Source organism: Pseudomonas sp. PDNC002 (assembly GCF_016919445.1).
In the GTDB taxonomy this organism is placed as follows: domain Bacteria; phylum Pseudomonadota; class Gammaproteobacteria; order Pseudomonadales; family Pseudomonadaceae; genus Pseudomonas.
In genome coordinates this window covers 1,480,144-1,825,000 of the sequence record NZ_CP070356.1, presented here as the reverse complement: position 1 = coordinate 1,825,000, position 344,857 = coordinate 1,480,144, and the positions used below count along the sequence as shown (strand labels likewise).

Here is a 344,857-nt window from a genome sequence, read left to right as displayed (position 1 = left end):
GCACGACATGCTTGCCGCCAATAAGGACGCCAAGCAGTTCACTCGCCTTGATGTCGGCCAGGACGTGGACTTCCTCATTGATTCCAAGGGCGAGCTGCAAGGCCTGAAGGTCAAGCGCAGCGATCTGGAGACCATCAGCCTGGCCAAATCCGCCAAGGGCTATGACTTCAAGCGCGACCTTGTGAAACCCTCGGTACACGCCAACTATGCCCACGGCCGCATCGACAGTTCGCTGTTCGTCGCTGGCCGCAATGCCGGCCTGTCGCATGACCTGATCATGTCGATGGCCAACGTGCTCGGCTACGACATCGACTTCGCCCAGGATATTCGTGAGGGCGACGAGTTCGACGTGATCTACGAGTCCCAGCAGGTAAAGGGCAAGCAGGTCGGCACCGGCAGCATCCTCGCAGTGCGCTTCGTCAACCGCGGCAAGGAATACACCGCGGTGCGCTACACCAACAAACAGGGCTACACCAGCTACCTGCGCGCCGACGGCAGCAGCATGCGCAAGGCGTTCATCCGCACCCCGGTGGACTTTGCCCGCATCAGCTCGCGCTTCTCGATAGGGCGTTTCCACCCCATCCTGAACAAGATTCGTGCACACAAGGGCGTGGACTACGCGGCGCCGATCGGCACCCCGATCAAGGCGACCGGTGACGGCAAGATCCTCGAAGCCGGCCGCAAGGGTGGCTACGGCAACGCGGTGGTCATCCAGCATGGCCAACGCTATCGCACTGTCTACGGCCACATGAGCCGCTTCGCCAAGGGCATCCGCTCCGGCGTGGCAGTGAAGCAGGGGCAGATCATCGGTTATGTCGGCATGACCGGCCTGGCCACCGGCCCACACCTGCACTACGAGTTCCAGGTCAACGGCCAGCACGTCGACCCGCTGAGCGCCAAGCTGCCCACAGCCGATCCGCTGAGCGGCCCGGAGCGCAAGCGCTTCCTGGCTCAGACTCAACCGCTGATCGCGCGCATGGACCAGGAGAAGGCAACCTTCCTGGCCCTGAACAAGCGCTAAGCCATGCCGCTCTATCTGGGAGTGATGTCCGGTACCAGTCTCGACGGGCTGGACATCGCCCTGATCGAGCAAGGCAAGCAGACCATTCTGCTTGCCTCCTATTACCTCCCCATGCCTGCGGCGCTTCGCGCTGACCTCCTGGCACTCTGCTCGTCCGGCCCTGACGAAATCGCCCGCACCGCCCTCGCGGAAAACCGCTGGGTACGTCTGGCCGCACAGGGCATCAATGAACTCCTCGCCCGCGAGAGTCTGAGCGCCAGCGCTATCCGGGCCATCGGCAGCCACGGCCAGACCATTCGCCACGAACCGCATCTGGGCTTCACCGTGCAGATCGGCAATCCGGCGCTACTCGCCGAGCTGGCCGGTATCGATGTGGTGGCCGACTTCCGTCGCCGTGACGTGGCCGCCGGAGGCCAGGGCGCTCCCCTGGTTCCCGCCTTCCACCAGGCGTTGTTCGGCAGCGATAGCCGCGAGTGCGCAATCCTCAACGTGGGCGGCTTCAGCAATGTCTCGCTCCTGAGTCCCGGCAAGCCGGTCCGCGGCTTCGATTGCGGTCCCGGCAACGTGCTGCTGGATGCCTGGATCCAGAAGCAACGCGGTGAGTCCTTTGATCGAGATGGCGCCTGGGCAGCCAGCGGCAGCGTCGACATGTCCCTGCTGCAGAGGATGCTGGCGGACGACTTCTTTGCCGCCAAAGGACCGAAAAGCACTGGCCGCGAACGATTCAACCTGAACTGGCTCGATGCGGTGCTGGCCAGCCATGGCTCGACGAAGGCTGAAGATGTGCAGGCCACCTTGCTGGAGCTGACCGCCCACAGCATTGCCCAGGCCCTGCTGGACGCTCAGCCCGGCTGCGAGGAAGTGGTGGTTTGCGGCGGCGGCGCCTTCAACGGCACGCTGATGCAGCGCTTGGCTGCCCACATGCCCGGCGCCAGCGTGATCAGCAGTATCGATCGAGGCGTGCCGCCGGAGTGGATGGAGGCCATGGCGTTTGCCTGGCTGGCCCATCGTTTCGTGGAGCGCGAGCCTGGTAACTGCCCCGAGGTCACGGCCGCCAAAGGGCCACGAATCCTTGGTGCGCTCTACCCCGCCTGACTTCGACGCACAAACAAAAACGCCGCGCATCTGCGCGGCGTTTTCGCTTCTACGGCGTCAGATCGAGAAGGACTGACCGCAGCCGCAGGTGGTCGCTGCATTCGGGTTCTTGATGACGAACCGCGAACCTTCGAGGCCCTCCTGGTAGTCCACTTCCGCACCGGCGAGGTACTGGAAGCTCATCGGATCGACCACGAGGTTGACTCCGTCGCGCTCGACGATGGTGTCGTCGTCCGCGGTGTCTTCATCGAAAGTGAAACCGTACTGGAAGCCCGAACAGCCACCGCCTGTGACGAACACCCGCAGCTTGAGGCGCGGATTGCCTTCTTCGTCGATCAGGTTCTTCACCTTGTTCGCAGCGCCTTGCGAAAACATCAGCGGAGTGGGGGTGAAGGTTTCGATGGTCATGGTGACAACTCTCCCGGCCGAAGCCGTACGTTACAACATTGCGGACTATTATCCGCTTACCCCAGAAAAACGGTCAACTAATCCGACTCATCCATTGGTCCAGATCAATCGACCGCCTTCCGGGGCAATCTTTCCTTACGGCAGCAGCGCGACGTTGGACAGCCCCAGGTGCTCGTCCAGGCCGAACAGGATGTTCATGTTCTGGATCGCCTGGCCGGATGCGCCTTTCACCAGGTTGTCGATCACCGACAGGATCACCACCAGGTCGCCGCCCTGGGGGCGGTGCACCGCGATGCGGCAGACGTTGGCGCCGCGCACGCTGCGGGTTTCCGGGTGGCTGCCGGTCGGCATCACGTCGACGAACGGCTCGTTGGCGTAACGCTCTTCATACAGCTTCTGCAGATCGACGCTGCGGTCGGCGACACGGGCATACAAGGTCGCGTGGATACCGCGGATCATCGGGGTCAGGTGCGGCACGAAGGTCAGGCCGACATCGCCCTTGGCGGCGCGACGCAGGCCCTGGCTGATTTCCGGCAGGTGACGGTGGCCCTTCACCGAGTAAGCCATCATGCTTTCGCCGGCTTCGCAGAACAGCGAGCCGACCTTGGCGCCACGACCGGCGCCGCTGACGCCGGACTTGCAGTCGGCGATCAGTTGGCTGGCGTCGGCCAGGCCGTTCTCAAGCAGCGGAATGAATCCGAGCTGGGTCGCGGTCGGGTAGCAGCCCGGTACGGCGATCAGGCGCGCGGACTTGATGGCCTCGCGGTTCACTTCCGGCAGACCGTAGACAGCCTCGGGGAGAAGATCCGGCGCGCCATGGGGCTGGCCGTACCACTTCGCCCACTCCTCAGCGTCCTGCAGGCGGAAGTCGGCGGACAGATCGATCACCCGGGTACCGGTGGCCAACAGTTCACCGGCCAGCGCATGGGCCACGCCGTGGGGGGTGGCGAAGAACACTACGTCGCACTCACCCAGGCGCTTCACGTCCGGCACGCTGAAGGCCAGGCCGTCATAGTGGCCTCGCAGGTTCGGGTACATGTCGGCAACCTTCACGCCCTCCTCGGAACGCGAGGTGATCACCTCGACGCGAGCCTGGGGATGTTGTGCCAGCAGGCGCAGCAGTTCCACGCCCGTATAACCCGTACCACCTACGATACCGACCTTGATCATCTGCCTGTCACTCCACCATTGGGGCCAAATTCAGGGGGTGACCATGATATGAGTCGCTGCCCCTGCTGAACAGTGCGAATCCGCCTGGATTGACCCTCTTGCCTGCCGCGCATCTGGCCTTTCCGATCAGGGGCGTCCGTCCGCCGTCCGATACCAATCGCCGCAGCAGGCCGATCTTTCCCACAGCAGTGCCGCCACGGGGATGACGCCATTGCACCGCGCCACTACTATCGGCTCACCGTGATTCGAGGAAGTCCCGATGCTTTACCTGTGGCTCAAAGCCTTTCACATCGTTGCCGTTGTCTGCTGGTTCGCCGGCCTGTTCTACCTGCCGCGCCTGTTCGTCTACCACGCGATGAGCGAAGACAGCGCCAGCCGCGAGCGCTTCTGCATCATGGAGCGCAAGCTGTACCGCGGCATCATGGGGCCGTCGATGATCCTCACCATCGTCCTCGGCGCCTGGATGCTCTACCTCAACCCGGCCTGGCTGACCCAGGGCTGGATGCACGCCAAGCTGACCCTGGTGGTGCTGCTGATCGGCTACCACCATGCCTGTGGCGCCATGCTCAAGCGCTTCGCCCGTGGCGAGAATGGCCGCGGCCATGTGTTCTATCGCTGGTTCAACGAAGTGCCGGTGCTGTTCCTGATCGCCATCGTGATCCTGGTGGTCGTCAAACCCTTCTGATCCCGACAAGGAGACTGTCATGTCCCTGCCCGCCCTGCTCGACCGCCGTCTGCGTATCCCCCTGGTGGCGGCACCGATGTTCCTGGTCTCCAACCCGCAACTGGTACTGGCCTGCTGCAAGAGCGGCATCGTCGGCAGCTTCCCGGCCCTGAACCAACGCGAGAGCAGTGGCTTCAAGGCTTGGCTGGAAGAAATCGAGGCAGGCCTGGCAGCTGATCCGCAGGCAGCGCCCTACGCGGTCAACCTGATCGTTCACAACACCAACCCGCGCCTGCAGGCGGACCTGAAGCTCTGCGTCGAGCACAAGGTGCCCATCGTGATCACCAGCCTGGGCGCGGTGCGCGAGGTAGTCGACGCGGTCCACAGCTATGGCGGCCTGGTCTTCCATGACGTCACCACCCGTCGCCATGCCGAGAAGGCCGCCGAGGCGGGTGTCGATGGCCTGATTGCGGTCGCCGCCGGCGCCGGTGGCCATGCCGGCACCTGGAGTCCGTTTGCACTGATCGCGGAGATCCGTCAGTTCTTCGACAAGACCCTGCTGCTGGCCGGCTGCATCAATCACGGCCACGAGATTCTCGCCGCCCAAGTGCTGGGCGCTGACCTGGCATACCTCGGCACCCGCTTCATCGCCACCCGCGAGAGCGCCGCCTCCGAAGACTACAAACACATGCTGCTGGGCGCACAGGCTGCAGATATCATCCACACCCCTGCCGTGTCCGGCGTGCCCGCCAGCTTCATGCGCCAGAGCCTGGAAGCGGCCGGTTTCGACCTGCAGCGACTGAACGACAAGGGCGCGCTCAACTATGGTGAGAAGCTCAAGCCGGTGAGCGACGAGGCCAAGGCCTGGAAGACCGTGTGGTCCGCCGGTCAGGGCGTGGGCGACATCCGCGACCTGCCGACAGTGGGCGAACTCATCGCGCGCCTGGATCACGAGTACCGCCAGGCGCTGACCCGCAGCGCAGGCCTGTCGAACCAGTTGCTGGTCTGACCTGCGACACCGCTCACCGATATACCCGCCGGGGCCGCTTGTTGGCCCCCGGCGGCCCGATTACGCTGTATCGACTCCACCATAGCCAGCCGACAAGGATGCCCCGATGGACCAAACCCGCTTCAAGATCGTCTTCGACGGCGCGCTGATGCCGCAAACGCCGCTGGACACGGCGAAAGAAAACCTTGCCCGCCTGTTCAAGAGCGATGCCTCGAAGATCGACGCACTGTTCAGCGGCCAGCCCGTGGTGCTCAAGCGCGACCTGTCCGGCGACGAGGCCGACAAGTACCTGCGCGCACTTCATGGAGCCGGCGCCAATGCGCGCAAGGAAGCCGACGTCTCCGCCGGCCTGAGCCTGCTGGAAACCGAAGACCACCCCAGCGAAGCTACCCTCGCGGCTCGCGCCGCCGGTGAGGCCGCCAGTAACGAGCGCATGACCTGCCCCAAATGCGGTCACGAGCAGGCTTCCTCCATCGAGTGCAGCGCCTGCGGCATCGTCATTGAAAAATACCTGGCCCGCCAGGCAGAACTCGCGGCCAATCCGCAACCAGCTCCGGCCGTGGCTGCCGCGCCCGGCGGCTCGCCCTACGCGCCGCCCCAGGCTCAGGTCGGCGAGCAGTTGCCGGAATTCGGCGAGCTCAACGTCTTTACCACCGAGGGCCGGATCGGCCGGGTGCGCTACCTGGGCTGGAGCATGGCGATCATGCTCATCTCGATGCCGCTGTTCCTGATCGTCGCCGGCCTGTACGCCGTGTCCAGCACCCTGGGCATCCTGCTGGGCGTGGTCGCGCTGATCGGCTTCCTGATCGTCAGCGTGATGATCGGCGCGCAACGTCTGCATGACATCGGCTGGTCCGCCTGGCTACTGCTGCTCAACCTGGTCCCCTTTATCGGCAGCGTGTTCCCGCTGCTGATGCTGCTGATCCCCGGCACCGCCGGCGCCAACCGCTACGGCCCGCCTCCGCCGCCGAACAGCCGCGGCGTGGCCGTACTGGCTTGGACAACACTGGTCGTTCCGATCATCGGCATCCTCGCCGCCATCGCCATTCCGGCGTATCAGGGCTACGTCGAGCGAGCCCAGTCGGCGCAGTATCAGCAGGACGCGGCGCCAGCCGCCAGCGCCGCGCCGTCGGAGGAGCAGTTCAATAGCGGAGACACCGAAGGCGCCGATTCCGACGATGGCGACAGCTCCGACCAGTAATGCAACAACCCGTGGCGGGCGTGGTCGAACGCCACCCCGCCACAGAGACTCCTGAATGCCTCGTTTTGCCCTCATCACCGGCGCCTCCAGCGGCATCGGCCTGGCCCTGGCCGAAGCCCTCGCCCGCCGCGGCCAGGCGCTCATCCTCGTGGCGCGCCAGCGCGATGCGCTGGACAGCATCGCCTGTGAACTGTCGCAGCGCTTCGGGGTGGAGGTACTGTTCCGCGTCTGCGACCTGTCCGAGCCGCTGCAGATCTCCGGCCTGCTGCACGAGCTGGAACAGAGCGGGCGGCAGATCGAGCTCCTGGTGAACAACGCGGGCATCGGCACCGCTGGAGCCTTCATCGACCAGGACTGGTCCCGCGAGCAGGAACTGTTGGAACTCAACGTACTGGCCCTGGTGCGCCTGTGCCACGGCATCGGTGCGATGATGGAGCGCAGCGGCGGGGGGCGGATTCTCAACGTCGCCTCCATGGCCGGCCTGCTCCCCGGCCCCTGGATGAGCAGCTACTACGCCAGCAAGGCCTTCGTGCTCAGCTTCTCCGAAGGGCTGCGCGAAGAACTGAGGAGCCGCGGCATCAAGGTTTCCGTCCTGTGCCCGGGACCGACCCGAACCGCGTTCTACCGAAATGCCGGCATGCGCCTGGGCAAGCTCGACAGCGGCAAGCACCTGCTGTCCGCCGAAGAAGTCGCCTTCCTCACCGTAAAGGCCCTGCGCCGTGCGCCGGCGATCATCATTCCGGGCTGGCGCAATCGGCTGTTCGCCTGCGGCGTGCGCCTGATGCCGCGCTGGGTCATGCGCAAACTGGCAGGCCGCATCAACCGCCTGGCGCTCGCCGGCTGAGCGCTCAGTCGGCTCGCACCGTGCGACCATCGGCCCAGCTGCGCAACGCAGCCAGCTCTTCCGCCATCACCACCGAAAGTGGCGCGGTGCGGCGGATTTCTTCCAGCAACAGCGACTGATCCACCGACTTCTGCCGCGCCTGCGCGGCATAGAAGGTGCCGACGACCGCTTGTTCGATCTCCGCTCCGGAAAATCCGTCCGTTGCATCCGCCAATGCCGGCAGGTCGAACTGGCCCGCATCGAGTTCGCGGCGAACCAGGTGGATACGGAAGATCTCCATGCGCACCGTCGCGTCGGGCAGGTCGACGAAGAACAACTCGTCGAATCGCCCCTTGCGCACCAGCTCCGGCGGCAGGCGCTCGATGGCGTTGGCCGTGGCCACCATGAACACCGGTGCCTTCCGCTCGGCCATCCAGGTCAGCAGGGTGGCCAGGACACGCTGGCTGACGCCGTTATCCTGGTCACCGGTCGCCACCCCTTTCTCGATCTCGTCCGCCCACAACACGCAGGGCGCCATGCTGTCGGCCAGGCGCAACGCCTCGCGCAGGTTGCGCTCGGTCTCGCCGAAATACTTGTTGTACAGGCTGCCGAAGTCCAGGCGCAGCAGCGGCAGTCCCCAGAGGCCGGCAATGGCCTTGGCCGCCAGGCTCTTACCGCCGCCCTGCACGCCGACCAGCAGCACACCCTTGGGCAGATCCTTGTCCTTGCCCTCCGTGAAGGCGCCCTGCCGCTCGCCCAGCCAGCGTTTCAGATTGGCTAGGCCGCCCACTTCGGCGAAGCGCGCGGTGTCATGCTCGAAACTCAACACGCCGTCGAGATTGAGCAACTCGAACTTGGTGCGATTGAGTTCCGGCAGGTCTTCCTGGGTGATCGCGCCGTCATTGCAGATCACGCTGCGCGCCAGCAGGCGAGCTTCGCCGTGGGTCAATCCGCGCAGGTTCTTCACCACCTGGCGCAAGGTGCGGTTATCGGTACGCACGCGCGAGCCGCGATTCCGCTCGCTCCAGCGCGTTGCCTCCTCGCGGACGATGCCGACCAGCTCATCCTCGGAGGGCAGCGAAAGAGAGAAGCGGGCAGCGAAACGCTGGACTTCCGCCGGCAGCTTCAGCGCGTGGGAAACCAGCACCACGGTGGGACGGAAGTTGCCCTCGGCCATGGCGATTTCCTTGAGCAGGCGCACCGCGCGAGGGTTGTCCAGCAGATAGGGATGCAGGTCGCACAGCACGTACAGATTCGGCTGCGGGTCGGCCTTGATCAGCCGCAGGGCGGTTTCCGCCTCACGGCTGTCGTCCCCTCCCTGCGCTTCGCCGCCGAACCCGAGGCGCTGCAGGCCTTCGGTCGCTGACCACAACTGCAGGTTCAGCCCGCGGCGCACCGCCAGGCCCGTCAGGGTCTCCAGGACGCGGGGCTCGTCCCAGGATTCGATGACGATCAGCTTGACCCTGGAATCGAGCACCAGGCCCAGGTCATGGATATCGTTCTGCACGCTGGCTCCTTGCGTTGACCGGCCCGGAACTGGGCGCGGAAGGCGACGGCCGTTAAACTCCTGCTCCTAACCACATGGCCGGAGGAATGTTTCGTGGACTGTCTGTTCTGCAAGATCGTCGCCGGGGAAATCCCCGCGCGCAAGCTCTATGAAGATGACCAGGTGATCGCCTTCCACGACATCGGCCCACAGGCGCCGGTGCACTTCCTGGTAATCCCGAAGAAGCACATCGCCACCCTCAACGACCTGACCGAAGCCGACAAATCGCTGGTCGGCCATGTCGTCTTCACCGCCCAGCGCCTGGCCAAGGAAGAAGGCTGCGATGACGGTTTCCGCGTGGTGATGAACTGCAACGACCTGGGCGGCCAGACCGTGCACCATATCCACATGCATGTGCTCGGTCAGCGCCAGATGCACTGGCCGCCGGGCTGATCGTCGGCAGGACCCTGCGCGCACCACGGCAAGACCTGTCATCCGCCATCCGGTAAACTGCCAGGCGAATGTTCCTTCCGGAGGTGCGCCATGTCCGCCGACCGTCACTACTCCCCCGCCGACCGCTTCCTGCTGCAGGCCGATGCCGCGCTGCGGACCCTGCTGCCGTTCAGTGGTCATCCGGGCCGTCCGTCCCCTGCCATCGTCCAGCCGGATGCCGAGCTCAGCGAAACCGACGCCCGTCATGTCGCCGGCCTGATGCGTATCAACCATACCGGAGAGGTCTGCGCCCAGGCGCTGTACCAGGGCCAGGCCCTGACCGCCAAGCTGCCGAAAGTGCGCAAGGCCATGGAAGAAGCCGCCGACGAGGAAGTCGACCATCTCGCCTGGTGCGAACAGCGCATCCGCGAGCTGGGCAGCCGCCCGAGCGTGCTCAATCCGATCTTCTACGGTCTGTCGTTCGGCGTTGGCGCTGCTGCCGGTCTGATCAGCGACCGCGTCAGCCTGGGCTTCGTCGCCGCCACCGAAGACCAGGTGTGCAAGCACCTGGACGAACACCTGGCGGAAATCCCCGCCGAAGACCAGAAGTCCCGCGCCATCCTCGAGCAGATGCGCGAGGACGAGGAGCACCACGCCACCAGCGCCATCGAGGCCGGCGGCCTGCGCTTCCCGGCGCCGGTGAAGTTCGGCATGACCCTGCTGTCCAAGGTGATGACCAAGTCCACCTACCGGATCTGATCTCCCCCGACCGGGGCGATGGCAGTGCGTCGCCCCGGATCTTTTCTCTTCAGCACTGGAAATATTCCCAACCTTTACCTTCCGCCTTCCACGCCGCAATCGCGCCGTGGATGCTGCTCCGGCTGTTCACCCAACCGGAGTTTCCATGCGCTTGCTTACCCGTTTTTCCGTTGTGTTCGCCCCGCTCTGCCTTGCCCTTTCCACCGCCCACGCCAGCGACGCTCACTGGACGTACAGCGGCGACCAGGGCCCGGCGCACTGGGGAGAGCTGGGCAGCGCGCTATGCGCCAGCGGCCACGAACAATCGCCGATCGATGTGGAGAAGTCCCAGATCCAGCCGCAGAAGGTCGACACCTCGGAACTGAAGCTCCATTACGGCAAGGTCCCGCTCAAGCTGATCAATAACGGCCACACCATCCAGGCCAGCGCCGCCGAAGGCGACACGTTGACCTACAAGGGCACCGAGTACCGCCTGCTGCAATTCCACTTCCACAACCCCAGCGAGCATCAGCTCGGTCACCAGTCCTATCCCATGGAGATGCACCTGGTGAACCAGGACAAGGAAGGCCACCTTCTGGTCCTCGGACTGATGATCAAGGAGGGACGTGCGAACAAGGAGCTGGCACAACTGTGGAAGCATCTACCAGCCAAGGAGGGTCAGGAGGTGCAACTCGCCGCCGGGCTGGCGCCGAACCTGGCCAAGCTGGTTCCAGCGGCAAGCCACCACCTGTTCTACCATGGTTCCCTCACCACTCCGCCATGTACCGAAGGCGTGCAGTGGGTGTTGTTCGAGAAACCCATTGAGATGTCGAAGCAGCAGATCAGCCAGTTCCACCAGCTGTTCCCGGATAACCATCGCCCGACGCAATCGGCGACCGGGCGCGAAGTGGACGAGGACTGAACGAACCGAAACGAAAAAGGGCGCCCACTGGGCGCCCTTTCTGCATGCAACCGGGAGATCAGCGCGGCATGTTGCGCGCGTAGAAGATCTCCAGCATCTCGTGGCGCACGCGCTCTTCCACCTGCTTGCGCTGCTCGGGCGACAGGTTGCGGGTCGCGTCGCCGAACAGGTAATTGTCCAGGTCGAACTCCTTGAGCAGCATCTTGGTGTGGAACAGGTTCTCCTGGTACACGTTCACGTCGGTCATCTGGTAGGCCTCGTACGTGTCATCGGAGAGATAGTTCTGGATCGAGTTGATCTCGTGGTCGATGAAGTGCTTCTTGCCTTCCACGTCGCGGGTAAAGCCGCGCACGCGGTAATCCACGGTGACGATGTCCGAATCGAACTGGTGGATCAGGTAGTTGAGCGCCTTGAGCGGCGAGATGACGCCGCAGGTCGACACATCGATATCCACACGGAAGGTCGCGATGCCTTCCACCGGATGGATCTCCGGATAGGTGTGCACGGTGATATGGCTCTTGTCGAGGTGCGCCAGGATGGTTTCCGGTAGCGGCCCCGGGGATTCCTCGATCTGGCTGTCGGTCGGGGTGACCGGTTGCTCGGAGATCAGGATGGTCACGCTGGCGCCTTGCGGATCGTAATCCTGACGGGCGATGTTCAGGATGTTTGCGCCAATGATGTCGACAACATCGGTGAGGATCTGCGTGAGTCGTTCAGCATCGTACTCTTCGTCGATGTACTGCACGTAGGCCTGCTGGTCTTCAGGCGTCTCGGCATAGCAGATGTCATAGATGTTGAAGCTCAAGGTCTTCGTCAGGTTGTTGAACCCGTGGAGCTTGAGTTTGCTTTTCACCGTGGGATAACTCTCATCAAATGCGGCTCTGCCGCGTGGTTGAGCATGCCCGTCAGATGCGTACGGCGGCACCTGCGTAGGACGGTTTACACCTCTTCGCGATGGCGATTGTGGTTGCTTGGTTTCGGGCGGGATGGCCCTGAAAAAAGGTGGCGCATTATGCAGAGGTCAGTCGACCTCTGCCAGAGTTTGCGCACCCTTGATGATGAAAGGATGAAGGTGGCTGTCAGCCCAGTTCCACGATCTCGTAGTCGTGGGTGATCTCGACGCCGGCACGGCCGAGCATGATCGAGGCGGAGCAATACTTCTCGGCCGACAACTCGACTGCACGCTTGACCTGCGCTTCCTTCAGACCACGGCCCTTGACCACGAAATGCACGTGGATCTTGGTGAACACCTTCGGGTCTTCGTCGGCACGCTCGGCTTCAAGGAAGGCTTCGCAGCTTTCCACCGGCTGGCGGCCTTTCTTCAGGATGCTGACAACGTCGAAGTTGGTGCAACCGCCCAGGCCGAGCAGGAGCATCTCCATCGGACGCACGCCCAGGTTACGGCCACCGGCATCCGGCGGACCGTCCATCACCACGACGTGGCCGCTGCCGGATTCACCGAGGAACATGGCCTCGCCAGCCCACTGAATTCGCGCTTTCATTGCAAAGGACTCCGCCGAGAAAAAAGGGGCGACAGCTTAACACAGCGCCTTCGCGGGCCCAGCAGCGCCAGCGGCTGTTAGCCAGGTCTCATTTCCACACGGCAAGTATGCATTTATGACTTAAGCTGACGCCAGTTTACTGGCACACTCTCGGAAATTGCCCGAACGAATGTTCCAGCTTTCCGATTGTTGGTAACACGTCGTCTGTTAAGCTCTTGCCGGTTTACGCACAGGTAAGAGCGCTTTTGATGGGCAATCTTGCCGCCCTGGGGATCGAGGGGGATCGAGCCAGGGACGCACGGCACTACAGCTGTACATAAAAATCATTAGACGCCTGTTGTGCAAAGGCCACTCTTATACTTTCCGGGACTCGGGCATGGTAGCTATTACCCTCACACCCAAAATCAAGAACCTCGACAAGCTGCTCGCGCACTGTCACCGCCGCCGCTTCACCGCCAAGAGCACCATCATCTACGCTGGCGACCGCTGCGAAAGCCTGTTCTTCATCATCAAGGGCTCTGTGACCGTCCTGATCGAAGATGACGACGGTCGCGAGATGATCATCGGTTATCTCAACACAGGTGACTTCTTCGGGGAGATGGGACTCTTCGAGAAAGAAGGCAGCACCGGCCAGGAGCGCAGTGCCTGGATTCGCGCCAAGACCGAATGCGAAGTCGCCGAGATCAGCTACGCGAAATTCCGCGAACTGAGCCAGCAGGATCCGGAGATTCTCTTCACCCTGGGCAGCCAGATGGCCGATCGCCTGCGCAAGACCACGCGCAAGGTTGGCGACCTGGCCTTCCTCGATGTCACCGGCCGCGTTGCCCGCACTCTGCTGGACCTGTGCCAGCAGCCGGACGCCATGACTCACCCGGACGGCATGCAGATCAAGATCACCCGCCAGGAAATCGGCCGCATCGTCGGCTGCTCCCGCGAGATGGTCGGCCGCGTGCTCAAGAGCCTGGAGGAACAAGGCCTGGTGCATGTGAAAGGCAAGACCATGGTGGTCTTCGGCACCCGCTGAAGCGCCCCCAGAAAGCAAAAAAGCCGGCAATCGCCGGCTTTTTTGTGTCTGCAGGAAAAGTCAGTCCGGATCGGCGCCCAGCTTGACCTTGCTGCGCTCGGGGAAGAACAGGCGCTTGAGTTCGGTGCCCGGCTCTTCGGCACGCATGAAGGCTTCACCGACCAAGAAGCCGAACACGTCGCTGACTTCCATCAGCTCGACATCGGCGCGATTGAGGATGCCGCTCTCGGTGATCACCATGCGCTCGCGCGGAATTTCCGGCAGCAGGTCGAGGGTGGTCTCCAGGCTCACTTCGAAGGTGTGCAGGTTGCGGTTGTTGATGCCGACCAGCGGGGTGTCCAAGGTCTTCAGCGCGCGCTCCAGTTCCACCGCGTCGTGCACTTCCACTAGCACGTCGAGGCCGACGTCCTTGGCCACCGAGGCCAGTTCGGCCATGCGCACGTCGTCCAGCGCGGAGACGATCAGCAGGATGCAGTCGGCGCCGATGGCACGTGCTTCCACCACCTGGTACGGGTCGATCAGGAAATCCTTGCGGATCACCGGCAGCTTGCAGGCGGCGCGGGCTTCCTTGAGATACGCATCGCTGCCAAGGAAGAAATCGATATCGGTCAGCACGGAGAGGCAGGCGGCGCCGCCCTCCTCATAACTGCGGGCGATGTCGGCGGGGTCGAAGTTCTCGCGCAGGATGCCCTTGCTCGGCGACGCTTTCTTCACCTCGGCGATGACCGCTGGCTCGCGGCGCTTGGCGCGCTCCAGCAGCGCGTTGGCGAATCCGCGCGGTGCGTCCGCGGCACGCGCCAGCTGTTCCAGCTCGGCGATGCTCACGCGGGTGCGGCGATCGGCGACTTCTTCGGCCTTGCGGGCCAGGATCTTCTGCAGAACCGTCGGCACACTCACTGTGCGTTCTCCTCTCGGTAAACGGCGGTGAAGGCCGCCAGTTCTTCCATTTTTTCCCGCGCCAGCCCGGTGTGCAGGGCGTCGTGGGCCAATTGCATGCCTTCATGCAGGCTGGTCGCCAGGTCGGCTGCGTAGAGCGCCGCGCCGGCATTGAGCACGATCAGCTCGGCGGCCTTCTGCCCGGCCTCGGTCTTGCGACGGCCCAGGGCGTCACGGATCAGCTCCAGCGATTGCTGCGGGCTGTCGACAGTCAGGCCGATCAGGCTCTGGCTCTTGATGCCGAAGTCTTCGGGCTGCACCTCGTACTCGGTGACCACGCCGTCCCTCAGTTCGGCCACGTGGGTCGGTGCCGCAAGGCTGAACTCATCCAGGCCGTCGCGGGAATGCACCACCAGGATGTGTTCACTGCCCAGGCGTTTGAGCACCTCGGCCAGCGGACGGCACAGCGCCTGGCTGAACACGCCGACCACCTGGTGCTTCACACCGGCCGGGTTGGTCAGCGGGCCGAGCATGTTGAACAGGGTGCGCAGGCCCAGCTCGCGGCGTGGCGCGGCGGCATGCTTCATGGCCTTGTGATGGACCTGGGCGAACATGAAGCCGACACCGACAGTCTCGATGCAGCGTTTCACCTGGACCGGTTTGAGGTCCAGGTAGATGCCGGCAGCTTCCAGCAGGTCGGCGCTGCCGCTCTTGCCGGAGACGGCGCGGTTACCGTGCTTGGCGACCTTGCCGCCCGCCGCGGCAACCACGAAGGCTGCCGCCGAGGACACGTTGAAGATGTTCGCGCCGTCGCCACCGGTGCCGACCACGTCGACCACGTGCTTGAGGCTGTCCAGTTCGACCTGGTCGGCCAGCTCGCGCATCACCGCGACGGCGCCGACGATCTCGTCGATGGTCTCGCTCTTCATGCGCATGCCCATGAGGAAGGCGCCGATCTGCGCGTCGGTGCACTGCCCGGTCATGATCTCGCGCATGACGTCCTGCATTTCCTCGGTGGAGAGGTCCAGCTGGTTGACCACGCGGTTGAGGGCTTCCTTGATGTTCATGCGCGCACCCCACCGGTCTGCTGGAGGAAGTTGGCCAGCATTTCGTGGCCCTGTTCGGAGAGGATCGACTCGGGGTGGAACTGCACGCCCTCGACGTTCAGCGTCTTGTGGCGCAGGCCCATGATCTCGTCGATCGAGCCGTCTTCCAGCGCCGTCCAGGCGGTGATCTCCAGGCAATCGGGAAGCGTCTCGCGCTTGACCACCAGGGAATGGTAGCGAGTCTGGGTCAGCGGGTTGTTCAGGCCGGCGAACACGCCCTGGTCCTTGTGGAACACCGGGCTGACCTTGCCGTGCATGACCTGGCGGGCCCGCACCACGTCACCGCCGAAGGCCTGGCCGATGGACTGATGGCCCAGGCACACACCCAGCAGCGGTAGCTTGCCGGCGAAGCGCTCGATGACTGCCAGGGATACGCCCGCCTCGTTCGGCGTGCACGGGCCGGGGGACAGGACGATGCGCTCGGGGTTGAGCGCGGCGATCTCGTCGACGCTCAGCTCGTCATTGCGAATGACGTGGATGTCGGCCTTCAACTCGGCGAAGTACTGCACCAGGTTGTAGGTGAAGGAATCGTAGTTATCGATCATCAGCAGCATGTCTGCTCAAACCTCATGATTGCACTGCTTTCGGATCGCGCCATCGTCGACACCCGATGCGGCCCTGCGGGCTACGCGAATCTGGCAATTATGCCAGCGGATGGGAGAAATGGACGCGTAAGAAGAGACCGGCGCTATGCCGGGAAAGAAGGAATCAGGCGCGCCAGCGCCAACGGGCGAATGCCTTGAGGAGGGAGGTGATGATGCGGGTGCGGTGGATCACGGTTGCGGTCTCGCCTAGCGATGGCCGAACAGTAGCCCAAGGCCGGGCGCCAGCGCAATACGCGCGGCGCCCCTGCCGACGAAGGCGGGACGGTTCAGCCGCACGCATCGAGGGCGGCACGCAGGCGGGTTTCGTAGGCCAGGTGTTGCTGTCGCTCGGCCAGCAGGGCTCGCACCTTGGTCTGCAGGTCATCCACGGGTCGCAGGTCGGCGGTGGCGAATTGCGGGGCTTCGACAGCCGGCGCCAGGCAGGGTACTGGGATGGGGATGCGGATTTCCATGAGCTTCGGTGAGGTCGTGGCGCAGCCGGCGATCAATGCCGGGAGGACGAGCATCAGCGCTTTCATCGCATCAGCTCCCGGTCGATCAGTTGACGAACCACGGCGCACTCATCGCCCTCGCTGCGCTCCAACAACAGCCGGCGGGCAGCGGTTTCATGGCTCTGCGCCTGTTTTCGAGCCTGGTCCAAGGCGTGGTCGGCAGCGACGGTACGCAGGCGGGCAGCCTGTTCCAGCGCCTCGACCTGAGCGTTCTGCTGGGCCAGTTCCGACGCCAACGCCTTGCCGGCGTCGCGGCAGCGAGCCTGCTCCTGGCGCAGGCTCTCCAGCTGCCCGCCATAGAATCCCGCCGCCAGCCACCCGCCCAGGATGCCGCCGAACAGGAAGCCAGCAAGGCCCAGCGCCAGCCAGAAGCGATTCATGCCAGCACCTCCTGTGCGCGCCGCCACAGCCGAACACGCGCCTCCAGGCCATTCAACCCGCCATTGATGCGCCGGGTGATGTCCTCGAAGCACGCCGTATCGGCCAGTTCGTTGAGCCCGTTGCGCTGCCACCACCAGGCGGCAGACCGGCACGCCCAGCGCGGTTCAGCCAGCAACTGCGGCCGGGCAACGAAGGGCTGCGCGAGTCCTTCTCCGACAGAGCGGTAATTGCTGCGTCCGGTCACTTGCAGCAGACCGCGCCCTCGAAAGCGCCAGCCATCGCCGGACGCCTCATCGCCATTGCCGTTGCGCCCGGCGTAGACGAGGTTGGCGATGCGCTCCGGCTGGTACGCCACCTCCCGCGCCAGCGCCGTGGGAGAGCCGTCGGCACTGCGGAAGCGCCGAGGCCAAACGGCAGCCAACCGCTGGGCGCTATAGGTCAGGTTTTCCACACAACTGGTCAGCTGGGTGCTTTCATGGCCGACCTGGGCAATGAAGGCGGCAATGCGCAGCGGTGTGTCGATGCCGAATTCGCGCATGGCAACATCGAGCGCCGACAAAAAATCGCCCGCGACCGGGCGGGCGTTGGGCAGGATCAGCAGGAGCTGGCGTTCATCGATGAGCATCTCAGCCGCCCTCCCCCGCCTGCGCCTTGCCATCGTTGCCGCCATTGCACAGCACACGGGTGGTCCAGCCGTTCGCGTCGTAGTGCTGGGTAACGGTATCGACCAGGTAAACGCCATCGACCCCCGCCTTGAAGCCGCTCAGCTCGACGCGGCACTCGGCGAACAGATCAGTGCGGCCAGGCAGTTGCAGGCGAACGCCAGCGGTCTGCCGGTTGAAGTCCGCCAGGCGCGATTTGGCCAGTTGTTGCGCCGCTGCTTCGTTGGCCTGGACATGGCGTTCGACGTACTCGGCCAGCACCTTCCTGGGCGCGTGCTGGTTGGTTTCCGTCACCAGTTTCAGTGTCCCGTCGGCCCCCTGGTAAGGCACGACCACCTTCGCGACGACCTTGCGATCATCTAGGGTGAAGCTGAAGGAGCTGACGTCCTCGCGCTTGAGTAGCACGGAGTCCAGCGACTGCCCCGATGCGCTGCGGCCAGCCTGACGCGGCATGACCAGCAGCTTCAGATCGGCGATCTTTGCCGTGCAGTCGTACTGCCGCGCCAGCCGGGTAATGAAGTGATAGTCAGACTCGTTGATCTGGTCCGCGCGGACGATCCGCGTCTTCACCTCGCACTGGGCTTTCCAGCCGTTGCGGGCGGCGATGCGCTCGACGATCTCCGCCAGCGTCACGTTCTCCCAGCTGTCACTGCGTATGGACTTTGCGAGGTTGCGCGAGTCCGCAGACTTGGCCTTGATCACCAGGGTGTCCGGCGCACCGCTGAAGGTGATGGTGTCAACCTTGTAGCGCCCCATCGGGGCCACACCCGTTTCCCCGTAGCCCAGGTACAACGCCAGCTCTGCGCCACGCCGAGGCAATGCCACGGTGCCGGCGCGGTCGTCGAGAGTGAGCGAAAGCGTGTCCGATTCCAGGCCATGCTTGTCGGTCACTTCCAGCTCGAGCACGCGGTCGTTGACCTGTGCCGTGATGTCGCGCCCATCGGCGACGATGCGAAAGACAGGTTTCATGGGTCACCCGAATAAAAAAGCCCCGCTTGCGCGGGGCCTGGATGGAACAGCCGAATCAATCCCACAAGCGGACCTGCGGGTTGTCCGGCGCCGCCAGCTCGGGCATGCGGATCAGCACGCCCGAGCGCAGTGGTTGTGGCTCATCGGCCAGGCCAGGATTGGCATTCAACACCGCTTCCACGCAGCCCTTGAGGTGGCCGTAGCGCTGATGGCAGAGCTGATCCAATACGTCGCCATTACTGCTGCGATAGATCGTTGTCGTCGCCATAGCGGTTGAACTCCAGTTCGAAGGCTTGATTACGAGGGAGACCATTGGTGAGCAAAGAACTCTGTGTCTCGGTGACCTTGGTCAGGCACCAGGTTCCCAGGGGATCCCCGTAGCCGCTGATCAGGCTCACCGGTTTGCCGCTCAAGGCAATCTCGCGCAGCTGGTTCGGGTTCTCCCACCCCACACGCTGACCCGCGACTCGCGACAAGGCCGGCATGATCGTCGCCTTCAGCTGCAGCGTCTCCGTGCCAACGCCGACGTACTGCAGCGCCCCCCGGCGGCCCAGCCGCGCCTGCTCCTTCCAGGTGAGCTGGCTGGTGCGAATCGCCGATTCGAAGGGCACCGTGTCGATATTGAAGTAGAACTGCGTCTGCGAACCCAGCACCGTCATGACCAGCAGATGCGGCTGGGGGATCGCGCACATGAAATCACCCGGCGAGGGCTTGGGCGCCAGTACCGAGCTGGGCAGTATCGAACCCAGCGAATCACCGACCTTGCCGATGACCTTGTCCACCGCCTTCCTGGCCCGGTCCACCTGCTCGCCCAACCCCTGCATGCGTTCATCGATGCCCTTCAAGGCTCGCGCAGCGCTGTTGTAGGTGTTGACCACCTTGTTGACCTTCACCTGCGCGCGCTCGATCCCCTGCATCGCACGCTGCACCTTGCCCGCCATCTCCGGCGAAACACCCGGCAAACCTTCCAGCTCGCCGGCCGCGCCACGGATTTCACTGACGGCGCCGTTCACCGGCGCGATCACCTCGTCCAGGTCGCGGCGGCCATCCTCGGCTGCCTGGGCTAGCTGCGACAGGCCGTTCTGCATCTGTTGCCAATACGCCATACCGCCTCCTTAAACCACGGCCATGTCGAACAGCGCATCGCGCTGCCGGTCCTGAGAGAAATCCGCCAGCATCCGCCGCAAGCGCGGTAGCAGTTCGTTGGCCAGTTGATCGGGGTCGCTGACATTGCCGGCTACGTTGATGCTGATCTGCGGAGAGAACGTCCAGTTCTGCGCCTGGTCTGGGGCCAAGGCACCGCTGACAGAGCCGGGATCGCTCAATGGTGGTTGCACCGGCGTGTGCTCCGCATCGCGGGATGTGCCCGATTTTGCCGCCGCCCCGTTGTCGCCAGCGTCCTGGCCCGCCAGGGTGCCGAGGGTGGTTCCGATCAGACTGCCCATCGGGGAAAACATCAAGGCAGCGAGCAGTCCTCCACCCACGACGCCAGCAACCGAGGGGCCCACCGTCGGAGAGTCTGCCGGAGCACCAACGGCCCCGCCCACAGCGCGCCAACGATCAAGCAACGACTCGTTGGGAGAGACAGGGCTGATCTGAACAAGCGTCTGGTGCTGCAGAGTCTGGCTCAGAGCCTGCCCCAGTGATGGCAGGCGCCCTGTCGCCGAGGCATTGGGCGACGGCTTCTCGCCCGCCAGCCGCTCCCGAAAATAATCGATAAAGGCTCCAGGAGATCGCAGCGGACCGAGGTCCAGGGAACGAATGCCCTGCGCTTGTTTTTCGTAGCCCAACCCCGCAGCAAAGTCGGCAACCATGTCCTGTGCCAGACCGAACTGAAGCGTTGCCAGAGCCATCCGCGCGCCATCCAGAGAGGCTGCCCGAGTCAAACCTGTGGCAACGCCCGTGGCCGCTGGCAACCCCGCATCCATTGCCCTCAGGCTAACGCTCCCGCCGGCCTGGAGCATGCCGCCCAGGGCATTCTCCGCAGCATTACGCCGCCCCTGCACGGTATTGCGTCGAGCATCGACTGAGCTCTGCAATTCCACGCCAGGATCGACCAGCATCTGCTCGGGACGCTGCAGAACCTGCTTCCAGGAACGTGCGTCCTGATCGGCGTCCAATCGGCGGACCAACTGCTCGACGGACACGCCTTCCTGCCGGGCGCGCCAGGAGATCACACCCAGGCCGCGCTCCACTTCCGCCGCATCGCCGCTGCCCTGCTGCTGGATATTCGTGACAAGGCCCACCACAGCTTCAGATGTCAGCGCCTTGCCGTACTGAAGCTTTGTCGCCGCGGGCAGATATTGCAGGCTCCTCTCAAGCGTGAGTCCGGCATTCATCATCAGTCGGACCATATCCAGCGCAGCGCTGGAATCCATGCCGCTGCCCCTGGCAGCCGCTTCGACCTGCTTCGCCACCAGGGTCTCGGATGCCTTGCCCGGCGCCAATCCTCCCCTGACGGCAATTTCCTGAATGCGCTGCTCGTACTGGAGCGCATTGCGAAGTCCGAATACCGCGGCCTCCTTGGGACCGGAGAAGGCCTCGGGAATCGCGGATTCTTTCTTGGACCACTCGTACGCGACGGGTGGCAAGGCAGTTGCGGTGCTGCCGAGCGGTCCTGCGACGGGTCGCGCCGCTACGGCTCCCGGTTGACGAAGCAGCGTGGCAATTTCTCGGAGGGCTTCAAGAGTCTGCTGAGCCAGGTCGTTCCCGCTTTGCGCCCCGTCGCGCCACGATTGATGCAGATCCAGGCTCGGCGGTGCGCCGCCTGCTCGCTCCGTGGCACGACCAGCGCGGGCACTCTCCAGGCGCAGCAAGGCATCGGCGACGGCCAGACCGAGCGAGTCCTTCAGCGTCCCGCCAAGCGACCGCCCTAATGCCTCCCCCAATTCGGGGCCGAGGACTACCGTCACCCTTGGGCTTTCACTCATATTCATTTCACTCCCCTCTGACGACAGGAGGCACCGGAGCACGGTGCCTCCTTACGGGCGAACTAGCCCGCTTCGTCCCCCAGCCACCAACGCAGGTCGCTGAGGGTCATGCGCTCCAGTTCGCCGGCCGTGAAGCCCGACTCAGCCGCCAGTCGCCGCGCCAGCTGGCGCATCCGCGCGAAGCTCATCCGCGTCCTCTCGCACCAGGCGAAAGTAGGCGTGCTGCAGGCGCTGGTAGTCGCTGAGCTTGAGCCCCTCCAGGTCCTGGCGGCTCACCTGCGCCAACGAGGCGAACAATTGCAGTTCGCGCTCCTCGTCATCGCTGGCGACCTTGCTCGCCAGGCGGATGTCGCGCACGGTCGGCGCGCGCAGGGTGAGGGCGTCGACCTCGACGCCATTGCAGGAGGTCGGGCGGGACAGCTTCACCACCGCCGCGTCGTCGGACAGGTTCAGCCACGCGGGCTGTTTGACGGAGTCTTGCATCAGGGTTCTCCTCAGACGCCCAGGTCAGCGCGCAGCGCGGCGAGCTGATCAACGCCGTTGATCTTGCGCACGGAGTTGACCGGGTCGATTTCGAACATCTCGCGGCCTTCGATTTCCAGCTTGTAGTAGGTGACCGCCACGCTGTAGGTGCAGGCAGCCAGTTCGTTGGCCTTCCACTCGCCCTGATCGACTTCCTTGAGCAGGCCGCGCACGGTGGCGACCACCGGCACGGTGCCGCCCTTCTGGGTCTTGAACGAGCCGCGGAAGGTGCCGTTGAAGGAACCCTGGTCGCTCAGGCCGAAGAACTTCATCGCCTCGCGGCGCGCGCCGTTGGTGGTGAACTTGGCTTCCATCGCCTCCAGGCCCATGTCGAGCAGGACCGGTGCATCCATGCCGCCGGCACGGTACTCCTGGGTCTTGACCTTGAGGGCCGGCAGGGTGAGGGACGGTACGTCACCGGCAAAGCTGACGCCGTCGACGAAGAGGTTGGTGTTGGTGAGGATCTGCGGAATCATCTGGGGTTCTCCTTAAGCTGCGTCCAGGACTTCGGTGAGCCACTGATCGGTCACCTCGACGCGGAAGTTGGGGTTCTCGGCAGGCGGTACGTCGGTGAAGCGGATGTTCCAGTACACCTTGCCCTGGGCCAGTTGGCTGGCGGTGTTGAGTTCCGGGTCGGCGTAGACCTCGAAGTCGATCACCGCGCCCTGGTTCTTCAAGTCGCGCATGAAGGCCTGCAGGCCCTCGGTGACGTCCTTCACGTAGGTCTTGGTGATGCCCCGGTCGACCGCCCACTTGTGCCCGGCGAGGATCGCGTCCATCACCATGTCCATGGTCCGCACGCGGGTCACGAAGGCCCACTTGGCGTCGCTGGAGAGGGTGCGATTGCCCCACAGGCGATAGCCGTCGTCGCGGATGATGGTGGTGATGTTGGCGTTGTTGAGCAGGTTGGCGCGGCAGGTCTCGTCGCCGTCGAGGAACTCGATCGGGCGGCCGGTGCCGGTGATGCCGAGCAGCTCCTTGTTCGACGGCGAGGACCAGAAGCCGTACTGGCTGTCGGTCCAGGCGAACAGCGCGGCAGCGTTGGCGGATGCCGGTGCGCCAACAGTGGCGCTACTGGTGGTGTCCCAGTACTGCACACCCGGATCGACCAGGTAGATGCGCTTGCTGCCGAACTCTTCGGCGTAGGCGATTGCTGCCTCGTCGGTGGTGTTCGGGCCGTCGACAATGGCGATGGCGCGCAGCTTCTCGGCCAGAGCGCCCATGGCAGTAGCCACGGCCTGGGTGGCGGAGTGCTTCGGCGCGATCAGCAGGCGCGGTTGGGCATTGAAGCGCGACTTGCCATCGAGCAGCGCCTGCAGGCCGGTACGCTGGCCGGCCTCGGTGACGGTGCCGATGATCGCGGAAGTCAGCTGTGCCGCATCCTCGATCTTGGCCACGCCCACCGCCACGACCACCGCGGCGGACTGGGTGAAGATGGCGGTGCAGGACTTGTAGATCGCCGACGCGGTACCGAAGGCGGCGGCCGCTTCACGCAGGCTGGTGAGCAGCACCGGCACATCGGCCTGGGCGGTCAGCTTGCTATCGGGGGTGAAGGTATCCACCAGGCCGATGATCGAGGACGACGGCAGCGCAATGGTGCGCGCACCGACGTCGACATTGGTCACGGTGACGCCGTGAAAGAAGCTCATAGGGTTTTCTCCAGACATAAAAAAACCGCCGGGAGGCGGTTGGCTTTAGGACGTTCAGCAGGTCGAAAGGACATCGTGCTGATGTGGCGAGCCTTTCTCTTACGTGCCCCGTCGTAAGGGCAGTGCAGACAGGCTCATGGAACGAAACTGCAGTTGATCGTAAGCAACTGTCAGAAAGCAGCTTCAGACGCTACCAAGTATCTGGTAGTCGATGCGCAAGGCACCGTTTGGGAAGGTTTTGAAGCAGATGTCCACGTATGAACCGGTAACCACGTTGGGAGATGCCTGAATTCCCGAGCCAACGGTCGACTCGGCTTGGTACTCAGTCGCAACGACTGACCAGACGGAGCTCAACGCGAACGGAAAGTTAATCCGCACAGTCCCCTTGCCCTCACTATTGCCGGTAGAAATGACTGTGCCGAACATTCGCACCAGCCCCGTGGGCAAGCGTTCATACTTGACGGCGCCAGCCACGTTCAGGACCACAGACGCAGATCGCCAGACGTTTTCAGCATTAAAACGTGAGCTGATGCCGGACACGAGACCTGCGGGAGTTACAGCTCGCTCCGTGTCTGTGCCAGCTGCCGCTTCGGTAGTCGTTGCGAGTTCAACCAACCCAGCCCGAGCCTCGGTCGCTGTGCACGCCGCCAGGCTGGCAGGAGTAATCGCTCTGGTGGTGTCCGTCTTAGCCTGGACCTCTGCGGCAGTAGCCAACTCCACCAGCCCCGTGCGTGTGTCAGTCGCAGTTCGAGCGCTCAAACCCGCCGGCGTCACAGCACGCTCCGCATCCGCTCCGGACACTGTTTCAGCAGTGGTCGCGAGCTCCACCAATCCGGATGCATCCTCGGATGCCTTGCAGGAGGAAAGTCCAGCAGGCGTGACCGCTCGTGTGGTATCGATCTTGGCTTGCACCTCAGCAGCGCTTGCCAGCTCAATCAGGCCCGTGCGCGTTTCCGTGGCAGTTCGAGTTGCCAGTGAGGCAGGTGTAATGCTGTGAGTCGCCTCAGTGCCAGCCTGGACCTCTGCCGCTGTTGCCAGTTTGACAACCCCGAGGCTGGCTGCCGACGCCACTCGCGTCAGAAAAGCCGAATCGACATACTCCCGCGTCGCCAACACCACACTCGGATCGATCTTCAACTCCACCGAAGCAGCATTGCTGACGATCAGCACAATGCGCACGGTCTGGGTGCGGCCGCTGCCTTCGACCAGTTGCGGTTTGTAGGAGGGCGCGCAGTTGGCGTAGGCGATCAGCGCGCCGGCTTCGTCGTACAGGCCCATCTCGCGGATCCACCAGCCACCCACGTCTTCGGGGATGACCTGTTCGGCGATGATCTGCGAGCTGTTGGCCGCGTCGACGCTCAGGCGGTTCAGCGGCGCGCGGCGGACTTCGTTGACCAGTTGGGTGCGGCTGGCATCGGGGGTCGGCACGTTGCCGCCGCCGTCGCCGACGGCGAGCTGGGTGATTTTCAGGGTGGTGCCCAGCGCGGTGGCATTCGCCAGCTTGCCGGCACCGATCGTGGTGAGAAGTGCGTAGTAGGTTACTGCCATGGGTAGACACTCAAGCTATCGATGGTGTGCTCCCGTCCCGGCAAGCCGTGGCTGCCGAGTGCTTCGATCACATCCGGGAGGTAGGGATAGACGGTGACGATGTCGCCGTCGTATTGCCCGGAGCCGACGTTGATCCGCCCCTGGGATTCCAGGCTGATATCCAGCCCGATGAGGTGCCGCGTGAGCGGCTTGGCGTCTTCGATCAGACGCTCCACCTCTTCGTACATTTCTTCGCTGATGCCGCTGTCGAGCACGCCGATGCGCAGGCGGAAGGTGCCCGGCTCGCCCATGGGCGAGCCCTGCCACCATTCGATGATCTCGATCAGGTAACCCAGCGGTTCGATCACCCGCCGCAGTGCGGCGATGGTTCCCTTGTGCTGATGGATGCGGAACGCCGCGGCCACCGCCTTGCGCTTCACCGCCTCGCTCCAGGCCGGGTCCCAGCGGTCCACCGACCAGGCCCAGGCGAGATACGGCAGCAGTGCGACAGGGCAACGCTGCGGGTCCATCAGCTCACGCAGCGGTACCGGCAGATCGCCGACCTGCACATCGGCCAGCGCACGCTCCAGCGGCGTCGAGTTGATCGGCAGCAGACGGCTACTCATCGGAGCCACCGACGCGGATCTGGTAGCCGCTGCAGTACGCCGCCTGGGTGGAATCGAGCACCACGTCCGCCGCCGGCTTCGTTAGTTCGACACGCTGCACGCCTTCCACATGCAGGGCAGCGAACAGCGCACTGCGGCGGATATCCCGGCCAATGCGGCGCTGGGTGGCGATGTAGGTTTGTAGCGACGCCTCGGCGGCCTGCTGGATCAGCTCGGCCTCCGGACCGGGATAGATGTAGAGCACCGCGTCAACCTGGTAGGGAACGATGGCAGCGGACTGCACCGTGAGGCGGTCGCCCACCGGGCGCACGTCCTCATCGTTCAGTGCTTTGCGCACGGCCTGAAGCAACTCTTCCGAGGCGGCTCCATTGCCCTCGGAGGACAGCACGCTGACCAGCGCCTCGCATGGCTGCGGGCTGATCGCCGAGACATCGGCGATACGGCCATCGGCGCCGAGCGCAAAAGCCACGTAGGCGTTGCGCGGGCCTGCTACCGATAGCTGGTCGAATGCCAGTTGTGTGCGATTGCGCAGCGAATCGTCGCCCTCCAGCACTGCAGGGGTCAGCGGCGAGGTGGTGGCATCCGCTTCCTGGATCACCAGGCGCTTCACGTTGTATCCGGCAGCCAGTTGGTCGAGGTCACCCTGGGTCGCATAGCCGAGCATTACTGCACGGGCGGCGTCGTTGATCCGGGCGCGCAGCAGCAACTCGCGGTAGGCCGCCAGCTCCAGCAGCTTGAGCACCGGGTCGGACTCCACCGCCGCCGTCCAGCCCTCGCCCATGGCACTGCGGAAATCCGCCAGCAGCTCCGCGTAGAGCGTCTCGTAGTCGAGGATCTCAACGACCTCGGGTGCGGGAAGTTGGGACAGGTCGATCAGGCTCATGCCGCCACCTCCAGGCCGACTTCGTCGCCCAGATAGATACCCCGCAGGCGCAGCGACACGCTGCCGCCCACCACTGCCGTCACCTGCACCGAACTCAGGCGCAGGCGCGGCTCCCAGCGGCCGATGGCGCGGGCGACTTCCGCCTGCACCGCACCTTTCCAGCCTTCAGTCACCGGCAGGTCGACCATGCGTCGCAGGCGGCTGCCGTACTCGGGGCGCATACGCCGACTGCCCAGCGGCGTGCCGAGAATGTCCTCGATGGACTGCTTGAGGTGCGCCAGCCCGCTGAGCGGCTGGCCATTGCGTCGATCCATGCCGATCATGGCCGCGCCCTCCGCCGCTCGGGGTGCGCACGGGAAAAGTTGCCCATGGCGAATCTCCAGAAATGCAAAGGCCCGCACTTGGCGGGCCCGGGTTGAACGTCGAAAGGACGTCAGTGAGTGTGGTGATTGCTGTTGCCGGCGGTGTCCATGATCGAGCCGGTACTGCTGATATTGCCGTTCACCGTCAGCGCGCCCTTGATGCTCACCGGGCCAGTCAGCTGGATGCTCGCGGCGGTGACGCTGACCGCGCCGGGATCGATCACCACCTGCGTTCCGCCGACCTTTACCGTCGCGCTGCCGGCGGGTAACTGCAGGTCATAGCGATGCGCCTGCCAGTCATAGCTCAGCACGGCGCCGTCGGGAAAATGCCAGCTCTCGACCTCGCCGCGATTGTTCGGCGCAGCCGCTGCTGCCCCGAACAGACCGGGCACGAAGGTGCCCATTGCGGCCATGCCGGACGGGCTGAGCAGGACGCCCTGCTCGCCCAGGCTAGGCGCACGCCAGTGCCGCGCGGCGCCAGCGGCCTGGGCGTGCCAGCGCACCCAGGCGCTGGTCCATTCGCCGGAGCGCACACGCACCCGCGCTGCCGCCAGGTCCACCGCGACGACCTCGCAAGGCATGACCAGCGCGGCCAGCATGCGATCGTGCTCGGCACTCACATAGTCCTGATTCATTGCAGCGCTCCGGGATCGAAATAGTCGTCTTCGTGGCCGGGGCCGGTCTCGGGATCGAACCCCAGCACCAGGCTGCCCGGTGGCTGGTCTTCCCATGGCCATTCGGTCTCACCGAGCAGAACCGGTTGCTGCCACTCGACCAGCCAGACGCGGCACGTCGCCAGCGCCGGGCTGTCGTTGTCCGGCTGGGCCTGAACGAAACTCACCGGCTCCAATTCCAGTCCCCAGTTCTGCGCGCGCAGAAGCACGACCAGCGAGGCGACGCTACGCAGCGCGAGGGCCTCGGCTTGCGCGTCATCCTTCGTTACCAGGATGCGCGCCTGGAGCCGGCAGATCAGCGCCGTCTGCCCATTGCCAGGATCACGGCCAGGCAGCAGACCGGCGTACTCCAGCGCCAGCGCGGGGAGCGTCGTCGGCACCTGCTTCAGCGGGCCGCGCAGAACCGTGCCGATCTCGGTCAGTCGCGTGGACAGTACCTGCTCCACCGTGTCGAGCAGCAGGGCGAGGGTCAAAGGTTGTTCAGACATATCGTCTCCTTGCAGCTTCAATCTTGTCCGCGCTCGCTCGGCGGCAGTTCACAGACGCCCAGGCGCTTCGCCGCCCAGCGCTCGTAGAGCCCGACGGCGATCTCCGCGCCGGCCGCCGCCGTCAGGCTGCCGATGGCCGCGGCCAGCGTCAGCGACGCGCCGAAGTCCGTGGCGAGGAACATCACCGCCATGCCGCAGACGATCGAAGCGCCGGAGCGCAGCGCCAACCGGCGCAGCAACCTCCAACCGCCCAGCCCCGCCTTGTCGGCGCGCCACATTTCACCGCTGATGCCGCCCGCGACGGCAAGCAGGATCAGCCCCCACAGAGGCACGTCGGCCAGGGTCTGAGGTTCATTGCCCATTGGCTCACCTTGGATAAAGACGCCCGCGAACGGGCGAAACCGGCGGCTATCAGCCAACCGGGGATGGCTGCCGGCCTGACTGCCGGCCATCCGCCGAACACGGCGGATCGAAAAAACGCGGGCATGAAAAAGCCCGGCTCAATGGCCGGGCTTTTCGAGGTTTCGCGTTGTGCTCCCTGGGGACGCACCTTTACAAGAATGACTACTTTTTACCCCCCGATTCCCGCCGGAACAAGGCTTCCTCGGCAATGCGCTGCAATAGGCAGGGGACGCACCGGCAACAGCCTTTCATATACCGTCATGGCTTCATCGAATGTCAGAGCAAGGGCCAACGAAAGCACGTCTTCAGTGCTATGTGCTCAGCCGTCCTTTCAGCACCGCGAGCCAAAGCCACCCCTGAATAAAAATGCAGCGAAGGCTCGAGAGCCCTCCTGCATTTATTCGGGTCGATCAGTCCTTACTGGAAGCGCGCGAAATAGTCACCACCACCGATCCGGTTGCCGAGCAGGTAACCCAACTGGCCCACATCGAACTCTTGTGGGGTGCTGGCCTGCCCTTTGCGTACGACCACGAAACCGTCGTTGACGATGACCTCATCGATCAATTCAGGATGGCTGACGCTTGCCAGGAGGATCTCGATCACCAGATTGGCCAACGAGCACTTTCCAGCGAAAGGCTTCTTCAAGTCTGCGACTTCCACTGGTTGGTGAGCCCATGCCCAGTCTTCGATCACGTAGCGACCTCCGGCCTTGAGCCGGGGGAACAGCGTATTGAAGGAGATACGCGACTCCTCAAGGTAATGCGAAGCGTCGTCCACCACCAAGTCCAACGGTTCGCCGGCGAACTCGGATTCACAAATGGCGATCAGGCGGGCGCTGTCAGCCTGGTTCACACCGTAGAAGGCACTAGCCTGACCAGCGGCATGCTCGGCAATGTATCGATCCAGTTGCGCAGCCGGCTTCTCCATGAAGTCGATGGCGACCAACCGAGCCGGCTGGAAGAACTCGTTGAGGAAGACCGTACTGCCACCACGGAAGATACCGAGTTCGAAAATATTGCGGTAAGGCTGCCCGGTCAGGTGCTCGACGTACTTGTCGATATAACGGCGGGGTTTGCCCAGGATGAAGCCATCCGCCTCCTTCAGCGAGAACAGATCGGACAGTTGCCGGATGGTCTGGAAGGTGTGGGTTCGAATGGAGAAACGGTGATCATCCCATACAAGCATGGACAGTCCTTTCCGACACTTCTTATCGTTGATTATCAGCAGCCGCTGTCGGCCGCCATCGGAGGTAAGCGAGCGCTACTGTATAGGCTACAAGACGCTACGTCAGCAGTCGTTGATCTCGCGAGTGCGGATGCCCCTCGGTGATGCCGCGCGGGCTTGTACCGGGAGGAGCTGGCTGAAGGACGAGGTCATGAATCGAAACTGTTCGGATCAGCGACCGGAAAGCGGCTTACCCAGCAGCACAGTGGTGAAGCCACTCTGCCACTCTTCATCGGGATAGAAATCCAGCTCGAGGTAGCCGTGCCGGCGATAAAATGAGCGGGCCTGCTGGTTGAAGGTATCAGTTTCGAGACGGACATCCGCGTGACCTGCCGCTGCGATGGCAGCTTCCGCGTGACGCAGCAACGCGGCACCCACTCCAAGGTGCTGATTGACGGGCGAGACATGCAGCGCATCGATGAAGTCGTCTCTCCAGTCGACCAGGCCGACCACCTCGCCGTCGATGCAGGCAACCCGCAAGTACGGCAAGCGCTCACGCACATAGGCGACGGTATGCGCAGATGACTCGAAGCGCGCGATGGCTTCGGCGCTGAGCTCAGGCTTCCAGGTGGCTTCGTAGGTTTCGCCGAGGATGCGTACGATGGCATCGGCGTCTGCCGGTTCGGCATGACGGATGGAGATGGGTGTTTTCATGGGCTGCGAGCATAGCGCAACGTCGCTCGCGGAAAACACGAAGCCCGGCGCAGGGCCGGGCTTCGGATGAGGGGCGGAAAGATTCAGGCTACGCGACGCATCAACCGCGACTGGATGCTCTGGTGCGCCACATGCAGACGCAGGTAGAAGGTATTGCGGCTGCAGCGGCAGTGTCGATATTTCTGCGTGGCCTCGCTGTCGCGGTTGAGGTAGTGCTCGGTGACGACGTCCTTCTGCTCGTCCGGCAGCTGGTTGATGATCAGGTCCAGTTCGGCGACGCGGTCGAGGATCACCTTGCTGCCCCGGGTGCCGCGGATCATCTCGCCCTTGTTGGCGATCATCATCGCCAGCAGGTTGCCTCCGGCGTAACCACCGCCAGCGCTTCCCGGATTGTGCATCTCCTCGGCCCAGAGCTTGAGCATTTCATCGATCGGCTTGATCACGGCGTTTCTCCCTGGCGGCTCAGTGCCGCCGCTCCAGTTCGTCCATTGCCTGGCAGCCGATGCAGCGCGTGCAGCCCGGCGCGGCCAGTCGACGTGCCGGGGGAATATCGTCGCCGCAGTCCTCGCAGGACTCGGCGGAGCTGAGCGCCATGCGGGAACGGCGGCTGTGCAGCAGATCCTCGATGCGGTCGAGCACCAGGTCGTTGGCGTAGTCGGCAATATCAGCCACGGCGCACCTCCCCATCGGCGGTATGAGTGGAACGCCTGGTGTGTTGCAGGTGTTGATTCATGAAGCTCCTCCTGGCGACCTGCCCTCCTTGGTCGCCGAGCCTTCGGTCGGCCTGTGGTGGTCAGTCGCGATCTGTTCGTCGCGGACGCCTGACCATCGTGGCGGCGTCCCTTGCCGGTGCGCGGGCGGCGCCTCCCTGGCCCGCCCGCACCCTCCAGCCTGCTCCGTGCATCACGGTCCGCAGGCAACCCGCGGCGTCCTTGCCGCGTTGAGGGGGAAGCCGTCCGCTTCCCGTCAGCCCGTGCCGATTTCGCATGTACTCGGTGGGCTGCTGGCTTTTATGATTACAACTATAGCTATATTTAGTCAACACCAAAGCTATTTACAGCCTACAACCCAGGAGGTAGAGTGCCCCCATGGAAAACTCACCCTCATCGACGCTGGCAGACCGCCTCAAACAGGCGATGGCCTCGCGTAACCTGAAGCAGGAAACACTGGCCGAAGCCGCCGGGGTTTCGCAGAACACCATCCACAAGCTGACCTCGGGGAAAGCGCAGAGCACGCGCAAGCTGATCGAGATCGCCAGCGCCCTGGGCGTCTCGCCGACCTGGCTGGCCACCGGCGAAGGCACACCGACGGCAAGCGCCAGCGCACCGGTGATGCGACCGGTCGATGGCAGCCCGCTGCAACTGGAACCGCTGCACCCATGGGATAGCGATACGCCGCTGGACGAGGACGAAGTGGAACTACGCCTGTACAAGGAAGTGGAGCTGGCGGCCGGCGCCGGCCGTACCGCAGTACGCGAGATAGAGGGGCGCAAGCTGCGCTTCTCGTACGCCACCCTGCGCGCCGCGGGGGTCGATCCGGCGGCGGCGATCTGCGCCCAGCTCACCGGCAACAGCATGGAGCCGCTGATCATGGATGGCTCCACCATTGGCATCGACACGGCCACCACGCACATCACCGACGGCGAGATCTACGCCCTGGAGCACGAAGGCATGCTGCGGGTGAAGTTCGTCTATCGCCTGCCCGGCGGCGGCATCCGCCTGCGCAGCTTCAACCGTGATGAATACCCCGACGAGGAGTACCCGCCGGAGCAGTTCGACAGCGGACAGATCCGCATGATCGGCTGGGTGTTCTGGTGGTCCACGGTGCGTCATCGCCGCGCGCCGACCCTGGTTCGCTGAGCCATTGCGCAGGAAAAGAACCCCGCTTCGGCGGGGTTTTCTTTGCGCGGCGATTGAAGAAAAATACAACCTTTGCTATATTTGGTTCTGTCGCCACAACCATCGGAACAGGAGAGTCCCATGCAGTCGACCGCCGATATTCGCCCCGCCCCGCGCCCGGAGACGGTGAGCCTGGTCTATCAGATTTTCGGGGACGTCCTGGTGCCGCTGGAACAGGTACGCGAGCGCTGGTTCCGCAACCTGAACCGGGAGAACTTCAGCAAGGCGCTGTCCTGCGGGCGCATCGCCCTGCCGGTGACCACGCTGGATGACAGCCACAAGGCGATGCAGTACGTCGCAGTGGACCACCTCGCCGCCTACGTGGAGGAGCGCTCGCTGCAGGCGAATGCCGCCCTGGTTCAGCGCAAGGCGAATCTGCAGGTGGTTGAGGCGCGGCAGGCGGGGTGAGCAGGATTTCTACAAGAGCCACCGGCCAGGCTCCTCAGCGATGAACAGCCCTCACCCCAACCCTCTCCCAGAGGGAGAGGGGGCAGAATGTGACGGCTGACATTGTGGTTTCATCCTGCATGGAACGCTGCCTCTCTCCCGTTTGAGGGAGCGCGGCGCCAAGGCGAGGGGGAGAAGCTCTTGAACCTGTAGGAGCGGACTCCGTCCGCGATGGCTCCCGGCGCGGCTCGTAGCTATCGCGGACGGAGTCCGCTCCTACGAAAAGAAAAAGCCCCGCCGAAGCGGGGCTTTTCATCCAACCACGAACTCAATCGCGGCCATACACCTTGGCAGTATGCTCAGCCAGCGCCACGGCCCGGAACATCGCGCGGCGCTTGTTGATGGTTTCTTCCCACTCGGCTGCCGGTACGGAGTCGGCGACGATACCGCCACCGGCCTGGACGTGGAGTTCGCCATTCTTGATCACCGCGGTGCGGATGGCGATGGCGGTATCCATGTTGCCGTTCCACGCGAGATAGCCCACGGCACCGCCGTAGACGCCACGCTTGACCGGCTCCAGCTCGTCGATGATTTCCATGGCGCGGATCTTCGGCGCGCCGGACAGGGTGCCGGCCGGCAGGATGGCGCGCAGGGCGTCCATCGCCGAGAGCTCCGGCTTGAGCTGGCCGTTCACGTTGGAAACGATGTGCATGACGTTGGAGTAGCGCTCGATGACCATCTGTTCGGTGACCTTCACGCTGCCGGTCTGCGACACGCGACCGACGTCGTTGCGGCCCAAGTCGATGAGCATCAGGTGCTCGGCGATTTCCTTGGCGTCGGACAGCAGGTCCTCTTCCAGCGCGCGGTCGGCTTCTTCGGTCGCGCCACGCGGGCGGGTACCGGCGATGGGGCGCACGGTGACTTCGCCATCTTCGACACGCACCAGCACTTCCGGCGAGCTGCCGACAACATGGAAGTCGCCGAAGTTGAAGAAGTACATGTACGGCGTCGGGTTGAAGCAGCGCAGCGCGCGGTACAGGTCGATGGGCGCGGCGCTGAAGTCGATGGACATGCGCTGCGACGGCACGACCTGCATGCAGTCACCGGCGAGGATGTACTCCTTCACGGTATCCACCGCCCGCTCGTAGTCCTCGCGGGTGAAGCTGGCGCGGAACTGCGGCTCCGGCGCGTTGACCGCGCTGAAGTCCAGGCCGCGGCGCGGGGTGATCGGCTGGCGCAGGCGCTCCAGCAGTTCATCCAATTGCGCCAGGCCCTTGTCGTAGGCGTCGGCCTGGGCTGGGTCGGCGAGAACGATCGCGTGCATCTTGCCGGCCAGGTTGTCGAACACGACTACCGCGTCGGACACCATCAGCAGGATGTCCGGATTATTCAGCGGGTCCGGGTTCGGGCACTGCGCCAGGCGCTGCTCGACGTAGCGCACGCAGTCATAGCCGAAGTAACCCACCAGGCCGCCGTTGAAGCGCGGCAGACCGGCGATGGTCGGCACGCGGTAGCGCTCCTTGAACTCCTCGACGAAGGCCAGCGGATCGGCGCATTCGAAGCTCTCGGTCTCGACGCCGTCGACCTTGATGCTTGCCTGATGGCCATAGACGCGCAGCACGGTGCGGCTGGGCAGGCCGATGATGGAATAACGGCCCCACTTCTCGCCGCCCTGAACGGACTCGAGCAGGTAGGTGTTGGCGCCATCGGCGAGCTTCAGGTAGATCGACAGCGGGGTGTCGAAGTCAGCCAGGGTTTCGCAGGTGAGCGGAATACGGTTATAGCCTTCGGCGGCCAGGCGCTGGAATTCTTCGCGGGTCATGATCAGCCTCGTGGAATGAGGAGGAATACGGACAAGAGGTGCACACACGTGCCGGGCGTACCGGCCGAAAGGATGTCAGGCGCGCCAGCGCCAGCGGGCCAGGGCCTTGATGACTTTCATCCAGAGTGTGTGGGGAGCCGTTTCCACGGTGCTGTCTCGCTGAGCGGGTTTTGAAGCGGAGTCGGGCAACACTATCGCTTTGCCCGAGTCGAAGCAAGGCAGCAGATGGCGCAGATCGTCCAGCACCAGCGTCGGGGTTTCCTCGGCGATGGGCCGTCCGTGGTTGTAGCCGTAGCTCAGGCCCACGCTGCGTACGCCGGCGGCCTTGGCGGCGAGGATATCGTTGCGCGAGTCGCCGACGAACAGCGCCTGCTCCGCCGACACGCCGGCCATCTTCATCACGAACAGCAGCGCGGCCGGATCGGGTTTCTGCTGCGGCAGGGTGTCGCCACCGATGATCCAGCGGAAGAACTTGCCCAGCTTCATCTCGTCCAGCAGGGGCGCGACGAAGCGCTCGGGCTTGTTGGTGATCAACGCCAGCTCGACGCCGCGCTTCTTCAGCCACTTCAGGGTCTCGATGACGCCGGGATAGACCACGGTCAGCGCATGACTGTCGGCGTAGGCGTCCATGAAGAGTTCCAGTGCGCGCTCGGTCTCTTCCTCGCTGACACTGTCATGCTCGATGTCGCCCGCCAGCGCGCGGCGCACCAGCACGCGCGCTCCGTTACCGACCCAGTGACGCACCGCGTCCAGGCCGGCCGGCTGGCGCCCGAGCGCCAGCAGCATCTTGTCCACCGCCGCAGCGAGGTCGGGGACCGAATCCACCAGGGTGCCGTCCAGGTCGAACATCACCAGGCGCGGCAGCCCGGCGAACGGCAGTTGTGCAGCGCTCATCACTTGCGCGCCTGCGCCAGCTCGGCATGCATGGCGCGGATGACCTCGGCGTAGTCCGGTGCGTTGAAGATGGCGGAGCCAGCGACGAAGGTGTCGGCACCAGCAGCGGCGATCTCACGAATGTTCTTCACGTTCACCCCGCCGTCGATTTCCAGACGGATATCGCGGCCGGAAGCGTCGATCAGCGCGCGGGCTTCGCGCAGCTTGTCGAGGGTGCCGGGGATGAACTTCTGCCCGCCGAAGCCGGGGTTCACGCTCATCAGCAGGACCATGTCGATCTTGTCCATCACGTACTTGAGCGCTTCCAGCGAGGTGGCCGGGTTGAACACCAGGCCGGCCTTGCAGCCACCGTCCTTGATCAGTTGCAGGGAACGGTCGATGTGCTGGGTAGCTTCGGGGTGGAAGGTGATGTAGGTGGCGCCGGCTTCGATGAAGTCGCCGATGATGCGGTCCACCGGGGAAACCATCAGGTGCACGTCGATGGGCGCGGTGACGCCGTACTTGCGCAGGGCCGTGCAGACCATCGGGCCGATGGTCAGGTTCGGCACGTAGTGGTTGTCCATCACGTCGAAGTGGACGATGTCGGCACCGGCGGCGAGCACCTTGTCGACGTCCTCACCCAGGCGGGCGAAGTCGGCGGACAGGATCGACGGAGCGATGGCGTAGGGTTGCATGGCGCACCTCTGTGGGCGATATCACGGATGGCGCGCATTGTAGCCGCTCACGCGGCACGAGGGGGATTCGACCGATGGTCGAGCGGAAAGTGCGAGATTGGCGGGGAAAATCGGAGGGCAAAAAAAGATCGCGGATCGATCCCGCCGCCGTGGGTGAGCACGGCGACGGAACCGTCCGCGAAACACTGTGAACTCAGGAAGTCGGGGCGGTACGCAGTTTCTCGCTGCGGCCGCGCAGCCACTCGAGGGTCAGCAGGAGCAGGACGGAGAAACCGATCAGCAGGGTCGCCGCGGCGGCAATGGTCGGGCTGAGGTTCTCGCGGATGCCGCTGAACATCTGGCGCGGCAACGTCGCTTGCTCAGGGCCGGCGAGGAACAGGGTCACCACCACTTCATCGAAGGACGTGGCGAAGGCGAACAACGCACCGGAAATCACGCCCGGAGCGATCAGCGGCAGGGTGACCTTGAAGAAGGTCAGCACCGGCGGCGCGCCCAGGCTGGCGGCGGCGCGCACCAGGTTGTAGTTGAAGCCCTGCAGGGTGGCCGACACGGTGATGATCACGAACGGCACACCGAGCACCGCGTGGACGATGATCAGCGAGATGTAGCTGTTGCCCAGGCCCAGCGGCGCGAAGAACAGGTAGCTCGCCACGCCGATGATCACCACCGGCACGACCATCGGCGAGATCACCAGGCTCATGATCAGCGCCTTGCCGCGGAACTCGCCGCGGGTCAGGCCGATCGACGCCAGGGTGCCGAAGACCATCGCCAGCACGGTGGCCGCCGGGGCGACGATGATGCTGTTGGTCAGCGCACGCATCCACTCGGCGGAGTTGAAGAAGTCGGCGTACCAGCGCAGGGAGAAACCCTGCAGCGGGTAGACCAGGAAGGTGCCGGAGTTGAACGACAGCGGCACGATGACCAGCACCGGCAGCACCAGGAACAGCAAGATCAGGCCGCAGAGGATGCGCAGGGTGTAGAACCACACGCGCTCGACCGGGGACATGTAGGGACTCAGCATCTTCTTATTCTCCTCAGCCCAGGCGCAGGCGGCTCGCGCCCACCAGCCAGCCATAGATCACGTAGAGCACCAGGGTGGCGAACAGCAGCAGGCCGCCCAGGGCCGTGGCCATGCCCCAGTTGATGGTGGTGTTGGTGTAGAAGGCGACGAAGTAGCTGACCATCTGGTCGTTCGGGCTGCCCAGCAGCGCCGGGGTGATGTAGTAGCCGATCGACAGGATGAACACCAGCAGGCAACCGGCGCCGACACCGGCCACGGTCTGCGGGAAGTAGACCTTCCAGAAGCTGGCGAACGGGTGGCAGCCCAGGGAAATCGCCGCACGCATGTAGCTGGGGGAAATGCCCTTCATCACGCTGTAGATCGGCAGGATCATGAACGGCAGCATGATGTGGACCATGGAGATGTACACGCCGGTGCGGTTGAACACGAGCTGCAGCGGCTGGTCGATCAGGCCCATCTTCAGTAGCGCGCCGTTGATCAGGCCGCCCGACTGCAACAGCACGATCCACGCGGCGACACGCACCAGGATCGAGGTCCAGAACGGCAGCAGCACCATGATCATCAGCAGGTTGGATTTGCGGGTCGGCAGGATCGCCAGCAGGTAGGCCAGCGGGTAGGCCAGCGCCAGGCAGATCAGGGTGATCACCGCGCCCATCCAGAAGGTCCGGGCGAAGATGTCCAGGTAGATCGACTGGTCAGGCGTGGCGCGGGCGATCTCGCCCAGGTCGTCGATGCGGTGATCGAGTGCCGCCAGCAGGTAATAAGGAGTGACGGAGCTGGCGTTGCGGCGGATCGCCTGCCAGTAGGCCGGGTCGCCCCAGCGCTCGTCGAGGGCTTCCATCGCGTCCTTGTACGACGCCGGCTGCTCCTTGAACGGCAATGCGCGGGCGGTCTTGGACAGCAGACTGCGATAGCCGGCCAGTTCCATGTTCAGGCGCTTGGAGAGGTCACCGATGGTCTGGTTCTTGCGCGCGGCGACCAGGTCGTCGCTCAGCGCCTTGTACACCGCATCCGCGGGCAGCGATTTGCCGTCCCAATCGGAGATGGCGTTAACGGTCAGCGGCAGCGCGCCGACGACCTCGGGGTTGTTCACGCTCTTGTAGAGCAGCGCCGCGATGGGCACCAGGAAGGTCAGCAGCAGGAAGACCAGCAGGGGCAGCACCAGCGCCTGGGACTTCAGACGGTTCATCCGCTCCGCGCGCGCAAGGCGCTGCTTGAGGGTGGGGCCGGCGACCTCGTTCAAAGACACAGCGGTGGCCATAGCGAACTCCGGTAAAACGGGCCGCCCGGGAGCGGCCAAGGTGTGGTGTCAGGAGGAACCGCCGCGAGGGGGAACGGCGGTTCCGGTCCATCGCGGCTCGGGCAGCCGCGACGGTGGGGACGTTACGCGAGTCGTCGACAAAACTGAGCGAAGCGGTTCTGGCTAGGCGCCTGGCCGCAGACAGTACCTGTCAGTACGGCAAGGCCAGGCAACAACGCCAGAACAGTTTTGCCGGCGACTCTTACTTGGCAGCCCAGGCGTTGAAGCGCTGTTCCAGCTGCTCGCCGTAGTCAGCCCAGAAGGTCACGTCCATGCCCACCTGGCCCTGCATGTTTTCCGGGGTGGTCGGCATGTCTTTCAGCAGGTCCTTGCTCAGCAGCGGTACGGCGTTCTTGTTGACCGGGCCGTAGGCGATGTTCTCGGAGTAGGTCTTCTGCTGCTCGGGCTGGACCGAGAAGGCGATGAACTTGAGGCTCTCGTCCTTCTTCTTGGCGCCTTTCGGGATGGCCCAGGCGTCGAAGTCGTAGATGCCGCCGTTCCAGACGATCTTCAGGTTGCTCTCTTTCTGCACGGCGGCGATGCGGCCGTTGTAGGCGGAGCTCATGACCACGTCACCGGAGGCGAGGTACTGCGGCGGCTGGGCGCCGGCTTCCCACCACTGGATGCTCGGCTTGATCTGGTCGAGTTTCTTGAAGGCGCGGTCCTGGCCTTCCTTGGTGGCCAGCACCTTGTAGACGTCCTTGGGCGCGACGCCGTCGGCCATCAGGGCGAATTCCAGGGTGTACTTGGCGCCCTTGCGCAGGCCGCGCTTGCCCGGGAACTGCTTGGTATCCCAGAAATCGGCCCAGCTGGTCGGAGCGGTCTTCAGCTTGTCGGCGTTGTAGGCCAGCACGGTGGACCAGACGAAGAAGCCGACGCCGCAGTTGCTGACGGCGCCCGGCACGTAGTCTTCGGCCTTGCCGAGGATGGCCGGGTCGATCTCTTCGAACAGGCCTTCGTCACAGCCGCGGGCCAGTTCCGGCGATTCGACTTCCACCAGGTCCCAGGAGACGCTGTTGGTGTCGACCATGGCCTTCACCTTGGCCATCTCGCCGTTGTATTCGCCGGCGACGATCTTGTTGCCAGTGGACTTTTCGTAGGGCTCGTAGAACGCCTTCACCTGGGCGTTCTTGTTGGCGCCGCCGAAGGACACCACGGTCAGGTCGGTGGCGGCCATGGACTGGGCTGCAAAGGCCACGCCCAGAGTCAGCGCTGCGAGTTTGAGCCCCGATGCTTTCAAGGACTTCGACATTATTGTTGTCTCCACAGTGTGCAGTTTGTTTTTCTTGGATGCGTCCGGGAGTGGCCGGTCCGCTTTCGTTACGCCGCGGACAGTGGATCGAGCGCGCGGACGTGCTCGACTTCCCAGCCCAGCGGAACCACGTCGCCAACACTGAGCGCGGGGTCGAGCTCGGCGATCGGCTGTTTGACGAAGAAATCGGTACGGCCGCAGACCTCCAGGCGGATGCGCACGTGGTCACCCAGGTAGATGAACTCGGCGACGCGGCCGGAGAAGCGGTTCACGCAGTTTTCGCTGTGGCCGTTGAGGCGCACGCGCTCAGGGCGGATCGACAGGCTGACGGTGTCACCGACGTTGCCGACGTTGACCGCCAGCGCCTCGACCTTCTCGCCACGGGCCAGGCCCACGGTGCAGCGATCGCCATCGCGGGCCTGGAGTTGGCCGGCAATGCGGTTGTTCTCGCCGATGAAGTTGGCGACGAAGGAGTTGCGCGGGTGCTCGTAGAGCTCGGCCGGCGGGGCGATCTGCTGGATCTCGCCCTGGTGGAACACCGCCACGCGGTCGGACATGGTCAGCGCTTCGCCCTGGTCGTGGGTCACGTAGACCACGGTGACGCCCAGGCGCTGGTGGATGTGCTTGATCTCCATCTGCATGTGTTCACGCAGCTGTTTATCCAGCGCACCCAGAGGTTCGTCCATCAGCACCAGTTGCGGCTCGAAGACCAGCGCGCGGGCCAGGGCCACACGCTGTTGCTGGCCACCGGAGAGCTGGGCGGGATAACGACCGGAGAAGGAGTCGAGCTGGACCATCGACAGCGCGCGCTTTACCCGCTCGCTCACATCGGTCTTGCTCATGCCGCGCACGGAGAGCGGGAAGGCCAGGTTCTCGGCCACCGTCATGTGCGGGAACAGGGCATAGTTCTGGAACACCATGCCGATGTCGCGCTTGTGCGGGGGGACGTTGTTGATGGCGCGGCCGGCGAGCTGGATTTCACCGGCGGTCGGAGTTTCGAAACCGGCCAGCATCATCAGGCTGGTGGTCTTGCCGGAACCGGACGGCCCCAGCAGTGTCAGGAATTCGCCTTTGCGAATGTCCAGATTGAGGTCCTTCACGATGAGGGATTCGCCGTCGTAGCTCTTCTGCACGCCACGGAAACTCACCAGCACATCGTTTGCCTGATTCTCGGCCATCACCGCACCTTTGTTTTTTTGTAAATGCCGTTGATCTCAAGACTAGAGAAGCAACACCTACGCGCAAATCGGGCGGTATGAGAGATTGCTATAAGGCTTAGAGAGGATGCTTTGTAGGGCTCGCCCTACAAAAAGAGGCCGAACTGAAATGCCAGGCCCACCGTGCGGTAGGGGGCCTGGCAGACCGCCTCAGCGCTTGACCCAGACCTGGAAGCGCTTCTCCAGCGCGTCGCCGTGCTCGGTCCAGAACGCTACATCCATGCCCACGGCATTGGCGATGTTCTGCGGCGCGGTGGGCAGGTTGGCGGCCACGTCCGGCGCCAGCAGCTCCACGGCCTTGCGGTTGGTCGGGCCGTAGGCGATGTTCTCGGCGAAGGCTTTCTGCTGCGTCGGCTGGCTGGCGAAGTTGACGAACTGTTCGGCCAGCTCCTTCTTGAACACGCCCGAGGGCAGTGCCCAGAAATCGAAGTCGTAGATGCCGCCGGCCCAGACCATGCGGAAGCCCTTCTGCTCGCCCTGCGCGGCGGCAATGCGGCCGTTGTAGGCGGAGCTCATCACCACGGTGCCGTCGGCGAGATCGCGTACCGGGTCCTGCCCGGACTTCCACCAGTTGATGTTCGGCTTGAGTTCGTCGAGCTTGCGGAAAGCGCGATCGACACCGTCGTTGGTGGACAGCACCTTGTAGACGTCCTTGGGCGCAACGCCGTCGGCCATCAGGGCGAATTCCAGGCTGTACTTGGCGCCCCAGCGCAGGCCGCGCTTGCCTGGGAATTTCCTGGTGTCCCAGAAATCCGCCCAACTGCTGGGCGTGCCCTGCAGCTTGCTCTGGTTGTAGGCCAGCAGCGTGGTCCAGACGAAGATACCGACGCCGCACGGCTGCACGGCGCCCGGGACGAAGTCGGCGACATTGGTCAGCGTCTTGGGGTCGAGCTTCATGAACAGCCCTTCCTCGCAGCCACGAGCGAGTTCCGGGGCCTCGACCTCCACCACATCCCAGGACACATGGCTGATTTCCACCATGCGCTTGAGCTTGGCCAGGTCGCCGTTGTAGGAGCCATGCACGACGGCGTTGCCGGTCACTTCCTTGAACGGTTTGTAGAAGGCCGCCTCCTGGGCTTCCTTGTTCGCGCCACCGAAGGAAATCACCGTGACGTAGTCCGCCAGCGCCGGCATCGCAGCGCTCCCCAGCAGGCCGAACAGCAGCCCTCCCCTTACCGCTCGCAACATCTTCTTCTCCTTGTTATCACGACGTACCGCATGAAGCGGGCAATCATTCCCTGCCTCACGCCCGCTAGATAGACGGTTTGTTACAGAAATCGGACACGTCGCACAGAGTGAAGGGAAAATTCAGCGAGCCATCTGCCGCAGATCAAACCAGCGGCACGGGTCGGTCAGACGAGCTTGTGCTCCATGGCGTAGCGCACCAGGTCGGCCACGGAATTGGCATTGAGCTTCTGCATCAGCCGCGCCTTGTGGGTGCTGATGGTCTTGCTGCTGACCGCCAGTTGCTGGGCGATCTCGTTGACGCCCTCGCCATGCACCAGGCGCTCGAACACAGAGAACTCACGCTCGGAGAGCAAGGCGTGGGGCGGCCGCGAATCGGTGAGGCCGACTTCGAAGACCATTCGGTCGGCCAGGTCCGGGTCGATGTAGCGACCGCCGCTGGCCACCTTGCGGATCGCCGTGAGCAGCAGCGCCGGGTCGCTGTCCTTGGTGGCATAGCCCGCCGCGCCGACCTTCAGCGCACGGGCGACCATCTGCACTTCATCGTGCATGGACAGCATCAAAATTGCCGGCGGATTGTTCAGTGCGCGGATGCGCGGAATGGCTTCCAGGCCGTTGACACCGGGCATGGAGATATCCAGCAGAACCACTTCGCAGGGTGTCTGGCGCAGGGTTTCGAGCAACTGCTCACCGTTGGTGGCCTCGCCCACCACCTGCAGGTCCTTGGCCAGGCCGATCAGCTGCTTGATGCCCTCGCGCACGATCGTATGGTCTTCCGCCACCAGCACTCGAATCACCGCCATTCCTCCCGCCCCGCACTTGTCATTGTCATTGTCATTGTCATTGTCGTTATCGATGCCGATGCCGTTGTCGCCCGGTTAGGCGCTTCGGGAGCGCAGAGGCACCCGGATCCACAGCGTGGTGCCCTCCCCGGGCTGGCTGTCGATCTGCAGGGTGCCGCCGAACATCAACACCCGCTCGCGCATGCCCACCAGGCCAAAGGAAGCGCCCTGACGCGTAGCGCTCGGATCGAAGCCCACGCCGTCATCGGCGATGCGCAGGCACAGCTCGCTGCCCTCGACGCTCAGCTGCAGTTCCACAGTATGCGCCTGGGCATGGCGCATCACATTGGTGAGCGCCTCCTGGAGGATGCGGAACAGGCCGATGGCCTTGGCATCCGCCAGCTCCGGCGGGTTCTCCGGCACCTCCACCAGGCAGGGAATCTGCGTGCGCGCCTCGAAGCGCCGGGCCTGCCACTCCAATGCCGAGCCGATGCCGGCATCGAGGATCGGCGGTCGCAGCGCGGTGGCGACATCGCGCACCAGCTGGAACAACTGGGCGATCAACCGCTTCATGTTGTCCAGGCGCTCGCGCAGGCCGGGGTCCATCTCGCCATAGCCCAGCTCGCACATCGAGGTTTCCAGCTTGAGCACGGTGAGCACCTGGCCCAGTTCATCGTGCACTTCGCGGGCGATCCGTGCCTTCTCCTCCTCCCGCACACTTTCCAGGTGCGCGGACAACTCGCGCAATTGCGCGCGGGAATCCTGCAATTCCTGCTCGATGTGCTTGTGCTCGGTGACATCCCAGACCACGCCATCCCAGGCCGGACGACCATCGTCCAGGGTCCGTACCGTGGCCTTGATGTCCACCCAGCGCGGCTCGTTGCTGCGGGTGAGGATGCGGCCCTGCCAGAGCCAGTTGCAGTGGCCTTCCACGGCTGCCAGCTGGCTGGCCAGGTAACCTTCGCGCTCGGAGGGATGCACCAGCCCCATGATGCCCAGCCCGCTCTCGCGCAGGTAACCGGGGGAATATCCCAGCGAGGTCTCGCTGCCACCGGTGATGAAGCTGATGTAGGCGAAGTCGGAGTCATCGTCCGGCGCGTTGGGCTCCAGGCGGAACACCAGCCCCGGTACGTTGGCGGCGATGCCCTGCAGGCGCGCCTCGCTTTCCTCCAGCGCGGCGCGGGCGCGGCGGCGCTCGGTGACGTCGGTGAGGAACACCAGCAGGTATTCCGAATCGCCGAAGCGCAGGAAGCTCAACGAGACGTCCGCCGGCAGCCACTGGCCGTCGGCGCGCAGGCAGCGGCTCTCGAAGCTCAGCGGCGCCTCATCGGCATTGCGCGCGCGGCGCCAGAGGTTGAGCCAGCGGTCCATGTTCAGCGCCGGTTCGAAGTCCGACAGCGGCCGATCCACCACCGCGCCCGGCAGATACCCGAGCATCTCCTCGGCGGCGCGATTGGCGTAGCGCACATGGCTGTCCCAGTTGACCCAGAGGATGCCAACAGTGCTGCTGTCGATGGCGAACTGGGTCAGGCGCAGCGCCTGTTCGGCAGCCTGGCGCAATTCGATGTCGCGCCGCGCCGCCAGCAGACGCGACTCCAGCGCGCGATGCTGGCGACGCAGCAACAGCAGCGCGGCAACGGCAAAGGACAGGAGCAGGCCAAGCAGGATGCAGAGGTTCTGCCAGAAGCCGGGCGACGATCCCAGACGCGGGTAAGTCGGCTGCAGCCAGCGTTCGTGCAGTTGGTCGAGATCCTTCGCCGGCACCGCACGCAGGGCCACATCGATGATGCCGGCCAGCTCCGGCTGGCCACGCCGGGTGGCGACACGCAGCAGTTGCGGATAACCGATATCGGCCACCACCGACAGGCCGCTGAACTCCGTCTCCTTGGTCAGGCGCGCCAGCTGCGCTTCATCGATCACCGCGTAGTTCGCTTCGCGGCCGAGCACCTTGCGCAGCACTTCGCGGTCGCTGTCGACGATCTGCAACGCAAGCCCCGAATAGGTGCCGCGCAAGTAATCCACCACCGGGCCGGGGCCGCGCACCGCAACGGATTCGCCGCCACCCAGGGAATCCAGCTCGATCGACGTGCCGCTGCGGCGGTCGCCCACCACCAGGCGCGGCACGCGCAGGTAAGGATCGGAAAACAGCCAGTCGCGCAGGGTCGCAGGCGTCTGGCTGACACCGGGTGCGAGGTCGATTTCACCTTGGCGCACCGCACGTTCCAGCGCCGCCTGGTCGGGATAGGTTCGCCAGACCAGGCTGACATGCAGGGACTTGGCCAGCCACTCGAGCAATTCGACGTTGGCCCCGGAGAGCTGCTGCAGGCGACGGTCCTGCTGCACGTATGGCGCTTCCAGCACGGCACCGGCGCGCAACTGCGGGTGCTCGGCGAGCCAGGCCTGCTGGGCCTCGTCCAGCACCAGGGGCGGCGCGGCGGATTCCGCCACGGCCAGCAACGGCAGCAAACAGAGCCAGGCCAGGCAGGCTTTCCAGAACAGACGACTCATGCCGACAGCACCATGGATTTCACTCGGGTCAACGGATAGCCGGCATACCTTACCGCAAGCTTGGTTGAACCCGGCACGCCGCTGCCTGACAAAGCTAAGACAAGCCGCTAGGCTGGCCGCTCCCGCGCCCGCCAAGACATGGATATCGCCGATGCCGCATCTGCCTCGCCCGACCCTCCTCGCCCTGTGCCTGTCGCTGGGCCTCTCGCCGCTGACCACGAGCTGGGCCGAAGACGCCAAGCCCGCCGCCTCGGACAAGCCGGCGGCTGCCCCCGTGGTACGCCCGTCGGTGAACGAGCGCAGCCAGGATGAATCCATCGGCCTGGAGCGGCAGTTGCCGGAAAACGAACGGCAGATGCTGAAGGTGGGTGATGAAACCTTCCTTGCCCTCTGGTTGCCGTCCAATACCGCCAACGCCGAAGGGGCGGTGATCCTCATCCCCGGCGATGGCGAAAGCGCCGACTGGCCTGTGGCGGTCGGTCCGCTGCGCCGCAAGCTGCCCGACGTGGGCTGGCAGACACTGTCGGTCACCCTGCCTGACCCGCAAAGCACCGCGCCCATCCCACGACCGAAAGAGTCGCCGGACAAGGCCAGCGCCGATACCGACGCGTCTGCCACCGACAGCGCCAGCAAACCGGAAGTGAAAGGCAGCGAAGGCAGTGCCACGCCGGCGCCCGAAACGACCGCCGAAACGGGCAGCGGCGAGCCCGCCCAGGCCAGCCCGCAAGCGCCACCGCCGCCCACCGACCCGGTGGAACTGCGCAAGGCCCATGCCGAACGCGTGCTCGCCCGCATCCAGGCCGCCGTCGAACTGGCCCAGCAGCACAAGCCAAAGACCATCGTCCTGCTCGGTCACGGCACGGGGGCCTATTGGGCAACACGCTATCTCGGCGAGCGCGCCCCCGCGGACATCAAGAACCTGCTGCTGGTTGCCGCTGAAATGCCGCGCGACTTCAAGCCGTCACTGGAAGAAACCGTGCCGCTGCTGAATCTCGCCACCGGCGACTTCTACTACAAGGACAAGGCCACCGACGTGGACGCGGCGAAGCGCCGCCTGCAGGCGAGCAAGCGGCAGAAGGCGCCGAACTACGTGCAGATCGGCATGAACGCCCTGCCCGGCGATCTTGGCACCGAACAGGAACAGCTCTACCGGCGAATCCGCGGTTGGCTGTCGATGCACCTGGAGCCGATCGAACAGCCTTGATCCAGCCGCATTAGCGGAAGCCGCGACGCTGACGAATCAGCAGATAGGCGGCCTGGATCTCGCGGGTCTTGCTGGTGGCCGCGGCGATGCGCTCCAGGCTGGCCCCCATGCCTTCCAGCTTGTCCGGGTGGTTCTGGCTGATCAGTTTGCGGTAGGCGCGCTTGATCTCATCGGGCTGGCTGTCCACCGTCACCCCCAGCAGGCGAAGCGCCTGGGTGTAGGACTCGCGCGACGTGACTGGCACCTTCGGCGGCTCCGCGCTGGCGGACATCGCCTGCACCCGACCACGGGCCAGCCCCAGCGCATCGCCCCATTGCAGCAACAGATTCTTCTGCGCCGCATTCGGCGTGCCGACCGCCCAGGCCATGCGCCAGCACGCCAGCAGCAAGCCTTCGGCAGTCGCTTCCTGGCCACGGCGCTGGCGCAGGCCGATATCCAGCAACTCGCCGCCCGCCTTGCCGCGCCCGAAGGCATCGATGGCCTGGCGGCGCGCGGCGTCATCCAACTGCAGGCGCTGCATTTCCGTGCGCGCCTGCTGGATGTGCGCATCGACCACGCGCCCACGGCTCTTTGCCAGCCGGCCGAGCAGGAGGAACAACAGCTCGCGGTCGCTCACCTGCGGCCCGCCACGTAACTGCTCGAACAGGCCGCGCCAAGAGCGCTTTTTCAGACGCCGGTCGAGCACCTGGCCGAGCAGACCGCCGAGCATCGCCCCCGGAATGCTCGCCAGCGCCCAACCGGCAAGCAGGCCCAGCAATGTGCCCGGCCAGAACACCTCAGCGCTCCGCCAACTGGCGTTCGACATCGGCCAGGCGCTCGTGGGTGCCCACATCGACCCAGCGACCGCCATGCCGCACACCACTGACGCGGCCGGACTCCATCGCCTTGCGCAACAGCGGCGCCAGCTTGAACGCCCCGGCCTCGCAGCCATCGAATAGCGCCGGATGGAGAATGGCGATGCCGCTGTAGGTCAGGCTCGGCTCGCCTTCCCGGTAGTCGCCGACCCGGCCGTCGTGCAGGCAGAAGTCACCGCGGCTGTGGTGGCCGGGGTTGTCCACCAGCACCAAATGCGCCAGATCACCCTCGGCCAATCCGCCCTGCAGGCTCGCATAGTCGAAATCGGTCCAGATATCGCCGTTGGCGATGACGAAGGGCTCGTCGCCCAGCAGTGGCAGAGCCTTGAAGATGCCCCCGCCGGTTTCCAGCGGCTCGCCTTCCGCCGAATAGCGGATGTTCACGCCGTACGCCTGGCCGTCACCGAGGTGATCCTCGATCTGCTGGCCGAGCCACGCATGGTTGATCACCAATTGATCGAAACCGGCACGGCGCAGAGCGTGCAGCTGGTACTCGATCAGCGGTACGCCGCCGGCCCGGACCAACGGCTTGGGCGTGTGCAAGGTCAACGGGCGCAGGCGTTCGCCCTTGCCCGCCGCGAGAATCATGGCCTTCATGCGGGATGTGTCTCGTCATTGGGCAGGCTCGCCAGCAACGCGGCGAGGTCGGCCAGCTCCGGCCGGCGCGCGATGACGTTTTCCAGGTAACGGAAGAAGCGCGGTACGTCGCCCAGGTAGCGCGGCTTGCCGTCGCGGTGGCAGATGCGGGCGAAGATGCCGATCACCTTGAGGTGGCGCTGGGCGCCCATCAGGTCGCTGGCACGGAAGAACGCCTCAAAGCTGTCCAGCAGCGGGATGCCCGCCGCCTGGGCCTTGCGCCAGTAACGGGTGAGGCCGTCATGCACGCGCGGCTCCGGCCAGCTGAGGAACGCATCCTTATATAGGCAGGTGACGTCGTAGGTCACCGGGCCGTACACCGCGTCCTGGAAATCCAGGATGCCGGGGTTCGGCTCGCTGAGCATCAGGTTGCGCGGCATGTAGTCGCGGTGCACCAGCACCCGCGGCTGCTCCAGGGCACTGCGGACCAGCAGGTCGCAGGTGCGCTCCCAGGCGGCAAGCTGCTCGCCCGCCAGGGTCACGCCCAGATGGCGCTGCACATACCAGTCGGGGAACAGCTGCAGTTCGCGACGCAGCAGGGCCTCGTCATAGGCGGGCAGGCGCTGGGCGACCTCCACCTGCTGGAAGGCCACCAGGGCGTCGAGGGCATCCTCGAAGAGCTCCTCGGCGTTCTGCGCGGTGAGCACATCCAGATAGGTCTGACGACCGAGATCGTCGAGCAGGAGGAACCCCTGCTCGACATCCTCGGCGAGAATTTTCGGCACGTGCACGCCGGCTTCCGCCAGCAGCCCGGCCACCTTGATGAAGGGCCGGCAGTCTTCCTGCGGCGGCGGCGCGTCCATCACGATCAGGCTGCGGCCTTCACTCTGCCAACGGAAATAACGGCGGAAACTGGCGTCACTGCTGGCGGCGGTCAGGCTGGCCTCGGGCACGGAGCCCCAGCCTTGCGCGTTGAACACAGCGGGCAAACTCAAGTCCAACCAGCGGATCAATTGCTGGTAACGGGCATCCTCAGACATTTTTCAGGGTTCTCCACGGCCCTAGCCGTTGCGCGGGTCATGCTTTATTATCCAGCATCTTTTTGAGCCCATCGATAGGCGTGCGGCCCACTTTGGGTCGATGGCTTGCAGGAAGCCCGGATTAACAAGATGGCAGTGAATTTCCCCGTGTTCCGTAGAAAATTCCCCTTACTGGTGACCGGCGGCCTGCTGGCTATCCAGCCGCTCGCCAATGTGACCGCGGCACCCGGCGAGCAGTTCGCCTGCCAGCCCTCCGCGTCCGGCGCCTGGGACTGCTCCTCGCAGAATAGCGCCAGCAATGTGCCCCGCCCTCAACATGGCGCCACATCCGTCAGCGCAGGCGGCAGCAAGACCAGCAGCGGCGAAACATCCTCGGGCGGCTCGACCAGCGCGGCGGCCGATGAGCCAAAGCAACTGGTCACCGAGTCCGGCGGCCGTGGCCTGAAAGCCCGCAGCAGCGACTACAGCCATCTCGACTGGATTCCCCGCGACAAGCTCACCGCCGCACAACAGGCGGAAATCGGCCCGTACTGCAGCGGCGCCTACATCGAGCCAGTGCGTCCGGGCATGGACGACAAGACACCGAACGACGAGGCACCGACCTACGTCTCGGCGAAAGTCTCCCGCTACGAGCAGGAAAAACAGATCGCCACCCTCGCGGGCAATGTCGTCCTGCGTCAGGGCAGCATGCAGGTGGAAGCCGACGAGGCCAACCTGCACCAGGCCGAGAACCGCGGCGAGCTGGTCGGCAACGTCAAGCTGCGCGACAACGGCGCGCTGATCGTCGGCGACCACGCCGAGCTGCAGCTGGACAACGGCGAAGCGAAGATCGACAACGCCGAATACGTCATGCACCAGGCCCAGATCCGCGGCAGCGCGCTGTACGCCAAGCGCCAGGAAGACGCGATCATCCAGCTCAAGGACGGTACCTATACCCGCTGCGAACCCAGCAGCAACGCCTGGGTCGTCAAGGGCAACAACATCAAGCTGAACCCGGCCACCGGTTTCGGCACCGCGACCAACGCGACCCTGCGGGTGAAAGACATTCCGGTCTTCTACACCCCCTACATCTATTTCCCGATCGACGATCGTCGCCAGTCCGGCTTCCTCGCGCCCTCGTTCGCGACGTCGACCGACACCGGCTTTACGTTGACCACCCCGTACTACTTCAACCTGGCGCCCAACTACGACGCCACGTTGTACCCGCACTACATGGTCAAGCGCGGCCTGCTGATGGAAGGCGAGTTCCGCTACCTGACCCACAGCAGCGAAGGCCAACTCAACGCGGCCTACCTGAACGACAAGAACGACGACCGCAAGGACTTCCCGCAATACACCGACACCCGTTGGCTGTATGGCTGGAAGAACACCAGCGGCCTGGATTCGCGCTGGCTCGCGCAGGTGGACTACACCCGCATCAGCGACCCCTACTACTTCCAGGACCTGGACACCTCGCTGGGCATCGGCTCGCCGACCTACGTCAACCAGCAAGGCGCCCTGACCTATCGCGGCGACAGCTACACCGCCCGACTGAACGCACAGTCCTACCAGCTGGCGACGGTGACCGACGTCACCCCGTATGACCGCCTGCCGCAGCTCACCCTGGACGGCAAGCTGCCGTTCAACCCGGGCGGCCTGAACTTCAGCTACAGCACCGAGGCCGTACGCTTCGATCGCGACCTGGACGATGGTTTCTATCGTCGCAACGAAGACGATCCGACCCTGTATCCCCGCCCGGACAACAACATCCAGGGCCTGGCACGCGCCAACGGCGACCGCTTCCATGTCGAGCCGGGCGTGAGCCTGCCGATGAACCGCAGCTGGGGCTTCATGACCCCGACCGTCAAGGCCATGTACACCAAGTACGACCTGGATCTGGACGGCCAAGGCAAGCAGTACATCGCCAACAACCAGCCCTGGCTGACCTACGACAGCAGCCCGGATCGCTCGCTGACGCTGGCCAAGCTGGACAGCGGCCTGTACTTCGATCGCGACACCACCTTTGGCGGCACCAAGTTCCGTCAGACCCTGGAGCCGCGCGCGATGTACCTGTACGTCCCGTACAAGAACCAGGACAACCTGCCGACCTTCGACACCGGCGAGTTCACCTTCAGCTACGACTCGCTGTGGCGTGAAAACCGCTTCACCGGCAAGGACCGCATTGGCGACGCCAACCAGCTGTCCCTGGGCCTTGGCTCGCGCTTCATCGAAGACGACGGTTTCGAGCGTGCCTACATCGCCGCCGGCCAGATCTATTACTTCAGCGATCGCCGCGTGCAACTGCCCGGCCTGACCGAAAACGACCTGCGCGCCAGCGGGGCGAGCAACCCGGACGCCGACACCTGGCGCTCGCCGTACGCCCTGACCGGCATCTATCGCTTCAACCATGACTGGTACGCCAGCTCGGACTTCAACTGGAACCCGAACACTCACCATACCGACAACGGTAACCTGATGTTCCACTACCAGCCCGAAGCCGATCCCCGCAAGGTGTTGAACGCCGGCTACCGCTATCGTGCGGACAGCAAGCGCTTCAACCCGAACACCGGTCAGTTCGAATACGGCAGCGAACAGTACAAGATCGAGCAGCATGACTTCTCGTTCATCTGGCCGGTACTGCCGCAGTGGGCCGCCATCGGCCGCTGGCAGTTCGACTACAACAACAGCCGCACGCTGGAAGCCTTCGGTGGTTTCGAATACGACAGCTGCTGCTGGAAACTGCGTCTGATCAACCGCTACTGGGTCGACTATGACGACGACGAGTTCGTAACCTCGACGTCCAAGGCCGACCGTGGCGTCTTCCTGCAAATCATTTTGAAAGGCCTTGGCGGCGTGGTTGGCAACCAGGTGGAAGGCTTCCTCGACCAAGGTATCCAGGGTTATCGTCAACGTGAAGACAATGCTATGTAAGGCCCTGCGCCCGCTGATGCTGGGCGCGCTGTTGGCAAGTTCCGTCGTGCACGCCGAAGTGGTTCCGCTGGACCGTGTCGTCGCCATCGTCGATAACGACGTGGTGATGCAGAGCCAGCTCGACCAACGCCTGCGTGAAGTCCGCCAGACCATCCAGAAGCGCGGTGCACCACTGCCGCCTGAACACGTGCTGAGTCAGCAGGTGCTGGAGCGTCTGATCATCGAGAACATCCAGCTGCAGATCGGCGACCGCTCCGGCGTGCGCATTACCGACGAAGAGCTGAACCAGGCCATGGGCACCATTGCCCAGCGCAACAACATGAGCCTGGATCAGTTCCGCGCCGCCCTCGCCCACGACGGTCTGTCCTACGACGAGGCCCGCGAGCAGGTGCGCCGCGAGATGGTCATCAGCCGTGTGCGGCAACGCCGCGTGGCGGAGCGCATCCAGGTCAGCGAACAGGAAGTGCAGAACTTCCTCGCCTCCGACCTCGGCAAGATCCAGCTCTCCGAAGAGTATCGCCTGGCCAACATCGTGATTCCGGTGCCGGACAGCGCCTCGCCCGAGACGGTGCAAGCTGCCGCTCGCCAGGCCCAGGAGATGTACCAGCAACTCAAGCAGGGCGCCGACTTCAGCCAGATGGCCGTCGCTCGCTCCGCTGGCGACAACGCCCTGGAAGGCGGCGAAATCGGCTGGCGCAAAGCCGCTCAGCTGCCCTCGCCGTTCGACACCATGGTCGGCTCGCTGGCCGTGGGTGACGTGACCGAACCCCTGCGCGGCCCTGGCGGCTTCATCATCCTCAAGCTGGAAGAGAAGCGCGGCGGCAGCAAGATGCTGCGCGACGAAGTCCACGTCCGCCACATCCTGCTCAAGCCGAGCGAGATCCGTAGCGAAGAGGAAACCCAGCGCCTGGCCGAGAAACTCTACGAACGCATCCAGGCTGGCGAAAGCTTCAGCGAGCTGGCGAAGAAGTTCTCCGAAGACCCGGGCTCCAAGCTCAACGGCGGCGACCTCAACTGGGTCGACCCGGAATCCCTGGTACCGGAATTCCGCGAGGTGATGAACAATGCGCCGCAAGGCCAGGTCACCAAGCCGTTCCGCTCGCCGTTCGGCTGGCACGTGCTGGAAGTCCTCGGCCGCCGCGCCACCGACAGCAGCGACAAGTTCCGCGAACAGCAGGCTGCCCAGACCCTTCGCGCACGCAAGTACGACGAAGAACTGCAGGCCTGGCTGCGCCAGATCCGCGACGAAGCCTACGTCGAGATCAAGCAGTAAGCAGCGCGAGTCGCTCACGAAGAAACCCGGCCTTGGCCGGGTTTCTTTTTGCCCGCGCGAAGCTTCGACATGGCGAGGCTTCGTCGTAGAGTAGGAGCATTCGCTCCACCGCCTGATTAGAGATCACCTGATGAGCACCTCCCACCTCTTCGCCCTCACCCCCGGCGAGCCTGCGGGCATCGGCCCCGACCTCTGCCTGCTGCTCGCCCGCGAGGCGCAACCTCATCCGCTGGTGGCGGTCGCCAGCCGCCAACTCCTGGCCGAACGCGCCGCCTCGCTGGGGCTCGACATCACGCTGCAGGACGTCGGCCCAGGCCAATGGCCGAGCGACGCGTCCGCCGCGGGCACCCTGTACGTCTGGGATACCCCGCTGGCCGCCCCGGTCGAACCGGGCAAGCTCGACAAGGCAAACGCCGCCTACGTCCTGGAAACCCTGACCCGCGCCGGCCAGGGCTGCCTGGACGGGCACTTTGCCGGGATGATCACCGCGCCGGTACACAAGGGCGTGATCAACGAGGCGGGAATCGCCTTCTCCGGCCATACCGAATTCCTCGCCGACCTTACGTCCACCGCCCAAGTGGTGATGATGCTCGCCACCCGGGGCCTGCGCGTGGCGCTGGTGACCACCCACCTGCCGCTACGGCAGATCGCCGATGCCATCACCGCCGACCGTCTGGAGCGTGTCACGCGCATCCTGCATGCCGACCTGCGCGACAAGTTCGGCATCGCCAACCCGCGCATCCTGGTCTGCGGCCTGAATCCCCACGCCGGCGAAGGCGGCCACCTCGGCCACGAGGAAATCGACGTGATCGAGCCGACCCTGGAGCGCCTGCGCACCGAGGGCATGCAGCTGATCGGCCCGCTGCCCGCCGACACACTGTTCACGCCCAAACACCTGGAGCACTGCGACGCCGTGCTTGCCATGTACCACGACCAAGGTCTGCCAGTGCTCAAGTACAAGGGTTTCGGCGCGGCGGTGAACGTCACCCTGGGCCTGCCGATCATCCGCACCTCCGTGGACCACGGCACCGCGCTGGACCTGGCAGGCACCGGCCGGATCGACAGTGGCAGCCTGCAGGTCGCCCTGGAAACCGCCTACCAGATGGCCGAAGCCGGCGCCGCCCGCCGCTGAATCCCGGTGCTCCGTTCGGCCAGCGCTTCGTGCTGGCCGCGCCGGGCTGGTAAACTGATGGTTTTTCCGCCCTCCAGCCGGGAGTTTCACGCTCCCGGCTGCTCTCCGGAGCCTTCGATGTCCGAACTCTTCCAGCACCGCGCCCGCAAACGCTTTGGCCAGAACTTCCTGCATGACGCCGGGGTGATTCACAAGATCCTCCGCGCCATCGCCGCCAAGGAAGGCCAGCATGTGCTGGAAATCGGCCCAGGCCAGGGCGCCCTCACCGAAGGCCTGGTGGACAGCGGCGCGAAGCTCGATGTGATCGAGCTGGACCTGGACCTGATCCCGCAACTGAAATGGCGTTTCGGCCTCAAGCCCAACTTCAGCCTGCACCAGGGCGATGCGATGAAGTTCGACTTCTCCAGCCTGATCGGCGCGACCGACGACAAGCTGCGCGTGGTCGGCAACCTGCCCTACAACATCTCCACCCCGCTGATCTTCCACCTTCTGGACCACGCCTCGATCATCCAGGACATGCACTTCATGCTGCAGAAGGAAGTGGTGGAGCGCCTGGCCGCCGAACCGGGCAACGGCGACTGGGGCCGCCTGTCGATCATGGTGCAGTACTTCTGCCGGGTCGATTACCTGTTCACCGTCGGCCCCGGCGCGTTCAATCCGCCGCCGAAAGTCGAATCGGCGATCGTGCGCCTGGTGCCCTATACCGAACTGCCGCACCCGGCCAAGGATCATCGCGTGCTCGAACGCATCGTCCGCGAAGCCTTCAATCAGCGCCGCAAGACCCTGCGCAACACCCTGCGCAACCTGATGGACGTGGCAGAAATCGAAGCCGCCGGCGTCGACCCGACCCTGCGCCCCGAGCAGCTCGACGTCGCCGACTTCGTCCGCCTGGCCAACCGCCTGAGCGACCTCACCCCCGAATCCGCGCAAGGACCCTCCGCATGAGCGATCCGCGCTATCAGGTCAGCGTCAGCGTCACCACCCGCCATCTGCCCGAGCAATCCCAGCCGGAACAGGGGCGCTACGTGTTCGCCTACACCGTGACCATCCACAATCACGGCGAGCTGGCGGCGAAGCTGCTGACCCGTCACTGGATCATCACCGACGGCGACGGCCACGTGCAGGAAGTGCGCGGCGCCGGCGTCGTTGGCGAAAAGCCGCTGATCGAGCCAGGCGCCAGCCACACCTACACCAGCGGCACCGTCATGGCGACCAAGGTCGGCAGCATGCACGGCAGCTACCAGATGGTCGCCGCCGACGGCCATCACTTCGACGCCGAGATTCCCGCCTTCCGCCTCGCCGTACCGGGGGCGCTGCACTGATGGCCACCTACGCCGTCGGCGACCTGCAGGGCTGCCTGGAGCCGCTCAAGTGCCTGCTCGACCAGGTGAAGTTCGACCCGGCCCAGGACAAGCTCTGGCTGGTCGGCGACCTGGTCAACCGCGGCCCGGCGTCGCTGGAAACCCTGCGTTTCCTCTATGGCATGCGCGAGTCGCTGGTCTGCGTGCTGGGCAACCATGACCTGCACCTGATCGCCGTGGCCTACAACGCCGAGCGCCTGAAGAAGAACGACACCCTGCGCGAGATCGTCGAAGCGCCGGACTGCGCGCAACTGATCGAATGGCTGCGGCAGATGCCGCTGATCCATCAAGATGCGCAGCGCGACATCACCCTGGTGCATGCCGGCATCCCGCCGCAATGGTCCATTGAGAAGTCCTTGCAGCGCGCCGCCGAAGTCGAAGCCGCCCTGCGCGACGATACCCAGCTGCCGATGTTCCTCGACGGCATGTACGGCAACGAGCCGGCCAAGTGGGACAAGAAGCTGCACGGTATCGAGCGCCTGCGGGTGATTACCAACTACTTCACGCGCATGCGCTTCTGCACCCCGGACGGCAAGCTCGACCTGAAATCCAAGGAAGGCCTGGACACCGCCCCACCCGGCTACGCCCCCTGGTTCAGCTATGCCGAACGCAAGGCCGCCGGGCGCAAGATCATCTTCGGCCACTGGGCCGCGCTGGAAGGCCAGTGCGACGTCCCCGGCCTCTTCGCCCTGGACACCGGCTGCGTCTGGGGCGGCAGCATGACGCTGCTGAACGTCGATACCCTCGAGCGCATCCACTGCAGCTGCGCCGATAAACCAGAATGATTGCAGCGGGGCTGAAGGCTCCGCGCCTTGCGAGGTAACCCCATGAGCGACTTCAAGCGCATCGCCCCCGACCTGGCCCAGCAGCTGCGCGAAAGCGGCGCCCAGGTCGTCGATATCCGCGACCCGCAGAGCTATGCGATGGGTCATATCAGCGGCTCGCGGCACATCGACAACTATTCGGTCGCCGATTTCATCCGCGAGGCGGACATGGACGCGCCGCTGGTCGTGGTCTGCTACCACGGCAACTCCAGCCAGAGCGCGGCAGCTTATTTCGTTCAGCAGGGCTTCTCCGAGGTCTACAGCCTCGACGGCGGCTTCGAGCTGTGGCGCAGCGTCTATCCTGCGGATACCAGCGCAGGCGGCTCCGACTGAAAGCCCTTACGGAAGGGGCGGATTAGCCCCTTCAAAAAATCTGTAACTTCTCGCGCTTTCGTCCTTTACACATCAGAGAACGAACTATCCTTTCCCTCAGGCCATCCAAAAAAGGGAGAGCCGGCACACCGGCTTCCGGTTAATCGGCAGTGACCATTTGGGGCGGATCAGGGCGATGGCCAGGTTCCGTTGGAGTTCTGGGGGATTCTCGCCGGTAACACTGGCAGCCCGACCGCACCCGCACTAGACCGATCCGGCGCCGGCTCCATGCATCGAGCGAGGAGACGTCATGAGCATTTTCAGTCACTTCCAGGAACGCTTCGAAGCGACCCGCCAAGAGGAATACTCCCTGCAGGAGTACCTGGATCTCTGCAAGCAGGACAAGATCGCCTACGCCACCGCCGCCGAGCGGATGCTGATGGCCATCGGCGAACCGGAACTGGCGGACACCTCCGTCGACTCCCGTCTGTCGCGAATCTTTTCCAACAAGGTGATCCGCCGCTACCCGGCCTTTGCCGACTTCCATGGCATGGAAGAGTGCATCGACCAGATCGTCTCGTTCTTCCGCCACGCCGCCCAAGGCCTGGAAGAGAAGAAACAGATCCTTTACCTCCTGGGCCCGGTCGGTGGCGGCAAATCGTCCCTCGCCGAAAAGCTCAAGCAACTGATGGAGAAGGTGCCCTTCTATGCCATCAAGGGCTCGCCGGTGTTCGAATCGCCCCTGGGGCTGTTCAACCCGGATGAGGACGGCGCCATCCTCGAGGAAGACTACGGCATCCCGCGCCGCTACCTGCGTTCGGTGATGTCGCCCTGGGCGACCAAGCGCCTCAACGAATTCGGCGGCGACATCAGCCAGTTCCGCGTGGTCAAGCTGCACCCCTCGATTCTCAACCAGATCGCCATCGCCAAGACCGAACCAGGTGACGAGAACAACCAGGACATCTCCGCGCTGGTCGGCAAGGTGGATATCCGCAAGCTGGAAGAGTTCCCGCAGAACGACGCCGACGCCTACAGCTACTCGGGCGCGCTGTGCCGGGCCAACCAGGGCCTGATGGAATTCGTCGAGATGTTCAAGGCGCCGATCAAGGTCCTGCACCCCTTGCTCACCGCGACCCAGGAAGGCAACTACAACAGCACCGAAGGCCTCGGTTCCCTGCCCTACAGCGGGATCATCCTCGCCCACTCCAACGAGTCGGAGTGGCACAGCTTCCGCAACAACAAGAACAACGAGGCCTTCATCGACCGGATCTACATCGTCAAGGTGCCGTACTGCCTGCGCGTTTCCGACGAGATCAAGATCTACGACAAGCTGCTGATCAACAGCTCCCTGGCGCACGCTCATTGCGCGCCGGACACCCTGAAGATGCTCTCGCAGTTCTCCGTGCTGTCGCGCCTGAAGGAGCCGGAAAACTCCAACATCTACTCCAAGATGCGGGTCTACGACGGGGAGAACCTCAAGGACACCGATCCCAAGGCCAAGTCCATCCAGGAATACCGCGATACCGCTGGGGTCGACGAGGGCATGGCCGGGCTTTCCACCCGTTTCGCCTTCAAGATCCTGTCGAAGGTGTTCAACTTCGACCCGCATGAAGTGGCCGCCAACCCGGTGCACCTGCTCTACGTGCTGGAACAGCAGATCGAGCAGGAACAGTTCCCGCCGGAAACCCGCGAACGCTACCTGCGCTTCCTGAAGGAATACCTGGCGCCGCGCTACGTCGAGTTCATCGGCAAGGAAATCCAGACCGCGTACCTGGAGTCCTACAGCGAGTACGGTCAGAACATCTTCGACCGCTACGTGCTGTACGCCGACTTCTGGATCCAGGACCAGGAATACCGCGACCCGGAAACCGGCGAGATCCTCAACCGCGCCGCTCTCAACGAGGAACTGGAGAAGATCGAGAAGCCGGCTGGCATCAGCAATCCGAAGGACTTCCGCAACGAGATCGTCAACTTCGTACTGCGTGCCCGCGCCGGCAACAACGGCAAGAACCCCAGCTGGCTGTCGTACGAGAAGCTGCGCGTGGTGATCGAGAAGAAAATGTTCTCCAACACCGAGGACCTGCTGCCGGTCATCAGCTTCAACGCCAAGGCGAGCAAGGAGGATCAGCAGAAGCACAACGACTTCGTCAAACGCATGGTCGAGCGCGGCTACACCGAGAAGCAGGTGCGCCTGCTGTCGGAATGGTATCTGCGGGTTCGCAAGTCGCAGTAGTCTGCCATCGGCGCGGCGGTATTCGCCGCCGCGCCGGTCGCCGTCGGGTCCGTGGCGGTTCTGCCGCTGCGCAACAGGCCCTGAGGAGCATTCATGAGCTACGTGATCGACCGGCGTCTGAACGGCAAGAACAAAAGCACGGTGAACCGCCAGCGCTTCCTGCGGCGTTACCGCGAACACATCAAGAAGGCCGTCGAGGAGGCCGTCAGCCGCCGCTCCATCACCGATATGGAACACGGCGAGCAGATCAGTATTCCCGGCCGCGATATCGATGAACCGGTCCTGCACCACGGGCGCGGCGGCAAACAGACCGTCGTCCACCCCGGCAACAAGGAATTCACTACCGGCGAGCACATCCCCCGTCCCCAGGGCGGCGGCGGTGGACGCGGCGCCGGCAAGGCGAGCAACCAGGGTGAAGGGATGGACGAATTCGTCTTCCAGATCACCCAGGAAGAGTTCCTCGACTTCATGTTCGAGGACCTCGAACTGCCCAACCTGATCAAGCGACATCTCACCGGCAGCGACACCTTCAAAACCGTGCGCGCCGGCATCAGCAACGAAGGCAACCCCTCGCGCATCAACATCGTGCGCACCCTGCGCTCGGCCCATGCCCGGCGCATCGCCCTGTCCGGCTCGACCCGCGGCCGGTTGCGCGCGGCGCTGGCCGAACTCGATCGGCTGAAACTCGAAGAGCCGGACAACCTGGGCGATATCCAGGAGCTGGAGCAGAAGATCGCCGGCATGCGCGCGCGCATCGACAAGGTGCCGTTCCTGGACACCTTCGACCTCAAGTACAACCTGCTGGTGAAGCAGCCCAACCCGACCTCGAAGGCCGTGATGTTCTGCCTGATGGACGTCTCCGGCTCGATGACCCAGGCCACCAAGGACATCGCCAAGCGCTTCTTCATCCTTCTCTACCTGTTCCTCAAGCGGAACTACGAGAAGATCGAGGTCGTGTTCATCCGCCACCACACCAGCGCCCGCGAGGTGGACGAGGAAGAGTTCTTCTATTCCCGCGAGACCGGCGGGACCATCGTCTCCAGCGCCCTCAAGCTGATGCAGGAGGTAATGGCCGAGCGCTATCCCACCAACGAGTGGAACATCTACGCCGCCCAGGCCTCGGACGGCGACAACTGGAACGACGACTCACCGGTCTGCCGCGACATCCTGATGAAGCAGATCATGCCGTTCGTCCAGTACTACACCTACGTCGAGATCACCCCGCGTGAGCACCAGGCGCTGTGGTTCGAGTACGAGAAGATCCGCGACACCTTCGAAGACAGCTTCGCCCAGCAGCAGATCGTCTCCGCCTCGGACATCTACCCGGTGTTCCGCGAGCTGTTCCAGAGGAGGCTCGTCGCATGAGCAAGCGCCAGCCGATCGCCACCGGCTCGGAGTGGACCTTCGAGCTGATCCAGCAGTATGACCGCGAGATCAGTCGTCTCGCCGAGCGTTATGCGCTGGATACCTACCCCAACCAGATCGAGGTGATCACCGCCGAGCAGATGATGGATGCCTACGCCTCCGTCGGCATGCCCATCGGTTACAACCATTGGTCCTACGGCAAGCACTTCCTCAGCACGGAAAAGAACTACAAGCGCGGGCAGATGGGTCTGGCCTACGAGATCGTGATCAACTCCGACCCGTGCATTGCCTACCTGATGGAAGAGAACACCCAGTGCATGCAGGCGTTGGTGATCGCCCACGCCTGCTACGGGCACAACAGTTTCTTCAAGGGTAACTACCTGTTCCGCACCTGGACCGATGCCACCTCGATCATCGACTACCTGGTGTTCGCCAAGTCCTACATCAACAAGTGCGAGGAGCGTTACGGCATCGACGCCGTGGAAGACCTGCTGGACTCCTGCCACGCCCTGATGAACTACGGCGTGGACCGCTACAAGCGGCCCTACCCGATCTCCGCCGAGGAAGAGAAGCAGCGCCAGAAGGAACGCGAGGAGCAGATCCAGCGTCAGGTCAACGACCTCTGGCGGACCATTCCCAAGGCTACCGGCAAGGACAAGGAACAAGGCCTGGCGCGCTACCCCAGCGAGCCGCAGGAAAACATCCTCTACTTCATCGAAAAGAACGCCCCGCTACTGGAACCCTGGCAGCGCGAAATCGTGCGCATCGTGCGCAAGGTGGCGCAGTACTTCTACCCGCAGCGCCAGACCCAGGTGATGAACGAAGGCTGGGCGACCTTCTGGCACTACACCCTGATCAACGATCTCTATGACGAGGGCCTGGTCAGCGACGGCTTCATGATGGAGTTCCTCCAGTACCACACCAGCGTGGTCTACCAGCCCGGCTTCGACAGCCCCTACTACAGCGGCATCAACCCCTATGCGCTGGGCTTCGCCATGTACCGCGACATCCGCCGCATCTGCGAGAACCCCACCGACGAGGACAAGCGCTGGTTCCCGGACATCGCCGGCAGCGACTGGCTGGCCACCATGAAATTCGCCATGAAGAGCTTCAAGGACGAGAGCTTCGTCCTACAGTTCCTCTCGCCCAAGGTGATCCGCGAATTCAAGCTGTTCAGCATCCTCGACGACGACCAGAAGGACGACATGCTGGTCGACGCCATCCACGATGACGACGGCTATCGCAAGATCCGCGAAACCCTGGCTGCGCAGTACAACCTCGGCAATCGTGAGCCCAACATCCAGATCTGGGATGTTGACCGCCGTGGCGACCGTTCGCTGACCCTGCGTCACCAGCAGCACGACCGCAAACCGCTGGGCGAATCCACCGACGACGTGCTCAAGCATCTGCACCGCCTGTGGGGCTTCGATATCCACCTGGAAACCCTGCAGGGCGAGAACATCGTCAACACCTTCCACATGCCCCCAAAGGGTGAACGCGACAGCGAAGAGGGCTACCCGCGGCTCGACCTGATCATCCCACCCATTTGATCGGTTGACCGGTGCGGCAGGGGACGACAAGCATGACGGCAACTCCGCTGGAGACCGCCATGCGTCTGTTCGCCATTCTCCTGCTCTGCCTCGCTGTCGCGACCTGCAGCAACCCCGTTCCCCACGCCCAGGTCGCGCACCCCGCGGAGGCGCGCCTGGCAGGGCTGCGCGACTTCCAGCTGATGCCGCCGGAAAACGCCGTCGACACCCTGCCCTATCGCAGCCGTTATCCACTGATCAACGCGCAGGTGCGCCAGGGCCTGATCGAGCGCGGCTACCGCGAGAGCGCGGGCCCGCAGATCCGCGTCTACTACTGGCTGGCGCTGCAGGATGCGCCGCTGGAATTCAAGGTCGATACCCCGCCGCCCAATCCGTTGGGGCCCTATCTCGCCATCCATCGCCTGCGCGACGAGACCGGCACCCTGCGCCTACGGCTGACGGATGCGCAGGAACAGACCCTCTGGGAAGGCACCGTCAGCACCGGCCTCAGCCCCGCCCACGCCAGCGCGACGCTCCTGCAGGACGCCATCGGCGCCCTCGTCCAGCAGATTCCCGCCGCCACGCCGTAACCCCACGCCGCGTAGGAGCGGACTCCGTCCACGATGATATCCGGCGCGATGCGGACCTATCGCGGACAGAGTCCGCTCCTACGAACACGCCCAACACCCCGTCACGCTTGCCCCACCCGCCGCAAACCCCGAAGCTATCCCCCAGAACAGGAGACAGCTTCATGCAGATCTACAAGGTGGGTGGCGCCGTGCGCGATCGCCTGCTCGGCATCCCCTTCAGCGACACCGACTGGGTAGTGGTCGGCGCCAGCGCCGACGAGATGCTCGCCCAGGGCTACCGCCCGGTGGGCGCCGACTTCCCGGTGTTCCTCCACCCGAAGACCGGCGAGGAATACGCCCTCGCCCGCACCGAACGCAAAAGCGGGCGCGGCTACGGCGGCTTCACCTTCTACGCCAGCCCGGACGTCACCCTGGAAGACGACCTGATACGCCGCGACCTGACCATCAACGCCATGGCCGAGGACGCCGAGGGTAACGTCGTCGATCCCTATCACGGCCAGAAGGACCTCGAAGCCCGGCTGCTACGTCACGTCTCTCTCGCCTTCGCCGAAGACCCGCTGCGCGTGCTGCGCGTCGCCCGCTTCGCCGCCCGCTATGCGCCGCTAGGCTTCTGCGTGGCGCCGGAAACCCTGGCGCTGATGCGCGAGCTGTCGGAATCCGGCGAACTGGAAGCCCTGACTGCCGAACGTAGCTGGAAGGAAATCTCCCGCGCCCTGATGGAATCGCGCCCGGACGTGTTCATCCAGGTCCTGCGCGATTGCGGCGCCCTGGCCGTGCTGATGCCGGAAGTCGACGCGCTGTTCGGCGTGCCGCAGCCGCCGCAGCACCATCCGGAAGTAGATACTGGCGAGCACGTGCTGGCCGTATTGCGCGAATGCGCCAAGCGCGACCAGCCGCTCAGCGTACGCTGGGCCTGCCTGGTGCACGACGTGGGCAAGGGTGAAACCCGCGAGGAAGAATGGCCGAAGCACCACGCCCACGAACACCTGGGCCTGCCGCTGATCGACGCGATCAATGCGCGCTTCAAGGTTCCGCGGGACTGCCAGGAGCTGGCGCGGCTGGTCGGCGAGTATCACACCCACTGCCACCGGGCGCTGGAACTGCGGCCGAATACTGTCCTGGAGCTGCTGCAATCCTTCGACGTGTTCCGCCGGCCGCAGCGCTTCGAGGAGTTTCTCGCCGCCAGCGAGATGGACGCCCGCGGCCGTCACGGCCTGGAGGATCGCGCCTACCCACAGGCCGACTACCTTCGCGGCGCAGCGCAAGCCGCTCGCGCGGTCGCAGTGCAACCACTGCTGGAGAAGGGATACAAGGGGGCGGAGCTGGGCGAAGCGCTCAAGCGTGAGCGGCTGACGGCCCTGAAGGCCTACAAGGAAAACTACGCCGCCTGAGCGTAGGGCGTATAACCGTTCGCGGTTATACGCCAATGCGCCGAAGTCTGGACTTCCTACGGAATCACGCCGTTGTAGCACGCCAGATCAGGCCGCCGGATGCGCTTCGATCAGCGTCGCCGGCGTCAGTTCCTTGCCACGCCACTGGAACGGCACCGGCCAGAGCTTCTGCGCAATCTGTGCGTCCGCCCACAGATCAGCAAATGTACGCTGCGCGCCCGGATGCCTGACCTGAGGAGCCAGCAGCGCCAGCGGCCAGAGCACGAAAGCATTCTTCAGCACCTCGGCGCGCGGCAGCACCAAGCCGTCGAACTCGCCATGCAGATCGCCGTACAGCAACACGTCGATATCCAACGGCAGGCCCTTGCGCTCCGGCGCATAGCGACCATTGTCCGCCTCGATGTGCTTAAGCCGCAGGCTCAGCTCCGCCAGCGGCAGGTCGGTACGCGCCACGACCACGAAGTTGTAGAAGGGGCCGCTGCGAATGCCCACCGGCTCGCTCTCGAACACCGGCGAGCAGTGGATATCCTCGAGGAACTCGTCCAGCGCCTCGAGTCCAGCGAGCAGATGGCGCTCGCGCTCGAAGTTGCTGCCCAGCCCCAGGTAGACCGTCGTCAGCGGCATCCGCGTTCGATCTCCACACCCACACCGATGGCCGCCGCAACGGCGCCGGGCTTGGTGACCTTCACGCGCAGCCACTGAATGCCGAATTCCGTCATCAGCAGCTCGGCCAGGCGCTCGGCGAAGGTTTCCACCAGTTGGAAATGCGCATCACGGGCAAACGCCATGACGCGCTCGGAGAGCACGGCGTAGTCCAGGGCCTTGGCGATATCGTCGTCGGCCGCCGCCGGGCGGTTGTCCCAGCCCAGCGTCAGGTCCAGGCGCAGGCACTGCCGGATACCCCGTTCCCAGTCGTAGACGCCGATCACGGTGTCCACTTCCAGCCCCTCGATGAAAACTCTGTCCACTGACTGCATGCTCCAAGGCGACACGACAATCGGTCGGCACCCCGTTAGAATCGGAAACGACCTCGTCTCCGGTGGAAACCATGTTCTGGTTCTTGGCGATCCTCGCCTACCTGCTCGGATCACTGTCCTTCGCGGTACTGCTCAGTCGCCTGTTCGGCACTGCCGACCCGCGCGCCAGCGGCTCGGGCAACCCCGGCGCCACCAACATGCTGCGCCTGGCCGGCAAGAAGATCGCCATCCTCACCCTGCTCGGCGACCTCGCCAAGGGTCTGCTGCCCGTGCTCATCGCCCGCCTGCTCGGTCTATCCGACATGGAGCAGGCCTGGGTGGGGCTGGCAGCGGTGATCGGCCACCTCTACCCGCTGTATTTCAATTTCCGTGGCGGCAAGGGCGTTGCCACCGCCGCCGGCATGTTGCTGGCGCTGTACCCGCCGGCCGCGCTGCTCGCGGCAGTCGCCTGGCTGGTCACCTTCAAGCTGTCGCGCACCAGTTCGCTGGCTTCCCTGGTGGCCACGCCGCTGACCCTGCCGCTGCTGGCCTGGCAGGAACCTTCGGCACTGCTGCCAATGACCGTGCTCACTGGCCTGATCGTCTGGCGCCATCGCAGCAATCTGCGCGATCTTCTCGCCGGGCGCGAACGTCACTTCTAGAGCCGCGAGCTTCCCGGCCCACGTCACCCACTGCAAGCGAAAAAACGGCCCATGCCGCTCAGAGCATGTGCCGCGTCGTTTGCAGCTTGATTATTCAGATGGCCGGCAACGACTCCATTGGCCAACGCGCCTGGACGCCAATCGACGGGCCGTCCTGTTGCCCGGCCACCAGCCGCTGGCAGCCAGCATAGGCGATCATCGCGCCGTTATCGGTGCAGAAGCGCGGGCGGGCATAGAACACCTGGCCCTTCATCTCGCCGAGCATCTTCTCCAGATTCTGCCGCAGCGCCTGGTTGGCGCTCACGCCACCGGCGATCACCAGGCTCTTCAGGTGAGTCTGCTTGAGCGCGCGCTTGCACTTGATGGTCAGGGTCTCGACGACCGCGGTCTGGAACGCCAGGGCGATGTCGCAGCGTGTCTGTTCGCTGTCATCACCCTCGGCAACGCAGCGTTGCCAGGTGTTCAGGGCGAAGGTCTTGAGACCGCTGAAACTGAAATCCAGGCCGGGACGGTCGGTCATCGGCCGCGGGAAGACGAAACGACCAGCGGTGCCGCGCTCGGCCAGCCGGGCGATCTCCGGGCCTCCGGGGTAGGCCAGGCCGAGAAGCTTGGCGGTCTTGTCGAAGGCTTCGCCGGCCGCGTCGTCCACCGACTCACCGAGCACCTGGTAGCGGCCGATGCCATCCACTCGAACCAGCTGAGTGTGGCCCCCGGACACCAACAAGGCGACGAACGGAAACTTCGGCGGCTGCTCTTCCAGCATGGGCGCCAACAGGTGACCTTCCATGTGGTGCACGCCGACAGCCGGTATACCCCAGGCGAACGCCATGGCCTGGGCACAGGACGCGCCCACCAGCAGCGCCCCCACCAGGCCGGGGCCGGCGGTATAGGCAATGGCGTCGATGTCTTCGGCGGTGCGGCCGGACTCGTCCAGCACCTGGCGAATCAGCGGCAGCATGCGCTTGACGTGATCACGGGAGGCCAGCTCGGGAACCACGCCGCCATATACGCGGTGCAGATCGATCTGGCTGAACAGCGCATCGGCCAGCAGGCCTTTTTCGCTGTCGTACAGGGCGACGCCGGTCTCGTCGCAGGAGGTTTCCAACCCCAGCACTAGCATGGGTTTGAGCCTTTACTCTGGGCAAAATTGAAGCCGCGCATCATAATCGCCGGCTGGGCTTCGGACCAGTGCTTTTCGATCGGAGGCTTTGCATTCCTCCGTCCGAACGTTTAATATCCGCAACCCTTGAAAACCGCCGACTCCGAACAACCGTCAGGAGCGCGATAAATCCTCCGGTAATCATTGAAGGTACGACCTGGATGCCCGCCGTCAAAGTTAAAGAGAACGAACCCTTCGACGTAGCCCTGCGTCGTTTCAAGCGCTCCTGCGAAAAAGCAGGCGTACTGGCCGAAGTCCGTAGCCGTGAGTTCTACGAAAAGCCGACCGCCGAGCGTAAGCGCAAGGCCGCTGCCGCTGTTAAGCGTCACGCCAAGAAAGTGCAGCGCGAACAGCGCCGCCGCGAGCGCCTGTACTGAGTTACAGCGCTAAGCCGCACGCTTTCCGCATCGCCCGGCCCACTCGCCGGGCGTGTGCCTTGTAAGGCACGACCACTCCGATTCGCGATCGCGAACTTCGGAGTTTTTGCTTTTTCGCGCCCCATGCTTGTTTTCCAGTCCCACGAATAGCCACTCGCGGCGTCATTGCCGGGAGTATGCTTGGGTCCACCCTGCGTCCCGATGAGTCTATGGCCGGCCTGATTCCACAATCCTTCATCGATGACCTGCTCAACCGCACCGACATCCTCGATGTGGTGGGCTCGCGCATCCAGCTGAAGAAAACCGGCAAGAACTACAGCGCCTGCTGCCCGTTCCATAAAGAGAAAACCCCCTCTTTCACCGTCAGCCCGGACAAGCAGTTCTACTACTGCTTCGGTTGCGGCGCTGGCGGCAACGCGCTCGGCTTCATCATGGACCACGACCAGCTGGACTTCGTCCAGGCGGTCGAAGACCTGGCCAAGCGCGCGGGCATGGACGTGCCCCGCGAAGAAGGCCGGCGCGGCAACAAGCCACGGCAACCGGTCGACTCGCCGCTCTACCCGTTGCTCACCGCCGCCGCAGATTTCTACCGCCAGGCACTGAAAAGCCACCCGGCGCGCAAGGCTGCGGTGGAATACCTCAAGGGCCGCGGCCTGACCGGGGAAATCGCTCGCGACTTCGGCCTGGGCTTCGCCCCACCGGGGTGGGACAACCTGCTGAAGAACCTGGGCGGCGACAATCTGCAGCTCAAGGCCATGCTCGACGCCGGCCTGCTGGTGGAGAACCCCGACAGCGGCAAGCGCTACGACCGCTTCCGTGACCGGGTGATCTTCCCCATCCGCGACAGCCGCGGCCGAGTGATCGCCTTCGGCGGCCGGGTACTGGGCGACGACAAGCCGAAGTACCTCAACTCGCCGGAAACCCCCGTCTTCCATAAAGGACAGGAACTCTACGGCCTGTACGAGGCGCGGAAGAACAACCGGGATCTCGACGAGATCATGGTGGTCGAAGGCTACATGGACGTCATCGCCCTCGCCCAGCAAGGCATCCGCAATGCGGTCGCCACCCTGGGCACCGCCACCAGTGAAGAACACATCAAGCGGCTGTTCCGCATCGTGCCGAACATCCTCTTCTGCTTCGACGGCGACCAGGCTGGCCGTAACGCCGCCTGGCGCGCACTGGAATCGGCGCTGACGAACCTGCAGGACGGCCGCAAGGTACGCTTCCTGTTCCTGCCCGAGGGCGAAGATCCGGATAGCCTGGTGCGCGCCGAAGGCCCGGACGCGTTCCGTGCCCGCCTCGCCCATCAGGCCCAGCCACTGGCGGACTATTTCTTCCAGCAGCTGACCCAGGAAGCCGATCCCAGCACGCTGGAAGGCAAGGCGCACCTGGCGACACTGGCCGGTCCGCTGCTGGAGAAGATCCCCGGCAACACCCTGCGCCTGCTGATGCGCCAACGCCTGGGCGAGATCACCGGCCTTTCCGCCGATGCACTCAACCAGATCAGCGCACCGCGTAACGCCCACGCCGGACATGCGTCACCGGCGCCAACGCACGCGGCGGAACACACCCACGAGTACGCCGACTACGACATGGGCCAGTTCGCCGATCATGGCGATAACCACCATTATCAGGATGCTTCGAACTACTTCGAGGCGCCGCAAGAGTTCTCCGCCGGCAAGACGGGGGGAAAACCGGGCAAGAAAGCCTGGAAAGGCGACCGGAAATGGGATGGCAAAGGCAAGAAAGGTGAATTCGTTCCGCGCCAGCCGCGGACCGAGATCAAGGTCGAATCGCCAACCCTGACCGCCCTGCGCACACTCCTGCACCATCCGCAACTGGCGCAGAAAGTCGAGGACGCGAGCCATTTCGCCAACGAAGGCCAGACCTATTCGCAGCTACTGGCCGCCCTGGTCGAGGCCCTGCAGAAGAACCCGAGCCAACGCTCGATGCATCTGATCGCCCGCTGGCACGGCACCCCGCAAGGGCGCCTGCTGCAGGTACTGGCGCAAAAGGAATGGCTGATTGATCAGGGCAATCTTGAAAAGCAGTTCATCGACACCATTACTACACTTGCACAAAGCCAACTGCACGGCAGCCGCGAAGCACGTCTGCGTAGCGTGCTGCAGAAAAGCCCCAGTGAACTGACCGACGAAGAGAAAGCGTTACTGCGGGAGCACATCAGTTCCCCCTCGTCACCAGGCCCCCAGAGCTGAACTGGCGCCTGAAGCCTCGAATCTGGTATAATCCTCGGCTTATTTCAGCCCGCCAAGACCTTCAGTGGATAGGGTGTTATGTCCGGAAAAGCGCAACAGCAATCACGTCTCAAAGAGTTGATCACCCGTGGTCGTGAGCAGGGTTACCTGACTTACGCGGAGGTCAACGACCACCTGCCGGAGGATATCTCTGATCCGGAACAGGTAGAAGACATCATCCGCATGATCAACGACATGGGGATCAACGTATTCGAGACAGCCCCGGATGCGGATGCCCTGTTGCTGGCGGAAACCGATACCGACGAAGCTGCCGCCGAAGAAGCCGCTGCCGCCCTTGCCGCGGTAGAGAGCGACGTTGGCCGCACGACCGACCCGGTGCGCATGTACATGCGTGAAATGGGTACCGTGGAACTGCTGACCCGCGAAGGCGAGATCGAAATCGCCAAACGCATCGAGGAAGGCATCCGCGAGGTCATGAGTGCCATCTCGCAGTTCCCCGGCGCGGTGGACGGCATCCTCGACGAATACCAGCGTGTGGTTTCCGAAGGCGGCCGCCTGTCGGACATTCTCAGCGGCTATATCGACCCGGACGACGGCAGCCTGCCGGCCGAGGAAGTCGAGCCGGTCGGTCTGAAGGATGACGCCGAAGCCAAGGACAAGGACGAAGAGGACGAAGAGTCCGACGGCGATAGCTCCGATGATGACGAAGGCGATGGCGGTCCGGATCCGGAAGAAGCCGCCCGTCGTTTCGGCGCCGTTTCCGAGCAGCTCGAAAAGACCAAGAAGGCCCTGAAGAAGCACGGCCGTGGCAGCAAGCAGGCTGGCGAAGAAATGCTGGCGCTGGCCGAGCTGTTCATGCCGATCAAGCTGGTGCCCAAGCAGTTCGACGCCCTGGTCGCCAAAGTCCGCGATTCGCTGGACAGCGTTCGCCGCCAGGAACGCGCCATCATGCAGCTGTGCGTGCGTGATGCCCGCATGCCGCGCGCCGACTTCCTGCGCCAGTTCCCCGGCCACGAAACCGACACCGCCTGGGTCGACGCCGTACTCAAGGGCAAGCCCAAGTACGCCGAAGCCATCGAGCGCCTGCGTGACGACATCCTGCGCAACCAGCAGAAGCTGGCTGATCTGGAAACCAGCTCGCAGTTGACCGTTGCCGAGATCAAGGACGTCAACCGCGCCATGTCCATCGGCGAGGCGAAAGCCCGTCGTGCGAAGAAGGAGATGGTCGAGGCGAACCTGCGTCTGGTGATCTCCATCGCCAAGAAGTACACCAACCGCGGCCTGCAGTTCCTCGACTTGATCCAGGAAGGCAACATCGGCCTGATGAAGGCGGTGGACAAGTTCGAATACCGCCGCGGCTACAAGTTCTCGACCTACGCCACCTGGTGGATTCGCCAGGCGATCACCCGTTCGATCGCCGACCAGGCCCGCACCATCCGTATTCCGGTGCACATGATCGAGACGATCAACAAGCTCAACCGTATCTCCCGCCAGATGCTGCAGGAGATGGGTCGCGAACCGACCCCGGAAGAGCTGGGCGAACGCATGGACATGCCGGAAGACAAGATCCGCAAGGTCCTGAAGATCGCCAAGGAACCGATCTCCATGGAAACGCCGATCGGTGACGACGAAGACTCGCACCTGGGCGACTTCATCGAGGACTCCACCATGCAGTCGCCGATCGAAGTGGCGACCAGCGAGAGCCTCAAGGAAGCCACCCGCGAAGTCCTCGCCGGCCTCACCGCTCGCGAAGCCAAGGTCCTGCGCATGCGTTTCGGCATCGACATGAATACCGACCATACCCTCGAGGAAGTCGGCAAGCAGTTCGATGTAACCCGCGAACGTATCCGCCAGATCGAAGCCAAGGCGCTGCGCAAGCTGCGCCACCCGTCGCGAAGCGAGCACCTGCGCTCCTTCCTCGACGAGTGATGAAGAACCCCCGGCCCTAAACCGGGGGTTTTTCTTTGGGCCTTCCAAAGGGCAAAGGGCCACGTCTACACTTCGGCTTACTTTCCGAGAAAGAGGCCGTCCATGCCGCGTCTGCAGGCAGTTCTACTGTGGTGCCTCGCATTCTGGGCGGGACAGGCCCTCGCCCTGAACCTCACGCCCGAGGAACAGCGCTGGCTGCAGGATCATCCGAGCCTTCGCCTGGGAGTGGACGCCTCCTGGCCTCCCTTCGAATTCCGCGATGACACCGGCCAGTACCAGGGCCTGGCCGCCAGCTATGTGAAGCTGATCGGCCAGCATCTGAATGTCCAGCTGCAACCGGTCGAGCCGGCCAGTTGGACCGACGTCCTGCAGAAGGCCCGCGACAAGCGCATCGACCTGCTACCCGGCATCATGGCGACGCCCGATCGCCTGGAATACCTGACCTTCTCCCGCCCCTACCTCGACTTCCCGATCATCATCCTCGGCCGCAAGAACGGCCCCGCGCCGACCAACCTCAAGGAGCTCTACGGCCTGAAAGTCGGCGTCGTGGCCCATTACGCGCCCTACGAGTTGCTGGTCACCAACCACCCCGATCTCAATCTCTCGCCGCTGCCGACCATTGCCGCGGGGCTCCAGGCGTTAGCCACCGGACAAGTCGACGTGTTCGTCGGCGACCTCGCCTCCAGCGTCTGGAATCTGCGTCAGCTCAAGCTGGAAGGACTGCAGATCAGCGGCGAAACTCCCTATCGCTATCAGTTGGCGATGGCCGCACCGAAGGATCAGGCGATCCTCATCGAGATCATCGACAAGGTCATCGCCGACCTGAAGCCCGCAGACATCGAGGCACTGCAGGCGCCCTGGGTCGGCGGCCTGCTCGACAAGCGCAACATCTGGCGCGAAGTCTTTGCCGTGGCGTTGCCGATCCTGCTACTGATCGCGCTGTCCGTCCTGGTGCTCGTGACCATGAACCGTCGCCTGCGCGCCGAGGTGCAGCGTCGCGAGAAACTCGAACAGGCCCTGCGCGACAGCGAACAGCATTACCGCGGCCTGGTCGAAAGCCTCGCTGCCATCGCCTGGGAAATGCGCCTGGCGGAAAACCGCTTCACCTATGTCTCGCCCCACGCCCAGCGCCTGCTCGGCTACCCGCTCCGCGACTGGCTGGAGCCCGGCTTCTGGCAGCGCACCCTGCATCCGGAGGACGCCGCCCATGCGGTGAACTACTGCCTCAGCGAAAGCCAGGCGGGGCGCAACCACAGCTTCGATTACCGCATGCTGGCCGCCGATGGCCGCGTCGTGTGGATCCGCGACATCGTCACGCTGATCCAGCACGGCGACGACCTGATCCTCCGCGGCCTGATGATCGACATCACCGACGCCAAGCACACCGAGCAGGCACTACGCCTGTCCGAGCAGAAATTCGCCTCTGTGTTCCACCACTGCCCGGACATCATCGTTCTCGCCCGCCGCGTCGACGGAACCTTGCTGGCGGTCAACAGCACCTTCGAGCAGCAGATCGGCATTCCCGCCAGCGAAGCGCTGGGCAGGACGTCCACCGAACTGGGCATCTGGGGCGCCCCCGGCATGGGCCCGGCGATGCTCAAACGCCTGCAGGGCGAGCCGCTGAACAACGTCGAGATTCCCTTGAATCGACGTGATGGCAGCCACTTCACCGCGCTGCTCTCGGCCCAGCACATCATCCTCGACGACACCCCGGCGCTGGTCGTGGTGGTGCGCAACATTTCCCAGGTGAAGGAAACCCAGGAACAGCTGCGCGTTTCCGAGGAAAAATTCGCCAAAGCCTTCCACGCCTCCCCCGACGGCATGCTCATTTCGCGCATCAGCGACGGACGGCTGGTGGAGGTCAACCAGGGTTTCTCGCGCATCACCGGCTACAGCCGCGAGGAGGCAGCCGATCGCTCAACCCTCGACCTGCAGCTGTGGGCCAACCCCGAGGACCGCGACAAGCTGCTCAGGGTCATCGACCGGATCTCCAGCGTGCAGGACTTCACCGCGCAGATCCGCACCCGCGACGGCAGCCTGCGCCTGTGCGAGCTGTCCGCCCATCGCATCACCATCGGCACCGACGAGTGCATGCTGACCATCGCCCGGGATATCACCGAGCGTCAGCAGATGCAGGAAAAGCTCCTGCTCGCCGCCACCGTGTTCGAAAGCACCGCCGAAGGCGTGATGATCACCGATGCGCAGCAGCGGATCGTCGCGGTCAACCGCGCCTTCAGCGAGATCACCGGCTACAGCGAACACGAAGCGCTCGGCAACACGCCGCGGCTGCTCTCGTCCGGGCAGCACGACAGCAGTTTCTACGTCGCCCTCTGGCACCAGCTCGCCGCCGAAGGCCACTGGCAGGGCGAAATCTGGAACCGCCGCAAGAACCACGAGCTGTACCCGGAGTGGCTGACCATCAGCGCGGTGCGCAACGTCGATGGCGCGCTGTCGCACTACGTTGGCGTATTCGCCGACATCTCCACGCTCAAGTACGCCCAGGCGCGCCTGGACTACCAGGCCCATCACGACCCGCTCACCGGCCTACCCAACCGCCTGCTGTTCGAAAGCCGCCTGACCGCTTCCCTCAAGGAAGCCCAGGAGGACAATCACCAGGGTGCCGTGCTGTTCCTCGACCTCGATCGCTTCAAGCACATCAACGACAGCCTCGGCCACCCGGTCGGCGACCTGCTGCTCAAGTCCATCGCCACCCGCCTGCGCGAACAACTGCGGGATGTCGACACCGTGGCGCGGCAGGGTGGGGACGAGTTCATCATCCTCCTGCCCGGCTTGCACCACGCCCTGGACGCCGAACACGTGGCGAACAAGCTGCTGCAATGCTTCGACAAGCCATTCATCGCCGGCGAACAGGAGTTCTTCGTCAGCGCCAGCATCGGTATCTGCCTGTATCCCGGCGATGGCGGAGACGTTGCCACGCTGGTGAAGAATGCCGACGCCGCCATGTACCGCGCCAAGGCCCAGGGCCGCAACCGCGTCGAGTTCTACACCCGCGAGCTGACCTTCCAGGCCACCGAGCGCATGGCCCTGGAGCACGAACTACGGCGCGCCCTGGAGACCGATCAACTGCAGCTCTACTACCAGCCGAAACTGGCGCTGGGCAGCGGCCTGTTGGTAGGTGCCGAGGCGCTTATCCGTTGGAAACATCCGCAATTCGGTGCGATTTCTCCGGATCGATTCATTCCGCTGGCGGAGGAAAACGGCCTGATCCTGCCCCTGGGTGACTGGGTGCTGCGCGAAGCCTGCCGGCAGATGAGCCACTGGCAGGACAGCCACGCCGCCTTCGGCCCGTTGTCGGTCAACCTGGCCGGCGCGCAGCTGCGCCAGACCAACCTGGTCGAACGCATCCGCGAACTACTCGCCCAGTACAACCTCCAGCCCTCGCGTCTGCAGTTGGAGATCACCGAAAGCTTCCTGATGCACCAGACCGAAGAAGCCCTGTCGATCCTGCACAGCCTCAAGCACCTTGGGGTGCAGCTGGCCATCGACGACTTCGGCACCGGCTATTCCTCGCTGAGCTACCTCAAGCAGTTGCCGCTGGACACCCTGAAGATCGACCAGTCCTTCGTCCATGGCCTGCCGGACGATCCGCACGACGCCGCCATCGCCCGCGCCATCATCGCCCTGGGCCGCAGCATGAACCTCACGGTGATCGCCGAAGGCGTGGAGCACGAAGCCCAGGAGCGCTTCCTCGAGGCCGAGGGCTGCGACCAGATCCAGGGTTACGCCTTGAGCGCCCCGCTGCCAGCCGACGCCTTTGCCAACCGCTTCCTGGTCCCGCTGTACCCGATTGGCGCAACCCGGAACGCGCCGTTATAATCCGCCCGCCTTCTGGGGGCCTATAGCTCAGTTGGTTAGAGCAGAGGACTCATAATCCTTTGGTCCACGGTTCGAGTCCGTGTGGGCCCACCACCTCTTCAGCAAAAGCCGCGCAGATGCGCGGCTTTTGCGTTTCCGGGCTTTGACAAGCGGCGAGCGGGACGTCGAGAACATGACGGAAGGAGCCCGCTCCGACCGCGCTCGCCGGTTTTCCGCCACCGCAATGCGAGCCACTTCACACCCGCCGTCGACCATCTGACGCAGGCGCCGCGCCGACATGACAGGGGTCAATATCAGATTGCCACTAGCCGTTAAATTGGCAGCTCCCTGCTATGAGTGAGCCCCTCATGACTCTCCACCGGTATCCAGTCCAGTTGCTGGTCACTTCCCAGGACCCGGCGCTGGCACGCCAGGTTCGTGCCTTGCTGGCGGCCTACGAGCTGCCCTGCGCGGTGATGGAAGGGCCGCGTAACTGCGAGCAAGCGCCGCTGTGCCGATGGTTCAAGGACGCGCCTTTGAGCGATTCGGCGCGGATACTGGCGCTGCTGGCCGATGCCATCGGTGTGCTGGAGAAGACCCGCCATGCCTTCCGCTCCCGCGAGCTGGGCGAGCTGCGCCAGCGCCTGAGCGGCGCACTGCAGGAGTTGTCGGGGCCGCGCCCGCTGGTGTAAAAGACTTCCACCCGCGTTCCGCCATTGCGGAAGCTGGCTTTGCCGGGCAGGACTTGTGGGCCTGCAAGACAAAGCGCCGAGTTGGTCACCGTCGATTTCGACGTGATGACGAGCCGGCGCTTTTTTCATGCCCGACAAAAACAGCAGACCCGCAAGGAGCCGAACATGGGCCTGGGACCGAAGCTCGATAGCGTGCTCGAGCGCATCGGCCTGTCGACGATGGAAGTCGATCAGCGCCTGAGTTACCTGGAGTGGCGCGAGGAGGACGGCCGCCATCTGCATGGCCGCGCCGCCGAACTGGAGGGCTGCCACCAGCGCTTCATCGAGCAGCTCTACGATCACCTGCGCCATTATCCGCCCCTGGGCGCGATTCTCTCCGAGCCGGCAACGCTGGCTCGCCTGAAATGCAGCCAGTTCGAATACTACCGCCAGCTGTGGGACGCGCCGCAGGACGCCGACTACGTGCGCGACCGCCTGCGTATCGGGCTGGTGCACCAGCAGGTCGGCGTCGAGCTGAAGTGGTACATGGGCGCCTATCGCCTTTACCTGGACCAGATGCTCGCCGACCTGATGGGCGATGCGCCGGAAGCCAGGACCTACGCCAGCCTGCTCAAGCGGGTGTTCTTCGACATGTCGCTGGCCATCGACACCTATGGCGCCGCCCAGCGCCAGGCGCTGGAGGACAGCGAGGCGCGCTTCGCCCGAGCCCTGCGCGGCGCCAACGACGGCATCTGGGACTGGGATCTGGGCAACGACCGCCTCTACGTTTCCGAGCGCTGGGCGCGCATGCTCGGCCTGACCCGCGACAACCTCGGCGAAGGCAGCACCAGCTGGTTCGCCCGCGTGCATCCGGACGACCTGCCCGGCCTGCGCAAGGCCATCGACGCACACCTGCGCGGCAGCAGCGCACTGCTCAGCCACGAGTACCGCATCCGCCAGCGCGACGGCAATTACCTCTGGGTGCTGGCGCGCGGCGTGGTCACCGACGGGCGCATGGCTGGCTCGCAGACCGACATCAGTCAGCACAAGGCCAGCGAGCACCAGCTCAGCCACGCCGCCCGGCATGACCCGCTCACCGGCCTGGGCAACCGCCTGCGCCTGGACGAGTTGCTGCAACAGGCCCTGATGCGCCAGCGCCGCCCCGGCGCACGCGAATCCGGACTGCTGTTCATCGATCTGGACCGCTTCAAGCTGATCAACGACAGCCTCGGCCACGCGGTCGGCGACCGCGTGCTGGTGGAAGTTTCCCAGCGCCTGCTGCGTTGCCTGCGACCGGGCGATCACCTGGCGCGCTTCGGCGGCGACGAGTTCGTGGTGCTGCTGGACGACCTGGCCAGCCTGGTCGACGCCGAACAGGTCGCGCAGCGCATGCTCGATTGCCTGCGCCAGCCGCTGCATGTGGACGGCCGCACCCTGGTGGTCAGCGCCAGCATCGGCATCACCGGGTTGATGACCGACGGCCAGGCCATCGACACGTTGCAGGCCGCCGACCTCGCGCTGTACCGCGCCAAGGAGGCCGGCAAGGCGCAGTACGCACGCTTCAGCCTCGAACTGCAGGCCGAAGCGCAGCGCCGGCTCGACTTGGAGAGCGCGCTGGCGCAAGCCCTGCGCCGCGAGGAGTTCAGCCTGCACTACCAGCCCATCGTCCGCCTGGACCGCGAATCGCCCCGCTGGGAAGCAGTGGAAGTGCTGCTGCGCTGGAAGCACAACGGCCAGTCGGTCTCGCCGCTGGACTTCATCCCGGCGCTGGAAGAGTCGGGCGAGATCGTCGCGGTGGGCGACTGGGTACTGCGCCAGGCCTGCCGGCAGACGGCGTTGTGGCAGAGCCAGGGACATCGCAGCCTGTACTGTTCGGTCAATCTGTCGAGTCGGCAACTGCAGCAGCCGGGCTTCGCTGCGCGGGTGCAGCAGATCCTCGACGAGAGCGGCCTGTCGCCGCGCAGCCTGGTGCTGGAGATCACCGAGAGCCTGCTGATGCAGGACGGCGCGGAAACCCTCGCCTGCCTGCGCGAACTGGCCGCCGAGGGCGTGCGCCTGGCGCTGGACGATTTCGGCACCGGCTATTCCTCACTGGGCTACCTCAAGCGCTACCCGCTGCACATCCTCAAGGTCGACCGCAGCTTCATCACCCGCGTGCCGGACGACCCGGAGCTCAGCGCCATCTGCCGCGCCATCATCGGCCTGGGCCACAGCCTCGGCCTGGAAGTGGTGGCCGAAGGCGTGGAGCGCCAGGAGCACCTCGACTTCCTGCGAGCCGAGGGCTGCCGCCATGCCCAGGGCTTCCTGTTCAGCAAGCCGCTGGCGCCGGAGGAACTCTTCCCAACCTGCCTGGAGCATCAGCGATGAAGCAGAACCTGCCGATCACTGGGCGCCAGGTGGATGTGCCGGCCAACGCCAACATTCTCTCCACCACGGACCTCAAGGGTGCGGTCACCCATGTGAACCCGGATTTCATCAAGGTCAGCGGCTTCGAGGCCGAGGAACTGGTGGGTTTCAACCATAACCGCGTGCGCCATCCGGACATGCCTCCCGCTGCCTTCGCCCATCTCTGGCAGACGTTGCAGGCCGGGCGCAGCTGGATGGGCCTGGTGAAGAACCGCTGCAAGAATGGCGATCACTACTGGGTCAGCGCCTTCGTCACGCCAATCCGCCACGGCGGCAAGGTGGTGGAGTACCAGTCGGTGCGCACTCGCCCCGGCGCCGAGCAGGTCGACGCGGCCGAGCGCCTGTACGCGCGGATGCGCGAGGGAGCGACGTTGCGTCGTCCTCGCCTGCCGCTGGTGGCGCAACTGTTGATCGGGCTGATCCTGGCGCAAGCCGGGGGAGCCCTGCTGGCGCTGTGGTTGCCGAAACTTATGCCACTGGGCTTCCTGCTGGCACTGGGCGCCTCCGGCGCGTGGCTGGTACTGCGCCTGCAACCGCTCGGCGCGCTCCTCGCGCGGGCCCGAAAATTCGCCGACAACCCGCTGAGCCAGCAGCTCTACACCGGCCGCAGCGACGAGTTCGGCGAACTGGAGTTCGCCTTCCGCATGCTGGAGGCGGAGACCGCCGCAGTCGTCGGACGCATGGCGGATGCCTCGCACCAGTTGGCCGAACACTCCGCCGCGCTGGCCGATGCCATGGCCGGCGGCAGCGCCGCTTCACAGTTGCAGCAACGCGAGACTGAACAGGTGGCCAGCGCAATGCAGCAGCTCGCGCAGAGCGTCCAGGAAGTCGCCAGGCACGCACAGCACAGTGCGGTGGCCGCGCAATGCAGCGAGCGCATCACCCAGTCCGGGCATCAGGATGTGCATGGCACGCGCGGCCAACTGGCAGCACTGGAGGCCGGCGTGCGCGCAGCGAGTGTCGCAGTGGAACAGCAGAAGGAGCACAGCGAGGCGATCTCGCGGATGCTCGAGGTGATCCGCGATGTCGCCGGGCAAACCAACCTGCTGGCGCTCAACGCCGCCATCGAGGCGGCGCGCGCCGGGGAAAGCGGGCGTGGTTTTGCGGTAGTCGCTGACGAGGTGCGGGCACTGGCTTCGCGCACGGAGAACTCCGCGCGGGATATCCAGTCGCTGGTGGGCAATCTGCAGCAAGGCGCCGAGGATTCGGTGCGGGCGCTATGGCACTGCTGCGAGCAGGCGGTCGCCAGCCTGGAGCAGGCCGGGCACGCGGCGGGCACGCTGGAACAGATCAGCGAGCAGGTCTCGGCGATCCAGCGCATGAGCCTGGAGATCGCCGAAGCCATCGAGGAACAGGGCGTCGCCAGCGAGGACGTGCAGCGCAGCCTGCACGCCATTCGCAGCTCGGCGGACAGCAATGCGGAGAAGGTCGGCACCTGCCAGCGCAGCGCCGCGCGTATGGCAGAGCTGTCAGCGGAGCTGAGGATGCTGGCGGAGCATTTCTGGGAGGGCAGCCGGGCGGGTTAGCGCTTGGCGATGATGTAGACGGCGTGGACGATGCCGGGGATGTAGCCGAGCAGCGTCAGCAGGATGTTGAGCCAGAACGCGCCGCCGAAACCGACCTGGAGGAACACGCCCAGCGGCGGCAGAAGAATGGCGATGAGGATGCGGATGAAGTCCATGCGGTGGCTCCTTGTGAGATTGCCTTGTGCATGGAATTGACCGCTGGCGGGGGAAGCGGGTTCAGAGAATCTGCTGCTGGCGCGCCGTGGGGTGGGCTGTGTCGGTGATGGTGGCCCCCGGCGATAACAGTTTCGGCGGGGGGACAATCGCGGACGGAGTCCGCTCCTACGCACCCGGAGGTGCTGGCGCTTGTTCCGAGCGCAGGAGCGACAGTCTTTCTCGGGAAGTCCGTGCCGATGCTTCCCCTCACCCCAGCCCTCTCCCAGAGGGAGAGGGAGCCGTCCGTGCCGGCTGACGCCATGGTGTCATTCTGCACCGCCCCGTCCCCTCTCCCAGAGGGAGAGGAAGCCGTCCGTGCCGGCTGACGCCAGGGTGTCATTCTGCACCGCCCCGTCCCCTCTCCCAGAGGGAGAGGAAGCCGTCCGTGCCGGCTGACGCCAGGGTGTCATTCTGCACCGCCCCGTCCCCTCTCCCAGAGGGAGAGGAAGCCGTCCGTGCCGGCTGACGCCAGGGTTTCATTCTGCACCGCCCGGTCCCCTCTCCCGCTCGCGGGAGAGGGTTAGGGTGAGGGGCCTTTGATCCTCAGAGGAACCAGCGGTACTCCCGCGCGCTGACCTCGTTCATAAAGTCCAGATGATCGTGGCGCTTGTTCTCGCAGTAGACGAAGACGAACTCGCTGCCCAGACCTTCCTTCACCACCGGGTGGTCTTCCATCTCGGCGACGGCGCCGAGCATGTCGCGGGGGAAGTCGATGCCACTGGAGCGGTCCTCGTTGAGCGGCGGGATGGGTTCCTGGCGGGTTTCCAGGCCATGTTCCATGCCGGTGAGGATCGCCGCGAGCACCAGGTACGGGTTGGCGTCGGCGCCGGCCAGGCGGTGCTCGATGCGCAGGTTCCTGCCGTCGGATTCGGGAATGCGAATGCACGCATCGCGGTCCTCGAAGCCCCAGCTGGCCTTGCTTGCCGCGTTGACCCGCGAACCGTAGCGGCGGTAGGCGTTGTGGTTGGCGGCGAAGATCGGCATGCAGTGCGGCAGCAGTTCCAGGCAGCCGGCCACGGCGTGGCGCAGGGCCTGTTGGTTGTCGCGGTCGAGCAGGTTGTTGCCGTCGCGGTCGTACAGGCTGACGTGCACGTGCATGCCGCTGCCCGGCGCGTGCAGGTAAGGCTTGCTCATGAAGCTGGCGCGATGGCCATGCTTGAGTGCCACGCCACGGGTGGCGCGGGTGAACAGCGCGGCCTGGTCGGCGGCGTGCAGGCCGTCGTCGCAGTGGGCGAAGTTGATCTCGAACTGGCCGGGGCCGATCTCGGCGGTGATCACGTTGGCGTCCACGCCCTGCTCGCGGGAGGCTTCGACGATTTCATGGAGCACGTCGGAGAAGCGCGACAGGCGCTCGATGTGCATGTTCGGCTGGTCGTCTTCGTCATCGCACAGAGGGTCGCGCGGGTACTGCGGCAAGCCGGCGTCGAGCTTCTTGTCGAACAGGTAGAACTCCAGCTCGAAGGCCACCACCGGACGGATGCCCTTGGACTCCAGGCGCTGCATGACGCGGGCGAGCACTTCGCGCGGCTCGAATTCGATGGGCGCCTCGGTGCCGTCGGAACTGATCAGCATCTGCCCCAGCGGCTGGTTCTCCCAGCGCACCGGCTTGAGCGAGCCGGGGATCAGACGACGCGGCGCGTCCGGGTCGCCGTCGTTGAAGCAGTAGTCGCCGATGGGGTGCAGGCCGCCCTGTACGCCCAGCAGCACGCAGTTCTGCGGAAGCTTCAGCGGGCTGCCGGCGGCGACTTTCTCAAGCATGTCCACGGGGTAGCGCTTGCCGTAGAAGTGGCCGGGAATGTCCAGGCAGATCAGGTCGACGTAACGGATGTCCGGGTATTGCTGGCGGAAGGCGCGGACTTCGCTGAGCAGGTCGGGATGCATCGGGCGGTTCATGATTTTCTCTGGGGCCTTTGTGCGGGGGCGGCCGGATCGTTTTCCCAAGCCAACCCTCGCGGGCTGGCTTGGGAAATTACGTAAAGATCCACAGCACCCTTGTCGGTTTGTCGGTGAGGTTGCCGTAGCGGAACTGGCTGTGCGGCGGCAGCTGGAAACTGTCGTTGGGGTAGAGGGTGACGGTGTCGTCTTCGTACCAGATGGTCAGCTCACCTTCGAGGACGAAACCGCCCTGCTCCGAGCTGTCGTCCAGATGGCCTTCGCCGCTGGTGGCGCCGGGGGCGAGGATGCTGTCGAGCATGGAGAAGCCGCCGGACATGTTCGGCGAGGCGAGGATGTCGGTGACGCCGCCGGCGTAGTACAGGGTGCGGCGATCGTTCGGCCGGGTGACCCAGTCGCGTTCGCGGCGGGTGTCGCCGGCGTAGAAGTAGGTGGTCGGCACGCCCAGGGCTTCGCTGATGGCGGTGAGGTCGGCCACGGTGGGTTGCGACAGGCCGCGCTCGACCTGGGACAGGAAACCCACCGAGCGGCCGATCTGTTCGGCCAGCTCACCCAGGGTGAGATTCTTGTGCTTGCGCAGGTCGCGGATCAGCGTGGCAAGGTGTTCGTTGGTGGCCGTCTGGGTCATGGCAGGTTCCGAATTAGACAAAGTCCCGCAATCGATACCAGGCCTTGCCGACGGCTTCCAGTGGCGCGGCGAAGCGCTGGCCGCCGGGGAACCCGGGATTGCGGATGCGTTGATAGAGGTCAAGCTCGTCGCTGCGGCCGAACATGGCTTCGCTCACCGCATGGGCGGCGGCCAGGCTGGGCAGTACGCCGTGGCCGGAATAGCCCTGCAGCCAGTAGAGATCGCCGCGCCGGCCGATGTCCGGGGTGCGCCGCATGCTGCAGTCGATATGTCCGCCCCAGGCGTACTCCAGCTCCACGCCCTTGAGCTGCGGGAACACCCGCTCGACATAGGGACGCGTCGCAGCGCGGATGTCCGAAGGCATGCCGCCCAGATAAGTGCAGCCGCCGCCGAACAGCAGGCGATGATCGGGGGTCAGGCGGAAGTAGTCGAGGACGAACTGGTTGTCGGTGACACAGCAGTTCTTCGGCAGCAGCGAGCGGGCCAGCTCCTCGCCCAGCGGCGCGGTGGCGACCTGGTAGGTGCCCACCGGCAGGATGCGCTCGGAGACGTCGCGGTCCAGCCCGTCGATGTAGGCGTTGCAGGCCAGCACCAGGGAGGCACAACGGACGCTGCCATGCTCGGTCGTCACCTCGTAGCCGTTGCCGGTCTCGCGGAAACTCAGCGCGCGAGTCTGCTCGAAGATGCGGCCGCCGGCACGCTCGATGGCGCCGGCAAGACCGTAGGCCAGCTTGAGCGGATTCAGGTGCGCGGAGTTGGGATCGTAAAGGCCGGCCTGGTAGCGGTCGCTGGCGATCCACTGCGGCAGGTCTTCACGGGGGATGAATTGCAGGCCTTCGTAGCCCCAGCGGCGATTGGCTTCCGCCTGCCAGTCGTAGAGTGAACCGACCCGGCGTTGCAGCACGGCGGTCCACAAGTGGCCGATACGGTAGTCGCAGTCGAAGCCGTGGCGTTGCGGCAGGTCGCGCAGTTCGTGGGCGGCCCAGAGCATGCCCTGCCACAGGCGTAGCGCGCCTTCGTGGCCGAGGTCGTCCTCGATGGGGCCCAGGTCGCTGGACCAACCCGGCAATGCCTGCCCGCCGTTGCGCCCGGAGGCGGCCCAGGCGATGCGGCTGGCTTCGATCATGCAGACCTGGCGTCCGCCTTCGACCAGTTGCAGCGCCGTGTGCAGGCCGCTGAACCCGGCACCGATCACCAGGACCTCGCACTCCAGCGGTTCATGCAGCGCTTCGCGCGGCTGGATCAGCTCGGGATTCGCGCCGGCATAGTAGGTGCCGACTGGCTCGCTGGAACGCAGGAACATCGCTACCTCGTGAAATTGTTTTGATTATTTTTCATGAAAAATAACAGAACAAATTTCACAAAGCCAGCCCGTCGCCCTTTTCAGGGGACGGGCCGCGCTTCAGCTCGTCAGGAGGTAAGCACTGCCGTGCCGTCCTGCACTTCGCGCTTCTGCCGCACGCTGACCATGACCACCAGCACTATCAGGATGCCGGCGAGGATGGCGGAGGAGCCGATGGTGCCGAAGTCCAGGCCGCCCTTTTCGTGGGACTTGGTCAGCACGTCGCCCAGGGTCGCGCCGAACGGACGGGTCAATACGAAGGCCACCCAGAACAGCAGTACCGAAGACAGTTTGGTGAAGTAGTGCAGCAGCACCACCACGGCGATCAGGCTACCGATCAGCAGCGCGCCGCCAGCGAAGCCCAGGCCCGAATCGTCGGCGAGGAAGTCGCCCAGCGCGGTACCGAGGGTGTTGGAAAAGAGGATGGCGATCCAATAGAACATCTCACCCTTGAAGCTGCGGATATTGTCCACCGACAGCGAGGTGCCGCTGAAACGCCAGAGGGCGAAGATCGCCACCAGGATACTGACCAGGATCGCCGAACCGGTGGCATAACCCAGGCCCAGGGTACGGTCCATGAAGTCCGACATGGTGGTGCCGGCGGTGCTGGTGGAGAGGATTACCAGCCAGTACAGCCAGGGCACGTAGCGCTTGCTGGCGAGCTGGCCGATCAGGGTGATGAGGAACAGGCTGATGAGAATCAGCGAGCTGATCGCATAGCCGACGTTCAGGGTCATCGACAGCAGGTCGCCGGCGGTTTCCCCCAGGGTGGTGGCGCAGATCTTCATCACCCAGAAGGCCAGGGTGATCTGTGGCAGTTTGTTCACGGGCATATCTCCGGAAAATGAGCGGGACCGACGCGCGTCCGTCCAGACCGATCGCGACGCTGCACCCCGGAGTACGTGGGCTCCCCCGACACCCCCTTGGCGCATGGCCGTGCAGACTGCGGGCGACGCGGTGAAGAAAGGGTCAAGCCGGTATGAAAAATCCATTGCCCGAGCGCCCGCCGGGCTGCCCGACGGGTGACATATGGCTGTCAGTTGCTATGGTTCCATGAGGGGGCAATGCGCCCGAGGAACGCTGAACTGCGCGCGATTAGCCGGCGCATGGGGATATGGATGAATCAGATGATCAAACCGCAACCGTACTGCAAGAACTGCCGGCTGGCGCCGCCCACTCTTAGCGACGAGAAGGTCGAGGAGCTCGAGGCGATCATCAAGCCGGGGCATCTGCTGCATAAAGGGGACTTCGTATTCCGCCAGGGCGACCCGTTCCACAGCGTGTACCTGGTGCGCTCCGGTTCGATCAAGACTTTCACCACCAACGAACAGGGCCTGGAGAAGATCACCGGCTTCTATTTCGCCACCGAGATCTTCGGTTTCTCCGGCATGGGCGAAGGCAGCTACCCGGTATCGGCGCAGGCGCTGGAAAGCACGCTGTGCAGCGAGATTCCATTCAATCAGCTGGAAGAGTTGTCGATCCAGATTCCGGGGCTGTCCCACCAGATCATGCTGATGATGAGCCGCAAGATCCGCGAGGATCAGCAGATGAAGCTGCTGCTCTCGCGGCTGAATTCGGACTCACGCATCGCCGCCTTTCTGCTGAACATTTCCGCGCATTTTCGTGAGCGCGGTTTCTCTGCTACGCGCTTCCGCCTGAGCATGTCGCGCAACGAGATTGGCGACTACCTGGGGCTGGCGGTGGAGACCGTGTCGCGCAGCTTTACCCGCTTGCAGAAGCACGGATTGATCCGGGTCGATGGGCGGGAGACGGAGATCGTCGATTTCACCGAGCTGTGTGCGTTGGCGGGCGGGGAAGTCGAGCTTTGAGTTCTGCCCTGGAGGGCCTCGCGGACAAGGTCCGCTCCTACAGGAGCCCCTCGGCGGCACGGGTGGACTTTTGTAGGAGCGGAGCTTCTCCGCGACCACCGCAATAGCGGTGCAAATCCTCACCACTGGCCTGACGGCCGGATCGCGGACAAGGTCCGCTCCTACAGGAGCCGCTCGGCGGCACCGGTGGACTTTTGTAGGAGCGGAGCTTCTCCGCGACCACCGCAATAGCGGTGCAAATCCTCACCACCGGCCTGACGGCCGGATCGCGGACAAGGTCCGCTCCTACAGGAGCCGCTCGGCGACACGGATGGGCTTTTGTAGGAGCGGAGCTTCTCCGCGACCACCGCGATAGCGGTGCATATCCTCACCACCGGCCTGACGGCCGGATCGCGGACAAGGTCCGCTCCTACAGGTGCCGCATGGCGACACGGGGTGGGCTTTGTAGGAGCGGAGCTTCTCCGCGATCACCGCAATAGCGGTGCAAATCCTCACCACTGGCCTGACGGCCGGATCGCGGACAAGGTCCGCTCCTACAGGTGCCGCATGGCGACACGGTGGACTTTGTAGGAGCGGAGCTTCTCCGCGACCACCGCAATAGCGGTGCATATCCTGCCCCAGCGTCACGTCCCGATCACGCCCCCATCGTCCTTGGTAATCACCAGCGTCGTGGAACGCGGGATGCTCTTTCCATCACTGGCCGGGAAGCTGAGGCCCGGGTGCTGGATGTTCACCCACATGGTCTTGCCGTCAGGGCTCTGGGTAATCCCCGTCAGCTCGCAGCCACGCGGACCGACCAGGAACCGCCGCACCTCGCGGCTATGCGGATCGGCGCAGAGCAGCTGGTTGCAGCCCATGGCCTGCATCGGCGCCTCGGCGTCGTCGTAGTCCGTCTCGATCCACAGCCGGCCGGCGGTGTCGAAGTACAGCCCGTCCGGCGAGGAGAAGATGTCGCCGTTGATGGTGCCGATCAGGTTCTCCGGCGCGTTGGCGCCCTTGTGCTCGCCGGCCAGCAGGAAGATTTCCCACTGGAAGGTCGTCGCGGTCGGATCACCGCCCGCCTCGTTCCAGCGCAGGATCTGCCCGTGGAGGTTGTCCTTGCGCGGGTTGGCGGCATCCACCGGCTGCTTCTTGCCGCGGGCATCGTTGTTGGTAAGGCTGACGTAGACCTCGCGGGTGGTCTGCTGCACGGCGACCCACTCGGGGCGATCCATCGGCGTGGCACCCAGCAGGTCGGCGGCGGCACGGGCGTTGACCAGTACCTCGGCCTGGCTGGCGAAACCATTCTCGGCGGTCAGGCCGTTCTGCCCATGCACCAGCGGCAGCCACTGGCCGCTGCCATCGGCGTTGAAGCGCGCGACGTAGAGGGTGCCTTCGTCCAGCAGATCGACGTTCGCCGCACGGTTGTTCGGCTCGTACTGGCCTGCCGGGACGAACTTGTAGATGTACTCACCCTTGGTGTCGTCGCCGTAGTAGAAGGCCATGCGGTTGTCGGCGCCCAGCGAGAGGGTCGAGCACTCGCGGCAGAAGCGGCCAACAGCGGTGCGCTTCTTCGGTGTGGATTTCGGATCGTACGGATCGATCTCCACCACCCAGCCGAATCGGTTCGGCTCGTTGACGTGGCCGCGGTGCGGCTGATCGGCCTTCGGCGTGGCATCGAAGCGCGCGTCCACCGCCTCCCAGGCGTAGTAGTTGCTGAACTGGCCGTTGGACAGGCCGTAGCGCTTGTGCGACACGCGCTTGGCGAAGTCGGCCTTGTCGCGGTTGACGAAGTACTGGTGCCAGTTTTCCTCGCACGCCAGGTAGGTGCCCCACGGCGTGACGCCCATGGAGCAGTTGTTCAGGGTGCCGAGCACCTGTTTCGCCTCCGGATCGCTGGCGGTGCGCAGCAGGTCATGGCCGGCCAGCGGCCCGGAAAGGTCCAGCGGCGAGCTGCCGGTGATGCGGCGGTTGTAGCTCGAGCCCTCGACGCGCTGCCATTGACCGTCGGCGTCCTTCTTCACCTCGACCACACTGAGGCCGTGGGCGGCGATTTCCTTGCGCACCTCGCCTTCCGGACGACCACGGGTGCCATCGGGGCGATCCTCGAAGGTCTGGCCCTTGGGGTGCAGCGTCGGGTTGATGTACTCGTGGTTGATCACCAGCAGGCCATGGCTGTCCGGTGCCTCAGGGAAGGGGAAGTAGTGCATGCCGTCATGGTTGTCGCCGGCCTGCAGTTCCTGGGCTTTCCAGTCCTCGCTGGCGTCGCCTTTCCAGGCCGGCGAGCCAGTCACCACCGCGTCGCCCCACGAGAAGAACGGCCGCGCGGTGTAGCCTTCGGCGAGGATCACGCGGTCGAATTTCGGGTCCTGCTGCACCGACACGCCCTTGAAGCCCAGCAGCGCGGTGGGCACCGGGGCGTCTGCGGCGAACAGCGAACGGCCGGGGTACAGGCCGCCGCCGAGGAAGCCGACGGCACCCAGCACCAGGCTGTTCTTCAGCAGACGGCGGCGCGAGGCATCGATCAGCTCGCTCATCGGCACATTGCCGGAGGGGTTGATCGGCTGGTCGTCGAAGGCGGCCAGTCGGTCGTGGAAATCCTGGAAACGTTCGCTCATCACGGGGAGTCCTTCCGCAGGGCCGCTCTATAGTCGGCTCGGGTTGCCAGTAGAAGCTATCGGCGGAAGGTTAGGAACGTGGTGTTACGTCGGCATGACAGCGCCGTCGAGCCCTGCGGAGGGCCCGACGGCGGCAATAAAAGCCGCCCCGCAGGACCAAGACGACGTCCGGGGGCGGGCGCGAGGGCATTTGCGAAGCAGCGCGGCTCAGATATGCAGGCCGCCCTGCTCCGAACATTCGGGGCCCGCCAGGCGGGCCGTCCAGTCTTCCAGCACGCCACTGGTGAGGCGTTGCGCGGCGGTCTTGCGCCAGCGCAGGGAGAGCGCGTCGCAAGCCATCATCAGGCGCAGTCCGGTACGTTCCAGCGGATGGCCGAAGTACCAGTCCAGCAGGCTCGCCACGGTGAGCTGCGGGTAGTGTCGCTGCACCAGCTCCAGCGGTGCGTCGGGCGCGACCATGCCGGACCGGCGCACCCGGTAGAACCAGCCGCAGCGCCCCTGCTCCTGCACTTCCAGCGGAAGTCGGGGCAGGTTCCAGCGCTTCGCCAGGCGATAGCTGGGCGAGCGCGGCTGGCTCACTTCGATCAGCGCCTCGCCCCAGCGGAACAGGTCGCCGATACACACCTCATGTTCGTTGAGGCCGAAGGTCGACAGGTTCTCGCCGAAGGCCGGCTGTCGCCAGCGCGTCTGCGGATGCTGCTTGCGCCAGTGGCGGTAGTGCTCGGCCGGGTAGTGGTGCAGCGCACGGTCCAGACCGCCGTCGCGGCGCAGGTCGGCCCGTGCGTCCCCCGGCAGCCCTTCGGCGCCGAGCCAGACTTCCTGATGCGTTTCCAGCCTGTCGATATCGCTGAGCAGACCTCCCCAGCTTTCTTCGACTTTGCCTATGAAAACGCCCTGGATGACGATGCTTTCCACCTTTGTCTACCCATCTGAGACAGCGGACAAGCGCTAGAGTAGTGGCCTGGATGGGTGACACTCCATTTCGATTTTCCAGTTTCGTTGATAAGCAGACCTTATGGATTTCCGCCAGCTCCGCTATTTCGTCGCGCTTTACGAGGAAGGCCATGTCGGGCGCGCCGCCGAACGCCTGGCGATTTCCCAGCCGGCGCTGTCGCAGCAGATCCGCCAACTGGAACAGAACCTCGACGTTGCGCTGTTCCAGCGCAGCGGCAAGCGCCTGTTGCCCACGGCCGCCGCGCACACGCTGTACAACCATGCGGTGCCACTGCTCGAAGGCCTGGAGCGTGCCCGCGAGGCGCTGCGCGGTTTCCGCGGGCAGAGCGCACGCAGCTTGGCCATTGGTGTGCTGCAGACGGTCAACGCGAGCCTGGTTCCGCATCTGGTGGAACGCCTGCACGCCGCGCAGCCGCATCTACAGGTGCGCATCTACGAACTCTCCGGCGTGGAGATCGAGCGCCGCCTGTTGATCGGCCAACTGGATATCGGCATCGGCTTCCTGCCGCCGCGCCAGCCGGCGCTGCACGGCGTGGAGCTGTATCCGGACGAGCTGCAACTGGTGATCCCGGCGGACCATCCGCTGAAGGACTTCAAGAAGGTGTCGCTGGCACAGGCGGCGGAATTGCCGATGCTGCTGCTCGGCGAAGAATTCCGCGCCCGGCAGATCTGGCAGGAGCAACTGGCGGCCATCGGTCGGCGGCCACGGGTGCAGGCGGAGCTGAACCACATGGGCGGCATCCTCGACAGCCTGCCGCAGAGCCGTTTCGCCACGGTGCTGCCCGGTCGCGCGCGGCAGATGCATGCGCACAAGGACCTGCTGTGGAAGCCGCTGAGCGAGCCGCGCATTCCGTTGAGCGTGGGGTTGGTCTGTCGCGACGCGCAGCGCCAGCAGCCGACGGTGGAGTTGCTGCGCTCGTTGCTGGATGGAGCGGTGTGAAGGGTCAGGAGTTCTGGCTATTGTAGGAGCGGAGCTTCTCCGCGATCACCGCGACAGCGGTGCAATCTCTTGCCACCCGGCTATCGGCCAAGTTCGCGGATAAGATCCGCTCCTACGAAAGCCGATGCATAACGACATGAAATCCCAGGCAAAGAAAAAACCCCGCCTCTTTCGAAGCGGGGTTTTGCAGACCGATATCCTGACGTCCGTGCTAGCCACCGTCCTTGGTGGATTCCCTTGTTTCCGTATTGTCGTTGGCGCTTCCTGCGCAATGTCCTGACTGAGGAGAAGGTTACCGCTGTAGGTCTTTGTCAGAAAGACGCTGATCACCACCAGCATTTGTAAGCTTAGGCTTACACGGATTCGTGATACCGGTTTTCGGAATTGGAATAACCAACGAAAAAGCCCCGCCGAAGCGGGGCTTTTCCATACGCGAACGCTTAGAACTGCGCGGCGTCCAGCAGGTACAGCGACTCGCTGCCGGCCTTTACCGAGGCGGTCAGGGAGTGGATACGCGGCAGCAGGCGAGCAAAGTAGAAGCGCGCAGTGCCCAGCTTGCTGGCGTAGAACTCGTCCTGGCCTTCCTTGCCCAGCGCAGCGCGAGCCATCAGGGCCCACATGTACGCGTAGGCGGTGTAGCCGAACGCATGCAGGTACTCGACCGAAGCGGCGCCGATTTCGTTCGGGTTGCCCTTGGCACGGTCCAGGACCCACGCGGTCAGTTCGTCCAGGTTCTGTACGGCGGCGTTCAGCGGGCCGGTGAACTCGGCCAGCTCGGCGGATGCCGAAGCGGTGAAGGCGCGGATCTCGTCGGTGAACAGCTTGGCGTAGGCGCCGCCGCTGCCGACGATCTTGCGGCCCATCAGGTCCAGCGCCTGGATGCCGTTGGTGCCTTCGTAGATCTGGGTGATGCGGCAATCGCGCACCAGTTGCTCCTGGCCCCACTCGCGGATGAAGCCGTGGCCGCCGAAGATCTGCTGGCCGTGAACGGTGGTTTCCAGACCCATGTCGGTGAGGAAGGCCTTGGCCACCGGAGTCAGCAGGGCGACCAGTTCTTCGGCGCGCTTGCGGGTGGTCGGCTCTTCGCTGTACTTGGCGGTGTCCAGCTGCATCGCGACGTAGCTGGAGAAGGCACGACCGCCCTCGTTCAGCGCTTTCATGGTCAGCAGCATGCGACGCACGTCCGGGTGGACGATGATCGGGTCGGCGGCCTTGACCTTGGCGACCGGGCCGGTCGGCGCGCGGCTCTGGATACGCTCGCGGGCGTATTCCACGGCGCTCTGGTAGGAACGCTCGCCGGTGGCCAGGCCCTGGATGCCAACGCCCAGGCGCTCGTAGTTCATCATGGTGAACATGGCGGCCAGGCCCTTGTTCGGCGCGTCGACGATCCAGCCGGTGGCGCCGTCGAAGTTCATCACACAGGTGGCGGAACCCTTGATGCCCATCTTGTGCTCGATGGAGCCACAGGACACGGCGTTGCGCTCGGCCAGGGAGCCGTCGGCGTTGACCATCACCTTCGGCACCAGGAACAGCGAGATGCCCTTGGAGCCTGCCGGCGCATCGGGAAGCTTGGCCAGCACCAGGTGGATGATGTTCTCGGTCAGGTCGTGCTCGCCGCCGGTGATGAAGATCTTGGTGCCGGAAATCTTGTAGCTGCCGTCAGCCTGCGGCTCGGCCTTGGTGCGGATGATGCCCAGGTCGGTGCCGGCGTGCGGCTCGGTCAGGCACATGGAACCGGCCCAGGTGCCGGCGTACATGTTCGGCAGGTACTTGGCCTTGAGTTCTTCGCTGGCGTGGTTGAGCAGCGACAGGCAGGCGCCGGCGGTCAGCATCGGGTACAGGCCGAAGGACAGGTTGGCCGAGTTGACCATTTCCTCGACCTGGGCGCCGATCACCTTGGGCATGCCCATGCCGCCGAATTCCGGCGCGCCGCCCACGCCCACCCAGCCGCCTTCGGCGTAGGTGCGGTAGGCCTCGGGGAAGCCGGCCGGGGTCTTCACGCCTTCGGCGCTCCAGCTGCAGCCTTCTTCGTCGCCGCTGCGGTTCAGCGGGGCGATCACGCCGCCGGTGACTTTGCCGGCCTCTTCGAGGATCGCCGCAGCGGTCTCGACGTCGACGGTCTCGGCGAGGGCGGGCAATTCAGCCCAGAGATTGGCGACCTCGAAGACTTCATTGAGGACGAATTGCATGTCGCGCAGGGGAGCTTTGTAGTCAGCCATGATGGATCCTCGAACGAAAACGACGGCTGATCAGGCAGCCAGCGGTATCAGAATAGGAGGTACACGAAGGTACGCCGCCGGAGTTTACTCCAACAACTTTTCAGACTTTAAGCGTCATGTTGTGACCATACAACTACAGATTGGTCACATTTTGTAGCGATAGGCAGAAGGCCCGCGCGAGGCGGGCCCTCTTGTCTGGCGCGGGGATTACAGGGCGAACTGCTCGGCCGACAGGCGCATCAGCACCTCGGAACCGGCCTCCGCTGCCGCCACATGGGACAGCGCGCGGGGCAGCAGGCGGCTGAAGTAGAACTCGGCGGTAGCCAGCTTGGTTTCGTAGAAGGCCTTCTCGCCAGCGCCCTCCTCCAGCTTCTGCCGGGCGACCAGCGCCATGCGCAGCCAGAAGTAGCCGAGGGTGATGTAGCCGGAGTACATCAGGTAATCCACCGAGGCGGCGCCGACTTCGTCCGGGTTCTTCATGGCGGCCAGGCCGAGCTTCTGGGTCAGTTCGCCCCACTGCTTGTTCAACGCCGCCAGTTGGGCCACCTGGGCCTTGAGCTGCAGGTGTTCGGCGTGCTGCTGGCAGAGTTGGTGGACCAGCTTGGTGAAGCCCATCAGCAGCTTGCCCTGGCTGCCGAGGACCTTGCGGCCCAGCAGGTCCAGCGCCTGGATGCCGTTGGTGCCCTCGTAGATCGGCGCGATGCGGCAGTCGCGCACCAGCTGCTCCATGCCCCACTCGCGGATGAAGCCGTGGCCACCGAACACCTGCATGCCGTGGTTGGTGACTTCCAGGCCGGTCTCGGTCATGAAGGCCTTGCAGATCGGCGTGAGGAAGGCCAGCAGGTTGGCCGCGCGCTCGCGCTCCTCGGCATCCTGGGACAGGTGCTCGATGTCCAGCAGCTGCGCGGTGAAGTACGCCAGCGCGCGGTTGCCTTCGTTGAACGCCTTCATGGTCAGCAGCATGCGGCGAACGTCCGGGTGGACGATGATCGGGTCGGCGGGCTTTTCCGGCGCCTTCGGACCGGTCAACGAACGCATCTGCAGGCGGTCCTGGGCGTAGCGCACGGCGCCCTGGTAGCTGGTCTCGCCGAGGCAGAGGCCCTGCATGCCGGTGCCCAGGCGCGCGTGGTTCATCATGGTGAACATGCAGGCCAGGCCCTTGTTGGCCTCGCCGATCAGGAAGCCCTTGGCACCATCGAAGTTCATCACGCAGGTGGCGGAGGCCTTGATGCCCATCTTGTGCTCGATGGAACCGCAGGCCACGGCATTGCGCTCGCCGGCTTCGCCGTTCGCGTCCAAGTTGAACTTGGGCACGATGAACAGCGAGATGCCCTTGGTGCCGGCCGGCGCATCGGGAAGCTTGGCCAGGACCAGGTGGATGATGTTCTCGGAGAGATCGTGCTCGCCGGCGGAGATGAAGATCTTGGTTCCGGTGATTGCGTAGCTGCCGTCCGCGTTGGGCACGGCGCGGGTCTTGATGATGCCCAGATCGGTGCCGCAATGCGGTTCGGTCAGGCACATGGTGCCGGTCCACACCGCGCTGGTCATGCGCGGCAGGTAGGTGTTCTTCTGCTCTTGCGTGCCGTGGGCATGAATGGCCGCCATGGCGCCCTTGGTCAGGCCGGGGTACATGCCCCAGGAGCAGTTGGAGGCGCCGATCATCTCGCTGACCAGCAGGCCGAGGGACGGCGGCAGGCCCTGGCCGCCGTATTCAGGATCACTGGAAACGCCGTTCCAGCCAGCCTCGACGTACTGCGCGAAGGCTTCCTTGAAGCCCTTGGGCGTAGTCACCACGCCGTTGTCGAAGTGGCAGCCTTCCTCGTCGCCGGAGCGGTTCAGCGGGGCAATGACCTGCTCGCAGAACTTCGCGCCCTCCTCAAGGATGGCGGCGAACATGTCCGGGGTGGCGTCGGTGGCACCGAGGGCTTCGTAGCGACCGGTGAAGTCGAAGACTTCGTCGGTGAGGAAGCGCACGTCGCGCAGGGGGGCCTTGTACTCGGGCATCGCGAATCTCCGTTCGGTTCAGGGCGCCAGTGTGGCGCGGATATCCCGAACCTAACGGCCCGTGACCGTGCGGACAATCACGCTGCACGCGCTGAATGCGCGGTCATAACCCGGCCGGGTCAGGCGGTGCGCACCGCGCCGCGACGGGATTGCCCATGTACGGCCACGCGGTTGCGCCCGCCGCTCTTGGCAGAGTAGAGCGCCTCGTCGGCGCCCTTGATCACTTCCTCCGGGCTGCGCCGCTCGCCGTCGCGCTCGGCGACGCCGACGCTGATGGTGACCGAGACGGTCTGCGCCTCCTTGCCACCGCGCTTGCTGCGGCCCTGGCGATCGTCCTTGGGTCGGTTGCCGCGGTCGCGCAGGTGCATGGCATAACCCTCGATGGCCTGGCGCACGCCGTCGAGGTACGGCAGGCAGTGCTCCAGTGTCTTGCCGGCGAACACCAGGGTGAATTCCTCGCCACCATAGCGATACGCCTTGCCGCCGCCTCCGGTACGACGCAGCTGGCTGGCGACCATGCGCAACACCTGGTCGCCGACGTCGTGGCCGTGGCTGTCGTTGAATTTCTTGAAGTGATCGACGTCGATCATCGCCAGCACGTACTGCTGGCCCAGGCGCTGGAAGCGCTCGTTCAGCGCACGGCGCCCGGGCAGGCCGGTGAGCTCGTCGCGGAAGGCCATCTGGTAGGCCTCGTGTGCCACCGCGCCAGCCAGGGTGAGCATCACCAGGCTGGTCATGACTGTCAGCGCATGGGGCAGGATGAAGACCTTGGGCAGCATCCACAGCAGGCCGACCAGGCCAAGCAATTGCGCGGCGTGCAGCGGGCGCGGCTGGCGCACGTAGGCGGCAATCAGGGCGATGAAGGCCATCAGGAAACCGAAGTAGGACAACTGCGCGAGGTTCATCCACTGGCCGTGCAGGGCTGGCCAATAGGTGTCGCTGAGCAGCTCCGCCAGGCCCTGCGGGAAGCGCCTGGCCAGGGCCGTCGCCACGGCGGCCACGGCGATCAGCGCGGCGCTGCGGGCGAACAGGTCCTGCAGCATGTGCATGCGCTCCTGCCAGATACCGTACATCCCATAAAGCAGCGGCAACAGCACGCAGCACAAGTGGAACACCAGCGCCGCCTCCGGGAGCACCACGCGGTGTGCCTTGAAGTAATCGACCTGGGTGTCGAGCAGGAAGTAGGCGAGGTATACCACCGTCAGCATGAACAGCTGGCGCTGGCGGTTGTAGACCATGCATAGCGCGCCGCCGAGCAGGAGCAGCAGAGTCGGCAGGACGTTGAACAGCGAGGTAAAGAAGTCGGACAGTTCGGCCAGGGAGCCGGCTGCGATACCCGCCGGAATCAGCAGCAGGGGCGCAAGGAAATGGCTGAGCCGGTAAGGGGCCGTGAGTCGCACAGGGGGTTCCGCAAAATGGGTGCCGGGCTCGCGGTCAACCGGCCGGCAAGTGGCGTAATGATGGCATTTTCTGCGGACATTTGCGTGGAGTCGGATACGAAAAAGCCCGCCTTGCGGCGGGCTTTCTCCTGTTCAGCAGACGGACGGCGAACCGTCCGCCTAGAGCGCTGATCAGTAACCGAGGGCGAAATCTTCCTCGGCCAGGTCCATCAGGTTGTTGGCGCCGGACAGCATGGAGCCAACGTGCGCGCGGGTGCGCGGCAGGATGCGCTGGAAGTAGAAGCGCGCGGTCTTCAGCTTGGCCTGGTAGAAGGCCTCTTCGCTGGTACCGGCAGCCAGCTTCTCGGCAGCCAGGCGAGCCATGTCGGCCCAGAAGTAGGCGAGGCAGGCGTAGCCGGAGAACATCAGGTAGTCGACCGATGCGGCGCCGACTTCCTCGCGGTCCTTCATGGCAGCCATGCCGACCTTCATGGTCAGGTCGCCCCACTCCTTGTTCAGCGCAGCCAGCGGTGCAACGAACTCTTTAACGGCTTCGTTGGCTTCGTTGGCCTGGCAGAACTTGTGCACGATCTTGGTGAAGCCCTTGAGCGCTTCGCCCTGGGTCATGAGGATCTTGCGGCCCAGCAGGTCCAGCGCCTGAACGCCGGTGGTGCCTTCGTACAGCATGGAGATGCGGCTGTCGCGGACGTTCTGTTCCATGCCGTGCTCGGCGATGAAGCCGTGGCCGCCATAGATCTGCACGCCATGGTTGGCGGCTTCGAAGCCCACTTCGGTCATGAACGCCTTGGCGATCGGAGTGAGGAAGGCCAGCATCGCGTCAGCGGCTTTCTTCTCTTCTTCGTCCTGGCTGCGCTGGACGATGTCGACCTGCTTGGCAGCGAAGTACAGCATGGCGCGGTTGCCTTCGGCGAACGCCTTGGCGGTCAGCAGCATGCGGCGGACGTCCGGGTGCACGATGATCGGGTCAGCGGGCTTCTCCGGTGCTTTCGGGCCGGTCAGCGAACGCATCTGCAGACGCTCGCGAGCGTAGGCGATGCCACCCTGGAAACCGATTTCGGCGTGGGCCAGGCCTTGCAGCGCGGTACCCAGGCGAGCGGTGTTCATGAAGGTGAACATGCAGTTCAGGCCCTTGTTCGGCGGGCCGATCAGGAAGCCGGTGGCGGCGTCGAAGTTCATCACGCAGGTGGCGTTGCCGTGGATGCCCATCTTGTGTTCGATGGAGCCACAGGAAACGGCGTTGCGCTCGCCCACGTTGCCTTCGGCGTTGGGCAGGAACTTCGGCACGATGAACAGCGAGATACCCTTGGTGCCCTGCGGGGCATCGGGCAGGCGGGCCAGCACGATGTGGACGATGTTGTCGGCCATGTCGTGTTCGCCAGCGGAGATGAAGATCTTGGTGCCGGTGATCTTGTAGGTGCCGTCGGCCTGCGGCTCGGCCTTGGTGCGCAGCATGCCCAGGTCGGTGCCACAATGCGGCTCGGTCAGGCACATGGTGCCGGTCCACTCGCCGGAAACCAGCTTGGTCAGGTAGGTGTGCTGCTGCTCGGAGGTGCCGTGGGCGTGCAGGGTGTTCATGGCGCCGTGGGACAGGCCCGGGTACATGCCCCAGGACCAGTTGGCCTGGCCGACCATTTCGCTGATGGCCAGACCCAGGGATTCGGGCAGACCCTGACCGCCGTGCTCGACGTCATGGGCCAGGCTCGGCCAGCCGCCTTCGACGAACTGCTGGTAGGCCTCTTTGAAGCCGGTCGGAGTCTTGACGCCTTCCGGGCTCCATTTGCAGCCTTCCAGGTCGCCAGTGCGGTTCAGCGGAGCGATTACCTGTTCGCAGAACTTCGCACCCTCTTCGAGGATGGCATTGACCATGTCCGGGGTGGCGTCTTCGGCGCCCGGCAGGTTCTGGTAGTGCGCTTCGTAGCCCAGCAGCTCGTCGCGAACGAAACGGATATCACGCAAGGGGGCCTTGTAATCAGGCATAGCGGTAAACCTCTACGAAGGGTTCTGGTTAATGGGCGACCGGTTGCTGCGGTCGCAGTGCGGGAGCATTCCCGGCCGCCCAGTCGGTGCGCGCACGCATCCGGACAGTCAAACAGGCGTTTGAAACATACGTTTACGCCATACCCTTGTCAAGCGTGCAAACCGACCGCCCGGTCACGCTTACAGGGCTGTCCACGGGGTGCATTCGCAACGACGTCCTGAGGCTAATTAAAGCCCATGGCAGAGCGGCCGGCGTGTCACAGGGACAGCCGGCCGCTCTGGGGAATTCAGGAAGAGAAAAGTCGCCGTCAGGCGCGGATATCGATGAGCGTGCCGAGCGTTTCGTCGGCGGCCTGGATGACCTTGGCGTTGGCCTTGACCTCGTGCTCGCCGCGGCGCAGGTCCACGAGGCGGTCGTTCAGCACTTCGCTGGGAGCGGTGCCGGCAGTAGCGATGTCGGTGCTGGCGCGGTCGACGCGGCGCTGGCCGCTCTGCACGCCATACAGGCCCGCAGAGAAAGCATTACCGGAAATTTCCATCGCAGCGCCTCCACAACAAAAAGCAGCAAGTGGCCACTATTCAAGCAGACAGACCGCCCCAGGCCAAGGCTCGGTTACAAATCCAGGATGCCGAGGTCCAGGTGTGCGGCCACCGCGGTGGGCGTCGCCAATCCCAGTCGCGGCACGCGTCCGATGCACGGCGCGGGCAGGCGTTCGGCGAGGGTCGCTAGGTTTTCTTCCAGACGGGAGGTCTGCGGGTCGACGATGTTCGCCACCCAGCCGGCCAGTACCAGACCGTCGCGCTGGATCGCCTCGGCGCTGAGTACCGCGTGATTGATGCAGCCCAGGCGCACACCGACCACCAGAATCACCGGCAGGCCCAGGGCCACGGCGAGATCCGACAGGTTCTCCTCCCCCGCCAGCGGTACCCGCCAACCACCGGCGCCCTCCACCAGGGTGAAGTCGGCGCCCAGCTCCAGCACCGAACGCACCGGTCCCTTGAGCGCTTCGACCGTCAGCTTCACGCCCTGCTCGCGGGCAGCGAGGTGCGGGGCGATGGCCGGCTCGAAGGCGAAGGGATTCACCTGTTCGTAGGTCAGCGGCAGGCTGCATTCGCCCAGCAACGCCAGCGCGTCGGAATTGCGCAGGCCTTCGGGGCTGCGCTCGCAGCCCGAGGCCACGGGCTTGGCGGCCGCCGTGGACAGGCCTGCCAGCCGCGCCGCATGCAGCAGGCCGGCGGCGATGGTGGTCTTGCCGATTTCGGTGTCGGTGCCGGTGACGAAGTAGGCGTGGGACATGGTTTTCTTCAGTGCTCCTACGTGGACATCTGTGCTCGGGGCCACCCCGCTCCCTAACCCTCTCCCTGAACGGAGAGGGGACTGATCGGCGCAAGATGAAACTCTAGCGTCAACCGACACGGGCGGCCCCCTCTCCCTTCGGAGCGGGGCGCGCAGCCAGGGCTGGGGAGAGGGCGCTCGCTCAGCAACAATACGCTTACAACGAAAAAGGTTTGCGCAGGACGGCGTAGACCACCCGGTAGGTTGCCGGCAGCCCCTCGGGCGTGCGGAATCGCTCGTAGGCGGCGATCAGCGCGCGCACCCGCTCGCGACCGGTGAGGCCGTCGGGCCGGCCGGGGTTGAGGTTGTGCGCACCGAGCGCCTTGAGTTCGTGGGTCAGGCTGCGCAGGTCGGGGAAGTGCAGGACGCGATCCTCGGTGCGCAACTCCAGTACGTCCAGGCCGCTATAGGCGCAATGCTGCTGGTACTGCTCGAACGCACGGAAGCGATTCACGTGAACGAAGCCGTCCACCGCTTCCCAGCTCTGGCGCAACTCGCCCAGGGTGCCGATGCACAGGCTGCTGAAAGCCAGCACGCCGCCAGGACGCAGTACGCGGCGCGCTTCATTCAGCACGGCGGGCAGGTCCGCGCACCATTGCACGGCCAGGCTGGAGAACAGCAGGTCCGCAGCGCCATCGCGCAGCGGCAGGCGTTCGGCGTCACCGCCGATGAAGTGCTCCGCGCCACCCTGCTCGCGGGCATGACGCAGCATGCCCTCGGCGATATCGAGGGAGAGGCCCTGGGCCTGGGGATAACGCGCCGCCAGGGCGCGGGTGAAATACCCGGTGCCGCTGCCCAGGTCGATCCAGCGCTGCGGCGCGCCGTCGGCCGGCAGCGACGCCAAGAGCCGGTTGCCAACTGCACGCTGCAATTCGGCCACCGCGTCGTAAGTCGATGCGGCGCGGGAGAAGGAAGCGGCCACCTGGCGTTTGTCAGGCAGGCCGGTGCTACTGCAATCAGGCATCGTCGCCCTCGTGGATGAAACGCAGGATGGCGCCGGCCACCTCGTCCGGCAGCTCTAACGGCAGCCCGTGGCTGGTGCCGGGCAACAGGTTGACCTCGATGTCCGGAAGCCAGTCCAGCAAGGCATCGGCGGCGCTCGCCGGCACCAGCGCATCGTTGCCGGCGAACAGGTGCAGTTGCGGGCCGGGATAACGTCCGAGCGCGGCGCGGGTATCGAGCCGCCCCAGCAACTGCAGACCGGCGGTGAGACCTTCGACATTCATCTGCGGCAGTGCCACCTGCAGCTGGCGCGCCAGGGTACGCGCATCGCGGGCGCCCTGGCTGACCAGCAGGGTGAAGCGCTTGCGCACCAGATGCGGTTCCAGCAGGAAGGCTTCGAAGAAGTCCTCGAACACATCATTCGCCATTGCATCCGGCCAGTCCTCGCGGCGGCGGAAGCAGACATTGCTGGCCAGCGTGATCAGCCCACGGCAGGACTCGCCCCGGCGCGCGGCCAGTTCGGCGCCGAGCATGCCGCCCAGCGACCAGCCGGCGATCCAGGCGTCGTGAGCGACGTTGTCGTCCAGCTCCTCGAGCCAGACACTCGGATCGGCATCCACCGGCAGCGGCTCGATCTGCACGTTCAGGTGCGGCGCCTGCTCCAGCAGCGCATCACGCAACGGTTCCAGCGGCGCGCTGCCCAGGCCCCAGCCGGGCAGCAGGATCAGTTGGTCACGCATCATCGCCCTCCTCGGCATCAATCTCTGCCAGAAGGCTAGACGACACGCGCTGCCAACTCTCCGCCAATACCACCAGCAGGCGATCGACCTGCGCCTCGGTGTGCGAGGCGGACAGGGTCACGCGCAGGCGCGCGGTGCCGGCCGGCACGGTGGGCGGGCGGATCGCGCCGACGAGGATGCCGCGCTGGCGCAGCTCGGCCGACAACGCCATGGCCTGGGCGCTGCCGCCGATGAGGATCGGCTGGATCGGCGTCGGACTATCCATCAGGCGCAGGCCGATGGCCTCGGCGCCAGCACGGAAGCGCACAATCAAGGCATTGAGATGATCACGGCGCCAACTTTCGGCGCGCAGCAGCTCCAGGCTTTTCAGCGTGGCGCAGGCCACGGCGGGCGGCTGGCTGGTGGTATAGATGTAGGGGCGGGCGAACTGGATCAGCGTCTCGATCAGCTCCTCGCTACCGGCAACGAAGGCGCCAGCGGTGCCAAAGGCCTTGCCGAGGGTGCCGACCAGCACGGGCACGTCCTCCATGCCCAGGCCGAAGTGCTCGACGATGCCACCGCCGGTCGCGCCCAGCGGGCCAAAGCCGTGGGCGTCATCGACCATCACCCACGCGCCCTGCTTTCGAGCCGTCGCGCAAAGGCTGGGCAGGTCGGCGAGATCGCCGTCCATGCTGAACACGCCGTCGGTGACCACCAGGGTGTTGCCTTCGGCTTTGTCCAGGCGCGAAGCCAGGCTGGCGGCGTCGTTGTGCAGGTAGCGCGAGAAGCGCGCACCGGACAACAGCCCGGCGTCCAGCAGCGAGGCGTGGTTGAGACGGTCCTCCAGCACGCTGTCACCTTTGCCGACGAGGGCGGTGACGGTGCCGAGGTTGGCCATGTAGCCGGTGGAAAACAGCAGCGCGCGCGGGCGGCCGGTGAACTCCGCGAGTGCCAGCTCCAGCTCGTGGTGCGGGCCGCAGTGGCCGTTGACCAGGTGCGAGGCACCACCGCCGACGCCCCAGCGTTCGGCACCGGCGCGCAGCGCGGCGATCACCTCGGGGTGACTGGCCAGGCCCAGGTAATCGTTGGAACAGAAGGCCAGCATCGGCTGGCCATCGATGACCACCTCCGGGCCCTGCGGCGATTCCAGCAGCGGGCGGCGGCGGTAGAGGTCCTCCGCCTGGCGCTGGGTCAGGCGGGCGGCGAGATCGAAAGGCATACGCATCCCCGTGTCGGCGGCGGCCCTCCGGATGAAGGACCCAGGAGCAACAGTCTTCTTCCACGAAGTCCGTGCCGATGCTTCCCCTCTCCCCAGCCCTCTCCCTGAAGGGAGAGGGAGCAGTCCATGCCGACTGACACAGTGGTTACAGCCGGCACCGAGCGGTCCCCTCTCCCTTCAGGGAGAGGGTTAGGGAGAGGGGCTTTGGAAGGAGCAACCGTGCTCCTGCACAGAGCAGGTCAAGCCGAAGCCGCGTTATAGAACAGCTGGGAGTCGCGTTGTTCCACCAGCGCCTGCTCGATGGCAGCCTGGTGCACCTCGTCGGCGTGCTCCTCGCGCTCTTCGGGCTTGATGCCCAGGCGCGCGAACAACTGCATGTCCTTCTCGGCCTGCGGGTTGGTGGTGGTCAGAAGCTTCTCGCCGTAGAAGATCGAGTTGGCGCCGGCCATGAAGGCCAGGGCCTGCATCTGCTCGTTCATCTGCTCGCGGCCCGCGGACAGGCGCACGTGGGATTTCGGCATCATGATGCGGGCAACCGCCAGGGTGCGGATGAAGTCGAACGGATCGACGTCCTTCTCCTCGGCCAGCGGGGTGCCCTTGACCTTCACCAGCATGTTGATCGGCACCGATTCCGGGTGCTCGGGCAGGTTGGCCAGCTGGATCAGCAGGCCCGCGCGGTCGTCCACCGACTCGCCCATGCCGAGGATGCCGCCGGAGCAGATCTTCATCCCCGCCTCGCGTACGTACGCCAGGGTCTGCAGGCGCTCGCCGTAGGTGCGGGTGGTGATGATGTTGCCGTAGAACTCCGGCGAGGTATCGAGGTTGTGGTTGTAGTAGTCCAGGCCCGCTTCGGCCAGGGACTGGGTCTGCTCCTGGGTCAGCTTGCCCAGGGTCATGCAGGTTTCCAGGCCGAGCTTCTTCACGCCCTTCACCATTTCCAGCACGTAGGGCATGTCCTTGGCGGACGGGTGCTTCCAGGCGGCGCCCATGCAGAAGCGGGTCGAGCCGATGGCCTTGGCTTCGGCGGCGGCCTGCAGCACCTTCTGCACTTCCATCAGCTTTTCCTTGTCCAGGCCGGTGTTGTAATGGCCGGACTGCGGGCAATATTTGCAGTCCTCCGGGCAGGCGCCGGTCTTGATCGACAGCAGAGTGGAAACCTGCACGCGATTCGGGTCGAAATGCGCGCGGTGCATGGTCTGGGCCTGGAACAGCAGATCGTTGAACGGCTGCTCGAACAGGGCGCGGACTTCGGCGAGAGTCCAGTCGTGGCGGGTTACTTGGGCTGCGGTGGCACTCATCGGCAAAGTCCTTCGACGCTTGGGGGCGCGCCTTTTGTCTAAGGTGCCCCGGCGGCGCGCCACCGGGGAAATCAGGCTCAAGGCATCATATGTGGAGCTGTGACGCTGTCAACCACTCTCGCGACACAGGTCGACAAGTGTCTATTTATTGATCAATCCGAGATAGCCGTCGGCGGCGCGATAGGACGGCGGCGCAGCCCGGCATAGACCCCGGCCGACACCAGGAAGGTCAGTGGCGCGAAGAAGGACTGCAGGGAGCCTCCCACCTCCATCAGCACGAAGCCCAGTAGTGCCCCGCAAAACCAGGCGACCAGCCCCACGCCGTTCAGCCGCGCCGGCCTGCCCGCCGACAAAGGCGCCTTGCCAAGGATGTGCGCCAGTGCCACGCCGACCCAGGCCACCACGAATACGCCCTGCCAGGCCAACGCCTTGAGCAGCCAGGCGAACACGTCCGCCAGCATCAGCGAGTAGACGACCGCGCCGACCACCACCGCCCATGCCAGGGCGGGCGCACGCAGGCGGAACACCTCGACGAAGAACGCCTGCATGTTCACCGTCGCCAGGTAGTAGTTTGCGGTGTTGATCCGCGTCTGCGTCACCCAGACGAACAGCAACCCCCATATGCCCATCAGCTTGAGGATCGCCAGCACCACTGTGACTTCGCTGAGCGCACCGTCCTGAGGAATGCTGCTGGCCAGGTAGATACCGGCCATGCCGTTGAGCAGGAAGGTCACCAGATAGAACGGCATGCCGAAGTTCCAGCGGCCGTGCCAGGTGGCGTCCTCCGGCTTGCCGAAGCGGGCGTAGTCGAAGGTGAACATCATCAGCACCCAGACGCCCATGTATGCGCTGAAGCAATCCCACCAGCCGCCGACCGGCGGGTTGACCGGGCCGAAGTCTAGCCACTGTGGCTGGTAGCCGTACTCACCGATGGACAAGGCCACCGCCGCCAGCAGGCCGAATAGGTAGAACGGCAGCAATACGCCGTTGAAGCGGTCCAGCCAGTGCTGCACGCCACCGAAGATCAGCGGCACGCTGTAGAGCACCACCAGCAGCGCAGCCAGCGAATAGGACACGCCGGGATAGAGGTGATTGAGCGCTACGGCGATCACCGAACCCTCAAACACTGCGTAGTAGATGGCCGTGGAGAAGAAAATCAGGGTGGCCAGGGAAGCGCCCGCGCTACCGAACAGCACCCGTGAAAACAGCGCCACCGAAAGCCCAGTGCGGATGGCGTAGCGACTGATCACCGCGTTGATCAACCCGTAGCATGCCACCGACAGCAGCATGCCAAGGATGGCGTTACGGGCGCCGTAGGCCAGCGCCAGCGAAGCGCCGACCACGATGTAGAACATGGCACTGCACACGGCCCACCAGGCCATGCTCAGGGACAACCGGCCCATGCGGGCATGGCTGGGAACACTTGGAACGGACGAATCGACCTCGGGATGCTGCGACAGACTTGCCATCTTGGTTTCTCCGCAAGATGAGGGCTTGGCGTGCGGCAGCAGGAGGCCGCGGCGGCACCCTCGTGGGGAACCACCGGAGATCGCGCCGCCGCGGCGTTTTTATTGGTTAGGCAAGAAAGAAGCGGTTCAAGTTTTCAAGCTGCTGGTGGTAGCGACGGCGCGCCGCCAGCGCCTCCTCCAGGGTAACGGCGACGAAGCGAGCCTTCTGGTTGGGCTGCATCTGCGCCATGCGGTTGAGGTCCGGGCTGATCACCGTGCCGATGGTGGCGTAGCCGCCGCCGGATACCGCGTCGCGGTGCAGGATGATCGGCTCCAACCCGCCCGGCACCTGGATCGAGCCGATCGGGTAGCAGGCATCGACGATGTTCGACGGATCGGAACCGGCGCCGAACGGCTGCTCGCGCGGCTCGAACGCCAGCGGTGTGCCGCCCTTGAAGCGGTAGCCGGTGCGATCCGCCTCGGAGCCCACGGTCCAGGTATCAGCGAAGAACTGCTCGGCGGCCCGTGCCGTCAGGCGGTGGTGATACAGACCGGTGACGACCCGCAGGCTGACCTCGCCGCCCACCTCGATCCGCAGCGAACGCGGCAACGCCAGGCCTTCCTGGCCCTTGCCGTGTGGCGTGCCCAGCGGCAACTCGTCACCGGCCTGCAGGCGCCGGCCCTGCAACCCACCGAGGGCACCCAGGCCATAGGTGGAGCGACTACCGAGGACTTCGGGGACGTCGATACCACCGTCGATGGCGATGTAGCCGCGCGCACCGGCCTTGATGAAGTCGAAACCCAGCACCTGCCCGGCGCTCACGCGGAAGGCGCAGTCCAGCGGCATCGCCTTGCCGTCCAGGTGCGGCGTCATGGCGGCGCCACAGATCGCCACCAGCGCGTCGCGCTGGAACTCCAGTTGCGGGCCGAGCAACGTGCATTCGAGGAGCGCCGTTTCGGCCGGATTGCCCACCAGCAGGTTGGCCGCGCGCAGCGCGTACTGGTCCAGCGCACCGGACGGCGGAATGCCCAGGTGGTAGTAACCCTCGCGGCCACCGTCCTGCACCGAGGTAGCGAGGCCGGGCTTGAGCACCTTAAGCGACATGGAGCACCTCCTGCAGGCGCTGCTGGCAGCCTTGCGGATCGTTGAGGAAAGCGTCGAGGTCGAACTGCACCGGGCGAATGCGCAGGTCGAAGCTGCCCGCCTCCACCGCAGCAACTGCCCGGTCGTACTCGGGGCGGTCGATGGGCTTGAACTGCACGATGTCGCCCGCGCGGAAGAACACCATGGAGTCCTTCAGATAGCCGAGGCTCTGTTGCGGGTCGTAGATCGGCGCCGGGGTGACGCCGAACATCTGGTAGCCGCCAGCGCCACGCACTGAATAGATGCAGCCGAAGCAGCCGCCGTGGCCGAGGGTCAGCTTCGGCGTGTCGGTACGCGGGCGCAGGTACTTGGGAACCTGCAACTGCCGCTCGCGCTCGACCATCTGGTACATGAACGGCAGGCCGGCGACGAAACCGACCATCGAGACGAACCACGGCGTGCCGCTGTGCGCCGCGATGAAGGCTTGGACGTCCTGGTAGCCGTTGACCTTCGCCGCGTACTCGAGGTCGGTGGAATCCGGGGCCTGGTGACGGTCACGGAAGCGCATCAGCGTCTCGTGGGTCCAGGGGTCGTTGTACAGCACCGGGATCTCGATGATCCGCGTCTGGATGCGGCGCTCGGTCGTCGCCTGCGACTCCAACTCGCGCACCCGTTGGAGCAAATCCTGCGGGGCGATCAGGTCGGGATTGAAGCGCACCTGGAACGAGGCGTTGGCCAGGCACACGTCAAGCACGCCGGGGATCGACTGCTGCTCGATGGCGCGGGTGACGGCCATGCCACGGAAGAAGGCTTCCAACGACATGGATTCGGCGACCTCGGCGAACAGGTGCTCGTCGCCGCCGAAGCTGTAGCGGATCTGCTCGTGCATCTCACACCTCCTACGTGGCCGAGCGTTCGGCCAGCCAAGTTTCCAGGGTCGCGGTATCGAACTGCGCCGCCTGCACGCGCGCATCGGCCAGCAGCCAGCGGTGCAGCGACAGGGTGGTTTCCATACCGGTCAGCTGGGTCTCCTGCAACGCCTGCCGGGCGCGGGCGAAAGCCTCTTCGCGGTCACGGCCGTGGACGATGATTTTCGCCAGCAGCGAGTCGTAGTACGGTGGCACGCGGTAGCCGGGATACAGGTGGCTGTCGACGCGCACGCCCTCGCCCTGTGGCCAGCCCAGGCTTTCCACCACGCCGGGGCAGGGGAAGAAGTTACGCTGCGGGTCCTCGGCGTTGATACGCATTTCCAGCGCTGCGCCGTTCAAGCGGATGTCCTCCTGGCGTAGCACCAGGGGTTCACCACTGGCAATGCGCAGCATGGCCTGGACCAGATCGATACCGGTGATCATCTCGCTGACCGGGTGCTCGACCTGGATACGGGTGTTCATCTCGATGAAGAAGAACTCGCCGCTGTGTGCATCGAACAGGTACTCCAGGGTGCCCGCGCCGCGATAGCCCAGGCTCTGCGCGAGGCGTACCGCACTGGTGCAGAGCGCTTGGCGCTGGCGGTCGTCGAGTGCTGGCGACGGCGCCTCCTCGAAGACTTTCTGCCGACGCCGCTGCAGCGAGCACTCACGCTCGAACAGGTGCACGGCACGCTCACCATCGCCGAGGATCTGCACCTCGATATGCCGCGCCTGGCGGATGAAGCGCTCCAGGTACACCGCACCGGAACCGAATGCCGCCTGCGCTTCGCGCTGGGCGATGGGAAACTCGCGGCGCAGCTCGTCGGCATCCTGGGCCATGCGGATGCCACGCCCACCGCCGCCGGCGGAGGCCTTGATCAGCAGCGGATAGCCCACATCCGCGGCGCAACGCAGCGCCGCGTCGATGTCCTCCAATTCGCCCGGCGAGCCCGGCACCACCGGCACGCCGGCGGCCATGGCGGTGCGCCGCGCCTCGGCCTTGTCGCCCATGCGGCGGATGGTCTGCGCATCGGGGCCAACGAAGACCAGCCCGGCATCGACCACCGCCTGGGCGAAGGCCGCGTTCTCGGAGAGGAAGCCGTAGCCGGGGTGAATCGAGTCCGAGCCGGTTTCCCGCGCCGCCTGCAACAGGGCCTCGGCGTTCAGATAGCTGCGGTCGGCGCGGGCCGGACCGATGATCCGTACTTCGTCGGCCTGGCGTGCGGCCAGCGAATCGGCGTCCGCCTCGCTGCATACGGCGACGGTGGGAATGCCTAGGGCCCGCGCCGCGCGGATGATGCGCACGGCGATCTCGCCACGATTGGCGATCAGTAGTTTCTTCAACATGTCCCGGCCCTCACGCGTCGACGCGGATGGTCGCCAGTTCCTGGCCCGGCTCGATCGGCTCGCCGTCTTCCACCAGGAAGGCCTGCAGGGTGCCAGCGCGCTCGGCGAGCACTTCGGAGAACTGTTTCATCACCTCGACCAGCCCGATCACGCTACCCGGCTCAACCCGCTGGCCAATCTCGGCATAGGCCGGGGCGTCTGGGGTCGGTTTGCGGTAGAAGGTGCCCGGCAAGGGCGACTGCACGTTATGTTCGGCCATGACTGTTCCTCATTGTTCGAATGTGTGGATGGCAGATGCAGTAGGGGTTCCCGCCATGCGGGAGGCGCTCAGCGCGGCGCCTTGATGGCGATGCCGGCGCCCAGCAGGACCGCACGGATCGCCTCGACCAGCGCCAGGGCGCCGGGGGTGTCGCTGTGGATGCAGATCGAGTCGAAGGCGATCTCGATGTCGTCGCCTTCGACCGTGCGAACACGACCTTCCTGACAGGCACACAGCACCTTGGCGGCGACCTCCTGCGGGTCGAGCGCCTTGACCCGGCGGATGAAGACGATGGAGCCGCTGGTGTCGTAATCGCGGTCGGCGTAGAACTCGCGTACCGTCGGCTGGCCCAGCGCCTGGGCGGCGCGCCAGGTGGCGGAACCGGGCATGCAGAACAGCATCAGTTGCGGGTCGATGCGCTGCAGGGTCTCGACGAACTCTCGGGCGGCCTGTTCGTCGCGCGCCAGGTGCATGTACAGCGCGCCGTGGGGCTTGATGTGCTGCAGTTTCGCGCCGTGCAGGCGGGCGAATTCACGCAGTGCGCCGAGCTGGTAGAGCATGTCGTTGATCAATTCGCTGGCCGGCGCGTTGATGTGCCGGCGGCCGAAACCGACCAGATCGCGGAAGCCGGGATGAGCACCTATACCGACGCCGTGTTCGAGGGCCAGCTCGACAGTGCGGCGCATGATGTTCGGATCGCCAGCATGGAAGCCGGTGGCGATGTTGGCGCTGCTGATCAGCGGCATGATCGCCTGGTCCACGCCATCGCCGATGGTCCAGGGACCGAAGCCTTCGCCCATGTCGGAATTGAGATCGACTGTATTCATCGCCGCATGGCCTCTGTATTTGGATTTGTAAGGTCAATGAGGCGACGTTAAGTCGCAGGGGCAATATTGGGTAGATTTATTATCCGATAGACTTGTTTCTGAAAAATCGATACCTGCCGGAGCGATTCCCATGGCTTTCACCCTGCGCCAGGTGCGCTACTTCGTCGCCACCGCCGAGGTCGGACAGATTTCCCAGGCGGCGATCAACCTGCATATTTCGCAGTCGGCGGTGACCAGCGCGATCCAGGAACTGGAAGGCCTGCTGGGCGCCTCCCTGTTCACCCGTACCGCACAGGGCATGCTGCTCACCGACAGCGGCCGGCATTTCCTCAATCACGCCTATTCGATCCTGCGCAGCGTGGAGGACGCGCTTAACAGCCCGCTGCCCGATACCCATATCAGCGGCAGCCTCAGCGTCGCCGCCAGTTACACAGTGATGGGCTACTTCCTGCCGCACCACCTGCAGCGCCTGGCGCAGTGGTATCCGGGCCTGCGCATGCACCTGCACGAGCAGGAGCGGGTGGACATCGAGCGCGGGCTGCTCGATGGCCACTACGAAATGGCCGTAGTGCTCACCGGCAACCTGACCGAAGCGCGGATCGCCTCGGAAACGCTGTTCAGTTCGACCCGCCGGCTCTGGCTGCCGGCGCGCCATCCACTCAGCGAACGCTCCGCCGTTGGGCTGGCGGATGTCGCCAAGCAGCCGTACATCCTGCTCACCGTCGATGAGGCAGGACAGTCGTCATTGCGCTATTGGCAGGCCAGCGGCCAGGAGCCGCGGGTGATCCTGCGCACCAGTTCGGTGGAAGCGGTGCGCAGCATGGTCGCCAACGGTTCGGGCGTGGCTATCCTTTCCGATCTGGTCTATCGCCCCTGGTCGCTGGAAGGCAAGCGCATCGAGACCCTGTCACTGGTCGATCCCGTACCGTCAATGAGCGTCGGCTTGGCCTGGTGCCGCGAGCGCGAGCTGACCCCAGCCATGCTGGCCTTCCGCGAATACTTCCGGCAGTCGTTCCTGGCGCCGCAACTGAGCAGCACACGGCGCTGAACCCGGCGCGCCCTCACCACTCCAAGCTTCAAGACATTCAGGAGTCATCCCCAGATGGGAACAGAAGGATTCTTCGACAATCTCGGCCAGATGGTCGGCAAGGCCATCCGCTTCATCGTCGATCTGCTGTCAGGCGTGCTCGGCGGCCTGTGGGGTGCCATGGACGATTTCTTCCACGGCCTCGCCCGCGCCGTCGGAATCGACGTCTCGATCTTCAGCTTCGTCCTGCTCTTCCTCGGTCTGCTGCTGCTCTACAGTGGCATTCGCGCCTTCTTGCGGCGCTCGATCCTTGGCGGGCTGATCTGGACGGTGCTGGGCCTGGTGGTCCTGAGCTGGCTGATCCACTGACGGCCGCCGCCCATGGAGGGGCGGAATGCGATTTCCCACGTGGCGCCCGATCTGGTGGCGCCCTCGCGTGCAATGCCTTTTATGTGGCGGACCGGCGGAGCACGCCGACCTGCCGCTCTGTACTGGCTGTGATGACGACTTGCCCTGGCTCGCCGGGCACTGCTCGATCTGTGCTCTTCCCCTGCCCGCCACCGGACTGACATGCGCCCAATGCCTGCGGCGCTCGCCCAGCTTCCAGCGCGTCGAAACACCGCTGCGCTACGGCTTTCCCGTCGACGCGCTGGTTACCCGCTTCAAGCACCAGTCCGATGCGCCCTCCGGCAGATTGCTCGGCCAGTTACTGGAACGCCATCTGCTGCACGCCTTCGGCGAGGGATTGGTGCGGCCGGATCGACTGATTCCCGTACCCCTCTCCCGCCGACGCGAACGTCACCGCGGCTTCAACCAGGCCGCGCTGCTGGCCGGCTGGCTCAGCGGCCCCCTGGGCGTGCCTGTGGATAACCGCCTCGTCCAGCGACCGCAGGACACCCCGGCCCAGCAGGGACTGGACGCCGCCACGCGCAAGCGCAATCTGCGCAACGCCTTCGCCCTGGCCGACGGCGCGAACCTTGAAGGCCTGCACCTGGCCCTGGTGGACGACGTGCTGACCACCGGCGCCACCGCCGAGCGCATCGCCCGTCTGTTGCGCCGCGCGGGTGCGCGACGGGTCGACGTCTACTGCCTGGCGCGCACGCCAGCCCCGGAATAGACGACCGTTCGGCCACATTCCCGACATCTGCCCCTTGCGTTTTGCCCGCCAGCAACGGAGCCTCGCCCCATACCAATAAGCACGCATGAACCCATGACCACCCTCAGCCTGTTGACCCAACACGTTACCCGCCGCCCGCAACGTATCGCGTTGCTGGCGCAGATCGCCCAGCTCGGCTCCATCACCCACGCCGCCAAGGCCGCCGGGATGAGCTACAAGACCGCCTGGGACGCCATCGATGAACTGAACAACCTCTCCGACCGCCCACTGGTGGAACGCAGCGTCGGCGGCAAGGGCGGCGGCGGCGCGCGCCTGACCGCCGAGGGCGAGCGCCTGCTGGCGCTGTATCAGCGCCTGGAAGCCTTGCGCGAGCACATCGTCGAGCATGTCGAACACCAGGCCGACCTGGAACTGATCGGTCGCCTGATGATGCGCACCAGCGCGCGCAACCAGCTGCATGGCCGGGTCGTCAGGGTGGAACCGTCCGGCCTTAATGACCTGGTGAGCGTCGAACTGCCCGGCGGTTCGCGCATCCAGGCGCGGGTCACCCGCGAAAGCACCGAGAAGCTGGAACTGGCCGACGGCGTGCCGGTGGTGGCGCTGATGAAGGCCGGCTGGCTCTATGTCGACCTGCCGCACATTGCCTGCCCGGAAGGGTTGAATGCGCTGGAAGGCCATATCGATGACATCCGTGAGGCCGACGACGGCCCCAGCGAAGTCCGCATCCAGCTGCCCAGCGGCCAGATGCTCTGTGCCCTGACCGACGCCGACCGGATCGAGATCCTCGGCCTGAAACCCGGCTCCCTGGTGCGTGCGCAGTTCTCTCCGGCACAGGTCATCCTCGGTACGCCGTTGTAGTTTCCCTGCCGCATATCAAGCCCCGGGCCGCCGCGCCGCGCTCCAATAGGCACCAGTGCTCCGTCTATGCCGGGCGGGGCCTCGACCCGCCGGAGCCCCACCATGCGCCGTCCACTTCTGCTTCTTGCCCTGCTGCTCCTGCCCTTCGCCAGCCAGGCCGGCCCCGATGTTCTGCGCGTGGGTGCCAGCGCGGAGCTGATGCCGGTGCTGGAGCCACTGGTGGACCGCTATCAGGTCGAAACACGCAACAAGGTCCTGCTGATCGGTGGCAGCAACGATGAGCTCGGTGAGCAGGTGCGCCAGGGCACGCCCTACGATCTGCTGATCGCCGACCAACCGGCACCGCTGGCGCATCTTCATCACCAGGGGCATGGTGACAAGCCGCTGCCCGCAGGCTGCACGGCGGGGCGGATGGAGGAACTGACACTGGTGAGCGGCCCCCGGCGCGAACTGGCCACGCATTTCCTCGACTACCTGAAGCAGCACTGCGGCGACCACTGAGGCGACTTCCAACCCAATAGCGGTGGACTCGGTACACTAGGCAGCTTTACCACTGCCGGATCGTCGCCATGTCTCATCCTTTTTCCGACCTCACGCCCGATCTGGTACTGGATGCAGTGGAAAGCATCGGCTTTCTCAGCGACGCCCGCGTGCTGGCGCTCAACAGCTATGAGAACCGCGTCTATCAGGTCGGCATCGAGGACAGCGAGCCGCTGATCGCCAAGTTCTATCGCCCCGGCCGCTGGACCACCGAAGCGATCCTCGAGGAACACACCTTCTCCGCCGAACTGGCCGAATGCGAAGTCCCGGTCGTGGCGCCGCTGGTGCATGAAGGCAAGACCCTCTTCGAGCATGCGGGCTTCCGCTTCACCCTGTTCCCCCGCCGTGGCGGCCGTGCCCCGGAGCCGGGCAACCTCGACCAACTGTATCGCCTTGGCCAGTTGCTCGGCCGCCTGCATGCCGTGGGCGCCAACCGCCCCTTCGAGCACCGCGAGGCGCTGACGCCGCGGAACTTCGGGCATGAGTCGCTGGCCACCCTGCTGGAAGGCAATTTCATCCCGAAAAGCCTGCTGCCGGCCTATGAATCCGTGGCCCGCGACCTGCTGAAGAAAGTCGATGACCTGTACGCCCGCGTGAAGTACACGCCCATCCGCATGCACGGTGATTGCCACCCCGGCAACCTGCTGTGCCGCGACGACACCTTCCACGTCGTCGACCTCGACGACTGCCGCATGGGCCCGGCCGTGCAGGACCTGTGGATGATGCTCGCCGGCGAGCGCCACGAGCGCCTGGGGCAGCTCTCCGAGCTGGTGGACGGCTACCAGGAGTTCCACGATTTCGACCCGCGCGAACTGCCGCTGATCGAAGGCCTGCGCTCCTTGCGCCTGATGCACTACAGCGCCTGGCTGGCGCGCCGCTGGGACGACCCGGCCTTCCCGCCGAGCTTCCCGTGGTTCGGCAGCGAGCGTTACTGGGGCGAGCAGGTGCTGGTGCTGCGCGAACAACTGGCGGCGCTGGATGAGGAGCCGTTGCGGTTGTTCTGATTCGGCACGCCGACGCAGGAGCGCTCGGTATCGCTTCACTTCAAGGAAGAAACACCATGAAACTGCACCTCTCACTGATCCTTGCTGCCGGTCTGGCGACCGGCCTGACGCCGGCGCTGGCGGCCAGCTTCGATTGCCGGAAGGCCAGATCGCCGATGGAAGAAGCCATTTGCGCAAGCGGCGATCTGTCTGCGCTGGATGACCAGTTGAACGCCTCCTACCGCGCGCATCTGGGCGATACCGAGCAGAACGCGAGCGCACTCAAGACCTCCCAGCGCGCCTGGCTCCGGACGGTCCGTCAACGCTGCGAAGCGGTCGATGAAATAACCGACTGCCTGAGCGACGCCTATCGCGAACGTCTGTAGAACCTCGGCCCCGCCACCAACGCCGCTCCACAGGGTCACGACTGGAAACGGGCATTGCGTATCGGCAACGCCGCTCCAGGCTTCGTCTTCCTATTGGACATGCAGCCCTGCGCAGAGCAGACCTGCGAGGGACCGGCCTATCTCGGCATCCAGCGCAAGGACAGCAACGAAGTCATGCAGGCAATCTACTTGCCCAATGTCTTCCTCACTCGCCAGGACAATGGCGAACCGCTGGTCAACTCGGCCCGGCTCTACGACTACCAGGGAGTGATCAATAGCGGCGACTTCAATTTCGACGGCCAGCCGGACTTCGCAGTGCAGAATGGCAATCGCGGCTCCTATGGCGGGCCCAGCTACGACGTATTCCTCTTCGATCCGCCGCGCCAGCGCTTTATCCACAGCCCGGCATTGAGCGACCTCACACTGGAGAACCTGGGGTTCTTCGATGTCGATAGCGAGCACAAGCGGCTCATCACCTTCGCCAAGAGCGGCTGCTGCTACCACGAGAAAAGCGAGTACATCGTCAAAGCCAACCAGCCGCTCGCCGTGAAACGCGAGATCGAGGATGCCGCCGGGGGAAGTGGCGAACCGGAAATGGTGCTGCTGAGCACGGAGGAACTCGTCGACGGAAAGTGGCAGACCACCTCATCGCGCAAGGTTCCGTTCAAGGAGCTTTATGGTGATCAGTAGAGCGCCGTAAAGCCGCCGTTACGCACAATCGTCGGCTGCCACACGGTTACTCACGTTGCAGCACAGACAAGCCTCCGCGAGCGCCCTAGAATTGTGCAGCCACTCATTAGCTGCCTAACCAAGGATGTTCCATGGCTACCGCCAATCCCCGCCGGGGCTATGCCCTGGGCCTGACTGCCTACGTCATCTGGGGACTCTTCCCGATCTACTTCAAGCTCCTCGAACGCATTCCCGCCCTGGAAATCATCACCCACCGTGCCATCTGGTCAGCGATCTTCGGGGCGCTGCTCCTGCTGGTCTGGAAGCACCCCGGCTGGTGGCGCGAGCTGCGCGAGAATCCCAAGCGCATTGCCGTGCTCACCGCCAGCGGGCTGCTGATCGCCAGCAACTGGCTGGTGTACGTCTGGGCGGTGAACAACGGCCACATGATCGAGGCCAGCCTGGGCTACTACATCAACCCGCTGGTCAACGTACTGCTCGGCATGGTGATCCTGCGCGAACGCCTGCGCCCGCTGCAGTGGGTCGCGGTCGGCCTCGCCGCGCTGGGCGTGGCGCAGCAGCTCTGGCAACTGGGCAGCCTGCCCTGGGTGTCGCTCGCGCTGGCGCTGACCTTCGGCTTCTACGGGTTGATCCGCAAACAGGCGCCGGTAGCCGCGCTGCCGGGGTTGGTGGTGGAGACCTGGATTCTGCTGCCGCTGGCGGTGGGTTACCTGCTGCTGTTCGCCGATGGCCCGAGCGCACACCTGGATTTCTGGACCACCAAGGATGCCTTCTGGCTCGCCGCCGCCGGCCCGATCACCCTCGTGCCGCTGGTGTGCTTCAACGCTGCCGCACGTCACCTGCCTTACGCGACCCTGGGCTTCCTCCAGTACCTGGCGCCGACCCTGGTGCTGTTGCAGGCGATCCTGCTGTTCGGCGAGCACCTGGACACCACCCGCCTGATTTCCCTCTGCTGTATCTGGGCCGGCCTGGTCGTGTACAGCGTGGACATCTGGTATCGACTGTCGCGCGGCGAATGATCGTTATTTGATCAACAGCCTGGAGACCCCGTTTGGCGAGGCCTCCAGGCAACCACCACCAGATTGTCCACAGGGGTTTCCCGTCGAAGCGGGGATAACGACGGGTGCGTCCACAAGCGCCGTCTCCAGCGCAGCTGCTACTCGCATTTTCCAGCAGTCGCCCCGGCTATCGTTCAAAACTTGATCAAATCCACAAAAGCCTTGCAGCCATTGGCCTGCATGGACTTTTCACGAGCTTTTCCACAGGCTGGCCCCCATTCCATGTGGATGGCTGACAGGTCTTCGTTCAGAAAGTGGACAAGAGCCCAGAGCCCCAGTATCTCCTGGGATATAGCGATTCATGAACGGCTTCTCCACAGAGTCTTCCAGTGGAATTGTGCACAGCGCCGAATGAACCCAGCGCGCAACTGTTTACTGGTCAGAAAATACACAGCCTCGGCAAAGCCCCGGTACCCGTGATGTTCAGCTACTTATCAACAGAATGCCCACGGTGTGGTCCCCGCCATTTGTGAACAGCCGCGGCGTTACCTAGGGATAATCCGCCATCGCTGGACCCTAAATAAAATGGGCTCTCCATCGATTCTTCAACAGAGAGCCCACAGGTTTTTCCACAGGCGAAGCTCAAGGAGCGAAGGAATCAGTCTCCGCTGTGGAAATTCAGTTCCACCATCAGGTCATCCGCCAGTTCTTCCAGCTTCCCCTGCAGGGTTTCCAACGGCAGGGTCAGGGGTACCGCCAGCAGAGCCTCGGCGTGGAACAGCGGCTCGCTGCTCATGGGCGCAGGGAGGACTTCGGTGGTCAGGCGTTCCAGGTTCACGCCGTGCTCGGCCAGCAGACGGGTAATGTCGCGGACGATACCGGGGCGGTCGTTGCCCACCAGATCAAGATGGATAGGCTTCCAGTTGCAGGTCGGCTCGATACCGCTTTCCGCCAGCAGCACGCGGATGCCGTGCTCGCTCAGCTCCTGCAGGCCTTCCACCAACTCGTCATAACCCTCCGCCGGCACCGCCACGCGCAGGATCCCGGCGAACTGCCCGGCCATGCGCGACATGCGGCTTTCCAGCCAGTTGCCGCCGTGGGCGGCGATGCACTGGGCCACGCGCTCCACCAGGCCGGGTTGGTCCTGGGCGATGACGGTCAATACGAGGTGGTCCATGGGCAGTCTCCGCGAAGGGCTAGGCCGTGAGGTCGAGCCAATAGGTGTAGTACTTGTCGTCACGCTTGTAACCCAGGCGCTCGTAAAGCGACTGGCCCGCGTGGTTGGTCTTGGCCGTTTCCAGCATCAGGCCGCAGGCGCCGTTTGCTTCGGCGTGTTCGCGCGCCTTGTTCATCAGCGCCTCGCCATAGCCATCGCGGCGTGCAGCGGGCGTCACGTAAAGGTCGCTCAGCAACCAGGCCGACTGCAATGCCAGCGAGGCGAAATACGGGTAGAGCTGCACGAACCCCACGGCCAGCCCGTCGATGCTGCGGGCGATGAACACGGTGGACTGGCCGCTGCCGATGCGCGCCTGGAGAAACTCACGGATGCTGGCGTGCGGCGCGGGCACTTCGTAGAAATCGAGGTAGCCGGAGAACAGCGGGACCAGGTCATCCAGATCGGTGGGGGTGGCAAGCGTCACGGACATGCGGGATTCTCCAAGGGGAAGAAACAGTATAGGCATGGCGATGTTAGACGGCTGCGACGGGCTGCCACAGGTACCCGAACAGGTTATACGTGTACAGTTTTAAGATTTATCTGGAACAATCCAAATGAATTTTGCGAACATATGACCTGCTACGTGACTGATATGCGTACTTTGGTCTAACCGCGACGCTAGCCCACTGATTTTTCCCACGGCATCATGTAGTATTCCGCGGCTCGGACTACAAGGCGTTTTGCCTGTGTCCAGAGCTGGTCCTGAGCAGAGTGAGGCAAGCAATGACTGAACGCGTTCAAGTCGGTGGCCTGCAGGTCGCCAAAGTCCTGTTCGACTTCGTGAACAACGAAGCCATTCCCGGCACCGGCATCGAAGCCGGCAAGTTCTGGGCAGGTGTCGAAACCGTAATCAACGACCTGGCCCCCAAGAACAAGGCCCTGCTCGCCAAGCGCGACGAGATCCAGGCGAAGGTCGATGGCTGGCACCAGGCCCGCGCCGGCCAGCCGCATGACGCGGCCGCCTACAAGGCCTTCCTGCAGGAAATCGGTTACCTGCTGCCCGAGCCGGCCGACTTCCAGGCCAGCACCCAGAACGTCGACGAAGAAATCGCCCGCATGGCCGGCCCGCAGCTGGTGGTGCCGGTGATGAACGCCCGCTTCGCCCTGAACGCCGCGAACGCCCGCTGGGGCTCGCTGTACGACGCACTGTACGGCACCGACGCGATCAGCGAAGAGAACGGCGCCGAGAAGGGCAAGGGCTACAACAAGGTCCGTGGTGACAAGGTCATCGCCTTCGCCCGCGCCTTCCTCGACGAAGCCGCTGCGCTGGAAACCGGTTCCCACGTCGACGCCACTGCCTATGTAGTGAAGAACGGCGCCCTCGCCGTCACCCTGAAGAATGGCAGCGAGACCGGCCTGAAGAACGCCGCTCAGTTCCTAGCCTTCCAGGGCGAAGCCGCCAAGCCAAAAGCCGTGCTGCTCAAGCACAACGGCCTGCACTTCGAAATCCAGATCGACCCCACCAGCCCGATCGGCCAGACCGACGCCGCTGGCGTGAAAGACGTCCTGATGGAGTCCGCGCTGACCACCATCATGGACTGTGAAGACTCCGTGGCCGCTGTGGACGCCGACGACAAGGTCGTGGTCTACCGCAACTGGCTGGGCCTGATGAAAGGCGACCTCGCCGAGCAGGTCTCCAAGGGCGGCAGCACCTTCACCCGCACCATGAACCCGGACCGCGTCTACACCAAGGCCGATGGTTCCGAGCTGAGCCTGCATGGCCGCTCGCTGCTGTTCATCCGTAACGTTGGCCACCTGATGACCAACCCGGCGATCCTCGACGCCCAGGGCAACGAAGTGCCCGAAGGCATCCAGGACGGCCTGTTCACCAGCCTGATCGCCATTCACAACCTGAACGGCAGTGCTACCCGCAAGAACAGCCGCACCGGCAGCGTCTACATCGTGAAGCCGAAGATGCACGGCCCGGAAGAAGTCGCCTTCGCCGCCGAGATCTTCAGCCGCGTCGAGGACCTGCTGGGCCTGCCGCGCAACACGCTGAAAGTCGGCATCATGGACGAAGAGCGCCGCACCACCGTCAACCTGAAGGCCTGCATCAAGGCCGCCGCCGAGCGCGTGGTGTTCATCAACACCGGCTTCCTCGACCGCACCGGTGACGAAATCCACACCTCCATGGAAGCCGGCGCCATGGTGCGCAAGGGCGCCATGAAGACCGAGAAGTGGATCGGTTCCTACGAGAACAACAACGTCGACGTCGGCCTGGCCACCGGCCTGCAGGGCAAGGCGCAGATCGGCAAAGGCATGTGGGCCATGCCCGACCTGATGGCCGCCATGCTCGAGCAGAAGATCGCTCACCCGCTGGCTGGCGCCAACACCGCCTGGGTTCCCTCGCCGACCGCCGCCACCCTGCATGCGCTGCACTACCACAAGGTCGACGTGTTCGCTCGTCAGGCCGAACTGGCCAAGCGCGCACCGGCTTCGGTGGACGACATCCTGACCATTCCGCTCGCCCCCAACACTAACTGGAGCGCGGAAGAGATCAAGAACGAGCTGGACAACAACTCGCAGGGCATCCTCGGCTACGTGGTGCGCTGGATCGACCAGGGCGTCGGCTGCTCCAAGGTGCCGGACATCAACGACGTCGGCCTGATGGAAGACCGCGCGACCCTGCGCATCTCCAGCCAGCTGCTGGCCAACTGGCTGCGCCACGGCGTGGTGACCGAAGAGCAAGTGCTGGAAAGCCTCAAGCGCATGGCGCCGGTGGTTGACCGCCAGAACGCCGGTGATGCCCTGTATCGCCCGATGGCGCCGAACTTCGACGACAACGTGGCCTTCCAGGCCGCACTGGAACTGGTTATCGAAGGCACCAAGCAGCCCAACGGCTACACCGAGCCGGTCCTGCACCGCCGCCGTCGCGAGTTCAAGGCCAAGAACGGTCTGTAAGGACTTCGCGATGCGTTGAAGAAACCGCCCTTCGGGGCGGTTTTTTTGTGCCTACCGGTTGGGATTGGCGCCGGTCCCACCCGATCGCGGACAGAGTCCGCTCCTACGCCGAGGGGACGCTCCTGTGTAGGAGCGGACCTTGTCCGCGATTGCCTTTAAGCCACTTCAGACTTCACGCGTAACACATGCGCACAATTATTGTGTACAAAACCCCCAATCCGCCTATTTCCCACACCCGCAAGAGCTGACTCTCAAGTCAATGATTGCTATGGGAAAATTATTTCCTGACCACTCGAGCACCTGGCAAAGCCGCACCAAACAAGGGCTCTGCTCGATTCCAAGGGAAGTAGAAAGGCAACCGGAACTGCAAGGAGAACTGGGCTGGCACGGAATTGGCTTTTGCACACAAACCACAAAAAGCCGTGCATACAAAGCCGAGTAGCCCATGAACTCCAGCCCTACCCACCTGTCCGGCGTTTCCTCTCCCTTATCTGTCGATAGCGCGGCTCCCGCCAGCGGCGCCGCGCCCACCTTGAGCCCGCGTCTGTACAGCGCCGACCTGGCACCGACCAAGGCTGCGGGCCGCAATTGGGGTCGCTACAGCCTGTTCGCGCTGTGGACCAACGATGTGCACAACATCGCCAACTACTCCTTCGCCATCGGCCTCTTCGCCCTCGGCATGAGCGGCGCACAGATCCTCGCCGCCTTCGCCCTCGGCGCGCTGGTGATCTACGGGTTGATGAACCTCTCCGGCTACATGGGCCAGAAGACCGGCCTGCCCTACCCGGTGATGTGCCGCATCAGCTTCGGCATCCACGGCGCCCAGGTGCCGGCGCTGATCCGTGCGGTGATCGCCATCGCCTGGTTCGGCATCCAGACCTTCCTCGCCTCGGTCGTGCTGCGGGTGCTGCTCACCGCCATTGCACCGAGTCTTGCTGCCTACGACCAGGACTCGATCCTCGGCCTGTCGACCCTCGGCTGGATCACTTTCCTCGGCATCTGGTGCGTTCAGTTGGTGATCTTCGCCTATGGCATGGAGATGGTGCGCCGCTACGAATCCTTCGCCGGCCCGATCATCCTCGTCGCCTTCGCCAGCCTCGCCGGCTGGATGTACTGGCGCGCCGGGCTGTCGATTGCCTGGTCCAGCGGCAACGCGCCGACCGGCTCGACCATGTGGCTGAAGGTCCTGGGCGCCGCCGCACTGTGGGTCTCGCTGTACGGCACCATGATCCTCAACTTCTGCGACTTCACCCGCAATTGCCCGGACCGCCGCACCATCAGCGTGGGCAACTTCTGGGGCCTGCCGGTGAACATGCTGGGCTTCGCGTTGATCGCCGTGGTGCTGGCCGGCGCGCAGTTCAGCATCGACGGCAAGCTGGTGCAGAACCCCACCGAGATCGTCGCCGCCATTCCCAACACCTTCGGCCTGGTGCTGGCCTGCCTGGCGTTCCTGATCGTTACCGTGGCGGTGAACATCATGGCCAACTTCGTCGCCCCCGCGTACGTGCTGACCAACCTCGCGCCGAACCTGCTGAACTTCCGCCGCGCCGGCCTGCTCAGCGCCACCATCGCCGTGCTGATCCTGCCGTGGCACCTGTACAACAGCCCGGCGGTAATCGTGTATTTCCTCGGCGGCCTGGGCGCCCTGCTCGGTCCGCTGTACGGGATCATGGTCACCGATTACTACCTGGTGCGCCGTGGCCGGGTGAACCTGCCGGAGCTCTACAGCGAAAGCCGCGAGGCGGCCTATCACTTCAGCGGCGGGGTCAACCTGCGCGCGGTGGCGGCGTTCGTCCCGGCCGCGCTGATCGCCATCGTGCTGGCGCTGGTGCCGGCGTTCGAAGCGCTGTCGCAGTTCTCCTGGTTCTTCGGCGCCGGGCTCGGCGCGCTGATCCACTACACCCTGGCCGACCGCAAACGCGCCTACATGGATGTCTGCGGCGAATCCATCGCGGTGGACGCAGCGCACCATTGAGGTTGTGGATAAACGACAAGGCCGCCTTCGGGCGGCCTTGTTCATTCAGCAAGCCAGCAGGAAGTCCAGCACCGCGCCTTCGAACTCGCGGGGGAACTCGATGTTCGACAAGTGCACGGCCGGCAGCGTGAGCAGACGAGCGCCGGGAATCGCTTCGGCGATCAGCTCGCTGTGGCTGGCGGCGGTGACGGTGTCGAACTGACCAGCGATCACCAGAGTGGGCAGACGGACGTCCCGCAAGGCCGTGCGCAGATCGGTTTCCTGCACGGCAGCGAAGGAACCGGCCAGCCCATGCCGGTTGGTTGCCAGCAGCGTCGCGCGGAACGGCTCGACCTCCGGGCGGTTTTGCGCCAGCCAGGTCGCCGGGAACCAGTTACCGAGGAAGGTCGCGGCGGTGCCCTGCATGTCTTCGGCCTCCAGCACCTCGGCGATGCGCGCGTCCCACTGGTCCTGAGGCCCCAACCAGGCGGACGTGTTCGCCAACACCAGCCGCTCGATGCGCTGCGGCGTGTTCAGCGCCAGCCATTGGCCGACGAAGCCACCGAGCGACAAGCCGAGAAAATGCGCCCGCGGAACGCCCAGCGTATCCAGTAGCTCGATAACGTCTTCACCCAGCCGCGCCAGCGAGTACGGCCCCGGCGGCACACTGGAAGCGCCGTGCCCACGAGCGTCATAGCGCAGGACGCGGAAGTGCTCGCTCAGCGCGGCAACCTGGCCGTCCCACATGTGCAGGTCGGTGCCGATGGAGTTGGACAGCACCAGCAGTGGCAAGTCGGCGGCGCCATCCAGGCGGTAGGCGATACGGGTGTCGTCGCGTGTCGTCAGGTAGTGCAGCGGGCTCATGGGAGCGTCTCCGTCAGTGAAGGGTGGAGACGACGGTAGTTGCCGGAACATTCCGAAGAAATTACAAAGAGCTGAACATGATTATCAGGAAAGCTGACATGCACGATTTCACCCTGCACGACCTGCAGTGCTTCGACGCGGTGGTGGCCGCCGGTGGCTTCCAGGCCGCGGCGCAACAGTTGCACCGCTCGCACCCGGCGGTATTCGCCGCCGTCGCCCGGCTGGAGCGCCAGCTCGGTTTCGCGCTGCTGGACCGCAGCGGCTACCGCGTCGGCCTCACCGTCGCCGGCCAATCCTTCCATCGCCGCGCCCAGGGCCTGCTGCGCGAGCTGGGCGGCCTGCGCGACCACGCCACGCACCTGGCCGCCGGAGAGGAAAGCGAACTGCGCGTGGTGGTCGGCGACTTCTGCCCGCGCCCCGCCCTGCTGGAACGATTGGCGCGCTTCTTCGCCGGCGAACCGCAGACGCGCCTGCAACTGTATTTCGAAAGCGTCAGCGGCCCGCTGGAACGGTTATTGGACGACGAGGCGGAGCTGATCCTGCACCGCATCGACAAGGCCGATCCGCGCCTGGAGTGGCTGGACCTGGGCGCCGTGGATTTCGTCCCGGTGATCGCACCGACGCTCCTGCCAGACAGGGAGAACATCGGCCCGGAACACCTGCGCCCGCTCACCCAATGCGTCATGCGCGACAGTGCCCGGCACTCGCCGCCAGTGGAGTTCTTCACCCTGGACGGCGCGCCGCAATGCACCGTGCCCGACCAGACGATGAAGAAGGAACTGGTACTCCACGGCCTGGCCTGGGGCCACTTGCCGCGTCACCTGGTAGAGGCAGAGTTGGCCGATGGCCGCCTGCACGATCTCAGCGGCGCACAGCTGCCGGGACGCCGTGAGGAACTGGTCGCCGCACGCCGTCGGGACCGCTCCCACGGCCCGGTCGCGCAACGGCTCTGGAGCTTCCTGCAGAGGGGCTGATCAGCAGCGGCTCATGGGGCCGCGCACCGGCTGCTCGCGCATGTGGCTGACCTCGCTGACCGGCGCGCCCGCCGCGATCAGCGCCTCGCGCTGTTGCAGGATCGGCGTGCGGGCAATGGCGCGCTCGAACTGGTTGAGCTTCTCGAATGCCGGCAGCGCGAAGGCCGCTTCCAGCATCGCCGCCAGCTTCGGCCAGCGCTGCGCGTCGAGCTGGTAGCGGGCGAACTGCGCGTTGCGCATGAAGCAGGCGACGCTGAGGTCGGCGATGGACAGCTCGCCGAACAGCCAGCCGCTCGCCGGCAACTGGGCTTCCAGATAGTCGAAGACCGCTGGCAGGTCCTGCTGATAGGTCTTCTCCAGCACCGCCGCATCCGGCTCGCGGCCCCAGACGCCACGGCCGATCACCAGTTGGTCGAACAACTGCCAGATCACCACCTGGCCCATGCGGCTGTCGGCGAACTCCTCGATCCAGCGCGCGCAGGCGCGGTCGGTGACATCCGCCGGGTAGAGCGCGGGCTGTGGATAACGTTCTTCGAGGTACTGGCAGATCACCGAGGAATCGTTGAGCACCAACTCGCCATCCACCAGCACCGGCACCTGGCGCAGCGGGCTCAGGCGCTCGAATTCCTCATTGCCGAAGAAGGGCACCACGGAATCGACACGGTAATCCACGCCCTTGAGTTCGAGCAGGACAAGCGCCTTGCGCACATAGGGCGAGAGGTAGGAGCCAATGATCAGCAGCGGTTCGGACATGGTGGATTCTTCTTGTGAAAAGGACGTCCGATTGTAGATCGCGCTGCGAACGGTGAACAAAAGCCGACGGGCGCCAATTGCGTGCGTGCTTACACTTTGCGATCATTTGCGAATAGTTATCGTTTTTGAGCTTAATCCCATTCGGGATCATTGGGGGAGTAGCGTGTCGGCCATCCAGATGGGTAGCGGCGAACTCGTTGGCGCCTTGTATCGCGATCACCGCGACTGGCTGACCGCCTGGCTGAACCGCAGCCTGGGCTGTCCCCAGCGCGCCGAAGACCTGAGCCAGGACACCTTCGTCCGCGTGCTCGGCCGTCGCGAGCTGCCCTCCCTGCGTGAACCCCGCGCCTTCCTGGTCACCGTCGCCAAGGGCCTGCTGGTAGATCACTGGCGCCGCGTGGCGCTGGAGCAGGCGTATCTCGAGGAGCTCAAGTGCCTGCCCGAAGCGGTGCAGCCCTCCGCCGAGGAGCACTGTCTGATCCTCGCCGACCTGCGCGAAATCGATCGCCTGCTGGGCAAACTCTCCACCCGCGCGCGCAGCGCCTTCCTGCTCAACCGCCTGGATGGCCTGGGTCATGCCGAGATCGCCGAGCAACTGGGCGTTTCCGTGCCGCGGGTGCGCCAATACATCGCCCAGGGTCTGCGCCAGTGCTACATCGCCCTGTACGGCGAGCCGACGTGACGGGACCGGTCTCCCTGCAGGTGCTGGACGAGGCGATCAGCTGGCAGCTGCGCCTGGGTTCCGGTGAATCTCGCCCGGACGACGAAGCCGCCTTCGCCCGCTGGCACTCCGCCCACAGCGAACACGCCCGCGCCTGGAGCCAACTGGGCATGCTCGATCGCAGCCTTGCCGGCGCCGCGCCCAAGGCCGCACGCAGCGCTTTGCTGCGCTCGCCCGGCGAGTCGCGGCGCAAGGTCCGCCGGCTGGTTGGGACCGGGCTGTCGCTGCTGCTGGTCGGCGCGCTGGCGCTGGGCGTCGGCAATCGCTACACGCCGGTGCGCTACGCCTTCTCCGACCTGGTCACCGCCACCGGCGAGCAGCGCGAACTGCGCCTGCCGGACAACACCCTGCTCAAGCTGAATAGCCGCACCGCCGTCGACGTACGCTTCGACGCCGAGCAGCGACGCATCGTCCTGCTCAGCGGCGAGATCCTGGTGGAAACTGCCCACGGCGACAGCCGCCCCTTCATCGTCGAGACCGACGAAGGCCGCCTGCGCGCCCTTGGCACGCGCTTCCTGGTGGAGCGCGATGGGGGTGACGGCACGCTGCTGAGCGTCCTGCAATCGGCGGTCGCGGCGCGGCCCGACCTGCTGCCGGACGAAAAGGTGATCAACCAGGGCCAGCACGTACGCGTGCGCGCTGATGGGCTCGGCCCGGTGGAAGCCAACAGCGTCACGGCCGATGCCTGGACCCACGGCATGCTGGTGGTCGACAACGTGCGCCTGGGCGATCTGGTCGACCAGTTGGCGCGCTACAGCCCTGGCTATCTCGCCGTCGATCCGGCAGTAGCCGACCTGCGTATTACCGGCAGCTTCCCGCTGCAGAACATCGACCTGGCACTGAGCTCGCTGGAACCGACGCTGCCGGTGCGCATCGCGAAGCACGGCCAGTGGTGGTCCCGCGTGGTGCCGCGCGGCTGAAGCAAACGCCCCGCAGGAGCGGACCTTGTCCGCGAATCCACATGCCGCTGAAGAGCATCGCGGAGAAGCTCCGCTCCTACGAAAGCCCGCTCCGGCAGGCCTTGAAGATTTTTTTCACCCAGCCCTATCACTTTTCAATTCTCGTCCGGCAAGGAGGCATCGAGAAACGTTTTCATTCAGGAGTCGTTTTCAATGCGCCGCCCGTTCGAGCTTTCGCTTCGCCCCTGTCTGTTGGCCACCGCCATTCTGCTGGCTACCTCCTCGGCCATCGCCGCCGACGCCGTGCGTGACTACCAAGTGCCGGCCGGACCGCTGGCCAGCACCCTCAACCGCATCGCCGCCGAAGCCGGCCTGAGCCTGAGTCTCGACCCGGCGCTGGCCCAGGGCCGCAGCGCACATGCCGTGCAGGGGCGCTTCGACGCTGCCAGCGCGCTGCGTCAGGCGCTGCAGGGCACCGGCCTCGAGCTGGTGGAAAGCGAGTCGGGCAGCTACAGCCTGCGTCCGGAGCCCAGCGACACCCTGTCGATGTCGGCCACCACCATCAGCGCTGCCCAGGAAGACCCGGACGGCCCGGCGGTCGGCTACGTGGCCACCCGCTCGCGTATCGGCACCAAGACCGACACACCGATCCTGGAAACCGCCAAGTCCATCTCCGTGGCCACCCGCGAGCAGATGCAGGACCGTGGCGTGCAGAACATCGACGACGCCGTGCGCTACATGCCGGGTACCGTGGCGAGCAGCTATGGCAGCGACACCCGTTCCGACTGGCTGCGCATCCGCGGCTTCGAGCCGACTCAGTTCCTCGATGGCCTGCCGATGGCCACCGGCGTCTATGCCAACCCGAAGCTGGATACCTGGGACCTGGAGCGCGTCGCCGCCCTGCGTGGCCCGGCGTCCTCGGTCTACGGCCAGACCCCGCCCGGCGGCCTGCTGGACATGACCAGCCTGCGCCCACAGGCCCAGCAGGCCAACGCCGTGCAGCTGCAGGCCGGCAGCTACAACCACAAGCAGATCAACTTCGACAGCACCGGCCCGCTGGATGACGAAGGTCGCTTCCTGTACCGCGTCAGCGGCGTGGTGCGCGACAGCAACACGCAGATCGATCACATCCCGGACAAGCGCTACAACCTCGCGCCGAGCCTGACCTGGAACATCGACGACGACACCAAGCTGACCTTCCTCAGCCAGTTCACCCGAGACGATACCGGCATCACCAGCGCCTTCCTGCCGCTCAAGGGCACCAAGTACGACGCGCCCTTCGGCGACATCTCGCACCACAAGAACCTGGGCGACCCGGACTGGGAAAACTACGACCGCACCACCTGGTGGCTGGGCTACGCCTTCGAGCACCGCCTCAACGACGTCTGGCAGTTCCGCCAGAACCTGCGCTACATGAAGAACGACCTGTCGTTCGATGCGCTGACTCCGGGCGGCTACCTCGACACCGTGAGCGACGACGGCACCCTGAACCGCGTCAGCACCTCGGTGGACGAAGACCTGGATCAGTTCGTGGTGGACAACAACTTCCAGGCCGACTTCGACACCGGCGCGCTCAAGCACACCGTGCTGCTGGGCCTGGACCACAACCGCCTGGACACCAGCTACACCTCGATCTACGGCTATGCCGTGCCGCCGACCAACGTGGTGCACCCGATCTACGGCCAGCCGATCGTCACGCCTCCGCGTTCGGACGCGTTCTACGACTATCGCCAGAAGATCAACCAGACCGGCGCCTACGTGCAGGACCAGATCGCCCTGGACAACTGGCGCCTGACCCTGGGCGGCCGCTATGACTGGGTACACACCGACACCAGGTTCCGCAACAAGGGCGACACCACTGCGTCCGAGACCGACCGCCAGTTCAGCGGCAACGCGGCGTTGAGCTACATCTTCGACAACGGCATCGCGCCCTACCTGTCCTACTCCGAGTCGTTCCAGCCGACCACCGGCGCGGACGTCTCCAGCACCGAGTCGTTCAAGCCGACCGAAGGCAAGCAATGGGAACTGGGCGTGAAGTACCAGCCGGTGGGCAGCGACACCCTGCTGACCGCCGCCGTGTATGACCTGCGCCAGGAAAACGTGTCGGTCTCCGAGAACGTCGGCGGTGTCCCGGTTTCCAGCCAGACTGGCGAAGTGAAGGTCACCGGCCTGGAGCTGGAAGCCAACTCCAACCTGACCGAGAACCTCAAGCTGATCGGCAGCTACAGCTACACCGATACCGAAGTGAAGAAGGGCCAGTACGCCGGCAACCGCCTGCAGCTGATCCCGCGCAACGCGGCATCCCTGTGGGCTGACTACACCTGGCACGCCGGCATGCTCAACGGCTTCGGCGTCGGCTACGGCGTGCGCTACGTGGGCGACACCTACGGCGACCAGGCCAACACCTTCGATGGTTACGCCGGTTCCTACACCGTCTACGACGCCGCGGTGCACTACGACCTGGGCAAGCTGGACAGCAGCCTCAACGGCGCGTCGGTCGCGGTCAACGCCACCAACCTGTTCAACAAGGACTACATCTCCACCTGCGACGGTTACTACTGCTACTACGGCGACCAGCGCAAAGTGGTGGCGAGCGTGACCTACAAGTGGTGATGGGCACGGTGAGCCCGGTGGCCGCATAGCGCCGGCGCCCGATTCACCCCGCTATCAGCACCAACAGAAAGCCCCGCTTCTTTCGTCGCGGGGCTTTTTGCTTTTCGTAGGAGCGGACTCTGTCCGCGATGGCTACCAGCGCAATGCGGACTCATCACGGAGCGCCCCCGGAACGGGTTATCTGCCGTCCAAACGCTATGCGCCCTACCCTACCGAGCGGAGCCCGATGCTCAGCGGTGCACCGCTCCCCACACCACGCTCGCATCGTCATGGATCTTCAGGCGCGGATAATCCAGCGCCTGGCCATCGGCGACTTCCAGCGCGCGCAGCTCATCGATCAGTGCCTCCACGCCACGCTCGGGCAGCGCCGCGAACAGTGCGTCCAGATCGTAGCGGCGGAAATCCAGCAGCCGATCGAAACCATCGGTCACCAGCATGAACGCCTTCAATCCCGCCGGGTCGAGAACCCGGCGCTGCACATGGGGAATCCAGCGCTCGCTCGGATCGAGGCACCAATAGCCCTCCGACGTATTCGCCAGCGCACGGTTGCGCCGTACCCATTCGCGGCTGGCCTGCCAGAGTTGCGCGTGGGTCCAGTCCGGATTCGCCTCGCGCAGCGCCAGCAGGCGTTGCACCGACTGGCGATCGATCTCCTCCAGCGGTGTGTCGCCGAAGCTCTCCACATGCCCGTCATCCCACGCCAGGTGGATGCAGGTGTCGCAGAGATTGAGCAGCTCCAGCGAGCCATCGCCCAGCACCCGCAACAGACTCAGGCAGGCGGTGGGCAGGTTCAGATCAAGGCTCACAGCCACGCCGGAATCTCGCTGGAAATCCGCAGCGATGCCCGCCTGCAATTGCGCCAGCAGGTCTTGAGTCGGCCTGTACGGCTGCTCCTCCAGCAGGCGCTGAAGATGTCCATTGGCGCTCTGCGCCAGCCAGCGCGCATCGCTCTCGCCGCCAACCAGCCCCTGCCCGAGACTGGTCGCACCATCCAGCACCCAGGCCGCCTGCGCGGTGTAGCCGATGGCATCGTCGTTCACCGGCGAGCCCTGGCGGCAGGCCGCCCCCAATACGGAAATCGTCGTCACAACCGCTCTCCTTCGTTTCATCGGCCACACTGACCGGCGTACAGTCTCATCACCTTCCGGACTCTGCCAAGGAGAGCCCATGCCTCGCGTCCTGTCCCTCCCCCTGAGCTGCCTGCTGCTCTCCGGCCTGTTGCTGGCCACCGGCGCCCACGCCACGCAAGTGAAGTACTTCGATCTGCCCAAGGGTTCCGGCCCGCACGACGTGGCGCCCACCGAAGACGGCAAGGTCTGGTACACCGCGCAGAAGCTCGGCGTGCTCGGCCGGCTCGATCCGCAGACCGGGCAGAGCGAGCAGATCAGCCTCAGCAAGGGCTCCAGCCCCCACGGCGTGATCGCCGACGACAACGGCGACGCCTGGATCACCGACAGTGGCCTCAATGCCATCGTCCACGTGGACGCCCAGCGCCTGGGCGTGGAAGTCATCCCGCTGCCCAAGGAGGCGGCCGATGCCAACCTCAACACTGCGGTATTCGATGACGACGGCGTGCTGTGGTTCACCGGGCAGAACGGTTTCTACGGCCGTCTCGACCCGGACAGCCGCGACCTGAAGGTCTGGCCGGCGCCGCGCGGCAAAGGCCCCTACGGCATCGCCGTGGCTCCGGATGGAGGCGTCTGGTACGCGTCCCTGGCGGGCAACTACATCGGCCAGGTCGACGACATCGCCGACAGCGCCACCACCTTCGACGCGCCCGGCAGCAACAGCGGCCCGCGTCGCCTGTGGGCCGACTCCGTGGGGCGGCTGTGGATCAGCCAGTGGAACGCCGGAAGCCTGGCGCGCTTCGACCCCAGCGACAGCAAATGGAAAACCTGGAAGCTACCGGGCGATCACCCGCAGCCCTACGCGGTCTACGTCGACGCCATGGACCAGGTGTGGCTGAGCGACTTCGCCGCCAATGCCCTGCTGCGCTTCGATCCGCAAAGCGAGAGATTCACCGCCTACCCGAGCGACCATGAACACGCCAATGTACGCCAGCTGCTCGGCCGGCCCGGCGAGGTGTGGGGTGCCGAATCCGGCACCGACCGCCTGGTCGTCATACAAGATTGAACCGACCAAGGAGTCGTCGATGAGTACCCGCCCCATCCTGTTCCACGCCGCCGCTTCGCCCTTCGTGCGCAAGGTCATGGTCCTGCTGCACGAGACTGGCCAGGCCGACTCCGTGGAGCTGTACGCCGCCGTCCACACGCCCATCGCGCCGGACGCCGGCGTGCTGCAGGACAACCCCGCCGGCAAGATTCCCGCCCTGCGTCTGACCGATGGCCAGACCCTGCATGACAGCCGGGTGATCCTCGAATACCTCGACCAGCAGCACGCCGGCGAACCGCTGATCCCCTGCGACGGCGCGGCACGCTGGCGCCGCCTGACCCTCGCTTCGCTGGCCGACGCGGTACTGGATGCCGCCGTGCTGATCCGCTACGAAACCGCCATGCGCCCTCAGGAGAAACACTGGGACAAATGGCTGGACAACCAGCAGTTGAAGATCGTCCGCACCCTCGCCTACTTCGACGGCCCGGCGCACGCCGAACTGGCCGAGCGCTTCGACATCGCCGCCATCGGCGTCGCCTGCGCGCTGGGCTACCTCGACTTCCGCCAGCCGCACTGGGATTGGCGCGCCGACTATCCGCAACTGGCGAAGTGGTTCACCGAGGTCAGCCAGCGGCCGTCGATGCAGGCCACCGTGCCGGCCTGACGGGTCGGTGGGTATCGTTGCGCTCCACGAGGGCTACGGTGCCCAGCTCAGAGACGGCTCCGGCATGCTCCAGACCCGCCATCCCGCACCGCCCAGCCCCCTCTCCCCTCGGGAGAGGGTTGGGGTGAGGGCAAGCCGGCTGCGCCAGGTCTTCATCATCGGCTGGCCGTGCCGCACCACCCGCCGCTGAAATCGTTCATCACGCATCTCCCTCCGCCCCATCCCCTGCTCGAACAACCCGGCGATCCGACGCGCCAGCCGCCGTCCCACCTCGCGCTCTTCGCGCAGCCCGGTCCACGCACTCATGACTGCTTCTCCTGGCGGCCGAAGCGATAGATCGGCAGCGCCAGCAGCAGGCCGAGCTGGGCGACTCCCATACACATCTCCAGGAAGGAGCGCACGTGGGGATTGTTCGCCGCGTCCTCGACGCCGGTGAGCTGCTCCCACAGATCGCCCGGCAACAGCAGGGCGACATGCGCCAACGGCTTGCCGCTAGCCACCAGCAGAGCGATCCAGTCGAAGCGGCCGATGAACATAAGCAGCGGCAGGCACAGTCCGCTGATCAGCAGGCCGGCGAACAGGCACAGGGAAAAGCGCATCACGTTGGTCATCACGACTCTCCTCAGCGCTGTACGCGCACATCGTCCAGGGAAAATTCCAGGTCATCGCCACGGGGCTTGCCGATGCCGTACCAGTCCAGCCGGCGGGTCAGCACCATCACGCCACCGAGCACACCGAACAGCAGCAGGGAGCCCATCAGCAACGCGTAGTCCTCGGCGCTGAGCAGCGCGTAAAGCATTCCGTAGAGCCCGGCGAGACCCAGGCTGAAACCGGCGCCACGCCACAGGCTGCGCAAAACGTGGCAGAGGTAGAAGCCGATCAACCCGACGCAGGCGCCGGCGGACAATAGGTAGGCCAGCTCGAAGCCGAGGTGCTCGGAGAGCGACAGCAGCAACAGGTAGAACAGCGCCAGCGCCATGCCCACCAGCGCGTACTGGATCGGATGCACCGACAGGCGCTTGAGCACTTCGAAGAGGAAGAAGCCGGCGAAGGTGAGGACGATGAACAGCAGTGCGTACTTCACCGCACGGTCAGTCTTCAGGTACTGGTCCACCGGGTCCACCAGCGCCACACCGAAGCGGTGCTGGCCGAACTCGCTGCACTCGGCGGAGGAGGCACGAACAGCCTCTGCATCGTCTACGGTCACAGCACGAGCGACATCGGTCGTCGACGTGCAGGCGCGCAACTGGTCCTCCAGGTTGGTGGCGAAGAAACTGGTGCGCCAGCGCGCGCTGAAGCCCTGGTCGCTGACACTGCGCTCGGTAGGCAGGAACTCGCCGCCGAAGCTGGGGTGCGGCCAGTCCGAGACCAGGTTGACCTGACTGTCACGACCCACCGGGGTGATGTCCAGCCGGCTGCTGCCCAGCAGCGAAAGCTCGAAGGCATAGTCGAAACGCTGCTCGCGGTCGCTGGCCTTGAATGGCAGCACGGCATGCACGCCGTTACCGAGGAACTGGCTCTGGGTGCCCGGCTGGAAGTCGCGCAGCTCTTCGCCAACCTTCAGCTTCGGCGCATTCTCGATGCCGCGCACATCACTGATGCCCACCGCCAGCAGCGGGTCATCGAAACGGTAGCTGCCCAGATCGCTGGTGATGCCGTAGTTGGCCGGCAGGACGAAGCTGCCGCTGACCTGGCTGTCGGCATGGAACAGGCGCGCCTCGTAGATGCCGCGATGGCGCAGTTCGGTGCGCATCTGGCCGTCGAGGCTGAAAACTTCCGGCAGGAAGTACAGCCGCCCGCGCACCTCGCGCTCCTGCAGCACGCGCTGCTGGCTGGCCTTGTCCAGGCGCCAGGCGCGAATGGTGCGGGTGTAGGGCACGACCACCAGCGGGCCGGTGAGCTGCTGGCTGTAACTGGCGCTGCGGGCAATGTCCTGCAGGACCTCGTCGCGGTAGTTCTGACGCTCGTCGACCAGGCCGTCGATCATCAGCAGGGGTATCAGCAGGAGGACGATCAGCAGCGCAATGGCGCCGAGCTTGATGCCGAGTTGGCGGTTCATCGAAGGCTTTCTCCGTGGATGGAAGACGGAGAGAGCTTGGGGTTCGCGCGTGGTGACGCTCGGGGAGAAATGTGGAGCTTCTGTGGGGATTGTGTGGCTATGGCTTTTCGTAGGAGCGGACCTTGTCCGCGAAAGGCCCATCACACGCAAAGAGCATCGCGGAGAAGCTCCGCTCCTACGAGGGCAAGAGCAGGCTCGCGCGCACCCCGCCCTCGACGTTTTCGACACTCAATTCACCGCCGTGCAGCGTTGCCACCTCGGCCACGAAATTGAGCCCCAGCCCGGTGCTCTTGCGGCCGCTCGCTGGGCGCGGCAGAGAGTAGAAACGCTCGGTCAGGCGCGGCAGGGCGAACTCCGGAATGGCTTCACCCTGGTTGAACAGCTCGACGCGCCAGCCCTCGCCTTCGCGCTGCGCTTCGAAGCGAATCACACCGCCGGCCGGCGTGAAATCCAGTGCGTTGTCCAGCAGGTTTCCCAGCGCCTGGCGCAGCAGGAAGCGCTCGCCGTGTACCGTCGCCTGCGATGGAATAGCGTTCTCCAGCTGCACGCCCTGCACCCGCGCCATACGCTCGTCGATCAGTTCGCTCGCCAGTTCATGCAAGGCCACCGGCACGCGCTCTTCCAGCCCCTGGCGCTGTTCCACCTGGGCTAGGTTCAGCAACCGTTCGATCAGTTGCTGCAGGCGCTCGCTTTCGCCGGCGATGTTGCCGACGAAGCGCGCTCGCTGCTCGGCGGGCATCTCGCCTTCGAGCAGCTCCGCCGCGCCACGGATCGCCGCCAGCGGGCTCTTCAGTTCGTGGGTCAGGGTGTGCACGTAGCGCTCGACGTAATCCTTGCCCTCCAGTTGCACACGCATGCGCTCCACGGCGCCGGCCAGTTGCGCCATCTCGCCACCGCGATAGCGCGGCAGCTCTGCGCGGCGTCCTTCGCTGACGGCCTGGGCGTACCGCGTCAGGCGATCCAGCGAGCGGCTCAGCCACCAGGACAGCCCCGCGCCCACCAGCAGGCCGAGCACGATCAGCCCCGCACCGAGCCACGCGAGGCGCCGCTGCGAACGGTCGATATAGGGCTGCAGCGTGCGGTTGGGTTTGGAGACCGAGACCGCGCCGATGATCTTCTCGCCATCGCGGATCGGCGCGGCGACGTACATCACCGAGGACTCCGGGTCGTCCGCCGACTCACGGCTGGAGCGCGCGCCGTACTGGCCTCGCAGGGTCCGGTAGACGTCGTTCCAGCGCGAATAGTCCTGGCCCACGGCCTGGCCGAGGGAATCCAGCAGGACGATACCGCGTGCGTCGGTGACGTAGATGCGGTGGTTCACCGCAGTCTTGTTCACGCCCCAGATATCCGCCTGCGGACTGCGCGCGCCATAGGCACGGAGGATGGCGGGCAGCCGACTCTGGTCGAGGGTGCCGCTCCTCACGTCGCCCTGGAGAATCTCGGCCAGCAGGTTGGCGGTATCCACCAGGGTCTCTTCGCTGGACTGGCGCACGCCGGGACGAATCTCGTCCATCACCGTGCGCAGGACGAACCAGCCGGTCAGCCCGACGAAGAAGAAGTAGACCAGGAAGATCCGCAGCGACAGGCGCATCAGCTCTTGTCCGGCGCGTAGCTGTAGCCCAGGCCGCGGTGGGTCTGGATCGGTTCGGCGGCGGGGGCGACCTGGCGCAGCTTGGCGCGCAGGCTCTTGATGTGGCTGTCGACGTTGCGCTCGTAGCCTGCGTCGGCAGCGACGCCCAGGGCATCGAGCAACTGCTCGCGGCTGAACACCCGCTCGGGTCGCGCCAGCAGCGTTTGCAGCAGGCGGAATTCATGGCGGGTCAGGGCCAGCGACTGGCCGTGGTAGCGAATCTGGAAGCGCTCCTCGTCCACCTCGAATGGGCCGTTGGATTCGGCGACGGCGGCGGGCGCCTCGCGCGGTGCGGTGCGTTTGAGGATGGCCTTGACCCGCGCGGCGACTTCACGCGGGCTGAAAGGTTTGACGACGTAGTCGTCGGCGCCGATTTCCAGCCCCACCACGCGGTCGATCTCGGCGTTGCGCGCGGTGAGGAAGATCACCGGCACGTCGGAGAAACGGCGAAGCTGCTTGCAGGCTTCGAAGCCGCTGATGTCCGGCAGGCCGACGTCGAGGATGACGAGGTCGAAGGTGCCCTGCTGCAGGCGTTCGAGGGCGGCACCCGCGAGGTTCAGCCAGGTCGTCTCGAAACCTTCGGCCTGCAGGGCATAGAGCAGCGTGTCGGCGATGGCGGCTTCATCTTCGACGATGAGGATGTGGGGCATGGGATTCCGATTCCCTGGAAGGTTCCGGAAGGGTCCATCATGCCCTGCGCCGCGTCAATCGAGGATCAGGAGCAATCCGGCTTGCCGGCCACGAAGCGCTCGCCCGCATCCACCGCTACGTGGAACTTGCGCAGGCCCTTGGCGCCCATCAGGAAGGGGTAGTTGAAGTGGCTACGGTCGGTGAGGTTGACCTCGATGGTGCGCTGGTCGCCGCCCAGGCACACCGGCAGCTCGATCACCGGGCGCTGGCTGAGGCCGGGAGCGGACTCTTCCTCTTCGTCCTCGCCGGCGCCATCGGAGCGGTTCTTGATCTTCGAGATGCGCGAGAGCTTGTGCTCGTAGACCGAATCACCGCCATCCTTGGTGGCCAGCTTGAAGCGCACCCAGTCCTCGCCGTCGCGCTGGAAGATCTGGATGTCCTTGGCCGACAGCGACGAGGTGTAGGCGCCGGTGTCCATCTTGGCCTGCAGGGTCTGGTTGAGTTCGGGCAGGCTGACCCATTCGTAGCGGCCGTAGAGTTTGGTTTCAGCAGCCAGCGCAAGGCCAGGCAATGCGAAAAGGGAAAGCAGGGCGAGGGCGCGTTTCACGCGAAATCTCCGGGGTGGAATACGTCGCATAGGACTAGCACGACGGCCATTGGTTCGCCATACCTGCCCGGCTTGGGCCGGAGGAATTGTCTGCGTATCATGGCCGCGCCACTGTCGCACAAGGAACGGACCTCATGCGGGCACTGACCGGCGTACTCGCCAGCCTTTTACTGCTGCTCAACACCCTGATCCTGATCGGCCCGATGCTGCTGATCGCACTGCTCAAGCTGGTCCTGCCTGGCCAGGCGGCGAAGGACGCCTGCTCACGCGGCGTGATGTGGATCGCCGAGACCTGGGCGGAAATCGACAAGGCCATCTTCGCCCTGATGACCCCGACCGTCTGGGACATCCGCGGTGCCGGCCAATTACGCGGCGACACTTCCTACCTGGTGATCAGCAACCACCAGTCCTGGGTCGACATCCCGGCGCTGGTGCAGGCGTTCAATCGCAAGACGCCCTATTTCAAGTTCTTCCTGAAGAAGGAGTTGATCTGGGTGCCCTTCCTCGGCCTGGCCTTCTGGGCTCTCGACTACCCCTTCATGAAGCGCTACAGCAAGGCCTTCCTGGAGAAGCACCCCGAGCTCAAGGGCAAGGACCTGGAAATCACCAAGGCCGCCTGCGAGAAGTTCAAGCGCATGCCGGTGACCGTGGTGAACTACCTGGAAGGCACGCGCTTCACCCCGGCCAAGCAGGCCCAGCAGCAATCGCCCTACCAGAACCTGCTGCGCCCCAAGGCCGGCGGCGTGGCCTTCGTGCTGGCGGCACTGGGCGAGCAACTCGATACCCTGCTGGATGTCACACTGGTCTATCCGAAGGGCCCGCGGCCCGGCTTCTGGGACCTGCTGTGCGGACGCGTGCCGCGAGTGATCGTGGATATCCAGGCCCGCGAGATCGACCCTGCACTATGGCAGGGCGATTACGAAAATGACGCCCAATTCCGCCAGTACGTGCAGGACTGGGTGTCGCGCCTGTGGGAAGAGAAGGACGCGCGCATCGAGCGGTTGCGCCAGGAGTTCTGAAGCCGGTTACGCGCCCCGTCCGGCCACCGGTGCAACCGGCGTCGCCGGCGCGGCAGGCGTGCCCCACAGGCCGCCCAGCGTACCCAGCAGTTGGCCGTTCAGGCCCTGCTGATTGAAGTAATCGAGGATGACCCCGGCGAAGCGGCCAATCATCGACTGGTCCATGCCCAGCACGTTGAAAATCTGGTCGACATCCTGCAGGTCGTTGATCCCGCCGAGCAGCGCGGCGGCATTGCCCAGCCCGCCGAATCCACCCAGCGCGCCGCCCAGGTCACCCAGCGAGCTGGTGCCGGCGAGCTGCCGCAGGTCCGGGAGGGATTTCTGCAATTGCGCGGTGTCGGTGTCTTTCAGGTTGTTCAGCGCCAGCCCGAGCAATGCACCGGTGCCGCCAATCGCCTGCTGCTCGCTGACACCCAGCTGATGGGTGAGGTTGCCCAGCAACGCGGTGGCGGCTGGCGGCACGCTCTCCGTCGTGGCGATGGGCTCGCCGGTCTCGGTGAAGGTGGCGGCGAACACGGGTGCAACAGCCAGGCAGGCGGCCAGGAAGACGACGGATCGGGTGTACATCGACGACTCCGAAGAACGGAAGTCCGGCCCCAGGACGGAGTCGGATCGTCGATAGGACCGGCGCGCCAACCCGCGGTTCCGCGCCGGCCGGCGGATATCAGGCGCCGGTGCCCCAGAGGCTGCCCAGGGTGCTGAGCAGGTTGCTGTTCAGGCCCTGCTTGCCGAGGTAATCCAGCAGCACGCTGGAGAATTTGCCGGTCATCTCCTGATCCATGCCCAGCGCACCGAAGGCCTTGCTGACATCCCCCATGCTGCTGACGTTGCCCAGCAGGCCGCTGGAGGCGCCGCCGCCCAGATTGCCGAGCTGGCCACCGAGGCCGCCCAGGGCATTGCTGCCGGTGAGCTTGTCGAGCCCGGGAACGGTCTTCGCCAGCTGCGAATAGTCACCACTGCTGAGTTTGTTCTTCGCGAGGCCAAGCAAGGCGCCAGTGCCGCCGAGAGCCTGTTCATCGCTGACACCGAGCTGGCCGGTGAGTGCATCGAGCAGGCCGCTGGTCTGTGGCGTGGAGGCCACCCGCGAGGTGTCGGCGCCGGTTGCGCCGGACACCGCCTTGGCAGCGTCACCAAGGTTGAAGGCGAATGCGGAAGAAGCCGCCAGCAGAGCGGCCAGGGCGAGGGTGACACGGGGTTTGACGGACATGGCCGACTCCTGGGAATAACGGACGCAATATCGACCGGTAGCCTGGGCCGTTGTTCCGCCACGGACGACATCCCGGACGAAAAACGCCGCTCGATCACAGTGTCGAGCAAGGTACCTTCCAAGGGGCGGCGACGGGGAACTTGTCCAGCAGCCACGAAAGCGCATTCGTACCATCAGTCCCGAGAATCTCCTCAGAGCCGTCGTAGCATTTCCCCCACGTTCGCCAAAGATTCCCTAAGCTAGAGCCATCCCCGCCCGACGGACCGATCATGAGCGAACCCTTCATCCTCACGCCCCGCGTGGCGCGCCTGCTGCCCTGGCTGGTCGCCATTGCCTTCTTCATGCAGGCCCTGGACGGCACCATCCTCAATACCGCGCTGCCGAGCATGGCCCGTTCGCTGGACGAGGACCCGCTGCGCATGCAGGGCGTGGTGATCGCCTACCTGCTCACGGTGGCGCTGCTGATACCTTCCTCCGGCTGGATCTCCGACCGCTTCGGCACGCGCCGGGTGTTCCTCTTCGCGATCTTCCTGTTCAGCCTCGGCTCGCTGCTCTGCGCGCTGTCGACGACCCTCGGCACCCTGGTCGGCGCACGCGTGGTGCAAGGCATCGGCGGCGCGCTGATGATGCCGGTGGGGCGCCTGGTGATCCTGCGCGTCTACCCGCGCACGGAGCTGGTGCGCATCCTCAGCTTCGTCACCATCCCCGGCCTGCTCGGCCCGCTGGCCGGCCCGACCATGGGTGGCTGGCTGGTGGAGTACGCCAGCTGGCACTGGATCTTCCTGATCAACCTGCCGGTCGGGCTGGTCGGTTTCATCGTCGCCTTGCGCCTGATGCCGGACCTGCACGGCGTGCGCGCGACGCGCTTCGACTCGATCGGTTTCCTGCTGTTCGGCGGCGCCATGGTACTCATCACCATTGCCCTGGAAGGCCTCGGCGAGCTGCACATGCCCCACGTGCGCGTGGTCCTGCTGCTGATAGGCGGATTGGTGCTGCTGGCGGCCTATTGGCTGCGTGCGCTGCGCATCGAGGCACCGTTGTTCCCGCCATCGCTGTTCACCACGCGGACATTCGCCGTAGGCCTGCTGGGCAACCTGTTCGCGCGCCTGGGCAGCGGTTCCCTGCCCTTCCTCACGCCGCTGCTGTTGCAGGTCGGCCTGGGCTTCTCGCCATCGCGAGCGGGCATGACCATGATCCCGATGGCGTTGGCGGCCATGGTGATCAAGTCGCTGGCGCGGCCGCTGCTGGACCTGTTCGGCTATCGCAAGCTACTGGTGAGCAACACGCTGCTGCTGGGCGCGATGATCGCCAGCCTGGGACTGGTGGACCAGGACACACCCTATGCGCTGCTGCTGGTGCAACTGGCGATACTGGGCGGAATCAACTCGCTGCAGTTCACGGCGATGAACACCCTCAGCCTGATCGACCTGCGCGACGACAACGCCAGCGCCGGCAACAGCCTGCTCTCGGTGGTCATGCAACTGTCGATCGGCATGGGCATCGCCTGTGCGGCGGCGCTGCTGGGCGGGTTCACCGGCGATACGGAAAGCGTGCAGGGCGACGTGCTGTCAGCCTTCCACGCGACCTACTTCAGCGTCGGCGTGCTGTCGATGCTGGCGGCGGCGATCTTCTTCCAGCTCAACGCCGACGATGGCCGCACCACGCCACGCCGGGTCGATCCGCAGCATGGTGTCGACGAGCACTGATCAGGGCTTGCAGGTGGGCGCCAGGGTCTGCGTCTTCGAGGCGTCCACGGCGCCCAGGTGTTCGAGCGTGCGGCGGCCGAGCAGTACCGGATAGTCCAGGGTCTGGCGGTCGCGCAGGGTGAACTGCTCGCGGTAGACCTTGCCGCCCAGGCACACATCCATCAGCACCACCGGGCTGCGCTCGACGCCGCTGGCGGTCTTGAATTTCAGCACGCGCTCGACGCGCCGCTCGAAGGGCAGGCGTTCTTCCTTGCCGGTGGCGGGGTCGGTGAGCATCACGTCGTACTGTACCCAGCGTTCACCGTTCTTCTTGATCCGGGTGATGTTGCGTGCATCCATCACCGAGGTCTGCGCGCCGGTGTCCAGCTTGGCCTTGAGCGGCGCCTGCTCGGGCATCAGGGTGAGCGTTTCCACCCAACCCCAGGTCGTGGGCTGCGCGGGTGCATCCGCGGCGATGGCGCTCCCTGAGGCGAGCAGACCGGCGAGCAGCAGGCGGAAGGCGGACGATGGCATGGATGGCGACTCCGGAAATCGATGGCGGCACGATAGGCAATAAGAACATAGGCAATAAAAAACCCCGGATGTTTCCATCCGGGGTTTTTCGGCTGACGCCAGGGGATCTTAGTTGATCACCTGTACGCGCTCGGCCTGCATGCCTTTCTGGCCTTGCACGACTTCGAAGCTGACTTTCTGGCCTTCGGCCAGGGTCTTGAAGCCGTTACCTTCGATAGCGCGGAAGTGAACGAAAACGTCCGGGCCGCTTTCCGGGGTAATGAAGCCGTAGCCTTTGGTCTCGTTGAACCACTTGACGGTGCCGTTCTGACGATTCGACATGGTGTTCTCCTTGGAACATATTTTTGAAATTAGCCACGAATGGCCAGGAACTGAGTTGCAAGGAGTTACAAGGAGTCGAGCAGGACGGGGTGGAATAACCGACCGCATCAGGTCACGATCGACGGCGACCCATGCAAACACAGTGCAGAAACTCTACGACAAAAATCTGCGGAAAGCGAATCTCTCTAAAAATCCATTTATCGCTGTCTGTGGAAATTCTGACGAATGGGTGCAAACCCTTGCCGCGCCAGCTTCTCAGCCGCTTTTCAGTGCTCTCCTGCTACACTGCGCGACCAATGGATTCATCCGGGCTTTCCTCGTGACCACCTCTGCATTTTCCAGCCTCGCGCTGTCGGCCGATCTGCTGGCCAACCTCGATTCCCTCGGTTACCGGGAGATGACGCCGATCCAGGCCGCCGCCCTGCCGACGATCCTCAAGGGCCGCGATCTGATCGCCCAGGCCAAGACCGGCAGCGGCAAGACCGCTGCCTTCGGCATCGGTCTGCTGAGCCCGCTGAATCCACGTTACTTCGGCTGCCAGGCGCTGGTGCTGTGCCCGACTCGCGAGCTCGCCGACCAGGTGGCCAAAGAGATTCGCCGCCTGGCTCGCGCCGCCGACAATATCAAGGTGCTGACGCTCTGCGGCGGTACGCCTTTCGGCCCGCAGATCGGCTCGCTGGAGCACGGCGCCCATGTGGTCGTCGGCACGCCAGGGCGGATTCAGGAACACCTGCGCCGCGAGACCCTGAAGCTGGACGGCCTGAACACCCTGGTGCTCGACGAAGCCGATCGCATGCTCGACATGGGCTTCTACGACAGCATTGCCGACATCATCGGCCAGGCACCGGCGCGCCGGCAGACGCTGCTGTTCTCCGCCACCTATCCCGACGGCATCGGCCAACTCGCGGCGAAGTTCCTGAAGAATCCCGAGCGCGTGGAAGTCGAGGCGCTGCACGACGACAGCCAGATCGAACAGCACTTCTACGAGATCGAGCCGAAGCAGCGCTTCGATGCCGTCGTGCGCTTGCTGCAGCACTTCCGCCCGCAGTCCAGCGTCGCCTTCTGCCACACCCGTCAGCAGTGCATGGAAGTGGTCGAGCAACTCAATGCGCGGAAGATTTCCGCCCTCGCCCTGCACGGCGACCTGGAGCAGCGCGAGCGCGACCAGGTGCTGACCATGTTCGCCAACCGCAGCTGCAGCGTGCTGGTAGCCACCGACGTGGCCGCTCGCGGACTGGATATCGCCGCGCTCGAAGCGGTGATCAACGTCGAGCTGTCGCGCGACGCGCAGGTCCACGTGCACCGCATCGGCCGCAGCGGCCGGGCCGGTGAAAAGGGGCTGGCGCTGTCGCTGGTTACCCCCGCCGAGGCCAGCCGCGCCCAGGCCATCGAGGACCTGCAGGGCGCGCCGCTGAACTGGGAGCGCATCGATTTCCTCAAGGCCAACGACACCCCGCTGCTGCCACCGATGACCACCCTGGCCATCGCCGGCGGACGCAAGGACAAGCTGCGCCCCGGCGACATTCTCGGCGCACTCACTGGCGATGCCGGACTGAAAGGCACGCAGGTGGGCAAGATCGCCATCTTCGACTTCCAGGCCTTCGTGGCCGTCGAGCGCGACATCGCCAAGCAGGCGTTGAAGCATTTCAACGAAGGCAAGATCAAAGGGCGTTCGTTCAAGGCGCGCATCCTCTGACACCGAAGCCCGTGCAGGAGCAACGGTCATTCCTGGGTAGCCCCGTAGCAACGCTTTTCCCTCACCCCAGCCAGGGCTGGGGTGAGGGGCTCTTGATCTTTGTAGGAGCGGACCTTGTCCGCGAATCCTCGGGCCGCTGAAGAGCATCGCGGAGAAGCTCCGCTCCTACAAGGGCGACAGACAACCTGTCGCGCTCGCGATAGCCGCCTCGGAGACGTTCCGCTAGTCTGAGCAGCAGACATTCGGAAGTCCCGCACGCGCATGTTCTCTTCCCCATTGATCCAGTCTCTGCAGCGCCTCTGGGCGCTGGACAAGTTCGCCTACAGCCTGCGGGTGTTCGTCGCCCTCAGCGGGGTCATGCTCGCCTGCTGGCTGCAGGGTCGGCCGGAGCTGGTGATCCCGCTGTTCCTCGGCGTCATCGCCAGCGCCCTGGCGGAAACCGACGACCATTGGCTGGGTCGCCTGCAGGCGCTGCTGGTGACGCTGGCCTGCTTCAGCATCGCCTCGCTGGCGGTGGAACTGCTGTTCCCCTACCCGCCGCTGTTCGTTGCAGGCCTCGCGCTATCCACCTTCGCCATGACCCTGCTCGGCGCTCTTGGCGAGCGCTACGCGGCCATCGCCTCGGCGACGCTGATCCTGTCGATCTACACCATGATCGGCGTCGACCAGCGCGGCGGCACGCCCGCCGATTTCTGGCGCGAGCCGCTGCTGCTGGTGGCCGGCGCGGGTTGGTACGGCCTGCTCTCGGTGTTGTGGAACGCCCTGTTCGCCAACCAGCCGGTACAGCAGAGCCTGGCCCGGCTGTTCCTCGAACTGGGCGAGTACCTGAAGATCAAGTCGACCCTGCTAGAGCCGCTGCGCCACCTCGACATCGAGGCCCAGCGCCTTGCCCTGGCACGGCAGAACGGCCGGGTGGTAGTAGCGCTGAACCAGGCCAAGGAAACCATTCTGGCGCGCCTGTCCCACGGCAGGCCGAGCCCGAAAATCAGTCGCTACCTGAAGCTCTATTTCATTGCCCAGGACGTCCACGAGCGCGCCAGCTCCTCGCACTATCCGTACAACCAGCTGGCCGAAGCCTTCTTCCACAGTGACGTGCTGTTCCGCTGCCAGCGCCTGCTCAACCAGCAGGGCAAGGCGTGCAAGGCACTGGCGAAAGCCATCCAGCTGCGCCAGCCATTCGACTACAACGACAGCGAACTGGCGCTGGCCGATCTCAACGCTTCGCTGGAGTATCTGCGCCAGCAGGGCAATCCGGCCTGGCGCGGACTGCTGCGCTCCCTCGGCGCGCTGGCGGCCAACCTGACCACACTGGACCGCAAGCTCAGCGGCGCGAGCAATCCCGATGCGCTGGACGACGAACAGGACAGCACTCTGCTGGATCGCTCGCCGCACTCTTTCAAGGACGCCTTCGAGCGTATCCGCCTGCATATCTCGCCGACCTCGCTGCTGTTCCGCCATGCCCTGCGCCTCTCCCTCGCGCTGGCCGCCGGCTACGGTGTGCTGCACCTGATCCACCCAACCCAGGGCTACTGGATCATGCTCACCACGGTGTTCGTCTGCCAGCCGAACTACGGCGCAACGCGCATCCGCCTGGTGCAACGGATCCTCGGCACGCTGGTGGGCCTGGTGGCCGGCTGGGCGCTGATCGACCTGTTCCCCAACCCGCTGATCCAGTCGCTGCTGGCGGTGGTCGCCGGGGTCGCCTTCTTCGCCACGCGCAGTACCCGCTACACCCTGGCGACGGCGGCGATCACCCTGCTCGTGCTGTTCTGCTTCAACCAGGTGGGTGACGGCTACGGGCTGATCCTGCCGCGCCTGTTCGATACCCTGCTCGGCGCGCTGATCGCCGGTATCGCGGTGTTCCTGGTACTGCCCGACTGGCACGGACGCAGCCTGCACCGGCTGGTCGGCGGCACCCTCGCCTGCAACAGCCGCTACCTGCGCGAGATCATGCAGCAGTACGCCAACGGCAAGCGCGATGACCTCGCCTACCGCACTGCGCGACGCAATGCGCACAACGCCGACGCAACGCTATCCACCACGCTGTCGAACATGCTGCTGGAGCCCGGCCACTTCCGGAAGGACGCGGAGATCGGCTTCCGTTTCCTGGTGCTCTCCCACACCCTGCTCAGCTACCTTTCCGCCCTCGGCGCGCACCGTAACCAGTTGCCGCCGGACGTCAACGACGACCTCATCGCCGAGGCCGCCGAGCGCCTGACGGCCAGCCTGGACGACATCGCCGTGCGCCTCAACGAACGACGCCCGGTGGATATCTACAGCGACGCCGAGGATGCACTCGCCAAACGCCTGGAAGAGCTACCCGAGGAACAGGACGATGCCCACCGCCTGGTGCAGACCCAGCTCGCGCTGATCTGCCGGCAGCTCGCCCCGCTGCGCACCCTGGCGGCGCATCTGCTGAAGAAGGACATCGGCGCGGAGCAAGCCGAGGCAGCGTAGGGCGTACAGCGTCCGAGGCTGTACGCCCTACAGGCCGTGCTCGCGCATCAGCGCGTCGTAGCTGCCATCCGCCTTCATCTCACGGATCGCCTTGTCGAAGGCCGCAACTATCTCGGCGTGACGGGGGTTGTGGCGGCTGACCAGAATACGCAGGCCGTTCTCCGCCAGCGGCACGGGCAGGAATTCCAGTTGCTCCTTTACCTCGGCCAGGTCGCCGTTGAAGTGATGCCGGGCGGTGATCTCGTCCTCCAGGGTGAGGTCCACCCGCCCGACCTGCAGCATCATCGCCGCATTGACGAAGCTGAACACCGGCACGCGCTGCAGTTGCGGATCGTTGTTGAAGTCGGCGGAGTAGCTATAGCCGCGCACCACGGCGATGCGATACGGATAGAGATCGGCGAGCCTGGTGAAGGTGATGGATGAGCCACGACGCTTGATCAGACGCACCCGGTTGATCAGGTAGGGCTCGGAGTATTCACCGTAGACCTCGCGTTCCGGCGTGTACCAGGCATCCGCCACCAGGTCGTACTCGCCATTCTTCACCCCGTGCAGCACCCGCGGCCACGGCACCTCGATGTACGCGCTGGCAAAACCCGCGCGCTTGAGTGCCGCTCGCACCATGTCCACCGCAACACCGTTGCCCGGCAAGCCCTGGTCGGCGTAAGGCGGCCAGCGATCAGCGGCGATACGCAGCACTTCCTCGGCGCGCAGCGCGGAACCAATGCACAGGCACATCAGCAACAGCAGCAGGCGCAGCGGCATCGCGGTCGTCGTCCGTGGGAAGGCACAGGGAAGACTAGTCGCTCCAGGCACGGGAGCGCCAACCCTCAGAACAGCATCGCCGCCCGCAGGCTCATGCCGCCGCCGGTTTCGGGGACAACGGCGACGTTGTAGCGCTGGCTTTCAGGGCCTTCCAGGAACAGGTTGTAGGTGAAGTTGGCGAAGAAATTACCCACCGCCATTCCAACCAGCACATCGGTTGGGTAGTGCTTGTCACCTTCGACCCGCGATAGCGCGGTCAGGCCATCGAGCGTATAGAGGCCGGCCTTGGCGGTGTAGCGCAGGGTCGGGTTCATGTCGATGTAGTCGAGATTGCGCCGGGTGAAGCTGTTGTGCACGGCGGTGACCGCCGTGTGCTTGGAGGGAAAGGAGTCATCGGGAATGCCATCCGGCCGCTCGCGCCCGGACCACTCCTTGGCTTCCTCGACGAAGCCGGTCACCGCGTAGCGATCCGCCGCCAGCAGCGTCAGGTTGCGCCCGCGCCAACTCCACTTCTCCTCGGTATCCACGTCCTTGGGCGACGCCACCAGGGCGGTGACGACACTCAGGCCGGTGGCGAGGTTGAGCATGCGATCGGCAGCCTGGTTGGCGTCGCCGCCGAAGAACCAGTCGTGATTGCTCGCCGACTTCTGCCACTTGTGATCCCAGTTCCCCGCGGCGATCACCGCCGCCCCGGCCACCGGGGCCCAGACGTCGGCGCTGGTCACGGCGCGTTGCGCCGAATCCCCCACCCGCTCCCAGCTCATTTGTGGTGCGCCGGCGCAACCAATGAGCCCGGCGCTGGCCGCCAGGGTGGCGACTGCCAGCAAAGTCCGATTCATGATGTCCCCCTGTGCGCCTGGCCCTCCCCAGGGCGGCGGGCGCGTCAGTGAATGAGCGGGGAACTATAGTCCGGTGCATTCTGAAGGCCCCTGCCTTCAGTCATTATTCGGTAACTCTACATTTCGCACGTCGGAAAAAGAAAAACCCCGCCGAGGCGGGGTTTTCCAGGTCGGACGGAATCAGCCTTTGAAGACGTCTTCCACCGACTGCAGCGGGTAGTGCTTGGGATACGGCAGGGTCGCCACGCCGGTCTCGATGGCGGCCTTGGCCACGGCGTCGGAAACGACGGTGATCAGGCGCTTGTCCATCGGCTTCGGAATGATGTACTCGCGGCCGAATTCCAGCGCGGTCACGCCGTAGGCGTCGCACACGTCCTTGGGTACCGGCAGCTTGGCCAGATCACGCAGGGCCAGGGCGGCGGCGATCTTCATTTCTTCGTTGATGCGGGTGGCGCGAACGTCCAGGGCACCGCGGAAGATGAATGGGAAGCCGAGCACGTTGTTCACCTGGTTCGGATAGTCCGAACGGCCGGTGGCCATGATCACGTCATTGCGGGTGGCGTGGGCCAGTTCCGGCTTGATTTCCGGGTCCGGGTTGGAGCAAGCGAAGACGATCGGGTTCGGCGCCATGCGCTGAAGGTCTTCGGCGCTCAGCAGGTTGGCACCGGACAGGCCGACGAACACGTCGGCGCCTTCCAGGGCATCAGCCAGGGTGCGCTTGTCGGTCTCGGTGGCGAACACCGCCTTGTACTGGTTCAGGTCGTTGCGGCCAGCGTGGATCACACCCTGGCGGTCGATCATGTAGATGTTCTCGACCTTGCCACCCATGCTCACCAGCAGCTTCATGCAGGAGATGGCGGCAGCGCCGGCGCCGAGGCAGACGATCTTCGCGGTTTCCAGCTTCTTGCCGGCGATTTCCAGGGCGTTGAGCATGCCGGCGGCGGTCACGATGGCGGTGCCGTGCTGGTCATCGTGGAACACCGGGATGTCGCACTGTTCGATCAGCGCACGCTCGATCTCGAAGCACTCGGGTGCCTTGATGTCTTCCAGGTTGATGCCGCCGAAGGTGATGGAGATGCGCTTGACGGTATCGATGAAGGCCTGCGGGCTCTCGGCGTCGACTTCGATGTCGAACACGTCGACACCGGCGAAGCGCTTGAACAGAACGCCCTTGCCTTCCATCACCGGCTTGGAGGCCAGCGGGCCGAGGTTGCCCAGGCCGAGAATGGCGGTGCCGTCGGAAATGACCGCGACCAGGTTGCCCTTGCCGGTGTACTTGAAGGCCAGTTCCGGATCACGCGCGATTTCGCGCACCGGCTCGGCGACACCCGGGCTGTACGCCAGCGACAGGTCGCGGGCGGTGACGGTCGGCTTGGTCAGCTCGACGCTCAGTTTACCGGGGCGGGGTTGGGCGTGATATTCGAGGGCAGCGGTCTTGAGATCAGACATTTGGGCACTTCCGCTTTTGTTGCTTGTTGGACAGACGGGGGCCCGAGCATACGCACAAACCCCGCACCTGCCAAGGTAGCCCAAGCCCCTGCTGTCAAGACCTCTAGCGTACGACTTTCAGCCAATCGCCCGGTTTTGGCTGGCCAGTTGGATACAAGTCATTCAATAAACGTATACGATTTATCGAGTCAGTTTCCGGACCGGATTCAGCCTTCGCGAACTGCTCGACAGTCTGCCCGGATTTGACCTGAACGACGGCGATCCGGCGCGGTTGTGCGAATTTCTGTTCGTCCGCGCGCATCGGCCGGAAGCTGCGGATAACCTGCATGAACTGATCATCGACGCTTTCCAGCGAGGCGCGACCTTTGACCACACCGATAAACAGGAACGCGCGGTCCTTCTGGTAGATCACCGCCGCGCGGCGCGCCGGGTTGCCTGGCACCACGCCGGTGGCGACATCCAGACCGTTCTGCTGGAAGCTCTGCTCGTCCGCCAGGCGCCCGCCAGCGCCCTTGCGCAGGTACTCCGCCGGGGTCAGCTGGCCGTCGCGCGGCACCAGCTTCATCCCTATGTAGGCCTGCTGGTCGCCGGTGTAGCCCACCAGGGCGGTCGGCTGGTTGAGGATGCCCCAGCCCGCCGGATAGGTCAGGGTGAAGTCCAGCTCCGAGTGGTAGAAGCTCTGCCCGCGACGCACGCCGCTGGCGGCGGAGTCGCCGAAGGGCATGCCGTCGATGGCCTTCAGGTAACGCTCGGCGGCCACTTCGCGCTGGCCGCTACCGGCCAGTGCCTGGGCCGGGCCGAGGACCTGCTTGAGGCGCTGGTCGTTGTCCGGGTGGGTATCGAACAGGCCGTGGTAGCCGACCGGCTGGGCAGTCTGGCCCTTGCGCGCGGCCTCGTCGCGGGCGAAGTCTTCCTGGTTCTTCAGCACCCGCACCACCTGGATCATGGCGGTGGGGTCGTAGCCGGCGCGAGCCAGGTACTTGGCGCCCAGGCCGTCGGCCTCCAGCTCCATGTCGCGGCCGTAGCCGCGCACGAAGGCGGTGCCGAGCACGTTGGTGAGATCGGCGGCGGCACCGACGCCGGTACCGATGGCCACGGCCTGGCCGAGGATGTTCCAGGCGCTGGACTGGCTTTGCTGCTTGACGCTATGCCGCGCGGTAACGTGGCCGACCTCGTGGCCGAGCACGGCGGCCAGTTCCGCCTCCGAGCCCAGATACGCCATCAGCCCACGGTGGATATAGATGTAGCCGCCGGGCAGGGCGAAGGCGTTGATGTCGGGCGTGTCGATGACCGTGAAGTGATACTGCAGCTGCGGCCGGTCGCCGGCGCGGGCGACCCGCTCGCCGACCTGCTGGACATAGGCCTGGAGCTTCTCGTCCTCGTAGCGCGGGTACTGCTTGGCGATTTCCTGGCTGTACTTCTGGCCCATTTCCAGCTCGCTCTGCTCGCTCATCATCACGAAGTCAGACTTGCCGGTGGCCGGGTTGGTGGCGCAGCCGCCGAGGACGCTCAGCAGCGCCAACAGGGCCAGGATTCCGAACGAGCGCACGCTCATGGCAATACCTCCATCATCGCCGGGTCGGTCACAGGCAGCATCCAGCGCGCCTGTCCGGGTTTCACGCCACCGCGCGCGGAGCGGTCGATGACCCAGCCGCGCGCCTCTACCTGTCGACCCTTCAGGTCGCGCAGGGTTGCATCGTCGAACTGCTTCACGAGCCTGGCTTCGATCCGCAGTACCAGCGGGCCATCAAGATCGATCCACAGGCCGCCGCGATTGCGTTGTACCTGCTCGACCCGGCCACGCACCACCGCAAAACCGCTTTCGTGAACCTGTTCCGCTGTCTGCACCGGGGCGCGCTTCCACAGCCCCAGCTTGGCGCTACGGGCTTCACGCTCGGCGGCCTGCTGGCAGGCAACAAGATCGGTGTTGGGGGCGATAGCTACAAGGTAGCCCAGGCCCTCGGCGAGCAGGCGGGATTCGAGGTTGTTGCCGCGGGAGTCATAGGCGTGCGCCAGGGTACGGCCGTACTTGTCCTTGCCCTGCTGGCCGGTAATCAGGCCGACCTCGCCGTCATTGGCGGCGACCAGTTCCTGCAGGCGGCGCTGGGCGGCAACGGCGAAGGGCTCTTCGGAGCGGCCATGGTGAGCCAGTTCCGGGGCGTTCACGCCGATCAGGCGGACGCTGCGGCCATCGGCCAGCTTGAGCGTGTCACCGTCCACCACCCGCACAACACGCACGACTTCGGGCGATGAGGGCTTCGGACAGGCAGCCGCCGACACGTCTGCCGCAAAGCAGACAGCCATAAAAAAGGCGCCCACGAGGGACGCCTTTTTCGAGATACCGTGAAAAACCATAAGGGGCCTTTCCCGGAAATCGATCTTACTTCTTGCCGCCGAACATGGCGAAGCGCTGGTTGAAGCGGTCGATACGGCCGCCGGTGTCCAGAACTTTCTGCTTACCGGTGTAGAAGGGGTGGCACTCGGAGCAGACGTCCAGGTGAATGCCCTTGCACAGGGTGGAACGGGTTTTGATCACGTTGCCACAGCTGCAGGTAGCTTCGATGTCTTCGTACGCGGGATGGATTTCCGGTTTCATGGTCTCTTCCTCTGGTGGTGTGCCGCCACCCAGTCTCTGGCAGAAGCCGAGCCACGGCCATCAAGGACCGCGGGCGGGATCTTTTACCGGGCACCGCACGCAAATTAAGGGCGTGGATCATACCAGAGAACATTTTCAACGCAAGATCAGGCATGACCGACCGTCGCATCGCCCATGCTACCATCCCACGCTCCCCGCCGCCCCGGAATCCGTCGCGTGCCCTCACCCTCCATCCTGCGTCTCGCCCTGCCCTCGCCGCTGCGTCGCCTGTTCGACTACCTGCCTCCACGAGGGGTGGACGTGTCGCGCCTGCAGCCGGGCGTGCGCCTGCGCGTGCCGTTCGGCCGCCGCGAGATGGTCGGCGTGCTGGTGGACAAGGTGGAAACTTCCGACGTGCCGGCGGACAAGCTGCGCCCGGCACTGGCCGTACTCGACCGCGAACCGCCGATGCCGTCGCATCTGCTGGAGCTGTGCCGCTGGACGGCGCAGTACTACCAGCACAGCCTGGGTGACACCTTTTCCTGGGCGCTGCCCAACCTGCTGCGCCAGGGCGATCCCGCCGAAGCGCGCCAGCAGCGCTTCTGGCACGCCGAACCCGGCGCCCGCGAGGAAGACCCGCGCCTGGCCCGTGCGCCGCGCCAGCGCGAGACGCTGAAGATCCTCAAGCAGCACCCCCACGGCGTCGCCCACGAACTGCTCAGCCAACTGCAGATCAACAAGGACAGCCTCGACCTGCTGCAGGAAAAGGGGCTGGTCTCGCTGGAAGTCCGCGTCCACAGCGTGGCGCCGCACCATGGCCCCTGGCTGGCGCAAGCCGAGTTGCCGCTGAACACCGAGCAGCGCGCCGCCTTCGAATCCGTGCGCGCCGGCCTCGGCAGCTTCCACAGTTTCCTCCTGGCCGGCGTCACTGGCAGCGGCAAGACCGAGGTCTACCTGCAGCTGATCCGCGAGACCCTGGAAGCCGGCAAGCAAGCGCTGGTGCTAATCCCCGAGATCAACCTCGGCCCGCAGACGCTGAGCCGCTTCGAGCGCCGCTTCAACGCGCGCATCGCCCTGCTGCACTCGGCGCTGACCGACCGCGAGCGCCTCGACGCCTGGCTCGCCGCCCGCGACGGCGAGGCGGACATCGTCATCGGCACCCGTTCGGCGCTGTTCACCCCGCTGAAGAATCCGGGGCTGATCATCATCGACGAGGAACACGACGCTTCCTATAAACAGCAGGAAGGCCTGCGCTACCACGCCCGCGATCTGGCCATGGTGCGCGCGCGCCTGGAGAACGTGCCGATCCTGCTCGGTTCGGCGACACCGGCGCTGGAAAGCCTGCACAACGCCCAGAGCGGCCGCTACGGCCTGCTGCGCCTGACCCAGCGCGCTGGCGGCGCGCACCAGCCGAAGTTCCATCGCCTGGATGTGAAGAGCCTGCCGCTGGATTCGGGCATCTCCATGCCGTTGCAGCGCTCGATCAAGGAAACCCTGGCCGCCGGCCAGCAGGTGCTGGTCTACCTGAACCGTCGTGGCTTCGCCCCGACCCTGCTGTGCCACGACTGCGGCTGGATCAGCCAGTGCCCGCGCTGCGACGCGCGGATGACCGTGCACCAGGGCAGCGGCGAGCTGCGCTGCCACCACTGCGATCACCGCGAGCGACCTCCGCGCAACTGCCCGAAATGCGGCACCGTCGACCTCCGCCCGGTCGGCGCCGGCACCGAGCGCGCCGAAGAGCGCCTGCGCATCCTCTTCCCGGATTACCCGGTGCTGCGCATCGACCGCGACAGTACCTCGCGCAAGCACGCCATGCGCGACCTGTTCGCTACGATCAACAAGGGCGAGCCGTGCATCCTGGTCGGCACCCAGATGCTCGCCAAGGGGCACCACTTCCCGCGCGTCACCCTGGTGGCGATCCTCGATGCCGATGGCGGGCTGTTCTCCGCCGACTTCCGCGCCAGCGAACGCATGGCCCAGCAGATCGTCCAGGTCGCCGGGCGCGCCGGGCGCGCCGAGGAGCCGGGCCGCGTGTTGATCCAGACGCACCTGGCCGACCACCCGCTGCTGGTGCAACTCACCGAGCAGGGTTACTTCGCCTTCGCCGAGCAGGCCCTCACCGAACGCCGCGCCGCTGGCCTGCCGCCATTCGCGCACCTGGCACTGCTGCGCGCCGAAGCGCACAAGCCCGGGCAGGCCGAAGGTTTCCTCGACGAAGCCTGCGCCGAAGCCGAGCGCCTGCAGGCAGCGCTGGGACACGAGGTGGAACTCCTCGGCCCGGTGCCGGCTCCCATGGAGCGCCGTGCCGGCCGCTACCGCGCCCAACTGCTGCTGATGAGCACGGCCCGCGCACCGCTGCACCGTCTTCTCACCCCCTGGCTGCAGACGCTCGAAGGCATGCCCAGCGGGCGCCAGGTGCGCTGGTCGCTGGATGTGGACCCGATCGACCTGTTCTGACAGCGCTCTTTATTCCTAGGAACCCGCGCAAGCTTGCGCATCCGTCCTACATTGACTTCCATCAGCCGCGACGGATGGCACAGCGGCGAGACTGAACAAGGAGCGCTCCGCGGTTGGCAAGCCATGTCCAGCCACGGATAATGCGCGGTTCTGAGCCCGATAACCGGTCGCGCGCGCCGGATGCACGCGAGCACGGAGATAACCATGAAAGACACGATTCGCCACCTGATCCAGCAAGCCCTTGTCAGCCTCACCGAAGACGGCACCCTGCCGGCCGGCCTGACGCCCGACATCCAGGTGGAGAACACCAAGGACCGAACCCACGGCGACTTCGCCAGCAACATCGCCATGATGCTGGCCAAGCCTGCCGGGATGAAGCCACGCGACCTGGCCACCAAGCTGGTCGAGGCGCTGCCGCAAAGCCCGGAAGTGGCCAAGGTCGAGATCGCCGGCCCCGGCTTCCTGAACTTCTTCCAGGACCAGGCCTGGCTCGCCGCCAGCCTCGACAAGGCGCTGGCCGACGAGCGCATCGGCGTACGCAAGGCTGGCCCCGCGCAGCGCGTGGTGGTGGACCTGTCCTCGCCGAACCTGGCCAAGGAAATGCACGTCGGCCACCTGCGCTCGACCATCATCGGCGACGGCGTCAGCCGTGTGCTGGAATTCCTCGGCGACACCGTGATCCGCCAGAACCACGTGGGCGACTGGGGCACCCAGTTCGGCATGCTGCTGGCCTACCTGGAAGAACAACCGGTGGACGCCCAGGCCGAGCTGCACGACCTGGAAGTCTTCTACCGCGCCGCCAAGAAGCGCTTCGACGAGTCCCCCGAGTTTGCCGACCGCGCCCGTGAACTGGTGGTCAAGCTGCAGGCCAAAGATCCCAAGTGCATGGCCCTGTGGACGCGCTTCAACGACATCTCCCTGTCGCACTGCCAGAAGGTCTACGACCTGCTGGACGTGAAACTGACCATGGCCGACGTGAAGGGCGAGAGCGCCTACAACGACGACCTCGCGCAGGTGGTGGCCGACCTGACCACCAAGGGCCTGCTGGTCGAGAGCGACGGCGCCCTGTGCGTGTTCCTCGACGAGTTCAAGAACGCCGAAGGCGAGCCGCTGCCGGTGATCGTGCAGAAGGCGGGCGGTGGCTACCTCTACGCCACCACCGACCTCGCCGCGATGCGCTACCGCCACAAGGTGCTGCACGCCGATCGCGTTCTGTACTTCGTCGATCAGCGCCAGGCCCTGCACTTCCAGCAGGTGTTCGAAGTGGCCCGCCGCGCCGGCTTCGTCCCGGCCAGCATGGATCTGGAGCACATGGGCTTCGGCACCATGAACGGCGCTGACGGCAAGCCATTCAAGACCCGCGATGGCGGCACCGTGAAGCTGATCGACCTGCTGATCGAAGCCGAGGAGCGCGCCTACACCCTGGTGAAGGCCAAGAACCCCGACTTCAGCGAGCAGGACCTGCGCCAGATCGCCCACGCCGTTGGCATCGGTGCGGTGAAGTACGCAGACCTGTCCAAGCACCGTACCAGCGACTACAGCTTCAACTTCGACCTGATGCTGAGCTTCGAGGGCAACACCGCGCCGTACCTGCTGTATGCATACACCCGCGTGGCGAGCATCTTCCGCAAGCTGGGCAAGGGTTATGACGAAGTGGGCGGCAAGATCGTCCTGCAGCAACCGCAGGAAATCGCCCTGGCCGCACAGCTGGCGCAGTTCACCGACCTGCTCAACAACGTGGCGATCAAGGGTGTGCCGCACATCCTCTGCGCCTACCTGTACGAGCTGGCCGGCCTGTTCTCCAGCTTCTACGAGCACTGCCCGATTCTCACCGCCGAAGACCCGGCGCAACAGGAAAGCCGCCTGCGCCTTGCCGCGCTGACCGGCCGTACCCTCAAGCAGGGCCTGGAGTTGCTGGGCCTGGAAACCCTGGAGCGCATGTAAGCACCCATGGCGAAGAAGAAACCCGCTCCCAAGCGCGGCGCCAGCCGCTACCAGGCCCCGGCCAAGAAGACGTCGGTCCCCGGCTGGGTCTGGCTGGTCGCCGGCCTGGCCATCGGCGGCTTCATCATGTTCCTGATGAAGCTGGAGCCGGGTCGCAACGACGTCAAACGGGAAAAACCCGAAGCGCCCAAGACCGTGGTCGGCTCCAACAAGCCGTCCGGCACCGTGCAGCCGCAACAGCCGGCCGCGCCGACCGGGGTGAAGCCCAAGTACGACTTCTACACCCTGCTGCCGGGCTCGGAAGTCGCGGTACCGCCGGAGGCCGTGCCGCCGCCGGCCAAGCCGCAACAACCGCAGACGCCGCCGACCGTGGTGGCGACCAAGGAAGAAGCCGAGAAGATCGACACCCAGCGCGCCCTGGCAGCGCTGAGCGGGCAGAATCCGCCACCGCCCGCGGTGGTCAAGCCGGCAACGCCCGCCACACCGCCTGCGACCCAGGTCGCCAGCGCGCAGAAGCAGGCACTGCCGCAGGCTCCGGCCAGCGACACCGCGCCGGCCAAGCCGACTCCGCCGCCAGCTGTGGCTGCCACGCAGTATTACCTGCAGGCCGGCTCGTTCCGTAAGCAGACCGACGCCGATCACCTGCGCGCGCAGATCATAATGCTGGGCCAGAACGCCCGCGTGGAGTCCGGCACCGTGCGCGACGAAACCTGGTACCGCGTCATGGTCGGCCCCTACGGCGACCGCGCCAAGGCGTCCGCCGCGCAGAAACAGCTGGCCGGCAACGGCTTCAGCAATCTGCTGTTACAGCAGCGCCAGACCCGCTGACCCCCGTGAAATCGAGACCTGCGCCGACAGGCGGTGCGTGAAAAGCGCGCTCCCTGTCCGGCGTAGGACTTGAACCCCGCCGACCGAGTCCCCATCTGACTCTGCATTCGGGCACAACGCCCCGCTTGTGTGGAGTAAGACCCTTGACCACCATCGTATCTGTCCGCCGTAACGGCAAAGTCGTCATGGGCGGCGACGGCCAGGTTTCCCTGGGCAACACCGTGATGAAAGGCAACGCGAAGAAAGTCCGCCGCCTGTACCACGGTGAAGTACTGGCCGGCTTCGCCGGCGCCACCGCCGATGCCTTCACCCTCTTCGAGCGCTTCGAGCAGCAATTGGAAAAGCACCAGGGCCACCTGGTGCGCGCCGCCGTCGAGCTGGCCAAGGACTGGCGCACCGACCGTTCCCTGAGCCGCCTGGAAGCCATGCTCGCCGTGGCCAACAAGGATGCCTCGCTGATCATCACCGGCAACGGTGACGTCGTCGAACCCGAGCATGGCCTGATCGCCATGGGCTCCGGTGGCGGCTTCGCCCAGGCTGCGGCAATGGCCCTGCTGCAGAAAGCCAGCGACGACATGAGCGCCCGCGAAATTGCCGAGACCGCGCTGAACATCGCCGGCTCGATCTGCGTGTTCACCAACCAGAACCTGACCATTGAGGAGCTCGACAGCGCCCTCTAAGCGCTGTCGTTCCGGAGTAGCACGTCAAATGTCCATGACTCCCCGCGAGATCGTCCACGAACTCAACCGTCACATCATCGGCCAGGACGACGCCAAGCGCGCCGTCGCCATCGCCCTGCGCAACCGCTGGCGGCGCATGCAGCTGCCGGCCGAGCTGCGCGCCGAAGTAACGCCGAAGAACATCCTGATGATCGGCCCGACCGGCGTCGGCAAGACCGAGATCGCCCGTCGCCTGGCCAAGCTGGCCAACGCGCCCTTCATCAAGGTGGAAGCGACCAAGTTCACCGAGGTCGGCTATGTCGGCCGTGACGTCGAGTCGATCATCCGCGACCTCGCCGATGCCGCGATCAAGATGCTCCGCGAGCAGGAAGTGCAGAAGGTGAAGTACCGCGCCGAAGATGCCGCCGAAGAGCGCATCCTCGACGCCCTGCTGCCGCCGGCACGCACCGCCGGTTTCGGTGACGAGCCAGCACGCGAGGACTCCAATACTCGCCAGCTGTTCCGCAAGCGCCTGCGCGAAGGCCAGTTGGACGACAAGGAAATCGATATCGAGGTGGCCGACATCCCGGCCGGCGTGGAAATCATGGCCCCGCCCGGCATGGAGGAGATGACCAACCAACTGCAGAGCCTCTTCTCCAATATGGGCAAGGGCAAGCGCAAGACCCGTAAGCTGAAGGTCGCCGAAGCGATGAAGCTGATCCGCGACGAGGAAGCGCAGCGCCTGGTCAATGAAGAAGACCTCAAGGCCCGCGCCCTGGAAGCGGTGGAGCAGAACGGCATCGTCTTCATCGACGAGATCGACAAGATCGCCAAGCGCGGCAACGTCGGCGGCGCCGACGTCTCCCGCGAGGGCGTGCAGCGCGACCTGCTGCCGCTGATCGAGGGCTGCACCGTGAACACCAAGCTGGGCATGGTGAAGACCGACCACATCCTGTTCATCGCCTCGGGCGCGTTCCACCTGTCCAAGCCCAGCGACCTGGTGCCGGAACTGCAGGGCCGCCTGCCGATCCGCGTCGAGCTGAAGGCCCTGAGCCCGAGCGATTTCGAGCGCATCCTCAGCGAGCCGCATGCGTCGCTGACCGAGCAGTACACCGCGCTGCTGAAAACCGAAGGCCTGGACATCGAGTTCGCCGCCGACGGCATCAAGCGCCTTGCGGAGATCGCCTTCCAGGTCAACGAGAAGACCGAGAACATCGGTGCCCGTCGCCTGCACACCCTGCTCGAACGCCTGCTGGAAGAGGTGTCGTTCGACGCCGCGGACCTGGCCAGCGAGCACAGCGACAAGGCCATCGTGATCGACGCCGCCTACGTCAACAGCCACCTGGGTGAACTGGCGCAGGACGAAGACCTGTCCCGCTACATCCTGTAAGCGGTCGAGTACCGTTACGACGGGGCGCCTCAGGGCGCCCCGTTCGTTTTACGCGGCGCTACAATGGCCGCACGCACGCCCAGGAGTCGTCCATGCGCATCCCAACCGCCATCAAGTTGCACAAGGCCTCGAAGAAGCTGTCCCTGACCTACGGGGAGCAGTCCTATGAGCTGTCCGCGGAGTTCCTGCGCGTGCACTCTCCCTCGGCTGAAGTGCAGGGACACGGCAATCCGGTGCTGCAAGTCGGCAAGTTGAATGTCGGCCTGAGCAACCTGGAGCCGGCTGGGCAGTACGCGCTCAAGCTGACCTTCGACGATGGCCACGACAGCGGCCTGTTCACCTGGGATTACCTCTACGAGCTGTGCATCCGCCACGACGAGATGTGGGCGGATTACCTGGCGCAGCTGGAGAAGGCCGGCAAGTCGCGCGATCCGTCGGAGTCCGTGGTCAAGCTGATGCTATAACCGGGACACCACACTTCCTGACTGCGCAGGAGCGGACTCCGTCCGCGATCGGCCCCAGGCCACGCCAAACCCATCGCGGATAAATCCGCTCCTACGCGGAGCTCCAGAGTCGCAATTCCACATTTCCTGCAGGAGCGCCCGATGGCGCAATCGCGGGCATGGCCCGCTCCCACAGGGAAAAATCGGTTCGCCGGCAAACCGCGCGCCCAACCCGTTCGATCTTTGCTTCCCGCCTCTCCCTGCGCACCAACCTTCGTCGGGCAATCATCCCGAGGCACGCCATTTGCAACATTCCTCTTGCAGACTGTCGCACGCGTGGTCGCCGTCAGGGGTTTGGCAAGATGCCCCCGCTCTAGGGCGCGTTTTCTAACTTTTCCCGACATACTCCGAGGAGAAGGCCCACGCTGCACCAGCTTGCGCGGCGAAGGAAACTCGGGTAACCAAGGCAGTGCAGTGCAGTGCACGGAATTTCTCGTGCATGAAGCGTGGTTTCCTGAACTTCCAGTGATGCCGCCAAGTGATGAACCGCGTGGAGCTCTCTCCACGTTCCGCAACCCCGAGCAGTACTTGGCCTTACGTCACGAAGGTGAGCCCCGCCAGTATGCGTCTCAGGACAATGGAGCGTCGCCGATGACCCAGAAGAACAACAGCGATCTACCCCAGCAAGCCGCGGAAAACACCCTCGCCTTGAACCCGGTGATCGGCATCCGGGGCAAGGATTTGCTCACCTCTGCCCGTATGGTGCTGCTGCAAGCGATCAAGCAGCCCTTCCACAGTGCCAAGCACGTGACTCACTTCGGCCTGGAGCTGAAGAACGTGCTGCTCGGCAAATCCGAGCTCAAGCCGGCGGACGACGACCGCCGCTTCAACGATCCCGCCTGGAGCCAGAACCCGCTGTACCGCCGCTACCTGCAGACCTACCTCGCCTGGCGCAAGGAACTGCACGTCTGGATCGGTGAGAGCGACCTGGCGCCCCAGGACATCAGCCGCGGCCAGTTCGTCATCAACCTGATGACCGAGGCCATGGCGCCGACCAACACGCTGTCCAACCCGGCGGCGGTCAAACGCTTCTTCGAGACCGGTGGCAAGAGCCTGCTCGACGGCCTCACCCATCTCGCCAAGGACATGGTCAACAATGGCGGCATGCCCAGCCAGGTGAACATGGACGCGTTCGAGGTCGGCAAGAACCTGGCCGTCACCGATGGCGCGGTGGTGTTCCGCAACGACGTGCTGGAACTGATCCAGTACAAGCCGATCACCGAGAGCGTGCATGAGCGCCCGCTGTTGGTGGTGCCGCCGCAGATCAACAAGTTCTACGTCTTCGACCTGTCGCCGGAGAAGAGCCTGGCGCGCTTCTGCCTGCGCAACCAGGTGCAGACCTTCATCGTCAGCTGGCGCAACCCGACCAAGGCGCAGCGCGAGTGGGGCCTGACCACCTACATCGAGGCGCTGAAGGAAGCCATCGACGTGGTCCTGGCCATTACCGGCGCCAAGGACCTGAACATGCTCGGTGCCTGCTCCGGCGGCATCACCACCGTCACCCTGCTCGGCCACTACGCCGCGCTGGGCGAGAAGAAGGTCAACGCCTTCACCCAGATGGTCAGCGTGCTGGACTTCGAGCTGGATACCCAGGTCGCCCTGTTCGCCGACGAGAAGACCCTGGAAGCCGCCAAGCGCCGCTCCTACCAGGCCGGTGTGCTGGAAGGCAAGGACATGGCCAAGGTGTTTGCCTGGATGCGCCCCAACGATCTGATCTGGAACTATTGGGTCAACAACTACCTGCTCGGCAACGAGCCGCCAGCCTTCGACATCCTGTTCTGGAACAACGACACCACGCGCCTGCCAGCCGCGCTGCACGGCGAACTCGTGGAAATGTTCAAGACCAACCCGCTGAGCCGCGCGGGTGCACTGGAGGTGGGCGGTACGCCGATCGACCTCAAGCAGGTGACCTGCGACTTCTACTGCCTGGCCGGACTCAACGACCACATCACCCCGTGGGAAGCCTGCTACCGCTCCGCGCGCCTGCTCGGTGGCAAGTGTGAATTCGTCCTCTCCAACAGCGGCCACATCCAGAGCATCCTCAACCCGCCGGGCAACCCCAAGGCGCGTTTCATGACCGGCCCGGAACTCTCGGTCGATCCGAAGACCTGGCAGGAAAACGCCAGCAAGCACGCCGACTCCTGGTGGTTGCACTGGCAGAACTGGCTGGCCGAACGCTCGGGCAAAACGCGCAAGGCGCCGACTTCCCTGGGTAACAAAACCTATCCGGCCGGCGAAGCCTCCCCTGGAACCTACGTACACGAACGATGAAAACAGAACTCCTCCCGCAAGCCGGCGCCGTGGACGACGCCAACTCTCCAGATTCGTCGCAGGCCGTGGAAGTGGCCGCGCCGACGAGCCGGCGCGCGCGCAGCAAACGCAGCGGCGAGGAGATCCTGCCGAGCAAGGCGCCGGCGGCGCAGCCCTTCGAGTTCCGCACCATCGAACTCGACGGGCAGACCATCCGCACCGCCGTGCGCCCGGGCAAGAAGCACATGACGCCGCTGCTGATCTTCAACGGCATCGGCGCCAACCTCGAACTGGTGTTCCCCTTCGTCGCCGCGCTGGACCCGGACCTGGAGGTGATCGCCTTCGACGTCCCCGGTGTCGGCGGCTCGTCCACGCCCAGCACGCCCTATCGATTCCCCGGCCTGGCCAAGCTGGCCGCGCGGATGCTCGACTACCTGGACTACGGCCAGGTGACGGCCATCGGCGTGTCCTGGGGCGGCGCGCTGGCCCAACAGTTCGCCCATGACTATCCGGAGCGCTGCAAGAAGCTGATCCTCGCCGCCACCGCCGCCGGCGCGGTGATGGTGCCAGGCAAGCCCAAGGTGCTCTGGCGCATGGCGAGTCCGCGCCGCTATATCCAGCCGTCCTACGGCGTACACATCGCCCCGGACATCTACGGCGGCGCCTTCCGCCGCGATCCGAAACTGGCCATGGCCTTCGCCAGCAAGGTCCGCTCGTCCGGCAAGATGGGCTACTACTGGCAGCTGTTTGCCGGGCTCGGCTGGACCAGCATCCACTGGCTGCACAAGATCCACCAGCCGACGCTGATCCTGGCCGGCGACGACGACCCGATCATCCCGCTGATCAACATGCGCATGCTCGCCTGGCGCATTCCCAACGCCGAACTCCACGTGATCGACGATGGCCACCTGTTCCTGGTAACCCGCGCGGAAACCGTGGCGCCGATCATCATGAAATTCCTCCAGGAAGAACGGCAGCGCGCGGTCATGCACCCGCGGCCCTTCACCCCCAAGGCCAGTTGAGGCATCACGGCTTCGTCACACTCGGTGGGCATCCTGCCTTGACCGATCGCTGCGCAGGCACTTTTTTTAAAGAGCCGAACAACAAACAGGCGTGTTCACGGGTATCGACACGTAGCGCCTGAATCGGGATGACCACTGCGGCCACCTTCACCGGTGTCCGCAGGGCGACCCGGCTGCTGATCCACTGCCCTGTTTTCGGGCAGTTTCCTCTCGCGTCGATACCCGTGCACATCCCTCGAACCGGCGACAAGCGTCTGGAACGGGCTCTTCCCCAGTCCGGTACAGCCCTTGCTTCGCCATTGGCAGGTCGGACCCTTTACGGAGTGCTGTTCATGCGAGAGAAAACTGAGCCTGGTAGCGTCCCCGTCCCCACCGAGTACATGAATGCGCAGAGCGCGATGGTCGGCCTGCGCGGCAAGGACATGCTGTCCACCCTGCGCATGCTGGCGCTGCAGGGCGTGCGCCAGCCGATGCATTCGGCGCGGCATCTGGCGGCCTTCGGCAAGCAGATGGGCAAGGTGCTGATCGGCGATTCGCCGCTGCAGCCCAACCCGCAGGATGCACGCTTCCAGGACCCGTCCTGGCGGCTCAATCCGATCTACCGGCGCACCGTGCAGGCCTACCTGGCCTGGCAGAAGCAACTGTTGGCCTGGATCGACGAGAGCGACCTGAACCACGACGACCGCGCCCGCGCGCGCTTCCTGCTGTCGATCCTGTCCGACGCCGCCTCGCCGTCGAACACCCTGCTCAACCCGCTGGCGGTCAAGGAGTTGTTCAATACCGGCGGCCAGAGCCTGCTCAAGGGCCTCCAGCACATGCTGGACGACCTGGTGCACAACGGCGGCATGCCCAGCCAGGTCAACCGCAGTGCCTTCGAGATTGGCCAGAACATCGCCACCACGCCGGGCGCGGTGGTGTTCCGCAACGAAGTGCTGGAGCTGATCCAGTACAAGCCAATGGGCGAACATCTGCACGCCAAGCCGCTGCTGATCGTGCCGCCGCAGATCAACAAGTTCTACATCTTCGATCTGACGGTGGAGAAGAGCTTTGTCCAGTACGCCCTGAAGAACAATCTGCAGGTGTTCATGGTCAGCTGGCGCAACCCCGATGCGCGCCACCGCGAGTGGGGCCTGTCGACCTACGTCAGCGCACTGGACGAGGCCATCGAGGCGTGCCGCTCGATCAGCGGCAGCCGCAGCGTGAACCTGATGGGCGCCTGCTCCGGCGGCCTGACCATCGCCGCCCTGCAAGGGCACCTGCAGTCACGCCGCCAGCTGCGCAAGATCGCCAGCGCCACCTACCTGGTGAGTCTGCTGGACAGCCAGGTGGAGACCCCCGCGGCGCTGTTCGCCGACGAGCAGACCCTGGAGAGCAGCAAGCGTCGTTCCTACCAGCACGGCGTGCTGGATGGCCGCGACATGGCCAAGGTGTTCGCCTGGATGCGCCCCAACGACCTGATCTGGAACTACTGGGTCAACAACTACCTGCTGGGCAAGCAGCCGCCGGCGTTCGACATCCTCTACTGGAACAACGACAACACCCGCCTGCCGGCCGCGTTGCACGGCGACTTCCTCGACTTCTTCAAGCACAACCCACTGGCCCGCCCCGGCGCCATGGAGCTCAACGGCAGCGCCATCGACCTGAAGAAAGTCGCCGTCGACAACTTCCACGTCGCCGGCATCACCGACCACATCACGCCCTGGGATGCGGTGTACCGCTCGGCGCAGCTGCTGGGTGGCGACAGCCGCTTCGTGCTGTCCAACAGCGGACACATCCAGAGCATCCTCAACCCGCCGGGCAACCCCAAGGCCTGTTACTTCGAGAACGGCAAGCTCAGCTCCGACCCGCGCGCCTGGTACTACGACACCCAGCGTCACGAGGGCAGCTGGTGGCCGCTGTGGCTGGCGTGGATCCAGGAGCGCTCCGGCGAGCGGCGGCCAGTGAGCTTCGAACTGGGTAACGCTGAGTATCCGTCGAAGGAGGCGGCACCGGGGACGTACGTGCACGTGCGCTGATCGCAGAACGCAGAACGCAGAACGCAGCAGACAACCCATTGCGGGTTGGTCGCTTCAGGCTTGCGGCAGGCATCTTGCGAGAACAAATCCCTCTCCTGGATAAACCGTGCCTGCGTTCTCCCCCTCACCCCAGCCCTCTCCCTCAGGGAGAGGGGGCAGATCGCGCCGGCTGAGATCACCGCCTCCTCCTGCACAGGACGGTCCCCTCTCCCTGAGGGAGAGGGACGGGCCGAGCGCAGGGCTATCCATAGGCTGCCATGTTTCGATCCGCATCCCTGAGGCGTTCATACGGATAAGCAATGCGGAAGTTTGCCGCACAGCCATTGGCATCCACCCTCCCCCACGGCTATCGTCGGCCTCCACTGCGGCTGGAACCTGAACACGGATGAAAACGCGCGACCGGATTCTCGAATGCGCCCTGCAGCTGTTCAACGAGCAGGGCGAGCCCAACGTGTCCACCCTGGAGATCGCCACCGAACTGGGCATCAGCCCTGGCAATCTCTACTACCACTTCCACGGCAAGGAACCCCTGGTGCTGGCGCTGTTCGAGCGCTTCCAGGACGAATTGGCGCCGCTGCTCGATCCGCCCACCGACGTGCAACTGGGCGCCGAGGACTACTGGCTGTTCCTGCACCTGATCGTCGAGCGCCTGGCGCACTACCGCTTTCTCTTCCAGGACCTCTCCAACCTGTCCGGGAAGCTGCCCAAGCTGGCCCGCGGCGTGCGCGCCTGGCTCAACCAACTCAAGCGCACGCTGGCCACCCTGCTGGCGCAACTCAAAGCCCAGGACGAACTGGTCAGCGACACCGAGGCCCTCGGCCAACTGGTGGAGCAGATCACCCTGACGCTGCTGTTCTCACTGGACTACCAGCGCATCCTCGGCCACGAGGGCGACATCCGCCACGTAGTGTTCCAGGTGATGATGCTGGTGGCGCCGCACCTGCGGCCCGACTCGCAGCTGATCGCCGAACGCCTCGCCCGGCGCTATCTCGACCCCTGACTCACCCCTTGATTCTTCCCCTGAGAGAATGAAAACGCCCGGCACGAGGCCGGGCGTGGGTGTTGCAGCAGACCGATCAGGCCTGGGTCGACGGTGTCGCCGGAGTAGCAGCGGACGGCGTCACGGACGGCGCGGCGGCGGGAGCCGACGGTGCCGGAGTGGCGGCCGGAGCTGCCGGCTTCGGAGCTGCCGGTTTGGCGACGGCCTTCGGTGCAGCGGGTTTCTTCACGGCCGGCTTCTTCGCCGCGGCCGGCTTGGCTGCAGGCTTCGCAGCAGCGGGCTTGGCAGCAGCCGGTTTTGCCGCAGGCTTGGCAGCCGGCTTCGCAGCGGCTTTCGCAGCAGCGGGCTTGGCGGCCGGTTTCGCCGCAGCCTTCGCAGCCGGTTTCGCGGCAGGCTTGGCAGCGGGTTTGGCAGCCGGCTTCGCAGCAGCTTTCGCAGCGGGCTTGGCGGCCGGTTTGGCTGCGGGCTTCGCAGCGGCCTTGGTCGCCGGCTTGGACGCCGCGGTCTTCACAGCGGGTTTCGCAGCCGGCTTGGCGGCGGCTTTCGCTGCGGGTTTGGCGGCGGCCTTGGCGGCCGGTTTGGCGGTCTTGACGCTGACGCCGGTGAGCTTCTCGATCTGCTTGGTGAGGCTGTCGACCTTGCTGTGCAGAGTCTTCACCTCATTGCGGCTCGGAACGCCCAGGCGCGAGATCGCGCTGTTGAGTCGTTTGTCGAAGGCCTCTTCCAGCTCGCCCCACTTGCCGATCGCGGCGCCCTTGACGGCATCGACGCGCGATTTGGCGGAACGGGTGGAAGTCTTCACGGCCTTGTCGACTTCGGACTTGGCTTGTTTCTCGGCCTTCTCGCCGTCCTTGACCAGGGTCTCGAACACCTTGCTGCCGTCCTTGCTGACCTTCGAGTAGGCCCCCAAGCCAGCCAGCCAGATCTGCCGCGAGTATTTCTCGATCTCGCCGATCCAACTGGACTCTTTTTTATCGGTAGTTTTTTTGCCAGCCATCCTGCTCTCCTTATTGGGTTCTCGCGACACGCTCGAGCACTGCGCTCAGCTCATCCAGCTTAGCAGAGAGCGCCTCCACATCACGCCTGGAGGGAATTCCGATTCGGTTGAGGGCGGAGGCGACACGTGCGTCGAACACTTCCTCGATCTTGTCGAAGTTGATCTTGGATTTCACGCTGTGCAGACGACCCTTGACGCTGTCGTTGGCGGCGTCGATCTGGGTGGTCACCAGGTCGCGGCCTTTCTTCTCCACGGACTCGCCGGCCTTGACCAGGTCCTTGAAGTATTCGCTGCCTTCCTGGCCGACCTTGGCGTAGGTGCCCAGGCCCGCGAGCCAGATCTGCCGCGCGTAGTGCTTGGCATCGGTGTAGAGGGTGGATTCGAGTTCTACGACTTTCTTCTTGCTGACAGCCTTGGCCATGGTGGCACCTCACAGGGTTCTGATTCGATGATGTCGAACAGCTGCCCGCGAAAGGCGGGACTGTGAGCCAAGGTATCGGGGAAAATTAGAAAACACATACCAGCCTTTGTAGGACGGCCGGCGCCGTCGGAAAACGGCTGCGGCCCCGCGAGAAACGGGGCCGGGAAGTATTCAGGCCAGCGCCTTGTCCAGTGCGCGCTCGATCTCGCCCTTGAGCAGGCCGCTCATGGCCGACAGCATCAGGCCCAGCTTCACGTCCACGGAAACACTGTTCTCGCCCACCTCGATGCGTCCATCCACGCCGCTGCGCTTGAACACCAGGGTGTCGCCCTGCCATTCGCTGCTCACGCCGTGCTCGCGGGTGAGCTTGTCGGCGAGCTTCTCGGCCTTCGCACGGGCGGCCTCTCGGCCGAGGGAGTGGGAACGTTCGACGTGGATACGGGACATGCTGGAACTCCGCGATTGACTGACCCCGCCGATCATACGCGCCGCGCCGTATCGCCGCACCCCGCCGCCCTTCTCAGGGTGGCGAGCGGGGCGGCGTTTTCTCCGCATCCTGTTAGAATGCCCGCCACTGACTTCCAGGGTAGAAATGCCATGAGCGAACCGCGCAAGCCCCAAGCCGGCCAGGACAGCGCCGATCCCACCACGCACTTCGGCTACAAGACCGTGCGCGAGAGCGAGAAGGCCGAGAAGGTCGCCGAGGTGTTCCACTCGGTCGCGGCCAAGTACGACCTGATGAACGACCTGATGTCCGGCGGCGTCCACCGTCTGTGGAAGCGCTTCACCATCGAGCTGTCCGGCGTGCGCGCGGGCAACCGGGTGCTGGACATCGCCGGCGGCACCGGCGACCTGACCCGCCAGTTTTCCCGCCTGGTCGGCCCGACCGGCGAAGTGGTGCTGGCCGACATCAACGCCTCGATGCTCAAGGTCGGCCGCGACAAGCTGCTCGACAGCGGCATCGCCGGCAACGTCAACTTCGTCCAGGCCGACGCCGAGAAGCTGCCGTTCCCCGACAACTATTTCGACGCGGTGACCATCGCCTTCGGCCTGCGCAACGTCACCCACAAGGACGAAGCCATCCGCTCCATGCTGCGGGTGCTCAAGCCGGGCGGCCGCCTGCTGGTGCTGGAGTTCTCCAAGCCGACCAGCAGCCTGCTGTCCAAGGCCTACGACGCTTACTCCTTCACCCTGCTGCCGCTGATGGGCAAGCTGGTCACCAACGATTCCGAGAGCTATCGCTACCTCGCCGAATCGATCCGTATGCACCCGGACCAGGAAACGCTGAAGTCGATGATGGTGGAGGCCGGTTTCGACCGCGTTACCTACCACAACATGACCGGCGGCGTGGTCGCCCTGCACCGCGGCATCAAGCCCTGATGACCCTGCTCCTGCAGGCCGCGCTGGCCAGCGCCGAAGCCACCGTCAACCGCGTGCTGCGGCTCGACGGCGTGGCGCTCAAGCGCCTCGGCCGGCTGGCCGGCAAGGTGCTGGAAGTGGACTGCCAGGCGCCCGCGCTGCAGCTGTTCATCCTGCCCGATGCCGACGGACTGCACCTGGCCGCGCACCACGAGGCGCAGGCCGACTGCACCCTCGTCGCGCCGGCCGGCAGCCTGCTGCAACTGGCGCTGGCCAAGGACAAGACCCGCGTCCTGCACAGCCCGGAAGTGACCATGGGCGGCGACAGCGCGATGCTGCTGGAGCTGGCCGACATCCTCCAGAGCCTGGAGCTGGACTGGGAGTACGAAGTCTCCCGCTGGCTCGGCCCGGTGCCCGCGCACCTGCTCGGAGCGCGCCTGCGCGGCGGCATGGCCTGGGCCGGCGACAGCCTGGAAAGCCTGCGCCTGAGCCTGGCCGACTATCTCGCCGAGGAAAGCCGCACCCTGGTCGGCCAGCATGAAGCCGAAGCGCGCTTCGCCGAGCTGGACCAGCTGAAGACCGCCCTCGACCGCCTCGACGCGCGGATTTCGCGCCTCAGCCAGAAGATCAAACCCGACGCATGAAGCTGCTCGCCTTCCGCCGCCTGCTGCGCATCCAGCGCGTAGCCATCCGCTACCGACTGGACGATATGGTCCTCGAACTGCCCTTCCTGCCCTGGTGGCTGCGCCTGCTCGGCGGGCTGCTGCCGTGGCGCTGGTTGCCGCGCAAGCCGCTGGAACTGAGCCGTGGCGCGCGCCTGCGCCTGGCACTGGAAGACCTCGGGCCGATCTTCATCAAGTTCGGCCAGATCCTTTCCACTCGCCGCGACCTGCTGCCCGATGACATCGCCCTCGAACTGGCTTTCCTCCAGGACAAGGTGCCGCCCTTCCCGCCGGACCTCGCCGTGGCGCGCATCGAAGAGCAACTGGGCGCGAAGATCGAGCAGGTGTTCTCGCGTTTCGAGCGCGAACCGCTGGCATCCGCCTCGGTGGCGCAGGTCCACGCCGCGCAGCTGAAATCCGGCGAGGAAGTGGTGGTGAAGGTGATCCGCCCGAACCTCGAACCGGTGATCCGCTCCGATATCGCCTGGCTGCATATCCTCGCGCGCATGGCCGAACGCATTTCCGCCGACGCCCGCCGCCTGCACCCGGCCGAAGTGGTCAGCGACTACGAAAAGACCATCTACGACGAGCTCGACCTGTTGCGCGAAGCGGCCAACTCCTCGCAACTGCGGCGCAACTTCGAGGGCTCTCCGCTGCTCTATGTGCCCCAGGTCTACTGGGACTGGTGCCGTCCGAAGGTGCTGGTGATGGAGCGCATCTACGGCATCCCGGTGACCGACCTGGAGACCCTGCGCGACCAGCGCACCGACTTCAAGGCGTTGGCCGAGCGCGGCGTGGAGATCTTCTTCACCCAGGTGTTCCGCGACAGCTTCTTCCACGCCGACATGCACCCCGGCAACATTTTCGTCAGCACTCGCACGCCGTGGAGCCCGCAGTACATCGCGGTGGACTGCGGCATCGTCGGCAGCCTCACCGACGAGGACCAGGACTACCTGGCGCGCAACCTGATCGCCTTCTTCAAGCGCGACTACCGCAAGGTCGCCCAGCTGCACATCGACTCGGGCTGGGTGCCGGCGGAAACCAAGGTCAACGATTTCGAGGCGGCGATCCGCACCGTCTGCGAGCCGATCTTCGAGAAACCGCTCAAGGACATCTCCTTCGGCCAGGTGCTGCTGCGCCTGTTCCAGACCGCGCGGCGCTTCAACATGGAAGTGCAACCGCAACTGGTGCTGCTGCAGAAGACCCTGCTGAACATCGAAGGCCTGGGCCGCCAGCTCTATCCCGACCTGGACCTGTGGACCACCGCGCAGCCCTATCTCGAACGCTGGATGCGCGACCGCGTCAGCCCCGGCACCCTGCTGCGCAATGCCCAGCAACACATGGAGCAACTGCCGCACCTGGCGCAGATGACCCGCGACACCCTGGAACGCCTGTCCCGCGAGCCGCAGCCCGAAGCGCGCCTGACCGGCGCCCAGCCGGGCATGGCCAGCGCCTGGCCGGCACGGCTGATTGGTGCCGTCCTGGTGGCCGGCGCGGCCCAGACCGGGCTGGTCACGCACTCGCTCAGCGCGTGGCCGGCCTGGGCGATGCTGGCCGGCGGTCTGTATCTGATCCTGCGCCGATAGCCAGTCGCCCTACTGACTGGCACACTTACGCGTTGTATACAGTGGCTCCGGGCACCGCGCGTGCCCGCCGTACGGAACCCGAGATGAAAGACTGGCTGGACGAAATCAACTGGAATGCCGATGGACTGGTGCCAGCGATCGCCCAGGACCATCGCACCGGCCGCGTGCTGATGATGGCCTGGATGAACCGCGAGGCGCTGACCCTCACCGCCGCCGAAGGCCGCGCCATCTACTGGTCGCGCTCGCGCGGCAAGCTCTGGCGCAAGGGCGAGGAATCCGGGCACGTACAGAAGTTGCACGAGCTGCGTCTGGACTGCGACGCCGACGTGGTGATCCTGATGGTCGAGCAACTGGGCGGCATCGCCTGCCACACCGGCCGCGAAAGCTGCTTCTACCGCGTGTTCGAGAACGGCGCCTGGCAGACCGTCGACCCGGTCCTGAAGGACCCGGACGCCATCTACACCCACGCAGGTACGGGAAAACCCCATGAGCACTGATACTCTCGCCCGTCTGGCGGAAGTCCTCGAAGCGCGCAAGAATGCCGCACCGGACAGCTCCTACGTGGCCAGCCTTTACCATAAGGGCCTGAACAAGATTCTGGAGAAAGTCGGCGAGGAATCGGTGGAAACCATTCTCGCCGCCAAAGACGCCGCCGTAAGCGGCGACTGCACGGACCTGATCTACGAAACGGCCGACCTCTGGTTCCATTCCCTGGTGATGCTTGCCGCCCTCGGCCAGCATCCGCAGGCTGTACTGGACGAGCTGAACCGCCGCTTCGGCCTTTCCGGGCACGACGAGAAAGCGGCACGCCAACCGTCGGCCTGAACCCGAACAATATCGAGGAGAACAAGATGGGCATCTTTGACTGGAAACACTGGGTCGTCATCCTGATCGTCGTGGTCCTGGTCTTCGGCACCAAGCGCCTGAAAAACCTGGGTTCGGACGTCGGCGAAGCCATCAAGGGCTTCAAGAAGGCGATGAACACCGAGGAAGACGAGAAGAAGGACCCCAACGCCGCTGCCGGCACTCCGCCGCTGAACCAGCCGCACACCATCGACGCCCAGGCGCACAAGGTCGAAGAGCCGGCGCGCAAGGACTAGTGGGCGTGCCCCCGCTAAAACGACAGGCGCGACGGCGCCCCGAAAGGCGCAAGGCAAGGAGAGAGGAGCGAAGTTTGGTGACTCCAAATGAACGACGAATGACGCAGCATTGCGCCTTTCGGGGCCCGTCCCGAAGGGTTGCTCAGCTGAGCGCGTCAGGCGGCGTTGCAAGTTTTGCCGAGGGAAGAGCCATCGGCTGCACCTTGCGCCTTGCCTGGCACGCTCAGCTGAGCAACGCGCTCTGCCGTTTTAGCGGGGGCACGCCCTAATGTTCGGTATCAGCTTCAGCGAACTGCTGCTGGTAGGGCTCGTCGCCCTGCTGGTGCTCGGCCCCGACCGCCTGCCGGGCGCCGCGCGCACGGCCGGCCTGTGGATCGGCCGGCTCAAGCGCAGCTTCAACGCCATCAAGACGGAAGTGGAGCGCGAGCTGGGCGCGGATGAAATCCGCCGCCAGTTGCACAACGAGCACATCCTGCAGATGGAACAGGAAGCCAAGAAGCTGATGGCGCCACTGACCGGCCTGCAAGACCAGGCTCGGGAAGCCTTCAGTCCGCAGCAGTCGCCGGCCCAGCCCGAAGAGCAGGGCGCACCCGCCGAGCCGCCTGCTGCGCCGACCATCGCACCCAATAGCCGCCTGAACAGCCTGCCGGGCGCAGGTATCGCGCCTGCCGCCACCCCGGAAGCGGCCCCCGCCGCCCCGGCAGAACCTGCCGCCGCGCCCCAGGCGCCGGCCCCAAGCGAGCAACCGGTGCCAAGCCAACCGCCCGCTTCGTCCGAGACGCCGCGTACCCCATGAGCGCCGAAAAACCCGACCAGCCCGAACACGACCAGGAAATGCCCCTGGTCTCGCACCTGACCGAGCTGCGCACGCGCCTGCTGCGCTGCGTGGTCTCGATCTTCGTGATCTTCATCGGCCTGCTGTACTTCTCGCAGAAGATCTACGCGCTGGCCTCCGAGCCGCTGCGTCGCTTCCTGCCCGAAGGCGCGACCATGATCGCCATCGACCCGGCCTCGGCCTTCCTCGCGCCGCTGAAGCTGACCATGATCGTCGCCGTGCTGTTCGCCATGCCGGTGATCCTCGGCCAGGTCTGGGGCTTCATCGCGCCCGGCCTGTACAAGCACGAGAAGCGCGTCGCCCTGCCGCTGCTGGCGTCCAGCATCGTGCTGTTCTACGCCGGCATGGCCTTCGCCTACTTCCTGGTGTTCCCGTTGATGTTCCACTTCTTCCTCGGCCAGGCCCCGGAAGGCGTGACACCGATGACCGACATCAACAGCTACCTGGACTTCCTCACCCTGCTGTTCGCCTTCGGCGTGGCCTTCGAGATTCCCGTCGCCACCGTGCTGCTGGTGTGGATTGGCGTGGTCAACGTGGCCTACCTGAAGAAGATCCGGCCCTACGTGATCATCGGCTGCTTCGTGGTCGGCATGATCCTCACGCCGCCGGACCCGTTGTCGCAGACTCTCCTCGCGGTGCCGATGTGGCTGCTGTTCGAAGCCGGCGTGCTGTTCAGCCACCTGATCCGCAAGCGCGGCCCGGAAGAGGAAGAAGAATCCAAGGGCGACCAGCCGCCGGCCACCCGCCCGTGAACCTGCTGCTGCTCGACGACGCCGACTTCGTGGCGGCGGACCGCGTGATCCTGCGCGACCGCCGGCTGATCCACATGCAGGAAGTCCACCGCGCCGAGAGTGGCGACCGGATGCGCGTCGGCCGCCTCGGCGGCCTGATGGGCGAAGGCCACCTGCTGCGCCTGGAGGCCAACGAGGCCGAGCTTCAGGTCAGCTTCGAGCAGGCCCCGCCGGCCAAGCTGCCGCTGACCCTGCTGCTCGCCCTGCCCCGCCCGAAGATGCTTCGCCGCGTGCTGCAGACCGTCGCCGCCATGGGCGTGCCGCGCCTGGTGCTGCTCAACAGCTACCGGGTGGAAAAGAGCTTCTGGCAGACCCCCTTCCTCGAACCCGACGCCGTGCGCGAGCAACTGATCCTCGGCCTCGAACAGGCACGCGACACTGTGCTGCCCGAGGTAATCATCGAGAAGCGCTTCAAGCCCTTCGTCGAAGACCGCCTGCCAGCCCTGGCCGCCGGCAGTCTCGGGCTGGTCGGCCATCCCGGCCCGTGGCCGGAATGCCCGCGCGCGCTCAGCGAACCGGTGACCCTGGCCATCGGCCCCGAAGGTGGCTGGATTCCCTACGAAGTGGACAAGTTGCGCGAGGCCGGACTGAACCCGGTGCAACTCGGCGAACGCATCCTGCGTGTCGAGACCGCCGTGACCGCGCTTTTGGCACGACTGTTCTAACTGAAACTGGCGCAAAGCCAGTAACCACGCGGCCTCCAGCGTGAACCGCCAGTCAGAAAAAGCACTCCGGAACTCTTCAGTTCCACGCTCCCGCGCCGATATCAGCGGTACCGGTCGTCCCCCACTCTGCGCATTCCCCGCTCAGCCATGCGTACCGGCCCCGTTCAATCCTGGAGCGCCGCCTTCATGTTTCGCTGGTTCAACAACCTGACTGTCAAACTCAAACTCGCCGCAGGCTTCGGCCTGGTGCTGCTGCTCACCCTGCTGATCGCCCTCACCGGCTGGATCAACCTGGGCAACGTGATCAACCGCGGCGACAAGCTCGGCGAGATCTCCGAGCTGGTCGCGATCGCCAAGGACCTGCGCATCGCCCGGCTGAAGTTCCAGTCCACCCGCGCGCCGGAAGACGCCAAGGCGGTGGCCGATACCCTGGATCGCCTGGACCAGCGCCATCGCTCCCTGAGCGAGAAATTCACCGAGACCGAGGACCGTCGCGTCATCGACCAGCAGCATGAGCTGTCAGTCGAATACCGCCGCCTCTACGCCCAGTTGCTGAAGTCCTTCGAGGAGCGCGACGCCGCCAAGCAGGTGCTGATCAAGTCCGCCGGCGCAGTCAGCGAAGGGCTGCAGAAGGCCGAGCAGAAGCTGGTCAACGGCGGCAGCGCCGAGAGCCTGGCGCATCTGCAGGATCTTTCCGGCCTCGGCCGTGCGGTCATGCAGGCTCGCCTGCAGGTGATGGCCTACACCAGCACCGACGCGCAGAACCTGGAACAGGGCGCCTTCAACGCGCTGCAGCAGCTGATCGAAGGCGTGCAGAGCGACATGAAGACCTCGCCGCCCGAACTGAGCGACGAATTCCGCGGCACCCTCGACGCGCTGGAAACCTACCGCAGCGCGCTGACCAACTACCGCAATGAGGTCAACGACAGCCAGGCCGCGCGCGACCGCATGCGCGACAGCGGCCAGCAGATCGAGAAGCTGAGCAACGACCTGACCGCCGCCCAGACCGCCAAGCGCGACGCCGGCGTCGCCCAGGCCAAGACCTTGCTGGGCCTGGCCGCGCTGATCGCCCTGGTGCTGGGCACCATCGCCGCGTGGGTCATCACCGGGCAGATCGTCAATCCGCTACGCGACGTACTCGGCCATGCCGAGCGCATCGCCGACGGCGATCTCAGCCGCGACATTCCCACCACTCGCCATGACGAGCTGGGCCAGTTGCAGAAGAGCATGCAGCGCATGAACCTGTCCCTGCGCGAGCTGATCAGCCACATCCACGACGGCGTCACGCAGATCGCCAGCGCCGCCGAGGAACTGTCCGCAGTCACCGAACAGACCAGCGCCGGGGTAAACAACCAGAAGACCGAGACCGACCAGGTTGCCACCGCCATGAACGAGATGGCCGCCACCGTGCAGGAAGTCGCGCGCAACGCCGAGGAAGCCTCCGAGGCCGCCTCCGCCGCCGACCGCCAGGCACGCGATGGCGAAGGCGCGGTGAACGAAGCGGTGAACCAGATGGACCGCCTCGCCGGCGAAGTCGGCCGCACCAACGAGTCGGTGCTCAAGCTCAAGCGCGAAAGCGAGAAGATCGGCAGCGTGCTAGACGTGATCAAGGCGGTGGCCGAGCAGACCAACCTGCTGGCGCTCAACGCCGCCATCGAAGCCGCCCGCGCGGGCGACGCCGGTCGCGGATTCGCCGTGGTAGCCGACGAAGTACGTGGCCTGGCGCAGCGTACCCAGTCGTCCACCGAGGAAATCGAAGAGCTGATCGCCGGCCTGCAGAGCGGCACCCAGCAGGCCGTGCAGATGATGGAAACCAGCCGCGACCTGACCGTCAGCACCGTCGACCTGACCCGCCGCGCCGGCGAGCGTCTGGGCGCCATCACCCGCACCGTGTCGACCATCCAGTCGATGAACCAGCAGATCGCCGCCGCCTCCGAGCAGCAGAGCGCCGTGGCCGAGGAGATCAACCGCAGCGTGATGAACGTGCGCGACATCTCCGAGCAGACCGCCGCCGCCAGCGAGGAAACCGCTGCCTCCAGCGTCGAACTGGCGCGCCTGGGCAACGAGCTGCAGGTACTGGTCAGCCGCTTCCGCGTCTGAACCTGTCCGTGATGAAGAAGGCCCGCGCAATGCGGGCCTTTTTTACTTCTCCATGCCGGACATCGGCACCAGGGCTTCCCCCTCACCCCAGCCCTCTCCCTCAGGGAGAGGGAGCGGTCCGTACCGGCTGCTGCCGATGTGTCGTCCTGCGCCGCACGGTCCCCTCTCCCCCTGGGAGAGGGTTAGGGTGAGGGCATTCCCGTGCACGGATTCGACCTGTAGGTGCAGGTTTTCTCCCAAACAGGCCTCGCTGCGGAATCAGTTCGCGAGCAAGCTCGCTCCTACAAGAGCGCTCGCGCCGCGGCGGACAAATCGCGACAACTTCCCGCCTTCAGTTTCCCTTTTCCCGGCCGATAGCCTCTGACGCACGAAGATGCGTCCCGACAATTCCGCCTCGCCTCCGCTTTTTCCGTTGTTGCCAGCCTCGGGCCGTCGATCCCGTGGCGACGCCTGCCTGGAGTATTCGACATGTACGATTGGCTAGTAGTACAGCTGGGACGCCTGAACGTCAGCCTGAAGCTGGTGGTGGGCTTCGGCATCCTCCTCTTCCTCACTCTGCTGGTGCTGCTGGGCGGCCTGCGCAGCCTGGACAACCAGGCCGAACGCGGCCAGCAGATGGCGACCATCACCGAACTCAACGACCTCAGCCAGCAGGCCAACCTTGCACGCCTGCAGTTCGAGCTGGGCGGCGATCGTAGCCAGGCAGAGCAGGTCGAGCAGCACAGCACGAAGATGCTGGAGCTGATCGAGCAGCGTCTGAAGAGCAGCGATATCGACGCCGGCCAGCTGAACGCCGCGCGCCAGGCCGTCGCCGACTACCGCGAAGCCTTCTCCGCGCTGACTCGCGCGGTGGACCAGCGCGCCCAGGCCCGTGGCACCCTGGTCAGTAGCGCGCAGAGCGCCCTCCAGGCTTTCGAGTCGCTGGACAAACAGCTCTTCGACCTGCTCGCCGAACAGCCCGGCGACGCTCAACTGCTGCACGGTGCCCAGGCCGTCGGACAGTTGCACCAGCAACTGCTCGGCGTGCGCTACCAGGTGCGCGGCTATGTCTTCGAGCAGTCCGCCAGCGCCGAACAGACCGCCTTCGCTGCCTTCGACACGCTGCGCGACGCCGGCAGCGCCCTGCAGAGCCAACTTCCCGGCATCGCCGGCGACGGCCTGGCCACCGCGTTGAAGGACCTGCAGGTGTACCGCAGCGGCATCGAGCACTTCCGCGAGGGCGTCAACGCCACGCTGCAGGCGCGCAAGGGGCTGAACGGCGCCAGCGAGGCGCTGCTCGCGGCCAGCGACCGCCTGTACAACGACACCCTGGCCCGCAACGACGCGGAGACTGCGGCCGCCAAGACCCGGCAGATCCTCATCGCCATCCTCGCGCTGGCCTTCGGCATGCTCTCCGGCTGGGCGATCAACCGGCAGATCGTCCGTCCGCTGCACGAGGCGCTGGAGCTGGCCGAGCGCATCGCCGGCGGCGACCTGTCCCAGGGACTCTCCAGCGACCTCAACGTGCAGCGCAGCGACGAACTGGGCCAGCTGCAACGCGTGATGCTGCGCATGCGCGAGAGCCTGTCGCAGTTGCTCGGCCACATTGGTGGCAGCGTCAGCCAACTGGCCACGGCGGCGGATGAGCTGTCCGCTGTCACCGAGCAGACCCGCGCCGGGGTGAACAGCCAGCGCCTGGAGACCGAGCAGGTCGCCAGCGCCATCCATGAAATGGCCGCTACCGTGCAGGAAGTCGCGCGCAATGCCGAGCAGGCTTCCGCCGCCGCGCAACAGGCTGACCAGCAGGCGCGCCAGGGCGATCAGGTGGTGCAGGATGCCGTGCAGCAGATCGACCGCCTGGCCACCGAGGTGGATCGCTCCGCCAACGCCATGGAGTCGCTGCGCAAGGAAAGCGAAAAAATCGGCAGCGTGCTGGACGTGATCAAGTCGGTGGCCGAGCAGACCAACCTGCTGGCGCTCAACGCCGCCATCGAGGCGGCCCGCGCCGGCGAGGCCGGGCGTGGCTTCGCCGTGGTGGCCGACGAGGTACGTGCCCTGGCACAGCGCACCCAGTCGTCCACCGAAGAGATCGAGGGCTTGATCGCCGCCCTGCAACGCGGCGCCCAGGAAGCCGTGACGCGCATGGACGATAGCCGCCGCCTGACCGGCAGCTCGGTGGAGCTGACCCGCCGCGCCGGCGAGGCACTGGGGGTGATCGCCCGTACCGTGGCCGACATCCAGGGCATGAACCTGCAGATCGCCTCGGCCGCCGAGGAACAGAGCAGCGTCGCCGAGGAGATCAACCGCAGCGTGGTGCAGGTGCGCGAGATCGCCGACCAGTCCGCCGCGGCCAGCGAGCAGACCGCCAGCTCCAGCACCGAACTGGCGCGCCTGGGCAACGAGCTGCAACTGCAGGTGGCGCGCTTCCGCCTGTGATCCGCCAACCGGCCGGTGCGCCCGCACCGGCCGGCAACGACAGGACAGCTGTCATGCGCATGGCGTAGGATCAGTCACTCGCCATATAGGGAGAGTGACCATGCGCCCGCTGACCATCGACCTCGACGAACTCGCCTTCGCGCTCGACACCCAGGGTATCGATCACTACCTCGATCTGTTCAGCGGCCAGGTGCTGCTGATTCCCGAAGAAGATCCCGACCCGGAGCTGGCCGAACTGCTGCACCGCGAGCCGGAGCGCCTGCTGCCCATCGAGCCGCTGAGCAGCGGCCAGTCGCTGGAGCTGATGCGCGACTTCCTCCGCGAAGTGCCCGAGCCCCACGCCTATTCCGCCCTCGCCAACGCCATCGAAGGTCGCAAGCCGTTCAAGGCCTTCCGCCATGTGCTGATGGGGTATCCGGAGCTGTTGCAGGCCTGGTACGTCTACCAGGGCGAACGCCTGCGGGAGTGCGCGCTGGATTGGCTGGCGGACAACCAGATCCAGCCGGCTGGACGCAGCGCCCACCTGTAGGGGCGCGCCATCCGCGCGAGCTAGCAGGGACGTCCTGCGTAAAGCGCTGCCCTCTCCCCCGCCCTCTCCCTGAAGGGAGAGGGGGCTATTCGTGCCGGCTGACACATGGGTCTCAGCCCGCAGCCAACCAATCCCCTCTCCCTTCAGGGAGAGGGTTAGGGAGAGGGAATCCCTGGCACGGAACTCCAGAGTAAGACTGTTGCTCCTACAGGTGCACACCATCACACCAACAAAAACGCCGCCCCAAGGGGCGGCGTTTTTGTTTCCGATCAGAACAATCGGCCTTCCGGCGCCTCGCTGGAGATCGGCTTGGCCTGAGCTGCCGTCGCCTGCCAACCGCCACCCAGGGCCTTGTACAGGTTCACCTCGCTGGTCAGCTGGTTCAGTCGATCGGTGATCAGCTGCTGCTGGGCGCTGAACAGCGAGCGCTGCGCATCGAGCAGGGTCAGGTAGTTGTCCACACCGGTGCGGTAGCGCTTGTCGGCCAGGCGGTAGTACTCGCTGCTGGCATCCACCAGCGCGCGCTGCGCCTGCAACTGCTCGTTGAAGGTACCGCGCGCGGCGAGGCCATCGGCGACTTCGGAGAAGGCCGTCTGGATGGTCTTCTCGTACTGCGCGACGTTGATGTCCTTCTGCACCTTGGCCAGGTCCAGGCTCGCGCGCAGGCTGCCGGCGTTGAAGATCGGCAGGCTGATCGACGGCTTGAACAGCCAGGTGCCCGAACCGCCATCGAACAGGCCGCCGAGGTCCGGACTCAGGGTGCCGGCGTTGGCGGTCAGGCTGATGTTCGGGAAGAACGCCGCCCGCGCCGCGCCGATGTTGGCGTTGGCCGCCTTGAGCTGATGCTCCGCCTGGAGAATATCCGGGCGGCGTTGCAGCAGGTCGGATGGCAGGCCGGCCGGTACGGTGGCCAGCAACTCGTCGGACAGCTGGCGACCCTTAGGCAGGTCGCCCGGAAGGCCCGAGCCGAGCAGCAGCACCAGGGCATTCTGGTCCTGTGCCACCAGGCGGGTGTACTGCGCCAGTGTGGCCCGCGCACTTTCCACCTGGGTCTGCGATTGACGCAGGTCCAGCGCAGAGGCGACCCCAACCTCATAGCTGCGCTTGGTCAGGTCGTAGCTCTTCTGGTAGGTGCCCAGAGTGTTGCGGGTCAGCTCCAGCTGGGCCTGGTCGGCGCGCAGCGTCAGGTAGGCGTTGGCGACGTTGGCCACCAGGCTGGTCTGGGTGCTGCGCTGTGCCTCTTCGGTCGCGAAGTACTGTTCCAGCGCCTGGTCACGCAGCGCGCGCAGCCGGCCGAACAGGTCGATCTCCCAGGCGGTGACGCCCAGGGTCGCGCCGTACTGACTGCTGATCGTCGAACTGCCGGTCTGCGAAAGGTCCGCCGGCAGGCGCTGGCGCGAACCGTCGAAGCTGGCGTCAACCGCCGGGAACAGGTCGGCGCGCTGGATGCGGTACTGCGCCCGGTACGCTTCGATGTTCAACGCGGCAACGCGCAGGTCACGGTTGTTTTGCAGCGACACTTCGATCAGTCGCTGCAGCTGCGGGTCCTTGAAGAACTCGCGCCAGCCGATGTCGGCGCCGGCGTTGGCCGCCTGCGCCGCATCGTAGGCATTGCCCTGCGGATAGGCCGCGGCCACGGGCGCCTCGGGGCGCTCGTAGTCGGGGATCAGCGAGCAGCCGGACAGGACGGCTGCGGCGACCGCAAGGGACAGGAAGGACTTTCTCATATCAATGCCCCTTCTCGGTGGTTTGCTGTTCCTTGGACGCCTTGTCCTTGAACAGGGTACTGACCACCACATAGAACAACGGCACCCAGAAGATGGCGAGGACGGTCGCGGTGATCATGCCGCCGATCACGCCGGTACCGATCGCATGCTGGCTGCCCGAACCCGCACCGGTGGAGATCGCCAGCGGCAGTACGCCGAGGACGAATGCCAGGGAGGTCATCACGATCGGGCGCAGACGCATCCGGCATGCCTCGATGGCTGCCTCGACGATGGGTTTGCCCTCGCGCTCGTGCAATTCCTTGGCGAATTCCACGATCAGGATCGCGTTTTTCGCCGACAGACCAATCGTCGTCAACAGGCCCACCTGGAAGAACACGTCGTTGGACAGGCCACGCATGGACGTCGCCAGCAGCGCACCGATGACGCCCAGCGGCACCACCAGCATCACCGAGAACGGAATCGACCAGCTCTCGTACAGTGCCGCGAGGCACAGGAACACCACGATCAGCGACAGGGCGTAGAGCGCGGGAGCCTGCGAGCCGGACAGCCGTTCCTCGTAGGACAGGCCGGTCCAGGAGTAGCCGACGCCCTTGGGCAGTTGCTTGACGATATCCTCGACCGCCGCCATGGCCTCACCGGTGGATCGGCCCGGGGCCGGTTCACCGAGGACTTCCATGGCCGGTACGCCGTTGTAGCGCGCCAGTTTCGGCGAGCCGTAGCCCCACTCACCCGTCGCGAAGGCGCTGAACGGCACCATCTCGCCGGCGCTGTTGCGTACGTACCACTTGTCCAGGTCTTCCGGGCTCATCCGCGAGTTCGGGCGGCCTTGCAGGTAGACCTTCTTCACCCGACCGCGGTCGATGAAGTCGTTGACGTAGTTCGAGCCCCAGGCGATGGACACGGTGCTGTTGATGTCCGCCAGCGAGACGCCCAGCGCGCTGGCCTTCTCATCGTCGATCAGCAGCTTGTACTGCGGCTCGTCGTTCAGGCCGTTGGGGCGCACGCGTTGCAACGCCGGGTTCTGCGAGGCCATGCCGAGGAACTGGTTGCGCGCCTGCATCAGCACTTCGTGGCCGACGCCGGCCTGGTCCTGGAGGAAGATGTCGAAGCCCACGGCGTTACCCAGTTCGAGTACCGCCGGCGGGGCGAAGGCGAACACCATCGCGTCCTTGAAGCTGAAGAAGTGCTGCTGCGCACGCTGGGCCAGCGCGAACACGCTGTTCTCCGCGCCCGGACGCTCTTCCCAGGGCTTGAGCATGATGAAGGCCATGCCCGAACTCTGACCACGGCCGGCGAAGTTGAAGCCGGTCACGGTGAACACCGAGGCCACCGAGCTGCTTTCCTTCTCCAGCAGGTACTCACGCATCGAGTCCACCACCACCTGGGTACGCTCGGCGGACGAGCCGGCCGGCGTCTGCACCTGGGCGAACAGCACGCCCTGGTCCTCGTCGGGGAGGAACGCGGTGGGAATGCGGGTGAACAGGTAGATCATGCCGCCGAGGATCAGCACATACATCAGCAGGTACGGCATGCGGTGCTTGAGGATCGAGGTGACGCCGCGCTCGTAGCCATGGGTGGTGGCGAGGAACTTGCGGTTGAACCAGCCGAAGAAGCCGCGTTTGTGCTCGCCGTGGTCGCCCTTCTCGATGGGCTTGAGCATGGTGGCGCAGAGCGCCGGGGTCAGGATCAGCGCCACGATCACCGACAGGGCCATGGCCGAGACGATGGTGATGGAGAACTGCCGGTAGATCACCCCGGTGGAGCCGCCGAAGAAGGCCATCGGCAGGAACACCGCCGACAGCACCATGGCGATGCCCACCAGCGCGCCCTGGATCTGGTCCATGGACTTGCGCGCCGCCTCGCGGGGCGACAGGCCTTCCTCGGCCATTACCCGCTCGACGTTTTCCACCACGACGATGGCGTCGTCCACCAACAAGCCGATCGCCAGCACCATGCCGAACATGGTCAGGGTGTTGATCGAGAAGCCGAAGGCGGCGAGTACGCCGAAGGTGCCCAGCAGTACCACCGGCACGGCGATCGTCGGGATCAGCGTAGCGCGGAAGTTCTGCAGGAACAGGTACATCACCAGGAACACCAGCAGGATCGCTTCGCCAAGGGTCTTCACCACCTCATGGATGGAGGCGGAAACCACTGGGGTGGTGTCGTACGGGTAGACGATCTTCATGCCCTGCGGGAAGAACGGCTCCAGGGTGGCCAGGGTGGCGCGGATCGACTTGGCAGTGTCCAGCGCGTTGGCGCCGGTGGCCAGCTTGATCGCGATACCCGAGGCCGGCTTGCCGTTGAACTGGGCGTTGATGCTGTAGTCCTGACCGCCAAGGGCCACGTCGGCGACGTCTTTCAGGCGAACCTGGGAGCCGTCGGCGTTGACCTTGAGGAGGATTTCCTTGAACTGCTCGGCGCTCTGCAGGCGGGTCTTGCCGATGATCGTGGCGTTGAGCTGCTGGCCCTTGACCGCGGGCAGGCCGCCCAACTGGCCGGAGGAGATCTGCACGTTCTGCGCCTGGATCGCCGTCTTCACGTCGCCCGGAGTCATCTGGAAGCTGTTGAGCTTCGCCGGGTCCAGCCAGATGCGCATGGCGTACTGCGAACCGAACACCTGGAAGTCGCCCACACCGGCGGTCCGCGACAGCGGGTCCTGGATGTTGGAAACGATGTAGTTCGACAGGTCTTCCCGGGTCATGCTGCCGCTTTCGGAAACGACGCCGACCACCATCAGGAAGTTCTTCACCGCCTTGGTCACGCGGATGCCCTGCTGCTGCACTTCCTGCGGCAGGAGCGGCGTGGCCAGCTGCAGTTTGTTCTGCACCTGGACCTGGGCGATGTCCGCACTGGTGCCCTGGTCGAACGTCACGGTGATGGTCATGCTGCCGTCGGAGTTGGACTCCGAGGAGATGTAGCGCAGATGGTCGAGACCGTTCATCTGCTGCTCGATGACCTGCACCACGGTGTCCTGCACCGTCTCGGCGGACGCGCCTGGGTAGCTCACCTGGATGGCGATTGCCGGCGGCGCGATCGCCGGGTACTGGTTCACCGGCAACTTGAGGATCGACAGACCGCCCGCCAGCATGATCACCAGGGCGATTACCCAGGCGAAAATGGGCCGGTCAATGAAAAACTTCGACATTACGAATCCCCTTGATTAACCCTGCTTGGCCGGTTCGGCGGCGGCGGGCTTGTCGGCGGCACCAGCGGTGGGCGCCACGTTCTTCGCGGGTACGGCCTTGGCCTGGGCGCCCGGCTGGACGTACTGCAGGCCTTCGGTGATCAGGCGATCGCCGGGCTTGAGGCCATCGCTGACCAGCCAGTAGGCGCCAACGGTGCGCTCGGTCTTGAGGGTGCGCAGCTCGACCTTGTCGTCGGCGCCCAGTACCAGCGCCGTGGCCATGCCACGGAAGTCACGGGTAACGCCCTGTTGCGGCGCGAGGATGGCTTGCTTCTTGATGCCCTCTTCCAGCTGCGCATGGACGAACATGCCCGGCAGCAGCTCCTTCTTCGGGTTGGGGAAGATGGCGCGCACGGTCACCGAACCGGTGCCCTGATCGACGGACACCTCGGAGAACTCAAGCTTGCCCTCGATGGGGTATTCGGAGCCGTCTTCCAGGTACAGCTTGACCTTGGCGGCATTGTCACCGGCCTTCTCCAGTTGCCCGGCGGCCAGCTCGCGACGCAGGCGGATCAGCGCGGTGGAGGACTGGGTGACGTCGACGTAGATCGGGTCCAGTTGCTGCACAGTAGCCAGCGCGGTGGCCTGGCCGTTCTGCACCAGGGCGCCCTCGGTCACGTTGGAGCGGCCGATACGACCGGAGATGGGCGAGTAGACCTTGGTGTAGCGCACATTGATCTTGGCGTTGTCGACGGTGGCCTTGGCCTGCAGGTAGGCGGCCTGGGCGTCGGCGTATTGCTGCTTGCTCACCGCCTCGTCCTTCACCAGTTCCTTGTAGCGCTCGGCCTGCTGCTGGGTAGATACCAGGTTGGCCTGGGCACTCTGCAGGGTTGCGTCATAGGTGGCCGGATCGATCTGGTACAGCTGCTGGCCTTCCTTGACGTCGCTGCCTTCCTTGAACAGGCGCTTGAGGATGATGCCGTTCACCTGCGGGCGAACTTCGGCGATGCGATACGCGGTGGTGCGGCCGGGCAGTTCGGTGCTCAGGGTCACTTCCTGCGATTGCAGGGTCACCACTCCCACTTCGGGAATCGGCTTCTCCTGCGGAGCCTGGCTCTTGTCGCAGCCGGCAAGGGTGGCCATGGCGACGAGCAGGGCCGGAACCAGAGCGCGCATGGCTGGCTTTCGTTGCATATCGTTGTCCTCGTGAGCAAAGCGTCCGGGTTGGCTGTGGGCTTGCCGGTCCGGAAAGGCTGGCAAAATACTTACATTCAGCTCTGTTTGTAAACGTCCGAAAGCCCTGAGGGAAAACTACTGAAACGATTTAGCCAAAAGCTGAATCCGCAGTAGATTTCCCGCAAGGCAGTCGCGGCGACTAACAAAGTTGATAACATCAACTAAAATACGAAAAAATGGTTGAGCTGATCAACCTGATTTACACAAGGTTTACCGTGACCGAGCCGATGACCCATAACGTGAATCCCGACCTGCCGCAGACCCTGATGAAAGTTCTCGACCAGTTGCGCGAGAGCCTCCAGGACCAGCTGTGCGCGGAGGGTATCGACCTCACTCCGCCGGACATCCGCCTGCTCGAACTGATCGGCGCCGACGCCGGGCAAAGCCTGCAGAGCCTGGGGCGCAAGATGTGCCGCGACAAGGCGCTGGTAACCCGCAAGATTCGCGAGATGGAGAACCTCGGCCTGGTGCGCCGGGAGCGCAACCCCGACGACCAGCGCAGCTTCCAGCTGTTCCTCACCGAGGCCGGCCGGCATATCGACTCCCGGTCCCAGGCGATCCTTGCACGAACGCATGACAATCTGTTCGCACCGCTCGACGACACCGAGCAGCGCACCCTCGCGCAGCTCCTGCGGCAGTGCCTGCAGGGGCACGAGGCCTGACACTACAAACGAAAACGCCGGCATTTGCCGGCGTTTTCGCATTCCTGCGTCTTACTGACGCACCCCTTCGACCGACAGGGTGAGCTCGACTTCCTGGGAAGCCGGGCCGAGGTCGCGCTGGATGTTGAAGTCTTTCAGCTTGAGGGTGGTGGTACCGAGGAAGCCGGCACGGTAGCCGCCCCACGGATCGTCGCCCTGGCCGATCAGTTCAGCCTTGATGGTGACCGGCTTGGTCACGCCATTAAGGGTCAGGTTACCGGTGATCTCGGCATTCTTGCCATCGGCCTTCACGGCGGTGGACTCGAAGGTCGCGGTCGGGTTCTTCGATACGTTCAGGAAGTCCGGGCTGCGCAGGTGCTTGTCACGCTCGGCGTGGTTGGAGTTCACGCTGTTGGTGTTGATGGTCACCTTGACCTTGTCGGCGGACGGGTTCTTCTCGTCGAAGGTGAAGGCACCGTCGAAATCGTCGAAGCGGCCGTACAGCCAGCTGTAACCCAGGTGCTTGATGCGGAACTCGATGAAGGCGTGCTGGCCTTCCTTGTCGATCTTGTAGTCCGCGGCCATGGCCTGGCCAGCGGAGAACAGTGCGGTACCCAGCGCCAGAGCGGCGAACGTCTTCTTCAGCATTGAAGCAATCTCCCTTTGGGGTGAGGTGTTATTTCGCGGCACGACCGAGCATGCGGACTAACGTCTCATCGCGGTCGAAGAAATGGTGTTTGAACGCCGCCAGGGCGTGCAGCACGGCGAGGACGACCAGGGCCCAGGCCAGGTAAAGGTGGATCGCGCCGGCGATGTCGGCCTGGTCGGTAATGCCGCTCAGGGTGGCCGGCACGTCGAACCAGCCGAACACGCTGATGGGTTTGCCCTCGGCGGTGGAAATCAGGTAGCCGGCAATGATCACGGCGAACAGCAGCGCGTACAGCGCCAGGTGGCCCAGCTTGGTGGCCAGGCGGGTGAGCTGGCCGTGGTTGGCCGGTGTCGGCGGTGCCGGGCTGATGAAGCGCCAAACCACGCGCAGGATCAGCGCGATGGCCAGCAGGATGCCGATGCTCTTGTGGATTTCCGGGGCGCGGTGGTACCAGGTGTCGTAGTAGTCCAGCTCACGCATCCACAGGCCCAGGCCGAACAGGCCGAAGACCACCAGCGCGCTGCCCCAGTGCAGGAACAGGCTGACCAGTCCGTAGCGGGCGGGGGAATTACGCCATTGCATCGATACTCATCCTCGAAAACGGAGATTCAAGACTAGCGGCTAATCCATCGAATAAAAGCAGAAAAACCTGCTTTGAAACATCGACTGACAAGATAGGTCACCGCTGGAACAGGCATGCCAGAGCCCTGAAACGACAATGCCGGCTTGCGCCGGCATTGTCATTGGAACAGCTTCGATCAGAACGGCAGCCAGGACATGATGCCCTTCTTCTCGCCCTTCTCGGCCGGCGCATCGCTGGCGGCAGGCTTGCTCTCGGCCACCGCGGCGTTGCCTTCGAGGACGGGCGTCTTGCCGGCCTGCAGGTCACGCACCTGGCTGGCAGCACGCTTGCCGCTGCGCAGGGCGCCTTCGATGGTGCCCGGGTAAAGCGCGTCGGTGTGCTCGCCGGCGAAGGCCACGCGGGACACCGGGGTCTCCCACACGCGCCAGAAGCGGCTGATCTGGCCCGGACCGTAGGCCAGGTAGGAACCGCCGGTGCCGACGTCGGTGCTGTAGCGACGCATCTCATAGCCGTCGTAGGCACCGCGCATCTTCGGGTAGTACTTGTTCATGCGGATCAGCACCTGCTCTGACAGCTGGCGATCACCGAAAGCCTGCATTACGCGGGCGTTGTCGCCGGACAGGTTGATCAGCACGTTGGCGCCGCCCTTGGTCGCGGGCTCGACCCAGATCATGCCCAGGCCCTGGTCGCTGTAGATCTCGCCGGACAGGCGCGACTTGTCGTCCCACACCGGGCGCTTGAACTTCATCAGGATCTGGTCGCGCCAGCCGTAGTTGGTGCCCTTGAGCGCCGCCAGCTGCTTCTCGTTCAGGCCCGGGGTCAGGGTGATGTTGCCCAGGGCGCGCAGCGGCACGGCCAGCACCAGGTAGTCGGCGGTATAGCCGGTGGGGCCGACCTTGACGGTCACGCCGTCCTTGTCCTGGCTGATCGAAGTGACCTTGGCGTTGGTCTTGATGGTCTTGATCTGCTTGACGAAGGCCTGCGCCAGCACCTGGCTGCCGCCGGGCAGACGCGCCGCGCGCAGGTCGCGGTCATCGACGCCACGGTACACACGGCCCTGCTGGGCGAGGTAGAGCAGCGACAGGCGCGACGGCTCGTCGTAGTGCGAACGGATGCGCTGGTTGACCAGCAGGCGCGCGGTCGGCGACAGGTTCAGCTTGTCCAGCCAGCGCGCGGCGGTGAGCTGGTCGAGGGCGAACAGGGTCTTGTTCGCCAGCGGGTTGAGCGGGTCGTCGATGGAGGCGGACAGCTCGTTCAGGGACTTCTCGAAACGCTCGAGGTCCGCGGCGACGGCCGGCATCTTGGTCTTCAGGTCGGCGCTGCTGTAGTAGACGCCGTCGATCAGGTAGCTCGGGGTACGGACGAATTCCGGTGCCGGCACCGAATTCACCTTCAGGGTGTCCAGGTAGCCGTTGAGGGTCGGCTGGACCTTCTTGTTGCCGATCCACTCGCTGGTGGCCAGGCCCGAGCGGCCGCCCACCTGCGGTTTGGCTTCGAGCAGGGTGACCTGCCAGCCCGCCTGCTGCAGCTCGTAGGCCGCGGAAAGACCGGCGAGCCCGCCGCCGACCACGATGGCGGTCGGTTGTTTGTCCTTGCCCAGCGCCACAACGCTGAACACGCCCAGAGCGAGCAGCGCGGCAGCGCGCAGCCATCCCATTTTCATCGCCAGACTTCCCCGAATTGGTGCAAAGGCGCGAAGCATACGTGAGCGCCTGAAAGCCGAATAGCTGTCTTGGTCGGCTGCCTACTACATGTGTCGTAGGACGTGTCCTTGTTCATCTCAGGTGCATTGAATAGGCTTGCCCGATCCGTGCAAGTCGATAGTCGGACATGCCGTCATAAGTAAGGAGCAGCCCATGGGCCTGAATGCCGAGTGGATGCAGCGCGATCTCGAAGTGCTGTGGCACCCCTGCACCCAGATGAAAGACCACGAACGCCTGCCGGTGATCCCGATTCGCCGTGGCGAAGGCATCTGGCTGGAGGACTTCGAAGGCAAGCGCTACCTCGACGCCGTCAGCTCCTGGTGGGTGAACGTCTTCGGCCACGCCAACCCGCGCATCAACCAGCGCATCAAGGACCAGGTCGACCAGCTGGAGCACGTGATCCTCGCTGGCTTCAGCCACCAGCCGGTGATCGAGCTGTCCGAGCGCCTGCTGCGCCTGGCGCCAGCCGGATTCTCCCGGGTGTTCTATGCCGACAGCGGCTCGGCGGGCATCGAAGTGGCGCTGAAGATGAGCTACCACTATTGGCAGAACCTCGGCCAGCCGGGGAAGAAACGCTTCATCACCCTGACCAACAGTTACCACGGCGAAACCGTGGCGGCGATGTCGGTGGGCGACGTGGCGCTGTTCACCGAAACCTACAAGTCGCTGCTGATGGACACCATCAAGGTGCCGACCCCCGACTGCTACCTGCGCCCCGAGGGCATGAGCTGGGAAGAGCACTCGCGGACGATGTTCGCCGCCATGGAGCAGGCGCTGGAGCAGCACCACAAGGAGGTCGCGGCGGTGATCGTCGAGCCGCTGGTACAGGGCGCCGGCGGCATGCGCATGTACCATCCGGTCTACCTCAAGCTGCTGCGCGAGGCCTGCGACCGCTACGGCGTGCACCTGATCCACGACGAGATCGCCGTCGGCTTCGGCCGCACCGGCACGATGTTCGCCTGCGAACAGGCCGGCATCACCCCGGACTTCCTGGTGCTGTCCAAGGCGCTGACCGGCGGCTACCTGGCGATGAGCGCGGTGCTTACCACCGACACCGTCTACCAGGCGTTCTACGACGACTACACCACCCTGCGCGCCTTCCTCCACTCGCACACCTACACCGGCAACCCGCTGGCCTGCGCCGCCGCCCTGGCGACCCTGGACATCTTCGAACAGGACAACGTCATCGAGGCCAACAAGGCCCTGGCGGCGAAGATGGCCAGCGCCACCGCGCACCTGGCCGATCACCCGCACGTTTCGGAAATCCGCCAGACCGGCATGATCCTCGCCATCGAGATGGTCCAGGACAAGGCGACGAAAACCGCCTATCCCTGGCAGGAACGCCGCGGCCTGAAGGTCTTCCAGCATGGCCTGGAGCGCGGCGCACTGCTGCGCCCGCTGGGCAGCGTGGTGTACTTCCTGCCGCCGTACATCATCACCCCGGAGCAGATCGACTTCCTCGCCGAGGTCGCCAGCGAAGGTATCGATATCGCCACCCGCGACAGTGTCAGCGTGCCGGTCAGCGAACGCTTCCCCGATCACCGCGATCCGGGCTGATCGGCTACAAGCGGCAGGCCGAAAGCTTTAAGCTTGCCGCTTCCCTCTTTTCTGCCCGAAATCGCCATGCGCCTCTCCCGCTTCTTCATCGACGCCCAGCTCTCCCTCGGCCAGCACGAGCTGCCCGAAGCCCAGGCCCACTACATCGGCCGAGTGCTGCGCCACAGCGCCGGCGATGCCGTGCAGCTGTTCGACGGTTCTGGCCGCGAGTACCTGGGCGAGCTGATCGAAGTGGGCAAGAAGAACGTCCGCGTGGAATTGCGCGAAGTCTTCGACGGCCAGGCCGAATCGCCGCTACGCGTGCACCTCGGCCAGGGCCTGTCCCGTGGCGAGCGCATGGACTGGGCGATTCAGAAAGCCACTGAACTGGGCGCCAGCGAGATCACCCCGATCGTCAGCGAGCGCTGCGAAGTGCGCCTGAAGGACGAACGCGCCGACAAGCGCATGGCCCACTGGCGCCAGGTGGCGATCAGCGCCTGCGAACAGTGCGGCCGCTCGGTGCTGCCGGTTCTCAACGCGCCAGTCACCCTCGCCGAATGGCTGGAGAGCTGCGAGGCGCAGCTCAAGCTGGTGCTGCACCCGGTGGCCGAGCCGCTGACCAGTCATGACAAGCCGGCGAGCCTGGCTTTCCTGATTGGTCCTGAAGGTGGCTTGAGCGATGGCGAGGTGGAACAGGCGAAGGCCGCCGGATTCCATGCTGCTCGGCTGGGGCCTCGCGTATTGCGCACCGAAACCGCTCCGGTTGTGGCGCTGAGTGTGGCGCAGCAATTGTGGGGCGACTTCTAGGTCGAGGCTCCGCGCCAGCCCGAGAGCCCCTCACCCTAACCCTCTCCCAGGGGGAGAGGGGATCGTTCGGAGCAGGGTGAAACCCAGGCATCAGCTGGCACGGTCGGCTCCCTCTCCCAAAGGGAGAGGGGACTGTTCGGAGTGGGGTGAAACCCAGGCATCAGCTGGCATGGTCGGCTCCCTCTCCCAGAGGGAGAGGGGACTGTTCGGAGCAGGGTGAATCCCAGGCATCAGCTGGCATGGTCGGCTCCCTCTCCCAGAGGGAGAGGGACTGTTCGGAGCAGGATGAAACCCAGACATCAGCTGGCATGGTTGGCTCCCTCTCCCAGAGGGAGAGGGGACTGTTCGGAGCAGGGTGAAACCCAGGCATCAGCTGGCATGGCCGGCTCCCTCTCCCAGAGGGAGAGGGGACCGTTCGGAGCAGGGTGAAACCCAGGCATCAGCTGGCATGGTCGGCTCCCTCTCCCAGAGGGAGAGGGGACTGTTCGGAGCAGGATGAAACCCAGGCATCAGCTGGCATGGTTGGCTCCCTCTCCCAGAGGGAGAGGGGACTGTTCGGAGGAGGATGAAACCCAGGCATCAGCTGGCATGGCGGGCTCCCTCTCCCCCTGGGAGAGGGCTGGGGTGAGGGGAAGCCGGCGGCACGGATGCCAAGCAGGTTCGCGAACAGCCCAGACAACAGGACATCCGGCGCTTCAGATTCCCCGCAACGCCAATCCCGCCAGCACCAGCAACACCACGCCACACAACGCATGGCTCACCCGATGCCAACGCGGCGAAGCATTGCGCCGCAGCCAGTCCACCAAGCCCGCGCAGAGGAAGCAGCAGAGCACCGAGGCAGTCATGAAGCCGGCGAAGAACACCAGCGAATCCGCCAGGGTCGGTACGCCGTCGACCAGGCCGGCCATGGCGCCGCCCAGCGCGCCCCAGTAGACGATGTTCTTCGGGTTCGACAGCGACAGCATGGCCCCGGAAGCGAACGCCCCGGCGTTGTGCTCATCGCCTTCCCCCTCCTCCACCACGCCCACGCGGCGCGCATCCAGCAGGCTCTGTACGCCCAGCCAGGCGAGATAGGCGGCGCTGGCCAGGGTCAGCGGCAGGCGCAGGGTTTCGTGGCCCAGCAGCAGCGCCAGCCCGGTCAGGCCGATCAGCGCCCATACCGCATCGCCGATCAATGAGCCAAATTGCACCAGCAGCGCCGGACGGAAGCCACCCTTGAGGCCGCGGCGCAACGTTTCCGCCAGGACCGCACCGGGAGAAAGACAGAAGACGATGCCGAACAGCAGTGCGGCGAAGAACAAGGTCAGCATGAATCAACACTCGAACGGGAAGACGATGGCACCAGTCTGCCTGACGGCAAGGTGGCAAACTTGAACCGGATTGCGCTGCTCAGCGCACGGCGCGCTGGAAGCTGCCCGGCGCGACAGCGTATGCCGCGCGGAAATGCCGGTTCAGATGGCTCTGGTCGGCAAAGCCCAGCGCATGAGCCACCTCGGTCGCCTGCAAGCCGCCGCGCAACAGCGCCTGTGCGCGTCGGGTACGCAATTGCATCGACCATTGCCGTGGGCTCAGGCCGACCTGCTTCTGGAAGCTGCGCAGCAGATGGAAGCGCGACAGTCCCAGATACTTCGCCATCTCGTCCAGGCTGGGCTGCCGCGCCAGGTCGGCGGCCAGCCACTCCTGCAACTGGGCGATCCGTCCACCGCTCTCGGCCATTTCACGCGGTAGTCGTGCACCCATCGCATGGGCGATGTCGGCTAGCAGCAGGGTCAGGCACTCCTCGCCACGCTGGCGGACGAACAGATCGTCGCCCAGCACTCGCTCCACGCCGTCAGCCATGGCGCAGGCCAGGGCGGGAAGGCGCTCGGTGGGGCGCTCGAACTCCAGGCGCTGCAAGCCGAGCATCGTGGCCAGTTGTTCCGGCGCGATATACAGGCTGACGAACTGCCAGGGCTGACCCTCGGCCACGCCGCCGCCCTGGATCTGACCGGGGTTGTAGGCGGTGAACGAACCAGGGCCGGCGTCGAAGGTGCGTCCATCCAGCCAGACGCTTTCCTCGCCGCGCAGGTTGGCACTGATGACGAATTCGTCGTGGCTGTGCCGTTCGAAGGAGTGGCCACCCAGCGTTGCGCTGGCCACCTCGAAGCCGGGAAGGTCCCCCAGTTGGGCGAGGCGCAGGCCACTCATGGCGGGCTCAGATCAGGCCGGAGTCGGCCAGCTTCTGTTCCAGCGCGACCAGATCCGGAATACGCGCCTGGGCGTCGCCCAGGTCCACGGCGTCCAGCTCCAGCGGGGCCAGCGGCACGTCGGCGCGCTTGAGGTCGGAGCCGACCTTCAACGAACGCGGGATGCCCTGTACCAGCAGCGCGAAGAACTTCACGTTGGGCCGCCCGCCCAGGGCGTTGACCACGATCACCCGCGCGCCGGAGCTGACGTGGGCCTGGCCATCGGACGCCGCCTCGAAGGACAGCAGCGGGAGGCGCAGGTCGCGCCAGGCCACCTGGCCCAGGTACCACGAGGGCAGGCCGGCCACCGGTTGCGGGGCGCGGTAGGTGATCAGCTCGGCCACCGCCACGTTGGGCAGCAGCAGGTTGCGATCGGCCAGCGGCACCAGCAGGCCGGTGAGGCTGTCGGGGGCGGTGTTGGCCGCAGCGGTGCTGGCGACAGGGAGATCCGTCATCGATCCACTCTCATTGCGTGACTTCGCCGACGCACTGCGCCGCGAGGTGATTGACCAGCGTCGCCGCGAGTTCGCGCGGATCGCCGGAGAAGGTGCTGTAGCCGCCTTCGCGCAGGCTGTCGGGCATGCTGGAACAGGCGCAGCTGTCGGCGCGCTGGGTCCAGATCGGAGCACCCTGGCGCCGCACGTAGGCCGCGGCGGCGCTGCCGTCGCTGCACATGCCGCTGAAGACGATCACGCCGCAGCGCCCGCCATACTGCTGGGCGAGGTTGAGCATCATCTGGTCGATGGACGGGCTGTAGGGTTCCGGCCAGCTGCGATCTTCCACCCGCATGCGCGCCGCGGTATCGAAGCCCAGCTCCTGGGTGATCGGCACTACCACGACCTCGCCGCAGCGCACCGCGTCGCCGTCGCGCACGGTGTTGACGTGCCACTGGCTGTGGCGGCCAACGGCCTGTGGCAGGTTGCCTTCGAACGAAGGATCGATGTGCTGGGCGTAGAGGAAGCCCACCGGCAGGCCGCCGGGCAGCGCATCGAGGAAAGTCTTCACGGCGGCCGGGCCGCCGAGGGAGGCCGCCAGCAGCCAGACCTGCGCAGCCGGTTCACCGGCCTTGAGCGGCGAGGCAGCGAGATCTTCGGGCAGCGCCACACGGGCGGGGCGCTGCGCTTCATCCAGCAGGGCAGCCAGGCTGCGCCCGACGCCGGCGCTGGGGTCGCCCACCAGTTTGCGCAGCTTGGACACCAACCGGCGTTCCCAACGCGGGTAATGTTCCGAATGCCGTTCCGGCGCGTGGCCTTCGCCGAACAGCACGGGGACCCGCGACTGCTCCAGCAGGTTGTCCACCAGCGGCGAGTCCTCCTGCTGCGCCAGGTCCACCAGCCACAGGTCGGTCTCGCAGGCGTCCAGCTGCTCACCCTCAAGGCGCGCCGGATCGGCATTGAGCACCACCTGGTAACCGTGCCCGGCCAGCGCCTGCGCCAGCACATGGCGCTGCAGGGACGTATCGGCGATTACCGCAATGCGCGGCGTGCTCTGCTCAGACATGGGCCTTCACCAGCTTCTGGATGTTCTCCAGCAGCTCGGATTCCTGGTACGGCTTGCCCAGGTACTGGTTGACGCCGATGGCCAGGGCGCGATCGCGGTGTTTTTCGCCGGTACGCGAGGTGATCATGATGATCGGCAGGTCCTTGAGCTGTTCGTCGTGGCGCACCAGGGTCGCCACCTCGAAACCGTCCATGCGCGGCATCTCGATATCCAGCAGCATGATGTCGGGCTTGTGCTCCTGCAGCTGGGCGATGGCGTCCACCCCGTCCTTGGCGGTCAGCACGTTCATGCCGTTGCGCTCCAGCAGGCGGCTGGTGACCTTGCGTACGGTAACCGAGTCGTCCACCACCATGACCAGGGTCGGCCGCTGGTGTTCGATCTCCGCCACGGTCGGGCCCGCCAGCTGGCGGCGCGGCGCGTGCTGGACGAGTTGGGCGTGAAGCACACGAATGGTCGCCAGCAGGTCGAGAATCACCACCACGCGGCCATCACCGAGGATGGTCGCGCCGGAGATGCCGCTCACACCCGCGAACTGCGCGCCGAGGCTCTTCACCACGATTTCGCGCGAGCCCGCCAGGGCATCCACCTGCACCGCCACGGCGTGGTCCGCCGAGCGCACCAGGATCACTGGCAGCGGCAACGACTGGCCGACCAGCTTGGGATGCTGGCCGTTGTTCAGCAGGTCGCCGAGGTACTTCAGTTCATAGCTCTGGCCGGCGTACTCGAAGCGCGGCGCAGTGCCGGACTCGTCGGCGGCGGCCTGTTCGTAGAGCGCTTCGAGCTCGTACGGGGAGACCCGCACGATGCCTTCGATGGTGTTCAGCGGCAGGGCGTACAGGTCCTCGCCGGACAGCACCATCAATGCACGGTTCACCGACACGGTGAACGGCAGGCGGATATCGAAGCGGGTGCCTTCGCCCAGGCTGGAATGGATGCTCATGGAGCCGCCGAGCTGTTTCACCTCGGAGTTCACCACGTCCATGCCCACGCCACGGCCGGAAATCTGCGTGACCTTCTCGGCGGTACTGAAACCGGCCTCGAGGATGAACTGCAGAACCTCGTGGTCGGACAGATCGCTATCGCCGGCCATCAGGCCACGCTCGATGGCCTTGCGGCGCACCGCGTCGAGACGAATGCCCGCACCGTCGTCAGCCAGGGTCAGGAGGATGTCACCACCCTCGCGGCCGAGGGTCAGGCGGATGGTGCCCTGCTCCGCCTTGCCGGCGATGCGACGCGCCTCGCCGGACTCGATGCCATGGTCGACGGCGTTGCGCAGCATGTGCTCCAGCGGCGCGACGATGCGTTCGAGCACGGTGCGGTCCATCTCGCCTTCGGCGTTGCTGACCACGAACTCCACCTGCTTGCCCAGCTCGCTCGCCACCTGGCGGACGATCCGGCGCAGACGCGGCACCAGGCGGTCGAAGGGCACCATGCGGGTGCGCATCAGGCCTTCCTGCAGCTCGGTGTTGACCCGCGCCTGTTGCAGCAGCAGGGTCTCGGCGTCACGGTTCTTGGCGGCCAGGGTTTCCTTGAGGTCGAACAAGTCGGAAGCGGACTCGAACAGCGCGCGGGAGAGCTGCTGCAGCTGCGAGTAACGGTCCATTTCCAACGGGTCGAATTCTTCGTAGCCGGCGCGCTCGGCGTCGGCCTGGTGGCGCGAGAGGATCTGCGCCTGGGTTTCGGTATCGAGGCGGCGCAACTGGTCGCGGACCCGCTCGATGGTGGCGTCCATCTCGCCGAGGGTCGAGCCAACGTCGCTCACCTGCTGCTCGACACGGCCACGGAAGATGGAGGTCTCACCGGCGAGGTTGACCAGGCCCTCGAGCAACTGCGCGGGCACCTTCACCAGTTCCTGCGGCGCGCGGCGGGCGGCAGCCTCCTGGGCGGCCTCCTGGGCACGGCGCACGAACGGCAGCACCACCGGAGCCTCGACGCGCTGCGGCACGGTGGCGGCCATGATGGCTTCCGGCAGGGCCGGCAGGCTCACCGGAGCGGGCTCTTCGGCTACCGGCTCCTCGACTTCCGCTTCGGCGACCTCGACTTCACCCAGGTGCAGGCGCAGTTGGTCGACCTCGGCCTGCAGGCCTTCGAAGCCGGACTGCACGTCCAGCAACAGGCTTTCCGGCCAGGGCGCGCCCTGCTGCTGGGCTTCGCCCAGGTGCTGCTCGAGATCATGAGCCAGGTCACCCAGGCTGGTCTGGCCAGCCAGGCGCGCACCGCCCTTGAGGGTATGGAGAATGCGCAACAGCTCGTCCAGCGCGCCGTTCTCACGTTCGGCGTCCCAACGGCCCAGCGCCTGCTCCATGCCTTCGAGAAGGTCATCGGCCTCTTCCAGGAAGATGTCCAGGATGTCGGCTTCCGGGCCTTCCGGCGCGGCTGTCGGTGTACTGACCGCATGCAGGCTGACGCTGCTGGGGATACTCAGTTGTTCTTCGGGGTTGGCGCGAAATCGGCGGATCGCTTCGATGAGCGACTCACCTCCCGGAACTGGACGATGCCCCTGAACGGCCTCGAGCATTTCGGCGAGACGATCGTGGCAACGCTGCAGCAGCTCGAAGAGCGTCGGGCTGGCGCGCAGGCGCCCGCCGCAGAGGCCTTCGTAGAGGAATTCCAGCTCGTGGGCGAGGTCGCCGATGGGGCGGATCTCGGCCATCCGCGCGCCGCCCTTGAGGGTGTGCAAGTCGCGTTGCAGCGCTTCCAGCTCGACGCTGTTGTCGGGGTTTTCCATCCAGCGCTGCAGGGCGCCGGAGGAGCTTTCGAGGATGTCGAAACCTTCCTCGAGGAAGATTTCCACGAGTTCCGGGTCACGCTCCTCGTCCAGCACGAATTCGCTGTCCTGCACGATGTCCGGCGCGGTGACCGGCTCATCGGCGGGCTCGACCAGCTCGCCCGCATCGCTTGCATCGACGGATTCCGCCGAGGGCTGGGCGATATCCGTCTCGGCCTCTTCCAGGAACGCCTGCAGATCAATTTCGGCGGGCGCGGAGTCCAGCTCCGGCTCGGCGACTGCCTCGGGCAGGTCGACAGCGATTTCCGGCTCCGCCTCGGTAGGCAGCTCCAGTTCGATCTCGGCGTCGGCGACGATCTCGGGCAGTTCGGCCGCGACCTCTTCCTCGGCCACGACATCCTGCTCTGGCTGTTCGGCCAGGGCTTGCGGTAGTCCCAGGCCGGCGGCGGGGTTCTGGCGGAAGGTGCGGATGGTCTGCACCAGGTCGGCCGGATCGGCCAGCACCTGGCCGGCCTGCAATTGGTCAAGCTGGGTCGCGAGGCGGTCGTGGCAGGTGCGCAGCAGGTCGCCCAGTGCGGGGCTGTGCTGGAAGCGATGGTCGACCAGGCCTTCATAGAGCGACTCGAGCTCATGGGACAGGTCGCCGATCTCGCGGATTTCCGCCATGCGCGCGCCACCCTTGAGGGTGTGCAGGTCGCGCTGCAGGGTCGACAGGGCGGCAAGGCCCTCCGGCGAGGCCAGCCACTGATCCAGCGCCTGGCCGGCGTTGTCGAGAATGTCGACGGCTTCTTCCAGGAAGATCGCCACCATTTCCTCGTCCAGCGCACGCGGCGGTTGCTGCGGGGTGGGATGGGCATGGGGCGTCTCGGCGGTGATGACGTCTTCATCGTCATCGTCGGCCGCGCGGCGCGGGCCGCCGTCGTGATCATTGCGCGGCGACCAGTTCAGGCCGTCGGGCAGGTTGTCGTCGTCCACCGGGCGGCTGTCGAGGAGGAATTCCTCGTCTTCGGCCGGGAAGTCCTCGGCGGTCAGGCTTTCCAGGTCGACGAACTCGTTTTCCTCGTCGTCCTGCGGCACTGGCGCATCCAGCAGGCGATGCAATGCCTCGACCTGCTCCGGACGGGCACTGACCTGCAGCGCGGCGGCCACCTGGTCCATCATGCCGATCAGCGCTTCATGGGCGCTTTCCGCGGCGGTGAAGAAGGCATCGCCGGTTTCCAGGTGGCCCTGGCGCACGGCACCGTAAACCGCCAACAGCGCATCGGCCAGCTCGGCCATCTGCGGCAGCTCGGCCATTTGCGCGCCACGGCTGAGGGTTTCCAGCTCATCGTGCAGAGCGCCCAGTTCCTGGCGCTCCTGCGGGTGTTCGCGCCAGCGGCGCAGCAGGTCTTCGGCGTCCAGCAGGATGTCCATGCCTTCGGCGAGGAACATGCCGATCAGCTGCGGATCGTTCCCGCTGCCCTCGCCACTGTCGCCACGGCGCTTGGCCTCGGCGGCCTCCAGACGCTCCTGGTGAACCTGCGCGATGCGCGCCAACAGCTCCTGACTACCCTCGATGGGCGCCAGCGGGCGGCCTTCCACGAGTTGGTCGAGGCCGACGCGGAACAGGCGCTCGGCGCCGTGCAGCAGCTCGGCCTCGCGCAGGTCGACCTGCAGCAGATTGGTCTTGAACTCCTTCACCAGCCGCTCCAGCGGCGTGGCGATTTCGGCGATCGGCAGGATGCCGGCCATGTGCGCGCTGCCCTTGAGGGTGTGCAGGGCACGCTGCAAGTCGTCGGTCACCGGTTGCGGCAATTGTTGTGCGCAATCGGCGAGGAACCCGACCAGGGTCTCCAGGTGGGTTTCCGCTTCGTTGCGGAAGATTTCCAGCAATTGCGGATCGAGGCTTTCGTCCAGGCCGTCGCCGATTTCCAGCGCGCTGGCGACATCGACCGCCTCGATCTCGGCGGTTTCAACGGCCAGGCTCTCGCTCGACTCGGGCAGGCCACCGCCGGGCGGCGGTACCGGCTGGCCCTTGGCCAAGGCATGGGCGGTAGCGGCCAGGCGATCGACATCGTCGCGCTGGCGCTGGGTGTTGGCGGCGAATTCGCCGACCAGATCCGGCATCAGCCCGACGACATCCTGGACCACCTGCAGGACCGCCGGCGAGGCGGCGATGCTGCGGTCGAGCACGCGGTTGAGCAGGTTCTCGATGGACCACGCCAGCTCACCGATCACCAGCGCACGGACCATCCGGCCGCTGCCCTTGAGGGTGTGGAAGGCGCGGCGGATTTCGGTCAGCGATTCGCGGTCGTCGGTGCTGGACAGCCAGGTGGGCAAGTGCCCGGCGATGGTCTCCAGCACTTCGCCAGCTTCCTCGATGAAGACTTCGCGCAGCTCGTCGTCCATCGGTTCTTCGTCGGCGGGCGGCGGCAGCAGGCTGGGCGGCACGTCCTGGGCCGGCGGGTTGATCGCCGAGACGGGCGCAGCCATGACTTCGGCGAGCGACAACGGCTTTTCCGCAGGCGCGGCGGCTTCCGGTTCCACGTCCGGCGGGCTGGGCAGCTCCACCTCCGGGAGGTCCAGATCGGCGATGTCCAGCTCGCTCCAGGCTTCGGCCTGAACGGCGGGCGAGTCGACGTCGAGCAGCGGCTCGAGCTCCAGCGGAGCGTCGAGGCTGAGATCGACGCCTGCCTCCAGCGCCGACGGCGCGGCTGTTTCGCCGAGGGTCCAGTTATCGTCGCTGACCAGGGATTGCTCCGCGGCCGGCGTTTCGCTGGGGATACCCAGATCGTCCAGCGATTCCAGGGTGACCAGTGCCGGGGATTCTGCGTTTTCCAGGCTGGTGAAGTGCTCATCCAGCTCCAGGGGCTCGGCCGGCGATTCAACTGCCGGCTGGCTCAGGTCGACGCTGAACCAGTCTTCCTCGTTGGCGTTGCCGGCGGGTTCGGCCGGGGCGCCCGGGACGACCGGTTCCAGCTCCCAGTCCATGTCGTCCAGCGGCGCAGGCGGCGCTTCCAGCGAAGGGTGCGCGGCGAAGGCGTCGGCCGGCCCATCCGCTTGGGGCGCAGAAAGGTCCAGCGCTTCCCAGGTTTCCGCTACGGCAGCAGGTGCCGCGGCCACGGACTCGTCGCTCGGCGCAGCCTCCAGGCTCGGCGCTTCGACCAGCGGCACGCTGTCGTCGAGGCTCCATTCGAGCTCGTCGGCAACCGGCGTGGCGGGGGTTTCATCAGTGGCATCCAGGCTGAATGCCGGGCTGGCCGTCTCGTGGCTGTCATCCAGCGACCAGCCTTCGTCGGCCAGGACGCTACCGGTGACCGGTACTGCCGGCTCCAGTTCGATATCCCAGCTGAGGCTTTCCGGCTCTAAGGTCGCCGCCGATATTTCTGGCAAGACGTCCGGCGAGACGTCCGCTGGCTCCAGGGAGTCCAGCGTCAACTCGCCCAGATCGGCGCTCGGTGCCGTCGGCTGGGGCGCGGAATCGAGCACCAGCGGCTCGAAGGTGAAATCGTCGTCCTCGCCCAGGGCATCGGCGGGGGGCGAATGAGTGACCTCGATGGCAGCTTCGTCGGTACCCGTCGCGGCGACTTCCGCGCGCGGCTCGGACACGTCCAGCGGCTCGAACTCGAACGACAGGTCGTCGGCGGCCAGTTCCGCCACTTCGGTGGCATCGGCTTCCGCGAGCGGCAGCTCCTCCGCCGGTTGCAGCGCGTCGCTGTGCTCGTCGAGCTCGGCGGGGGCAGGCTCCTGCAGGTCTTCGATGTCCAGGCGGAACAGCTCGTCAGCCACCGGCTCGCCAGCACTCTGCGCCAGCTCGGGCGCAGGCCCGTCCAGGCTGTCGGCGATTTCCAGGGGCGCGGCCAGGTCCGGGACATCTTCCAGTGCCACGCTCTCCGACGGGATCGGCTCGGCACCGAGGACATCGATCTCGTCCAGCGGGTTGTCCAGCGGGGCGGGCGAATGCTCGGCCGGGACCGCATCGAGGATCGACGGGCGCGGCGTGAGGGAATAGCCCAGGCTGTCCAGACTCTCCTCGGCCACGTCGAGGATCACGTCACCCTGGGTGCTGTGGTCTTCGGACAGGCGTTCGAGGTAGTACTCGACGCTGGTGATGGCGTCGGCCAGGGTGTCCAGGCTGTGCCAATCCGGCACGGCCTGGCGCACCAGCAGTTGTTCCTGGATGTAGCGATTGCAGTTTTCCAGCAGCTTCGCCGCACGCTCCTGGGAGATCATCGCCAGGCCGCCGCGAACCTGCGTCAGCAGTTCCGGCACGCGGGCCAGGTGCTCGTGATTCCACTGCGAGGCGATGAACTCGATGATCGCGTCCTTGGCCAGTTCCAGGCCATTGCGCGCTTCCTTGATCACCACCTGGTGGATCTGCTCGACGTCGGTGGTCGGCAGGACGTTCTCTTCGCTGCCCGGCTCTTCGCTCGGGCCGACCATGCCGGCCAGGGTCGCTTCGACGTACAGCAGGGCGCCGGCGACATCCATCAGGGTGGCGTCGTTGGGCTGGCGCTGGCCGTGGGCGAGCGCGCTCACCACGTCGATCTGGTCGAGGATGACCTTGCGCGGCTGGCCGAAGCCCAGCACGGCGAGGGTATCGGCGATCTGCTTGAGCGGCGCGAGCAGGCTGCCCAGTTCGTTCACCGCGCTGCGGTCGCTGCGCACGAAGAGGTCGAGGCTGTCCTTGACCCGCACCAGTTCCTCGCACAGCGCGCCGACGACCGAACGCATGGCGTCACGGTCGGGGCCGGCCAGGCGGGCGCGCTCTTCGTCCACCAGGGCTTCGCCCGGCAGGGCGTCGTCGAGGCGGTACTCGTCCTTCACCGCACGCACGCGCGGCGACTGGTCGGAGGCCTTGGCCACGTAGAACAGCAGGTTCTTGATCAGTTCGTCCGGCGCCGGCTGGTTCATGGCGTCGGCGCCCTGGTCGACCAGGCGCTTGAACTCGCGGTCGACCTGGCGCAGCAGGTTACGCACGGAGGTGCCGTTGGCGATGCTGCCGTTGGCCAGGCCTTCGATCATCGCCGAGGCGATCACCCACAGGCGGCCCAGCGGGGCGTCCTTGCACAGGGACTCGAGGCGGGCGAAGACGCGCGCGAGGTACCCCAGATTGGTCGGCAGGTCCTGGTTGCGGATAACGCCGACCAGGGCAACCTGCAGCATCTGCCGCAGCTTGCGCAGCAGTGCCGGCAGCTCTGCGGTGCGCAGGCGCGCCAGGGCGTCCACCGGCAATACCGGCGAGGACTGGGTGAGATCAGGGGAGAACAGACTGGTTTCCGACAGCAGCTTCTCGCCGCGGGCGGTGCGCAGGTCGTTGAGCAGCGGCAGCACGACCATCGGCAGGTCGCGGCGGGCGCTCTGGATGCGCTCCAGGTACGCCGGCAGTTGCAGGATGGCCTGCATCAGCACTTCCAGCGCTTCGCTCTGGCTGGAGGCGCTGCCATCGATCAGGGCCTGGGCCAGGTACTCCATTTCTTCGGCGAGCAGTGCCGCGCCGTAGAACTCCACCATCTGCAGGGTGCCACGCACCTGGTGGATATAGGCCAGGCAAAAGCCCATCCGCGTCGGGTCCTGGGGATTCTCGACGTAGGATTCGAGGGCTTGCCGCGCCTGCTTGAGCGTTTCGGCAATCTCGCCTTTTACCCATTCCAGGGCGACATAGTCGTGCCGATCACCCATAGCCACTCCACTCATGTGTCTGTGTCATCCCTTCCGGGTAAAGGCCAGAACGCGCTCATCGGCGACCGGTTCGAGCAGCGGGTGGTGCCAATCGGCTACTTCACCCACTCCGATCACCAGCAGTCCCCCAGGCGCCAGGCGCTCGGCCAGGCGATTGAGGATTTCCCGCCGCCGCCAGCGGCGGAAATAGATCAGCAGGTTCTGGCAAAAAATCACGTCCATGCCGGACATTGGCGCCTTGGCCAGTTCCAGCACATTCAGCCGGGCGCAACAGACGCGCTCGGCGAGATCGGGTATCACACGGTATCGACCGTCATCCTGCGCGCTGAAGTAGCGCGTGGCCAGTTCCGGAGCGATATCGTCCAGCTTGCGTGCCGCGTAGCTCGCCTCACGCGCCCGGTTGAGGGCGCTGAGGCTGATGTCGGTGCCGGTCACGCCGAACAACGGCGCGAGCCCAGCGTTATCCAGTACCTGGGCCGTCACCATGGCAAGGGAATAAGGCTCCTCGCCGCTGGAACAACCAACGCTCCACAAGGCCAGCGGCCGGCGCGGGCCGACCTGTTCCAGGCGCTGGTTAAGGTAGCTTTCCAGCACCTCGAAGGAGGCCTTGTGACGAAAGAAACGGGTTTCCTGAACGGTGAGGCGGTCCAGCAGGTTCGACCACTCGACGGCGCCACGCGGGCCGTCGGTGACCTGCCGGTAATAGCTGCCGTAGTCGGCGATGCCCAGTTCGCGCATCCGCGCGCCCAGGCTGGTCTGCAGGAAGGCGCGGCGTTGCTCGCTGACGACGACGCCAGTCCGATCTTCCAACAGTGCCTGCCAGTCGCGGAATTCCGCGGCCGACATGTCGGCCAACGGCTGCAACGACCAGACGCCACTTGCCTGCATGTCGCGCCCCTCGCTCAAGACTGTCGTGCGCTACCCCGCCAGGAGCAGCGCACCTCCTCTGCTCAGGCCTGTTCCGCGATGTCCGGCAGTTTGAAGCCGGATACGGAGTGGCGCATCTCGCCGGCCATCTTGGCCAGGTTACCAATGCTGCGCGCCGTGGCGGTGGTACCGGCGGAGGTTTGCGAGGTGATCTCCTGGATCACGTTCATGGTGTTGGAAATGTGGCCAGCGGAGGAGGCCTGCTGACGGGCGGCGTTGGAAATGTTCTGGATCAACGCTGCCAGCGTCTTGGATACCTTCTCGATCTCTTCCAGGGACACACCGGCGTCCTGCGCCAGGCGAGCACCGCGAACCACCTCGGAGGTGGTCTGTTCCATCGAGATCACCGCTTCGTTGGTGTCGGTCTGAATGGTCTTCACCAGCGCCTCGATCTGCTTGGTAGCAGCGGAGGAACGTTCCGCCAGGCGCTGTACTTCGTCCGCTACCACGGCGAAGCCGCGGCCCGCGTCGCCCGCCATGGACGCCTGGATCGCGGCGTTCAGTGCGAGGATGTTGGTCTGGTCGGCAATGTCGTTGATCAGGCTTACGATGTCACCGATCTCCTGGGACGATTCACCGAGGCGCTTGATCCGCTTCGAGGTGTCCTGGATCTGCTCACGGATGTTGTCCATGCCGGTGATGGTGTTGTGCACCACTTCGTTGCCCTTGTTGGCGATGGCTACGGAACGTTCCGCTACCGCCGAGGACTCGGAGGCGTTCGCCGATACCTGGTCAATGGACACGGCCATTTCGTTGATCGCGGCGGAGGCGCCGGCGATTTCCTGGGCCTGGTGCTCGGAAGCCTCGGCCAGGTGCATGGCGGTGGCCTGGGTTTCCTGGGCGGCGGCGGCCACCTGCACGGCGGTCAGGTTGATGGTTTCCACCAGCTCTCGGAGCTGGTCGATGGAGTAGTTGATGGAGTCCGCGATCGCACCGGTGAAGTCCTCGGTCACGGTCGCGGCCACCGTCAGGTCACCGTCGGCGAGGTCGGCGATTTCGTCGAGCAGTCGCAGAATCGCCGCCTGGTTACGTTCGTTCTTCTCGGCGGTCTCGGCCAGACGGCGGTTGGTTTCACGCACCATCACCAGGCCGATGAGGATGATCGCGCCCAGGGCGATGATGCCCAGCGCGGCGCTGGCGACCTGGTTGAACACACGGCCTTCGGCCAGGTTCTCGAAGCCGTTGGCCAGGTTGGAAGCCTTGTCCAGCAGGGTCTGCGAGCCACCGAAGATGGTGTTGGCGGCTTCACGCACCTGGAACAGTTCCGGGGAGGTCTCGAGGATCTCGTCCACCGAGCCGGAAACGAATTCGAACAGCTCGGAAATCTCGTTGAGGCGGTCCACCGCTTCGGCGTTGGTCACCTTGGAGATGCTCATCGCCGCGTTGCCTTCCTTCATGCCCTTCAATACGCGACCGAAGAGGCTGGCGTCACGGCCGAAGCTGTCGGCGGCCTGCACGGAGTTCTCGTCACCGGCGAGCACCTTGTTCACCGAGCCGAGGATACGTTCGGCGAGCAGCGACTGGCGCTGGGCTACCGCGACCTGGTCGGCCGGGGCGCCGTTCTCCAGCAGGATGTCGACGACCTCTTCGTACTCCACCTGCAGCTGCGGGATGGTTTCGGCGAGGGTCGCGGCCACCTGGTGCAGGGACAGTACGGTCTGTTCGCTGGCGAGGATGGAGTCGGCGTTCTTGCGCAGGGTATCCCAGTCTTTCTGTACTTCCGCCATCTGCGGTTGTACCGCAGTCGGGCTCGGCGGCAGGCCGGTACTCTCGTCACCGTTGGAAAGGATGTTCCAGCGCTTCTCGAAGTCGTTGCGCGCTTCCTTCAGGAGCTTGAACGCCTCGCCCTTGCCCGCCGCCGCTTCCGTGGCGTTCTTGGCGATACGCTGGGACAGCACCCGCAGCTCGCCGGCGTGGCCGATGTACTGTTTGTCGTGGTTCGACTGGGTGTTGAGGTAAGCGAAGTTGGCGAACAGCAAGACGATCGCCACGATCAGGACCACGAAGAGTCCGAGGATCAGCGAGCTGCTGCGCGCGCCCGAAAAAAGACTGCCTGCCTTTGTATTTTTCATATTCGGCCCCCGCCTGGACCCACCACGATTTACGGTTTCCATGTCACAACAAGGGCCGGACGAGCCGGCCCAACCGGTCAAAAACTAACTGGCGACATCCAGGAACGCCGGGTGCTGAGCCAACGCATGCGGGCTGAACACGAGCCAGGGCTGTTCGCGATTGAAGACGCCATGAATAAAGGGCTGCAGAACCGCTTCGAGGGGCGGCAACTGTTCGGAGAAGGTATCCACCGGGAAGTGCTGCATGCCGAATACCTCATCGACGATGAGGCCGGCGAAGACTTCCTGATGTTCCACCACCAGCACGCGCCGCTGTTTGCGCAGAGGTGACAAGTCCGCGCCGAGGAAGCCGCACAGGTCCATGATCGGCAACAGGCGGCCGCGCACGTTGGCGACCCCCTTCACCCAGTCACGGACGCCGGGCAACAGTGTGTAGCGCGGCTCGTGAAGAACCTCGCCAACCTCCCCCATGGGCGCCACGAACAGACGCCCAGCCATGCGGAAGCCGATGCCGTTCCAGCTCTGCACCATCTCGCGCTGCGCAGGCAAACCCGCGGCCAGCTGACGACAGCGCTGATCGATCTGGACGAGAACCTCGAAAGGACTCTGGACTTCCGCCATGCCGGCCCTGGCCTTCTCTAATAATTATGTTCGGTACGTGCAGGCAGGCTGATCAGCCGGCCAGCACCGAATTGATGGTCTTGAGCAGTGTGTCTTCGTCCACCGGCTTGGTCAGGTAGTCGCGCGCGCCCTGGCGCTTGCCCCAGACCTTGTCGGTCTCCTGATCCTTGGTGGTGACGATGATCACCGGAATGCCGCTGGTCTCCGGGTCCTTGGACAGCTGGCGAGTCGCCTGGAAGCCGTTCAGGCCGGGCATGACAATGTCCATCAGGACGACGTCCGGCTTTTCCTGGCGAGCCAGGGCCACGCCATCGGCGCCGTTTTCGGCCTTGAGTACCTGGTGCGAGTGCTTCTCCAGCATCGCGGTCAGCTTGTACATCTCGGTCGGCGAGTCATCAACAATCAGAATTCGAGCCATTGTGGTCCCCATACGGAATAGGCGTCACCGGCGCTGGGCCGGACTTCAGGAAGCGTGCTCCACCGGGGTGAAGTCGGGCACATGGGTCTTGATCGCGCCGAGCAGCTCTTCCTTGCTGAAGGGCTTGGTGAGGTACTGGTCGGAACCGACGATGCGACCCTTGGCCTTGTCGAACAGGCCGTCCTTGGAGGACAGCATGATCACCGGCGTGGATTTGAAGGCACTGTTGTTCTTGATCAGGGCGCAGGTCTGGTAGCCATCCAGGCGCGGCATCATGATATCGACGAAGATGATGCTGGGATGGGTATCGGCGATCTTGGCCAGAGCGTCGAAACCGTCGATGGCTGTGATGACATCGCAGCCGACTTTCTTCAGCAGGGTTTCGGCGGTGCGACGAATCGTCTTGGAGTCGTCGATCACCATTACTTTCAAACCGTCGGAATGCTGTTCCATGTTCGCCCTTACCATCTCGGTGAATCGTTTTTTCCGCTTTTTATATCAGTGCGCATGCGCCCTGCCACCGTCGGGCTGCGACCCAATCGTGGAGACCTTTTACCACAATCGTCTGAATCTTTACCACGGCGCGCAAAATCAAACCATAAGACCCCGATCACGTAGGCTTTTTCCTTGACCGAGCGCACATCCAGCGCCACCCTGAGCTTCCTTTTTTCAGCCTTTTCCGCCAGCGGTTCAGACCGCGGCTATCAGCCCTTTTTATAGAGGACATCCCATGAGCGTACGCCTCGGGATCGTGATGGACCCCATCGCGCAGATCAGTTTCAAGAAGGACAGCTCGCTGGCCATGCTGCTGGCTGCCCAGGCCCGTGGATGGCAGCTGTTCTATATGGAGCAGCAGGACCTTTACCAGAAAGAGAACGTGGCCCGTGGCCGCATGCGCCCGCTGAAGGTCTTCTACGACCCGGCCCACTGGTTCGAACTGGAAGATGAAGTCGACCAGCCGCTGTCGGACCTGGACGTGATCCTGATGCGCAAGGACCCGCCCTTCGACAACGAGTTCGTCTACTCCACCTACCTGCTGGAACAGGCCGAAGCCGCCGGCACCCTGGTAGTGAACCGCCCGCAGAGCCTGCGCGACTGCAACGAGAAGTACTTCGCCACCCTGTTCCCACAATGTGCGCCCCCGACAGTGGTGAGCCGCCGGTCCGACATTCTCCGCGAATTCGCCGCGGAGCATCGTGACATCATTCTCAAACCCCTGGACGGCATGGGCGGATCGATGATCTTCCGCCACCGCGAAGGCGACCCGAACCTCTCGGTGATCCTCGAGACCCTGACCCGTCACGGCCAGGAACAGGTCATGGCGCAGCGTTACCTGCCGGCCATCAAGGACGGCGACAAACGCATCCTGATGATCGACGGCGAGCCGGTGGAATACTGCCTGGCGCGCATCCCCGCCCAGGGCGAGACCCGCGGCAACCTCGCCGCCGGCGGTCGTGGCGTGGCCCAGCCGCTGACCGAGCGTGATCGCTGGATCGCCGCCCAGGTCGGCCCGGAACTGCGCAAACGCGGCCTGCTGTTCGTCGGCCTGGATGTGATCGGCGAAAACCTCACCGAGATCAACGTCACCAGCCCGACCTGCATCCGCGAGATCGATGCAGCCTACGACACCCGCATCGGCGAGCGGTTGATGACAGTCATCGACGAAAAGCTCAAGGCGCGCAGTGCGTCATAGACTTTTATAAGCCTCGTCGGCAGACTCTCGCCCACTTTGGCCTAGTGACCCGCAATGAACGCTGCAACCCATCCCGACTTCCCCGTGTCCTCCGGCGTACGCCCGGCGGATCGGCTGGGTTTCACCCTGTTCATTGCGGCCATCCTGCACGTGGCCGTGCTGCTCGGCGTGGGCTTCACCATGCCGATGTCCAGCCAACTGAGCAAAACCCTGGAAATCACCCTGGCCAGCTTCAAGAGCGAGAAGGCGCCCGAAAAGGCGGACTACCTCGCACAGATGCACCAGCAGGGCAGCGGCACCCTGGAACACAAGGCGATCCCCAAGACCACCGAGCAGGCGCCGTTCCAGGACACCGAAGTCAAGAAGGTCGCCCCGCCAACCACCCCGCGCCAGGCCAAGAGCCCGGAAGCGCCCAAGGCCGCCGTCGCCACCCGCACCCCGCGCCCGGACAAGGTGCAGACCAAGCAGCAGACGCCCAAGGCCGAGACCGTCGCCAAGCCTGCGCCGCAGTTCGATTCCAGCCAGCTCTCGGCGGAAATCTCCAGCCTCGAAGCCGACCTCGCCCGCGAGCAGCAGGCCTACGCCAAGCGCCCGCGCATCCACCGCCTGAGCGCCGCCTCGACCATGCGCGACAAGGGCGCCTGGTATAAAGAGGAATGGCGCAAGAAGATCGAGCGCATAGGCAACCTCAACTACCCGGACGAGGCCCGCCGCCAGCGCATCTACGGCAGCCTGCGGCTGCTGGTGTCGATCAACCGCGACGGCTCCCTGTATGAAGTGCAGGTACTGGAATCCTCCGGCCAGCCCCTGCTCGACCAGGCCGCCCAGCGCATCGTCCGCCTGGCCGCGCCGTTCGCCCCCTTCTCCGGAGATCTGAACGATATCGACCGCCTGGAAATCATCCGCACCTGGCGCTTCGAACGCGGCGACCGCCTGTCCAGCAACTGATCAGGCGCGCCCGATGGCATGAGCTGACGCTTTCAAGTCTTGTCCCTTTGGCCCCCAGGCCTGAAACTAGCCGGCATGAAAAGCACAGCCGTCAGCTACCTCAAGCACCATTTCCTGATCGCCATGCCGCACATGGCGGACTCCAACTTTGCCCAGACCGTCACCTACCTCGTGGAACACAACGAGCAGGGCGCCATGGGACTAATCATCAATCGCCCCAGCGGCCTGAGCCTTGCCGACGTCCTCGAACAGCTGCGCCCGGACGAACTGCCGCCGGTACGCTGCCAGGGCGTGACCATCTATACCGGCGGGCCGGTACAGACCGATCGCGGCTTCGTCCTGCACCCCGCCGGACGCAGCTACCAGGCCACTCTGGAGCTGGGCGAGCTGTCGCTGTCCACCTCCCAGGACGTGCTGTTCGCCATTGCCGATGGCAGCGGCCCGGCGCAGCACCTGATCACCCTCGGCTACGCGGGCTGGGAAGCCGGCCAACTGGAAGCCGAGCTGGCCGACAACGCCTGGCTGACCTGCCCGGCAGACCCTGCGGTGCTCTTCGAAGTGCCGACCGAACAGCGCCTGTCGGCGGCCGCGGAGCGCCTGGGGATCAACCTCAGCCTGCTCACCGCCCAGGCCGGGCACGCCTGAATGAGCAGCAGCAAACCCCTGCGCCTGCTCCTGGGCTTCGACTACGGCACCAAGCAGATCGGCGTCGCCGTCGGCCAGGCCATCACCGGCCAGGCCCGCGAACTCTGCGTGCTCAAGGCGCAGAACGGCGTGCCGGACTGGAACCGTGTGGAAGCGCTGATCAAGGAGTGGCAACCCGACGCCATCGTCGTCGGCCTGCCGCTGAACATGGATGGCACCCCCAGCGAGATGAGCGAGCGCGCGGAAAAGTTTGCCCGCCGCCTGAATGGCCGCTACAACCTGCCGGTGCACACCCACGACGAACGCCTGACGACCTATGCCGCCAAGGGCGAACGCCTGGCCCAGGGCCAGACGGGCGGCTACCGCGAGCGTCCGGTGGACGCCCTGGCCGCCGCCCTGCTGCTGGAGGGCTGGCTGGCGGAGAACGCCCCTGCTTGACCTGCGGCAGAGCACCCTTGACCTATGGCAGCGTCCAGGGAGCCAAAGCCGCTAAGCTTGCCGGACCACTCCTTCCCGGAACGGTCCGCCCCGATGGCCGCCCGAGCCGGGTGGCCTCGCCAACCGAACCGGAGACGTCATGACCCTGCCAAGCCCCGCCGAACTCATTCCCCGCATGGCCACCGACCTGCGCAACTACCTCGCGCAGCGCGGCATCGACTCGCCACGCTTCGTCGGCATCCACACCGGGGGCATCTGGGTCGCCCAGGAACTGCTCAAGGCACTGGGCAGCGACGAGATCCTCGGCATCCTCGACGTCTCCTTCTACCGCGACGACTTCACCCGCAGCGGGCTGCATCCGCAGGTCCGTCCGTCGGAACTGCCCTTCGAGATCGACGGCCAGCACCTGATCCTGGTGGACGACGTGCTGATGAGCGGCCGGACCATCCGCGCCGCGCTGAACGAGCTGTTCGACTACGGCCGCCCGGCCAGCGTGACCCTGGTCAGCCTGGTCGACCTGAACAAGCGCGAGCTGCCGATTCGCCCGGATGTGGTCGGCGAAACCCTGTCATTGGCACCCAACGAGCGGGTAAAATTGCGCGGTCCCGCACCACTTGTCCTCGAGCGCACGCTTCTCAGCACCGCGCTGTAACTTCGCGCGCCCGGACCTCCACCACCAACTTTCAGGGCCTGCCACATGCCGACCGACGCCAAGCGCCCGCTGCAGCTCAACGACCTGGGCCAGCTGCGCCACTTCCTCTCGCTCGACGGGTTGTCCCGCGAACTGCTGACTGAAATCCTCGACACCGCCGACTCCTTCCTCGAGGTCGGCGCCCGCGCGGTGAAGAAAGTCCCGCTGCTGCGCGGCAAGACCGTGTGCAACGTGTTCTTCGAGAACTCCACGCGCACCCGCACCACCTTCGAGCTGGCCGCCCAGCGCCTGTCCGCCGACGTCATCTCGCTGAACGTGTCGACTTCCTCGACCAGCAAGGGCGAGACGCTCACCGACACCCTGCGCAACCTGGAGGCCATGGCCGCCGACATGTTCGTTGTGCGTCACAGCGACTCGGGTGCCGCGCACTTCATCGCCGAGCACGTCAGCCCCAACGTCGCCGTGATCAACGGCGGCGATGGCCGCCACGGCCACCCGACCCAGGGCATGCTCGACATGCTCACCATCCGCCGCCACAAGGGCAGCTTCGAGAACCTCTCGGTGGCCATCGTCGGCGACATCCTGCACTCGCGGGTGGCGCGCTCCGACATGCTGGCGCTGAAAACCCTCGGCTGCCCGGACATCCGTGTCATCGCCCCGCGCACCCTGCTGCCGGTAGGCCTGGAAGAGCAGTACGGGGTGAAGGTCTACACCAACGCCGACGAAGGCCTGAAGGACGTCGACGTGGTGATCATGCTGCGCCTGCAGCGCGAGCGCATGGCCGGCGGCCTGCTGCCCAGCGAAGGCGAGTTCTTCAAGCTCTACGGCCTGACCCAGAAGCGCCTGAAGCTGGCCAAGCCCGACGCCATCGTCATGCACCCCGGCCCGATCAACCGCGGCGTGGAGATCGACTCCGCCGTGGCCGACGGCGAACAGTCGGTGATCCTCAACCAGGTCACCTACGGCATCGCCATCCGCATGGCCGTGCTGTCCATGGCCATGAGCGGCCAGAACGCCCAACGACAGCTGGAACAGGAGGACGCGCAATGACCGTCAGTATTCGTGGCGCCCACCTGATCGACCCCGCCAGCGGCCTGGACAAGGTCTGCGACCTGCACATCGAGGCCGGGCGCATCATCGCCATCGGCGATGCCCCCGCTGACTTCCATGCCGCCCAGGAAATCGACGCCGCCGGCCTGATCGCCGCGCCCGGCCTGGTCGACCTGAGCGTCGCCCTGCGCGAGCCGGGCTACAGCCGCAAGGGCAGCATCGAAAGCGAAACCCGCGCCGCCGCTGCCGGTGGCGTCACCAGCCTGTGCTTCCCGCCGCAGACCAAGCCGGTGCTGGACACCTCCGCCGTCGCCGAGCTGATCCTTGACCGCGCCCGCGAGGCCGGCAACGCCAAGGTCTTCCCCATCGGCGCGCTGACCAAGGGGCTGGGCGGCGAACAGCTGTCCGAGCTGGTCGCCCTGAGCGACGCCGGCTGCGTGGCCTTCACCAACGGCCTGGCGCCAATGGCGAGCAACCGCGTGCTGCTGCGTTCGCTGGAATACGCGGCGACCTTCGACCTCACCGTGATCTTCACCTCCCAGGACCATGAGCTGGCCGAAGGCGGACTCGCCCACGAAGGCCCGACCGCCAGCTTCCGTGGCCTGGCCGGCATCCCGGAAACCGCCGAAACCGTGGCTCTGGCGCGCAACCTGCTGCTGGTGGAACAGTCCGGCGTACGCGCGCACTTCAGCCAGTTGACCAGCGCCCGCGGCGTCGAGCTGATCGCCCAGGCCCAGGCCCGCGGCCTGCCGGTGACCGCCGACGTGGCGCTTTACCAGCTGATCCTGACCGACGAAGCCCTGGCGGACTTCTCCAGCCTCTACCACGTGCAGCCGCCGCTGCGCTCGCACAAGGACCGCGAGGCCCTGCGCGAAGCGGTGAAGAGCGGCGTGATCCAGGCCATCGCCAGCCATCACCAGCCCCACGAGCAGGACGCGAAGAACGCCCCGTTCGCTGCGACCGATCCGGGTATCAGCAGCGTCGAACTGCTGCTGCCGCTGGCCATGACGCTGGTGCAGGACGGCCTGCTCGACCTGCCGACCCTGCTGGCGCGCCTGTCCAGCGGCCCGGCCGCCGCCCTGCGCCTGCCGGCCGGCAAGCTGGCGATCGGCGCAGCCGCCGACGTGGTGCTGTTCGAAGCCGACGGCCAGACCCTGGCGGGCGAGACCTGGCACTCCCGCGGCCAGAACTGCCCGTTCCTCGGCCACTGCCTGCCGGGCGTGGTGCGCTGCACCCTGGTGGACGGGCATATCGTCCACGCGGTCTGACGCTTCACCGCTCCATGAAAAAGCCCGCCGATTGGCGGGCTTTTTCATGACGACGCAACAGTCCGCCATCTGCAGAGGAGCAGCTCCCTCTCCCTTCAGGGAGAGGGTTGGGGAGAGAGTAGAACTGCCAAACAACTCCACCGTGGGCCACGCTCCCCCTCCCTAGCCCTCCCCCTGAAGGGAGAGGGGACAGTTCGGCGCGGATAGGGGGTTCACAGGCAGCTGGATATCTCAGAAAGGATCAGATCATCGCCAGGGCCTTGGCCAAATCGGCGCGCAGGTCCTCCACGTCTTCCACCCCCACCGAGAGCCGGATCAGCGAATCACCAATCCCCAGCGCCGCGCGGTTCTCCGGCGGGATGCTGGCGTGGGTCATGATCGCCGGGTGCTCGATCAGGCTTTCCACGCCGCCCAGGCTCTCCGCCAGGGCGAACAGCTGGACGTTTTCCAGGAAGCGCCGCGAGCCGGCCAGGTCGGTATCCAGGTCCAGCGAGATCATCCCGCCGAAGCCCTTCATCTGTTTGCGCGCCAGCTCATGTTGCGGGTGCGAGGCCAGGCCGGGGTAGTAGACGCGCTTCACCTGCGGCTGCTGTTCCAGCCATTTCGCCAGGTCGAGGGCGTTCGCGCAGTGCCGCTCCATGCGCAGCGCCAGGGTCTTCACGCCGCGCAGGGTGAGGAAGGCGTCGAACGGCCCGGCGATGGCGCCCACCGAGTTCTGCAGGAAACCCACGCGCTCGGCGAGGTCGGGGTTGTCGCCGACGATGGCGATGCCGCCGATGACGTCGGAGTGGCCATTGAGGTACTTGGTCGTGGAGTGCACCACGATGTCGAAGCCCAGCTCCAGCGGCCGCTGGATCCACGGGCTGGCGAAGGTATTGTCGGCCACGCAGAGGATGCCGCGCTCGCGGCAGATGCGGGCGATGGCGGCCAGATCGGTCAGGCGCAGCAGCGGGTTGCTCGGGGTTTCCACCCAGACCATGCGCGTCTGGTCGGTGAGTGCCGCTTCCAGCGCGCCGGGCTGGGACAGGTCGGCGAAGTGGAAGTCATGCCCGGCACTGCGCCTGCGCACCCGCTCGAACAGGCGGAAGGTGCCGCCGTACAGGTCGTTGCCGGAAATAATATGCGAGCCGGCGTCGAGCAGCTCCAGCACCGCCGAGATGGCGGCCAGCCCCGAGGCGAAGGCGAACGCCTTGCTACCACCTTCCAGGTCCGCCACGCAGCGCTCCAGCGCCCAGCGCGTGGGGTTGTGCGAGCGGCCATAGTCCAGGCCCTTGTGCACGCCGGGGCTGTCCTGCCGGTAGGTGGAGTTGGCGTAGATCGGCGGCATGATCGCCCCGGTGGAAGGGTCCGGCTCCTGCCCGGCGTGGATCACGCGGGTGGCGAAACCGAGGCGGTCGTCGTGCTGGCTCATGCGAGGGTCCTCCGTAGATGGTTGAGCAGGTCGAATCGGGTAATCAGGCCGTGGAAGCCCGAGGCGTCGGCGATGATCGCCACCAGTCCGCGCGCGAGCACGGCTTCGAGCTCCTTGAGGCTGGCGCCCGGCGCCAGGGTTTCCGGAGCGGTGCTCATGGCGCTGGCGACGTCGCTGCGGAAATGCGCCGGGTCGTCATGTACGCCCAGCAGGATGTCGGACTCGTCGATGACGCCGACCAGGCGCTGGCCGTCGAGCACGGGGAGCTGTGAGATGTCCGCCAGGCGCATGCGCTGGAAGGCAGTGAGCAGGGTGTCGCCGGGGCCGACGCTGACCACCCGACCCTCCTCGAAGCGCCGCGCGACGATGTCGCGCAGGTCGCCGTAGCGCTTGCGCTGCAGCAGCCCCTGATCGGTCATCCACTGGTCGTTGTAGATCTTTGAGAGGTAGCGTGTGCCGGTGTCGCAGACCAGGCTGACCACGCGCTTGGGCTCGGTCTGCTCACGACAGAAACGCAGCGCGGCGGCCAGCAGCGTGCCGGTGGACGAACCGGCGGCGATGCCTTCGTTGCGCAGCAGCTCGCGGGCGGTGCTGAAGCTTTCCTCGTCGCTGATGGAATAGGCGTGGCGCACGCTGGAAAGGTCGGCAATCGAGGGCACGAAGTCCTCGCCAATACCTTCCACCGCCCAGGAGCCGGGCGTGCCGATAGCGCCGGAGCGCGAGTACTCGGCCATGATCGAGCCCACCGGGTCGGCCAGGACCATTTCCAGGTCCGGCTGGACCTTCTGGAAGAACCGGGTCAGGCCGGTCAGGGTGCCGGCGGAACCGACGCCGACCACCACGGCGTCCAGGTCATGGCCGGTCTGCGCCCAGATTTCCGGGGCGGTGCCGGTCTCGTGGGCCAGTGGGTTGGCGGGGTTGTTGAACTGGTCGGCGAAGAACGCATTCGGCAGGTCCTTGGCCAGACGCGCGGCGACGTCCTGGTAATACTCGGGGTGCCCCTTGCCGACATCGGAGCGGGTGATGTGCACCTCGGCGCCCATGGCACGCAGGTGCAGCACCTTCTCGGTGGACATCTTGTCCGGCACCACCAGTACCACGCGATAGCCTTTGGCGCGGCCCACCAGCGCCAGGCCCAAACCCGTATTGCCGGCGGTGGCTTCGACTATCACGCCGCCGGGCTTGAGCCGGCCGTCACGCTCGGCGGCCTCGATCATGGCGACGCCGATGCGGTCCTTGATGGAGCCGCCGGGATTCTGTGATTCGAGCTTGAGGAACAGGGTGCAGGGTCCGGTATCGAAGCGCGTGACGCGGACCATGGGGGTATTGCCGATCAGGTCGAGTACGGCGGGGCGGGATTCGTTGCTCATGGCAGCCACTCCTTCTGGGCGCCATGGGGATCGCCCGGCGGCGCCTGCTACTGTCCTCCTGACCTTAGGCGGGAGGCAGAGCTCGCGCCAGGCGGCGCGACGAAAGAGAGCGATGCGGCTTTTCGCAGGAGCGGACCTTGTTCGCGATGATCTCCGGTGCGATGCGGAGTTTTCGCGGACAAGGTCCGCTCCTACAAAAGCAATGGCGGTGTGGGGTCAGATCCGCTGTGGCCCGTTGCGCTCGGAAATCTGGCTGTTCAGCGTCCAGAAGTCGTACAGCACGCCGACCAGGAACAGCCCGCCGGTGAACAGGTAGATGATCCCGGTGATCCACTTGCCCATGTACATGCGGTGCACGCCGAGCACGCCGAGGAAGGTCAGCAGGATCCAGGCGACGTTGTAGTCGATGCCGCCGGCGCGGTAGCGCTGGTCCGCCGCGTCATCCATGGAGGGGATGAGGAACAGGTCGATGATCCAGCCGATGAAGAACAGGCCAAGAGTGAAGAACCAGATGGTCCCGGTGATCGGCCGGCCATAGTAGAAGCGGTGCGAACCGGTGAAGCCGAAGATCCACAGCAGGTAGCCGATGACCTTGCTGTGGGTATCAGGGTTGGCGGACATGCCTTTCTCCCGTTGCGATAGTTGGCAGCCAGAATAAACGAAAAGCCCGCACTGGGCGGGCTCTTCAAGTCAGCGGAAGCGGCGGTTGGGGTCGTCGTCGCTGAGCTCCAGGGTCAGGCCCTGGGTCATCGTGGTCAGGTGGTCGGCGTCGGTCTCCGAACCCAGCTTGATCATCAGGCGCAGGTCGTTCGCCGAGTCGGCGTAGGCCAGCGCATCTTCGTAGGTGATCTCGCCTTGGGTGTAGAGCTGGTACAGGGCCTGGTCGAAGGTCTGCATGCCCTGCTCGGTGGAGCGCTTCATCAGCGGCTTGAGCTCGTGGACCTCGCCCTTGCGGATCAGGTCGGCGGCCAGCGGGGTGTTCAGCAGCACCTCGATCACCGCGCGGCGGCCCTTGCCGTCCGGGGTCGGCACCAGTTGCTGGGCGACGATGGCCTTGAGGTTGAGCGAGAGGTCCATCCATACCTGGCCATGACGGTCAGCCGGGAAGAAGTGGATGATCCGCTCCAGCGCCTGGTTGGCGTTGTTGGCGTGCAGGGTCGCCAGGCACAGGTGGCCGGTTTCGGCGAAGGCCACGGCGTGGTCCATGGTCTCGCGCGAGCGCACCTCGCCGATCATGATCACGTCCGGCGCCTGGCGCAGGGTGTTCTTCAGGGCGACTTCGAAGGTATCGGTATCCAGGCCCACCTCGCGCTGGGTGACGATGCAGCCCTGGTGCTGGTGGATGTACTCGATGGGGTCTTCGATGGAGATGATGTGCCCGGTGGAGTTCTTGTTGCGGTAGCCGATCATCGCCGCCAGCGAGGTGGACTTACCGGTGCCGGTGGCGCCGACGAAGATCACCAGGCCGCGCTTGGTCATCGCCAGTTTCTTGAGGATTTCCGGCAGTTTCAGGTCTTCGATGGTCGGGATGGTGGTCTCGATGCGACGCAGCACCATGCCCACCAGGTTGCGCTGGTAGAACGCGCTGACCCGGAAACGGCCGATACCACGCGCGCTGATGGCGAAGTTGCACTCGTGGTTTTCGGCGAAGTCGCGGCGCTGCTGCTCATTCATCACCGAGAGGACGGTTTCGCGGGTCTGCTCCGGCGACAGCGCGGTCTTGGTGACGGGCAACACCTTGCCGTTGACCTTCATCGACGGGGGCACGCCGGCCGTGATGAAGAGGTCGGAGGCACCCTTTTCCACCATGAGGCGCAACAGCTTCTCGAATTCCATGTTCGTTCTCGCCAGGTTCACGCTGACTGCGACAGTGCTGTCGGATCACGAAGCGAGTGCGTGTGGCGCGCTCCGTGCGCCGGGCCGGGAACGGCCCGGTGGATTAGAAGTTTTCCGGGATCTTGGCTTTTTCTTTCGCCGAATCGCGGGTGACCAAGCCCTTGGCGACGAGCCCCTTCAGGCACATGTCCAGGGTCTGCATGCCCAGCGCGCCGCCAGTCTGGATGGAGGAATACATCTGCGCGACCTTGTCCTCGCGGATCAGGTTACGGATCGCCGGGGTGCCGATCATGATCTCGTGGGCCGCGACACGGCCGCCGCCGATCTTCTTCAGCAGCGTCTGGGAGATCACCGCCTGCAGGGATTCGGACAGCATGGAGCGAACCATGGACTTCTCCTCGGCGGGGAACACATCGACGATCCGGTCGATGGTCTTGGCCGCGGAGGTGGTGTGCAGGGTGCCGAACACCAGGTGGCCGGTTTCCGCGGCGGTCAGCGCCAGGCGGATGGTCTCCAGGTCGCGCATCTCGCCCACCAGGATGATGTCCGGGTCTTCACGCAGGGCCGAGCGCAGTGCCTCGTTGAAGCCCAGGGTGTCGCGGTGTACCTCGCGCTGGTTGACCAGGCACTTCTTCGATTCGTGGACGAATTCGATCGGGTCTTCGACGGTGAGGATGTGGCTGTACTTGGTGTTGTTCAGGTAGTCGAGCATCGCCGCCAGCGAGGTGGACTTGCCCGAACCGGTCGGGCCGGTGACCAGCACCAGGCCGCGCGGGACGTCGGAGACGCGCTTGAACACTTCGCCCATTCCCAGGTCTTCCATGGTCAGGACCTTGGAGGGAATGGTCCGGAACACGGCGCCGGCGCCGCGGTTCTGGTTGAAGGCGTTGACCCGGAAGCGCGCCACACCCGGCACTTCGAAGGAAAAGTCGGTTTCCAGGAACTCTTCGTAATCCTTGCGCTGCTTGTCGTTCATGATGTCGTAGATCAGCGCGTGAACCTGCTTGTGCTCAAGCGGCGGCAGGTTGATGCGGCGGACATCGCCGTCGACGCGGATCATCGGCGGCAGACCGGCCGAGAGGTGCAGGTCCGAAGCGCCCTGCTTGGCGCTGAAGGCGAGCAGCTCGGTAATATCCATGGGACTCCCCAATCAAGAGCAAGCAGGTAGAATGCCGCAGAACTCGCAGCAGCCGGGCGGAAAAGCGACGGTAATGTCCACGATAGCAGAGAATATTGCAAAGGTTCGCGTACGAATCCGTGAGGCGGAACAAGCGAAAAATCGCACGCCAAATTCGGTGCAGTTGCTCGCCGTGAGCAAGACCAAACCCGCCGCCGACATCCGCAAGGCGTTCGCCTGCGGCCTGGCCGATTTCGGCGAGAACTACCTGCAGGAAGCCCTCGGCAAGCAGGTCGAACTGGCCGACCTGCCGTTGACCTGGCATTTCATCGGTCCCATCCAGTCCAACAAGACCCGCCCCATCGCCGAGCACTTCCAGTGGGTGCACTCGGTGGATCGCCTGAAGGTCGCCCAGCGCCTCTCCGAACAGCGTCCGGCCAACCTGCCGCCGCTCAACGTATTGCTGCAGGTGAACGTCAGCGGCGAAGACAGCAAATCCGGCTGTTCCCCTGAAGACCTGCCCGCCCTCGCCCAGGCGGTGGCGCAATTGCCCCATTTGAAACTGCGCGGCCTGATGGCCATCCCCGAGCCAACCGAAGACGTTGCCGCGCAGCACGCCGCATTCGCCCGCCTGCGCGAGCTGATGCTGGCCCTGAATCTCGGCCTGGACACCCTGTCCATGGGCATGAGCCATGACCTCGAAACCGCCATCGGCGAAGGCGCCACCTGGGTGCGGATCGGTACCGCCCTGTTCGGCGCCCGCGACTACGGCGCATCGCACTGAATAAAGGAAGAGACTCCATGAGCAGCACCCGCATTGCCTTCATCGGCGCCGGCAACATGGCCGCCAGTCTCATCGGTGGCCTGCGCGCCAAGGGCGTCGCCGCAGGCGACATCCGCGCCAGCGACCCAGGCGCCGAGCAGCGCGCGAAGATCGCCGCCGAGCACGGCATCGACGTGGTCGCCGACAACGCCAGCGCCGTGGCCGGCGCGGACGTGGTGGTCCTGGCGGTCAAGCCGCAGGTCATGAAGGACGTCTGCCTGGCGCTGGCGCCGGCACTGTCCGAGAACGCGCTGATCGTCTCCATCGCCGCAGGCATCCCCTGTGCCAGCCTCGAGCGCTGGCTGGGCGAGGTGAACGGTCAGCCGCGCGCCATCGTCCGCTGCATGCCCAACACTCCTGCGCTGGTCGGCCTGGGCGCCAGCGGCCTGTTCCCCAACGCCAGTGTCAGCGCCGCCCAGCGTGATCAGGCACAGCAACTGCTGAGCGCCGTGGGCATCGCCCTGTGGCTGGACGAGGAACGCCAGATCGACGCGGTCACCGCAGTCTCCGGCAGCGGTCCGGCGTACTTCTTCCTGCTGATGGAAGCCATGACCGCCGCTGGCGAGAAGCTCGGCCTGTCCCGCGAAGTCGCCGGCCAACTGGCCCGCCAGACCGCCCTGGGCGCCGCGCAGATGGCTACCACCAGCGATGTCGATCCCGCCGAACTGCGCCGCCGCGTGACATCGCCCAACGGCACTACGGAGGCGGCGATCAAGACGTTCCAGGCCAATGGCTTCGAGGCGCTGGTGGAGAAAGCGCTAGGTGCCGCCGACCACCGCTCCGCCGAGCTGGCCGAACAACTGGGCCGCTGATTGCAATGACGCACTCTGCCCGGCGGCCAGGGAAGGTCGCACTGCCACTCGCTGTCTGCTTCCTGCTGGCCAGCGCCGCCGCCCAGGCGGCGCAATGCCCGGCGCCGGAGAGCCTCGACCAGTCGGCGCTGGCCGCCCGCCAGGCGCTGCAGCAAGCCATGAAGACCGGTTTCAGCGACGACGCCGACAACACCGTGTCACCGGCGCTCGGCGAGGCCATCGCGCACTACAAGCAGACCCTCGCCGCCGCATTCGATGCCCATCTCGCCTGCGCCCAGGCCAGCCCGGACGCGGACGCCCTGCAGGCGAACCTGCGCGAACACCTGCTCGCCCCAACGCAGCCGGCCACCGACGGTATGCCCGAGCAGCAGGACGCCCTCACCGTCAGCCTCAGCGACGCGCCCTCCCCGCTGCTGCTGGTCAGCGCCGGCTTCGATATCCCCTGCGGCAACGACAACCTGCTGCTGGGCTACCGTCGCGAAGGCGACACCTGGGTTCGCGCGCTGGACTGGCAGAGCGGCCCCTACCAGGACATCTCCGGCGCCTATGGCGACCTGTTCATGGTTGAACGCCTGCCCAGCGGCGATCTGGCACTGATGCACGGCACCCCCTGGTGCACCTCGCGCTGGAGCCACCTGGCGGTGGAAGTGATCCGCCCGGCCACGGCCGGGCAGGCCCAGCGCACCCTGCTGCATACCGAACATGATTACGTCCGCGATGAACACGAAGTGCGGCTCAAGGCCCGCCCAGACGGCTTCGAGTGGCGCGCCGAGGTCGGCAGCCTGGACGGCGACCTGCTGACCCGCCCGGGCATCTTCCGCTATCGCCAGGACGGTGAAACCTTCCAGCGCATCCAGCCCGCCGCGTCCAATGGCCGCGGCTTCGTCGATGAATGGCTGCGGGTAGACACAGACCTCGCGCGAGCCTGGGCCGACCCGGCCGGCGCGGACGCCACGCTGGCGGCGCGCGACGAGCTCATCGGCCTGGACAAGCGCACCGACGTCACCCTGGCCTACACCGCGGTGCGCGGCTGCAAGGCAGACCCCACACGCTTCCAGGTAGACATCGAGCTGGACGGCCCGCAGCCATTGGCCGAAGGCAACCAGCGCTACGTCAGCATCCGCCAGGAGTCCAACGGTTTCACCCTGCTGGGACTGAGCAGAACCGCCGACCCGGCGTGCAGCGGCCCCGACCTGATGCCCAAGCGGGGTTGAATTTGCACCTGACGAAACACACTTACACGCGACCGGCGACGATGAATTCCCTACAGTATGGCGTTACAGCGCCGTCGTTGCCCGACCGCCCGATTCGCCCGGCCCTGCGCGCCGGTGCCCAACGCTCATCAAGGACCGCCCAATGACCGGACTTTCCACAGCTGCCATCTATGTCATCCAGACGCTGGGCAGCCTGTATCTGCTGATCGTGCTGCTGCGCTTCATCCTGCAACTGGTGCGCGCCGACTTCTACAACCCGCTCAGCCAGTTCATCGTGCGCGCCACCAAGCCGCTGCTGAACCCGCTGCGCCGCGTCATCCCCGGTTTCGGCGGCATCGACTTCGCCTCGCTGGTGCTGGCCATCCTGGTCCAGCTGGTGCTGATGGTCATCACCCTGACCCTGATGGGCTACGGTGTTGGCGGCTACATCCTGCAGCTACTGGTGTGGTCGATCATCGCGGTGACCTCGCTGTTCCTGAAGATCTTCTTCTTCGCCCTGATCATCAGCGTGATCCTCTCCTGGGTCGCCCCGGGCAGCTACAACCCCGGCGCCCAGCTGGTGAACCAGATCTGCGAGCCGTTCCTGGCGCCGTTCCGCAAGCTGCTGCCGAACCTGGGCGGCCTGGATATCTCGCCGATCTTCGCGTTCATCGCGCTGAAACTGATCGACATGCTGGTGATCGGCAACCTCGCCGCCATGACCGGGATGCCGCAGATTCTTTCTCCGTTCATGTAAACGGCATGCCGTTCTATCACTGGGACGGCGAGGACCTGATCCTCGACTGCCACCTGCAGCCCAAGGCGAGCCGCGACGAGTTCGCCGGGCTGCACGGCGAGCGCCTGAAGATCCGCCTCACCGCGCCGCCGGTCGAAGGCAAGGCCAACGCCCATTTGCTGGCCTTCCTCGGCAAAGCCTTTGGCGTGCCGAAAAGCACGGTGAAACTGGAAAGTGGCGAGCTGAATCGCCAGAAGCGCGTGCGCATCCCTCGCCCTACGAAACTTCCTGCGGAACTGGGAATAGCCGCTCGGTAACCTTGGCCGACCTTACGAGTAGGAATGTGCTGTAGGCCAATTGCTATTCCTACGCTCCGTCGCATAATCCACGCCATCCATTCCCCGCGCAGGACGCGCCAGCCCTAGGAACGCCCGGATGAGCATGGAACGTCTCAGTCAGCAGATCGATGCCTACGTCACCTGGAAGCGCGAGTTGGTCCGCGAGATCACCCGCTATCGCAGTTGGCTGGAGCGCAGTCGGCTGAACACGCCGGAAATCGAGAACCGCCTCGAACGCACCCTGCGCCTGCTACGCGTCGACCACATCACCCTGGCCTTCGTCGGCGAGTATTCGCGCGGCAAGACCGAGCTGATCAACAGTCTGTTCTTCGCGGGCTATGGCCGGCGCATGCTGCCTTCCCAGGCCGGGCGCACCACCATGTGCCCCACCGAGCTGTTCTTCGACCCGCGTTCGGAGCGCCCCTACATCCGCCTGCTGCCCATCGAGACCCGCGTCGCCGAAGCCAGCGTGGCGCAGTTCAAGCGCATCCCCCGGCACTGGGTGAACATTCCGCTGGATACCTCGGATCCGGCCAACATGGCGCTGGCCTTCGCCCAGGTCGCCAAGACCAAGCCGCTGCCGGTGGAGCAGGCGATCCAGCTGGGCTTCCACCCGGACATGCTGGAAGCGAGCGACAAGCCCGGCATCGTGCTGGTGCCAGCCTGGCGCCACGCCCTGGTCAACTTCGACCATCCGCTGCTGCGCCAGGGCCTGCGCATCCTCGATACGCCCGGCCTGAACGCCCTGGGCAGCGAGCCGGAGCTGACCCTGTCGATGCTGCCCAGCGCGCAATCGATCCTCTTCCTGCTCGCCGCCGATACCGGTGTCACCGCCTCCGACATGGCGATCTGGCAGGACCACATCCGTCAGCTCGGCGAAGACAGCCACACCACGCTCTACGCGGTACTGAACAAGATTGACGTGCTGTGGGATGACCTGGCCGGCGAGAGCTTCGTGCAGAACGCCATCCGCCAGATTCAGGACACCACCGCGCGCCAACTGGGCATCGCCCGCGACGACGTGTTGCCGCTGTCGGCCAAGCAGGCCCTGCTGGCCAAAGTGCGTGGCGACCGCGAACTGCTCGCGCGCAGCCAGATGGACGCACTGGAGAGCCTGCTCTGCGAGCGCATCGTCGCGCAGAAGGAACGGCTGCTTGAAGACGCGGTGGTCGGCCAGGTGCTGGCGCTGGTCAACAACAGCCAGCACAGCCTGCGCGTGCGCCTGGAGAAGGTGAAGGAGCAGCAGGCGCTGCTCAACGACCAGCAGCAGGACAGTGGACAGTTGCTGTTCGAGCTGACCGCGCGGACCAAGGACGACCATAACCTGCACCACAAGCGCCTGCTCAGCCTGAAGACCAACCAGCGCCTGCTGCGCCACCAGGGCGAGCAACTGCGCGACGCGGTGCGCGCCGAACGCCTGGAGCAGCATCTGAAGAAGGTCCACGAGAAACTGCGCGGCAGCTGGACCACCGTCGGCATCAACCAGGCGATCCTGCAGTTCTTCCGCACCGTGCAGGGTGATCTCGTCGCCCTGGGCCACGAGGCGGAAACCGCCAACCGCATGGTGGCGGCCATCTATCTGCGGCACAACGAGGAAAACCCGCTCAACGCGCTGGACGCCCCGCAGTTCCGCGTCGAACGCTACCTGCGCGAACTGGCGAAACTGCAGGAGAAGGCGGACCGCTTCCGTCTGCACCTGAAAACCCTACTGACCGAGCAACGCACCCTGACCCGGCGTTTCTTCGCCACCGTCGCCCAGGAAGTCATCGGCCTGCACCAGCGCCTGCGCGAGGAAGCCGAGCAATGGGCCGCCGACGCCCTGATGCCGCTGATGCAGTACAGCCTGGAGCACAAGCAGATGCTGGAGACGCACATGCTGCGGCTCAAGTCGCTCGCCCAGGAAACCCAGCAGGCGCGCCAACGCTCCCTGCTGCTCGGACGCTATACCGAGGAGCTGGAAACCCAGCTCACCGAAGCCACCGACATCCTCCGCCAGCTGCGCCGTCCCTCGCCGCTGCAACGCCAGGCCAAAGTGGTCAACCTGCCCACCTCCCAGCGCGCCTGAAACCCGCGCCACGCCGCCCCCGGAGCTTGCCGCAGGGGGCGGTGCTCTTTAGACTGGCCGTCCTTTTTATTCATGAGCTGGGTCGATGCCAACAGTCTTCCCCGAAGATTCCGTCGGTCTGGTCTCTCCCCAGACGCTGCAGTTCAACGAACCGCTGCCCCTGGCCTGCGGCAAGACCCTGCCCGAATACCAGCTGGTGATCGAGACCTACGGTGAGCTGAACGCCACGGCAAGCAACGCCGTGCTGATCTGCCACGCCCTCTCCGGCCACCACCATGCCGCCGGCTATCACAGCGAGGACGAGCGCAAGCCAGGCTGGTGGGACAGCTGTATCGGCCCGGGCAAGCCCATCGACACCCGCAAATTCTTCGTCGTCGCGCTGAACAACCTGGGCGGCTGCAACGGCTCCACCGGCCCGACCAGCCTCAACCCCGCCACCGGCAAGACCTATGGCGCGGATTTCCCCGTCGTCACCGTGGAAGACTGGGTACATAGCCAGGCGCGGCTGGCCGATCGCCTGGGCATCCAGAGCTGGGCCGCCATCGTCGGCGGCAGCCTGGGCGGCATGCAGGCGCTGCAGTGGACCATCAGCTACCCCGAGCGCGTGCGCCACTGCCTGTGCATCGCCAGCGCGCCCAAGCTGTCGGCGCAGAACATCGCCTTCAACGAAGTCGCGCGCCAGGCGATCCTCTCCGACCCGGAGTTCTTCGGCGGCCACTTCCAGGAACACGACGTGATTCCCCGCCGCGGCCTGCGCCTGGCGCGGATGGTCGGGCACATCACCTACCTGTCCGATGACGCCATGGGCGCCAAGTTCGGCCGCGACATGAAGTCGGAGAAGCTCAACTACGACCTGCACAGCGTCGAGTTCCAGGTGGAAAGCTACCTGCGCTACCAGGGCGAGGAGTTCTCCACCCGCTTCGACGCTAACACCTACCTGCTGATGACCAAGGCGCTGGACTACTTCGACCCGGCCGCCGCCCACGGCGACGACCTGGCGCGCACCCTGTCCGGGGTGAAGGCGGACTTCTGCCTGATGTCCTTCACCACCGACTGGCGCTTCTCCCCCGCGCGCTCGCGGGAAATCGTCGATGCGCTGCTGGCGGCGAAGAAGAACGTCAGCTACCTGGAAATCGACGCTCCGCAAGGCCACGACGCCTTCCTGATGCCGATTCCACGCTACCTGCAAGCCTTCAACGGCTACATGAAACGCATCAGCGTATAAGGAACACCATGCGCGCCGACCTGGAAATCATCCAAGACTGGATCCCCGCCGGCAGCCGCGTGCTCGACCTGGGCTGCGGCGACGGCGAGTTGCTCGCCTGGCTGCGCGACCACAAGCAGGTCGGCGGCTACGGCCTGGAAATCGACGCCGAAAAGATCGCCAAATGCATCGAACGCGGCGTCAACGTGATCGAACAGGACCTCGACAAGGGCCTGGGCAACTTCGCCAGCGACAGCTTCGACGTCGTGGTGATGACCCAGTCGCTGCAGGCCCTGCGCTATCCGGACAAGGTGCTTGCGGAGATGCTGCGCGTGGGCAAGACCTGCATCATCACCTTCCCCAACTTCGGCCACTGGCGCTGCCGCTGGTACCTCGCGCGCAATGGCCGCATGCCGGTGTCGGAGTTCCTTCCGTACACTTGGTACAACACGCCGAACATCCACTTCTGCACCTTCCGCGACTTCGAGGCGCTCTGCCACGAGCAGCACGCGAAGGTGCTGGACCGCCTGGCGGTGGACCACGAGCACCAGCATGGCTGGGCCTCGCGAATCTGGCCTAATCTGTTGGGTGAGATCGGCATCTACCGGATCAGCGGCGCTGGCGTGCAAGACCACCGCATCGCCGTCTGATCGCGGCTATCTGATAGAGCCCGGGAGAAACATCATGCGCCGCCTGCTTACCTTCTTCGCCTGCCTGGTCCTCGCCCTGCCCGCCTTCGCCGAACAGGTGAAGCGCCTGGGTGACCTGCAGGTGCACTACAGCGTATTCAACTCCAGCTTCCTCCAGCCCAATGTCGCGCAAGCGGTGGGCGTGGTGCGCAGCAAGACCCAGGGCGTGATCAACATCGTGCCGCTGGACGCCAGCGGCAAGCCGGCCAACGCCACCGTCGCCGGCTCCGCCAAGAACCTGATGGGCCAGAGCATTCCCCTGACCTTCAAGCGCGTGGTCGAGGAAGGCGCCGTGTACAACCTGGCGCAGTTCCCCATCGAAGGCCGCGAAACCCTGACCTTCTCCATCCAGGTCCAGTCCGGAAGCGAAGCGCCGCAAAGCTTCGACTTCATGCAGGAAATCTTCCCAGACGAATGATCAAGCTCGAACAACTGGTGCTGGCCAGTCACAACGCCGGCAAGCTCAAGGAACTCCAGGCCATGCTCGGAGCCCACGTGAAGGTGCGCTCCATCGGCGAGTTCAGCGATGTGGAGCCCGAAGAGACCGGCCTGTCCTTCGTCGAGAACGCCATCCTCAAGGCCCGCAACGCCGCGCGCATCTCCGGCCTGCCGGCACTGGCCGACGACTCGGGCCTGGCGGTGGACTTCCTCGGCGGCGCGCCGGGCATCTACTCCGCGCGCTACGCCGACGGCAAGGGTGATGCGGCGAACAACGCCAAGCTGCTCGATGCGCTGAAGGACGTGCCGGACGAGGCGCGCGGCGCCCAGTTCGTCAGCGTGCTGGCGCTGGTTCGCCATGCCGACGACCCGCTGCCGATCCTCTGCGAAGGCCTCTGGCACGGCAGCATCCTGCGCGAAGCCCGCGGCGAGCACGGCTTCGGCTACGACCCGCTGTTCTGGGTGCCGGAAGCCGAGTGCTCCAGCGCCGAACTGCCGCCCGAGCAGAAGAACCAGCTCAGCCACCGCGCCCGCGCCATGGCCCTGCTGAAGCAACGGCTGGGTCTATGAGCCAGGCAGGAAGCCACGGGCTCGACGCCGGGCCGGTGGTTTCCGGCTTCCGCCTGCCACCGCTGTCCGCGTACGTACACATCCCCTGGTGCGTGCGCAAATGCCCCTATTGCGACTTCAACTCCCACGCCGCTGGCCCGGAGCTACCGGAAGACGCCTACGTCGAGGCGCTGCTGGCTGACCTCGCCGCCGACCGCGGGTACGTCCACGGTCGCAAGCTGACGTCGATCTTCTTCGGCGGCGGCACACCCAGCCTGTTCTCCGCCAGCGCACTGGGCCGCATCCTCGAAGGGCTGGAAAAGCAGGTCGGTTTCGAGAGCGATATCGAGATCACCCTGGAAGCCAACCCCGGCACCTTCGAGCAGGCCAAGTTCGCCGATTACCGCAAGCTGGGGATCAATCGCCTGTCCGTCGGCATCCAGAGCTTCCAGGCCGAGAAGCTCAAGGCGCTGGGCCGTATCCATGATGGCGACGAGGCCGTGCGCGCCGCCGAGATGGCCCGCCGCGCAGGCTTCGACAACTTCAACCTGGACCTGATGCATGGCCTGCCGGACCAAAGCGTCGAAGACGCGCTGAGCGATCTGCAGCAGGCCATCGCCCTGGCGCCGACGCACCTGTCCTGGTACCAGCTGACCATGGAGCCGAACACGGTGTTCTGGAGCCAGCCGCCGGAGCTGCCCGAAGACGACCAGCTGTGGGAAATCCAGGAAGCCGGCCAGGCACTGCTCGCCGAGGCGGGTTACGTGCAGTACGAAACCTCCGCCTACGCCCGAGACGGCAAGCGCGCACGGCACAACCTGAACTACTGGACCTTCGGCGACTTCCTCGGCATCGGCGCCGGCGCCCACGCCAAGCTGAGCACCCCGGAAGGCCGCATCCTGCGCACCTGGAAGACCCGCCTGCCGAAGGACTACCTGAACCCGGGGAAACCCTTCCAGGCCGGCGAACGCGACCTGGAAGCGGGCGACCTGCCCTTCGAGTTCATGATGAACGCCCTGCGCCTCACCGACGGCGTGCCGGCGGCGACCTTCGCCGAGCGCACCGGCCTGCCGCTGGCGGCCATCGAGGAAGCCTGCCGTCAAGCGCGCAAGGACGGCCTGCTGCTGGACGACCCGCAGCGTCTGGCCCCGTCCGAGCGCGGCCAGTTGTTCCTCAACGACCTTCTGCAGCGCTTCCTGCCCTGAGCTTTCAAGGCAAGTGCGGGCGGGCGACGGTAGCGTCGCCCGCCGTGTACACTCCCCGGCGACTCTCGATCCCAAGGAGCCCCAATGGACTTCGCGCTCGACCTGATTGCCAACGTCTCCCGCTGGTGCCGCGGCCACCTGTCCGACATCGCCCTGGCGATCATGGCCACCGTGCTGGTGCTGTTCGGCCCGGCGATCAACGCCTGGGTACAGCAGCGCATCGGCAGCCTGAACTTCGTCTTCCGCACCCTGCTGTTCGTGCTGATCTGCGCCGTGGGCTACGGCCTGGCGATGGTCTTCGTCACCCCCTGGCTGGCCAAGGGCCTGGGGTATTTCAACAACTACACCCTGGCGCCCGTCCTGCTGCTAGTGTTCTTCGTGATTGGCATGATCGCCGACCGCAACTGATCGCGGTGCCTCCGGCGGTTGGCCCCCACCGCCGGAGGACACATGAAACCGATCAAGCATCTCTACCTGCATTTCGCCGACGGCCAACGCCTGGCCCTGCGCTTCCCGCAACAGAGCGACGACCCCGCCGAAGTAGCCCGTGGCATCCGCAAGCAAATGGAATCGCCGGTCATCAGCATCGAGGTGGACGGCGACCTGCTGATCATCCCGCGCAACAGCATCAAATACCTGCAGATCAGCCCGGCGCCAATGCGCATGCCGGAGACCACGGTGCTTGGCGCCGAGTTGATCGAGTAGGCAGGGATCCATGGCCGCCCTGCGGGCGGCATCGCGGACAAGGTCCGCTCCTACAAGTCGACGTTTTTCGTAGGAGCGGACCTTGTCCGCGATCGGCGTGTGCAGGCACGCCCCAAAAGCAGAGGCCGCCTCGCGGCGGCCTCTGCTGGACTCAGTTACCCTCCCGGCGCAAGACCTGCGGGGTTAAGTCACGCGCGCCCAGCGGGACCTTGAAGCATCGCGGACAAGGTCGCCCCCACAGGTCCGACGCTTTTCGTAGGAGCGGACCTTGTCCGCGATCGGCGTATGCAGGCAAACCCCAAAAGCAGAGGCCGCCTCGCGGCGGCCCCTGCTGGACTCAGTTACCCTCGCGGCGCAAGGCCTGCGGGGTGAAATCGCGCGGGCCCAGCGGGACCTTGAAGCATCGCGGACAAGGTCGCTCCCACAGGTCCGACGCTTTTCGTAGGAGCGGACCTTGTCCGCGATCGGCGTATGCAGGCAAACCCCAAAAGCAGAGGCCGCCTCGCGGCGGCCTCTGCTGGACTCAGTTACCCACCCGGCGCAAGGCCTGCGGAGTTAAGTCACGCGCGCCCAGCGGGACCTTGAAGCGTCGCAGACAAGGTCCGCCCCCACAGGTCCGACGCTTTTCGTAGGAGCGGACCTTGTCCGCGATCGGCGTGCACAGGCACACCCCACAAGCAGAGGCCGCCTCGCGGCGGCCTCTGCTCGACTCAGTTACCCTCCCGGCGCAAGGCCTGCGGGGTTAAGTCGCGCGCGCCCAGCGGGACCTTGAAGCATCGCAGACAAGGTCCGCCCCCACAGGTCCGACGCTTTTCGTAGGAGCGGACCTTGTCCGCGATCGGCGTGCACAGGCACGCCCCAAAAGCAGAGGCCGCCTCGCGGCGGCCTCTGCTGGACTCAGTTCCCCTCGCGGCGCAAGGCCTGCGGGGTGAAATCGCGCGGGCCCAGCGGGACCTTGAAGTCGTACATCGGCTCGTTGTTGTCGAGGCCGTCGACGAAGTAGCGCGCCCCCTCGAAGTCGTACAGCGCTTCCAGGGTGCTGAGCACCATGGGCACGTCGTAGTAGTTGATCGGGTGCACTTCCTGGGCACGGATCAGCTTGCCGTCGGCGTTGTAGATATCCGAGGCAAGGATCTGCCAGCTGTCCTCATCCAGGTAGAAACGACGCTTGGCGAACGGATGGTTCATGCCCTTGCGCAGGGTCGCCTCGACTACCCACACGCGGTGCGGCTCGTAGCGCAGCAGCTCGGGGTTGAGCGTCTTGGTCTTGAGGATATCCGCGTAGGGAATGCCCTTCTGGTGCACCGCGTAGCTGTTGTATGGCACGAGCATCTCGCGCTTGCCCAGCAGCTGCCAGTCGTAGTGGTCCGGCGCGCCGTTGTAGACATCCACGGTATCGGCGGTGGCCAGGCCGTTGGTGTCCGGTTGCAGGGTGTCGTAGGCCAGGCTCGGCAGGCGGCGCACGCGGCGCTCGCCGCTGTTGAAGCGCCAGGCCTTGCGGATCGACAGCACCTGGTCGATGGTCTCCTGCACCACCAGCGCGGAACCGGCGAGCTTGGCCGGGGCGACGATGTTGTACTTGTAGTAGAACAGCGTGTTGTTCAGGTCCTGCGGGGTCATGCCCTCGCGGCCGTAGTTGAAGTACACGTAGCGATCGAGCTTGAGCAGGTTGTAGCTGCCGCTGGCGAGCACGGCGGCCTGGTTGGTCACCATGTGAATCTGCTCGCCACGGTAACGCATGATGTGGTTCCAGATGACTTCCAGGCCGGTCTTCGGCATCGGGAATGGCACACCGGCGGCAGCGCCCTGCACGCCGTTACCATCGGCGATCAGCTCGGCGTTTTCGGCGTTGAAGCGGGTGGCGTCATAAATGCGCTGGGGCAGCGAGGCGCTGCGGCGGCTGGGGAAGACGCGCAGGTAGTAGTCCGGGTTCTCCTGCAGCAGCGCCTGGGTGCCGGGCGTGAGCAGCGCCTGGTACTGCGCCAGGTTCTTGCTGTCGATCTTGTACTGCATGGCGTCGCCAGCGTACGGATCGAGGTGATGGGTGCCGGGCTGGTAACCCGCCGGGGCGGTGGTGATGCCGCCGGTCCAGGCGGGGATGGTGCCGCTGGCGTTGCCGGCCATTTCCGCCCCCATGGGCGTCAGGTCGCGGCCCAGTCGAGCGGCCTCGGTGGCATCGACTTTCGCCTGCGCCGGCAGGGCCCACGCCCCCGCCATCAGCAGTACAGCAAGTTTCTTCAACACAGCAGACTCCTTTGCGATGGACTCCTGTCCATCACTCTTATTTTCGTCCGCGGCGGATGCCGCTTTTTATTCAGGAGGTGAGGGTGGCCTTGGCGGCCTGCCGGGTTATCCCGGTCTGATAGATGTTCATCCGTGAAAAAGGCCTGCTGCGCAGGCCTTTTCGGTCGATCAGTCGACGCGCTCGAACTTCAGGTCCCAGACGCCATGGCCGAGTCGCTCCCCGCGACGTTCGAACTTGGTGACCGGACGCTCTTCCGGGCGCGGCACATAGGTATTATCGGCCGAAAGGTTGCGGTAGCCGGGTGCGACATTCATCACTTCCAGCATGTGCTCGGCATATTGTTCCCAGTCGGTGGCCATGTGCAGCACGCCGCCGACCTTCAGCTTCTGCCGCACCAGCTCGGCCCAGGCCGGCTGCACGATGCGACGCTTGTGGTGGCGCGACTTGTGCCACGGGTCCGGGAAGAACAGCAGCAGGCGATCGAGGCTGGCATCGGCGACGCAGTCGCGCAGCACTTCGATGGCGTCGCAGCTGTAGACGCGGATGTTGGTGAGGTCCTGGGTCAGCATGCCGTTGAGCAGCGCGCCGACGCCTGGCCGGTGCACTTCCACGCCGATGAAGTCCTGCTCCGGCGCGGCAGCGGCCATCTCCAGGGTGGCGTGGCCCATGCCGAAGCCGATCTCGAAGGTGCGCGGCGCCTGGCGCCCGAACACTTCATCGAAGTCCCGCGCGCCGTCGGCCAGCTCCAGGCCGAATTTCGGCCAGCCCTGATCGAGGCCACGCTGCTGGCCCTCGGTCATGCGGCCGGCACGCATCACGAAGCTCTTGATGGCGCGCATCGGACGGTTGTCGGCGTCGGGCTGGTTCTCGGGCTGATTTTCGGGAATGTCACTCATGACTCGGACCTTGCGGGTAAATGCACACGCGGGCCGGCTGCGACTGGCAAACCGGCCCGCGTGTCGAAGTGGAAACGTTAGTTGATCAGACCCGTCATCGGCGAAGACGCGCTGGCGTACAGCTTGCGCGGCATGCGGCCGGCCAGGTAAGCCAGGCGGCCGGCGACGATGGCGTGCTTCATGGCCTCGGCCATCATCACCGGGTTCTGCGCGTGGGCGATGGCGGTGTTCATCAACACGGCTTCGCAACCCAGTTCCATGGCGATGGTGGCGTCGGAGGCGGTGCCCACGCCGGCATCCACCAGCACCGGAACGGTGGCTTCTTCAAGGATGATGCGCAGGTTGTACGGGTTGCAGATGCCCAGGCCCGAGCCGATCAGGCCGGCCAGCGGCATCACCGCGATGCAGCCGATCTCGGCCAGCTGGCGCGCAATGATCGGGTCGTCACTGGTGTACACCATGACGTCAAAGCCATCCTTGACCAGCACTTCGGCGGCCTTGAGGGTTTCCACGACATTGGGGAAAAGGGTCTTCTGGTCGGCCAGGACTTCCAGCTTGACCAGGTTGTGGCCGTCCAGCAGCTCGCGAGCCAGGCGGCAGGTGCGCACGGCTTCGACGGCGTCGTAGCAGCCGGCGGTGTTCGGCAGGATGGTGTAGCGATCCGGCGGGATCACGTCCAGCAGGTTCGGTTCGCCCGGGTTCTGGCCGATGTTGGTGCGGCGCACCGCGACGGTGACGATCTCGGCGCCCGAGGCCTCGATGGCGACGCGGGTCTCTTCGAGGTCCTTGTACTTGCCGGTACCGACCAGCAGGCGCGAATTGTAGGTGCGACCAGCCAGGGTGAAGGGCTTGTCGACCGGCAGGTTGGAGTTGGGTTGGCTCATCGGATCACTCCTGAAGGAAAGGCGGGCGGGGCCTGAAAGTCTGGGAGGCGGCCGCTAGCCGCCGCCGATGGCATGCACCACTTCCACCTGGTCGCCTTCGCTCAGGGCGGTGGCGGCGTGCTGGCTGCGCGGCACGATGTCCAGATTGAGCTCGACCGCGACACGCTTGCCGGTGAGGTCGAGACGCTCGAGCAGGTTGGCGACGGTGTGGCCGTCGGGCAGCTCGAAGGGTTCGCCATTCAACTGAATACGCATGGGCGGGACGGTCGTTGCTGGAGGGGGTCGCATTCTAGCCCGATCGCGGCGGATGACCAAGGTATCCGGGCGTCGCACTCGGGCTTTTCTGACATCCGGGTCAACCCAGCTGGAAGGCCGCCACCAGCAGCAGCGCCCAGCCGATGAGGAAGAACAGTCCGCCGATTGGCGTGATGATGCCCACGCCCAGGCCCGCCAGGGTCAGCAGGTAGAGGCTCCCGGAGAACAGCAGGATACCGACGGTGAATGCCCAGCCGGCGAGGCTGATGAGGGTGCCGCCGATGTGCGCGGTGAGCAGCGCCACGCCGAACAGTGCCAGGGCGTGCAGCATCTGGTAGTGCACGCCGGTCTGGAACACCGCCAGGTACTCGGGCGTGAGCTTGTTCTTCAGGCCGTGGGCGGCAAAGGCGCCAAGGGCAACCCCGGTGAAACCGAAGAACGCGGCGAGCATCAGGAAAGTACGCAGCATGGGACAGCTCCAGGCAGGTGAGTGCCGCTATAATGGCCCGCTCATCCGCCCAGGCAAAGCCTCGAATGCCCAAGCTGCTCCGCCGCCTGCTCAAGATCGCGCTCTGGTTCGTCGCCGTCAGCGTGGCGCTGGTCATCATTCTGCGCTGGGTGCCACCGCCGGGAACCATGGTGATGGTCGAGCGCAAGGTCGAATCCTGGTTCAACGGCAAGCCCATCGACTTGCAGCGCAGCTGGCGCTCCTGGGACGAACTGCCCGAGAGCCTCAAGCTCGCGGTGATCGCTGGCGAGGACCAGAAGTTCGCCGAGCACCACGGTTTCGACCTGCCGGCGATCCAGAAGGCCCTCGCGCACAACGAGCAGGGCGGCAAGGTCCGCGGCGGCAGCACCATCAGCCAGCAGGTGGCGAAGAACGTCTTCCTCTGGACCGGCCGCAGCTGGGTGCGCAAGGGCTTCGAGGCCTGGTTCACCCTGCTGATCGAAACCTTCTGGTCCAAGCAGCGGATTCTCGAGGTCTATCTCAATAGCGTGGAATGGGATGCCGGCGTATTCGGCGCCCAGGCCGCTGCGCAGCATCACTTCGGCGTCGACGCCAAGCGCCTGTCACAACAGCAGGCCAGCCTGCTGGCTGCCGTGCTGCCCAACCCACGTAAATGGAGCGCCGGCAAACCCGGCCCCTACGTGCGCCAGCGCGCCTCGTGGATTCGCCAGCAGATGTGGCAGTTGGGTAGCGAGTATCTGCAGCGGCTTTAAATACCGGCTGCGTCACGGGAAACATCAGTGTTCGGGATTTCCCCTCTCCCTAACCCTCTCCCTGAAGGGAGAGGGAATTGTTCGGTGCCAGCAGACAGTCCCGAGACCTCCTGACGCAACAGAAGGAGCACTAAAGCCAGACACCGCTCTGGACTGCCCCCTCTCCCTTCAGGGAGAGGGCTGGGGAGAGGGAGCTTCAGGGAGCTCGATTTCTATAGCGCGCGAACAAGCCCTAAGGCGCCTCGCCGACCTTGAAGGTGCTGCGCGGGACCACACGAATCCATTGCAGCGTGCCATCACGGTGCAGCACGGTCATGCCTTTCTCTGGATAGACCCAGGTCTCGCCGCCATCCACCTGCAGACGCAGGCGCGGATCCCCCAGGCTCACCGCCAGCCGTCCCACCGCTAGATCTTCCTGCGGCGCCAGCGCCAGCTCGGAGACCGGCTTGTTGCCCAGTTGGCTCATCAGCTCGGCACTCAGCGGCTGGTCCTTGCTGCCAGGCTGCATGCCAGTCGCCTTGGCCAGGCTGGCGTGCTCGGCCTCGCTCAGCGCCAGTTCCGCCTCAACGTGCCAAGGGCCCTCTTCCGTCACCAACCGCCCACGATAGTGCAGCTGCGGGCCGTCCTGACTGGCAGTCAGCCACAGCTCACCGGGCTGCTGGTCCTGCAGCTCGTTCAGGCTCAGGCTGTCCTCGGCCAGCGGCTCGAAGACCTTTTCCTTCCAGTCATTGAACCACTGCGGCGGTTTGGGTGGCGCCGCGGTGCGGGCGACCCAGGTACCCAGGCCGAAGGCCAGCAAGGCGATGACCAGGAAGAACATCCCGTGGACGGGACGCAGGCGCGGCATGGGACTCTCCAGACGCTAGAAGCGGACAGAAAAAAACCGCACCAGGGTGCGGTTCGCGACTCGCAGGGCGCGTCGAAGCCGATCAGGCTTCGATGCGACCCTTGAGCTTGTTCATCGCGTTCTTTTCCAACTGACGAATCCGCTCGGCGGATACGTTGTACTTGGCTGCCAGGTCGTGCAGCGTCGCTTTTTCCTCGGCCAGCCAACGCTGGTGGAGAATGTCGCGACTGCGGTCGTCCAGGCCTTCCAGCGCCTCGTGCAGGCTGGCGGTGGAGCTGTCGCTCCAGTCCGCTTCCTCCAGCTGGCGAGCCGGGTCGTAGCGATGGTCTTCCAGATAGTGCGCCGGGGACTGGTAGGCACTGTCGTCGTCGGCATCCGCCGCCGGATCGAAGGCCATGTCCTGTCCGGTGAGACGGCTTTCCATCTCGCGGACTTCGCGGGCCTCGACACCGAGGGTTTCCGCGACACGGTGCACTTCATCGTTGCTCAGCCAGGCCAGTTTCTTCTTCTGGCTGCGCAGGTTGAAGAACAGCTTGCGCTGCGCCTTGGTGGTCGCGACTTTCACGATCCGCCAGTTGCGCAGGATGAACTCATGGATTTCCGCCTTGATCCAGTGGACGGCGAACGACACCAGGCGCACACCCATTTCCGGGTTGAAGCGCTTCACGGCCTTCATCAGGCCGACGTTGCCTTCCTGGATCAGATCGGCCTGAGCCAGGCCGTACCCGGAATAACTCCGGGCGATATGCACGACGAAGCGCAGGTGCGCCAGAACCATTTGCCGTGCCGCTTCCAGATCTTGCTGGTAGAAGAGGCGTTCGGCCAGTTCGCGCTCCTGCTCCGGCGTCAGCAGCGGAATGCTGTTCACCGAGTGCACATAGGCTTCCAGGTTTGCACCGGGAGCCAGGGCATAAACAGGTTGCAGAGAAGTGGTCATGCGAATCCTCCGATTCACGAAACTCGCGCAGTGTAGCACTGCGAAATCTGACTGCAAGCGGGTGTAAAAGTTCCTTTACACCCACTTTAACCCCAGCGAAATCAGGGGGTTTCAGCGCGGCGCCAGCTCACGCAGATGGCGCGCCACGGCCAGCCAGGCACCGATCCAGCCCAGCAGCACCGCACCAACGGTCAGCGACAGGCCGTCATCCACCGGTACCCCCGCCAATCCGAAATCACTGCCATACAAGCCGGCCAGGTTGACCACGGAGGCGTTCAGCCAGTCCAGGCCGAACGCCAGCAGCGCCCAGGACAGCACGCCCGCGCCCAACCCATAGAGGGCGCCCATATAGAGGAAGGGACGACGCACATAACCGTCCGTCCCGCCGACGAGCTTGATCACTTCGATTTCGTTACGGCGATTTTCGATGTGCAGGCGGATGGTGTTGCCAATCACCAGCAACAGCGTCAGTACCAGCACCAGGGTCAGGCCGAAGACGAAGCGATCGCCCAGCTTGAGGATCGCCGACAGCCGCTCGACCCAGACCAGGTCGAGCTGCGCCTGTTGTACACCCGGCAGTTCCGACAGCCGTTGACGCAGGGCATCCAGTTGCGCCCGGTCGATCTGCTTGGGCGTCACCGAAATCACGGCCGGCAGCGGATTATCCGGCAATTCCTTCAGCGCCTCGCCGAGGCCGGACTGTTCCTGCAACTCTTTCAGCGCATCCTCACGACTGATCAACTGCGCCTCGATCACGTCGGGCATCTTTTCGATCTGCTCGCGCAGGTCCTGACCCTGGCTTTCGCTGGCCTTCAGGTCGAGGAACAGCGAAATCTGCGCAGCGCGCTGCCACGAACCGCCGAGGCGCTCGACGTTGTTCAGCAGCAGCGACAGGCCCATCGGCAGGCTCAGGGTGATGCCCATCACCAGGCAGGTGAAGAAGCTGCCGAAGGGATGGCTGACCAGACGGTGCAGGCTGTCCATCAGGCTGGCGCGGTGGTTTTCCGCGTAGGCCGAGAGCGAGGCGCTGTGGTCCTGGTGCTCGTTGTCGTCCGGGCGCTCGCGCGTGTAGCGCTGCGGGGTGCCCTCTTCCTCGCCGCGAGGCAGGTCATTGGCGCTCATCAGGCGTTCTCCTCACGGTCGGCGATGATTCGGCCGCGCTGCAGGGTGATCATCCGGTGGCGCATCCGCGCGATCAGCGCCAGGTCGTGGCTGGCGATCAGCACGGTGGTGCCCAGGCGGTTGATGTCTTCGAAGACGGACATGATTTCCGACGCCAGGCGCGGGTCGAGGTTACCCGTCGGTTCATCCGCGAGCAGCAGGGCCGGGCGGTGCACCACCGCACGGGCGATGCCGACGCGCTGCTGCTGGCCGGTGGAGAGGTCGGACGGACGGTCCTCGGCCTTTTCCTTCAGGTTCACCCGGTCCAGCGCCGCTTCGACGCGGTAGGCGATGTCCGCCTTGGGCAGGCCGAGGATCTGCATGGGCAGCGCGACGTTCTCGAACACGCTGCGGTCATTCAGCAACTGGTGGTTCTGGAACACCACGCCGATCTGTCGGCGCAGGAAAGGAATCTGCGCGGTGGAAATGCGCGAGACGTCCTGCCCGCCCAGCAGCAGCTTGCCGGAAGAGGGCCGCTCCATCGCCAGGATCAGGCGCAGCAGGGTGCTCTTGCCCGCACCGGAGTGACCGGTGACGAACATGATCTCGCCGCGGTGCACGCGGAACGAGATCTCGTGCAGGCCGACATGGCCGTTGGGATAGCGTTTGCCGACCTGCTCGAAGCGGATCATGCGATCTCCCGGGTCTCGAACAATGCTCTGACGAAAGCGTCGGCCTCGAAGGTTCGCAGATCGTCGATCCCTTCACCGACACCGATGTAGCGGATCGGCAGCGCGAACTGCTTGGCCAGGGCGAAGATCACCCCGCCCTTGGCGGTGCCATCCAGTTTGGTCAGGGCCAGACCGGTCAGCTCAACGGCGTTGTTGAACTGCTTGGCCTGGTTGATGGCGTTCTGTCCGGTACCGGCATCCAGTACCAGCAGGACTTCGTGGGGAGCCGTGTCGTCCAGCTTGCCGATCACGCGGCGCACCTTCTTCAGCTCTTCCATCAGGTTGTCCTTGGTGTGCAGGCGACCGGCGGTGTCGGCGATCAGCACGTCCACGCCACGGGCCTTGGCGGCCTGCACGGCGTCGAAGATCACCGAGGCGGAATCGGCGCCGGTATGCTGGGCGATCACCGCGATGTTGTTGCGTTCGCCCCAGACCTGCAGCTGCTCGACGGCGGCGGCGCGGAAAGTGTCGCCGGCGGCCAGCATGACTTTCTTGCCGTCCTGCTGGAGCTTCTTGGCCAGCTTGCCGATGGTGGTGGTCTTGCCGACGCCGTTCACGCCGACGACCAGGATCACATAGGGCTGTTTGTCGTTGGTGATGGTCAGCGGCTGTTCGACCGGGCGCAGCAGGGTGGCCAGCTCCTCCTGCAGGGCCTTGTACAGCGCCTCGCTGTCGGCCAGTTCCTTGCGCGCCACGCGCCTGGTCAGGTTCTGCACGATGGCGGTGGTGGCCTCGACGCCGACGTCGGCGGTCAGCAGGCGGGTTTCGATTTCGTCGAGCAGGTCGTCATCGATGGCTTTCTTGCCCAGGAACAGGCTGGCCATGCCTTCGCCGAGGCTGGCGCTGGTCTTCGACAGACCTTGTTTCAGGCGGGCGAAGAAGCCCAGTTTCGACGGTTCGCTGGCGGCAGGTTTGGTCTGCGGCTCGGGTTCAGTCTCGGGCTGTGGGGCGACCTCGGGTTCCGGCTGGGCGACCACGACGGGCGCTTCGGCCACGGGCTCGGGCTGAACGGGCGCTGGCTCGACCGGCAGGACAGCCGGCTGCGGCGCTTCGGCAACGATCGGCTGCGGGGCGGGCTGCACCAGCGGCTCGACCGGTACGGCGGCCGGCACTACGTCGATAACCGGTTCGGGAGCCGGCTCGGCGTGCGGTGCGACCGGCTCGGCTTGTGCGGCAGGCGTTTGTTCGGGCCCAGGAACGGGCTCGGCGGCAATCGGTTGTTCTACCGGCTGCTCGACTTCGGCGGCGGGTTGTTCCTCGGCTTGCGGCTTCTTGCGCAACCAGCCGAACAGACCCTTCTTCTCCCCGGCTGGCGGGGCCTTCTTGTCGTCGTTGGAACCAAACATGTAGGGATCGAATCTCTAGGGGACGCCACGGGATGCGGGCAGCAAAAAAGCCTCGAAACAGCTTTGAGAAGCCCTGAACGTGGCCGCCCGGAAAACGGATGGGTATCCTAGCATCTCCTCGCCCGCCGGGGTTAAGAGGCTGGCCACCAGCCTGCATAGACCCCGCGGACAGCCCGAAAGGTTCAGTCCACGATGAAAACCCTTGCACGCCGCCACGCCGGCCTGCTGCTCGGCTCCCTGTTGCTGCCGCTGATGGCGAGCGCTGCGGAACCACAGCCCACCCACGAATACACCCTGGACAACGGCCTGAAGGTCGTCGTTCGCGAAGACCACCGCGCCCCTGTGGTGGTTTCCCAACTCTGGTACAAGGTCGGCTCCAGCTACGAGACGCCCGGCCTCACCGGCCTCTCCCACGCCCTGGAACACATGATGTTCAAGGGCAGCCGCAAGCTAGGCCCCGGCCAGGCATCGCTGGTGCTGCGCGACCTGGGCGCGGAAGAGAACGCGTTCACCACCGACGACTACACCGCCTATTACCAGGTGCTGGCCCGTGACCGCCTGCCGGTGGCGCTGGAGCTGGAAGCCGACCGCATGGCGCACCTCGCCCTGCCGGCCGACCAGTTCAAGAGCGAGATCGAGGTGATCAAGGAGGAACGCCGCCTGCGCACCGAGGACAAGCCCAGCGCGCTGGCCTTCGAACGCTTCAAGGCCGCCGCCTATCCCGCCAGCGGCTACCGCACGCCGACCATCGGCTGGATGGCCGACCTGCAGCGCATGACCATCGAAGACCTGCGCCACTGGTACCAGGCGTGGTACGCGCCGAACAACGCCACCCTGGTCGTGGTCGGCGACGTTACCGGCAACGAAGTGAAGGCCCTGGCCGAAAAGTACTTCGGCGAGATTCCCAAGCGTGACCTGCCCGCCGCGCGCAAACCGCTGGAGCTGGCCGAGCCGGGTGAACGTCGTCTCAAATTGCACGTACGCACCCAGTTGCCCAGCCTGATCATGGGCTTCAACGTGCCGACCCTGGGCAGCAGCGACGACGCCAAGCAGATCAACGCCCTGCGCCTGGTCTCGGCGATCCTCGACGGCGGCTACAGCGCCCGCCTGGCCTCGCGCCTGGAGCGCGGCGAGGAAATCGTCGCTGGCGCCTCGGCTTCCTACGACGCCTTCTCCCGTGGCGACGGCCTGTTCTTCCTCTCCGCCACGCCCAACGTGCAGACCGGCAAGACCCTCGACCAGGTCGAGGCCGCGCTGTGGAAGCAGTTGGAAGACCTCAAGCAGAACCCGCCGAGCAAGGAAGAACTGGAGCGCGTACGCGCCCAGGTCATCGCCGGTCTGGTCTACGAGCGCGACTCCATCGCGGGACAAGCCAGCACCATCGGCGAACTGGAAAGCGTCGGCCTCGGCTGGCGTCTGGCGGACAAGGACCTGGAAGCCATCCAGGCCGTCACCGCCGAAGATATCCAGCAAGCCGCCCGCACCTATTTCACCCGCTCCCGCCTGACCCTCGCCCAGGTCCTGCCGGAAGTCGCCACCGACAAGGAGCCGAGCCATGAGTGAACGTAATGGCCTGCGCTACGGCCTGGTCGGGCTGATCGTCATCGCGCTGATCGCCGGACTGGTGCTGTTCGTTTCCCGCCCCGCCGCCGAGCCCGAAGCGGCCGCGCCCGCACCTGCACCTGCACCTGCACAACCAGCTCTCGCCGAAAACGCCGCACCCACCGGCCTGCAATCGCTCGCCGAAGCCGCCGGCAAGGCGCCCAGCCACCGCAAGCTGAATATCCAGCAATGGCAGACCGCCGAAGGCGCCCGCGTGCTTTTCGTCGAAGCCCATGAACTGCCGATGTTCGACCTGCGCCTGACCTTCGCCGCCGGCAGCAGCCAGGACGGCGATGCCTACGGCCTGGCCATGCTGACCAACGCCATGCTCAACGAAGGCGTGCCCGGCAAGGACACCAGCGCCATCGCCGCCGGTTTCGACGACCTGGGCGCCAACTTTGGCAACGGCTCCTACCGCGACATGGCCGTGGCCAGCCTGCGCAGCCTGAGCGAGCCGAGCAAGCGTGACGCCGCGCTGGCGCTGTTCGACCAGGTGATTGGCCAGCCGACCTTCCCTGAGGAGGCCCTGGCGCGCATCAAGAACCAGGTCATGGCCGGCTTCGAGTACCAGAAGCAGAACCCCGGCAAGCTGGCGGGCCTTGAGCTGTTCAAGCGGCTCTACGGCGACCATCCCTACGCCCACTCCAGCGACGGCAACGAGAAGTCGGTACCCAAGATCAGCGTCGCCCAGCTGCGCGCCTTCCACCAGAAGGCCTACGCCGCCGGCAACGTGGTCATCGCGCTGGTCGGCGACCTGACCCGCGAGCAGGCCGAATCCATCGCCGGCAGCGTTTCCAAGTCGCTGCCCAAGGGCCCCGCCCTGCCCGCGCCGGGCGAGCCGCAGACACCCAAGGCCGGCGTCACCCACATCGAGTTCCCGTCCAAGCAGACCCAGCTGATGCTGGCGCAACTGGGCATCACCCGTAACGATCCGGACTACGCCGCGCTCTACCTGGGCAACCAGATCCTCGGCGGCGGCGGCTTCGGTACCCGCCTGATGGACCAGGTGCGCGAGAAGCGCGGCCTGACCTACGGCGTGTACTCCGGCTTCACCGGCATGCAGTCGCGCGGGCCGTTCACCATCGGCCTGCAGACCCGCGCCGAAATGAGCGAAGGCACCCTCAAGCTGGTACAGGACATCGTCCGCGACTACCTCGACAAGGGTCCGACGCAGAAGGAACTGGACGACGCCAAGCGCGAACTGGCCGGCAGCTTCCCGCTGTCCACCGCGAGCAACGCCGATATCGTCGGCCAGCTGGGCGCCATCGGCTTCTACAACCTGCCGCTGGATTACCTGGAAACCTTCCTCAGCCAGGTCCAGGGCCTGAGCGTGGAGCAGGTGAAGGAAGCGATGCGCCGCCACCTCGACCCGGACGCTTTCGTCATCGTCACCGCCGGCCCCACCGTGCCGCAGCAACCGCTGCCGCCGCCCACCGACAAGCCCGCCGCGCAACCCGCCGGCGTACCGGAGCACTGATGAGCAAACGACCCGGCGGCGCCCCGCGCGCCGTACAGAAGCCCCACGGCGGCCAGGGCCAGTTGCGCATCATCGGCGGCGAATGGCGCAGCCGGCGCTTCGCCTTCCCCGACGGCCCGGGCCTGCGCCCGACGCCGGACCGGGTGCGCGAAACCCTGTTCAACTGGCTGGCGGCCTACGTCCCTGGCGCCCGCGTGCTCGATCCCTTCGCTGGCAGCGGCGCGCTGTTCCTCGAAGCGCTATCGCGCGGCGCCAGCGCGGGCCTGGCGCTGGATACCAACGGCGAAGCCGTGGCCGCCCTGCGCGGCACCCTCGACACCTTGAAATGCGCCAACGGCCAGTTGTTGATGACCGACTCGCTGCGCTACCTCGATGCGCCGGCATCGCAAGCCTTCGACCTGGTCTTCCTCGACCCGCCCTTCCACCAGGACCTGCTGCAGAACGCCTGCCGCCTGCTGGAAGAGCGCGGCTGGCTGGCCAAGGACGCCTGGATCTACACCGAAAGCGAAGCGGTGCCCTCCAGCCTCGGCCTGCCGGGTAACTGGCGGTTGCATCGGGAGAAAACCGCGGGCTCGGTGCATTACGCGCTGTGGCAGCGGGAAGGCTGATCCCGTCAGATGGATTTGCCGATGTCGACGGAGCTGACGCGGGTCAGCTCCACGCCATCCACCACCATTTTCCATTGGTTGCCGTCCCGATAGGGCGGCTTCGAGACCTTGAAGTGGGTATCGAGGAACCCGACGCCCACGGTGAATCCATCGGCGTCGTAGCTCTTGATCGGCGCCTCGATGGAGCGCGAGCCGCCGCCCGAGAGGCGCTTGTAGGCCACGCGGCCGTCCACCGTGATGAGCAGGCTCATTTGGGCCGAACGCCAATCCCCGACGTACGCCCTGTGTTCCTGCGGTACCGGCTCGCCACAGGCCGCCAGCCATAACGCCAGGCTCAGCGCCGCGATTTTCTTCCACATGCCTCCACTCCTTTCCATGGGTTCGCCGCGCCGAGGGAGCGCAAGACACCATCGCGGGGCTGACTTGGCGTTACTATCGCAGCTTGTCAGCCCCCACTGCTCAATGATGACTATACCTTCCCCGTTCAAACCCGCCTGGTGGCTCCCCGGCCCGCACCTGCAGACGCTCTATGGCTCGCTCCTGCGCCAGTTACCCAGTCTCCTGCGCACCCGCGAGCGCCTGTGGCTGGAAGATGGCGACTTCATCGATCTGGACTGGCACGGCCCGCACGAAGCCGATGCACCGCTGGTGCTGGCGCTGCACGGGCTGACCGGCTCGTCGTCCTCGCACTATATCGTCGGCCTGCAACAACAACTGGCGGCGCAGGGCTGGGCCAGCGTGGCGCTGAACTGGCGCGGCTGCTCGGGCGAGTCGAACCTGCTGCCGCGCGGCTATCACTCAGGCGTCAGCGAAGACCTCGCCTCGGTGGTCGCCCATGTCCGCGCCAAACGGCCAATGGCGCCGCTCTATGCGGTGGGTTATTCGCTGGGCGGCAATGTACTGCTCAAGTACCTGGGCGAATCTTCGGAGGATTGCCCGCTGAAAGGCGCGGTCGCGGTGTCGGTGCCGTTCCGCCTGGACCAGTGTGCGGACCGCATCGGCATCGGCTTCTCCAAGGTCTACCAGGCACACTTCATGCGCGAGCTGGTGGCCTATGTGCAGACCAAGCGCCAGGCCTTCGCCGCCGGCGGTCATGCGGAAAACCTTGCCGCGCTGGAACGCCTCGGCCCGCTCGATGGCATGCGCACCTTCTGGGACTTCGATGACCGGGTGACTGCGCCGCTGCACGGTTTCGCCGATGTGCACGACTACTACCGGCGTGCTTCCAGTCGCTACTACCTGGGCGGCATACGGGTGCCGACGCTGATCATCCAGTCCAGCGACGATCCGTTCATCCACGCGAATAGTGTGCCCCAGCTGGACGAACTGTCTGCCTCGACTCAGCTGGAGCTTTTGTCCCACGGTGGCCACGTCGGCTTCATTGGCGGCTCGCCGGGGCGTCCGGATTATTATCTGGAGCGCCGTATTCCGCAGTGGCTGCGCGACCGCCAGCCGCGCTGACTGCCCTGGATCAGCAATGCGCGGCAACAATGGGGCACACTGGAAAGGCACCAGGAAGGAAACGCCAGAAAGGAGCGCCGCCATGCACGACACGCCGCTGACGATCCTGCACAACCCGGCACTGAGCGACGCCCAGTGCGCCGGTATTGCCGCGCTGTACCGCGCCGTGGGTTGGGGCTCCCCCGGCAGCGCCGCGGAACTGCGCGATCTCTATGAATTCTCCAGCTACTTCCTGCTGGCCCTGGACGGCGACCAAGTGCTCGGCCTGCTGCGTGCGGAAAGCGAGACGGCACAGACCACCTGGCTGGCGGAGATCGCCGTGCTGCCGGGCTTCCAGTCGCGCGGGATCGGCCTGGCGCTGATGGCGCGCTTCCTCGCCGACCACCCGAACCGCACGCTCTACACGGACGCCACCGAGGGTGTGGAGGAATTCTTCCTGCGCCATGGCATCGCCCTGCGCCGGCCACGGGTACCGGGACCGCGCAAGGTGGATGCCTGATCGATCAAAGCGGGAAGTAATGCTGGCATGAGCTCACTTCCCAAGAGCCCCTCACCCTAACCCTCTCCCACAGGGAGAGGGGACCGTTCGGTGCAGGTTGAAACCACGGTCTCAGCCGGCACTATCTACTCCCTCTCCCTTCGGGAGAGGGCTGGGGTGAGGGAAATGGGGTTGCTGAGGAGTATCCCGGTAGAGCTTCTGCTTTCCGCAGTCAGCCTTCCAACGGCACATACAACCGATCAAACACCGCCGCCACCGCCTCGCGGAACGGCGGTGCAATGTGCCCGCTTTCCAGCGCCAGCACCTGGTAGATGCCGCGCCGCATCAGCGCTTCGCTGAGGTCGCTGGCCACCTCGCGGGTCGTGCACAGGTAACGCACCCAGGAGGTGAGGATGATCCAGGCGTTGAGGGTCAGCGCCTCGAGCTGGGGTTCGTCCATCTGCAGGATCCCGGCCTCGACGAAGCCCCGGTAGATCGCCTTGGCGTTGTCCATGGCGCGGCGGGCGAAGGAGCGATAGCCGGCGGCCAGCTCCGGGTCGGAGTCCAGCAGGTGCTCAAGGTCGCGGTGCAGGAAGCGGTAGTGCCACATCGCGGCGAGCAGCGCCTCGAGGTAGAAGGTCTTGTCCTCCACCGTCAGCGCGCGGCCCTCGGGCAGGTGCAGGAACTGGTCGACGTGGCTTTCGTACTCGGCGAACAGCTGGGCGATGATCACCTGCTTGTTGCGGTAGTGGTAGTACAGGTTGCCCGGCGAGATGCCCAGGTGCGCGGCGATGTGGTTGGTGGTGACGCTGCGCTCGCCCTGGGCGTTGAACAGCTCGAGGCTGGCCTGGGCAATGCGGTCACGGGTATTGATGCGTGGTGCCATTCGCGAAACTCATCGAAGCGGATTGCGCGGACGCAAAGGTACACCGATTGCTACCACCTGACACAACTCCGGGGTGCGCCCAACTTTTCGTTGGCTGGGCCTGGCGGCGCGGAAACGGCATGCTGATTGACACTCTAGAGCAATTGCTCTAAAAAACCAGCGACAGCATAAAAACGCGAAGCATCCGACTTCCTTGTGTGAACCACCGGAGAGCTTCCCCACCCGCTTCCGCCAAGGAGCCCGTCATGGTTGCCGATATCGCCTACCTGCAGCAGACCCAGCAGCAGATCAGTCAGCTGGAAACCCTTCTCGAACGCCAGCGCCAGGCGTATCGCGCCAATCCGATGCCGGGCGCCGGCCAGCGCATCCAATGGCTGAAGAGCCTCGCCAACCTGCTGGTGACCGAGCAGAAGGCGATCATCGATGCCATCAACAGCGACTTCAGCAACCGCTCCGCCGATGAAACCCTGCTGGCCGAAGTACTGCCCAGCCTGCACGGCGTGCATTACGCGACCAAACGCGTGAAGAAGTGGATGAAACCGTCGCGCCGTTCCGTAGGCATGCAGTTCATGCCGGCCTCGGCCAAGGTCATCTACCAGCCGCTGGGCGTGGTCGGCGTGATCGTGCCGTGGAACTACCCGCTGTTCCTCGCCATCGGCCCGCTGACCGGGGCGTTGGCCGCCGGCAACCGGGTGATGATCAAGATGAGCGAATCCACACCGGAATCCGCCCGCGTCCTGAAGGAGCTGCTGGGCAAGATCTTCCCCGAGGACCTGGTCGCCGTGGTGCAGGGTGAAGTCGATGTCGGGGTAGCCTTCTCCAAGCTGCCCTTCGACCACCTGCTGTTCACCGGCGCCACCAGCGTCGGCAAGCACGTGATGCGCGCCGCCGCCGAGAACCTCACCCCGGTCACCCTGGAACTGGGCGGCAAGTCGCCGGCCATCGTCTCGGCCAGCGTGCCGATGAAGGACGCCGCCGAGCGCATCGCCTTCGGCAAATCGCTCAACGCCGGGCAGACCTGCGTGGCGCCGGACTACGTACTGGTGCCGCAGAACCGCGTCGACGAGTTCGTCGAGAGCTACCGCCAGGTGGTCCAGGGCTTCTTCCCGAAACTGGAGAACAACCCGGACTACACCGCGATCATCAACGAGCGCCAGCTGTCGCGCCTGAACGGCTACCTCGCCGACGCCCAGGCCCGCGGCGCCACCGTCGTGCCGCTGTTCCCACAGTCCCAGGGCCGCCGCCTGCCGCAGGCGCTGGTGCTGAACGTGACCGACGAGATGAAGATCATGCAGGAAGAGATCTTCGGCCCGCTGCTGCCGGTGATCCCCTACCAGAACCTCGACGAGGCGCTCAGCTACGTCAACGAGCGCGACCGTCCGCTGGCGCTGTACTTCTTCGGCTACGACAAGCGCGAGCAGGACCACGTGCTGGCCCAGACCCATTCGGGCGGCGTGTGCCTGAACGACACCCTGCTGCACGTCGCCCAGGACGACATGCCCTTCGGCGGCGTCGGCCCGTCCGGCATGGGCCACTACCACGGCCACGAAGGCTTCCTGACCTTCTCCAAGGCCAAGGGTGTGTTCAGCAAGCCGCGCTTCAACGCTGCGCGGGTGATCTACCCGCCCTACGGTAAATCGCTGCAGAAGCTGGTCTACAAGCTGTTCATTCGCTGACCAGCGCCCTCCAAGACACAGGTGAAAAAATAAGAATGACAGACACCTCCCTGAGCGCGCCGGGACTCTCCCGGCGCGGCGTGCTCAAGATCGGTCTGCTGGGCGGGGCCTTCCTCGCCACGGCGGGCGTCACCGCCAGCCTCAGCGGCTGCTCCGCCAGCACTCCGGCCAATGGCTTTGCCGTGCTGCGCGATTCCGATCTGCCTTTCCTGCGCGCGCTGATCCCGGTGATGCTGGCCGGCGCCGTACCCGCCGAGCGCATGGCTGAAGCCGTCAAAGGCACCATCCAGAGCCTGGACAACAGCCTGAACCACCTCTCCCCGGAAATGCTCAAGCTCACCGTGCAGCTGTTCGATGTGCTCGCCCTGCCGATCACCCGCGGGCCGCTCACCGGTATCTGGGGTAGCTGGGACAACGCCAGCGCGCAGGACGTACAGAACTTCCTGAACCGCTGGCAGAACAGCTTCATCTCCCTGCTGAAGATGGGCCACAGCTCGCTGCTGCAACTGGTGATGATGGCCTGGTACAGCCGCCCGGAATCCTGGGGCCATTGCGGCTACCCGGGTCCGCCGAAGATCTGATGTCGCCAGAACAACAAGAATTCGCCTGAGAGACTCCCGATGCCTGTACCTGATCTGTTCGCCGAGGGCCTGGCCCGCGGTTGGAAAGTCCACAACGGCTCGCGCCTGGACAAGGACCTGACCCTGGAAGCCGATGTCGTGATCGTCGGCACCGGCGCCGGCGGCGGCACCACCGCCGAAACCCTCAGCGCCGCCGGCTACAAGGTGCTGCTGGTGGAGGAAGGCCCGCTCAAGACCAGCAGCGACTTCAAGATGCAGGAAGCCGACGCCTACCCGAACCTGTACCAGGAAGGTATCGGCCGGATGAGCAAGGACGGCGCCATCACCATCCTCCAGGGCCGCGCCGTGGGCGGCACCACATTGGTCAACTGGACCTCCAGCTTCCGCACCCCGGAGCCGACCCTGGAGCACTGGGCCAAGGAACACGGCGTGAAGGGCCACAGCGTCGCCGAGATGGCGCCCTGGTTCGAGAAGATGGAACAGCGCCTGGGCGTCGCGCCCTGGATCATGCCGCCCAATGCCAACAACGACGTGATCCGCAACGGCTGCGAGAAGCTCGGCCTGCACTGGAAGGTCATTCCGCGTAACGTTCGTGGCTGCTGGAACATCGGCTACTGCGGGATGGGCTGCCCTACCAACGCCAAGCAGTCGATGCTGGTCACCACCATTCCGGCCACCCTGGAGAAAGGCGGCGAACTGCTGTTCCTCGCCCGCGCCGACCGCCTGCTGCTCGACGGCAACAAGGTCAGCGGCCTGGAATGCTCGGCCATGGACGAACGCTGCGTCGCCCCCACCGGCCGCAAGATCACCATCAAGGCGCGCCACTACGTGCTCTCCGGCGGCGGCATCAATACCCCGGCGATCCTCCTGCGCTCCAAGGCGCCGGACCCGAACGGCCGCGTCGGCCAGCGCACCTTCCTGCACACGGTGAACTTCAGCGCCGCGCTGTTCGACGAAGTGATCAACCCCTTCTACGGCGCGCCGCAGTCGATCTATTCCGACCACTTCCAATGGGACGACGGCGCCACCGGGCGCATGTCCTACAAGCTCGAAGTGCCGCCGCTGCAACCGGCGCTCAGCGCCACCCTGCTCGGCCGCTTCGGCGAGGACAACGCCCTGCGCATGGAGCAGTTGCCGCACACCAACGTGATCCTGGCGCTGATGCGCGACGGCTTCCACCCGGACAGCGCGGTGGGCTCCGTCAGCCTGCGCGGCGACGACACCCCGGTGCTCGACTACCAGATGACCGACTACACCTGGGACGGCATCCGCCGCGCCTTCCACACCATGGCCGACATCCAGTTCGCCGCCGGCGCCAAGGCCGTACTACCGCTGCATGCCGACGCTGGCTATGTGAAGACCGCCAAGGAGGCCCACGAGCTGATCGACAGCCTGAGCCTGGAGCTGTACCGCACCCGCCTGGGCAGCGCCCACGTGATGGGCGGCTGCGCCATGGGCGAGGACCCGAAGCAGTCGGTGTGCGACAGCCTCGGCCGCCACCACCAGCTGGAGAACCTGTCGATCCACGACGGCTCGCTGTTCCCCACCAGCATCGGCGCCAACCCGCAGCTCTCGGTCTACGGCCTCACCGCGCAACTGGCCGATGCCCTGGCCAAGCGGCTGGGCAAGGCCTGAGACCGCTCCCGTAGGGCGCATAACGCGCCAGCGCTATCCGCCGCAGGTTGGCCGGCGGATAACCCGTTCCGGGTTATCCGCCCTACAAAACCGAGCAGAATCGGGCGAAACCACGCGCGCAGGCTCTGGCACGCGGCCTGCGCGTGACTCATCGGTCTCTCGCCGGTTATCTCAGGTAGTCCGTTCACAGAAGCACTACCAAGGTCGCTTGGCCCCACGGACATGCTGCGTTACCATCCGCCCGCTATTGCACCAGCCTGCCAACAAGAGCCGACCAGGACGCCGCGATGAATCGAGTGTTGTACCCGGGTACCTTCGACCCCATCACCAAAGGCCATGCCGATCTGGTCGAACGCGCCTCGCGACTGTTCGACCAGGTGATCATTGCCGTCGCCGCCAGCCCCAAGAAGAATCCCCTGTTCCCGCTGGAACAGCGCGTCGAGCTGGCCCGCCAGGTCACCTCGCACCTGCCCAATGTAGAAGTCGTCGGCTTCTCCACGCTGCTCGCGCATTTCGCCAAGGAGCAGAACGCCAACATCCTGCTGCGCGGCCTGCGCGCGGTGTCGGACTTCGAGTACGAGTTCCAGCTGGCCAACATGAACCGCCAGCTCGCGCCCGACCTGGAAAGCATGTTCCTCACGCCGTCGGAGAAGTATTCCTTCATCTCCTCCACCCTGGTGCGCGAGATCGCGGCGCTGGGCGGCGACATCACCAAATTCGTCCATCCCGCGGTGGCCAGCGCCCTGGCCGAGCGCTTCAAGCGCTGATCCGCGCGGCCGCCAAGGATGGCGGTTTCCGTCAGCTGACTCCCTGACCGCGTGCACTACGCGCGCCGATACGGCACAATTTCACCATTGTTGCTACCGATCGCCATGGCTGCCGCCGTGGTTGGAGTTGTTCGATGTCCCTGAAAATCACTGACGATTGCATCAACTGCGACGTCTGCGAACCCGAGTGCCCCAATGCCGCGATCTCCCAGGGCGAGGAGATCTACGTCATCGACCCGAACCTGTGCACCGAGTGCGTCGGTCACTATGACGAGCCGCAGTGCCAGCAGGTCTGCCCGGTCGACTGCATCCCCCTCGACGAAACCCACGTCGAGAGCAAGGAAGAGCTGATGGAGAAGTACAAGAAGCTCACCGGCAAGGCCTGACCTCGCGCGTTTCGACACTTTTTCATTGAGATCTCACAAACCCGCGGCGTTCTGGATTGTCTATCCTCCACGTTTGCCCCGTTTGGTTTTCCAGCCGGCACCACCGGCGGTCCGTGAGATGCCATGTCCCTGTTGAATTCCCGTTCCCGCGCCTCCCTGCTCGGCTTCTGCGGCCTGCTGTTGCTCAGTGTCGCCCTGCAGGCTGCGGAACGTCCCGCGCAAGCCAGCGTCGCCACCGCACACCCATCCGCCACCGTAGCGGGCCTGGAAACCCTCGCCGACGGCGGTAACGCCTTCGATGCGGCCGTGGCCATCGCCGCCGCGCTGGCGGTGGTCGAGCCCTATGGCTCGGGCCTGGGCGGTGGCGGCTTCTTCCTCCTGCGCAAGGCCGGCAGCCCGCCGACCTACCACTTCATCGACGCCCGCGAGCGCGCTCCGCTGGCCGCCCACGCGCGGATGTACGAGCGCAACGGCAAGGTCGATCCTCAGCTCTCGCTCAACGGCCCGCTGGCCGCCGGCATCCCCGGCCTGCCCGCCGCCCTCGCGGATATCACCAGCCGTTATGGTCGCAAGACCCTGGCGAACAATCTCGTGCCGGCGATCCGCCTGGCCACCGATGGCGTGTCCATCGACCGCGTCTACATCGACCGCGCCTCCTGGCGCCTCGACGCCATGCGCCAGGACCGCGAGACCGCACGCATCTTCCTCGACCAGGGCAACCTGCCGGAGGAATACAGCCTGATGCGCCAGCCGCAGTTGGCCAACACCCTGGAGAAATTGTCGCGCTACGGGCGCAGCGGTTTCTATGAGGGCGAGACCGCCGAGAAGCTGGTCGAAGGCGTACGCGCCGCGGGCGGCGTCTGGACGCTCCAGGACCTGGCCGGCTACCAGACCGTCGAACGCCCAGCGCTGCGCTACCCGCTGGCCGACGGCAAGGAGCTGATCAGCGCCCCACCGCCCTCCGCCGGTGGCATCGCCCTGGCACAGAGCCTGGGCATGCTGCAGCAGTTGCCCTGGCAGAAGGCCGAACCCGTGCAGCGCGTCCACTACGTCGTCGAGACCCTGCGCCGCGCCTACCGCGACCGCGGCCTGCTGGGCGACCCGGACCGCGTCGCCAACCCGGTCAACCAGTTGCTCGCACCGGATTACCTGAAGCGCCTGGCCGCCGGCATCGATCCGCAGCGCGCCACCCCCAGTTCTTCGCTGCCGCCCGCGCCCGCCTGGCGCGAGGGCGATCACACCACCCACTTCGTGGTGATGGACGCCGACGGCAATGCGGTGGCCGCCACACTGTCGGTCAACCTGCCCTTCGGCGCGGCCTTCACCGTGCCCGGCACCGGCGTGCTGCTCAATGACGAAATGGACGATTTCGCCACCGACATCAGCGGTGCCAACGCTTATCAGTTGGCCGGCAGCCAGGCCAACGCCGTGGCAGGCGGCAAGCGTCCGCTGTCGAGCATGAGCCCGAGTTTCATCGAGAGCCCCACCGAGCTGGCCGCCTTCGGCACGCCGGGCGGCAGCCGGATTCCCAGCATGGTGTTGCTGGCGATGCTGGATTACCTGGACGGTAAGCCGGTGCAGCGCTGGGTTTCCTCGCCGCGCTACCACCACCAGTTCCTGCCCGACGTGATCGAGCACGAACCGCGCGCCTTCAGCGCCGCCGAGATGGCCGACCTGCAGCGCCGCGGCTACACGCTGAAGGACGTCGGTCGGGCCTACGGCAATCAGCAGGTACTGCTGTGGAACAAGAAGTCCGGCGAAGTGCAGTCCGCCAGCGATCCGCGCGGCATCGGGCTGGCCACCGAACTGGCGGCGCCGCTGCGCTGATCAGGGATTTCTCAGGGCAGGATGAGGCCGGGCGCTTCGTCCTCGCCCGGCTCGAACAGGCCGTGCTCGGTGCCCAGTTGCAGCACGTTGCGCAGGCTCTGGATGATGCGGCTGACGTAGCCCAGGTCATTCATCAGCGAACTCATCTGCAGGCCATCCAGCTCATGACGACGCACGGCGGCGAACAGGCGCTGGCGGAACGCGCCGTCGAATTCGGCAGCGCTTTCGTCGAACAGTTGCAGCCGAGCCCGCAGCGCCTCTTCCGGTAACTCACTGCCGATCAGCGAGCCCAGCGCACGCACTTCCCGCAGCATGGCGACCAGGTGACGGCGCAGCTCGACGTAGGTATCGCGCAGTGCCGAAGGCTCGCCCTGCAGCGCCTGGCCGAGGTTCTTCTGCAGATGCTTGGCATCCTTCACCGCATCCACCAGCTGCAACGCCACCACCTGGCAGGACAGCCAGAAGCGCTGATGCTCTTCGTCCAGCGGCACTTCCAGGCGCCCCATGAAGCTCAGCAGATCGCCATACACGCCCTTTATATGGCGCTGGTAGAGCGTTTCCGCGCCCAGAGCGTGGCGATCCGGTGCCGCCAGCAGTTGCTCTTCGTCGATACGCGGCTGGGTGAGCATGTCCACCGGCAGGTAGAGCGCGTGGCAGATCACCTCGATGCTCAGCCGGCCGAGATGGCGCAGCTCCTGCAACACCGCGCTGGCGGCAGCGTCGGCGGAATCCAGCGCGCGTTCGTTGAGGTAGCGCGCATGGGTGCGCTCGATGGTGGGCATCGCCGGCGCCATGTCGGTGATCAGCACCTGGGGCTCCTCGACTTCCGGCAGCCAACGCACCAGCGCCTTGGCCAGCGCGCCTTGCAGGGGCCAGAACAGCGCCACACCCATGCCGTTGAACAGGGTGTGGAACAGCGCCAGCTGGATCATCGGATTGTCGGCCAGCCCCAGCGGCGTCACCAGCCAGTGGACCAGCCAGGTCAACGGTGACAACAGCAGGAAGGCCAGCACACCGGTCACCACGTTGAACAACACATGGGCCAGCGCCAGCCGCTGTCCGCTGCGGTTGCCGCCCAGAGAGCCGACGAAGGCCGTGGTCACGCTGCTGCCCACATTGGAACCGATGGCGATGGCCAGGCTCTGGCCCAGCTCCAACTGGCCGCCGGCCAGGGCCGCAAGGGTCAGCATCAGGGTCGCATGGCTGGATTGCAGGACCACGGTGATGAGCAGGCCGAAGGTGACGAAGAGCAGCGCGCCGAGCATGCCCTCGGCGCGCAGCTCGCTCATGTCCATGGCATCACCGAAGCTCTGGAAACCTTCCTTGATCTGGTCGATGCCCAGGAAGATGAAAGCGATGCCCAGCAGGATCCTCCCAGCCGCCTTGCTCTTGGCGCCGTTGAACCCCATCAGGATGCCGAACACCAGCAGCGGCAGCGCCAGCGGACTCAGGCTGAGATTCTGCCCGGCCAGCGCGAGCAACCAGATGCCGCTGGTGGCGCCGAGATTGGCGCCGAACAGAATGGCGATGCCGCCCGCAAGCTGAATCAGCCCGGTGCTGATGAAGGCGATGGTAAGCAGGGAAACCAGGGTGGAAGACTGCAGCAGGAAGGTGCCGAACAGGCCGAACAGCAGGCTCTTGCCGCGCGTAGCGGTGCTCTTTTCCAGCCAGCGTTCGAGCTGGCTACCGGCGAGGTCGCGCAGGCCCTCTTCCAGGCACTGCATGCCGAACAGGAACAGCGCCAGCCCCGCTCCCAACTGCAGCAGGCCGGCGCTGGACCAGAAGGTATACCCCAGGGCGATGGCGACCAGCAGCAGAAGCAGCGGACGCAGATGCTTCTTCAGACCGGTCAGGTTCATCGATTACCCGCAGGCTTTGCCCGGTGAACCGGGCTTTCGAGGCGGCACGGCCGCCCCGGAACAGGACCGATCAGTCCTTCTTGTAGCCGCTGGTGGTGCAGCCCAGGCAGCGCACGAAGGCGGCCTTGCCCGGATCCACCACCAGCGCCTGGCCCGCTTCCTTGACGTTGCCGCCGGCCGCGCTGAACGGCAGGGTCACCACGAAGGCCGCGGTGCCCACCACGGTGGCGGCGATCAGCAGCGGACGGGCGAAGATCAGGTCGCCCATCATCGCGTAGGCCGGCGGGGCCTCGACGGTGTACATCGGGTCGCCACTCGCGTTGCTCACCGCATCCTGGGCAACAGCCGGCAGCGCCGACAGTCCACAAGTCAGAGCCATTGCAGTGGCGGTGGTGCGGAACAGGTTCATGGAGGGAAGTCCTTTTTAGTGTAGTTGGGCAGGCAGACTGCCATAACTATAACAGCGCTCCATGACTTGTCGCGTGACAGCCTTCAATCACCGAAGAATGCGTATTCAGGCTTTTTCGGTACAAAAGGTCGGTAGAAGTCCAGCATCCGGCGCAAGTCGGCGGCCTCGTCGCCGGTGGGCCAGAACGGCTCGCCGAGGATGATGCGCCGTCCCGGGTAATCCAGCGCCGCCAGCACGATGGGTACCCCCGCGCCACGGGCGATGTGGTAGAAGCCCATCTTCCAGCGCTCGACCTTCTTGCGCGTGCCCTCGGGAGAGAGGATCAGCATCATTTCGCGGTTGTCGTGGAACGCCTGGATCGCCTGGTCCACGGTGTTCAGCTTGAGGTGGCGCTGGATCGGGATGCCGCCCCAGCGGCGCATCAGGCCGCCAAAAGGCGCACGGAAGATGGTGTGCTTGCCGAACCAGCGGGCGTTCAGGCGCAGCACGAACTTGGTCGCCAGAAACAGGACGAAATCCCAGTTGGACGTGTGGTGCGCGCCGATCACCACGAACTTGTCGAGCTTGGGCAGCGCCCCCTCGATTCGCCAGCCGGCCACGCGCAGCATGGTGTGGCCGAGCGCCTCGGCGAACGGATTACGGGGCAGATAATTGCCGGACATGAATCACCTGAAGGCCCCTCGATGGAGGCCATTGTTGTTATGGAGTAGAAAGCGGCGGAAGGTTAGCGGCGTGCGCCGCCCTCAGCGTTGGCAGCGCGGACAGTAGACGCTGGCGCGCTGGCCGAGGCGCACGTCGCGCAGGGTCGTGCCGCAGACCTTGCATGGCTCGCCGCCCCGTCCGTAGACGAAGAGTTCCTGCTGGAAGTAGCCGGGCTGGCCGTCGCCACCGACGAAATCGCGCAGCGTGGTGCCGCCGCGCTCGATGGCGATCGCCAGGATGCGCTTGATCTCCTGGGCGAGCTTCACGTAGCGCGCCCGGGAGATGGTCCCGGCCTCGCGGCGCGGATCGATACCGGCGGCGAACAGCGCCTCGGTGGCGTAGATGTTGCCCACGCCGACCACTACCGCGTTATCCATGATGAAGGGTTTGACCGCCATGCTGCGGTTACGCGACAGCTGGAACAGGCGCTCGCCTTCGAAGGCATCGGTCAGCGGTTCCGGGCCGAGGTGGCGCAGTAGCTCGTGCTCCAGCGGCGTCAGGCTCCAGAGCAATGCCCCGAAGCGGCGCGGGTCGGTGTAACGCAGCGCCATGCCCGATTCCAGCTCGATATCCACATGCTCGTGGCGCGCGGCCGGGGTGCCGCACTCCACCAGACGCAGGCTGCCGGACATGCCCAGGTGGCTGATCAACGTGCCCACCTCGGCATTGAGCAACAGGTACTTGGCACGCCGCTCCACCTGCACGATGCGTTGCCCGGACAGGCGCACGTCGAGGTCCTCGGGGATCGGCCAGCGCAAGCGGCGCTCACGGACGATCACACGGCTGACGCGCTGGCCTTCGAGGTGGGGCGCGATGCCCCGGCGGGTGGTTTCGACTTCGGGTAGTTCAGGCATGGATCACTACTGCTGAGAGCTTTTCTGTAGGAGCGAGCTTGCTCGCGAACGAGTCGACCGGCAACACCGGCGTCAAGCGGGTTCGCGAGCCAGCTCGCTCCTGCAACGGTATCGGGTCAGTCCAGCACGCGAGCCAGGCGGATCAGCTCCTCGCGCCACTCCGCAGCCTTGGGCAGCGCCAGGAAGGACTGGTTGAGCATGCTTTCGCGGGCCTCGTAGGTGAACGGCGCGCCGTGCACGTCGAGCACTTCGCCGCCGGCGCCTTCCAGCACACCCTGGGCGGCGGCGGTGTCCCACTGCGAGGTCGGCGCCAGGCGCGGGTAGCAATCCGCCGAGCCTTCGGCCAGCAGGCAGAACTTCAGCGAGCTGCCGATATTGGCCAGTTGCAGGTCACCGAAGTGCTGCGCCAGGCCGGCCAGCAGGCTCTCCTGGGCGGGACTCGAATGGCGTTTGCTCGCCACTACCGTGAAGATATCTTCCGGGCTGGTGCGCACCTCGATCGCCTCCGGCTCGCCATCGCGCTCCTCGCGCCAGGCGCCAAGACCGGTGCCGCCGTAGTAGCAGCGACCGCTCGCCGGGATGCCGACCACGCCGAAGACCACACGGCCCTGCTCGATCAGGGCGACGTTGACGGTGAACTCGTCGCTGCCGGCAATGAACTCCTTGGTGCCATCCAGCGGGTCCACCAGCCACCAGCGGGTCCACTGGGCACGCTGCTCCAGCGGAATATCGCAATCCTCTTCCGACAGCACCGGAACGTCCGGCGCCAGGGCGCGCAGCCCATCGGCCAGCACCCGATGAGCGGCCAGGTCGGCGGCGGTGACCGGCGACTCGTCAGCCTTGAGCTCGACGTTCAGATCGCCACGCCAGAACGGCAGGATCACGTCGCCCGCCTTGTGGACCAGATCGATCACGGCGGGCAGGAAAGCATTCATCACGGCTGGAATTCCCCTCGTTGGGTCAGCAGGTCACGCACCAGGTACAGCGCGGCCAGGGCACGCCCTTCGCTGAACTGGGCATGCTGGGCGAGGCTGGAAAGCTCTCGCAGATTGATCTTGTCCACGCGCATCGGCTCGGGCTCGTCGCCGGGCAACGTTTCCTCGTAGAGATCGCGCGCCAGTACCACCTGGATACGTTGACTCATGTAGCCGGGCGACAGCGAGAGCTCGGTGATGTACTCGAGCTGATGGGCGCCGTAGCCGGCCTCTTCCTTCAGTTCGCGATTGGCCGCATCGAGAATGTCCTCGCCCGGCTCCACCAGGCCCTTGGGCAGCGACAGCTGGTACTCGTCGACCCCGGCGCAGTATTCCTCCACCAGCACGGCGTGCTCGGCATCGAGCATGGCGATCACCATCACTGCGCCGTAGCCCTGCGCCTTGCCCACCAGGCGCTCGTAAGTGCGCTCGACGCCATTGGAGAAGCGCAACTGCAGCTCCTCGACGGCGAACAGCCGGCTTCGGGCAACGATCTCGCGGGCGAGAACCGTGGGTTTCTGACGCATGGGGCGACTCCTGGGGGTGGCCGGGTCGGCTATGATAACCCGCCTTGTCCGATTCTCCGTGTCAGATATTGCGCCGATCCCGCCCATCGGCAGCGCAATTGCGACACCCTTTTGCGAAAGCCCAGCATGCCACGCCTGCCCTGGACCGACATCGATACCGTCCTGCTCGACATGGACGGCACCCTGCTCGACCTGCATTTCGACAACCATTTCTGGCTCGAACACTTGCCGCGCCGCTACGCCGAACACCACGGCATCACCCGCGCGCAGGCCGATGCGGAGCTTCTGCCGCTGTTCCGCGACCACGCCGGCCAGCTCAACTGGTACTGCCTGGATTTCTGGAGCCGCGAGCTGAAACTGTCGATCCGCGACCTCAAGCGCGAAGTGGCCGACCTTATCGCCCTTCGCCCGGATGCGGACCTGTTCCTTGCGCAGTTGCGCGCCCACGGCAAACGCGCGGTGCTGATCACCAACGCGCACCGCGATTCGCTGTCGCTGAAGATGGAACGGGTGGAGCTCGCCCCCTGGTTCGACCGGCTGATCAGCTCCCACGACTACGGTTTCCCCAAGGAAGACCAACAATTCTGGCAGGCGCTGCATGCGGATGTCGGCTTCGAACCGGCGCGCAGCCTGTTCATCGACGACAGCCTGCCGATCCTCCGCGCCGCGCGGACGTTCGGCATCGGCCATCTGCTCGCGGTACGCCAGCCGGACAGTCGCCAGGGGCCGAAGGACACCGAGGAATTCGCCGCCCAGGAAGACTACCGGACGCTACTCGACGGCTTGTGAATCGCGGGACTGCAGAAACAGCGAGCCCGGCGCTGGGCCGGGCTCTTGGACCTCACTCCGGAATCCGCAGCACCTGGCCGGGATAGATCTTGTCCGGATGGCTGAGCATCGGCTTGTTCGCCTCGAAAATCTTGTTGTAGAGATTGGCGTTGCCGTACTCCGCCTTGGCGATGGCACTGAGCGTATCGCCCTTCTTCACGGTGACGAAACGCGCCTCGGCAGCCGGCGTGGCGACGGTGATGTGGTCTTCCACACCCGATACGCCCGCGACATTGCCCAGCGCCAGCAGGATCTTCTCCTTCTCTTCCTGGCTGGCCACCTCACCGGTGGCGATCACCTTGTCGCCCTCGACGCTGACCTGGATATTCGGATTGCCCAGACCGACCTTGGCAATATGGTCCTTGAGCGATTCGGCGGCCTGCGCCTCCTGGCCCACGATGCTTTCCCACAGCTTCTCGCCGGCTTCCTTCACGAACGCAAAAATGCCCATTTCCAACCTCCCTACGGTTACAGTGACAGGCGGCCGGCATTGGGCAGACCGCGGTCCGATGCAGTCTAGTCGGCAAGAGCGAACTGGCCCGCCGGATTAGTCCCAAACACGACAAAGCGCCGCTTCCCGGAGTCGTCCGCCGATGGACATCAAGCAACTCAAGTTCCTCTGCGCCCTCGACGAGACGCGGCATTTCGGCCAGGCGGCGGCGCGCTGCCACGTCACCCAGCCGACTCTGTCCATGCGCGTGCGCAGCCTGGAGGAGGAGCTGGGTCTGGAACTGGTGCGGCGCGGCCAGCGTTTCGAAGGCTTCACCGAAGCCGGCGAACGCGTGCTCGCCTGGGCGCGCAGCCTGCTGGCGGCCCACGATGGCCTGTACGCCGAGGCGGCCGCGTGCCGTGGTCAACTGGTCGGCACCTTGCGCCTGGGCCTGGTACCGCTGGCGGGCTTCGACCCGATGCGGCTGATCGAGCTGTTCGCCCAGCGCCACCCGGAGCTGCGCTTCCAGCTGTTCGCCCTGAGTTCGGAACATATCCTCGAAGGACTCGGGCGCAACCAGCTGGACCTCGGCCTGTCCTACCTCGACCGTATCGATCGCGAGCACTTCGAAGGCCTGGAACTGGCCGCCACGCGCATGGGCCTGCTGCATGACCGTCGGCATTTCCAGATCGATGCCCCGACCCTGAGCTGGGACGCGCTGGTGGAACTGCCGCTGGGGCTGCTATCGGCCGGGATGCACTTTCGCCAGTCCATCGACCACGGTTTCCGCAGCCGCGGCCTGACGCCCCAGCCACGCCTGGAAACGGATGCCGTGCACCAACTGCTGCAAGCCGTGGAGCGCGGCCTATGCTGCGCGATCATGCCGCTGGGCAGCGGGCTGGACACCCACGGCGAGCATTTCGCGCTCACCCCGATCGACGACGCGCGCACCCTCTCCCCGCTGGGACTGATCCTGCGCCGCAGCGAACCACGCTCTGCATTGGCCGAAGCCTGTTTCCGCGAAGCGGCCGCTCTGCTGGGCGCTGCTGCGGCGCCATGATAGACGGTGTCGATCACGGCATCGACAGGACCCATTAGACGCTCCCCCGACATCGGCCTAGGCTGGCTCCATTACTAGAACCACAGGGCTCAGCCCATGCCTTGCCTGATCGCCCGCCCGGCCCCCGCCGATGCTCGGGCCGCCGTCGTGCCTGCCGACGGCTACGACTACGCCGAACTCACCCCGCTGAGCGAACCCGGCCGCGCCGCGCTGGCCGACGAAGTCGCCCTGGCCATCGCCTACAACGGCCTCAGCCAGGCGGTGATGATGGTCTCGCCCAGCGACCTGGAGGACTTCGTCCACGGCTTCAGCCTCGGCGCCGGCCTCATCGAATCCATCGATGACATCTATGACGTACGCCTGAGCCCCCATGGCGATGCTATCGCCGCCGAGGTGCAGGTCAGCAGCCGCGCCTTCTGGGTCCTGAAGCAGCAGCGCCGGCAACTGGCCGGTACGACCGGCTGCGGCCTGTGCGGAGTCGAGGCGCTGGACCAGGCCCTGCCGGAGCTACCCGTCCTGCCGTCCACCCCGCTGCCGCCTGCCGCCCACCTGGCCGACCTGCGCGAACGGGTGAACACCGCCCAGCAGATCGCCCGCCGCTCCGGCGCCGTGCATGCCGCGCTATTCGTCGACAGCGACGGCGAGATTCGCCTGTGCCGCGAGGACATCGGCCGGCACAACGCGCTCGACAAACTGGTCGGCGCGCTCAAGCGGCAACGCCTGGACGTCCGCGCCGGCTTCGCCGTGGTCACCAGCCGCTGCAGCCTGGAACTTATCCACAAGGCCGTGCGCGCCGGGCTGTCCACCCTGGTCAGCCTGTCCGCGCCTACCGCACTCACCGTGCAATGGGCGCGCGCGCACAACCTGAACCTGATCCACCTGCCCCACCGCAGCGCGCCCCGGGTCTACAGCCCGGCGCCGCAAGCCGTCCGAGAGAGCCGCCCATGAGCCTGCAACAGGAAAATCCCCGCTACCAACCCTACAAGGGACCGGCCGCCGGCTGGGGGGCGCTGATGAGCGTCACGCGCTTCTGGCTGGACAGCAAGCAGCCCTTCAAGAACCTGCGCGCGCTGCTCAAGACCAACCAGAACGGCGGTTTCGACTGCCCTGGCTGCGCCTGGGGTGACTCCCCCGAAGACGGCCGGGTGAAGTTCTGCGAGAACGGCGCCAAGGCGGTGAACTGGGAAGCCACCAAGCGTCGTGTGGACGCCAGCTTCTTCGCCCGTTACAGCGTCAGCCAGTTGCGCGAGCAGAGTGACTATTGGCTCGAATACCAGGGCCGCCTGACCGAACCGATGCGCTACGACCCGGCGACCGACCGCTACCTGCCCATCGACTGGAGCGACGCCTTCGCCCTCGTCGCGCGCCACCTGAAAGCGCTGGAAAGCCCGGACCAGGCGGAGTTCTACACCTCCGGCCGGGCCAGCAACGAAGCGGCCTACCTCTACCAGCTGTTTGTCCGCGCCTTCGGCACCAACAACTTCCCCGACTGCTCGAACATGTGCCACGAGGCCAGCGGCGTGGCTCTCGGCCAGAGCGTGGGCGTGGGCAAGGGCACCGTGACCTTTGCCGATTTCGAGCATGCCGACGCCATCTTCGTGTTTGGCCAGAACCCCGGCACCAACCACCCGCGCATGCTCGAACCACTGCGCGAGGCGGTGAAGCGTGGCGCCCAGGTGGTCGCCTTCAACCCGCTCAAGGAGCGCGGCCTGGAGCGCTTCCAGCATCCGCAGCACGCGCTGGAAATGCTCACCAATGGCTCCGAGCCGCTCAACACCGCATTCTTCCGTCCCGCGCTGGGCGGCGACATGGCCGCTGTGCGCGGCATGGCCAAGTTCCTCCTGCAATGGGAACGCGAAGCCCAGGCCAAGGGCGAGCCGGCGGTGTTCGACCACGCCTTCATCGCCGAGCACACCCAGGGCGTCGACGGCTACCTGGCGCAGCTGGATGCCACCACTTGGGAACACATCGTCGAGCAATCGGGCCTGAGCCTGGCCGAAATCGAGCAGGCCGCGATCATGTACCGCCGCGCGGAGAAAGTGATCGTCTGCTGGGCCATGGGCATCACCCAGCACCACCACTCGGTGCCGACCATTCAGGAAATCGCCAGCCTGCAACTGTTGCGCGGCAACATCGGCCGCCCCGGCGCTGGCCTCTGCCCGGTGCGCGGCCATAGCAACGTGCAGGGCGACCGCACCATGGGCATCAATGATCGCCCACCGGCATCGCTGCTGGATTCGCTGGAACGCCGCTTCCAGTTCAAGGTGCCGCGCGACAACGGCCACAACACGGTGGAAGCCATCAACGCCATGCTCGAAGGCAAGGCCAAAGTCTTCATCGGCCTGGGCGGCAACTTCGCCCAGGCCACACCGGACAGCCCGCGCACTCATCGATCCTTGCGCAATTGCGCGCTGACCGTGCAGATCAGCACCAAGCTCAACCGCAGCCACCTCACCGTCGGCGGCGACGCGCTGATCCTGCCGTGCCTGGGCCGTACCGACATCGACCGCCAGGCCGATGGTCCGCAAGCCGTGACCGTGGAAGATTCCTTCAGCATGATCCATGCGTCGTTCGGCCAGCTCGAGCCCTCGTCGAAACAGATGCGCTCGGAGCCGGCCATCATCGCCGGCATCGCCAAGGCCACACTGGGCAATCACCCGGTGGACTGGGACGCGATGATCGCCAACTACGACCGCATCCGCGACCTGATCGCCGATACCATCCCCGGCTTCACCGACTTCAACCGCCGCGTGGCCCATCCGGGCGGCTTCTACCTGGGTAACGCCGCCGGTTCGCGGCGCTGGAACACCGCCAGCGGCAAGGCCAACTTCCATCACCATCCGCTGCCGGCCGACCTGGTCCACGAGAAGATCCGCAAGACCGGCAAGGAGCCGCACCTGATCCTGCAGACGCTGCGCTCCCACGACCAGTACAACACCACCATCTACGGCCTGGACGACCGCTACCGTGGCGTGCGCGGCCACCGCGAGGTGGTGTTCGCCAACGAGGCGGACATTCGCCGCCTGGGCTTCGAGCCGGGCGAAAAGGTGGACATGGTCTCGCTCTGGGCCGACGGCATAGAACGCCGCGTGCATGGCTTCACCCTGCTCGCCTATGACATCCCTGCGGGGCAGGCGGCGGCCTACTACCCGGAGACCAACCCGCTGGTGCCGCTGGAGAGCCACGGCGTGGGCAGCCATACCCCCACCTCCAAGTTCGTGGCCATCCGCTTCGAGAAGGCGCGCCCAAGCGTGCGCATCGCCTGACCTCCCCGATGGCGCTCCTCCCGGAGCGCCACTCTTACGCAGGATTTCACGCGCGCACGAAAGCGCCGTCCTGCGGAAAATCCACAGAGATCACATCACATAGGAATAGGCTGAAAGGTAAACTTGCGGAGTCCAGAGGACTTTGCGTGTGAAGCCATCATTTCAATGGCATTTTGTGAGAAAATCACACCAAAATCGGAACCCTGGAATAACACTCAGACCGCCTGAAATCGAAAAAGTTCTGACTTAAAATCAAATACTTGCATTATTTGATCAAAGTCGTGTTACTCGTCGGAAGTGCCTTGTCAGAGCCTTCGCACGAACAGAGGATCGCCACCAACATCCCCACAGAGAGATCCTCTCTATGAAGTACTCCTCGATGCTCCTGTTGTCTCTTGCGCTGGTTGGTGGAACCGCCGTCGCGGATGGCGACACCCGTGCCGGCGTCGGTGGCGCCCTGGGCGGGGTATTGGGTTCGGCTGTCGGCCAGGCGGTCGGCGGCAGCACCGGCGCCGCCATCGGTGGCGGCCTCGGCGGTGCGGCCGGCGGCGCGGTTGGCGCCCGTCATGGCAACAAGACCGAAGCCGCCATCGGCGGTGGCCTGGGCGCGGCAGGCGGCCAGGTTCTGGGCAACAAGATGGGCGGCACCACGGGCGGCCTGATCGGCGCGGCCCTGGGCGGCGGTGCCGGCGGCGCACTGGGCAACCACTGGGCCGACAGCAATCGCGACGACGATGACGACTACGACGACCGCCGCGGCTACCGTCACGCCCGCTACGACGATCGCCGTTGGCACGACAACGGTCGTCACCGCGGCTGGGACAAACACCACCACAAGCACTGGCGCGGCAAACACCACCGCCGTTGGGATTGATCTGCCGCAAATCGACCGCGATCCGTTCACGAAACCGACGACCGACAGCCGGGCCAGCGTTGCCCGGCTGTTTTGTGTGCGGGACAATTTCCTCAATCATTTCCTACATTCAGGTTCGCAACATGCGTAAGACTCTTTCTGTTCTGGCCCTTGCCCTGCTCGCCAGCCATGCCGTCGCCGACGACACCAAGACCGCCATCGGTGGCGGGATCGGCGGCGCTCTCGGTAACGTCGTGGGTGGCGCCCTGGGCGGCTCCACCGGCGCGGCCATCGGTGCCGGCGTAGGCGGGGCGGCAGGCGGCGCGATGGGCGCGAAGAACGGCAACAAGACCGAGGCGGCCATTGGTGGCGGCCTGGGCGCGGCCGGCGGTTCGGTGATCGGCAACAAGGTCGGCGGCTCCACGGGCGGCGCCATCGGCGCGGGCCTGGGTGGCGCGGCCGGCGGTGCGCTGGGCAATCACCTGGCCGACGACAACGACGATGACCATCACAGCAGCAACAAGAGTCATCACAAGGGCAAGGGCCACTACAAGAACAAACACAAGCATCACGACGACTGACAGATGCCCGTGTGAAAAAGCCCGCCAATTGGCGGGCTTTTTCGTTCAACGCTGACGAATCAGGCGCAAGTCGGCAGGCAGGACAATAAGGCGCCCAGCTCCGCCGGAGGGCGCCGTTCTACTCGCCGATACTCACCGCCATCGTCGGTACGCGCCAACCAGCCGCCGTCCACCAGGGCCCGGCGCAACAACAGGTGATCCCCCAGGCATTCCTGAGCCCGCAGGCGCTCATTGATTTCCTTCTCGCTCCAGCGCTGCCGCGCCGGTAGACGCGACCACAACACCCAGAGACAGGCCTCGCGGTGGCTGTGCTTCTTCGGCCAGCGCTGCAGGCAGCCGGCCTCATCGAAATAGCGTCGCCACTGCTCGACGCGGCGGAAATCCACCACCGCTTCGGGCTCAGCCTCACGAGTCAGGCGCGTTTCGGCCTGATGACTGGCGCGCAGCGCCTGGTAATTACGGAAGCCGACCGCGCGGGCCAGCAGGTTGAGCATCTCGACATGGCCGGGACGGTCGGACGATTCGTCCAGTTGCCGGGTCAGCGACTTCGCCAGGGCGGAGATATCGGGGGCGTGGTAGGGCAAGCGTTGCCTGGACACAGTGCAATCCTCGTTGCGTGCCAAGACCTCGCGCGGGAGGTTATCGGGGGTCGCCGTATTCCAATGCGGCACTCAAGGTGTGTGTCGGATCATCTGAAGGTGCGGGGAACCGCGCGGCAGGTTTAGCGCTCTCCATACGGAGGCGGCGACGCCTGGGTGAACTGCCGACCGGCGGCCAGCATAGGCCGGACGTACCACTCGGGCAAGCCCCCGCGTCATCCCGCCAGCCTCGTATAGGCTTGTCGGGAAGGGATCACTGGTCACAAGGAGTTATTCGTGAAAGCGCTTGCTGCCACCGGTCTGCTGTTGTCGCTTGCGGCCCTGCAGACCGCGTACGCCGGAGACTGGCAGGTCTGCCAGATGGAAGTGGAGATCATCGGGTCGCTCAAGCTCCCCGTCCGGGGCCTGGAGGGCCGCGTGGAATCGGTCAAGCCGCGGGCCGCCGGCGCGGACTGCCCGGACCGAGGCGCGTTGATCGCCTTCGAACCGGAAAGCGCCGACTGGCAGAGCCGCATCCCGCGCCAGCACTGGCCGGCGCCGGGCCAGAGAGTATGGATGCGTTACCAGTACCTCGACGGCATCTGCAAGGGCGACGGCAACAGCCGGCCGTGTCGGATCGAGCATTATCCGATGGGGTGGTAGGCAATCGCTGCAGGATCCCGTCAGACACGCACCAGCGTCTCCATTGCCTCCCGCAACGCAGGAGGAATCGATACCGGCCGGTTGCTCGCGCGGTCCACGAAGACGTGCACGAACTTGCCCGCCGCGCAGGCCAGGTCCTCGCCCTCGCGGAAGATCGCCAGCTCGTACTGCACCGAACTGTTGCCCAGCTTGCCGACGCGCAGGCCAACCTCGATGCGCTCGGGGAAGGCGACCGGCGCGAAGTAGTCGCAGCTGGAGCTGACCACGAAGCCCACCACCTCGCCGTCATGGATATCCAGGCCACCCCGTTCGATCAGATAGGTGTTCACCGCCGTGTCGAAGAAGCCGTAGTAGGTCACGTTGTTCACGTGGCCGTAGATGTCGTTGTCGTGCCAGCGGGTGGTGATCGGCTGGAAATGCACGTAGTCGGCGCGGCTGGGGTGTTGTTCGCTCATTGGGCTCTCAGTAGGCGGCTCGGTAGATCGCCAGCGCATCGGCTTCGCTGACGTCGCGGGGATTATTCACCAGCAGGCGCTGCTGCAACATGGCGTCGGCCGCCAGGCGCGGCAGGCTCTGCTCCGGCACGCCGGCATCCCGCAGGCGCGAAGGCAGGCCACTGCGTGGGCTGAGGTCGGCCAGCTCGGTGATGAACTGCTCGGTGCGGTCCGCGCCTGCACGCAGGCGCTCGCCCAGCAGCAGCGGCGCGAGCTCGGCGTAGAGCGCGCCGGCGCTGGGCGCATTGAAGCGGATCACCTCCGGCAGTACCAGCGCATTGCTCAAGCCGTGGGGAATATGGAAGTGCCCCCCAAGCGGGTAGGCCAGCGCATGCACGGCGGCCACCGGGGCGTTGGCGAAGGCCTGGCCGGCGAGGCAGGCGCCCAGCAGCATGGCCTGGCGCGCCTCGCGGTTGCGGCCGTTGTGGACCGACTCGTCGAGATTGAGCGCCAACAGACGCAGGGCCTCGCGGGCCAGCAGGTCGGACAGCGGATTCTTCTTCAGCTTGCTGGTGTACGCCTCGATGGCGTGGACCATGGCGTCGATGCCGGTGGCAGCGGTGACCGCCGGCGGCAGGCCGAGGGTCAGGTCGGCGTCGAGCACGGCGAGGTCCGGCAGCAGGTAGGGGCTGACCACACCCATCTTGGTGGTCTCGCCGGTGGTGACGATGGCGATCGGAGTCACTTCCGAGCCGGTGCCCGCGGTGGTCGGCACCTGAATCAGCGGCAGGCGCGGACCGCGGGCGTTGCCGACGCCGAAGACATCGCCCAGGCCCTGGGTCGTCTGCGGGTGCGCCAGCAGCGCCACCAGCTTGGCGACATCCATCGAGCTGCCACCACCGAAGCCGATCACCAACTGCGCGTCCATCATCCGCGCCAGCTCGATGGCAGGGAGCACCACGCTCTCAGGCGGATCGGCCAGCACCTGATCGAAGACCTCCACCGCCACACCAGCCGTGGCGAAGCCGGGCAGCACGCCGTCGAGCATGTTCAGGCGGGTGATGCCAGGGTCGGTAACGATGAGCACGCGCCGGGCGCCACGCTCGCGGCAGAGTTCACCCAGGCGGGCGGCGGAGCCACTCTCGCAGAGAATCTGCGCGGTGGTGGCGAAGCTGAAAGGCTGCATGACGGTCCCCGGTCTTGTCGTTGTAGGGCGGAAAATCCGTGCTCACGCGCGCCATCGGATGACGTCGAACGTGTCATCAGCAGAATAACAAAGCCCAAAGCCTCCCGATCAAAATAGAACGCAGTATCACCAGGCGGAATAACCACTGCATTTCTCGCCAGAGCCTGAAATACGCGCGCGACTGCTCCGAAACATTCGTCCTCTGGCGTTCACCTGGTTCCCAAAGGCCTACCGGAACCGTCCTAGTCGATCAGTTCGTCTCACCAATACCACGCCTGCAGGGTCAGTATCGGTCCGCTTCAACCCCCATCAATGCAACGGCCACCGTTCATTCCGTTTAAGGATCAGGTAAAGAACCCATGCAAAATCGAGTCGTGATCGAGGACTACTCCGCCTATACCCCCAAACGTCGCGAATCTCTGGCAACCTCGGAAATTCGCCGCGTGCTGGATAGTCACTTCGACGCCGAAGCAGCCCGGATAAGAACGACGTTCCGCGACTTTCTTGAACTGAAGCCGTATCTGCTGAAGATTCCCTGCCGCCCTCAGGCAGAGCAGCCTGAAGAGCCCGCCTGGATCAATGGCTGGCTGCCTGGCGCGGACTCCCTGGCACTGTACGGCTTTGCCGCCCGGAACAACCCTCGCCATTTCATGGAGGTTGGCTCAGGCAACTCGACCAAATTCGTGCGACGCGCCATCAGGGATCACGGTCTGCAAACCCGTATCACCTCGATCGACCCCTACCCCCGAGCCGAGATCGACGCGCTTTGCGACCAAGTCATGCGCACGCCTCTGGAAGACCTGGATCTGCAACTCTTCGATGCGCTCGGCGAAAACGACATGCTGTTCATCGACAACAGCCATCGTTCGTTCCAGAACTCGGACGTCACGGTGTTCTTCACCGAGATCCTGCCCCGGCTGAAGCCCGGTGTACTGGTCGGTATCCACGACATCTTTCTGCCGTTCGACTATCCCAACGAATGGGCGGACCGCTTCTATAACGAGCAATACCTGCTGTGCTGCTACTTGCTGGGAGGCATGCGCAAGCTGCACATCGAATTGCCGCTGGTTCACCTGTACTACTGCACAGACAGCATGGATGTCCTGAACGAACTCTGGTGCGATGAGCGCCTCAATGGGGTCGAACCCACCGGCGTGGCATTCTGGTTACGCACCACGAAATAGAGCGCATCGGCCAGCGCACTCGAATCCGGGCACCGGCACTTTGGAGAGCGGTCAAACAGCGACCGGCGCCTTGATGTGCGGGTGCGCTTCGTAGCCGACCAGCTCGAAGTCCTCGAAGCGGAAGTCGAACAGGTCCTTCACCTCGGGGTTGATCTTCATGGTCGGCAGCGGCAGCGGCTGGCGGGTCAGCTGCAGGTCGGTCTGCTCCAGGTGGTTGGCATACAGGTGGCAATCGCCACCGGTCCAGATGAATTCACCCGGCTCGAAGCCCGCGATCTGCGCGACCATCAGGGTCAGCAGCGCGTAGCTGGCGATGTTGAAGGGCACGCCGAGGAAGATGTCCGCCGAACGCTGGTACAGCTGGCAGCTGAGCTTGCCGTCGGCCACATAGAACTGGAACAGCGCGTGGCACGGCGGCAGGGCCATCTCGTCGATCAGCGCGGGATTCCACGCGGAGACAATCAGCCGGCGCGAGTCCGGGTTCTTCTTCAGCATGTCCATCAGGTTGGCGATCTGGTCGATGTGGCGGCCATCCGGCGCCGGCCAGGAGCGCCACTGGTAGCCGTAGACCGGGCCCAGGTCGCCGTTCTCGTCGGCCCATTCGTCCCAGATCGAGACGCCGTTTTCCTTCAGGTAGGCGATATTGGTCGAACCTTTGAGGAACCACAGCAGCTCATGGACGATCGATTTGAGGTGGCACTTCTTGGTGGTCACCAGCGGGAAGCCTTCGGCGAGGTCGAAACGCATCTGGTGGCCGAACACGCTGTAGGTGCCGGTGCCGGTGCGATCGCTCTTGAAGGTGCCGTGTTCGCGCACGTGGCGCATGAGGTCGAGGTACTGTTTCATCGCTGCGGTTTCACCCAAAAGCCGGTCCTGAGGCTCTGCGTCGCGGCTCTCGTATGGCCGCCGGCAGAGCGATCAACCCGGCAGAATCTGAACAAGCGGCAATACTAAGGGGCTCGGCCCGCTATCGCCAGCGCCGCCGACCAAGCGAGATGCATCACCCGGAACAAACGGCGTCAGACCGTACTCCGCAACCGTTTGCCTGTGAAAGAGAGGTTGTCATGTCCGAGGCTCCCCTGCCCGCGTTTCCCCTTTCCCGCCGTCGCCTGCTGGCGGTGGCCTGCGCCAGTGCAGCGGCTGGCGGCTTGCTCCTCGGCCCCGTCGCGCGCACCTGGGCCGCCCTGACGCCGCAGGCGGCGACGGAGCTGGACGGATTCATGACCCTGTCCCAGCGCCTGACCGGACGCAGCAATCTCGACCCGCGCATCGGCGAGCGCCTGTTCGGCGCACTCGCCCAGCGCGACACGGCGATCCGGCAGAGCCTCGGCGAACTGCTCGATCGCCTGGGCGACGCCCCGGAAACCTGGAACGAGCGCCAGCAGTGGCTGGCCCGGCAGATTCTCGGCGGCTGGTACCTGGGGCAGATCGGCGATGACAGCAGCGCCACGGTGGTCACCTATGAGCAGGCGCTGATGTTCCGCGCGGTGGACGACGTGCTGGTGATCCGCAGCTATTGCCCGAACAAGCCCGGCTTCTGGGCGGCGCAACCGACCGAGCGGGGGGCTTGAGCATGGCCGATACGCAACGCGCGGATTTCGTGGTGGTCGGCTCCGGGGTGGCCGGCGCGCTGGTCGCGCACCAGTTGGCCCTGGCCGGCAAGGACGTGCTGATCCTCGAGGCCGGCCCGCGCATGGGCCGCTGGGAAATCGTCGAGCGCTTCCGCAACCAGGCGGACAAGTCCGACAACCAGGCGCCCTACCCATCCAGCCCGTACGCGCCACACCCGCAGTTCAAGCCGGACAATCACTATCTGATCCAGAAGGGCGAGCATCCGTACGACGTGCAGTACATTCGCGCCGTGGGCGGCACCACCTGGCACTGGGCGGCGTCGGCCTGGCGCTTCCTGCCCAATGATTTCAAGCTGCTCAGCCTCTATGGCGTGGGCCGCGACTGGCCCATCGAGTACTCGGAGCTGGAGCCCTGGTACCAGCGCGCCGAAGAGGAGCTGGGTGTCTGGGGACCAGGTGACGAAGAGCTCGATTCGCCGCGCAGCCAGCCCTACCCGATGCCGCCGCTACCCCTGTCGTGGAACGAGCAACGCATCAAGACCCTGCTCAACGCCAACGGCTACCGCGTGGTCACCGAACCGGTGGCGCGCAACAGTCGCTCTTACGATGGCCGACCGACCTGCTGCGGCAACAACAACTGCATGCCCATCTGCCCCATCGGCGCGATGTACAACGGCATCGTCCACGTCGAGAAGGCCGAGGCCGCCGGCGCGCGGCTGATCGAGAACGCCGTGGTGTTCAAGCTGGAAAAGGGCGACGGCGGCAAGATAGCCGCGGCGCTGTACAAGGACCCGCAGGGCAACGAGGTGCGCGTCGAGGGCGACACCTTCATCCTCGCCGCCAATGGCATCGAGACGCCCAAGCTGATGCTGATGTCCGAGGTGGGCAACAGCTCCGACATGGTCGGCCGCAACCTCATGGACCACCCCGGCACCGCCGTGCAGTTCTATGCCGATGAGAAGCTCTGGCCGGGCCGCGGGCCGCAGGAGATGACCTCCATGGTGGGCTTCCGCGACGGCGCGTTCCGCAGCGAGTACGCCTCGAAGAAGATCCATCTGTCCAATCTCTCGCGCACCGACCAGGTCGCCGCCGAACTGATCCGCCACGGACCGCTGCTGCTGGGCCGCGACCTGGAAGCGAAGATCCGCGACCGCGCCGCGCGTTTCGTGCGCTTCGACAGTTTCCACGAGATCCTCCCGCACCCGGAGAACCGCATCGTGCCCAGTGCCACCGAGCGCGACGCGGCGGGCATTCCCAAGCCCGAATTCACCTATGCGATGGACGACTACGTGCGCAAGAGCGCGGTGCACACCCGCGAGGTCTACACCCACGCGGCCAAGCTATTGGGCGGCGAGGAGGTGAAGTACGACGACAGTTTCGCCAACAACAACCACATCACCGGCACCGTACTGATGGGCGCCGACCCGAAGGATTCGGTGGTGGACAGCCAGTGCCGGACCCACGATCACCCCAACCTGTTCATCGCCAGCAGCGGCGTGATGCCCACCGTTGGCTCGGTGAACTGCACCCTGACCATCGCCGCGCTGGCCCTGCGTCTGGCCGAGCATCTGAAGCGGGAGGCCACGGCATGAAACGTCTCCTGCTGCTCGCCCTGATCGCCACGCCGCTACTGGCGAATGCCGCCAAGGCGCTCGACCCGGCCCCGGCGGACCTCCTGCAACGCGGTGAATACCTCGCCCGCGCCGGCGACTGCGCCGCCTGCCACACCGAACCGGGCGGCAAGCCCTTCGCTGGCGGGCTACCACTGGCCACGCCGCTGGGCGCGGTGTACTCCACCAACATCACCCCCGACCCGAAAACCGGCATCGGCAGCTACAGCTACGACGACTTCGCCCGCGCCCTGCGCGACGGCGTGGCCAAGGGCGGCACCCGGCTCTACCCGGCGATGCCCTACACCGCCTACGCGAAGATCGACGACGAGGACATGAAGGCGCTCTACGCGTGGTTCCTCAACGGCGGTGTGCAAGCCGTGGCGCAGCCCAATCAGGACACGGACATCGCCTGGCCGCTGGACATGCGCTGGCCGCTGGCAGTCTGGAACCTGCTGTTCCACGACGACAAGGTTTACCAGAGCAATCCCAAGCAGAGTCCGGCCTGGAACCGTGGCGCCTACCTGGTCCAGGGCCTGGCCCACTGCGGCACCTGCCACACGCCGCGCGGCATGGCCTTCCAGGAGAAGGCCATGGACGAACGCAGTACCGGCTTCCTCGCAGGCGCCGCGCTGGGCGGCTGGTACGCCTTCAACATCACCCCTGATACCCACAGCGGCATCGGCGGCTGGAGCGACGCCGAGATCGTCCAGTACCTCAAGACCGGCCGCGTGCCGGGCAGGGCGCAGGCCGCCGGGCCCATGGCCGAGGCGGTGGAGCACAGCTTCCAGTACATGAGCGATGCCGACCTACAGGCCATCGCCAGCTACCTGCGCAGCGTGCCGGCGGTCAGCGACGGGGAGCGCAAGGCGCGCTTCGCCTGGGGCGAGCCGGCGGACGACGTCATCGCCCTGCGCGGCCAGGACTTCGCCGCACAAAAGCACGATGACGGCGCGCGGCTGTACCTGGGCAACTGCGCCAGTTGCCATTCCTGGACCGGCGAGGGCGTGAAGGACGGCTACTACCCGATGCTGCTGAAGAACAGTGCGGTGGGCGCCCTGCAGCCCGACAACCTGGTGCAGGTGGTGCTCGGTGGCGTACACCGCAAGGTCGGCGACGAGGAGGTATTCATGCCGGGCTTCGCCGGGACGCTGAACGACGAGCAGATCGCCACCCTGGTGAACTACCTCACCGGGCAGTTCGGCAACCCCGACGTGAAGGTCGACAGCGCACGGGTGGCCGAGATTCGCCAGCCTTAGGTCGGCCTGCCTGCCGAAGGGAAAACGCTGAAAACCGGCCTGGTCCGCGTTGACAGGTCGGCGTCCCTGGTCGAAGCTGCGCCGACTCGTGGAGCTGTCAGAAGAACAATGGAAGTCGCATGACCAAGCTGAAAAAGCCTGCTCCGCAACCTGCGCCCGTACCCGCAAAACCCTATCGCGGCTGGTGGCTGGCAGCCTTTGCCGGCATTCTCCTGCTCACCACCATCGGCCTCTGGTGGTGGGTGCAATCCAGCGGCCCGACGCTGCCCAGCACGATCACCACGACGTCGCCGAAGACCCCAGCCGTTCCCAAAACACCGCCACCACCACCCGCCGCGACGATGGTCGACGAACAGGCATGCCAGGGCTGCCACCAGGCGCCGTTCAAGGACTGGCAGGGCTCGCACCACCAGCAGGCGATGAAGCCCGCCACCGAAGGCAACGTGCTGGGCGATTTCGCCGACGTCACCTTCAAGGGCGAGATCGAGACCACCCGTTTCTTCCGCAAGGATGGCGAATACTGGGTCAACACACCCGGCGCCGATGGCAAGCCAGCGGACTTCAAGGTCGCCTACACCTTCGGCTTCGAGCCATTGCAACAGTATCTGCTGGAGTATCCGGGCGGGCGCCTGCAGGCACTCGGCGTGGCCTGGGATAGCCGCAAACACCGCTGGTTCCAGCTCATGCCCGGCCAGCGCATCGACCACAAGGACGAACTGCACTGGACAGGTCCGGCGCAGAACGCCAACTTCATGTGCGTCGAGTGCCACACCACCGGTTTCAAGCGCAACTACAACGCGAAGACCGACAGTTTCGCCAGCCACTGGAACAGCCTCGGCGTCGGCTGCCAAGCCTGCCACGGGCCGGCGTCGAAGCACCTGGAATGGGCGCAGAAACCCGATAGCAGCGCCGACAAGGGCTTCGAGGTGCCGCTGCAGAAGGCCAGCCAGACCACCATCGTCGAGACCTGCGCACGCTGCCACGCGCGCCGCGCGCCGCTGGCCGACGGCTTCCAGAACAAGCACCGGTTCATGGATGACTACCTGCCCAGCACACTGACCCGCGAGCTGTACGAGATCGACGGCAAGATCAAGGACGAAGTCTTCGAGTGGGGCTCCTTCACCCAGAGCAAGATGTTCGCCAAGGGCGTGCAATGCACCGACTGCCACAACCCGCACAGCGGCGAGCTCAAGGCGCCAGGTAACGGGGTCTGCCTGCAATGCCACAACACCGCCGGCAAACCAGTACGCCCGGAAATCGACGGCAAGGGACTGCAGGCCAAGAACTACGATTCCCCCGAACACCATCACCACCAGCCCGGCAGCGCCGGCGCGCAGTGCACCTCGTGCCACATGCCGGGGCGCTACTACATGGTCAACGATTACCGCCACGACCACGGTTTCAGCCTGCCAAACCCGGCCCACGCCCGCCGCATCGGCGCGCCCGACGCCTGCCAGGCCTGCCACCGCGACATGCCGGCCAAGGAGCTGGGGGCGCAGTTCCGCCAGTGGTTCGCCAGTGAGTTGCCGGCCAAGCCGAATGCCTCCAGCAATCCGCCGCCGCGCTATGACGAAACCCTGTGGAAAGCGCGCAATGGACAGCCCGGCGCCTCACGCGGACTGCACCTGCTGCTGGCCACGCCGGACCTGCCGGCGATCCGCCGCGCCACGCTGCTCGCCGAGCTGCCCAGCTACCCCAGCCCGCGCTCGGTGGAACTGGTCGCCATGGGTCTGAAGGATGCCGACCCACTGGTGCGCCACAGCGCTATCGAAGCCTTGCCGACACTGACCGCGCCGCCGCGCCAACTGATGCTGCTGGCGCCACTGCTGAACGACCCGATCCGCGCCGTGCGGATCGCCGCCGCCTGGCAGTTGCTCCAGCTGCCGCCGCCGGTGCGCGCCGGTATCGATGCCGACCTGCGCAAAGGGCTCGCCGAGTACGAACAGGTCCAGCACGATCTCGCCGAACGTGCCGAGGCCAATCTCAACCTCGCCATGCTCTACCAGCTCACCAACCGCGCCGAACAGGTCGAGCCCGCCCTGCGCGCGGCGATCCAGCGCAACCCGGACTTCCTGCCGGCGAAAGTCACCCTGATCCAGTGGCTCGACGCCACCGGCCGCGAGGCCGAAGCCCGGCAACTCCTCGACGAGAGCCTGCGCCTGCACCCCGGCTCCGGCCTGCTGCACCACATCCGCGGTCTCGCCCTGGTGCGCCAGGGCGACCGTCCGCAGGCGCTCAAGGAACTGCGCGAGGCGACACGCCTGGCTCCCGACGACGATCAGTTCCGCTACGTGCTGGCCATCGCCTTGCACGACACCGGTGACATCGACGGCGCCTGCCGCGAGCTCGAGCAACTGCTGCAAAAGCACCCGGCGAACCGCGCCGCGCGCCTGGCCCTGATCGACTACCTGCGCGAGACCGGGCAGATGCAGAAGGTGCAGCAGTTCACCGCGGAGTTGGAGCAGCAGAACCCGGACGATCCGACGCTCAAGCGTGAGTGACATTTCCGACGACAGGCAGGAACTGAGGAATCTTCCGAGGCTCTGATCGGCGCGCAGTCATTCAAGGAGACATCATGCGTCGTCGTTTCGCCCCCGCTGTCATTGCCCTCACCCTGCTCCCGCTCGCCTCGGCCATGGCCGAAGACCGCAGTTTCTGGCGCGGAGTCCTGACCTCCGGCGCCACCACCGCCTCGACCTACCTGACCAGCCGTGACGACCACAAGCTGGTCGGCCCGGCCCAGGACGATGCCGCCAGCTTCATCGCGTCCGACGGCGCCATCCGTGGCCCCTACCTGGAAGCCGCCCTGCTGAAGATGCGCAGCGCCGATCCGACCCTGGCCCAGGCCAGCGACGCGGAACTGGCCGGCGCCATCCTCGCCGCCCAGCGCTGATCCGCCAGTGCGCGCGGGCCATGGTTCGCGCGCGCCCTCCCCCGCGCTTCGCAGAGAAAGTTGGAACTCTCCGCCGTCACGACGCCTCTCACCTGTACACGGACCTTCCGGAGGTGTACCCGATGCGTACCGCGAAACTGGCCACTGCCCTCGCCCTGATCGCCCTGCCCGTCGCCTCGGCCATGGCCGACGGTGACTTCTGGCGCGACGTGATTTCGTCCGGCGCTACCACCGCGTCGACCTACCTGACCTTCAAGCACGACAAACTGATCGTCGCCGCCCAGGACGACGCCAGCGCCTTCGTCGCCAGTGACGGGGCGATACGCGGCCCGTACCTGGAAGCCGCCCTCACTCGCCTGCGCAGCGACGACGCCGCACTGCAGGACCGCAGCGACATGGAATTGGCCAACGCCATCCTGACCCGTCGCGATGACGCACCCGCCCAGTGATACCCACCGACGCGGCCCATGGCGCTCGCCGCGGGCCGCACCGGGCAGCCGCAGCTGTGTTCTACTGACACTCCGCCTACGACAAGGAGTGTCTTATGAACGATCCCATCCAGCCGCTGAAGATCACCCTGATCCTGCTGATCGTCAGTGAAGGTTTCTGGCTGCTCAGCCGCCTGCTCAGCGTGATCGGCCTGGAGATCTACTCGCTGCTGCCCTCGGCTATCTACAACCTGATCGGCATGCTCAGCAACGTGCTGATGATTCTGCTGTTCGTGTTCCTGATCCGCCTGATCGGCCGGTTGCAGCTCAAGCCCTGAGGTCCTCTGCCGAGTCCGGCCGATCGCGGACGGAGTCCGCTCCTACAGCTTCGTTCGGTCCTACAAAAAGCCCCTGTAGCCCGCCCATGAAAAAGCCGCCCGAAGGCGGCTTTTTCAGTTCAGCGCAGCGCTCACTCGCGGTAGTCGTCCACCGGCACGCAGGCGCAGAACAGGTTGCGGTCGCCGTAGACGTTATCCACGCGGTTCACCGCCGGCCAGTACTTGAAGGCGCGGGTGTGCTCGGTCGGGGTCACCGCCTCGGCGATCTGGTAGGGGCGATCCCACAGCCCGGTAACGTCGGCCAGGGTGTGCGGCGCGCGCTTGAGGGGGTTGTCCTCGGCCGGCCACTCGCCGGTCTCGACCTTGGCGATCTCCGCGCGGATCGACAGCATCGCCTCGATGAAGCGATCCAGCTCGTGCTTGGATTCGCTCTCGGTGGGCTCCACCATCAGCGTGCCGGGCACCGGGAAGGACATGGTCGGCGCGTGGAAGCCGTAGTCCATCAGGCGCTTGGCCACGTCTTCTTCGCTGATCCCGGTCTGCGCCTTGAGCGGGCGCAGGTCGAGGATGCATTCGTGGGCGACGCGCTCGTTGCGCCCACGGTAGAGCACCGGGAACGCGCCATCGAGCTGCTGGGCCAGGTAGTTGGCGTTGAGGATCGCCACTTCGGTGGCGTCGGCCAGCTGCGGCCCCATCATGGCGATATACATCCAGCTGATCGGCAGGATGCTGGCGCTGCCCCAAGGCGCGGCACTCACCGCGCCATTCAGCGGGTTCGGGCCTTCGATGCGGATCACCGGGTGGTTGGCGACGAAGGGCGCGAGGTGCTTCTTCACGCCGATCGGGCCCATGCCGGGGCCGCCACCGCCGTGGGGAATGCAGAAGGTCTTGTGCAGGTTCATGTGCGAGACGTCGGCGCCGATGTCCGCCGGACGCGCCAGGCCGACCTGGGCGTTGAGGTTGGCGCCATCCATGTAGACCTGGCCGCCGTGGCTGTGGATAACCTCGCAGATCTCGCGGATGCCTTCCTCGTACACACCGTGGGTGGACGGGTAGGTGATCATCAGGCAGGACAGCTGCTCGCCGGCTTCGGCCGCCTTGCGCTTCAGGTCCTCCATGTCCACGTTGCCGCCCTTGTCGCACTCGACGATGACCACGCGCATGCTCGCCATGATCGCCGAGGCCGGGTTGGTGCCGTGGGCCGAGGACGGGATCAGGCAGATATTGCGGTGCGCATCGCCACGGCTCTCGTGGTACTTGCGGATCGCCAGCAGGCCGGCGTATTCGCCCTGGGCGCCGGAGTTGGGCTGCATGCAGATGGCGTCGAAGCCGGTGATCGCGCAGAGCCAGCTTTCCAGCTCCTCGATCATCAGGCGATAGCCCTCGGCCTGCTCACGCGGCACGAAGGGGTGCAGGGTGGCGAATTCCGGCCAGGTGATCGGGATCATCTCGCTGGTGGCGTTGAGCTTCATGGTGCAGGAGCCCAGCGGGATCATCGCCTGGTTCAGCGCCAGGTCCTTGCCCTCGAGCTGGCGCAGGTAGCGCAGCATCTCGGTTTCGCTGTGGTGGCGGTTGAACACCGGATGAGTCAGGTAGCCGCTGCTGCGTTGCAGGGCGGCGGGGATGCCGTCGTCGACCTTGCCGGCGTCGAGCTGGGCAACGTCCAGGCCGTGGCCGGCGCCCAGCAGGATATCGAACAGGCTGGCGAGGGTTTCGGCGCTGGTGGTTTCGTCCAGGCTCACGCCCAGGCGGTCTTCACCGACGATGCGCAGGTTGACGCGGGCGGCGCGGGCACGCTCGACGATGGCCTGCTGCTGCGCGCCGACGTCGAAGGTCAGGGTGTCGAAGAAGTGCTGGTTGACCAGCTTCACGCCCTTGGCGGTGAGGCCGGCGGCCAGCACGGAAGTCAGGCGGTGCACGCGCTGGGCGATGCGCTTGAGGCCCTGCGGGCCGTGGTACACGGCGTACAGGCTGGCGATGTTGGCCAGCAGCACCTGCGAGGTGCAGACGTTGGAGTTGGCCTTCTCGCGGCGGATGTGCTGCTCGCGGGTCTGCAGCGCCATGCGCAGCGCGGTGTTGCCACGGGCATCCTTGGACACGCCGATGATCCGGCCCGGCATGGCGCGCTTGTAGTCGTCGCGGCAGGCGAAGAAGGCGGCGTGCGGGCCGCCATAGCCCATCGGCACGCCAAAGCGCTGGGCGCTGCCCAGGACCACGTCGGCGCCCAGCTCGCCCGGCGGGGTGAGCAGCAGCAGCGCGAGCAGGTCGCTGGCGACGCAGGCGATGGCCTGCTGGGCGTGCAGTGCGTCGATCACCGCGCGCAGGTCGCGGATTTCGCCACGGGTGTCGGGGTATTGCAGCAGCGCGCCGAACACCTGGTGCTGGCCGAGGTTCTCCACCTCGTCGACCACCACGTCGAAGCCGAAGGCTTCGGCGCGGGTCTGCACCACGGAGATGGTCTGCGGATGGCAATGCACGTCGACGAAGAACAGGTTGCTCTTGGCCTTGGCCACGCGTTTCGCCAGGGCCATGGCCTCGGCGGCGGCGGTGGCTTCGTCCAGCAGCGAGGCGCTGGCCAGATCCAGGCCGGTGAGGTCGATGGTCATCTGCTGGAAGTTCAGCAGCGATTCCAGACGGCCCTGGGCGATCTCCGGCTGGTACGGCGTGTAGGCGGTGTACCAGCCCGGGTTCTCCAGCACGTTACGGAGGATGACGGTCGGGGTCAGGGTGCCGTAGTAGCCGGTGCCGATCAGGCTGGTCCACAGCTCGTTCTTCAGCGCATAGCCCTTCAGCTTGGCCAGTGCGCCCTGCTCGTCGAGGGCGGTCGGCAGGTCCAGCGGACGGTTCAGGCGGATCGCCGGCGGCACCGTCTGCACGATCAGGTCGTCGCGGTTGCTCAACCCGAGGGTGTCGAGCATGGCTTGCTGCTCGGCGGCGTCGGGGCCCAGGTGGCGGGCGAGGAAGGCATCAGGCTGGTGCAGCTGGGAAAGCGAAGGGGTGTTCGACATGGCCACGGTCTCGAAAGGGCGTTCCCTGAAAAGAACAGGCCCCGACGAGTCGAGGCCTGTGTGTACAGCAGTGTCTTAGGCGTCAGCGTCGCTGGCGGCGCGATAGCCGGCGGCATCGAGCAGCTTGTCCAGCTCGGCCGGGTTGCTCGGCTTGAGCTTGAAGAACCAGGAACCGTACGGATCGTTGTTCACTTCTTCGGGGGTGTCGGCCAGCACCTCGTTGATGGCGATGACTTCGCCGCTCACCGGGGCATAGATGTCCGAGGCGGCCTTCACCGACTCGACGACACCGGCTTCCTGGCCGGCGGCGAGGGTCTTGCCCACTTCCGGCAGTTCGACAAAGACCACGTCGCCCAGGGCTTCCTGGGCATGGTCGGAGATGCCCACGGTCACGCTACCGTCGGCTTCCAGGCGCGCCCACTCGTGGCTGGCGGCGTAACGCAGATCGGCGGGAATATTGCTCATCTTGTTTTTCCTCGAGGACTGGGCGACGGGCGGCGATACCGCCCACTGCAAGTTAGATCATGCAATTTAGATCAGGGCTTTGCCATGACGCACGAAATTCGGCTGAACGACGCGAACGGGATACCACTTGCCACGGATTTCCACTTCGGCGCGGTCACCGGTGGCCGCCGGCACACGGGCCAGGGCGATGGACTTGCCAAGCGTCGGGGAGAAACTGCCGCTGGTGATCTCGCCTTCGCCGACACCGGCGACGCGAACCACCTGGTGGGCGCGCAGGACGCCGCGCTCCTCCAGCACCAGACCGACCAGCTTGGGCGCATCGCCGGCCGCCTGCTGGGCTTGCAGCGCCTGGCGGCCGATGAAGTCGCGGCTTTCGGGCTCCCAGGCGATGGTCCAGGCCATGTTGGCGGCCAGCGGGGTGACGTCTTCGTCCATGTCCTGGCCGTAGAGGTTCATCCCGGCTTCCAGGCGCAGCGTGTCGCGCGCGCCCAGGCCAGCCGGGGAAATGCCGGCGCCAACCAGGTCGTTGAGGAAGCCTTGCGCCTCGACGGCCGGCAGCATGATTTCCAGGCCGTCCTCGCCGGTATAGCCGGTGCGGGCGATGAACCAGTCACCGTCGGCCTTGCCCTGGAAGGGCTTGAGTTCGCGGATCAGCGCAGCGCGCGAGGGCGTGACCAGCTCGGCGGTCTTCTCGCGGGCGTTCGGACCCTGGACGGCCAGCATCGCCAGATCGGGGCGTTCGGTCAGGGTGACGTCGAAGCCTTCGGTATGGGCCTGCATCCAGGCAATGTCCTTGTCGCGGGTGGAGGCGTTGACCACCACGCGGTAGCCATACACGCCGAGGTAGACGATGAGGTCGTCGACCACCCCGCCACGCTCGTTGAGCATGCCGCTGTACAGCGCCTTGCCCGGGGTCTTGAGTCGTTCGACGTCGTTGGCCAGGAGTCGCTGCAGGTATTCCTTCGCCTGCGGACCGGTGACGTCCACCACGGTCATGTGGGAAACGTCGAACACGCCGCAATCGCGACGTACCTGGTGGTGCTCTTCGACTTGCGAACCGTAGTGCAACGGCATGTCCCAACCGCCGAAATCGACGATCTTGGCGCCGAGGGCGACGTGCAAATCATAGAGCGGCGTGCGCTGTCCCATGGGTGTTCTCCTTCCGGGCGAGGCGGGTGCGGAGCGCGAGTACGGCCCGCACGAAACGCGCGCATTGTAGTCGCATGACCGCCCTCTGGACAGCTTGTCCGACGGCCGAATCTCAGGGCCGCGAAGAACCGGTCGGTCGCGCCGAGCGGCGAATCAGGCCGATAACCGGGAACAGTCCTACTAGCACCAGCGTCAACGCCGGTAATGCCGCCCGCGCCCACTCGCCTTCGCTGGTCATTTCGAAGACTCGGACCGCCAGGGTGTCCCAGCCAAATGGACGCATCAGCAGGGTGGCCGGCATTTCCTTCAGGACGTCGACGAACACCAGCAACGCGGCGCTCATGGCTCCCGGCACCAACAGCGGAAGGTAGACACGAAAGAACAACCCGACTCCGCCGACGCCCAGGCTACGAGAAGCTTCTGGCAACGATGGGCGAATCCTCGCCAACGCCCCTTCCAGCGGGTTGTAGGCCACCGCCATGAAGCGGATCAGATAGGCAACCAGCAGCGCACCGAGGCTTCCCAGCAGCAGCGGCTTGCCCGCCCCGCCCAGGGCGCTGGAGAGCGGGATCACCGCGTGATTATCCAGCCAGCTGAAGGCCAGCATGATCGCCACCGCCAGCACCGAGCCGGGTAGCGCATAACCGAGGTTGGAGATACCGACCGCCGAACGCACCGCCGGCGTCGGCGACAGGCGCCGGGCAAAAGCCAGCAGCAGCGCCACGGCCACCGTGATCAACGCAGCGAAACCGCCCAGGTAGAGGCTGTGCAGGATCAGCCCCCAGTAGCGCTCGTCCAGGTCGAAACGGCCCTTCTGCCAGACCCACACCAGCAGTTGCAGCACCGGGATGATGAAGGCACAGGCGAACACCAGCAGACACCAGGCGCTGGCGGCGAAGGCTTTCCAGCCGTGCAGCCGGTACAGCGCCGCGCCGCGCGGGCGCTCGCTCGGTACGCCACTGCGGCCACGGCTGTAGCGCTCGCCCAGTAGCACCAGCATGACGAACAGCAGCAATAGGCTGGCCAGCTGGGTGGCGCTGGAGAGGCTGTAGAAGCCATACCAGGTCTTGTAGACGGCGGTGGTGAAGGTATCGAAGTTGAACACCGAGACGGTGCCGAAATCCGCCAGGGTCTCCATGATCGCCAGCGCCAGTCCGGCACCGATGGCCGGCCGCGCCATGGGCAGGGCGACCCGCCAGAACGCCGCCAGTGGCGACAGGCCCAGCACCCGCGCCGCCTCGGTCAGGCCGCGACCCTGGGCAAGGAAGGCGGTGCGCGCCAGCAGGTAGACGTAGGGATAGAAGACCAGCACCAGCACGGTGATCACACCGCCGGTGGAGCGCACGCGGGGCAGGCGCAGGCCGCTGCCGAACCACTCGCGCAGCAGCGTCTGTACAGGGCCGGAGAAATCCAGCAGGCCGACGAAGACGAACGCCAACACGTAAGCCGGCACCGCGAAGGGCAGCATCAGCGCCCAGTCCAGCCAGCGCCGACCGGGGAATTCGCACAGGCTGGTGAGCCAGGCGAGGCTCACGCCCAGCACGGTCACACCGATGCCCACGCCACCCACCAGGATCAGCGTGTTGCCCAGCAGGCGCGGCATCTGGGTCTCCCACAGGTGCAACCAGATCTCGCGATCGATTTCCGCCCAGCTCAGCAACAGCACGCTGATGGGCAGCAGCACCAGGGCGGCGACGGCGAAAGTGATGGGAGTCCAGCGGTTGGCGCGCATGCGTCGGTGTTTCCAAACATCGGTAAGGTGTTTCTGAGGACTCTTCCGAATCATCAAGGGAAAACTTCCCTCATTGAACTCGAAATCAACTGATCCTCAGGCGACGGGGATAAACCGCAAGCTAGGGCGGTCGAATCGCCCACTCTGCCATTCCAACCTGCCAAGGAAAAAGCCATGTTTTCCCCTCGCGCACTCTGCGGGCTGCTACTTCTGCCACTGTGCGGCCACGTCCTGGCCGACGAACCGACTCCAATGGAGGCCTGCCTGGACCTCGCCACGCGCATCCTGGCCGAGAACCCGCAGTTGCAGGAGCGCTGGCAGCGTACCTGGATCGAACCGGGCTCGATCCAGGAAGAAGCCTTCGACGGCGAGGTGGACGGCCAGCATGCCAGCAAGTTGCTGCGTGCCCAGCTGCGCCAGGGCGACAAGTCCGACGGCCAGTTCATCTGCCTGCTGGCGGAGAACGGCAAGGCGCTCTCGGTGGATCACAAGGACGACACCGGCACCCGCTGAGGCGCCGGTGCCTTGATCAGTTCCAGCCGGCGCGATCCATCAGCTTGATCGCCTCGGCCTGGCGCTTGCCGGCGACTTCCACCGGAATACTGTCGGCCTTGAACCCACCCCAGGCCGCTACTTCCTGCGACGGCGCCACCTTCGGGTTGGCCGGGAACTCCTGGTTGATGCCGGCGAACAGCGCCTGGGCATCCGCGCCGGTCATCCACTCCACCAGCTTCTTCGCGGCTTCCGGATGCGGCGCATGCTTGGTCAGGCCGATGCCCGACAGGTTGACGTGCACGCCACGGTCGCCCTGGTTCGGCCAGAACAGCTTCACCGGCAGCTGCGGATTGTCCCGGTGCATACGACCGTAGTAGTAGGTGTTGACGATGCCGACGTCGCACTGCCCGGCGGCAATGGCCTGCAGCAGTGCGTTGTCGTCGGAGAACACGTCGGTGGCCAGGTTGTTCACCCAGCCCTTGAGGATTTCCTCGGTCTTCTCGGCGCCGTGGGTCTCGATCAAGGTGGCGGTCAGCGACTGGTTGTAGACCTTCTTCGCGGTGCGCAGGCACAGGCGACCTTCCCATTTCGGATCGGCCAGCTCTTCGTAGGTCGACAGTTCCTCGGGCTTCACCCGTTGGGTCGAATAGGCGATGGTCCGCGCGCGCAGCGACAGGCCGGTCCAGCTATCGGTGCCGGAGCGGTATTGCGGCGGGATGTTGGCATCCAGGGTCGGCGAATCGAAGGGCTGCAGGATGCCCATCTTCTCGGCCTGCCACAGGTTGCCGGCGTCCACGGTGAGCAGCAGGTCGGCGGGGGTGTTGGCACCTTCGGCCTTGATCCGCGCCATCAGCGGCGCTTCCTTGTCGGTGATGAACTTGATCTTCACCCCGGTGGCCTGGGTGTAGGCGTCGAACACTGGTTTGATCAGCTCGTCGATGCGCGAGGAATAGACCACCACTTCGTCGGCGGCCTGGGCGGTGCTACCGAGAGCGGCCAGCAGGAGGGTGGCGAGAAGACCTTTGCGCGCGAGCATGGGGCGGTGTCCTTTGCGGGGAAGATATCCCGCAAATGATAAGGAACCGCATTTGCTATCGAGCCGCGTGTTTGTGTCGGGGTGTTTCGGGAGGTTGTGGTTTGGGGTCGCGGGGGGCGTGGGTAAGGAGCAAGAGCCCCTCTCCCCCGCCCTCTCCCTGAAGGGAGAGGGAGCTGTTCGGCACTGTAGATATCACGGAGTCAACCGGCAATCTCTAAACGACCAGCTCGCGCCGATCAGTCCCCTCTCCCTCTGGGAGAGGGTTAGGGTGAGGGGGCCGCAGGCCGCCTTGGCTAGACCCGCGCCAACCCCGGCAGATCCCCGGAAAGCCCCAGCGCCTGCCGCACGAACACGCCCTTCGCTTCGTGATGCTTATCCACCAGCCGCAACCCGGCATTACGCAACCAGCGTACCGCCAGCGGATCGGCCTGGAACAGACGCTGAAAGCCTTCCATCGCCGCCATCATCGCCAGGTTGTGCGGCATGCGCCGACGTTCGAAGCGGCTCAGCACGCGTTCCTCGGCGATATTCTCGCCACGGGCATGGGCATGCTCGATCACCTCGGCGAGCACCGCGGCATCCAGGAAGCCCAGGTTCACGCCCTGCCCAGCCAGGGGATGGATGGTATGGGCGGCATCGCCGATCAGCGCCAGCCCCGGCTCCACGTAGCGCTTGGCATGGCGCTGGCGCAGCGGGATGCACAGGCGACGGTCGGCATGCTCGATGGCGCCCAGGCGGTGCTCGAAAGCCAGGCCGAGCGCCTTGCAGAAGCCCTCATCGTCCAGCGCCATGAGTTTCTCGGCCTGCTCGGGAGTGGTCGACCAGACGATCGAGCACCAGTGCGCGTCGCCCTCCTTCGCCAGCGGCAGGAAGGCCAGCGGGCCGTCGTCGGTGAAGCGCTGCCAGGCGGTGGCCTGGTGGGGTTTCTCCACACGCACGCTGGTGACGATGGCATGGTGCAGGTAATCCCATTCGCGGGTGGCGCAGCCAGCCAGGCGGCGCACGGCGGAGTTGGCACCGTCGGCGGCGACGACCAGCGGCGTGCGGACTTCGCGGCCGTCGGAGAGGGTCAAAAGCCAGTCGTCGCCAGAGTGGCGCAATTGCTCCAGCCGCGCATTGGGCAGCAGGCCGAGGGCGGAGTCGTGCAGGCGCTCCAGCAGGGCGTCCTGCACCACGCGATTCTCGACGATGTGGCCGAGCATCTCGGCGTGGACGCTGGCGGCGCTGAAATGGATCTGTCCGGTGCCGGAGCCATCCCACACCTGCATTTCGCAGTAGGGCTCGGCACGGCGCGCGGCGATGCCGTCCCAGGCGTGCAGGCGCTGGAGGATGCGTCGGCTGGCTTCGGACAGCGCGCTGACGCGCGGCTCGAAGGGTGCCTCGCGGTCGAACGGCTTGACGCTCAGCGGCGAGCCGTCCAGCAGCAGGATATCCAGCCCGCTGCCTTCCAGGGCCAGGGCCAGCGCGCTGCCGACCATTCCCGCCCCGACGATAACCAGATCCGCGTGCATGTGCGTTCCTTCTTCAGCGGCCCGCGCAGCGTCGGCGCGGGCATCGAAATTCAAGCGGCCTGCCGCGCGCGCGGCTTGAGCCGGACGTACAGGGTCTTCTGCACCCGCGCCACCAGGGTGCCTTCGCCGTCACGCACTTCGGCGTGCAGGCGCGGCAGGTACTTCGCGCCGCCGGCGGTATGCTCGCGGATTTCATCGAGCAGGTGCTGGTCGATACGGAACTCGGCGTACACCGGCCCCTTGCCGGGGCTGACGAATTCGATGTTGGCGGCCTTGTCCCAGACGATGTACTCGCGCCCCAGGTTCTCCATCAGCATCAGCATGAAGAAGGGGTCGGTCATGCTGTACAGGCTGCCGCCGAACTGGGTGCCGACGTAATTGCGATTGAACAGGTTCAGGCCCATCTTCACGCGGACTTCGCGGAAATCGGCGCTGATGTGGCGCACCCGCACCCCGGCGCCGAGGTACGGCGGGTAGAGGTTCAGGCCGAAACGCAGCAGGCGGGCGCGGCGGGAGCTTTTGCGAGATTCCATCGGCTCAGACCGGTCGCGCCCCCAGGCCCATGGCCTGGCGGGCGAACCAGCGCTTGGCCGGCGGCAGCAGGTCAAGGCCGAGCAGGCCGATATTGCGGCCGGTGGCCAGCAGCGGCTGATCGTTGGAGAACAGGCGGGTGACTCGGTCGGAGAAGCCGACAGTCATCTGCTGGTCGAGACGCTGGCCGTCCAGGTAGCGCTGAAGCACGGCGAAATCGCCCGGAGCGGCCTCTTCCTGCAGCAGGCGGTCGCCAAGGGCCTTGGCATCGCGCAGCGACAGGTTGAAACCCTGCCCGGCAATCGGGTGCAGGCTGTGGGCGGCGTTGCCCAGCACGACGAGGTGCGGGCGAATCTGCTCGTCGGCCTCGGTGAGGCTCAGCGGGTAGCCATGGCGTGCGCCGACCTGGCGCAAGGTGCCCAGGCGATAGCCGAAGGCATCCTGCAGCTCGGCGAGGAAGGCGGCATTGGATAGTTCGCGCAGGCGCTCGGCGTCACGGCCATTGCGGGTCCAGACCAGCGCGCAGCGGTTTTCCGGCAGCGGCAGCAGGGCCAATGGGCCGTTCTCGGTGAAACGCTCGAAGGCCTGTCCGCGATGGGCCTCGGACGGGCTGATGTTGGCGATCAGCGCGGTCTGCCCATACGACGAGGAACGCACGTTGATGCCCAGTTGCTCGCGCAGGCCCGAGCGGCCGCCATCGGCCAGCACGGCGAGGTCGCAATCCAGCTGCGAGTCGTCGTCCAGGGTCAGGCGGTAGCCATCGCCCAGGGCGTCCATCCGGCGCACTTCGGCCGGGCAGCGCCAGCTCACTACTTCAGGATCGAGCGCGCGCCACAGGCATTGGCCGAGCCAGGCGTTCTCCACCACGTAGCCCAGCGCCGGGACGCCCTCTTCCACCGCCGTCAGCCGCGCCGAGCCGAACCGGCCGCGGTCGGAGACGTGGATCTGGGTGATCGGTTCGGCGCGCTGGGATATCTGCTGCCAGAGCCCCAGGCGCTCGTAGATCTGCCGGCTGCCGAAGGACAGCGCCGAGGAGCGCGCGTCATAGCTGGGCTGGTAGGCATCGCCGGGGGCGAAGGGCTCGATCAGCACGATCTGCCAGCCACGCACACGGGCGCCTGCCTGGAGAATCAGCGCCAGGCTTGCGCCGACGAGTCCGCCACCGATGATGGCCAGTTGCGTACGTTGCATGTCAGGCGGCCTGGGCCTTGGCGTCGGCCATCAGCGCTTCGATTTCGGCGACAGTCTTCGGCACACCGTTGGTCAGCACTTCGCAGCCGGTCTTGGTCACGACCACGTCGTCCTCGATGCGCACGCCGATGCCACGCCACTTCTTCGGCACGTCGGTGTTGTCCGGCGAGATGTAGATGCCCGGCTCGACGGTCATCGACATGCCCGGTTCGAGCACGCGCCATTCGCCGCCGACGCGGTATTCGCCGACGTCGTGCACGTCCATGCCCAGCCAGTGGCCGGCGCGGTGCATGTAGAAGGCCTTGTAGGCTTCGCGCTCGATCAGCTCGTCGACGTCGCCCTTGAGCAGGCCCAGCTCCACCAGGCCGGCAGTGATGACCCGCACGGTGGCCTCGTGGGCTTCGTTCCAGTGACGGCCCGGGGCGATGTAGTCGAAGGCCGCCATGTTCGCATCCAGAACAAGCTGGTAGATGGCCTTCTGCTCGGGACTGAACACGCCGCTGGCAGGGAAGGTGCGGGTGATGTCGCTGGCGTAGCAATCGATCTCGCAGCCGGCGTCGATCAGGATCAGGTCGCCGTCCTTGATCTGCGCGTCATTCTCCCGGTAGTGCAGGATGCAGGCGTTGCGGCCGGTGGCGACGATGGAGCCGTAGGCCGGCATCTTCGCGCCACCCAGGCGGAAGGCGTATTCCAGCTCGGCTTCCAGGTGATATTCGTAGAGGCCCGGACGGCAGGCCTGCATGGCACGGATGTGCGCGCCGGCGGAAACTTCCGCGGCATAGCGCATCACCTTCACTTCGCCCGCGCTCTTGTACAGGCGCTGGTCGTGCAGCAGGTGGTCAAGGGCGACGAACTCGTTCGGCGGCTGCGCACCCTGGCGCGCCTTGGAGCGGATCACGTTGATCCACTCCATCAGCCGGCGGTCGAATTCCTGGTTGGCGCCCAGCGCGTAGTACACGCGGTCGCGGCCTTCGATGAGGCCCGGCAGGATGTCGTCGATATCGCCGATGGGGAAGGCATCGTCGGCGCCGAACGTGCCGATCGCGCCGTCCTGGCCGGCGCGCAGGCCGTCCCAGAGCTCACGCTCCGGATCGCGCTCGCGGCAGAACAGAACGTACTCGCCGTGCTCGCGGCCGGGGATCAGCGCCATCACCGCCTCCGGCTCGGGGAAGCCGGTGAGGTACTGGAAGTCGCTGTCCTGGCGGTAGACGTGCTCGACGTCGCGGTTGCGGATGTACATCGGCGCCGCCGGGAGAATGGCGATGCTGTTGGGTTCCATCTGCGCCATCAGCGCCTTGCGACGACGGGCGTATTCCGACTTGGCGATACGGATCATGCGCGACCTCAATGCAGGGAGGGTTTCTCGGCCGGTGCCGGCACCTTGCCGAATTCGGAGAACAGCAGCAGCGGGGCGACGCGCAGGTATTCCTGCACTTCCATGTAGTCGGCCTCGCCGTCTTCGGATTCTTCCAGTTGGCCGCCGACCTGGGCGATGGCGGCGATGTCCTGCAGCACTTCGTCGGCTTCGTCCGACAGGCTGGGGGCACGCAGCGCCAGGCCGAAGCCGGCGAGGAAGCCCTGGCACCACTGGCCCAGGGCCACGGCGCGCTCGACCAGCGGCGCGTCGTCGTTGGGCAGCATCAGCACCACGGCCATCTCGCCCTGGCTGAAGTCCTGCTGGACCATGCCCAGCAGGCCGCCGAGGGCCGCGCCCAGGCGCTCGCCCGGCTCGCCGCCGAGCAGGTCGCCGGCGGCCTGCAGCCATTCCGCCTGGTCAAAGCCACTGCCGGCGCAGACGCGGCCGAGCAGGTGGCCGTGCAGTTCGGCGGGGGAAATGGGCAGGGCAGCCTCGGCGAGCAGGGTGGCGAAGGCGGTGTAGGCGGAGCTGGAAGTGGACATGATCGAACCCGGGTGACGGCTAGGCGCCATCAGGCGCCGCGCATAGAATATGGTCCGTTATCCTAGCACCGGCGCACACCGCAAGACCATGTGACGACGCGCCGGGCCGCCGTGCGTTGACCCACCCCCACGGCAGTCCTATATAGTTCTCGATTACTTAAGCAACTCCCAAGCGAGAGCCCATGGAAGACGCCGACCTGCACGCGCTGATCGCCAAGTTCGACCTGCTGCTCCAGCGCCTGGAACAGCTCAAGGCCGAGAACCGGCTGCTGCGGGCGAACGAGAAAAGCTGGCGGGAAGAACGCGCCCATCTGATCGAGAAGAACGAATTGGCTCGGCAGAAGGTCGAAGCGATGATTTTGCGTCTTAAAGCCCTGGAGCAGGACTCATGAGCCAGTCGAACACCCTGAACGTCCAAATCCTCGACAAGGAATACTGCATCGCCTGCCCTCCGGACGAGCGCGTCAACCTGGAAAGCGCCGCGCGCTATCTGGACAGCAAGATGCGCGAGATCCGCTCCAGCGGCAAAGTGATCGGTGCCGACCGCGTCGCGGTAATGGCCGCCCTGAACATCACCCACGACCTGCTGCACAAGCAGGAGCGCGTGGAGCAGGACAGCGGTTCGACCCGCGAACGCGTACGTGAACTGCTCGATCGCGTCGACCGCGCCCTTACCACCGATCAGGAACAGGGTGAAGTCTGACCCTGTAAATTTCCTTGGGGTATAATTCGCCTCGCTCCCTGGTGTGTTTGCCAGTCGGTGATGTCCCTGAGCCGATAATTGCAACAACGGGGGTTGCCAGTTGGGCTGGTGTGCATGTCCGCACGACGGAAAGCCTTAAAGCCTACTGCAACCACCACCTTGAACTCTCGGGTTCAAGGGCTAACCCGACAGCGGCATGTCCGGGGAGCTTTACCCTTCCATGATCCACTCCGATGGTCTCTCCCGCCCTGCCCTGCGCCGCCAGTTGCGCCAGGCCAGACGTGCGCTCACTCCCCTTCAGCAACGTCTCGCCGCCCAGGCCCTGTACCGCCAGCTCGCGCAGCATCCGCTGTTTCGCCGGGCGAAGCACATTGCGCTGTACCTGCCGGCCGACGGCGAAATCGACCCGCGTCCATTGATGAAGGCGGCGCAGAAGCGCGGCAAGGCAACCTACCTGCCGGTGCTCTCGGATTGGCCACGCACGCACATGACCTTCCAGCAGGTCGGCATCGGCGAGCGCTGGGTACGCAATCGCTTCAACATCGCCGAACCGCTAGCCGACCGCGGCCGCCAGCGGCCAGCCTGGGCGCTGGACCTATTGCTGTTGCCGCTGGTGGGATTCGATCCGCAAGGCGGCCGCCTGGGCATGGGCAAGGGGTTCTACGACCGGACCCTGGCCTATCTGGGTATGCGCAAAAATTGGCAGAAACCGACGCTATTGGGCCTGGCGCACGAATGCCAGAAGGTCGATAAGCTGGAGCTGGCCAGCTGGGATGTGCCGCTGATGGGCATAGTGACGGATGGCGGCTGGTACGGCCGCCTCGCTGCGGCATCGCGTTCCTTGCGATAGCCGTCGCGGTCGCCCGGAATCAACCCGTCGGGTCGATCAGGGCTGCTGGGTAACCTGCACTGGGGCACTGCCCTGGCGCTGCTCCCAGAGGCTCTGGGTGTAACCGGTGGTGACGACACCCAGTCCGAAAAGGATTACTAACACCCACAAAAGATCAGGCTTGCGTTTCATCGATTGCCTCCCCCTTCCAGGCAATTGTGTAGATAAGCCGGCGGTGGTTTTTTTGTCCGTCCGGCGAGCAAAGCTTAAAACGGCGGCATTCTCCGACAATGAAAAGCATCCCGCAATTCTGACGCCAACCAGTCGTCGGGGAGATTCCGCTTTCAAAACACCGCGCACTTTCAGGCAATGTTCGTGCCGTTATTCGCACATCATCTTCCCACGACAACTTTCCATCGAGCCGGCAGCTTGTCGCAGGCGGAGCGCCTACCCTTAGTCATCGAGGGCCCCGTTGCCCACCACCCGAAACGCCACGCACAAGGAGACCCTCGCGGATGGCACGCGCTTACTGGTTGATGAAATCCGAGCCTGATGAACTGTCGATCCAAGACCTCCAACGCCTGAAGACTGCGCGCTGGGACGGTGTGCGCAACTACCAGGCGCGCAACTTCATGCGCAGCATGCAGCCGGGCGACCTGTTCTTCTTCTATCACTCGAGCTGCCCCGAACCGGGCATCGCCGGTATCGCGTCGATCGAAGGCGAAGCCTACCCGGACCCCACCGCCCTGGACCCGAAGAGCCACTACCACGACCCGAAGGCCAGCGAGGAGAAGAACCCCTGGACCGCTCGCGACGTCGGCTTCGTCGAGGCATTCCGGACAGTCCTGCCACTGGCCACCCTGAAAGCCCAGGCCGGGCTGGAGGAAATGCCGCTGGTGCAGAAAGGCAGCCGCCTGTCGGTCATGCCGGTCACCGCCGAGCAGTGGGCAATCGTCGTCGGCTTGGCGCACAAGTAAAGGCAATATGCTATTAGGTTTGTGAAGCCTTCGGAATTCACCGCATGCGCCGCCTCCAGTCCTCTTTAGCGACATATATCGGGCTTGGCGGTCTGCTCTGCGTGCTCCTGCTTGCCAGCGCCTGGATAGGCGAGGAATTGGCCGGCAGCGAGCGCCAGCGCGTACAGGAGCGCCTGGCCTATCAGGGCCGCAGCCTGGCCCACCAGCTGGAAGCCAACCTCCACGAACAGGTGCAGGGGTTGAGCCTGCTCGCCCAGTTGTGGACCCATCACGCCCGCATGCCGCGGGCCGAATGGGAGCTGGACGCGCGCTTCTATGTCCGCAGCTTCGCCGGCTATCAGTCGATCCAGTGGTCCGGCCCGGACCTGCGCATCCGCTGGCTGGAGCCATTGCAAGGCAACGAGGCGGCACTGAACTTCCGCCTCACCGACCGCCATCCCAACTACGCCACCGCCATGGCTGCCCGCGACAGCGGCAAGCCGCGCCTGAGCGACAGTGTCGACCTACTCCAGGGCGGGCGCGGATTCATCCTCTACACACCGGTATTCATTCGCGGCGCCGACAATGAACTGCAGTTCGACGGGTTCATGCAGGGCGTTTTCCGCGTCGGCAACCTGATGGACAACCTGCTGCAACAGGCCGACAACCACCTGTTCAGCGTCCGTCTGCTGGAGCATGGCCGGCCGCTGTATGTGCGCGAACAGGCTGATAGCGACACCGACCAGACCCTGCGCGTGCCCTTGCGGCTGCTCAATAACCGCAGCTTCGAGCTGGAGCTGAGTCCCAGCGCCAAGCTTGTGCATTCGCTGTCCACACCGCTGCCGATGGTCGTGTTCGGCTCCGGCGTGGCGATCAGCCTGCTGCTCGTCGCTGCGCTGTTCCTCGCCCGCGAGAATGCCCGCCGCAATAGCGCGCTCAGTGCCGGCAACCGCTTGCTCAGCCAGGAAGCCGAGCAGCGTCAGGCCGCCGAACTGCACCTGCGCGAGAGCCGCGAGCGCCTGCAACTGGCGCTGGACCTTACCGACTCCAGCCGCGATGCCCTGTTCATCTTCGATCTGCAACAGCGCGAGCTGCTGCACATGAACCGCGCCACCTACAACGGACTCGGGTACAGCGCGGAGGACTTCCGCCACCTGCTGCGCGACGATCCGGAACGGCTGATCCCCGGCTATTTCGCCTGGATCCAGCTCGTCCAGCAGGCGCACCGGCTGAACCTGTCGATGATCTTCCAGCGCGAGATGCAGCGCCGCGACGGCAGCCTGCAACCGGCGGAGATCAATACCCAGCTGATCCACCAGGGTGATCGCGACTACCTGATCGCCGTGGCCCGCGACAACAGCGAGCGCCTGCAACTGGAGGCGCAACTGCAGAAGCTCTCGCAACAGGACGGGCTGACCGGGTTGTACAACCGCCGCTACTTCGACCGCCAGCTGCAGAGCGAATGGCGCCGCCTGCGCCGGGCCGACGCACCGCTGGCGGTGCTGATGCTCGATGTCGACCATTTCAAGCGCTTCAACGACTGCCTTGGCCACCTGGCCGGCGACGACGCATTGCGCCGGGTGGCCAGCTGCCTGCAGGAGTGCCTGCAACGCGAAGGCGACGTCGCCTGCCGCTACGGCGGCGAGGAGTTCGTCATCATCCTCACCGACACCGGCCTTGAGGGTGCCACCCACGTGGCCGCGCGCGTGCACCAGCGGGTCGCCGAACTGGCCATCGGGCATCCGGGTGCGGAGCTGGGACGGCTGACGGTGAGTATCGGCCTGGCCATTGCCACGCCGGGGCAGGATGCCGAGCCAGACCAGCTGATCGCCCAGGCCGACCGTGCGCTGTATGCGGCGAAGCACAAGGGGCGCAACCAGACGTGCGTGTGGCCGGTGGAGTGACTGGCTGGATCGGGACGCGGGTTGCACACCCTCTCCCTAACCCTCTCCCTGAAGGGAGAGGGGACTGATCGGCGCCAAGCGACACTCCGAGCTGATCGGCAACGCCGAACGACTCCCTCTCCCTTCGGAGCGGGGCGTGCAGCCAGGGCTGGGAAGAGGGAGGCCGCATCGCTGCCCGTGATGGGTATCGCAAGCTCCACGCCATCCTGCAAAGGCGTTGCGCAGCGTCAGAGGATTTACGCCATCTGCCCGATGGTCCGACGGAAGCGCCACAGCGCGCCGCTGAAGAACGCCGCGCCGATCCCGACGATAGCCAGCAGCTGCGGCCAGACGATGGACAGGTCGGCCCCCCGATAAAGAATCGCCTGGGCCAGGCTGACGAAGTGCGTAGTCGGCGCCGCCAACATGATGTATTGCACCAGCTCCGGCATGCTCTCGCGCGGCGTGGTGCCGCCGGAAAGAATCTGCAGCGGCATCAACGTGAGAATCACCAGCAGCCCCAGCTGCGGCATCGAGCGCGCCACGGTGCCGAGGAAGATGCCCATCGATGTGGTGGCGAACAGGTGCAACGCCGCGCCCAGCAGGAACAACCCCACCGAGCCGCTGATCGGTACGTCGAGCCAGCCGCGTACCACCAGTTGCAACGAGATCGCTGCCGCCACCAGCACCACGGTGCCCATCGACCAGACCTTGGCCATCATGATCTCGAAGGCGGTCAGCGGCATCACCAGCAGGTGCTCGACGGTGCCGTGCTCGCGCTCGCGGATCAGCGCGGCGCCGGTGAGGATGATCGACAACATGGTGATCTGGTTGATCACCTCCATCACCGCGCCGAACCAGGCCTGCGTGAGGTTCGGGTTGAATTCCATGCGCACCGCCAGCTCCGCCGGCATCGCCGACTCGGCACGGTAACGGCTGACGAACTCGCGCACCTCGGTACCGACGATGTTCTGGATGTAGCCCGCACCGGAGAACGCCTGCCCGGTCTGTGTCGCATCGACGTTGACCTGGATCGCCGGCTGCCGCCCCGCCAGCACGTCGCGCTGGAAGTCCGGCGGGATGTCGAGGGTGAAGGTGTACAGGCCGACGTCCATGCCACGGTCCATCTCCGCGTGGCCGATCATCTCCGGTGTACGGAAATACGGCGGCTGGAAGGCGTTGATGATGCGCGAGGAGAGCTGCGACTGGTCCTCGTCGACGATGGCGATGGGGGCGTGGTGCAGGGTTTCCGGCACGCCGGTGGCGGAGCTGTAGACGCCCAGGGTGAAGGCCCAGGCGATCAGGATCAGCATCGCGTAGTCGCGGCCCAGGCTGCGGAACTCCTTGATGCCGAGGTTGAAGATGTTCGCCAGCTTCTTCATGGCTCAGTCCTCCTGCTTCTTCAGGCAGGCCACGCTGAGCAGCGTCAGCACCACGATCATCGCCGCCAGCGGCAGGTAGTAGACCCACAGGTCGGGGAAGCCCAGCGCCTTGGAAAAGGCGCCACGGCTGATGATGAGGAAGTGCGAGGTCGGGTAGAGCTGGCCGATGAAGGCCGCCGCGCCTTCCAGCGACGACACCGGATGGATCAGCCCGGAGAACTGGATGGCCGGGATCATGGTGGCGATGGCCGTACCGAACACCGCGGCGATCTGGCTCTTCATGAAGGTCGAGAGCAGCAGGCCCAGCCCCGTGCTGGTCACCACGTAGAGGAACGCACCGACCAGCAGCGCGAGGAAGCTGCCCTTGAGCGGCACCTGGAACAGCAGCACGGCCATCGCCAGCATCAGCACGAAGTTGATCATGCCCATGCCGATGTAGGGCAACTGCTTGCCCAGCAGGAACTCCAGGCGCGTGACCGGCGTGACGTAGAGGTTGGTGATCGAGCCCAGCTCCTTCTCGCGCACCACGCCCAGGGCGGTGAGCATCGCCGGGATCATGATCAGCAGCAGCGGGATCACTGCCGGCACCATGGCCTTGAGGCTTTCGACATCAGGGTTGTAGCGGTAGCGCACTTCGGTACTCGCTGCCGCGCTGGCCGCGGCGCTGCCGTTCTGCCGGGCGAGATCGGCGAGGTAGCTGGCGTGCAGCCCCTGCACGTAGCCGAGCACGGTGTTGGCGCGGGTTGGCATGGCGCCGTCGATCCACACGCCGATGGCCGGGTCGGCGCCACGCTTGAGGTCGCGGCCGAAGTTCGGCGGGATCTCCACCGCCAGGCTGATGTCGCCGCTGCGCAGGCGCCGCTCCAGGTCGTCCGGGTCCTGGATCGCCTGCTTCTCGATGAAGTAGCGCGAGCCGGCGATGTTCAGCGCGTAGGCCTGGCTGGTGGTGGTCTGGTCGCGGTCGAGCACGGCGTAGGTGAGGTCCTCGACATCCATGTTGATGCCGTAGCCGATGATGAACATCAGCAGCGCAGTGCCGACCAGCGCCAGGGTCAGGCGGATCGGGTCGCGGCGTAGCTCCATGGCCTCGCGCCGCGCATAGCTGAACAGACGCAGCCAGCTGAAGCGATCGCTGCCCTTGTAGCGCGTGGATTCAGTGGTCGGTTCCGGCGCAGGTGCCGTTTCCGGCACTGGCGCGCTGCCAGCGGCTTCTTCCAGATACGCGATGAAGGTGGCTTCCAGCGTGGGCAAGCCGCGCTTGTCGATCAGCCCCTGCGGGGTGTCGCTGTCGAGCACCTTGCCGGCGTGCATCAGCGAGATGCGGTCGCAGCGCTCGGCCTCGTTCATGAAGTGGGTGGAGATGAAGATGGTCACGCCATCGTTGCGCGACAGCTCCACCATCAGCCCCCAGAAGCCGTCGCGGGCCACCGGGTCGACGCCCGAGGTGGGCTCGTCGAGGATCAGGATTTCCGGCTTGTGGATCACCGCCACGGCCAGCGACAGGCGCTGGCGAATGCCCAGCGGCAGGCTATCAGGCAGTTCGTTGCGGACCTTGCCGAGGTCGAAGCGCTGGAGCATTTCCTCCACGCGCGGGCCGATCTGTTCAGGCGGCAGGTGGAAGAGTTTCGCGTGCAGTTCGAGGTTCTGCAGCACCGTCAGCTCGGCGTACAGCGAGAACGCCTGGGACATGTAGCCCACGCGCCGGCGAGTCTCCATATCGTTGGCGTTGACTGGCTGGCCGAACAGCGCGCAGGTGCCTTCGCTGGCCGGCAGCAGGCCGGTGAGCATCTTCATGGTGGTGGACTTGCCGCAGCCGTTGGAGCCGAGGAAGCCAAAGATCTCCCCGCGTTCGATACGGAAGCTCACATGGTCCACCGCGACGAAATCGCCGAAGCGGCAGGTCAACCCTTCGGCTTCGATGGCGATCTGCGGTGCGCCGTCATTCTGCGGGCGCGGGGGAATCACCAGCTTGTGATGGCCGGCGCGCTTGCTCTCGGGCAGCAGCGCGATGAAGGCCTCTTCAAGGTTCTGCGTGCCAGTGTGCTCGCGCAACTCGGCGGGAGTCCCGGTGGCGAGCACCTTGCCCTCGTCCATCGCCACCAGCCAGTCGAAACGCTCGGCTTCCTCCATGTAGGCCGTGGCCACCAGCACGCTCATGCCTTCGCGACCGGCGCGGATACGGCCGATCAATTCCCAGAACTGGTTGCGCGACAGTGGGTCGACGCCGGTGGTGGGTTCGTCGAGGATCAGTAGGTCGGGGTCGTGGATCAGCGCGCAGCACAGCCCGAGCTTCTGCTTCATACCGCCGGACAGCTTGCCCGCAGGACGCTCGGCAAATGGCGCCAGCCCGGTGCTCTGCAGCAGGTCGGCGATGCGCCGCTCGCGCTCGGCCTTGTCGTGGCCGAACAGGCGACCGAAGAAATCGACGTTCTCGAACACCGAGAGCGTCGGGTAGAGGTTCTTGCCCAAGCCTTGCGGCATATAGGCGATGCGCGGGCACACGGCGCGGCGGTGGCGCACATCGCGCATGTTGCCGCCGAGCACCTGGATCTCGCCGTCCTGCATCTTCCGCGCGCCAGCCAGCAGCGCCAGCAGGCTGGACTTGCCGACGCCGTCAGGGCCGATCAGGCCGACCATGCGGTTGGCCGGGATCTCCAGGGTCACGTCGTCCACTGCGCGGGTCTCGCCATAGCGCAGCGAGACGCCAGCCAGACGGGCCACGCAGTCGGCGGCGCTCATTGCGGGACCTTGATCTGCAGGTCAGCCGGCCATTCTACCTGCGGGTCTAGGCGCATATAGGCCATGCCCGGCACGCCGGTCTTCACGTAGGTGATGTACTTCTCCAGCAGGCCTGGATCGAGGCGCGCCTTGACGCGGAACATCAGCTTCTCGCGCTCGTTGGCGGTCTCCACGGTCTTGGGCGTGAACTGCGCGACGCTGGCGACGTAGGACACCTTCGCCGGAATCACGTATTCGGGCACGGCATCGATCACCAGGTGCACTTCCTGGCCCAGCTCGACCTTGCCGGCCTGGCCCGATGGCAGGAAGAAGGTCATGTAGACATCGGCCAGGTCGACCATGTTGAGCAGCTTGCCGCCGGCCGGCAGGACTTCGCCCGGCTGCGCCACGCGGTACTGCACGCGGCCGTTGCGCGGGGCCTTGAGGTTGCTGTCGTCGATGTCGGCCTGCAGGCGCACGGTGCTCGCAGTGGCGGCCTCGATGGCCGACTGCGCTTCGATCACCTGGGAGCTCGCCGCAGCGATGCTGGCCTGCGCCGAAATGACCTGGGAGCGCGACGCAGCCAGTGCCGCCTGGGAGCTCTGTAGAGCCGCGCGGTCATCGTCGAGTTGCTGTTGCGGCAGGGCGTTGCGCTTGACCAGTTGCTCGGTGCGGGTAAAGCGCTTCTGCGCAGCGGTCAGCTCGGCCTGGCGCTGGGCGACCATGGCTTCGGCGGTGGCCTTCTCGCTGTGCCGTTGGGCTACCAGCGATTCGGCGGTGAGCTTGGCATTCTGCGCCCGCCGCACCTCGGCCTCGGCCTGCGCCAGCTGGGCCTTGAGCACCTGTGTGTCCATGCGCGCGACAACCTGGCCGGTCTTCACGAAGTCGCCTTCGTCCACGAGGATTTCCGCCACGCGGCCGGGCAGCTTGGTGGCCACATCGACTTCGGTGGCCTCGATACGCCCATTGCCGCTGGCGAAACCTTCGCCAAGGCCGGTCGGCTTGAACGTCTGCCAGGCCAGCGCGGCCAGCACGGCCACCACCAGCACCGCGAGACCGCGGGTGCGCCAGCTTTTTGCGTTTCCTGTCATCCGAGTATCCCCTTGCTCAAACGCTCGAATTCGAGCGAATCATGAGGGGATGTTCGGCGACCAGCGGCAAATGAGGTTTGATTCAGGTCAGGCGCGCATGGGAAATTTCCTGCGCACCTTGCGAGGCGGGACTTTCAGACCGGCATTGCGGCGAGTGGCCGCAGCCGGAAAACGGAAGCGCCTGCGGTGCGCAAATGAGTTGCGCTCATGCAGACGCCCCTGGAAGCGCTCAGGGCTGGACGATCAGGTTGTTGAACAGCAGGTCGTCGACGAGGGGTTTTCCTTCTTCCTGCTGCAACACGGTCTGTACCTGCTTCAGCGCTTCCTGGCGCAGTTTTTCCTTGCCGTCGACGCTGCCGAGGGATTCATCCGTTTGCTGGGCAAACAGCATCACCAATTGGTTGCGGATCAGCGGCTCGTGGTGCTCGACCTTCTCCGACGCTTCCTTGCCGATAACCTTGAGGGCGATGTCGGCCTTGAAGTACTTCAAGCGCGGGCCGCTGCCGTAGTTGCCGACGAGGGCGGGCGTGAGGTCGACGAAGAGCGGTTTGTTGGCATCTTCGGGCTTGGCCTCTTCGGACTCGGAAGCCATGACGAAGGGGCTGAAGGAAAGGACCAGCAACAGGGCGAGGAATGCTCTCAAGGCGATGTCTCCGGATTCGATGGGCCAAAGGATAGCCACACTCGCGCCGCCGCCCAAGCTATATCGGGGCATAAGCCGAGGCCATGGTGATTTGCCCCCTGTGCCTGCGCTCCTACACTGGCCCGACACCCAGATCGCCTCCTTTGGAAGGAAGACCCCATGAAAGCCGTGCTGTGCAAAGCCTTCGGCCCCGCCGAAACCCTGGTGCTGGAAGACATCGCCAGCCCCGAGCCGAAGAAGAACGAAGTCCTGCTGCAGGTTCACGCCGCCGGGGTCAACTTCCCCGACACGCTGATCATCGAGGGCAAATACCAGTTCAAGCCGCCCTTCCCGTTCTCCCCGGGTGGAGAGGCCGCTGGTGTGGTCGGCGCGGTCGGTGAGAAAGTCACCCACGTGAAACCCGGCGACCGCGTGATGGCGCTGACCGGCTGGGGCAGCTTCGCCGAGGAAGTGGCGGTGCCCGGCTACAGCGTGATGCCGATCCCCGACGGCATGGACTTCGCCAGCGCCGCCGCCTTCGGCATGACCTACGGCACTTCCATGCACGCACTCAAGCAGCGCGCCAACCTGCAGCCGGGCGAAACCCTGCTGGTGCTCGGCGCCTCTGGTGGCGTGGGCCTGGCGGCGGTGGAAATCGGCAAGGCCATGGGCGCCAAAGTGATCGCCGCCGCCAGCAGCGAAGCCAAGCTGGAAGTGGCCAAGGCCGCCGGCGCCGACGTGCTGATCAACTACAGCGAAGGCAGCCTGAAGGACAAGCTCAAGGAAATCACCGGCGGCCAGGGCGTGGACGTGATCTACGATCCGGTCGGCGGCGACCTGTTCGAAGAAGCCTTCCGCTCCATCGCCTGGAACGGCCGCATGCTGGTGGTCGGCTTCGCCAGCGGCACCATCCCGTCGCTGCCGGCCAACCTCACCCTGCTCAAGGGCGCGTCCCTGGTCGGCGTGTTCTGGGGCTCCTTCGCCCAGCGCCAGCCGCAGGACAACGCGGCGAACTTCCAGCAGCTGTTCAAGTGGTTCGCCGAGGGCAAGATCAAGCCGCTGGTGTCGCAGACTTTCCCGCTGGAGAAAGCCGCCGACGCGATCAATCACCTGGGCCAGCGCAAGGCGGTGGGCAAGGTGGTGGTGACGGTTCGCTGAGGATCGTAGAGGCGCGGATTTCATCCGCGTTTCGCGGAGAAGCTCCGCTCCTACGAAAGCAAAGAGCCCCGTATCAGCGGGGCTTTTTCGTATCCGATGACGCCTTGCAGGTTCCAGCGCAACATCCGCACGCTCCGGGCCGCCCCGTTCAGGAGGCCTTGTTGAAACTCGGTTCGACGAGGGCATTTTTCGCCTAGGCGAAAAACCGGATGATTGGGGCAAGACCTTTGCCTCCTTTGGGTCTTTCCAAAGGAGGTCGCCCGAGGGAGCGAAACAAGAGCTTGCAGTGCGCGCAGAAGCGACGCGGGAAAGCCCAGCGCGAAGCAGGCACATCGCGGACACAGTCCGTTGCTACGAGATGCCTCTGCGCCTGGGTCGGCCCTCAGCCTAACCCTCTCCCAGGGGGAGAGGGGATCGCTCGGTGCAGGATGAAACTTCAGCGTCAGCCGGCACGGACAGCTCCCTCTCCCACCGGGAGAGGGCTGGGGTGAGGGGAAAGCGTCGGCACGGGCTTCCCGAGAAAGACGGTTGCTCCTACGAAAGCAAAAAGCCCCGCGAACGGGGCTCTTTCAGGTACGCAAGGTTCAGGAATACAGCGCCTTGAACTGCTCGCGCAGCACATTCTTCTGCACCTTGCCCATCACGTTGCGCGGCAGCGCATCGACCACCATCACCCGCTTGGGCTGCTTGAAGCGCGCCAGCTTGCCATCCAGCGCGGCGAGCACCTGGGCCTCGCTCGGCGCCTGGCCCTGAGTGGCCACCAGTACGGCGGTAACGCCCTCGCCGAAGTCCGGGTGCGGCACGCCGATCACCGCCGACTCGACCACGCCCGGCAGGGTGTCGAGGATTTCCTCCAGCTCCTTGGGGTACACGTTGAAGCCGCCGCTGATGATCATGTCCTTGTTACGGCCGACGATCTGCACGTAGCCCTTGTCGTCGATGAAGCCGATATCGCCGGTCATGAAGTAGCCGTCCGCGCGCAGCTCCTCGGCGGTCTTCTCCGGCATGCGCCAGTAGCCCTGGAACACATTCGGCCCACGCACCTCGATCATCCCCGGCTCGCCCTGGGGCAGCGGGGTCGGCTCGGACTGCGAAGGATCGGTGATGCGCAGCTCGACGCCCGGCAGCGGGAAGCCGACGGTGCCGGCGATGCGCTCGCCATCCAGCGGGTTGGAGGTGTTCATGCCGGTCTCGGTCATGCCGTAGCGTTCGAGGATCGCCATGCCGGTGCGCTCGGAAAACGCCTTGTGGGTCTCCGCGGTGAGCGGCGCGGAGCCGGAGATGAACAGGCGCATGTGCGCCACCGCCTCGCGGGTCAGGCCGGGTTGGTCGAGCAGGCGGGTGTAGAAGGTCGGCACGCCCATCAGCAGGTTCACCTGGGGCAGCAGGCGGAGCATCTGCGCGGCGTCGAACTTGCTGAGGAAGAGCATCGAGCCGCCTGCCATCAGCAGGCTGTTGCAGGCCACGAACAGGCCGTGGATATGGAAGATCGGCAGCGCATGGAGCAGCCAGTCGGAGGGGGTGATCTGCCAGGCATCCACCAGTGCGCGGGCGTTGGAGACGAGGTTGCCGTGGCTGATCATCGCTCCCTTGGAGCGCCCGGTGGTGCCGGAGGTATAGAGGATCGCGGCGAGGTCGCCGGAGGCGCGTGGCACGTCGACGAAGCGCCCCGGCTTGCCATGCACGGCGTCCATCAGCGAGCCGTCGACCTGGTCGCCCAGGGTCGCCACACGGGCCACGCCACTGGCTTCAGCCAGCTCGCGGGCCTGGGCCTCGAAGGCCGGCGCGCAGACGAACAGCGAAGGCTCGGCGTCGTCGAGGAAGTAGCGCAGTTCGTCGCCGGTGTAGCCGCTGTTGAGCGGCAGGTAGACCGCGCCAACGCGCAGCACGGCGAGGTAGAGCATCACCGTCTCGGGGCTCTTGTCGACCTGCACGGCAACGCGGTCGCCCGGCTGCACGCCGAGTTCCACCAGCGCATGGGCGAACTGCGAAGTGCTGCGCAGCATGTCGGCATAGCTGTAGCCGCCACCCAATGGCGTGCGGATGAAGGGCTTGGACAGGTCGCTGGGCAGGTGTTTGCCGACTTCGGCGAAAAGACTCTGGTTCATGGTGAGGTCCTAGCGTTTTGTTTTCGCCGACAGCGTCGCGAGCTTGCGCACCTCGGGTGAGGCCGCGACCGCGCCCTGGTTGGCGTAGGCTTCGTGGTTCTTTTCGATCTGGCGCAGTTCGTAGCGGTAATTGACCATCAGTCCCGCGGCCTGGCGCAGACCGCTGGCGGAAAGGTCGCCACGCCAGTTCAGGCGTTCCAGGCGGGCACCGTTGCCGAGGTGGAAGCGCGCCACCGGGTCGAGCGGCAGGCCGGCGCCATTCTTGGCGTGCAGGAAATATTCGGCGGCCAGCGCCAGCAGTGGCTGCTCGGTGCGCGGCGGTGGCGGCGCGTCGGGCTTGAGCGCCTTGAGCAGCTCGGCGGCGGCCGCGCCCAGTTGCGGGACGTCGCCCAGCCCATCGAGCCAGCGACGGAAGCCGGGCACCGGCGACAGGGTGACGTACTGGCGCAGGCCGGGAATCTCCCGCGCCAGCTCTTCTACCACCTGCTTGATCAGGAAGTTGCCGAAGGAAATGCCGCGCAGGCCGTCCTGGCAGTTGCTGATGGAGTAGAAGACGGCGGTGTCGGGCTCTTCCAGCGGCTGCGCGGGCGAACCAGGCTCCAGAATGTCAGCGATCGCACCGGGCATCGCACGGGTCAGCGCCACCTCGACGAAGATCAGCGGTTCTTCCGCCAGCGCCGGGTGGAAGAAGGCGAAGCAGCGGCGGTCGGCCGGCTGCAGGCGGCTGCGCAGGTCGTCCCAGTCCTTGATGGCGTGGACGGCCTCGTACTTGATGATCTTTTCCAGGATCGACGCCGGGGTCGACCAGTCGATGCGCCGCAGCACCAGGAAGCCGCGGTTGAACCAGGACGCCAGCAGGTGTTGCAGGTCGTGGTCCACGGCCGCCAACTCGGGTTTACCCTTGAGTTCCCCCAGCAACCGGCGGCGCATGGCGATCAGCTCGGCGGTGCCGCCCGGCGCCTGGTTGAGGCGGCGGAACAGTTCCTGGCGCGGTGGTTCGCTGGCCTCGAACAGCTGGGTGGTGTTGGCCGACGAAGGATCGTCGAGATAGCGCTGGCAGGCTTCGGCCAGCGCGTCATGAGGCGGCGCGAAGTCCATGAGCAGCGTGTCGAAGAAAGCCTTCTGCTGCTCCTCCGGACAGTCGCGGTAGGCGCACAGCACCTGCCGCGCCAGCGCCACGCCGGAAGCCTCGCCATGGCCGGAGATCAGTTTGCGGCAGGCCTGCGCCAGCGCCTGGGCATTGCCCGGCGCCGGCTCGCGCGACTCCAGCAATTGCCGGCCGCGCTCGCTGATGCTCTGCAGCAGTTCCTGGAAGAAGCTGATGTTCATGCATCCCCCTCGCTTGTGGATAAGTGAATCAGTCGCCCTTCAGCATCGGCGGCGGGCAGCGCTGGTACCAGCGCGAAGCCTGCTCGTAGGCGTGGGCCAGTTGCAGCACGGCCATGTCGGCCTGGTGCTTGCCGATGATCTGCAGGCCCATGGGCAAGCCCTGCTCATTGAAGCCCACCGGCACGTTGGCTGCCGGGCAACCGGACAGGGTGGCCGGAATCACCACTTCCATCCAGCGGTGGTAGGTGTCCATGGCCGTGCCAGCGATTTCCTTCGGCCAGTCCCAGGTCTTGTCGAACGGGAACACCTGCGCGCTGGGCAGCAGCAGGTAGTCGTAGCGCTCGAACAGCTGGCTGATGGCGCGGTACCAGTCGCTGCGCGCGGCGGAGGCGCGGAACACGTCCATGGCCGAGAGCTTCAGGCCGTTCTCCACTTCCCAGATCGCCTCGGGCTTGAGCAGTTCGCGCTTGACCGGGTCGGTGTAGGCCGCGCCGAGAGAGCCGGCGACCATCCAGTGCCGCAGGGTGCGCCAGGTGTCCCAGAGACGCTCGGCCGAGAAGCCCATGGCGGTGTCTTCGATGTGGCAGCCAATGGCTTCGAAGTCGGCGAAGGATTTGCGGCACAGCTCCAGCACGCCCTTTTCCATCGGCAGGTGGCCGCCCAGGTCGCCCAGCCAGCCCAGGCGCGCGCCCTTGAAATCGCGTTCCAGCCTGCCGGCGAACTGCTCGCCACTCTCGGCAATGGACAGCGGCGCACGAGCATCGCCGCCAGCCTGCACCGACAGCAGCAACGCCACGTCGCGCACGCTGCGGCCCATCGGGCCTTCGTAGCCGAGCTGGTCGATGAACAGGTCGGCGCTGTCGTCGAATGGCACGCGGCCCTGGGACGGACGGAAGCCGACGATGTTGTTGAACGCCGCCGGGTTGCGCAGCGAACCCATCATGTCGCTGCCGTCGGCCACCGGGACCATCTGCAGCGCCAGCGCGGCCGCCGCGCCACCGCTGCTGCCACCGGCAGTGCGTTCGGGGGCGTAGGCGCAGCCGGTAGCGCCGAAGATCGGGTTATAGCTGTGCGAGCCGAGGCCGAATTCCGGGGTGTTGGTCTTGCCGATCAGCACGGCGCCGGCCGCGCGGATGCGCTCGACCATGATGCCGTCGCGCTCGGGCACGTAATCGCGGAACAGCGGCGAGCCGAGGGTGGTACGGATGCCCTGGGTCAGCGACAGGTCCTTCACCGCGTGCGGCAGGCCATGCATCCAGCCACGGTATTCGCCGCGCGCCAGCTCGGCGTCGCGCTGGTCGGCCTCGGCGAGCAGCTGCTCTTCGGGCTGCAGGCTGATGATGGCGTTGACCGCCGGGTTGTAGCGTTCGATCTGCGCCAGGTGCGACTGCATGACTTCGCGGCAGGACACCTGGCGCAGGCGGATGCGCTGGGCCAGTTCATGGGCCTGGAGCTGGACGAGTTCGTTGTTGTGCTTGTACTGGCTCATGGAGCGCGGCCTTCTTTCATCGGGAGCTTCCGGCAGATGGGAAGCCTATGTCGGGTTCAGCAACCCCGCTGGCAGGCGAGGCTTGTTGCGTTCTTCAGGCCGAGCGATGCCGCTGCGCCGAGCTGGCGCACGCGTGCATCGCCGTGCCGTATTCCCGTCTGGCGGGATCAGCGCATCAGGTTGGTCCAGATGCGGTCGGCCAGGCGGATCGCGCCTTCGCCGCAGGTCTTGCTGAACACCACCTTGGTGCCTTCGGGGATGTGCAGTTCCGGCGCATCCTTGAGGCTGGCATCGAGGAAGGGTTCCACGCCCTTGATCGGGCTCTGGTGCTTGAGGAAGTTCTGGGTCATCGCCGAGTTTTCCGGCTGGCTGAGGAAGGCGATGAACTTCTTCGCGTTCTCCGGGTGCTTGGCGCCGGCCGGGATCACCAGGTTGTCCACCCAGGCCATCACGCCCTCTTTCGGGTAGAGGTACTTCAGGCTGGATTTCATCTCACGCGCACGCATCGACGAGCCACCCCAGAACATCGACATGTCGACCTCGCCCGAGGCCAGGTTCTCGCGGATCGAGCCGGCCTTGGAGCTGTAGGTCTTCACGAAGGGCTTCTGGGTCTTCAGCAGGGTCAGCACCTGTTGCATCTGTTTGGGGTCCTCGCTGCACAGCGGGATGCCCAGGTAGAGGCTGGCGGTATCGATCACTTCGCTGGCCGAGTCGAACATGTTGATCTTGCCCTGCAGCTCCTTCGGCGGGGTGAACAGCACCGAGTAGCTGTCGGCCGGGCCGCTGTATTTCGCGCTGTCCAGCACCACGCTGGTGGTGCCCCAGATGAAGGGCACGGCGTAGGCGCCTTCCGGGTCCCAGGCGGGCTTCTTCAGGTTGTCCTCGACGTTGGCGTAGTACGGCTGGCCGGCCGGGTCGAAGCGCTCCAGCAGCTTCTCCTGGATCAGGATCGGCACGAACTGGTGCGAGGGAATCGCCACGTCGTAACCGGTGCCGCCCTGCTTGAGCTTGGCCAGCAGGGTCTCGTTGGAGTCGTAGGAATCCACGGTGACCTTGATGCCGGTTTCCTTCTCGAACTTCTCCAGGATCTGCGGGGTGAAATAGCCACTCCAGCTCACCACGTTGAGTTGCTCGGCGGCTTGCGCGTGGACAGCCATGGCCAGCGTCAGCGAGGCCCCTACAGCAGCGATCAGTTTGCTCATCTTCTACTCCGGTTGTGGGCTCAGGCCTTCTTCTTGCCGAGCAAAAAAGACAACGTTACGAACAGCACGGAAACGCCGAGGATCAGGGTCGACACCGCGTTCACATCGGGCGTCACGCCCATGCGCAGCAGGCCGAAGATGAAGATCGGCAAGGTGGTGGTGCCGGCCTGGGAGACCATCATCGAGATCACGAAGTTATCCAGCGAGACGATGAAGGCGAGCATCACCCCGGAGAAGATCCCCGGCATCAGCAGCGGCAGGGTGACCTTGCGGAAGGTCCGCCAGGGCCCGGCGTAGAGGTCGGCGGCGGCCTGCTCCAGGGACAGGTCCATGTCGTTCAGGCGAGCACGGATCGGCAGGTAGGCGAACGGGATGCAGAACACCGTGTGGGCGATGATCAGGTTGCCGTAGCCCAGCGACAGGCCGAGGGTGGAGAACAGCGCCAGGGTGGCGACGCCGACCACGATCTCGGGTAGCACCAGCGGCAGCATGATCGCCCCCATGGACAGGCGCAGGCCCTTGAACTTGGCCCCGCGCGAGGTGCCCAGCGCGGCCAGGGTGGCGATCGCCGTGGCGATCACGCTGGCGCACACGGCAATCAGCAGGCTGTTGCCGGCGGCCTGGCGCAGCGCCTGGTTGGCGAAAGCGCTGCGGTACCAGTCGAGGCTGAAGCCGGTCCACACGGTGGCGGACTGGTTGGCGTTGAACGAGAGCACCACCAGCACCACGATGGGCGCGTAGAGGTACAGGTAGAACAGGAAGCTCAGGACGCCGAAGCCACGGAAATCCTGCACGCCCAGACGGCGTTTGCTCAGCAGCGAGAGCATCATTCACCTCCCCGGGCGATGCGCAGGCGCTCGGCGCGCATCGCGTAGAACATCAGCACCAGCATCACGGCTCCCATCAGCACCAGCGACAGCGCCGCGCCGAAGGGCCAGTTCCGCGAGTCGCTGAACTGCCGGAAGATCAGGTTGCCGAGCATCATCTTGGTGCCGCCGCCGAGCAGCTCGGGGGCGATCATCGCGCCCAGGCAGGGGACGAAAGTGAGGATGGCGCCGGCGAGAATCCCCGGCCGGGCGATCGGCAGGACCACCTTGCGCAGGGTGCGGATACGCCCGGCGTAAAGGTCCTGGGCCGCTTCGAGCAGGCGCATGTCCATCTTCTCGAGGGTCGCGTAGATCGGCAGTACGACGAAGGGCGCGTAGGTGTAGACCAGGCCCAGCAGCACGGCGCCATCGGTGTAGAGCAGGTTCAGCGGCTGGTGGATTAGCCCTAAGCTCATCAGCGTGCCGTTGACCACGCCAGTGCCGCGCAGCAGCAGGATCCAGGCGTAGGTGCGGATCAGCAGGTTGGCCCAGAACGGCACGGTGATCAGGAAGATCAGCAGGCCGCGACGGTGCGCCGGCTGCATGGCCAGCCACACCGCCACCGGGAAGCCCACCAGCAGGGTGATCGCGGTGGTCGCCGCAGCGATGCCGATGGAACGCAGCGCGATCATCACGTAGGAGTCGGCGAAGGCCAGGCTGTCGTCGAGCTGACGCTCGAACAGCAGCGAGACGTAGGCGTCGACGCTGAAGTGCGGGTTCACGCCACCATAGGGGTTGGCCTGCATCAGCGAGTAACCGACGACGATGAAGATCGGCACGATCAGGAACAGGCCGATGGAAACCAGCGCGGGCGACACGCCAAGGAAGCTGCGCAGCGCCTGGCGCCGCTCCAGCGCATTGCCGGAGGTTGTGGATAACCGGTTCATGCTCACCTCCGCTCAGTCCACCAGGACGCTGGCGCTGCCTTTTTCGAACAGCAGCCCGGCGCGTTGCCCGGCTACCAGGCGGCCGCGCTGGCCGGCGCTGTTGGGCGCACGGACGGTCAGCTTGCTGCCGTCGGCGAGCGCCACCTGGTACTGCAGGTCGGTGCCCAGGTAGATCTGCTGGACGACGGTGCAGGGCGCGGCGGACGACGTGTCCTCGGCTACCAGTTGCAGGCGCTCGGGGCGGATCGACAGGGTGACCTCGGCACCGACCTTCAGGCCCTCGCGGGAGCCAGCCTCGATCAACTGCTCACCGCCGATGCGGTAGTACGCGCGGTCGCCGTCGAAGTTCTCGACGCGGGCCGGCAGGAAGTTGGTCTCGCCGATGAAGTCGGCGACGAAGCGGTTGCGCGGATGCTCGTAGATGTCATCCGGGCGGCCGACCTGCTGCACTTCGCCCTCGGAGAGCACGGCGATGCGGTCGGACATGGTCAGGGCTTCTTCCTGGTCGTGGGTGACGAAGATGAAGGTGATGCCGGTCTTGGCCTGGATCGCCTTGAGTTCTTCACGCATGGCCTGGCGCAGCTTGAGATCGAGGGCGGAAAGCGGCTCGTCGAGCAGCAGCACTTTCGGATGCGGCGCCAGCGCACGGGCCAGGGCGACGCGCTGCTGCTGGCCGCCGGAGAGCTGGGTCGGCTTGCGCTGGGCGAAGCGTTCCATCTGCACCAGGGCGAGCATCTCGCGGACGCGCTCGGCGACCTGCGCCTTGCTCATGCGCTGGCCCATCGGGTGGGATTCCAGGCCGAAGGCGAGGTTCTCGGCGATGGTCATGTGCGGGAACAGCGCGTAGTGCTGGAACACCGTGTTGACCGGGCGTTCGAACGGCGGCCGGTCGGCGATGTTCTCGCCGTAGAGCTGGATTTCCCCGGCGGTGGGGAACTCGAAGCCGGCGATCATCCGCAGCAAGGTGGTCTTGCCGCAGCCCGAGGGACCGAGCAGGGTGAAGAATTCGTTGTCGCGGATATCCAGGTCGACGCATTTCAGCGCGACGGGGCCGCTGGCCGGGTCGCCGTAGACCTTGCGCACGGAGCGGATGGAAACCGCCGCCGTCTGCAGGCTGTGCAGGGCACTCATGGTGAAACCTCCATACCTTCCCTTCCGCCACCAGAAGGCGGTCGGGGGATCTTGTATTTGTTCTGGCAGGACTAGAGACGCTGGATTGCAGCGCTGGCCTTGGGTCAGACCCAAGTTGTGGTGTTGTTGAGGCGGATATTCGAAGAAAGGTGGTTGAGCGAAAAGCTCAATTTTCTTACATTCGATATTAAATAATTTAACAGCTAAAAAGCTGATACCCCCGAGGCCATGCCATGTCCATCCAGCGTCTTCCGCCGCTCAATGCCGTCCGCGCCTTCGAGGCCGCCGCACGCCTGGGCAGCTACGTCGCCGCCTCGAAAGACCTGCATGTGACGCAGCCGGCCATCGGCCGTCACGTGAAGCTGCTGGAAGATTGGCTGGGCGTGCAGCTATTCGAGCGCACCCCGCGCGGGGTCAGCCTGACGCCCGCCGGGCAACGCTACTACGCGAAGATATCCACAGCCCTGCAGCAGATCGCCGATGCCGGCCATGAACTGGCCCCCGGCGGCACCGCGCGCTGGCTGAAGATCATGGTGGTGCCGGCCTTCGCCAAGCGCTGGCTGATGCCGCGCCTGGAGACCCTACGCCAGCAGCGCCCCGGCCTGAAGGTGGCGGTGGAACCCAACCCGACTTTCACCGAAGTGGACGGTAAAAGCGCCGATCTGGGGATTGTCTACGGGCTTCCCGGCGTCTATCCGCAGTGTCACAGCACCCTGGTGCGGCCGGCGGTGTTCCCGGTGTGCTCGCCCTCCTACCTCAAGGAAAACGGGCCGCTGAGCAGCGTGCACGATCTCGCCCGGCACAAGCTGATCCACGTCGACGACGGCGAGTGGTGGAACCTCTGGCTGTCCACCATCGGCCTCGACCTGCGGGTGAACTCCGACGTGCTCTACGTCAGCAACGACCACGCCCTGTCCATGGCCGAGGCCGGCCACGGTATCGCCCTGGCCAACCTGGTGCTGGTGAAGCACCAGCTGGCCGCCGGCACGCTGGTGCGGCCGCTGCCCGAGGAAGTGCCGCTGGAAAGCTATCAGCTGCTGCTACCGACCGGCGCGGTGAGCGCCGACGTGGCCTGGTTCGGGGACTGGATTCGTGCGGCGCTGCAGGAAGAATTCTCGCCACATGCCAACCACGAGACTGAGTCGACTGAATAGCTAGGCGGAGTGCCGAAGACAGTGCGACTAGCACGGCGAGGCGCTCCAACGACGCTAGGCAGTTGAATCAGCCTCGTGGGGCGTAGGCGAAGACGTCGGCACGCATCTGGTGCGGGTCCATGCCCGCCGCCACCAGGGCATCCAGCGTGCCATAGACCATCGCTGGCGAGCCGCTGGCGTATACGCGCAGGCCGGACAGCTCGGCGAAGTCCTCGCACACCGCCTCATGCAGTAGGCCGCAGCGCCCCTGCCAGCCACACAGGTCGCTGACGATCTTGTGCAGGTGCAGGTTGGGCACGCTTTCCCACTGGTCCCAGTGCGGCAGCTCGTAGAAGTCTTCCGGGCGGCGCACGCCCCAGTACAGGTGGACCGGGTGGGCGAAGCCGGCGGCGCGGCAGAATTCGATCAGGCTGTGCATCTGCGCCATGCCGGTGCCGGCGGCGATCAGCACCAGCGGGCCGTCCGGCAGGTCGGCGAGGTGCGCGTCGCCGAAAGGCATCTGCACGCGGGCGAAACGGTCGCGCTGGAGTTGCGCCAGCAGGTCGATGGCGCTGTTCTCGCGGGCCAGGATGTGCAGTTCCAGGTCACGCCCTTCCTGCGGCGCGGAAGCCAGGGAGAAGGCCGCCGGGTCGCTGTCCTCGCGCTCGATCAGCAGGTACTGCCCAGCGTGGTAGCGCGGCGGCTTGCCGGCCGGGGCGCGCAGGCGCACGCGCCAGACATCGCCGCCCACGGGCTCGCAAAGGGTCAGTTGGCAGGACAGCACCCGCACCGGCAACTCGCCGGGGGCCAGCACGCCGTCCCAGTGCAGCACGCAGTCTTCCAGCGGCTCGGCCAGGCAGGTAAAGAGTTCGCCATGGTCACGCACCTCGCCATCCTGGCGCACGCGGCCTTCCACCAGCAGCGCCGCACAGATGTGGCAGTTGCCGTTGCGGCAGCTCTGCGGGCACTCGTAGCCCAGGCGCCGCGCACCGTCGAGGATACGTTCCCCAGGCGTCAGCTCGAGCTGGGCGCCGGAGGGTTGCAAGGTCACTTTCAAGCGATGTTCTCGTTCTTCTGATTTCGTCGGAGCAACCGATTCCTTCTCGACACTCCGCGCCAGCACTTCCCCCTCACCCTGACCCTCTCCCGCTTGCGGGAGAGGGTCAGGGTGAGGAGCTCTTGATCTCGCCTGTTCGCGAGCAAGCACGCTCCTGCAAGGCCGCGCCCGGCATCAATCGATGCCCAGGCTCGCCCAGATTTCATCGACCCGACGGGTCACCGCCGGGTCCTTCTCGATCACCCGGCCCCACTCGCGGCTGGTCTCGCCCGGCCACTTGTGGGTGGCGTCCAGGCCCATCTTCGAGCCCAGGCCGGAGATCGGCGAGGCAAAGTCCAGGTAGTCGATCGGCGTGTTGTCGATCATCACCGTGTCGCGCTTGGGGTCCATGCGCGTGGTAATGGCCCAGATCACGTCGTTCCAGTCGCGGGCGTTGATGTCGTCGTCGGTGACGATAACGAACTTGGTGTACATGAACTGTCGCAGGAACGACCAGACACCGAGCATCACGCGCTTGGCGTGGCCGGGGTACTGCTTCTTCATGGTCACCACCGCCATGCGGTAGGAGCAGCCTTCGGGCGGCAGGTAGAAGTCGGTGATCTCGGGGAACTGCTTCTGCAGGATCGGTACGAAGACTTCGTTCAGCGCCACGCCGAGGATAGCCGGCTCATCCGGCGGGCGGCCGGTGTAGGTGCTGTGGTAGATCGGTTTCTGCCGCCGGGTGATGCGCTCGACGGTGAACACCGGGAAGCGGTCCACCTCGTTGTAGTAGCCGGTGTGGTCGCCATACGGGCCTTCGTCGGCCATCTCGCCGGGGTGGATCACCCCTTCGAGGACGATTTCGGCGCTGGCCGGTACCTGCAGGTCATTGCCGATGCACTTGACCAGCTCGGTCTTGTGGCCGCGCAGCAGGCCGGCAAAGGCATACTCGGAGAGATTGTCCGGCACCGGGGTCACGGCGCCTAGGATGGTCGCCGGGTCCGCGCCGAGGGCCACAGCCACCGGATAGGGCTGGCCGGGATGCTTCTGGCACCACTCGCGGAAGTCCAGCGCGCCGCCACGGTGGCTGAGCCAGCGCATGATGACCTTGTTGCGGCCGATCACCTGCTGGCGGTAGATGCCCAGGTTCTGCCGTTCCTTGTTCGGTCCACGGGTGACGGTCAGGCCCCAGGTGATCAGCGGCGCGACGTCACCGGGCCAGCAGGTCTGCACCGGCAGCCTCGACAGGTCGACATCGTCGCCCTCCTCGATCACTTCCTGGCACGGCGCGTCCCGCAGGACCTTGGGCGCCATGTTGATGACCTTCTTGAAGATCGGCAGCTTGGACCAGGCGTCCTTCAGCCCCTTGGGTGGCTCCGGCTCCTTGAGGAAGGCCAGCAGCTTGCCGATCTCGCGCAGCTCGGAGACATCCTCGGCGCCCATGCCCAGGGCCACGCGCTCGGGCGTGCCGAACAGGTTGCCGAGCACAGGCATGTCGAAGCCGGTGGGCTTTTCGAACAGCAGGGCCGGGCCCTTGGCGCGCAGGGTGCGGTCGCACACCTCGGTCATTTCCAGCACCGGGGATACCGGCGCCTGGATGCGCTTGAGCTGTCCACGCTGCTCCAGGGCAGCGATGAACTCGCGCAGGTCGCGATACTGCATGAGGGTCTCGATGGCGGCAGGATGATGCGACAGTCTACCGCCTATCAGCGCCTGGCAGAAACACGAAGGCCGGGTTTCCCCGGCCTTGTGGCACTACTGAAGCGCGTAGAGTCGCTGACAAATCTGAGCGAAGCGGTTCTGGCTAGACGCCTGGCCTCGGACAGTACTTCGCGTACGGCAGGGGCCAGGCAACAACGCCAGAACAGATTTGCCGGCGACTCTTACTTGCTGCGCTTCATCGAGTCGAAGAACTCGTCGTTGGTCTTGGTCTGGCGGAGCTTGTCCAGCAGGAACTCGACCGCGGCGATCTCGTCCATCGGGTGGAGGATCTTGCGCAGAATCCACATGCGCTGCAGCTCTTCCTCACCGGTGAGCAGCTCTTCGCGACGGGTGCCCGAACGGTTGATGTTGATCGCCGGGAACACGCGTTTTTCCGAGATGCGACGGTCGAGGATCAGCTCCGAGTTACCGGTACCCTTGAATTCCTCGTAGATCACTTCGTCCATCTTCGAGCCGGTTTCGATCAGCGCGGTGGCGAGGATGGTCAGCGAACCGCCTTCCTCGATGTTGCGCGCGGCGCCGAAGAAGCGCTTGGGCTTTTCCAGGGCGTGGGCGTCGACACCACCGGTGAGCACCTTGCCGGAGCTGGGGATCACGGTGTTGTAGGCACGGGCCAGACGGGTGATGGAGTCGAGCAGGATGATCACGTCCTTCTTGTGCTCGACCAGGCGCTTGGCCTTCTCGATCACCATCTCGGCGACCTGCACGTGGCGGGTCGGCGGCTCGTCGAAGGTGGAGGCGACCACTTCGCCGCGCACGGTGCGCTGCATCTCGGTCACTTCTTCCGGGCGCTCGTCGATCAGCAGGACGATCAGGTGGCACTCGGGGTTGTTGCGGGTGATGTTCGAGGCGATGTTCTGCAGCATGATCGTCTTGCCCGCTTTCGGCGGAGCAACGATCAGGCCGCGCTGGCCCTTGCCGATCGGCGAGCAGAGGTCGATCACACGGCCGGTGAGGTCCTCGGTGGAACCGTTGCCGGCCTCCATGGTCAGGCGCTTGGTCGGGAACAGCGGCGTCAGGTTCTCGAAGAGAATCTTGTTCTTCGCGTTCTCCGGACGATCGAAGTTGATCGAGTCGACTTTCAGCAGGGCGAAGTAACGCTCGCCTTCCTTCGGCGGACGAATCTTGCCGATGATGGTATCGCCCGTGCGCAGGTTGAAGCGACGGATCTGGCTGGGCGAGACGTAGATGTCGTCCGGGCCGGCCAGGTACGAGGAATCGGCGGAGCGCAGGAAGCCGAAGCCATCCTGGAGAATCTCCAGCACGCCGTCACCGGAGATTTCCTCGCCGCTTTTCGCGTGCTTCTTCAGCAGCGCGAAGATGATGTCCTGTTTGCGCGAACGGGCCATGTTTTCCAGGCCCATGGCATCGGACATTTCCAGCAATTCGGCAATCGGCTTTTGCTTGAGTTCGGTCAGATTCATAGAAGGGACGTAAGTACGCTGAAAGGGGAAAAGGGAACAAGCGTGATGCTTGAAGAGCCGTGCCGCAGATGACGGACAGGATCGCTTGGAATTCGAATAGGAAGTGCGTCGGCGACGGCTTGCAGGGAACAACGAAAAACTCGTTGTGGCCCGAATTTAACACCCGACTTCCGGAGCGTCTAGGGGGAAGAATGAAAAAAGCCCCGCTGGTTTGCGGGGCCTTTCGGGTGCCTTCGACTCAGATGTTGCTGTCGAGGAAGGCTGCCAGCTGCGACTTGGACAGTGCGCCGACCTTGGTCGCTTCGACGTTGCCGCCCTTGAACAGCATCAGGGTCGGGATGCCACGCACGCCGTATTTCGGCGGGGTGTCCTGGTTCTCGTCGATGTTCAGCTTGCAGACTTTCAGCTTGCCCTGATAGTCCTTGGCGATCTCGTCGAGTACCGGGGCGATCATCTTGCACGGGCCGCACCATTCGGCCCAGTAGTCGACCAGCACGGGACCGTCGGACTTCAGTACGTCCTGCTCGAAGCTGGCATCGGTAACATTGACGATATGTTCGCTCATGTATTCTCTCCGTCAATCGGATGCGAAAAAGTGTCCGCCATCATATCCCGCCTCGGCCCACACCGAAAGGCGCAGCCGATTGAGTGTATCTATCGCTGCCGCGGTGACTTCTGATCGGTGACAACCCCTTCATTGGCACCATCTGCCTAAAATGGCAGGATGTCTTCCGTATTTACCCGGACCTCTCCCTATGCCCCATACCCCTGCCAAGACCTTTCCGATGATCGCGGCCATAGACCTTGGCTCGAACAGTTTTCACATGGTTTTGGCGAAGGCCGATCACGGCGAGATCCGCATTCTTGAGCGGCTGGGCGAGAAGGTTCAGCTCGCCGCCGGCATCGGTGAGGACCGCCTGCTGACGCCCGAGGCGATGCAGCGCGGCTACGACTGCCTGAAGCAATTCGCCCAGTTCATCAATGGCATGCCGCCGGGCTCGGTGCGTGTCGTGGGCACCAACGCCCTGCGCGAAGCGCGCAACCGCGCCGAATTCATCCGCGAGGCGGACCAGATTCTCGGCCACCCGGTGGAGGTCATCTCCGGCCGTGAAGAGGCGCGCCTCATTTATCTGGGCGTGTCGCACACTCTCCCGGACAACCCCGGCAAGCGCCTGGTGGTCGACATCGGCGGCGGCAGCACCGAGTTCATCATCGGCCAGCAGTTCGAGTCGCAGCTGCGCGAAAGCCTGCAGATGGGCTGCGTGAGCTTCACCCAGCGCTACTTCAAGGACGGCAAGATCACTCCGGCGCGCTACGCCCAGGCCTACACTTCGGCCCGCCTGGAGCTGATGAGCATCGAGAATAGCCTGCGCCGCCTGGGCTGGGACGAGGCGGTCGGCGCCTCCGGCACCATCCGCGCCATCTGCCTGGCGATCCAGGCAGGCGGCCATGGCAACGGCGAGATCAACCCCGAAGGCCTGGCCTGGCTCAAGCGCAAGATGTTCAAGCTGGGCGAGGTCGAGAAACTCGACATCGAGGGCATCAAGCCCGACCGCCGACCGATCTTCCCGGCCGGCATGGCGATCCTCGAGGCGCTGTTCGACGCCCTCGAACTGACCCGCATGACCCACTCCGAAGGCGCCCTGCGCGAAGGCGTGCTCTACGACCTGCTCGGTCGCCATCACCACGAGGATGTGCGCGAGCGCACCATCGGCGCGCTGATGGAGCGCTACCACGTCGACCCGGAGCAGGCCGCGCGCGTCGAGGCCAAGGCCCTGGAATCACTGGAGCAGGTAGCCAAGGCCTGGGAACTGACCGACGACGGCCACCGCGAGCTGCTGATGTGGGCCGCTCGCGTGCATGAGCTGGGCCTGGACATTGCCCACTATCACTACCACAAGCACGGCGCCTACCTGCTGGAGCATTCCGATCTCGCCGGCTTCTCGCGCCTGGACCAGCTAACCCTGGCACTGCTGGTACGCGGCCACCGCCGCAATATCCCGGTGGACAAGTTCAACGAGCTGGGCGACGAGGGCGACAAGCTGATCCGCCTGTGCATCGTGCTGCGCTTCGCCATCCTCTTCCACCACATCCGCGGCACCCAGCAGATGCCGGCTGTGAGCCTGAAGGCCAAGGCGAAAGGCCTGGAGATCCGCTTCCCGGACGGCTGGCTAGCGGCCAACCCGCTGACCCAGGCGGACTTCGAGCAGGAAGCGTCCTGGCTGAACCGTGTGGGCTACTCGCTCAGCGTGAACTGATCGTCTCCCGCGAAAGACAAAGGCCCCGGCGCGTATGCGCCGGGGCCTTTTCATATCGCCCGCAGTCCGGGATGCACCTGTAGGACCGAGGGGCGCGCGCTCCTACGAAAAGCAGTCACGCAGACACAAAAAAGCCCCGCCGAGGCAGGGCTCTCAGGGTACTGGCGTCGGATCAGCGCACGCTGATCACCGGCGTGCACAGACGCTCCAGCAGCGTCGCCTGGGCGTTGCGGGCGTTCTGGTTGCCGCTGGGGCTCTGGCGCACATAGCTGCCATCGGACTGCAGCACCCAGGCCTGGGTGTTGTCGGTCAGGTACGACTCCAGCTCCTTCTTCACCCGCTGCACCAGCTTCTTGCCTTCCACCGGGAAGCAGGTCTCCACGCGCATGTCCAAGTTGCGCTCCATCCAGTCCGCGCTGGAAAGGAACAGCTTCTCGTCGCCGCCATTGAGGAAGTAGTAGATCCGGCTGTGCTCGAGGAAGCGGCCGATGATCGAGCGCACATGGATGTTGTGCGAGACACCCGGCACACCCGGGCGCAGGCAGCACATGCCACGCACCACGAGATCGATCTTCACCCCGGCCTGGCTGGCCTTGTAGAGCGCGCGGATGACCTTCGGGTCGGTCAGCGAGTTGACCTTGGCCATGATGTGCGCCGGCTTGCCCTCGGCAGCCTGGGCGGCCTCGCGGTTGATCATCTCCAGCAGGTTCTTCTTCAGGGTGAAGGGCGCGTGCAGGAGCTTCTTCATGCGCAGGGTCTTGCCCATGCCGATCAGCTGGTTGAACAGCTTGTGTAGGTCCTCGCAGAGCGCCACGTCGGCGGTCAGCAGGCTGTAGTCGGTGTACAGGCGGGCGTTGCCGGCGTGGTAGTTGCCGGTGCCCAGGTGCGCGTAGCGGCGCAGCTCGCCGTCCTCTCGACGGAGGATCAGCATCATCTTGGCGTGGGTCTTGAAGCCCACCACGCCGTAGATCACCACGGCGCCGGCCTGCTGCAGGCGGCTGGCCAGCTGCAGGTTGGATTCTTCATCGAAGCGCGCCCGCAGCTCGATCACCACGGTGACTTCCTTGCCGTTGCGCGCGGCTTCCACCAGCGCGTCGACGATCTCGGAGTTGGCGCCGGAACGGTACAGCGTCTGCTTGATCGCCAGCACGCTGGGGTCCTTGGCGGCCTGGCGCAGCAGGTCGACGACCGGGGTGAAGGACTCGAACGGGTGCATCAGCAGCACGTCGAGCTTGCCCAGCACGTTGAAGAGGTTTTCCTTCTTCTGCAGCAGCTTGGGAATGGTCGGCGTGAACGGCGGGTATTGCAGCTCCGGATGGCTGGCGAGGCCGGTGACGCTGAACAGGCGGGTCAAGTTGACCGGGCCGCTGACGCGGTACAGCTCGTTCTCGGACAGGCCGAACTGCTTGAGCAGGTAATTCGACAGGTGCGTCGGGCAGGTATCCACCACTTCCAGGCGCACGGCGTCGCCGTAGCGGCGCGAGAACAACTCGCCGCGCAGCGCGCGGGCCAGGTCCTCAACGTCCTCGGCGTCCACCGAGAGGTCGGCGTTGCGGGTCAGGCGGAACTGGTAGCAGCCCTTCACCTTCATGCCATTGAACAGGTCGTCGGCATGGGCGTGGATCATCGAGGAGAGGAACACGTAGTTGTCGCCAGTGCCGGCGACGTCCTCCGGCAGGCGGATGATCCGCGGCAGCGAGCGCGGCGCCGGGATGATCGCCAGGCCGGAGTCGCGGCCGAAAGCGTCCAGACCCTCGAGCTCGACCATGAAGTTCAGGCTCTTGTTCACCAGCAGCGGGAACGGGTGGGTCGGGTCGAGGCCGATAGGGGTGATGATCGGCGCGATCTCGTCGCGGAAGAAGCGACGGACCCAGGCCTTGATCTTCGGCGTCCAGTAGCGGCGGCGGATGAAGCGGATGTCGTGCTTGGCCAGCTCCGGCAACAGGATGTCGTTGAGGATGCTGTACTGGCGACCGACCTGCTCGTGCACCTGCTCGCTGATGCGCGCCAGCGCCTGGTGCGGCAGCAGGCCATCGGCGCCGGCCTGCTCGCGGGCGAAGGTGATCTGCTTCTTCAGGCCGGCGACGCGGATCTCGAAGAATTCGTCCAGGTTGCTGGAGAAGATCAGCAGGAACTTCAGGCGTTCCAGCAGCGGGTAGGACTCATCCAGCGCCTGTTCCAGCACGCGGATGTTGAATTGCAGCTGCGAGAGCTCGCGATGAATGTAGAGGGCACTGTCGTCCACGTTGACCGCGGGCGCCGCGGGCTCAACGGGTACCGGCGGCGCCTCGACGGGCTCCGTCACGACGACTTCGGTAACTTCAGCAGTGGTGTCAGCTTCGATAACTTCGGTTTCGCTAATGCCTTCGGTATTCATCGCTACTCTCTTCGGCGGGGGAATCAGCCCCCGCTTTTCATTTTCAATTGTTGTGCCGCGCGCTTGGCGAAGTAGGTCAGGATGCCATCTGCGCCCGCGCGTTTGAAGGCCAGCAGCGATTCGAGGATCACCGCCTCGCTGAGCCAGCCGTTGTTGATCGCGGCCATGTGCATCGCGTACTCGCCGCTGACCTGGTAGACAAAGGTCGGGGCGCGGAATTCGTCCTTGGCCCGGCGAACGATGTCGAGATACGGCATGCCCGGCTTGACCATGACCATGTCGGCGCCTTCGGCGAGGTCAGCGTAGATCTCGTGCAGCGCTTCGTCGCTGTTGGCCGGGTCCATCTGGTAGGTGGCCTTGTTGCCCTTGCCCAGGTTGGCGGCCGAGCCGACGGCGTCGCGGAACGGACCGTAGTAGGCGCTGGCGTACTTGGCCGAGTAGGCCATGATGCGGGTGTTGATGTGGCCGGTGGACTCCAGGGCTTCGCGAATCGCGCCGATGCGGCCGTCCATCATGTCCGAGGGAGCGACCACCTGGGCGCCGGCTTCGGCGTGGGAAAGCGCCTGCTTGACCAGCACGTCGACGGAAATGTCGTTCAGCACGTAGCCGTCTTCATCGAGGATGCCGTCCTGGCCGTGGCTGGTGAACGGGTCCAGGGCCACGTCGGTGATGATGCCCAGCTCCGGGAAGCGCTCGCGCAGGGCACGGGTGGCGCGCTGGGCGATACCGTCGGGGTTGAAGGCTTCGGCGCCATCGAGGGATTTCTTTTCCAGCGGGGTCACCGGGAACAGCGCCAGCGCCGGGATACCCAGCTCCACCAGCTCTTCGGCTTCCTTGAGCAGCAGGTCGATGGACATGCGCTCCACGCCCGGCATAGAAGGCACCGCTTCCCGCTGATTCTTGCCGTCGAGGACGAACACCGGAAGGATCAGGTCGTTGGCGGTCAGGACGTTCTCGCGCACCAGGCGGCGGGAAAATTCGTCACGACGGTTGCGACGCAGTCGAGTGAAGGGAAAGGCACGATCGGCGGGAATGAAGCTCACAGCGTACTCCAGGGCCTGATGCAGCAGGCACAGTCTGACAGTTATAGCCCCGAATTATGACCGATTGGTAACAACAGGTAACAGTGACCCATGGTCGCGGCATCCTGCCGCAGGGGCATGTCGCCGCTCCACGGGCGCCCTGGCTTGTCCCAGGTCAGTTGTGCCGACTGCGATGCCTTCCCCCCAGGCGACAACCGGGTTAGGCTTCGCGTTCATTTCGCTGCGTTGCCTCGATAATGCTCCAACAATTCCTGCAGGATTTCGGCTACCTCGCGCTCTTTCTCGGTACGTTCTTCGAGGGTGAGACCATTCTGGTGCTGGCCGGCTTCCTGGCGTTCCGCGGCTACATGCAGCTGGAATACGTCGTTGCCGTGGCCTTCCTCGGCAGCTATGCCGGCGACCAGCTCTGGTATTTCCTCGGCCGTCGCCACGGCCGCAAGCTGCTCGCGCGCAAGCCGCGCTGGCAGCAGATGGGCGACAAGGCGCTGGAGCACGTGCGCAAACACCCGGACCTCTGGGTGCTGAGCTTCCGCTTCGTCTATGGCCTGCGCACCGTGATGCCGGTGGCCATCGGGCTGTCCGGCTACCCGCCGGCGCGCTACCTGCTGCTAAATGGCATCGGTGCGATCGTCTGGGCCACCGTCCTCGGCAGCGCCGCCTATTACTTCGGCAGCGTGCTCGAGGGTGTGCTGGGGAACATCAAGAAGTACGAACTGATGGTGCTCGGCGGTCTTGTCGTGATCGGCCTGCTGTTCTGGCTGCACCGTCGTTTCAAGGCGCCGAAGAACTGACCCTCACGCGGTCTGCGGCAGGCGCTCGGCGCGCCGCAGGCCCAGCAGCCCGATCAGGCTGAGCAGGGTGTAGACAGCCAACGCCCAGGGCGCCCCTTGCGGCAGCTCGATCCCTCCCCAGGTCGCCAGCGCCATCACGGCCGGCACGTTCAGCAACAGCCGCAGGAACTCCAGGCGTAGCGCCCAGGCGCGATTCTCCAGCCAGCAGCCGATCGCGTAGAGCCCGAACGCCACCCACGCCCAGCCGATCAGCAGCGGCAATACCTGCCAGGACTCCCCCACGCCCAGCAGCCAGGTGCCGACGACCACGTAGGCGGCGAACTGCACCCCGGCATACCACTGCCGGCCGCGCGTCAGCGGCACGTCGAACTTGCGGAAGGCCGCCAGGTCGGGCTTGGCCATGGGGTAGCGCTGGGCGACGTCCTCCGGGCGCCAGCCAGTGCGCATGAACCAGATGCGCAGCTTGTCCCAGAGGCTGCCGGCGCGGCGCGCATCGCTCCACAGGTGTGCGTAGACCTGCAGGTTCGCCCACAGCGGGTTCCAGCTGGCCAGCGGCACGGTCACGCCGAATACCACCGGCTCCTCGTCCAGCTCTTCCTGGAAGGTGCCGAACAGACGGTCCCAGAGGATGAACACGCCGCCGTAGTTGCGATCCATGTAGACCGGGTTCTGCGCGTGGTGCACGCGGTGGTTGGACGGGGTGATGAAGATCCACTCGAACCAGCCCAGCTTGGGGATGTGCCGGGTGTGTACCCAGAACTGGTACAGCAGGTTCAGCGCGCCAACCGTGAGGAACACCAGTGGCGGCACGCCGGCCAGCGCCATCGGCAGGTAGAAGATCCAGCCGAAGATGAAGCCGGTACTGGTCTGCCGCAGCGCGGTGGAGAGGTTGTAGTCCTCGCTCTGGTGGTGCACCGAATGCGCCGCCCAGAGCACGTTGCGCTCGTGGCCCAGGCGGTGGTTCCAGTAGTAGCAGAAGTCGTAGAAGACGAAGGCGAACGCCCAGACCCACAGGCTTTTGGCCGACAGCTCGAACAGCGCGAGATGCTGCCAGGCAATGGTGTAGGTCACCAGCGCGAGGCCTTTGGTCAGCAGCCCGCTGGTGGTGGACAGGACACCCGCACTGAGGCTGTTCAGCGCATCGCTCAGGCGGTAGGTACGCAGTCCTCGCCAGCGGTCGGCGAGCAACTCGATCGCGATCAAGAGGAAAAAGAAGGGTACGGCGAAGAGGATGTAGTTCATGGCGCGACCGAGTCGTTATGCTTATGGGAAGGCCTCAGGATCCGCAGACCCTAAATTCGATCCTAGTCCCTTGCCCGCCGCCGGCCACGACCGCCGGCGACAGCCCGGGCGGCATATCGCGACAGCCCCGGCCCCCAGAACAGGAGCAGTCCATGAAGAAAGTTGCCGTTATCCTCTCCGGCTGTGGCGTCTACGACGGCGCCGAGATCCACGAAAGCGTTATCACCCTGCTGCGTCTGTCCCAGCGCGGCGCCCAGGTGCAATGCTTCGCGCCGAACATCGAGCAGCACCACGTGATCAATCACCTGACCGGCGAGGAAGTGGCCGAGAAGCGCAACGTGCTGGTGGAATCCGCACGTATCGCCCGCGGCGAGATCAAGGACATCCGCGAAGCCAGGGTCGAGGACTTCGACGCGCTGGTCGTGCCCGGCGGCTTCGGCGCTGCGAAAAACCTCAGTGACTTTGCCTTCAAGGGCGACCAGTGCCAGGTGCAGCCGGACGTGCTGGCGCTGGCCAAGGCTTTCGCCGCGGCGAAAAAACCGATCGGCCTGTTCTGCATCGCTCCGGCCATGGCTGCACGCATCTTCGGTGAAGGCGTGGAGTGCACCATTGGCACCGACGAAGGCACCGCCCAGGCGCTGACCGCGATGGGCGCCAAGCACATCGATTGCGCCGTGGAAGACATCGTCGAGGACAAGGACCACAAGCTGGTCACCACGCCGGCCTACATGCTCGCGCAGTCCATCGCCGAAGCCGCCAGCGGCATCAACAAGGCGGTCGACCGGGTGCTGGAGCTGGCCTGAAATCGTAGGAGCGACTGTCTTTCTCGGGAAGCCCGTGCCGATGCTTTCCCCTCACCCCAGCCCTGGCTACGCGCCCCGCTCCTGAGGGCGAGGGAGCAGTCCGTGCCGGCTGACACCAAAGATTCATCCTGCACCGAACGGTCCCCTCTCCCCCTGGGAGAGGGTTAGGGTGAGGGCTGACCGGAGCACGGACCGCTCCTACGCACAGCCCTCCTATCGCGAACGTGAAAACGCCCGGCACGGTCGGGCGTTTTCGTTTCAGCTCTTGCGACTCTCCGCCTCACGCATCAGGCGCGTCAGCAGCCGATCCAGGCTGTTGGCGAAGGCCTGGCGATCCTTGTCGCCGTAGGGCGCCTGCCCTCCTCCCACCTGACCCTGCTCACGCAGGTCGGTGAACAGGTTTCGCACGGCCAGGCGTTCGCCCATGTTCTTCTCGTCGAATTCACGGCCACGCGGGTCCAGCGCATCGACGCCCTTCTTCACCAGCCGGTCGGCCAGCGGTACGTCGCTGCAGATCACCAGGTCGCCGGGCTCGGCCTGCTCCACCAGGTAGTCATCGGCAGCGTCCATCCCGCTGGGCACCACCACCAGGCTGACGCAGGCGAACGGCGGCTTGGCCACGGGCTGGCCGGCGACCATCACCACCTCCAGCTTGCGCTTGAGGGCGAATTTCGCCACCAGGTCCTTGGCCGCGCGCGGGCAGGCGTCAGCATCGATCCAGATACGCATCGGAAAACCAATCTCCAGAAAGCACGACGGCCAGTATCGCACTGGCCGTCGCGTGTCGCTCGATTACTGCCTCAGGACGAGGCCACTTGAGCGGCCTTGCGGCGCTCGGCGAAGTAGCTGCGCCCGTAGAGCACGACCACCGCCAGCAGCGCCAGGGCCTGGGCCGACAGCGAGTAGGCGTCGGCCTTGATGCCGAGCCAGTCGAAGTCGAAGAACGGCACCGGACGGGTTCCGATCACGCCGGCTTCCTGCAGCGCGACCACGCCGTGACCGGCGAACACCACCGACAAGGCGCAGAGCAGCGCGGCGTTGATGGTGAAGAACAGCTTCAGCGGCAACTTCGCCGAGCCACGCAGGATCACGAAGGCGATGCCGATCAGAATCACCACGGCCGTACCCGCACCGGCGATCACCGCGTTGTGGCCCGACGGACCAGCCTGCAGCCAGAGGGTTTCGTAGAACAGGATGACCTCGAACAGCTCGCGGTAGACCGAGAAGAACGCCAGCACCGCGAAGCCGAAGCGGCCCCCGCCACCGACCAGGCTGCTGCGGATGTAGTCCTGCCAGGCGGCGGCGTGGCGGCGGTCGTGCATCCACACGCCGAGCCAGAGCACCATCACGCAGGCGAACAGCGAGGTGAAGCCTTCCATCAGCTCGCGCTGGGCGCCACCGATATCGATCACGTAGGCCGCGACCGCCCAGGTGGCGAAACCGGCGACGAAGGCCAGACCCCAGCCGACGTGAACGCCACGCACGGCCTGCTCCTGTCCGGTGTTGCGCAGGAAGGCGAGGATCGCCGCCAGCACCAGGATCGCTTCCACGCCTTCGCGCAGGAGGATCAACAGGGCGGAGATGAAGCTGATGGAGAAGCTCAGGGAGTCGCCGCTCAGGGCCTTGGCGGCGTCCGCCAGCTTGGCCTTGGCCAGTTCCAGCTGCTGGGCCGCCTCGGCCTCCGGCAGGCCATCACGCAGCGCCTGACGGTAGGCCATCAGTTGCTTCTCGGTGGCCTTGCGCAGGTCGGCGTCGACGTTGTCCAGCGAGGACTCCACCAATTCGAAGCCTTCGAGATAGGCAGCAACGGAGAGGTCGTAGGCCTGGTCGTGATCGCCGGAGCGGTACACGGCGAAGCTCTTGTCCAGGGTCGCGGCGGTGTAGTCGATCAGCTGCGCCGGGCCGCGGTGCTCCAGCGGCGGGTGCGCACGCAGGGCACGGAAGCTCTCGGCCGCGGCTTCGCCGTCATGCTCGGCGACGTCTGCGGGCGTCTGGGTCGACAGCGTCGCCAGCGGGTAGGCATGGGCCGGGTCGGCTTTCGCCTGGCCGGCGCTGAGGCTAGCCACATAGGACGCCAGGTCCCAGCGCTGACGCTCGTCGAGCTGGTCGGCGAAGGCCGGCATGTCGGTGCCGGAAACACCCAGGCCGATGACGTTGCGCAGGTCGTACAGGCTCAGTTGGTCCAGGCGCGCGCGGTCGGTCAGGTTCGCCGGCGGCGGCTCCAGGCCGATGCCTGCCGGGCCGTCGCCCTTGCCGGCGTCGCCGTGGCAGATCGAGCACTGCTGGGCGTACACCTCGGCGCCACGAGCCGGGTCCGGCGTGATCGCTGGGGTCTGCACCACCTGGTAGATATCGGCGACGCGCGCCTCCAGGTGCCGCGCCTGCTGGGCGACCTGCCGGCCTGGCTGACGCTGCTCGATGGCGTGCTTGAGGCTGGCGGCATCCCTTTCCAGATCGGCACGCTCGGCGCGCTCCGGCAGGGTCAGGATCAGCGAGTGGAGGTTGCCGACGAACTCCAGCTGCTCCTTGTATTCGCTGTCATTGACGACCTTGCCATCGGTGACGGTGGCGGGGTAGTCAGCGGCGAGGTAGCTGAGCAGGTGAAGAGCTTGAGCGGGGTCGACAGCCGTGTCGGCGTGAGCTCCAAGGCTGAAGAGACCGAACAGCGGCATCAGCCAGACAAACAGTTTGGAGGGGCGCATACGGAAAGTTAAATGAGAATGAAAGAGATTAAATTGTCACCTCAGGTTTCCGTCTATGCAAGGACAATGTCCCGCACAGTTGCGCCCGGAGCGCCCCCAACGGCGCTCCGGCTCGCCCGCGGAATACCCGCAAACGCCCTCAGACCGGGGCGCGGCGGACGGTGGCGAGCAGCGCGGCGGCGCCCACGAACAGCGTGGCGAAAGTACGATTCATCACCCGCTGCTGGCGCTGCGAACGCAATGCACGCAGTACACGGGCGGCCAATCCGGTGTAGCCGGCCATGACGATCAGATCCACGGTGATCATGGTCGCGCCCATGATCACGTACTGGATCGCCATCGGACGATGCGGGTCGACGAACTGCGGCAGCACCGCGAGCATGAAGATCACCGCCTTGGGGTTGCTGGCGTTGACCAGGAACCCACGCAGGACCAGGGTCAACGGTCGCCCGATGGGGCGCTCACCGCTCGCCGCCATCACCTGCGGCGCAGCGGTCCACTGACGATAGGCGAGATAGACCAGGTAGACCACGCCGAACCACTTGATCGCACTGAAGGCTACCGCCGACGCCGACAGCAGCGCGCCGACCCCGGCGGCGACGATGGCGATCTGCAGGGCGAGTCCGATCTGCAGGCCCAGGGCATTCCAGTAGCCACGCCAGAAGCCGTATTGCAGCCCGCAGGACATGGAGGCGATGGCCCCGGCGCCGGGTGACAGGCTGATCACCCAGCAGGCGATGAAGAAGGCGAACCAGGTACTGGCGAGCATTTCAGACCTCACGGCGCCCAGGCAGGCGCAATAATTTGTTACGGACGCCCAGTGTGCCTCAGCCGCGCCGCATCGCCCAGCATTGCCGACGAAGGTCGCAGGAGCCCTATAGGAGCGAGCTTGCTCGCGAACCGCCACAACGCTGGAGTCGCCGGGAAGCTCTGCTCGCGAGCAAGCTCGCTCCTGCAAAAAACAAAAAAGCCCGGCGCTAGGCCGGGCTTTTTTCGTCAACGCAGACCGATCAGCTCGGAATGTCCTTGCGCAGCTTCACCGGCTCTTCGCCGCGCTTGCGCGCCAGGGCGCCGCGCAGGCGGATGTTGATCGCCTCCACTGCCAGCGAGAAGGCCATGGCGAAGTACACGTAGCCCTTGGGCACATGGATCTCGAAGGCCTCGGCGATCAGCACGGTGCCGACCACGATGAGGAAGGACAGCGCCAGCATCTTCAGCGACGGGTGCTTCTCGATGAAGTCACTGATGGTGGCCGCCGAGAGCATCATCACGCCGACCGAGATGACGATGGCCGCGACCATCACCGGCACGTGCTGCACCAGGCCGACGGCGGTGATCACCGAGTCCAGGGAGAAGACGATGTCGATGATCGCGATCTGGATGATGATGCCCATGAAGCCGCGCGACTTGCCGCCCTGCTGGCCGCCCTCTTCCGCGCCCTCCAGGCTGTGGTAGATCTCCATGGTGCTCTTGAACAGCAGGAACAGGCCGCCGAAGAACAGGATCAGGTCGCGGCCGGAAATACCGTGGTCGAACACGGTGAACAGGTCGGCGGTCAGGCGCATCACCCAGGTGATCGAGAGCAGCAGCAGGATCCGTGTGCCCATCGCCAGCGCCAGGCCGAAGAAGCGTGCCTTGGGTTGCTGGGCGGCCGGAAGGCGGCTGACCAGGATCGAGATGAAGATGATGTTGTCGATGCCCAGTACGATTTCCAGGGCAGTCAGGGTCAGAAAGGCAACCCAGATCTCAGGGCTTGTGAGCCATTCCATAGTGGGGGACGTCCGTCAGGGTGTGGTGGTGGGAAAGTTCGGCCCGCGCCAACGGCGAATGGCCTTCTGGAAGAACAGGTTGTTCGGCACTTGCAGCAACGCGCCCGGCGCGCCGTCCTCGGCGACTTCCTCCAGCGTGGTGTAAAGGAGGTTGATTGCCACGACCCGACCTTTCACGCCGGGCTTGTCGGCGGCCTCGATGACCTCCACGCGGTCGCCCAGGCGGAACGGCCCCATGGTGAAGATCATCAGCGCGCAGAACAGATTGGAAAGCACGCTCCAGATGGCGAAGAACGCCACTGCGGCCACCGCGGCAAAGCCGGTCAGCGCGGTCCAGAGCACGTCGGCGGAAACGCCCAGGCGCTCCAGCACCAGCATCACCGCCGAGCCCATGATCAGCCAGCGCAGGCCGCCGCGCAGGGGCAGCAGCAGCTCCGGCGGCATCGGGTAGCGCTCGCCCAGGCGGCTGATGGCGCGCGTCACGATGCGCTGTACCACCCAGGCCAGCAGCAGGATGAGGATGATCTGCCCGCCACGCAGCAGTGGTTCGCTCCATGCCACCAGCAGGTTCACGTTATCCATCACTCACTGGCCTCGAGCTGACGCTGCAGCTCTTCGAGGGTTTCCAGGGCCATCAGCCAGGACTCTTCCAGCTCGCTTTCGCGGGTCTTGAGAGTTGCCTGGCGGGCCAGCAGGTCACGCAGCTCGTCCTTGCGGGCGGCTTCGTAGAGCGCACTGTCGCCCAAGCGCTGTTCCAGTTCGGCGAGCTGCTCGTGGACCTTGCCCAGCTCCTTCTCCAGCTTGTCCGCTTCACGCTTGTGCGGCGCGAGCTGCTGGCGCAGGGCGGCGGCCGCCTGGCGCTGGGCGCGCTTGTCGGTCTTGTCGCCAGCGGGAGCAGCGGGCGAAGACGGCGTCTGGCGGGCGCGGAAGTCCACCAGCCAGCGGGCGTAGTCGTCGAGGTCGCCGTCGAACTCGCGGATGCGTCCGTCGGCCACCAGCAGAAACTCGTCGGTGGTGCTCTTGAGCAGATGACGATCGTGGGACACCACCACCACGGCGCCGGAGAACTCCTGCAGCGCCAGGGTCAGCGCCAGGCGCATCTCCAGGTCGAGGTGGTTGGTCGGTTCGTCGAGCAACAACAGGTTGGGCTTCTGCCAGGCGATCAGCGCCAGCGCCAGGCGCGCCTTCTCGCCACCGGAGAAGTTCAGCACCGGCTCGTCGCAGCGCTCGCCACGGAAGTCGAAGCCACCGAGGAAGTCACGCAGGGTCTGCTCGCGCTCGGCCGGTGCGATGCGCGCCAGGTGCAGCAGCGGGCTGGCCTTGGGGTCGAGCGAGTCGAGCTGGTGCTGGGCGAAGTAGCCAATGGAGAGGTTTTCGCCGCGGGAGAGCTCGCCGGACAGCAGCGACAGGTCGCCGGACAGGGTCTTGATCAGGGTCGACTTGCCCGCGCCGTTGGGGCCGAGCAGACCGATGCGCGCACCGGGCACCAGCTGCAGTTTGACCTTCTCCAGCACGGTTCTCTCGCCGTAACCCAGGCGGGCTTCGGAGAGATTGAGCAGCGGACTGGAAATCTTGTCGGACTCGCGGAAGACGAAGTCAAACGGCGAGTCGATATGGGCCGGCGCCAGCTCTTCCAGGCGTTCCAGTGCCTTGATCCGGCTCTGCGCCTGGCGGGCCTTGGTGGCCTGGGCGCGGAAGCGGGCGATGTACTTTTCCATGTGGGCGCGTTGCGCCTGCTGCTTCTCGTACGCCTGTTGCTGCTGGGCGAGACGTTCAGCGCGGGTGCGCTCGAAGGCCGAGTAGCCGCCGCGGTACAAGGTCAGCTTGCACTGCTCCAGGTGCGCGATGTTGTCGACCACCGCGTCGAGGAAGTCGCGGTCGTGGGAGATCAGGAGCAGCGTGCCCGGATACCCTTTGAGCCACTCCTCCAGCCAGAGGATGGCATCGAGGTCGAGGTGGTTGGTGGGTTCGTCGAGCAGCAGCAGTTCGGACGGGCACATCAGCGCCTGCGCGAGGTTCAGGCGCATCCGCCAGCCACCGGAGAAATCGCCGACGCGGCGGTCCATCTGCTCGCTGGTGAAGCCCAGCCCCGCCAGCAACTTGCGGGCGCGGGCATCGGCGGTGTATCCATCGGCGCTGTCCAGCTCGCTGTGCAGGCGCGCGATGGCGGTGCCGTCGTGGGCCTCTTCGGCGGCGGCAAGGTCAGCCTGGATCTTGCGCAGGTGCACATCGCCATCGAGCACATAATCGACGGCGAGGCGGTCGAGGGTATCGACTTCCTGGCGCATGTGGGCGATGCGCCAGTCGGCGGGCAGGTAGCATTCGCCGGCGTCCTGGCCGAGCTGGCTGCGCAGCAGGGCGAACAGGCTCGACTTGCCGGCGCCGTTGGCGCCGATCAGGCCGACTTTCTGTCCGGCGTGCAGGGTGAGTTCGGCACCTTCCAGCAAGCGCTGGGGGCCACGCTGTAGCGTAAGATTTTGTAGTCGAATCATGGCGGCGGAGTTTATCAGCTTCGCCTGGCAATCGCTGTGGGTGGTCTATGTCTGATGATGTCTGGTCGTATGCCCTGGAACTCTACGCCCGCCCTGGGGTGGAGGCGGCCTGCCTGTCCCTGCAGGAAGGCGGCGCGGACGTCTGCCTGCTGCTCGCGGCGGCTTGGTTGGGAAGCGCCGGAACGGCCTTCTCCGAGCCACGGATGAACGCCCTGGAGAATGTCGCGCGGGACTGGCACAAGGACGTGGTAGTGCCGCTGAGATCGCTTCGCGTGAGTTGGCGTGACGCGGCAGGCCGGGATGTGGACCTGGCTGCGCTGCGCGAACGACTCAAGCGACTCGAGTTGGAGGCGGAACAGGTGCTGCTGGAGAGATTGCAGAAGGCGGCGTCGGATTGGCCACGGGGTGAAGCGGAAGATCTCGTGCGCTGGCTGGACGCAGCGGCGGGTGACGCGGACGGCTTGCGCCGCGATGCGCGGGAAACCCTGCGCATCGCGGCGAGCCTCTCCTGAGCCTTAGGAAGCGCTGGAGGAGGTGTTGCTGGCCGGTGCGGCCGGTGCCGGAGTGGCACTGGCAGCCGGGGTGGCGGCCGGAGTGGTCGGCTGGGAAGCCGGTGCGCTCGGTGCAGCCGGGGTAGCCGGCTTGGCAGCGGCAGGCTTCGGCGCAGCCGGTTTGGCAGCAGGCTTGGCGGCCGGCTTCGCAGCGGGCTTGGCAGCAGCCGGTTTGGCAGCGGCAGGCTTGGCAGCCGGTTTAGCGGCGGGCTTGGCGGCTACTTTCGCAGCGGGCTTGGCGGCCGGCTTGGCGGCAGCTGGTTTAGCGGCAACCTTCGCGGCAGGCTTGGCAGCGGGCTTCGCAGCAGCCTTGGCGGCCGGTTTCGCAGCCGGTTTTGCAGCGGGCTTGGCGGCCGGTTTGGCGGCAGCTTTTGCAGCGGGTTTCGCCGCGGGTTTGGCAGCCGCAGTCTTGGCAGCAGGTTTAGCGGCAGCGGTCTTGGCAGCGGGTTTGGCAGCAACCTTCGCGGCAGGCTTGGCAGCCGGTTTGGCGGCGGGCTTAGCAGCCGGCTTGGCAGCAGCTTTGGCGGCCGGCTTGGCGGCGGCGACCTTGGCGGCTGGCTTCGCAGCGGGCTTGGCGGCAACCTTCGCGGCGGGCTTGGCAGCAGGTTTCGCGGCAGCTTTCGCAGCGGGTTTCGCCGCCGGCTTAGCGGCAGCTTTTGCAGCCGGTTTGGCAGCGGCCTTGGCAACCGGCTTGGCAGCAGCGGCGACCGGCTTGCGGGTAGCGAGGGATTTGCCGGCAGCTTCCTTCACCTTGGTCACGCCCTGGGCGAGCTTCAGGCTTTCCTGCACATCACGCTTGAGGTTGGCGATGTAGGCGCGGGTTTCGGTCTGGCGGAGTTTCAGCGTGTCGAGCGCGCCATCGATCTCGGCGATGGTCGACTTGGCTTTGGCTTGTGCCTTCGCCTTGCCGGCCTTGGTGGCGTCCTGCAGTTTGGCGCGAGCCTTGTGCAGTTTCTCCTGTGCCTTGCCGCGTTGTTTCTCGAGCTTGGCGAGCAGCTTTTCGGAATCGACGAGCGCTTGCTTGCAGGCGCCTTCGAGATGTTCGATCAGACTGTTGGACAACTGGTGCAGCAGATGCAGAGGGGTAGTGACGGGTTTCTTGTTGGCCGACATGACGTGCCTCCTGGCGGACGTGGTTGCGCCCATACTAGCCCCGCTGATGGCCTCTCGCCAATGTCCCTATTGTGCTGCAGCCCGCGGCACTCATCAGCTTCAGAGGATTTCAGCAGCGCATGGGCGCGCGTTTTCTCACTCACCCAATGACGCTGCAATGCGCACTTCGTTCCCTGGCGAGCGTGTGACGCATCCCGCAAACGCCCGTGGCACAAGCTTTCCAGCTCATCACCAGCGCCCCCACATAACGTCTGAAAGCCCCATTCCAGAGCGCCTTCTGAAAAATTCGGCGAGACGATACGAGCCATTTCGGACGCTCTCCACATCGAGACGAACTCGTTGAAGAAACGGACCCTCAGCGCACAGCAAAATCCCTTTCGAGTAACAGATGCGAACCCACGGCCAACGGTTTCTCGGACGGGATTTTTCGATCTCGAACAGGCCGGCATGAAGCAACGCGAACTGCCAAGCGGTCCACGTTTTGTGCATTCGCGCAACGCACGGGTGCGATTGCGCGAATTCAGATGCGCAGGACGTCGAGGTGAAGGGAGGCGATTATCGAGTCGCAGGTAGACGCGGAAATGAAAACGGCGCGATCGCTGGAAGCGCTCGCGCCGTTGTCGGGCAACGCGGTGATCAGGCCGTGATGGGCTTCTGTTCGTGGGCGTTGTGCAGCACCTCGATCAGGCAATCTTCCAGCTCGAAGCGTTCGTGCAGTTGCTGGCGCAGACTCTTCAATTCACTGGTCAGGCAAGTGCCTTCGCGGCAGTCGCCGTTGTCGCAGCGGTCGTTGAAGTTGAGTGCGTTGGCGGTGATGGTTTCGAGACGCGGATAGATCTGCTTGGCCAGTTCCAGGCCTCGCGTATCACCGAAGGCCTGCGCCTCGTTCATCAGTTGTTCGTAGACTTCGAAGTGCCCCGCCGACACGTAGTCGAGCAGGAGCTGGCAGAAGTTCTGGAGGTTATCGGCGTTGGTCTTTGGCGCCTGGACACCGTCCAGGGAATCGAATGCCCGGACCAATTCATGTCGATCCCGCAACCAGCGGTCGATCAGCTGGTGTACGCCTCCCCAACGTTCCTGGGCATTACGGCAGCTCTCGAGCATGTTGTCCTCACTTCCCTTTTCGCCGTCCCGGCTATGTCCGCCCCGGGACAAAATTCTGTCGAATCTCGACATCCGCGATGTGTGAAGCTTGTTCGGCGGCGGCTTTCCGACGGAGTGGAAATCCAGAGTATGCCCGCTAGTTCCCGCCCACAAGACGCTGGCAGCGGGAAAATTCATACGGGCGTTTAATCGACAGGCCGCGGCGCCTCTGGCCTGCACCAAAGGCGCAGGCCATGGCCAAGTGAGATGCGACGCTCAGCCGCGGCGGCGGAAGAACTGGACGATGGCGAACAGGGCGAAACCGATGAAAGCCAGCAGGCTCCATTCCGGAATGCTCAGACCCAGCAGAGTCCAGGAAACCTCGGCGCAGTCGGCCGAACCATGGAACATGGTCCAGATGATGTCGGCATAGGGCATGCTCTCCATCATGTATTCCAACGGCGGCAGGCAGGACGGTAGTTGGTCCGGCGGCAAGGTCTGCAGCCATACCTGGCGGCCCGCGGTGCCGGCACCGGCGAGCGAACAGAGCAGGATCAGCACCGAGTAGACGCGAGGTGCGCGGCCATGCAGCGCTGCGATCAAGGAGAACAGGCCGGCGCCTGCAAAGAAGATGCGCTGCAGAATGCACAGCGGGCACGGCTCCAGGCCGACCATGTATTGCAGGTAGAAGCCGGTGCCAAGCATGGCGACGCAGGCAAGGAAGGCAAGGAAGAACAGGGACCGAGGACTGGCCAGGCTCATGGCGGCTCCGCTGAAAAGCGCTGTTGCAGGAAAGGTCGCTACGGTAGAGGAAACACGGCAAGGCTTTCAAGACGGGTGTCTAGACTGGCCATGGCACTCATCCGGGAATCCATGCCATGCGTCGCTATCCGCTGCTCTGCTCACTGCTCTCCCTTACGGCGCTCTCGGCAATGGCCGACACCAACCTAAGCCATATCCGCCTGCCAGCAGGATTCAGCATCAGCCTGCTAACGGACCAGGTGCCCGGTGCCCGCGCCATGGCCTGGGGCGACAAGGGGACGCTGTTCGTGGGCAGTCGTTCGGGCGACAAGGTCTATGCGGTGACGCCCGGCGGCGAGGTGAAAGCGCTCGGCGAAGGCCTGCAAATGCCGGTAGGCGTTGCTTTCCACAAGGGCGATCTGTACGTGTCGTCGATCAACCGCATCGTTGTACTGCGCGACATCGAAGCCCATCTGGATGATCCCCCCAAAGCCGTGGAGCTCCCGGCGCAATTTCCGCAGGAGACAGCCCACGGCTGGAAGTTCATCGCCTTCGGCCCCGACGACAAGCTCTATGTGCCGGTCGGTGCACCCTGCAACATCTGCCGGCCGGATCGCGAGCGGTACGCCAACCTGCAACGCATGAACACCGATGGCAGCGCACGCGAAGTGGTCGCCTACGGCATCCGCAACACGGTCGGCTTCACCTGGCAACCACAGACGAAGCAGCTGTGGTTTACCGACAATGGTCGCGACCTCATGGGCGACGACAAACCGGACGACGAGCTGAACAAGGTCAGTCGAATCGGCGAAGACTTCGGCTATCCCGACTGCCACCAGGGCGACCTCGCCGACCCGGAGGAGGGCAGGAAGCCCTGCTCGACCTTCACCCCGCCAGTGGCCAAGCTGGGGCCGCACGTCGCTGCGCTGGGACTGCGGTTCTACACCGGCGAGCAGTTCCCCACCGAGTACCGCAACAACCTGTTCATCGCCGAGCACGGCTCCTGGAATCGCAGCCAGAAGATCGGCTACCGCGTGAGCCGGGTCGAGCTCAACGATGACGGCACCCTGAAGCGCCAGAGCGTGTTCGCCGAAGGCTGGCTGGACTCGGATGGCGAAGTCCACGGCCGCCCCGCGGACGTACTGGTAGCGCCCGACGGCGCACTGCTGGTCAGCGATGACCAGAACGGGGCGATTTACCGGATCAGCTACGGCAAACCCTGAAAACGAAAGCGGCGCCCGAAGGCGCCGTTTTCTCGTCCAGCCTGACCGATCAGGCGCGCACCGCCACCGGCAACGAAGCTGGCGGCGCCAGCAGGCCGAGGCCTTCCTGGAACAGCTGGTTGCTGCGCTCCACTTCGCCCAGTTGCGCGAGCAGGCGTGCCAGCTCAGCGCAGGTTTCCGCGCTGCGCTGACGCGACAGGCTGGCTTCCAGGTATTCGCGCGCCTTGCCCCACAGTTTGTTCTGCAGGCACAGGCGGCCAAGCGTGAGCAGCAGGTCAGGATCGTCGCCGTGCTGCTTCAGCCAGCCCTCGGCGGTCTTCAGCTGATGCGCACCATCACGACCACGGGCAAGGCCATACAGGCGCACCAGGCGGCTGTCATAGCCTTCCTTGAGCGCTTTGCGCAGGACTTCCTCGGCCTCCTCCGGCGCGCCCAGGCGCAGCAATTGCTCGACATAGGCGGCCACCAGCGGCGCTTGCGCCCGCAGGTTCGACGGCACGTTCTGCCAGCGCTGGGTCAGCGGCTGCAGGCTGCTTTCGCCCTGACCGATTCCCGATTCGCCCGCCTCGCCCAGCGCGGCCATCCAGGTGCGGCGCTCCAGGTCGGCCAGCTCGGCATTCGGCAACACGCGCTCCTTACGCAGTTCGGGCAACAGCACGCACAGCGCCTGCCATTCGTGGAGACTGACGTAGAGCTGCTGGAGCAGGCGCAGCACCGTGGGGTGGCGCGGATGATCCTGGTGCAGCTTGTCCAGCACAACGCGGGCGCGGGAGAAGTCGCCGCGGTTGATCAGCAATTGCGCGCGGGTCAGTCCCACCGCCAACGCGGCGCCTGGCTCGCGCTCCTGCGCACGGTCGAGCAACTCGTCGCACTCTTCGCCCTTGCCCAGTTCGTTGGCCGCACGGGCCGCACCCAGGTAATGCGGCAGTGGACGCTCGCTCAGCTCGGCGGCGCGACGCAGGTGGCGCAAGGCCTGAGCCCAATGACCTTCGGCGAGATCGCGCTGGCCATGCTCTTCGGCCAACTGCGCACGACGGCGACGGTTGAAGCGCGACCATGGATTCACCACCCGCCCGGACACCCCCAGCAGGCGAAGCACCAGGCGGACAGCCAGGTAGATCACCCACAGCACCACCAGCAGTGCGAGAAAGGTCCAGAGGCTGGACTCGTAACGGAAGCCCTTGTAGGCGATCAGCACGTAGCCGGACTGCTCGGCAACGGCCAGCCCGATCAGGGTAGCCGCCAGTACGACGGCCAGGATCAGCACGAAGCCCCGGCTCATGGCTGAGTCCCCGCGTCCGGTGCCACCGCCTCCTGCTGCTGCGCCGCAGCATCGCGGCGCGACAGGTAGGCCTGCAGCGAACTGAGCGCCGGGCTCAGGTCCGGCGTCTGAACGGTGACGGCCTGGCCGCTCAGCTCATCCAGGCGCGTCACCAGGGCGCGGCTGTCCGCCAGGTCGGCATTGAAGAAATCGGCAACGATCTGCTTGGCCTGCTTCAGCGCTTGTTCGTAGACGTCCTGCTTGCCATTCAATGCCGCCCACTGAGCCTGCTCGAGCGCAAGGCTCAGCGCCAGGCGAACACGGTCGAGCTGCTGGCCGGAGAGCAGCGGACGGATGTCCTGGCCGGCATTGAAATCGATCCGCACATAGCGCGAGATGCGCTCCCACCACTGGTCCCAGGTACTGCTGCCATCGCCCCAGGCGGTGCTTGGCCCCGTACCGCCCTCGGAAGGCGTGAATGCCGGGTTCAGCGGTTGCAGTTGCGCTGCCTGGTCGCGCAGCGCGCCCAGTTGCAGGAAGAGCCCGGTACGGTCGGGACGCGGCAACGCGCGCAGCGCTTCCAGGCTCTTGGTCAGTTGCGCACGGGCAGCGAAGGCGCCCGGATCGTTCTGCATCCGCAGGATATCGTCGGCGCCCTGCACCAGCTCGGTCGCGCTGTCGATGTCCTGCAACGCGGAGAGGCGCAGCGCCGCCAGCCGCAGCAGATGTTCGGATTCAGCCAGGCGCCACTGCTGGCGGCTCTGCCCAAGGACCTGCTTGACCTGCTTGGCCAGTTGCTGCTGGTCACCCTGCAGCTCTACCACCAGGCGGCGGCGGGCTTCGAGCTCATCGGCGTTGGGCAGCGTATCCAGGCGCTTGTTCAGCTCGGCGTTGGCGTTCTGCACGCTCTGCGCCTGGCCTCGGGCATCCTCCAGCTGCGCGATGCGCTGCTGCTCGGCACCTTTCAGTTGCTGGACCTGCCAGATGCCCCAGCCGCCCGCTGCCAGGCCGGCGGCGCCGACCAACAGGGCCAGCAGGGCGATCCCAGTGCCGCCCTTGCGCGGAGCCGGCGCGGCGGCCGGGCTGGACGATGTCGGTGAAGTCTCTTGGGGAGTGACGGCTTCGCTCACAGATCCATCCTTCGCTCAGAAATTATTCTTGTCAGCGCTTCTCAGCGCCTCCATCAGTGCCGCTGGGCTTGCGCCCCCGCAATCGATCACCCGTGGCGCTCCCAGTTCGCGCGCCTGCTCCGCCACACGCGGGCTCGGCACGAACAACGGCATCGCGCTCACCTGCGGCCAATCCTGCGCGGCAAGCTGCTGCAGGTGCTCCAGCCCCTGCCCACTACTGACCGCGATGGCGTTCAAACGCTCCCCCTGAATTCGCCGCAGCAATTCACCTTCGGGGTAGGACGGCATTTCGCGCCGGTAGAGTTCCAGATAGTCCACCGCGACGCCTTGGCCGCGCAGGCGCTCGGCGAGGAATTCTCGGCCACTCTCGCCGCGCATGATCAACACCTTCGGATCATGCACCTGCAGGGCCTGCTCGAACTCGGGCAGGGCGAGCAGCGCCTCGCTGTCATCGCCACCGACCGGATACACGACATCCAGACCGTAGTCTTCGAGAATAGCCGCCGTGGCGGCACCGACGGTGAACCAGCGCTGGGTCAGTGGCGGCTGCGGCCAGTAGCGGTCGAGCCGCTCCAGGCCCAGGCGTGCCGCCGGCTTGCTGACCACGATAACCGCGCAATAGCGGTCAAGGTCAAGGATCAGGCTGCGCTCGACGGGCGACTCTTCCCGCGGCGCGATCGCCAGCAACGGCATGCACTCACCGTGGAAGCCGTGCTCGGCAAGGGTTTCGGCCAGCGTCGCGCAGTCCTCTTCGGGACGGGTCAACAGCAGCCGCCAGCCACTCACGGGTGACCGGCCTCGCCATAGACCGCAGCAAGAATTTCCTCGGCACCCTGCGCCAGCAGGTCTTCGGCAACCTTCACACCGAGGCTTTCGGCGTCAGCGCTGGCGGCGCGGGCTTCGGCGCGCAGCAACGCGGTGCCATCCGGCTGACCGACCAGGCCACGCAGCCACAGCTGGTCGCCTTCGAGGATGGCGTAGCAGGCGATGGGCACCTGGCAGCCGCCATTGAGACGCTTGTTCAGCGCGCGCTCGGCGGTGACGCGCAGGGCAGTCTCGCGGTGGTGCAGCGGTTGCAGCAAGGCATGGATCTCGGCATCGGCGGTACGGCACTCGATGCCCACCGCGCCCTGGCCGCCGGCCGGAAGGCTGGCTTCGACGCTGATGGAGGAGCGGATGCGGTCTTCGAAGCCAAGGCGGATCAGCCCGGCGGCGGCGAGGATGATGGCGTCGTACTCGCCGGCATCCAGCTTGGCCAGGCGGGTGTTGACGTTGCCACGCAGGAAGCGGATCTGCAGGTCCGGGCGGCTGGCCAGCAACTGGGCCTGGCGGCGCAGGCTGGAGGTGCCGACCACGCTGCCGGCAGGCAGGTCGTCGAGGCTGGCGTAGGTGTTGGAGACGAAAGCGTCGCGCGGGTCTTCACGCTCGCAGATGCAGTACAGGCCCAGGCCTTCGGGGAAATCCATCGGCACGTCTTTCATGGAGTGCACGGCGATGTCCGCTTCGTTCTCCAGCAGCGCGGTTTCCAGCTCCTTGACGAACAGGCCCTTGCCGCCGATTTTCGCCAGCGGCGCGTCCAGCAGTTTGTCGCCACGGCTGGTCATCGGCAGGAGGGTCACGGTCAGGCCGGGATGGGCCTGTTCCAGGCGGGCCTTGACGTATTCGGCCTGCCACAGGGCCAGGGCGCTCTGGCGCGTGGCGATACGGATTTCGCGAGACATGGGCATTTCCAGGCAAAGAAAGCGTGCAAGAAAGTGCCCGCATGATAACAGCTCGCGCCAGCGAAAAGCCTGGAGGCCGGCCCCCAGGCTTCACACGGTCTGCGGCACTGTGTCGCTACAGGTTGTGCATCAGTCGCCGCACACCGGCGACGTGGCGGCGGCTGACGGTCAGCGCATCGCCATTGAGTCCCTTCAGGTACAGCTGGAAATGCCCCAGCGGGGTGCGCTGCAGGCGCTCGATACGCTCGCGCGAGACCAGGGCGTTGCGATGGATGCGCACGAAGCGATCGCCGAACTCGTCCTCCAGCGCTTTAAGCGGCTCGTCCAGCAGCACTTCACCGCCGGCATGCCGCAGGGTCACGTACTTGTGGTCGGCGATGAAGAAAATCACGTCTTCCAGCGGGATCAGTTCGATGCCCTTGCGGGTCCGCGCGCTGATGTGGCTGCGCGGGCCGGGGCCGCCGGCCGCGGGGGGCTTGGTCAGCGCCGCGAGCTGCACGCGATTGGGCCGCGAGGCCTTTTTCAATGCCTCGGCCAGGTCTTCGCTGCGAACCGGCTTGACCAGGTAGCCGACCGCACTCACCTGGAATGCCTCAAGGGCAAATTCGTCATGGGCGGTGCAGAAGATCACCGCGGGCGGGGCTTCGCGCTCGCACAGCTTGGCGGCAACCTGAAGCCCGTCCAGGCCGGGCATGCGGATATCCAGCAGGACGATATCCGGCTTCAGGCTGTCGATCAGCGTCAGCGCTTCTTCGCCGTTGCTGGCGGATGGCTCGAGGACGCGATAGCCGTCCAGTTGCCCCACCAGCCGGGCCAGGCGCTCTCGCGCCAGTGGTTCGTCATCGACGATCAGGACATTCATAAGCTCAGGCTTCCTGCATGAGACGCGCACATGGATAGCGTAGACAGGTGAAGTGCCGTCCGTCACGGCGCTCGACGCTGAGACTAGCTTTTGGCCCGAAAAGTGCCGCAAGTCTTGCCGCAATATTTTGCAGCGCCTGCTGGGTCCCCTTCGAAGGCGCGGTCTGCGTCGATTCGTCGTACGGGTTGCTCACTCGGAGCTGGAACACACCGTCACGGTAGTCCGCCTCAACTTTCACCAAGCCGCCTTCGATGCGCGGCTGGATGCCATAAATCAACGAGTTCTCCAGCAAGGGCTGCAAGGTCAGCTGGGGAATCGGCACGCCATCGGGCACGCCGCTCACCTGCCAGTCCAGTTGCAACCGGTCGCCAAGACGGAACTGCTCAATGGAAAGATAGCGTCTGGCCAGCTCAAGTTCCTCTCCCCAGGAAATTAATGTTCCAGGTTTGGCCAGGCTGGCGCGAAAAAGATCCGAAAGATTCAGCACCGCCTGTTCGGCCTTGTACGGGTCGATTTCTATCAGACTGGCGATGCTGTTGAGGCTGTTGAACAGGAAATGCGGACGGATACGCGCTTGCAGCGATTCGATCCGCGCCCGCAATTCGGCCTGCTCCTGCCGCCGCCATTGGCTCTGGAGATAAAAATAGCGTAGCAACAGCGTAGACATGATGAGGGCGATCAATGCATGGCGCAGGTAGAGATTCACCTCGCCCGTGCGCGACATCGGCCCGCCCAGGGAAAAGTAGTCGGCCACCGCCGTGCACCCCAGCGTCAGTAGCACCACCAGCGCACAACTGAGCAGACCGGCCAGCCAGGCAGGCCAGCGGGCCAAGAGCGGCCGCAGCTGGCACAGCAGGCCGGCCGACAGCAGCACGATCCATTGGACGAAAAGCGAAGCCAGCGCCAGGCGGACCCAGTTGAAACTGGGCGTCATCGGCTCGGCAAGCACCAGTACCAGCACCAGCAACTCCGCGAGCAGGACCAGGCTCAGCAGCGCTTCGGGCTGACACAGTTCGGGAATGAAGAAGTCTTCGTGGGCTGCCGGCTTGGTGCCGGTCTTCGTCAGTATGGGCATCGACGCAGTTTCCGTAAGCGTCCGCACGGCGGCAAGCGCCGCATGCGACCAAAGCCTGGAATTGTCGGTTAGCGCATGGATCGGCCAGGGCCCCCGCGGCGATCCTCCGCCACTCCCCGGCCCCAGCCGCCAAAGCGCCGCCGGTTTTGTCCTTCAGCCTGCTATTATCGTCGCACTTTGCCCTTCATGCAGGCCGCGCGCCGCGCCTGCCCGTTTCAGCGAGAGAGATCCATGAGCGTAGAGAAGACCAACCAGTCCTGGGGCGGCCGCTTCAGCGAGCCCGTCGATGCCTTTGTCGCCCGCTTCACCGCTTCCGTCGACTTCGACAAGCGCCTCTACCGCCACGACATCATGGGCTCCATGGCCCACGCCACCATGCTGGCCAAGGTCGGCGTGCTGACCGACGCCGAGCGCGACACCATCATCGATGGCCTCAAGCAGATCCAGGGCGAAATCGAGGCCGGCACCTTCGACTGGCGCGTCGACCTGGAAGACGTGCACATGAACATCGAAGCACGCCTGACCGACCGCATCGGCATCACCGGCAAGAAGCTGCACACCGGCCGTTCGCGCAACGACCAGGTGGCCACCGACATCCGCCTGTGGCTGCGCGACGAGATCGACCTGATCCTCGCTGAAATCACCCGCCTGCAGCAGGGCCTGCTGGGCCTGGCGGACGCCGAAGCCGACACCATCATGCCCGGCTTCACCCACCTGCAGACCGCCCAGCCGGTAACCTTCGGCCACCACTTGCTGGCCTGGTTCGAGATGCTCAGCCGCGACTACGAGCGCCTGGTGGACTGCCGCAAGCGCGCCAACCGCATGCCCCTGGGCAGCGCCGCGCTGGCCGGCACCACCTACCCGATCGACCGGGCCATCACCTGCGAACTGCTGGGATTCGAAGCGATCTCCGGCAACTCGCTGGACGGCGTGTCCGACCGTGACTTCGCCATCGAGTTCTGCGCCGCGGCTGCCGTGGCGATGATGCACCTGTCGCGCTTTTCCGAAGAGCTGGTGCTGTGGACCAGCGCCCAGTTCCAGTTCATCGACCTGCCCGACCGCTTCTGCACCGGATCCTCGATCATGCCGCAGAAGAAGAACCCGGACGTTCCGGAGCTGGTGCGCGGTAAATCCGGCCGCGTGTTCGGCCACCTCGCCGGCCTGCTGACCCTGATGAAGGGCCAACCGCTGGCTTACAACAAGGACAACCAGGAAGACAAGGAACCGCTGTTCGACGCCGCCGATACCCTGCGCGACAGCCTGCGCGCCTTCGCCGACATGGTTCCGGCGATCAAGCCCAAGCGCGAGATCATGCGCGAAGCGGCCCGCCGCGGCTTCTCCACCGCCACCGACCTTGCCGACTACCTGGTACGCCGTGGCCTGCCGTTCCGTGACTGCCACGAGATCGTCGGCCACGCCGTGAAATACGGCGTGGACAGCGGCAAGGACCTGGCCGAGATGAGCCTGGACGAGCTGCGCCAATTCAGTGACCAGATCGACGACGACGTGTTCGCCGTGCTGACCCTGGAAGGCTCAGTGAATGCCCGTGACCACATCGGCGGTACCGCGCCGAACCAGGTCCGCGCTGCCGTGGTGCGCGGCAAGGAACTGCTGGCTTCGCGTTAAGAGCCATAGGCCGCGCCGCCCGGCGCGGCCTATCGAGGGGAAAGGATTCCCATGCTCGACGATCTCCCCACCGCCCTGCTAGGGCGCCTGTTCCGCCTTCTGCTACTGGGCTTCGAGTTTCTGCTCGAAGGTCTGCTTGACGCCCTCTTCAACCGCTTCAGCTATCTGCTCGGCTGGCTCTTCCTGCGCCTGATCACGCTGGGCAGGCGACCGCGCGGGC

321 protein-coding genes, 1 tRNA gene, 1 other RNA gene and 1 pseudogene (2 of these 324 running past the window's edge) are annotated in these 344,857 nt (G+C 65.4%); 145 read left to right on the top strand and 179 right to left on the bottom strand.

Translation table 11 applies throughout. The features are described 5' to 3' along the window. Window positions 1-1,021 carry the 3' portion of a peptidoglycan DD-metalloendopeptidase family protein gene (locus tag JVX91_RS08435; RefSeq protein WP_205339963.1) on the top strand. It extends 332 nt beyond the left edge of the window, so only the last 1,021 of its 1,353 coding nucleotides appear in the window; the start codon falls outside the window, past its left edge; its stop codon occupies window positions 1,019-1,021. A 3-nt stretch (window positions 1,022-1,024) separates the two neighbouring features. Then, window positions 1,025-2,116, top strand: coding sequence for an anhydro-N-acetylmuramic acid kinase (locus tag JVX91_RS08430; protein ID WP_205338857.1), 1,092 nt, complete (start codon window positions 1,025-1,027; stop codon window positions 2,114-2,116). A gap of 57 nt (window positions 2,117-2,173) precedes the next feature. On the opposite strand, the gene erpA is transcribed toward JVX91_RS08430, so the two are convergent. Beyond that, complete coding sequence (gene erpA / locus JVX91_RS08425) at window positions 2,174-2,524, bottom strand: iron-sulfur cluster insertion protein ErpA (RefSeq protein ID WP_045212604.1); 351 nt, start codon at window positions 2,522-2,524, stop codon at window positions 2,174-2,176. 135 nt (window positions 2,525-2,659) lie between these two features. After that, window positions 2,660-3,694 (bottom strand): N-acetyl-gamma-glutamyl-phosphate reductase, encoded by a 1,035-nt coding sequence (gene argC, locus JVX91_RS08420; RefSeq protein WP_205338856.1) that lies wholly within the window; start codon window positions 3,692-3,694, stop codon window positions 2,660-2,662. Window positions 3,695-3,953: 259 nt separating this feature from the next. Between argC and hemJ the strand changes: the two genes are divergently transcribed. From hemJ to JVX91_RS08400, 4 genes are all read left to right on the top strand, one after another. Further along, window positions 3,954-4,379, top strand: coding sequence for a protoporphyrinogen oxidase HemJ (gene hemJ / locus JVX91_RS08415; protein WP_205338855.1), 426 nt, complete (start codon window positions 3,954-3,956; stop codon window positions 4,377-4,379). Between the two features lie 19 nt (window positions 4,380-4,398). Beyond that, on the top strand, window positions 4,399-5,367 hold the full coding sequence (locus JVX91_RS08410; protein ID WP_205338854.1) for a nitronate monooxygenase family protein: 969 nt from the start codon (window positions 4,399-4,401) through the stop codon (window positions 5,365-5,367). A 106-nt stretch (window positions 5,368-5,473) separates the two neighbouring features. Next, window positions 5,474-6,568 carry a DUF805 domain-containing protein gene (locus tag JVX91_RS08405; RefSeq protein WP_205338853.1) on the top strand — a complete coding sequence of 365 codons (1,095 nt, stop codon included), beginning with the start codon at window positions 5,474-5,476 and terminating at the stop codon, window positions 6,566-6,568. Window positions 6,569-6,623: 55 nt separating this feature from the next. Then, a complete protein-coding gene (locus JVX91_RS08400; RefSeq protein ID WP_205338852.1) occupies window positions 6,624-7,412 on the top strand; it encodes an SDR family oxidoreductase in 789 nt (262 codons plus the stop codon). 4 nt (window positions 7,413-7,416) lie between these two features. On the opposite strand, the gene JVX91_RS08395 is transcribed toward JVX91_RS08400, so the two are convergent. Further along, window positions 7,417-8,898, bottom strand: a complete 1,482-nt coding sequence (locus JVX91_RS08395) for an AAA family ATPase (protein ID WP_205338851.1) — start codon at window positions 8,896-8,898, stop codon at window positions 7,417-7,419. A 93-nt stretch (window positions 8,899-8,991) separates the two neighbouring features. On the opposite strand from JVX91_RS08395, the gene JVX91_RS08390 reads away from it, so the two are divergent. The 3 genes from JVX91_RS08390 to JVX91_RS08380 all read left to right on the top strand — a co-directional run bounded on the left by JVX91_RS08390 (window position 8,992) and on the right by JVX91_RS08380 (window position 10,969). Then, entirely contained in the window at window positions 8,992-9,330 is a 339-nt protein-coding gene (locus JVX91_RS08390) for a histidine triad nucleotide-binding protein (protein WP_205338850.1), read from the top strand. 90 nt (window positions 9,331-9,420) lie between these two features. After that, entirely contained in the window at window positions 9,421-10,068 is a 648-nt protein-coding gene (gene coq7 / locus JVX91_RS08385) for a 2-polyprenyl-3-methyl-6-methoxy-1,4-benzoquinone monooxygenase (RefSeq protein WP_205338849.1), read from the top strand. A gap of 145 nt (window positions 10,069-10,213) precedes the next feature. Next, window positions 10,214-10,969, top strand: coding sequence for a carbonic anhydrase family protein (locus JVX91_RS08380; RefSeq protein WP_205338848.1), 756 nt, complete (start codon window positions 10,214-10,216; stop codon window positions 10,967-10,969). 58 nt (window positions 10,970-11,027) lie between these two features. On the opposite strand, the gene speD is transcribed toward JVX91_RS08380, so the two are convergent. Together speD and JVX91_RS08370 are read right to left on the bottom strand one after the other, a co-directional pair. Continuing rightward, the gene (speD, locus tag JVX91_RS08375) at window positions 11,028-11,822 is read right to left on the bottom strand and encodes an adenosylmethionine decarboxylase (RefSeq protein ID WP_138525630.1); all 795 of its coding nucleotides are present in this window, start codon (window positions 11,820-11,822) and stop codon (window positions 11,028-11,030) included. 226 nt (window positions 11,823-12,048) lie between these two features. Beyond that, window positions 12,049-12,471, bottom strand: a complete 423-nt coding sequence (locus JVX91_RS08370) for an OsmC family protein (RefSeq protein ID WP_015475289.1) — start codon at window positions 12,469-12,471, stop codon at window positions 12,049-12,051. 376 nt (window positions 12,472-12,847) lie between these two features. On the opposite strand from JVX91_RS08370, the gene crp reads away from it, so the two are divergent. After that, window positions 12,848-13,495: a cAMP-activated global transcriptional regulator CRP gene (gene crp, locus JVX91_RS08365; protein ID WP_024763566.1), complete on the top strand. Its 648-nt coding sequence runs from the start codon at window positions 12,848-12,850 to the stop codon at window positions 13,493-13,495. A 60-nt stretch (window positions 13,496-13,555) separates the two neighbouring features. On the opposite strand, the gene trpC is transcribed toward crp, so the two are convergent. The 24 genes and pseudogenes from trpC to JVX91_RS08245 form a co-directional block, all read right to left on the bottom strand. Further along, complete coding sequence (gene trpC, locus JVX91_RS08360; RefSeq protein WP_205338847.1) at window positions 13,556-14,392, bottom strand: indole-3-glycerol phosphate synthase TrpC; 837 nt, start codon at window positions 14,390-14,392, stop codon at window positions 13,556-13,558. Continuing rightward, window positions 14,389-15,438: an anthranilate phosphoribosyltransferase gene (gene trpD / locus JVX91_RS08355; RefSeq protein WP_205338846.1), complete on the bottom strand. Its 1,050-nt coding sequence runs from the start codon at window positions 15,436-15,438 to the stop codon at window positions 14,389-14,391. Before trpD ends, trpC begins: the two co-directional genes overlap by 4 nt. Further along, entirely contained in the window at window positions 15,435-16,031 is a 597-nt protein-coding gene (locus tag JVX91_RS08350) for an aminodeoxychorismate/anthranilate synthase component II (RefSeq protein WP_205338845.1), read from the bottom strand. The genes trpD and JVX91_RS08350 overlap by 4 nt, the downstream gene beginning before the upstream one ends. A 317-nt stretch (window positions 16,032-16,348) precedes the next feature. Next, on the bottom strand, window positions 16,349-16,600 hold the full coding sequence (locus JVX91_RS08345; protein ID WP_205338844.1) for a hypothetical protein: 252 nt from the start codon (window positions 16,598-16,600) through the stop codon (window positions 16,349-16,351). Further along, window positions 16,597-16,953: a hypothetical protein gene (locus tag JVX91_RS08340; protein ID WP_205338843.1), complete on the bottom strand. Its 357-nt coding sequence runs from the start codon at window positions 16,951-16,953 to the stop codon at window positions 16,597-16,599. Before JVX91_RS08340 ends, JVX91_RS08345 begins: the two co-directional genes overlap by 4 nt. Next, entirely contained in the window at window positions 16,950-17,579 is a 630-nt protein-coding gene (locus JVX91_RS08335; protein ID WP_205338842.1) for a glycoside hydrolase family 19 protein, read from the bottom strand. The genes JVX91_RS08340 and JVX91_RS08335 overlap by 4 nt, the downstream gene beginning before the upstream one ends. Window position 17,580: 1 nt before the next feature. Further along, the gene (locus JVX91_RS08330; protein WP_205338841.1) at window positions 17,581-18,585 is read right to left on the bottom strand and encodes a contractile injection system protein, VgrG/Pvc8 family; all 1,005 of its coding nucleotides are present in this window, start codon (window positions 18,583-18,585) and stop codon (window positions 17,581-17,583) included. A 55-nt stretch (window positions 18,586-18,640) separates the two neighbouring features. Further along, the gene (locus JVX91_RS08325) at window positions 18,641-18,853 is read right to left on the bottom strand and encodes a tail protein X (protein WP_205338840.1); all 213 of its coding nucleotides are present in this window, start codon (window positions 18,851-18,853) and stop codon (window positions 18,641-18,643) included. Then, window positions 18,822-19,691 carry a phage tail protein gene (locus JVX91_RS08320; protein WP_205338839.1) on the bottom strand — a complete coding sequence of 290 codons (870 nt, stop codon included), beginning with the start codon at window positions 19,689-19,691 and terminating at the stop codon, window positions 18,822-18,824. Before JVX91_RS08320 ends, JVX91_RS08325 begins: the two co-directional genes overlap by 32 nt. 9 nt (window positions 19,692-19,700) lie before the next feature. Then, window positions 19,701-21,521: a hypothetical protein gene (locus JVX91_RS08315; RefSeq protein WP_205338838.1), complete on the bottom strand. Its 1,821-nt coding sequence runs from the start codon at window positions 21,519-21,521 to the stop codon at window positions 19,701-19,703. Between the two features lie 135 nt (window positions 21,522-21,656). Continuing rightward, window positions 21,657-21,998, bottom strand: a complete 342-nt coding sequence (locus JVX91_RS08310; protein WP_205338837.1) for a phage tail assembly protein — start codon at window positions 21,996-21,998, stop codon at window positions 21,657-21,659. 11 nt (window positions 21,999-22,009) lie between these two features. After that, entirely contained in the window at window positions 22,010-22,513 is a 504-nt protein-coding gene (locus tag JVX91_RS08305; RefSeq protein WP_205338836.1) for a phage major tail tube protein, read from the bottom strand. 12 nt (window positions 22,514-22,525) lie between these two features. After that, window positions 22,526-23,686 carry a phage tail sheath family protein gene (locus JVX91_RS08300; protein WP_205338835.1) on the bottom strand — a complete coding sequence of 387 codons (1,161 nt, stop codon included), beginning with the start codon at window positions 23,684-23,686 and terminating at the stop codon, window positions 22,526-22,528. A gap of 1,089 nt (window positions 23,687-24,775) precedes the next feature. Then, window positions 24,776-25,234, bottom strand: a pseudogene (locus JVX91_RS29185) (phage tail protein); the annotation flags it as partial. Next, window positions 25,225-25,839 carry a phage tail protein I gene (locus tag JVX91_RS08290; protein WP_205338834.1) on the bottom strand — a complete coding sequence of 205 codons (615 nt, stop codon included), beginning with the start codon at window positions 25,837-25,839 and terminating at the stop codon, window positions 25,225-25,227. The pseudogene JVX91_RS29185 and the gene JVX91_RS08290, both read right to left, overlap by 10 nt. Continuing rightward, window positions 25,832-26,722: a baseplate J/gp47 family protein gene (locus JVX91_RS08285; RefSeq protein ID WP_205338833.1), complete on the bottom strand. Its 891-nt coding sequence runs from the start codon at window positions 26,720-26,722 to the stop codon at window positions 25,832-25,834. The genes JVX91_RS08290 and JVX91_RS08285 overlap by 8 nt, the downstream gene beginning before the upstream one ends. Beyond that, window positions 26,719-27,045 carry a GPW/gp25 family protein gene (locus JVX91_RS08280; protein ID WP_205338832.1) on the bottom strand — a complete coding sequence of 109 codons (327 nt, stop codon included), beginning with the start codon at window positions 27,043-27,045 and terminating at the stop codon, window positions 26,719-26,721. Before JVX91_RS08280 ends, JVX91_RS08285 begins: the two co-directional genes overlap by 4 nt. A 110-nt stretch (window positions 27,046-27,155) precedes the next feature. Next, window positions 27,156-27,719: a phage baseplate assembly protein V gene (locus tag JVX91_RS08275; protein WP_205338831.1), complete on the bottom strand. Its 564-nt coding sequence runs from the start codon at window positions 27,717-27,719 to the stop codon at window positions 27,156-27,158. Further along, a complete protein-coding gene (locus JVX91_RS08270) occupies window positions 27,716-28,246 on the bottom strand; it encodes a hypothetical protein (RefSeq protein ID WP_205338830.1) in 531 nt (176 codons plus the stop codon). The genes JVX91_RS08275 and JVX91_RS08270 overlap by 4 nt, the downstream gene beginning before the upstream one ends. A gap of 17 nt (window positions 28,247-28,263) precedes the next feature. Next, window positions 28,264-28,608 (bottom strand): phage holin family protein, encoded by a 345-nt coding sequence (locus JVX91_RS08265; RefSeq protein ID WP_205338829.1) that lies wholly within the window; start codon window positions 28,606-28,608, stop codon window positions 28,264-28,266. A 457-nt stretch (window positions 28,609-29,065) separates the two neighbouring features. Continuing rightward, window positions 29,066-29,833 carry a class I SAM-dependent methyltransferase gene (locus tag JVX91_RS08260; protein WP_205338828.1) on the bottom strand — a complete coding sequence of 256 codons (768 nt, stop codon included), beginning with the start codon at window positions 29,831-29,833 and terminating at the stop codon, window positions 29,066-29,068. 210 nt (window positions 29,834-30,043) lie between these two features. Next, window positions 30,044-30,526 carry a GNAT family N-acetyltransferase gene (locus JVX91_RS08255; RefSeq protein ID WP_205338827.1) on the bottom strand — a complete coding sequence of 161 codons (483 nt, stop codon included), beginning with the start codon at window positions 30,524-30,526 and terminating at the stop codon, window positions 30,044-30,046. A gap of 83 nt (window positions 30,527-30,609) precedes the next feature. Beyond that, window positions 30,610-30,969, bottom strand: coding sequence for a hypothetical protein (locus JVX91_RS08250; RefSeq protein ID WP_205338826.1), 360 nt, complete (start codon window positions 30,967-30,969; stop codon window positions 30,610-30,612). A gap of 19 nt (window positions 30,970-30,988) precedes the next feature. Next, window positions 30,989-31,198, bottom strand: coding sequence for a TraR/DksA C4-type zinc finger protein (locus JVX91_RS08245; RefSeq protein WP_205338825.1), 210 nt, complete (start codon window positions 31,196-31,198; stop codon window positions 30,989-30,991). A gap of 416 nt (window positions 31,199-31,614) precedes the next feature. Between JVX91_RS08245 and JVX91_RS08240 the strand changes: the two genes are divergently transcribed. Beyond that, the gene (locus tag JVX91_RS08240) at window positions 31,615-32,385 is read left to right on the top strand and encodes a helix-turn-helix transcriptional regulator (protein WP_205338824.1); all 771 of its coding nucleotides are present in this window, start codon (window positions 31,615-31,617) and stop codon (window positions 32,383-32,385) included. Window positions 32,386-32,505: 120 nt separating this feature from the next. Then, complete coding sequence (locus JVX91_RS08235; RefSeq protein ID WP_205338823.1) at window positions 32,506-32,832, top strand: pyocin activator PrtN family protein; 327 nt, start codon at window positions 32,506-32,508, stop codon at window positions 32,830-32,832. Between the two features lie 307 nt (window positions 32,833-33,139). On the opposite strand, the gene trpE is transcribed toward JVX91_RS08235, so the two are convergent. From trpE to JVX91_RS08185, 10 genes are all read right to left on the bottom strand, one after another. Beyond that, window positions 33,140-34,633 carry an anthranilate synthase component I gene (trpE, locus tag JVX91_RS08230; RefSeq protein WP_205338822.1) on the bottom strand — a complete coding sequence of 498 codons (1,494 nt, stop codon included), beginning with the start codon at window positions 34,631-34,633 and terminating at the stop codon, window positions 33,140-33,142. 75 nt (window positions 34,634-34,708) lie between these two features. After that, window positions 34,709-35,527 (bottom strand): phosphoglycolate phosphatase, encoded by an 819-nt coding sequence (locus JVX91_RS08225; RefSeq protein ID WP_205338821.1) that lies wholly within the window; start codon window positions 35,525-35,527, stop codon window positions 34,709-34,711. Then, the gene (gene rpe / locus JVX91_RS08220) at window positions 35,527-36,201 is read right to left on the bottom strand and encodes a ribulose-phosphate 3-epimerase (RefSeq protein ID WP_205338820.1); all 675 of its coding nucleotides are present in this window, start codon (window positions 36,199-36,201) and stop codon (window positions 35,527-35,529) included. Before rpe ends, JVX91_RS08225 begins: the two co-directional genes overlap by 1 nt. Before the next feature lie 193 nt (window positions 36,202-36,394). Beyond that, a complete protein-coding gene (locus JVX91_RS08215; RefSeq protein WP_205338819.1) occupies window positions 36,395-37,222 on the bottom strand; it encodes an ABC transporter permease in 828 nt (275 codons plus the stop codon). Window positions 37,223-37,235: 13 nt separating this feature from the next. Then, entirely contained in the window at window positions 37,236-38,483 is a 1,248-nt protein-coding gene (locus JVX91_RS08210) for an ABC transporter permease (protein WP_205338818.1), read from the bottom strand. Between the two features lie 241 nt (window positions 38,484-38,724). Further along, window positions 38,725-39,774, bottom strand: coding sequence for an ABC transporter substrate-binding protein (locus JVX91_RS08205; protein WP_205338817.1), 1,050 nt, complete (start codon window positions 39,772-39,774; stop codon window positions 38,725-38,727). Between the two features lie 68 nt (window positions 39,775-39,842). Beyond that, the gene (locus tag JVX91_RS08200) at window positions 39,843-40,952 is read right to left on the bottom strand and encodes an ABC transporter ATP-binding protein (protein ID WP_205338816.1); all 1,110 of its coding nucleotides are present in this window, start codon (window positions 40,950-40,952) and stop codon (window positions 39,843-39,845) included. Between the two features lie 189 nt (window positions 40,953-41,141). Next, window positions 41,142-42,179, bottom strand: a complete 1,038-nt coding sequence (locus JVX91_RS08195; RefSeq protein WP_205338815.1) for an ABC transporter substrate-binding protein — start codon at window positions 42,177-42,179, stop codon at window positions 41,142-41,144. Between the two features lie 164 nt (window positions 42,180-42,343). Then, complete coding sequence (locus tag JVX91_RS08190) at window positions 42,344-42,979, bottom strand: response regulator transcription factor (RefSeq protein ID WP_205338814.1); 636 nt, start codon at window positions 42,977-42,979, stop codon at window positions 42,344-42,346. A gap of 75 nt (window positions 42,980-43,054) precedes the next feature. Continuing rightward, on the bottom strand, window positions 43,055-45,466 hold the full coding sequence (locus JVX91_RS08185) for a sensor histidine kinase (protein WP_205338813.1): 2,412 nt from the start codon (window positions 45,464-45,466) through the stop codon (window positions 43,055-43,057). A 151-nt stretch (window positions 45,467-45,617) separates the two neighbouring features. Between JVX91_RS08185 and JVX91_RS08180 the strand changes: the two genes are divergently transcribed. Continuing rightward, on the top strand, window positions 45,618-46,670 hold the full coding sequence (locus tag JVX91_RS08180; protein WP_205338812.1) for an alpha/beta hydrolase family protein: 1,053 nt from the start codon (window positions 45,618-45,620) through the stop codon (window positions 46,668-46,670). A 10-nt stretch (window positions 46,671-46,680) separates the two neighbouring features. Here the strand turns inward: JVX91_RS08180 and JVX91_RS08175 are convergent, their stop codons facing one another. The 3 genes from JVX91_RS08175 to JVX91_RS08165 are packed head-to-tail and all read right to left on the bottom strand — an operon-like array spanning window position 46,681 to window position 49,140. After that, window positions 46,681-47,445: a DnaJ domain-containing protein gene (locus tag JVX91_RS08175; RefSeq protein ID WP_205339962.1), complete on the bottom strand. Its 765-nt coding sequence runs from the start codon at window positions 47,443-47,445 to the stop codon at window positions 46,681-46,683. A 1-nt stretch (window position 47,446) separates the two neighbouring features. Continuing rightward, window positions 47,447-48,121 carry an N-acetylmuramate alpha-1-phosphate uridylyltransferase MurU gene (gene murU, locus JVX91_RS08170; protein ID WP_205338811.1) on the bottom strand — a complete coding sequence of 225 codons (675 nt, stop codon included), beginning with the start codon at window positions 48,119-48,121 and terminating at the stop codon, window positions 47,447-47,449. Next, window positions 48,118-49,140 carry a phosphotransferase gene (locus JVX91_RS08165; protein ID WP_205338810.1) on the bottom strand — a complete coding sequence of 341 codons (1,023 nt, stop codon included), beginning with the start codon at window positions 49,138-49,140 and terminating at the stop codon, window positions 48,118-48,120. The genes murU and JVX91_RS08165 overlap by 4 nt, the downstream gene beginning before the upstream one ends. A gap of 129 nt (window positions 49,141-49,269) precedes the next feature. On the opposite strand from JVX91_RS08165, the gene JVX91_RS08160 reads away from it, so the two are divergent. The 12 genes from JVX91_RS08160 (at window position 49,270) to JVX91_RS08105 (ending at window position 64,060) form a co-directional block, all read left to right on the top strand. Continuing rightward, window positions 49,270-52,050 carry an LPS-assembly protein LptD gene (locus tag JVX91_RS08160; RefSeq protein WP_205338809.1) on the top strand — a complete coding sequence of 927 codons (2,781 nt, stop codon included), beginning with the start codon at window positions 49,270-49,272 and terminating at the stop codon, window positions 52,048-52,050. Continuing rightward, entirely contained in the window at window positions 52,031-53,323 is a 1,293-nt protein-coding gene (locus tag JVX91_RS08155; protein ID WP_205338808.1) for a peptidylprolyl isomerase, read from the top strand. Before JVX91_RS08160 ends, JVX91_RS08155 begins: the two co-directional genes overlap by 20 nt. A gap of 130 nt (window positions 53,324-53,453) precedes the next feature. Continuing rightward, a complete protein-coding gene (gene pdxA / locus JVX91_RS08150) occupies window positions 53,454-54,455 on the top strand; it encodes a 4-hydroxythreonine-4-phosphate dehydrogenase PdxA (protein WP_205338807.1) in 1,002 nt (333 codons plus the stop codon). A 117-nt stretch (window positions 54,456-54,572) separates the two neighbouring features. Beyond that, window positions 54,573-55,400: a 16S rRNA (adenine(1518)-N(6)/adenine(1519)-N(6))-dimethyltransferase RsmA gene (gene rsmA, locus JVX91_RS08145; RefSeq protein WP_205338806.1), complete on the top strand. Its 828-nt coding sequence runs from the start codon at window positions 54,573-54,575 to the stop codon at window positions 55,398-55,400. Beyond that, the gene (apaG, locus tag JVX91_RS08140) at window positions 55,397-55,777 is read left to right on the top strand and encodes a Co2+/Mg2+ efflux protein ApaG (protein ID WP_205338805.1); all 381 of its coding nucleotides are present in this window, start codon (window positions 55,397-55,399) and stop codon (window positions 55,775-55,777) included. Before rsmA ends, apaG begins: the two co-directional genes overlap by 4 nt. Then, on the top strand, window positions 55,777-56,601 hold the full coding sequence (locus tag JVX91_RS08135; RefSeq protein ID WP_205338804.1) for a symmetrical bis(5'-nucleosyl)-tetraphosphatase: 825 nt from the start codon (window positions 55,777-55,779) through the stop codon (window positions 56,599-56,601). Before apaG ends, JVX91_RS08135 begins: the two co-directional genes overlap by 1 nt. Window positions 56,602-56,643: 42 nt before the next feature. Beyond that, on the top strand, window positions 56,644-56,973 hold the full coding sequence (gene glpE / locus JVX91_RS08130) for a thiosulfate sulfurtransferase GlpE (protein WP_205338803.1): 330 nt from the start codon (window positions 56,644-56,646) through the stop codon (window positions 56,971-56,973). A gap of 289 nt (window positions 56,974-57,262) precedes the next feature. Beyond that, complete coding sequence (locus JVX91_RS08125; RefSeq protein WP_205338802.1) at window positions 57,263-59,185, top strand: PrkA family serine protein kinase; 1,923 nt, start codon at window positions 57,263-57,265, stop codon at window positions 59,183-59,185. 93 nt (window positions 59,186-59,278) lie between these two features. Beyond that, entirely contained in the window at window positions 59,279-60,550 is a 1,272-nt protein-coding gene (locus JVX91_RS08120; protein WP_205338801.1) for a YeaH/YhbH family protein, read from the top strand. Beyond that, a complete protein-coding gene (locus tag JVX91_RS08115; protein WP_205338800.1) occupies window positions 60,547-62,100 on the top strand; it encodes a SpoVR family protein in 1,554 nt (517 codons plus the stop codon). Before JVX91_RS08120 ends, JVX91_RS08115 begins: the two co-directional genes overlap by 4 nt. A 59-nt stretch (window positions 62,101-62,159) precedes the next feature. After that, entirely contained in the window at window positions 62,160-62,669 is a 510-nt protein-coding gene (locus JVX91_RS08110; protein ID WP_205339961.1) for a DUF4136 domain-containing protein, read from the top strand. A gap of 161 nt (window positions 62,670-62,830) precedes the next feature. After that, entirely contained in the window at window positions 62,831-64,060 is a 1,230-nt protein-coding gene (locus tag JVX91_RS08105) for a multifunctional CCA addition/repair protein (RefSeq protein ID WP_205338799.1), read from the top strand. A gap of 87 nt (window positions 64,061-64,147) precedes the next feature. On the opposite strand, the gene folK is transcribed toward JVX91_RS08105, so the two are convergent. Both folK and folB read right to left on the bottom strand, forming a co-directional pair. Beyond that, window positions 64,148-64,684: a 2-amino-4-hydroxy-6-hydroxymethyldihydropteridine diphosphokinase gene (folK, locus tag JVX91_RS08100; RefSeq protein ID WP_205338798.1), complete on the bottom strand. Its 537-nt coding sequence runs from the start codon at window positions 64,682-64,684 to the stop codon at window positions 64,148-64,150. Continuing rightward, on the bottom strand, window positions 64,675-65,028 hold the full coding sequence (gene folB, locus JVX91_RS08095; protein ID WP_205338797.1) for a dihydroneopterin aldolase: 354 nt from the start codon (window positions 65,026-65,028) through the stop codon (window positions 64,675-64,677). Before folB ends, folK begins: the two co-directional genes overlap by 10 nt. A gap of 80 nt (window positions 65,029-65,108) precedes the next feature. On the opposite strand from folB, the gene plsY reads away from it, so the two are divergent. After that, the gene (gene plsY, locus JVX91_RS08090) at window positions 65,109-65,678 is read left to right on the top strand and encodes a glycerol-3-phosphate 1-O-acyltransferase PlsY (protein WP_205338796.1); all 570 of its coding nucleotides are present in this window, start codon (window positions 65,109-65,111) and stop codon (window positions 65,676-65,678) included. A gap of 94 nt (window positions 65,679-65,772) precedes the next feature. Here the strand turns inward: plsY and tsaD are convergent, their stop codons facing one another. Beyond that, complete coding sequence (gene tsaD / locus JVX91_RS08085) at window positions 65,773-66,798, bottom strand: tRNA (adenosine(37)-N6)-threonylcarbamoyltransferase complex transferase subunit TsaD (RefSeq protein WP_205338795.1); 1,026 nt, start codon at window positions 66,796-66,798, stop codon at window positions 65,773-65,775. A 200-nt stretch (window positions 66,799-66,998) separates the two neighbouring features. Here tsaD and rpsU point away from each other — a divergent pair, with 200 nt between their 5' ends. The 8 genes from rpsU (at window position 66,999) to JVX91_RS08045 (ending at window position 79,778) form a co-directional block, all read left to right on the top strand. Next, the gene (gene rpsU, locus JVX91_RS08080; RefSeq protein ID WP_003085057.1) at window positions 66,999-67,214 is read left to right on the top strand and encodes a 30S ribosomal protein S21; all 216 of its coding nucleotides are present in this window, start codon (window positions 66,999-67,001) and stop codon (window positions 67,212-67,214) included. Window positions 67,215-67,423: 209 nt separating this feature from the next. Beyond that, window positions 67,424-69,430, top strand: a complete 2,007-nt coding sequence (dnaG, locus tag JVX91_RS08075) for a DNA primase (protein WP_205338794.1) — start codon at window positions 67,424-67,426, stop codon at window positions 69,428-69,430. A 78-nt stretch (window positions 69,431-69,508) separates the two neighbouring features. Then, window positions 69,509-71,359 carry an RNA polymerase sigma factor RpoD gene (gene rpoD, locus JVX91_RS08070; RefSeq protein ID WP_205338793.1) on the top strand — a complete coding sequence of 617 codons (1,851 nt, stop codon included), beginning with the start codon at window positions 69,509-69,511 and terminating at the stop codon, window positions 71,357-71,359. Between the two features lie 102 nt (window positions 71,360-71,461). Then, window positions 71,462-75,196, top strand: coding sequence for an EAL domain-containing protein (locus JVX91_RS08065; RefSeq protein ID WP_205338792.1), 3,735 nt, complete (start codon window positions 71,462-71,464; stop codon window positions 75,194-75,196). Between the two features lie 16 nt (window positions 75,197-75,212). Further along, a tRNA-Ile gene (locus tag JVX91_RS08060) sits at window positions 75,213-75,289 on the top strand. A 254-nt stretch (window positions 75,290-75,543) separates the two neighbouring features. After that, window positions 75,544-75,867 carry a hypothetical protein gene (locus tag JVX91_RS08055; RefSeq protein WP_205338791.1) on the top strand — a complete coding sequence of 108 codons (324 nt, stop codon included), beginning with the start codon at window positions 75,544-75,546 and terminating at the stop codon, window positions 75,865-75,867. Window positions 75,868-76,032: 165 nt separating this feature from the next. Beyond that, complete coding sequence (locus JVX91_RS08050; protein WP_205338790.1) at window positions 76,033-78,213, top strand: EAL domain-containing protein; 2,181 nt, start codon at window positions 76,033-76,035, stop codon at window positions 78,211-78,213. Beyond that, entirely contained in the window at window positions 78,210-79,778 is a 1,569-nt protein-coding gene (locus JVX91_RS08045) for a PAS domain-containing methyl-accepting chemotaxis protein (protein WP_205338789.1), read from the top strand. Before JVX91_RS08050 ends, JVX91_RS08045 begins: the two co-directional genes overlap by 4 nt. Here JVX91_RS08045 and JVX91_RS08040 read toward each other — a convergent pair. The 5 genes from JVX91_RS08040 to JVX91_RS08020 form a co-directional block, all read right to left on the bottom strand. Further along, window positions 79,775-79,933 (bottom strand): YqaE/Pmp3 family membrane protein, encoded by a 159-nt coding sequence (locus JVX91_RS08040; RefSeq protein ID WP_017516589.1) that lies wholly within the window; start codon window positions 79,931-79,933, stop codon window positions 79,775-79,777. The two genes, JVX91_RS08045 and JVX91_RS08040, sit on opposite strands and share 4 nt — an antisense overlap. 583 nt (window positions 79,934-80,516) lie before the next feature. Next, window positions 80,517-81,866 (bottom strand): glutamine synthetase family protein, encoded by a 1,350-nt coding sequence (locus JVX91_RS08035; protein ID WP_205338788.1) that lies wholly within the window; start codon window positions 81,864-81,866, stop codon window positions 80,517-80,519. A gap of 76 nt (window positions 81,867-81,942) precedes the next feature. After that, window positions 81,943-82,494, bottom strand: a complete 552-nt coding sequence (locus tag JVX91_RS08030; protein WP_037010973.1) for an XRE family transcriptional regulator — start codon at window positions 82,492-82,494, stop codon at window positions 81,943-81,945. A 13-nt stretch (window positions 82,495-82,507) separates the two neighbouring features. Beyond that, window positions 82,508-83,797 (bottom strand): FAD-binding oxidoreductase, encoded by a 1,290-nt coding sequence (locus JVX91_RS08025; RefSeq protein ID WP_205338787.1) that lies wholly within the window; start codon window positions 83,795-83,797, stop codon window positions 82,508-82,510. Window positions 83,798-83,904: 107 nt separating this feature from the next. Further along, window positions 83,905-84,663, bottom strand: coding sequence for a hypothetical protein (locus tag JVX91_RS08020; protein WP_205338786.1), 759 nt, complete (start codon window positions 84,661-84,663; stop codon window positions 83,905-83,907). 291 nt (window positions 84,664-84,954) lie between these two features. On the opposite strand from JVX91_RS08020, the gene fnr reads away from it, so the two are divergent. Beyond that, complete coding sequence (fnr, locus tag JVX91_RS08015) at window positions 84,955-85,665, top strand: fumarate/nitrate reduction transcriptional regulator Fnr (protein ID WP_205338785.1); 711 nt, start codon at window positions 84,955-84,957, stop codon at window positions 85,663-85,665. A 623-nt stretch (window positions 85,666-86,288) separates the two neighbouring features. On the opposite strand, the gene JVX91_RS08010 is transcribed toward fnr, so the two are convergent. Then, the gene (locus tag JVX91_RS08010) at window positions 86,289-88,262 is read right to left on the bottom strand and encodes a PhoX family phosphatase (protein ID WP_205338784.1); all 1,974 of its coding nucleotides are present in this window, start codon (window positions 88,260-88,262) and stop codon (window positions 86,289-86,291) included. Between the two features lie 207 nt (window positions 88,263-88,469). Then, the gene (locus JVX91_RS08005) at window positions 88,470-89,177 is read right to left on the bottom strand and encodes an MOSC domain-containing protein (RefSeq protein ID WP_205338783.1); all 708 of its coding nucleotides are present in this window, start codon (window positions 89,175-89,177) and stop codon (window positions 88,470-88,472) included. A gap of 100 nt (window positions 89,178-89,277) precedes the next feature. Here JVX91_RS08005 and JVX91_RS08000 point away from each other — a divergent pair, with 100 nt between their 5' ends. Beyond that, a complete protein-coding gene (locus JVX91_RS08000) occupies window positions 89,278-90,156 on the top strand; it encodes a LysR substrate-binding domain-containing protein (RefSeq protein ID WP_205338782.1) in 879 nt (292 codons plus the stop codon). A 440-nt stretch (window positions 90,157-90,596) separates the two neighbouring features. Here JVX91_RS08000 and JVX91_RS07995 read toward each other — a convergent pair whose 3' ends face one another. The 16 genes from JVX91_RS07995 to JVX91_RS07920 all read right to left on the bottom strand — a co-directional run bounded on the left by JVX91_RS07995 (window position 90,597) and on the right by JVX91_RS07920 (window position 109,143). Next, on the bottom strand, window positions 90,597-92,375 hold the full coding sequence (locus tag JVX91_RS07995; protein WP_205338781.1) for an acyl-CoA dehydrogenase C-terminal domain-containing protein: 1,779 nt from the start codon (window positions 92,373-92,375) through the stop codon (window positions 90,597-90,599). A gap of 207 nt (window positions 92,376-92,582) precedes the next feature. Beyond that, the gene (locus tag JVX91_RS07990) at window positions 92,583-94,379 is read right to left on the bottom strand and encodes an acyl-CoA dehydrogenase C-terminal domain-containing protein (RefSeq protein WP_205338780.1); all 1,797 of its coding nucleotides are present in this window, start codon (window positions 94,377-94,379) and stop codon (window positions 92,583-92,585) included. A gap of 119 nt (window positions 94,380-94,498) precedes the next feature. Then, the gene (locus JVX91_RS07985) at window positions 94,499-95,779 is read right to left on the bottom strand and encodes a GGDEF domain-containing protein (RefSeq protein WP_205338779.1); all 1,281 of its coding nucleotides are present in this window, start codon (window positions 95,777-95,779) and stop codon (window positions 94,499-94,501) included. A 171-nt stretch (window positions 95,780-95,950) separates the two neighbouring features. Further along, window positions 95,951-97,756, bottom strand: coding sequence for a phenylacyl-CoA dehydrogenase (locus JVX91_RS07980; protein ID WP_205338778.1), 1,806 nt, complete (start codon window positions 97,754-97,756; stop codon window positions 95,951-95,953). A 308-nt stretch (window positions 97,757-98,064) separates the two neighbouring features. Then, window positions 98,065-98,295 carry a hypothetical protein gene (locus JVX91_RS07975; RefSeq protein WP_054908003.1) on the bottom strand — a complete coding sequence of 77 codons (231 nt, stop codon included), beginning with the start codon at window positions 98,293-98,295 and terminating at the stop codon, window positions 98,065-98,067. Window positions 98,296-98,369: 74 nt separating this feature from the next. Continuing rightward, window positions 98,370-99,053, bottom strand: a complete 684-nt coding sequence (gene bioD / locus JVX91_RS07970; protein ID WP_205338777.1) for a dethiobiotin synthase — start codon at window positions 99,051-99,053, stop codon at window positions 98,370-98,372. Window positions 99,054-99,249: 196 nt separating this feature from the next. Then, window positions 99,250-100,056, bottom strand: coding sequence for a malonyl-ACP O-methyltransferase BioC (gene bioC / locus JVX91_RS07965; protein ID WP_205338776.1), 807 nt, complete (start codon window positions 100,054-100,056; stop codon window positions 99,250-99,252). Beyond that, on the bottom strand, window positions 100,049-100,774 hold the full coding sequence (locus JVX91_RS07960; protein ID WP_205338775.1) for an alpha/beta fold hydrolase: 726 nt from the start codon (window positions 100,772-100,774) through the stop codon (window positions 100,049-100,051). Before JVX91_RS07960 ends, bioC begins: the two co-directional genes overlap by 8 nt. Beyond that, window positions 100,767-101,972, bottom strand: coding sequence for an 8-amino-7-oxononanoate synthase (gene bioF / locus JVX91_RS07955; RefSeq protein ID WP_205338774.1), 1,206 nt, complete (start codon window positions 101,970-101,972; stop codon window positions 100,767-100,769). The genes JVX91_RS07960 and bioF overlap by 8 nt, the downstream gene beginning before the upstream one ends. 239 nt (window positions 101,973-102,211) lie before the next feature. Continuing rightward, window positions 102,212-103,270, bottom strand: coding sequence for a biotin synthase BioB (bioB, locus tag JVX91_RS07950; protein WP_205338773.1), 1,059 nt, complete (start codon window positions 103,268-103,270; stop codon window positions 102,212-102,214). Window positions 103,271-103,422: 152 nt separating this feature from the next. Next, window positions 103,423-104,739: an allantoin permease gene (locus JVX91_RS07945; RefSeq protein ID WP_240201716.1), complete on the bottom strand. Its 1,317-nt coding sequence runs from the start codon at window positions 104,737-104,739 to the stop codon at window positions 103,423-103,425. A gap of 106 nt (window positions 104,740-104,845) precedes the next feature. After that, the gene (locus tag JVX91_RS07940; RefSeq protein ID WP_205338772.1) at window positions 104,846-105,823 is read right to left on the bottom strand and encodes a biotin-dependent carboxyltransferase family protein; all 978 of its coding nucleotides are present in this window, start codon (window positions 105,821-105,823) and stop codon (window positions 104,846-104,848) included. Next, window positions 105,813-106,691: an allophanate hydrolase subunit 1 gene (locus tag JVX91_RS07935; RefSeq protein ID WP_205338771.1), complete on the bottom strand. Its 879-nt coding sequence runs from the start codon at window positions 106,689-106,691 to the stop codon at window positions 105,813-105,815. Before JVX91_RS07935 ends, JVX91_RS07940 begins: the two co-directional genes overlap by 11 nt. Before the next feature lie 10 nt (window positions 106,692-106,701). Beyond that, window positions 106,702-108,057, bottom strand: coding sequence for an acetyl-CoA carboxylase biotin carboxylase subunit (locus JVX91_RS07930; protein WP_205338770.1), 1,356 nt, complete (start codon window positions 108,055-108,057; stop codon window positions 106,702-106,704). 10 nt (window positions 108,058-108,067) lie between these two features. Next, a complete protein-coding gene (locus tag JVX91_RS07925) occupies window positions 108,068-108,316 on the bottom strand; it encodes an acetyl-CoA carboxylase (RefSeq protein ID WP_205338769.1) in 249 nt (82 codons plus the stop codon). Window positions 108,317-108,384: 68 nt separating this feature from the next. Then, window positions 108,385-109,143: a 5-oxoprolinase subunit PxpA gene (locus JVX91_RS07920; RefSeq protein ID WP_205338768.1), complete on the bottom strand. Its 759-nt coding sequence runs from the start codon at window positions 109,141-109,143 to the stop codon at window positions 108,385-108,387. Between the two features lie 130 nt (window positions 109,144-109,273). Between JVX91_RS07920 and JVX91_RS07915 the strand changes: the two genes are divergently transcribed. The 9 genes from JVX91_RS07915 (at window position 109,274) to rarD (ending at window position 115,763) form a co-directional block, all read left to right on the top strand. Further along, entirely contained in the window at window positions 109,274-110,191 is a 918-nt protein-coding gene (locus JVX91_RS07915) for a LysR family transcriptional regulator (RefSeq protein WP_205338767.1), read from the top strand. 54 nt (window positions 110,192-110,245) lie between these two features. Then, window positions 110,246-110,539 carry a hypothetical protein gene (locus JVX91_RS07910; RefSeq protein WP_205338766.1) on the top strand — a complete coding sequence of 98 codons (294 nt, stop codon included), beginning with the start codon at window positions 110,246-110,248 and terminating at the stop codon, window positions 110,537-110,539. Between the two features lie 25 nt (window positions 110,540-110,564). After that, window positions 110,565-111,287, top strand: coding sequence for a ComF family protein (locus tag JVX91_RS07905; RefSeq protein ID WP_205338765.1), 723 nt, complete (start codon window positions 110,565-110,567; stop codon window positions 111,285-111,287). A gap of 93 nt (window positions 111,288-111,380) precedes the next feature. Then, a complete protein-coding gene (locus JVX91_RS07900) occupies window positions 111,381-112,145 on the top strand; it encodes a TOBE domain-containing protein (protein ID WP_205338764.1) in 765 nt (254 codons plus the stop codon). 102 nt (window positions 112,146-112,247) lie between these two features. Beyond that, window positions 112,248-112,646, top strand: a complete 399-nt coding sequence (locus tag JVX91_RS07895) for a substrate-binding domain-containing protein (RefSeq protein WP_205338763.1) — start codon at window positions 112,248-112,250, stop codon at window positions 112,644-112,646. Window positions 112,647-112,714: 68 nt separating this feature from the next. Further along, the gene (locus JVX91_RS07890) at window positions 112,715-113,689 is read left to right on the top strand and encodes a serine/threonine protein kinase (RefSeq protein ID WP_205338762.1); all 975 of its coding nucleotides are present in this window, start codon (window positions 112,715-112,717) and stop codon (window positions 113,687-113,689) included. Between the two features lie 56 nt (window positions 113,690-113,745). Continuing rightward, a complete protein-coding gene (locus JVX91_RS07885; RefSeq protein WP_205338761.1) occupies window positions 113,746-114,054 on the top strand; it encodes a lysozyme inhibitor LprI family protein in 309 nt (102 codons plus the stop codon). Between the two features lie 54 nt (window positions 114,055-114,108). Next, on the top strand, window positions 114,109-114,744 hold the full coding sequence (locus JVX91_RS07880) for a hypothetical protein (RefSeq protein WP_205338760.1): 636 nt from the start codon (window positions 114,109-114,111) through the stop codon (window positions 114,742-114,744). A gap of 131 nt (window positions 114,745-114,875) precedes the next feature. Continuing rightward, on the top strand, window positions 114,876-115,763 hold the full coding sequence (gene rarD, locus JVX91_RS07875) for an EamA family transporter RarD (protein WP_205338759.1): 888 nt from the start codon (window positions 114,876-114,878) through the stop codon (window positions 115,761-115,763). 637 nt (window positions 115,764-116,400) lie between these two features. On the opposite strand, the gene JVX91_RS07870 is transcribed toward rarD, so the two are convergent. Both JVX91_RS07870 and JVX91_RS07865 read right to left on the bottom strand, forming a co-directional pair. Further along, window positions 116,401-116,919, bottom strand: coding sequence for a glycine cleavage system protein R (locus JVX91_RS07870; protein WP_205338758.1), 519 nt, complete (start codon window positions 116,917-116,919; stop codon window positions 116,401-116,403). Between the two features lie 19 nt (window positions 116,920-116,938). Further along, window positions 116,939-117,388 (bottom strand): GNAT family N-acetyltransferase, encoded by a 450-nt coding sequence (locus JVX91_RS07865; protein ID WP_205338757.1) that lies wholly within the window; start codon window positions 117,386-117,388, stop codon window positions 116,939-116,941. Between the two features lie 293 nt (window positions 117,389-117,681). Here JVX91_RS07865 and JVX91_RS07860 point away from each other — a divergent pair, with 293 nt between their 5' ends. Then, entirely contained in the window at window positions 117,682-119,859 is a 2,178-nt protein-coding gene (locus tag JVX91_RS07860) for a malate synthase G (protein ID WP_205338756.1), read from the top strand. 445 nt (window positions 119,860-120,304) lie between these two features. After that, window positions 120,305-121,834 carry an NCS1 family nucleobase:cation symporter-1 gene (locus tag JVX91_RS07855; RefSeq protein WP_205338755.1) on the top strand — a complete coding sequence of 510 codons (1,530 nt, stop codon included), beginning with the start codon at window positions 120,305-120,307 and terminating at the stop codon, window positions 121,832-121,834. Between the two features lie 45 nt (window positions 121,835-121,879). Here JVX91_RS07855 and pcaD read toward each other — a convergent pair whose 3' ends face one another. Further along, window positions 121,880-122,677, bottom strand: coding sequence for a 3-oxoadipate enol-lactonase (pcaD, locus tag JVX91_RS07850; RefSeq protein WP_205338754.1), 798 nt, complete (start codon window positions 122,675-122,677; stop codon window positions 121,880-121,882). 98 nt (window positions 122,678-122,775) lie between these two features. Here pcaD and JVX91_RS07845 point away from each other — a divergent pair, with 98 nt between their 5' ends. After that, entirely contained in the window at window positions 122,776-123,651 is an 876-nt protein-coding gene (locus tag JVX91_RS07845; RefSeq protein WP_205338753.1) for a LysR family transcriptional regulator, read from the top strand. Here JVX91_RS07845 and JVX91_RS07840 read toward each other — a convergent pair whose 3' ends face one another. Next, entirely contained in the window at window positions 123,652-124,404 is a 753-nt protein-coding gene (locus JVX91_RS07840) for a glutathione S-transferase family protein (RefSeq protein ID WP_205338752.1), read from the bottom strand. A 163-nt stretch (window positions 124,405-124,567) separates the two neighbouring features. Between JVX91_RS07840 and JVX91_RS07835 the strand changes: the two genes are divergently transcribed. The 3 genes from JVX91_RS07835 to JVX91_RS07825 all read left to right on the top strand — a co-directional run bounded on the left by JVX91_RS07835 (window position 124,568) and on the right by JVX91_RS07825 (window position 128,637). Beyond that, a complete protein-coding gene (locus JVX91_RS07835) occupies window positions 124,568-125,086 on the top strand; it encodes an RNA polymerase sigma factor (protein ID WP_205338751.1) in 519 nt (172 codons plus the stop codon). Beyond that, window positions 125,083-126,045, top strand: coding sequence for a FecR family protein (locus tag JVX91_RS07830; RefSeq protein WP_205338750.1), 963 nt, complete (start codon window positions 125,083-125,085; stop codon window positions 126,043-126,045). Before JVX91_RS07835 ends, JVX91_RS07830 begins: the two co-directional genes overlap by 4 nt. Window positions 126,046-126,237: 192 nt before the next feature. Continuing rightward, on the top strand, window positions 126,238-128,637 hold the full coding sequence (locus tag JVX91_RS07825) for a TonB-dependent siderophore receptor (protein ID WP_205338749.1): 2,400 nt from the start codon (window positions 126,238-126,240) through the stop codon (window positions 128,635-128,637). 230 nt (window positions 128,638-128,867) lie between these two features. Here JVX91_RS07825 and JVX91_RS07820 read toward each other — a convergent pair whose 3' ends face one another. Then, entirely contained in the window at window positions 128,868-129,725 is an 858-nt protein-coding gene (locus tag JVX91_RS07820) for a protein phosphatase 2C domain-containing protein (RefSeq protein ID WP_205338748.1), read from the bottom strand. 79 nt (window positions 129,726-129,804) lie between these two features. Here JVX91_RS07820 and JVX91_RS07815 point away from each other — a divergent pair, with 79 nt between their 5' ends. Next, the gene (locus JVX91_RS07815) at window positions 129,805-130,770 is read left to right on the top strand and encodes an SMP-30/gluconolactonase/LRE family protein (protein ID WP_205338747.1); all 966 of its coding nucleotides are present in this window, start codon (window positions 129,805-129,807) and stop codon (window positions 130,768-130,770) included. A gap of 19 nt (window positions 130,771-130,789) precedes the next feature. After that, window positions 130,790-131,413 carry a glutathione S-transferase gene (locus JVX91_RS07810; RefSeq protein ID WP_205338746.1) on the top strand — a complete coding sequence of 208 codons (624 nt, stop codon included), beginning with the start codon at window positions 130,790-130,792 and terminating at the stop codon, window positions 131,411-131,413. Between the two features lie 33 nt (window positions 131,414-131,446). Here the strand turns inward: JVX91_RS07810 and JVX91_RS07805 are convergent, their stop codons facing one another. The 6 genes from JVX91_RS07805 to JVX91_RS07780 all read right to left on the bottom strand — a co-directional run bounded on the left by JVX91_RS07805 (window position 131,447) and on the right by JVX91_RS07780 (window position 136,339). Further along, window positions 131,447-131,719 carry an ABC transporter substrate-binding protein gene (locus JVX91_RS07805; RefSeq protein WP_205338745.1) on the bottom strand — a complete coding sequence of 91 codons (273 nt, stop codon included), beginning with the start codon at window positions 131,717-131,719 and terminating at the stop codon, window positions 131,447-131,449. Further along, a complete protein-coding gene (locus JVX91_RS07800; RefSeq protein WP_205338744.1) occupies window positions 131,716-132,024 on the bottom strand; it encodes a hypothetical protein in 309 nt (102 codons plus the stop codon). The genes JVX91_RS07805 and JVX91_RS07800 overlap by 4 nt, the downstream gene beginning before the upstream one ends. Window positions 132,025-132,035: 11 nt before the next feature. After that, window positions 132,036-133,472, bottom strand: a complete 1,437-nt coding sequence (gene creD, locus JVX91_RS07795; RefSeq protein WP_205338743.1) for a cell envelope integrity protein CreD — start codon at window positions 133,470-133,472, stop codon at window positions 132,036-132,038. Between the two features lie 175 nt (window positions 133,473-133,647). Next, entirely contained in the window at window positions 133,648-135,063 is a 1,416-nt protein-coding gene (gene creC / locus JVX91_RS07790; RefSeq protein ID WP_205338742.1) for a two-component system sensor histidine kinase CreC, read from the bottom strand. Next, entirely contained in the window at window positions 135,063-135,752 is a 690-nt protein-coding gene (gene creB / locus JVX91_RS07785) for a two-component system response regulator CreB (RefSeq protein WP_205338741.1), read from the bottom strand. The genes creC and creB overlap by 1 nt, the downstream gene beginning before the upstream one ends. 65 nt (window positions 135,753-135,817) lie before the next feature. Beyond that, entirely contained in the window at window positions 135,818-136,339 is a 522-nt protein-coding gene (locus tag JVX91_RS07780) for an ATP-dependent zinc protease (protein WP_205338740.1), read from the bottom strand. A gap of 134 nt (window positions 136,340-136,473) precedes the next feature. On the opposite strand from JVX91_RS07780, the gene JVX91_RS07775 reads away from it, so the two are divergent. After that, window positions 136,474-137,358 carry an acyltransferase gene (locus JVX91_RS07775; protein WP_205338739.1) on the top strand — a complete coding sequence of 295 codons (885 nt, stop codon included), beginning with the start codon at window positions 136,474-136,476 and terminating at the stop codon, window positions 137,356-137,358. A 6-nt stretch (window positions 137,359-137,364) separates the two neighbouring features. Here JVX91_RS07775 and JVX91_RS07770 read toward each other — a convergent pair whose 3' ends face one another. Then, window positions 137,365-137,925 carry a DUF2780 domain-containing protein gene (locus JVX91_RS07770; protein WP_205338738.1) on the bottom strand — a complete coding sequence of 187 codons (561 nt, stop codon included), beginning with the start codon at window positions 137,923-137,925 and terminating at the stop codon, window positions 137,365-137,367. A gap of 97 nt (window positions 137,926-138,022) precedes the next feature. Beyond that, complete coding sequence (locus tag JVX91_RS07765; RefSeq protein ID WP_205338737.1) at window positions 138,023-138,565, bottom strand: DUF2780 domain-containing protein; 543 nt, start codon at window positions 138,563-138,565, stop codon at window positions 138,023-138,025. Between the two features lie 269 nt (window positions 138,566-138,834). Between JVX91_RS07765 and mdtD the strand changes: the two genes are divergently transcribed. Further along, window positions 138,835-140,271, top strand: coding sequence for a multidrug transporter subunit MdtD (gene mdtD, locus JVX91_RS07760; RefSeq protein WP_205338736.1), 1,437 nt, complete (start codon window positions 138,835-138,837; stop codon window positions 140,269-140,271). Here the strand turns inward: mdtD and JVX91_RS07755 are convergent, their stop codons facing one another. Continuing rightward, window positions 140,272-140,784, bottom strand: coding sequence for a RimK/LysX family protein (locus JVX91_RS07755; protein ID WP_205338735.1), 513 nt, complete (start codon window positions 140,782-140,784; stop codon window positions 140,272-140,274). 108 nt (window positions 140,785-140,892) lie between these two features. Next, window positions 140,893-141,105 (bottom strand): cold-shock protein, encoded by a 213-nt coding sequence (locus JVX91_RS07750; RefSeq protein WP_015475193.1) that lies wholly within the window; start codon window positions 141,103-141,105, stop codon window positions 140,893-140,895. A gap of 319 nt (window positions 141,106-141,424) precedes the next feature. On the opposite strand from JVX91_RS07750, the gene dbpA reads away from it, so the two are divergent. Together dbpA and yccS are read left to right on the top strand one after the other, a co-directional pair. Next, on the top strand, window positions 141,425-142,801 hold the full coding sequence (gene dbpA / locus JVX91_RS07745) for an ATP-dependent RNA helicase DbpA (protein ID WP_205338734.1): 1,377 nt from the start codon (window positions 141,425-141,427) through the stop codon (window positions 142,799-142,801). A gap of 261 nt (window positions 142,802-143,062) precedes the next feature. Continuing rightward, window positions 143,063-145,258, top strand: a complete 2,196-nt coding sequence (yccS, locus tag JVX91_RS07740) for a YccS family putative transporter (RefSeq protein WP_205338733.1) — start codon at window positions 143,063-143,065, stop codon at window positions 145,256-145,258. Window positions 145,259-145,285: 27 nt separating this feature from the next. On the opposite strand, the gene JVX91_RS07735 is transcribed toward yccS, so the two are convergent. The 6 genes from JVX91_RS07735 to rpmE form a co-directional block, all read right to left on the bottom strand. Continuing rightward, window positions 145,286-146,020 (bottom strand): transporter substrate-binding domain-containing protein, encoded by a 735-nt coding sequence (locus JVX91_RS07735; protein ID WP_205338732.1) that lies wholly within the window; start codon window positions 146,018-146,020, stop codon window positions 145,286-145,288. 65 nt (window positions 146,021-146,085) lie between these two features. Beyond that, window positions 146,086-146,859, bottom strand: a complete 774-nt coding sequence (locus JVX91_RS07730) for a phosphatase PAP2 family protein (protein ID WP_205338731.1) — start codon at window positions 146,857-146,859, stop codon at window positions 146,086-146,088. A gap of 180 nt (window positions 146,860-147,039) precedes the next feature. Then, complete coding sequence (locus JVX91_RS07725) at window positions 147,040-148,308, bottom strand: malic enzyme-like NAD(P)-binding protein (protein ID WP_205338730.1); 1,269 nt, start codon at window positions 148,306-148,308, stop codon at window positions 147,040-147,042. Between the two features lie 103 nt (window positions 148,309-148,411). Continuing rightward, complete coding sequence (locus tag JVX91_RS07720) at window positions 148,412-149,857, bottom strand: M48 family metalloprotease (RefSeq protein WP_205339959.1); 1,446 nt, start codon at window positions 149,855-149,857, stop codon at window positions 148,412-148,414. Window positions 149,858-149,859: 2 nt separating this feature from the next. After that, entirely contained in the window at window positions 149,860-150,663 is an 804-nt protein-coding gene (locus JVX91_RS07715) for a thermonuclease family protein (protein WP_205338729.1), read from the bottom strand. A 25-nt stretch (window positions 150,664-150,688) separates the two neighbouring features. Further along, a complete protein-coding gene (rpmE, locus tag JVX91_RS07710) occupies window positions 150,689-150,904 on the bottom strand; it encodes a 50S ribosomal protein L31 (RefSeq protein ID WP_024766509.1) in 216 nt (71 codons plus the stop codon). 174 nt (window positions 150,905-151,078) lie between these two features. Between rpmE and JVX91_RS07705 the strand changes: the two genes are divergently transcribed. The 10 genes from JVX91_RS07705 (at window position 151,079) to JVX91_RS07660 (ending at window position 164,951) form a co-directional block, all read left to right on the top strand. Continuing rightward, complete coding sequence (locus JVX91_RS07705; RefSeq protein ID WP_205338728.1) at window positions 151,079-153,340, top strand: primosomal protein N'; 2,262 nt, start codon at window positions 151,079-151,081, stop codon at window positions 153,338-153,340. Between the two features lie 204 nt (window positions 153,341-153,544). Next, on the top strand, window positions 153,545-155,284 hold the full coding sequence (gene argS, locus JVX91_RS07700) for an arginine--tRNA ligase (protein WP_205338727.1): 1,740 nt from the start codon (window positions 153,545-153,547) through the stop codon (window positions 155,282-155,284). A gap of 6 nt (window positions 155,285-155,290) precedes the next feature. Beyond that, entirely contained in the window at window positions 155,291-156,112 is an 822-nt protein-coding gene (locus JVX91_RS07695) for an SPOR domain-containing protein (protein WP_205338726.1), read from the top strand. A gap of 143 nt (window positions 156,113-156,255) precedes the next feature. Then, on the top strand, window positions 156,256-156,792 hold the full coding sequence (hslV, locus tag JVX91_RS07690) for an ATP-dependent protease subunit HslV (RefSeq protein ID WP_205338725.1): 537 nt from the start codon (window positions 156,256-156,258) through the stop codon (window positions 156,790-156,792). A gap of 28 nt (window positions 156,793-156,820) precedes the next feature. Next, a complete protein-coding gene (gene hslU, locus JVX91_RS07685) occupies window positions 156,821-158,161 on the top strand; it encodes an ATP-dependent protease ATPase subunit HslU (RefSeq protein WP_205338724.1) in 1,341 nt (446 codons plus the stop codon). Between the two features lie 92 nt (window positions 158,162-158,253). Beyond that, entirely contained in the window at window positions 158,254-158,625 is a 372-nt protein-coding gene (locus JVX91_RS07680; protein WP_205338723.1) for a DUF971 domain-containing protein, read from the top strand. A 630-nt stretch (window positions 158,626-159,255) separates the two neighbouring features. After that, window positions 159,256-160,935, top strand: a complete 1,680-nt coding sequence (gene phaC, locus JVX91_RS07675) for a class II poly(R)-hydroxyalkanoic acid synthase (RefSeq protein ID WP_205338722.1) — start codon at window positions 159,256-159,258, stop codon at window positions 160,933-160,935. Continuing rightward, window positions 160,932-161,936 (top strand): poly(3-hydroxyalkanoate) depolymerase, encoded by a 1,005-nt coding sequence (phaZ, locus tag JVX91_RS07670; RefSeq protein ID WP_240201715.1) that lies wholly within the window; start codon window positions 160,932-160,934, stop codon window positions 161,934-161,936. Before phaC (JVX91_RS07675) ends, phaZ begins: the two co-directional genes overlap by 4 nt. Window positions 161,937-162,268: 332 nt before the next feature. Beyond that, the gene (phaC, locus tag JVX91_RS07665; protein ID WP_205338721.1) at window positions 162,269-163,951 is read left to right on the top strand and encodes a class II poly(R)-hydroxyalkanoic acid synthase; all 1,683 of its coding nucleotides are present in this window, start codon (window positions 162,269-162,271) and stop codon (window positions 163,949-163,951) included. 385 nt (window positions 163,952-164,336) lie between these two features. After that, on the top strand, window positions 164,337-164,951 hold the full coding sequence (locus tag JVX91_RS07660; RefSeq protein ID WP_205338720.1) for a TetR/AcrR family transcriptional regulator: 615 nt from the start codon (window positions 164,337-164,339) through the stop codon (window positions 164,949-164,951). 76 nt (window positions 164,952-165,027) lie between these two features. Here JVX91_RS07660 and JVX91_RS07655 read toward each other — a convergent pair whose 3' ends face one another. The 3 genes from JVX91_RS07655 to JVX91_RS07645 all read right to left on the bottom strand — a co-directional run bounded on the left by JVX91_RS07655 (window position 165,028) and on the right by JVX91_RS07645 (window position 166,816). After that, window positions 165,028-165,948 (bottom strand): phasin family protein, encoded by a 921-nt coding sequence (locus JVX91_RS07655; RefSeq protein WP_205338719.1) that lies wholly within the window; start codon window positions 165,946-165,948, stop codon window positions 165,028-165,030. Between the two features lie 10 nt (window positions 165,949-165,958). After that, a complete protein-coding gene (locus tag JVX91_RS07650) occupies window positions 165,959-166,369 on the bottom strand; it encodes a phasin family protein (protein WP_205338718.1) in 411 nt (136 codons plus the stop codon). Between the two features lie 171 nt (window positions 166,370-166,540). Then, window positions 166,541-166,816, bottom strand: coding sequence for a polyhydroxyalkanoic acid system family protein (locus JVX91_RS07645; protein ID WP_205338717.1), 276 nt, complete (start codon window positions 166,814-166,816; stop codon window positions 166,541-166,543). Window positions 166,817-166,966: 150 nt separating this feature from the next. Between JVX91_RS07645 and ubiE the strand changes: the two genes are divergently transcribed. The 12 genes from ubiE to JVX91_RS07585 all read left to right on the top strand — a co-directional run bounded on the left by ubiE (window position 166,967) and on the right by JVX91_RS07585 (window position 178,411). Then, the gene (ubiE, locus tag JVX91_RS07640) at window positions 166,967-167,749 is read left to right on the top strand and encodes a bifunctional demethylmenaquinone methyltransferase/2-methoxy-6-polyprenyl-1,4-benzoquinol methylase UbiE (RefSeq protein ID WP_205338716.1); all 783 of its coding nucleotides are present in this window, start codon (window positions 166,967-166,969) and stop codon (window positions 167,747-167,749) included. Further along, window positions 167,746-168,372, top strand: coding sequence for an SCP2 sterol-binding domain-containing protein (locus tag JVX91_RS07635; RefSeq protein ID WP_205339957.1), 627 nt, complete (start codon window positions 167,746-167,748; stop codon window positions 168,370-168,372). The genes ubiE and JVX91_RS07635 overlap by 4 nt, the downstream gene beginning before the upstream one ends. Further along, window positions 168,369-169,976, top strand: coding sequence for a ubiquinone biosynthesis regulatory protein kinase UbiB (gene ubiB / locus JVX91_RS07630; protein ID WP_205338715.1), 1,608 nt, complete (start codon window positions 168,369-168,371; stop codon window positions 169,974-169,976). The genes JVX91_RS07635 and ubiB overlap by 4 nt, the downstream gene beginning before the upstream one ends. A gap of 83 nt (window positions 169,977-170,059) precedes the next feature. Next, a complete protein-coding gene (hisI, locus tag JVX91_RS07625) occupies window positions 170,060-170,473 on the top strand; it encodes a phosphoribosyl-AMP cyclohydrolase (protein WP_205338714.1) in 414 nt (137 codons plus the stop codon). Continuing rightward, window positions 170,463-170,801: a phosphoribosyl-ATP diphosphatase gene (locus JVX91_RS07620; protein ID WP_205338713.1), complete on the top strand. Its 339-nt coding sequence runs from the start codon at window positions 170,463-170,465 to the stop codon at window positions 170,799-170,801. Before hisI ends, JVX91_RS07620 begins: the two co-directional genes overlap by 11 nt. A 26-nt stretch (window positions 170,802-170,827) precedes the next feature. Then, entirely contained in the window at window positions 170,828-171,076 is a 249-nt protein-coding gene (locus JVX91_RS07615; protein ID WP_024766217.1) for a twin-arginine translocase TatA/TatE family subunit, read from the top strand. Window positions 171,077-171,344: 268 nt separating this feature from the next. After that, window positions 171,345-171,872 carry a Sec-independent protein translocase protein TatB gene (gene tatB / locus JVX91_RS07610; protein ID WP_205338712.1) on the top strand — a complete coding sequence of 176 codons (528 nt, stop codon included), beginning with the start codon at window positions 171,345-171,347 and terminating at the stop codon, window positions 171,870-171,872. Next, window positions 171,869-172,663, top strand: a complete 795-nt coding sequence (tatC, locus tag JVX91_RS07605) for a twin-arginine translocase subunit TatC (protein WP_205338711.1) — start codon at window positions 171,869-171,871, stop codon at window positions 172,661-172,663. Before tatB ends, tatC begins: the two co-directional genes overlap by 4 nt. Beyond that, the gene (locus JVX91_RS07600; RefSeq protein WP_205338710.1) at window positions 172,660-173,367 is read left to right on the top strand and encodes a 16S rRNA (uracil(1498)-N(3))-methyltransferase; all 708 of its coding nucleotides are present in this window, start codon (window positions 172,660-172,662) and stop codon (window positions 173,365-173,367) included. The genes tatC and JVX91_RS07600 overlap by 4 nt, the downstream gene beginning before the upstream one ends. Window positions 173,368-173,553: 186 nt before the next feature. Next, a complete protein-coding gene (locus tag JVX91_RS07595; RefSeq protein ID WP_205338709.1) occupies window positions 173,554-175,467 on the top strand; it encodes a methyl-accepting chemotaxis protein in 1,914 nt (637 codons plus the stop codon). A gap of 468 nt (window positions 175,468-175,935) precedes the next feature. Then, a complete protein-coding gene (locus JVX91_RS07590) occupies window positions 175,936-177,882 on the top strand; it encodes a methyl-accepting chemotaxis protein (protein WP_205338708.1) in 1,947 nt (648 codons plus the stop codon). 100 nt (window positions 177,883-177,982) lie between these two features. Further along, window positions 177,983-178,411 carry a UPF0158 family protein gene (locus JVX91_RS07585; RefSeq protein ID WP_205338707.1) on the top strand — a complete coding sequence of 143 codons (429 nt, stop codon included), beginning with the start codon at window positions 177,983-177,985 and terminating at the stop codon, window positions 178,409-178,411. Window positions 178,412-178,680: 269 nt separating this feature from the next. Here JVX91_RS07585 and JVX91_RS07580 read toward each other — a convergent pair whose 3' ends face one another. From JVX91_RS07580 to mexA, 3 genes are read right to left on the bottom strand one after another with little or no spacing between them, the layout of a single operon-like run. Then, window positions 178,681-180,138 (bottom strand): AdeC/AdeK/OprM family multidrug efflux complex outer membrane factor, encoded by a 1,458-nt coding sequence (locus tag JVX91_RS07580; protein ID WP_205338706.1) that lies wholly within the window; start codon window positions 180,136-180,138, stop codon window positions 178,681-178,683. Window position 180,139: 1 nt separating this feature from the next. Continuing rightward, complete coding sequence (locus JVX91_RS07575) at window positions 180,140-183,283, bottom strand: efflux RND transporter permease subunit (RefSeq protein WP_205338705.1); 3,144 nt, start codon at window positions 183,281-183,283, stop codon at window positions 180,140-180,142. A gap of 15 nt (window positions 183,284-183,298) precedes the next feature. Continuing rightward, a complete protein-coding gene (mexA, locus tag JVX91_RS07570) occupies window positions 183,299-184,456 on the bottom strand; it encodes a multidrug efflux RND transporter periplasmic adaptor subunit MexA (RefSeq protein ID WP_205338704.1) in 1,158 nt (385 codons plus the stop codon). Between the two features lie 269 nt (window positions 184,457-184,725). Here mexA and JVX91_RS07565 point away from each other — a divergent pair, with 269 nt between their 5' ends. Further along, window positions 184,726-185,160 carry a MarR family transcriptional regulator gene (locus JVX91_RS07565; protein WP_205339956.1) on the top strand — a complete coding sequence of 145 codons (435 nt, stop codon included), beginning with the start codon at window positions 184,726-184,728 and terminating at the stop codon, window positions 185,158-185,160. Window positions 185,161-185,211: 51 nt separating this feature from the next. Here the strand turns inward: JVX91_RS07565 and JVX91_RS07560 are convergent, their stop codons facing one another. The 3 genes from JVX91_RS07560 to JVX91_RS07550 all read right to left on the bottom strand — a co-directional run bounded on the left by JVX91_RS07560 (window position 185,212) and on the right by JVX91_RS07550 (window position 188,034). Then, window positions 185,212-185,787 (bottom strand): YceI family protein, encoded by a 576-nt coding sequence (locus JVX91_RS07560; RefSeq protein WP_017520144.1) that lies wholly within the window; start codon window positions 185,785-185,787, stop codon window positions 185,212-185,214. A 28-nt stretch (window positions 185,788-185,815) separates the two neighbouring features. Further along, window positions 185,816-186,370 carry a cytochrome b gene (locus JVX91_RS07555; RefSeq protein WP_205338703.1) on the bottom strand — a complete coding sequence of 185 codons (555 nt, stop codon included), beginning with the start codon at window positions 186,368-186,370 and terminating at the stop codon, window positions 185,816-185,818. 176 nt (window positions 186,371-186,546) lie between these two features. Then, window positions 186,547-188,034, bottom strand: coding sequence for a flavin monoamine oxidase family protein (locus JVX91_RS07550; RefSeq protein ID WP_205338702.1), 1,488 nt, complete (start codon window positions 188,032-188,034; stop codon window positions 186,547-186,549). A gap of 193 nt (window positions 188,035-188,227) precedes the next feature. On the opposite strand from JVX91_RS07550, the gene JVX91_RS07545 reads away from it, so the two are divergent. Continuing rightward, complete coding sequence (locus JVX91_RS07545) at window positions 188,228-189,631, top strand: adenosylmethionine--8-amino-7-oxononanoate transaminase (RefSeq protein WP_205338701.1); 1,404 nt, start codon at window positions 188,228-188,230, stop codon at window positions 189,629-189,631. Window positions 189,632-189,697: 66 nt separating this feature from the next. Beyond that, window positions 189,698-190,417 (top strand): 16S rRNA (uracil(1498)-N(3))-methyltransferase, encoded by a 720-nt coding sequence (locus JVX91_RS07540; RefSeq protein ID WP_205338700.1) that lies wholly within the window; start codon window positions 189,698-189,700, stop codon window positions 190,415-190,417. Window positions 190,418-191,112: 695 nt separating this feature from the next. Here the strand turns inward: JVX91_RS07540 and JVX91_RS07535 are convergent. The 10 genes from JVX91_RS07535 to pilG form a co-directional block, all read right to left on the bottom strand. Continuing rightward, entirely contained in the window at window positions 191,113-191,727 is a 615-nt protein-coding gene (locus JVX91_RS07535; RefSeq protein ID WP_205338699.1) for a LysE family transporter, read from the bottom strand. Window positions 191,728-191,806: 79 nt separating this feature from the next. After that, the gene (locus JVX91_RS07530) at window positions 191,807-192,604 is read right to left on the bottom strand and encodes an AraC family transcriptional regulator (protein WP_205338698.1); all 798 of its coding nucleotides are present in this window, start codon (window positions 192,602-192,604) and stop codon (window positions 191,807-191,809) included. A gap of 7 nt (window positions 192,605-192,611) precedes the next feature. Beyond that, entirely contained in the window at window positions 192,612-193,097 is a 486-nt protein-coding gene (locus JVX91_RS07525) for a chemotaxis protein CheW (RefSeq protein ID WP_205338697.1), read from the bottom strand. Window positions 193,098-193,107: 10 nt separating this feature from the next. Further along, a complete protein-coding gene (locus tag JVX91_RS07520; RefSeq protein ID WP_205338696.1) occupies window positions 193,108-194,142 on the bottom strand; it encodes a chemotaxis protein CheB in 1,035 nt (344 codons plus the stop codon). After that, the gene (locus JVX91_RS07515; protein ID WP_205338695.1) at window positions 194,135-202,531 is read right to left on the bottom strand and encodes an Hpt domain-containing protein; all 8,397 of its coding nucleotides are present in this window, start codon (window positions 202,529-202,531) and stop codon (window positions 194,135-194,137) included. Before JVX91_RS07515 ends, JVX91_RS07520 begins: the two co-directional genes overlap by 8 nt. Window positions 202,532-202,555: 24 nt before the next feature. Beyond that, window positions 202,556-203,419, bottom strand: coding sequence for a protein-glutamate O-methyltransferase (locus JVX91_RS07510; RefSeq protein WP_205338694.1), 864 nt, complete (start codon window positions 203,417-203,419; stop codon window positions 202,556-202,558). A gap of 62 nt (window positions 203,420-203,481) precedes the next feature. Beyond that, window positions 203,482-205,530: a methyl-accepting chemotaxis protein gene (locus JVX91_RS07505; RefSeq protein WP_205338693.1), complete on the bottom strand. Its 2,049-nt coding sequence runs from the start codon at window positions 205,528-205,530 to the stop codon at window positions 203,482-203,484. Between the two features lie 84 nt (window positions 205,531-205,614). Continuing rightward, window positions 205,615-206,151 carry a chemotaxis protein CheW gene (locus JVX91_RS07500; RefSeq protein ID WP_205338692.1) on the bottom strand — a complete coding sequence of 179 codons (537 nt, stop codon included), beginning with the start codon at window positions 206,149-206,151 and terminating at the stop codon, window positions 205,615-205,617. Between the two features lie 52 nt (window positions 206,152-206,203). After that, on the bottom strand, window positions 206,204-206,569 hold the full coding sequence (gene pilH / locus JVX91_RS07495) for a twitching motility response regulator PilH (RefSeq protein WP_205338691.1): 366 nt from the start codon (window positions 206,567-206,569) through the stop codon (window positions 206,204-206,206). 45 nt (window positions 206,570-206,614) lie between these two features. Beyond that, on the bottom strand, window positions 206,615-207,022 hold the full coding sequence (pilG, locus tag JVX91_RS07490) for a twitching motility response regulator PilG (protein ID WP_015475142.1): 408 nt from the start codon (window positions 207,020-207,022) through the stop codon (window positions 206,615-206,617). A 277-nt stretch (window positions 207,023-207,299) separates the two neighbouring features. On the opposite strand from pilG, the gene gshB reads away from it, so the two are divergent. The 7 genes from gshB (at window position 207,300) to JVX91_RS07455 (ending at window position 213,263) form a co-directional block, all read left to right on the top strand. Then, a complete protein-coding gene (gene gshB, locus JVX91_RS07485; RefSeq protein WP_205338690.1) occupies window positions 207,300-208,262 on the top strand; it encodes a glutathione synthase in 963 nt (320 codons plus the stop codon). A gap of 54 nt (window positions 208,263-208,316) precedes the next feature. Beyond that, window positions 208,317-209,210: an energy transducer TonB gene (locus JVX91_RS07480; protein WP_205338689.1), complete on the top strand. Its 894-nt coding sequence runs from the start codon at window positions 208,317-208,319 to the stop codon at window positions 209,208-209,210. Window positions 209,211-209,285: 75 nt separating this feature from the next. Continuing rightward, window positions 209,286-209,855, top strand: coding sequence for a YqgE/AlgH family protein (locus JVX91_RS07475; RefSeq protein ID WP_205338688.1), 570 nt, complete (start codon window positions 209,286-209,288; stop codon window positions 209,853-209,855). Continuing rightward, window positions 209,856-210,293, top strand: a complete 438-nt coding sequence (gene ruvX, locus JVX91_RS07470) for a Holliday junction resolvase RuvX (RefSeq protein WP_205338687.1) — start codon at window positions 209,856-209,858, stop codon at window positions 210,291-210,293. Window positions 210,294-210,432: 139 nt separating this feature from the next. Beyond that, the gene (gene pyrR, locus JVX91_RS07465) at window positions 210,433-210,945 is read left to right on the top strand and encodes a bifunctional pyr operon transcriptional regulator/uracil phosphoribosyltransferase PyrR (protein WP_045212968.1); all 513 of its coding nucleotides are present in this window, start codon (window positions 210,433-210,435) and stop codon (window positions 210,943-210,945) included. A gap of 45 nt (window positions 210,946-210,990) precedes the next feature. Then, window positions 210,991-211,995, top strand: a complete 1,005-nt coding sequence (locus JVX91_RS07460) for an aspartate carbamoyltransferase catalytic subunit (protein ID WP_045212970.1) — start codon at window positions 210,991-210,993, stop codon at window positions 211,993-211,995. Continuing rightward, on the top strand, window positions 211,992-213,263 hold the full coding sequence (locus JVX91_RS07455; protein ID WP_205338686.1) for a dihydroorotase: 1,272 nt from the start codon (window positions 211,992-211,994) through the stop codon (window positions 213,261-213,263). Before JVX91_RS07460 ends, JVX91_RS07455 begins: the two co-directional genes overlap by 4 nt. Window positions 213,264-213,504: 241 nt before the next feature. Here the strand turns inward: JVX91_RS07455 and JVX91_RS07450 are convergent, their stop codons facing one another. The 5 genes from JVX91_RS07450 to pilT form a co-directional block, all read right to left on the bottom strand. Next, window positions 213,505-214,674 (bottom strand): PLP-dependent aspartate aminotransferase family protein, encoded by a 1,170-nt coding sequence (locus JVX91_RS07450; protein WP_205338685.1) that lies wholly within the window; start codon window positions 214,672-214,674, stop codon window positions 213,505-213,507. Continuing rightward, window positions 214,671-216,044, bottom strand: a complete 1,374-nt coding sequence (locus JVX91_RS07445) for a cystathionine beta-synthase (RefSeq protein WP_205338684.1) — start codon at window positions 216,042-216,044, stop codon at window positions 214,671-214,673. The genes JVX91_RS07450 and JVX91_RS07445 overlap by 4 nt, the downstream gene beginning before the upstream one ends. A gap of 216 nt (window positions 216,045-216,260) precedes the next feature. Continuing rightward, window positions 216,261-216,665: a TM2 domain-containing protein gene (locus JVX91_RS07440; protein ID WP_205338683.1), complete on the bottom strand. Its 405-nt coding sequence runs from the start codon at window positions 216,663-216,665 to the stop codon at window positions 216,261-216,263. A 69-nt stretch (window positions 216,666-216,734) separates the two neighbouring features. Continuing rightward, a complete protein-coding gene (gene pilU / locus JVX91_RS07435) occupies window positions 216,735-217,880 on the bottom strand; it encodes a type IV pilus ATPase PilU (RefSeq protein WP_205338682.1) in 1,146 nt (381 codons plus the stop codon). Window positions 217,881-217,983: 103 nt separating this feature from the next. After that, window positions 217,984-219,018, bottom strand: a complete 1,035-nt coding sequence (gene pilT, locus JVX91_RS07430; RefSeq protein ID WP_205338681.1) for a type IV pilus twitching motility protein PilT — start codon at window positions 219,016-219,018, stop codon at window positions 217,984-217,986. Between the two features lie 73 nt (window positions 219,019-219,091). Here pilT and JVX91_RS07425 point away from each other — a divergent pair, with 73 nt between their 5' ends. From JVX91_RS07425 to JVX91_RS07365, 13 genes are all read left to right on the top strand, one after another. Then, a complete protein-coding gene (locus JVX91_RS07425) occupies window positions 219,092-219,781 on the top strand; it encodes a YggS family pyridoxal phosphate-dependent enzyme (RefSeq protein WP_205338680.1) in 690 nt (229 codons plus the stop codon). Between the two features lie 17 nt (window positions 219,782-219,798). Next, window positions 219,799-220,632: a pyrroline-5-carboxylate reductase gene (proC, locus tag JVX91_RS07420; RefSeq protein ID WP_205338679.1), complete on the top strand. Its 834-nt coding sequence runs from the start codon at window positions 219,799-219,801 to the stop codon at window positions 220,630-220,632. Window positions 220,633-220,637: 5 nt separating this feature from the next. Further along, entirely contained in the window at window positions 220,638-221,846 is a 1,209-nt protein-coding gene (locus JVX91_RS07415; protein ID WP_205338678.1) for a hypothetical protein, read from the top strand. A gap of 142 nt (window positions 221,847-221,988) precedes the next feature. Next, the gene (locus JVX91_RS07410) at window positions 221,989-222,582 is read left to right on the top strand and encodes a YggT family protein (RefSeq protein ID WP_081519589.1); all 594 of its coding nucleotides are present in this window, start codon (window positions 221,989-221,991) and stop codon (window positions 222,580-222,582) included. 5 nt (window positions 222,583-222,587) lie between these two features. After that, window positions 222,588-222,878, top strand: coding sequence for a DUF167 domain-containing protein (locus JVX91_RS07405; protein ID WP_205338677.1), 291 nt, complete (start codon window positions 222,588-222,590; stop codon window positions 222,876-222,878). Between the two features lie 118 nt (window positions 222,879-222,996). After that, the gene (locus JVX91_RS07400; RefSeq protein ID WP_205338676.1) at window positions 222,997-224,964 is read left to right on the top strand and encodes a dynamin-like GTPase family protein; all 1,968 of its coding nucleotides are present in this window, start codon (window positions 222,997-222,999) and stop codon (window positions 224,962-224,964) included. An 85-nt stretch (window positions 224,965-225,049) separates the two neighbouring features. Continuing rightward, complete coding sequence (locus tag JVX91_RS07395; RefSeq protein WP_205338675.1) at window positions 225,050-226,189, top strand: homoserine O-acetyltransferase; 1,140 nt, start codon at window positions 225,050-225,052, stop codon at window positions 226,187-226,189. Window positions 226,190-226,197: 8 nt separating this feature from the next. Beyond that, complete coding sequence (gene metW, locus JVX91_RS07390) at window positions 226,198-226,818, top strand: methionine biosynthesis protein MetW (protein WP_205338674.1); 621 nt, start codon at window positions 226,198-226,200, stop codon at window positions 226,816-226,818. 34 nt (window positions 226,819-226,852) lie between these two features. Further along, window positions 226,853-227,275, top strand: a complete 423-nt coding sequence (locus tag JVX91_RS07385; protein ID WP_205338673.1) for a DUF4426 domain-containing protein — start codon at window positions 226,853-226,855, stop codon at window positions 227,273-227,275. After that, window positions 227,272-227,865, top strand: a complete 594-nt coding sequence (gene rdgB, locus JVX91_RS07380; protein ID WP_205338672.1) for an RdgB/HAM1 family non-canonical purine NTP pyrophosphatase — start codon at window positions 227,272-227,274, stop codon at window positions 227,863-227,865. Before JVX91_RS07385 ends, rdgB begins: the two co-directional genes overlap by 4 nt. After that, on the top strand, window positions 227,862-229,049 hold the full coding sequence (gene hemW, locus JVX91_RS07375) for a radical SAM family heme chaperone HemW (RefSeq protein ID WP_205338671.1): 1,188 nt from the start codon (window positions 227,862-227,864) through the stop codon (window positions 229,047-229,049). The genes rdgB and hemW overlap by 4 nt, the downstream gene beginning before the upstream one ends. Before the next feature lie 84 nt (window positions 229,050-229,133). Continuing rightward, window positions 229,134-229,457: a DUF3392 domain-containing protein gene (locus JVX91_RS07370; RefSeq protein WP_205338670.1), complete on the top strand. Its 324-nt coding sequence runs from the start codon at window positions 229,134-229,136 to the stop codon at window positions 229,455-229,457. A 42-nt stretch (window positions 229,458-229,499) separates the two neighbouring features. Then, window positions 229,500-229,754 carry a hypothetical protein gene (locus JVX91_RS07365; RefSeq protein WP_205338669.1) on the top strand — a complete coding sequence of 85 codons (255 nt, stop codon included), beginning with the start codon at window positions 229,500-229,502 and terminating at the stop codon, window positions 229,752-229,754. A gap of 897 nt (window positions 229,755-230,651) precedes the next feature. Here JVX91_RS07365 and JVX91_RS07360 read toward each other — a convergent pair. The 5 genes from JVX91_RS07360 to JVX91_RS07340 all read right to left on the bottom strand — a co-directional run bounded on the left by JVX91_RS07360 (window position 230,652) and on the right by JVX91_RS07340 (window position 234,503). Next, window positions 230,652-231,998: a DUF1329 domain-containing protein gene (locus JVX91_RS07360; protein WP_205338668.1), complete on the bottom strand. Its 1,347-nt coding sequence runs from the start codon at window positions 231,996-231,998 to the stop codon at window positions 230,652-230,654. Between the two features lie 168 nt (window positions 231,999-232,166). Next, the gene (gene trmB, locus JVX91_RS07355) at window positions 232,167-232,838 is read right to left on the bottom strand and encodes a tRNA (guanosine(46)-N7)-methyltransferase TrmB (RefSeq protein ID WP_240201760.1); all 672 of its coding nucleotides are present in this window, start codon (window positions 232,836-232,838) and stop codon (window positions 232,167-232,169) included. Window positions 232,839-232,972: 134 nt separating this feature from the next. Then, the gene (locus tag JVX91_RS07350; protein ID WP_017520102.1) at window positions 232,973-233,779 is read right to left on the bottom strand and encodes a thiazole synthase; all 807 of its coding nucleotides are present in this window, start codon (window positions 233,777-233,779) and stop codon (window positions 232,973-232,975) included. A gap of 54 nt (window positions 233,780-233,833) precedes the next feature. Then, window positions 233,834-234,034 (bottom strand): sulfur carrier protein ThiS, encoded by a 201-nt coding sequence (gene thiS, locus JVX91_RS07345; protein ID WP_205338666.1) that lies wholly within the window; start codon window positions 234,032-234,034, stop codon window positions 233,834-233,836. 100 nt (window positions 234,035-234,134) lie between these two features. Further along, a complete protein-coding gene (locus JVX91_RS07340; protein WP_169935007.1) occupies window positions 234,135-234,503 on the bottom strand; it encodes a DUF423 domain-containing protein in 369 nt (122 codons plus the stop codon). A 32-nt stretch (window positions 234,504-234,535) separates the two neighbouring features. On the opposite strand from JVX91_RS07340, the gene mtgA reads away from it, so the two are divergent. Beyond that, the gene (mtgA, locus tag JVX91_RS07335) at window positions 234,536-235,255 is read left to right on the top strand and encodes a monofunctional biosynthetic peptidoglycan transglycosylase (protein ID WP_205338665.1); all 720 of its coding nucleotides are present in this window, start codon (window positions 234,536-234,538) and stop codon (window positions 235,253-235,255) included. A gap of 232 nt (window positions 235,256-235,487) precedes the next feature. Here the strand turns inward: mtgA and JVX91_RS07330 are convergent, their stop codons facing one another. From JVX91_RS07330 to ftsY, 5 genes are all read right to left on the bottom strand, one after another. Continuing rightward, window positions 235,488-236,102, bottom strand: a complete 615-nt coding sequence (locus tag JVX91_RS07330; protein ID WP_205338664.1) for a hypothetical protein — start codon at window positions 236,100-236,102, stop codon at window positions 235,488-235,490. A gap of 82 nt (window positions 236,103-236,184) precedes the next feature. Next, window positions 236,185-237,039, bottom strand: a complete 855-nt coding sequence (rpoH, locus tag JVX91_RS07325; RefSeq protein ID WP_205338663.1) for an RNA polymerase sigma factor RpoH — start codon at window positions 237,037-237,039, stop codon at window positions 236,185-236,187. Window positions 237,040-237,150: 111 nt separating this feature from the next. Next, the gene (gene ftsX, locus JVX91_RS07320) at window positions 237,151-238,161 is read right to left on the bottom strand and encodes a permease-like cell division protein FtsX (RefSeq protein WP_205338662.1); all 1,011 of its coding nucleotides are present in this window, start codon (window positions 238,159-238,161) and stop codon (window positions 237,151-237,153) included. After that, entirely contained in the window at window positions 238,161-238,832 is a 672-nt protein-coding gene (gene ftsE / locus JVX91_RS07315) for a cell division ATP-binding protein FtsE (protein ID WP_205338661.1), read from the bottom strand. Before ftsE ends, ftsX begins: the two co-directional genes overlap by 1 nt. Further along, window positions 238,829-240,217: a signal recognition particle-docking protein FtsY gene (ftsY, locus tag JVX91_RS07310; RefSeq protein WP_205338660.1), complete on the bottom strand. Its 1,389-nt coding sequence runs from the start codon at window positions 240,215-240,217 to the stop codon at window positions 238,829-238,831. Before ftsY ends, ftsE begins: the two co-directional genes overlap by 4 nt. A gap of 192 nt (window positions 240,218-240,409) precedes the next feature. Here ftsY and JVX91_RS07305 point away from each other — a divergent pair, with 192 nt between their 5' ends. Genes JVX91_RS07305 through rsmD form a run of 3 tightly spaced genes read left to right on the top strand, consistent with a single transcriptional unit; the run spans window position 240,410 to window position 243,904 of the window. Further along, window positions 240,410-241,780 carry a pitrilysin family protein gene (locus JVX91_RS07305; protein WP_205338659.1) on the top strand — a complete coding sequence of 457 codons (1,371 nt, stop codon included), beginning with the start codon at window positions 240,410-240,412 and terminating at the stop codon, window positions 241,778-241,780. Next, window positions 241,773-243,296 (top strand): pitrilysin family protein, encoded by a 1,524-nt coding sequence (locus tag JVX91_RS07300; RefSeq protein WP_205338658.1) that lies wholly within the window; start codon window positions 241,773-241,775, stop codon window positions 243,294-243,296. Before JVX91_RS07305 ends, JVX91_RS07300 begins: the two co-directional genes overlap by 8 nt. Then, window positions 243,296-243,904 carry a 16S rRNA (guanine(966)-N(2))-methyltransferase RsmD gene (gene rsmD / locus JVX91_RS07295; protein WP_205338657.1) on the top strand — a complete coding sequence of 203 codons (609 nt, stop codon included), beginning with the start codon at window positions 243,296-243,298 and terminating at the stop codon, window positions 243,902-243,904. The genes JVX91_RS07300 and rsmD overlap by 1 nt, the downstream gene beginning before the upstream one ends. Window positions 243,905-243,909: 5 nt before the next feature. Here the strand turns inward: rsmD and JVX91_RS07290 are convergent, their stop codons facing one another. Continuing rightward, window positions 243,910-244,263 (bottom strand): hypothetical protein, encoded by a 354-nt coding sequence (locus tag JVX91_RS07290; RefSeq protein ID WP_205338656.1) that lies wholly within the window; start codon window positions 244,261-244,263, stop codon window positions 243,910-243,912. Window positions 244,264-244,369: 106 nt separating this feature from the next. Between JVX91_RS07290 and JVX91_RS07285 the strand changes: the two genes are divergently transcribed. Together JVX91_RS07285 and JVX91_RS07280 are read left to right on the top strand one after the other, a co-directional pair. After that, on the top strand, window positions 244,370-245,365 hold the full coding sequence (locus JVX91_RS07285) for a hydrolase (RefSeq protein WP_205338655.1): 996 nt from the start codon (window positions 244,370-244,372) through the stop codon (window positions 245,363-245,365). Between the two features lie 82 nt (window positions 245,366-245,447). Then, window positions 245,448-245,864, top strand: a complete 417-nt coding sequence (locus JVX91_RS07280; RefSeq protein WP_205338654.1) for a GNAT family N-acetyltransferase — start codon at window positions 245,448-245,450, stop codon at window positions 245,862-245,864. A 211-nt stretch (window positions 245,865-246,075) separates the two neighbouring features. Here the strand turns inward: JVX91_RS07280 and JVX91_RS07275 are convergent, their stop codons facing one another. After that, the gene (locus JVX91_RS07275) at window positions 246,076-246,729 is read right to left on the bottom strand and encodes a TetR/AcrR family transcriptional regulator (RefSeq protein WP_205338653.1); all 654 of its coding nucleotides are present in this window, start codon (window positions 246,727-246,729) and stop codon (window positions 246,076-246,078) included. A gap of 245 nt (window positions 246,730-246,974) precedes the next feature. On the opposite strand from JVX91_RS07275, the gene JVX91_RS07270 reads away from it, so the two are divergent. From JVX91_RS07270 to ggt, 6 genes are all read left to right on the top strand, one after another. Further along, window positions 246,975-248,405: a coniferyl aldehyde dehydrogenase gene (locus JVX91_RS07270; RefSeq protein WP_205338652.1), complete on the top strand. Its 1,431-nt coding sequence runs from the start codon at window positions 246,975-246,977 to the stop codon at window positions 248,403-248,405. Between the two features lie 35 nt (window positions 248,406-248,440). Continuing rightward, window positions 248,441-248,986, top strand: coding sequence for a twin-arginine translocation pathway signal protein (locus JVX91_RS07265; RefSeq protein ID WP_205338651.1), 546 nt, complete (start codon window positions 248,441-248,443; stop codon window positions 248,984-248,986). Between the two features lie 39 nt (window positions 248,987-249,025). Further along, complete coding sequence (locus tag JVX91_RS07260) at window positions 249,026-250,621, top strand: GMC family oxidoreductase (protein ID WP_205338650.1); 1,596 nt, start codon at window positions 249,026-249,028, stop codon at window positions 250,619-250,621. Window positions 250,622-250,908: 287 nt separating this feature from the next. After that, window positions 250,909-251,388, top strand: coding sequence for a pantetheine-phosphate adenylyltransferase (gene coaD / locus JVX91_RS07255; protein WP_024767001.1), 480 nt, complete (start codon window positions 250,909-250,911; stop codon window positions 251,386-251,388). A gap of 134 nt (window positions 251,389-251,522) precedes the next feature. Continuing rightward, window positions 251,523-251,774, top strand: coding sequence for a YfhL family 4Fe-4S dicluster ferredoxin (locus JVX91_RS07250; protein WP_024767002.1), 252 nt, complete (start codon window positions 251,523-251,525; stop codon window positions 251,772-251,774). A gap of 123 nt (window positions 251,775-251,897) precedes the next feature. Continuing rightward, window positions 251,898-253,601, top strand: coding sequence for a gamma-glutamyltransferase (gene ggt, locus JVX91_RS07245; RefSeq protein ID WP_205338649.1), 1,704 nt, complete (start codon window positions 251,898-251,900; stop codon window positions 253,599-253,601). A gap of 11 nt (window positions 253,602-253,612) precedes the next feature. Here ggt and JVX91_RS07240 read toward each other — a convergent pair whose 3' ends face one another. The 6 genes from JVX91_RS07240 to nudE form a co-directional block, all read right to left on the bottom strand. After that, entirely contained in the window at window positions 253,613-255,460 is a 1,848-nt protein-coding gene (locus tag JVX91_RS07240; RefSeq protein WP_205338648.1) for a Na/Pi symporter, read from the bottom strand. A 70-nt stretch (window positions 255,461-255,530) separates the two neighbouring features. After that, complete coding sequence (locus JVX91_RS07235; RefSeq protein ID WP_205338647.1) at window positions 255,531-255,869, bottom strand: multidrug transporter; 339 nt, start codon at window positions 255,867-255,869, stop codon at window positions 255,531-255,533. 83 nt (window positions 255,870-255,952) lie between these two features. Further along, complete coding sequence (locus JVX91_RS07230) at window positions 255,953-256,531, bottom strand: lysophospholipid acyltransferase family protein (RefSeq protein ID WP_205338646.1); 579 nt, start codon at window positions 256,529-256,531, stop codon at window positions 255,953-255,955. Between the two features lie 81 nt (window positions 256,532-256,612). Continuing rightward, complete coding sequence (mutM, locus tag JVX91_RS07225; protein ID WP_205338645.1) at window positions 256,613-257,425, bottom strand: bifunctional DNA-formamidopyrimidine glycosylase/DNA-(apurinic or apyrimidinic site) lyase; 813 nt, start codon at window positions 257,423-257,425, stop codon at window positions 256,613-256,615. 116 nt (window positions 257,426-257,541) lie between these two features. Beyond that, window positions 257,542-258,360 carry a 3'(2'),5'-bisphosphate nucleotidase CysQ gene (gene cysQ / locus JVX91_RS07220; RefSeq protein ID WP_205339955.1) on the bottom strand — a complete coding sequence of 273 codons (819 nt, stop codon included), beginning with the start codon at window positions 258,358-258,360 and terminating at the stop codon, window positions 257,542-257,544. Further along, a complete protein-coding gene (gene nudE, locus JVX91_RS07215; RefSeq protein ID WP_205338644.1) occupies window positions 258,360-258,926 on the bottom strand; it encodes an ADP compounds hydrolase NudE in 567 nt (188 codons plus the stop codon). Before nudE ends, cysQ begins: the two co-directional genes overlap by 1 nt. Window positions 258,927-259,052: 126 nt before the next feature. Here nudE and yrfG point away from each other — a divergent pair, with 126 nt between their 5' ends. Further along, window positions 259,053-259,715, top strand: coding sequence for a GMP/IMP nucleotidase (gene yrfG / locus JVX91_RS07210; protein WP_205338643.1), 663 nt, complete (start codon window positions 259,053-259,055; stop codon window positions 259,713-259,715). A gap of 52 nt (window positions 259,716-259,767) precedes the next feature. On the opposite strand, the gene lysM is transcribed toward yrfG, so the two are convergent. Beyond that, window positions 259,768-260,205, bottom strand: a complete 438-nt coding sequence (gene lysM / locus JVX91_RS07205) for a peptidoglycan-binding protein LysM (RefSeq protein WP_037018714.1) — start codon at window positions 260,203-260,205, stop codon at window positions 259,768-259,770. 142 nt (window positions 260,206-260,347) lie between these two features. Between lysM and JVX91_RS07200 the strand changes: the two genes are divergently transcribed. The 5 genes from JVX91_RS07200 to JVX91_RS07180 all read left to right on the top strand — a co-directional run bounded on the left by JVX91_RS07200 (window position 260,348) and on the right by JVX91_RS07180 (window position 265,944). Next, complete coding sequence (locus JVX91_RS07200) at window positions 260,348-261,244, top strand: LysR family transcriptional regulator (protein WP_205338642.1); 897 nt, start codon at window positions 260,348-260,350, stop codon at window positions 261,242-261,244. 96 nt (window positions 261,245-261,340) lie between these two features. Continuing rightward, the gene (fdhD, locus tag JVX91_RS07195; protein ID WP_205338641.1) at window positions 261,341-262,192 is read left to right on the top strand and encodes a formate dehydrogenase accessory sulfurtransferase FdhD; all 852 of its coding nucleotides are present in this window, start codon (window positions 261,341-261,343) and stop codon (window positions 262,190-262,192) included. After that, window positions 262,189-264,510 (top strand): FdhF/YdeP family oxidoreductase, encoded by a 2,322-nt coding sequence (locus JVX91_RS07190; protein ID WP_205338640.1) that lies wholly within the window; start codon window positions 262,189-262,191, stop codon window positions 264,508-264,510. The genes fdhD and JVX91_RS07190 overlap by 4 nt, the downstream gene beginning before the upstream one ends. Before the next feature lie 364 nt (window positions 264,511-264,874). After that, window positions 264,875-265,384: a hypothetical protein gene (locus JVX91_RS07185; protein WP_205338639.1), complete on the top strand. Its 510-nt coding sequence runs from the start codon at window positions 264,875-264,877 to the stop codon at window positions 265,382-265,384. A gap of 122 nt (window positions 265,385-265,506) precedes the next feature. Beyond that, complete coding sequence (locus tag JVX91_RS07180; protein WP_205338638.1) at window positions 265,507-265,944, top strand: glycine zipper domain-containing protein; 438 nt, start codon at window positions 265,507-265,509, stop codon at window positions 265,942-265,944. 59 nt (window positions 265,945-266,003) lie between these two features. Here JVX91_RS07180 and JVX91_RS07175 read toward each other — a convergent pair whose 3' ends face one another. Then, window positions 266,004-266,543 (bottom strand): DUF2087 domain-containing protein, encoded by a 540-nt coding sequence (locus JVX91_RS07175; protein WP_240201714.1) that lies wholly within the window; start codon window positions 266,541-266,543, stop codon window positions 266,004-266,006. A gap of 276 nt (window positions 266,544-266,819) precedes the next feature. Between JVX91_RS07175 and JVX91_RS07170 the strand changes: the two genes are divergently transcribed. Then, window positions 266,820-267,185, top strand: a complete 366-nt coding sequence (locus JVX91_RS07170; protein WP_205338637.1) for a hypothetical protein — start codon at window positions 266,820-266,822, stop codon at window positions 267,183-267,185. A gap of 20 nt (window positions 267,186-267,205) precedes the next feature. On the opposite strand, the gene JVX91_RS07165 is transcribed toward JVX91_RS07170, so the two are convergent. Together JVX91_RS07165 and JVX91_RS07160 are read right to left on the bottom strand one after the other, a co-directional pair. Further along, window positions 267,206-267,640, bottom strand: a complete 435-nt coding sequence (locus tag JVX91_RS07165; RefSeq protein ID WP_205338636.1) for a thioesterase family protein — start codon at window positions 267,638-267,640, stop codon at window positions 267,206-267,208. Window positions 267,641-267,647: 7 nt separating this feature from the next. Further along, window positions 267,648-268,805, bottom strand: coding sequence for an iron-containing alcohol dehydrogenase (locus JVX91_RS07160; RefSeq protein WP_205338635.1), 1,158 nt, complete (start codon window positions 268,803-268,805; stop codon window positions 267,648-267,650). A gap of 359 nt (window positions 268,806-269,164) precedes the next feature. On the opposite strand from JVX91_RS07160, the gene JVX91_RS07155 reads away from it, so the two are divergent. Continuing rightward, window positions 269,165-269,989: a class I SAM-dependent methyltransferase gene (locus JVX91_RS07155; RefSeq protein ID WP_205338634.1), complete on the top strand. Its 825-nt coding sequence runs from the start codon at window positions 269,165-269,167 to the stop codon at window positions 269,987-269,989. A gap of 51 nt (window positions 269,990-270,040) precedes the next feature. Here JVX91_RS07155 and JVX91_RS07150 read toward each other — a convergent pair whose 3' ends face one another. Then, window positions 270,041-270,835: a thymidylate synthase gene (locus JVX91_RS07150; RefSeq protein WP_205338633.1), complete on the bottom strand. Its 795-nt coding sequence runs from the start codon at window positions 270,833-270,835 to the stop codon at window positions 270,041-270,043. Window positions 270,836-271,053: 218 nt separating this feature from the next. On the opposite strand from JVX91_RS07150, the gene JVX91_RS07145 reads away from it, so the two are divergent. From JVX91_RS07145 to JVX91_RS07115, 7 genes are all read left to right on the top strand, one after another. Beyond that, window positions 271,054-271,560 carry a sugar dehydrogenase complex small subunit gene (locus tag JVX91_RS07145; protein ID WP_205338632.1) on the top strand — a complete coding sequence of 169 codons (507 nt, stop codon included), beginning with the start codon at window positions 271,054-271,056 and terminating at the stop codon, window positions 271,558-271,560. Window positions 271,561-271,562: 2 nt separating this feature from the next. Further along, on the top strand, window positions 271,563-273,152 hold the full coding sequence (locus JVX91_RS07140) for a GMC family oxidoreductase (RefSeq protein ID WP_205338631.1): 1,590 nt from the start codon (window positions 271,563-271,565) through the stop codon (window positions 273,150-273,152). Further along, window positions 273,149-274,429, top strand: coding sequence for a cytochrome c (locus tag JVX91_RS07135; protein ID WP_205338630.1), 1,281 nt, complete (start codon window positions 273,149-273,151; stop codon window positions 274,427-274,429). The genes JVX91_RS07140 and JVX91_RS07135 overlap by 4 nt, the downstream gene beginning before the upstream one ends. Before the next feature lie 119 nt (window positions 274,430-274,548). After that, window positions 274,549-276,930 (top strand): tetratricopeptide repeat protein, encoded by a 2,382-nt coding sequence (locus tag JVX91_RS07130; RefSeq protein ID WP_205338629.1) that lies wholly within the window; start codon window positions 274,549-274,551, stop codon window positions 276,928-276,930. A 74-nt stretch (window positions 276,931-277,004) separates the two neighbouring features. Next, entirely contained in the window at window positions 277,005-277,322 is a 318-nt protein-coding gene (locus JVX91_RS07125) for a DUF2388 domain-containing protein (RefSeq protein WP_205338628.1), read from the top strand. A 122-nt stretch (window positions 277,323-277,444) separates the two neighbouring features. Continuing rightward, the gene (locus JVX91_RS07120) at window positions 277,445-277,771 is read left to right on the top strand and encodes a DUF2388 domain-containing protein (RefSeq protein WP_205338627.1); all 327 of its coding nucleotides are present in this window, start codon (window positions 277,445-277,447) and stop codon (window positions 277,769-277,771) included. 95 nt (window positions 277,772-277,866) lie between these two features. Further along, window positions 277,867-278,088 carry a hypothetical protein gene (locus JVX91_RS07115; protein WP_205338626.1) on the top strand — a complete coding sequence of 74 codons (222 nt, stop codon included), beginning with the start codon at window positions 277,867-277,869 and terminating at the stop codon, window positions 278,086-278,088. 131 nt (window positions 278,089-278,219) lie between these two features. Here JVX91_RS07115 and gcvP read toward each other — a convergent pair whose 3' ends face one another. The 4 genes from gcvP to JVX91_RS07095 form a co-directional block, all read right to left on the bottom strand. Further along, a complete protein-coding gene (gene gcvP, locus JVX91_RS07110) occupies window positions 278,220-281,096 on the bottom strand; it encodes an aminomethyl-transferring glycine dehydrogenase (RefSeq protein ID WP_205338625.1) in 2,877 nt (958 codons plus the stop codon). A gap of 75 nt (window positions 281,097-281,171) precedes the next feature. Beyond that, complete coding sequence (gene gcvH, locus JVX91_RS07105; RefSeq protein WP_205338624.1) at window positions 281,172-281,561, bottom strand: glycine cleavage system protein GcvH; 390 nt, start codon at window positions 281,559-281,561, stop codon at window positions 281,172-281,174. A gap of 66 nt (window positions 281,562-281,627) precedes the next feature. Beyond that, window positions 281,628-282,710 (bottom strand): glycine cleavage system aminomethyltransferase GcvT, encoded by a 1,083-nt coding sequence (gene gcvT / locus JVX91_RS07100; protein WP_205338623.1) that lies wholly within the window; start codon window positions 282,708-282,710, stop codon window positions 281,628-281,630. A 112-nt stretch (window positions 282,711-282,822) separates the two neighbouring features. Further along, entirely contained in the window at window positions 282,823-284,442 is a 1,620-nt protein-coding gene (locus tag JVX91_RS07095; RefSeq protein ID WP_205338622.1) for an iron ABC transporter permease, read from the bottom strand. 174 nt (window positions 284,443-284,616) lie between these two features. Between JVX91_RS07095 and JVX91_RS07090 the strand changes: the two genes are divergently transcribed. Then, window positions 284,617-284,955 carry a hypothetical protein gene (locus JVX91_RS07090; protein ID WP_205338621.1) on the top strand — a complete coding sequence of 113 codons (339 nt, stop codon included), beginning with the start codon at window positions 284,617-284,619 and terminating at the stop codon, window positions 284,953-284,955. A 16-nt stretch (window positions 284,956-284,971) separates the two neighbouring features. On the opposite strand, the gene JVX91_RS07085 is transcribed toward JVX91_RS07090, so the two are convergent. The 6 genes from JVX91_RS07085 to JVX91_RS07060 form a co-directional block, all read right to left on the bottom strand. Further along, window positions 284,972-285,973, bottom strand: a complete 1,002-nt coding sequence (locus JVX91_RS07085) for a Fe(3+) ABC transporter substrate-binding protein (RefSeq protein ID WP_205338620.1) — start codon at window positions 285,971-285,973, stop codon at window positions 284,972-284,974. Window positions 285,974-286,266: 293 nt separating this feature from the next. Further along, entirely contained in the window at window positions 286,267-287,484 is a 1,218-nt protein-coding gene (locus JVX91_RS07080; RefSeq protein ID WP_205338619.1) for a 2-octaprenyl-3-methyl-6-methoxy-1,4-benzoquinol hydroxylase, read from the bottom strand. 50 nt (window positions 287,485-287,534) lie between these two features. Beyond that, window positions 287,535-288,017 carry a DUF4442 domain-containing protein gene (locus JVX91_RS07075; RefSeq protein ID WP_205338618.1) on the bottom strand — a complete coding sequence of 161 codons (483 nt, stop codon included), beginning with the start codon at window positions 288,015-288,017 and terminating at the stop codon, window positions 287,535-287,537. A gap of 4 nt (window positions 288,018-288,021) precedes the next feature. After that, window positions 288,022-289,206 carry a 2-octaprenyl-6-methoxyphenyl hydroxylase gene (gene ubiH, locus JVX91_RS07070; protein ID WP_205338617.1) on the bottom strand — a complete coding sequence of 395 codons (1,185 nt, stop codon included), beginning with the start codon at window positions 289,204-289,206 and terminating at the stop codon, window positions 288,022-288,024. Window position 289,207: 1 nt separating this feature from the next. Continuing rightward, window positions 289,208-290,542: a Xaa-Pro aminopeptidase gene (pepP, locus tag JVX91_RS07065; RefSeq protein ID WP_205338616.1), complete on the bottom strand. Its 1,335-nt coding sequence runs from the start codon at window positions 290,540-290,542 to the stop codon at window positions 289,208-289,210. A gap of 8 nt (window positions 290,543-290,550) precedes the next feature. Beyond that, window positions 290,551-291,105 (bottom strand): UPF0149 family protein, encoded by a 555-nt coding sequence (locus JVX91_RS07060; protein WP_205338615.1) that lies wholly within the window; start codon window positions 291,103-291,105, stop codon window positions 290,551-290,553. A gap of 182 nt (window positions 291,106-291,287) precedes the next feature. Here JVX91_RS07060 and JVX91_RS07055 point away from each other — a divergent pair, with 182 nt between their 5' ends. From JVX91_RS07055 to JVX91_RS07030, 6 genes are all read left to right on the top strand, one after another. Further along, complete coding sequence (locus JVX91_RS07055; protein ID WP_205338614.1) at window positions 291,288-291,497, top strand: TIGR02449 family protein; 210 nt, start codon at window positions 291,288-291,290, stop codon at window positions 291,495-291,497. Beyond that, window positions 291,494-291,808, top strand: coding sequence for a cell division protein ZapA (locus JVX91_RS07050; RefSeq protein WP_205338613.1), 315 nt, complete (start codon window positions 291,494-291,496; stop codon window positions 291,806-291,808). Before JVX91_RS07055 ends, JVX91_RS07050 begins: the two co-directional genes overlap by 4 nt. A 32-nt stretch (window positions 291,809-291,840) precedes the next feature. After that, window positions 291,841-292,019: non-coding RNA, 6S RNA (gene ssrS / locus JVX91_RS07045), on the top strand. Between the two features lie 9 nt (window positions 292,020-292,028). Then, entirely contained in the window at window positions 292,029-292,658 is a 630-nt protein-coding gene (locus tag JVX91_RS07040; protein ID WP_205338612.1) for a 5-formyltetrahydrofolate cyclo-ligase, read from the top strand. A gap of 494 nt (window positions 292,659-293,152) precedes the next feature. Then, window positions 293,153-293,614, top strand: a complete 462-nt coding sequence (locus tag JVX91_RS07035) for an EVE domain-containing protein (RefSeq protein WP_205338611.1) — start codon at window positions 293,153-293,155, stop codon at window positions 293,612-293,614. 44 nt (window positions 293,615-293,658) lie between these two features. Next, window positions 293,659-295,497, top strand: coding sequence for a diguanylate cyclase (locus tag JVX91_RS07030; RefSeq protein ID WP_205338610.1), 1,839 nt, complete (start codon window positions 293,659-293,661; stop codon window positions 295,495-295,497). A gap of 236 nt (window positions 295,498-295,733) precedes the next feature. Here the strand turns inward: JVX91_RS07030 and JVX91_RS07025 are convergent, their stop codons facing one another. The 4 genes from JVX91_RS07025 to JVX91_RS07010 form a co-directional block, all read right to left on the bottom strand. Then, window positions 295,734-296,858, bottom strand: a complete 1,125-nt coding sequence (locus tag JVX91_RS07025) for an ABC transporter permease (protein WP_205338609.1) — start codon at window positions 296,856-296,858, stop codon at window positions 295,734-295,736. Between the two features lie 3 nt (window positions 296,859-296,861). Continuing rightward, entirely contained in the window at window positions 296,862-299,597 is a 2,736-nt protein-coding gene (rbbA, locus tag JVX91_RS07020; RefSeq protein ID WP_205338608.1) for a ribosome-associated ATPase/putative transporter RbbA, read from the bottom strand. Beyond that, entirely contained in the window at window positions 299,594-300,667 is a 1,074-nt protein-coding gene (locus tag JVX91_RS07015; RefSeq protein ID WP_205338607.1) for an HlyD family efflux transporter periplasmic adaptor subunit, read from the bottom strand. The genes rbbA and JVX91_RS07015 overlap by 4 nt, the downstream gene beginning before the upstream one ends. Before the next feature lie 229 nt (window positions 300,668-300,896). Further along, on the bottom strand, window positions 300,897-301,259 hold the full coding sequence (locus JVX91_RS07010) for a flagellar basal body-associated protein FliL (protein ID WP_240201759.1): 363 nt from the start codon (window positions 301,257-301,259) through the stop codon (window positions 300,897-300,899). A 210-nt stretch (window positions 301,260-301,469) separates the two neighbouring features. Between JVX91_RS07010 and JVX91_RS07005 the strand changes: the two genes are divergently transcribed. Next, a complete protein-coding gene (locus JVX91_RS07005; RefSeq protein ID WP_054907760.1) occupies window positions 301,470-302,447 on the top strand; it encodes an NADPH:quinone oxidoreductase family protein in 978 nt (325 codons plus the stop codon). A gap of 584 nt (window positions 302,448-303,031) precedes the next feature. Here the strand turns inward: JVX91_RS07005 and JVX91_RS07000 are convergent. From JVX91_RS07000 to JVX91_RS06970, 7 genes are all read right to left on the bottom strand, one after another. After that, window positions 303,032-304,555 carry a malonyl-CoA synthase gene (locus tag JVX91_RS07000; protein WP_205338605.1) on the bottom strand — a complete coding sequence of 508 codons (1,524 nt, stop codon included), beginning with the start codon at window positions 304,553-304,555 and terminating at the stop codon, window positions 303,032-303,034. A gap of 9 nt (window positions 304,556-304,564) precedes the next feature. Further along, window positions 304,565-305,884 carry a malonyl-CoA decarboxylase gene (locus JVX91_RS06995; RefSeq protein ID WP_205338604.1) on the bottom strand — a complete coding sequence of 440 codons (1,320 nt, stop codon included), beginning with the start codon at window positions 305,882-305,884 and terminating at the stop codon, window positions 304,565-304,567. A 28-nt stretch (window positions 305,885-305,912) separates the two neighbouring features. After that, complete coding sequence (locus tag JVX91_RS06990; RefSeq protein WP_205338603.1) at window positions 305,913-307,373, bottom strand: amidase; 1,461 nt, start codon at window positions 307,371-307,373, stop codon at window positions 305,913-305,915. A 167-nt stretch (window positions 307,374-307,540) separates the two neighbouring features. Further along, complete coding sequence (locus tag JVX91_RS06985) at window positions 307,541-308,575, bottom strand: extracellular solute-binding protein (protein WP_045213161.1); 1,035 nt, start codon at window positions 308,573-308,575, stop codon at window positions 307,541-307,543. A 20-nt stretch (window positions 308,576-308,595) separates the two neighbouring features. Beyond that, window positions 308,596-309,402, bottom strand: a complete 807-nt coding sequence (locus JVX91_RS06980; protein WP_205339953.1) for an ABC transporter permease — start codon at window positions 309,400-309,402, stop codon at window positions 308,596-308,598. Then, complete coding sequence (locus JVX91_RS06975) at window positions 309,402-310,328, bottom strand: ABC transporter permease (protein ID WP_205338602.1); 927 nt, start codon at window positions 310,326-310,328, stop codon at window positions 309,402-309,404. Before JVX91_RS06975 ends, JVX91_RS06980 begins: the two co-directional genes overlap by 1 nt. 12 nt (window positions 310,329-310,340) lie before the next feature. Continuing rightward, a complete protein-coding gene (locus JVX91_RS06970; protein ID WP_205338601.1) occupies window positions 310,341-311,459 on the bottom strand; it encodes an ABC transporter ATP-binding protein in 1,119 nt (372 codons plus the stop codon). Between the two features lie 233 nt (window positions 311,460-311,692). Between JVX91_RS06970 and JVX91_RS06965 the strand changes: the two genes are divergently transcribed. Next, window positions 311,693-312,613, top strand: coding sequence for a LysR substrate-binding domain-containing protein (locus tag JVX91_RS06965; RefSeq protein ID WP_205338600.1), 921 nt, complete (start codon window positions 311,693-311,695; stop codon window positions 312,611-312,613). A gap of 67 nt (window positions 312,614-312,680) precedes the next feature. Here the strand turns inward: JVX91_RS06965 and JVX91_RS06960 are convergent, their stop codons facing one another. From JVX91_RS06960 to trxA, 4 genes are all read right to left on the bottom strand, one after another. Continuing rightward, on the bottom strand, window positions 312,681-313,649 hold the full coding sequence (locus JVX91_RS06960; RefSeq protein WP_205338599.1) for a CDP-6-deoxy-delta-3,4-glucoseen reductase: 969 nt from the start codon (window positions 313,647-313,649) through the stop codon (window positions 312,681-312,683). A 174-nt stretch (window positions 313,650-313,823) separates the two neighbouring features. Beyond that, window positions 313,824-315,290 carry a 4-hydroxy-3-polyprenylbenzoate decarboxylase gene (ubiD, locus tag JVX91_RS06955; RefSeq protein ID WP_205338598.1) on the bottom strand — a complete coding sequence of 489 codons (1,467 nt, stop codon included), beginning with the start codon at window positions 315,288-315,290 and terminating at the stop codon, window positions 313,824-313,826. A 221-nt stretch (window positions 315,291-315,511) separates the two neighbouring features. Beyond that, window positions 315,512-316,774: a transcription termination factor Rho gene (rho, locus tag JVX91_RS06950; protein ID WP_015475046.1), complete on the bottom strand. Its 1,263-nt coding sequence runs from the start codon at window positions 316,772-316,774 to the stop codon at window positions 315,512-315,514. A gap of 238 nt (window positions 316,775-317,012) precedes the next feature. Continuing rightward, window positions 317,013-317,339, bottom strand: a complete 327-nt coding sequence (trxA, locus tag JVX91_RS06945) for a thioredoxin TrxA (protein ID WP_015475045.1) — start codon at window positions 317,337-317,339, stop codon at window positions 317,013-317,015. 190 nt (window positions 317,340-317,529) lie between these two features. Here trxA and ppx point away from each other — a divergent pair, with 190 nt between their 5' ends. Continuing rightward, window positions 317,530-319,032, top strand: coding sequence for an exopolyphosphatase (gene ppx / locus JVX91_RS06940; protein WP_205338597.1), 1,503 nt, complete (start codon window positions 317,530-317,532; stop codon window positions 319,030-319,032). 172 nt (window positions 319,033-319,204) lie between these two features. Here ppx and ppk1 read toward each other — a convergent pair whose 3' ends face one another. Further along, window positions 319,205-321,409: a polyphosphate kinase 1 gene (gene ppk1, locus JVX91_RS06935; protein ID WP_205338596.1), complete on the bottom strand. Its 2,205-nt coding sequence runs from the start codon at window positions 321,407-321,409 to the stop codon at window positions 319,205-319,207. Window positions 321,410-321,432: 23 nt separating this feature from the next. After that, a complete protein-coding gene (gene hemB / locus JVX91_RS06930; protein WP_054910217.1) occupies window positions 321,433-322,452 on the bottom strand; it encodes a porphobilinogen synthase in 1,020 nt (339 codons plus the stop codon). 233 nt (window positions 322,453-322,685) lie between these two features. On the opposite strand from hemB, the gene JVX91_RS06925 reads away from it, so the two are divergent. Then, on the top strand, window positions 322,686-323,243 hold the full coding sequence (locus tag JVX91_RS06925; RefSeq protein WP_205339952.1) for a DedA family protein: 558 nt from the start codon (window positions 322,686-322,688) through the stop codon (window positions 323,241-323,243). Window positions 323,244-323,246: 3 nt separating this feature from the next. Here JVX91_RS06925 and JVX91_RS06920 read toward each other — a convergent pair whose 3' ends face one another. Next, entirely contained in the window at window positions 323,247-324,485 is a 1,239-nt protein-coding gene (locus JVX91_RS06920) for a sterol desaturase family protein (RefSeq protein WP_205338595.1), read from the bottom strand. 152 nt (window positions 324,486-324,637) lie between these two features. Between JVX91_RS06920 and elbB the strand changes: the two genes are divergently transcribed. Next, a complete protein-coding gene (gene elbB / locus JVX91_RS06915; protein WP_205338594.1) occupies window positions 324,638-325,288 on the top strand; it encodes an isoprenoid biosynthesis glyoxalase ElbB in 651 nt (216 codons plus the stop codon). Window positions 325,289-325,546: 258 nt separating this feature from the next. On the opposite strand, the gene JVX91_RS06910 is transcribed toward elbB, so the two are convergent. The 6 genes from JVX91_RS06910 to JVX91_RS06885 form a co-directional block, all read right to left on the bottom strand. Further along, window positions 325,547-326,017: a YaiI/YqxD family protein gene (locus JVX91_RS06910; RefSeq protein ID WP_205338593.1), complete on the bottom strand. Its 471-nt coding sequence runs from the start codon at window positions 326,015-326,017 to the stop codon at window positions 325,547-325,549. A 71-nt stretch (window positions 326,018-326,088) separates the two neighbouring features. Continuing rightward, a complete protein-coding gene (locus JVX91_RS06905; protein ID WP_205338592.1) occupies window positions 326,089-327,990 on the bottom strand; it encodes a cytochrome c/FTR1 family iron permease in 1,902 nt (633 codons plus the stop codon). A gap of 139 nt (window positions 327,991-328,129) precedes the next feature. Then, a complete protein-coding gene (locus tag JVX91_RS06900) occupies window positions 328,130-328,759 on the bottom strand; it encodes a LysE family transporter (RefSeq protein ID WP_192432491.1) in 630 nt (209 codons plus the stop codon). A 241-nt stretch (window positions 328,760-329,000) separates the two neighbouring features. Beyond that, complete coding sequence (locus JVX91_RS06895; RefSeq protein ID WP_205338591.1) at window positions 329,001-329,759, bottom strand: TerC family protein; 759 nt, start codon at window positions 329,757-329,759, stop codon at window positions 329,001-329,003. Window positions 329,760-329,774: 15 nt separating this feature from the next. Beyond that, window positions 329,775-330,341: a mechanosensitive ion channel family protein gene (locus JVX91_RS06890; RefSeq protein ID WP_205338590.1), complete on the bottom strand. Its 567-nt coding sequence runs from the start codon at window positions 330,339-330,341 to the stop codon at window positions 329,775-329,777. After that, a complete protein-coding gene (locus JVX91_RS06885; protein WP_205338589.1) occupies window positions 330,341-332,251 on the bottom strand; it encodes an ATP-binding cassette domain-containing protein in 1,911 nt (636 codons plus the stop codon). The genes JVX91_RS06890 and JVX91_RS06885 overlap by 1 nt, the downstream gene beginning before the upstream one ends. A gap of 47 nt (window positions 332,252-332,298) precedes the next feature. Here JVX91_RS06885 and JVX91_RS06880 point away from each other — a divergent pair, with 47 nt between their 5' ends. Continuing rightward, window positions 332,299-332,763, top strand: coding sequence for a TIGR02444 family protein (locus JVX91_RS06880; RefSeq protein ID WP_205338588.1), 465 nt, complete (start codon window positions 332,299-332,301; stop codon window positions 332,761-332,763). Between the two features lie 3 nt (window positions 332,764-332,766). Here JVX91_RS06880 and JVX91_RS06875 read toward each other — a convergent pair whose 3' ends face one another. The 3 genes from JVX91_RS06875 to JVX91_RS06865 all read right to left on the bottom strand — a co-directional run bounded on the left by JVX91_RS06875 (window position 332,767) and on the right by JVX91_RS06865 (window position 335,760). Then, window positions 332,767-333,915, bottom strand: coding sequence for an AlgP family protein (locus JVX91_RS06875; protein ID WP_205338587.1), 1,149 nt, complete (start codon window positions 333,913-333,915; stop codon window positions 332,767-332,769). Between the two features lie 636 nt (window positions 333,916-334,551). Continuing rightward, window positions 334,552-335,019 (bottom strand): sigma D regulator, encoded by a 468-nt coding sequence (gene rsd / locus JVX91_RS06870; protein WP_205338586.1) that lies wholly within the window; start codon window positions 335,017-335,019, stop codon window positions 334,552-334,554. Window positions 335,020-335,274: 255 nt separating this feature from the next. Further along, window positions 335,275-335,760: a disulfide bond formation protein B gene (locus JVX91_RS06865; protein ID WP_205338585.1), complete on the bottom strand. Its 486-nt coding sequence runs from the start codon at window positions 335,758-335,760 to the stop codon at window positions 335,275-335,277. A 116-nt stretch (window positions 335,761-335,876) separates the two neighbouring features. Here JVX91_RS06865 and JVX91_RS06860 point away from each other — a divergent pair, with 116 nt between their 5' ends. Then, window positions 335,877-336,962, top strand: coding sequence for a PQQ-dependent sugar dehydrogenase (locus JVX91_RS06860; RefSeq protein ID WP_205338584.1), 1,086 nt, complete (start codon window positions 335,877-335,879; stop codon window positions 336,960-336,962). Between the two features lie 49 nt (window positions 336,963-337,011). Here the strand turns inward: JVX91_RS06860 and JVX91_RS06855 are convergent, their stop codons facing one another. The 6 genes from JVX91_RS06855 to JVX91_RS06830 form a co-directional block, all read right to left on the bottom strand. After that, window positions 337,012-338,244 carry a heme biosynthesis HemY N-terminal domain-containing protein gene (locus tag JVX91_RS06855; protein ID WP_205338583.1) on the bottom strand — a complete coding sequence of 411 codons (1,233 nt, stop codon included), beginning with the start codon at window positions 338,242-338,244 and terminating at the stop codon, window positions 337,012-337,014. Then, window positions 338,241-339,353: a uroporphyrinogen-III C-methyltransferase gene (locus JVX91_RS06850; RefSeq protein ID WP_205338582.1), complete on the bottom strand. Its 1,113-nt coding sequence runs from the start codon at window positions 339,351-339,353 to the stop codon at window positions 338,241-338,243. Before JVX91_RS06850 ends, JVX91_RS06855 begins: the two co-directional genes overlap by 4 nt. A 15-nt stretch (window positions 339,354-339,368) precedes the next feature. Beyond that, on the bottom strand, window positions 339,369-340,139 hold the full coding sequence (locus JVX91_RS06845) for a uroporphyrinogen-III synthase (RefSeq protein WP_205338581.1): 771 nt from the start codon (window positions 340,137-340,139) through the stop codon (window positions 339,369-339,371). Further along, complete coding sequence (gene hemC / locus JVX91_RS06840) at window positions 340,136-341,074, bottom strand: hydroxymethylbilane synthase (RefSeq protein WP_205338580.1); 939 nt, start codon at window positions 341,072-341,074, stop codon at window positions 340,136-340,138. The genes JVX91_RS06845 and hemC overlap by 4 nt, the downstream gene beginning before the upstream one ends. A 115-nt stretch (window positions 341,075-341,189) precedes the next feature. Beyond that, window positions 341,190-341,936 (bottom strand): alginate biosynthesis regulator AlgR, encoded by a 747-nt coding sequence (gene algR / locus JVX91_RS06835; protein WP_024766394.1) that lies wholly within the window; start codon window positions 341,934-341,936, stop codon window positions 341,190-341,192. Between the two features lie 4 nt (window positions 341,937-341,940). Next, window positions 341,941-343,011: a sensor histidine kinase gene (locus JVX91_RS06830; RefSeq protein ID WP_205338579.1), complete on the bottom strand. Its 1,071-nt coding sequence runs from the start codon at window positions 343,009-343,011 to the stop codon at window positions 341,941-341,943. A gap of 231 nt (window positions 343,012-343,242) precedes the next feature. Between JVX91_RS06830 and argH the strand changes: the two genes are divergently transcribed. Together argH and JVX91_RS06820 are read left to right on the top strand one after the other, a co-directional pair. After that, complete coding sequence (gene argH, locus JVX91_RS06825) at window positions 343,243-344,637, top strand: argininosuccinate lyase (RefSeq protein WP_205338578.1); 1,395 nt, start codon at window positions 343,243-343,245, stop codon at window positions 344,635-344,637. A gap of 51 nt (window positions 344,638-344,688) precedes the next feature. Continuing rightward, window positions 344,689-344,857: the 5' portion of a hypothetical protein gene (locus JVX91_RS06820; RefSeq protein ID WP_205338577.1), read on the top strand. Its footprint extends 113 nt past the window's final position; 169 of the gene's 282 nt are visible here — the first part of the coding sequence; it begins with the start codon at window positions 344,689-344,691; the stop codon falls past the right edge of the window.

Excerpts from the sequence above, each read along its gene's own strand:
- JVX91_RS08430 (WP_205338857.1), top strand. The coding sequence starts at position 1,025 with ATGCCGCTCTATCTGGGAGTGATGTCCGGTACCAGTCTCGACGGGCTG.
- erpA (WP_045212604.1), bottom strand. The coding sequence starts at position 2,524 with ATGACCATCGAAACCTTCACCCCCACTCCGCTGATGTTTTCGCAAGGC.
- argC (WP_205338856.1), bottom strand. The coding sequence starts at position 3,694 with ATGATCAAGGTCGGTATCGTAGGTGGTACGGGTTATACGGGCGTGGAA.
- hemJ (WP_205338855.1), top strand. The coding sequence starts at position 3,954 with ATGCTTTACCTGTGGCTCAAAGCCTTTCACATCGTTGCCGTTGTCTGC.
- JVX91_RS08410 (WP_205338854.1), top strand. The coding sequence starts at position 4,399 with ATGTCCCTGCCCGCCCTGCTCGACCGCCGTCTGCGTATCCCCCTGGTG.
- JVX91_RS08405 (WP_205338853.1), top strand. The coding sequence starts at position 5,474 with ATGGACCAAACCCGCTTCAAGATCGTCTTCGACGGCGCGCTGATGCCG.
- JVX91_RS08400 (WP_205338852.1), top strand. The coding sequence starts at position 6,624 with ATGCCTCGTTTTGCCCTCATCACCGGCGCCTCCAGCGGCATCGGCCTG.
- coq7 (WP_205338849.1), top strand. The coding sequence starts at position 9,421 with ATGTCCGCCGACCGTCACTACTCCCCCGCCGACCGCTTCCTGCTGCAG.
- JVX91_RS08380 (WP_205338848.1), top strand. The coding sequence starts at position 10,214 with ATGCGCTTGCTTACCCGTTTTTCCGTTGTGTTCGCCCCGCTCTGCCTT.
- JVX91_RS08370 (WP_015475289.1), bottom strand. The coding sequence starts at position 12,471 with ATGAAAGCGCGAATTCAGTGGGCTGGCGAGGCCATGTTCCTCGGTGAA.
- crp (WP_024763566.1), top strand. The coding sequence starts at position 12,848 with ATGGTAGCTATTACCCTCACACCCAAAATCAAGAACCTCGACAAGCTG.
- trpD (WP_205338846.1), bottom strand. The coding sequence starts at position 15,438 with ATGAACATCAAGGAAGCCCTCAACCGCGTGGTCAACCAGCTGGACCTC.
- JVX91_RS08350 (WP_205338845.1), bottom strand. The coding sequence starts at position 16,031 with ATGCTGCTGATGATCGATAACTACGATTCCTTCACCTACAACCTGGTG.
- JVX91_RS08345 (WP_205338844.1), bottom strand. The coding sequence starts at position 16,600 with ATGAAAGCGCTGATGCTCGTCCTCCCGGCATTGATCGCCGGCTGCGCC.
- JVX91_RS08340 (WP_205338843.1), bottom strand. The coding sequence starts at position 16,953 with ATGAATCGCTTCTGGCTGGCGCTGGGCCTTGCTGGCTTCCTGTTCGGC.
- JVX91_RS08335 (WP_205338842.1), bottom strand. The coding sequence starts at position 17,579 with ATGCTCATCGATGAACGCCAGCTCCTGCTGATCCTGCCCAACGCCCGC.
- JVX91_RS08330 (WP_205338841.1), bottom strand. The coding sequence starts at position 18,585 with ATGAAACCTGTCTTTCGCATCGTCGCCGATGGGCGCGACATCACGGCA.
- JVX91_RS08325 (WP_205338840.1), bottom strand. The coding sequence starts at position 18,853 with ATGGCGACGACAACGATCTATCGCAGCAGTAATGGCGACGTATTGGAT.
- JVX91_RS08320 (WP_205338839.1), bottom strand. The coding sequence starts at position 19,691 with ATGGCGTATTGGCAACAGATGCAGAACGGCCTGTCGCAGCTAGCCCAG.
- JVX91_RS08315 (WP_205338838.1), bottom strand. The coding sequence starts at position 21,521 with ATGAATATGAGTGAAAGCCCAAGGGTGACGGTAGTCCTCGGCCCCGAA.
- JVX91_RS08310 (WP_205338837.1), bottom strand. The coding sequence starts at position 21,998 with ATGCAAGACTCCGTCAAACAGCCCGCGTGGCTGAACCTGTCCGACGAC.
- JVX91_RS08305 (WP_205338836.1), bottom strand. The coding sequence starts at position 22,513 with ATGATTCCGCAGATCCTCACCAACACCAACCTCTTCGTCGACGGCGTC.
- JVX91_RS08300 (WP_205338835.1), bottom strand. The coding sequence starts at position 23,686 with ATGAGCTTCTTTCACGGCGTCACCGTGACCAATGTCGACGTCGGTGCG.
- JVX91_RS08290 (WP_205338834.1), bottom strand. The coding sequence starts at position 25,839 with ATGAGTAGCCGTCTGCTGCCGATCAACTCGACGCCGCTGGAGCGTGCG.
- JVX91_RS08285 (WP_205338833.1), bottom strand. The coding sequence starts at position 26,722 with ATGAGCCTGATCGACCTGTCCCAACTTCCCGCACCCGAGGTCGTTGAG.
- JVX91_RS08280 (WP_205338832.1), bottom strand. The coding sequence starts at position 27,045 with ATGATCGGCATGGATCGACGCAATGGCCAGCCGCTCAGCGGGCTGGCG.
- JVX91_RS08275 (WP_205338831.1), bottom strand. The coding sequence starts at position 27,719 with ATGAATCAGGACTATGTGAGTGCCGAGCACGATCGCATGCTGGCCGCG.
- JVX91_RS08270 (WP_205338830.1), bottom strand. The coding sequence starts at position 28,246 with ATGTCTGAACAACCTTTGACCCTCGCCCTGCTGCTCGACACGGTGGAG.
- JVX91_RS08265 (WP_205338829.1), bottom strand. The coding sequence starts at position 28,608 with ATGGGCAATGAACCTCAGACCCTGGCCGACGTGCCTCTGTGGGGGCTG.
- JVX91_RS08260 (WP_205338828.1), bottom strand. The coding sequence starts at position 29,833 with ATGCTTGTATGGGATGATCACCGTTTCTCCATTCGAACCCACACCTTC.
- JVX91_RS08255 (WP_205338827.1), bottom strand. The coding sequence starts at position 30,526 with ATGAAAACACCCATCTCCATCCGTCATGCCGAACCGGCAGACGCCGAT.
- JVX91_RS08240 (WP_205338824.1), top strand. The coding sequence starts at position 31,615 with ATGGAAAACTCACCCTCATCGACGCTGGCAGACCGCCTCAAACAGGCG.
- JVX91_RS08235 (WP_205338823.1), top strand. The coding sequence starts at position 32,506 with ATGCAGTCGACCGCCGATATTCGCCCCGCCCCGCGCCCGGAGACGGTG.
- trpE (WP_205338822.1), bottom strand. The coding sequence starts at position 34,633 with ATGACCCGCGAAGAATTCCAGCGCCTGGCCGCCGAAGGCTATAACCGT.
- JVX91_RS08225 (WP_205338821.1), bottom strand. The coding sequence starts at position 35,527 with ATGAGCGCTGCACAACTGCCGTTCGCCGGGCTGCCGCGCCTGGTGATG.
- rpe (WP_205338820.1), bottom strand. The coding sequence starts at position 36,201 with ATGCAACCCTACGCCATCGCTCCGTCGATCCTGTCCGCCGACTTCGCC.
- JVX91_RS08215 (WP_205338819.1), bottom strand. The coding sequence starts at position 37,222 with ATGCTGAGTCCCTACATGTCCCCGGTCGAGCGCGTGTGGTTCTACACC.
- JVX91_RS08210 (WP_205338818.1), bottom strand. The coding sequence starts at position 38,483 with ATGGCCACCGCTGTGTCTTTGAACGAGGTCGCCGGCCCCACCCTCAAG.
- JVX91_RS08205 (WP_205338817.1), bottom strand. The coding sequence starts at position 39,774 with ATGTCGAAGTCCTTGAAAGCATCGGGGCTCAAACTCGCAGCGCTGACT.
- JVX91_RS08200 (WP_205338816.1), bottom strand. The coding sequence starts at position 40,952 with ATGGCCGAGAATCAGGCAAACGATGTGCTGGTGAGTTTCCGTGGCGTG.
- JVX91_RS08195 (WP_205338815.1), bottom strand. The coding sequence starts at position 42,179 with ATGTTGCGAGCGGTAAGGGGAGGGCTGCTGTTCGGCCTGCTGGGGAGC.
- JVX91_RS08190 (WP_205338814.1), bottom strand. The coding sequence starts at position 42,979 with ATGGCGGTGATTCGAGTGCTGGTGGCGGAAGACCATACGATCGTGCGC.
- JVX91_RS08185 (WP_205338813.1), bottom strand. The coding sequence starts at position 45,466 with ATGAGTCGTCTGTTCTGGAAAGCCTGCCTGGCCTGGCTCTGTTTGCTG.
- JVX91_RS08180 (WP_205338812.1), top strand. The coding sequence starts at position 45,618 with ATGCCGCATCTGCCTCGCCCGACCCTCCTCGCCCTGTGCCTGTCGCTG.
- murU (WP_205338811.1), bottom strand. The coding sequence starts at position 48,121 with ATGAAGGCCATGATTCTCGCGGCGGGCAAGGGCGAACGCCTGCGCCCG.
- JVX91_RS08165 (WP_205338810.1), bottom strand. The coding sequence starts at position 49,140 with ATGTCTGAGGATGCCCGTTACCAGCAATTGATCCGCTGGTTGGACTTG.
- JVX91_RS08160 (WP_205338809.1), top strand. The coding sequence starts at position 49,270 with ATGGCAGTGAATTTCCCCGTGTTCCGTAGAAAATTCCCCTTACTGGTG.
- pdxA (WP_205338807.1), top strand. The coding sequence starts at position 53,454 with ATGAGCACCTCCCACCTCTTCGCCCTCACCCCCGGCGAGCCTGCGGGC.
- rsmA (WP_205338806.1), top strand. The coding sequence starts at position 54,573 with ATGTCCGAACTCTTCCAGCACCGCGCCCGCAAACGCTTTGGCCAGAAC.
- apaG (WP_205338805.1), top strand. The coding sequence starts at position 55,397 with ATGAGCGATCCGCGCTATCAGGTCAGCGTCAGCGTCACCACCCGCCAT.
- JVX91_RS08135 (WP_205338804.1), top strand. The coding sequence starts at position 55,777 with ATGGCCACCTACGCCGTCGGCGACCTGCAGGGCTGCCTGGAGCCGCTC.
- glpE (WP_205338803.1), top strand. The coding sequence starts at position 56,644 with ATGAGCGACTTCAAGCGCATCGCCCCCGACCTGGCCCAGCAGCTGCGC.
- JVX91_RS08125 (WP_205338802.1), top strand. The coding sequence starts at position 57,263 with ATGAGCATTTTCAGTCACTTCCAGGAACGCTTCGAAGCGACCCGCCAA.
- JVX91_RS08120 (WP_205338801.1), top strand. The coding sequence starts at position 59,279 with ATGAGCTACGTGATCGACCGGCGTCTGAACGGCAAGAACAAAAGCACG.
- JVX91_RS08115 (WP_205338800.1), top strand. The coding sequence starts at position 60,547 with ATGAGCAAGCGCCAGCCGATCGCCACCGGCTCGGAGTGGACCTTCGAG.
- JVX91_RS08110 (WP_205339961.1), top strand. The coding sequence starts at position 62,160 with ATGCGTCTGTTCGCCATTCTCCTGCTCTGCCTCGCTGTCGCGACCTGC.
- JVX91_RS08105 (WP_205338799.1), top strand. The coding sequence starts at position 62,831 with ATGCAGATCTACAAGGTGGGTGGCGCCGTGCGCGATCGCCTGCTCGGC.
- folK (WP_205338798.1), bottom strand. The coding sequence starts at position 64,684 with ATGCCGCTGACGACGGTCTACCTGGGGCTGGGCAGCAACTTCGAGCGC.
- plsY (WP_205338796.1), top strand. The coding sequence starts at position 65,109 with ATGTTCTGGTTCTTGGCGATCCTCGCCTACCTGCTCGGATCACTGTCC.
- tsaD (WP_205338795.1), bottom strand. The coding sequence starts at position 66,798 with ATGCTAGTGCTGGGGTTGGAAACCTCCTGCGACGAGACCGGCGTCGCC.
- rpsU (WP_003085057.1), top strand. The coding sequence starts at position 66,999 with ATGCCCGCCGTCAAAGTTAAAGAGAACGAACCCTTCGACGTAGCCCTG.
- dnaG (WP_205338794.1), top strand. The coding sequence starts at position 67,424 with ATGGCCGGCCTGATTCCACAATCCTTCATCGATGACCTGCTCAACCGC.
- rpoD (WP_205338793.1), top strand. The coding sequence starts at position 69,509 with ATGTCCGGAAAAGCGCAACAGCAATCACGTCTCAAAGAGTTGATCACC.
- JVX91_RS08065 (WP_205338792.1), top strand. The coding sequence starts at position 71,462 with ATGCCGCGTCTGCAGGCAGTTCTACTGTGGTGCCTCGCATTCTGGGCG.
- JVX91_RS08055 (WP_205338791.1), top strand. The coding sequence starts at position 75,544 with ATGACTCTCCACCGGTATCCAGTCCAGTTGCTGGTCACTTCCCAGGAC.
- JVX91_RS08050 (WP_205338790.1), top strand. The coding sequence starts at position 76,033 with ATGGGCCTGGGACCGAAGCTCGATAGCGTGCTCGAGCGCATCGGCCTG.
- JVX91_RS08045 (WP_205338789.1), top strand. The coding sequence starts at position 78,210 with ATGAAGCAGAACCTGCCGATCACTGGGCGCCAGGTGGATGTGCCGGCC.
- JVX91_RS08040 (WP_017516589.1), bottom strand. The coding sequence starts at position 79,933 with ATGGACTTCATCCGCATCCTCATCGCCATTCTTCTGCCGCCGCTGGGC.
- JVX91_RS08035 (WP_205338788.1), bottom strand. The coding sequence starts at position 81,866 with ATGAACCGCCCGATGCATCCCGACCTGCTCAGCGAAGTCCGCGCCTTC.
- JVX91_RS08030 (WP_037010973.1), bottom strand. The coding sequence starts at position 82,494 with ATGACCCAGACGGCCACCAACGAACACCTTGCCACGCTGATCCGCGAC.
- JVX91_RS08025 (WP_205338787.1), bottom strand. The coding sequence starts at position 83,797 with ATGTTCCTGCGTTCCAGCGAGCCAGTCGGCACCTACTATGCCGGCGCG.
- fnr (WP_205338785.1), top strand. The coding sequence starts at position 84,955 with ATGAATCAGATGATCAAACCGCAACCGTACTGCAAGAACTGCCGGCTG.
- JVX91_RS08010 (WP_205338784.1), bottom strand. The coding sequence starts at position 88,262 with ATGAGCGAACGTTTCCAGGATTTCCACGACCGACTGGCCGCCTTCGAC.
- JVX91_RS08000 (WP_205338782.1), top strand. The coding sequence starts at position 89,278 with ATGGATTTCCGCCAGCTCCGCTATTTCGTCGCGCTTTACGAGGAAGGC.
- JVX91_RS07995 (WP_205338781.1), bottom strand. The coding sequence starts at position 92,375 with ATGGCTGACTACAAAGCTCCCCTGCGCGACATGCAATTCGTCCTCAAT.
- JVX91_RS07990 (WP_205338780.1), bottom strand. The coding sequence starts at position 94,379 with ATGCCCGAGTACAAGGCCCCCCTGCGCGACGTGCGCTTCCTCACCGAC.
- JVX91_RS07980 (WP_205338778.1), bottom strand. The coding sequence starts at position 97,756 with ATGCCTGATTACAAGGCCCCCTTGCGTGATATCCGTTTCGTTCGCGAC.
- JVX91_RS07975 (WP_054908003.1), bottom strand. The coding sequence starts at position 98,295 with ATGGAAATTTCCGGTAATGCTTTCTCTGCGGGCCTGTATGGCGTGCAG.
- bioD (WP_205338777.1), bottom strand. The coding sequence starts at position 99,053 with ATGTCCCACGCCTACTTCGTCACCGGCACCGACACCGAAATCGGCAAG.
- bioC (WP_205338776.1), bottom strand. The coding sequence starts at position 100,056 with ATGCCTGATTGCAGTAGCACCGGCCTGCCTGACAAACGCCAGGTGGCC.
- JVX91_RS07960 (WP_205338775.1), bottom strand. The coding sequence starts at position 100,774 with ATGCGTGACCAACTGATCCTGCTGCCCGGCTGGGGCCTGGGCAGCGCG.
- bioF (WP_205338774.1), bottom strand. The coding sequence starts at position 101,972 with ATGCCTTTCGATCTCGCCGCCCGCCTGACCCAGCGCCAGGCGGAGGAC.
- bioB (WP_205338773.1), bottom strand. The coding sequence starts at position 103,270 with ATGAGTGCCACCGCAGCCCAAGTAACCCGCCACGACTGGACTCTCGCC.
- JVX91_RS07945 (WP_240201716.1), bottom strand. The coding sequence starts at position 104,739 with ATGGCAAGTCTGTCGCAGCATCCCGAGGTCGATTCGTCCGTTCCAAGT.
- JVX91_RS07940 (WP_205338772.1), bottom strand. The coding sequence starts at position 105,823 with ATGTCGCTTAAGGTGCTCAAGCCCGGCCTCGCTACCTCGGTGCAGGAC.
- JVX91_RS07935 (WP_205338771.1), bottom strand. The coding sequence starts at position 106,691 with ATGCACGAGCAGATCCGCTACAGCTTCGGCGGCGACGAGCACCTGTTC.
- JVX91_RS07930 (WP_205338770.1), bottom strand. The coding sequence starts at position 108,057 with ATGTTGAAGAAACTACTGATCGCCAATCGTGGCGAGATCGCCGTGCGC.
- JVX91_RS07925 (WP_205338769.1), bottom strand. The coding sequence starts at position 108,316 with ATGGCCGAACATAACGTGCAGTCGCCCTTGCCGGGCACCTTCTACCGC.
- JVX91_RS07920 (WP_205338768.1), bottom strand. The coding sequence starts at position 109,143 with ATGAATACAGTCGATCTCAATTCCGACATGGGCGAAGGCTTCGGTCCC.
- JVX91_RS07915 (WP_205338767.1), top strand. The coding sequence starts at position 109,274 with ATGGCTTTCACCCTGCGCCAGGTGCGCTACTTCGTCGCCACCGCCGAG.
- JVX91_RS07910 (WP_205338766.1), top strand. The coding sequence starts at position 110,246 with ATGGGAACAGAAGGATTCTTCGACAATCTCGGCCAGATGGTCGGCAAG.
- JVX91_RS07905 (WP_205338765.1), top strand. The coding sequence starts at position 110,565 with ATGCGATTTCCCACGTGGCGCCCGATCTGGTGGCGCCCTCGCGTGCAA.
- JVX91_RS07900 (WP_205338764.1), top strand. The coding sequence starts at position 111,381 with ATGACCACCCTCAGCCTGTTGACCCAACACGTTACCCGCCGCCCGCAA.
- JVX91_RS07895 (WP_205338763.1), top strand. The coding sequence starts at position 112,248 with ATGCGCCGTCCACTTCTGCTTCTTGCCCTGCTGCTCCTGCCCTTCGCC.
- JVX91_RS07890 (WP_205338762.1), top strand. The coding sequence starts at position 112,715 with ATGTCTCATCCTTTTTCCGACCTCACGCCCGATCTGGTACTGGATGCA.
- JVX91_RS07885 (WP_205338761.1), top strand. The coding sequence starts at position 113,746 with ATGAAACTGCACCTCTCACTGATCCTTGCTGCCGGTCTGGCGACCGGC.
- rarD (WP_205338759.1), top strand. The coding sequence starts at position 114,876 with ATGGCTACCGCCAATCCCCGCCGGGGCTATGCCCTGGGCCTGACTGCC.
- JVX91_RS07870 (WP_205338758.1), bottom strand. The coding sequence starts at position 116,919 with ATGGACCACCTCGTATTGACCGTCATCGCCCAGGACCAACCCGGCCTG.
- JVX91_RS07865 (WP_205338757.1), bottom strand. The coding sequence starts at position 117,388 with ATGTCCGTGACGCTTGCCACCCCCACCGATCTGGATGACCTGGTCCCG.
- JVX91_RS07860 (WP_205338756.1), top strand. The coding sequence starts at position 117,682 with ATGACTGAACGCGTTCAAGTCGGTGGCCTGCAGGTCGCCAAAGTCCTG.
- JVX91_RS07855 (WP_205338755.1), top strand. The coding sequence starts at position 120,305 with ATGAACTCCAGCCCTACCCACCTGTCCGGCGTTTCCTCTCCCTTATCT.
- pcaD (WP_205338754.1), bottom strand. The coding sequence starts at position 122,677 with ATGAGCCCGCTGCACTACCTGACGACACGCGACGACACCCGTATCGCC.
- JVX91_RS07845 (WP_205338753.1), top strand. The coding sequence starts at position 122,776 with ATGCACGATTTCACCCTGCACGACCTGCAGTGCTTCGACGCGGTGGTG.
- JVX91_RS07840 (WP_205338752.1), bottom strand. The coding sequence starts at position 124,404 with ATGTCCGAACCGCTGCTGATCATTGGCTCCTACCTCTCGCCCTATGTG.
- JVX91_RS07825 (WP_205338749.1), top strand. The coding sequence starts at position 126,238 with ATGCGCCGCCCGTTCGAGCTTTCGCTTCGCCCCTGTCTGTTGGCCACC.
- JVX91_RS07815 (WP_205338747.1), top strand. The coding sequence starts at position 129,805 with ATGCCTCGCGTCCTGTCCCTCCCCCTGAGCTGCCTGCTGCTCTCCGGC.
- JVX91_RS07810 (WP_205338746.1), top strand. The coding sequence starts at position 130,790 with ATGAGTACCCGCCCCATCCTGTTCCACGCCGCCGCTTCGCCCTTCGTG.
- JVX91_RS07805 (WP_205338745.1), bottom strand. The coding sequence starts at position 131,719 with ATGAGTGCGTGGACCGGGCTGCGCGAAGAGCGCGAGGTGGGACGGCGG.
- JVX91_RS07800 (WP_205338744.1), bottom strand. The coding sequence starts at position 132,024 with ATGACCAACGTGATGCGCTTTTCCCTGTGCCTGTTCGCCGGCCTGCTG.
- creD (WP_205338743.1), bottom strand. The coding sequence starts at position 133,472 with ATGAACCGCCAACTCGGCATCAAGCTCGGCGCCATTGCGCTGCTGATC.
- creC (WP_205338742.1), bottom strand. The coding sequence starts at position 135,063 with ATGCGCCTGTCGCTGCGGATCTTCCTGGTCTACTTCTTCTTCGTCGGG.
- creB (WP_205338741.1), bottom strand. The coding sequence starts at position 135,752 with ATGCCCCACATCCTCATCGTCGAAGATGAAGCCGCCATCGCCGACACG.
- JVX91_RS07775 (WP_205338739.1), top strand. The coding sequence starts at position 136,474 with ATGCGGGCACTGACCGGCGTACTCGCCAGCCTTTTACTGCTGCTCAAC.
- JVX91_RS07770 (WP_205338738.1), bottom strand. The coding sequence starts at position 137,925 with ATGTACACCCGATCCGTCGTCTTCCTGGCCGCCTGCCTGGCTGTTGCA.
- JVX91_RS07765 (WP_205338737.1), bottom strand. The coding sequence starts at position 138,565 with ATGTCCGTCAAACCCCGTGTCACCCTCGCCCTGGCCGCTCTGCTGGCG.
- mdtD (WP_205338736.1), top strand. The coding sequence starts at position 138,835 with ATGAGCGAACCCTTCATCCTCACGCCCCGCGTGGCGCGCCTGCTGCCC.
- JVX91_RS07755 (WP_205338735.1), bottom strand. The coding sequence starts at position 140,784 with ATGCCATCGTCCGCCTTCCGCCTGCTGCTCGCCGGTCTGCTCGCCTCA.
- JVX91_RS07750 (WP_015475193.1), bottom strand. The coding sequence starts at position 141,105 with ATGTCGAATCGTCAGAACGGCACCGTCAAGTGGTTCAACGAGACCAAA.
- yccS (WP_205338733.1), top strand. The coding sequence starts at position 143,063 with ATGTTCTCTTCCCCATTGATCCAGTCTCTGCAGCGCCTCTGGGCGCTG.
- JVX91_RS07735 (WP_205338732.1), bottom strand. The coding sequence starts at position 146,020 with ATGCCGCTGCGCCTGCTGCTGTTGCTGATGTGCCTGTGCATTGGTTCC.
- JVX91_RS07730 (WP_205338731.1), bottom strand. The coding sequence starts at position 146,859 with ATGAATCGGACTTTGCTGGCAGTCGCCACCCTGGCGGCCAGCGCCGGG.
- JVX91_RS07725 (WP_205338730.1), bottom strand. The coding sequence starts at position 148,308 with ATGTCTGATCTCAAGACCGCTGCCCTCGAATATCACGCCCAACCCCGC.
- JVX91_RS07715 (WP_205338729.1), bottom strand. The coding sequence starts at position 150,663 with ATGGTTTTTCACGGTATCTCGAAAAAGGCGTCCCTCGTGGGCGCCTTT.
- rpmE (WP_024766509.1), bottom strand. The coding sequence starts at position 150,904 with ATGAAACCGGAAATCCATCCCGCGTACGAAGACATCGAAGCTACCTGC.
- JVX91_RS07705 (WP_205338728.1), top strand. The coding sequence starts at position 151,079 with ATGCTACCATCCCACGCTCCCCGCCGCCCCGGAATCCGTCGCGTGCCC.
- argS (WP_205338727.1), top strand. The coding sequence starts at position 153,545 with ATGAAAGACACGATTCGCCACCTGATCCAGCAAGCCCTTGTCAGCCTC.
- JVX91_RS07695 (WP_205338726.1), top strand. The coding sequence starts at position 155,291 with ATGGCGAAGAAGAAACCCGCTCCCAAGCGCGGCGCCAGCCGCTACCAG.
- hslU (WP_205338724.1), top strand. The coding sequence starts at position 156,821 with ATGTCCATGACTCCCCGCGAGATCGTCCACGAACTCAACCGTCACATC.
- JVX91_RS07680 (WP_205338723.1), top strand. The coding sequence starts at position 158,254 with ATGCGCATCCCAACCGCCATCAAGTTGCACAAGGCCTCGAAGAAGCTG.
- phaC (WP_205338722.1), top strand. The coding sequence starts at position 159,256 with ATGACCCAGAAGAACAACAGCGATCTACCCCAGCAAGCCGCGGAAAAC.
- phaZ (WP_240201715.1), top strand. The coding sequence starts at position 160,932 with ATGAAAACAGAACTCCTCCCGCAAGCCGGCGCCGTGGACGACGCCAAC.
- phaC (WP_205338721.1), top strand. The coding sequence starts at position 162,269 with ATGCGAGAGAAAACTGAGCCTGGTAGCGTCCCCGTCCCCACCGAGTAC.
- JVX91_RS07660 (WP_205338720.1), top strand. The coding sequence starts at position 164,337 with ATGAAAACGCGCGACCGGATTCTCGAATGCGCCCTGCAGCTGTTCAAC.
- JVX91_RS07655 (WP_205338719.1), bottom strand. The coding sequence starts at position 165,948 with ATGGCTGGCAAAAAAACTACCGATAAAAAAGAGTCCAGTTGGATCGGC.
- JVX91_RS07650 (WP_205338718.1), bottom strand. The coding sequence starts at position 166,369 with ATGGCCAAGGCTGTCAGCAAGAAGAAAGTCGTAGAACTCGAATCCACC.
- JVX91_RS07645 (WP_205338717.1), bottom strand. The coding sequence starts at position 166,816 with ATGTCCCGTATCCACGTCGAACGTTCCCACTCCCTCGGCCGAGAGGCC.
- ubiE (WP_205338716.1), top strand. The coding sequence starts at position 166,967 with ATGAGCGAACCGCGCAAGCCCCAAGCCGGCCAGGACAGCGCCGATCCC.
- ubiB (WP_205338715.1), top strand. The coding sequence starts at position 168,369 with ATGAAGCTGCTCGCCTTCCGCCGCCTGCTGCGCATCCAGCGCGTAGCC.
- hisI (WP_205338714.1), top strand. The coding sequence starts at position 170,060 with ATGAAAGACTGGCTGGACGAAATCAACTGGAATGCCGATGGACTGGTG.
- JVX91_RS07620 (WP_205338713.1), top strand. The coding sequence starts at position 170,463 with ATGAGCACTGATACTCTCGCCCGTCTGGCGGAAGTCCTCGAAGCGCGC.
- JVX91_RS07615 (WP_024766217.1), top strand. The coding sequence starts at position 170,828 with ATGGGCATCTTTGACTGGAAACACTGGGTCGTCATCCTGATCGTCGTG.
- tatB (WP_205338712.1), top strand. The coding sequence starts at position 171,345 with ATGTTCGGTATCAGCTTCAGCGAACTGCTGCTGGTAGGGCTCGTCGCC.
- tatC (WP_205338711.1), top strand. The coding sequence starts at position 171,869 with ATGAGCGCCGAAAAACCCGACCAGCCCGAACACGACCAGGAAATGCCC.
- JVX91_RS07595 (WP_205338709.1), top strand. The coding sequence starts at position 173,554 with ATGTTTCGCTGGTTCAACAACCTGACTGTCAAACTCAAACTCGCCGCA.
- JVX91_RS07590 (WP_205338708.1), top strand. The coding sequence starts at position 175,936 with ATGTACGATTGGCTAGTAGTACAGCTGGGACGCCTGAACGTCAGCCTG.
- JVX91_RS07585 (WP_205338707.1), top strand. The coding sequence starts at position 177,983 with ATGCGCCCGCTGACCATCGACCTCGACGAACTCGCCTTCGCGCTCGAC.
- JVX91_RS07580 (WP_205338706.1), bottom strand. The coding sequence starts at position 180,138 with ATGAGAAAGTCCTTCCTGTCCCTTGCGGTCGCCGCAGCCGTCCTGTCC.
- JVX91_RS07575 (WP_205338705.1), bottom strand. The coding sequence starts at position 183,283 with ATGTCGAAGTTTTTCATTGACCGGCCCATTTTCGCCTGGGTAATCGCC.
- mexA (WP_205338704.1), bottom strand. The coding sequence starts at position 184,456 with ATGCAACGAAAGCCAGCCATGCGCGCTCTGGTTCCGGCCCTGCTCGTC.
- JVX91_RS07565 (WP_205339956.1), top strand. The coding sequence starts at position 184,726 with ATGACCCATAACGTGAATCCCGACCTGCCGCAGACCCTGATGAAAGTT.
- JVX91_RS07560 (WP_017520144.1), bottom strand. The coding sequence starts at position 185,787 with ATGCTGAAGAAGACGTTCGCCGCTCTGGCGCTGGGTACCGCACTGTTC.
- JVX91_RS07555 (WP_205338703.1), bottom strand. The coding sequence starts at position 186,370 with ATGCAATGGCGTAATTCCCCCGCCCGCTACGGACTGGTCAGCCTGTTC.
- JVX91_RS07550 (WP_205338702.1), bottom strand. The coding sequence starts at position 188,034 with ATGAAAATGGGATGGCTGCGCGCTGCCGCGCTGCTCGCTCTGGGCGTG.
- JVX91_RS07545 (WP_205338701.1), top strand. The coding sequence starts at position 188,228 with ATGGGCCTGAATGCCGAGTGGATGCAGCGCGATCTCGAAGTGCTGTGG.
- JVX91_RS07540 (WP_205338700.1), top strand. The coding sequence starts at position 189,698 with ATGCGCCTCTCCCGCTTCTTCATCGACGCCCAGCTCTCCCTCGGCCAG.
- JVX91_RS07535 (WP_205338699.1), bottom strand. The coding sequence starts at position 191,727 with ATGCTGACCTTGTTCTTCGCCGCACTGCTGTTCGGCATCGTCTTCTGT.
- JVX91_RS07530 (WP_205338698.1), bottom strand. The coding sequence starts at position 192,604 with ATGAGTGGCCTGCGCCTCGCCCAACTGGGGGACCTTCCCGGCTTCGAG.
- JVX91_RS07525 (WP_205338697.1), bottom strand. The coding sequence starts at position 193,097 with ATGACGGATCTCCCTGTCGCCAGCACCGCTGCGGCCAACACCGCCCCC.
- JVX91_RS07520 (WP_205338696.1), bottom strand. The coding sequence starts at position 194,142 with ATGTCTGAGCAGAGCACGCCGCGCATTGCGGTAATCGCCGATACGTCC.
- JVX91_RS07515 (WP_205338695.1), bottom strand. The coding sequence starts at position 202,531 with ATGGGTGATCGGCACGACTATGTCGCCCTGGAATGGGTAAAAGGCGAG.
- JVX91_RS07510 (WP_205338694.1), bottom strand. The coding sequence starts at position 203,419 with ATGCAGGCAAGTGGCGTCTGGTCGTTGCAGCCGTTGGCCGACATGTCG.
- JVX91_RS07505 (WP_205338693.1), bottom strand. The coding sequence starts at position 205,530 with ATGAAAAATACAAAGGCAGGCAGTCTTTTTTCGGGCGCGCGCAGCAGC.
- JVX91_RS07500 (WP_205338692.1), bottom strand. The coding sequence starts at position 206,151 with ATGGCGGAAGTCCAGAGTCCTTTCGAGGTTCTCGTCCAGATCGATCAG.
- pilH (WP_205338691.1), bottom strand. The coding sequence starts at position 206,569 with ATGGCTCGAATTCTGATTGTTGATGACTCGCCGACCGAGATGTACAAG.
- pilG (WP_015475142.1), bottom strand. The coding sequence starts at position 207,022 with ATGGAACAGCATTCCGACGGTTTGAAAGTAATGGTGATCGACGACTCC.
- gshB (WP_205338690.1), top strand. The coding sequence starts at position 207,300 with ATGAGCGTACGCCTCGGGATCGTGATGGACCCCATCGCGCAGATCAGT.
- JVX91_RS07480 (WP_205338689.1), top strand. The coding sequence starts at position 208,317 with ATGAACGCTGCAACCCATCCCGACTTCCCCGTGTCCTCCGGCGTACGC.
- JVX91_RS07475 (WP_205338688.1), top strand. The coding sequence starts at position 209,286 with ATGAAAAGCACAGCCGTCAGCTACCTCAAGCACCATTTCCTGATCGCC.
- ruvX (WP_205338687.1), top strand. The coding sequence starts at position 209,856 with ATGAGCAGCAGCAAACCCCTGCGCCTGCTCCTGGGCTTCGACTACGGC.
- pyrR (WP_045212968.1), top strand. The coding sequence starts at position 210,433 with ATGACCCTGCCAAGCCCCGCCGAACTCATTCCCCGCATGGCCACCGAC.
- JVX91_RS07460 (WP_045212970.1), top strand. The coding sequence starts at position 210,991 with ATGCCGACCGACGCCAAGCGCCCGCTGCAGCTCAACGACCTGGGCCAG.
- JVX91_RS07455 (WP_205338686.1), top strand. The coding sequence starts at position 211,992 with ATGACCGTCAGTATTCGTGGCGCCCACCTGATCGACCCCGCCAGCGGC.
- JVX91_RS07450 (WP_205338685.1), bottom strand. The coding sequence starts at position 214,674 with ATGAGCCAGCACGACGACCGCCTCGGTTTCGCCACCCGCGTGATCCAC.
- JVX91_RS07445 (WP_205338684.1), bottom strand. The coding sequence starts at position 216,044 with ATGAGCAACGAATCCCGCCCCGCCGTACTCGACCTGATCGGCAATACC.
- JVX91_RS07440 (WP_205338683.1), bottom strand. The coding sequence starts at position 216,665 with ATGTCCGCCAACCCTGATACCCACAGCAAGGTCATCGGCTACCTGCTG.
- pilU (WP_205338682.1), bottom strand. The coding sequence starts at position 217,880 with ATGGAATTCGAGAAGCTGTTGCGCCTCATGGTGGAAAAGGGTGCCTCC.
- pilT (WP_205338681.1), bottom strand. The coding sequence starts at position 219,018 with ATGGATATTACCGAGCTGCTCGCCTTCAGCGCCAAGCAGGGCGCTTCG.
- JVX91_RS07425 (WP_205338680.1), top strand. The coding sequence starts at position 219,092 with ATGTCCACGATAGCAGAGAATATTGCAAAGGTTCGCGTACGAATCCGT.
- proC (WP_205338679.1), top strand. The coding sequence starts at position 219,799 with ATGAGCAGCACCCGCATTGCCTTCATCGGCGCCGGCAACATGGCCGCC.
- JVX91_RS07415 (WP_205338678.1), top strand. The coding sequence starts at position 220,638 with ATGACGCACTCTGCCCGGCGGCCAGGGAAGGTCGCACTGCCACTCGCT.
- JVX91_RS07410 (WP_081519589.1), top strand. The coding sequence starts at position 221,989 with ATGACCGGACTTTCCACAGCTGCCATCTATGTCATCCAGACGCTGGGC.
- JVX91_RS07405 (WP_205338677.1), top strand. The coding sequence starts at position 222,588 with ATGCCGTTCTATCACTGGGACGGCGAGGACCTGATCCTCGACTGCCAC.
- JVX91_RS07400 (WP_205338676.1), top strand. The coding sequence starts at position 222,997 with ATGAGCATGGAACGTCTCAGTCAGCAGATCGATGCCTACGTCACCTGG.
- JVX91_RS07395 (WP_205338675.1), top strand. The coding sequence starts at position 225,050 with ATGCCAACAGTCTTCCCCGAAGATTCCGTCGGTCTGGTCTCTCCCCAG.
- metW (WP_205338674.1), top strand. The coding sequence starts at position 226,198 with ATGCGCGCCGACCTGGAAATCATCCAAGACTGGATCCCCGCCGGCAGC.
- JVX91_RS07385 (WP_205338673.1), top strand. The coding sequence starts at position 226,853 with ATGCGCCGCCTGCTTACCTTCTTCGCCTGCCTGGTCCTCGCCCTGCCC.
- rdgB (WP_205338672.1), top strand. The coding sequence starts at position 227,272 with ATGATCAAGCTCGAACAACTGGTGCTGGCCAGTCACAACGCCGGCAAG.
- hemW (WP_205338671.1), top strand. The coding sequence starts at position 227,862 with ATGAGCCAGGCAGGAAGCCACGGGCTCGACGCCGGGCCGGTGGTTTCC.
- JVX91_RS07370 (WP_205338670.1), top strand. The coding sequence starts at position 229,134 with ATGGACTTCGCGCTCGACCTGATTGCCAACGTCTCCCGCTGGTGCCGC.
- JVX91_RS07365 (WP_205338669.1), top strand. The coding sequence starts at position 229,500 with ATGAAACCGATCAAGCATCTCTACCTGCATTTCGCCGACGGCCAACGC.
- trmB (WP_240201760.1), bottom strand. The coding sequence starts at position 232,838 with ATGCGCGCCATCAAGAGCTTCGTGATGCGTGCCGGCCGCATGACCGAG.
- JVX91_RS07350 (WP_017520102.1), bottom strand. The coding sequence starts at position 233,779 with ATGAGCCAACCCAACTCCAACCTGCCGGTCGACAAGCCCTTCACCCTG.
- thiS (WP_205338666.1), bottom strand. The coding sequence starts at position 234,034 with ATGCGTATTCAGTTGAATGGCGAACCCTTCGAGCTGCCCGACGGCCAC.
- JVX91_RS07340 (WP_169935007.1), bottom strand. The coding sequence starts at position 234,503 with ATGCTGCGTACTTTCCTGATGCTCGCCGCGTTCTTCGGTTTCACCGGG.
- mtgA (WP_205338665.1), top strand. The coding sequence starts at position 234,536 with ATGGCCCGCTCATCCGCCCAGGCAAAGCCTCGAATGCCCAAGCTGCTC.
- JVX91_RS07330 (WP_205338664.1), bottom strand. The coding sequence starts at position 236,102 with ATGCCGCGCCTGCGTCCCGTCCACGGGATGTTCTTCCTGGTCATCGCC.
- rpoH (WP_205338663.1), bottom strand. The coding sequence starts at position 237,039 with ATGACCACTTCTCTGCAACCTGTTTATGCCCTGGCTCCCGGTGCAAAC.
- ftsX (WP_205338662.1), bottom strand. The coding sequence starts at position 238,161 with ATGAGCGCCAATGACCTGCCTCGCGGCGAGGAAGAGGGCACCCCGCAG.
- ftsE (WP_205338661.1), bottom strand. The coding sequence starts at position 238,832 with ATGATCCGCTTCGAGCAGGTCGGCAAACGCTATCCCAACGGCCATGTC.
- ftsY (WP_205338660.1), bottom strand. The coding sequence starts at position 240,217 with ATGTTTGGTTCCAACGACGACAAGAAGGCCCCGCCAGCCGGGGAGAAG.
- JVX91_RS07305 (WP_205338659.1), top strand. The coding sequence starts at position 240,410 with ATGAAAACCCTTGCACGCCGCCACGCCGGCCTGCTGCTCGGCTCCCTG.
- JVX91_RS07300 (WP_205338658.1), top strand. The coding sequence starts at position 241,773 with ATGAGTGAACGTAATGGCCTGCGCTACGGCCTGGTCGGGCTGATCGTC.
- rsmD (WP_205338657.1), top strand. The coding sequence starts at position 243,296 with ATGAGCAAACGACCCGGCGGCGCCCCGCGCGCCGTACAGAAGCCCCAC.
- JVX91_RS07290 (WP_205338656.1), bottom strand. The coding sequence starts at position 244,263 with ATGTGGAAGAAAATCGCGGCGCTGAGCCTGGCGTTATGGCTGGCGGCC.
- JVX91_RS07285 (WP_205338655.1), top strand. The coding sequence starts at position 244,370 with ATGACTATACCTTCCCCGTTCAAACCCGCCTGGTGGCTCCCCGGCCCG.
- JVX91_RS07280 (WP_205338654.1), top strand. The coding sequence starts at position 245,448 with ATGCACGACACGCCGCTGACGATCCTGCACAACCCGGCACTGAGCGAC.
- JVX91_RS07275 (WP_205338653.1), bottom strand. The coding sequence starts at position 246,729 with ATGGCACCACGCATCAATACCCGTGACCGCATTGCCCAGGCCAGCCTC.
- JVX91_RS07270 (WP_205338652.1), top strand. The coding sequence starts at position 246,975 with ATGGTTGCCGATATCGCCTACCTGCAGCAGACCCAGCAGCAGATCAGT.
- JVX91_RS07265 (WP_205338651.1), top strand. The coding sequence starts at position 248,441 with ATGACAGACACCTCCCTGAGCGCGCCGGGACTCTCCCGGCGCGGCGTG.
- JVX91_RS07260 (WP_205338650.1), top strand. The coding sequence starts at position 249,026 with ATGCCTGTACCTGATCTGTTCGCCGAGGGCCTGGCCCGCGGTTGGAAA.
- coaD (WP_024767001.1), top strand. The coding sequence starts at position 250,909 with ATGAATCGAGTGTTGTACCCGGGTACCTTCGACCCCATCACCAAAGGC.
- JVX91_RS07250 (WP_024767002.1), top strand. The coding sequence starts at position 251,523 with ATGTCCCTGAAAATCACTGACGATTGCATCAACTGCGACGTCTGCGAA.
- ggt (WP_205338649.1), top strand. The coding sequence starts at position 251,898 with ATGTCCCTGTTGAATTCCCGTTCCCGCGCCTCCCTGCTCGGCTTCTGC.
- JVX91_RS07240 (WP_205338648.1), bottom strand. The coding sequence starts at position 255,460 with ATGAACCTGACCGGTCTGAAGAAGCATCTGCGTCCGCTGCTTCTGCTG.
- JVX91_RS07235 (WP_205338647.1), bottom strand. The coding sequence starts at position 255,869 with ATGAACCTGTTCCGCACCACCGCCACTGCAATGGCTCTGACTTGTGGA.
- JVX91_RS07230 (WP_205338646.1), bottom strand. The coding sequence starts at position 256,531 with ATGTCCGGCAATTATCTGCCCCGTAATCCGTTCGCCGAGGCGCTCGGC.
- mutM (WP_205338645.1), bottom strand. The coding sequence starts at position 257,425 with ATGCCTGAACTACCCGAAGTCGAAACCACCCGCCGGGGCATCGCGCCC.
- cysQ (WP_205339955.1), bottom strand. The coding sequence starts at position 258,360 with ATGAATGCTTTCCTGCCCGCCGTGATCGATCTGGTCCACAAGGCGGGC.
- nudE (WP_205338644.1), bottom strand. The coding sequence starts at position 258,926 with ATGCGTCAGAAACCCACGGTTCTCGCCCGCGAGATCGTTGCCCGAAGC.
- yrfG (WP_205338643.1), top strand. The coding sequence starts at position 259,053 with ATGCCACGCCTGCCCTGGACCGACATCGATACCGTCCTGCTCGACATG.
- lysM (WP_037018714.1), bottom strand. The coding sequence starts at position 260,205 with ATGGGCATTTTTGCGTTCGTGAAGGAAGCCGGCGAGAAGCTGTGGGAA.
- JVX91_RS07200 (WP_205338642.1), top strand. The coding sequence starts at position 260,348 with ATGGACATCAAGCAACTCAAGTTCCTCTGCGCCCTCGACGAGACGCGG.
- fdhD (WP_205338641.1), top strand. The coding sequence starts at position 261,341 with ATGCCTTGCCTGATCGCCCGCCCGGCCCCCGCCGATGCTCGGGCCGCC.
- JVX91_RS07190 (WP_205338640.1), top strand. The coding sequence starts at position 262,189 with ATGAGCCTGCAACAGGAAAATCCCCGCTACCAACCCTACAAGGGACCG.
- JVX91_RS07185 (WP_205338639.1), top strand. The coding sequence starts at position 264,875 with ATGAAGTACTCCTCGATGCTCCTGTTGTCTCTTGCGCTGGTTGGTGGA.
- JVX91_RS07180 (WP_205338638.1), top strand. The coding sequence starts at position 265,507 with ATGCGTAAGACTCTTTCTGTTCTGGCCCTTGCCCTGCTCGCCAGCCAT.
- JVX91_RS07165 (WP_205338636.1), bottom strand. The coding sequence starts at position 267,640 with ATGAGCGAACAACACCCCAGCCGCGCCGACTACGTGCATTTCCAGCCG.
- JVX91_RS07160 (WP_205338635.1), bottom strand. The coding sequence starts at position 268,805 with ATGCAGCCTTTCAGCTTCGCCACCACCGCGCAGATTCTCTGCGAGAGT.
- JVX91_RS07155 (WP_205338634.1), top strand. The coding sequence starts at position 269,165 with ATGCAAAATCGAGTCGTGATCGAGGACTACTCCGCCTATACCCCCAAA.
- JVX91_RS07150 (WP_205338633.1), bottom strand. The coding sequence starts at position 270,835 with ATGAAACAGTACCTCGACCTCATGCGCCACGTGCGCGAACACGGCACC.
- JVX91_RS07145 (WP_205338632.1), top strand. The coding sequence starts at position 271,054 with ATGTCCGAGGCTCCCCTGCCCGCGTTTCCCCTTTCCCGCCGTCGCCTG.
- JVX91_RS07140 (WP_205338631.1), top strand. The coding sequence starts at position 271,563 with ATGGCCGATACGCAACGCGCGGATTTCGTGGTGGTCGGCTCCGGGGTG.
- JVX91_RS07135 (WP_205338630.1), top strand. The coding sequence starts at position 273,149 with ATGAAACGTCTCCTGCTGCTCGCCCTGATCGCCACGCCGCTACTGGCG.
- JVX91_RS07130 (WP_205338629.1), top strand. The coding sequence starts at position 274,549 with ATGACCAAGCTGAAAAAGCCTGCTCCGCAACCTGCGCCCGTACCCGCA.
- JVX91_RS07125 (WP_205338628.1), top strand. The coding sequence starts at position 277,005 with ATGCGTCGTCGTTTCGCCCCCGCTGTCATTGCCCTCACCCTGCTCCCG.
- JVX91_RS07120 (WP_205338627.1), top strand. The coding sequence starts at position 277,445 with ATGCGTACCGCGAAACTGGCCACTGCCCTCGCCCTGATCGCCCTGCCC.
- JVX91_RS07115 (WP_205338626.1), top strand. The coding sequence starts at position 277,867 with ATGAACGATCCCATCCAGCCGCTGAAGATCACCCTGATCCTGCTGATC.
- gcvP (WP_205338625.1), bottom strand. The coding sequence starts at position 281,096 with ATGTCGAACACCCCTTCGCTTTCCCAGCTGCACCAGCCTGATGCCTTC.
- gcvH (WP_205338624.1), bottom strand. The coding sequence starts at position 281,561 with ATGAGCAATATTCCCGCCGATCTGCGTTACGCCGCCAGCCACGAGTGG.
- gcvT (WP_205338623.1), bottom strand. The coding sequence starts at position 282,710 with ATGGGACAGCGCACGCCGCTCTATGATTTGCACGTCGCCCTCGGCGCC.
- JVX91_RS07095 (WP_205338622.1), bottom strand. The coding sequence starts at position 284,442 with ATGCGCGCCAACCGCTGGACTCCCATCACTTTCGCCGTCGCCGCCCTG.
- JVX91_RS07090 (WP_205338621.1), top strand. The coding sequence starts at position 284,617 with ATGTTTTCCCCTCGCGCACTCTGCGGGCTGCTACTTCTGCCACTGTGC.
- JVX91_RS07085 (WP_205338620.1), bottom strand. The coding sequence starts at position 285,973 with ATGCTCGCGCGCAAAGGTCTTCTCGCCACCCTCCTGCTGGCCGCTCTC.
- JVX91_RS07080 (WP_205338619.1), bottom strand. The coding sequence starts at position 287,484 with ATGCACGCGGATCTGGTTATCGTCGGGGCGGGAATGGTCGGCAGCGCG.
- JVX91_RS07075 (WP_205338618.1), bottom strand. The coding sequence starts at position 288,017 with ATGGAATCTCGCAAAAGCTCCCGCCGCGCCCGCCTGCTGCGTTTCGGC.
- ubiH (WP_205338617.1), bottom strand. The coding sequence starts at position 289,206 with ATGCAACGTACGCAACTGGCCATCATCGGTGGCGGACTCGTCGGCGCA.
- pepP (WP_205338616.1), bottom strand. The coding sequence starts at position 290,542 with ATGATCCGTATCGCCAAGTCGGAATACGCCCGTCGTCGCAAGGCGCTG.
- JVX91_RS07060 (WP_205338615.1), bottom strand. The coding sequence starts at position 291,105 with ATGTCCACTTCCAGCTCCGCCTACACCGCCTTCGCCACCCTGCTCGCC.
- JVX91_RS07055 (WP_205338614.1), top strand. The coding sequence starts at position 291,288 with ATGGAAGACGCCGACCTGCACGCGCTGATCGCCAAGTTCGACCTGCTG.
- JVX91_RS07050 (WP_205338613.1), top strand. The coding sequence starts at position 291,494 with ATGAGCCAGTCGAACACCCTGAACGTCCAAATCCTCGACAAGGAATAC.
- JVX91_RS07040 (WP_205338612.1), top strand. The coding sequence starts at position 292,029 with ATGATCCACTCCGATGGTCTCTCCCGCCCTGCCCTGCGCCGCCAGTTG.
- JVX91_RS07035 (WP_205338611.1), top strand. The coding sequence starts at position 293,153 with ATGGCACGCGCTTACTGGTTGATGAAATCCGAGCCTGATGAACTGTCG.
- JVX91_RS07030 (WP_205338610.1), top strand. The coding sequence starts at position 293,659 with ATGCGCCGCCTCCAGTCCTCTTTAGCGACATATATCGGGCTTGGCGGT.
- JVX91_RS07025 (WP_205338609.1), bottom strand. The coding sequence starts at position 296,858 with ATGAAGAAGCTGGCGAACATCTTCAACCTCGGCATCAAGGAGTTCCGC.
- rbbA (WP_205338608.1), bottom strand. The coding sequence starts at position 299,597 with ATGAGCGCCGCCGACTGCGTGGCCCGTCTGGCTGGCGTCTCGCTGCGC.
- JVX91_RS07015 (WP_205338607.1), bottom strand. The coding sequence starts at position 300,667 with ATGACAGGAAACGCAAAAAGCTGGCGCACCCGCGGTCTCGCGGTGCTG.
- JVX91_RS07010 (WP_240201759.1), bottom strand. The coding sequence starts at position 301,259 with ATGGCTTCCGAGTCCGAAGAGGCCAAGCCCGAAGATGCCAACAAACCG.
- JVX91_RS07005 (WP_054907760.1), top strand. The coding sequence starts at position 301,470 with ATGAAAGCCGTGCTGTGCAAAGCCTTCGGCCCCGCCGAAACCCTGGTG.
- JVX91_RS07000 (WP_205338605.1), bottom strand. The coding sequence starts at position 304,555 with ATGAACCAGAGTCTTTTCGCCGAAGTCGGCAAACACCTGCCCAGCGAC.
- JVX91_RS06995 (WP_205338604.1), bottom strand. The coding sequence starts at position 305,884 with ATGAACATCAGCTTCTTCCAGGAACTGCTGCAGAGCATCAGCGAGCGC.
- JVX91_RS06990 (WP_205338603.1), bottom strand. The coding sequence starts at position 307,373 with ATGAGCCAGTACAAGCACAACAACGAACTCGTCCAGCTCCAGGCCCAT.
- JVX91_RS06985 (WP_045213161.1), bottom strand. The coding sequence starts at position 308,575 with ATGAGCAAACTGATCGCTGCTGTAGGGGCCTCGCTGACGCTGGCCATG.
- JVX91_RS06980 (WP_205339953.1), bottom strand. The coding sequence starts at position 309,402 with ATGCTCTCGCTGCTGAGCAAACGCCGTCTGGGCGTGCAGGATTTCCGT.
- JVX91_RS06975 (WP_205338602.1), bottom strand. The coding sequence starts at position 310,328 with ATGAACCGGTTATCCACAACCTCCGGCAATGCGCTGGAGCGGCGCCAG.
- JVX91_RS06970 (WP_205338601.1), bottom strand. The coding sequence starts at position 311,459 with ATGAGTGCCCTGCACAGCCTGCAGACGGCGGCGGTTTCCATCCGCTCC.
- JVX91_RS06965 (WP_205338600.1), top strand. The coding sequence starts at position 311,693 with ATGTCCATCCAGCGTCTTCCGCCGCTCAATGCCGTCCGCGCCTTCGAG.
- ubiD (WP_205338598.1), bottom strand. The coding sequence starts at position 315,290 with ATGCAGTATCGCGACCTGCGCGAGTTCATCGCTGCCCTGGAGCAGCGT.
- rho (WP_015475046.1), bottom strand. The coding sequence starts at position 316,774 with ATGAATCTGACCGAACTCAAGCAAAAGCCGATTGCCGAATTGCTGGAA.
- trxA (WP_015475045.1), bottom strand. The coding sequence starts at position 317,339 with ATGAGCGAACATATCGTCAATGTTACCGATGCCAGCTTCGAGCAGGAC.
- ppx (WP_205338597.1), top strand. The coding sequence starts at position 317,530 with ATGCCCCATACCCCTGCCAAGACCTTTCCGATGATCGCGGCCATAGAC.
- ppk1 (WP_205338596.1), bottom strand. The coding sequence starts at position 321,409 with ATGAATACCGAAGGCATTAGCGAAACCGAAGTTATCGAAGCTGACACC.
- JVX91_RS06920 (WP_205338595.1), bottom strand. The coding sequence starts at position 324,485 with ATGAACTACATCCTCTTCGCCGTACCCTTCTTTTTCCTCTTGATCGCG.
- elbB (WP_205338594.1), top strand. The coding sequence starts at position 324,638 with ATGAAGAAAGTTGCCGTTATCCTCTCCGGCTGTGGCGTCTACGACGGC.
- JVX91_RS06910 (WP_205338593.1), bottom strand. The coding sequence starts at position 326,017 with ATGCGTATCTGGATCGATGCTGACGCCTGCCCGCGCGCGGCCAAGGAC.
- JVX91_RS06905 (WP_205338592.1), bottom strand. The coding sequence starts at position 327,990 with ATGCGCCCCTCCAAACTGTTTGTCTGGCTGATGCCGCTGTTCGGTCTC.
- JVX91_RS06900 (WP_192432491.1), bottom strand. The coding sequence starts at position 328,759 with ATGCTCGCCAGTACCTGGTTCGCCTTCTTCATCGCCTGCTGGGTGATC.
- JVX91_RS06895 (WP_205338591.1), bottom strand. The coding sequence starts at position 329,759 with ATGGAATGGCTCACAAGCCCTGAGATCTGGGTTGCCTTTCTGACCCTG.
- JVX91_RS06890 (WP_205338590.1), bottom strand. The coding sequence starts at position 330,341 with ATGGATAACGTGAACCTGCTGGTGGCATGGAGCGAACCACTGCTGCGT.
- JVX91_RS06885 (WP_205338589.1), bottom strand. The coding sequence starts at position 332,251 with ATGATTCGACTACAAAATCTTACGCTACAGCGTGGCCCCCAGCGCTTG.
- JVX91_RS06880 (WP_205338588.1), top strand. The coding sequence starts at position 332,299 with ATGTCTGATGATGTCTGGTCGTATGCCCTGGAACTCTACGCCCGCCCT.
- JVX91_RS06875 (WP_205338587.1), bottom strand. The coding sequence starts at position 333,915 with ATGTCGGCCAACAAGAAACCCGTCACTACCCCTCTGCATCTGCTGCAC.
- rsd (WP_205338586.1), bottom strand. The coding sequence starts at position 335,019 with ATGCTCGAGAGCTGCCGTAATGCCCAGGAACGTTGGGGAGGCGTACAC.
- JVX91_RS06865 (WP_205338585.1), bottom strand. The coding sequence starts at position 335,760 with ATGAGCCTGGCCAGTCCTCGGTCCCTGTTCTTCCTTGCCTTCCTTGCC.
- JVX91_RS06860 (WP_205338584.1), top strand. The coding sequence starts at position 335,877 with ATGCGTCGCTATCCGCTGCTCTGCTCACTGCTCTCCCTTACGGCGCTC.
- JVX91_RS06855 (WP_205338583.1), bottom strand. The coding sequence starts at position 338,244 with ATGAGCCGGGGCTTCGTGCTGATCCTGGCCGTCGTACTGGCGGCTACC.
- hemC (WP_205338580.1), bottom strand. The coding sequence starts at position 341,074 with ATGTCTCGCGAAATCCGTATCGCCACGCGCCAGAGCGCCCTGGCCCTG.
- algR (WP_024766394.1), bottom strand. The coding sequence starts at position 341,936 with ATGAATGTCCTGATCGTCGATGACGAACCACTGGCGCGAGAGCGCCTG.
- JVX91_RS06830 (WP_205338579.1), bottom strand. The coding sequence starts at position 343,011 with ATGCCCATACTGACGAAGACCGGCACCAAGCCGGCAGCCCACGAAGAC.
- argH (WP_205338578.1), top strand. The coding sequence starts at position 343,243 with ATGAGCGTAGAGAAGACCAACCAGTCCTGGGGCGGCCGCTTCAGCGAG.